This is a genomic window from Tenggerimyces flavus (genome assembly GCF_016907715.1).
GTDB lineage: Bacteria > Actinomycetota > Actinomycetes > Propionibacteriales > Actinopolymorphaceae > Tenggerimyces > Tenggerimyces flavus.
In genome coordinates this window covers 3290194-3751566 of record NZ_JAFBCM010000001.1, presented here as the reverse complement: position 1 = coordinate 3751566, position 461373 = coordinate 3290194, and the positions used below count along the sequence as shown (strand labels likewise).

Sequence of the window (461373 nt, the reverse complement as noted above, 5' to 3'; positions counted from 1 at the left end):
TCGCGCATGGTCTGCTGCCGGGCCGGGAGGTCGTGCAGGCCGCCGGCGAGGAGCGGCAGCCTGGTTTCCAACCGTTCGAGCAGGGCGGCCGGCGGCAGGAGCGGTACGCGCGAGGAGGCCAGCTCGATCGCGAGCGGCAGCCCCTCGAGGCGCCGGCAGATCTCGGCGACGGTCAGGGCGGTACGGGGATCGGCGAGGTCGAGCTCGACGCCCATCGCGCGGACCCGGTCGACGAACAGCTCGACGGCCGGCGCGACGGCGGAGACCTCGGCGGAGTCGGCGCGGTCGGGTACGGCGAGCGGGGCGACCCGGTACTCACGTTCGCCGCGGACCCGCAGCGCCATCCGGCTGGTCACGACCAGGAACAGCTCGGGGCAGGCCTCGACGAGCTCGAGGAGATCGAGGCGGGCGTCGACGAGCTGCTCGAAGTTGTCCAGGACGAGCAGGGTGCGGCGGCCGGTGACCGCCTCGCGGAGGCGGCGGTTGAGCGAGGCGCCCTCGCGCTGGTCGACGCCGAGCCGTTGGGAGATCGCGCTGAGGACCAGGCCGGGGTCGCGGATCGGCGAGAGGTCCACCATCACGACGTTGTCGGGGAAGTCGTCCCGGAGCCTGGTGGCGACCTCGATGGCGAGGCGGGTCTTGCCGACGCCGCCCGGGCCGGTGAGCGTGACGAGCTGGGCGCCGCGCCGTACCAGCTCGGTGACGCCGTTCGCCACGCCGGCGCGGCCGATCAGCGGGGTGAGCGGGCGCGGCAATGCGCGGATGACCGGTGTCGTCGGGCGTACCTGCTCCGGCGGGCTCGCCGGGCTGGGACGGGCGGCGGCGAGCAGCTCCGAGCGGCCGTCCGTACCGGCGCCGAGCGCGTCGGCGAGCAGCGTGACGGTGTCGAGCCGCGGCGTACGGCTGGGGTCGCGCTCGAGGTCGGAGATCGCCTTCGCGCTGACCCCTGCTCGTTCGGCGAGCGCCTCCTGGGTGAGGCCGGCAGCCAGGCGCAGCCGCCGGAGCAGCGCGCCGAAGCCCTGGTCGTCCGTCATCCGCGTCCTGGACGTCCGGCAAACGGGGAGCGCTCGGGGAGTGCTCGTCCTGGGACCGGCCGCGCGCCGCCGCCACGATGGTCACAACCGCGCCGCTGGGGGTGAGCGGGGCGACCGAGGAGGGGGGCCGATGTCACCGGACGAACTTAGAGCCCGGTCCAGACGGCTGCTCGAGGAGGTGTTCAACCAGGGCGACCTGGCGGTCGCGGAGGAGTTGATCTCCCCGGCGTACGCGCTCCACGACATCCGTGCTGGAGCGGCGCCGACGGGTATCGACGGGTTGCGGCAGTACGTGCGGATGCTGCGGCTCGCGTTCCCCGACATCAACGGCTATCTCGAGGACGTCATCGCGGACGGAGACCGAGTAGTGCAACGCATCTCGGTGTCCGGCACGCACCTTGGCGCCTACCTGGGGACCCCGCCGTCTGGGCGGCGGGTCGCCTACGACCTGATCCACATCGATCGCTTCGGGCCGGACGGCCGGATCGTCGAGAGCTGGTGCATCGACGACCAGTTGGGCCTGCTGCAGCAGATCGGTGCGATCGCGGCTCCCGTTCAGACAGGGGTATGAGCAGATGACCAGGCGACTGCCACTCGGCTCGCGGGTCGGCTGACCCACCAGACCAACGACTGCCGTAAGCGTCGACACTGAGGTCCCGCCACAGGGGCGAGGCCTCTTGGAACCCGTATCCGTGCCCGGTGCGATCCCCGTTCCACGTCGACGTCTTGCGGCAGTCGTTGCCGTCTAGGCTTGGTTGCCATGTCCGAGACCGAGTTCCCGCGCACGATCGGCAAGGTCGCCAACCGCGAGCTCGCGTTGAACGGGTACACGACCTTCGACGCCCTGGCTCGCGTGAGCGCCTCCGCGCTGCTGCGGATCCACGGCATCGGCCCAAAGGCCATCCGCATCCTCGGCGAGGAGCTCGCCACCCGCGGCCAGTCCTTCGCGGACTGACCTACTCCTCCGGGACGTTCGCCATGAACGCGCTAGCGGCGTTCGAAGCGCCAGGTCTGTGGGGCGAGGTTGTTGCAGAACCACTGGGCGACGTTCGCTCCCGGCGCTCCCGAGCCGCCCGCGACGTCGAGGCAGTGGCCGCTCGCGCGGGACACCACCTTGTAGTAGCCCCTGCCCACGTTGACGATGCGCCAGTCCTGAGCCGGTGCGGCGTTGCAGGTCCATTGCCGTACGTCGGCGCCGGCATCGGGCGACCCGTTCTCCACGTCCATACAGAGCTGGCTGTTCTGGCCCACGAACGTGTACCACCCTTCCGCCCGGTGCGTCACGACGAAGTTCTGCGGCCCCAGCCCGTTGCACGTCCACTGCTGGATGTTGCCGCCCGGCACGCGCGAGTCCGCTGCCACGTCCAGGCAGTGCCCGGAGATCACGGCGACCGCCCGGTACGTCGCGCCGCTGACGATGCCCGCCGCGTCCTGCGAGCCGATCGCCGATGCCGTCGCGTAGTACGGCTTGCACACCGGCCCGTCGTAGTCCGTCGCGATCTCCAGCACCCGCGCACCATCGGCGGAGGGCAGCAGCGGCGAGCTGTAGTTCGGGCAGAAGTTGTTGTACGGGTTGGTCACGGCGACCGGAGCGGGGATCTCGTACCAGTTCCCATGCGCGCCCTCGGTGTTGACCAGCACCGTACGTCCGTTGTCCGCGGCGACCGAGCCGTTCGCGTTCTGCAGGATCTGCCCGACCAGCAGCAGCTTGCCGCTCGAGTTCCCCACGCTCGGCGCCCAGGCCAGCGTCGGGGTGTGTGTGAAGTACTTGCCGTCCACCGTCTGGGGCCGAATCCCCAACGCTGACGGGGTTCCCCAGCTCCATCCGTCCGCAGAGTCGCGCCAGTGCACGACGCAGTCGTACTGGCCGCCGAGCCCGCAGATCTCGTACACCATCACGTACCGGCCGTCCGGCAGTTTCCGCACCACCGGCATCCCCGGTCGGTGCCCGCTCGCCGTGCTCGCGACGGACGCGCTGCGGTCGGTCCAGGTGATGCCGTCGGTCGACCGCACCTTCATCAGCTTCTGGCTGTGCGCGGCGTCGGTCTCGTCGGCGTAGTGGCACACCAGGCGACCGTCCGACGCGACGGAGAACTCCGGCTCCCAGGTGCCGCGGGTGTTCGGCGCGGTGACGCAGTTGGACAGGTACGACCAGGACCGCCCGATGTCGTTGCTCTTCCAGATCCGGATCGCCATCGGCCGCGCGTCGGCCCGTACGGACGCCGCCCACAGCAAGGTGCCCGCGGGCATCGCGCCGATCTGTTGCGGCAGCTCGTACAGCGTCGAGCAACACAGCCCGCGTCCGTCGCCCGCCTCGGGGTCGGCGACGGTGCCGACCTGCGCGAACGTCGCCCCGGCGTCGGTGCTCTCATAGATCGCGCCGAGCCCGTCGACCGGGTTGCCGCCGAACGTGACCACGCTCGCCAGCACCCGCCCGTTCGCCGCGCCGTTGTGCTCGAGGCGGATCGCGCGCGGGTAGAGGCCGGTGTCGTTCCGCAGCAACGAGCCGGTCGCGGCCGGCGCTGGCGCCGCGGTGACGACCGCGAGCATGGTGGCGAGCGCTGTCGCGGCCAGCGTTTGGCCGAGGACGCCAAGACGTGCGGACATCGATCCTCCCGGGCTGCGGCGCGCTGGAAATCGATTACAGCGGCCACGCTAGGCGGGGGCTGGGCACGTGGACAAGGTGCGTGGCAGGTAGCTGCCTGCTCGCGCACTGAACCCGAGACTTTGGTCGGTGCGCTGCCTACCTTCGTCCGATGCGGCGGGGCGACCCGCCGTTGGCCACCTCATCGACCATCGGCCACCCCACCCGACCATCGGTCGGGCGTCGCCTCGTCCGTCAGCGATCGCCTGTCGGACCAGCTGTTTCTCGCCATCCGTTGGCCATCGTCGATGGCCCCCTGACTGGGCGGATCGCCTGCTCTGTCGGGGGATCGATGTTCTCGGCGGCTTGAGCTCGATTGTTCTTTGGCGAGCGGTTCGGCGGTTGGTGCTCGCCGTGGGCTGTTGCGGCGGTCGAGGGTGGTGGCCGGTCCGGGGCGCGTCAAGGGCGCCGTTCGAGGGCGCTTCGCGGACGGCGAACGACGTCGCTTCGCGACCGCTTTGCGGCCCTTGACTCGCCCCGGCCCGGCCACCAGTTCTTCACGCGCCGCCCCCTCCCCCGGGAACAGGTGCCCGGAGGAGGTTCCTTTGCCGTTCAGGTTTGTTGCCGTGCTTGCGTTGCTTGTGGGGTGCCCCCGGTCTCTTGTAGCTCAGATGAAGCCGGGTGGTTCCGTTCCCCCCGTTTTGTATGAAGGGCACCTTCATTCAATAGGTTCGTATGAAGGTGCCCTTCATCCCCGATCCACCGAGTGGGCTGGGTGGTCGGGCGGGTCGTTGCGCACGAATGCCCTTCTGGGCGGGGACGATGGGACTTGTCGAGAGTTCCAGGTCACCGGCGAGAAGGGCATCCGTGAGATGCGAGTCTCTCATAGTGTTTCGGCGGTTTTTGATGATCCGAATCTGGTTTCGTGCGCGGGATTGGTTCCGGTGCTGTCGTTGGCGCGGCGGTGCGGGCTGGCGCAGTTGGCCGGCGCGAGGGTCAGCATCGATGCCCCGGGTGGGGCGAACCCGCAGCTGAAGGTGCCGGCGCTGGTCGCCGGAATGGTCGCCGGCGCGGACTCGATTGATGACCTGGACCTGCTGCGGCACGGCGGGATGGACCGGTTGTTCGGCGGGGTGCGGGCACCGTCGACGTTGGGCACCTTCCTTCGCTGTTTCACCTTCGGCCATGTCCGGCAGCTAGACGCGGTCGCGGCAGCGTTCTTGGTGAACCTGGCCAGGCACACTCCGCTGCTGCCCGACGGCGATGAGTTGGTGTTCGTCGATGTCGACGACACCATCCGGCGAACCCATGGTCACGCCAAGCAGGGCGTCGGCTGCGGCTACTCCGGTGTGAGCGGTTTGAACGCGCTGCTCGCGACCGTGTCCACATCCACCGGCGCGCCGGTGATCGCCGCCACCCGGCTGCGGAAAGGGTCGACGCATTCGGCTCGCGGCGCCGCCACGCTGATCGGCGACGCGATCGGCACCGTCCGGAAGGCCGACGCGTCCGGCATGGTCATCGTGCGTGCGGACTCCGCGTTCTACACCCACCACACGATCGCCGCGATCCGCCGGGCCCGGGCCCGGTTCTCGGTGACGGCCCGGATGACACCGGCCGTGGTCGCCGCGATCAGCGCCATCGACGAGCAGACCTGGACGCCGATCCACTACCCCAACGCGGTCTTCGACGAAGCCGAGCAGTGCTGGATCTCCGATGCCGAAGTCGCCGAAATCGGCTACACCGCCTTCGGTAACCGCCGCGCCGGTGAACAGGTCACCGCCCGACTGATCGTGCGCCGAGTCCGCCGCCTCAACCCCACCAGCCACGTTCCCCGCAACATCCAACGCCACCTCCAAACCGACGCGGTGCAGGGCGAGTTGTTCGCGGCCTACCGCTATCACGCGGTGTTCACCGACTCTCCGATGCTGCTGCTACAGGCCGAAACTCAGCACCGCGGCCACGCCATCGTCGAACAAGTCATCGCCGACCTGAAGAACTCCGCCCTGGCCCACCTACCGTCCGGCCGGTTCAACGCCAACGCCGCCTGGCTGGTCTGCGCCGCGATCGCGTTCAACCTGACCCGCGCCGCCGGCACCCTCGCCTCGACCTTCCACGCCCGCGCCACCACCGCGACCATCCGCGCCCACCTGATCAACCTGCCCGCCCGGATCGCCCGATCCGCCCGCCGCCTCACCCTCCACCTACCACGGAACTGGCCCTGGGAACACGACTGGCAACAACTGTTCACCACCGCTGCTCAGCACGCCCCACCACACCCCGCCTAATGGGACCTGATCGGCGAGCCTCGAACGGATGATGTCTGGTTGGAGGAACGCTGGTCGCCGAGCCGCTGGCCGGTGAGCACTTCTGCCGCCTGGATCGATGTTCGACTCCTAGGGTTAGATCGTGCGCCGGCCGGTTGGTGAGGCTTCCTGTAGCGCTGATGGGGTGTCGTGCCCGTCGATGATGGCGTGAGCACTGATCCATTAGGTTGCCGCCGGGTTGCCTTCGGCTCGGACAGGTTCCAGCGACTCGGCGCACCTTGGGAGGTGATCGATGATCTTCGTTGGCGATGACTGGGCCGAGGATCATCACGACATTCACGTGATGGACGACAACGGTGAACGGTTGGCCTCGCGCCGGCTGCCGGAAGGGCTGCCCGGGATCCGGGCGTTGCATGACGTGGTCGCCAGCCACGCCGCCGTCCATGCCGAGGATCATGGCGTGGACCCGGCCGGGGTGGTGGTCGGGATCGAGACCGACCGTGGTCTGTGGGTCAACGCGTTGGTCGCGGCCGGGTACCAGGTGTATGCGATCAACCCACTGGCGGTGGCCCGCTACCGCGACCGCCACCATCTGTCGGGAGCCAAGTCCGACGCCGGTGATGCGAAACTGCTCGCCGACCTGGTCCGCACCGACCGCCACAACCACCGGCCGATCGCCGGTGACAGTGCGGGTGCTGAGGCTGTCAAGGTGTTGGCCCGCGGCCACCAGAACCTGATCTGGGCCCGCACCAGGCAGACCAACGCGCTGCGCTCGGCGCTGCGCGAGTACTACCCGGGCGCGCTGGTCGCCTTCGACGATCTCACCGACCGGGACGCGCTGGCCGTGCTCGAGCGCGCGGCGACCCCCGACCAGGGTGCCCGGCTGAGCGTCTCGTCGATCCGGTCAGCGCTGAAGCAGGCCGGGCGCCGCCGCAACCTCGACACCCGGGCCCGCGAGATCCAGGCCGCGTTGCGCACCGAGCAGCTGGCCGCACCCGTCCCAGTGGCGGCCGCGTTCGCGGCCACCACCCGCGCCGCGGTCGGCATCATCGCCGAGATGAACCGCCAGATCAGCGAGCTCGAAACCGAACTCGCAGCCCATTTTGAGCACCACCCGGACGCCGACATCTACCGCTCCCTGCCAGGACTCGGTGTCATCCTCGGCGCCCGGGTGCTCGGTGAGTTCGGGGACGACCCCACTCGCTACACCACCACCAAGTCTCGCAAGAACTACGCCGGCACGTCACCGTTGACCATCGCCTCGGGCAAGAAACGCGCCGTGCTCGCCCGCCACGTCCGCAACCGCCGCCTCTACGACGCCATCGACGCCTGGGCCTTCTGCTCCCTCACCCGAAGCCCCGGAGCACGCGCCCTCTACGACCAACACCGCGCCGCCGGCGACCTCCACCACCAAGCCCTCCGCGCCCTCGGCAACCGCCTCGTCGGCATCCTCCACGGATGCCTACGCCACCACACCCACTACGACGAACACACCGCCTGGGCCCACCGAAACCAAGATCAACAAACCGCCGCTTGACAACTTACGGACCTGGGGTGTCTAACCACCCCGACCACCCGGCCCTCAACGGGCCCGACCGAAGACCACACATGGAACAGCCGGCACCGCCCGGCAACCTCCTAGCGCCCAAACAACACCAGCCACAACAACGAACAGCAAACCCCCCGAAAACCGCACCACCAAACCCGAACGGTGGATCCGGGTTCATACAAACAGCTCGGCGCGGGAGCTCAGGCCAGGTGGGGGATGATGTCGCGGCTGTACGAGGCGAGCGTCTTCTCCCGGTCGTCGTGCATCAGGTAGATCGCGAACTGGTCGACGCCGAGCTCCTTCAGCTCCTGCAGCCGTTCCACGTGAGCCTCCGCCGGGCCCAGCAGGCAGAACCGGTCGACGATGGAGTCCGGCACGAAGTCCGTCGACCGGTTCCCCGCCTTGCCGTGGTGGCTGTAGTCGTACCCCTCGCGTTCCCTGATGTAGTCCGTCAACGCGTGCGGCACCGGCCCCGACGTTCCGTAGCGCGACACCAGGTCCGCCACGTGGTTGCCGACCATTCCGCCGAACCACCGTAGCTGGTCGCGCTGGTGCGGCAGGTCCGTTCCGACGTACGCCGGCGCTGCGACGCAGATCGTGATCGACGCGGGATCCCGCCCCGCGGCCGAAGCGGCGGCGCGCACCGAGCCGATCGTCCAGCGCGCGATGTCGGGATCCCCACACTGCAAGATGAAACCGTCCGCCACCTCGCCGACCAACGCCAGTGCCTTGGGGCCGTACGCCGCCAACCACATCGGCAGCGAGGCGCCAGCAGACACCCATGGGATCCGCACCGAGGTGTCGTTCATCGTCACCGCACGACCCTCGGCCAGACGCTTGATCGCGATCATCGACTCCCGCACGGTGGCGAGGTTCGCCGGCTTCAGTCCGATGACCCGCCGGGCCGAGTCGCCGCGGCCCATGCCGCACACCGTGCGGTTGCCGTACATGTCGTTCAACGTCGCGAACGTCGACGCCAGCACCGACCAGTCCCGCGTCACCGGGTTGGTCACCATCGGTCCGACCACCATCGACGACGTCGCCGCGAGCACCTGGGAGTAGATGACGAACGGCTCCTGCCACAGGATCGTCGAGTCGAACGTCCAGCCGTAGCCGAAGCCGCCCGCCTCCGCCACCCGCAACGTCTCCACGACGTCCCGAGCCGGCGGATCCGTCTGCAGCACAACACCAAAGTCCATCATCCAACCCTCTGCTAGACCAAGTACTGGTTGAGCTCGCGCTCCAGGAAGACGCCATGCGACGTCGACCCGTGGAACGCCCCGTCGTCGATCACCACCGAGCCCCGCGACAGCACCGTCGACACGCGACCGGTGATCTCCAGGCCCTCGTACGCGGAGTAGTCCACGTTCATATGGTGCGTCTCGACTGACAAGGTCTGCTTGACAGCCGGGTCGTAGACCACGATGTCGGCGTCCGAGCCCGCCGCGATCGCACCCTTCCGCGGGTACAGGCCGAACATCCGCGCCGGCGTCGTCGAAGAGATCTCCACCCAACGGGACAACGAGATCTCCCCCGCCAGCACGCCCTGGTGCAGCAGGTCCATCCGGTGCTCGACGCCCGGAATCCCGTTCGGAATCTTGGAGAAGTCGCCGCGCCCCAGCTCCTTCTGGTCCTTGAAGCAGAACGGGCAGTGGTCGGTCGACACCACGGACAGGTCGTTCGTCCGCAGCCCCCGCCACAGCTCGGCCTGGTGCTCGCGAGGCCGCAGCGGCGGCGAGCACACGAACTTCGAGCCCTCGAAGTCATCCCGCCCCAGATCGTCCAGCGACAGGAACAGGTACTGCGGGCAGGTCTCGGCGAACACGTTCTGCCCACGGTTGCGTGCGTTCGCGACGGCGGTCAACGCCTGCGCCGCCGACAGGTGCACGATGTAGAGCGGCGCACCCGTCACCTTCGCCAGCGTGATCGCGCGGTACGTCGCCTCCGCCTCGAGCTCCGGCGGCCGCGTGATGCCGTGGTAGACGGGGTCGGTACGCCCCTCCGCCAACGCCTGCGCGACGAGCTGGTCGATCGCGATGCCGTTCTCCGCGTGCATCATGATCGTCCCGCCGGTCTCCTTCGCCTTCTGCATCGCGCGGAGGATCTCGCCGTCGGTCGCGTAGAAGACGCCGGGGTACGCCATGAACATCTTGAACGAGTTGACACCCGCGTCGATGCAGGTCTCCATCTCCTTGAGCGTGCCGTCGTTCACGTCGGACACGATCATATGGAAGCCGTAGTCGACGGCGCAGTTGCCGTCCGCCTTCTGGTGCCATTTCTCCAACGTGGACAGCAGACTCGTGCCCTTCGCCTGCACGGCGAAGTCGATGATCGTCGTCGTGCCGCCCCACGCCGCGGCGGTCGTCCCGGTCGAGAACGTGTCGACCGAAGACGTTCCACCGAACGGCATCTCCATGTGGGTATGGGCATCGATGCCACCGGGCAGCACGTACTTGCCCGCCGCGTCGATCACCCGGTCGGCCGACGCGGCCCACTGATCCGCCAGCCCAGACGACGCGGACGCCACCGCCACGATCCGCTCGCCGTCGACGAGCACGTCCGACGCGGATGTGCCCAACGGGCTGACCACGGTTCCGTTCCTGATCACAATCGTCATCGCCACGCCTCCCTACGGCTGTACGAGCGAGTCGTACGAGTCCGGCCTGCGATCACGATAGAACGCCCACAGGTCACGTACTTCGTCCAGCACCGCCAGGTCGAGGTCGCGTACGACCACCTCGTCCGAGGTGTCCCCCGCCGCCTCACCGACCAGCTGGCCGCGCGGGTCGACGAAGTAGGACTGGCCGTAGAAGTCGTTGTCACCCAGGGGTTCGACGCCAACTCGGTTGATCGCGCCGACGAAGTACTCGTTCGCCACCGCGGCCGCCGGCTGCTCGAGGCGCCACAGGTACTCCGACAGACCGCGGCTCGTCGCCGACGGGTTGAACACGATCTTCGCGCCGGCCAGCCCGAGTGCCCGCCAGCCCTCCGGAAAGTGCCGCTCGTAACAGATGTAGACGCCGATCCGCCCGACCGCGGTGTCGAACACCGGATAGCCGAGGTTGCCGGGACGGAAGTAGAACTTCTCCCAGAATCCCTTCACCTGTGGGATGTGGTTCTTCCGGTGCATGCCGAGGTACGTCCCGTCGGCGTCGATCACCGCGGCGGTGTTGTAGTAGACGCCGGGCTGCTCCTGCTCGTACATCGGCACGATGAGCACGACGCCGTTCTGCTCCGCGACCTCCTGCATGAGCCTGGTCGTCGGCCCGTCCGGGATTTTCTCGGTGTAGGAGTAGTAGTCGGTGTCCTGCACCTGGCAGAAGTACGGTCCGTAGAACAGCTCCTGGAGGCACACCACTTGGGCGCCCTGCGACGCGGCGGTACGGATGTGCTCGACGGCGCTCGCGATCATCGAGTCCTTGTCGCCGGTCCACTGCTGTTGCACCAGACCCGCGCGAACGATTCCAGCCACCTTGTCTCCCTTGTGCCCTCGTTGTGTTCTCTGTGTCAACCCACGCTTGCCGGTGCGACAGCGGCCCGCCGAACGGGTGCCGCGTACGTCAGCGCGAGATAGATGAGGAAGCCTGCCACCAGGCCGATCGCCCAGCTGTAGTCGTACAGCGGCTTGAGGAACCCGATCAGGCCGCCAGCGGGGAACGGGCCGCCGTACGCGCCGCCGACCGCCAGCACTGCGCCGACCAGCGTCGCGACGACCGCACGCCAGTTCCAGCCGCCCGCGTACCAGTACCGACCGCCGACCTTGTACAGGTCGATGAGCGAGATCTGCGTCCGGTTCACGAACCAGTAGCCGGCGATCAGCACGCCGGCGATCGAGGCGAGCACGCCGCCGTAGAACCCAAGCCAGGCGAAGATGTAGACGTTCGGGTCGGTGATCAGCCGCCAGGGCTGGATGATCACGCCGATGATCGCGGTGACGAGACCGGCGGTACGGAAGTTCAGCCAACGTGGCAAGGCGTTGGAGAAGTCGTACGACGGGCTCACCACGTTCGCCGCGACGTTGCATGACATCGTCGCGAGGATCGCCATGATCAGGCCGACGATGACGACGACCGGGTTCTCGAAGCGTGTCGCCAGCAGAACCGGGTCCCAGATCGCCTCGCCGTACACGACGATCGTGCCGGACGTGGTGATGATCGAGACCAGCGCGATGAACGACATCGTGGTCGGCAGGCCGAGGATCTGCCCGCGTACCTGCTGCTTCTGCCCCTGGGAGAAGCGGGTGAAGTCGGGCATGTTCAGCGACAGCGTGGCCCAGAACGCGATCATGCCCATCAGCGACGGAGCGAAGATCGTCCAGAAGCCGGGACCCCAGCCGAGCTTGGACTCCTCGGAGAAGATCGGGCCGAATCCGCCTGCCTGGATGACGATCCAGATCATCAGCGCGAGGAACGCGACCGTCACCAGCGGCGCGGCCCAGTTCTCGAACCGGCGCAGTCCATCGATGCCGCGCATGATGAGGATCACCTGGACGAGCCAGAAGAACCCGAAGCTCAGCCATAGCGTCCACGGATGCCCGGCGAGCGGGCTGGCCTCGAGCCACCCGGCGCCGGCGAGCTTGCCGACGATCGCGTGGATCGCCTGGCCGCCGATCCAGGTCTGGATGCCGAACCAGCCGCACGCGATGAACGCGCGCAGCAGCGCGGGCAGGTTGGCGCCGCGGACGCCGTAGAACGCGCGGGCGAAGACGGGGAACGGGATGCCGTACTTGGTGCCCGCGTGGCTGTTCAGCAGCATCGGGACGAGCACGATGATGTTCGCCAGGGTGATCGTGAGGAACGCCTGCAGCCAGTTCATCCCGAGTGCGACCAGCCCGGAGGCGAGTAGGTAGCTGGGGATGTTGTGGGCCATGCCCATCCACAGCGCGGTGTAGTTGTACGTCGTCCAGCGCCGCTCGTTGACCGGCGTCGGGACGAGCTCGCCGTTCGCGTACTTGGTGCCGGCGATCAGCTCAGGCGCGTTCAGCTCCACCCGACCGTCCGGATGGACGATCTGGGTTTCGTCCTCGGGTAATTCGGTACGTGTCATCTTTCACCCGCCCGGGTCCGTTGTCTCGCTGAATCCTCGGAGTGCTCCGCTCGGTCGGACAGTGGCGATGTGTCCACTGTTGTCCCCTCGCCTGGACACCCTGTCCAGGCGAGTGAGGACGAGGCTATCCGCAGTCCGGCTCGTCGAAGAAGCCCCAACTGATCATCATGATGCTGCCAACAGGCGGTGGCGTGCGGCGAAACTGAGCGAGCCGGGGCTGCGGCAATCAAGAACTAGTGCAATTAGGCGGCTTGGGCGCGTCTTGCGAAAGCGGCTTACCGTCCGGCAACACGTACGTCACCATCAGGATCACCGGCTCGGTGCCGAGGTTGCGGCCGATGTGGACGTGGTTCCGGCCGCGCGGCTCGACGAACGACTCGCCGGCGGGCGTGACCTCAGTCGAGCAGTCGTCCATGGTCCGGGTCAACGTGCCCTGCTTGACGACCGCGATCAGCTGACCGTCGTGGTAGTGCCAACCGGTCGAACCGCCAGGCTGGATGGTGATCTCGCGGACGACGACGTCGGTGGTGCCGCGGCCGCGGATCACGATGCCTTCGTCGGACTCGCCCTGGGCGAGGATCACGCCGGTCACGCCGCTGCCGGGCGTGGCGGAGACGGCGGCCGGGACGCCGACGAGCGCGGGGGCTGCGGCGAGCACGACGAGAATCTTGCGAAGCTTCATGTGGGGACACTCCGGTGGTCTAGTCGACTAGGTCACGGCGTGCCCCCGGTACGAACCGGCCCCCGACCACTGGCGATCTTCCCACAAGGGATCAGCTCACGGACTCCCGTATGAGCAACGCCACGTACAGCGACAGCACGGACTCGGGGTCGTCCAGTGAGACGCCCAGGACCTGCTCGATCCGGCCGAGCTGCTGGTAGTACGCCGTCCGCGACAGGTGCGCGGTCGCCGCGGCGGCGGACTTGTTGCCGCCGTGCTCGCACAGGTGCCGCAGCAGCTCGACCAGCCGGCTGCCCTGGCCCGCGTCCCGCTCGAGCAGCGGCCCGAGCTCGCGGTCGGCGAACGCGCTGACCCGTTCGTCCTCGCGCAGCAGGTGGAGCAGCCCGCGCAGGCGCACGTCGTCGAGCCGGTGGATCAGCCGCGTCCCCGGCGACCGCAGCGCGGCCGACACCACGTGCGCGGCCTCGGCGAGCGAACGGCGAGCCGCGCCCACGCCGCGTACGGTCGTGCCCGCCGCCACCACGACCGGCACCGACGAGGGCGCCGCAGCGGCCACGTGGTGCACCTCGCGGGCAAGCCGCTTCAGCGCCGCGTCGACGTCCTGCTGCGGCGCCAGCGAGACCAACGCTCGCACGCTCGTGTCGTCCACGACGCCGACGAGCGCCGCGAGCTGCACCCTCCGCGCTGCGCTCGCTGTCGCCTCCGCGAGGTCCCGCAGCACCTCCTGGGTCGCGAGCGCCGGCGCGGACGAGGTCAGCGCGCGATGCCGTACGGCGATGCCGACCAGCTGCCGCCCGTCCAGGCGGACGCCCAGCGCTGCCGAGCGCGCGGACACGTCGGGCGGCACCGGGTCCGAACCGAGCAGCTCGGTGAGCAGCGACCGGTGGGTCTGCCGTTCCAGGCTCTCCCGGTCGCGCGCAACCAGCCGGTGTACGGCCAGCGCGGAGGCGGCGCGCTCTGCGACCACGACCTGCCGGTGCGTGGGCGGGTCAGGCGAGAGCAGGACGAGCCGTCCCCAGTCCGCGCCGCGCGCTCCGACCACGGTCACCAGCCAGCCGGCCTTCTCGTCGTACCCGGTCCGATCAGAGACCGAGACGCGCGCCGAACGGGTCGCCCAGTCGGCCAGCAGCTCCGCCGGCTCCTCCCCCGCCGCGTCGTAGGCGAGTACGTCGTGGGCAAGCGTCTCGAGTACGACCGGGAGTCCGGACGTACGGGCCACCTCGCGCAGCACCTCGGCCGGCTCCGCGCCCGCCACGGTGAGTGCGGTGAACGTCTCGTGCACGAGCTCGGCGGCCCGGAGCTCCGCGACCTGGGCGTCCATGATCAGGCCGACGACCGCCTCGGTCACGGCGACGAAGCGGGTCTCGTTCGCGAGCACCACCAGCGGCAGTCCGTGCAGGTCAGCGGCGTCGCGGAGGGCGGTCGGGACGTCCTCGTTCCACCGCCGGACCAGCTCGATCACCAGGCCGGAGGCACCGACGCCGGCGAGCTCGCGCACGTACGTCGCGAGGCCCTGCTCGTCCTCGGGCAGCGCGATGCCGGTGGTGAGGACCAGCTCGCCGCCGCGCAGCAGATGGGCGATGTCCGCGACCTCGGCGGAGTGCACCCAGCGGACCCGGTGTTCGAGGCCGGCCTGACCGGCCACCAGTCGCGGCCGGGCGCGGCGCAGCACGGGGAGGGCGAGGACCTCGGCCACGGTCGGGTACATGTGCACAACGTAAGCCCAGGTCGACGAAACGGGTACAGGTTGTTCATGGCCGAATGGACCGCTATCAGACCAGACTCAGAGGCGTCGCCGACGCCTGCGGAGGTCTTGATGTCGCACGAGGAGCTGCTGGCCCGCCATCGAGCCGTCCTCCCGAACTGGGTCGCCCTCTACTACGACGCGCCGATCGAGATCGTCTCGGCGTCCGGCCGGCGCGTGACGGACGGCGATGGTCGTACGTACCTCGACTTCTTCGCCGGCATCCTCACCAACGCGCTCGGGTACGACGTCGCGGAGGTCGCCGACGCGATCCGCTCGCAGCTGTCGACTGGCGTCATGCACACCTCGACGCTCTACCTGATCCGCAAGCAGGTCGAGCTGGCCGAGCGCATCGCGTCGCTGTCCGGGATCCCGAACGCCAAGGTCTTCCTGACGAACTCCGGCACCGAGGCGAACGAGGCCGCGCTGATGATGGCGACGCAGCTGCGGCGTTCGAACGAGGTGCTGGCGCTGCGGAACTCCTACCACGGAAGGGCGTTCGCGACCGTCGGCATCACCGGCAACCGGAGCTGGTCGGCGTCGTCGCTGTCGCCGGTGAAGGTGTCGTACGTGCACGGCGGCTACCGCTACCGGTCGCCGTTCCGTTCGCTGTCGGACGCCGACTACATCGCCGCCTGCGTTGACGATCTGCGCAACATCATCGAGACCACGACGGCCGGCGAGGTCGCGTGCATGATCGCCGAGCCGATCCAGGGTGTCGGCGGGTTCGCCACGCCGCCGGACGGCTTCTTCGGCGCGATGAAGACCGTGCTGGACGAGTACGGGGTCTTGTTCATCTCCGACGAGGTGCAGACCGGTTGGGGTCGCACGGGCGAGCACTACTGGGGCATTCAGGCGCACGACGTGGTCCCGGACGCGATGACGTTCGCCAAGGGGTTGGGGAACGGGCTCGCGATCGGCGGGCTCGTCGGGAAGCCGGAGCTGGTCGACGCGTTCACGGCGAACTCCATCTCGACGTTCGGCGGCAACCCGATCGCGTCGTCCGGAGCACTGGCCGTGCTCGACTTCATCCGCGACCACGACCTGCAGGCTCAGGCGGCCAAGCTGGGTTCGGTGTTGTTCGACGGACTGCGCTCTGTGGCGGACCAGTACTCGGTCGTCGGCGAGGTGCGCGGCAAGGGGCTGATGATCGGCGTCGAGCTCGTCCAGCCCGGTACGCGCGAGGCTTCGGCTCGCGCGGCGTCCCTGGTGCTCGAGGCGACGAAGCAACGTGGGCTGTTGATCGGGAAGGGCGGGCTGTACGGGAACGTGCTGCGGCTCGCGCCGCCGATGACGCTCACCGAGGAGGAGACAGACGAGGCGCTCGGCACCCTGCGCGAATCGATCGCTGCGGCCCATGAGGAGCTGTCGCGATGACCTCGCGGATCACGCACTGGATCGGCGGAAAGTCCTGGGACGGTCCGGCTGCGTCGCGTACAGGCGAGGTGTTCGACCCGGCGACGGGTGCCGTGACCGGGCTGGTCGATTTCGCGACGCAAGCCGAGGTTGACGAGGCGGTGGCCGCTGCCCGTTCTGCCTTTGCTGACTGGCGAAACGTGTCGCTGGCGCGCCGGTCGTCGATCATGTTCGCGTTCCGCGAACTGCTGCGCTCGCGCGCCGGCGACCTGGCGGCGATCGTGACCGCGGAGCACGGCAAGGTGCTGTCGGACGCCGCCGGCGAAGTCCAACGGGCGTTGGAGAACGTCGAGTTCGCGTGTGGGATCCCTGCGTTGCTGAAGGGTGGCTACAGCGAGAACGCGTCGACGAAGGTCGACGTGTACTCGATCGAGCAGCCCGTCGGCGTGGTGGGAGTGATCTCACCGTTCAACTTTCCGGCGATGGTGCCGCTGTGGTTCGTGCCGAACGCGATCGCGTGCGGCAACACCGTGGTGCTGAAACCGTCGGAGAAAGACCCGTCCGCGTCGCTGTTCATCGCGTCCCTGTTCGCCGAAGCGGGCTTGCCCGACGGCGTGCTGAACGTCGTACACGGCGACAAGGTGGCGGTGGACCGGGTCCTGTCGCATCCGGAGGTGAAGGCGGTGTCGTTCGTGGGGTCGACACCGATCGCCCGGTATGTGTACGAGACCGGGACGCGGCACGGGAAGCGAGTGCAGGCGCTCGGCGGCGCGAAGAACCACATGGTGGTGCTGCCGGACGCCGATCTCGAACTGGCAGCCGATGCGGCGGTGTCGGCGGGGTTCGGGTCGGCCGGTGAACGGTGTATGGCGATCTCGGTCGTCGTCGCGGTCGACCCGGTCGGCGATGCGTTGGTGGACAAGATCCGGTCGCGGATGGCGTCGCTGAAGGTGGGCGACGGGCGGCGTGCGGGCTGCGAGATGGGGCCGCTGGTGACGGCGGCCCACCGCGACCGGGTGGCCTCGTACCTCGACGCTGGCGTGTCGTCGGGGGCGTCTCTGGCGGTCGACGGCCGTGCGCACCCGGTGGACGGCGCGCCTGGCGGCTTCTGGCTCGGGCCGTCGCTGCTCGATGCTGTTTTGCCGTCGATGTCTGCTTATACGGACGAGATCTTCGGCCCGGTGCTCTCGGTGGTGCGTGCGTCGTCGTACTCCTCGGCCGTTGCGTTGGTGAACGGCAATCCGTACGGCAACGGGACCGCGATCTTCACCTCGGACGGAGGGGCGGCGCGGCAGTTCCAGAACGAGATCGAGGTCGGCATGGTCGGCGTGAACGTGCCGATCCCGGTGCCGGTCGCGTCGTACTCGTTCGGCGGCTGGAAGGACTCCCTCTTCGGCGACACCCACGCCTACGGCCCGCACGGCATCCACTTCTACACCCGCACCAAAGTCGTCACCAGCCGCTGGCCCGACCCCTCCCACGGCGGCGTGAGCTTGGGCTTCCCGCAGAACACCTAACGTGTACACATTCGGGTACACTTTTGGGTATGCGCATCGAAACCCTGTCGGTTCGCGAGGCCCGCGAACAGCTGCCGAGCGTGCTCGACCGCTTCCGCCACGGCGACCGCCGTCCCGTCGGCGTGGGATCACACCGCAAGACCGAGGCGGTCGTGGTGCCGGTCGAGGTTTTCGACGAGCTCGTTGCCGAACGGTCACAGGCCGTTGAGGAAGCTGCCGCCTCCCTGCGCGCCGAAGGTCAGGCCGCGAGCCCCGCCGCCGACGCGATCATGGACCGCTGGGCGAGAGGTGAGATCGGGACCGCCACGATGCGTGCCCAGATCCGGGAGCTGCACGGCATCCGGTGACCATCGATCCCTACACCGACCCGGCGACCGGAACGCTCGTCAACCTGCTCGGCATCAGCTCGCCCGAGGTGCTCGCGTCGGTCGAGGCTGACCTCAGCAAGGCCGCGATTGCTGATCTCGCGACAAGTGAGCTTCGGGGCGGCTATGACCTGGATCATCTTCGCGCCTTCCACCGCGAGATCTTCGGCGACCTCTACCCGTGGGCCGGCGAGCTCCGAACCGTGTCCATCGCGAAGACCGACACGTTCTGCCTGCCGCAGCACATCGAGTCGTACTCCGCGCAGGTCTTCGATGCTCTCGCCAAGGAAGACCACCTGCGCGACCTGGATCGCGACGCCTTCGTTGATCGCCTGACCTTCTACTTCGCCGAGGTCAACGCGATTCATCCGTTCAGGGAAGGAAACGGCCGCACGCAGCGGGCATTCTTCAGCCAACTGTCACGGCACGCCAGCTGGCCGATCGACTGGTCAACCCTCAGCCCTGCCCGCAACTCCGAGGCTTCGGTCGCATCGCTACGCGGTGACAGCCGCCCTCTGCGCTCGTTGCTGGACAACCTCGTCCGGGACTTCCCGCAGAGAACTTAGTCAGGTTCTGCCCTTGCCACGTTGTCAGTACCAGCTCTGGTTGGCCGATCGCGGGTCGGAGCCGGGCCAGCAGGTCCAGGTGCGGAAGCCGGCGGAGCTGTCGTCCATGCAACGTCCGGTCACCTGGTTCTCGAACTGCAGCGTGCCGTCTCCCCACCTCTTGACGTACCAGCTCTGGTTCGCCGACCGCCCGTCGGAGCCGGCCCAGCAGGTCCAGGTACGGAACCCGGCGCCGCTGTCGTCGATGCAGCGCCCGGTGGCGACGTTCTTGAGCTGCCGGGTGCCGTCGCCCCAGACGTGGACGTTCCATCGTTGCGCGTTGCTGCCGTTGCAGGTCCAGGTACGGAAGCCGGCGGACGAGTCCTCGATGCAGCGGGACGTGGTCTGGTTCTTGAACGTGTTGATGGCATCGGCATTCGCCGTTCCCGCGAGCACCGAGCTGCCGAGAAAGACAGCGAGCAGGACGATCCAGAGTTTGCGCATGGGTTGCTCCTCTCCGATCGGGTGAGGCGCTAGCTGCCCTCAGTCTGTCGCCGCCCGCTGGCAGGCAGCTGGCGCGCCGATGGCATCCCAGCTGGGCGGATCCGCAGCGAACTCGACCGCGACTGGTCACCTTCGCGCCACCTGTGCGAGGCGTTCGTCCTTCTAGGGTGGGCAGTTGACCGACGAACACGACGAGGGAGAACTGTGTCCGACGATCTGAAACGCCGCAGCCTGCTCACCGCCGGCCTCGCCCTCGCCGCGACCCCGGTCGTGGCTGGTGCCACCGCGGCCCCCGCCGCGGCAGCGGGACCGGTGCTCATCGGCCCGGCGCGCGGCGACCAGCTGCACGTGATGGCGTTCAACATCCGCTACGACAACGACCCGTCGCCGCGCTCGTGGCCGGAGCGCCGGCCGTTGATCGCCAAGCTGCTCCGCGACGAGCGGCCGACGATCCTGGGTACGCAGGAGGGGCTCTTCCATCAGGACAAGCAGATCCGCCAGGACCTGCCGGCGCACTACGACTGGATCCACCTGCACCGCGAGGGCGGCAGCCGCGGCGAGGCGATGACGATCTACTTCGACTCGCACCGCCTCGAGGTGATGGCGTACGACCACTTCTGGCTGTCGGACACACCGATGGTCATGGGCTCGAAGACGTGGGGCAACACCGTTACGCGCATGATCACGTGGGTGCGGTTCCTGGATCTGCGGACCGGGAAGACGTTCGTGCACCTGAACACGCACTTCGACCACCAGGTCGAGGTGGCGCGCCAGAAGTCGGCTGTGGTCGTGCGGGACACGGTGCTGTCCTTCGATGTGCCGACGATCGTGACGGGCGACTTCAACACTGCTGCTGAGTCGACGGTGTCGTACGACACGCTGGTGACGAACGGGCCTTTGAAGGACACGTGGAACGTCGCCAAGCAGCGGGTGACCCCGGCGTACGGGACGTTCAACTCCTGGAACCCCACGCCGACGCCCAACGGCGCGCGGATCGACTGGGTCCTCACGCCGCCCGAGGTGACCGTCCTGAAGGCAGCGATCAACGTCTCGAGCACGAACGGCCAGACGCCATCCGACCACTGGCCGGTCCAAGCCCTGGTCCGCCTCCCGTAACTCCCAACCGTTTCGGATGAGGGCGTCCCTCTATCGATCTATTCGATAGAGGGACGCCCTCATTCCATTCGGCGGCCGGGTCAGTCGCAGTCGTCGTCGAAGTCGTGCGGCAGCAGTTGGGGCAGGTCGAGCATCACCGAGAGGTTGCAGAGCATGCCCTTCGCGAGGAACAGCCGAGCCTCCTCCAGCGGCATCCCGCCGACCTCCTGGAACAGGTCGAACAGCTCCGCCATCCGCCGACCGACCACCTCGCGCACCTCGGGGTCCCCCGCCGAGGCGTAGCACTGCAGCTGGAACTGCAGCACCGTTCGGTCCTGCAGCAGCTCGTCGTACGCCCGGGCCATCGCCTGCATCCGGCCGTCCGGAGGTGCCGCCAGGGCCGCGGCGCGGAACATCGACGCGACCTTGTCGAAGCAGAACTCGACCGCCGCGAGGAACAGCCCCTTCTTCGTCCCGAACAGGCTGAACGCGTACGGCTGCGTGATCCCCACCGCGTCCGTCACCGCGCTCACCGCGGTCCCGTGCAAACCCGCCGAGGCGAACGCGGGCAGGGCCGCGGCGATCAGCGCCGTGCGGCGGGAGTCGGACGACTGTCGAGTGGACGCGCTCATGGTTGACAGGTTAGTGAGTGAACACTAAATTCTCAAGCAAGTGAGCGGTCACTAACAACCATCGCCCAGGGAGGGCCTAGCAATGTCCACCGAGTCCCCGCCCAGCCGGATGCGCTGGCTCACCGTCGTCACCGTCTCCGTCGCGCTGTTCATGGTCACGCTCGACAACCTGATCGTCACCGTGGGCCTGTCGACGATCCGCGCGGACCTCGGCGCCAGCCTCGAGTCGCTCGAGTGGACTGTGAACGCGTACACGCTCGCGTTCGCCGTCGCGCTGATCCCGGCCGCCAGCCTGGGCGACCGGTTCGGCCGCAAGAAGACCTTCATCGCCGGCCTGGCGCTGTTCACCGCGGCCAGTGCCGCCGCGGCGCTCGCCCCGAACGTCGATCTGCTGGTCGCCGCGCGCATGCTGCAGGGCGTCGGCGGCGCGGTCATCGCCCCGCTCACCCTGACCCTGCTGGCCGCGGGCGTCCCGAAGGAGAAAAGAGGCATCGCGCTCGGCATCTGGTCCGCGATCTCCGGCGTCGCGGTCGCGATGGGTCCGCTCGTCGGCGGCGCGGTGATCGAGATCGCCAGCTGGCACTGGATGTTCTGGATCAACGTCCCGATCGGCCTCATCCTCATCCCCGCCGTCGTCCGGCAGATCAAGGAGAGCTACGGGGAGAAGGCGCCGCTCGACCTGCCCGGCTTCGCGTTCGTCGGCCTGGGTCTGCTCGGCGTCGTGTTCGGCCTCATCCGAGGCGAAGCCGAGGGCTGGACCAGCCCGCTGATCGTCGGCTCGATCGGCGCCGGCGTCGTGCTGCTCGCCCTCTTCGTCTGGTGGGAACGCCGCACCCTGAGCCCCATGGTCCCGCTGAACCTCTTCCAGAACAGAGGCTTCGTCGTCACCAACCTCGTCGGCTTCTTCATGATGTTCGGCACGTTCGGCTCGATCTTCCTGCTGAGCCAGCAGCTGCAGTTCCTGTTCGGCTACGACGCGCTCGACACCGGCCTGCGGATGCTCGTCTGGACCGGCGCCACGCTGGCCGTCGCCCCGTTCGCGGGTCCGTTGGCGGAGCGGTACGGGCCACGGCTGTTCATGGCCGGCGGGCTCGCGCTGCAGGCGATCGCGCTGACCTGGATCGCGTTCGTCTCCGAGCTGGGCATGTCCTGGACCGAGCTGATCGGCCCGTTCGTCCTGGCCGGCGTCGGCATGGCGCTGGTGTTCGCCCCGTCCGCGAGCGCGGTCCTCGCCTCGGTACGACCGGAGCGGGCCGGCCAGGCGTCGGGCGTCAACAACGCGATCCGCGAGGTCGGCGCGGTGTTCGGGGTGGCCGTGCTGGGCACGGTGTTCGCCGCGAACGGTGCGTTCGACTCGCCGCAGGCGTTCCTCGACGGAACGTTCCCCGCGGTCCTCGCCGGCGCGGCCGTCACCGGACTCGGCGCGCTCGTCGCCCTGCTGCACCGCAGCAGCCACCCGCAACCCGGACCGACCAAGACAGACGCGACGCCGGAGCTGGTCGGACAGCCTCACTGAGTTGTCGCAAGCACTTGGCAAGATGGACGGCATGACGGTGGACGCGGTGATCTTCGACTGGGGCGGCACGCTCACCCCGTGGCACACGATCGACCCGTCGGGGTCGTGGCAGGCGTACGCGTCGGCCTACGACCCCGCACACGGGCCGGAGGTCTTCGCCGCGCTCGGCGCGGCCGAGGACGCCGCGTGGAAGAAGGCGCGGGACGACCACCGCAGCACCAACTTCGAGAGCATCGTCCGGACGGCTGGCCTGGAGCCGAGCGGCGAGCAGCACCTGCGCGGCGTCGAGGCGTTCCGGAAGTGGTGGGAGCCGCACACCTGGACCGACCCGGACGTGATCCCGCTGCTCACCGCGCTCCGCGAGCGCGGCATCGCCGTCGGCGTCCTGTCCAACACCGTCTGGCCAAGAGACGACCACGAGCACTACTTCCGCCGCGACGGCGTGCTCCACCTGATCGACGCGGCGGTCTACACGAGTGAGATCGATCACACCAAGCCGCACCCGGAGGCCTTCCAGCTCGCGATGAAGGCCGTCGGGATGTCCGACCCGGGCCGCTGCGTGTACGTCGGCGACCGGCTCTTCGACGACATCCACGGAGCCCACGAGGCCGGCATGCGCGCCGTCCACGTCCCGCACAGCGCGATCCCGGACACCCAACGCGGGCACACCGACGGTGAGCCGGACGCGGTGATCGAACGGCTGGCGGACCTGCTGCCCATCGTCGACGGGTGGCGCCGATGAACGTCCCCGACTGGGTGTGGTTCGCGACGATCGGCGGACTGCTCGCGATCATCATCCTCGACCTCGCGGTCGTCGGCCGCCGCCCACGCGCGGTCTCGCTCAAGGCGGCGTCGCTGTGGGTGCTGGCGTACGTCGCATTCGCGATGGTGTTCGCCGCCAGCATCTGGTACTTCGCCGGCAGCGCTCCCGCGGAGTCGTTCGTCGCCGGGTACGTGACCGAGTACAGCCTCTCGGTCGACAACCTCTTCGTGTTCGTGATCCTGCTCGCCCGGTTCGCCGTGCCCGTGGAGCATCAGCACAAGATCCTGCTGATCGGCATCACGCTCTCGCTCGTCTTCCGCGCGCTGTGCATCTGGGCGGGCGCGGCGGCGATCGGTGCGTTCGACTTCGTCTTCTACATCTTCGGCGCGCTGCTGATCTACACCGCGATCAACCTCGTGCGGAACAAGGACGAGGAGTCGGACTTCCACGACAGCGCTGTCGTCAAGCTGATGCGGCGGATCCTTCCGACCAGCAACGACTACGACGGTTCGAGGCTCACGACGCGCGTCGACGGCCGGTGGATGCTGACGCCGATGGTCGTGGTGGTGTTGGCGATCGGCGTCGCGAACGTCGTGTTCGCGCTCGACTCGATCCCGGCGATCTTCGGGCTGACCCAGGACACGTTCATCGTGTTCACGGCGAACGCGTTCGCGCTGATGGGGCTGCGGCAGCTGTACTTCCTCGTCGGCGGGCTGCTCGACCGGCTGATGTACCTGTCGTACGGGCTCGCGGTGATCCTCGCGTTCATCGGCGTGAAGCTGATCATCGAGGCGCTCGAGGGCAACCACGTGTCGTCGATCCTCGGCGTCCATCTCCCGCACATCGGGATCGCGTTCTCGCTCGGATTCATCGTCGTGACGCTCCTCGTGACGACCGGCGCCAGCCTGGTCGGCGCTCGCGTCACGTCGAAAGAGCCTCGATGAACGACCCCGCGGGCGGCTCCATCCCGCGCCGCTGCAGATTGTCGAGCTGGCACCGGGCGGAGTAGCACCGCACCCAGGTGGCCGCCGCCTCGGCGACGCGCCGCTCGGGCGGCGTGAACGGGCGGACGCGTTCGTAGTCGTCCAGGAAGGCCGCGACCTGCGCCGCGGTCGGCGCGTCCGGACGCACCGGGCTGCCCTGGCTGAACGCGCCCGCGCACTGACCGACCACCGCCGGCTCGGGCAGGTAGACCAGGCTGTCCCAGTCGTAGGCGGCGACGAACGTGCCGTCGCGGACGCAGACGTTCTGCCACACCCAGTCGCTGTGGCCCACCACGGCGGGGCCTTCGGCGGCGCGGAGGACAGCGGCCGAAGCGTCGGCGAGCTCGTCCACCCACTCGTAGCCGGGCACCGGCACGGTGAAGTCGAAGATCGGGTCGTGCGGCACCGGCCAGGCGCCGACGCTCCAGTCCGACCAGGCCGGCCCGCCTTGAACGAGGTCCGCGCCGTCCATCCCGCGCAGGGCGTTGATCTGAGCGGCGAGCGCGGCCGCCATCGCGCCGCGTACTGCCGGCTCGTGCGGGCTCCCGGTCGGCGTACAGGTCAGTCGTTCCTCGACGATCGCGAACACGCCGTCGGTCGACGACGGCCCGTCGAGGACGCGCGCACAGCCGTAGCCCGAGGAGGCGAGCGCGTTCTGCGCACGGACGACCGCCCGCAGCCGCCGCGCGTTCGCACCGGGTCGTAGTGCCTTGAGCACGACCTCACGACCGTCGGAGAGCCGCAGCCCGAAGACCGCGCCGATGTCGCCGCCGCTGAACAGCACCGACTCCACGGTCCCGCCGACGTGGTCGCGAACGTGGCGAGCGACCCACGAGCGCACCTGAGCGGCCGTCTCGACGCCGAGGATCGCCCGTTCGGTGTCCCTGGCGAGCTCCATGCCTAAAGCGCTTTCCGGTACAGCCAGAAGATCCGGCTGAACCGCGCGCCGAGCGCGCGAGCGTAGAAGCGGTGCGGGCCGACCCAGCCGATCTCGGACACTGGCAGACCGGCGGCGAGCTGGTCGGCCAGGCAGCGCTTCAGCAGAACCGCGCCGATGCCGTGCCGGCGGGACGCCTCCGCGGTGCCCATCGGGCCGAAGATCCGCGGGTGGTTCACACCGTGCGCCGCGAAGCCGAGCCACTCCCCCTCCGACGTCAACGCCACGTGGCAGCCGACGGGCGCAGACTCCAACGTCAGCAGGACTTCCCCGCGCCAGCTGCCGCCCCACGTATCCAGCCACGGACGAATCGACGGCTCATCGGAGGCCTCCAGCCGGCGGACGACGATTCCGGCGGCCGCCAGCCTCGCTTCGTCCGCGGCCGTGTCCACGACGGCCGGCGACAGCGGCACGTCCATGTCGCGCGCGTCGTTGAACCGTTCGTACCCTTCCCGTTCGACGAGGCAGATCGCCACCGTGTAACGCGTGTCGATGCCGGGCCAGGCGTACGAAGGCGGGTTGCCCTGCACCCGCACCTGGACGCATCCCGCATCGCGGTGCGCGTTCTCCAACGAGCGCAGCAACAAGCGCCCGATCCCGTTCCCCTGGAACGACGGCGCAACGGCAAGCAGCTCGACATGTCCGATCAATCCGGCCGGCGCGGTCGAGGTCGACCCGATCGCCACACCCACCACGACCTCGTCGACGACCGCCACGTGCCATGTCCCGGAACGACGTCCGAGAACGGCCAAGAATATCGCCGCGTCTCCAGGACCCTCAATATCCAACGCAGCAACACAAATCTCAGCCACCGCAGCCTGATCGCCAGCGGCGTAGGCCCTGATCGAGGCGTCCATTCCCGCACTGTAGTGGGCGTAACACCCTCGTTACGGATTTTGTCGGACCGAACCACTTGTCAGAGCCGTACGTGCAGAGACCAGAATGTCCCAACCTTCGGTCTGGGAGGTCCACCTCATGCTGCCTCGAACTCACGGCCGTCTCGCCGTCGCCGGTCTCGCCACCACCGGACTCCTAGTGGGCCTGATCGCCTGCTCCCCGGTGGGACAGGAGAACACCGGCGGTGGGTCGGACGGCACCGCCTCGCCCGGCGCCACCGCGACCGACGGCGAACGGACGAACAAGACCGGCACCGCGGCGGACCCGAACGCGATCAAGCCCGGGGGCCGCCTCGACATCGCGCTCTCGGCCGAGCCCGACCTGCTCGACCCGACGCAGGCCCGGTCCCTGTACTCGCGGTACGTCTTCTCCGCGATGTGCGAGAAGCTCTACGACCTCGACGAGAACTCCGAGATCGTCCCGCAGCTGGCGGCCGCGCTCCCGGAGGCCAGCGCGGACGGTAAGACCGTGACGATCAAGGTACGGACGGGCGTCAAGTTCGGCGACGGCACGGCGTTCGACGCCGCCGCTGTCAAGAAGTCCTTGCAGCGCAACCTCACGCTCGAGACCTCGGCGCGCAAGAGCGAACTCGGCCCGATCACCACGATCGACACCCCTGACGCCGAGACCGTCGTGATCCACCTGGAGACGCCGTTCGCACCGCTGCTCGCCGCCCTCACCGACCGGGCCGGCATGGTGATGAGCCCAGCCCAGTTGGACAAACTCGGCGACAAGTTCTCCACCGCGCCGGTCTGCGTCGGCCCGTTCAAGCTCGTGAAGCGCGTGCCGCAGAACTCCATCGAGCTCGCCAAGGACTCGAACTACTACGACGCGGGCAAGGTCTACTTCGACAGCATCGTCTACCGGATCATCACCGACGCGAGCATCCGCGCGGCGAACCTGCGTTCCGGTGACGTGCAGGTCGCCGACTCGCTGTCCACGCAGGACGCGCCGGCGCTGAGCGGCGAGGACTCGCTGGAGGTGCTCGAGTCCGAGAGCCTGGGCTACCAGGGCGTCACGTTCAACATCGGCAACGTCGACGGCATCGGCCAACCAGCCAAGCCGATCGACAAGCCGCACGCGAAGGACGTCAAGGTCCGCCAGGCCTTCGACCTCGCCGTCGACCGCGACGGGCTCGTCAAGACGGTCTTCGGCGGCCTGTACGACAAGGCCTGCTCGCCGATCTCGCCGGCCAGCCCGTTCAGCAGCGACGCCGCACAGAAGTGCCCGGACCGCGACGTCGAGAAGGCGAAGCAGCTGCTGCAGGAAGCCGGCGCGACGGTGCCGTACAAGATCGAGATGATCACGTCGAACAACCCCGACAGCCTGCGGATCGCCCAAGCCCTGCAGGCGATGGTGAAGGAGGGCGGCTTCGAGATCCAGATCCAGCCGGTCGAGTTCTCCTCGCTGCTCGACCAGCAGGACCGCGGTGACTTCGAGCTGCTCCAGCTCGGGTGGTCGGGGCGCATCGACCCGGACGCGAACATCACGAACTTCGTCGGTACGGACGCGAGCCAGAACGTGGCCGGCTTCTCCGACCCGGCGCTGGACGAGCTGCTCACCAACGCGCGTCAGGAGCAGGATGTCGAAGCCCGCAAGGGACTCTACGGCGAGATCACCGCGAAGATCCAGGAGCAGGAGCCGCTGATCTACCTGTACCGGCAGCGCAACCTGACTGGTGTCTCGAAGCAGCTCAGCGGCGTGCGCGTCTACTCCGACGGCATCCTGCGCGTGGCGTTCGCCGGACACCGTAAGTAGGCCGGCGACACGTGCGGTCGTACCTGCTGCACCGGCTCTGGCAGTCGCTGGTCACCCTGATCCTGGCGACGATGGTGGTGTTCCTCGGCATCCGTGCGCTGCCGGGCGATCCGGCGCTCGCGCTGGCCGGCGAGGAACGCGACCCGGCGTCGCTCGCCGCGATCCGCGAGAGGTACGGGCTGGACGAGCCGTTGCTCTTGCAGTACTGGAAGTTCGTCTCGAACAGCGTCCGCGGGGACCTCGGGACGTCGATCCGTACGGACACGCCGGTCACCGAGCTGCTCGCCACCGCGCTGCCCGTGACGCTGGAGCTGTCGCTGCTCTCGTTGCTCGTCGCGGTGCTGCTCGGCGTCGCGACCGGTGTCGCGGCGGCCGTACGGCGGGGCAAGCTCACCGAGTGGATCGCGAACGCGCTTGCCCTGACCAGCTTGTCGATTCCGAACTTCTGGCTCGGGCTGATGGCGATCCTCTACCTCGCGGTCGCGGTCCGGCTGTTCCCCGCCAGTGGGTACGTACCGTTCTTCGAGAACCCGATCGCGAACCTGCACCACCTCGTGCTGCCCTCGTTGGTGATCGGCACCGGGCTCGCCGCGGTGGTGATGCGGCAGACGCGGTCGTCGATGCTGGAGGCGTTGTCCGCGGACTACATCCGTACGGCGCGGGCGAAAGGGCTGTCGACGTCCGCGGTGATCCTGCGGCACGCGCTGCGCAACAGCCTCATCGTGGTCGTGACGATCGTCGGTCTCCAGCTCGGCGCGCTCATCTCCGGCGCGGTGGTCACCGAGCGGATCTTCGGCCTTCCCGGGTTCGGAAAACTCACCATCGACTCGGTGTTCCAGCGCGACTATCCGGTGATCCAGGCGGTCGTGCTCGTCACCGCGACCGCGTACATCGTGATCAACCTGCTCGTCGATCTGCTGTACTCCGTGATCGATCCGCGCATCCGGGTGAGGGGGCGTGAGGCGTGACGGACTCCGTCGTCGTGGTCGAGCCGACCGCCACCCGCCCGCTGCGGGGCCGGCGCGTGCTGCGGCGTCTCGTCCGCAACCCGCTCGCGGTCGCGGGCTTCGTGGTGCTGGCGATCGCGACGCTGGCGGCTGTCTTCGCTCCCCTGTTGACGTCGCACGAACCCGACCAGACGCACTTCGACCTCGTCTTCGCGCCTCCCGGCTCGGCGGAGTACATCCTCGGCACCGACAACCTCGGCCGGGACGTGTTCTCGCGGATCCTGTTCGGGCTGCAATCTTCCTTGCAGGCAAGCGTTCTGGCCGTTCTCGTCGCGCTGGCGATTGGCGTACCGCTCGGGCTCGCGGCCGGCTACTCGCCGCTGCTGGACGCGCTGATCTCGCGGGTGACCGACCTCGTGCTCGCGTTTCCGTTCCTCATCCTCGCGGTCGGGCTCGCCGCGATCCGCGGGCCGAGCCTGACGAACGCGGCGCTCGCGATCGGCATCGCGCAGATCCCGGGCATGATCCGCATCGTGCGGTCGGAGACGCTGCGGCTGAAGGCGCTCGACTTCGTGGCGGCGGCGATCGTCTCGTCGGCGAGCGACGCATGGGTGCTGGTGCGGCACATCCTGCCGAACGCGATGTCGGCGATCATCGTGCAGGCGACGATCGCCATCCCCGTCGCGATTCTCGGCGAGGCGGTGCTGTCGTTCCTCGGGCTCGGCATCCGACCGCCGCAGCCTTCCCTGGGCACGATGCTGGCGGACGCGCAGCAGGACGCGGCGCGGGCGCCGTGGACCGCGGTGATCCCTGGCTTGGCGATCATGCTGGTGGCGTTGGCTTTCAACCTGTTCGGTGACGGGCTGCGCGACGCCCTCGACCCGAAGTCGAGCCGCCGATGAACGCGGTGTTGACCGTTCGCGACCTGTCGGTGCGATTCCGGACCGAGGACGGCGCGGTCTCAGCTGTAGACCAGGTGTCATTGGACGTGGCGGAGGGCGAGATCGTCGCCCTGGTGGGGGAATCGGGCTGCGGCAAGTCGGTGACCGCGATGAGTCTCGCGGGGCTGCTGCCGGAGACGGCTGCCGTCGACGGGTCGGTGATGTTGTCGGGCGTGGAACTCGTCGGGGCCAGCGATGCCGCGCTGCGGCCTGTGCGCGGGAAGGACATCGCGTACGTCTTCCAGGAGCCGATGACCTCGCTCAACCCCGTCCTCACCGTGGGCCGGCAGATCGGCGAGGTGCTGCGGGCGCACTTCGGCCTCGGGCGGAGGGCTGCTCGCGCTCGGGCTGTCGAGCTCTTGACGCTGGTGGGGATTCCGTCGCCGGAGCGGCGGGTGGACGAGTACCCGCACCAGCTGTCGGGCGGCATGCGGCAGCGGGTGATGATCGCGATGGCCGTCGCGTGCGACCCGAAGCTGTTGGTGGCCGACGAGCCCACCACGGCTTTGGACGTGACCGTGCAGGCTGGCGTTCTGGACGTTATTCGGGAGCTGCGTTCGCGGCTCGGGACCGCTGTGCTGCTGATCACGCACGACCTCGGGGTGGTGGCGGACATCGCCGACCGGGTGGTGGTGATGTACGCGGGTCGGGTCGTGGAGCGTGCGCCGGTGGTCGAGCTGTTCAAGCATCCGCGGCACCACTACACGACCGCGCTCTTGGGGGCGATCCCCACGGCCGGGCGCGAGGAGTCCGGGCGGCTGCGCGAGATCCCCGGGTTGGTGCCGATGCTGGCCAGTCAGCCGGACGCTTGTACGTTCGCCGACCGCTGCCCGGCCGCCGACGACCTGTGCCGCTCCTCCCAACCCCGCTTGGAACTCACCCGCACCTCCCACGAAGTCGCCTGCTGGCACCCAGCCATCGAGGTGCCCGCATGACCCCCTCCCCCACCCTCACCACTTCCCTAACCCAACTGGGGTTTTGGCACGTGGCAGCACCCCCCAAAACCCCATCCCCGTTAGGGAAGTGCGCCGGCCTGTGGACACTGTGGATGCCGCTGGCCATCCCGCATCGCGGCGCACATGTCCACATCCTCGCCACCTCCCTAAGCCAACTGGGGTTTTGCCACGTGGCAACGTCCCCGATAACCCCATCCCCGTTAGGGAAGTGCGCCGGCCTGTGGACGCTGTGGATGCCGCTGGCCATCCCGCATCGTGACTTTGCCCACGGAAGGGGCGTTCCCAGCCACGATCGAGCGCCCGCAACGCCCTCCTCGTGGGCAAAGTCGCAGCCCGCCCACGCCGCCCACGCTGCCGGCACCGCAGCATCGCGCCCGCCGTTTCGAATGAGGGCGTCCCTCTATCGAAGAGATCGCTACAGGGACGCCCTCATTCGAAACCGCCACCACCACCTGGCCATCCCGCATCGCGGCGCACTCATCCACACCCTCGCCACTCCCCTAAGCCAACTGGGGTTTTGGCACGTAGCAATACCCCCGAAAGCCCCATCCTGGTTAGGGAAGTGCGCGCTGGGGTGGCCGGATGAGTGAGCAGGTGTTGGAGCTCGAGGATCTTGTCATGCACTTCGGTCCGGTACGTGCCGTCGACGGGATCACGTTGTCGATCGGGCGCGGGCAGGTCGTCGCGCTGGTCGGCGAGAGCGGCTCGGGCAAGTCGACTGTCGGGCGCTGCGTCGTACGGCTGCTCGAGCCGACCAGCGGCACCGTCAAGCTGCACGGCAACGACATCACGAAGCTCAAACGCCGCGCGCTGAGGCCGCACCGGCGCGATGTCGCGATCGTGTTCCAGGACCCCGCCGCCTCACTCGACCCGCGGCTCACCGTCGGCAGCATCGTCGGCGAGCCGCTCCGGCTCCTCGGGCTCGCCAAGGACAAAATGGACCGCGAACGGAAAGTGGCCGACTCGCTACAGACAGTCGGTCTCCGCCAAGAGCTCGCCCATCGCTACCCACACGAGCTGTCCGGCGGACAACGCCAGCGCGTCAGCATCGCACGAGCCCTCGCGGCCTCGCCGAGCTTGCTCGTCGCCGACGAACCGACCAGCGCGCTCGACGTCTCCGTTCAGGCGTCGGTGCTCAATCTGCTCGCCGATCTGCAACGGGACCTGGGTTTCGCGTGCCTGTTCATCACCCACGACCTGTCCGCCGTCGAGTACCTCGCCGACGAGGTCGCGGTCATGTACCTCGGCCAGCTCGTCGAGCACGGCCCGCGTGACCAGATCTTCACCGCACCCAAGCATCCGTACACACAGGCGCTACTGTCTGCGGCACCGGTTCCCGACCCGGAACGTCAACGCGGCCGTACCCGGGTGGTGCTCGGTGGTGATATCCCGTCGGCTGTAGCACCGCCGCCGGGCTGCCGTTTCCATACTCGCTGTCCTGTTGCGATCGCACTGTGTAAGACCGACGTACCACCGCTTCGTGAGGTCGCGGGGCGGCGCGTGGCGTGTCATCTCGTCGGGGAAGATGGCAGCGGACCGGACGTGCGTGCTGTGCCGACGAGAGCCGAGGACGAGGGATGAGCTTCACGACCAGACCGACGTTGCGGGGAACCTTCGGGATGGTGTCGTCGACGCACTGGCTTGCGTCGCAGTCCGCGATGGGTGTGCTGGAACGTGGTGGCAACGCGTTCGACGCCGCCGTCGCCGCGGGGTTCGTCCTGCACGTCGTCGAGCCGCACCTGAACGGTCCCGGTGGCGAGGTGCCGGCGATCATCGCGACCAACTACGACACGACGCCGCGCGTCCTGTGCGGACAAGGACCAGCCCCACAAGGCGCGACGATCGCGCACTACCGCGACCTCGGGCTCGACCTCGTTCCCGGCGCCGGACCGCTGGCGGCCACCGTTCCCGGCGCGGTCGACGCGTGGTTGTTGCTGCTGCGGGACCACGGGTCGTGGCGGTTGCGGGACGTGCTCGAGCCGGCGATCGGGTACGCGGTCGCGGGGCATCCGATCGTGCCGCGCATCACCGACACGGTCGCATCGGTGGAGGCTCTGTTCACCGAGCACTGGCCGACGTCCGCCGCTCTGTGGCTGAAGGACGGCAAGCCGCCGCAGCCGAACTCGGTGTTCGCCAACCCCACGTACGCGACGACGTTGCAGCGGTTGGTCACGGAGGCCGAGTCCGGCGGCGGTGACCGCGAGGCGGAGATCGAACGGGCGCGTCGTACGTGGCGTGCCGGCTTCGTCGCCGAGGCGATCGACAAGTTCTCGCGGAAGCCGCATCAGGACTCGTCCGGCTCCGAGCACGCCGGTCTGATCACCGGGCACGACCTGGCGACCTGGTCGGCGAGCTGGGAGAGCCCGCTCACGCTGGACTGGAACGGCTACACGATCGCGAAGACGCGCCCATGGGGCCAGGGGCCCGTTCTCCTGCAGTCGTTGGCGATTCTCGCCGCGCTCGGGGCGCCGGAGGCGTTGGACATCTCGTCCGAACGCGGGATCCACTTCGTCACCGAGGTGCTCAAGCTCGCGATGGCGGACCGGGAGGCTTGGTACGGCGACAGCGAGCCGACGCCGATCGACACGATGCTGTCGCACGCGTACGCGCGTCAACGTTCAGCCCTGGTTGGCGCTTTGGCCGCGGGCGACCTGCGGCCAGGGGCGCCGGACGGGCGCAACCCGCGGTTGACGCAGGCGTACGCGAGCCGCCTGCACACCGCGTGGGAGTTCGCCGGGACAACCGGCGAGCCGACCGTTTCGTCGTCCGGTGTGACGCGCGGTGACACGTGCCACGTCGACATCGTGGACCGGTGGGGCAACATGATCTCGGCGACGCCTTCGGGTGGGTGGCTGCAGAGCTCGCCGACGATCCCTGAGCTCGGCTTCCCGCTGGGCTCGCGGGCACAGATGTTCTGGCTGGACGAGGGATTGCCGTCCTCCCTGGCACCGCGGCGCCGTCCGCGGACGACGTTGTCGCCGACGCTGGTGATGCAGGGCGACAACGCGGTACTGGCGTGCGGGACGCCGGGCGGCGACCAGCAGGACCAGTGGCAGCTGCTGTTCCTGCTGCGCTACCTGACCGGCGACCATTCGTTGCAGGAGGCGATCGACGCGCCGGCGTTCCACACCAACAGCTTCCCGTCCTCGTTCTGGCCCCGCCAGATGGAGCCGCGGAGCCTGGTGGTCGAGGACCGCCTCGGCGACGAGGTGATCTCGCGGTTGGAACGGCGCGGCCACTTGGTGAGGCGCAGCGGCCCCTGGTCGCTCGGCCGTCTGTGCGCCGTAGCCCGCGACCCGGAGACCGGCATCCTCTCCGCCGGCGCCAACCCCCGCGGCATGCAGGGCTACGCAGCCGGCCGCTGACCCTGCCGCTTCGGTTGGGATGAAGGGCACCTTCCTACGAACGTCCTCGAGCGAGGGGACCCTCCGCTCTTCGCGAAAGTGTGGGGTTCTGGTCGCGACACGCCGGCGTGTCGCGACCAGAACCCCACAGTTTGATGGGACATGGTGGATGGGCCGGGCTATGGAATGAAGGGCACCTTCATTCAAACGGCGGGAGCGGCAGCAAGCGGCCAGGAGCGTCCGATGGCGGTCGCGAGCGTGGACGGTGGCCCGGAGGCTCTGCGAGCGTCGAGGCATGACGCGCGGTCAACGTTGGAAACTCGTCCTCGCCGCGGTACTCATGCTGGGCACGGTCGTCGCTCCGACGACGGCGAACGCTGGGGCCGCGCTGCCGTACCCGACGCGGAGCGACTATCGGATCAAGGCGCTGCAGCCCGACTTCTGGGCGAACAAGGCCGAGATCGCCGGCAACAACACCGGTGGCATCGCGATGAACCTGCTCTGGGCGGAGTGGCAGGGCTCGGACAAGCGGGCACCCTGCGCGGCGAACGAGCAGGAGTACGACGGCCGCTGCTTCGCCATCCCCGCGACCGTCGACGCCGACATCAAGGCCTGGACCGACCTCGGCCTCGTCGTCACCGGCGTCGTCTACGGCACCCCCGCCTGGGCACGTGCCGGCAAGCCCTGCTCCCCCGTCGCGCCGGGCTTCGAGATCTTCTGCAGCCCCAACGACGCCGCCGACTACGGCCGGTTCGCCGGCATGCTCGCGCAGCGGTACGACGGCCAGCACGGGCACGGCCGCGTCGCGGACTTCGTGATCCTCAACGAGGTCAACACGAATGTCTGGTTCGACATCGGCTGCGGGCAGGGCACGCCGTGCAACGTCACGCAGTGGTTGGACGAGCTCGGCTCGAACTACAACGCGGCGTACGACCGGATCATCGCCGAGCAGTCGACCGCGAAGGTCCTGATCTCACTCGACCACCAGTTCGGTCCGGAGCTGGAACGGCCCGCCGCCGACGAGGCGACGCTCGCCGGGACGACGGTGATCTCGGGCATCGCGGCCCGGGCGGGCGCGCGTCAATGGCGGGTTGCGTTCCATCCGTACGCGAAGGACCTGCGCAGCAACGTGTTCGGCGCGGACGACTATCCGTACGTGACGTACGGCAACATCGGCGTGCTCGCCGGCTGGCTGCGGCAGAAGTACCCGAGCCGCCCGTCCGCCTGGGACATCCAGCTCACCGAGAGCGGCGTGAACAGCCTCGCGCCGTCGTCGCCGGCGAAACAGGCGACGGCGATCTGCGACGGTTTCCGGAACGTTCTCGGGACTCCCGGAATAAGCAACTACGTCTACCACCGAATGTCCGATCATCCCGCGGAAGTTGCGGGCGGACTAGCGCTTGGACTGCGCAACGACAACGGAACCGCCAAGCCCAGTTGGACGACCTGGGCGCTGATGAACCGGAACGACCTGACCCCGGCACAGCTGTCGTGCGGGTTCGAGCAGCTGCCGTACACCAAGCTCGTGCGCGGCTACAACGCCTCCCGCGGGCACTGGGCGTCGTCGCGGCTGCTGCCGCCGGGGTTCGCGGCCGAGCGGTCCTGGCGGCTGCTGCGGAACGAAACTTCCGGAACTGTTCCGTTGTTCGAGTGCCAGGTCGGCGGCCACAACCTACTGACGAAGGAACCCGGCTGCGAGGGGCTGCGGGCGCTCGGTCCGGTCGGGCACATCTACACCTCCCCGGCAGCCGGGCGCCGGCCGTTGTACCGCTGCTACGTGCCGGGGAACGGCGACCACTTCGTGTCGTCCGACCCGGCGTGCGAGCGACAGCGGACCGAGCAACTGCTTGGCTACGCCCTCTGAGGTCGAGTACGGTGAGGTACGGCGACTCGACCACGCCGAACCTTCCCCGATCCACCCCAGCGGGATCTTCGTGAAGGCAAAGGGGATCTGACCTCGGTTGGCTCCCTGTACGCCTGTCTTTCGATGGCCTTCCGCATGGCCGCGCTGGGGGTGGCCGGGCGTGGGGCCGGAGGAGACAGGTCTTCATGACCAAGGACGCAAGTTTCAAGCAGCGCGTGCGCGCCCGCATGGAGCGCACCGGCGAGTCGTACTCGACCGCCCGCTCCCACCTCGATCAACATCGAGCGCAGCTGCACGTGACGAACGGCGACGCCACGGTGTCCGCGCTGCGGGCGGCGGGCTTCGACGAGCCGATCTTGCCGTGGCGGGACATCCTGCACGACGGGCCCGTGCCGGGCGGGCTGGACGACGCCGCGCTCCGGCAGGTGCGGGCGCGGTTCCTCGCCGAGGAGTCGTTCGGCGACTACGAACGGGTGCTCGCGGATCTCGCGGCGCGGGACCACCGGCTGGCGCAGAACGTGGGCGGGACGTTCACGTTGTGGTTCGAGTCCGACCTGTACGACCAGCTGCAGATCGTCGAGATCCTGCGGCGTTTGGCGTTGCTGGGTTGCGATCCGGCGAACGTCACGATCATGACGGCGTCCGCCACGCCCGGCGAGTTCGCCCACGATCCCGATCTGCGCTCGCGGCAGCCCACGCGGCAGACGATCTCGGCCGAGACGCTCGAGCTGGCGGCCGCGGCGTGGGCGGCCTTCACCTCCGACGACCCGAGCGGGCTCGGCGAGATCGCCCGCACGTCGTCCTACGAGCTCCCCTTCCTGGCCGACGCGTTCGGGCGGCTGCTGCAGGAGTACCCGGCGGTGTCCGACGGCCTCTCGGTCACCGAACGACGCCTGCTGCTCGGCGTCGAGGCCGGGGCCTCCACAGCGGGCGAGGCGTTCGTCGAGATGCAGCGCCGCGAGAAGCGCCCGTTCCTCGGCGACTGGCCCTGCTACGAACGCCTCGTCACCCTCGCCTCGGGCGCCACGCCGTTGCTGGCCCTGGGCGGCGACGACCTCGCCGCGAGCGCCGAAGGCTTCCATCGTCGTCGGGTGGAGCTCACCGACGTGGGGCGCGACGTTCTGGCCGAGCGGGCGGATCACGTTGCCCTGAACGGCATCGACCGATGGATCGGCGGCGTCCACCTCCAGGGCACGACAGCAGCTTGGCGGTACGACGACCGCCGGGAGACGCTGGTCGCTAGCTGACCGGGATGTGGTTCTGCTCGCCGCGGGAGCGGGGACGGTAGGCCGTCGGAAGGACGCCAGCGAGGTCGCGGAACTCGTGGATGAGGTGGGACTGGTCGTAGTAGCCGCGCGCTACGGCCAGTTCCGCCCAGTCCACCGGGCGGTCGTACGGGATCGACGCCAACGTCCGTTGGAAGCGGCGCACGCGGGAGAAGCGCTTCGGGGACAGGCCGATCTGGTGGGTGAACGTACGGATGAACCGCTTCGACGTCATGCCCAGCTGGTCCGTCACCTCGGCCACCGACTCGCCGTGCTCGAACGCCTTCAACGCCAGGTCGACGGACGCGTCCCGCACCAGCGGCCGCCGCACCGCCGCGAGCAGCGCGGCCTCGAGCGCGCGCAACTTTCCTTCCACAGAATGGGTTTCGAGGAGCTGCTCACGCAGCACCGCGCCGGAACGACCCCACACCTCCCCCAGGTCGACGAGGTCGTCCGACCCCAGCTCGGGCAGCGAGGGGAAGAACGGAAACCCACCACCGTTGCGGAAGACCACGATGGCGAGCTCGCGCTGCTGCGAGGTGTCGATCACCGACGGTCGCGCCGAGGCGCCCTCGACGACAGCGCCGGGGAACGTACGAACGGTGCCGAGGTCCGCTCCGTCATAGATCCGGAACTCGTCCTCGTGCAGGTTGACCAGCAGCTGCATCGAGCCGTTCGGCACCACACGTTCCAGCCCATGCGCGTGATCGCCCGCGTAGTAGGAGATCCAGCTCACGAACGGCGCCAGCGGCGACGAAGGCGGGATGGTCAGCTGGGTCGAGATCATGCCCGTTCCACCGCGATCCGCACGCCCAGCCCCACCAGCACCGTGCCCGTCACCGCGTCCAGCACCCGCTTCACCCGCGGCGTCCGCAGGAACGACCCTGCCTTCGCGACGACGAACGCATAACAGCACAGCCACAGGAACGTCAGCACGCAGAACACCAACCCCAGCAGGGCAGACCACCAGAACGTCGCCCCGCCAGACGGCACGAACTGAGGCAGCAGCGCCATGAAGAACACCGCCATCTTCGGGTTCGACAGGTTGCTCACCACCCCCTGCCCCAACCCACCGCGCGAGGACATCCGCCGACGCGACACCGCCACCACCGCGGCAGGAGAACGCGACTTCCAAGCCGAGTAGAGAGAGTGCAACCCGAGCACGATCAGGTACGCCGCCCCGACCAGCTTCACCGCGAGGAATGCCGGCTCCGAAGCCACCAGCAACGCCGCGATCCCGGCACTGGCCGCCAACGTCCACGCCAGCTGCCCGAGCGAGACGCCCAGCCCGGTCGCGATGCCCACCCGCCGGCCGCCCAGCAGCGTGTTGCGGATCGACATCGCGGTGTCCGGCCCCGGCGTCACGATCACGACCGCCGACACCGAGAGGAAGGCAACGAACGCCGCGAACTCCACGCTCCCTGCCTCCTCGAGGTCGAGCTGCCACTACTCCGTCCACCCCACGATACGGGTTAGTGTGCTGTCTGGTTCGGACAGATTTCGATCAGTGACGATGGGGGCACGTTCTGTGAAATCAGGCAACACGGTGGTACGAAGGCTCTTCGCGGCGGTGAGCATCCTCGCGGTCGCGTTCGTCGGGATCGGAGTGGCGCCGGCCACCGCCGCCGCTCCGGCAACCCATGCGGGTGGGGTCATCCTCCCCGCCCGCGACTGCAGCAGCCTCGTCGGCGACTACAAGCTCAAGGGCGCCAAGACGCACGTGACTGACGCGGACGTCGTCGAGGCGACGACCAGCGAACCGAAGCACTGCAACGTCACCGGCTACGTCGACCCGGCGGTGGAGTTCAACCTGAAGCTGCCGATGGAGTCGTACAAGGGTCGCTACCTGCAGTTCGGCTGCGGCGGACTCTGCGGGGCCATCTCCATCTTCGGGGACGTCTTCCCCGACTGCGGCCCGGCCGTCGGCGACATGGCGGTCGCCGCGACGAACGACGGCCACAACGCGCCGCCGGAGGGCGAAGAGGACGGCAAGTGGGGCGAGACCAACCAGGCCGCCCGTGACGACTGGCAGTTTCGCGCCCCGCACGTCGTCTCGATCGCGTCGAAGACGTTGATCAAGACGTACTACGGCAAAGCGCCCAAGCACTCCTACTTCAGCAGCTGCTCGAACGGCGGCCGCGAGGGGATGCTCCTCGCCCAGCGCTACCCGCACGACTTCGACGGCATCGTCGCCGGCGCGCCGGCCGCGTACTTCGGCCCGCTGGCCGGGATGCACTTCAGCTGGCAGTACAAGGCCAATCGCGACGCGCAGGGCAAGGAGATCCTGACGTACACGGATCTGCCCGTGCTGTACAAGGCCGCGATGGCCGCGTGCGACCGGCTCGATGGAGTGGTCGACAACCAGATCGACGAGCCGCGCGCCTGCGACTTCGACCCGAAGGTCGTCCAGTGCCAGGGCGCGGACGCACCCGACTGCCTGACCAAGGCGCAGGTCGACGCGGCACGGAAGATGTACGCAGGACCCAGCGACAAGTACGGCCGGCGCCTCTACCCCGGCGGCCAGACTCCCGGCTCGGAGCTCTCGTGGGCGCCGTGGCACATCGAGATTCCCGGTGTGCCGTTCCTCATCTCGCGCGACCTCGGCGACGCGTACCTGAAGTACCTCGGCTACCCGATCGGCACCAAGCACTCATCGGTCGAGGACATCGAGTTCACCGCGCGCGAGCTGCACCGGCTGACGCCGGAAGGCGCTCGCGGGAACGCGGTCAGCCTGAACCTGAACGCGTTCAAGCGAGCCGGCGGCAAGATCATCTTCTGGCACGGCTGGGCCGACCCGGCGATCCCGGCGGAGGGCACGCTGGACTACTACCAGCGGCTCACCGAACGCAACGGCGGGCTGAAGGCGACCCAGAAGTGGGCACGCACGTTCATGATCCCGTCGCTGTACCACTGCGGCGACGGATCGGGCCTGACCGAGTTCGACGCGACCAAGGCCCTGACGGACTGGGTCGAACGCGGCGACGCACCCGACCGCATCGACGCGGTCGCGAGGGACGCCGATCAGAAGGTCACCCGGACCCGTCCGGTGTTCGCGTACCCGCTGCGGGCCAAGTACGACGGCAGCGGCTCGGTCGACGACCCGGCGAACTTCTACGCCGCCAAGCCGGCCAAGCCGATGCGCGACAAGATCCACTGGCTCGGCGAGTATCTGCACCACGTCCCCGGTCCGGTCGCCCGACCGTAGGCCGCGGAGCCCGGAAGCCCGCGCGGCGGCACGTTTTTCCAATCCCTGCCGCCGCGCGGGCACCCATCCTGGGCTCATGACTGCAACGACAACGCAGCAAAGCACCCTCCAGCCCCGCCTGATCGTCGCCGACGCGGGCCGGGCGATCGCCTTCTACGTCGAGGCGTTCGGGGCCGAAGAGGTCTCCAGGTACGAGGGTGACGACGGCAAGATCGTGCATGCCGAGCTGCGGTTCGGCCAGGTCAGCTTCACGCTGAAGGACGAGGAGCCGGGCACTCCGGATGTCGGCCCGTCCGACCTGGCCGGCTCGCCGGTGATCCTCGAGCTGACCGTCGCCGACGCCGACGCGGTTGGTACGGCGATGGAGAAGGCCGGCGCGACCGTGATCTACCCGATCGACGACCACCCGTACGGGCGGGTCGGCCGGCTCCGCGACCCGTTCGGGCACGTCTGGATGATTTCCCAGAACTGACTGTCGATTGCTCGGCCTGCCGTTCGACGCCAGGGGTGAAGCGAAGGTTTGCTCACCCCCGAGGAGTCATCATGACCCGCTCCACTCTCGGCCGCGCCATCGCGGCCGTCGCGGTGATCGTCGCCGCGGTCGGCGGACTGCTGTCCGCTCCGGCCGTGGCGTCCGGCGGCACCGTGCCGCCGGTCGTCCGATGTGCCGACCTCGTCCGCAGCTACCCCGGTGTGTCGACCGTGGTCACGGCGGCCACGGAGGTCAGCGCGAACGGTACGACGTACTGCGCCGTCACCGGCCGCGTCGCGCCGGCGGTCGACTTCCAGCTGAAGCTGCCGCTCAGCACATACACCGGCCGGTACGTCCAGTACGGCTGTGACGGCCTGTGCGGACTGATCCGCGACGTCGCGATCCCGAACTGCGGCACCCCCGGCCGCGACCTCGTGGTCGGCGCGACGAACGACGGCCACACCAGCCCGTTGCCTGGTCAGGAGCTGTTCGACGGCCGCTGGGCCGCGGACGACCAGGCCGCGCGGAACGACTACTTCTACCGCGCACCGCACGTCGTCGCGCGGGCCGCGAAGCGGATCATCGCGACGTTCTACGGCAGGGCGCCGAAGTACTCGTACTTCAACGGCTGCTCGACCGGCGGGCGCGAGGCCCTGCTGCTCGCGCAGCGCTACCCGCACGACTTCGACGGCATCATCGCCGGCGCGCCGGTCAACTACATGGGGCCGCTGTTCGGCGTGTATATGCCGTGGATCATCAAGGCGAACAGGAACTCCGCCGGCCAGCCGATCCTGACCATCGACAAGCTGCCGGCGCTGAACGCCGCCGTTCTGGCGGCCTGTGACGGGCTCGACGGTCTGGTCGACGGCCAGCTCGAGGACCCGCGGGCGTGCACGTACGACCCCGCCCTTCTGCGGTGCCCTGCCGGCACGGACCTCCCGTCCTGCTTGACACCTGCGCAGGTCACGACGGCGCGCAAGCTGTACGCCGGACCCACCGACGCGCTTGGTTCGCGGCTGTACCCCGGGTGGCAGACGCGCGGCAGCGAGCTGGCCTGGGTGTACAGCGTCGTGCCCGGTCCGAACGGCGAGGACTTCCTGTCGGCGTTGCCGGACAACTACCTGAGGTACGTCGGCTACCCGATCGGCAGGCCGCACTCGTCCCTGGCGTCGGTCGCGTTCACCCAGTCCGCGCTGCACAAACTGACACCGGAGGGGGTGAAGGGGAACGCGCTGGCGCTGGACCTGTCCGAGTTCCGCCGCGCCGGTGGGAAGCTGATCCTCTGGCACGGTTGGAACGACCACGCGATCCCGGCGGTCGGAACTCTCAACTACTACGACCGTGTGGTCGCCCGCAACGGCGGCTTGACAGCGACGCAGCGATGGATGCGTACGTTCATGGTGCCGGCCAAGCCGCATTGCGAGGTCCCCGGCGGCCCTTCGTTCGACCCGCTCCCCGCGCTGCTGGACTGGGTGGACGAGGGGAACGCGCCGAGGAAGATCGTCGCGACCTCGTTCGACCAACAGGGCAACGTGGCTCGGACGCGGCCGGTCTTCCCGTACCCGCTACGGGCTCGGTACGACGGCAGCGGCTCGATCGACGAGGCGAGCAACTTCGTCCCCGCTCCGCCGATGAGGCCCACGCACGACCGGATCGACTGGGCGGGCAGCTACCTCCACGCGATCCCGGGCCCCATCGCCCGCTGACCGGATTGCATGAAGGGCACCTTCATCCAATAGGTTTGGATGAAGGTGCCCTTCATCCAAAGCAGCGCCCTGCCCGCCCCGTGATCATGTACGTGATCATGAAGCCACACTGGCGCATACGACCACTCCGGCTTCATGATCACGTTCATGATCACCGCGGTGAGGGGCACACTCGCGAGTGGGACGGCCGAGGTTTGGATGAAGGTGCCCTTCATCCAACGCACCGGGTCAGCCGCGGACGGCTTCGAGGAGATGCTGGAGGGCCTCGTCGATCGGGACGTCGATCCGCTCGCTGGTCCGGCGGTCCTTCACCTCGACGCGGCCGTCGACGATGCGGCGGCCGCAGACGACGATGGTCGGGATGCCGATCAGGTCGGCGTCGTTGAACTTCTCCCCCGCGGTCGCCGCCCGGCGGTCGTCGAGCAGGACGCGGACGCCCTGCTCGTCGAGGGAAGCGGCGAGGCGCTCCGCGACCGCGAACGGCTCGTCGGCCTTGCCGGTCGCCACGATGTGCACGTCGTACGGGCTGATCTCGCGCGGCCAGATCAGGCCCTTGTCGTCGTGGTTGTTCTCCGCGATCGCGGCCAGCGCGCGGCTCACGCCGATGCCGTACGAGCCCATCGTGACCGTGACCTGCTTGCCGTTCTCGTCGAGCACCTTGAGATCCAGCGCCTCGGCGAACTTCCGGCCCAGCGCGAAGATGTGCCCGATCTCCAGGCCACGCGCGGTCGTCAGCTCACTGCCGCAGCGCGGGCAGGGGTCGCCGGCGCGTACCTCGGCGGCGAGAATCGTCCCGTCCGTTTGGAAGTCGCGGCCCGCGACGAGGTCGACGACGTGCTTGCCGGCGACGTTCGCACCGGTCACCCAGCGCGTGCCGTCGACGACCCGCGGGTCGACCAGGTAGCGCACGCCCGCCGGCTTCTCCGATCCCAACGCCTCCGGGCCGATGTAGCCCTTCACCAGCGCGGGGTTCGCCTCGAAGTCGGCGTCGGTCACCGTCGCGAACGTGGACGGATACAGTTGCGCGCCGAGCCGCTTCTCGTCGATCTCCCGGTCACCGGGGACGCCGACCGCGAGCAGCTCGGTCTCCCCGCCAGGGTGCGAGACCTTCACGACGACGTTCTTCAACGTGTCGGCCGCGGTCCACGGCCGGTCCGAACGTGCCAGATCGCCACGCTCGTTGAGCAAATCGACCAGGGTGTCGATCGTCGGGGTGTTCGGGGTCTCCTCGACATGCGCCGCAGGCGCGTCGTCGAACGGGAGCGCGGCCGATGCCGCGACCTCGACGGCCTCGGTGTTGCCGGCGTAGTCGCAGGTGCTGCAGCGTACGAACGTGTCCTCACCGACGTCGGTCGGCGACAGGAACTCCTCCGACAGCGACCCGCCCATCGCACCCGACACCGCGGTCACGATCACGTAGTCGAGGCCGAGCCGGTCGAACGTCTTCATGTACGCGTCGCGGTGCATCGCGTACGACTTCTCCAGGCCCGGGTCGTCGATGTCGAACGAGTACGAGTCCTTCATCGAGAACTCGCGGCCGCGCAGCAGCCCGGCGCGGGGCCGCGTCTCGTCGCGGAACTTCCACTGGATCTGGTAGATCGAGAGCGGCAGATCCTTGTACGAGGAGAACAGGTCCTTCACCAGCAGCGTGAAGATCTCCTCGTGCGTCGGCCCGAGCAGGTAGTCGTTGCCCCGCCGGTCCTGCAGGCGGAAGATGTCGTCGCCGTACTCGGTCCAACGGTTGGTGCGCTCGTACGGTTCGCGCGGCAGCAGCGCCGGGAGGTGCACCTCCTGGAAGCCGGCGGCGTCCATCTCCTCGCGGACGACGCGCTCGACGTTCAGGTACGTACGCCAACCCAGTGGCAGCCACGAGTAGATGCCCGGCGCGACCCGCCGGATGTAGCCGGCACGTACCAGGAGCCGGTGGCTCGGCACCTCAGCGTCGGCCGGATCCTCGCGCAGAGTACGCAGGAACAGCGACGACATCCGCGAGATCACGGCTGGTTCTCCTCAGTACGAACGGGTGAAGCTGCTGAGGATACCGAGCGCGACGCGTCGGTCCCCATGGGGATTCGATCCCTGATGGATTGGAACGGTTGGCGGAGCAGCTTCTGGGCAACCAAGGTGAGCACCCCGGCGAGCACCATCGCGGTGAGGTTGACGCCCAGCTGGGTCGCCGAGCCGCCCATCTCACGGCCGTTGCCCAACGCGAGCGCGAGGGCGAAGTCGCCGGCGGCGGGAACGGTGGTGACCGAGATGAACACGCCGACGAGCGCCCCGGACTTCGAGGACGTGAGCGAGACGACGCCGGCCACACCGGCGATGAACGCGACCACGAAGGACCATTTGTCCGGTCGCCAGATGAACCCGGTCAGCGGCCGTTCACCGTCGAAGACCTCGGGGCCGATCCAGCCGACGGCCCAGGCGATCAGGCACAGGAGGGTGGTGCCGACGATCGCGATCACGAAGCCGACCACGAGCGTGACGAACGAGGTCCGCAGCAGTCCGATCCGGCCGTGCACCAAACCGACCGCGATCGCGGCGATCGGTCCGAACTCCGGGCCGACGACCATCGCGCCGATCACCAGGATCGCCGAGTCGAGGATCACGGCGATGGCGGCGAGCGTGGTCGCGAGGAAGAGGAAGACGACGTACGTCCACGACAGCACCGAGTCCTGGCTGGTGCGGCGTACGACCTCCTCCCAGATCACGGCGTCCGCACCCTCGCCCGGCGCGTCGTCCTCCGCCTTCTCGGCGGCGTCGGAGATCACGGTGTCGAGGACCTCGATCGCGATGCCGCCGTTCTGGTGGATGCCGAGCTCGCGGAGGTTCTCGACGAGCTCGTCGACCGACTCGCGCGCGACGTCCGCGATCACCAGGTCACCGTGGGCGGGCAGCCTGGCGGCGCCCTCGAGCACGGCGAGATGCGCCGTGCCCGGGCAGGTCTCGAGCAGGTGCAGGACGGCCTCGGTCCGGTCGGGCGGGGACGTGACGCGGAGATGGAGCACGGACCCACGCTAGCGGGCGCGACAGATCACGGGTGCCCTCAAACTGTGGGATTCTGGTAGCGACACGCCAGCGTGTCGCTACCAGAACCCCACAGTTGAGCTTCAGCCGTCGAGGAGGGTGAGGTTGTCGGTGCGGAGCTGGCGGAAGATCAGGGCGGTGGCGTGGGCGTCATACCCGGCGCGGTGCCGCTGGCCGTAGCGGGTGCTCATGCGGATCCCGCGCGCTCGGATCAGGGCGTCGAGGCCGTGGCCGGCGAGCTCGGGCCAGGTGCGGCGTGCCAGCGCGAGCGTGTCGATCACCTCGGACGGCGCGTACGACGGCAGGTGGCGGGCGAGGACGGAACGTTCGACTGACGCGTTGTGCGCCACCAGCACCCGCCCGGCGAGCGCCGCCGCGACCTCGTCAGCCACCGACGCCCACGACGGCTCGGACGCCACGTCGTCGTTCGTGATCCCGTGCACCTTCGACGTCACCACCGCCGTGATCGGCCGCGGCGGCCGGACCAGCCAGGAACGAAAGTCGCCGATCTCCAACGAAGCGGACACCGGCACCACCGCGATCTCCACGAGATCCGGCGGAGACTGCCCGTTCCCCTCGACGTCGACGACCGCGTACACGGCCTAGCTGCCGTAGATCCGGTCCGGCGTCACCAGCACGACGACGCGACGGTCCGAGGCCATCACGCGGTCGTACTCGTCCCAGTCGTCGTGCGTCCCGCCCGCACCGGCGAACGTCTCCCGCAGCAACAGCCGCAACCGCTCGGCATCGACGCCGTCGTACGGATCGTCCGGACCGATGAGCTCCGCCGGGCCCTCGGCCGTCACCCAGGACCAGCCCGCCCGCCACGTCACGGTCAGCCGCGGCCGCTCGCGCAGGTGCGCGATCTTCCGCACTCCGCCCACGAGCACCGCGCCGACGACCTGTTCCCCGGTCGACGGATGCGCGACTACGCCCGCGTTGATCACTGTGGACAGAACGGATCCGTCCCGCCGCGTCGTCGACACCACCGCGAGGTAGGAGTCGCCCGAACCCACCTTCACCACATCGGAGAGATCAGCCACGACTCCGACCCTACTGCCCGTATCCCCCACCGCCAGGAGTCTCGACCACGAGCACGTCACCCGGCTGGACGTCCACCGAGTCCGCGCCCGCCATCGACACCTCCGTACCATCGGCGCGCACCACGTAGTTCCGCCCCAGCGCGCCCGGCGACCCGCCGGCCAGCCCGTACGGCGGCACCCGCCGGTGCGACGACAACGTCGACACCGTCATCGCTTCGCGGAACTCCAGCCTCCGAACGGCCCCGTCCCCACCGCGCCACCGCCCGCGGCCGCCAGAGCCCCGGCGCACGACGAACGACCGCACCAGCACGGGGAACCGCGACTCCAGCACCTCGGGATCGGTCAGCCGGGAGTTCGTCATGTGCGTCTGCACGACCGGCGCCCCGTCGAAGCCCTCCCCCGCGCCCGAGCCCGACGCGACCGTCTCGTAGTACTGGTACCGCGCGTTGCCGAACGTCACGTTGTTCATCGTTCCCGAGCCCTCGGCCTGCACGCCGAGCGCCGCGTACAGCGCGCCCGTCACGGCCTGCGAGGTCTCGACGTTGCCCGCGACGACGGCCGCCGGGTACGCCGGTGCGAGGAACGTCCCCGCCGGCACGACCAACCGCAGCGGCCGCAGGCACCCGTCGTTCAAGGGGATGTCGTCGTCGACGAGCGTGCGGAAGACGTACAGCGCCGCCGCCGTGGCCACCGATGCGGGCGCGTTGAAGTTCGTCGACACCTGCGGCGACGTCCCGGTGAAGTCGAGCTCGGCCGTCCGTTCGGCGTTGTCAACCCGTACTTGCACCTCGATGAACGAGCCGGAGTCGTGCTCGTACCGGTACGAACCTCCTTGCAGCGTTGACAGAACTCGCCGAACAGCTTCCTCGGCGTTGTCCTGGACGTGCCGCATGTACGCCTGCACGACGTCGAGCCCGAAGTGCTCGATCATCCGCCGCACCTCTTCGACGCCCTTCTCCGACGCCGCGATCTGCGCCCGCAGGTCGGCGAGGTTGGTCTGCGGCGCGCGCGACGGGTAGGACGAGGACGTCAGCAGCTCGAGCGTCTCGGCCTCGCGGAACCGGCCGTCGGACACCAGCAGCCAGTTGTCGAAGAGGATGCCCTCCTCGTCGACCGTACGAGAGAACGCCGGCATCGAGCCGGGAGTGAGCCCGCCGATCTCGGCGTGGTGTCCGCGCGACGCGACGTAGAACAACACCTGCGACCCCGACGGCGAGTAGACCGGCGTCACCACGGTCACGTCGGGCAGGTGCGTGCCGCCGTGGTACGGGTCGTTCACCGCGTACACGTCGCCCGGCTGCATCGCACCGGCCCGCCGCCGGATCACCTCCTGCACGCTCGATCCCATCGAGCCGAGGTGCACGGGCATGTGCGGCGCGTTCGCGACCAGGTTGCCGTCGGGGTCGAACAGCGCGCAGGAGAAGTCCAAACGCTCCTTGATGTTCACCGACTGCGCGGTCGATTCGAGGCGCGCGCCCATCTGCTCGGCGATGGACATGAAGAGGTTGTTGAAGATCTCCAGCAGGACCGGGTCGACCTCGGTCGAGATCCGTTCGACGTCGGCGCGGGACCGCACGCGTTCGACGACCAGGTGACCGATGTCGGTGACGGTCGCGGACCAGCCGTCCTCGACGACGGTGGTGGCGTTGTCCTCGGCGACGATCGCCGGTCCGTCGACGCGGTCGCCGGGTTGCAGCGACGTCCGCGGCCGCAACGGCACGTCCCGCCACTCCCCGCCCGCGTACATCCGCCGCACCGAATCGGCCTCGGCGTCGACAGCCTCCGGCGCGATCGCGAGATCCGGCTGGGGCGTGCGGCCCACCGCCTCGACCGACACGGCCTCGGCGACCAGCGGGCGGTCCATCAGGAACGAGTACGTCCGCCGGTACGCCGCCTCGAACTCCGCCATCATCGACCGCAGCGACCCGAGCGCCACCGGGACCGCGGTGTCCGTCCCGTCGTAGCGCAGGTGCACCCGCCGCGTCACCTCGATGCGCTCGGCCGGTACGTCTTCCGCCAGCAGCTCCGCGCGAGCCGCGGCCTCCAGCTCCGTGGCCACCTCCGCCACGCGGGAGAGCGAAGCGGACAGCGGCTGCTCGACCGACTGCTCCCGCATCGTCGTCACGTCCGCGAGCCCGATCCCCAACGCGGACAGGACTCCCGCCATCGGCGGCACCAGCACCGTACGGATCCCCAACGAGTCCGCCACCGCGCACGCGTGCTGCCCGCCCGCGCCGCCGAACGTCGTCAGCACGTACTCGGTGACGTCGTGGCCCTTCTGCACCGAGATCTTCTTGACGGCGTTCGCCATGTTCGCCACCGCGATCCGCAGGAACCCCTCGGCGACCTCCTCCGCCGAACGGCCATCGCCGATCTCCTCAGCCAGCGCGGCGAAGTTCACCTTCACGACCTCGGCGTCGAGCGGCTCATCACCGGACGAACCGAAAACCGAAGGGAAGTAGGCCGGTTGGATGCGGCCGAGCATCACGTTCGCGTCCGTCACCGTCAACGGCCCGCCGTTCCGGTAACAAGCAGGCCCCGGCGAAGCGCCCGCCGAGTCCGGCCCGACCCGGTACCGCGAACCGTCGAAATGCAGGATCGACCCGCCGCCCGCCGCGACCGTGTGGATGTCGAGCATCGGCGCCCGCAGCCGCACGCCGGCGACCTGGGTGTTGAACACGCGCTCGTACGAGCCCGCGTAGTGCGACACGTCCGTCGACGTCCCGCCCATGTCGAACCCGATCACCTTCTCGAACCCAGCAAGGGCAGACATCCGCACCATGCCGACGATCCCGCCCGCCGGCCCGGACAGGATCGCGTCCTTGCCGCGGAAGTGCCCGGCCTCGGCGAGCCCGCCGTTCGACTGCATGAACATCAGCCGCACGCCCGCGAGCTCGTCTGCGACCTGCCGGACGTACCGGCGCAGGATCGGCGAGAGGTACGCGTCGACCACCGCGGTATCGCCGCGCGGGATCAGCTTCAGCAACGGCGAGGCCTCGCTCGACAACGAGACCTGTGGGAAGCCGACCTCTGCGGCCAGCGCACCGACCGCCTGCTCGTGCGCAGGGAACAGGTGCGAGTGCAGGCACACGACCGCGACCGCGCGGATGCCGTCGCGGTACGCGCGTTCCAGCTCGGGCCGAAGCGCGTCCAGCCGCGGCGGGCGCAGCACCTCGCCGGTGGCGGTGATCCGTTCGTCCACCTCGACGACGCGTTCGTGCAGCAGCTCCGGCAGCTGGATGTGCCGGTCGAAGATGCGCGGCCGGTTCTGGTACCCGATCCGGAGCGCGTCGCCGAACCCCTTCGTGATGACGAGCAGCGTGCGGTCACCTTTGCGTTCCAACAGCGCGTTCGTCGCGACCGTCGTGCCCATCCGCACGACCTCGATGTCGCCGGAAGACCCAAGCAGGGAACGGATCCCGGCCACCGCGGCGTCGTTGTAGCGGGACGGGTTCTCCGAGAGCAGCTTGTGCGTGACCAGCGCTCCGTCGGGCCGCCGGGCCACGATGTCGGTGAACGTCCCACCGCGATCGACCCAGAACTGCCAGCCCATGGCCTTAGAAGAGCACCGTCATGAACGTCGCCGTCGGGCGGAAGCCGACCCGGCTGTACGCGCGGCGGGCGGCCACGTTGAAGTCGTTGACGTACAAGGTCGCGACCGGCGCGATCTCCCGCAGGCCCGCCGCGACGACGGCCGCGACTCCCGCGGCGGACAGGCCCTCGCCGCGCCGGTCGGGTCGCACCCACACGCCCTGGATCTGGAACGCGGAAGGCGTCGCCACCCCGATCTCGGCCTTGAACACGATCTCGCCGTCCTCAACCCGCGCGAACGCGTACCCGCGGCCGATCAGGTCCGCGACCCGGGTCCGGTAGTACGAGCCACCGTCACGGGACTCCGGCGAGATGCCGAGCTCCTCGGTGAAGAACGCCACCGACGCGTTGTACAGCTGGTCGAGCTCGTCTGCCCGCACCCGCCGCACCAGCGGATCGGGCGTCACCAGCGGCTGGCTGGTCATGGTGAGGAACGGCTGCACCTCGCGGACATCGCGGGCCGGTCCCCAGCTCGGCTCGAGCAGCCGCCACATCGGCTCGACGGCGTCGCGCGTCCCCCACACCGACGAGCAGTGCCGGCCGAGGCGCAAGGCCCGGTTGGCGAACGCCTGCCCGGCGCCGGGGGTGGTCGAGACGGGAACGAGGTTCGCGCCGGCGTAGCACAGCGAGACGAGCCGGCCGCCCTCCTCGTACCCCCAGAGCTGGCCGCCCATCCGGCGCATGTCCATGCCCGAGGCACGGACGCGGGAGTCGACGAAGACGTTCGTCACCGGGTCGGCGTCGAGCACCGTACGGACCGCGGTCAGATCGACCGGACGCAACGCCCGGACGACCTCCGTGGCACCGAGCATCCGCGCCTCCTCGACAGTGGACCTAACGCACCTCGACCTCGGGTGCGCCTGACGCTACCCCGGCGAGCTTCATCTCCTCGGCAATACGGAGGGCCTCGTCGATCAGTGTCTCGACGATCTGGCTCTCGGGAACAGTCTTCACCACTTCGCCCTTGACGAAGATCTGGCCCTTCCCATTGCCCGACGCGACGCCAAGATCGGCCTCGCGCGCCTCGCCCGGGCCGTTCACCACGCAGCCCATGACCGCGACCCGCAGCGGGAACTCCATGCCCTCCAGGCCGGCGGTCACCTCGTCGGCGAGCTTGTAGACGTCGACCTGGGCGCGCCCGCAGGACGGGCAGGAGACGATCTCGAGGTGGCGTTCGCGCAGGTTGAGCGACTCCAGGATCTTCAGCCCGACCTTGACCTCCTCGGCCGGCGGCGCGGACAGCGAGACCCGGATCGTGTCGCCGATTCCCTTGGAGAGCAGGGCGCCGAACGCGACCGCCGACTTGATCGTGCCCTGGAACGCGGGGCCGGCCTCGGTCACGCCGAGGTGCAACGGGTAGTCGCACTGCTCCGACAGCAGTTCGTATGCCCGGACCATCACGACCGGGTCGTGGTGCTTCACCGAGATCTTGAAGTCGTGGAAGCCGTGCTCCTCGAACAGCGAGGCCTCCCACAGCGCCGACTCGACCAGTGCCTCGGGCGTGGGCTTGCCGTACTTCTTCAGCAGCCGCGGGTCGAGCGAGCCCGCGTTGACGCCGATCCGCAGCGAGACGCCGGCGTCGGAGGCCGCCTTCGCGATCTCCTTGACCTGGTCGTCGAACTTGCGGATGTTGCCCGGGTTGACGCGGACGGCCGCGCAGCCCGCGTCGATCGCGGCGAACACGTACTTCGGCTGGAAGTGGATGTCGGCGATGACCGGGATCTGCGACTTCTTGGCGATCGCGGGGAGCGCGTCGGCGTCGTCCTGGCTGGGTACGGCGACGCGCACGATGTCGCAGCCGGTCGCGGTGAGCTCGGCGATCTGCTGCAGGGTGGCGTTGATGTCGGTGGTCGGGGTCGTCGTCATCGACTGCACGGACACCGGTGCGCCGCCACCGACGAGCACCTTGCCGACCCGGATCTGCCGGGTCTTGCGGCGTTCGGCGAGCGTGGGCGGCGGAAGCGGCGGCATGCCCAGGTCGATGCTGGTCACTGGCGTGTCCTTCTTCTCGTCTCGTTCTGGATCATCCGGAGCCCAGGCGGACGGGGTTGACGATGTCGGCGTAGAGCAACAGCACGCCCATCACGATGAGCACGCTGGCCATCGCGTACGCGAGCGGCAACGCCTTGGCGACATCGACGTATCCGGGGTCCGGGCGCCCTCGCAGCTTCGCGAACGCGCGCCGGATGGCCTCGTAGACCGCACCCGCGATGTGGCCGCCGTCGAGCGGCAACAGCGGGATGAAGTTGAACAGCGCGATGAACAGGTTGAGCGCGGCGAGCCACTGCACGAACGCCGAGATGCGGTCGGACACCGGCTCGTCGAGGGTGGCGATCTCGCCGGCGACCCGGCTGGCGCCGAGCACGCTCATCGGGCTGTCCAGTGCGCGTTCGCCGCCGAACGCCGCCTGCGCGACCCCGACCATGCGCTCGGGGATGTGCAGCATGGCCTGCGCGGTGAGCCCGGTGAAGTGCCCGATCTGAGCGAAGACCGCGCCGACGTCCTGGCGTTCGTTCACAGTCTCCGGGCCGACGCCGAGGAACCCGACCGTGACGAACTTCGTCGGGTCGTCGAGGTCGTAGCGCTCGGCCGCAATCAGGTTGGGCTTGAGCGTGACCTGCTTGCCGCCGCGGTCGACGACCATGGTCGCGACGCCGGCTCCGGCGTCGCGGATGGCCGCGGAGACCTGGTCCCAGGAGGTGATCTGGGTGCCGTTGAACGCGACGATCTTGTCACCTGCCTCGAGTCCGGCCGCCTTCGCCGGGGACTCGGGATCGCCTTCGCGGCAGGCGCGCTGGCCCTCGCTGGCCTTGATCACGCAGTCGGAGACCGAGTCCACGACGGGGACGGCGACCTTGATGCCGAAGCCCATCATCACGATGCCGAACAACACGACCGCGAGGACGATGTTCATCATCGGACCGCCGGCCATGATGATGATCTTCTGCCAGGACTTCTTGGTGTAGAAGAGCCGGTGCTCCTGGCCCTCGGGCGTCTCCTCCGCGGAAGCCGTGCGGGCCTCCTCGATCAGCGTCTGGAACGGGCCAGTGCTGGAGTTGCGCAGCCGCCCGTCCTTGGCCGGCGGGAACATGCCGATCATCCGGACGAAGCCGCCGAACGGGAAGATCTTCACGCCGTACTCGGTCTCGCCCTTCTTGCGCGACCAAATCGTCTTGCCGAAGCCGATCATGTACTGCGTCACGCGGACGTTGAACAGCTTCGCCGGCAGCATGTGCCCGAGCTCGTGCAACGCGACGGACGCGAGCACGCCGAGGAAGAAGACGACGGCTCCGAGGATCGCGATCAGGTCCATCCGGACTTCAGCCTCCCGTGCGGCGTTCGCTGGAAAACGACTTCATGAGTTCGTTCGTGCGCGCGCGTGCCCACGCCTCGGCAGCCAGGACCTGCTCGAGCGTCAGGTCGTCCCCCGACATGCTCTCGTGCTCGGTCAAAACCTGTGCCACGGTGTCGACGATTCCGAGGAAGGGGAGGTTCCCGTTCTGGAACGCGGCTACGCATTCCTCGTTCGCCGCGTTGTAGACGGCCGGGGCCGTGCCGCCGCGCTCGCCCGCCTCGCGGGCGAGCCGCACGGACGGGAACGCCTCGTTGTCGAGCGGCTCGAACGTCCAGCTGCTCGCCTGCGTCCAGTCGCACGCCGTCGCCGCGCCGGGGACGCGGTCGGGCCAGCCGAGCGCGATCGAGATCGGCAGCTTCATGTCCGGCGGGCTGGCCTGCGCGATCGTGGAGCCGTCGACGAACTCGACCATCGAGTGGATCACCGACTGCGGGTGCACGACGACCTCGATCCGGTCGTACGGCACGTCGAACAGCAGGTGCGCCTCGATCACTTCCAGGCCCTTGTTGACGAGCGTGGCGGAGTTGATCGTGATGTCCGGACCCATGTTCCAGGTCGGGTGTGCCATCGCCTGCTCGGGCGTGACCGCGGTGAGCTCCGCGCGCTCGCGGCCGCGGAACGGGCCGCCGCTTGCGGTGACGATGAGCTTGGCGACCTCGTGCTCCTGGCCGGAGCGCAGGCACTGCGCGAGCGCGGTGTGCTCGGAGTCGACGGGGACGATCTGTCCCGGTTTCGCCGCCTTCTTCACCAGCGGGCCGCCGGCGATCAGCGACTCCTTGTTGGCGAGGGCGAGCATGCGTCCGGCGCCGAGGGCGGCGAGCGTGGGAGCGAGGCCGACGGAGCCGGTCATGCCGTTCAGCACGACGTCCGCCGGCGCGGTCGCGAGCTCGGCCGCGGCGTCGGGGCCGGCGAGGATCTTGGGGATGCGGAACTGGCCCTGGGCGTACCCGCGCCTCTGCGCCTCGGCGTAGAACGCGAGCTGCAGGTCCTGCACGACGGTCGCCTTCGCGACGGCAACCGTCTCGACGTTCAGCTGGAGCGCCTGCTCGGCGAGCTGTTCGACGTTCCCGCCGCCGGCGGCGATGCCGACGACGCGGAACCGGTCGGGGCGCGCGCGTACGACGTCGACGGCCTGGGTCCCGATGGACCCGGTCGACCCGAGGATCACGATGTCGCGCACAGGCCCAAGTCTCCCTCATCGCGAGCGTGTACGGGGTGCCCGGTTCAGAACCGGGCGTAACTGTGACGTACCGCACGCCGGCTATTTCTTGACCACGCGGTCAGGTAATGTCGTCGGCGTGAGCGTGACGGAACGGCCGCGCGGGAGGCCCCGCGAGTTCGACCCGCAGCGCGCGCTCGCGACGATCAAGGAGCAGTTCGTCGAGCACGGCTACCACGCCACGACGCTCAGCCACCTGACCGCGGCGACCGGGCTGTACAAGGGCAGCTTGTACGCGGCGTTCGGGGACAAGCACGAGCTGTTCCTCGCCGTCCTCCGCTACACCTCGGCGGAGACGCTCTCGCGGCTGGAGGAAACGCTCGCTTCGGCGCCGGGGCCGCTGGAGGGGGTGCGCGCGTACGTCCGGGGGCAGGCGGTCTGCGTGGCCGACCTGACCGCGAACGGGCGCGGGTGCCTGGTCGCGAACACGACGCTCGAGCTGCTGCCCGGGGACGACGAGGTGAAGGCCGTCGTCCGGACCCACCAGCGGAAGATGATCGACCGGCTCGCGGCCGTCGTGGACCTGGCGAAGGGCGCCGGCGAGCTGACGTCGGCGCGGCCGTCTCAGGTGATCGCTCGCTATGTCTTCACCGTGGTCGAGGGGTTGTGGCAGATCGCCAGGATCGACCCCGATCCGGACACGCTCGCCGACGTCGTGGAGGCGGCGCTGGACGGCCTGCGGTGAGTTTTGTTGGGCACATTCTTGACCGCTTGGTCATCAATTGGAGGTTGGTCTGTATGTCTGCTCTCGATCGGATCGGTCAGGTCGGCGCCTGGCTCGGGCCTGTTCGGCTCGCGTCCGCTGCGACGATGCGGGAGGCGGCTTCGACGGTGGAGGCCCTGGGGTACGGGTCGTTCTGGGTCTCGGACACGCCGACCACGCGGGATCCGTTCAGCGCTTCGGCTGTGGTGCTGGCGGCGACGTCGTCGCTGGTCGTGGGAACGGGGATCGCGAACGTGTGGGGTCGCGACGCCGCCGCGATGAACGGCGCTTCGCAGGCGCTGGCGGAGGCGTATCCGTCGCGGTTCGTCCTGGGACTCGGCGTGAGCCACTCGCCGGACGTCGCTCGGCGGGGGCACGCGTACGTGTCGCCGGTGGCGAAGATGCGTTCGTATCTGGACGAGCTGGACGCCTCGCCGTACGACCCGCCTGCGCCTGCTGTCGCGGCGCCGCGGATGCTGGCGGCTCTGGGGCCGCGGATGCTGGAGCTCTCCCGCGATCGCACGGCCGGGGCGCTGCCGTACCTGACGACGCCGGAGCACACGAAGCTCGCGCGGGATCTGTTGGGGCCTGGGTCGGCGCTGATCCCGGAGCAGACGCTGGTGCTGGAGTCGTCTCCGTCGGCGGCGCGCGAGGCTGGGCGGGAGTTCCTGACGCACTACCTGGCGATGCCGAACTACCAGAACAACCTGCTGCGGATGGGCTTCACGTACGAGGACCTGTCGGGTGGTGGCAGCGACCGGCTGGTCGACGCCCTGGTGGCGTGGCGGTCGGTGGAGACGGTGGCCGAACGGATCCGCGACCACCTCGCCGCCGGCGCCGACCACGTGGCGCTCCAACCTTTGCCTCGACCCGGCGACCCGCTGGGCCTGGAGCAGCTGCGGCTCCTGGCTCCCCTGCTGGTCGGCTAGCGCCTGTGACGGCAAATGATCATGTTTACATGATCATTTGCCGCTCTACCTGGGATACACCCCGCGTCAAGCACCCACTCGCCAGGTAAGGCGGCATCGATGCCCATCCGCCAGGACCACCGACTTACCCAACAGGTCCAAGGTCGTGTCGGGCAAAGAGCGCCGGTCATCGCGCGTAGCGCGATGGCGCGCGGCGCATCGGGCCCGGCTGGGCGTGGTGCAGGAGGAATTCCTAGTTGTCCTCTGGGTGACAACGTGCACCGCGGCCACGCGGGCTCTGCTGACTTCTGGGGGCTGTCGCGCGTCTGGTCGCCTTACCCGGCCAGTGGCCGCTCTACCTGGCGTCCACCCCACGTAAAGCGGCAAATGATCATGTAAACATGATCATTGGCCCCAGGGCAGGGCCGGGCCGGGCGAACCCACCGCCGGACGAAAGATCGAGGTTAGGCACGCTGCGGCTCGGGCCGCTTCCACAGCGCGCGGCAGAGGGCTGCCAGCGCGAGGATGACGGCCACAGTACGGACGAGGTGGGCGTTCACCCAGGCGGACTCGGTGCTCTCCCGGAGCGCGGCGAGGTTGGCGATCGCGTCCGGATCGCCGGCGTTTACGAGGGTGTCGTTCAGCGGAAAGTGGATCCCGACCGTCACCGCGAGAGCCACCACGTAGAGCCCGAGGGCCGCGAGAATCCAGCGCACAGCGGACCGCGCGCCGACCCGGTACTGGAGGATCGCGGCCACTCCGCTCAGCACGAGCGCGGCCGCGAGCACGAGCGGGACCAGGGCACCGCCGTTGATCGCCGCGGTGGTCTGCTGCATCACGACGACGTACGTCCGGTCGTCGGACCGCTCCAGCGCCGGCATGATCGTGGCGGCCCAGTCGAAGAAGAAGCCCGCCACCAGCCCCATGGCCACCGCGGCACCGCCGAGCACCCAGCCACTTGTCCTTGTCTTCATGAGGACAATCCAAGCGCCCGGCCGCCGGATCCTCCATGGCTGAGAAGCGCTCGCGCATGTGGGATCGTCTCGCCAAACGCCACCGCGGTCGTGTCGGGTTAGGTTAGCCTGGCCAAATGATGAGCGTGGAGGCCGCCACGAGGCGGGAGTTCGTGGTGGGTGGGCTGGCGTTCGCGGGACTGCTCGCGGGCTGCGCGACGGACCAGCAGGAAGCGGCGCCGACCCCGACCACGCGGGAGATCAACGACTCGCGCGGCCCGGTCGACGTACCCATCGCGCCCACCAGGCCGGTCGCGCTCGTCGGCTCGGCCGAGATCGACATGATCGCGCTCGGCCTCACGCCGGTCTTCTCCGGCGCGTTCGCCACGGGCTGGGTGGACCTCGCACCAGAGACGATCACCTCCAGCCTCCTCCCGCCCGACCCCGAGCAGGTCGCGGCCACGCGGCCCGACCTGTTGCTCGGCTGGGACTGGCTCGCCGAGGACACCGCGTGGAACGAGGTACGCGACCTCGCACCCCTGGTCACGCTCCCCTCCGGCAACGACTGGCGCGGCGTCTTCCAGCTCGTCGCCGACGCCGTCAACCGCAAGGAACGCGCCAACGAGCTGCTGACACAGTTCGACGAACGCGTCGCCAAGCTGAAGAACGCCAACGCTGCAAGGAAGATCTCGGTCAACGTGGTCGGCGTGTTCGAGCCCGGAACGTTCTGGTGGTGGGACGCCCCGTACCCCGTCAACGCCCACTTGACATCGGTCGGACTCGACGTCCACTCCCCCACCGAGACCGCGAAGGGCGTGAGCCTCGAACGCCTCACCGAGCTCACCGCCGACTGGCTGATCGTCACCGCCCCGAAGGGCGACAAGGACGGTCTGGCGAACAAGCTCGTCGAGCACCCGCTGGCCAAGAAGCTGCCCTCGGTCGCCAAGAACCAGGTCCACATCGTCGACCGCGACCTCTGGGGCGGCGCCGGCCTGATGTGGGCCAACGCCCTCCTCGACGACGTGGAGCGCCTCTACCCCGTCTGACCCTCCTTGTAGGGTCGCGGCTATGTCGCGTCGCGCCGCACCGCCGAGACAGGTGGTGGTTCGGGGTGCCGCGGAGCACAATCTGCGCGACGTCGATGTGACCTTCGGGCCGGGGCTGACGGCGGTGGTCGGGGTCTCCGGGTCGGGGAAGTCGTCGCTCGCGTTCGAGGTCGTCTACGCCGAGGCGCGGCGCCGGTTCATCGAGGCACTCGGGCTCGGACGTGCGCGGCTGCCGGCCGCGCAGGTGCGCGGCGTCGAGGGCTTGGGGCCGGCGGTCGCGATCGAGCAGAACGTGCTCAACGTCAACCCCGCGTCGACCGTCGCGACTTCGGTCGGCCTGCACCCGTTCCTGCGCATCCTCTACGCCCGCTTCGCCGACGTCAGCTGCCCGACCTGCGGCGTGCCCGTCCGGGCCGTGTCGCGGGAGGAACGGCTCACGATCGCCGTCGACCTGCTCGCCGCCCAGGGCAGCCTCGACGTCGAGGTGGCGGTCGTACGCGGACTGACGCGGGTGCACGAACGGCTGCTCGCCGAGCTGCGCGGCCGGTTCGACGCGGTGACGATCGACGGCAAGCCGTGGGCGAAGCGCAAGCTCGACCCGACGAAGCCGCACGACGTCGTCGTACGCATCGCCTCCCTCCCCGCGGACGCGAAGGCGGCCGAGGTACGCGCCACCCTCGAGCAAGCCGACGCGTTGGGCTCCCACGAGGTCCGCCTCAACGGAACGCCCGTCCTGCGGGCACCCATCTGCCCGAGCTGCACGGAATGGGTGAAGCCGCTGGCGCCGGCGGCGTTCCGCGACCAGGAGGTGGACACCTCGTCGCACCGCCTCAAGGGCGTCGCCTTCGACGAGCTGCTGGCCCGCTCGGTGAGCGAGGCACTCGCGTTCGTCGAGCAGCTGAAAGTCGGCCCACGCGCGGCGCGCCTGCAGGACGAGCTGCTCCGGCGCCTCCGTCCCCTGGCGACGCTGGGTCTCGGGCATCTCGCCCTCGACCGTTCGATGCCCACGCTGTCCCGCGGCGAGGCGCAACGCACCAGGCTCGCGGTCGTGCTCGGCGGCCGCCTCGAAGACCTCCTGCACGTCCTGGACGAGCCGACCATCGGCCTGCACCACACCGATCTGCAACGCCTGTTGGACGCCATCGCCTCGCTACCCGGCCCCGTCCTGATGGTCGAGCACGACCGGACCGCGATCGCGATGGCCGACGACGTCGTCGAGATCGGTCCCGCGGGAGGCAGCGGCGGCGGGCGGCTGGTCTTCCAGGGACCGCCCGCCGAGCTCTGGCGCGCGGACACCGCGTCGGGTCGCGGATTCTCGGCGGCCGCCCGCAAACGCCCCGCGCCAAGGAAGGTCGCCGACGAACGGATCCGCCTCACCGGCGCCAACCTCCGCAACCTGCGCGATGTCGACTGCGAGCTCCCGTTCGGAGCGCTCACGGTCATCACCGGTCCGTCGGGCGCGGGCAAGACCACGCTGGCGCGCGACGTCCTCCTGGCCTCGCTCCACGACAAGTTGCCCGTCGGCTGCGCGACGTTCGACGCGCCGAAGGTCCGTGCCATCGCGGTCGACCAGAAGCCGCTGGGCAACAACCCTCGGTCCAACCCGGCGACGTACACCAAGGTCTTCGACCGCATCCGCGACGTGTTCGCGGAGGCGACGGGGTGGTCGCCGTCGGAGTTCACGTTCAACGGGGACGGGGCATGTCCAGCCTGCGAGGGCATGGGCGCGCACGCGATCACGCTCCCGCACGTCGCGCCAGTCTGGGTCGCGTGCGAGGTGTGCGAGGTCAAGCGCTACCGGCCCGAGGTCCTCGAAGCGACGTGGAACGGCCTGTCGATCGCCGACGTCCTGGCCAGCAGCGTCGACGAGGCGAAGGCGTTGTTCGCCGAGCATCGGGCCGTTACCCGGATCCTCGACACGCTGGTGGAGGTGGGGCTCGGGTACGTGACGCTGGGCCAGCCCTCGCCGAGCCTCTCGGGCGGCGAGGCCCAACGCGTACGGCTCGCGCGGGAGGTGACCAAGGCCAAGTCTGGCGACCTCTTGCTGCTCGACGAACCGACGACCGGCCTGCACCCCGCCGATCTCGACCACCTGCTGCAGGTACTCGAAAGGCTGACCGACAACGGCTGCACAGTGGTCGTCGTCGAGCACCAGGGGGACGTGATCGCCGCCGCCGACTGGCGCATCGACCTCGGACCGGGAGGCGGACCCGACGGCGGGCAGCTCCTGCACTGCGGCCCGCCCCTCGAGGAGCAGCGCCCCAAGGTGACACCGCGCGCCAAGCCGCGAACGCGACGACGGTCGAGCGGCACGATCAGCGTGCGAGGCGCCCGCGCCCACAACCTGCAGAAGGTCGACGTCGAATTCGCCAAGGACAAGTTCACGGTCGTGACCGGCGTCTCGGGTTCGGGCAAGTCGTCCCTGGTGCGCGACGTGCTCGCGGCCGAGGCCACCCGGCGCCTGCTCGAGTGCCTGTCGGTGTACGAACGCCAGTCGGTACGCGAAGGCCCGGAAGCACCGGTCGACGAGCTCACCGGCCTCGGCCCGACGGTGATCATCGACCCGTCCGGCACGATCTTCCCCGCCGGCGGCCCCTCGCGCGTGGAGGCCGCCGAGACGATTGTCGGCCGGTCCAGCGGCCTCGACCGTCTCGTCTCCCTCGTCCTGGCGCGCGCCGGCGTGCGCTCGTGCCTCACGTGTGGCGGCGCCAACGTTCGCCGCACCTCACCGAAACCTGGCGCGGCGTGGACCTGCGGCGACTGTGCGACGCGTGCGGTGCCGATCGAACCGCGTCACCTCACTGGGTCGCCGGTGTCGATCTGCCCGCAGTGCTTGGGGGTTGGCGTCGAGCGGGAGTACAAGCTCGACCTGATCGTGCGGCCGGAGCTCCCCCTCACGCGCTGCTTCGTCGGGAGCATGGCGTGGTTCCGCCCGGACGTCGTCACCGCCAACTCGGTGTTGGTGAGGCTGGCGGAGCGGTACCAGTTCGACCCGAGCACGCCATGGTCGGAGCTGAGTGACGAGGTCCGGCACGTGGTCCTGTTCGGCGACTCGTCCTGGAGCGGGCTGAACGACTGGGCCCGCCAGGACCTGGGCGGCGCGGAGACCAGGTCGTTCCCGTGCCGGGAGTGTGGGGGCAAGCATCTTCGCGCCCCCTACCTGGCGATGCGCCTCGGGGGTCGCGACCGCCACGACCTGTTCTCGGCGTCCTTCGCCGAGCTCGAAGCCGTCCTGGCGTCGATGAAGCAACCAGACGACGAGCACGCCGCGGACGCCCGCGAGGTCGCCTTGCGTCGCCTTGGCTTCCTGCGCTCAGTCGGGCTCGGCTACCTCGACCTGTACCGGCAGACGTGGACGCTGTCCGCGGGCGAGGCGCAGCGGATCAAGTTGGCGTCGGTGCTCGGCGGCGGCCTCGTCGGGACGACCGTGCTGCTCGACGAACCGTCGCGAGGCCTGCATCCCGCGGAGGTGGCCGCGCTCGCCGGAGCGCTCACCGAACTGCGCGACGCCGGCAACACCGTGATCGCCGTCGAGCACGATCCCACGCTCATCCGTACCGCCGACGCCGTCGTCGAGATCGGCCCCGGCCCCGGACACGCCGGCGGCCGCGTCGTCGACCTGGAGAGCCCCGAGTCGGTCACCCGCGCCGTCCTCGACGGACAGGTCGAGCTCCCGCGCCGCGAGCACCGCCGCGAGCCGACCGGATGGATGCAGATCACCGGAGCACGCGAGAACAACCTGCGTGGCTTGAACGTTCGCCTCCCGCTCGGCGTGCTGGTCGGCGTCTGCGGCGTGTCGGGTTCGGGCAAATCCTCTCTGGTCGTCGACACCATCGCGCTGGCGCTGACCCGGCCGAAGACGAACGTCACGGGCATCGGGATCGTCCGCATCGAACCCGGCACCCACGACACCATCGACGGCGCCCCCGAACGGACGATCGTCGCCGACCAGTCCCGTGCGGAGATCACCTCGCCCGGCATGTACCTCGGGCTGATCGCCGCCGTGCGGAAGTCGTTCGCCGCGAGCGAAGAGGCAGGCCTCACGATCAAGGACCTCACGTACGGCTGCGACGCCTGCGGTGGCAAGGGGACCTGGCAACAGGACATGGCGTTCCTGCCGTTGGTGACCCAGGCGTGCGACGCCTGCGGCGGCTCCGGCTATCGCCGCGAGGTCGCGACGCTGGTCGAGCGCGGCCGGACCCTCGCCGACATCGAAGGCCTGACCATCGCCGAGCTCGTCGAGGAGTGGAGGGACGTCGACGCCGTACGACGGGTGGGCGACGCCGCGCTCGCGCTGGGCCTCGGCTACCTCGTCGTTCGCCAACCCGGTTGGAGCCTCTCGGGCGGCGAAGCGCAACGCCTCAAGCTCGCCAAGCAGCTCGCCCGCCCCGGCAAGGGCAGCGCCCTGTACGTCCTCGACGAGCCCACCGCCGGCCTGCAGCTGACCGACGTCGCCGTGCTCGCCAGTGCGCTCGACGCGCTCGTCGAAGCAGGCAACACCGTTCTCGTCGTCGAGCACGACCCCGTGCTCCTCGCGGCGTGCGACTGGGTCGTCGAGCTCGGTCCCGGCGCCGGGCCTGACGGCGGCGCGATCGTCTTCGAGGGCCCGCCCGAGGCGCTCGCCAAGGCCAACAGCGCCACCGCGCCGTTCGTCCGCGAGGTGCTCACGTGAACGCGCTGCTGCTCGGTGACCCGTCGCCCTCGCTTCGGTGGCGCGCCGCGGTCGAGCTCGAGGACATCACCGAGGACGACGAAGACGCTCAGGCGTGGCAGGCGGAGATCGCCGAGAGCCGGCCCGTACGTTCGCTCCTCGACCGCCTCGCGACCGAACGCCATCCAAGGGCCGCCGGCTATCTGCTCTGCCAGCTCGCCTACCTCGGCTACGACGGCCCGGAGCTGGCCACCGCGGTCGACGCGCTCTTCGCCCAGCAGCAGCCGGACGGATCGTGGGACACCCCGGCCGACGAGAACACCGAGGGCGCGCGGTTCGTCACGATGCAGACGGTAGTGCCGTTGCGCGGGATCGCGGCGGCCGGCTTCGCCACCGACCCGCGGGCCGAACGCGCGTACGACTGGCTCCTCGGAGCACGCCTCCCCGACGGCTCCTGGCCCAGCGGACCCAAGGCCGACCTCGGGCTGAAAGGCCGGCCGGCGCAACCGGAGAAGACGTACCGCCGGCTCCCCCGGGGAGCCGGCTGCCGCTCGTCGACGACGGGCGCCGTCGCCTGCCTCGCCCTGCATCCCGACCGCCGCCGCTCCGACGCCGCCAAGACCGGCGTCGACCACCTGCTCGCCCGCGAGACGCGCGAGGAGGCGGCGGTCGGCTGGGAGGTGTCGCGGCTGGTCGGACTCGAACGCGCGATGGGACAGGTCACCTTCTACGTGACCTTCGACCTCGCGTTCCTGCTCGACCTCGCGTCCCGCACCGAGGTACAGGACAGCCGCGTCCGCGACCTCGTCGCCTGGCTCGAGACCCGCCGCGGCCCGTACGGCCTCTGGGAACACCACGCCCACCCGCAGCTCTCCCGCTGGCTCACCTTCGACCTCGAGTCCAGCCTGCGCAGACTCGCTCAGGCGTAGACGCCCTCCGCGGTCTCGACCACGTTCGTCAGCAGCATCGCGCGGGTCATCGGCCCAACCCCACCGGGAACGGGAGCGAACCAGCCCGCGACCTCGCGCACCGACGGGTCGACGTCACCGACCAGTCCGGCGTCCGTTCGGGTGATGCCCACGTCCACCACGGCAGCGCCGGGGCGGATCATGTCCGCCGTCAGCAGCCCCGGCGAGCCAGCGGCCGTGATCACGATGTCCGCGGCACGCGTGTGCGAAGCGAGGTCCTTGGTCTTCGTGTGGCACAGCGTCACGGTCGCGTTCTCCGAACGCCGCGTGAAGATCAGCCCGAGCACGCGCGCGGAGTTCAGGCCGCGCCCGAGGACGCAGACCTCGGCGCCCTCGATCGGTACGTCGAAGCGGCGCAGCAGCTCGACGACACCGCGCTGCGTGCAGGGCAGCGGCGCCGGCCGGTGGTGCACCAGCCAACCCAGGTTGACCGGATGCAACCCATCCGCGTCCTTCGACGGCAGCACCGACGACAGCACCAGGCTCTCGTCCATGCCACGCGGCAGCGGCGTCTGCACGATGAACCCCGTGCACGCCGGGTCGGCGTTCAGCCGCTCGACCTCCGCCAGCACCTCCGCCTGCGAAGCCGAAGCCGGCAGCTCCACCTGAAAAGACTCGATCCCCACCTGCGCGCAGTCGCGGTGCTTGCCGCGGACGTACGCGTGCGACCCCGGGTCGTCGCCGACCAGAATCGTGCCGAGCCCGACGGCGACGCCGGCCTCACGCAGCTTCGCGACCCGTTCCTTCAGGTTGGCCTTGATCTCCGAAGCGAACGCCTTGCCGTCCAGTACGACTGCCGTCACCGGAACACCACCGTCCTTGTGCCGTTGAGGATGACGCGGTGTTCCAGGTGCCAGGTCACCGCACGAGCAAGAGCCAGACATTCCAGGTCGCGACCCACCGCGACGAGCTGCGACGGCGCGAGCGAGTGGTCGACGCGCGCGACCTCCTGCTCGATGATCGGGCCCTCGTCGAGCACCGCCGTCACGTAGTGCGCGGTCGCGCCGATCAGCTTCACGCCTCGTTCGTACGCCTGGTGGTACGGCTTCGCGCCCTTGAAGCTCGGCAGGAACGAGTGGTGGATGTTGATCGCCCGCCCGACGAGCTTCGCGCACAGGTCGTCGGACAGCACCTGCATGTAGCGGGCGAGCACGACGAGGTCGACGCGATGCTCGTCGACGAGCTCGAGAATCCGCTGCTCCTGTTGGAGTTTCGTCGCGGGCGTCACCGGCAGGTGGTGGAACGGGATGCCCACCGCCTCCACCATCGCCTCGGTGTCCGGGTGGTTGGAGACGACACCCACGATGTCCGCCGGGATCGCGCCGATCCGCGAACGGTAGAGCAGGTCGTTCACGCAGTGGTCCTGCTTCGACACCAGCACGAGGATCCGCGACCGCGCCGCGAAGTCATGGAACTCCCAGTCCATCTCGAACGACGAGCCGATCGGCGCGAACGCCACCTGCAGGGACTCCAGCGTCGTGCCCTCCTCGAGTGCCTCGAGGTGGACGCGCATGAAGAACCGCCCGTTCAGCCGGTCGCTGAACTGCTGGCTGTCGACGATGTTGCAGCCGTGCTCGGCCATGAAGCCGGACACCGTGTGCACGATCCCGAGGCGGTCGGGGCAGGACAGGGCCAGGACGTACTCCGGGTGCCCGTTGCTCATGCTGCCGCTCCGCTCTAGCCGGGTGGGATGCCTCCATTGTCCCCGTCGAGGTCGGCCAGGATGGAGCCGGCCCTGCGTTCGGCCGCGCCGAATCCGTTCGCGCGGGCGAACGCGAGCGCCTCGGCGGCGACCGTACGGGCGGCCGCCGCGTCCCCGGCGCCGAGCAACGCGCGCGCCAGAGCCACGCCCGCGTCCGCCTCGATCTGCCGGTAGCCGACGGTCCGGGCGAGCGCCAAGGCCAGCGAGTGCAGCTCGACTGCCTGGGCGAACGCGCCCTGCGCGGCCTCGATCGTGCCCTGCGTGTTCAGCGCCGCGGCCTCGAAGTCGCGCCGGCCGACGTCGCGGGCGAGCTCGAGCGCCGCGTCGGCGTGCGTACGGGCCTCGCCGTACCTCCCCGCCGCGCAGTGCACGGACGCGAGGCCGTCGAGCGAGCCCGCCTCGCCGGGCTGGTCGCCGATCTCGCGCCGGAGCAGCAGGGACGCGCTGAGGTGCGCCAGGGCCTCGTCGAGGTGGCCGCTGTCGAGATGGATGTGCCCAAGGTTGGACAACGTGTTCGCCTGCCCCGCCCTGGTCCCGCGTTCGCGCTGCAGGGCGAGCGCCCGCGTCTGGTGGTCGAGCGCGAGGTCGAGCCGGCCGAGGTCGCGGTACAGGCTGCCCAGGTTGCCGAGGTTGTTGGCGAGCCCGTCGGTACGGCCGATCGCCTGGTCCAGCGCGAGCGCCCGGGTGAAGTGGTCGGCGGCCTCGGTCAGCCTGCCGAGCAGCTTGTAGGTGTTGCCGAGGTTGCCCACCGCGGCCGACTCGCCCTCCCGCCAGCCGGCTTCCGCCGCGAGCAGCTCGGCGCGATGGTCGTGCTCCAACGCCTCGTCGTACCGGTTCACCGCCCGATGGGCCTGCGCGATGCTGAGCTCGGCGGCGGCCTGCGCGCGGACGTTCCCGGCCTCGGCGGCCGCGGCCCGTCCCGCCTCGGCGGTGGCGATCCAGTCCACGGCGTGCCGGCGGTGCAGGAAGAAGCCGCGCAGCGCGTCGGACAGCAGGTACGCGCGGTCGCTCGCCTCGGGCACGAGCGCGACGAGGTTGCGGCGTTCCTGGTCGAGCCAGCCGAGCGCGTGGATCGGGTCGGGGAACGCGGCGCCTCCCCCGGTGTTCTCGGGCAGCCGCAGCAGCTGCGGGTAGAGCAGGTCTGCGGCGGCGTTGACGCGGCCGAGGTACCAGTCGGTGAGGCGTTGGAACGCGGCCGGCTCCTCCCCCGCCGAGCGTTCGCGCGCGTACAGCCGGAGCAGGTCGTGGCCGCTGAACCGGCCGGGCACGTGCTCGTCGACCAGGTGCGCGTTCGCGAGCTGGGCGAGCAGCGCGCCGACGTGCTCGGTCGTACTGCCCGCGAGCGCGGCGGCCGCGTCGGTCGCGAGGTCGGGGCCGGGCACGACTCCGAACAGCCGGAACATCCGCCGGGCTTCGGCTTCGAGCCGTCCGTACGAGAGGTCGATCGCGCCGCGGACGGCGGTCTCCTCGTCGCCCTCGACCTCGAGCGCGGCGAGCCGGTTGCCGGCCTCGAGCTCGCGGACGTACCCGGCGAGATCGCGCGTCGGGTCGTCGGTGAGGTTGGCCGCGGCGATCCGCAACGCCAGCGGGAGCTGGGCGCAGAGCTCGGCGAGACGTACGGCGGCCGCTCGCTCAGTGGTGACCCGTTCGCGACCGATCACGCGTGCGAGCAGCTCGAGGCTGTCCGCCTCGTCGAGAACGTCGAGCCGCACCCGCTCAGCCTCGAGCCCCTCGAGCCGGTCGCGACTGGTGACCACGACGAGCGTCCCCGGCCGGTCGGGCAGCAATGGCCGTACCTGCTCGGCGGACACGGCGTTGTCCAGCACGAGCGCGGTCCGGCGCTCCGCGAGGAGCTCCCGGAACAGCGCGCTCGCCTCGTCGAGCTCGAACGGCACCTCGTCGGCGTCGACGCCGAGTGCCGGCAGCAGATACGCGAGCGCGGCGAGCGGCGTCATCGGCGGCACGCCGGAGTAGCCGCGGAGGTCGACGAACAGCTGGCCGTCGGGGAAGCGTGGCCGCACCTGATGGGTCCAGCGCACCGTCAAGGCGGTCTTGCCCACGCCGGCGCTGCCGGTCACGAGCACGACTGCGGACTCGTGGACGGCCTTGTCGAGCAGGCTGAGCTGGTCGCCGCGGCCGACGAAACCGCCAACGGTGGCTGGGAGTTGGGCCGGTACGACCTTCGGCCTGTCCGTGCTCGTCGTCGACTCGTCCGGCGCGTAGTCGAGGTCGGGCGAACGGTGGTCGATCTGTTCGCGGAGTCGTACGACGTCCGCACCGAGGTCGAGCCCGAGCTGGTCGGCGAGCCTGGCGCGCTGCCGTTCGTAGCTGTCAACCGCGGCTTGCGGCGCGCCCGAACGGTAGTGCGCGAGCATCAGCTGGCGGAGCAACCGTTCGCGGTACGGATGCGCGTCGTGGAGGCTCGCGAGCTCCTCGACGAGGTCCTGGTGGCGGCCACTGCCGAGGTCGGCGTCGACGCGGTCCTCGACCGCCGCGAGCCGGGCGTCCTCGAGGCCGCCGACGGCGAGGTCCCGATGCTCGATGCCCGCCAGCGGCTCGCCGCGCCACAGCTCGAGCGCGGTACGCAGCGTGTCGGCCCGCCGCTTCGGCGCGTCGGCCGCGGCCGCCAGCCGGACGAGCCGGTGGAAGCGGTGCACGTCGACGCGGTCCGGGTCGGCGTGCAGGGCGTACCCGGGGTCGACGGTGGCGATCTCGACGCCGTACCGCTCGGCACCGGCCGCGGCGAGGGTGTGCCGGAGCCGCGAGACGTGGGCGAAGATCACCCGCCGCGCGCCGGCGGGCGGATCCGTACCCCAGAGCAGGTCGACGAGGCGGTCCAGCGGAACGAGACGGCCGAGCTCGAGCGCCAGCAGCGCGAGCAGGTGCCGGCGCTTGCGCGGCCCGAGGTCGATCTCGTCGCCGTCCGCCCAGGCTTGGACCGGCCCGAGGACCCGGATCTCCATCGCGCACACCGTAACCAACAGGGCGGTCCGAACGACACGAATTCAGTAGTGACTACTGAGGACAGCGCGGCGCGTACCTGCTCAGATGGGCGGCGACGTCTGCATACGAGTTGGGGGAATGTTCCAGATGATGATCAAGGTCTCACGTACGGTGACGGTCGCGCTGGTCGCGGGTGCTCTCGCGCTCACCCTGTCGGCGCCCGCCACGGCCGCGACGCCCGGTCGGGTGACCGTGCAGAGCGGAACGCTCCGGTTCGACGCCGGCGCGGGCGCGGGCAACAACGTCCGGGTCACGAGGAGCGGCAGCCGGGTCCTCGTGACCGACGCCGCGACGCCGTTGACGGCCGGCTCGCCGTGCGTCCGGATCAGCGCGAACACGGCGTCCTGCCCGGCCACCGCGGTGATCGGGCTCTTCGTGGAGCTGGGTGACGGCAACGACCGGGTCCAGGTGTCGGCGAGCTTCCCGAACGTATCCGGCGCGATGGGCGTCGTGAGCGGCCCGGGCGCGAAGATCGGCAGCCGCAACGAGAACCTGCGCGGCAGCCGCGGCAACGACGTCATCATCGGCGGACCGGGCAAGAGCGAGATCTGGGGCGGCGAGGGGGCCGACCAGCTCTTCGGCGGCGGGGGCGACGACGCGCTGATCGGTGAGGGCGGGAACGACCAGCTCGACGGCGGGCCGCACCTGAACGGTGACTTCGGCAACGGCGGCGCCGGCATCGACAAGTGCGTCAATGTCGAGGCCAAGGTCCTCTGCGAGCTGTAGACCGGATCCGGGCGGCGGCGGGCTCCCTCGAACTCGCCGCCGCCCGGACCGCTACTTCGCCTTGAGTCCGTACGCCCGGATTACGGTCTGGTCGATCGCGTTCCCCGCAGCGTCCGCGGCCTGCACGCGCAGGGACACGGCACCAGAGGTCCGCGACACCGCGGGATGCGTGACGGTCACGACGAGCGAGCCGCCGTTCTGCCGCGCGTCCACGCGCTTCCAGGTCGCGCCGTCGTTGAACGACACCCACACCTTCGCCGTCTTGACGTTGCGCCCAGCCTGCAGGCGGAACGTGTAGTCGGAACGGTCTCGCGCCTTGTTCCACAGGTCCAGCCGCAGGTCGTAGTCCACCTGCAGCAACGGCAGCGGCACCCGCGCGTTCTCGGCCGGCCGCGCCGACTTGAACGTCCACGTGGTGTCGATGTCGGTCGAGTACTTCGACCAGGCCTGCTTGCGCTGCAGCGACGTCACCAGCCGGTACGTCGCCTCCTCCGCGACGTCGGCGTCGAACGTCCCGACCGGGTACGCCCCCTCGGCGAGCAGCTTGCTGCCGCGGTAGAGCTTCGTCGATGCCACGTCGCCCGCCGTACCGAGCCCGGTGTGCGTCGCGTCGGCGTACGGGAACATCGCGATCGCCAGCTCGTCGCCGACCCGGGTCGGCGGCGCGCCGTCCTCCTCCCAGCCCGTCAGCCCCTTCGGGAAGCCGGGCCGGGAGACCTGCGCGAACGTACGCTCCGCGCGCGCCGGGCCTGGTTCGTACGACGTGACGAGCCCGTCGTACTCGCCGTCGAACGGGTAGTTCGCCCACGCGATGTGGAACCAGCTCGTGTCACCCGTCGACACCCACTCGGTGCGCTTCAGCGGTCGAGGCAGCTCACGGGCGAAGCCGAACGCGAACGCCGTCCACGGCCGGAACGCGTGCAGCACGTCGGCGCCAACCTGGCTCTGCAGGTGCGCGTAGTAGTCGCTGTTCAGCCGGATCGAGTTCTTGTTGGTGACCTCGTGCGACTGGTTGGCTGAGATCGCGTCCGGGTTCGGGTGGATCACCTCGTACAGGTAGGGGCTGATCGAGGTGCCGGAGTACTGCACCTTGACATTCCCCTGCTGCAGAAGGGAAACGAGCATCTGCCCGGGCGCCTGGTCGATCGTGAACGACGGGATCGGGACCGTTCCCGGGTTGCCGCCGAACCCGAGCAGCAGGCCGGGGCGGTTGTTGTAGATGATCGCCGCCGCCGCGCCGGCGTTGGCCGCGTTCACGACCTGGCTGTTGAACGTCATGCCGGTCGTCCGCTGCACGAGCGCGATCCGCCCACGTACCGGCTTGCCGACGAAGTCCTCCGGCCGGCCCGACCCGGCGTAGACGAGTGGCAACGTGTGCTTGCCGTCCACCTTGGGCGAGTTCGTGAGGAAGAACGGGTCCAGCGCGATCGACTGCGGCGCGGTGACCTTGGCCTGCAGCGTGGGCGCCTGCAGCGTCCAGCGGTCGTAGAACTCGAACTCCCCTTGCTGGACTGGGCTCGTGGGCACGGCGAACGCGCGGTCGATCGGCGGGCTCAGCGTGAACGAGCTGGAGAACGACGGCTCGCCGACCTTCCGGTAGTAAGCCAGCTGCAGGATCAGCGGCTCCGACGGCTTCGCCGTCTTGGTCGTGATCTCGTTCGCACCCACCGCACTGAGCGGAACGGTGGCGTCGGCGGTCACTGTCAACTCCGGCTTGCCCACCATGGTCGACTCGGTCGCGTACAGGTTGGGCTCGTCCATCGTGAAGAGGTAGCCCATCAGGCTGTAGGTTCCCGGCGGCACGCGGAAGACCGGCGTGACACCGCCGCGGTAGTACTTGGTCTGGAAGCCGCCGGGGAGGTTCGGCCCCCACAACTCGACCTGGCTGATGCCGTCCGCCTGGCGGCCGTCGCGTGCGGTGGCGGGCACGGTGACGTTGTACATCTCGGGTTCCTTGTAGAGCCCGACCGAGGTGTGCACCTCGACGCCGTCCGCCGTGCCGACGAGGTAGCCGCCGTACAGGTCGGGGTCGCCCTTGCTCGGATCGGCGGTGACAGTGACCCCGGCGGATCCACCGGCGGGGATCGTCACCGTGGCAGGGCTGACCGAGAACATGCCGGCGGGCGCGGGCCCGTTCTTGCCGGACAGGGCGAGCGTGAGGTCGAGCGTGACCGGTTCGGCCTTCACGTTGGAGAAGGTGACCGGCTTGACGATCGGCTCGCTGGTGGTGTGCGGCCAGGGCAGGAAGCCGAGGTTCAGCGTGCCTGGGCTCGAGTAGACCTTCTGGGAGAAGGCCCTCGCGACGTCGAGCCGGCCGCCGCCCTGCTGGTAGACGGAGTTGCCCTGGATCGTCTTGGCGGTGCTGATGAGCGCGTCCTTGAGCTGGGTGTTCGTCCAGTTCGGGAACTCCTGCGCGAGGATCGCGGCAGCGGCCGCGGTGTGCGGCGCTGCCATCGAGGTGCCGTCGAGCTTGACGTACTTCTCGTCGACGATCGGGCCGAGCTGGGTGCCCTCCGCGCGGGCCGCGATGATCTGGACGCCGGGCGCGGTGATATCGGGCTTGATGCCGTAGTCGCCGAGTCGCGGGCCGCGGCTGGAGAAGTTCGCGAGCGCGTCCTCGCTGTTGACGGCGCCGACGGTGAGGGCCTCGTTCGCCCAACCAGGGCTGGTGATCGTGCTGTCGCCGGGGCCGATGTTGTCGGCAGCGATGACGAACAGCGTGCCGGTCTCCTTGCTGATCCGGTCGACGGCCTGCACGAGCGGGTCGGTGCCGTCGCTCGGCGAGTGCGTGCCGAGGCTGAGGTTCGCGACCTTGGCGCCCTGCGCGGCCGCCCACTCCATGCCCTCGATGATCTGGCTGTCCGTACCGCTGCCGTTGCGGTCGAGGACCTTGCCGTTCAGCAACGTGGCGCCGTGGGCGACGCCCTTGTACTTGCCGGCGGACGCGGCGCCAGAACCGGCGACGGTCGAGGCGACGTGCGTGCCGTGCCCGAACAGGTCGGTGGCGCTCGGGTCGGTGGTGAAGTTGTGCTCGGCCGCGACCTTGCCGGCGAAGTCCGGGTGCGTCTGGTCGATGCCGGTGTCGAGGACGGCGACCTTCACGCCGGTGCCGTCGAAGCCGGCCTGCCACGCGGCAGGCGCGCCGATCTGCTCGTTGCTGACGTCGTCGGTGACCTGGACGCGGCCGTCGAGCCAGACCTTCTGCAGGTCAGGCGTGCTGGCGATGCTGGTCCAGAGCGCCTGGGTGTCCTGCTTGTTGGCGCGTACGGCGGTGGCGTTCATGCTCTCGAGCGTGAAGCGCTTGCTCGTACCCCTGAGCGTGGCCTTCGGGCTCGCCTTCTTGTACTGCACGATGACCGGCGTGGAGCTGGCGTGCGCGTCGTCGTAGCCGTCCTTGACCAGCTGCGCGACGTCGAACAGGCCGCGGTCGAGCTTGCCCTGGGCGAGCAACGGGATCGCGTCGCTGGGGATGACGTAGACGCTGTCCTCGTCGTACTGGGTGCTGAACGCGATGTCCGTACGGCCCGCTCGCGCGGCCGCCGTGGCGACCTGCCGGCCGTCGGCGAAGCGCTGGACCGTGACGACGTCGCCGGAGATCAGCGTGACCGTGGCCCTGCTGACCGCGTTGGCTGGTTGGGTTTTCTGCGTCTCGGAAACCTGCCGGGTGCTCGGGCTGGCGTTGGCCAGTCCCATCGAGGCGAGCAACGCGACCACACCGAGCGTTGCCACACCGAACGTACGAAGCCTGCGTTGCGACGACATCGCGCCCCCACATCTGCTCGCGCCTTCAGGGATGGAGCAGTTGCCTGTTAGAACTATGCGCCGGAGTTAATTCGCGTAGAAGTCATCGCGGTGGCCAATTACTGACGTCGTCCGGAAACGGCGTTCCACGTGCCTCAGCCGCGGAGGGCGGGCGTGATCGTCTCCAGAACCGCCGGGTCCTCGATCGTCGACGGCACGTTCGGGGTCCCGCCGTCGGCGATCTCGCGCATCGTCCGGCGCAGGATCTTCCCGGACCGGGTCTTCGGCAACGCGGGGACGACCGAGACCGTACGGAACGCGGCCACCGGGCCGATCTGCTCGCGTACCAGCTGCACCAGCTCGGTGGCGAGGTCTTCCTCTTGCACCGACACGCCGGCTTTCAGCACGACGAAGCCGCGGGGCAGCTGGCCCTTCAACGGATCCGCGACGCCAATCACCGCGCACTCCGCGACGGCGGGGTGCTGCGCCAGCACCGCCTCCATCGAGCCCGTCGACAGCCGGTGCCCGGCGACATTGATCACGTCGTCGGTCCGGCCCATCACGAACACGTAGCCGTCGTTGTCGATGTAGCCACCGTCGCCGGACAGGTAGTAGCCCGGATAGCGAGCCAGGTAACTGGAAACGTACCGCTCGTCGTCGTTCCACAACGTCGGCAAGGTGCCCGGAGGCAAGGGCAGCTTGACGCAGATCGCGCCCTCCTGACCAGTCGGCACCTCGGCGCCGGCCTCGTCGAGGACGCGCACGTCGTACCCCGGCACCGGGACCGACGGCGACCCCGCCTTCAACGGCAGCTCCTCCAACCCGCGCGGGCTCGCGCAGATCGGCCACCCGGTCTCGGTCTGCCACCAGTTGTCGACGACCGGCACGCCCAGCAGCTCCGACGACCACGAGTACGTGTCGGGATCCAGCCGCTCCCCCGCCAGGAACAGGGTCCGCAACGAGGACAGGTCATAGTCGCCGAGCATGGTTCCGGACGGATCTTCCTTCTTGATCGCCCTGAGTGCGGTCGGCGCTGTAAAGAGCGCGTTGACACCGTGGTCCGAGACCACCCGCCAGAACGCTCCGGCATCGGGCGTGCCCACCGGCTTGCCCTCGTACAGAACGGTCGTCGCGCCGGCGAGCAACGGCGCGTAGACGATGTACGAGTGCCCGACCACCCAGCCGACGTCGGACGCGGCCCACCAGACGTCGCCCGGCTGGATCCCGTACACGTTGTCCATCGACCAGCGCAGCGCGACGGCATGCCCGCCGTTGTCGCGCACGATCCCCTTCGGCCGCCCGGTCGTGCCCGACGTGTAGAGGATGTAGAGGGGATCGAGCGCGTCGACGGGAACGCAGGGTGCCGGATCGTTCGCCCCGGCGCGATGGACCTGCGCCCACGGCAGGTCGCGCCCCTCGACGAGCTCGGCGGTGGCCTGCTGGCGTTGCAGGATCACGCACGTCTGCGGCTTGTGTTCCGCGAGCTCCAGGGCCCGGTCCAACATCGGCTTGTACTCGACGACGCGGGTGGGCTCGATCCCACACGAGGCCGACAGCACGACCTTCGGCTGCGCGTCGTCGATCCGCGCGGCGAGCTCCGCCGGCGCGAAGCCGCCGAACACCACCGAGTGCACCGCCCCGATCCGGGCGCAGGCCAGCATCGCGATCACGGTCTCGGGGACCATCGGCATGTAGAGCACGACCCGGTCGCCCTGCCCGACGCCGAGCGCGTGCAGCCCGCCGGCGAACGCGGCGACGCGTTCCAGCAGGTCGGCGTACGTGAACGTGCGCGCACTCCCGGTCACCGGGCTGTCGTAGATCAGCGCCGGCTGGTCCGCCCGTCCGGACACGACGTGGCGGTCGAGTGCGTTGTAGCAGGTATTGAGGACGCCATCACCGAACCAGCGATAGAAGGGCGGCCGGCTCTCGTCGAGGACCAGCGACGGCTTGTGGAACCAGCTGATCCGCGCGGCCTGCTCCGCCCAGAACCCGGCCGGATCCTCGACACTCCGCCGGTACGCCTCGCGGTATGGCCCCATCGAACCGCCACCTCCCTCTAGCCCCGATGGTCGCACCGGTCGGTGGCCACAGGCGTCGCCTTCTCGACGGGGGCACCAACGGTGCGCCAGGAGGTGTCGCCAACGATCCGTTGGCGACAACGGGCGCACCGTTGATGCGGAGCGGGTCGAGAAAGCAACGCCGCCACCGACGCTCATGCGACTAACGTTGATCATGCAACACCCGAAAGGAGACCGACGCAATGCCCGCCGAGCGCCCCTACTGCGAGGTCGAGAGCCTCGAGCACTTCGACGCGCTCGTCGCGCACGGTGCCCGTTCGATGCGGGGCTGGCACCTGCAGTCGATCGACCTCACCGACCGTTCCGAGGTGCTCTCCAAGCTCGACGCCGCCGGCGCGCTGTTCCTCGGCTGTGCCATGGACGAGCGCGCCGAGCGCCTGGTCAGACGCCACGGCGGCCTGGTGTTCCCGACGCTCCCGGACATCGGGTTCGACCCGTACCGCGGCCGCCTCTACTCCCCCGACGAGCTCTATGCCGGCCTCGACGAGGGCGGGTACGAGGCCACCTGCGACGCCCGCATCTACGCTTGGGCACGGCACGAGGAGGCGCACCACTCCGTCGGCGCGACGCTGGCCTCGGCGCTGCACGACCACGCGATCACCGACGCGCTCGAGGAGCTGATCGACGGCCGGAACGTCGTCGGCATCATGGGCGGGCACGCCGTACGCCGCGGCGAGCAGCGGTTCGCCGACGCCGCCTGGCTCGGTCGTACGCTCACCCGCGCCGGCCGCATTGTCGCCACCGGCGGCGGTCCGGGCTCGATGGAGGCCGCCAACCTCGGCGCGTTCCTCGCCCCGCACGACGACGACGCGCTCGCCGAGGCGCTGGACATCCTTGGCCGGCAGCCGGACTTCGAGCATGACGTGACCGCCTGGGCGAAGGCCGCGTTCGAGGTCAGGTCGAAGTGGTCGGAGTCGTTCGGGCACAGCCTCGGCGTTCCCACCTGGCACTACGGCCACGAGCCGCCGAACGCGTTCGCCAGCGAGGTCGCGAAGTTCTTCCGGAACTCGCTCCGCGAGGACGTCCTGCTCGGCCGCTCGAACGCTGGCGTCGCGTTCCTGCCGGGAGCGGCCGGAACGGTGCAGGAGATCTTCACGGTCGCGACCGCGAACTTCTACGCGGACGCGGGTACAGGGATGCCGATGGTGCTGGTCGGCCGCTCGTACTGGACCGAACGCTTCCCCGCCTGGCAGCTGCTGTCCGAGCTCGGCAAAGGCCGCCCGATGGCCGAGCAGCTGACGCTCGTCGACACGGTCGCCGAGGCCGCCGCGGTGCTCTGTGACGCGTGACCTGCCCTCGAGTGGGCATAGTTCCGGCGTGAACGAGGACGGCCAACCCGACGCGAGGCCCGACGCGAGGCCCGACGGCAGGCAGGAGTCCCCGGCCGAGCGCGCCGACCGGAACCTCGGCGAGATGCTGCAGGAGCTGCGGGTTCTGCAGACCGGCGTGCAGATCCTGTTCGGTTTCCTGCTGATCCTCGCCGTTCAGCCTCGGTTCGCCTCCGCGGACGGGTTCGAGAAGGGCGTGTACTTCACCACGCTGCTGCTGAGCTGTGTCGCGACGATCTTCCTGATGGCGCCGGTCGCGTACCACCGGGTGCTGTTCGGGCGCGGTCGCAAGGTCGAGATCGTCAAGATGTCGAACCGGCTCACCCACGTCGGCATGGTCGCGCTCTGGCTCGCGATCTCTTCCGCTGTCCTGCTCGTCCTGGACCTGGTGCTGCAACGGTCGTTCGCGTGGATCATCAGTATCGCGATCGCCGTGTTGTTCCTCGCGGTCTGGTACGTGCTCCCGCTGTCCCGGCTCTCCGACCCCGCCGAGGGCGACGACTGATCAACTACCGTGGCTTGGCATGGCGCCTCTCGTTGCTGTCCTGGCCGACGACCTGACCGGCGCGGCGGACACCGGGATCGGCTTCCGGCGCTCGGGGCTGCGGACCGTTGTGGGCTGGGACCTTTCGCTGTTGTCGGGGCCGTACGACGTCGTTGCACTCGATCTCGGCACGCGTGCGCTGGGGGCTGCCGCCGCTGCCGAACGGGTCGGCTTGGCTGTCGCGGCGGCGCGCTCGGCGGGTGTGGAGACCCTGTACAAGAAGGTCGACTCGTTGGCGCGCGGCCAGCTCGGACCCGAGGTGCGGGCCGCGCTGGACGCCTGGGGGCCGCGGTCGGTCGCGATCGTCGCGCCGGCGTTCCCCGCGGTCGGGCGAACGACCGTGGACGGCTGGCAGCTCGACCGGGGTCGGCCTGTCTCGCACCTGGTCGGGACGCTGGTCGCGGCGGGGGTCTCCGCTTTGCCGAACGCCGAAGTCGTGGGGTCGGACGGCGTCCGCGCGGTGGTATGCGACGCCTCGACGACCGTGGATCTGCGCACGCTCGCCGTTGCCGGCGCGTCGCTGGGACGGGACGTGGTTTGGGTGGGTTCGGGCGGTCTTGCCGCCGAGCTGCCCGCTGCCCTGGGGCTTGCGGGGTCCTTCGCCTCCGCCGTTCCTTCGGTACGGCCGGTGCTGACCGTGGTGGGCAGCATGGCGCCGCGCGCCGCGTCCCAGGTCGCCCAGCTCGACGCGCGCGGCCGTCCGATCGTCTCTTTGTCGCAGCTGGGTCTTGCGCTGCGGGAGGGGGCGAGCCCGGTCGTCGCGCTGGACCTGTCACCCGGCGAGGAGGACGTTCGGCACGTTCGCCTCCTCGCGGACGAGCTCGCGCGGCACGCGCCCTCCGTCGGAGGGCTCGTCCTGACCGGTGGCGAGACGGCGTCGTCGGTGCTGCGGGCGTTCGGGGTGACCGCGTTGGAGCTGGTGGACGAGATCGAACACGGCGTGCCCGTGTCGCTCGCGTCCGGTGCGTGGCGTGGGCCGGTGGTGACCAAGGCGGGGACGTTCGGCGATGCTGACAGTCTGGTTCGTGCAGTCGAGACGCTCGAGGGAGTTCGATGAACCGTCCGATCATCGCGATCACGATGGGCGACGCGGCCGGCGTCGGTCCGGAGGTTGTCGTGAAGGCGTTGGCGCAGCCGTCGGTGTACGAGAGGTGCCGGCCGTTCGTTGTCGGCGACCTCGCGCGGCTCGCCCGCGCGGTCGAGATCACCGGTGTCAAGCTGACCTTGCGTGCGGTCTCCGGTCCGTTGGAGGCGACGTTCTCGCCCGGTGAGGTCTCGTGCGTGGACCTCGCGCTGATCCCCGCTGACCTGCCGTTCGGCGAACTGTCACCGGTGGCGGGCGACGCGGCGTTCCGCTACATCGAGCGCGCGGTGGCGTTGGCCATGGGCGGCGAGGTAGACGCGATCTGCACGGCCCCGTTGAACAAGGCGGCCCTGCACGCGGGCGGGCACGTGTACCCAGGGCACACGGAGATCCTGGCGGAGCTGACCGGGACGCCGGAGGTGTCGATGATGCTGTCGGCGCCTTCGTTGCGGGTGATCCACTGCACGACGCACCTCGGACTGCTGGACGCAGTGGCGCGGATCGAGCCGGGCTTGGTGGAACGGACGATCGTTCGCGCGCATGCGACGTTGGTGAAGTCCGGGATCGCCGAGCCGCGGATCGCGGTCTGCGGGATCAACCCGCATGCGGGCGAGAACGGCCTGTTCGGCAACGGCGAAGAGGAGTCCAAGGTGGCCCCCGGCGTGGAGGCCGCTCGTGCCGCGGGGATCGACGCGCAGGGTCCGTTGCCCGCGGACACCGTGTTCTTCCGTGCCGTCCGCGGCGACTTCGACGCGGTGGTGGCGATGTACCACGACCAGGGCCACTGCCCCGTGAAGGTGCTGGGCCTGGACGCCGGCGTGAACATCACCGTCGGCCTACCCGTGATCCGCACCTCGGTCGACCACGGCACGGCCTTCGACATCGCGGGAACGGGAACAGCGGAGGAGGGCAGCATGCTCGAAGCCCTCCGCCAAGCCGCCGAGCTCGCCCCGACCCGACCGGAGTAATGCGTCAATTGGGCAAAGTCGGCCACCGCGGCGGGCTATCGCGTGCAGCCTGATCGGCATGACTCGCTTGGCCAGTTGGGAACGGCGACTCGAATGGCCGCTCACCGCAGTCGCCGTCCTGTTCCTCACCGCCTACGCGGTACCCATCCTGCAACCAGCCTTGCCTGCCGGCACACGGGCCGTCTGCGCCGCCGTCGTCTGGGCAGCGTGGGCGATCGTCTCCTTCGTCCGCCTCGCGATCACCGAGGAGCGATGGCGGTTGGTGCACCACTTCCTGACGTTGCTCGTCCTCGTCCGCCACGGTTGCCGCGGATGGTCACGCTGGTCGACGTCCTCTCCGGTGCGCGGCGCGATCGCTTCATGAGCACATCGCAGTACGTGCCCGGATCCGCGAGGCCCGCTCATGGTTGTGAGGCGCTCGCCATCCTCGACGTGAAGCGCAGTAGTCGGGCCGCCACCATCACCACGGTCGAGGTCGAGCGGCTCACCGAGGAGGTGCACCAGCTCCGCGCGCGGCTGGACGAGCAGGTCGAACGCTGACCAGAAGGAGGCGTTTCACCGTCCGCTTGCGGTCTGTTCACGTTGCACGTACGGCAGTGCCGTTAGCGTCGCCGGCATGACTGGACAGGTGTGGGGACGGCGTGGGTTTCTCGCTCTCGGCGCGGCCGGGGCGATCGCTGCGACGAGTCAGCCGGCGAACGCGGACACTGGCTCCGGGGTGCGGTTCGCGGTGGTCACCGACACGCACTCCAACGTCGACGACCCCACCAGGCACGCACTCCTCACCAGGATCTTCGCGGCCATCGACGCCGCAGATCCCGACTTCGTGCTGAACTGCGGCGACATCACCGAGTACGGCTCCCGCGGCGAGATCGACGCCTACCTCTCCACCATCCCCGAATCGCTCCGGCCCCGCGTCCGCCACGTGCCCGGCAACCACGAGGTCCGCTGGGACGTGAACGGCGCCGAGCTCTACCGCGAGAAGTTCGGCCCCGCGCCGTTCTCGTTCGACCTCGGCGGCCTGCACGTCGTCGGGCTCGACCCGACGACGCTGCTGCAGGAGCCCGGGCTGTTCGGACCCGAGGACCTCGCCTGGCTGGACCGCGACCTCCGCCGCGCTGGGCAGCGCCCGTCCGTGCTGTTCCTGCACTACCCGCTCAGCGCGCACTACTACTACGTCAACGACCAGGACGCGTTCCTCGAGACGATCGCGCCCTACCCGGTGCGCGCGATCTTCGCCGGGCACATCCACACCGAGCAGGTCCAGCGCTTCAACGGGCTCACCCAGGTCGCGGCCGACGCCACCAAGGACGGCCCTTGGTACTACGCGGTCGAACGCCTCGCCACCGCTCTCAAGGTCGAGCTCGTCACGATCAACGCCGACGGGACGACGACCCGCCGCGACGTGGCAACGATCCCACTCGGCCGCGACGACACCGACCTCAAGCCGGTCGACATCGACCTCGACCAGGCCGCCGGGTCGCTCGCGGTCTCCGTTCGCCTTGCCCGCCGCGCACAAGCCCAGACCGTGCAGGCGCAGGTCTACCCGCAGCACGTCTTCGGCGGCAGCAACAACGGCACCTGGGTCGACCTCACCGCCTCGAGTTCCACCTGGTCGGGCTCGGTCGACGTGTCCGCGTTGCCGCCGGGCGCGCATCGCCTGCAGGTACGGGTCGCCGACGCCGCCGGGACGCGGTACGACCGGACCGAGCCGTTCTCGTTGCCGCGCCCTACTGGCGGCCCGTCGGTGCGGTGGACGACCAGGCTCGCGGGCAAGGTGCAGGGCGCTCTTGCCGCGTACGGCGACCTCGTCGTCGCCGCGTCGACAGCCGGCACCGTGAAGGCGTTCCGGCCGACCGAGAGCCGAGCCCGCGTCGAGTGGGACACCAAGGTCGGCCCGGTCTACCGCGGCGCGGCGTTCAGCGCCGACGGGCGTACGGTCTTCGTCCCGTCGGCGGACCATCACCTCTACGCCCTCCGAGCACGGGACGGCCAGCGGGCTTGGCGATTCCGTACGCCTGACCCGGTGCTCAGCATGCCGCTCGCCACCACCGTCGACGGCCGCGAGCTGGTGATCTTCACCGCGGGCACGACGCTGTACGCGGTCGACGCCCGCACCGGCGCGCGTGCGTGGTCCGCCGACCTGCACGGGTTCTTCGCCGGCCGGGTCGCGTGTGACGGCGAGCGCGTCTACGCCGGCGGCGGGGATGGCAACGCGTACGCGTTCGACGCCCGCACCGGCGCGGAATTGTGGACCGCGTCGATGACCACGCGGACGACCGCGTACGTCCGGCTCATCTACGGACCGTGGGACGACGTGCTCGAGCTGCTGCCGAACGGCACCGTGCTCGTCTCGACGGTCACCAGCGCGACAGCGTTGGACCGGGCGACCGGCGCGGTGCGCTGGACCGTACCGAGTGGCGCGCTGTACCCGCCGTCGATCCTGCTCGACGACCAGCGGCTGCTGATCGTCGACGAGTTCAGCCGGTTCCAGCTGGTCTCGCCCACGACCGGCGTCGCGACCTGGCGCTCAGAGGTCGGCGTACGGACGTTGAACGCCGGGCCAGTGATCGCGGGTGAGAGAGCCTGGATCGTGGCGACCACCGGGCTGCTCGCCAGCCTCGACCTCGCCACCGGAGCGGTCGGCCACCGGCTGCAGCTCTCGCCGGCCAACACGTTCAGCACGCCAGTCGTCGTGGACGGCCTGCTGGTCGCCGCCGACCAGGCCGGCGTCGTCCGCGGAATCGCCTTGCCTGGTTAGACGTCGCAGTCCGGCTCGGCTGAAGCAGCCCAGCGTGCGCATCGGTTGGCAGCTGACAGACGCAGCGAACCTTCGCGAGCCGGGGCTGCGACCATCTAGCTAGTTTTCGCGGCGAGCTGGCCGCAGGCGCCGTCGATCTCGCGGCCGCGGGTGTCGCGGACGGTGACGGGTACACCGTGGGCCTCGAGCCGGCGGACGAACTCGCGCTCGTCCTCGGGGCGCGAGGCGGTCCACTTCGAGCCGGGCGTGGGGTTCAGCGGGATCAGGTTGACGTGCACGAGCTGGCCGGCGAGCAGCTCGCCGAGCAGGTCAGCCCGCCAGGCCTGGTCGTTGATGTCGCGGATCAGCGCGTACTCGATCGACACCCGCCGCTTGGTACGCGCCGCGTACTCCCACGCGGCGTCGAGAACTTCCTGCACCTTCCACCGGGTGTTGACCGGAACGAGCTCGTCGCGCAGCTCGTCGTCGGGGGCGTGCAGGGAGACGGCGAGCGTGACGTTCAGGCCCTCTTCGGTGAGCTGCTTGATCCTCGGCACCAGGCCGACGGTCGACACGGTGACGCCGCGCTGGGAGATGCCGAGGCCGTCCGGGACGGGATCGGTGAACCTACGGACAGCGGAGATCACCGTGCGGTAGTTGGCCATCGGCTCGCCCATGCCCATGAAGACGATGTTCGAGATCCGGCCGGGGCCGCCCTCCACCTCGCCGCGGGCGAGCATGCGGGAACCGGCGACGACCTGGCCGACGATCTCGGCGGTGGACAGGTTGCGGGTGAGGCCGGCTTGGCCGGTGGCGCAGAACGGGCAGGCCATCCCGCAGCCCGCCTGGCTGGAGACGCACATCGTGACGCGGCCGGGGTAGCGCATGAGCACGGACTCGACGAGCGCGCCGTCGAACAGGCGCCACACCGACTTGACCGTCGTGCCGCCGTCGCTGGTGAGCGTGCGGATGGGCGTCAGCAGGTTCGGCAGCAACCCGTCGACGATCTGGTCGCGTCCGGTCGCCGGGAGGTCGGTCATCTCGGCGGGGTCGTCGATGTACCGCGCGAAGTAGTGCGTGGACAGCTGCCTGGCGCGATACGCCGGCTGCCCGAGCTCGGTCAGCGCCTCGCGGCGCTCGGTGGGGCTCAGATCGGCGAGATGACGGGGCGGCTTCCCTCGGCGCGGTGCGGCGAAGACGAGCTCGACTGGCTGGTTCATGGCTCCGCCCAGTGTAGGCGGTGCCGCCAATCGCTCCCGCCGCCTGGGAGGGGTGGCTAGCGCGGGTGGTCCGAGGTTTCGGGCTCCGACTCAGAACCGGCGGTGGGTGACGTGGCTGGGGACTTGGGGCGAGCGCCCAGTCGGGACTCGGACCAGACGAAGAGGCCTCCGCTCGCCACGATGGCCACGCCGCCGATGATGCCTACGCCGACGCCCAGCCCGGACCAGAGAAGCCAGCTCACGATCGCGCCGACACCGCCTACGACGATGACCACGAGGGCCAGGAATGCCAGGGCTGAGGCACCCGGACCCTGGCCCTTGGCCGGCCGCTGCCTTGTTCGCTCCAACTGCTTCAGCATCCCTACCCCCGTAGTGACGGCTTCCAGCGATCAGCTACCCCACGGCAGCCTCGGCCAATCACCCGTCACGTCAAGGAAGACGAACTCGCTCTCGCATCATTGACCCTCAAGAAACACCCGCGCAAACCAAGATCAGCCCCTGGACACGCCGGTCAGCAATTCGTCACCACTTCCGCACAGGCGGTTCGGAGACGAACGATTTTCCCTTACCCGCAAGCCCGAACGGCCCGCGCGCCTCGCCGCCACGCCTGGAACGGGCTTACGCCACGCCCACAGGGCATGACTCCTCACCTCACCCATGGCGTTACCCGACGAATTCGGCCGAACGAATGCGCCCCATTCTTCCGTAAGTCGTCTGGCGTTTACCCAGTCCTCATGGACGCATTTTGCGAAAGCGCTACGGCCGGCGACTGCTGTCCCGCTCGTGCAGGACTGTACGCAACACCACCCGCGCGGGTGGGCGGGAGGGCTCCTTGATGCGCTCGACCAGCAGCCGCGCCGCGGTCTGGCCGAGCTCGTACGTCGGCTGCGCCACGGTCGTCAACGACGGCCGCACCAGGTGTGCCCACGGGATGTCGTCGAACCCGACGAAACCCACCTCGACCGGCACCTTCACGCCACGGCTGACGAGACAGTCCATCGCGCCGACCGTGGTGAGGTTGTTCGCGGCGAACACCGCGTCCGGCCGGGCGGTCTCCGAGTCCAGCAGCGACTCCATCGCCTCGAACGCGCCGGCCTCCCGGTAGTCGGAGTACCGCACCAGCGACTCGTCCATCGGCAGCCCGGCCGCGGCCAGCGCCCGCTTGTAGCCGCGCAGCCGCTGGGTGGCCGTGGACAGCTGCTTCGGGCCGGTGATGCAGGCGATGCGCCGGTAGCCCGACTCGATCAGGTGCGAGGTCGCGAGCTCGGCGCCATGCTCGTTGTCGACCAGCACGCTGTCGACGGTCGCCGCCCGCAGCTCGCGGTCGATCGCCACGACCGGCGTGTTCGCCTCGATCAGCAGCCGGACGTCGCGGCCACGGCCCGACGGCGAGATGATCACGCCGGCCATCTGCTCGTCGAGCACGACGCCGATGTACTGGCTCTCCTTCGCCGGGTTCTCGTCGGAGTTGCACAGCGCCACCGAGTACCCCTCGGCCTGCGCCACGTCCTCCACCCCGCGGGCGAGCGCGGTGAAGAACGGGTTGCCGATGTCGGAGATGATCAGCCCCCACAGCATGGTCCGGCTGCGGCGGAGGTTCCGGGCCACGGCGTTGCGCCGATAGCCGAGCGAACGCACCGCTTCCTGCACCCGCTCGACCAGCACCGGGTCGACGGTCGCGCGCCCGTTCAGGACCCGCGACACGGTCGCGGCCGACACCTGCGCCTGGCGGGCCACGTCGTAGATCGTCGTCATGGAACCTCTGTCTCCTCGCCCAGCTCACCTGGCCGTGCTGCCGGGATTAGCTTGCAGCAAGCGGCCGCCATGAGCCGTTGACACCACGCCCGAACACATCGTAGCGTGCGAGCAATCGATTTCTCGCTCTTCTTTCGTCAAATGTCGACGGCACGTCGGGCCGGTTGCACCCACGGCCGGGGCGGGAGCCAGTCGTGCGTACGGATCGCCTCCGCGGCACCGCACGATCGCCTCGCTCGTCGGCCTCACCTCCAGCCAGGACCTTCTTCTCGACGGCGGACATCGCGGCGAGGAAGAGTCCGATGGCCGCAACGGTCTGCCGCGGCGCCAGGCGTGCCGACGGGGTGGGTCCCAGTTCGACGCCATCGCGCTCGACCCGCGATGATCAGGACGTGCGGCTCGATCCGAACGAAGCACGCGAACGGTTCAGCTCTGCGCGAACGGCCCACCTCGCGACCGTGGACGAACGAGGCCGTCCGCACGTCGTGGTGGTCACGTTCGCCCTCGCCGGCGACCTGATCGTGACGGCGGTCGACCACAAGCCGAAGTCCACCCAGCGTCTGGCGAGACTGCGGCACATCGCCGCACACCCGCAGGTCAGCCTGCTCGTCGACCACTACGACGACGCCGACTGGACGCGCCTGTGGTGGGCCCGCGCCGAGGGCATCGCACGGGTCCTGACCGACGACGCCGAACGCGCGGAACCGGTCGACTGGCTGGTCGCCAAATACCAGCAGTACGCCGAGATCCGCCCCGCCGGGCCTGTCATCCAGGTGACCGTCGAGCTCTGGACCGGCTGGGCGGGCGAGGCGTAGGACTATCGACCTACGCCACGTCGGGCGGCCGCCTGATGCGTACCTCGCGATGACGTGCCTACGGTCCAGTCAACGTGAGAAACACTGAAGAAACCCCTTGAAAATAGGGGCCATAGACGTGCTACAACCAAGGTCGGACCGAGTCGAAGATCGTTCCGCAGGGCACATGTCGGTGGGGTCTGGCATCGTGCGCTTCGCCAGCTCAACCACCAATGGAGGCCCTCGTGGCAACGCTCCGCTCGGAGTTCACCGTCGCCGACCAGTTCAGGTCGGACCGGCGGAGCCCGTTGCGCTGGGTCCTGTCGCATCAGCTCCGCAACAAGAAGTACGTCGTCGGCGCCCTGCTCGGCTCGCTCGGCTTCATCATCCTCAACTCCACCGTCCCCGGCCTGACCGGCACCGCGTTCGACGCCGTGCTGGATGGCGACCGGGGCACGCTCCTCACCGTCGTCCTCGTGCTGCTCGGCATCGTGATCGTCCGCGGCACGCTCGACCTCGGCGCCCGGCTGTGCAGCGAGGTGCTCGCCAAGCGGTTCGAGCGCGGCGGCCGCGAGGAGCTCTACATCAGCCTGCTGGGCAAGAGCCAGACGTTCCACAACCGGCAGCGCATCGGCGACCTGATGGCCCGCGCGGCGAACGACGTCCGCCAGCTCAGCTCGATGATCTCCCCCGGCTTCGACCTGCTGTTCGACTCGATCATGCAGGGCCTAGTGCCGCTGGTGTTCATTGCGCTGATCGACTGGCGGCTGCTGCTCTCACCGCTGGCGTTCGCCGTCGTGTTCATCATCGCGCTGCGCGGCTACACCAAGAAGCTCGGTCCGGTCTCGACCCGGATGCGCGAGCAGTTCGGCGACCTGAACGCGGGGCTGACCGAGGCGGTGCGCGGCATCGAGGTCGTCAAGGTGACCGCGATGGAGCCGCGCGAGCACGGCAAGTTCGAGAAGAACGCGAAGCTCTACCGCGACTCGTTCGTGGAGCAGGGGGTGATCCAGGCCCGCTACCTGCCCACCCTGCTGTTGGCGGTCGCGACCGCGGGTGCGCTGCTGCATGGGCTCGTCCTCTACCGCAGCGGCGCGATCTCCGTCGGCGACCTGGTCGCGTACATGGGGCTGATGGGCATGCTCGGCTGGCCGACGTTCGCCTCGACGTTCACGTTCACGCTCATCCAGCTCGGCATCGCGAGCGCCCGGCGGCTGATCTCGCTGATGGAAGAGGACTCCGAGCTGGACGAGAACCCGTCCGGTCACCGGGCCGACGTGCAGGGCGAGATCGAGTTCCAGCACGTCTCGTTCGCCTACGAGGGCGGCGATCCGGTGCTGCGCGACGTCTCGTTCCGGGCCGAGCCAGGGCAGACGATCGCGATCGTCGGCGAGACCGGCTCGGGCAAGAGCACGATGACGAAGCTGGTCAACCGGACGTACGACGTCACCGACGGTCGGATCCTGATCGACGGCGTCGACCTGCGCGAGTGGAATCTCGACTCGCTGCGCTCGCAGATCTCCACGATCGAGCAGGACATCGTGCTGTTCTCCCGCCCGGTGTCGGAGAACATCGCGTTCAGCCTCGGCCAGCAGGCCCACTCCGAGGCGGTCGTGCGGGCCGCGAAGGACGCGCAGGCGCACGAGTTCATCCAGCAGCTCGAGGACGGCTACGACACGGTCATCGGCGAACGCGGCGTCACGCTCTCCGGCGGGCAGCGGCAGCGGCTCGCGATCGCCCGGGCGCTGCTGACCGACCCGGGCATCCTCATCCTGGACGACTCGACGAGCGCGATCGACAGCGCGACAGAGGACGAAATCCAGCGCGCGATCCGGCGCATCCTGCAAGGGCGAACGACGTTACTGATCACGCACCGGCTGGCCCAGATCCGCTGGGCCGACAAGGTGCTGCTGATCCGCCGTGGCGAGCTGATCGACCAGGGCACCCACGACGAGTTGCTCGGCCGCTGCTCGCTCTACCGACGGATCTTCGCGCACTACGACGAGGCCGACTACAAGGAACCAGACGCCGCGCTCACCGCGACCGGCGCCAGCCATGGGGAGGTCGGCTAAATGGGCTTCATCATGGACGGCCTCGACGCCGAGGACTACGACCGTACGTACGGCGACCGCGAGCTGGTCCGCCGGGTCGGCAGGTACTTCAAGCCCGCGCTCGCGGGCATGGGCTTGGTCGCGCTGACGATCCTGCTCGCCACCGTGATGCAGGCGGCCTTCCCTGTCCTGGTCAGCTGGGGACTCGACCGGATCGAAGGCCCGCAGGCGGGGTCGACGATCACGATCCTGGTCGTGAGCATCCTCGTCACCGGGATGCTCGCCTGGTTCTTCAACTACATCCGTCAGGCCATGACCGCGCGGATCGTCGGCGACGTCGTGATCACCCTGCGGAGGGACGCGTTCGCCGCCGTGATGCGGCGCGACATGTCGTTCTACGATGAGACGCCGTCCGGCAAGGTGGTCAGCCGGATCACGTCCGACACCGACGACTTCGCGACGGTCGTCACGCTGGTGATGAATCTGCTCAGCCAGGTGCTCCTCCTCGTCTTCGTCACCGCGCTGCTGTTCCAGCGCGACGTCGGCCTCGCGCTACTCACGTTGGCGATCACGCCGATCATCGTGGCGATGGCGCTCGGCTTCCGGAAGGTAGCCCGCGACACCACCCGGAAGGCACAGCGTTCGCTCTCCCGGGTGAACGCGAACGTGCAGGAGATGATGGGCGGGATCGCGGTCGCGAAGAACTTCCGCCAGGAGCAGACGGTCTACGAGGAGTTCGGCCCGATCAACGAGCAGAGCTACCAGGTGACGGTCCGGCAGGGGTTCGTGTTCAGCAGCATCTTCCCGCTGCTGTTCATCGTCGCCGGCCTCGGCACCGTCGCGCTCGTCCAGGTCGGCGGCACCACCGTGCTCGGCGGCGACCTGTCGGCCGGCGACTGGTACCTGTTCCTGCAGGCGGTCGCGCTGTTCTGGTTCCCGTTGACGAGCATCGCCTCGTTCTGGTCGCAGTTCCAGCAGGGCCTGTCGGCAGCCGAACGAGTCTTCGCCCTCGTCGACGCCACGCCGCGGGTGATCCAGCACGACCCCCAGCCGGTCCCGCGGCTGCGGGGTGAGATCGAGTTCCAGCAGGTCGTCTTCGGCTACACCGTCGACCAGCGAGTGCTGAACGAGTTCAACGTGCACATCCGTCCGGGCGAGACCGTCGCGCTGGTCGGGCACACCGGGGCGGGAAAGTCGACGCTGGGCAAGCTCATCACCCGGTTCTACGAGTTCCAGGGCGGCCACATCCTGATCGACGGCCGGGACATCCGTTCGCTCGACCTCGCCGAGTATCGGCGCCAGCTCGGCGTCGTCCCGCAGTCACCGTTCCTGTTCTCCGGAACGGTGGCCGACAACATCCGCTACCCGCGACCGGACGCGACCGACGAGGACGTGGTGGTGGCCGCCCGGCAGGTGGCGGGCGGCGACTGGCTGGAGATCCTGCCCGAGGGCCTCGAGACCGAGGTCGGCGAGCACGGCAAGTCGCTCTCGATGGGGCAACGCCAGCTGGTCGCCCTGGCCCGGGTGCTGATCCAGGACCCGGCGATCGTGATCCTGGACGAGGCGACGGCGAGCGTCGACCCGTTGACCGAGGCCCAGATCCAGGAAGGCCTGGACGTCGTCCTGGCCGACCGGACCTCGATCGTGATCGCACACCGGCTTTCCACGATCGAGCACGCCGATCGGATCATCGTGATCGAGGCGGGGCGGATCGTGGAGGAAGGGACCCATCAGTCCCTCATGCAGGCCGGCGGGCACTACTGCCAGGTCTACAACACGTACTTCCGGCACCAATCGCCCAACTACCGCCCCGGGACCGGCTTCGTTCCCGTCTTGGCAGGGGAAGCGGCCGCCGACTAATAGAACCTGACCGATATCACATTCTTGCGACACAGAGAATGTGGCTCCGGTTGATCGCATTTCCGCTATCGGGTGCTATTGTCTTGCCATCACACGACTGAAGTGGGAGTGGTAATGGCTCAACGTACCCTCGTCCAGCTTATCGACGATATCGACGGTACGACTGTGGCGAACGGCAAGGGCGAGACGATCGAGTTCGGCATCGATGGCGTGCTGTACGAGATCGACCTGGCGGACAAGAACGCGAAGCGCTTCCGGGACGCTCTTGCTCCCTTCGTGGGATCGGCTCGCAAGGTGAGCGCCCGAGGCGCGCGCCGCGTGAGTGGTGGGCGTTCGGCCAGGGCCGACAAGGCGCAAACTCAGGCGATTCGGGAATGGGCCAAGGAAAACGGATACGAAATCAGTGACCGTGGCCGAATCCCCGCGACAATCATCGAGGCCTACAACGCCGAGTAGTGACTGTACCGTCACGTCGAACAGAACTCCCCCGCCACGCCGGCGGGGGAGTTTGCTTTTGCCCGCCGATTACCTGTTCGAACGGTGCCGATCCTGGCCGCCCAATCCACGACGACTGGCGTCCGGCAACAGGCGAATCCGGAGAGGATCGAATCGCGGGACGGCCCATTCGAAGGGAGCTACCAAGGATGCCTCAGGTCCTTACGCTTGTCGGTCCACGTTCGCTGGAGATTCGCAAGGTCGAAGCACAATCGGGGTTGCTGCCGGGTCAGGCCCGGTTGCGGAGCGTCGTCAGTGGAATCAGCCACGGCACCGAGCTGAACCTCTACCGCGGGACGTCGCCGTTCCACGACAAGGACTTCGACCGCGAGGCGCGGCTGTTTCGCCCTCGTGCTGAGGCGAACGAGACTCAGCACGGCATCGGGTACGAGCTCGTCAGCGAGGTCGTCGAGGTCGCGACGGACGTCACCGCCCTGGCCGTCGGCGACCTCGTCCACTCCCCCAACGGCCACTGCGACGAGCTGGTCGTCGACGTCGCCCGGGCGATGGCGGCCGAGCTGCCCCTCAGCAAGCTGCCGCCGACCGACAAGCCCGAGCGCGGCGTGTTCCTCGCCCTCGCCGGGGTCGCGCTCAACGCCACGCACGACGCGAACGTCAAGCTGGGCGACACGGTCATGGTCTCCGGGCTCGGCGTGATCGGCCAGCTCATCGTCCAGCTGGCCCGGCTGAACGGCGCCACCACGGTGATCGGCGTCGACCCGGTCGCCGCCCGGCGCGAGCTGGCGGAGACGTTCGGCGCCACCACGATCGACCCGAAGGCGGTCGAGGAGTCGGTGGGCTGGTCGGTCCACCAGGCCAACGGCGGCGTGGGCGTCGACACCGCGATCGAGACGTCCGGGACCTACCGAGGCCTGCACGCCGCGATCGCCTCGGTCGCGGTCGGCGGGCGGATCGTGAGCGTCGGCTTCTTCCGAGGCGACGCCGGCTCCGACCTCGCGCTCGGCGAGGAGTGGCACCACAACCGCCCGCAGCTGGTGTCGAGCATGGGCGTCTGGGCCTGCCCGCACCGCGACTACCCGCGGTGGAACCGGCCGCGGGTCTCGAGGACGGTCAACGAGCTGCTGTTCGGCGGCCAGCTACGGGTCGACGAGCTGCTCACCGAGCGGGTGCCGTTCGCCGACGCCCCGAGCGCGTACGCGAAGCTCGACGACGACCCCGAGGCGACGATGAAGATCGCGCTCACGTACCGATGAACGCGACGATCCGGTCGATGGCCGGGCGTGCCTCGGGGATGGGCAACAGCGGGTAGACGTGGACGAGGTCCGGCTGGTCGACGAGCTCGACCACCGGGCCGCCTCGTTCGGCGAAGTCCCGAGCCTGTGGCGCGAGGCAGTCCCTGCTGCCGACGAACACCAGCGTCGGCGGCAGGTTCGTCTGGTCGGCGAACAGCGGGCTGACCTCGAGCCGCGCGGGATCGTCGTTCCCCGCCCAGAGCCTGCCGGCCTCGCGTCCGCCGTCGACGCCCAGCCAGGGGTCGATCCGGTCGATCCGAACGGACTCCGGCGACGACACTGTGGCGTCCAGGAACGGTGCGATCAGCACGACCCGGCGCGGGACGACTCCCGCGGCGATCGCCTGGTGGACGAGTGCCAGAGCGAGGCCGCCGCCAGCGGAGTCGCCCATCACGGTGACGGACTCCGTGACGAGGCTCCCCAACGAGGGAAGGCTGTCGCGCCAGGTGTGTGCCGGCGCCTTCGGGTACAGCGGGACGGTGACGGTGGCGTCGAGTCGCTCGGCAAGCTGGGTGATCAGCGTCCAGTGCTGTTTGGCGATCTCGAAGACGTAGCCGCCGCCGTGCAGATACAGCAGCCGGCGCGAACGGCCGCCGGACCCAGCCGTGACCGTGTAGACGGGGAAGCCCAGCGAGTCGTCTCGCACGGCGCCCTCGGGAGGCGGCGCCGGCTCGTGCGCCTTCGCAATCGCCGCGTGCAGGCCAGCCGCCGAGGCCCAGCGGTGCTTGCGCGTCAGGCGGAGGAAGGGGACAGCGATGCCGTGCAGGAGGCTCGGCATCGGGCTACGCCCAGTCGCCGTGCCAGTCGAGCACGACGGTGGCGCCCTCGGCTGTCAGGTCCAGCACCAGGTGGTCGGGCATGGCGATCCGGCGCCAGCCCTCGAGGTCGGGCGATGCGCCGGTCAGGGCGGCGACGAGCAGCGTGAACGCCGTACCGTGGCCGGCCAGCGCGACGTCGTCAACGGCCGGCAGCGCGCGCACGGCGGCCACGATCCGTTCGGTCGTCGCCCGCCCAGTCTCCCAACCCGGGAGCGCGGGAACGTCCGGCTCGAGCATCGACCGCGACACGATCGCGTGCCACTCCTTGCCGCCGAGCCAGGGTCCAGCCGGTCGTTCCATCTCGCGCAGGCCCTCGACGACGGTCACCTTGCCGGCCGCCAGAGCCTCCGCGGTGCCGAGCGCCTTGGGCTCGGGCGAGGAGTACCAGGTCGCGTCGGCCGGGAGCCGCCCCGACGTACGCAAGGCCGCGAGACCCTCGGCCGCCTCCGGGGCGAGTGGCCAGGACGCGTTCGGCTCGCCCTCGGTGACGAGCGGCCGCCCGTGCCGAACGAGGTGCAGCCTCATCCGATCGGGATGAGCAGCGTCAGCACGATCCAGCTCACCAGCGCCGACGGGAGCAGCGAGTCGAGCCGGTCCATCACGCCGCCGTGGCCGGGCAGGACGTGACCCATGTCCTTGATGCCGAGGTCGCGCTTCAGCGCCGACTCGACCAGGTCGCCCGGCGTCGCGGTCAACGTCACGACCGCGCCCAGCACGAGGCCGGCCAGCCAGTGCCCGTCGAACAGGAACCAGCCGCCGGCCGTACCGACCGCGAGGCAGAGGACGGCCGAGCCGGCCAGCCCCTCCCAGGTCTTCTTCGGGCTGATCGACGGCGCGAGCGGGTGCTTCCCGAACAGCATGCCGGCCGCGAGCCCGCCGACGTCCGACATCACGGTCACCGCGGCGAAGAGCAGCACGCGGTACGCGCCGTCCTCTGGTCGCAGCATGAGGATCGCGAACGCGGCGAGGAACGGTACGTACAGCGCGACGAAGAAGCTCGCGGTGATGTCACGGACGAACCCCTCGCGGGGGCCGGTGATCCGCCAGAAGCAGACCGCCAACGTACAAAGGCCGAGCGCCGCCGCAAGCACGCCGGCGCCGCCGATGTACCCGCCCGCGATCATGCCGATCACGCCGGCCTGCATGGGGATCAGCGGAAGTCGTACGCCGGACGGGCGGAGCGCCTGGGCCAGCTCGACCACGCCGATGCCGACGATGATCACGACCAGGACGACGAACGCGACCTTGAAGACCAGGAGCGAGACGATGACCGCGCCGGCCATGAGGGTGCCCACGCCGATGGCGGCGGCGAGGTCGCGGCCGGGACGTTCCGTCGTCGGCAGCGCTTCCTCGTTGACAGGCACGTCGGGAACGCCGTTCGGCGCGGCCGCGGCCGGAACGGTCGCGTCGGCTCCACCGGGAGGAGCGATCGCCTCGGCTCCGTCCGGTTCCTGCGAGCTCTGCGCCCCGGTCACGGCGTCATGCACGACGAGGCCTGGGGCCGTGCCACCCCGCCAAGCACCACACCGAAGGTCGCCTAGGTCGTGTCGCGAAAATAGCGACGGCTGCCAACGGGCGCGCGGCGCATCGCGCCCGGCTGGGTGTGGTGCAGGTCAAGGCCATATCCGTCATACGTCCGCAGATCTGCAACGCAGCCAGGCGGGATGTGAGGTGTCGCGCGCCAGGCGATCTTTTCGTGACACGGCCTAGACCTCGAGGATCTCTGCTTCTTTGTGCTTGACCAGTTCATCGATCTGCTCGACGTACTTGTGGGTCAAGCCTTCCAGCCGCTTCTCGCCGCGAGCCACGTCGTCCTCGCCGGCGTCGCCGTCGCGGGACAGCTTGTCGAGCGCCTCCTTGGCGTGCCGCCGCACGCCACGGACGGAGACCCGCCCCTCCTCGGCCTTGTTCCGCGCGAGCTTCACGTACTCCTTGCGACGTTCCTCGGTGAGCTCCGGGAGCGCGATGCGGATCACGGCGCCGTCGTTGTTCGGGTTCACCCCGAGGTCGGAGTCGCGGATGGACTTCTCGATCGCGTGCAGCGCGTTCTTGTCGTACGGCGTGATCACGACGAGGCGGGCCTCGGGGATGTGGAACGAAGCGATCTGCTGGATCGGCGTCGGCGTCCCGTAGTACTCGGCCTCGATCTTGGAGAACATCGCCGGGTGGGCGCGTCCGGTCCGAATCGTGGCGAAGTCTTCCTTGGCGAACTCGACGGCCTTACCCATCTTCTGCTCGGCCTCGGCAAGGGTCTGGTCGATGGTCACGGTCGGGTTCTCCTTGTCCTTCGGCGGTCGTTTCGGGGTGGCGGGTCAGCCGTCCGCCGAAACGAGTGTTCCGATCCTCTCACCTCGGATGACACGCGCGATGTTGCCGTCCTCGCGGAGGTTGAAGACGATGATCGGCAGGTTGTGCTCCATGCACAAGCTGAACGCGGTGGCATCCGCCACGCGGAACCCGCGCTGGAGGCACTCGGCGAAGCTGATCCGTTCGAACTTCGTCGCCGTCGGCACCTTCTTCGGGTCGGCGTCGTACACGCCGTCGACCGAGGTCGCCTTCAGCAGGATCTGGGCACCGATCTCCAGCGCGCGCTGGGCGCCGACGGTGTCGGTGGTGAAGTACGGCATGCCGCTGCCCGCGCCGAAGATCACCACGCGGCCCTTCTCCAGGTGCCGGATGGCGCGGCGCGGGATGTACGGCTCGGCGATCTGCCCCATCGTGATCGCCGTCTGGACGCGGGTGTCGACGCCGCGCTTCTCCAGGAAGTCCTGCAGGGCGAGGCAGTTCATCACCGTGCCGAGCATGCCCATGTAGTCGGCCCGGGCGTGGTCCATGCCGCCCTCGGACAGCTCGGCGCCGCGGAAGTAGTTGCCGCCGCCGACCACCACGGCCACCTGGACGCCGGTCTTCACCACGTCGGCGACCTGGCTGGCGATGTTCGACACGACCTCGGGGTCCACCCCGAGCTTGCCGCCACCGAACACCTCGCCGGACAGCTTCAGCACCACGCGCTGGTACGGCGCGGGCTCGAAGTCGGCCGGCGGCAAGGCCGGGATCGTCTCAGTCGTCAAAGCCACTCCCTCATGATCCCGGCCTCCCGTTCGATCGCGCGCTTCGGCTCCTCGGTCAGGCCTGCTGACCGGCGGGCTCGGCGGCCACGAACCGGGCGAACCGGCTGACGGTCACGCCGGCGGCCTCGAGAACCTGGCCGACGGTCTTCTTGTCGTCGTGCACCGACGTCTGCTCCAGGAGGACGCGTTCGGCGTAGAACTTCTTCAGCCGACCCTCGACGATCCTGGGCAGGATCTGCTCGGGCTTGCCCTCACTGCGGGCGAAGTCCTCGGCCTCCTTGCGCTCGGCGTCCACGACCTCGGTCGGGATGTCCTCGCGGGAGACGTACAGCGGTGCCATCGCCGCGATCTGCATCGCGGCCGTACGCGCGGCGCTCTCGTCGGAGCCCGCGTACTCGATGAGCACGCCCACCTGCGGCGGCAGACCGGGGTCACGCCGGTGCAGGTAGGTGGTCGTGGTGCCGTCGTACACCGCGACGCCGCCGATGGCGATCTTCTCGCCGATCACGGCGGCGAGGGCGGCGAGGCCCTCGGTTACCGCGCGACCGTCGAGGAGCTGCTGCTGGAGCAGCTCCTCGGCGCTGGTCACCTTGTTCGCGATCGCGACGTCGAGCAGCTCGTCGGCGAGCGCGAGGAACTTCTCGTTCTTCGCGACGAAGTCGGTCTCGCACTTGAGCTCGAGGATGGCGCCGTCCTTGGAGACGACGGCGCCGTTCGACGCCTCGCGCTCGACGCCACGCTTCGCGGCCTTCTCCTGGACCCGGACCTTCAGCGCGTCCAGGGCCTTGTCGAAGTCGCCGTCGGCCTCCGTGAGGGCCTTCTTGCAGTCCATGAACCCGGCGCCGGTCTCGTCCCGGAGCCGCTTGACGTCTGCAGCGGAGAACGTGCTCATCAGCTTTCTCTGTCGCTTTCCTCTATGTGGTGGTGCGTGGGTGGTGGGTCTACTTCTCCTCGGCGGGAGCCTCTTCGGCGGCGGGCGCCTCGGTGGTCTCGGCCGTCTCGGCCTCGGCAGCGGGGGCTTCGGCGGGCGTCTCGACGGTCTCGGCGGGCGCCTCGACTGCCTCCACGACGGGCTCCGCGACGGGCTCCGGCGTAGCTTCCGGGGCTTCCGCGACGGCCGTGGCGGTCGCCGTGGCCTGCGCGGCCGGGGCGGCCTCGCCGTTCGCCGCCGCCGTCACGGAGCTCTCCGCGTCGGCACGGGCGAGCAGCTCGCGCTCCCACTCGGGCAGCGGCTCCTCGACACCGAGCTCGGCGCCGACCTGGGCCGGCTCGTTCTCGCCGCCGGCGGCACCGACGCGCGACATCAGGCCGTCGGCCACGGCGTCGGCGACGATCCGGGTGAGCAGCGCGACCGAACGGATCGCGTCGTCGTTGCCGGGGATCGGGTACGTGACCTCGTCGGGGTCGCAGTTCGTGTCGAGGATCGCGATCACCGGGATGCCGAGCTTCTTGGCCTCGTCGACCGCGAGGTGCTCCTTCTTGGTGTCGACGATCCACACCGCGCTGGGCACTCGCTGCATGCGGCGGATACCGCCGAGCGTGCGGTCCAGCTTGTCCCGCTCACGGCGGAGCTGCAGCAGCTCCTTCTTGGTGAGGCCGGACGCGGCGACGTCGTCGAAGTCCATCTCCTCGAGCTCCTTGAGCCGCTGGAGACGCTTGTAGACGGTCTGGAAGTTGGTGAGCATGCCGCCCAGCCAGCGCTGGTTGACGTACGGCATGCCAACGCGCGTCGCCTGCTCGGCGATCGCTTCCTGGCCCTGCTTCTTGGTGCCGACGAACAGCACCGCACCGCCGCGGGCGACGGTCTCCTTGACGAACTGGTACGCCCGGTCGATGTAGGCCAGCGACTGGCGCAGATCGATGATGTAGATGCCGTTGCGGTCGGTGAGGATGTACCGCTTCATCTTCGGGTTCCAGCGCCTGGTCTGGTGCCCGAAGTGGACGCCGCTCTCGAGGAGCTGGCGCATGGTGACGACGGCCATGGCCGCGTTACCTCCTGGTCTCGGTTCCTGGCTCCGGTCGGTCGACCGGCGCCCCTGACGCCCGCGCGCACCGCTTCCCAGCGTGCTGGGACCGAGTCGGTGCGCCCGCTACCTAGCGGCATGCGAGCGTGCGTGATGTCATGCATGAACACCCCGGCCACTGCTGGGTGGTCGGGATACCTCCGCAAGTCTACTGGACTCGCTGGTTGAGCTCTCGGTGGCCGTCGTTTCGTCCACAGCGCGCGGATTCCACGGGTTGTCCACAGGTTGCGTTCGAGCGACTCCGCTCCGTGTCATCCCCGGCCAAGATCGACGCATGACGAATCCATCGACTCGCCTCGCGCTCGTGGTCCTGGCCCTGCTGGGGTGGTGGTGCCTGTGCACGGGTCCCGCCTCGGCTGGTGCCACGGCCTGGCAGTGGCCGCTGTCGCCGCGCCCGGAGGTGCTGCGCGGCTTCCACCCGCCGCCGGTGCCGTGGGGAGCTGGGCACCGCGGCGTGGACCTGGCCGCGTCGGCGGGGCAGACCGTCCGGTCCGCGGGCGCGGGTCAGGTGTCGTACGCGGGCGTGCTCGCCGGTCGCGGAGTGGTTGTCGTCCGGCACGGGGAGCTGCGGTCGACGTACGAGCCGGTGGCTTCGTCCGTGACGGTGGGGACGCGGGTGGCGGCAGGTGCCGCCTTGGGAACGGTGGAGGCGGCCGGTCACTGCACAGGTCGGACCTGCCTGCACTGGGGGCTGAAGCGCGGCGCGGAGTATCTGGACCCGCTCGCCCTGGTCGGCCTCGGCCCGCCGCGGCTGTTGCCGCTGGACTCGTCGTCGGTCTCGGCTGCCTCGTCGCCCTCGCCTTCGGTCGCGGCGCCTGCTGGGCCGCAGCGCGCGGGGGTGGCGGCCTTGGCGGATGCGTTGGGCCCGTTCGCCGCACCGGCGGCCGGCGCCGTCGCGGGTGCGGTCGTAGCCGGCGTAATGCTCCGCCGCGCCCTACCACCCACCGGCGGCAGCCCTCCCCCGCCACCGCGTACCCCCGCCGCACCGGGCGCGGTGATCAACCTCGATGAGGTCCGCCGACGCCTCCGGAGGTCCGCATGACCATCCTCCGCCGCCTGCTCCGCCGCCTGCTCGGCCGCCTGGGATGGCATGCCCGCCACCGCCCATCGGCAGTGGCAGAGCGCGGGAGCGGCGCGGGCGTGGCCACCGCGGAAGCGGTCGTGGCCGGCGTGACGCGCCGCCGCGCCCTGCCACCACGCACACCCGCCGCACCGGGCGCGGTGATCAACCTCGATGAGGTCCGCCGGCGCCTCCGGAGGTCCGCATGACCACCCTCCGCCGCCTGCTCCACCGCTTGCTCCGCCGCCTGGGATGGAACGCCCACCAGCGTCCATCGGCGGGCCGCCACCGGCGCGGACGCCACGCAGACCGGCTCGCGTCAGGCGCGGGGGTGGGCCTGTTGGTAGACCTTGCGGAGCCGTTCGGTCGAGACGTGCGTGTAGATCTGCGTGGTCCCCAGGGACGCGTGGCCGAGCAGCTCCTGCACGCTCCGAAGATCGGCGCCGCCCTCGAGCAGGTGGGTGGCCGCGGAGTGCCGGAGTCCGTGCGGCCCAAGGTCGGGGGCGCCGGGGACGTCGGCGAGGCGTTGGTGGACCAGCCGCCGAACGGCGCGCTGGTCGAGCCTTCCGCCGCGGGCGCCGAGGAACAAAGCAGGCCCGCTGCCGTTCCGGACCAGCGTCGGGCGGACGGCGAGCCAGGCCTTCACCGCGGCAGCCGCGGGTTGGCCGAACGGCACCGACCGTTCCTTGTCGCCCTTGCCGATGACGCGGACGATGTTGCGGTCGAAGTCCAGGTCGTCGACATCGAGGCCGACCAGCTCGCCGACCCGGATGCCGCAGGCGTAGAGCAGTTCGAGGATCGCCCGGTCGCGGGCACCGGCGGGCGTGCCGTCGTCGGCGGCGACCATGGCCACCTGCAGAAGCTCGGCGGCCTCGTCCTGGCGGAGGACGGGCGGCAGCGTGCGGTGCGCCTTGGGCGTGCCGAGCAGCAGCCCAGGGTCGGACGCGAGCAGCCCCCGTCGATGCGCCCAGGCGGTGAACGTACGGGCCGCCGCGCCCCGCCGGGCGAGCGTGGTCCGGGCCTTGCCGGTGGCCTGGAGCCGGCCGAGCCAGCCGCGGAGAACGTGGATGTCGAGCTCGTCGAGGTTCTCGGGGCCGGCGACGCCGGCGTGGGCGAGCAGGCTGGCGAGGTCGCCTGTGTAGGCACGCACGGTGTGCCGCGACAGGTTGCGCTCGGCCGCCAGGTGGCGGGCGAACTCCGCGACCACCTCGGCGGCACCATCCGGCAGTTCCTCAGGCATCACAGTCGACGGTGCATCGCCGCAGCGCCCGAGGCAAGCGCGCCACGCACATCACGCACGTCACGCCGACAGGCTGCCGAGCTGGTTGACCTCGACGATGCGGACGACGGCTTCGCCGGCCTCGTCCGACGCCGCGAGGTCGACCTCGGCGCTGATGCCCCAGTCGTGGTCGCCCTCGGGGTCGGCGAAGATCTGCCGCACCACCCACACGTCCGGCCGTTCCTCGATCATCAACAGGTGCGGGCCGCGCGCGTCGGCATCGGTGCCGAGGACGTCGTACAGCTCGAAATACGGCTCGACTGCCTCGCGCCAGCGGTCGGCGTCCCAGCCCCACTCGGCGTCGAGCTCACCGAGCAGGTCGTAGCGCCGGAGCGCGGCCAGCTCGACGCGGCGGAAGAGGTGGTTCCGGACGAGCACCTTGAACGCCCGGACGTTGCCGGTGAGCTTCGGGGCCCCACCCGGGCGCACCGCGTCGACCTCGGTGCCGTCGGGGGTACGGAGCCGTTCCCACTCGTCGAGCAGGCTCGAGTCGACCTGCCGGACCAGCTCGCCGAGCCACTCGATGACGTCCACGAGCTCCTCGGTGCGCGCGGACTCCGGCACGGTCTGCTTCAGCGCCTTGTACGCGTCGGCGAGGTAGCGGAGTACGAGTCCCTCGGACCGCGCCAGTTGGTAGAAGCTGACGTACTCGGTGAAGGTGAGCGCCCGCTCGAACATGTCGCGGGCGACGGACTTCGGCTTGAACTCGTAGTCGGCGACCCACGGGTGCCCGCGGCGATACAGGTCGTACGCCGCCTCGAGCAGGTCGTAGAGAGGCATCGGATAGGTGACGTCCTCGAGCAGCGCCATGCGCTCCTCGTACTCGAGGCCGTCGGCCTTCATCTGCGCGACCGCTTCGCCCTTCGCCTTGGACAGTTGGGCGGACAGCACCGGGCGCGGGTTCTCCAGCGTCGCCTCGATCACCGACAACACGTCGAGCGCGTACGTCGGCGACTCCTTGTCGAGCAGTTCGAGCGAGGCGAGCGCGAGCGGCGACAGCGGCTGGTTGAGCGCGAAGTCGAGCTGCAGGTCGACGGTGAGCCGGGCGAACCTGCCGTCCTCGTCGCGAGTCGGCAGTTGCTCGACGACGCCGGCGGCGAGCAGCGCGCGGTAGATCGCGATCGCGCGGCGGATGTGCCTGAGCTGCGCCGGGCGGTCCTCGTGGTTGTCGGTGAGCAGGTGCCGCATGCTGTCGAACGCGTCACCAGGGCGGCTGATCACGTTCAGCAGCATCGAGTGCGTGACCGCGAAGCTGGAGGTGAGCGGCTCGGGTTCGGCCGCGACGAGCCGGTCGAACGTCGGCTGCGCCCAGGACACGAAGTCGCCGGACGGCTTCTTCTTGACGATCTTCCGCTTCTTCTTGGGATCGTCGCCGGCCTTGGCGATCGCGCGTTCGTTCTCCACGACGTGCTCGGGCGCCTGGACGACGACAGTGCCCGCGGTGTCGTAGCCGGCGCGGCCAGCGCGGCCGGCGATCTGGTGGAACTCGCGGGCGCGCAGGTGCCGGGTCTTGACGCCGTCGTACTTGCTCAGCGCGGTGAAGACGACAGTACGGATCGGCACGTTGATGCCGACGCCGAGCGTGTCGGTGCCGCAGATCACCTTGAGCAGGCCCGCCTGGGCGAGCTGTTCGACGAGGCGCCGGTACTTGGGCAACATGCCGGCGTGGTGGATGCCGATGCCGTGCCGGATGACGCGGGACAGCGCCTTGCCGAAGCCGGCGCTGAACCGGAAGCCGCCGATCAGCTCGGCGATCGCGTCCTTCTCCGCACGCGTGCAGACGTTGATGCTGGTGAGCGCCTGCGCGCGTTCGACGGCGGAGGCCTGGGTGAAGTGCACGACGTAGATCGGCGCCAGTCCGTCGGCGAGCAGCCGTTCCAACGTCTCGTGCATCGCCGTGAGCACGTACCTGTACTCCAGCGGGACGGGCCGTTCGACCGACGCCACGACCGCCGTCGTACGGCCGGTCCGGCGGGTGAGGTCCTTCTCGAAGTGGGAGACGTCGCCGAGCGTCGCCGACATCAGCAGGAACTGGGCGGCGGGGAGCTCGAGCAGCGGGACCTGCCAGGCCCAGCCGCGGTCGGGTTCGGCGTAGAAGTGGAACTCGTCCATGACGACCTGGCCGATGTCCGCGTACGTGCCCTCGCGCAGCGCGACGTTCGCGAGGATCTCGGCGGTCGCGCAGATGATCGGAGCGGTCGGGTTCACGGCGGCGTCGCCGGTCATCATGCCGACCTGGTCGGCGCCGAAGACCTTGCAGAGCGCGAAGAACTTCTCCGAGACCAGGGCCTTGATCGGTGCCGTGTAGAACGTGCGCTTGCCCTGCGCTAGGGCGACGAAGTGGGCGCCGGTCGCGACCAGGCTCTTCCCCGAGCCGGTCGGGGTGCTGAGGATCACGTTCGAACCGGAGACGATCTCGATCAGCGCGTCCTGCTGCGCCGGGTACAGCTCGAAGCCCTCGCCGGACGCCCACGTGACGAACGTGTCGTAGAGCGTGTCCGGATCGGGATCGGCCGGGAGCAGGTCGGTCAGAGTCGTCATGGTCCTTCGATCGTATTGACAAGCCTCGTACGGAAGCCGCACGGCCGTCCCAAGATACTTGACATCGGTCACTCTTGCCCAAATACTCGACTCAGAGTACTTGACCGCGAGCAGGGAGATCGGATGCCGAAGCGTGGGGCCATCAGCCCGCTGGGGCTCGCTGTGCTCGGCAGCCTGATCGAGAAGCCGCGGCATCCGTACGAGATCTCGACCACGCTCAAGGAGCGGGGCAAGGAACGCAGCATCAAGCTCAACTACGGATCGCTGTACTCGGTCGTCGAGTCGCTGGAGAAGCAGGGGCTGATCGCCGAGCACGAGATCGTTCGGGACGGCAGGCGGCCTGAGCGCACCGTCTATCGGATCACTCCGGCCGGCGAGAAGGTGCTCGAGGACACGATCACCGAGATGCTCGGCAATCCGGTGAAGGAGTTCACCCAGCTCGAGGCGGCGCTGGCGTTGGCGCCGGCGGTGTCTCCCGACCGGTTCGTCGAACTACTCGACCAACGCGTCACCAAGCTCGTCGCGACGCTCGACGAGCTCGAGGCCGAGGCCAACCAGCCGGAGGCGGCCGCACTCCCCCGGTTGTTCTGGATCGAGCACGAGTATCACCGGGCGATGGTGCGCGCGGAACGGGACTTCGTCGAGGCGATCGTGAGGGACATGCGGGAGGACAACCTGCCCGGGTTGGATTTCTGGCGCCGTGCCTACGAGCTGAAGGCGGCCGGAGTCTCGTTCGAGGAGGCGACCGCCGATGTCGACAAGAACTTCGGCCCGGGAGCGAACTGGCTCCGCGACCTGAAGGGGATGGGCTTCATGTAAGCGTGAAAGGGCTCCTGGTCGACGTGCGGCAACACCTCGACCAGGAGCCGGAACCCTCGGAGTCGGTCCGCGAACGAACCTGACACCAAGGCGCAGGGACCACGATAGGTCACGCCAGGCTCGTACGGCCGACTCCTTCCACACCACCTTTGTGAAGGAGTCTGCAGATGGCTGTGCCTTCTGGTCGACTGGCGTTGGAAGCCAGCGACCTCGTCAAGACCTACGGCCCGAGCGGGCGCGGCAAGGAGCCGGTGCGCGCGTTGAACGGGCTGAACCTCGCCGTACCGCACGGGACCGTGTTCGGGTTGCTCGGACCGAACGGTGCCGGCAAGTCCACCACGGTGAAGATCCTCACCACCTTGTCGCGCGCCGACTCCGGCGATGCGCGCGTGATGGGGCTCGACGTCGTCAAGTCCCAGAACGCGGTACGGCTCGCGATCGGGTACGTGTCGCAGAAGTCTGGGTCCGATGTCGACGCGACCGGGCGGGAGAATCTCGTTCTGCAGGGGCGGATCTACGGTCTGTCGCGTTCGGCGGCCACGCGTCGGGCGGAGGAGCTGCTCGACCGGTTCGGGCTCGGTGAGGCCGCGAACCGCATCGTGCGTGGGTATTCGGGCGGGATGCAACGCAAGCTTGACGTCGCGCTCGGGCTCGTTCATCGACCGCAGGTGTTGTTCTTGGACGAGCCGACGACGGGCCTCGACCCCGAGGCGCGCGCGGACATGTGGGCGGAGATCGAGAAGCTGACAGGGCAGGACGGGCTCACCGTTCTGCTGACGACGCACTACCTGGAGGAGGCCGATCGGCTCGCGGGGCAGCTGGCGATCGTGGACCGCGGCGCCGTCGTGGTCGAGGGGTCGCCGGAGTCGTTGAAGGCTTCGCTACGCGGCGATGCGATCCAGATCGACCTGGCGGGCGCTTCGTTGGGTTCGCAGGCTGCCTCGCTGCTGTCGCGGCTGCCGGGCGTGCGCGAGGTCGTCGTGGACGGAGCCGTGGTGCGGTGCCGGGTGGACAGCGGGGCGACCGCGGTGCCTGCCGTGCTTGGGCTCTTGGACGACGGAGGCGTGGCGGTGTCGTCGGTGACGACGTCGCGCCCGTCGCTGGACGATGTGTACCTGCGGCACACCGGGCGGTCGTTCTCGGCCGCCGAGCTCGCCGACGAGTCTGCTTCGAGGAGGGCCGCATGATGGCTGCTGTGACTGTTTCGCCTTCTGTCGTTGAGCATTCACGACCGCGTGGGTTGCTCTCGCACTCCACGTTCATCGCGGGGCGTTGGCTGCGGGCGCAGCTGCGGCAGCCGTTGTACATCGTGTTCACGCTGGTGCAGCCGGCGATCTGGCTGCTCTTGTTCGGGCAGCTGTTCAAGAACCTGGCGCAGCTGCCCGGGTTCGGCGGCGGGTCGTACATCTCGTACCTGACGCCGGGCATCGTGATCATGACGGCCCTGATGGGTGCGGGGTGGAGTGGTTCGAACTTCATCACCGACATCGATCGCGGGATCATGGACCGGATGCTGACGTCGCCGGTGCGGCGTGGTGCGCTGATGATCGGGCAGCTCGTGTCGCAGTCCGCGGCGACCGTGGTGCAGGCGGTGATCGTCGTGCTGATCGGGCTTCTGGCGGGAGCGTCGTACGCCGGTGGCGTGCTCGGCCTGCTGGTGACGGTGCTGATGGGCGTGCTGCTCGGCGCGGCGTTCGCTTCGTTGTCGAACGCGGTGGCCCTGTTGGCGCGGAAGCAGGAGTCGCTGATCGCGATCTCCCAGTTCGTCTCGCTGCCGTTGACGTTCCTGTCGTCGGTGATGATGGCGCCGGCGCTGATGCCGTCGTGGTTGGCGTCGGTGTCGAAGTTCAACCCGGTCGACTGGGCCGTGGTCGCGTCGCGCGAGGCGCTGTCGGCATCGCCTGACTGGTCAGTGGTGTTGACGCGCGGCGGCCTCCTGCTGGCGTTCGCGTTGGTGATCGGCTGGCTGTCGACGCGAGCGTTCGCGGCGTATCAGCGTTCGGCGTAGGGAAGGTTGCGGAGAATGCCGGCGACGACGGGGTCGAGTTGCCCATGGTCGCCGGCCTTCTCGATGGCCTGCGACCATCCCTGGTCGTCGCGTCTGGTGTCGAGGACGCGCTCGATCGCGCTCGGCTCGTCCTGGCCGAGCACGATGTGGTGAACGCGCCGCGCACTGTGCTGTTTCGCCCAGCTCCATTGGAGTTCTTCGAGCCGTGCGGCGGCTTCTCGGCTCTCGCTGGCCTGTCTCAGGAGGGTGTCGAGATCGGCGGTCAGCCTGAACGGTCTGGCGATCCATCGCTCGTCCGCTTGGCAGGCTTCGTCGTGGAGGAGGCTGTCCCACAGCGCGTCGACGACATGCTCGGCGAACGCGCCAGCGCTGATCTCGGGCTTGATCGCGGCGGACCGTACGGCCACCGCCTCGTCCACCCCGTAGGCGATCGCGGCTCTGAGCGCATCGAGCGGGACTTCCTCGATCTGCCTACGCAGTTCCTGCGCGACGGCGTTGCCTGGGCGCCCGACGAGCTGGGCGACAACCGCGGTCTCGATCCACCACCGCAACCCCGGCGTCGTGCGCACCAGCCGTTCACCCCGGAGAGACTGGCCATAGTCGATGCCGAGCAGCCCATAGTCTGCCCCACACCGCCCACTCTGTGCGGCAACAATCCCCCCGGCATCCCGAATCACGAGCGGGCGGGGAGCGGTTCTTCGGGGAAGATCTCTTCCCAGACGCGCTTCAGGAAGGCCTCGTCGCTGCCATCGCCATAGTGCGTCACGTCGAACAGCGCGTCCTCCGGAAGACCCTCAGTGTCACCCGACAGTGCCCGGCGGAGCTCCTGGACGAACGTCCGCGCGTCGATGTTCTGGTCCTCAATGGGCCGGTGGACCGCCGTGCGCAGAGTCTCAACCAGCCGTGGCGTTCTCTCGGGGTGAAAGAACTTGCCGGCATAGGAGATCAGCGTCGCGAACGGCTCGTCACGATTCTTGACCCGCGACACTTCCGGATCGCGTATGCGCCCAGGAACACTCACTGCTTGGTCCCTTCACGGTCCTGGAATCACTGGCGGGTGGGGAGAGCCTCCCCGGGGAAGATCTCCTCCCAGACCCGCTTGAGGAAGGCCTCATCTGTGCCATCGGAGTACTCGGCAGCGTCCCAGAGTGCCTCGTCCGGCAAGCCCACGGTGTCACCAGAGAGAGCCTGGCGGAGTTCCTTGACGAAGGCGCGGGTGTCGATGCCCTGCTCCTCGATCGGCTTGCGAACAGCTGCGCGCAAGGTATCGATGAGCCTGGGAGTGGTCTCTGGGTGAAAGAACGTCGCGGCGTAGTCGATGAGAATCGCGAAAGGCTCTTCGCGATTCTCATCCCGCGGTTCGTCGGGATCGCGCATGCGGCCAGGAAGACTCACTGGTCACCCGCGCGTCGGGAGAGGTTCTTCAGGGAAGAGCTCCCCCCAGACCCGCTTGAGAAACGCCTCGTCCGTGCGGTCGTAGTAATGCGTCACGTCGAAAAGGGCGTTCTCCGAAAGAAGTTCGGTGTCGCCAGAAAGAACTCGTCGGAGCTCCTCCACGAAGGTGCGCGTATCGATGTGCTGATCCTCGATCGGCCGATGCACAGCTGAACGGAGACGGTCGACGGCAGCCGGCTGCGTCTCAGGATTGAAGTACGTGGCCACGTAGGAGGTCAACGTGGCGAACGGCTCGTCGCGATTGCTGACCCGGGACTCTTCCGGATCGCGCATCCGACCGGGGACACTCACGACTCAACCCTTCGGGGACTCGCATGGAACGACACGATCTCGAATCCGCTCTTGTCGCGATTGAGGCCGAACTGCACGCTGAACATACCACCGGCAAACGACTCGATAGGACGGACGGCTGGCTCCGGGAGGTTCATATCGGCTGCCGACGAACGGACCTTCTCCTCAGCTTCGTCGGAGGTGAGGCCTTTGTCGATCTCGGCGCGGACTGCTCTGATCCAATCTCGCCGGTCGGCTGTCGCCTCCTTCATGTTGTCGCCCGCGAGTTCGTAGCCGCTGATCGCCGCGTGACCGTCCGGACCGAGGATCTCGTCGATCGGGATGTCCCGTATCGCTAGGGGCTCGTTGTCGCGGACGAAGGGGCCTGAGAGGGCGTCCTTGACCCGAGGGTGCTCGGCGATCCGGGCGTAGGTGGTGGCGTAGGCGACGGGGTCGGGGATGTGGGTGGCGTAGCCCCAGCAGTCGTGGAGGCGGCCCTGGCCGAAGAAGTCGTTGGAGCGGAGGTACTCGGGGCTGTTCTCTGGGTGATGCGGGTCGCGCTGGTAGAGGGCTCGGTCGTGTTGGCCCTGGTCGCCGCGCCAGCCTTCGTGGCGTTGGAGGTCGTGGCCTACGGACTGGTCGCGCTCGACGTACACCGACTGGACTAGCGGGTCCGCGTCGGCGGCTTCTTTGAGCCAGGGCGACTTGTCGTTCCCCTTCTCCGCGATGTAGTCGGCGTTCTTCCGAACGGTCTCCGGCGGGAGCTCGTCGCCGTGGTGGCGGCGGAGGACGTCGCCGGCTGTCTCGTTCTTGCCAACGGGGGTGTCGAGGGTCCAGGGCTTGCGCTCGGTCTCGGCGGGCCGGTCTTGGTGCGACTTGATGACCCGTTCGATCTCCGGGGTCAGGTACTTGCCGTCGTACTGGCGCGGGTCCGGGAGAGCGTCCGGCGGGGCGAGGGGTTCCAGCCGGCTCGGCCTGTCGGTCGTCTCGGTCGTCGGCGGCGGACGGTCGATCGGCGGCATTGGTTCAGACTAGCCGCGGGTGAGGGCGTCGCCTCCGCGCAAGGAGTCGATCTTCCAGATGCCGGCGACCTTGGCGACCTGGAACGTCGTGGTCATGATCGTTGCGGACTGGCCACCGCCGCCGCCCAGCTGGATGGTTGCGCGTACGGTCGCGTTCACCCGGTCCGGGGACTCGTCCACCGACGTCGATGTCAGCTGGACGGGCAGCTGGTCGGTGAACCGCTCCGAGCAGTACGACTCCTTCAGCTCGGGGTTCGCCTCACTGGGGGCTGTGCCGTTGGGCATCGATTGCCTGACCAGCTGTTGCTTCCCACGGTCGGTGAACTGGTTCCACAACCGATCACAGTCCTGCTGCCCGTACGCCTCGACATACGCCTGGACCGGAGCGTCGGGTTTGTCCGCTCCGAGCACACCTGTCACGTACAGCAGCGTCGATCCGCCGACCACGAGCAAGCCCACCACGGTGAGCAAGATCCCCACCGTCCGGGCGGTCTTGCGCACTGGTGTGGGTGGTGCTGGTGCCGGTGGTTCCGGCTCCAACGAGATCGTCGGATCGAAGGGAGGCTGCGACCCCATCGGACCTCCTCGGCGACCTTTCCTCGCCCAAAGAGTACCTACCACCCTGCGAAACCAAACCGAAAGAACATGATCAGCTCCCGGTCCGCTCCACCGTGGAGGCGTGCCGGTTTCGGGTCCGCTCGGCGGCTGACAGTCTCCAGCCTGCGCCAACGTGTTCGACAAAGCCAAGCAGAAGCAGGTGACCGAGCACGGCCAACGTTTCGTCCACCGGCACGCCGGCGGTCGCGGCGAGCTGCGCGATGCCCTGGAACTGCTGGACGGGAACGCACTCCAGCACCTGCTGTGACCTGCGGTCCAGGGCGTCGCGGGCCCGCTGCTCCCCCGCCTTCACCGGCGCGAGGTCGTCGCCGATCCGGCCGATCTGCTCGGCGATCTCGGCACTGTCGGTGACGAGGATTGCGCCCGCGTCGCGGATCAACTGGTTCGTGCCAGCCGAAAGCGGCGAGAGGACCGAACCAGGGATCGCCATCACCTCGCGTTGACACCGGTGAGCCCAGGCGGCGGTGTTGAGGGCGCCGCTGCGGAGCGCGGCCTCGACGACCACCGTTCCCTCGCTGAGGGCGGCGATGAGCCTGTTGCGTACGAGGAACCGCGGCCGCCGCGGGGTCGAGCCGGGCGGCACCTCGCTGACCAGCAGGCCCTCCTCGGCGATGCGGTCGAACAGCGCGGCGTGCGCTCGGGGGTACGGGATGTCGACTCCGCAGGCGAGGACGGCGACCGTGTACCCGTTCGCGGCGAGGGCGCCACGGTGGGCCGCGACATCGATGCCGAACGCGCCGCCGGAGACGATCGTGACGCCTCGATCGGCCAGCCCGGCTGCGAGTTCACCGGCGACGTGGGTGCCGTACTGGGTGGCCGACCGGGCGCCGACGATGGCGCAGGCGCGCTGGGTGATCACGCCGAGCTCGAGTGATCCTCGTACCCACAGGGCGAGCGGTTCGCCGCCGGCGCCCTCGGTCGACTCGGACTCGGCGAGGACGTCGAGTTGCACTGGCCACTCGGGATCGCCTGGGCAGACGAGCCATGCTCCGGCCTTGGCCGCGCGATCGAGGTCGGCACCGGGCTCGCTGGCGGCCAGTCTCGCCTGGAGATCTTGGAGAGCGGTGCCCGGGTAGCTGCCGTTCCGGATGGCTTGGAGCGTTGCCTCGGGTCCGTGCTCGGCGACGAATCTTGCGAGGATGACGTTGCCGGGCTCGCTGAGTCCGGTGAGCGCGGCGCGGGCGAGGCGCTCGTCGTCGGAGACTTCGGTCATCCGACCCTCCTGATGTCGGTGGTCGTTCGCTTGTCGACGGGTTCGTGGCCGAGGCGCAGGGTGAGCGCGACCATCACGTCGTCCTTGGTGGGTTGGTCGCGTCCGGCGAGGTCGGCGAGCGACCACGACAGGCGGAGAACGCGGTCGGCGCCGCGGGCGGTGATCCAGCCGCCGGTGAGCTGGTTGTCGACGAGCGGCATCGAGCCGGGCTCGGCGGGCCAGCTGCGGCGGAGGATGTGGCCGGGGACCTGGGCGTTCAGCGACCAGGGCGTGTCCCGGTAGCGGTGTTCTTGTCGTTTGCGGGCCTCGGCGACGCGGGCGGCGACGACCTCGGAGGACTCGACGGACGAACGGTCGGCGAGCATCTCGGCGCGGGAGACCTGCTCGACGGTCTGGACGATGTCGATGCGGTCACGAATCGGGCCGGAGAGGCGTTGGGCGTAGCGCTGGCGGACGATCGGGGAGCAGACGCAGTGGATGCCCTTGCCGACAAACTTGCCGCAGGGACAGGGGTTTGCGGCGAGGACGAGCTGGAACTTGGCGGGGAACCGCGCGGCGCCCTCGGATCTGGCGATGACGACTTCGCCGTGCTCGAGGGGTTGGCGAAGCGTCTCGAGCACTTCGGGCCGGAACTCGGGGGCCTCGTCGAGAAACAGCACACCGTGGTGGGCAAGCGAGATCGAGCCCGGTCTCGGAATGCGGGCTCCGCCGCCGACGATCGCGGCGGTGCTGGCCGTGTGGTGCGGGTCGCAAAACGGGGGTCGGGTGATGAGCGGCGCGTCGGGTGGGAGTGTGCCGGCGACGGAGTGGATGGCCGAGACTTCCAACGAGCGTGCGGCATTCAGGTCCGGGAGCAGGGTGGGGAGACGTTCGGCGAGCATGGTCTTTCCGCCGCCGGGCGGTCCGGAGAAGAACAGATGGTGGCCGCCCGCCGCGGCGACTTCGAGGGCCTTGCGCGCGACGGCCTGTCCGACGACCTCGGCGAGATCGAGGCCAGCGAGCCGCCCGGCGCTGGCGACGACGCCGTGGGTGTGTTGGCGGATCTCGGACTCTTCGTACGCTGGCTCGTCGGGGAGCTCGTCCTCGCGAAGGACGGCGAGGAGTTGGCGGAGGGAGCGGATGCCGAGGACTTCGGCGTCCTCGATGAGTCTGGCCTCGGCGACGTTCGGCTCGGGGACGACGAACCTGCGGTAACCGGCCTGGGCTGCGGCGAGGACGGCGGGGAGGATGCCGCGGGTGTATCGCGCGCGACCGTTCAGCCCGAGCTCGCCGAGGAAGACGATGCCGTCGATCGACTCTTGCTTGAGGAAGTCGGATGCGGCGAGGACGGCGACGGCGATCGCGATGTCGAAATGCGAGCCGGACTTGGGCAGCGTGGCAGGTGAGAGGCCGATGGTGATCTTCTGGGACGGCCAGTCGACGTTGGAGTTGGTGACTGCCGCTCGGACGCGGTCGCGAGACTCGTTGAGCGTCTTGTCGGGCAGGCCGACGATGCCGAACGAGGGCAGCCCGCCGCCGAGATAGGCCTCGACCTCGACGAGGTGGCCCTCGATGCCGATCAGCGCGACGCACCGAGTGCGGGCGGTGCTCATCGGAGCCTCCGGGAAGTGGTGGCACTCCTGGGAGGCGTCGAGTCAGGGGTGGCTGGCCTGCGGCCAGTGGAGGTGGCAGGTGGTGGGGAGGTGGAGATATCGCGGGAGGGCATGCTGATCGCCGGCACGCCCACTGCGCGGGTCGCGGGGGTGGTTGGCGCGCGGCCAGTGGTGGTGGGGATGACAGCTGCCATCCGACGTTCTCTCAAGCAGGCAAAAGAAACTGGTGCTGTCGCAGGTCGTGCGGCGGGTGTCGGTTGGTAGGGGTGGCGGTAGTAGGGCGGGGACATCAGGCGGCGTCCTGGAGGTGGTTGATGGTGGGGGCTTCTTCGGGCTTGCAGAGGACGCCGATGACGTCGACGCGGACCTTCTTGATGCGTAGGTCGTGGTGGTCGAGGTAGCGGGACGCGAGGTTCCGGAGGCGGGCTGCCTTCTCGCGGGTGACGGCTTCCAGCGGGGTTCCGTAACCCGTTCCCGACCGGGTCTTCACCTCGCAGACCACGAGCGTGTCGCGGTCGCGCGCGACGATGTCGATCTCGCCGAGGTCGCAGCGCCAGTTGCGGCTGATCACCTCGTATCCGGCCGACTTCAGGTGCTTCACCGCGACCGCTTCGCCGAACTTTCCCAACATGTCCTTCGTGTGCATCGGGCACCTCCTTCGGCCTCCACCGTGCCGGGCCCAAGACCCCAATGCGGGAGCCAACCGCCGAGCTGTGGAGAACTCGGCGAATCGTGCCCTTGTGGACGAAACGCGGCCACGCACGCACCGCGGCTGGCGTGGTATACCAGATATCGACTGGAGGGAGCCGGATGGCTGACAGCGTCGCGAAGGCGACCGTCGCGCTGCTCGCGAGAGCAGGCGTTCGGCACGCGTACACCGTGCCCGGCGAGTCGTTCCTCGGCCTGCTCGACGAGTTCCAGACCGAGCCGCGCATCGCCCTGGTCTCGACCCGGCACGAGAGCGGCGCCGCGTTCATGGCCGAGGCGGAGGCCAAGCTCACGGGCCTGCCTGCGGTCGCGCTCGCCAGCCGCGGACCGGGCGCCGCGAACCTGTCCATCGGCGTCCACACGGCCATGCAGGACCAGACGCCGATGCTCGTGATCCTCGGCCAGGTCGAGTCGGGCGAACGCGGGCGCGAGGCTTTCCAAGAGGTGGAGCTGGCGGCGTTCTACGCGCCGATCTGCAAGTGGTCGGCCGAGGCGCGGACGGCCGACGAAGTGCCGGCGTTGGTGGCGGAGGGGCTGACGCGGGCGCTGGCGGGGCGGCCGGGGCCGGTGGCGATCTCGGTGCCGGCGGACTTCTGGGAGCAGGCTTACGACAGGTCGGCGCCCGAGGTGGAGTTTCCGCAGGCGCCTGAGGAGGCGGTCGTCGAACGGGCCGCGGCGGAGCTGGCGCGGATCCTCGACGGGGCCGAGCGGCCGGTCGTCATCGCGGGTGCGGTGGGGCGGGACGAGCTGCGGCGGGCTGCGGAGGCTCACGGGCTCGGGGTGTACGTCGCTTTTCGGCGACAGGATCGGTTCGCGGAGGATCATCCGCTGTTCCTGGGGCATCTGGGTCTGGGCGTGCCGGCGGACGTGTCGCGGTCGTTGGCCGAGGCTGACGTGGTGGTGGTCGCGGGGACTCGGTTGGACGCGATCACGTCGCAGGACTATGCGGTTCCGCGGCCGGAGCAGCGACTGGTGATGGTGGGCCGCGAGTTGCCGCTGCCGCGCCATGAGGGACCGGCGACGGTGCTCGATGTCGACGCCACCGCAGTGCTCGGACGGCTGACGAAGGGCGCCTCACGAGAGTGGACCGCAGGGCATGAGGCGGCGGTGCGGGCTGGGGAGGTCGGGGATGTGGCCACTGAGGTGGGGGTGCATCCGGCGCAGGTCGTTCGCACGTTGCGAGGGCTAGTTCCGGACGACACCGTGGTCACGAATGATGCGGGGAACTTCTCGGCTTTCTACCACCGGTATTGGAAGTTCGCCGGCCCCCACAGGCAGCTTGGGCCTTGCAACGGCGCCATGGGGTATGCGGTGCCGGCGGCAGTGGCGGCCAAGCTCAGCCGGCCGCACAGCACCGTCGTCGCGTTCGTCGGCGACGGTGGCGTGCTCATGACCGGTCAGGAGATCGAGACCGCCGTACGGCTCGATGCCCCCATTGTCGTGGTCGTGTTCCGCAACGGCCTCTACGGCACGATCGCCATGCATCAGGCGCGTGAGCACGGACGGCTGGCTGCCGTCGATATCGGCGAGCTCGACCTTGCGCAGTGGGCAAGAGGGCTTGGCGCCATCGGCCTCACGCTCGACCGACCAAGCGACACCGAGAACGTCCTCCGCACCGCCCTCGCCTGCGGGCGCCCTTGTGTCGTGGACGTACGCACCGATCCCGACGTCATCGCCCCGAACCGCCGACTCTCGGAGCTCACGTGAACGTGAAGAAGCCAGCAGACCTGCGCAGCCACGCCTGGTACGGCGACGAGGGCCTCCGCGCGTTCGGCCACCGCAGCCGAACTCGCCAGATGGGCATCGGCGCCGAGGAGCATCTCGGCAAGCCCGTCATCGGCATCGTCAACACCTGGAGCGAGATCAACCCCTGCCACACCCACCTCCGCCAGCGTGCCGAGGAGGTCAAGCGCGGCGTCTGGCAAGCCGGCGGCTACCCCGTCGAGCTCCCCGCGATCTCTCTGTCCGAACCGTTCCAGAAGCCCAGCACCATGCTCTACCGCAACCTGCTCGCGATGGAGACCGAGGAGCTCCTCCGCAGCTACCCCATCGACGGCGCCGTCCTCATGGGCGGCTGCGACAAGACCACGCCCGCGCTGCTGATGGGCGCCGCCAGCATGGACATTCCGGCGATCTTCGTTCCCGCCGGCCCGATGCTGCGCGGCAACTGGCGCGGCACCACGCTCGGCAGCGGCAGCGATGTCTGGAAGTTCTGGGCCGACAAGCGCGCCGGCGTCATCGGCGAGCAGGAATGGGCCGAGATCGAGGAAGGCATCGCCCGCTCCCCCGGTCACTGCATGACAATGGGTACGGCGTCCACGATGACCTCGGCGGCCGAAGCGCTCGGCATGACGCTCCCCGGCGCCGCCAGCATCCTCGCCGCCGACTCCGCGCACGCACGCATGGCCGCCGCCACCGGCATCCGCATCGTCGAGATGGTCTGGAACGACCGCAAACCCTCACAGATCTTGGACGAACGCGCCTACCTCGACGCCGTCGCCACCGTTCTCGCGCTGGGCGGATCCACGAACGCCGTCATCCACCTCATCGCGATGGCCCGCCGGAGCAAGGCGAAGTTGACACTCGACGACTTCGACGCGGTCTCCCGCAAGGTCCCCGTCCTCGCGAACGTCAGGCCGACCGGCGCGTACCTGATGGAGGACTTCTACTACGCCGGCGGCCTGCGCGCCCTCCTCTGGCAGCTGCGGGAGGTGCTGCATCTCGATCGGCTCACCGCCACCGGCCACACGTTCGGCGAGGTCATCGAGGGCGCGGAAGTGCACGATGCGGACGTGATTCGCCCACTGGACAAGCCGGTCTGGCCCGAAGGCGGCGTCGCGATCCTGCGCGGCAACCTCGCCCCCAACGGTGCCGTGATCAAGCACGCCGCGATGGACGCACGGTTCCTCCAGCACACCGGCCCCGCCGTCGTGTTCGACAACTACAAGGACCTGCAAGCCCGCATCAACGACGAGAGCCTGCCGATCACGCCGGACACCGTCCTCGTGCTCCGCGGCACCGGCCCGAAGGGCGGCCCTGGGATGCCCGAGTACGGCATGCTCCCGATCCCGGATCGCCTGCTGAAGCAGGGCGTTCGCGACATGCTGCGGCTCTCGGACGCGCGGATGAGCGGCACGAGCTATGGGGCGTGCGTCCTGCATATCTCGCCGGAGAGCCACATCGGCGGGCCGCTCGCGTTCGTTCGAGATGGCGATCGGATCACCCTGGACGTCGCGGCCAGGCGACTGGACGTCGACCTGTCGGACGAGGAGCTGGAACGCCGGCGAGCAGAGTGGACAGCGCCCGCACCGGCGTACGGACGCGGGTACGGCGCGCTCTACCTCGAGCACATCGGCCAGGCCGAGGACGGCTGCGACTTCGACTTCCTCGCCCGCGAGGGTGTCGTCGCCGAACCCGAGAGCCGGTGAGGTATACCGATGAGCATGAGCAACCCACCCGCGTTGGCGCCGCTGGAACAGACGGCGACCCGCTCGGACCTCGTTGTGGACGCGATCCGGTTGGCGATCCTGCAGGGCCAGCTCGCGCCCGGATCCTCACTCGTCGAACGTCGCCTCGCCGAGATGCTCGGCGTCTCCAAGACGCCCGTGCGTGAAGCACTGATCAGCCTGGCGTCGACCGGGCTCGTCACCGTCCATCCCAACCGCGGCGTCGCCGTACGCCGGCTCGCCGTCGGTGACCTGGAACGCATCTACGAGGTCCGCCTGCTCCTCGAGCCGTGGGCCGTCGGACGAACGGCGAAGTCCCAACCGGACAAGGCGATCACGGAGGCGAAGGCGACACTCGAGGAAGCGCGTACGTTGCTCGCCGAGCCCGATCACAGCGAGCTCTCACTCACCAACCGGCGGTTCCACCGAGCGCTCTACGCCGCGTGTGGCAACGACATCGTCGTGTCCCAGCTCGACGACCTGCAGCACCTCACCGCGCTCGGCATCGTCAGCCTGCTCTGGGAACGCTGGCCGACCTGGACCGAGGAGTTCGAGGAGCACGAAGGGATCCTCGACGCCGTCGAGAAGGGCAACGCGAAGGACGCGGAACGCCTTGCCCGGCAGCACATCGAGCACTCGCTGTCGCGGCTTCAGAAGTCGGGCACCTCGACCGGCTGACCACCGAGCATCGCCGACTCGTGCCCGGCGATGCCGGGTGCGGTCCAGCGCGCGGCGGTGCGGGCGTCGACGAGCGGTGAACGTTCCTCCACGATGCTGCGGACGAACTCGTGCACCAGATGAGGATGCGCCCCGCTGTGCCCGCCGCGGACGAACGGATGCAGCTCGGTCGGGAGCAGGTCCGGCCGGTCCGGAGCGTGCATACGCTCAACAGAGACAGCACGGCCGCGCCGCGAGGACGACGGGTAGTCCAGGCGGAAGACCGTCAGCTCGTCCCCTTCGAGCTGCGGCCACTCGACACCAGCCTCCTGGCCGTACACCTGGAAGCCCTCCTGATAGGCCCGTCCCAGTTGAAAGAACGACACCGTGACCTCGGCCGTCAACCCGTCCTTGTCAAGGCGGAACAAGGCCGTCTCGGTCGGGAACGGGTTGTCGAAGTCACCCCGCCGCTCCGGTGTCAGCACGCCAGACCCCAAAGCATGCGCCGACACCACCCGCGCGTCGGCGAGCGCGAGCAGCGGCGACAGTGCGTGCGTGGCGTACTTGAGCGGCGGATACCCATACCAGTAACGCGGAAAGCCGTCGAGGTTCTGCAGATGCATACCGCGCAAGAACGACAGCGGCCCCAGCTCACCACGTGCATGCAAGTCGCGAACGAAGAAGTACTCGCGACCGAAGACCATCGTCTCCATCATCATGTAGTTCCGGCCGGCCGCCTCCTGCGCGGCGATGATGCGCCGGATCCCCTCGAAGTCCATCGCCATCGGCACAGCACTCGCACAGTGCCGACCAGCGGACAGCACCGAGACGACGTGCTCGACGTGGAACCGTACGGGCGTCGCCACGTGCACAGCGTCGACCGCGTCCACCAGCGCCTCGAGCGAGGTGAACGTCGACGCGATCCCGTGCTGCGAAGCGACCCGGGCGACCGCGGCGGGGTCGGTGTCCGCGATGGCCACCTCGGCGACATCGGGATGATCGCGGTAGATCGGCACGAAGTCGCCGCCGAAGCGAAGGCCGACCACGCCGACCCGGAGTCCAGTCATGAACGAAGATCATGGCACGGAAACCGGTGTCCGGGAGTGGCTGTCCGGGCCGCGAAATCGGCTGGATCCGGCCACCAGCCGCCGCGTACGTTGAGGAAATGACCTATCGAGTCCTCTCCGACGAGCAGGCACAACACTTCCTCGACAAGGGCTACGTCGTCATCCACGACTGCTTCTCCGCCGAAGCCGCCGCCGAGTACACCGACACGATCTGGACGAGGCTCGGCTACGACCGCGACGACCAGTCGACCTGGGTCGAGCCGTCCGTCCACATGCCCGTGCACCGGCGGCTGGAGGTCAAGGAGTTCGCGCCGCGCGCGTGGGACGCGATGTGCGACCTCGTCGGAGGCGAGGACCGCATCGCGCCCGGACCCGCGTGGGGCGATGGCTTCATCGTCAACCTCGGCCAGGGCGCGGACGAGCCGTGGGCGCCGGCCGGTCCGGAGTCGAGTGGCTGGCACAAGGACGGCGACTGGTTCCGGCACTTCCTCGACTCACCCGAGCAGGGGCTGCTGACGCTCGTGCTCTGGTCCGACGTCCAGCACCAGGGCGGCGCGACGTTCGTGACCTGCGACTCGGTCGCGCCGATCGCGCGGTTCCTCGCCGAGCATCCGGAGGGGATCCTGCCCGGCGGCTTCGACTTCGCTGGCATCGCGGCCGGCTGTACGGACTTCGCCGAGGCGACCGGCCGGGTGGGCGACGTGTTCCTGCTCCACCCGTTCATCCTGCACGCCAAGGCGCAGAACCTGCTCAGGCTGCCGCGCTTCATCACCAACCCCGCGGTGTCGTTGACCGAACCGATGCGGTTCGACCGCGAGGACGGGCACTCGCTCGTCGAGCAGGCGGTGCTGAAGGGACTCGGCGTCGACCGGTACGTGTTCGAGCCGACCGCGCCGCGCGAGCGCGTCATTCCCGAACGCGAACGGATTCAAGCACGGATGAAGGAAGAGGAGGTCGCTCGGCTGGCCCGGTAGTCGGCGGGCGTACGACCGACCGTGGCGCGGAACGCGCGGTGGAAGCTCGAACGGCTGCGGAACCCGCTCGCGTGGCCGATCTGGTCGACGGTGCGGTCGGTGGACTCCAGCAGCCGGCACGCGTGCGCGACGCGGAGGCGGGTGACGTACCCCCAGATCGGCATCCCCAGCACCTCCTTGAACGTCTTCGCCGCATACGTCGAGTGCACGCCGGCCTTGAGCGCGATGTCGTCGATCGACAGCGGTTCGGTGTACTCCGCGGCGACGACCGCCAGCAGCCGGTCGGCCGAGCGCGAGGGCGCGGCCGAGGGACCGGCCGACCCGCCGTTCCCGGCCAGGCGCGCCAACCTGGCCGTCATCTCCAGCAGGCACAGGTCGACGCCGTCCCGCACCTCCTCCTCGAGATCGGCGAGCCAACGCCGCAGCAGTGCACGGTCGGAGGTGCCCTCTCTGCGTTGGCCCATCAGGGCCTCACCGTTGAGCAGCCGCCGCATCGCCCGGCGCAGAACGGGCTGGCCGGTGACAGCACTGAGCGGCATCGTCGCGCCCAGCATGTCGATGCCCGACGGGGTGACCATCCGGTGCGGGTAGCCACCCCAGAACGCCAGCATCCGGCCGGGCGGCAACTCCAGCTCGCCGGTCGCCGTCTCGTAACGGGCGGAGCCCGACAGCAGGAGGTTGAACTCGACCTCCGGATGCAGGTGCGGACGTCGCATCTGGCCGCCGACGGCGCGAAAGGCCGTCAACCCGAGGGTTTGCACGTCCGAGCGAGCGTCGTCCATCGCCTTGAGGATATGCGACAGATTCGCCGGCGACTCCGGCTGCGTGTCGCCGGGAACCGCGACAGGCTGGACCATCCGACCGAAGAGGGGCACGCCATGGCCGACCGAGAACCGACCGAGCTGGACGACTTCCTGTTCGACCTGCGCGGCTACCTCGTGCTGGAGAACGCGATCGACCAGGACCTGCTCGGCCGGCTCAACGCCGAGTTCGACGCGTTCCCGCGCGACCTCCCGTGGGGCGCGTGGTACCACGGCGCCCAGCGGCGCGACTACACGCCGGACACCGGCTTCGAGCTGCACCAGGCGGTCGCGGCGGGCGCGCCGTTCGAGGAACTGATCGACCACCCCAGCTGGGTTCGGCTCGTCGCGCACTTCGCCGGTGAGGAGCAGAGCTACGTCTCGGGACTGTTCATCGACGAGACGATCGCGTCGATCCGCGAGAGCGGCGGACATCATCCGGCGCACTCCGGTGGCTACCAGGGCGCGCTGCGGGGCAGTTTCCGCTACAAGGACGGGCGGTTCCGGTGCGGGCAGGTCAACATCATCGTCGCGCTCACCGACATCGGCCCGGGTGACGGCGCGACGATGGTGGTGCCGGGCTCGCACAAGTCGAACTTCCCCCACCCGCTCGAAGGCGACTACGGGCAGAGCGACCGGATGGACGAGCTGATGGGCGCCGTACCCGCGTACCTCCGCGCCGGCGACGCGCTGCTGTTCGTCGACGGCCTGATCCACGGCGGCTCGAGCCGGACGAATCCGGGCGAACGGCGGATCCTGATCTACCGGTACGGGCCGATCTGGGGTGCTAGTCGGTACGGGTACGTGTACGACGCGGACTGGCTGGCGACGTTGCCGGAGGCTCGGCGGCGGATCCTGCGGCCGGTGTCCCCGGTCCGGGTAGGCGACCCACTCAAGTAGGAAGCGGATTCTCCTTGGCCCATTGGGCGTAACGGGCGCGGGTGTCGTCGTTCGGCGGGTACGTGCCGGGCAGCGCGGCGCCCGCCGCGATCTCGGCCTGGATGAACTCCTCCAGGTGCTCCTGCGCGGCGGCAGCCTCGGCGACCTCGGCGGCGAGGTGCCGCGGGAGGACGACGACGCCTTCGAGGTCGCCGACGAGCACGTCGCCCGGGTAGACCGGAACTTCCGCGCAGCCGATCGGAACTTGCATATCCACGGCGTGGTGCTGGGCGAGGTTGGTGGTCGCGGCGACTCCGGCGGCGTACGTCGGCAGGTTCAGCTGGGCGAACTCGGGCGAGTCGCGGACGGCTCCGTCGGTCACGATGCCGGCGGCTCCGCGCTTGAGCAGCCTCGTCGCAAGGATCGCACCGAGGGAGGCCGCCCGCGCCTGGCCGCGGCAGTCCATGACGAGGATCTGGCCCTCGTCGACCGACTCGACCGCCTTGCGCTGCGGGTGCTCCGGGTCCTGGAACACGCTCAGCACGTCGAGGTCCTCGCGCGCCGGGATGTAGCGAAGCGTGAACGCCTCGCCCACCATCCGGGCGGCGTTCGGGTTGAGCGGTCTCAGACCGACGAGGAACGCGTTGCGCAGCCCGCGCGCGAGCAGTTGGGTGGTGAGCGTCGCGGTCGAGACGTGGCGGAGAGCCGTGAGGGTCTCCGCGGCGAGGAGGTCGGACACGTGGCGTACGATATACCAAGTGACCCAGGGACGAGCTGCTCACATGTCCTGATGTCTTCATGTCCTGACATTCTGACAAAGTCGCCGCTCGGGAGGAGAGCTCGTGACCGCCGATCCGTTCGCCGCTGTCGAAGGCCTCGCGTACGACACGAAGTTCCCCGACCTGATCCCCGTGCGCCAGCACATCGCCGCGCCGGCGGTGGCCGATGTCGAGGCGTCGACGCGTGCGGCACTCGCCGGGATCGGCGACGTCGAGGGCAAGCGGGTCTGCGTCACCGCCGGCAGCCGGGGCATCGCGGACCTGGCGACGATCCTGCGTACGGCGGTCGCCGAGCTGCGCTCGCGGGGCGCCTCGCCGTTCGTCGTTCCGGCCATGGGGTCGCACGGCGGGGCGACGGCCGAGGGCCAGCAGGAGATCCTGTCCGGTCTCGGGGTGACCGAGGACTCCGTGGGCGCGCCGATCGAGTCCGGCATGGACACGGTCGTGATCGATCGGCTCGACGGCGGGCCGGAGGTGCACGTCGACGCGCGGGCGGCCGCGGCCGACGCGATCCTGCTGGTGAACCGGATCAAGCCGCACACGACGTTCCGCGGCGAGGTCGAGAGTGGGCTGGCGAAGATCGCCGCGATCGGGCTCGGCAAGCAGCACGGCGCGGAGGCGATCCACCTGCACGGACCGGTGCAGCTGGGTACGTGGATTCCCGCCGCGTACCGTGCGCTCGCCGCGACCGGCAAGGTGCTCGGTGGCGTGGCGATCCTGGAGAACGCGCATCATCAGGTCGCGAAGGTCGCGTTCGTCTCTGCCGACGGGATCGGCGCCGCTGGTGAGGCCGCGCTGCTCGCGGAGGCGTTCGAACTGCTGCCTCGGTTGCCGTTCGACGAGCTGGACGTGCTGGTGGTGGACGAGTTCGGCAAGGACAAGTCCGGTGCGGGGATGGACCCGAATGTCCTTGGCCGGATGGGGATTCCGGGCATCGCCGAGCTGCCGACGCCGCGGATCACGAACGTCACCGTTCATCACCTCACCGAGGCTTCGCACGGGAACGGGATCGGCGTGGGGCTGGCCGATCTCGTACCGCTGCGGGTGGTGCGGCAGCTGGACCTAAGGTCGACGTACGTCAACAGCCTCACGGCCGGGTTGTCCGGGCTGCGGCGCGCACGCCTGCCGGTGGTACTGCCGACGGACCGGGACGTGATCGCGTCGGCCATTCGGGCTTGTGGGGTGGCGGATCCCGCTGCTGTGCGGCTCGTTCGGGTCCGCGACACGCTCGACCTCGAGACGATGCTGGTGAGCACGTCGCTGCGCGCGGAGCTCGATGCCAACCCCGCCTTGACAGTCCTCGGCGAGCCGTCGCCGATGACGTTCACCCCCGATGGAGATCTCGCATGAGTCACGAACTGGTCGAACGCCTTCGTACGTTGGTCGCGATCCCGGTGACGCCGTTCGACGGCGCGGGCGAGCTGGACGAGAAGGCGTTCAGCGGCATCGTGTCGCGGATGGTCGACGCGGGCGTCGACGCGGTGACGCCGAACGGGAACACGAGCGAGTTCTACTCGTTGCGGGATCACGAGCTGCAACGTGCGCTGGAGCTGACGATCGAGGCGGTGGGCTCGCGGGCCGTGGTGGTACCGGGAGTCGGGAACGCGCCCGGGCATGCGGCCGATCTGGCGCGTGCCGCCGCAGCGGCCGGGGCGCCGGCGGTGATGGTGCACCAGCCCGTGCATCCGTACCAGTCGGTGCAAGGCTGGGTTGACTACCACCGCGCGGTGGCTGAGGCGGCGCCGTCGTTGGGGATCGTGGCGTACGTCCGGGATCCTTCACTCGACGCGAAAGCCCTTGTGTCGTTGGCGGAACAGGTTCCTTCGCTGGTCGCGGTGAAGTACGCGGTGCCGGACGTCTTCGCTCTCTCCGAGGCCATCGGCGCGGTCGGCGCGGACCGAGTGGCGTGGATCTGCGGGCTGGCCGAACGATGGGCTCCGTTCTACTGGCTCGCTGGCGCACGCGGGTTCACGTCGGGGCTGGTGAGCGTCGCGCCCGCGCTCGCGGTGGAGCTGTTGTCGTTGCTGCGTTCCGGCGATTCCGTTGCTGCCATGGCGTTGTGGGAACGGCTCGTCCCGATGGAGAAGCTGCGGATGCGGCGCGGCAACGCGAACAACGTGTCGGCCGTCAAGGAGGCGTTGGCGCAGCTCGGCCTGTGTGGACGGGCGGTACGGCCGCCAGTGTCGGAGCTGGACACCGACGAGGCCGCGGAGGCCGCCGACATCGTGGCGAGCTGGGGTCTCGGCTGATGGACGGCGGCGACCCGGACGGCTGGTCCGACGTCGCCGCGGACTGGTCGGCCTTGTGGGGCTCGTTTCCGCGCCCGGTGTGGGAACGGTTCGTCGCCGTGGCCGCGGTCGGCGCGGGGACGTCGGTGTTGGACGCGGGCTGTGGGAGCGGCGAGCTGCTCGCGTACCTGGCCTCGGGAGGCGCGCTGGTGGCGGGCCTCGAACCCGCGCCCGGCATGGCAGCGCTCGCCCGACTGAGGGTGCCAGGGGCGGAGATCCGGGAGGCGTCGCTGGACGAGATCCCCTGGCCGGACGGCTCGTTCGAGGTGGCGACGGCGGTGAACGCGCTGCAGTTCGCCGAGGACGGGCTACGTGAGCTGCGCCGGGTGACCCGGCCGGGTGGGCGCGTGGCGATCGCGAACTGGGCCGAGGCCGCGCGCAACGACGTCGACGTCCTGGAGGCGGCGATCGCGGCGGCGCGGGAGGAGGACGTGCTGCCCGGCGGGCCGTTGCGGGAGGCGGGTGGGCTCGCCTCGGCGTTCGAGGAGGCCGGGCTGAAGGTCGTCGAGGACGCCGTGATCGACCTGGAGTGGGCCGTGCCGGACGACACCACACTCGTGCGCGGCATCCTGCTCGGCGAGGACGCCGCGACGATGACCGAGCTGACACCGGTGGTGCTGACGGCGGCGCGCCCGTTCCGTACGTCTGCCGGCGGCTACCGGCTGCGCAACGCCTTCCGCTACGCCGTCGGCGTGGCCTAGCGAGCCTGCAGGGCGTCCAGGGCGACGGCCATGGCGGCGACGAGGCGGCGGTCGATGGCGGGGTCGTTGATGGTCACGGCGTACTTGTCCCGCAACGCCCACTGGCGCTCGACGGAGAAGATCGGCCGGCCGTCCGGGGTGGTGAAGTCGAAATGGTACGGCCATGCGAAGTCGGAGAACCGGCGCAGGATCGCGATCACCTGGTTCCGCTCGGACCCCGTGCACTCGCCGAGGCCCGGTTGCGTCAGGTGCCAGGTCGAGCGCAGCAGCGACTTGCCGAAGTCCTTGCGAAACGAGCCGATCACACCGCCGTCCGGCGCGGTGACGTCGTACGTCGCGCCGAGGTCCATGATCTGCCGCGCCTTGAAGCCGAAGAGCGGAAGAGTCTTGTCCTCGTCGCCGAAGAACGTGACCTGCTCGCGCATGGTCATCCGCTTCTGCTGGGCCAGGCCCATGATCTCTCCGCCGGCCCAGATCTCGTACCGGTTCACCATGAACGTGATCCGCTGCCGGATCTCCAGCGTCTGCTGACCCTGGAACGTCGCGAGGTCCATCCGTAAATCCCCCGTGCTCTATTGACCGAAGTTCGTGTCGTCCTTGGGTACGTCGAAGTCGCTCTTCGCGAGCTCCTCGACGTTGACGTCCTTGAACGTAACTACCTTGACATTCTTCACAAACCGGGCAGGACGATACATGTCCCACACCCAGGCGTCCGACATCGTCACCTCGAAGTACGTCTCGCCGCCCTCGGTCCGGACCTTCAGATCCACGTTGTTGGCGAGGTAGAACCGCCGATCGGTCTCGACCACGTACTTGAAGATGCCGACGACGTCGCGGTACTCCCGGTAGAGCTGGAGCTCCATCTCGGTCTCGTACTTCTCGAGGTCCTCAGCGCTCACTGCTCGCTCACCAGGCTCCCGTCGTTCAGGACGTCGTCGGCGGCCTCCAGATCGGCGACCTCCGACCCATTGTTGCCCATCGCCTTCATGACGTTGACCCAGCGTCGCCGATGCTCCGGGCACGGACCGTGACGCTCCAGTGCGTCCTGGTGCTCGGACGTGCAATAGCCCTTGTGGATGTTGAAGTCGTACTCCGGGTACTGCTCGTGCAGCTCGCACATGATCCGGTCCCGGGTCACCTTGGCGATCACGGAGGCGGCCGCGATGCAGGCGGCGACGCGGTCCCCCTTCCAGACGGCGAGGGCCGGGGCGCCGGTCCCGTCGACGGGGAAGCCGTCGGACAGGACGTACGACGGGCGCGTCTCCAGCCGGAACAGGGCCCGGCGGAGCGCCTCGATGTTGACCCGGTGCATGCCGAGCCGGTCGCACTCCTGCGGCGAGACGACGACCACCGACCAGGCGAGCGCGCGGCGGGTGACCTCGGTGTAGCAGCGTTCGCGGGCCTTCTCGGTGAGCAGCTTGGAGTCGTTCAGGCCCGGCACCTCGCCGCGCTTGCCCTCGGGCAGGATCGCCGCTGCCGCGACCAGCGGGCCGGCACAGGCACCCCGGCCGGCCTCATCGACGCCGGCGACAGGTGCCATGCCGGCGCGGAGCAGCGCTCGTTCGTACGCGTAGAGCCCGGCTTCGCGCCGGATCACCACTCGCGGGGCCCGGACGTCTCGCATGGTGTCAGCGACGTCGCCGGAACCGGCGGAACCGTTTGATCCCGACGATGGGCAGGATCAGCCCGATCGAGGCGATCGGTACGGCACCCGAGGCGACCTGCGGCGAGACCGTCACCGGACCGCTCGCGAGGCCGGCCTCGGCGAACGCGGGCGGCCGGTTGAGCAGCGTGATCCGGTCGAGCGGCCAGACGACCACGAACGCGCGGCCGATGACGTGGTCGATCGGGATCGTGCCGCCACCCGGGTCGCCGGTGTGCGAACGGGAGTCGGCGGACGCCGCGCGGTGGTCGCCCATCACCCAGAGCCGGTCCTTCGGCACCGTGATGGTGAACGGAGTCTGCGACGGGGCGTCACCGGGGAAGAGGAACTTCGACTCGCTCAGCGGGCGGCCGTTGACCGTCACCCGTTCGCTCTTGTCGCAGCACACGACCTTGTCGCCGGGGAGGCCGATGACCCGCTTGATGAAGTCCTTCTCGCCGACCGAGGAGAACCCGAACAGCTCACCGACCCAGCGGACGACCTTGCCCGCGGCGTTGGTCGGCTCCTCGAAGATCGCCTCGGGCTCCCAGGAGTTGGCGCCGTTGAAGACGATCACGTCGCCGCGCTGGACCTCGCCCAGGCGGTACGCGAGCTTGTTGACCAGCACGCGGTCGCCCGGGACCAGCGTGTTCTCCATCGACTCCGAAGGGATGTAGAACGCCTGGATCAGGAATGTCTTGATGATCAGAGCGAGGCCGAGCGCCAGCACCACGAGGATGGGCAGCTCTTTCCAGAACGAACGTTCCTTGCTCCGCTTGCGGCGGCTTCCACCACTTCCGCCACGATCGGGCTCTTCGCTCGTCCCCAACGTCGGCGTCCTCTCCGAGGTCATGTCGCCCAGTATCCCTACTCCTTTGGGGAACCGCTCGGATCAGCTCAGCGTGCCGGGGTGTTCTCGCGCTTCTCCTTGATCTTCGCGGCCTTACCGCGCAGGCCACGGACGTAGTAGAGCTTGGCGCGACGTACGTCACCACGGGTGACGACCTCGATCTTGTCGAGGATCGGGCTGTGGACCGGGAAGGTCCGCTCGACGCCGACACCGAAGCTGACCTTGCGGACGGTGAACGTCTCGCGCAGGCCGCTGCCGGAGCGGCGGATCACGACGCCCTGGAAGACCTGGACTCGGGACCGGTTGCCTTCGACCACCTTGACGTGGACCTTGAGGGTGTCACCGGCGTTGAAGCCCGGGACGTCGTCACGGAGGGAGGCTGCGTCGAGCGCGGCGAGCGAGTTCATGTCTGCTCCTCGTGGTGCCACAGGTCACCATCAGTTTGCGTCCGCGCGTTCATGCGCGCGGATGGATGGTCGGTCTGGGCGCAGCTCCTGTCGCGCCTCGGCGTTCCCCCTGTGGCAGGCCCGCCGGCAGGCACGCTGCCCGCGGGTGACCGCGAGCGCTGCGCCAGCCACCTAGTGTGTCACATGCCGCCAACGCCCCGCGAATCGGTCGACCCCCACTCGGTCGAGCCCACCAGTTGTTGGAGAGATCTCGGGATAGAAGCCGAGATCTGTCCAACAAGTAGCGTGGCCACGCTAGGTGTGGCCTTCAGTCCTGAGGCGGACGCCAGCCTTCTGAGGCGAGGATCGAGAGGTCGCGGTCGTCGAACGACGAGGCCGGGAGGCGGTCGAGCAGGTCGGGGCGGTTGCGGGCGGTACGACGCAGTGACTCGTCGCGGCGCCAGCGGACGATGTTCGCGTGGTGGCCGGACAGCAGCACGGGCGGGACCTCGCGGGACTCCCACACGGCCGGCTTGGTGTAGACGGGGTACTCGAGCAGCCCGTCGACGTGCGACTCCTCCACCAGCGAGTCCGGGTTGCCGAGCACGCCCGGCAGCAGGCGGGCGACGGCCTCGACCATCACGAGCACCGCGACCTCGCCGCCGGCCAGGACGTAGTCGCCGATCGAGACCTCGTCGACGGGCATCCGTTCCCGCGCGGAGTCGACCACGCGCTGGTCGATGCCCTCGTACCGTCCGCACGCGAAGACCAGCCGCGGCTCAGCGGCGAGCTCGGCGGCAAGAGCTTGGGTGAACGGCCGTCCGGCCGGCGTTGGAACGATCAGCCGCGCGCCCTCGGGAGCGACGGTACGCAGCGCCTCGTCCCAGGGCTCGGGCCGCATGACCATGCCCGCTCCCCCGCCGACCGGGGTGTCGTCGACCGAGCGGTGCTTGTCGTGGGTGAAGTCGCGCAGGTGGTGCACGCGGACGTCCAGCACCCCCGACGCCGCCGCCTTGCCGACGAGCGACAGGCCGAGCGGCGCCAGGTAGTCGGGGAAGATCGAGACGACGTCGACTCTCACTGGTTCGCCTCGTCGAACAGGCCCTCGGGCGGCTCGACGACCAGCCTCCCCGCCGCCACGTCCACCACGGGAACGATCGAGGCGACGAACGGCACCAGGACCTCGCGCCCGGTAGGCATGCGTACGGCGAGCACGTCCTGCATCGGCAGGTGCAGCACCTCGGTCACCTCGCCGATCAGCTCACCGTCGGCGAGCTCGGCGCGCAGTCCGGCGAGCTGGTGGTCGAAGAACTCGTCCGGATCGTCGAGCTCCTCGTCGTCCGGGATGTCCGCCACGAGTGACGTCCCGCGCAACGCCTCGGCAGCAGTACGGTCCGCGACTCCCTCGAACGTGACGAGGAGTCGCGGACCGTGCCAGCGCAGATTCTTGATCACCAACGAGCGAGCGCCCGCACCCAGCTTGGCGCCGGGGACGAACCGCAGCTCGGGTTGGTCGGACAGGATGTTGACCGTGACCTCACCGCGAATGCCGTGAGCACGGACGATCCGCCCGACGACGAGATCCACGAACGGATCAGCGACCGACGGCAGCCCGCGACTCGACGAAGTCGATGCGGGAGTGCCGGCCCTTGTCCAGGGCCGTGACGACGGTCCGGATCGCGTGTGCGGTCCGGCCGCGGCGCCCGATCACCCGGCCGAAGTCGTCGGGGTGAACGCGTACCTCATAGGCCCGACCGCGCCGGAGCTCCCTGATCTTCACTCGTACGTCGTCCGGGTGGGCGACGACGCCACGGACCAGGTGCTCCAGCGCTTCGGTCAACACGCTCAGGACTCGCTTTCAGCCGTGGCTTCCGCCGCCGGCTCCTCAGCCTTGGCCTCAGCCTTGGCCTCAGCCTTGGGCTCGGCCTCAACCTTGGCCTCAGCCTTGGCCTCGGCTGCCGGTGCCTCGTCGGCGGCCTGGCCCTTTTCAGAAGACACCGCCTCGGCCTTCTTGCGGGTCTTCTTCTGGCTCACGGCCTCGGTCTTCGGCTCGGCGTGCGCGTCGCGCAGCGCCTCGTCGAACATCGTCCGCTTGGGAGCCTTCTCCGGCGCGACCTTGACACCCTCGGCGGGTGCGGGCTCGCCCTTGAACTTCTGCCAGTCGCCGGTCACCTTGAGGAGGCGGAGAACCGGCTCGCTGGGCTGAGCGCCCACCGAAAGCCAGTGCTGCACGCGCTCGGAGTCGACCACGATGACGCTCGGGTCGACCTTCGGGTGGTACTGACCGATCTGCTCGATCGTCCGGCCGTCCCGCTTGACCCGGGAGTCGGCGACGACGATGCGGTAGAACGGCGCGCGGATCTTGCCCATGCGCTTGAGGCGAATTTTGACGGCCACGGGTGTGGTGTCTCCTGTGTGTTTAAGGCGGGTGAGCTGCCGCTCGCCACGTGGGGTGCGGCACCAACAGCTCGGAAGGGGTCCGCGCAGGCTGGAAGGTGAGAGGGCTCCCGCCCCAGCGGACTCGCGCGGTCCATTGTGCCAGACCCGGCCGAAGGGTGGTGACTCGCCGTCCCCAGCCCCCTGCCGGGCGCGCCTGATCGTGGTCACTTCCCGCTGGCCGATCGGTCTGCACCCGACCGACCACGTGGCCCCTCGGCCAGGGGGAAGGGGCCACGATCAGGCGCGCCCGGCACGTCGCGCGGAGCGCGACCATGAAATACGCTCGGCGACACGCCGACATGGGCAGTGTCGAGTTGGGGGGACTCTCGATGAAGAGATTCGTCACGTTCGTCGCCATTCTCGCAGCGGCATTCGCGGTGATGAGCCCGGCACAGGCCGGAGGCCCGCCGCACGTCAAGGGCACCGAGACCGTCCCGGTGTACGACTACGCGAGCGCGATCCGGGAGAGCGTCTGGGTCACGACCCCGCTCGACAACGACGGCGACGGGGCGAAGGACAAGGTCGTCGTCGACCTGATCCGCCCGCGCGAGGCCGCGGCGAAGGGCGTCAAGGTCCCGGTGATCATGGTCGCCTCGCCGTACTACGTCTGCTGCGGCCGCGGCAACGAGTCGGAGAAGAAGCTGTACGGCCCGGACGGGACCGTCACCCGCTACCCGCTCCACTACGACAACTACTTCGTCCCGCGCGGGTACGCGATCGCGCAGGTCGACCTCGCCGGCACCAACCGCTCGACCGGCTGCAACGACGTCGGCGGCCGCGAGGAGGTGCTCGGCGCGAAGGCCGCGGTCGACTGGCTGAACGGGCGAGCGCCCGGCGCGTACGCCGACGGCTCCCGCGCGCGAGCGACCTGGTCCACGGGCAAGGTCGGCATGATCGGCAAGTCCTGGGACGGCACGATGGCGAACGGTGTCGCCGCCACCGGCGTCCGCGGCCTGGAGACGATCGTGCCGATCTCGGCGATCTCCAGCTGGTACGACTACAGCCGCTACAACGGCATCGTCCGCAGCAACGGGCACCACGCGTTCCTGCACGACTACGTGGGCGGTCGCCCGGACGCCGCGTGCGCCGCGGTCCGCCAGGAGCTGGTGACCGGCAGCGAGGACGAGACCGGCGACTACAACGACTACTGGGCCGAGCGGAACTACCTGCCCGACGCGTCGCGCGTCCGCGCGAGTGTGCTCGTCGTGCACGGCGTCAACGACCTGAACGTGCAGACCTCGCACTTCGCGAAGTGGTGGACCGCGCTGGCGAAGAACGGGGTGCCGCGCAAGATCTGGCTCGCCCAGCAGGGGCACGTCGACCCGTTCGACTTCCGCCGCGTGGAGTGGGTCGAGACGCTGCACGAGTGGTTCGACTACTGGCTGCAGGGGCTGCGGAACGGCGTCATGCGCGAGCCGCAGGCGTCGTTGGAGCGGTCCTCCGGCCAGTGGGTCGAGGAGCCGCGCTGGCCGGCGGTCGGCGCGCACGACGTGACTGTTCGGCTGGGCGAGGGCGACGGGACGACCGGGACGCTGGGCTTCGCACCGGCGCCGCGCGGGTCGGAGCGAACGTTCACCGACGACCCCGGCCTGTACGAGGACGCGGCGGTCGCCGACCCGAACGCGGCGAAGAACGGGCGGCTGGCGTTCCTCTCCGGCGCGCTGAAGAAGGACCTGCGGATCTCCGGCCAGCCGTCGGTGACTCTGCGGGTACGGGTCGACAAGCCGACGACGAGCCTCGCGGTGCGGCTCGTCGACTACGGCACCGCGCGCCGCGTCGACTACCTCTCCCCCGGCTCCGGCGTGCACAACCTGACGACCGAGTCCTGCTGGGGAGCGTCGACGGCGGCGGACAACTCCTGCTATCTCGACACGGCCGAGGACTTCGCGACCACGTCGCACGCGGTGCTGACCCGCGGCTGGGTCGACGCCGCGCACCGCTCGTCATTGCGGCAGGCGTCGCCGTTGCGGCCGGGCCGCTGGTACGACGTGAAGGTCCCGGTGCAGGCGTACGACGCGGTGGTGCCGAAGGGGCACGTGCTCGGGCTGGTCGTGACGGCGAGCGACGACGAGTTCAGCACGCCGAAGACGACGGGCGCGACGATCGACGTCGACCTGCGCGGCAGCTCGATCCGCCTCCCGGCCGCCGGCCTCGTGGCCCTGCCGTCGATCACCACGCCGCCGGTCGTGACCACCGACGCGACAGTCGCCGCCAAGACCTCGAGCCAGGACTGGAGGAACCCCGAATTCAGGTGAGCCCGACCCTGACCTCGACATTGAGCTGGCCGGGGATGCGGTCGGAGTACGCCTCGCTGCCGCCGCATCCCGGCACGACGACCACGAAGCCGTACCAGATCGGGGTGTCGTTCAGCCGCCACACGGGCCTCGTCCGTGAGGTCGACGGCCGGGCGGAACGCGCCGACGTACGCCCGGGTGCTGTGTTCGTCACTGGCGACGTGGCGATCACCTGGACCGAGGTCGCCGATCCCACCGAGGCGTTGGAGATCTACCTCGACGCCGAGCTCCTCGCCAGCCGCGAGGTCGCGACCACGGTCGACGCCCGGGACGGCGTGGTCATCGGGATCGCCCATCGGCTTCGCCGCGCGCACCTCACCGGGGTGCCGCTCGGCGACGTCGAGGCGAGCACGATCGCGCACCGGCTGGCCGCGCACCTGGGCTCGGAGTACGGCCCCGCTCCGCGGCCCGCGATCCCGCCGGTCGGCGCGCTGGACCGCAGGCTCGTCGACCGGATCGCGGAGTACGTCGACGCGCAGGTCGGCGAGACGATCACGCTCGACCAGCTCGCCGGCGTGGCCGCGCTCAGCCCGTTCCACTTCGCCCGCGCGTTCCGGACCACGACCGGACTGACCCCGCACCAGTTCGTCACCGCACGCCGCGTCGAGCGAGCCCGGACTCAGCTGCGCGAGACCGATGCCAGCGTGGTCGAGGTGGCGCACGCGGTCGGGTTCGCGAACGTCAGCCACTTCCGCCGGGTGTTCCGCCGCGAGCTCGGCCTGCTGCCCGGCGAGGTCCGAGGACAGCAAAATCGGACCCTCCCAGCGTAGGGAGTTGCATGGCAGCCTCGCGGGCGTGACCACCCCGTTCCAGTTCTTCCACGGCGACACCCCACTCGCCGTGCACGTCCATCGCGATGTCGACAACCTGACCGAGCGGCAGCCCGCGGTGATCGTCACCGGCTCCTGGCTCACCGTGAAGGAACAGATGGCCGACCTGTACGCGGCCAGGCTCGCGGACCGCGGCTACACCGTCTTCACGTTCGACTTCGCGGGCTTCGGCGCGAGCGGCGGGACGCCGCGCCACGCCGAGCTGCCGGCGCGCAAGATCGAGGACATCATCGCCGCGGCGCGGACCGTGTCGACGCTGTCGTACGTCCGCCCCGGCGCTGTCGCCTACCTGGCGGTGTGCGCGTCGGCGCAGTACGCGCTGCGTGCGATCGCGAGGGGCGCGCCGATCGCCTCGTTCGCGAGCGTCGCGGGCTGGTACCACGACGCCGAGTCCGTGGCGCCGTTCTACGGCGGCGAGCAGGGCGTCGCGATGCGGCTCGCCCGCGCGGCGGAGGCGTTCGAGCATTTCCAGCGGACCGGCGAGGTGCGGACGGTGCCGGCGTACGAGAACGGCAACGACCGCGCGGGGATGTCGTTCGAGCTGCCGTACTACGCCGAGCCAGGCCGCGGCGCGGTCCCGACGTGGGCGAACGAGATGGCGGAGTTCAGCTGGGCGTACTGGCTGACGTTCGACGGTCTGTCGGCGGCGGCCGAGGTGTCCGTGCCGACGCTCTTCGTGCACAGCGAAGACGCGGTTCTGCCCGACAACCTGCGCCGAGTAGCGTCCACGTTGGCCGGCCCGAGCGAGGTTGTGTGGGCCGAGGGAACGCAGATCGACTTCTACGACCAGGAGCAGCAGGTGGCGATGTCCGTCGACGCGGCAGACCAGCACTTCCGGAGGACGCTGTCGTGATCCTGGTGACCGGAGCGACCGGGAACGTCGGTGGCGCGCTGGTGCGCCAGCTGCTGGACCGCGGCGTCGGCGTGCGGGCCGTCGTTCGCGACCCCTCGAAGCCGTTGCCGGACGGGGTCGAGCCCGCGGTCGGCGACCTGAACGACGCTTCGAGTCTGCGGAACGCGTTCGACGGCGTGGACGGGCTGTTCCTCATGCCCGGCTACGCCGACGAGATCGCGACCGAGGCGGCGAAGGCTGGCGTGCGGCGGATCGCGTCGCTGTCCGGCGGCTCGGCGGTCGCGACGAACACCGACAATCCGGTGTCGGCGTACATGATCCGCACCGAGGCGGCGGTCAGGCGGTCCGGTCTCGCTTGGACGTTCCTGCGGCCGGTGAGCTTCATGTCGAACACGCTCCAGTGGCTCCCCCAGCTGCGCGCGGGCGACGTCGTGCGGGCCCCGTTCGCGGACGTCCCGATCGCGATGATCGACCCCGCCGACATCGCCTTGGTCGCCGCCGAGGCGCTCACCGGCGACGGGCACGAGGGCAAGGTGTACGCGCTGACCGGACCGGAGGCGCTGACGCCAGCCCAACGCGTCGCCGTCCTCGCGGAGGTGCTGAACCGGCCGCTGACGTTCGAGGCCGAGCCGAACGAGGACGCACGGGCGCGGATGCTCGGCGAGATGCCGGAGCCGTACGTGAACGCGTTCTTCTCGTTCTTCGTCGACGGCACGCTCGACGAGACCACCGTGCGGCCGACCATCATCGAGGTCGCCGGCCGCCAGCCGAAGTCCTTCCTGCACTGGGTGGTGGAGAACGCCGATGCCTTCGCCCGCTGACGTACTCACCCGCATGCTGCACGCGGTCGACGCGCTGGACTGGGCGACCGTCCGCACGTGCTTCGCCGACACGGTCCGCACCGACTACACCGAGCTGATGGGTGGCGATCCCGAGGTCATCGCGGCGGACGATCTCGTCGCGCGGTGGCAGGGCGTGTTCCCGGGGTTCGAGGCGACGCAACACCAGACCGGTCCGTGCGTGGTCACCGACGACGGCTGGCTCGAGACCCACGTCCAGGCCGTCCACCACCTCGCCGGCGCCGAGGGCGGTCCGGTCTGGCGGGTGTACGGCCACTATGTCGCCAGGATCGTGGACGAGCAGATCGTCGACTTCACGTTGCAGCTGTACTACACCGACGGCAACGACAGCCTGGTGGCACAGGCAGCCGAACGCGCGACGACCTCGCCACGTACGCCACGAGTTAGGTAAGGCTACACTTCTGCCGGTTGTCGAGGCGGGAGTGCATGGGCAAGAAGCCGAAGAAGCTCAAGAAGCCGAAGAAGAAGTGCTGCGTCACCAAGCCGCGCTGCACGCGGTGCCCGCTGCGCATGCTCGCCGAGGGCAGGTTGCCGGCCGGCTACGGCGTGAAGCACCGGAAGCTGGTCACGGTCTGAGCCCCCTAAGCTGAGCGCCCGTGGACCTCGAGACGCTGCGGCGGCTGCCGAAGATCGCTCTGCACGACCATCTCGACGGCGGGTTGCGGCCGGCGACGATCGTGGAGCTGGCGGCCGAGGCCGGGTACGGCGGGCTGCCGACGACCGACACCGAGGCGCTGCACCGGTGGTTCGTCGAGGCGGCCACCTCGAAGTCGTTGCTGCGCTACCTCGAGACGTTCGCCCAGACCTGTGCGGTGATGCAGACGAAGGACCAGCTCGCCCGCGTCGCCGCGGAGACCGCGGTCGATCTCGCGGACGACGGCGTGGTCTACGCCGAGACGCGCTTCGCGCCGGAGCAGCACCTCGAGGCGGGGCTCTCCTTGGACGAGACCGTCTCCGCGGTCCTCGAGGGGCTTCGCGCCGGCGAACGCGAGTCCGGCGGGCGCATTCGGATGGGGCTGCTGCTCTGCGCGATGCGCCACACGTCCCGTTCGGTCGAGATCGCCGAGCTCACGTTGCGCCATCGCGACGACGGCGTGAGCGGGTACGACATCGCCGGCGCCGAGGTGGGCTTCCCGCCGATCGCGCACCTCGAGGCGTTCGAGCTGCTCGCCAACGCGGGGATGCCGGTGACGATCCACGCCGGCGAGTGGCTCGGCCCGCGACCGCTCGCGCAGGCCGTACATCGCTGTGGTGCTTGGCGAATCGGCCACGGCGTCAGCATCGCCGCGGAGATCGACGGCGACCACTTGAGCCCGCTCGCGACGTACGTACGCGACCGGCGCATCCCGCTCGAGATCTGCCCCACGTCGAACGTCCACACCGGCGGCGCCGCCTCGTACGAGGACCACCCGATCGGCAGGCTCGACCAGCTGGGCTTCGCGGTCACGGTCAGCAGCGACAACCGGCTGATGAGCGACACCTCCACCAGTCAGGAGCTCAAGCACGTCGCCGACGCGTTCGACTACGGCACCGACGACATCGCCAGGCTCACCCTCAACGCCGTCGACGCGACGTTCCTCCCCTACCTCGAGCGCGAACGCCTCTGGGCAGACGTCGCCAAGGCCTACGTATCCCACTAACCTCGATCCTTCGTCCGGCGGTTGGCTGGTGCGACCGGCCCAGCCCCGGGCCAATGATCATGTTTACATGATCATTGGCCCCTTTACGTGGGGTGTACGCCAGGTAGAGGGGCCACTGGCCAGGTGAGGCGACCACACGCAAGCCCACCCCGCTCCGATCGCCTCAGACGCCAAAACCCAGGCCCCTCCAGCACCACAGAGGTCTCGACACATCACAGACCAGAGCCGCCCAACCCATCACGAAATCCCGAAGCTCACCACTGCCATCACAGCTGTCGGTGTGGGTGGGTACCGTCGCCTCATGCTCCAGCCGACCATAGACCTGGCCGCTCGATAGGCGGGGACCATCGTGCCGACCACAGCTCAGCCGTTCGCCCACCTCAGCGCGCCGAACGTGTCGCTCTACCGCGACATCATGCGTGTCTTCGCGCGGGCGAAGGAGCGCTTCATCGTCCACCTGCGTCCGGAAGACGTGGCCGCCGAGCTGAGCCGGCTCAGCGATGAGCACCTGGCGCAGGCGCTCGACCAGCTGACCGGGTGGAGCAACCTCAGGGCCGATCCCGACACGAGCCGAGTGACCTCGGTCGAGGATTTCCATCGCAAGCGCTTCCTGTATCAGCTCACGGGCGAAGGACACGCGGCCGAGCAGGCGTTGACGTTCTACGACGAAATGATCGGCCGTCGCGGCGCCCTCCAGTCCGTCGCGCTGGAGGACATCGCGGAGCAACTGCAGGCGCTCAAGGTGCTCGCCTCTGAGCCAGACCCCGATCCCGCGAAGACCCATCGCCTCCTGCTGTCGCTGACCGAGCGGTTCTCCTCCCTGGCGGACAACGCCCAGGCGTTCATGTCCTCGCTGCGCCGAGCGATCGACTTCTCCGACGGCAACGTCGACGGCTTCCTCGCGTACAAGGAACGGCTGATCGACTACATCAACCGGTTCATCGCGGATCTCGCCAACTCCGGCGCGCAGATCACCGTGCTGATCACCGACCTGGAGCGGCTCGGCCACGACCGGCTGCTGCGGCTGGCAGCTCAGCGCGAGGCGTCCGACGCGGTGCCGGACGAGACCGAAGCCGCGGCGGCGTACGCGAATGCCGAGGCAGCCGCGTCCGACGACTGGGACAACCGGTGGCGCGGGCTCCGGGACTGGTTCGTCTCCACCGGTACGGGCCATCCTTCGCAGTCCCGGCTGCTGCGCCAAGCCGCGGTGACCGCGATCAAACAGCTCATCGACACCGTCGTCCTGCTGAACGAGCGTCGGTCCGGCCGCTCCGACCGGTCGGCCGACTTCCGGGCCCTGGCCCGATGGTTCGCGGAGGCGCCCGACGAGGCGGCCATGCACCGGCTCTGGCGGGCCGCGTTCGGGCTCACGCCGGCTCGCCACCTCACCGTCACCGCGGGGACAGTCGCCGAATGGGACGAGGTCGATCCGCCCCCGTCCACGCCCTGGCAGGAAGCTCCGCCGATCCGGATCTCGCCACAGCTGCGCAAGACCGGATCGTACGAACGCCGCGGCCAGCCCAATCGCATCGAGGACCGTTCCCTGGCCCGCCGGATGCTGCGGGACCAGGCCGAACGGGAAGCGGCCGAGACCGCCGCCGCTCGGCGTCTGCTCGCCACGGAGGGTCCGGTTCTGCTGTCGGAGCTGGGCGTGCTGGACGCACGGGCGTTCAGGCTGTTCCTCGGCCTGCTCGGTGACGCCCTCGCCGCCCGTCTTCCCGGCGACACTGAGGTCAAGACCACGACCGCCGACGGCTCGATGGAGGTTCGGCTGTCGCTGGTGGAAGGCGGCGCGGAGGTGTCCGTCGAGACCGCGGACGGCGGCCTGACCGGCCCGGAGCACCTGATCGAGATCACGGACCTCACCGCATGATCCCCGAAGAAGAGACAGCCCAACGCCGTAGGGCACTGCGTGCCCTGCTGGCCAAGCCGCTGCTGCTCACCGAGACCGACGCCGACGCCGTGGTTCTCGTCCGCCAGCACCAGTCTCACCTGCGCGACTGGCTCGGCCGAGAGACCGGCTGGCGACTGCACGTCGACGCCGAGATGGCGCGGTTGTTCAAGACCCAGCCGGCGACCAACCCGCCGGCGCCGGACCCCACCCATCCGGCCCGGGGACGCGCCAAGGAGCCCTTCGGCCGTCGGCGCTACGTCCTGCTCTGCCTCGCCCTTGCCGTGCTGGAGCGAGCCGATGCGCAGACCACGCTCGGGTCGCTGGCCGAGGAGATCATGAACGCCTCCACCGAGCCGGAGCTCGCCGGTGCCGGGTTCGCGTTCTCCCTCGAGACTCGCGCCGAGCGCTCCGACGTCGTCGCGGTCATCCGTACCCTCCTCGACTGGGGCGTGTTGACCAAGGTCGCCGGCGACGAGGACGCGTACCTGTCAGCGACCGGGGACGTGTTGTACGACATCCGCCGGCCCGTGCTCGCCGCCATGCTGTCCGGACATCGCGGGCCGTCGACGATCACCGCGGAGACGTTCGAGGACCGGCTGGCGGAGCTGGTCGACGAGCCGATCCCCGACACCGACGACCTGCGCAACCAGGCGATCCGGCGCAGGCTCACTCGGCGGCTGCTGGAGGACCCGGTGCTCTACTACGACGAGCTCGACGACGAGGAGCGGGCGTACCTGACCTCCCAGCGCTCCGCGATCACACGCCGGATCGAGGACGCGACGGGACTGCTGCCCGAGGTCCGCGCGGAAGGCATCGCGATGGTCGACCCGGACGACGAGCTCACCGACGTGCGCATGCCCGAGCAGCGCACCGACGGGCACGTCACGTTGCTCGTCGCGGAGTACCTGTCGACCAGACAGCGGGCGAGGTTGGACGAGCTGCACGCGTTCGTCCGGGACGCGGCCCGCCAGTTCTCCACCTACTGGCGCAAGGGTGTCACCGAGCCTGGCGCCGAGGAGCAGCTCCTCGGCATCGCGCTGGACAAGCTCGCCGCGCTCAGGCTGGTCGAAGTCGACCTCGACCTGGTACGAAGCCGTCCAGCGATCGCCCGCTTCGCGGTCGGCGAGCCCACCATCAAGACCGAGGACGCGTACCGATGAACCTCCCGACCCCGATCGTATCGCGCTGGAAGCCCTTGCGGGCCGGACTCGTCGACGTCTTCTACTACGACGTCGAGGAGTTCCATTTCCACGACGGCAGACTGCTGCTGCGCGGCAACAACGGCACCGGCAAGTCGAAGGTGCTCGCCCTCACGCTGCCGTTCCTGCTCGACGGAGACCTGTCACCCCATCGCGTCGAGCCCGACGGCGACCGGCAGAAGCGGATGGAGTGGAACCTGCTGCTCGGCGACAAGCATCCGCACCCGGAACGCACCGGCTACGCCTGGCTGGAGTTCGGCCGCCAACGGGGTGACGGCACGGCGGAGTACCGCACGATCGGCTGCGGGCTGAAGGCCGTGAAGGGGCGCGGGATCGCTCGACACTGGTACTTCGTCACCCCGCAACGCGTCGGGCCGGAGCTGTCCCTGGTCAGCCAGAGCCGGGTCGCGCTCACCCGGGAGCGGCTGCGCGACGCGGTCGAGGGCCACGGCATGGTCTACGACCGCGCCACCGACTACCGCCGCGCGGTCGACGAGGCGCTGTTCGGACTTGGCGAACGCCGCTACGACGCGCTGGTCAATCTGCTGATCCAGCTGCGACAGCCCCAGCTTTCGAAGAGGCCCGACGAGAAGCTGCTGTCCCGCGCGCTGACCGAAGCCCTTCCGCCGATCAGCACGACGCTGATAGCGACGGTCGCGGAGGCGTTCCGTGGCCTCGACGAGGAACGGAACGCGTTACGCGCTTTGGAGGAGGCAGAGTCGGCAGCGGCCGACTTCCTTCGGCACTACACGCGCTACGCGGGCGTCGCCGCCAAACGGATGGCCCGGGCACCGCGCGAGGCCCAGAGCCGGTACGAGCGGCTCAACCGCGAGCTCGCCGAAGCGGAAGCCCGGTACCAGAAGGCCGACGCCGACCTGACTGCTGCGGACGAGCTGCTGCGCGAGCTGGACGAGGCGAAGAAGCAGCTGGAGGCGCGCCGCGACGCGTTGCGGCAGAGCCCGGAGATGCGAGACGCCGAGCGACTCGAGCAGCTGAACGCTGACGCCGGCCGACAGGAGTCCTACGCCGGCGACCTGGAGCGGGAACGCGACCGGCTCACCATCGACGTCGATGCAGGACAGTCCCGCGCGGAGGTGGAGGAGGAGCGCGAGCGCCAGGCCGACGAGGCGTTCCAGGCCGCGCGGGACGACGCCCGCGTCACGTCCGTACGGGCCTTCTGCGCTCGGGAGCACGACGAGATCGTGTCCGGTTGGGAGTCCGACCCGGCCGGCGCCAAGCGCGACGCGAACGCACTCGCCGACCGGCGCGAGCAGACGGTGCACGAGCTCGACCGGCTGCTGCGAGAGGTCCAGGCAGCGCAGCAGGCGCTGGAGAACGCCAGGCGCGAGGTCGATCGGCAGACCGCCGAGCTCCAGGCCGCGGCTGAACGGATCGACGCGGCGGAGCGACTGACCCTCGACGAGGCGGCTGAGCTGGTGCGGGTCTACCGGCAGTACCTCGACGAGGCAACCGAGTTCCGGTTGCCGGACCCGGGCGAGGTGCTCACCCGGCTGGAGGGTTGGGCGGAAGGCCTCGATGGCCCGAACCCCGCGGCCGAGGCCGTGGCCGACGCCGTCCAGGACGCGACGACGGCCCTGGGCCGGACCGAGGCCGGGCTGCGGACCGAGCGGGACGAACGACAGGCCCGCGGTCGCGAGCTCGAGCAGGAGATCGAGCGCCTCGAGGCCGGTGGCCACGACATCCCACCCGTCCCCTACACGAGAGACCCGCAGGCACGCGTCGATCGGCCGGGAGCGCCGCTGTGGAAGGTCGTCGACTTCGCCGATGACGTGTCGGAGGCGGACCGCGCCGGTCTGGAGGCCGCGCTCGAGGCGTCCGGGATCCTGGATGCCTGGCTGACCCCGGACGGCGCCCTGCTGGGCGCGGACGACACCGTGCTGGTCTCGGCCGGGGAGCTCGCGGCCGCCGGCGAGTCCTGCGCGACGCTGCTCCGGCCCGCGATCGACTCGGTGGATCCGTGGGCGTCGGTGTTGACCGACGAGACGGTTCGTACGACGCTCGCGGCGGTCGGTCTCGGACCAGGGAAGACGACCTGGGTGACAACGGACGGTCGCTGGGCCAACGGCGTGCTGGCCGGTTCGTGGCACAAGCCGGCCGCCCACTTCATCGGGGAGGGCGCCCGCGAGCATGCCCGGCGCAGCCGTCTCGCGCAGCTGTCCAGCGAGCTGGAAACGGTCAAGGCCCGCCTGGCCGAGCTCGAGGCCGCGCTGAACGCGCTCGCCGCCCGGCGAGCACGGCTCGACACAGAGCGTCGCGCCATGCCGACCGACGACGCCCTCCGGGAAGCGCACGTCAAGCTCACCGGCGCGCACGAGAGGCGGCGCGAGCACCAGGCGGCTCATGACGCGGCCGAACGGGTGGCCGCCGAACGGGAGGCCGGCCTGCACGCGGCCCAGGAACGAGCGGTCGAGTTCGGGACCGACGTCGGACTCCCTGTCGAGCCCGGTGAGCTCACCGCCGTCCGGGAGGGCCTCGCCGCCTATCGGCTCGCGCTGGCCGGATTGTGGCCGGCCGCCACGGCCTTGCTGACCGCCCGCCAGCGGGCTGGCTTCGCCCAGGAGGAGCTGTCCCGTACGCGCGAACGCCTCGACAAGGCTGTCGAGAAGGCAGCGGCCGCGCGGGAGGTCGCGACTGTCGCGCGGGAGACCTACCGGGTGCTGGAGGAGACCGTTGGCGCCGAGGTGTCGGAGCTGCACAGGCGGTTGGACGCTGTTAGTGCCGAGTTGGTCGAGCGGCACCAGGGCGAGAGCGAAGCACGCCGCCTGGAAAAAGCGGCCCGCGAGGACCGTGGCCGCGCCGACGGTGCTCGGCAGAAGCTCAGCGACGAGATCGGCGAGGCCGTCGTCGAGCGGGACGCGGCGGTCGCGGAGTTCCAGCAGTTCGTCCGGACCGGCTTGTTGCGGGTAGCGCTGCCGGCGATCGAGACGCCTGATCTCCATGAGCAATGGGCGGCGACTCCCACGGTGCTGCTGGCTCGGTCCGTCAATGCCGAGCTCGACTCGGTCGACGACTCTGATCCGACCTGGGACCGCGTCCAGAGGAGAGTGACCGACGAGCACAAGCAGCTGGCCGACGCGATGGCCAGGCACGGGCACTCGGCCCGCCTGACCCTCCAAGCGAACGTGATCGTGATCGACGTCGTCTTCCAAGGCAGGTCCCAAGCCGTCCCCGACCTCAGCGAGTCCTTGCGCGCCGAGATCCACGAGCGGGCGCAGCTGCTGTCGGCGAGGGAGCGGGAGATCCTGGAGAACCACCTGCTCAACGAGGTCGCCAGCACGCTGCAGGAGCTGATCGCCGCCGCCGAAGACGAGGTGGCGCGGATGAACGGCGAGCTCGAGTCGCGCCCGACGTCCACTGGCATGCGACTGCGGCTGGTCTGGCGGTCGGCGAAGAACGCTCCGGACGGCCTCGCCCGGGTACGGGAGAAGCTTCGGCAGACCGTCGACGCCTGGTCGGCGGACGACCGGGCAGCCGTCGGCTCGTTCCTGCAGGAGCAGATCGCCCGCGAGCACGCGGAGAGTCCCGCCTCGAGCTGGACCGAGCAGTTGACCCAGGCGCTGGACTACCGGCTGTGGCACGAGTTCGCGATCCAGCGTTACCAGGAAGGCCAATGGCGGCCGGCGACCGGACCTGCATCAGGTGGGGAGCGGGCGTTGGTGGCGTCGGTGCCGTTGTTCGCGGCCGCGTCGTCGCACTACAAGTCGGCAGGCAACCCCCACGCTCCGCGGCTCGTGGCGCTGGACGAGGCGTTCGCCGGTGTCGACGACGACGCCCGCGCGAAGTGCATGGGCTTGCTCGCCACGTTCGACATGGACGTCGTGATGACGAGCGAGCGTGAGTGGGGCTGCTACCCGGAGGTGCCGGGGCTGGGGATCAGCCATCTGGCCCGACGCGATGGCATCGCCGCCGTGCTCGTCACCCCCTGGCGATGGGACGGTCGGACCCGACAGCGCGTCGAACGGCCCGTACCCGATCTGCCTGACCCACCGGAGCCGGAGCCGGCTGGCCTGTTCGCATGACGGGCAACGCCACGGACAAGCTGCACCGGCTGCTCGGCGGGACGCACACCGAGTGGCTGGTCGAACGGGTCCGCCGTCGCTTGGAGCTGGGTCAGCCGATCTCCGGCGCGGTCACGCTTGTCCGCGCCAGCGTCGAGCAGCGCCGTGCGGTCGAGCTGCTCCTCGGTCGTCGCCCAGCGGCGGGCGCGTCGTTGTCGGTCTCGCTCGACGAGGTCGACACCATCCTGCGTTCCAGCGGTGCCGCCGCGGGTGGGCTGCGAGAGGCGGTGGAGCGGCTGACCGGACCGGTGACCGACCGGGCGAAGGAGGCGGCCGTCAGCTCGGCCGCGTGGCGGGCTGCCTACGCCGACCTCGACCAGCTGGTCACCGAACGCCCGGAGCTGAGCGAGTGGCGGAGCCGCCTCGACGCCACTGGCCTGGTTCGCCGGCTCGCTGCCGAGCCCGCCGAAGCCGGACGGCTGCTCACCGCAGTGACTCGCGTGCTTCGCAGGTTGCCGGCGAGCGGTGTTCCGATCGGTCAGCTCGCCGCCGAAGCCTGCGACGACGCGCATGCTCTCGACGAGGGTCGCCCGATCGGAACGTTGGCGTTGTCGGCCGTTCGAGCGCTCGCGGGAGTGCCCGATTCCACGACGGCCGATGGACGACGGGACCTCTGGGCCGCCGTCGGCGTTCACCTGGACGAGTTGTCCTCCACGGTCCTGTCCGTCGGGCTGCCGGGCGACGGCAACACGGCGACCGGACAGCTGCTTCGCACCGCCGCGGCGGCAGGAGAGCCGCTCATACTCACCTTCCGCCAGCTGCATCGTCGACAGGACCCGATCGGCACTGCCCACCTGGTACGGCTGTGCGAGAACCCCGTCGTGCTGGCCGCCGCCGCGGACGCGTTCGGGCCGGACTGCCCCGCGATGGTGTGCGTCTATGGCAGACCGTCGGCAGCGGTCTGGCGCCTCCTCGAGCTCCTGCACGCTGGCGGAGCGGAGTTCGCGTACCACGGCGACTTCGACTGGGGCGGTGTCGGGATCGCGACCTCGATCTACCAGCGGATGCCGTTCACGCCATGGCGGTACGACGCGGCGGCCTATTTGGCCGCGCGGGGGTCTGCCAGGCTCGACGAACGTTCGCTGCCGACTCCGTGGGACCCCGCGCTCTCGGCGGCAATGACCGAGCGCGGCGTGCGTATCGAGGAGGAGCACGTCCTGGGCCAGCTGCTCGAAGACCTCAGCCCTTGAGCCCGGTCATCGTGATGCCCTGGATGAAGTACTTCTGCGCCACGATGTAGACGAGGATCACCGGCAGCACGGCCACGGTCGCGCCGGCCATCAGCAAGGTGATCTGGGTGAAGTACTCGTTCTGGAACTGAGCCAACGCCACCGGCAGCGTCTGCAGCTCCTCGGAGTTGATGTAGATCAACGGGCCGAACAGGTCGTTCCACGAGTCCAGGAACGTGAAGATCGCGATCGCCGCCAACGCCGGTGTGGTCTGCGGCAGCATGATCCGCCAGAAGATCGTGAATGTCCCCGCGCCGTCCACGCGTGCCGCGTCGTCCAGCTCCTGGGGCAGCGATTTGAAGAACTGCCGCATCAGGAACGTCGCGAACACCGGTGTGAACACCCGCGGCACCCACAACGGCAGCTGGGTGTCGATCCAGCCGATCTGTCGGAACACCAGGTACTGCGGGATCAGGTATGCAATCCCGGGGATCATCGCGGTCGCCAACACCAACAGGAACAGCAGGTCGCGGCCGGGGAACCTCAACCGCCCGAACGCGAAGCCAGCCAGCGACGCGACGATCAGCAGGCCCACCACGTTGATCGCGGCGAGCTTCACCGAGTTCCAGAAGAACACCGGGATGATCTCGAACACCTGCAGGTAGTTCGTCCACTGCGGCACGGTCGGCCACAGCGTCGGCGGAACGGTGAGGACCTGCCCTTCCTCCTTGAGCGACGACGCCACCATCCACACCAGCGGCAGGATGAACACGAGCGCGAGCCCGATCATCAGCACGTACGTGACGATGTCGAGGACCACCGAGAAGCGGCGGCGACGTTCAGCCATAGAACACCCACCTCTTCTGCATGCGCCATTGGACGTACGTCACGATCGCGAGGATCACGAACAGCACCCACGCCATCGCCGAGGCGTAGCCGAGCTTCCCGAACGAGAACGCCGTTTGGTACAGGTAGTAGATGTAGACGCTGGTCGAGTGCCCCGGCCCGCCCTGCGTCATGATGTAGATGACGCCGAACACCTGGAACGACGTGATGAACTGCGTCACCAGCACGAAGAACAGGCTCGGCGTCAGCAGCGGCATCGTGATCCGGCGGACCTGGTTCCACCAGCTCGCGCCGTCGATCTCCGCCGCCTCGTACAGGTCCTTGGGAATCGCCTGCAGGCCAGCCAGGAAGATCACCATCGGGTAGCCGGCGCCCTGCCACACGCTGACGATCACCACCGCGGGCAGCGCCCAGGTGGAGCTGGACAGCCACGCCGGACCGTCGATGCCGATGCCCGACAACAGGCCGTTGATCAACCCACGCTCGGGGTTGTAGATCCAGTACCAGATGTAGCCGATCGCGACGACGTTGGTGATGTACGGCGCGAAGTACGCGGCGCGCAGCAACGAGATCCCGCGCAGCTTCCGATTGCACAACAGGGCAAGGAGAAACCCGAGCACGGTCGTCAACGGGATCGCGAGCAGCGTGAAGATGATCGTGTTGCGCAACGTCTCGATGAACAGCGGGTCCCCGGTGAACATCTCGGTGTAGTTCCCCACACCGACGAACTCCGGCGGCGCGATGCCGTCCCACTGGGTGAACGACATGTAGATCGAGACGAAGATCGGGAACAGCTGGAACGCGGCGATGCCGAGGATCAGCGGCGCGATGTAGAGGAAGCCCTCGTACTTGCCGAACCGCCCGCCGAGCAGGCCGTTCCGTGGGGCCCGGCGTTTCCGGGTCCCACGGCGTGCGTCCGTCTCGGCGACTGCGTTCAAGCGTCCGCCCTATCCCAGAAGGGTTTTCTCCACTTGTGCCTTGACCGCATTCAGCACCTCAGTCGCTGGCTTCTCGCAGTTGTAGACCGCGTCCAGCGCCGGCCGGTAGATCTGCCGCGCGCCCAACGTGTTGTCGGTCTGGTTGGGCAAGGTCGAGTGCTCGACCGCGTCGGCGAACAGCTGGACGTGCTCCGGCGGTCCACTGAGGACGCCCAGCGCGTCGCGGTCCATCGGCAGCCACATCTTGCCCTTGAGCAGGATCTCGCCGCCTTCCTTGCTGGTCAGAAACTTCAGCAGCTCCCACGCGGCGTCGGGGTTCTTCGCCTTGGTGGGGATCGAGTACGTGATCACGCTCGACTCGGTCAGCTGACCGGACGGCCCGGCGGGCGGCGGCGCGACGTCCCAGGTGATGCCCTTGACGGCCTTCTCGATGTACGGGATCGAGGAGAACTGCCGGTACATCATCGCCAGCCGACCCTGCGCGAACATCTGCAGATCGATGTCTGTGCTCTGCAGATCTCCCCACGCTGGTTGGACCTTGTGCTTGCAGGTCAGGTCCGTCGCCCACTGGATCGCCTCGGCACTCTTCGGGTCGGACAGCGCGAACGTCTTACCGTCCTTGGCGTAGATCCCGTTCGGGTCGCCGTTGTTGACCGTGAACGTCTGCTCGAAGCCCGTGTCGAGGTAGACGAGCGCACCGAACCGCTTGCCCGGGATGGTCAACTTCTTCGCGGTCTCGAGGAAGTCGTCCCAGGTCCAGTTGTCCGCGCTCCAGGTGGTCGGCGGCAGCGGGACGCCGGCCTCCTTGAAGATGTCGACGTTGTAGAACATCAGCCGCGGCGAGTGCGCGATGACCCATGCGGTGTGCTGTCCGTCGGCCTGCTTGGGGAAGTTGAACAGATCGGGTGGGAACTTCGAGGTGTCGACCTTGTCCTTCTCGATGTACGGCGCCAGGTCCAGCAGACCGCCGGTCTTGGAAATGCCGCGGACGTAGTCGTCGTTGATCTTGACCAGGTCCGGCGGGACGCCGCTCGCCAGCACCGTACGGAACTTCGTGTCGTACTCCGACGGCACCGGCTGCACGGTGACCTTGACGCCGCTCGCCTTCTCGTACGCCTCGACGGCGGTGCCGAACGGCGTGCCCTTGATGGCGAGGTCGTTCAGGAACGTCATCGTCTTGGCGTCGCCACCGCCACCTCCGGCGCTGCCGCTACCGCCACCGCCGCCGGCGGTCATGCACCCGGCCACCGATCCCGCGGCCATCGCCGCCATGCCACCTACGAACAGTCTTCGGCTGAGCTGACTTGCTGCCATGACATGACCTCCTCGTCGGTCAGGTCGTCCCCGCAGCGGCCTAGTTTTCCGGGGTCCCCGCGAAATCGTGGCGATGCTCATCGGACCGTCACGATCGGCTCGACGGAACGATTTCGTGGGGTGGGTTTCCATCTAATGCAGGTGCCGCGCGCTGCCACATCGGCAGGTCCGGCCTGATCTCGATGCCCACCTTGTCCAACCCGGACTTGACCGCTCGCAGGCAGTCCAGCCACGAGCCGTCGTAGTGGCCGATCGTCAACGCGTCGGCGCCGCACTCGGCGGAGATGCGTACGCCCTGCTCGACCAGCTCCGGCGTCGCCTTCGGGCGGGGCGACACGGCCGACAGGAAGTACATGTCAAGCCCGACCGTGCGCCGGATGTTGTGCAGGTAGCCGCGCTTCCACTCCATCCGCGCCGGGTCGCCGCTCTGCTCGGCGTAGTCCGAGCTGCGGATCGAGTCGAGCTGCTTGGCCACCGACCTGAGGTCCAGGCCCATCAGCTCGGGATGCCCGGCGTAATGGTTGAGCCGCAGGTCCGTTCGCGGCGAGACGTCCTTGACCGCGGTACGGACCTCGGCGAAGAACTCGGTCAGCGAGTCGGCGCGGAACTTCAGGAACGCGTACAGCTCGGGCAGTTCCACCAACAGGGACGTGATGTTCGCGGTGCTCGCGAGCAGCAGTCTCAGCTCGAAGTTCTGCTTGTGGTTGAAGCGGTCGTACCCGTCGGCGAGCCAGCGCAGCCGTTCGGTCAGCGCCGCCCAGTCGACGCCGTGCGCCTCGGCCCTCGCCTGGCAGCTGTCGCAGAAGCAGCCGCCGTGCGTGGTGCCGACCAGCCTGCCCAGCTCGGTGTCCGCGCCCTCGCCGCGGCCGGGGTTGAAGCCGCGCACGCAGGTCATCACGTAGTCGATGTCGTAGTTCGCGGCGAGGTCGACGTAGAGCGCCTTCGCGTACGCGCGCACGTCGGGGTTGTTGAAGCAGACCTGGCCGTCGAACGGGTTGCCGTACACGTCGCGCTGCACGCAGTCGGCGAGCTCGGTGCGCGTACGTTCCTTGTCGATCCAGGTGTGCGAGAGCTCGGCGCCGACGCTCATGCCGCGTGCCCGCGAGGCGTCGATGAGGACCTGCATCCAGTCCGTTCCGGCGAGCTCGTCGGAGTCGGAGAGCCGCGGCTTGATCCGCTCGTAGCCGTCGGGGCTCGGCCGCCAGTACGCGCGGGAGTCCTCGGTCCAGTAGACCTTCCGGCGCGGATTGTGCGGGTAGTAGAAGTCGGTGAGCGGGCGCTTCTCGTCATGCATCAGAGCGACGAGATAGGTGGAGTTGGTCCGCGTCTCTCGCTGGAGAACGTCCAGCGCGTGATCGACGTTCTCGTCGAGGAGATCCCACGCGTACAGGCTCGCCACGACTTCCTTGAAGAACATGCGAGGCCTCCAGCTGTCTGGCGGTTAGGTTGTTATACCAACTGCGCTAGAGTCGCGACAAGGTTCGTTGGGGAGGAGGTCCGATGACGGTCGACCGCGCCAGTTTCGTCCCGCTGCACGCGCAGCTGAAGAACCTGCTGCAACGGCGAATCATGGCCGGAGAATGGGCGGCCGAGCAGCCGATTCCCTCCGAACCAGCGCTGTGTGGGCAGTACGGCGTCAGTCGGATCACCGTGCGCCGGGCGCTGTCCGATCTCGAGGCCGAGGGGTTCCTCCGGCGCGAACGCGGGCGCGGCACGTTCGTCGCCGCCTCGCAGCCGACCCGCGGCCCGACGCTCGGGCTGCTGTTCGGCGGGCTGACCGAGCGCCGGTTCGGGCACCGCAACGACGCCGCGTTCGGCGACATGGTCCTCGGCGCGGCAGAGGCGGCGAGCAAGCAGGGAGCCGTCATCTACCCGATGCCGGTCGGCGACGGCGATCTCGCCACGATGCTGGCCTCCCCCACCGTGTGCCGGCTGACCGGTCTGCTGGTGCACCTCACCCGCCGGTTCGACGAGGACATCCTGCGGCAGTTGGACGCGACCGGCGTGCCGTACGTCGTCGTCAAGCGGCGCTTGCCGCCAGACCGTTCCAGCTGCGTGTACGCCGACGACATCTCCGGCGCCTTCACCGCGACCCACCATCTCTTGTCGCTCGGGCATACGCGGATCGGGATGCTGCCCGGGCCTCCTGAGGTCGGCGTCTGGGACGACCGGCTGGAGGGCTACCGGAAAGCGCTGCGGCAGGCTTCGGTGCGGTACGACCCGCGGCTGGTGCGCGAGGTGGGCTTCCCGATGGACGAGGGCGGGTACGAGGGCGCGTCCGCGCTGCTCGACGCGAAGCGGCCGCCGACCGCGATCTTCGCGGGCAACGACTACATCGCGTTGGGTGTGTATCGGGCGATTCGTGAACGCTCGTTGGAGCCTGGCCGCGATCTCCCGGTCGTCGGGTACGGCGCGAACCCGTTCGCGGTGACGATGTACCCGGCGCTCACCACGATCGGTACGCCGCCGTGGAAGCTCGGCAACGCGGCGGCTTCGCTCGTTCTGGACCTGATCTCGGGGCGGGTCCCGGCACCCGCCCATCGCGTTCTGCCGTGGCAGCTGGAGATCCGACAGTCGTCCGTGTGGGATCCGGCGGTGTGGACGCCTTCCGTGCCCGAATTGGTGTGAGGAGCGTGCTTCATGCGAGTCGCTTTGCCCGTTCAGGATGGTGTCGTCGAGGCTGATCTTCCCGTTCCCTCGTCCCAGGTGCAGGTCGTGCGCAGCGCGGATCCGGCGGCGACTTCGTCCTGGGAGTCGATCGTGTCCGCCGCGTTGGAGGCGCCGATCGGGGCGCCTGCGTTGTCGTCGTACGACCTGCGCGGCAAGCGGGTCGCGGTGATCTGCGACGACTGGGGGCGGCCGACGCCGGCCTCGCGGGTGCTGCCCGCGGTGCTGTCGGCGGTGGAGGCGGCGGGCGCACGTACGTCCGACGTGACCGTCCTGACCGGCTCGGGCGTGCACGCACCGATGTCGGACGAGGACCTGACGCGCAAGGTGGGATCGTGGGTGCGGTCGCGGTACCGGTGCGTGCCACACGACGCGGTCGAGCATCCGATGACGTACATGGGGACGTCGACGCGTGGGACTCCGGTGTGGATCAACCGGCTGGTGGCCGAGGCGGACTTCCGGATCGCGGTGGGGCGGATCGGGCCGCACATCACGCACGGGTACGAGGGCGGCGCGAAGATGATCACGCCAGCGGTGTCGTACTGGCTGACGGTGCTGCGGAACCACTCGTGCAACTTCTCGCCGCTGTGTGAGTACGGGTCGTTCGTGGGGAACCCGTCGCGGGAGGACGTCGACGACATCGGTGGGCTGGTGGGGCTGCAGTACATCGTGAACTTCGTGGTGAACCGGCACGGCGATCCGTTCCGCGGCTTCGCCGGGCACTACCTGGCGGCGCATCGCGCGGGGGTCGCGTGGGGTGACGCTCACGTCTGGGGGGCTGAGATCGGGCGGCGGGCGTCCATCGTTCTGGCGTCGCCTAGCGACCTGCGGGCGGGGGCCTTTGGGGCTTCGCCGTTGGAGTTGGCGGCGTTGGGGACGCGGCCGGGTGGGACGACGATCTTCGTGAACCCTGCTGCGACCGTGCTGCGCGAGCCGTCGGCGTTCCAGCGGGAGATGGCTGCGTGGTCGTTCGACCGGGTGTTCGTCGAGCACGACCGGCGGGACCTGGACCTGTCGCCGCGGGAGATCTCGGACCGGTGCAAGACGATCCGCGGCGAGTACTACGCGCGCCGGCCGGGCGAGACGCGGCACGTGATCGTGGTCGGCGACCCGTTGGCCGTGGACGCGGCCGAGCGTCTGCGGCACCACTCCGCGCCTTCCTTGCAGGCCGCGGTCGATGCCGCGCTGGCCCGCGAGGGCTCGGACGCCTCGGTGGTGGTGATGCCCGAGGCGGCGAGCACGTTGCCGTTGGAACGGCTGCACCAGCCGATGGAGCCCGCACCGGCTGCCTGACCGCCCACTTGGGTTGGATGAAGGGCACCTTCATCCAAACCTATTGGATGAAGGTGCCCTTCATCCGAGGTCGCGGGGGGTGTTGGTGCTGTGGTTTTCCCATCGTTGGGTGCCGAGTGGCTCAGGTTCTCGGCGGAGCTCTTCTGGGTCTGGTGCTGTCTTGGTGCGGTGTTCGCTGAGATCTCTCCGGGCGCTTGGGGCTCTCGGGGTCTGTGGCGGCGGTCGATGGTGGTGGCCGGTCCGGGGCGCGTCAAGGGCGCCTCTCTGGGGGGGCTTCGCGCAGACGGAGAGAGGCGTCGCTTCGCGATCGCTTTGCGACCCTTGACTCGCCCCGGCCCGGCCACCTGTTTTTCACGCGCCGCCCCTGCCCCCGGAACAGGTGTCCCGGGGGAGGTTCCTTCTTGCTCGGGTTTGTTGCCGTACTTGCGTCGCTTGTGGGGCTTCCCCCGGTCTCTTGTGGCTCGGATGAAGCCGGGGGGTTCCGTCTGCCGCCTCCCGTCTTGAATGAAGGGCACCTTCATTCAATAGGTTCGTATGAAGGTGCCCTTCATTCAAAGTGCGGCGGCCTCTGGCTTTTCGTCCATCGGCCTCGTTAGCGTCGCCGGCATGATGCTGTCGATGCCTGAAGCGCCTTGTGCTGTTGAGGTTCGTGCCGCTGTTCCCTATGGCGCCGTGCCTGGCCTTCCCGTGTGGGAGGGCACTCTGTACCTGGATCTACTCCTTCCACGGCCGGCGAACCAAGCGCCCGCGGTCGTCTATCTGCACGGTGGTGGGTGGCGGAACGGCGAGCGGAGTGCCGGCCTCCATCCGTGGGTCGGGCCGCTGCTCGCCGCGCACGGGTTCGTGGTCGCGAACGTGACGTACCGGCTGAGCGGACGCGCGCCGTTCCCCGCGCAGCTGGACGACGTCAGGGCGGCCGTGCGGTGGTTGCGGGCGAACGCGTCGACGTACGGCATCGACCCCGATCGGATCGGCGCCATGGGCGACTCGGCCGGCGGGCAGCTCGCTCTGCTGCTCGCCAGCACCGCGGAGGTGCAGGCGGTCGTGGCGCGGTGTGCACCGACGGACTTCGCGGCGATGCCGCTGGATGGGGAGGACGAGTACCTCACTCCGCTGTTCGGTGGTCCGCGCGACGCGACGGCTGAGCTGCGCCGGCAGGCGAGTCCGTTGACCCACGTTCATGCCGGGGTGCCACCGACGTTGCTCGTGCACGGTGAGCTGGACGAGACCGTGCCGGTCGAGCAGGTCCAACGGTTCGCTGATGCGCTGCGTGCGCACGAGGTGGACGTGACGTTTCATCTCATCGAAGGGGTCTTCCACAACCTCCGCGACGACGTGGATCTGGCATGGGGCAACGAGCCGTGGGAGGGGCTTGGCGTTCAGGCGTTGGAGTTCTTCCGCCGGACGCTCAGCGGATGACGGCGCCGCGCAACACGAGACGGCTCGGTGCGGACAGGACGCGCAGGTCGGTGAGCGGGTCGGTCTCGTACACGACGAAGTCCGCGGGTGCCCCCTCCGACAGCATCGGGTTCAGGCCGAGCCACTCCCGCGCGCGCCACGATCCAGCCGCCAGGGCGTCGAACGGCGACATCAACGCCGCCATGGCCTGGATCTCCGCGGCGATCAGGCCGTGCGGCAACTCGCCGCCGGCGTCGGTGCCGGCGTAGATCGGGACGCCCGCCTCGTATGCCGCTGCCAGCATCGCGTCGGAGCGGGCGTGCAGGGTGAGCATGTGCTTGGCGTACGCCGGGAAGCGCTCCTCGCCGCGGGCCGCATACTCGGGGAATCGCCCCACCTGCAAGCGCGTCGGCACGAGCGCGGTGCCGCGGGCGGCCATCGCGTCGATGAGGTCAGGGGTCAGGCCGACGCCGTGCTCGAGGCAGTCGATGCCGGCCGCGACCAGGTCGGGCATCGCCTCGGTGCCGAACACGTGCGCGGTCACGCGGGCACCCAACGAGTGCGCGCGCGTGATCGCCTCCGACAGTACGTCGCCGGGCCAGAGTGGCGCGAGATCGCCGCGGTCGCGGTCGATCCAGTCGCCGACGAGCTTCACCCAGCCGTCGCCACGCACGGCCTGCTCCGCCACGGCGGCGACCAGGTCGACGGGCTCGACCTCGACCGCGTAGTTGCGGATGTACCTGCGCGGCCGCGCGATGTGCCGGCCGGCACGAACGATGCGCGGCAGGTCGAGCCGCCCATCCAGCCACCGTGTGTCCGCCGCCGACCCCGCGTCCCGAACGAGCAGCGTCCCCGTGTCCCGCGTCAGCTCCGCCTGCTCCACCTGCTTCTCCGGCGAGACCGCACCCTGAGCGTCGAGCCCGATGTGACAGTGCGCGTCGACGAGCCCGGGAACGATCCACCCGCGATCGGCGACCGTCACAGCAGATGCGGCCGGCGAGAACGTGATCCGCCCGTCCACCACGTACAGGTCGCGCTCGATGCCCTCGGGCAGCACGACACCGCGGACGTGCAGAACGTCGGTCATCCGGGCAGACTAGCCGGGTGCCGTGGTCCTTTCCCTCTGGCCGGACGGTCCGCACCCGACCGGTGACGTGGCCTCTCGGCCAGAGGGAAGGGGCCAGGTTCAAGCACCCGGCTCCGGAGCGCGCCAGCGCGACCATGTGGCTAGGACAAGCCCAGCGCCGGCTCGGCGAGCGCCGCACCGGCCTCGTCGAGCAGGATCCGCCCGGCCCGTTCGTACAGGGCCTGCGCCTCGGCCCGCGTGTTGCCGACCGCCGTGAGCCCCACCCGGCCGTGCTCGGTCAGGCAGCTGATCATGTGGAACACGACCCCCGTCTGCCTGGCCTGGTGGAAGTGCAGCCCGTGCCGCGCGACGACGTCGAACAGGTCGTCGAGCGACAACGCCCGCAGGGCGGGCGACTCGAGGTGGTCGGTCGCGACGAGGTGCTTCTCCGCGTCGGCCGTGGTCAGGAACAGCGCGGTGTCCGCGTGGTAGCGGCCGTCGGTGAGGAACTGCAGCGTGAGGAACGGGTGCGTCGTGCCGCCCTTGCGCAGGTGACCTCGATCGCGTACGCCGACCACGACCCGTCCCGCTCGCGCGCCACCACGAAGTCGATCGCGAACCGCCCGAGCACGCCCAGCCCCACGAGCCGGTCGGCGATCGCCGCGGCGTGCGTGGAGATCGTCCGCGCGTACGCGGGTTCGGCCGGGAACACGCAGCCGAGGTACGTCTGCCCGGTCAGCCCGCCGAGCAGCTGGTCGTGCGTCGAGAGCAGCTCGACCGAGCCGTTCGGCGTGATCCGCAGCTGCACGCTCGGGCTGCGCAGTTCCTGCCCGGTGATGCGTTCCTCGACGATCCCTCCCTCGGTGAGCTTGGCGAGGTACGTGTCGAGCGGCGTCCCCTGCGCTTCGAGCCGCATGCCCAGGACCCGTTCGCGCACCGCGTCGCGCTCCCCCGCGGAGCCGGGCTCCGGCAGCCCGCGCAGGTCGACGGTCGCGTTGCCCGCGCCCGCGACCCCCTCGTCGAGCTTGACGATGACCTCCGCGATCGTCGGCCGGGTGCGGCGCATCGACCCGATCGCCTCGACGACCTCCTCGACGTCGTGCAGGTTCTCGAAGCCGAGCGGGTACGGCACACCGGTCTCGGCGAACAGCCGCCGGCAGCCGGTCTTCGTGCCGAGCTCGGCGAGTCGCGGATCGGCACCGTACATGGGGATGCCGAGCGAGATCGCGATGTCGCGTTCGAGCGTGGTCGTGTTGTACGGGATCAGGTGCGAGCGCCGCGGGTTCGCGATGCCCGCCGCGATCTTCGCGAGCAGCCGTGGCCGGGCGAGCAGCTTCTCGCTCAGCGACGCGGGCGACGCGTCGTCGACGGACACCAGATCGAGCCGGGCGCGCGCGTGGCTCGGGATCACGCCGGGCAGCAGCGCGAGGTAGTACTCGACGATCCCCGGCGCGATCGGCATCGAGGTCACGTACGTCATCCGCAGCCGGGGCTGTCGCAGCAACAGCAGCAAGAACAGCAGGCGTTCCTCGTACGCCTGGCTCAGGCTGCCCGGGTACGCGACCGCGCGGTCGATGCTCACCGACGGAACGACGACCACGCTCTCGTCGGCGTGGTTGAGCCGCATCGCGTCCCACACCGCGGGCATCCGCCGCTGCAGCTCGTCGAAGCGCTCGTACCGCGCCGTCTCGTTCAACTGGGACAGCGTCAACGGCTTCGCGGAGACGTCGCCGCGCAGCATGCCGGTCATCGCGGCACCCGCGACTCGTCCAGGCCCTTCACGTCGTACGTCTTCACCGGCCGGCTGAAGCCCTTCAGCATGAGCTCGCCCACCGCGTCGCCGACCGCCACGCCGTCCGCCTCGGACAGCACGCGTTGGGTGGTGAGGATCTGCCAGGGCTTGGCCGCCGAGCACAACCGGTCCGCGAGGTTGGTGACACTGCCGATCGCGGCGTAGTCGAAGCGTCCCTCGAACCCGATCCGGCCGAGCGTCGCGTACCCCTGCGAGACGCCGAGGCTGAAGCCCAGCTCGTGACCGCGGCGGGTCCAGCCCTCGGCCAGCTCGCGTACGCGGGTCCGCATCGCGACCGCCATCCGCAGCGCGCGCTGCGGCGCGTCGTCGCACGGCAGCGGGTCGTTGAAGAACACCATCAGCCCATCGCCGGTGAAGCGTTCCAGCGTTCCCTCGAAGCGGAAGACCAGGTCGCCGAGCGCCGCGTGGTACTCGCGGATGACGCCGATCACCTCCTCCGGCTCGCTCGACTCGGCGAACGGGGTGAACCCGCGCAGGTCGCAGAAGACCACGACGATCTCCCGCCGATGGCTCTCCAGGAACGACTCGTCGCCGGAGTCGATGACCAGACCAGCCAACTGGGGCGAGAGAAACCGGCGTAGCCGCCCGACCCGTTCGAGCTCCGCGACCTGTGTCGCGACGCGGTTCTCCAGCTCCCGGTTCCAGGCCGCGAGCTCGGCGGCCTGCTTGCGTACGGTCTCGTGGTAGCGCTTCACCTTCGCCAGCGACGCCACTCGCGCCAGCAGCTCGGCCTGGTTGAACGGCTTCGTCACGAAGTCGTCCGCGCCGCTCTGCAGGGCGCGCAGCTTCTCCTGGTCCCCGCTCGCCGTGATCATCACGACGGGCAGGAACGCGGTCGCCTCGTTCGCGCGGATGCGTTCGCACACCTCGTAGCCGTCCATCTTCGGCATCACGATGTCGAGCAGGACGAGGTCGACGTCCTCGGTCTCCAGTTGGTCCAGCGCGGCCGTGCCGGAGTCCGCCCGGAGGACGCGATAGCCGCGTGGGGAGAGCACGGCGTCGAGGAGTCGTACGTTCTGTGGCTGGTCGTCGACGACCAGCACCGTCGTCTCGGTCATTTCCGCTTTCCACCGTTGAGGAAACTCTGCACTTGTGCGGGCAGCGCACGGATGCTGATCGGCTTCTCCAGGTAGCCGTCGAAGCCCGCTTCGAACGCGCGGTCGCGATCGGCCTGCATCGCGAACGCGGTGACGGCGACCACGGGGACGCGGCGCTCGTCGTTCTCGCGGAGCCGCCGGAGCGCCTCGGTTCCGTCGATCCCGGGGAGCTGCAGGTCCATCAGGACGAGGTCGGGCTCGTACCGTTCCGCGGCGGCGAGTCCTTCCTCCCCCGTACGCGCCGAGACGACCTCGTAGCCGGCGTACTGGAGCACGTCGCGCACCAGCTTGAGGTTCATGGCGTTGTCCTCGATGACCAGGATCCGCTGGGTCATCGCACCTCCTTCGGAAGCGCTCCGGTGCGGGCGAGGGCGCGCCGCAGGTCGTCCCGGCCGACGGGCTTGAGCAGGTACTCCCGCGCTCCCATCGCCAGGCCGCGGCTGCGTTCGTCGACGATCGACACGACGATGACCGGGATGTCCGCCGTGCTCGGATCGCCTTGCAGGGCTGAGAGAACGTCCCATCCGTCCATGCCCGGCAGGCGGATGTCGAGCAGCACTGCCGATGGTCGTACCTTGCGTACCCTCGCGAGACCGTCGTCGCCGTCGCGGACCTTGACCAGGTCGATGCCGGTGCCCTCGAGGTACGCCGAGAACAGGTCCGCGGACGTCCGGTCGTCCTCGATCAAGACCACCGTGCTCCGCACCGGCGCGTCCGGCACGAACGTCGGTGCGCGGTCGAGCGGGACGGTGAAGCCGAACGTGCTGCCGCGACCGACCTCGGTGTCGAGCCACATCTCGCCGCCGAACAGCTCCACGATGCGCCGCGACAGGGTGAGGCCGAGACCCGTGCCCTCCTCCTTCGGCGCGCCGCGGCCGCCCTGGTGGAACGACTCGAAGATGCGCTCGCGGTCCTCGACCGGGATGCCCGGACCGTCGTCGGTGACGCTGATCCGCAGCTCCGAACCGTCGACCTTGGCCTGGACCGTCACGTGGCCGCCGTCCGGGGTGAACTTCACCGCGTTGCTGACCAGGTTGAGCACGACCTGCTTGAAGCGGAGCTCGTCGGTCTCGACCAGGTCCACGCCGTCGCCGATCACCAGCACCGCGTCGATGCCGTGGTTCGCGGCGCGTTCGCGGACCATCGCGAGCGCGTACTGGAGTGCCTGGCGGACCGAGAACGTCGTCGGCTCGAGCTCCATGCGGCCGGCCTCGACCTTGGACAGGTCGAGGATCTCGTTCAGCAGCTCGAGCAGGTGCCTGCCGGAGTTGCGGATGTCGCGCAGGTACTCCTCCTGGCGGTCGTTGATGTCGCCGAACATGCGTTCCAGTAGCACCTCGGAGAAGCCGATGACCGCGTTCAACGGCGTGCGCAGCTCGTGCGACATGCTCGCGAGGAACTCCGACTTGTGCCGGCTCGCGACCTCGAGCTCGTGCGTCTTCAGCTCCAGCTCGCGGTACAGGCCGGCGTTGTGGATCGCCAGCGCGGACTGGCTGGCAATGGTCTCGAGCAGGTCGACCGTGCTCGCGGGGAAGCCGCCGGGTGTCTTGCGGCGTACGACGAACGCGCCGACGTAGCTGCCCTGGCGCAGCATCGGCGCGACGAGCACCGAGCGCCAACCGTCCTCGTACATCAGCTGCAGGTGCGGGTCGCGGTCGACGGAGGAGATGTCGGGCTCCTGCAGGGGCCGGCCCTCGAGCGCGGACCGGCCGACCAGCGTGGTGGCGAGGTCGATCCGGATGCCGCGCAGCTTGGCGAGCAGCTCGGCGCTGGTGCCGTACGCGGCCCGAACGGAGAAGCCGCGGTCCTCCTCGACGTACTGCATGATCGAGCCGCCGTCGGCGCCGGACATGCGGACGGCGTTCATCACGATCGTGGCGAGGACCTCGTCGAGGTCGAGGCTGGAGGTGACGGCCTCCCCGACCTCGGCGAGCGCCTCGAGCTGCTCGACCTTGCGCGCGAGGGTGGTGACGAGGTCGAGGGTGCGGATCGCGATCGCGGCTGGTGCCGAGAACGCCTCCAGCACAGCGGTCTCACGCTCGTCGAACGGGTCCACGGTGTTGCGCCAGAGGTTGAGGACGCCGACGACCTCGCCGTCGACGAGCATGGGTGTGCCGATCGTGGTCCGGAAGCCGGCGAGCTCCTGCAGGTCCATCCGCGCGTACTCCGGATCGACGAGCACATCGACGATCTGCTCGGTGTGGTGAGCGATCGCGACACGGCCGATGAGCACACCGCGGTCGAGCGTCGGCGGATGGTGGACGAGGTAGTCGGCGACCTCGCCCGCGACGCCGAGCGACTTCGCGATGCGGAACTCCCCGCTCTCCAGCAGGTAGGCGAAGGCGGAGTCCGCGCGGCAGAGCCGGCGTACGGTCTCCACGATCGTGGTGAGCACCGCGTCCGGGTCGGTCGAGCCCCGACCGAGGGCGGCGAGGATCTCGTTCGTCGCCGCGAGCTGCTCACTGACATCGGTGAGGTCACGGCGGAGCTGCTCGTCATGGTCGCGGCCGATGGCCGCATTCTCAGGCACCGGAGCTCCCTCGTTGGGGCCCCGTGGCCTTTTAGTCTGCTCCGGAAACCTCGCCTCGTGGTTGACTTTCGTCAACTACACAAGGCGATTCCTCCCGATAGGTCATGCTTCGGCCGCACGCGGCCAGTGCCCGCTACTGGCCGTCCTTGTTGCCGAGGAGGTGGCGGAACTCCTTCGGCAGCTCGAAGTTCTCCTCGCTCTGGCCGTTCGGCTCCGGCTCGACACCGAAGGCAGCGCCCGGGGCTCCGGAGGCGGCGCGTTGGGCTTGTTCGGCGTTCTGGGCGGCGCGCTTGGCGGGGTTGCCCGAACGAGCCTTGCCGCGTTGCTTCTTGCCCTTGCCCTTCTTCTTGCCGCCGCTGCCACCCATCGCGGCCTGCATGCCGGGCGGGAGACCGGGCATGCCGGGGAGGCCCTTGCCGCGGGAGAGCTGGCTCATCATCTTGCGGGCTTCGAGGAACCGCTCGACCAGCCGGTTGACGTCCGACACCTCGGTGCCCGAGCCGCGCGCGATGCGCATGCGGCGGGAGCCGTTGATCAGCTTGGGGTCGTCGCGTTCGGACGGCGTCATCGAACGGATGATCGCCTCGACGCGGTCGAGCTCGCGGTCGTCGAACTGGTCCAACTGCTCGCGGATGTCCCCCATGCCGGGGAGCATGCCGAGGATCTTCTGCAGCGAGCCCATCTTGCGTACGGACTGCATCTGCGCCAGGAAGTCCTCGAGCGTGAAGCCGCGCTCGCTGCGGATCTTCTCCGCGACCTTCTCGGCCTCGTCGGCGTCGAACGCCTTCTCCGCCTGCTCGATCAGCGTGAGGACGTCGCCCATGCCGAGGATGCGCGACGCCATCCGGTCGGGGTGGAAGACGTCGAAGTCGTCGAGCTTCTCGCCGTTCGACGCGAACATGACCGGCTTGCCGGTGACGTACCGCACCGAGAGCGCCGCGCCACCGCGGGCGTCGCCGTCGAGCTTGGACAGAACGACGCCGTCGAAGCCGACGCCGTCGCGGAACGCCTCGGCGGTCGTGACCGCGTCCTGGCCGACCATCGCGTCGACGACGAACAGGATCTCGTCCGGCTTCACCGCGTCGCGGATGTCGATCGCCTGCTGCATCATGTCGGCGTCGACACCGAGCCGGCCAGCGGTGTCGACGATCACGACGTCGTGCAGCTGCCGCTTGGCGTGGTCGATGCTCTGCCGCGCCACCGCGACCGGGTCGCCGACGCCGCTGCCCGGCTCGGGCGCGAACACCGCGACGCCGGCCTGGTCGCCGACGACCTTCAGCTGGTCGACCGCGTTCGGGCGCTGCAGGTCGGCCGCCACGAGCATCGGCGTGTGCCCCTGGCCCTTGAGCCAGCGGCCGAGCTTGCCGGCGAGCGTGGTCTTACCGGCGCCCTGGAGGCCGGCGAGCAGGATCACGGTCGGTGGGGTCTTGGCGTACCGGAGCGTGCGGGTCTCGCCGCCGAGGATCGTGACGAGCTCCTCGTTGACGATCTTGACGACCTGCTCGGCCGGATTCAGCGCCTGGTGGACGTCCGCGCCGCGCGCGCGTTCCTTGACCTGAGCGATGAACTCGCGCACCACCGGCAGCGCGACGTCCGCCTCGAGCAGGGCGATGCGGATCTCACGCGCGGTCGTGTCGATATCGGCTTCGGTCAGCCGGCCCTTGCCGCGAAGCTTCTTGAACGTCGCTTCAAGGCGGTCGGAAAGCGTGGCGAACAATGGAATCCTCTGTCAGTCGTCAGTCTGGCCAGGCTACCCCAGGCGCAAGAGGTCGGCGGCGGCGTTGCCATCCTGACGGCGACGCGCCGACGGCGCCCAGGCGGGATGGCCTGCTGTGATGGCGAGGTCGCGCCGTCGTGCGCGGCGACTAGGGATGGCGACGCCTTCGGCCGCCGACTGGTGCGCCTCAAGCAGATCAGGCGCCGCTTACCACCCGATCCTCGTACTGACCGGTGGTCTCGTCCTTCAGGATGAGCTTGACCCGGCCGTCGGGCAGCAGCTCCTGCTTGATCACGGTCTTCCCGTCCAACGTCTGGGCGGCCCGGGCGATCCGCTGGACGTCGCCGCCGCGCCATTCGAGCTCGACCGGCTCCCACTTCTTCGACTCCGCCGAGCGGTAGCAGGCGTCCATGATCGCGTTGACCACGTACCCGTCGTAGAACGTCTCGACCGGCTCCCGGCCGGCCTCCATCGCCTCGAACATGTCGCCGAACATCTCGAAGTAGCCGTACTCCGCCAGCTCGTCCGCCACCGGGAACAGCCAGCCCGAGTCGGTCTCGGCCTTCTCCGCGACGTAGCCCGCACCTGCGCCTGAGGTGAACATCTCGAAGCCTGTCCGCAACGAGTGGTTCGTCCAGATCGTCCCCTCGGTGCCCGCGACCTCGTCGCGCAGGTCCATGCCACCGCGGAACGCCCACGACACCTCGAACTGGCCGACCGCGCCGCTCGCGAACTTGATCAGCCCGATCGCGTGGTCCTCGGCGTCGATCGGGTGCACGAGCGTGTCGGCCCAGCACATGACCTCGACCGGGCGGTTGTCCTTGCCGACGTACGACCGCGCGATCTCGATGCAGTGGCAGGCCAGGTCGACGATCGCGCCGCCGCCGGCGAGTTCCTTGTCCCAGAACCATGCGCTGTGCGGGCCGGGGTGGGTCTCGCGGGAACGGGCCCACAGCACGTCGCCGACGGCGCCGGCACGGACAGCCTCCAGCGCCTTGAGCGTCTTCGGGGTGTAGACGAGGTCCTCGAGGTAGCCGTGGAAGACGCCCGCGTCCTCGACGATCGCCAGGATGCGGCGAGCCTCCTCGGCGTTCCGGGCGAGCGGCTTGGTGCAGAGGATCGCCTTGCCAGCGGCCGCGGCGAGCGCGATCGCCTCCTCGTGGCGGTGGTTCGGCAGGCCGACGACGACCGTGTCGATGTCGGGGTGCTGGACCGCCTCTTCCAGGCTGGTCGTGGCGACAGGGACGCCGTGCCGTTCGGCGAACGCGGTGGCGCGCTCGGTGCTTCGCGAATACACGACCTCGACCCGGTCGACGCTGCGCCGCCCGTTCAGGCTCGCGGTGTAGAAGTCGCCGATCAGGCCGGTGCCGAGTACGGCGACACGGTGTCCAGTCGTCACGAAGAGCCTCCCAGTCCGTCGGTCCATGCGTGCCACGCATCCTGGGCCACGCCAGGCGCGGCGACAAGCAGGCCGCCACGTTCCGGCAGCAACGTCCGGGTGCCAGCCTCGTCCAGCGTGATCGCGCCGGCCTCGCTGGCGATGAACGCGCCGGCCAGATCATCGATCGGGTGGAACGAGCCCTTGACCGCTGCCGTTCCCCGGTCCGCGGCAATACTCGCCAGCGTCAGCGCGCTGGAGCCCATGATCCGCATCGTGCAGTGCCGCGAGGACAGCTGCTCGACGAACGCGGACATGCCGGGCCACGGCTTGCTCGCCGACCACTCCGTGAGCACGACGCCGCCGGTGAGCGTCGTCGCGGCGGACACCTTGACCGGAGTGCCGTTGACGAACGCGCCGCGGCCACGCTGGGCGGTGAAGACCTCGCCGCGCGAGGGGTCGGCGACCACGCCCGCGACGACGCAGTCGGGGCCGGTCGGGGCGTCGGCGAGCGAGAGGGAGAACGAGAACCAGGGCACTCCGTTGACGAAGTTCGTCGTGCCGTCGACCGGGTCGAGGTACCAGGTCGGCGCGTCGTCGGCGCCGGTCGTGCCGTACTCCTCTCCCACGATGCGATGGGAGGGAAAGCGCTTGGAGATTTCCGCGCGGACGTGCCGTTCGACCGCCTCGTCGGTCTCGGTCACGAGGTCTGCCGGGTCCCGTTTCGTGCGGACGGAGGTCGGTCGGCGGTCGGCGAGGTAGTCGACGGCCCAGGCGCCGAGCTCTTGGACGAGGTCATACGCGTCGTCGGTCACGTGACCTCATCCTGCCGCTAGCGCCGCCTCTAAGGCACGGATGACCGCGACCTGGTCGGGTTCTGTCAGGGGTTGCAGGTAGAAGACGTCCACCGCTTCGGTGGCCCAGGTGCTCACATGGGCCGAACGGACCGAGCAGTCGTGGGCGGCCAGGACGGCGCAGAGGCGGTAGAACAGGCCCGGCCGGTCCTTGGCGTGGATCTCGACCACGGTCGCGTGCGCGGACGCTCCGGGGACGAGGCGTACGCGCGGCGGAATCGCGTCGCCCGGCTTCGCGTAGGCGTCGTCGACCGAGCCGAGCCGCTTGGCCAGGTCGAGGCCGCCGGCGAGCGCGGTCGTGATCCGTTCCCGCAGCACCGCCGGGTCCGGCCGGTCTCCGGTGACGGCCCAGACCGAGATCCCGGCGTCGTCGATGGTGTCGACCGAGGCCGAACGGACGCCCAGCCGGCCGAGCGCGAGCACGCCGGCGACGGTCGCGAGCAGGCCGACGCGGTCCGGCGCCGCGACCGTGACGCGGCTGCCGTCGCCGCCGGCCTCGACGACCACGTCGAGCTCCCTGGACTGGGCGACGCGGGCGGCGAGCAGGCGTTGGGCCGCGTCGAGGGGCTGCGGCGCGGGTACGGCGCCGCGCTCGAGCCGCGAGCGGACCCGTTCGACCAGCCGGGCCAACAGGCTCGCGCGCCACGGCGTCCACGCGACCGAGCCGATCGCGCGGCAGTCGGCCTCGGTGAGCGCGGCGAGCAGGTCGAGGGTGTCGGCGTCGCCGACCGCGATCGCGACGCGCTTGATCGTCGCCGGGTCGTCCAGGTCACGCCTGGTCGCGGTCTCCGACAGCAGCAGGTGGTGGCGTACCAGCAGCGACAACGTGGCGACGTCGCGCGGCGGGAAGCCCCACCGGGTGGCGATCTGGCGGATCTGCGCGGCGCCGACATCGCTGTGGTCGCCGTCGTGTCCCTTGCCGAGGTCGTGCAGCAGCGCGGCGACGAGCAGCAGGTCCGGACGGGCCACGCGTCGTACGAGCGCGGACGCCTGGACGCAGGTCTCCAGCAGGTGGCGATCGACGGTGTGGCGGTGGGCGGGCGAGTACTGCGGCCGGCAGCGTACGTGCGCCCACTCCGGCAGCAGCGGCTCGATCAGCCCGGACTGGTCGAGCGTCTCCCAGACCGGGAGCAGGTCGGCGCCGGTGCCGAGCAGCGCGGAGAACAGCCGGCGGGCCTCGTCCGGCCAGGGGTTCGGCAGCGGCAGGAACTCGCGGGACAGCCGATCGGCGGTGAACGGGTTCAGGAGCAGGCCCCGTTGGGCGGCGGCGTCGGCGGCGCGGAGCGGGAGCTGCGCGTCCTGGCCGATGCGGGCGTCCGGGGTGAGCACGACCTCGCCGTCGGAGATCGCGACGCCGGTCGCGACCGGCGTGAGCAGTGGGCCGGGGCGGACCGGCGAACGGTTGCGCCGGTTGGTCTTCACCGCGCGGGCTCGGGTGATGCGGCGCCAGGCGATGTCGGAGGTGTGCGCGAGCGTACGACCGGCCTGGTAGACGCGCCGGAGCAGTGTCTCCCGGTCGGGCAGGCCCAGGGCGGAGGCGACGTCGGGTTGCAGCTCGGCGAGCAGCTTGTCCGTGGGGCGCCGCGCGCTGACGACGTGGAGGGCGTCGCGTACGTCGAGCAGCTCGCCCCTGAGGCGGGCCAGCGTGGCGTGCGGGAGCTCGACCAGCCAGGTCGCGACGAGCGCGCGCAGGACGACGCCGTCGCGGAGGCCGCCGTGGGCCTCCTTGAGGTCGGGTTCGAGCAGGGAGGAAAGCTCGCCGACGCGGGCGGCTCGTTCGCGGCAGCTCGCTTCGAGCTCGGGCAGCCGGCGCGGGGCGGCGCGGCGCCAGTCGGCGAGGAGCGTCGTTCTCAGCCGGATCGTGAGGCTGGGGTCGCCGGCGACGTGCCTCGCGTCGAGGACGGACATCGCCGTACGCAGGTCCTGGTCGGCGGCGTCGCGAGTCTCCTCGACCGTACGGACGCTGTGGTCGAGCGCGACGCCGTCGTCCCAGAGCGGGTACCAGAGGGCCTCGGCGATCGCGCCGACGTCGGGCAGCCGGTTGTCGTGGACGAGCATCACGTCGAGGTCGCTGGCGGCGGACAGCTCGCCCCGCCCGTACCCGCCGACCGCAACGACGGCGACGCCGGTGGGCGGAAGATCGGCCTGCTTCAGGCCGTCCGCGAGAAGGGAACGGAGGCGACCGTCGGCCGCCTCCGTCCTCTCCTCGCGACTGTTCATGCTGGGCCTTCTGGTCGTAGATCCGGATCGCTCAGTTTCGCCGCACGCCACCGTTGCAGGGCGGCGTCCCGATGTTCGGTTTGGGCTTCTTCGACGATCCGGACCACTCAGAGAGCGTCCGGACCGCGTTCTCCCGTACGGACGCGGACGACGGCCTCGACGGGGACGACCCAGACCTTGCCGTCACCGATCTTGCCGGTGTGGGCGGCCTTCGTGACGGTCTGCACCACGTCGTCGACATCGCTGTCGTCGACGAGGATCTCCAGGCGCACCTTGGGAACTAGGTCGACCTCGTACTCCGCGCCGCGGTAGACCTCGGTGTGGCCCTTCTGGCGCCCGAAGCCGCTCGCCTCGGTCACCGTCATGCCGCTCACGCCGAACGTCTCGAGCGCGGCACGCACCTCGTCGAGCCGGTGCGGCTTGATCACCGCGGTGACGAGCTTCACCGTGCCACCTCTTCCTTGTCGTCGATCTTCTCGACCGCCGGCGCCTCCTCGGCCTCCGGCTCAGACTCGGGCTCCGGCGCGGACCGCGAGAGCAGGTGCGACCGCGAGCCACCGCCGATCGAGGAGAAGTCGTACGCCGTCTCCGCGTGCTCGGCGAGGTCGATACCCGCACGCTCGTCGTCGGCGCTCACCCGGAAGCCGATCGTCTTCTTGACGATAGTGCCGAGGATGTACGTGACGACGAACGAGTAGATCAGTACCGCGAACGAACCGACGAACTGCTTGCCCAGTTGGGCGAAACCTCCACCGTCGAACAGGCCCGCGACGCCGGCCGGTGACGCGCTGCTCGCGAACAGGCCGATGAGCAGCGAGCCCACGAGACCGCCCACGAGGTGGATGCCCACGACGTCGAGCGAGTCGTCGAAGTTGAACCGGTTCTTCAGCCCGACCGCCAGGGCACACAGGACGCCGGCGGCGAGACCAATGAAGATCGCGCCGATCGGTGTCACGGACGCACAGGCCGGCGTGATCGCGACCAGACCGGCGATGGCACCTGACGCCGCGCCGAGCGTGGTGGGCTTGCCGTCGCGCAGCCGCTCGAGGACGAGCCAGCCGAGCAACGCCGCCGCCGTGGCGACCTGGGTGTTGATGAACGCGACACCCGCGGTGCCGTTCGCCGCGACCGCCGAGCCGGCGTTGAAGCCGAACCAGCCGAACCACAGCAGACCGGCGCCGAGGAGAACGAGCGGCAGGTTGTGCGGCCGCATCGGCTCCTTCTTCCAGCCGATCCGCCTTCCGAGCACCAGGGCGAGCGCGAGGCCCGCGGCACCGGCGTTGATGTGGACCGCCGTACCGCCCGCGAAGTCGAGGACGCCGAGCCGGTCACCCAGCCAGCCGCCGTTGCCCTCGTTGAAGTAAAAGACCCAGTGCGCGACCGGGAAGTACACGACCGTCGCCCAGAGGACGACGAACAGCACCCAGCCGGAGAACTTGGCCCGGTCGGCGATCGCGCCGGAGATCAGGGCGACGGTGATGATCGCGAACATCAACTGGAAGGCCACGAACACCGTGGTGGGGATCGTGGCGATGAGTGAGTCTTGCTTGAGGAGGCCGAAGAGCCCGACCTCGCTGAGTCCCCCGAGGAAGCCGCCACCGATGTCCTCGGTGAAGGCGATCGAATAGCCGTACAGGACCCACAGCACGCTCACGATCGCAATCGCCGCGAAGTTCATCATGAGCATGTTGAGGACACCCTTGGCCCGGACCATGCCGCCGTAGAACAGCGCGAGGCCAGGGGTCATGAGCAGAACGAGGGCAGCACTTGCCAATACCCACGCGGTGTCGCCCGCACTGAGCTCGGGCATCGCGTCTCCTCCCGAGGAAATGGGCCGTCGCCCGGCAACAACTCTGTCTCCGGGTGCGGCGGATCGTCGTGCGACCAGGTTGGTGCGGCTTTGTTTCTTCAGGCGCGCCTGCGTGTTGCGATCCGATGACGCGATGCGGTGGCGTGTGACATCTGCGTAACACCGCCAGGCCAATGGCTCCCGACCTCCCTCGCGCAACTCATCGGTTGCATCGCCAGCGCTCGATGTGCAACGATCGAGTTGCACATCAAACTTCGAGGAGGCCAAAGATGACCACAGCCACGTTCGCCGGCGCCGTCAACATCGCGATGAAGATCCCGGCCGCGGACTACGACGCCACGGTGGCGTTCTATCGCGACGTCCTGGGGCTGCCCGTCACTGAGGAGAAGTCGGACCAGCCGACGGTGGCACAGGTGCACAAGGTCGACTTCGGCCCGTGTGTGCTCTGGCTGGACCGGATCGACAACTACGCGCAGCCGGACGTCTGGCTCCAGGTCCGCACCCCGGACCTCGCCGCCGCCATGGCGCGGCTGAGCGAGGCCGGCATCGAACCGTGCGACGAGGTCGAGCCGCTACCGCCGGGCTTCGAGGCCCACTGGATCAAGAACCCCGCCGGCGTCGTCCACCTGGTCGCGAAGGACCAGGCCGTGTCTCTTAAGTAGCGCCGGTCATCGCGCTCCGCGCGATGGCGCGCGGCCCCAAGGAGGTTCACAGAGCGTCGTGGTCGCCTTACACGGCCACGGGCCCCTCTACCTGGCGTCCACCCCACGTAAAGTGGCTAATGATCATGTAAACATGATCGATTGCCCCAGGGAGGGGCCGGACCGGTCGAACCATCGGCCGGACGAAAAGATCGAGGCTAGCGCCCGATCCCCGGCAGCAGAACCTCGGCGTCGGGGCCGAGACGGTGCAGCACCCGCCGCTTGCCGTCGAACCCGAGCGCGACCACCTCGAGCCCCTCGTCAGTCCGGTGGCTCATCGCCACCTGGTCGCGATCGAGCGGGCCGAGCAGTTCCCACCCCGCCGGGATCTCGATCCGACCCACATCCACGCCCGCCCCCAGCCGCAGGACAGCGCTCGGCACGACTGCGCCACCCCGGAACGAGTACACCGTGGCCACCTGCCAGTACCGGTCGACGTCGCTGTCAGGGCTGATGGGCACGGCCACCGTCGGCACGCCGCAAGGTCCGATCAACGTCTCGTCCCGCCGTAGCCTGAGCCCGAAGTCGTCAGGTGACATCTCCTTCCACCGCGAGCCGGGATCCTGGCCCCTGCGGATGGTGAGGGCGTCCGTGCCGGCCACGATCACTCGTTCGCCAACACCGACCGGCACCGCGTCGACCACGCTGTCGAACACCGATCGCACCGGGAGCCGGTCGTAGCCCTTCGGGAGCTTGTAGACCTCGGGCTTCTCCGGTGGATTGGCGTACGCGTACGCGGTCACCCGGTCGCCCTCCCACCGGGCGAAGGAGTAGACGATGCCGGTGCCGACCGGCTTCCACCGCGAGCCGCGGGGCCCGGCCGGAAGCGTTTCCTTGTTGTCCCACGAGACGGCCAGATCGTGGAACTCGTAGGCGGTCCCACGGGGCACACCGAGCCACCTGCCATTCCAGGACAGGTAGAGACCAGTCATCCCGGTGGCAGGCAGCTTGTCCGCGAGGTCGGGTTTCAAGTCCGACAACGCGAAGGACTGCCCGTCCGGCCGACGTAGGCGGAGGGGGCAGTCCGCGCAATCGCGGTAGATGAGGGATCCCAACTCGGCGGGCGCTCCGCGGTTCCCGTTCGGCACCCAGTCGGTGAACGACACGGTCACGGGCGGCCTCTTCGTGCCGGCGGGTTCCGGCTCGGCGCTCCAGCGCGGGACGGTGAGGCTGAGCACCACGGCCACTGCCGCGGCGGCGGCTAGCAAGGGGACGCCGATGACGGTGCGGAGACGGCGGCGGCGGGCGGTGCGGATCGCGAGGTCGATGTCGCCCAGGGCAGGGACGTGTTCGCCGACCGTCTCGTAGGCGTCTTTCAGGCCGGATTCTCTGGTGGTCATGGCAGAACCTCCGAGAGCTCGGCGTCGGCGAGGAGCTCGGGCGCGATGACGCGAAGCCGTTCGAGGGCGCCGTGCAACTGGCTCTTGACGGTGCCGACCGAGCAGTCGAGCAGGCGGGCGATGTCGGCGTAGCTGCGGTCCTCGTAGTAGCGCAGGTACAACGCAGCGCGCTGGCGGGGGGCGAGCTGTCGGAGCGCACGAGCGAGGGCCGTGCGGTCGACGGCGTCAGAGACGTCGCCGTCGTGCGGTTGGTCGGGGACGTCGGCGACGCTGACGACAAGCCGTCGTTGCCGCCGGCGCCAGCGGGTACGGATCTCGTTCAGCATGACCTGCTTGACGTACGCCTCCGGGTAGCCGCCCGCCGTGACGTTGCCCCAGCGAGCGACCGTCTTGGTCAACGCCTCCTGGAGCAGGTCCTCGGCCGCCGAGGTGTCGCCGGTGAGGAAGAACGCCGTCCGCGAAAGCGCGCCGCGGCGCGCCTCCACGAACTCCCGGAAGCCCGGATATCGCTCCACGCGCGCCCTCCCCGTCCCGCCCCGACATCCTCCTCAACGCGACGGCCGTGCGAAAGGTTGGCTCAGCGGGAGCGAATTCCGTCCAACGTGAGCGCGACCAGGCCCGGCACGTCGTCCGCGGTGGGCATCGGGGTGCCGGTGATCGCCCGCAGCAGCATGGTGCCGATCAGGCCTTCCACCGTCGCGCGGACGTCAACGTCGGACCGCACCTCGCCTCGCGAGACTGCCACGGCGAAGACCTCGCGGGCTTGCTCCAGGTGCTGGTCGAGCGCCGTCCGGTAGAGCCGGCCGATCCGTTCGTCGCGGCCCGACTCGCTCGCGGCGATCCGGAGGAAGGCGGTGCCGCGAGCGTTGCCGAGGAACTCGATCAGGTCGCTGTAGACCTGCGCGAGGTTCGCCTCGATCGTCCCTTCATGATCAGGGTGCGGCACGTTGTGGTCGACGAGGTGCGCGAGCGCGTCGTACGCCAGCGCCTCCTTGCTCTCCCAGCGCCGGTACACGGTCGCCTTGCCCACATGGGCCTTGAGCGCGACGTCGTCGACGGTCATCCGTTCGAAGCCGCGCTCCAGCAGCAGCTCCGCCGCGGCCGCGCGGATGCGGGTGTCGGCCGCGGGATCGCGCGGCCGACCTCTGCGCGCGGGCGCGGCGGCGGTTTTCACCGTTCTGCCTCCACAAGGTCGGATTCCTCCGAGGATGCCGCATGCCGGCCCGTACCGCTGCCATCTTCGGAGGTGTGTTCCCCCTCGGCCGGCGGTTCACCGGCGTGCTTCCCGGCCGGCGACGCGTGGTGCGGCAGGAACAGCAACGCGAGGAGCCCGCCCGCCAGAACGACAGCGCAGGCGACGATCACCGTGACGTCCATCGCACCGACGAAGCTCTGCTCGGCGGCGTCCACCAGTGCCGCACCCGCGCCGCCCGGCAGCTGGGAAGCGACGTGCACCGCGCTCTGGATGTTGTCCTGCGCCGCCTCGGCCGCCTCGGCCGCCTCGGGCGGCAGCCCGGCGACGTCGGAAGCCATGCGGTTCGCGTACGCGGAGTTCAGGATCGACCCGAGTACGGCCACGCCAAGCGCGCCGCCGACCTGGCGTACGGCGTCGTTCACCGCCGAGCCGACGCCGGCCTTCTCCTTCGGCAGCGACCCCATCACCGCCTCGGTCGCCGGGCTCATCGCGAAGCCCATGCCGAAACCCATCAGCAGGATCGAGAGCAGCACGCGCCCGTACGTCGAGTCCACGCTCGTCCCCGCGATCACCACGAACGAGACCGCGAGCATCGCCAGCCCGGCGACGACCGGGATCTTCTCCCCGACCCGTTGCGCGACCGCCATCGCGAGCGGCGCGCCGAGCGTCAGACCGAACGCCAGCGGCAGGATCCGGATGCCCGCACCGAGCGCGTCGTACCCCTGCACGGTCTGCAGGTAGATCGAGAGGAAGAACGCCGACCCCATCAGCGCGAAGAACACCAGCGTGATCGAGATCGTCGGAATCGAGAAGCGGCGGTTCTTGAAGAATCGGATGTCGAGCATCGGATGCTCAACTCTCAGCTCCCACAGGGCGAACGCGACGAGGATCAGGACGGCGGCCGCGAACCCGGCGATGACCAGCGGGTCGGACCAGCCGCGTTCCGGCGCCTCGATGATCGACCACACGAGCGCGACCAGGCCGACGACGGAGAGCAGCCCGCCGACGAAGTCGATGCGCGCCGCGTTCTCGGCCCTCGACTCGGGCACGATCACGGCGCCGAGAACGAACGCGACCGCGGCGACCGGGATGTTGATGACGAACACGCTCGCCCAGGAGAAGTGCTCGAGCAGCCAACCGCCGAGCGCCGGGCCGAGTGCGATGCCGAGGCCGGAGACGCCGGACCAGATGCCGATGGCGGTCTTGCGTTCCTTCGGGTTCGTGAACGCGTTGGTGAGGATCGACAGCGTGCTCGGCATGATCACCGCGCCGCCGACGCCCATGACCGCGCGGGCCGCGATGAGCTGCTCGGGTGTGGTGCAGAGCGCGCCCCAGACCGAGGCGACGCCGAAGATGCCGAGGCCGAGGAGCAGCCAGCGCTTGCGCCCGTACTTGTCGCCGAACGCGCCGGCGATCAGCAGCAGGCCGGCGAACACGACCGTGTACGCGTCGACGATCCACTGCAGCTCACTGGCGGAGGTGTCGAGCTCGCGCTGGAGGGTGGGGAGCGCCACGTTCAGCACGGTGGTGTCGAGCCCGATGATCGCCAGCGCGAGACAGAGGACGACGAGGGTCGCCCACCGCCGGCGGTGGACCTGGTCGGTGTTGATCACGGAGCGTGTCCCTTCCCTCACCCATTACGAGACTGAGAGGTCTCGATATCGAAGCTACGGGGCGAACGGGATCACGTCAGGGGGATCGGGGCGAATGTGAGACGTTTCACAAGCGCGACAGGTGTCCGATCCGCCGGGCCGCCGATCGTCTCCCTCCTGAGGACCGACCAAAGGAGGAGACTGACCCGCATGAAGTACGTGCTGATGTTCATCGAGACCGAGAAGTTCGCCCAGGACTTCGAGGCCATGACGCCGCAGGAGAAGGCCGAGTCGCTCGGGCGGGTCACGAACTGGCTCACCGAGCACGCCAGCAAGCTCCGCGGCGGGAGCAGGTTGCAACATCCCGACACGGCGACCACGGTCCGGCTCGACGGCTCCGAGCCGTTCGTGACCGACGGCCCGTTCGTCGAGGGCAAGGAGGTCATCAGCGGCTTCCAGGAGATCGAGGTCGAGGACCTCGACGAGGCGTTGCGGATGGTACGTACGTGGCCGGGCTGCCCGATCGTCGAGATCCGCCCGGCGATGTTCTGACCGTGACGGGAACGGTCACCGACGAGCTCGCCCGTGCCGTACGGGATCACGCGGGCCGGCTGGCCGCGTCGCTCGTCTCGATGCTCGGCGACTTCTCCGCCGCCGAGGATCTCGTCCAGGACGCGGTCGAAACCGCCTTGCACCGTTGGCCGATCGACGGCATCCCCGACCGGCCCGACGCGTGGCTGTTCACCGTCGCCCGCCGCCGCGGCCTGGACCAGCTGCGCCGGCAGCAGAACTACCGGCAGAAACTCGCGCAGCTGACGTGGCCCACCCCTCCCCCGCCGGACGAGCGGCTGCGGCTGATCTTCACCTGCTGCCATCCCGCGCTCGCCAAGCAGGCCCAGATCGCCCTGACCCTGCGCGTGGTCTGCGGCCTCACCACCGCGCAGATCGCGGCCGCGTTCGTCGTCCCGGAGACCACGGTCGCGCGCCGCATCACCCGCGCCAAGACGAAGATCACGAACGCCGCCATCCCGTACCGCATCCCACCCGATGCCGAGATTCCCGAACGCCTGAACGAGATTCTCGCCGTCATCTACCTCCTCTTCAACGAGGGCTACCTGTCCAGCACGGCCGAAAGAGCGCATTCGCGCGATCTCGTCGACGACGCCGAGTGGCTCACCGCGATGCTCGCCGGGCTGCTGCCGAACGAGCCCGAGGTCGCCGGTCTGCTCGCGCTGATCAGGCTGCACCGAGCCCGTACGTCGGCCCGCTTCACCGCCGACGGACAGCTCGTCCTGCTCGAGCACCAGGACCGCGCCAGGTGGGACCGCGCGGCGATCGACGACGCGATTCGCCTGCTCACCAAGGCGGCGAGGCGCCACCACCAGCCCGGCCCGTACCAGCTCCAGGCCGCCATCGCCGCCTGCCATGCGGAAGCCACGAGCTGGGCCGACACCGACTGGGCGCAGATCGTCGTCCTCTACGACGTCCTGCTCGCCGTCCAGCCGTCACCCGTGACGCGCCTGCATCGCGCGATCGCGGTGAAGTACGCGCACGGCCGCCAGCAGGCGTTCGCCGAGCTCGAGAAGCTCGAAGAGGCCCTCGACCGCTACCCGCTCTTCCACGCGACGAAGGCCCAGCTGCTCAGGGAGTTCGACCGCCTAGAGGAGGCCAAGGAAGCGGACGCACGAGCGCTCGAACTCACCCACAACCCCGCCCAGCAGGACCTCCTGCAGGAACGCCTAGCCTCGGGAGTTCGCGATGGGTTGGGTGGCCGGTGATCGCCTCACACGGCCAGTGGCCCCTCTACCTGGCGTACACCCCACGTAAAGGGGGGCGAGGTCAACCGGTCGAAGCAACGGTCAGGCTGCTGCCGGGTTGGCGAGCAGTTCGTTGAGGGCTTGGGCTGGGGTTCGTAGGTTGAGTGTAGGGCGGGGTCGTTGGTTGAGGGTGGCGGCGATGCGTTGGAGGTCGGTGGCGGTGTGGACCGACAGGTCGGTGCCCTTGGCGAACCAGTGCCGCAGGAGCCGGTTGGTGTTCTCGTTGGTGCCGCGTTGCCAGGGTGAGTGGGGGTCGCAGAAGTAGACGGTGGTGGCCAGCTCGAGTTGGATCTGTTCGTAGTTGGCCAGTTCGACGCCGCGGTCCCAGGTGATGGAGCGGCGTAGGTGGTCGGGCAGGTTGCGCATCTGGGCGATCATCGCGGCCGCTACCGTCTGAGCGTCGTGCCGGTGGGGCAGGTGCAGCAGGATGGTGAACCGGGTGGTGCGTTCGACCAGGGTGCCGATCGCTGATCCGCAGCCGGTGCCCAGGATCAGGTCGCCTTCCCAGTGGCCGGGCACCGCGCGGTCGTCGACCTCGGGTGGGCGCTGACTGATCGTGAACGCTTCGGCGTAGCGGGTGGAGCCTTGCCGCGGGGTGTCCCGCGACGTGCGGTGGCGCCGTTTCAGACTGAGCTGTTTGTGCAGGTCGGCGCGTAGCTGGCCGCGGGTTTGCACATACAGGGCTTGGTAGATCGTCTCGTGGGACACCCGATCCATACTCCTGTCCATACTCCTGTCCATACTCCCGCCCGGGTTGATGTGTGGATGGTCTTTCGCGAGGACCTCGGCGATCAGTTTCGGGGACCAGCCCTGGTCCATCCAGGCCTCGATCCGCCGACACAGGGCCGGGTTGTCCACCAGCTTGAACGCCTTCGGACGGTGCCGTCGCTCATGCGCGGACCGGTGCGCGACCGGCCCCCAGTAAGAGCCGTCCGGGCCGGTGTTGCGGGCCACCTCCCGGCAGACCACCGACTTGTCCCGCCCGACCAGACCAGCGATCTGGGCGTAGGACAACCCCGCCCGCAGCCCGGCCGCGATCACCGACCGATCCTCACTGCTCAACGACCGCCGCTGCCGCTTCGGGCCGGCCGGCCCGTGCGCGCCCGGCACCGGCCGCGGCGCCGTCCCGGGCAGCCCTCCACACCTGCCGATCTGAATCGCTGGCTCCATGAGACCCGAGGCTCGCCACCACAGCCCCGCCGACGACACCGACACGCCGACCGCGGCAGCAGCAACCTGAAGCGGCACCCCCGAACACACCAGAGCGAAAAACTCCTCCCGATCCACATACGGCACATGCCTCTTCGGCATCAACAACACCACCTGTCAAGGTCGGCGTTGCTTCGACCGGCTGAATCCGCCGGGCCAATGATCATGTAACATGATCATTAGCCCCGGGCCGGACCGGGTCGAACCAGGCGCCGGACGAACGACTCGCGGCTAGCGCTGTAGGCCGCGCAGCGGAACGGCGGCCTTGAGCAGCATCTCCGCGTACTCCTCTTCCGGGTCCGAGTCGAGCACGATCGCGCCACCGGCGCCGGCGGTGAGCTGACCGCGATGGATGACCGCCGTACGGATCACCACCGACAGATCCGCCTGCCCCGCATGGCCAAAGTAGCCCAGCGCACCGGAGTAGATGCCGCGTGCCCGCGTCTCCAAACCGTCGAGCAGCTGCATCGTGCGGACCTTCGGCGCGCCGGTCATCGACCCCGGCGGGAAGCACGCCGCCGCCGCGTCCACCGCCGACACACCCGACCGCAGCTGCCCGCGCACGGTCGACACGAGCTGGTGCACGGTCGCGTACGACTCCACCGCGAGGAAGTCCGGAACCGAGATCGACCCCGGCTCGCACACCCGCCCCAGGTCGTTGCGCAGCAGGTCGACGATCATCAGGTTCTCCGCGCGCGTCTTCGGGCTCGACCGCAGCGTCTTCGCGAACGACCCGTCGGCGTCCGGGTCCGGTGAACGCGGCGCAGTCCCCTTGATTGGGCGCGATTCGGCAACACCAGAAGGCGAAACAGCGAGGAACCGTTCCGGCGACGACGACAGCACGTGCAGGTCGCTGAACCGCAGGTACGCCGAGTACGGCGACGGGTTCGCCCGCCGCTGCCGGCAGTACGTCGCGAACGGATCGCCCGCGAACGGCAGCTCCACCGTGTTCGTCAGGCAGATCTCGTAGCTCTCGCCGCGCCGCAGGTACTCCAGGCACGCCTCGATGTCGCGCAGGTACGTCGACCGCGGCCGCACCAGGTGCGGCTCGGGATCCACGCCCCCACCCACCACCGGCTCCAAACCGCCAGCGTCGGGCAGCGAAGACACGAACGTGGCGGCGAAGTCCACCCAGTCGTCGGCGGTCGAGACCACCCAGGTCTGCCGCAAGAGGTGGTCGACGACGAAGCACCGCGACGGCGCGATGAACACCGCGTCCGGCAACGGAGACCGGTGCACGGAGCGAGCGCCGTCGGAAGCCTCGAGCTCGTAGCCGAAGTACCCGACGTACCCGAGCGCCAGCTCCGGCGGCAGGTCGCCGAACGACGCCGGCTCGGCCAGCCGCGAGGCGAGCCGCGACAGGAACGGCGAGCCCTGCGGCGCGAACAGCACCTCGTCCCCGGCGCCGGCGAACGAGTACCGCCCGTCCCGCGAGCTGTCCAACCAGAACGCGTACGGCGAGCCACCGAACAGGGCGGCGAACGCGGCTTCGCTGTCGACCTGGCGGTCGACCATGCGGAACGACAACGCAGTCAGCTGAACACCCGTCCCAACTCCGCCCGCGTGCGTACGCCGAGCTTGCGATAGATATGCGTCACGTGCGCCTCGACGGTACGCGGGCTCATGTACAGCTCGGTCGCGACCTCCCGGTTCGTCCGCCCGGTCGCGATCAGCTCCGCCACCCGGCGCTCGGTCGGCGTCAGCTCGGTGCCGACCGAGCGGCGCCGGCCCAGCCGTTCGAGCTCGGCCTTCGCGACCGTCGACCACACCGACGCCCCGAGTGCGGTGAAGATCGACAGCGCCTCCTCCAGCGACTCCGCCGCGGCACCCGTACGACGGGCACGGCGCTGCAGCCGGCCGCGCTCCAGCAGCGTGCGGGCGCGGTCGTACCTACGCCACGTGAGCCCCTCAGTCAGCACGACGTCGGACGCGGCGAGCGCCCCGTCGAGGTCGCCTCGCGCCGCGAGCAGCAACCCCCGGCCGCGGGACAGCGCGGCGGCGAGGAACGGCCGCGGGATCCGTCGGTGCCGCACCTCGATCGCGTCCAACAGCGCGGCGGCCTCGTCCAGCGCACCGACCTCGACCAGCGCCGACGCGCGTTCCTGCGAGGGGTCCAGCCGCACCAACGGTTCGATCGTGCCGATCTGCTCGTAGTGGTCGGCCGCCCGGCCGGTGAGCGCGACGACCTCCGCCGAGTCGCCCTCCGCCGCGGCGATCGAGGTGAGCACCGACAGCCAGACGATCGCGTCGACCCGGTTGCCCTTCGACTCGGCCCGATCCAGCCCTGCCGAGGACGTCGTACGCGCCGCGGCATGGTCACCGCTGTGAGCGAGCACCTGCGCGCGGATCGCGGCCGCCCGGTCCACCGAGCCCGAGCCGGACAGCCGGGCCGCCGCCCGTGCCTCGTCCGCCATCCGCATCGCGGCCGGCCAGTCGTCGGCGACGAGCTCGACCTCGGCGAGCCGGGCGAGCATGCCGGCCTCGCTGGACAGGTCGCCGCGTGCCCGATCGCGGGCGATCATCGTCGCGAACCGGTCCCGCGCGGCGTCCCACTGGTCGAGCGCGAGGTACCAGACTCCGGGCACCGTGCTCTGGTCCGGCGAGCCGATCGGGTCCTCGAGCTCGATCGCCCGCTCGATCAGCTCGACGCGCGGCGGCTGGCCGAGCAGCACCTCGGTGTGGAACAGGTTGCACAGCGCCGCGGCGTAGAGCTCGTGGGCGTCGGTACGTTCCAACGCCTCCACCGCCTTCGCCGCGTGCTCGGCCGAACGGTGCCGGTCGGTGTTGTAGAACACCGACAACCGGCCGTGGATCTGGCCGAGCAGCGCGTCGTCGCCGACCGCGTACGGCAACGCCTCGGCGGTGATCGAACGGGCGGCCTCCGACGGCTCCTGCAGCCAGGCGATCGTGCCGTCGCGGAGCAGCGCGCGAGCCTTCTCCGGGCCGTCCGGCAGCCGCGGGATGATCGCCTCGAGCTCCGCCGACGAGCCGGAGAGGTCACCCGCCTCGTACAGCGCGACCGCGAGCTCGTGCGCGCGGCGCACGTGACCGGACTCGTCCGCGTCGGGCGTACGGGCGAGCGCGAGGCGGAGCAGCTCGGCCACGTTGGCGGCGGCGCCGCCTCGTTCGACGACCTGCCTCGCCGCGGTATCCAGCGCCTCCGCGACCTCCGCCGAGGACCCGAGCGTGGCGAGGGCGAGATGCCGGGCCCGCGCCTCCGGCTCGGACTCGACGGCGGCCAGCCGGCTGTGGATCTCGCGCCGCTGGATCGGCGGCGTGCGGTCGAGCACGACGGACGCGAGCAGGGGGTGCGTGAACTCGACCCGGCCCTCGACGATCCGGACGACGCCCGCCTCCTGAGCGGACTCCAGCCGGGCCTGGACGCCGTCGCCGAGGACCTCCGTCAGCCGGCTCATGGTCGGGCGGGCGGCGGCCGCGACGGCGTACAACATCGGCAGCCCGGTGTCGCCGTGCTCGGCGGCGTCCACCTTGGACAGCCGGTCGGCGACGATCTCGATCAGCGAGCCGGGCACGGGGAGCGGATCGGAGCCGATCGACGCGGCGTCCGGCCCGAGCGCGCGCACCAGCTCGACCGCGTAGAGCGGGTTGCCGCCGGTCGCGGCGTGGATGCGGCGGAGCGCGGGACGGCCGAGGTGCACGCCGAGCCCGGCACGCAACGTCTCGTGCAGATCCGCCGGCCGCAGCGGCCCGAGCTCGAGCTGGCGGAACGTGTCGACCATCCGGTGCAGGTCCCAGACGGTCGGGTTCGGGGCGTCCAGGCGGCGGGCGATGAGCACGGCGACCGGACAGCCGGCGAGCCGGCGGACGGCGAACGCCAGCGCGGTCAGCGTGGACGCGTCCAGCCAGGACAGGTCGTCGATCGCGAGCAGCACGGGCTGCTGGCCGGCGAGGTGCCGCAGGACGGTCGAGGTCGCGTTCGCGATCGCCGCCGCGTCGACCGGGCCAGTCGCGTCGGCCTCGAGCATCGCGACCGCGAGCGCGTGCCGTTGCGCCTCGGACAGCGGGAACGAGGGAGCGGACAGCTCAGGGACCGACTCGAGCAGGTCGGCGAGGCCGGCGTACCCGTACCGCGCCTCAGCCGGAGCGCCGCGGCAGAACAGCACCCGGAACCCGCGCCGGGTCGCCTCGGCGACCGCGGCCTGGATGATCGCGGACTTGCCGATGCCGGGCTCGCCTTCGATCGCGAGACCCGCCGGCTCGTTCGCGGCAGCGTCGAGCAGCCAGCGCACGGCGGCGAGCTCCGCCTGACGGCCGAACAGCTGGTCCCCTGGCATTGCCCTACTTTCGCGTACCAAGCGTGCCCGACGCCTGCGATCCCTCCCCCATTCTCACTGGTCGGTGCCACCCGATAGCCACCGGATTACGCCGTGGTCACTGCATCACCGGGCCGAAACACCTGCTCGTGGCGGGGACGGTCGTCCCCTGAAGGTCCTTCTGACCTGCCGGCAGCGCGTAGCTCGGCGCCGACTGGAAGCCCGCGGCGGTCGGCTTCATCCGGCCCCAGAGGATCCGCGCCGAGGCCGAGAGCGCGGCCGCGCCGCTCGGGGTCCCGCGGACGGCCCGGTACGTGAACGTGTTCGGGTCGACCACCGAGTCGACGAAGAACGCGCCCTCCAGCCCGGACGTCGGAGCCGTCACTCCGGTGACGATCACCTTCCTGCCCTTGACGACCCCGTGCCCCGGGCAGGTCACGGTCGCGACGCCGTTCGCGACCGAGATCGCCGTGACGGCCGGCTCGAGGTACGCGTCCTGGCTGTCGGCACTGTTGACGTTGACCCTGTTGCCCGAGCCACCCCACGTGCCGGCGGTGTCGGCGATCAGGTTGCCTGCTGTCGACGCGTCGGCGAGCACCTGGGCGCTCGTGTAGCTGCGCTGCGCACCGGCATGCAGCTGCGTCACGAGCTTCTGCGTGGACGTCGCGCGTTGCGCCCAGTAGTTCAGCCCGAGCGCGTTGGGCACCAGGTCGTGCCAGTCGAGCGCGAACGTGTCCTGCAGCGGAGCGGTGTCCGCGTCCAGGCGGACGAGCTCGCTCTTGCCGAGGAGCGAGCACCCACGCAGCCCGGTCAGCCGAGCCCAGAGCAGCATCTGCAGACCGGTGAGGTTGGCCGTCGCCGGTGGGTCGTCGTCCAACGGAACGAGGAAGGTCGAGAAGCTCCGCGTGCCCGACGTGCCGTTGTACGCATACCAGGCGTCCCGCACCCGCCACACGCCGTTGAACTTCGCCGACGCGTTCGCCAGCCCGTCGAAGGCGAAGATCGCGCCCGGACCGAGGTAGATCTCCACGCCGTCCCACCGCACGGTGGCGAGCCGGTACTGCACGCCGCCCTCGGTGATGATCGTGCTCAGGTCGCAGGTGATCGCCGAACAGCTCGCCGCGAACGTCGAGTTGCCGCGGAAGTGCATCGACCGCACCGTGCTCGACATCGTCGAGGAGTGGAACGCGCAGTGGGTGAAGTCGTGGTCGCCGGAGATCGCGACGATCGGCAAGCCCTGCGCCGTTCCCGCGTCGTTGTAGAAGAAGTCGAACAGGAACGAGTGCGGCTGGCCGTTGAAGTGGCTGAGGACGACGCCCGTGCTCGACTGGTTCTTCGAGTACCACATCGTGCGTTCCGACGCGATCTTCGGACGCAGCTCCTGCACGTCCATCGTCTGCTTGGTCGTCAGCAGGTTGGAGACCGCGCATCCGGCGAACGCGATGTCGCGCGAGTTGCCCTGGATCGTGACGGTCGGGCCGCGGCGCGACGAGGGCGCGGTCGTGTCCTGCCAGATCCACGCGTTGGAGAACGTCACGCTGCCGCTCTTGATGTCGACGGCGTTCTCGAAGCCGCGGCTGATCCGCGTCGGCCCGGGGATCGACGAGGCCACCGTGATCTCGGAGTCCGGATGGACGTTTCCCCCAGCCTGGAAGGCGTCCTCGCCCGCGTAGTCGAACTCGCAGTCGACGAGCAATGCGTCCATGAGCTCCCAGCGGCCGCCGAGCAGGACGGTGTAGACGCTCGCCGGGTTGCCCGTCGCGAAGACGGACAACGTGGTCCCGTTGACGAACCAGTCCTCCGGGCCGGTGACCGCGCCGAGCGAGGACTGCGGCGGAACGTACCGGCGCGAGGGGAAGTCCAGCCAGTCGCGGATCAGGTGGTTGCCGGCCGGCGAGCCGAGCCCGGCGAGCGACCGCGACCAGACGTTGCCCCCGGACGTCGTCCAGTCGGAGGTCGTGCCGAGCACGGTCGTGGATCCCGAACCAGCGAAGAGGATTCCGTGCTCGCCGTTGGTGAGAGCGGAGCCGGAGTCGAGTCCGCGTACGCGGGTCAGCGTGTACGTGCCTTCGTAGCTCACCACGATGTTCGTGCTCGCGGAGAACTGCGCGGTGACGTCGGTGAGCGTGGCGTCGGCGACCAGCTGGACGTTGCGCCGGGCGCCGCGGACGACGAGGTTGCTGACCCTGCAGCCGGCCGCGACGCCGACGCCGCGTGGGTCGTCGGCAGCGGCCATCCGCAGGCCGATGTCGTTCGTCGCGCCGAGTGCCTGCGGGACGTACTGCAGCGACGTGTAGTGCGAGGTCGGATTCTGGGTGGCGTAGACGGAGAGCGTGTTCGTCGTGCGCTGGAAGAACCAGTCGCCGGGCGCGAGGACCGACGCGGCGTCGGGCTTGATGTAGTTGCCGGCGCTCCCGTTGAGGACGAGCAGGAAGCCGTTCCACCCACCGGACGGCGCGGGCAACGTGCGGAACCACCGGTTGGCGGTGCCGTCGCGGGTCCAGTTCGTGGCGACGCCGAGCGCGTCGGCCAGCAGGTCGATCATCGGGTCGGTCCCGGTGCCGTACGCCTGGACCGTCGTCCCGCCGGCCTTGCCGGTCAGGTTGAGTGGGGTGCGGAACACGCTGCCCCGCTTGAGGTTCAGGGTGTCTCCGGCCGCCATGACCGAGACGGCCTTGGGGAGCGTTTCGAACGGTGTCGCGGTGCTCGTGCCCGCGTTGCCATCGTTGCCGGCGACGCTGTCCACGAAGTACGAGACGGCCGCCGCGGCGATCCGTGGCACTCCCAGGACTGCCAGCCCCACGCCACCGCCGATGACCGCACGACGCGATACGCCCATGCCCCACCCCTTTGCTCTAGTTCACAGGAAATCCTTGTCGTGCCAGTGGTTCCGCCAGCGCTGGTCGATGTCGTCGTCGGCCCGCTGGTAACGAATGTCGGTCGACAGCCGCATCACGCCGTCGCTGGCCTGGTTGTCGAGGGAGGCGTGCACGAGGTACGGCGTGTGGATCACCACGTCACCGGCCGCGTAGTCCGCGATCAGCCAGCGCGCGTCGTGCTGGTCAGCGAGCAGCGGGAGGTCGGCCGTGATCGAGGCGGCGGGCCGGCGCTCCTCGCGGGGCGTGGCCTCCTCCTCGGCGCGCGTACGGTGGTGGCTGCCCTCGAGATAGATCAGCCCGCCGCGCTCGGGCGTGCAGTCGCCGAGCGGGATCCACGACGTCAGCACGTGGTCGGTGCCCTCGCGGAGGTAGAGCAGGTCGTAGTGCGCCTGCGTGGCCGAGCCGACACCCTTCTCGCGCGGCCGCAGGTGCCGGATGATCTTCCGCTTGTGCAGGTACGTGGGGCCGCCGAGGAACCACTCGTACCAGCCGCGGATCGCCGGCTGCGTACAGAACGCGTCGTACTCCGGTCCGGGCACGATCTCGCCGTACAGCAGGTGCCGCAGCTTCCCGTGGTCCACGTCCTCGGGCTCGCCGACGATGCCGAGCTCGGGGTTGGTCCCCGCGCGGACAAGGCCGCACGCGGTGAGCATGCCGAAGTAGTAGCGGCGGAAGGACTGCACGACCTCGCGGTCCAGGACGCCCTTGAGGTAGAGGTAGCCGTGATCGATCAGTCGTTGCCGCAACGCGGATCGGTCGCGCAGGTCGCGCTCTGGGACCGGTTCCAGCTCGCCGATCCGGTCGGGGCGTGCGGACAGCTCGTACCCGTTCGAGGTCAACATGTCGTCACCCTCCCGCCGGATTCGTCATGAGACCATGGACAAAACCGCGAACGAACGTGGACTTCTCGATGCAGGCTTCCTGGACCCGCTACCTCACCCCGGGTCCCCTCCACCGGCGCCTCGGGCTGGTGTGCCTCGGCGTTGGTACGGCCGCCGACAAGCACGCCGCGCTCGACGCCCGCACGCTCGACTGCTACGCGCTGGTCTACGTCTCCCGCGGCCGCGGTTGGCTGGAGTCGGGCGGGCGGCGCGCCACGTTCTCCGCGCCGGCACTGTTCTGGCTGCTGCCCGGCGTCGAGCACTCCTACGCGCCGGACAAGGCGGGCTGGAACGAGTGGTGGACGCTGTTCGACGGCGATGCCGCGCGGGCGTACGAGGACCTCGGCTACGTCCCACGCGACCGGCTGGTCACGACGGTCAGCGATCCGGACGGCCTGGAGCTCGCGTTCGCCGAGGTGGCGCGCGCGCTCCGCACGGACGCCGCGGACACCGACGTCGCCGCGGCCGCCGCGATGCACCAGCTCCTCGTCGCGTCCCGCCGGTGCGGCGAGCCGGAGACGCCGACGGACGCGCCGGTCCTCGCTGCTCTGCACCGGCACGCCTGCCGCCCGCTCACCATCGCGGCGCTCGCGAAGGAGCTGCGGGTCTCGGAGCCGGAGCTGCGCGAGGTCACCCGCCGCGCGGCCGGCTGTACGCCGAAGGAGTACGTCATGCGGGTGCGGCTCAGCCGCGCGAAGGAGCTGCTCGCCACCACCGAGCTGCCCGTCGCGGCCGTCGCGCTCCGCACGGGGTACGACGACCCGGGCTACTTCAGCCGGCTCTTCACCCGCCGCACCGGGATGCCGCCGGGCCGGTTTCGTCAACAGCAGCGTCATAGCAGCCCGTAGAGGCGGGCAGCGTTCCCGCCCGCGATCATCGCCAGCTCGGCCTCCGACGCCTGCGGGAGGACGCCCGCCAGCTCTTCGAACGGATCTGGATAGGGACCGGCGGCGAGAACGTGCGGGTAGTCCGTACCCCAGAGCAGCCGGCCAGCGCCGAACTCCGCGAGACAGGACTCGACCATCGGCCGCAGATCGGCGTGCGGCGGGCCTTGGGCAGACAGCCACGACAGCGCGGAGACCTTGACCGACACGTTCGGGCGAACGGCCAACGCCAGTAGGTCCGCTATGGCGGTCGTTCCCGGCTGGCACCGGCCGAGATGGTCGATCGCGATGCTCAGCCAGGGACGCCGCGCCGCGACCGTGGCGACGCCCGCCAGCTGATGCGGCTCGATCAACAGGCTCACCACGATCTCGAGGTCTTCGGCGGCCTTCCACATGGGTGCCGTGCGATCGTCGAAGAGCCAGTCCGCGTCGCCGTGGCCGAGGCCGACCAACCGGAGCCCGCGGTAGCCGTCCTCACGGCACCGGCGCCGCAGCTCCCCCGGCGCGTCCGGGCGCAGCGGATCGACGAGGCAGACGCCGGCGACGCGCTCCGGCTCGCTGGCGAGAACGTGGGCCAGGTAGGTGTGGTCGTGGCCGTAGCTCCTGGGCTGGATCAGCACAACCCGGTCGACGTGTGCCGTGTCGAGCCGGCCGAGCAGGTCGTCGACCGGCCGCGGCGTCTTCGGTGCTGACACTCCGTCGATGGGCGTGGGTGGGAACGTGGTGGTGTCGCCGGACCAGACGTGGGCGTGCGCGTCGACCACGATCGGTCCGCCGATCCGCCACGTCGGCCTCATCACGACTCCCGGCCCACCTGGTTGCGGTACCGCACCGAGACGCCGCCGTCGACGGAAAGCACGTGCCCGTTGACGAAAACCGCCGCTCGCGACACGAGGAAGGTGACCGCCGCGGCGACGTCCTCGGGCTGGCCCCACTCGCCGGACAGCGTGTCGACGGGCGCGGTGTTCGGTGCCGTACGGGCGAGGGCGATCGGTCCGGGCGCGACGGCGTTCACCCGGATGCCGCGCTGCGCGAGCTCGCCGGCCAGGCTGCGGGTCAGCATGATCAGCCCGGCCTTGCTCACCGAGTAGTGGATCGCTCCTCCGGTCGCGACCAGGCCCTGGACCGAAGCCACGTTGACGATCCGGCCGCCGCTCTCCATCCGGCGAGCCGCGGCCTGGGCGCAGACGAACGCGCCGGTGAGGTTGACGTCGAGCACCTGGCGCCAGTCCTCGACGGAGACGTCGAGCGCCGGTTGGCCGAACAGGTGGGCGAGCCGCGCGGTGATCGCGGCGTTGTTGACGAGCACGTCGAGCCGGCCGTACCGGTCGATCACCTCCGCGACGCCGGAACGTACCTGCGCCTCGTCGGTGACGTCGACCTTCAGCAGCGCGTCGTCGGGCGCCGGGCCGGTGTCGACGTCGAACACCGCGACCCGTGCGCCGGCCTCCTCCAAAGCCGTACGGATGGCGAGCCCGATGCCCTGGGCGCCGCCGGTCACGACGGCGACCTGTCGGTCCAGTTCCTTGCTCATCGCGTCCCCCTTCGTGCGAACAAGGCAGGAAGCCCACCCGTGTGGACGAAGACCGGTGTGCGGCCGTCCGGCACCTGTCCGGTGCGGATCATGCGGACGAGGCCGGTCATCCCCTTGCCCGTGTAGACCGGGTCGAGCAGCAGCGCGTCCGTCCGTGCGCACTGCGAGATGACGTGCCAGGTCTCCTCGCTGGCCGTGCCGTACGCTGGCGCACCCTCGTCGACGAGATCGAAGTCGGCAGCCGTCAACGGGCCCTTGACACCGATCAGCTCGGCAGCCTGTTCGGCCAGCTCGGTGAGCTGGTGCGGCAGTCGTTCGGCGTCGTCCTCGGCGAACGGCCGGCAGGAGACGCCGCGGACCTGCCAGTCTCGGCCGAGCAGCCGGGCTCCGAGCAGCAGCGCCGCCGTCACCGAGCCCTCCGACGTGGCGACGACCGTCGCCTTCTCGATCCCGAGCGCGTCCAGCTGGGCGGCGAGCTCGAGCGCACACCACAGGTACGCGGCGATGCCGAGCGCGTGCACCGACGAGTACAGGACGTACGGGCGACGGCCGGCGGCCTCCAGCTCCGCCGCGAGCTCGTCCATGAACGTCGACGCGGCGAACCGGTCGCGCATCTCCGGGTCCTTGTCGAGCCACCGGATCTCCGCACCGAGGAGCTCGGTGACGAGCCGGTTGCCGGTCGCGTCGCCAGCGGACTCCGTGCCGGTGCGCATGACGATGACAGGGTCAAGGCCCGCTCGCCTGGCCGCGGCCGCGCAGAGCCGGGCGTGGTTGGACTGCGCCGCTCCCCCACCGCCGACGAACACGTCGCAGCCCTGGGCGAGCGCGTCGCCGACGAAGTACTCGAGCATGCGGACCTTGTTGCCGCCGAACGCGAGCCCGGTGAGGTCGTCGCGTTTCACCAACAGGCGTGGCACGTTCAGCTCTCCGGCGAGCCTGGGCAGCTCCTCCAACGGCGTCGGCGTCGCCGCGAGCGGGAATCTCGGCAGCCGTTCGAGGGCGGCCGCCAGCTCCGGCGGCGTCAGCGTGGTCATCCGGTGACCGGCCCGAAGTGGCGGCCGGCGCGCGGCACCCGGTTGCCCTGCAGGTCGCGCTGGCCGGGCGCCAGGTCGTACGCCGGCGCCGAGTGGTAGGCCGCCGACGTCTGCTTCACCCGGCCCGTGACCGCCCGCGCTCCCGCGAGCGTCGCCGGCCCGTCCGGTGTGCCGCGGACCGCGCGATAGGTGAACGTGTCGGCGTCGATCACGCCGGCCACGAAGAACGCGCCCTCCAGACCCTTGGCCGGAGTCGCGACGCCGGTGACGATCACCTTGCCGCCACGCCGGAGCCCGTGCCCCGGACAGGTGACCGTCGCCGTTCCGTTCGACACGACGATCGCGGTGATCTCCGGCTCGTCGAACGCGTGCTGGCTGTCGGTCGGCGTCGCGTCGTACCTGTTCCGCGACCCGCCCCACTTGCCGGCGGTGTCGGCGACCAGGTTGCCCGGGACCGGTGCGTCGGCGACGACCTGCGCGCTGCTGTAGTGCCGCTGCACACCGTCGCGGACCGCGGTGACGAGGCGTTGCGTCGACGACGCCCGCTGCGCCCAGTAGTTCGCGTCGAGCGGCGCCGGAACGACCTCGTCCCAGTCGATCGGGAACGCCGCTCCGGGCGCGCCGAGGTCGGCGTCGATCCGGACGAGCTCGGTCTTGCCCGCGATCACGCACCCACGCAGGCGAAGCAGCCGCGCCCAGTACCGCATGGTCAGTCCGGTGAGGTCGGCGCTGGCCGGCGGTGCCGCGGAGACCGGCACGAGGAACGTCGAGAAGCTCCGCGTCCCGGACGTTCCGTTGTAGGCGTACCACGCGTCGCGTACCGACCAGACCCCGTTGAACGCCGCCGACTCCCCGGTCAGCCCGCCGAACAGGAACCGCGCGCCCGATCCGAGGTAGACCTCGCTTCCGTCCCACTGGATCGTCGCGACGTAGTGCCCCTCGACGACAACGGACGAGTCCACCGTCACGGCCTTGCAGTTCGCCGCGAGCGTGGAGTTGCCGCGGAACGACAGCCCGCGGACCGTGCCGTTCGTGCTCGAGGAGTGGAACGCGCAGTGCGTGAAGTCGTGGTCGCCGCTGATCGCGACGACCGGCAACCCCTGCGCCTCGCGAGAGTCGTTGTAGAACAGGTCGAACGCGTACCGGTGCCGCTGCCCGTTGTAGTGGCTCAGCACGACGCCGGTTGCCGCCTGATTCCGCGCGTACCACAGGGTCCGCTCGGACGTGATCCTCGGAACGAACTCCTGCACGTCCATCGTGCCCTTGGTCGGCAGCGCGCACGAGATCGCGCAACCGGCGTAGTCGACGTCGCGGGTGTGCCCCTGGATCGTGATCGTGGGTCCGAGCGCCGACGACGGTGCCGGGCTGTCGTGCCAGATCCAGCTGTCGGTGAACGACACGTTCGCGCTCTTGAGGTCGACGGCGTTCTCGAAGCCGCGGCTGATCCTGCTCCGCACGACGTCGATGCGCGAGGTGGGATGGGTGTTTCCGCCTACCTGGAAGGCGTCCTCGCCCGCGTGGTCGAGCTCGCAGTCGGTCAGCGTGACGCGCATGCGCTCGAACCGGCCGCCGAGCAGCACGGTGTACGTGGTCGCCGGGTTGCCTGTGGCGTACACCGAGAGCTGGTCGCCGGCCACGTGCCAGTGCTCAGGCCCGGTCACCTCGGCCAGCGTGCGGCGCGGCGACACGTACCTTCGTGAGGGAAAGTCCAGCCAGTCCCGCACGTTGTGGTTCCCGGCCGGCGACCCGAGTCCGCTCAGCGACCGCGACCAGGCGCCGTTCCCCTCGTCGGTCCAGTCGGCGACCGTGCCGCGGACGTTCGTCGAGCCGTTGCCCGCGACCAGCAGGCAGTGCTCGCCGCTGAGCAGGCTCGATCCGGCGTCCAGCGCCTTGACGCGGGTGAGCCGGTACGTGCCCTCGTAGTTGAGCTGGATGTTCGTCGTCGCGGAGAACTGTGCGGTGACGTCGACCAGTGTGGCGTCGGCGCGGAGCTGGATGTTGCGGCGCGCTCCCTGGATCACGAGGTTCTTCACCGTGCAGCCCTTCGCGGCACTCGCGCCCCGCGGGTCGTCGGGCGGTCCCATCAGCAGGCCGATGTCGTTCCGCGCGCCGAGGTTCTGCGGAACGTACTGCAACGAGGCGTACGCCTCCGCCGGGTTCTGTTCGGCGTACACGGTGAGCGTGCTGGTGGCGGGGAGGAAGTGGTAGTCGCCCGGCGCGAGCACAAACGCTGTGGCGGGCTTGATGTAGTTGCCCGCTCTCCCGTCCAGGACCAGCAGGAAGCCGCTCCAGCCACCCGGCGGGACGGGGAGCGTCCGCGACCAGACGTTCGTGCCCGTCGCGGTCCAGTCCGCCGCGGCACCTAGGCAGGTCGCGAGCAGGTCGACGACGGGGTCCGGCCCGTTGCCGTACGCCTGCACGGTCGTGCCCGCCGCCCTGCCCGTGAGGTCGAGCGGTGTACGGAACACGCTGCCCCGCTTGAGGTTCAGCGTGTCGCCGTTCCTCAGCTCCGCGAGCGCACGGGTGAGCGTGGCGAACGCCCGGTCCTCGCGCGTGCCCCTGTTCGCGTCGTCGCCGTGCACGCTGTCGACGAAGTACGACCTTGTCATGCGCTGCTCGAGCCCGGCGACCGCCGCGAGGCCGACCGACCCCTGCAGGACCGTACGTCGCTTGATCCTCATGTTCGCCCTCCCACTGGTGAGTTCTGCCATCCGGACACCAGGGCTTCGACGGACTCTGCTCGCCCACTCCGCGTGGACGCGACGGCCTGCAGCATCATCGCGGTCGCGTACAGCCCGTCCCGGTAGCCCGTCGGTGGATCCGTGCCGTCGCGAAGAGCGCGCAGGAACGCACGGTTCTCCTCCAGGTAGCCCGTCTCGGAGCCGTGGAACACCTGGGCAGGGCGACCGAGCTCGGCGAACGTCAACGTCGTCAGCCGATCGGTCAACGTGACCGAGCGATCTCGCGCGAAGAGCTGCAGGAACATCTTGCCCACGACCGGCGGTCGGCTCGCGTCTCCTTGAACGAGGCTTGCCGAAACGCCGCCGTCGAAGCGGAACACCGCGGTCACGTTGTCGGTCACTCCGGACGGCTGGTAGTAGTTGCCCCCGACGGCGTAGACCTCCACCGGGTCCTGGCGCGCGAGGTGGCGCAGCAGGTCGGCGGAATGGCAACCCTGGCTGAGCACGTTCCCGCCGCCGCGAAGCGGGTCGTTCGTCCAGCTGTCCGGCGGCCACGGATTGTCCATCATCTGCATGGTGACGACGAGCGGCTCTGGCACGAGCTCCCTCGCCTTCTCGACCATGTCGAAGTAGCGCATCTTGAACGCCACCATGAACCGTTGCGTGCTGCGCTCCGCCGCGGCCGCGACGGCCTTGCAGTCCTCGAGGTTCAGGGCGAGCGGCTTCTCCACCAGCACGTGCTTGCCCGCGTCGAGCGCGCGGACGCACAACTCGGCGTGCGAGTCGTGCTGGGTGGCGACGTACACCACGTCGATCGACTCGTCGGCGAGGATCCGAGCCGAGTCGGCGGTGGCGTACTCCGCGCCGAACTCGTTCGCCAGCACCAACGCCTTGGCCCCGACCACGTCGCAGAACGCGACGACCCGCGCCCCGTCGAGCTTGGCGAGGCACTCGGCGTGGATCCTGCCGACCGCGCCGCAGCCGATGATGGCGACCCGAAACTCGTGCACGTCAGCCCTTCACGCTGCCCAGGTTGATGCCCTTGATGAAGTACCTCTGCAGGAACGGATAGACCGCGAGGACAGGCAACGCCGCAAGGAAGATCTGCGCGGCCTTGTACGTCCGGTTGGACACCTCTTGCAGCAGGTCCATCTCGTTCAGCGAACGGACACTGAGCGAGTCCTGCACGACCAGCGTCTGCAGGTAGCTCTGCAGCGGATAGTGCTCCGGTGAGTTCATGTAGATGATGCCGTCGAACCACGAGTTCCAGTGCGCGACGATCGTGAACAGCGTGATCGTCGCCAGCGCGGGCTTCGACAGCGGGAGGTAGATCCGCAGCAGCACGGTCCAGTGGCCGGCGCCGTCCACGAACGCCGCCTCCTCGAGCTCCTTCGGCAGGCTCCGGAAGAAGTTCAGCAGCAGGATGACGTTGAACACCGGAACGGCCTTGGGCAGGATCAGCGCCCAGATGCTGTCCAGCAGACCGGTGGCCTGGACGACCATGTACGTCGGCACGAGCCCGGCGGCGAACAGCATCGTGATCACGAAGAACCACACGTACGCCGTTCGCCCGCGCAGCACACCCGGCGCCTTCGAGAGCGGGTAGGCGACCAGGATCGTCAACACCATGTTGACAGTGACCCCGAGGACGACGCGTTCGATCGAGGTCCCGAACGAGCGGAGGAACTGCGGGTTGGTGAACGCGTACTCGTACGCCGCGGTCGTGAACTGCACCGGCCAGATCGTCACTCGTCCGGCGTCCGCTGCCGCGCTCGCGCTGAACGACAGCGCCAGCGTGTGCACCAACGGGAACAGGCAGAGCAACGCCAACGCGCCGAGGAAGAGGTAATTGAACACCACGAAGACGCGGCGGCTGTCGAGTAGTTTCATTCCCTCCCCCTAGAAGATCCGGTACTTCGCGAACCGGTAGGCCAGGTAGTACGAGGTGGAGATCAGCACCAGCGCGACCATGCTCTTGAACAGCCCCACTGCTGCGGCAGCGCTGTACTGGAAGTCGATCAGGCCCATGCGGTAGACGAACGTGTCGATGATGTCGCCGCTGTCGTAGACCTGCGGGCTGTACAGCACGAGCACCTGCTCGAAGCCCGCGTTGAGCACGTTGCCGAGGCTCAGCGTCGCCATCAGCACGATGACCGGCATCATCCCGGGCAGCGTGATGTGCCACGCCTGGCGCAGTTTCCCCGCCCCGTCCACCGACGCCACCTCGTACAGCGTCGGGTCGATCGTGACGATCGCGGCCAGGTAGACGACGGTGGTGAAGCCGAACTCCTTCCACGTGTCCGACCCGACCAGCGTGGCCGGGAACCACGAGTTGTCGCCGAGGAAGTAGATCGGCTCGACACCGAACAGCCCGAGGAACTGGTTCACGATCCCGAACGTGGGCGAGAGAATCTCGATCAGGACGCCGCCGAGGATCACCCAGGACAGGAAGTGCGGCAGGTAGATGATCGTCTGCACACCGCGCCGGAAGTACTTCTTGCCGACCTCGTTGATCAGCAGCGCCGTCGCGAGCGGAGCGATCAGCCCGGCCACAATCTTCATGCTCGCGATCGAGACCGTGTTCCAGACGACCTCCCAGGTGTCCGGCAGGCTGAGCACGAACCGGAAGTTCTCCAGGCCGACCCACTCCGAGTTCAGGAAGCCGAACGCGGGCAGGTAGTCCTGGAAGGCCATCACCGTGCCCAGGATCGGTCCGTACTCGTAGACGAGCACGACGAGGATTCCGGGCACGAGCATCAGATGGAGAGCCCGTGCGTTGGTGCGCCTCTTCCGGCGCCTCGGTGGTGTGGCGACCTGCTCCCCCGCCTCGGCGGGGGACTCGGTCACCGGCGAGCTCGTTGCTGTTCTCGCCACTCGTTGACCTCCCGCGTCACCTGGTCGCCACCGACGCTCTTCCACTCCTTGACGAACGTGTCGAACTCCGCGATCGGGCTGCCCTGGATCACCTTGGTGAACGTCTCTGCCTCGATCTTGTCAAGGCTCGCTTGACGACGCGACATCGTGGCCGTGGGTACGCCGAAGAAGCCGTCCGGCATGTAGAGATCCTGCTTGCGGTACAGGTCCTGCACCGCGCGCCCACTGTTCGGACCGTAGTAGCCGACCAGGCTGCGGTACTGGTAGCCGTCGATCTTCCCGCCGGTGAAGGCCGGCTTGAGGTAGTCGTACCAGAACCGCACCTCGGGCCGGTAGCTCGCGACGTCGGCCGACTTGCTGTCGAGCAGTTTGGTCAACGTGTTGTGCACATCGGTGTTCTTGTAGGCGCGGTACAGCGCGATCTTGTTGAGCGTCCAGAGGTTCGGTTCCTCGCCGTCGGAGATGAACGCGGCCTGCACCTCGTCGGAGGGCGTGAGGTAGAACGTGCTGACCCAGAAGTCCAGCATCTTCAACAGGGCTTCGGGATGCTCGGCGCCCTTGCGGACGACCCAGTACCCACGCACGTTGGGCTGGTCCACCTGCGCCTTGGCCGGCTCGCCGTCCATCGACAGGACCGGGAGCGCGACGACCTCGGCCTTCGGGTTGTTGGTCTTCAGGATGTCGGTGCCGTTCGGTCCGGAGCCTCGGCCCTGGATGAGGCCGACCTTGCCGTTCGCCCAGTCCTCGAAGACCTGTTCCTCGGTACGGGTCCCGAACTCCGGATGGATCTGCTTCGCCTTGTACATCCGCTGGAGCTGCTCCAGCGCGGCTCGCATCTCCGGCTGCACGCTGCTGTACGCGAGCTTGCCGTCCTTCTCGATCCAGAGGCCGCGGTACGCGTGGTAGCCGTTGAAGAACGCCTGCAGGTAGCCGAGGTCCTGGTTCGGACTCGGGCCGACGGCGAGCCCGTACGTGCCGTTCGACGTGAACGCCGCACAGGCGTCGAGCAGCTCCCGCATGGTCTTCGGTACGCCCAGGCCGGCCTTGTCCAGCAGGTCCTTGCGGATGAACCAGTGCGGCGCGGTCTCGTTCTGCTCCACGAACGGGATCGCCATCAGCTTGCCGCCGTACACCGCGGACTCCAGCGCGGTCGGCCCGGCCTCGAGGATCGTCGCGCGCACCTGGTCGGTGGCGTGATCCTTGTAGGTCGCGGTGAGATCTGCGATGAGGTCCGCGCGGATCAGCTGGTCGAGCTGGCTCTGGCTGGCGAGGAAGAAGTCGGGGAGGTCGCCGGACCCAATCATCAGGTTCGTGCGCTGTTCCCACTGGGACTGGTCGACCGACCATTTGGTCTCGACGCTGATCCCGTACCTGCTCTCGTACGCACGCGTCCAGACGTTCTTCGCGAGCGTGTCCCCCTTCGGGTACTTCGTCACCGGCGACGTCTGCGCGACTGTTGTGAGCTTGATCGGCGGGTCGTACGCGCCCTCGGCTCGCGCGACCCACTGCTCGTAGCTCGTCTTCTGCTGCGCCGCTGGCACCTGGTCCAGGGACAGGTCCTTGATCGCGCCGTCCGGCCGCTCGAAGAACGCGGCGTCGAGACCGGCTCCCGCCTTGGTGGGCGCGGCCTTCGGACCGTTGCCGCACGCCGCCGCCAGCCACGGTGCGAGGCCGATCCCGGCGGCGACGGAGACGCCCTTCAGGAAGCCGCGCCGGCCGATGCGACCAGACCGTTCGCTGTCCTGCCCCATGTCACGTCCTCTCCTGGCACTGGGCTTGGAACGCTTCGTTGGAGTGAGTTCCGGTGATGAAACCGGTGGCGCGCAACCGGTTGCGGTGTCGCGGTTGCCCCAGACTAGGCCTGCGGTTACGCTTTGTCGAGAGGTGCTTGAAGATCAACAGGGGGAGGCGCGGTGCCGGAGAGCGAGGCGAGTCGTTCCGGGCGGGCGACGATGGACGACGTCGCGAAGCTGGCGGGCGTCTCCAAGAGCACCGTCTCGCGCATCATCGGCCGCAACGTCGGCGCGATCCAGATCAGCCCGCGCACGGTCGAGAAGGTGTGGGAGGCGGCGCGACAGCTCGACTACCAGCCGAACGCGGCCGCACGGGCGCTCGGCCGGCAGCGGACCGACACGATCGCGGTCGTCGTACCGTCCGGCAGCCCCGGCCACCACGAGCGCCGGTTCTCCAACCTGAAGATCTCCGAGGCGCTGAGCGGCATCGACCGCGCCACGTCCACCCGCGGCTACAACGTCATCCTGCAGATCACCGCGGGCGACCCGTTCGACGACCCGCGGCACCGGCAGGTCTGGGCCAGTGGCGCGGTGGACGGCATCTTGTGGTGCTGGGAGCCGCTGCGCGACGTCGAGCAGCTTCCGCTTCCGGTCGTCGCGGTGAACGCGGTCGCCGCCTCCGCGGGGCGCGGGGAGATCGGCGTGGTCAACACCGACGACCATCCCGGCTCGACGCTCGCGCTCCAGCACCTCGCGCGGCTCGGGCACACGCGCGTCGCGCACATCGCCGGGCCGGCGGACAACTGGAACGCGACCGAACGCCGGCGGGCCTACGACGACTTCTGCGCGGCCGCCGGATGGGAGCCCGTCGTCGAGTCCGGCGACGGGTTCGAGGACACCGGCATCTCCGCGATCGGGCGGCTGCTGTCCCGCGACGACCCGCCGACCGCGGTGTTCGTCGGCGGCGACCGGATGGCGATCGGCGTACTGGCGGAGGCACGTTCGCGCGGCGTCCGGGTTCCCGACGACCTCGCGGTGATCGGCGCGGACGGCATGGACTTCATCCGCTTCGCGACGCCGCGGCTGACGACGGTCGCGATGATGATGTACGAGGCAGCGCGCGACGCGGCGAACATGCTCATGGACCTGATCGAGGACCGGACGGCCGAGCCGCAGCAGCGGTTCGCGTCCACCCAGCTGATCGTGCTCGACTCCTGCGGCTTCCGCCGGACCTATCCGGAGCATCCCGAGGAGACCGTGGCACGCAACCCCGAGGAGCTCGACCTGCTGCACAAGCGTGCCGCCGAGGCCCACGAACGTGGCTGATCCCCTGTTGCTGCTCGCCGGCGTGCTCGTCGACGGGACGGGCGGACCTCCGCTGCGCGACGCGGCTGTCCTCGTCGCCGACGGGCGGATCGCGGCAGTAGGACCGCGCTCGGACGTGCCCGCGGCTGGCGCGGAGGTGCTCGACTTTCACGCGCACACCGTCATCCCCGGACTGATCGACGGGCACGTACATCTCGCGTGGGGACTGGCGAACGACCAAGCCTGGCAGGCGATCGCCGGCTCGACGGCGCAGTACTCCGCGTGGGCTCTCGCCGCGGTGCAAGCCGCGGTTGACGTTGGCGTGACGACCGTACGCGACTGCGGCGCGCCGGAGGGCGTGACGCTCGAGCTGCGGGACCTGGTCGCCACCGGCGTGGTGTTGGCGAGCCGCGTGCTCGCTGTGGGTCCGTGCCTGACCACGACGGGCGGGCACGGCGACTTCCTCGGCGTGACCGCCGACAGCGCGGACGAGCTGCGGCTCGCGATCCGGTCGCTCGCCGCCCGGCGTCCGGACGCGATCAAGGTCATGGCGACCGGCGGCTCGATGGACCCGCACACCAACCGCCGGCGCGCGCAGTACACCGTCGACGAGCTCCGCGCGGTGGTCGACGAAGCGGACCGTTTCGGTCTGCACGTCGTCGCACATGCCAACGCCACCGAGGGAATCCGCCGCTCGGTCGAGGCCGGCGTACGTACGATCGCGCACTGCAACTTCCTCGCCACCGCTGCCGGCCGGCTCGACGTGGATCCGGCCGTGGTGGCTTCGATGCTCGAGCAGGGGACGTACGTCGACCTCAACCTCGGGGCGGCGACGGCTCCGCTCACCCGGCGCGACGCGCGCGACCACGATCCGTCCGACGTACCGGCCGACCGGTGGGAGCTGCTCCGCGGTGCTGGCCTCGCCGACCGGGTCTACTTCAGCAGCGACGGCTTCGGGCCCGGCATCGCCGGCTTCCCTGCCCAGCTCGTGTCGGTCGGGCAGCACTGGCGACTGCCGGCGGAGGAGCTGGTGTGGCGGGTGACCGGGCTGGCCGCGGACGCGTTGGAGGTGAGCGACTCCTACGGTCGCCTCTCCCCCGGCCTCGCCGCCGACCTCGTCGTACTCGACGGCGATCTCACCGCGGATCTCGGCGCCCTGACGCGCGTGACGACAGTCCTCACAGCTGGACGGCGGGTTGGATGAAGGGCACCTTCATCCCAACCTATGGGATGAAGGTGCCCTTCATCCCAAGGCGGCGGGCTGAGTATGTTGACGGTGGGTCGTCGCGGCGGACGGCTCTCGAGGAGGATCTGATGGCAGGCAAGCGCACCCTGACGAACTTCGTCAACGGCGAGCACGTCGCTCCCGTTGCCGGTGAGTACACCGACATCGTCGACCCGTCGACGGGAGAGGTCTTCGCGACCGCGCCGAACTCGGGTGCGGAGGACGTCGACCGGGCGTTCCGCGCGGCTGCTTCCGCGTTCGAGACGTGGCGTGACACGACACCGTCGGAACGGCAACTGGCGTTGCTGAAGATCGCGGACACGATCGACGCGCGGGCCGCGGAGATGGTCGCGATCGAGGCGGAGAACACCGGCAAGCCGGTCCAGCTGACGTTGGACGAGGAGGTGCCGCCGTCGACCGACCAGATCCGCTTCTTCGCCGGGGCCGCGCGGCTGCTGGAGGGGCGTTCGGCCGGTGAGTACCTGGCCGGGCATACATCGTACGTACGCCGCGAACCGGTCGGTGTCGTCGGGCAGGTGACGCCGTGGAACTACCCGTTCATGATGGCGATCTGGAAGTTCGCGCCGGCGCTGGCCGCGGGCAACACCGTGGTCCTGAAGCCGAGCGACACGACGCCGGCGAGCACGGTCTGGTTGGCGGAGCTGTGCGCGGAGTTCCTGCCACCTGGCGTCCTGAACGTGGTGTGCGGCGAACGCGACACCGGCCGGCTGCTCGTCGAGCACCCGACGCCGGCGATGGTGTCGATCACCGGCTCGCCGCGGGCCGGGGCCGAGGTGGCAGCGTCGGCGGCTTCTGACCTGAAGCGCGTGCACCTCGAGCTCGGCGGCAAGGCGCCGGTGGTGATCTTCGACGACGCCGACCTGTCGGCTGCCGCTGAGGCGATCGCCGCTGCTGGCTACTTCAACGCCGGCCAGGACTGCACGGCGGCGACCAGGGTGCTCGCGTCGCCGCGCGTACACGACGACTTCGTTGCCGCGTTGACCGAACACGCCCGCGGCACGAAGGTCGGCCCGCCGTCCGACACCGAGGCGGCGTACGGGCCGTTGAACAACGCTGTGCAGCTCGACCGGGTGACGGGGTTCGTATCGCGGCTGCCCGACCACGCCTCGCTCCAGATCGGCGGGTCGCGCGTGGGTGATCGCGGGTACTTCTACTCCCCCACCGTGCTGTCCGGTCTGCGGCAGGACGACGAGGCGATCCAGGACGAGATCTTCGGGCCGGTGATCACCGTGCAGCAGTTCACCGACGAGGACGAAGCCGTGCGCTGGGCGAACGGCGTGCAGTACGGCCTCGCGTCGAGCGTGTGGACGAAGGACCACGGGCGCGCGATGCGGATGGCGAAGCGATTGGACTTCGGGTGCGTGTGGATCAACACCCACATCCCGCTGGTCGCGGAGATGCCGCACGGCGGCTTCAAGCACTCCGGCTACGGCAAGGACCTGTCGATGTACGGGCTGGAGGACTACACGCGGATCAAGCATGTGATGTCGAACATCGAAGCCTGATCCGGCGCCACGATGTGAATGAAGGGCACCTTCATTCGATAGCCCGGCCCATCCACCATGTCCCATCAAACTGTGGGGTTCTGGTCGCGACACGCCAGCGTGTCGCCACCAGAACCCCACACTTTCGCGAAGGGCAGAGGGTCCCCTCCCTCGAGGAGGTTCGAATGAAGGTGCCCTTCATAACAACGCGGGCGGGTTAGAACGCGAGGACTGCGCCTTCACTGCGGGGGTCGGTGCCGCCGGCGAGGACGCCCGAGGTGGGGTCGCGGGCGATGAGCTGGGCTACCGAGGACTCTGGGGTGAAGTCGGGGCCTACCGTCACCCGGTGGCCGCGCTCCTCCAGGGCCGAGGCGACGGAAGGGCCGAAGCGGGCTTCGAGGTCGAGGGTGAACTCGTTCGCGGTCCTGCCGGAGCCCGAGCCCACGGACGAGATCCAGGTCGGCTGCTCCAGCGTCTGCTGGACGTCCCAGCCACCGTCGATCAGGCCCGTCAGAAACTGCACGTTCCACTGCGGCTGACGGTCCCCACCCGGCGTTCCGCCCACCAGCACGGGCGTTCCGGAGGGATCGGCGACGAGGTACGCGTTCAGCGTGTGCACGGTCTTCTTGCCCGGCGCGAACACGTTCGGATGGTTGTCGTCCAACGAGAACGCCGAGGCCCGGTTGTTCAGCACCACGCCGGTGTCGCCTGCCACGATCCCGCTGCCGAAGTTGGCGGCGACGGACTGGATCAGCGACACCATCGTGCCGTTGCCGTCGATCACGCACAGGTAGCTCGTGTCGCCGCGGTCGAACTCGCCCGGCGGCAGGTCGTCGCTGGCCTTGAGCCCGATCGCGGCCGCGCGCCGCGCTGCCCAGTCCTTCGACAGCAGTTCGTCCACAGGGCTGGGACCGAACGCCGGGTCCTTGGCGTACGCGTGCCGGTCCGCGAAGGCGAGCTTCACCGCCTCCACCTGCAGATGCACGGCCTCGGCCGACCCCAGGGAGAGGTCGAACGACTCGAGAATGTTCAACGCCTCCAGGACGATCTGCCCCTGGCTCGGCAGGCACGTCTCGTACACGGTGTGCCCGCGGTACGTCGTCGAGATCGGCGCCGTGACCTCGGTCGCTTGCGTCACCAGGTCGTCGGCGGACAGCGCTCCGCCGATCGAAGCCATGAACGCCCCGATCCGTTCGGCGAGCTCGCCGCGGTAGAACTCGTCCCGACCACCCGAAGCGAGCAGCCGCAGCGTTGAGGCAAGGTCGGGTTGACGCAGCACCTCACCAGGAAGCGGCACGCGCCCGTCCGGGAGGAACACGGCAGCCGAGGACGGATACTCGCGCAGCAGCGAGGCGAACCGGTCGATGTAGACGATGCGTTCCGGCGTGATCGGATGCCCCTCGGCGTACTCGATCGCCGGCTCCACCAGGTCCGCGAACGAGCGTGTGCCGAAGCGTGCGAGCAGCGTGAAGTACGCGTCCACCATGCCCGGCACCGTGACCGACAACGGGCCGCGGCTTCGCGCCGAGCCTGCCGCGCGCAGCTGGTCGATCGTCAACGAGCGCGGCGCGATCCCGCTGCCCTGCACGGAATGGGTACCGGTCGGGTCGTGCAGAACGGCGAACAGGTCGCCGCCGAGCCCGCACATCTCCGGCAGTACGACGGCCGACACCAACCCCGCGGCGACCGCGGCATCGACGGCGTTCCCACCGGCGCGCAGGACCGCCAAACCGGCCGAGCTCGCCAACGGGTGACCCGTGGCCACCACGCCGCCGCTGCCGAACACCGGCGCCGGCCGTCGCCGAGCCCAAGGATGAGGAGAAGTGCCAACGTCAGAAGGGAATCCGAGCACCTTCTCACCCACTGGTCGCCACCGGTTTCAGCTCGCCCGAGTACATCAGCATGATCGTGAAGTTGTCAGCGTACGGCGAGTTCATCAGCAACGGGTCGCCGTCCGCCGGCCACTTGTCGACGCGGACGCCCTCGAGCGCGGGGTTGTTCCCGTACCGTTCGAACAGCGGCAGCATCGGCAGCAGCTCGTTGAACGCGATCGAAGCGGTCGTCACGTTCTTCTTCTGCTGCGCCTCGTCCAGGCCCTCGCCGGCTTCGAGCACGACCTTCTCCAGGTCGACCTTGCCGAGCGCCTCGGTCGTCTGCGCGAGCTCGAAGCCCATCCCGCGGCCGCCGTTGTTCGCGGCGGTGGGGATGTTGTGCGTGAACAGGTCCTGCACGAACGCGAAGTGCGGGTGCGGGTGGCTGGACGTTCCCCAACCCTGGATGGCGAGCTGGAAGTTGCCCTTGTCCACGTCGATCGGCTGCTGGATGTGGTTGACGCCGCGCGGCTCGATGGCGATGCCGAACGCGGTGAGCTGCTGCCCGACGTTCGTCCCCGCCGCGGCCCAGTCGACGTACTCGCCCGGGAAGATCAGCTCGTACGTCGCCGGCTTGCCGTCCGGCTTCTGCCAGGTCTTGCCGGACTTCTTCCACCCCGCCGAGGTCAGCAGCGCGGCCGCCCGGTCGGGGTCGTGGTCGTACGTCGCGAGCTTGCCCTGCTCCTCCGCCGACAGCCACTCGGGGACGAGGTTGTCGGAGAAGCCGGCCATGAACTTCACGCCCTTGCCGGACTCGCCGAGCGAGACCTCACCGTTCTCGGTCCGGTCGATCGCGTAGGCGAGCGCCTGCCGGACCCGGAGGTCCTTGAACTCGGCGACCTTGTCCAGGTTGAACAGCAGCGCCGGGCCGGAGTAGACGGGTGGGCGGATGATGCGGAATCCCTTGCTGCCAAGCTGTTTCTCCGTCGCCGGCGGGAAGCCGTGCGTCGCGTAGTCGACGTCCTTGGACAGGACGACCGGCGTGATGTCGGCCGTCTCGCCGTTGAACACGACGACCTTGTCGAACGCGACCTTGTCGGCGCCGTAGCCGGTCTCGTTCTTGACGAACGTCAGCTGGGCGTTCGTGATCGACTTGTAGTCGTAGTCGAACGCGCCCGACGCGATGGCCTTCTCCGGGCGGAACGCCTGCAGGTCGGTGTTGAGCTTCTTGCCCTCCGGGCTGTCCAGGTCGCCGCCGCCACCGAACAGCTCCTCGGCCTGCTTGGCGAACGTGCCGTACGACGCGTCGCTCACGATCTGCTGTCGGAGCACGTACCGCTCCAGCACGGTCGAGGGGCGCTTCATCGTGAACACGACGGTCTGCTCGTCGGGTGCCTCGACCTTCTCGAGGTAGTCCCACGAGACGTTGCGCATGACGCGCAGGCACCAGAACGTGGTGAGGACGTCCTTGCTAGTAATCGGTTTCCCGTCGCTCCACTTCAAGCCCTGCTTGAGCGTGAGCGTGAACGTGTTGGCCGCCTTGTCGAGGTTCCACTTCTCGGCGAGCATCGGCACCCACTCGCGCTCTTTCCACTTGTACATCGCGCTGGGTGCGATCACGAGGTCGACGAAGTAGCTGTCGCTGAGGATGCCGTCGGTCACGCCGGTCAGCAGGTTGAAGTGCCCCTTGGGCGGTACGACATAGTCGGTGCCGCCGTGGAACTCGGCGACTTTGCTCTCCTGCGCTTGTTTACTCTGCCCGCAGGCGGCCAGCAGCACGGATCCCGCCGCTCCGGCGCCCAAGAGCTCGAGTACCCGACGTCTCGTCAGCGCGGTTTTCGAAGGCATGCTTCGAAAATCACGTGGAAGACTGTTTGCGGTCAACAATCTGGCCGGTATTGGAAGCATTTCGATCGTGTGACGACCGACCAGCGGACCCCTGCGGGTTTGGATGAAGGGCACCTTGATCCCAACCTATTGGATGAAGGTGCCCTTCATCCAAGCGTCGGTTGCGGTCAGAGCTGGCGGGCGGCGAAGGTGTCGCAGGCCTCGAGCTCGCCGGACTCGTACCCGGTCGAGAACCAGCGGTTGCGCATCTGAGCCGAGCCGTGGGTCCACGTCTCGGGCGTCACCTGGCCCTGCGCCTTCGACTGGATGCGGTCGTCGCCCACCGCCTCGGCGGCGTCGAGCGCGAGCGCGATGTCCTGAGCGGTGAGGTCGATGATGAACGGCTCATCCGTTCCCGGCACGGTCACCTGGGTCGCGTGCTTCGCCCACATGCCCGCGTAGCAGTCGGCCTGCAGCTCCAGCCGTACGGCGTCGCTCTCCTCGCCCTGGCGCGAGCGGACCTGTTCCATCGTGCCGAGCAGGTCCTGCACGTGGTGCCCGTACTCGTGCGCGATCACGTACGCCTCGGCGAAGTCGCCGCCCTGCGCGCCAAGCTGGGACTCCAGCGTGTCGAAGAAGCCCAGATCCACGTACACCTTGTCGTCGACCGGGCAGTAGAACGGGCCGACCGCGCTCGACGCGGCACCGCAGTCGGTCGAGACCTGGTCGGTGAAGAAGTGCGTGAGCGCCTTGTCGTACGTCGCGTTCCGCTGGGTGAACTCGTCGGTCCAGAACGCCTGGATCGAGTTGATCTCGGCGACGAACCGGCAGTCCCGGTTCGTCTGGATGTCCTCGCCGGTCTTGCAGACGGCCTCGAGGTTGGTGTCGTTGGAGATGTCGGGGGCCGGCTCCGGCTCGCCGGTGAGGCCGGCGGGGAGCTGGCCGCCGTTCAGGAACACGAGGACGAGCAGGACGATGAGTCCACCGACGCCGCCGCCCACCGGCAGCGCCAACCGGCCGCCGGGCATCCGCCGGCCGCGAGTGTCCTCGACCTGGGAGCTGTCCAGCCGGGCGCGCGGGTTGAACTTCATGGGCTGAAAGTACTCCCGTTGGGAGTCCTCGAGTCGCAAAAGCGTCGACGGCGGCGTTGCTTGCTCGACCCCCGGTGCAGCGATGGCGCTCGCGCACCAGCGTCAGGCGCGAAGCGAGCTGGCGCCATCGGTGCCATCCGTCGAGCAGGCGACGCCTATGCCGGCGACCGATGCGACTCCAGCAAACTCAGTCTCCGAGAAGCGCATCCACGAAGGCGGCCGGGGTCGAACGGGGCGAGGTCGTCGGGGCCTTCGCCGAGCCCCATGAACGCAGCACGGGCACGCCCAGCGCCGCCTCAGTCGCCCAGAAGGGCATCCACGAACGCCGCGGGGTCGAACGGGGCGAGGTCGTCGGGGCCCTCGCCGAGCCCCATGAACGCAGCACGGGCACGCCCAGCGCCGCCTCAGTCGCCCAGAAGGGCATCCACGAACGCCGCGGGGTCGAACGGGGCGAGGTCGTCGGGGCCCTCGCCGAGCCCCATGAACGCAGCACGGGCACGCCCAGCGCCGCCTCAGTCGCCCAGAAGGGCATCCACGAACGCCGCGGGGTCGAACGGGGCGAGGTCGTCGGGGCCCTCGCCGAGCCCGACCAGCTTCACCGGCACCCCCAGCTCCCGCTGGACCGCGATCACGATGCCGCCCTTCGCGGTGCCGTCGAGCTTGGTCAGCACGATGCCGGTCACGTCGACGACCTCGGAGAACACGCGGGCCTGGGTGAGCCCGTTCTGCCCCGTCGTCGCGTCGATCACCAGCAGCACCTCGGTCACCGGCGCCTGCTTCTCGATCACCCGCTTGACCTTGCCGAGCTCGTCCATCAGCCCGGTCTTGGTGTGCAGCCGGCCGGCGGTGTCGATCAGTACGGCGTCGACCTCCTGCTCGGCGCCGGCCTTCACCGCTTCGAACGCCACGCTCGCCGGGTCGCCGCCCTCGGGGCCGCGCACGGTCGGCACGCCCACCCGGTCGCCCCAGGTGACGAGCTGGTCGACGGCGGCGGCGCGGAACGTGTCGGCGGCGCCGAGCAGCACGTCCTTGTCCTCGGCGACGAGCACCCGGGCGATCCTGCCGACGGTGGTGGTCTTGCCGGTGCCGTTCACGCCGACGACGAGGACGACGGCGGGGTTGAGGCCCTCGCGCTCGACGTTCAGCGAACGGTCGGTGTCGGGGCCGACGAGGGTGAGCAGCTCCTCGCGGAGGATCGCCTTCGCCTGGTCGGGGGTGGAGATGCCTTCGACGCGGACGCGGGTACGGAGACGTTCGACCAGCTCCTGGGTGGGGGCGACGCCGACATCGGCGGTGAGGAGCGCGTCCTCGATCTCCTCCCAGGTGTCCTCGTCGAGCCGGTCCTTGGAGAGCAGCGCGAGCAGGCCGCGGCCGAGGGAGGTCTGCGAACGGGCCAGCCGCGCGCGGAGCCTGACCAGCCGGCCCTGCGCGGGAGCCGGCTTCTCGAGCGTCGGCGTCTCGGTCGCCTCGGTCTCCGGCGCGACCGGCACCTCGACGGTGGCGGTCGTACCGGCTGGTGAGCCCTCGGGCGACTCGTCCCGGATGCCCGTTCCGGGCAGCGTCGGCTGGGCGTCCGAGCCGGGCAGCGACTTGCGGCGGCGACCGGTGACGACGAACCCGAGAACGACTGCGGCAACGACGACGAGCGCGATGGCGGCGATCAGGAACTCCACGTCGGCCATACTCGCAGACGGTGGCTAGTCCGGTTCCAGCGCCAGAACGAGCTTCCGCAACGTGCTCGCGAGCTGACCGCGCTGGGAGGGAGTGAGCGTGCCGAGCAGTTCCTCCTCGGCGCTGGACTGAGCTTCGACCGATCCCTCGAAGGCCTGCCGGCCTTCGTCGGTCAGCGTGACGACGATGCTGCGCCGGTCGTGGGGGTCGGTCGCTCGGCGTACGTACCCGGCCCGCTCGAGCGAGTCGAGCCGCTTGGTCATCGCGGCTGGCGACATCCGGAGCGAGGTGGCGAGCTCGCTCGGCTTGGCTTCGTACGGCTCGCCGCGGCGGCGGAGGTCCATGAGCGTCTTGTACGCCCAGAGCTCGAGGCCGTACTGGTCGAGTCCCGCCTGGGCGCGTCGGTCCAGCTCGCGGGCGATCAGCAGCATCCTGCCGGCGATCGCCTGGACGACGGGGTCGATGGTCGGGAAGTCCCGATGCAGCCGTTCCACCCGTTCGTCGACCGAGTCTCGCATCGTCAGAACCTAGCGCACTTCTCGCGTTACTTCACGGGCGAATAGTTCGCCGGTGAAGTATCGTCCGTCGCCATGACCACTACGTGCTCGCTCGACGCCGTCCTGTCCGCTGCCGATTCCCTCGTCCTGGCTGCCCGTTGGGACGTTGCCGTAGCCCTGCTTCGTTCGACGTCCGTCTCGTCTCCGCACGACGCGGCCCGCGTCGCCGTGGCCGTCGCCTCGGCCGAGGTGGACCGCGGGTTCTGGACGGGTTCGTCCGGCGGGGACGCCATCGCCCTTGCTCGCAAGCAGCTCGACGACGATCCCACTCTGGCGTGGGAGCTGGACTGGATGGAGCTGCGTGCCGACTACAGCCAGGCTCTGTTCGGCGGAACGGGGACCCCGGAGCAGGCCGCCTCCCTGGCCGCGACCGCCTCGGCGCTCGGCGCCGGCGCGCCGACACCGGTGGCGCGGGGGTGGGTGGAGTTCTACCTCGGGCTGATCGCGGACAACCTCGCCGAGGACCGCGCGTCGGCGCCGCCGCACTACGCCGAGTCCCTTCGGCTGGCCACGGAGGACGGCGACGACCTGCTGGCGTCGTACCCGCTCCGGCACCTGGGCGACCACGCCAACGACGCGGGCGACGTCGCCGGGGCGCGGGAGCAGTGGGAACGGTCGACCTCGCTGCGCCAGGCGGCGGGCTTCATCCCGGGCGCGCTGGCCCAACAGCTGCTCCTCGGCGTGCTGGCCCAGGAGGCGGGAGACAAGCAGACGGCCAAGGCGATCGGCGCCGAAGTAGAGCGCTGGGCCACCGCCACCGGCGTGTCCGTGCTCGTCCCCTCAGCCCAAGCGCTGCAGGGATAGGGCCACACTGGGCGGATGTCCGAGCTGATCGTGGTCTCCGGGCCACCGGGTGCCGGCAAGTCGACGGTCGCCCGGCTGCTCGCGGAGAAGTACGCGCCCAGCGCGCTCGTCGTGGGTGACGCGTTCTTCGGCTTCCTGCGCACCGGCTACGTCGAGCCCTGGCTGGCCGAAGCCGCCACGCAGAACGAGACAGTGCTCCGCGCCGCCGCGACAGCCGTCAACGCGTACGTCACCGGCGGCTACGCCACGATCTACGACGGGGTCGTCGGACCGTGGATGATCGGGGCGTTCGCTCAGGCCGCGAACGTGCCGAGGCTGCACTACGTCGTCTTGCTGCCCACCGTGGAGTGCTGCGTCGAGCGAGCGCTGGCCCGCTCCGAGGACAGTCTCCGGGACGCCGACGCGATCAGGCAGCTGCACCGCGAGTTCGCCGCCGCCGAGTTCGACCCGCGGCATGTCCTGAGGTCGGACGACGACCCCACCGAGCAGCTCCAGCTAGCGATCCAGAACGGCTCGCTGCTCTACCGGGGCCCGTAAATGGGAAGCGGGTCCGCGACACGCTTCTCGCTCGCGTCGCGGACCCACTCCCTCCCCCTCGACTCCCCCCGGATCCGCAACGCGAGAGCCGGGCTGAGGCGGCCGACCCTCGGAAGCTGAATCCCCAACACCCCCATACGGGCGGGCGTCGATAAGCAAGACGATCACCTGCCCGACCGGTTACACGGCTCGCCAACGGAAACTGTGTGTAGAGAAATGCGGACCTGGATGTAACCACAGCGGGCCTACAGCGACAATCTAGGTATCGACACTCAAGCTGCTGCCCGGTTGGTCCGGAAGCTCCGCGATTTCGCGAAGACCTCTCTGGACGAGGACGAGCGTGCACTCTTCGCCGTCCTGTTGGCCCCCGGAGTCGCACAGGCCTATGTCGAGGACGACGTCAGCGGTTACGCGATGACGGAATGGAGCCCAGCCGCGCTCCCGGAGTCCCTCGCCGAGGCCCTGCGCGATGCGGGAGTCCGAGTCGTCGGCCTGGACGAGTAAGGGCACTCGTCGCCAGCCAGGCCGCGACTTACCCGTAGACCGCCTTACGTGCGGAACGTTCGCACTCGGGGCAGGTCTCCGCATGCTTACCCGCCGCGGTCACGCCGCTCTTGTCCAGGATCGACGTGAGCTCCGGGCAGGTCGCCGTACCCCCAGCCAGGAGCTGGAGCACCAGTGCCGCGCGGAGTCGGCGCCGGGCTCGGTGGAGGACGACCTTCGCCGCGCCGTGCTTCACCCGGAGCGCCGCCGCAACGTCGGCGACGTCGAAACCGAGCGTGACGAGGTTGAGCGCGACCGCATCGCGCCGGGACAGACCGGCGACCAGACCGCGCACCATGCCCGCGACGTCCCGCAGCGCTGCGAGCTCGGCGGGGTCGTCGGAGTCCGAGGTGACGACGGCGTCGTCCTCGAGCTCGTCGGTCCCGTACCGGCTCGCCACCCGCCGCAGGTCCACCGCGGTGTGCCGGGCGATCGCCAACAGCCACGGGCGGAACCGGTCCGGGTCGCGCAGCTTGTCCAGCGACGCGAGTGCGCGGGCGAACGTCTCCTGGACGGCATCCGCCACCCTGTCCGGTTCGCGCAGGTTGTCGCGAACGGCGAGGTGCACCGCCCCCACGTTCTCGCGGTAGAGACGGGCAAACGCGTCCTGGTCGCCCGCGCGGACAGCCTGTACGAGCTCAGCAACGCCGCTTTCCGTCACGGGCGCCCCGAACTCGCGACCGCGGCCCTTCCGGCCGGGGCCGCGTTGTCGGCGAGCGCGTGCAGGACCGTCTTGACGTGGAACGGCGTCAGTCCCGGATGACGGGACAGGAGCAGCGCGACCATCCCGCTGACGTGTGCCGCGGCGAAGCTGTTGCCGGTCGCCCGGATCGTCGAACCGCGCATCCACGCGACCTCGATGTCGATCCCGGGGGCGCCGAACTCGACCGGCGGCGAGGGGTTGTAGTCGAAATGGAACGGATCCGTCCGGTCATGCGCGGCCACGGAGAAGACCGACGAGTACTGGGACGGGTAGGAGGGCACAGGGACATTGTTCACCGCCGACACCAGCATGGTCTGCCGGAAATACGCTTCGTCGGCCAAATCGTGGAGTTCTGCGAAGTGATCGCGCTTGCCCGTCCCCAGCGACAGGTTCACGACCTGCATCCCGTTCTCGATCGCCCAGCGCAGTCCGGCGGCGAAGACCTGCCCCTTCCCGGACAGCCGGCTGCCGAGGACGCGGACGCTGTAGAGCTCGCATTCCGGCGCGATCCCGCGGATGATCCCGGCGCAGGCGGTGCCGTGGCCGAACAGGTCCTCGTGCTCGCCCTCGACGACCTGGACCTCGCCGCGTTCGTTCAGCCCGACGACCACGCCGCCCTGGACCGCCCCGACAGCGGGGTGGCTCGCGTCGATGCCGCTGTCGACCACGGCGACCTTGACGCCCGCGCCGGTCGCGCCGCCGATGGCCCAGTCCCGCGTGATCGGGCCGTCGACGGGCAGCGCCTGGGTGGTACCGAGCTCGCCCGCATCGAACTGTGCCGACCAGGCCGGCTTCACGTCGACTCTCCGCGGACGTAGTCGAGGAACTGGCGTACGAGCCGGGTCGCGGCGGTCCGCTCCGCCGGGCCGAGCCGGCCCAGCTCGGCGAACACCGCGGAGAGCTCGGCGAGCTCCTGGGTCGGGCCATTCGTGCTGGCGGCGACCTGGTCGAGCGCGGCCCGTACGCCGTGGTCGTCGCTCGCGAGGGCGGCGGCCTGGAAGAGCGTCTTGCCGAGCTCGCCGAACGCCCGGGAGTTCTCTATCGCGAGCGCCGCCTGGTTGGCGAAGAGCGCGAGCAGCTCCATGTCGGCGCTGCCGTCGGCCTCGGGGTCGCGGTCGAGGACCTCGATGACGCCGATGATCTGCCGTTCGGTCTCCATCGGGGTGGCGAGGATCGAGCGCGGTACGTATCCCGTACTGGCGGCGAAGTCGGCCGCGAACCTCGGGTCCTGGGAGACGTCCTCGATCGCGAGCGGCTGCCCGGCGAGCGCCACCCAGCCGGCGATGCCCTCGCCGATGGGGACCCGCATACCAACGATGTCCTCCTCGGCGCCGCCCGTCGCGACGTGGAAGACCAGCTCGGTCTCGTCGTCGCTGACCAGCGCGATCGAGCAGGCCTCGGCGTGGAACAGGCGCCGCGCGGCGACCGTGATCGAGGTCAGCAGCTCCTTGTGTGCCGCCGGGGCGAGTGCGGGCCCGAGCTCGGAGGCGATCCGAGCAAGCTCTGGAAGGACACGCGTACCCACCTCGTCAGCCAAGACTTCGCCCCTCCTCGAACGACCCCCGCCACCCGCGGGAAGCCTCTCCGGGTATTACACCGGATGCTGACATCCGACGGTCGCATTACGGGGCAAGTCTTTGGCAGCCGACCTGGTCACGACGGAGAAACTGGTCCCCCGGATCTCTGGCCGCGTCGGCAGTCATTTCGGACGCGGAACGTCCGGATTGGCTGCGATGCTGAGCCCATGGAGCAGCAGCTGAGCACGTACGTCGTCAGGCCACTCGACGCGGACACCTGGGACGGGTTCGCCGCGATGGTGGAGCGGCACAACGGGGTGTTCGGCGGCTGTTGGTGCACCTACTTCCACACGATGAACGACGAGAAGGAACGCACCTACGACGCCAACCGGTCCCTCAAACGACGCCTGGTCGAGGAGGGACGGGCACATGCGGCGCTCGCGTACGACGGGGACGAGACGGTCGCGTGGTGCGAGTACGGAAGCCCGGCCGAGCTCCCGAACATCTACCACCGCAAGCAGTACGACGCCGAGCTCGACCTCCTGCCTGACTACCGGATCACCTGCATCTTCGTCGACAAGCGCCACCGCCGCAGCGGCCTCTCGGCGGTCGTGCTGCAGGGCGCCCTCGACCTGATCGCGGCGGCGGGCGGCGGCGTCGTCGAGGGCTATCCGCACGACAACGCCGGCAAGCGGAAGTCGGTCCTCTACAACGGCAGCCGGGCTCTGTTCGAGCGCGCCGGTTTCGAGTTCGTCCGGAGCAAGGGCATCGGAAACTGCGTGATGCGCCGCACCGTCTCCGGATAGGGCAAGCGGCGTAGTCAGTCGTCGAGGCCGACGACCATCACGCCCGAGTCGCGCAACGCGGTCGCCAACGACTCGGGGAACGTCCGGGGATCCCACTCCGTCACCGAGTACCCCGACACGTCGTCTCGCGCATAAGCCTGGGCGATCCCAGGCGCCAGGAGGACCGCGAAGAGGGCGCGTTCGTCTTCGTCCAGGCCGCTACGGGAGAACTCGCGGAGCTTCTGGACCAGGCGGTCAGCAGCTAATGCGTCGATATGCACCTAGACGTACGGCCCGGCAATCGGTTACACCGCAGGTCGTGGACGGCCTCGTGTAACCGAACCGATCCGTACGCGACCCCCTTAGCGTGCGGGAACACCCCCATGCGATCAACGTCCGTGCGGCCTTCGTCGCCTACGGACGGGGCGACTTCGAGGCGATGTCGACGCGGTTCGCAGACGACATCGTCTGGAACGTCGGCGGTCAGCACGCGCTCAGCGGCGACTACCACGGACGGGAGAACGTCATCGAACATCTCCGCGAGGCCCAGCGCCTCGCCAACGGAACGTTGAGCATGACGATCGAGGACGTTCTCGCCAGCGATCGCTACAGCGCCGTGATCTACCGGGTGTTCGGCACCCGGCTCGGCCGCGCGCTCGACGTCACGATCGCGCTCGCGATCCAGTTCGACGACCAGGGGCGCTGGACCAGGCGGTTCGGCCTCGCCAACGACCAGCGCGCGGTCGACGAGTTCTGGGGGCAACCGGTATGAACGGTGCGGAGCACCCGAACGCCCAGCGGCTGCGGACCGCGATCGGACGCATCGCCGCCGGCGCGACCGACGAGGTGGCGCACGTGTTCACCAAGCAGACCCGCTGGCACTTCGGTGGCGACAACGCGCTCTCCGGCGACCTCGAGGGCGACGAGGGCCTGGCCATGTTCCGCCGCCAGCTGCAGATCCCGGGCCTGTGGGTCACACCGCAGGAGGTCCTCGTGAACGACGACCGCGCGATCGTCTTCCTTCGGGTACGGGGCGAGCACGCCGGGCGCAAACTGGACATCCTCCGCGCCGAGGTGATGACCGTACGAGACGGCAAGGTCGTCGAGTACTGGGGCATCGCGAGCGACCCGGCCGCCCAGGACCACTACCTCGCCGCCGCCCTCCCCTCCTAGGGCAGTGAGGGCAGAGAGGGCAGCGGCGGCGAAGGCACCGCGACGACGCCGAGAGCAGCGAGGATCGACGAGGCAGCGGCATCGTCGGCAGAGGTGATGCGCGCGAGCGCCAACCGGGTCAGCGCCTCCTCGTACCGCGTCCCCGAGGCCACCGCCGCGGCAAGGCTCTCCTCCAGCTTCGCCACCGCCTCGGACACCAGCCCCTGCTGCGCCAGCGCCCAGCCGATCGTCCGGTCCAGGAACGCCCGCTGCACCGGCTGGTCCGCCCGCGCCCGAGCCGCCGACGCCACGGAGAGCGCCGAGTCCGGATCGGGTACGAACAGCAACCGCTCGGCCTCCCGGCCCTCCGCGTCGATCACCAGGGAGTCCGCGCCGATCTCCGCGAGGTCCGACCGCGCCCGGGCCAACAGCGCCGCCGCCTCGTCCAGGTCACCAGAACGGGCCGCCGCACGCCCGAGGTTCGACGTCGCGATCCCCACGCCGATCGTGTAGCCGGCGAGCTGCCAGGTGCCAAGTGCCTCCCGGAACTCCGCCCGCGACTTCTCCAGCTGCCCTTGGTCGGACAGGATCTCGCCGATGTTGTTGGTCGCCGTCGCCGCGAGCACCGCGTGCCCGACGCGTTCGAACGCCTCACGACTCCGCCGGTAGTAGTCGGTCGCCTGTCTCCACTCCCCCTCGTAGTACGCGTCGACACCGAGGTTGTTGAGAACGTTCCCCTGCCCGAGCCAGTCCCCCAGCTCCTCATAGATCGGCAGCGCCATCGTCCGCAAGGAGGGATCGGGCGCGCCCAGGTCGGTCCGTGCCCAGTCGAGCAGGTAGTACCCGTGCGCCAAGGCCGCGCGGTCGGACTGAGCCCCGGCCTGACGGACCGCCTCCTCGAGCACGCGCACGGCGTCGGAGTACCGGCCCTGCCGGAGCCGGGTCGCACCGTACGCAAGTGTCAACTCCGCCTTGACGCGGTCCACCTCCGTCGACGCCCCTGCCTGCTCGAGCGCGTGGAACCCACGTCCATACAGGCGGAGCGCGAACGAGTACCGGCCCTCACGCTCGGCGACGTGGCCCTGCTTGCGCAGCAAGTCGCCCGCCGCGACGTGGTCCCCTGACCGCAGCCGACGGGCTCGGCGGTAGGCGTCCTGGGCCTGCTGGAACAGCCCGCCCAGCTCGGCAACGTCACCGAGTTGCTCAGTCAGCGCCGCTACCTCGTGCGTGCCGACCTCGGCGGGGCGAGCCGAGTCGAGCGCCCGGCTGAACAGCGCCACCGCTTCGACGGGCGCGGCGTCTCGTTGCGCCTGCTCGCCCGCGACCAGAGACCAGTGCCAGCTGTCCTGATGCCGTGCCGCCGCGTGGTAGTGCAGCGACAGCGCGGCGGCCCGGCGCTCGACCGTGTCGTCGTCGTACGCCTTGATGAGGTCGCCCGCGCGACCATGCAACTGGCGCCGGCGCCGGAACGACAGCCCGTTGTACGCGCCCTCGCGCAGCATCGCGTGCGCGAATCGGCACCGGTCCGCGCCGTCCGGATCGACGATCCCGCGCAGCCGGCGCAGCGCGGACAGCGCGACCTCGCGGCTGTCCCCGTCCAGCTTCAACAGCAGGTCGGTCGGGAAGTGCGACCCGAGCACCGCCGCCACCCGGACCAGATCTCGCGCGCGAACGTCGAGCGTGTCGAGGTGCGCGGCGATCACCGCCTCGACGTTGTCCGGCAGCTCGTCGACCGCGGTGCCCCGTTCGGCCGCCGCGGCGAGCTCGCGGAGGAACAGCGGGTTTCCGCCGCTGCGTTCGACCAGCGCCTCCGCGTCCGCGGCCGAGAAGCCACCGGCCTTGGCCAAGGCGAGCGCGTGCTTCGCTGGCAGCGGCTGGAGATCCAACCGGACGAGATCGGGCACGTCCGACAGATCGAGCGTCTTGCCCTCACCGCGCCGGGCGACGAACACCGCCCAGTGGTGATTGCCGCGCATGGCGCCGATCAGGGTGGAGAGCAGCTGCCCCGATCCGTCGTCCAGCCAGTACGCGTCCTCGACCACCAGCACGCCGGGCGTCGGAAGCAGCCGCCCGAGCAGACGGAACGTCGCCGCGCTCAGCTGGGACCGCCGGTAGTCCGGCGCGAGCCCAGCTGTCGCCTCGGTGTCCGGCAGATGCACCCCGAACGGAACGCCGATCAGCGGCAGCAACGGTTCGAGGTCCGGCACGAACTCGCGGACCTTCGCGGCGAGTGCCTCGGCGACCTCGTCCTCCGGCTCCGTCACCCGCAGCCCGAGTAGCGAGCGCAGCGGGTCGCGGACGGCGCGGTACGGCTCGTTCGACGCGTACTGCCGGGCCTGCACGACGACCAGCGGCAAATCGCCCACCTGCGCGCAGACCTCGGCGAGCAGCCGGGACTTCCCGATGCCCGGCTCGCCGAGGATCTCCACCACCCGCCGTTCCCCGGCCCGCGCGCCGTCGACGGCGTCGAGCAGCAGCCGCAGCTCCTCCTGCCGGCCGATCAGCGGCCCGTCGGTCGGAGCGAGCACCGACTCGGCGGCGCGTTCGATCGGACCGACCAACGCGGCCTGGATCGGTTCGCTCTTTCCCTTCACCGCGAAAGGCTCGACCGGTTCGCGGGCGTACGACGCCACCACCCGGTCCAGGCAGGCCGACGTGGCGAGGAGCCGGCCGACGGGAGCCGCGGTCATCACCCGGGCGGCGACGTTCACGGCGTCGCCCAGCACCGTATAGACGCGGCGTTCGGCGTCGCCGACCTCGACCGCGAAGACCCGGCCGCGGTGGGCGCCGATCCGTACCGGCAGCGGCAGCTCCGCCTCGAGGATCGCGCGGCAGGCCGAGACCAACCGGTCCTCGTCATCGGCGACCGTGGTCGGGGCGCCGGTGACGAGGATGAACTTCGCCGCGTCGATGTCGACGTCGGTGCCGAGGAACGTCACGCCGTGGTCAGTGCACGCGGCCTGGACCGCGAGGACGATCTCGTGCAGCGCCTCGGCGGCGGCCTTCGTCCCGTCCCGTTCGACCAGGCCGTCGAGCCCGCGGACCTGGACGAACGCGACCGCGGCCTGCCGATGCTCGCCGTCGACGCGGCCGAGGTGCGGCCGGAGCGCCAACGGGATGCCGCGCTCGTCCTGCGTCGGCGGGACGGGCTCGAGCGATCCGGCCGCCGTCGCCGTGGGCGTCGAACGGACCAGCACCGCACCGTCCGGACCGACCGCGGCACCGCGATGACGGGACGGAAGCACCTTCGCCGCCAACGGCCCGACCACGATCTGTCCCGCGCGGGTGAGGCCCTCCAGATCGACCACGCGGCTGGCCGTCCGGCCGGCCACGAGCAGCTCTCGGTGGGCGTTTCCCCCGATAAACAAGTCGATCCGGCCCGCTTCGACGCCGATCGACATCTTCAACGTGACGCGCCCCGACTCCGAACGGAAGTCCCGGAACCGCCGCAGCTCCGCCTGCATCGCCGCGGCGGCAGCCACTCCCCGAGCCTCGTGGTCCGGACCCTCGAACATCAACAGCAGTGCGTCTCCGCCGTACTTGAGCAGGTCGCCGCCGAGCGGCGTGGCACAGCCGAGGATGCCGCCCACGACCTGGTTGACCAGATCGGTGAGCTCCTCCGCGCCGGCACGGCCGCGCCGCGCGAGCCGTTCGGACAACGACGTGAATCCAGAGACGTCGGCAAACACCAACGTGCCTTCGGCGGCCGTCCAGGCCGCGCCCCCCGGGTCGTCGGCCAGCCACTGTGCGTGGCGCCGCGCGACGTACCTCATCGCCTCACTTGTTCCCTCTGGTCGCGGATCCGGCCCGCTCTGTTCACTCCCCTGCGCGCAAGTCTCTCCCATAAGTGCGCAATGCTCCGACCAGGCGTGAGACCGGTCGACAAAATCACACCATAAGCGAGTCGGATCACGGCATCCCGTGGTGTCATGGTCCCTGCGTTCTGGGGGAATGCCCGTTTGCGCCACTTTGGGGGAACATGATGACCCTGATCCGGAACCAGGTCCGGATGCCGATCGCCCTTGTCGCCGTGGTTTCCGCGGTCGTCGCGGTGGTCGGCTTCCCGATGACGTCCCAGGCCGCGCCTGGCGACGTCGTCGAGTACCCGGTGGGGAACAGCGGGGACAAACCCGAGGGCGTGGCGTACGGCCCGGACGGCAACCTCTGGGTGGCACAACGCGAGGGCGACCGGATCGACCGCGTCGCCCCCGACGGCAGGGTGACGAAGTTCAAGCTGCCGTACGGCGCCAAGGCGCCATCCCGCATCGTGGCCGGCGGCGACGGCGCGTTGTGGTTCACGCTCAACGACAGCGGCAGCATCGGCCGGATCACCACGGCCGGGAAGGTCAACACCTACGAGATCCCGTCCAGCTACGGATCGCCGCTCGGCCTCGCCCGCGAGAACGACCGCTATCTCTGGTACACGGTTCCGGACAAGAACAAGATCGGTCGCGTCGACATCGACCCGCCGGGCGAGACGATCGCCAAGGGCGGGCAGGGCAATGGCGGCGGCTACGGCGGCCCGGACGTACGGTTCACCGAGTACTCGGTCGGCGAGAACGGCAGGCCGCAGGAGCTCGCGCTCGGCCCGGACGGCCGCATCTGGTTCACCCTGCAAGGCCGCAACGCGATCGGGCGCTTCGTCGGCGGCAAGCTGCAAGAGACGCGGGTGCCCACGTCCAACGCGGGCCTCACCGGCATCGCCTCCTCACTCGACGGCAACCGGCTGTGGTTCAGCGAGACCAACAAGGACAAGGTCGGCACGATCACCACCGGCGAACGGCCGGTCGTCACCGAGTACTCGGTGAGCGGGAAGTCCGGATCGTCTTCGTCGACCGAGCCGCGGCTGGTCACCGCCGGGCCGGACGGCGGTATGTGGTTCACCGCGGGCAAGGGCAACGCGATCCTCCGGGTCGCGGCGAGCGGCTCGTTCCAGCGCTACGCCGTTCCTTCCTCGAACGCCCAGCCGTACGGCATCGCCCTCGGCGCGGCCAAGGACCTGTGGTTCGCCGAACGCGGCCCCGGCAAGGTCGGCCGGATCGAGCCGTTGAGCAAGCCGACGTCCGCCTCGAGCGTGACGCTGACCGTCGCCCCGGCCGCGAGCGCCGCCGGGCATGAGCAGACGCCGACGGCCAACCTCCCCGCCTCGGCACTCCAGGACACCAGCCAGCTCCAGGCCAGCCCGCTGCGCACCACGCCTCTGCGGACCACCCCGCTGCGCACAACTCCCCTGCGGACCACCCCGCTGCGCACCACTCCCCTGCGGACGACCGAGCTCGCTCCGGTCAACCTGTCGGCGATCCCGCTCCGGACGACGACCTGGCAGGAGGTTCTGCAGGGAACGATCTACGAGAACGTTCCGCTCCAGACCGTCACGCTCGCGCAGGTCTTCGCGCTCACCCCCGTTCCGGCCGCCGTCCAGGCCCTCACGCTCGCGGACATCGACCTGTCCCAGAGCCCACTGCGGACCACCTCGCTGTCCGCGTTGCTGCTCGCCGGTGTCGCCCTCGACAGGCTGCCCGACCCGCCAGGCGGCGACTGGTGCGCATACCTCGCGAGCCAGCCGAGCAACTGCGGCAACGGGGTCGACCCCACGACGACCTCACTGCTCAACCTCGAGCTCGCCGGCGACGACCTGTCCGCCTACTACGACCAGCAGATCGACCTCGTCGACGTCGACCTGGCCGGCACGGACGCGCCGCTCGGGAACATACTCCTGGCCGACATCGCACTCGAGCAGACGCCGATCGGTGCGCTGGCGACCAGTGCCGTTCCGTCGCTCGTCACGTGTGCGCCGGCTTCCTGCCCCACTCTCGCCGATGCCCAAGCGGCGAACGCGATCAAGCCGGACGCCACCGTCGCGACCCTGCTCGCGCTGCTGCCGGCCGGAGGCCTGACCCAGCTCGGGCTCGGCGACCTGCTGGCCGGTCTCGTCGTCGGCACCGAGGTCGCGTACGAGGACGGGCCGATCGAGACGATCCTCGACAACGCATTGATCCGCAAGGACGACCTGGTCGAGTACACGACGGACTTCTCCATCAAGTGCGACGAGGTCAGCGGGCTGGAGATCGCCGTCGCGTTGGCGCCCGGCTTCCGGTACGTGCCGGGCTCGGCGCGCCTCGGTGGGGTAATCGGGCTCCGCCTCTCGGCCGCCGCCCAGGACAACTCGATACCGGAGCCCGTGGTCGACGGCTCGAAGCTGACGTTCTCTCCGGAGATCGACGGCGACGGCATCTGCGGCGGTGCCTACCCGGGCGAGAAGACCGCCGAGACGCTGGTCTTCCAGGCCGAGCCGACGTCCACGATGGGCAGCTACCAGGCGTCCGCGTCGGTCGCGACGATGCTCGACCGGTCGGCCGGCATCGCCGCCACGTCGGGCGCGACCGCGCCGGAGCTCGTGGACGACAGCCACGACGAGGGCGCCGACCCCAAGGGCGCGAAGGCGATCGAGCCGGAGACGCTGTACGCGCCGCACATCTCCTCGGCCGACGACATCGACCTGTTCACGCTGCGCGCCCCGGAGGTCGGTTCGACGCTGCGGATCTCGGTGTCGCACCTTCCTGCCGACTACGACCTGGTCGTGTACGGGCCGAGCGCGGCGATCCCGAGCACACCGTTGCGGACGACGCCGTTGCGGACGACGCCGCTCCGTACGACGCCTGTCGACGACGGCGCGAACCAGGCGGCGACCGACGGCGACAACGTGGCGCCGAACGGCCTGCAGGACACGCCACTGCTAGGAATCCCCTTGCGCACAACGTCGATCCAGCGCGGGACGAGCACCGAGTCGGTGTCGATCCCGGTGCTGGAGAGCGACCGCGAAGGCACGTTCACGATCCAGGTGTCGGGCTACAACGGCGCGCGCGACGACAAGCCGTACATCCTGCGCGCGTCGGTGCAGCCGGGTCCCGACCCGCTGCCCTGCCAGCCGCGCACGTTCGTCGGCGGCGGTAGCGCGGGCACGTTCCCGTCGCTGCCGATCCCGGCGACGGCAAAGACGCTGATCTTGGTGAACGCCAAGCGGATGGGCGATCTGTACGGAGCGTCGGCCACCCAGCCCATGCTGGACAAGCTCGACGTGTACGCCGCGCGTTCGGACGTCGCGGGCGTCGTCGTCCCGGTCGAGAGCGACTCGACCGTCGACGTCTCCGGCGCGTACGCGGACTGGGACGCCGACCCGTGCTCGCCGGCCAAGGCGAACGCTGTCGTCGGCGCGATCAACCAGGTCGTCGACCACGTCCGCGGCACGTACACCGGCATCCGCAGCATCGTGCTGATCGGCGCCGACGACGCGCTGCCTCAGGGCCGGATCCCCGACCTGACGTCGATCGCGAACGAGAAGGAGTACACCGACGCCTCGTTCGGCGGCAAGGACACCGCGACGTCCCGCGCGCTCGCGAGCGGGCTCACGTTGTCCGACGACCCGTACGGCGACTTCGACCCGCAGACGTGGCTGAACGGCAGCCTGTACGTGCCGGACGTCGCGCTCGGCCGGCTGGTCGAGACGCCGGCGGAGATCTCCGCTCAGCTGGATCAGTACACGTCCGCGAACGGCGTCCTGGATCCTGGCAGCGGCGACGTGTACGGGTACGACTTCCTCGTCGACGGCAGCCAGGCGGTCGGGTCGGCGCTGTCCAGCAGGGTGACGACGAACACCAACACCTCCGACAGTTGGACGGCGGCCGACGCGCTCGGCGCGCTGAACAACGCGTCGGACGGCTTCGTCGCGGTCAACGCCCACTACAACCACTACCAGGCACTGCCGGCGGACCAGTTCACCGCGGGTGGGCAGGCCGACCTCCTCGAGGCCGAGGACGCCACACCGGCAGCGGGTTCGGTGCTGTTCACGATGGGTTGCCATGCGGGGTTGAACGTTCCGGACATCGCGGTGGCGGCTCCCGGTCCGGCGGACCAGAAGCGCCTGGGCGACTGGGCGCAGCTAGCGAGCGGACGTTCCGCCTTGTTCACCGGCAACACCGGCTTCGGGTACGGAGACACCGACGTCGTCGCGTACTCCGAGCGGTTGATGACGCACTACGCGCAGGGCCTCACCGACAGCACGATCGACCCCGACCCGGGCGTCGACGTGACGGCGGGACAGGCGCTGCTGTTCGCCAAGCAGAAGTACTTCGGCGACCTCGGTGTCGTCGGCGTGTACGACGCGAAGGTGCTGCAGCAGACGACGTTCTACGGGCTCCCGACGTACCGCATCGGGGCGGACGGCGGCGAGGCCGAGGCGACGCTGCCGGCCCCGCCGACGAACCTGCTGCCGCCCGAGGTCACGCTGCGGACGGCGCCGTTCTCGCAGGACCCGAACACACAGCGGCAGGAGAGCTCGCGCGGCGAGTACTGGACCGTGGCGGGGCAGCTGCCGCAGGTGACGCACTTCCGTCCGGTGCAGCCGCGACTCACGCTCGACGTCACCGCCGACGACGGCCTGCCCGTCCACGGCGCGCTGATCGAGGAGCAGACGTCGACGGACATCGCGGACGTCGACCCTGTCTACAGTCAACCCACGATTGACATGTCGGCGAACGAGCCGGAACGGCAGGCCTCCTCGGCTGCGTTCCCGGCGAAGCTGCAGTCGGTCAACGCGACCGTCTCGGCGAAGGGTCTGCGCGACACGCTTGTGCTCATGCCGGGTCAGGTCTGGGCTGACGAGGGCGTCGCGACGCAGCGGCTGTACAGCCACCTCGCCGGCACCGTCTACCGGTCCGACTCCGACGACTGGGCGCCGCCGGCGATCGGCCCGGTCAGCGGAACGATCCTCGGCAACTTCGTCACGTTCTCGGTCCGTACGCCGGACACCGACGTCCAACGCGGGGTCGTCCTGTACCAGGGCAGCGACGGGGTCTGGCGCAAGGTCGAGCTGCAGAACCTCGGCAACGGCCGCTGGTCCGGCGCCGCGGCGCTCACGGGAGCATCGACAGTGCCCGGGTACACCGTGCAGCTCGTCGACGGTGCGGGCAACGTCGGCGTGAGCTCGAACAAGGGCACGGACTTCGTCGGCCTGGAGGGCAAGCCGACCAGCGAGGGCATCTCGATCGACCTGCGCCCGCCGCCGCCCGAGTCCGGCATGTACCCGCGCAGCCCGGACATCACCATCGGCGGCCTCGACAAGGGCGAGGGCGCTCAGGTGAGCATCGACGGCGCGCAGCCGTTCCCCTACGAGGGCAAGCCGTTCCGGGTCGAGGGCGACGGCGTGCATGTGATCGAGGCGTCCTCCGACAGCGGTGGCCATGCGCTGTCGTACGTCGGCATCGACTCCTCGCCGCCGTTGATCACCGCTTCGGTCTCGCCGCCTCCGAACGAGGCGGGGTGGCGGAATGCTCCGGTGACGGTGAAGTTCACCTGCGCCGACGCGGTGTCCGGGGTCGCGAGCTGCCCTTCGGACAAGGTGCTGTCGCAGGACGGCCAGGATCAGTCGGCGACCGGGACCGTGCAGGACCGGGTGGGCAACTCGGCCTCGGCGACGGTCAAGGGCATCGACATCGACCGCACCAGGCCGCGCACGACGGTCACCCGGCCACCGCTGGGAATCATCAACCTGGGCGGCACGATCCGCGGCACCGCCTCCGACGCCTTGTCGGGCGTCTCGTCGGTGCGCGTGCAGTACACGCCGATCCTGCTCGGCAAGCCGCTGACCGTGCAGGCGACGGTCACCTGCACGGATCAGACACGGCGGTCGTGCACCTGGACCGCCCGCACGCCGGGGCTCGGGATCTACTCGGTCCAGGCCCAGGCGACGGACGTGGCGGGAACGGTCGACCAGCCAGGAGCCTCGATGATCCTCGTCATCCAGCTCCTCGGCGGCGGCAGCGACACCTAGGACCCCTTGTGGCCCAGGCGACGACCAACCTTCCCAGTTCGAGCACGGTCACGCTCCGACGGCCTGGCACGGCCATCTCCGCCTTGTTGCTCACCGCCGGGGCGCTGGCGCTCTGCTGGTACATCGTGGTCAACCCCGGCGTGGATCACAGCCTCGTTGGTCGCGCCATCGGCGCGTCGGTGCTACTGGTCTTGACCTGGTTCATATGGCGAGTCGGCGGCTACCCCTGCCTGAAGCTCACACGGACGCACCTCGTCATCCGCAACCCCGTGCTCTGCCATGTCGTGCCCTGGCGCGCGGTCGACACCATCGAAGCCCGAGACGACTTGACTGTCGTCTTGTGGGATGGGCGCGAGATCCGGGTCTGGGCATTCTCCCACTCGCTGCTGGCTGAGATCTTCGGCGACCGCAACCCTCACCGCGCCATCGAACTCAGCCAGCAGCGGAAGGCGTCCGCCCCGGCAGGTGCTGAAACGATTACCCACCAACCCCGGTTGACGATCCACCTACGCTGGTGGGTCCTTCCCGTCGTGGTCGTCCTTGCCGGCGCGGCGACCATCATCGCCTGGCTTCTTGACCCCGGCGCGACGCTGACCTGACACCTAGGACTCGGGCGCGGGCGCGGTCTTCGCGGCGGCTTCGGCTGCCTCGAGGGCCGCGGCCTTGCGCTGGATGCGCATCACGTACCAGACCGTCCACAGGATCAGTAGGCCGAACGTCGCCGGCCCCATCACCGCGCTCACGGCGACCATGACGTCGACCGGGAACGTGTAGACGAGCGCGAGCTTGATCGCGGCCTCGACCACCAGGCCGACGCCCCACACCGCGGACATCGTGCGCATCACCGAACGGAAGCCGGCGCTGTCGCGCCACTTGCCGTCCCACTCGGCCTGCGCCTCGGGCGTACGGGCCTGGAAGCGGCGCGAGGCGAAGAAGATCAGCGGCCGCCCGATGAAGCACGACGCGATGAACCACAGCCCCGCGATCGCGCCGCCCGCGGAGTCCTTCGCGAGCAGGAACCGCGCGTCGCCGGTGAAGAACGACAGGATCAGGCCGATGCCGAACGTGCCGAGCAGGAAGATCGCGAAAGGGTCGAACGAGCGTCCGCGCGCGGCGACGTACACGACGCGGATCCCGGCCACGACCGTCGCCGCCAGCAGCGCGGCGAACATGCTCACGCCGAACGCGCGGAGGCCGTAGTACGTGCCGAGCGCGAGCCCGATGTCGAGCACCAGCGACACGACCATCTGGCGCAGCTCGACGGGACGGGGCGGCTGCGTGGGCACGAGCTGGGGCGTGGTCGCCGTTGCCTCAGTCTTGTCGTCGGTCATCATGCGAGCTCCGAGTCCGCGATCCAGGATCCGTGGAAGCCCACCGGCACGCGGCGGGGCAGGGTGATGGTGGCGACTGGTTCACCGGCGACGTCGGCGGCGTCCAGGACGAGCAGTTCCGAGCCGCGGCCGGCCTTGTCGCTGACGACCGACAGCAGCCAGCCGTCGTCCTCGTGGGTGGCGTTCGCGGCGGGGACGAAGACGGCCTCCCCGGCCAGCTTGTCAGTCCCGAGGTCGTGTTCGGCGACGGACCCGGTCGCGAGGTCGTACTTGACGACCGAGCCGCGCCCGTCGTGTCCCTCGGGCTCACCGACGGTGTAGAGGTACCGCCCGTCGCGCCCGACCCGGGCGTCGGCGATGGTCGGGAACTCCACGCCGCGGTCGTCCAGCTGGGCCTCGGACGTACGTCCGGTCGCCGGGTCGAGCGTCCACCGGTACAGGACGCTGGAGCCGGACTCCGCCGCGGCCATGGTGAGCTCGTGCCCGTTCACGTGGGTGTTGCCGCCGGTCGCGTCCCAGACCGAGTCCCACGCGCGCCGGCTGTAGCGGACGCCGTCGAGCAGGACCCGGCCGTCGGCATCTTCGCGTGCGTTGCCCACGTGGAAGACGTAACACGGCTCGATGTCGAACCAGCGCACCGGCCCCGTTCCGTCGCGCCGCATCAGGCCGAGTCGCGCGCCGTACGCGTCGTCCCACTGGAACGGCATCCCCTTGCTGACCAGGGCGAAGTCGAACACGATCGGCAGGTCGAGCCACACGACGTAGTTCTCGGTGATCGCGAAGTCGTGCATCATCGTCGGCCCTGGCACGTCGATCTCGACGCTGCGCTCGAGCTCGCCGGCGGGTGAGAGCCGGTGGTACGTGACGTACGGCGGCTGGACGCCGTAGCCGAAGAAGAACAGCTCTCCGGTCTCCGGGTCTTCCTTGGGGTGCGCGGTCATCGCTGTGCGCAGCCGGCCGCGGAAGTCGACGGGTCCGACGGTGTCGAGCTCGGGCGAGAGCTCGTACGGGAGGCCGCCCTCGCACAGCGCGAGCAGCCGGCCGCTGTGCTCGATGATGTGGGTGTTCGCAGGGTTGACCGCGAGGTCCCTCGCGCCGCCCGCGTGCCTGTCAGCGTTCGCGAGCAGGCTCGTGCGGACCCAACGGTTGCGGTACCACTCGGCGCGGCCGTCGGCGATGCGCACGCCGTGCACCATGCCGTGGCCGGCGAACCAGTGCCCGGGGTCGTCACCGGGAACCGGGTTGGGTCCGTTGCGGAAGTACCGGCCGCTGAGCTCGGCCGGCAGTGCGCCGGTGACCGGCAGGTCCACGGCGTCGATCTCGTCAGGAACGGGTGCGTACGCCCCGTCGAGGTACATCGGCTCGGCTTCCGCCGGGGTCGCTGTCTCGGTCATGGAGCCGACTTTGACATGTAAGATTCGACATGTCAATTCGCACATGTTTAAATGATGACCAAGAGATTCCTTGGGAAGGTCAGGTCCGATGTCGTTGAGGTACGCGTTGCTCGGGTTGCTCGCCGACGAGGCCGCGAGTGGCTACGTCCTGACCAAGAAGTTCGAGGGATCGCTGCAGCACTACGCCTGGCACGCGAAGCACAGCCAGATCTACCCCGAGCTGAGCAAGCTCGCCGCCGACGGCCTGATCGAGGTGACCGAGGAGGGCCCGCGCGGGCGGCGTACGTACGCGATCACCGAGCCGGGCCGGGTCTCGCTGCGCGAGTGGATGTTCACGCGGCCGGACTCGGGCGGGGTGCGGAACGAGTTCGTGCTGCGGCTGTTCCTGCTGCCGACGCTCGAGCCGTCCGACGCCCGCACGCTGCTGACCGCGTACCTGCAGGTCGCGAACGAGCAGTTGGAGGGGATGGCGAAGATCTTCGAGCTGGCCGGCCCGGAGTGGAAGGAAGAGCCGATGAGCTTCGGCCACTTCGCCGCGGAGTACGGCCGCCGCTCGTTCGAGACCCTCCGGGAGTGGGCCCAATGGGCTCTCACCGAGGTCGAGGCCAGAGACACCGCGGACGCCGCCGCCGAGGCCGCTGAGCGGTGACGACCCTCACCGCTCAGCGGTCAGACACGGCCTAGCCTCGATCTCCGGTCCGGCCGTTGGGTTTGACCTGCCCGGCCCCGCCCTGGGGCCAATGATCATGTTTACATGATCATTTGCCCCTTTACGTGGGGTGGACGCCAGGTAGAGCGGCCACTGACCGGGTAAGGCGACCCCCCTGCGGGACAGGCACGTCCGTCCTTCACAGGCCAATGTCGCCCACCAACACCTGAGACCCGAAGTTAGTTGAAGCGCTTGACGATCGACTCGGCAAGCCGGTGGACCGGCTCGTGGTCGTACGCCACGCCGGGGATGTAGAAGTTCACGTAGTCCGCGCCCGCCTCGAGTGCCTTCTCGACACGCTCGGCGATCACGTCGACCTCGGTGATCTCGCCATTGCGCTGGAACTGCTCCACCGACAAGCTCTGGCGCGCCTGAGCGCTCGCCTTCTCCGGATCGGCACCCTTGTCGATCGGGAACACCAGGAAGTTCGTCGACTTGATGATGTCGTCGTAGTTGCGGCCGAGCTTGTCGCAGTGCTGCTTGAGCACGCCGAGCTTCTGCTGGATCACGTCGGGCTTGCCGCCGCCGATGTTGCAGGCGTCGCCGTACATCGCGACCAGCTTCAGGGTGACCTGCTCGCCGCCACCGCCGATCCACAGCGAGGGGTGCGGCTTGCGCGCGCCCTTCGGCTCGTTGTACGGCTTGTCGATCGAGTAGTACTTGCCGTTGTAGACCGGCTCGTCCTCGGTCCACATCTTGTAGATGATCTCGACCGCCTCGCGGAACGCGCCCATGCGTTCCTTCAGCGTCGGCCATTCGTAGCCGTACGCCTTCCACTCGTGCTCGTACCAGCCGGCGCCGATGCCCGCGTACAGGCGACCGTGCGCGGCCACATCGACGGTGGACGCGATCTTCGCGTACATCGACGGGTGCCGGTAGCCGTTGCAGCCGACCATCTGGCCGACGTTGACCCGCTGGGTGTCACGGACGAGCGTGGACGTCGCTGTCCAGCACTCGAACGTGGTGTTCTTCGTCGGCTCGGGAACCGTGTGCAGGTGGTCGTACACCCAAATGGAGTCCCACGGCCCGGCGTCGGCGACCTTCGCGACCGCCGTCATCGCCTCGTACTGCTCGACCGGGTCGGCGATCTCCGTGAGATCCATCCGCCAACCCTGGGGAACGAAGACTCCGAAACGCACTGCCATGCGTATCCCTTCATCGCATCCGCTCACCGGATGCCCTACCGGGACCCTACCCCCGAGAAAGCCTTGCCCAGCACGATGATTTCGTCCACGAGTCCCGCCGGGGGTGGCCGGTGCGTGATCAGCAGGATGGTTTGATCGCGTGCTGCCGTGAGGATCACGTGCAGGATCGCGTCGGCCAGGTCGTCCTCGAGGTGCTCGGTCGGCTCGTCGAGCACGAGGATGGGCGTTCGGGCGAGCAGGCATCTCGCGAGGCCGAGTCTGCGTCGTTCGCCGCCGGAGATGCGGTCGCCGTGCTCCCCCACCCTGGCTTCGAGGTCGAGCGGGAGGCGTACGCGGTCGAGGACTGCCTGCACCTCCGCGTCGGTGGCGTCCGGCCTCGCCAAGCGGACGTTCTCGGCGACGGTGGTGTCGAAGACGTACGTGTCCTGCTGGCACAGGCCGACGACCTGCCGTAAGTCATCCGGTCGGAGCTCGGTGAGGTCGACGCCGTTGAGCGTGATCCTGCCGCTGACCGGCTCGACGAGGCGGACGAGCGCGTGCGCGAGCGTGCTCTTGCCGGAACCGCTCGGGCCCATCAGCGCGACCTTCCGCCCTGGTGACAGGTCGAGGCCGAACCCGTCGAGCACGTTCGGGCCGTCGTCGGTCCAGCGGACGCTGAGGTTCTCGACGTTCAGGTGGTACGGCCCCGCCGGGACGGTGGTGGGCTGGTCTGGCTCGCTGACCGGTTCCTTCGCTCGCAGCACGTCGCGGACTCGGGCGAGGGCGGTGTGGCCGCGGGTCGCCGTCGCGGCGGCTGGTGCGAGCGAGGCGAATACGTCGGCGAGCGCCAATGGCGTCAGTACGACGACGGCCAGGAGGACCTGGTCGAGGGTGCCGGAGCGTACAGCGGGGACGCCGACAGCGATGCCGGCGATGCTGGCGGCACCGGTCAGCAGCGTGAGCAGGCCGTTGCCGAGGCCGACGCTCCAGCTCGATCGGCGTTCGGCGGCGCGCAGCCGGTTCGTGCTGTCGACCACCTTGTCGATGGCGTGGGCGGTGGCGCCGAACGCGATGAGCTCGGGAGCGGCCTCGAGCAGCTCGGTGGTGGCGGCGCTGAGGCGGCCGCGTTCCGGCGCGACGGCGCGCTCGGCGCGGTGCGCGGACCAGGCGACGAGGAGCGGCACTCCGACGAGAGCAAGGCCGACGGCTGCGCCGGTGACCGCTCCGACCACCGGGAGCAGAAGGCCAAGCAGGACTGCGGTTCCGGCGCCGACGAGGCTCGCGACGACGATCGGCAGGGCGACGCGGAGGACGAGGTCGAGCAGCAGGTCCACGTCGTCGACGAGCCTGGCCAGCAGGTCGCCGGAACGGTATGCGGCGAGCCCGTTCGGCGCGAGTAGTTCGAGCTTGTCGTACAACCGCGTCCGCAGCGCGTCGAGCAGGCGGTAGCCGGCGTCGTGGCCGAGCAGGCGCTCGACGTACCGGAGGACGGCGCGGGCGAGGCCGAACGCGCGGACGCCGACGATCGCGACCATCAGCATCAGGACGGGCGGGTGCTCGGCGGCGCGGGAGATCAGCCAAGCGGAGGCGGCGACCATCGCGACGGCGCTGCCGGCCGCGGCCGTACCCGCGATCGCGGCGAACGCTAGGCGTAAACGCATGGTCGCACGTCCACGACGCGGTCGGCGGCAGCGAGCAGGGCTGGGTGATGGGTGACGAGCACGACGGTCCTGCCGGATCGCCGTAGCATCGCGGCGATGTCGGCCTCGGTCTCGGCGTCGACGCCGGCGGTCGGCTCATCGAGCAGCAGGACGGGGACGCCGCGGATCAACGCCCGGGCGAGCGCGACACGCCTGCGCTGGCCTTCGGAGAGCCGCTTGCCGCCTTCGCCTACCTGGGTCGCGGGGTCGAGCTCTTGTGCGCCGGCGTCGGCGAGGGCTCGTTCGACGTCGCCGGCCGGGTTGCCGAAGCCCACGTTGTCGGCGACCGAACCGTCAAGCAGGTAAGGGCGTTGCGGCACCCAGCCGACCTGGGTACGCCAGGTCGCGACCAACGCGTTCAACACGCTGGACTTGCCGGCGCCGCTCGGTCCGGCGAGCGCGACGAGCTCGCCTGGGCGGACCTCGAATGACAGGTCCTCCACGACCGGCTCCGGGTCGCCCGGATACTGCACGGTCAACCCCTCCACCACCAGCCAGGCCCCCAGACTGTGGGGTTCTGGTCGCGACACGCCGGCGTGTCGGTACCAGAACCCCACAGTTTGGAGGGCGGGCGTCTCGAGGACGCGGAACGCCTCGTCGGCCGCGGCCAGTCCGTCCGCGCTGGCGTGGAAGTGCGCGCCGACGAGCCGGAGCGGGACGTACGCCTCGGGCGCGAGGATCAGCACGAGCAGCGCAGTCTCGAGGTCGAGCCGTCCCTCGACGAGTCGTACGCCGATGCCGACCGCGACGAGTGCGACGGAGAACGTGGCGACGAGCTCGAGCACGAGCCCGGACAGGAACGCGACGCGCAACAGCGACAGCGACTCGCGCCGGTGCTGGGCGCCGACGCGGCGGATCGCCTCGGCCTGCGTCTTGGCGCGGCCGAAGATCTTCAACGTGGGCAGGCCAGCCACGACGTCGGCGAAGTGATGGGCGAGGACGGCGAGCGCTCGCCAGCTGCGGTTCGCGCGATCCCTGGTCGCGAGACCGACGAGCGCCATGAAGACCGGGATCAGCGGCAGCGTGATCGCGACCGTGATGCCGGCGATGAGGTCGTTTGCGACCAGCCAGACGACGATGGCCGCGGGAACGACGACCGCAAGGACGAGCTGCGGGAGGTAGCGGGCGAAGTAGCCGTCGAGTGCGTCGAGTCCGCGGGTGGCGAGCGTTGTCAAGGCGGCCTTGCGTTCGTTCGCCAGCCAGTGCGGGCCGAGCGCGAGGGCCTTGCGTACCAGCTGCTCGCGCAAGCTCGCCTTGACTGCGGCCGACGCGCGGTGAGCCGCGACCTCCTGGCCCCAGGCGAGCAGCGCGCGGCCGAGCACGATGGCCGCGAGCGGGACGAGTCCAGCGGTCGTGACGTGCGCGATCGCGGAAGCGAGCAGAGTCGCCTGCGCGATGACCAGCCCGGCGGTGGCGGCGCCGACGAGTATGCATGCGGCGACGTACGGCGCGGTGGCCTTGGCGTACCTCAGCAGCCGCGGGTCGAGCGGTCTCATGACGTGGCCACGCGACGGCGAAAGACCCAGTAGCTCCACCCCTGGTAGGCAAGCACGAGCGGGACGCAGGCAGCACCGATCCAGGTCAGAATCTTCAACGCGTACGGGGATGCGGCCGCATCCCCGTACGCGAGCCCTGGCATCGCTCGCGGGAAGCTGGTGACGAACAGCGCGACGATCGTTCCCGCGATGACCACGCTCGTCGCGGCGAAGAACAGCGCATCCCTGCTGGTGTGCGGGACGCGGGCACGGAGCTCGCCGCTCGTACGCAGGGCGAGGAACGCCGCACCGTGCACCAGGCAGAGCGCGAGCAGCACGACGCCGCCGGCGATCGCGTACGCGAAGTTGCCAGTCGCGCCGCCGACGAGCACGGCGCCCAGGACGAGCGGGACCATCGCCGAGCCCAGCGCGATGCCGAGGTCGCAGCGGCGCCGCCAGAGCGCGTCGTCCCGCTTGCCGCGCCACTCCAGCGCGACGCCGCGGACGATCAGGCCGACGAGCGCGAGGACGACGGGCAGGTAGGACGTGCTGAGCAGCTCGGCGTACCAGGCCGGGAACGCGGCGAACATCGCGCCGATCGCGACGACCAGCCAGACCTCGTTGCCGTCCCAGTGTGGGCCGATCGTCTCGAGGTACGCGGCGCGCTCGCGGTCGGTGCGGCCCAGCAGGCGGGCGAGCACGCCGACGCCGAAGTCGAAGCCTTCGAGGACGAAGAACCCGGTCCAGAAGAACACGACGATGCCGAACCAGAGCGTGGTGAGGTCCATGGTCTTCTTCCCTAGTAGGCGAAGGTCATCGGGCGTTCGAGGTCGTCGTCCTGCTTGGGCTTCTCGGTGGGCGGGAGCTGTTGGGCGTTGCGCTTGAGCAGGCTGATCTCGATGATGGCGAGAGCCCCGTACAGCAAGGTGAAGACGGCGAGCGAGAGCGCGACCTCGGCCACCGTCGTACCCGGCGAGACGCCGTCTTGGGTCTTGAACAGGCCGAACGCAAGCCAGGGTTGACGGCCGGTCTCGCGGAAGATCCAGCCGGTGCTGTTCGCCAGCAGGGGCAGGATCGGGAGCGTGAGGGCGACGCGTGCGACCCACTTGTTGGTGAGCCATCGCCTTCTGCGCAAGGTGATCGCGATGCCTACGGCGGCGAGCAGGGCGGCGAGGACGCCGAAGCCGATCATGAGACGGAAGCTCCAGAACGTGAGCGGGATGTTCGGCGCGTAGCTGCCGGGTCCGTACTGCCGCTCGTACTGGGCTTGCAGCTCAGTGATGCCCTGGATCTCGGCGTTCCAGTCGCCGGTGGCGAGGAAGGAGAGGATGTGGCTCGCCTTCACGCTCCACAGCTCGCGGGTGCCGTCGAGGTTGCCGATCGTGACGAGCGAGAACGCGGCTGGCCGTTCGGTGTGGAACAGGGCCTCGGCGGCGGCGAGCTTCATCGGCTGCTGCGCGGCGACGAGCTTCATCTGCTGGTCACCCGTTCCGATCACGCCGAGCGCGGCGACGAGCACGACGGTCGAGCCGATGAGCGCGCCCTTGCGGAACGCGTTCTCATCCTTGCTCTTGCGCGCGAGATGCCAGAACGAGATGCCGGCGACGAGCGCTCCCCCGGTGACGAAGCAGGCGGCCGCGGTGTGCAGTGCGGCGGAGATCGCGGTGTCGTTGGTGAGCACTGCGACGAAGTCGGTGAGCCTGACGCGGTCGCCCTCGATCACGTACCCGACGGGATGCTGCATCCACGAGTTCGCGGCGAGGATGACGTACGCACTGAGCTGCGTGCCGATCGCGACGATCCAGATGGCCGCGAGGTGGATGGCCTTGGGGAGGCGGTCCCAGCCGAAGATCCACAGGCCGAGGAACGTGGACTCGAGGAAGAACGCGAGCAGTCCCTCGAGCGCGAGCGGGATGCCGAAGACGTCGCCGACGAAGCGGGAGTAGGCGGACCAGTTCAGGCCGAACTGGAACTCCTGCACGAGGCCGGTGACGACGCCGAGCGCGAAGTTGATCACGAGGAGCTTGCCGAAGAACTTGGTAAGCCTGAGGTAGTCGTCCTTGATGGTGATCAGCCAGGTCGTCTGCAGGCCGGCGACGATGGCGGACAGGCCGATCGAGATCGGCACCGACCAGAAGTGGTAGACGGTGGTGACGGCGAACTGCCACCGCGCCAGCTCGAGCACATCCATGCCACTCGCCCCTCGGTTCTACTACGCGACGTAGTAATACTACGAGAAGTAGTAGATGAGGTCATCGTGGGTTCGCTCACACGCCTTGACCTGGAGCGCGCCCCAGTTGGGACGCTCGGCCCATGATGCGTTTCCCTGGTTGGGCAGATCCGGGCTGCGGGTCTCGGAGCTCGCCCTGGGCACGATGACGTTCGGCGAGACGGGATGGGGAGTCGACGCGGAGACGTCCGCGCGGATGCTCGACCTCTACGCCGACGCGGGCGGCAACTTCCTCGACACGGCGAACATCTACGCCGATGGCCGCTCGGAGCAGCTCCTCGGCGAACTGCTGAGAGGCCGCCGCGAACGACGCGCAGGCCAACACACTGGCCGACCTGCGCGGCTGGTCGCCGTTCATCGGTCTCCAGCTGCGCTACAAGCTGCTCGAGCGCACGCCGGAGCGCGAGCTGCTCCCGATGGCGCGTTCGTTCGACCTCGGCGTGACCGCGTGGGGTCCGCTAGCGGAAGGACGGCTCACGGGAGGTACCTGCGAAGCTCCGCCGGCCGTCTCGACGTCGCGCCCGAGACCTTCCAACACAGCAAAGACAAAGAGGAGGTCGTCCGGCTGGTCGTGGGCATCGCCGCGGAGCTCGGCACGACTCCCGCGCAGGTGGCGATCGCCTGGCTGCGCAGCCGTCCCGGGACGGTCGTCCCCATCGTCGGTGCGTCTCGCGAGGAGCAGCTGCGCGACAACCTGGCGGCGGCCGACGTCACGATTCCGCCGGAGCAGCTCGATCGCCTCGACGCGGCGAGCGCGTTCTCGTTGGGGTTCCCGCACGAGCTGCTCCGGCAGCGGCAGGTCAAGGAGGGCACGTACGGTGACCAGTGGGCGCTCGTCGACGATCGCCACTCGACAGCCGGCTAGACCGTGTCTGCCAATGATCGCCTGACGCCGACACTCCGCATCCCGCCTGGCCGCGGTGCATGTCGTCACCCAGAGGACAAACCGTGAATTCCTCCTGCGCCTTACCCGGCCAGTGGCCCCCTTACCTGGCGTCCACCCCACGTAAAGCGGCGAATGATCATGTAAACATGATCGTTGGCCCCCAGGGCGGAGTCGGACCGGGCGAACCCACCGCCGAGTCGAGGGATCGAGGCTAGAAGGCGCCGCGGGTGATGCGCTGCACCGCGGCGGAGGTGCCGAGCTCGGTGCGGGCTTCGGGGTGGGCGAGGTAGAAGCGCATCGCGTACAGCACTCGCACCGGGTCCACGGTCAGTCGGTCGACCGCGATGGTGCCGACCGCGTTCGCTCCGACCTTGTGCCCGAGGGCTCGGAACTGGCGGGGCAGCTCCTCCACCCGGCGGAGATCGTGCACGACGAAGACGATCAGGTTCATCACCGTGCGCGGGATGAGCTCGGTGTTCACTCCAAGCGTCCGCGCGTCGACGTGGGCGATCTCCGACCACTCCAGGTCGAGCTTCTCCCCGTACGTCAGCACCACCCGCTGCGGCGTCAGCAGGATCCCGCGAGCCTGCTGGCGGGACGCGCGCTGGGTGCCGATCGCGCCGAAGAGGAAGAACACCCCGAGCACGAACAAGAAGGCACAGAAGAACAGGGGCCACCACTCGCGGCCACGAAACGCGACCATCGCGCCCCAGGCGCCGAAGCCCATGAACGGCAGGCACAGCACCGCCAGCCCCGCACCGGCCGTCCGGGACACGCGCATCGGGATCAGCACGCCGTTCTCCAGCATCCCGTTGACGACCACCGAGTCGGTCGTGAACGCACCACGCAGCTTCCGCGGCCACCGCGCGACGCCGACCAAGGCGGCGCCAACTGCGATCACCAGCACGATGAACGCGCCGGCCAGCTTCCCCTGGGCGAGCAGCAGCAAGCCCGAGATCCCGATGAACACCGCGAACCCGATGATCAGCGTCGGATAGAACTTGCCGCGCCCGATCTCACGCTTCCACTCACCCGGCCACACCAGCGCCGGCTCTGCACCTGTCACCCCGCTCACGGCAGCGATTCTAGGGCGTACGACACCGCGTCGTAGGATGGAGGCGTGGCGCAGCTCGGCAATCTCGAACGTGACGTGATGGAACGCGTGTGGGCGGCTCCCAGCCCGGTCACCGTACGCGAGGTGCACGAGGCACTGACCGAACGAGACCTCGCCTACACGACAGTGATGACCGTGCTCGACCGGCTCGCGAAGAAGGGCATCGTCAACCGCGTCCGTGACGGGCGTGCCTACCGCTACGTGGCCGCCGCGACCAAGGACCAGCTCGTCGCCGACCTCATGCGCGAGGCCCTCGACGGTGCCGGAGCCGAGGCGGAACGTACGGCCGCGCTCGTCCGCTTCGTCGATCAGGCGACCCCCGACGAGGCCGCCGCCATCCGCAAAGCCCTCGAAGAGCTCGAGAACAAGCCATGACCCCGCTCGTGCTGAGCGCACTGGCACTGGTCCTCACCGGACCCGCTCCCGTTCTGCTCGCACGCAGCAAGTGGCCCACCAAGGTCCCGCGGGCCGCGATCGTGCTCTGGCAGAGCATGGCGTTGTCCGCCGTACTCGCCGTGTTCGGCGCCGGGCTCGCGATCGGGCTGGAGTTCCTGCACGCCGACAACCCGTCGACGCTGCAGGTCGTCCTGCACTCCGCGCTCTCCACGCTCACCTGCGTGGTCGCGATCCGGCTCGCCTGGTCCACCGCGAAGGTCGCGATCCACACCCGTGCTCGCCGCCGGCGGCACCGGATGCTGGTCGACCTGGTCGCCGCGCCGGACGAGGTACGCAAGGAGCTCCGCATCCTCGCCGAGCAGACGCCGATCGCGTACTGCCTGCCGTCGCTCACCGACGCCCGCGTCGTGATCTCGTCCGGAACGCTCGCCACGCTGGACGAAGCAGAGCTCCGTGCCGTCCTCGCGCACGAGCGAGCCCACCTCAGAGCCCGGCACGACCTCGTGCTCGAGGCGTTCGCCGCGCTCCGCGAGGCGTTCCCGAAGTTCCTCCGCGGACGCGTGGCGCTGGAGAACACCGCGCTGGAACAGAACCAGGCGCTGGTCGAGATGCTCGCCGACGACGCGGCCCGCCGCCAGGTCGGCCCGACGCACGTGGCCCGCGCTCTCGTACGACTGTCGGAGTCCCCCGTCCCGAGCGCGGCGCTCGCCGCCTCGGGAACGATGACGCTGGAACGCGTACAACGGATGAACAGACCGGCCGGCGCACACCCGCTGCTCGCCGCCGCGACCTACGCGACAGCGGCAGCGCTCGTGATCGTGCCGACCCTTACCGTCGCCATCCCATGGCTCGCTCGACTGGTCGAGACGCTGGCCTAACGCAGCGAGGAGACCCGAAGTTGCCCAACGTGATCGACGTCACCGGACGTACGGCGGATCGGGCAGTACGAGCAGACCGTCGGCTCGCCCATCCGGAACGCCAGGCAGCACGTGTTCCGCTCGACCTCGCCCCCATCTCCGCAGGAGAGAAGGCCATCCAGCGGAGCGCCGATCTCGGCGAGGACGTCCGCGTAGTCGGGCAGCCCACCCGCGAGCGGGTACGCGACGGCGTGCGCGACCGAGCCCCAGAGCACGCGCCGACCGACGCGCGTGAGGTCGTGCAGCCGTTCGACCATCGGCGAGAGGTGGATGTCAAGGACGTCTTGACGGAACCACTTCGCGAAGTCGACGGCGGATCCGCCGATGATCGGCTCGGCCGGACCGGGTCGCACGATCACGTGCGGGCGTGAGAGCGAGACGCGTACGGGCACCGCCGACGGCAACAGGTCGGGCACCGTGCCGAGCATCCAGCCTTCGACGGCGGCGATGGTCGCGTACCAGCTGTACTGCTTCCACCACAGCGCCGCCGCCACGGCCGGCGTCGCGACGCAGATCTCCTCCCACCCGCGCAGGAACGCGCCGAGCTCCGGCCGGCGCGGGTCGGTGAGCACCGACGCCGCCAGCCAGGTGTCGAAGGGGTAGGACATAGCCACCTGCGGTTGGGGACGCGAACGAATTAGGGAAGGCTAACCGACCCTAAATGATCTTCGCGCACTGGGCGGCGCAGTCCGGCTCGTCGAAGAAGCCCAAGACGCGCGACGGACGCCGCATGACAGACGGTGGCGTGCGGCGAAACTGAGCGAGCCGGGGCTGCGACCATCAGAACTAGGCGGATTCCGCCTCGCGCAGCCTTTGCGAGATCACCGCGGACACTCCGTCGCCACGCATGGTCACGCCGTACAGCGCGTCGGCGATCTCCATCGTGGTCTTCTGGTGCGTCACGACGAGCAGCTGGCTGGTCTCCCGCAGCTCCTCGTAGATCTGCAGCAGCCGGTGCAGGTTGGTGTCGTCCAGCGCCGCCTCGACCTCGTCCAGCAGGTAGAACGGGCTGGGCCGCGCCTTGAACAGTGAGACGAGGAACGCCACCGCCACCAGCGACCGCTCGCCACCGGACAGCAGCGACAGCCGCTTGACCTTCTTGCCGGGCGGCCGGGCCTCGACCTCGACGCCGGTCGTCAGCATGTCCGACGGGTCGGTCAGGAAGATCCGCCCCTCGCCACCCGGGAACAGCCGCTGGAACACGTGCTGGAACTCGCGCTCGATGTCGTGGTATGCCGAGGTGAACACCTGCTCGACCCGGTCGTCGACCTCGCGCACGATCTCCAGCAGGTCGCGCCGCGTCTTGCGCAGGTCCTCCAGCTGCTCGGTGAGGAACTTGTGCCGCTCTTCCATCGCGGCGAACTCCTCCAGGGCCAGCGGGTTGACCCTGCCCAGCAGCGCGAGCTGGCGTTCGGCGGACTTCAGCCGCTTCTCCTGCTCGGCGCGGACGAACGGGCGCGGCTCGGGCTCGAGCTGGTCCTCCTCGCCCGCCAGCGGCGGCGGCGCGGGCACCAGCTGGTCCGGTCCGTACTCGGCGACCAGGGTGTCCGGGTCCATGCCCAGCTCCTCGATCGCGCGCTCCTCCATCGCCTGGATGCGCATCCGCTGCTCGGCCCGCTGCATCTCGTCCTTGTGGACAGAGTCGGTGAGCTCGTCGAGCTGGCCGGCGAGACCGCGGACGCGCTGGCGTACGGCCTGCACCTGCGCCTCGCGCGCGGTCCGGGCCTGCTCGGCCTCCTGTCGCTCGCGGCCCGCGGCCGCCAGCGACAGCTCCAGCCGCGCGAGCACCTGGTCGACACCGGCGAGAACCGACGTCGCCACCGTGGCTTCACGGGCACGGCGCTCGCGGCGTACGCGGGCGCGCTCGCGGGCCGCCCGCTCCTCGCGGGCCGCGCGCTCCAACTGCTCGGCCCGGGCGGCGAGCGCCTTCGCGCGCTCCTCGCCCGTACGCAGCGACAGCCGCGATTCCATCTCGCGCTGCCGGGCCAGCGTGCCGGCCTCGGCGAGCCGGTCGCGTTCGTCGGTCGACGGCTCTTCCTCGGGGCTGTTCTCGGCCGCGGAGAGGCGTTCCTCGAGCTCGGCGAGACCCTCCTGGTCCCGCGCGCTCGCCTGCTGCGCCTCGTCGATCGCCTTGCCGAGCCGATCGGCCTCGGCCCGTGCGGAACGAGCCGCCGAGCCGAACTGCCCGAGCTGCTCGGCCACCGCGGCGAGCCGGGCGTCGGACTCGTGCAGGCGGGTGAGCGTGGCCTCGACCGTGTCGGCGCAGGCCTTGCGCCGCTCCTCGGCCCGAGCGCGTTCGAACTTCAGCCGCTCGGCCCGGTGCGAGGCCTCCTCCAGCCGTACGGCCGCGTCGTCGACCGCCGCCTGGACCTCGATGAGGCTCGGCTGGGCGGCCGAGCCGCCGTGCGCCAGATGCGCGCCGAGAACGTCGCCGTCGCGAGTCACCGCGGAAAGGTCGGGAAGTGCCGCGACGAGGGAACGGGCGGCGTCCAGGTCGTCGACGATCGCGACCTTGCGGAGCAGTCGGACGAGGGCGGGCAGCAGCTCGGGCGGCGCGGAGACCGCGTCGACCGCGTAGCGCGCGCTGTACGGGAGCGTGGGCCAGCTCGTCGGGTCGTCGCCCGGAGCGGCCGGAGCGCCGCCGAGCAGCAGCCCGGCGCGACCGAGGTCCTCCGTCCGCAGGTGCCGCAGTGCGGTCACCGCGGTGTCGATCGAGTCGACCGCGACGGCGTCGGCGGCCCGGCCGAGGGCCGCGGCGATCGCGGTCTCGCAGCCCGGCTCGACGGAGAGCAGCGCGACGACGGAGCCGAGCAGGCCGGACACGTGTTCGTTGGCTGCGAGCAGCGCGCTCGCGGCGTCCTTGCGGGACAGGCCGAGCTCGAGTGCTTCCTTGCGGGCCGCCAGCGCGGCGCGCTCGCGGTCGGCGCCCTGCTCCTCGTCGCGGAGCGTGATGAGGCGCTGCTCGACCTCGTCGAGCGCCTGCCGGGCGGTCTCGTGCTCGGCGTCGAGGCCCTTCTCCCCCGCGTCCAGACCGGCGACCTGGGTCTCCAGCGCGGTGAACTCACGGTCGGAGGTGTCGGCGCGGGTGTCGGCCTCGGCGCGGGCGGCGGCGAGGCGTTCGACCTCGTTCTGGCGGGCCTCGACACGGCTGCGTACGGAGCTGACCTGGCCGGCGAGCCGGGCCAGGCCCTCGCGGCGGTCGGCCGCGGCGCGGAGCACCGCCTGGATCCGGCGCTCCTCCTCCTGGTGGGCACGCTCGGACGCCTGGCGCTGGCCGACGGCCTCGTCGAGCAGCTCGCGGTAGGTCTCGACCTCCGCGACGATCGTGCCCTCCTCGAAGCGGACCTGGGCGGCCTCGGCGTCGATCTCGTCCGGGTCGCGCCCGGAGCGTTCCTCCTCGCGCGCCTCGGCGAGGTGCCGGCTGCGCTCGGAGGCGAGGCTGGCGGTGCCGCGAAGTCGTTCCTTGAGGCTGGCGAGGCGGTACCAGGTCTCCTGGGCGCGGGCGACGCGCGGCGCGTCCTCGCGGAGCGCCTCGTCGAGCGTCGCCTCCTCGCGCTGGGCCTCGGTGAGGCCCTTCTCGACCTCGGTACGCAGCTCGCGGAGCGCGGTCTCGTCGGCGACCTCCTTTGCGACCTCGCTGCGCAGCTGGACGAGGTCGTCGCCGAGCAGACGCAGCCGGGCGTCGCGTACGTCGGCCTGGATGGTCGCGGCCCGGCGTGCCGCCTCGGCCTGCTTGCCGAGCGGCTTGAGCTGGCGCCGGATCTCGGTGAGCAGGTCGTTCAGCCGGTTGAGGTTGCCCTCGGTCGCGTCCAGCTTCCGCAGCGCCTTCTCCTTGCGCTTGCGGTGCTTGAGGACGCCGGCCGCCTCCTCGATGAAGCCGCGCCGGTCCTCGGGCGTGGCGTGCAGGATCGTGTCGAGCTGGCCCTGGCCGACGATCACGTGCATCTCGCGGCCGATGCCGGAGTCGGAGAGCAGTTCCTGGACGTCGAGCAGCCGGCAGGTGTTGCCGTTGATCGAGTACTCCGAGCCGCCGTTGCGGAACATGATCCGGCTGATCGTGACCTCGGCGTAGTCGATCGGCAGCGCGCCGTCGGTGTTGTCGATGGTGAGCACGACCTCGGCGCGGCCGAGCGGCGCGCGGCCGGTGGTGCCGGCGAAGATGACGTCTTCCATCTTGCCGCCGCGCAGGCTCTTCGCGCCCTGCTCGCCCATCACCCAGGCGATGGCATCGACGACGTTGCTCTTACCCGAGCCGTTCGGACCGACGACGGCGGTGATACCTGGTTCGAGATGCAGGGTGGTCGACGAGGCGAACGACTTGAACCCCCGGAGCGTAAGGCTCTTCAGATACAAAGCACGACTCCTCGAACGGGGCACTTCCGCGGGCGCTCGCATAGCGCGTACAAGCGGACTGCAACGGGCGGCGGGGAAGACCGATTGCCAAGCGTACCTGGAACGGTTCGCGATCACGGCGCCGGCTCGCCCAAAGCGGCTTGGCTCGCAAAGCAGCCCGAACTCCCGACGCGAGCCCGCCCACGCTTCGTGGGCGAAACTGCAGCGAGCCGAGACGCGGTAATCGGCACCGTGTGGTTTGTCCACAGTTCATGCGGGCAACGAAAACGGGACGCCTCCTGCAGGGCGTCCCGTTCGGTTCAGTTGTAGTGCGTCGAGTCGGGGCTGGTCTTCGCGAGCCCAGACTCCCTTGTTTCTCAGGTAAGTGCCGGCTCGTGATCCCGTGCATCGATCGTGAGCAGGTGTCCTTCGTGGACAACGGCGCTGAGGGAGTCGTTCTCTGACTGGAGCCGCATCAAGTGCTGCTCCAAGTCGGATACTCGCTGTGTCAACCGCCGCACCTCGGCGACCAAACGGGGGTCGGGGCCACCCATGTGGCCGAGGAGCGCCTTCGCCATAACTGGGTCCTCCGCATTGAGAGACCTGACATGATGAGTTACCGCAATTCAGCACTCAGATGTGGGCGGAGTGCTGGCGGTGTCTCTAGGGTCTCACCAGACGTGGATGCCGTCAAGGTGACGACACCTACACAGAGCGTAATCGAACGGTAGCTCTGCCGATTCGGTCTGCCCAAGCTTCCATGGAAAGTGGCCATGTCCGAATCAACTGACGGATCGCCAGCCGAACCAGCCGGTGCGGTAGTGCCAGTGCTCGCCGGCCCTTAGTCGCGCGACGATTCCGCGTTCCAACGAGCTCGTCTGCGGTAGCTCGTCGAGATGTTCGATGCCGGGCCAGGGTCGCCGGAACACCGCGTTGACTGTCTCCGCGTCATCCACAGACTCCTTCCCCAGGTTGGGGATACGTGGTTCCACGTGAAACCTTCGCTGAAATCGCACAATGTTCGAATGCGCAGGAAGGCAGTCCGCGAGGTTCTCGTCGAGAACCCACGAGACACACGTGGCGTACGCGTACGGCTCGTCCGGGAAATGGCGGGCGAAGAACGATTCGGCTGCCGTTATCGACGCGTCGACGGACTCCGGAGTGAGTCGTCCGCGCGGAATGTGAATGCCGAGCGCCCACTCCCCCTTGCGCGGCGATGTGTCCTTCGCCACATGCGAGTCGAACCAGATTCTTTGTCGTTCGTACAGCAGCCGGCCGACTCGATAGAGCGCGCCGCGGAAATGCACTGTCATCCAGGAGTACGCCGCGAGGCCGCCCTCTCCCCGTACCGACCGCCGATTCGTCAGTTGTTCGCCCAACTCGGCGAGTACCAAACGGGTGTCTTCCTCGGAGATCCCATGCCTGGCGTGGAATTCGCGCAACGCGGGGATGGCGGACAGCAGCACCCAGACGTAGAAATACCTCTCCAGTGGGGTGTTTCCCGCCAGCTCGGGCCAGCCTTGGATCGTGCCGAGGCCGCCGATCCCGTCGACGAGCTCGTGGTGGCACTTCTCGAGCAGGTCGGCCAGCTTCGGGTCGTCGGTGGGCGTGCCGGCGGCGAGCAGCTCGTCGCGGTCGATCTCCGCAACCCCAAGCTCAGTGAGGGTTTTCTCCGCCTCGTCGAGGCTGGGGAGCTTCACCAACGGGCCCGTCGCGGTCGCGGCTGGCACTTCGGGCAGGTGTACGACGAACGGTTCATGAACGGATCACGGCGGATCGCAGACCCGCAGCGATCGCACGGTTGGTGCTCGCGTCCGTACACGTGCAGCGACCGGTCGAAGTAGCCGCTTTCCCCGTTGACGTTGACGTACAGGGAATCGAACGACGTGCCGCCGGCGTCGAGCGCCGCGATCATGACGTCGCGGATGGCGGCCAACAACCGTTCGACCTCGTTCTTGCGCAGGGTCTCGGTCGGCCGCGCGTAGTGCAGCTTGGCGATCCACAGGGCCTCGTCGGCGTAGATGTTGCCGACGCCGGAGATCAGGTTCTGATCGAGCAAGGCGCGCTTGACACCGGTCTTGCGGCGTTTGAGGTTCTTGCGGAACGCTTCGCCGTCGAAGTCCGGATCCAGCGGGTCCAGCCCGATGTGCGCGATCTCGGGCGGCACGTCGGCGCCGCCGTCGCTGATCGACAGGCCGCCGAACATGCGCTGGTCGACGAAGCGGAGCTCGTAGTCGCTGGCTTCCAGCAGCAGGCGAACGCGCAGGTGAAGCTCGTCTGGCGCCCCGGTGGGCCGAACGAGGAACTGCCCGCTCATGCCGAGGTGGCCGAGCAGCGCGTCGCCGGAGTCGAGCGGCAGCCAGAGGTACTTGCCGCGCCGCTTGGCCGCCTCGATCCGGCGGCCGGCGAGCCGGTCGGCGAAGTCGGTGGGGCCAGCGAGGTGCCTTCGTACGGGACGGGCGTGCCGTACGTCGACCGCGTCGATGCGGTGTCCGACGGCGCACTTCTCCAGCCCGCGACGGACGACCTCGACCTCGGGTAGCTCGGGCACAGCGCCAGCCTAGGGGGACTCTACTGACAGGTTCAGTCAGTGGACTCGACGAGCGCGGACGCCGAGGCGTCCTCGGCCTCGCCGAGCATCGCGTGGATCGCGGTCCAGGCCGCTTCGGCCGCCTGCTGCTCGGCTTCCTTCTTGCTGCGACCCTTGCCCTCGCCGTACGCGGTGCCACCGACGATGACCTGCGCGGTGAAGATCTTCTCGTGGTCCGGGCCCTCTTCCTCGACCGAGTACTCCGGAACGCCGAGCGACGAACGCGCGGTGAGCTCCTGGAGGCTGGTCTTCCAGTCGAGGCCGGCGCCGAGCTGGGCGGAGGCCTCGAGCAGCGGGTCGAACAGCCGGTGCACGAACTCCGACGCGGTCGGGAACCCGCCGGCGAGGTAGACGGCGCCGATCAGCGCCTCGACGGCGTCGCCGAGGATCGAGGACTTGTCGCGGCCGCCGGTGGCCTCCTCGCCCCTGCCGAGGCGGAGGTAGATGCCCAGGTCGAGGCCGCGGGCGACCTCGGCGAGCGCGCGCATGTTGACGACCGCGGCGCGCAGCTTCGCGAGCTGGCCCTCGGAAAGGTCCGGGTGAGTGCGGAAGAGCGCGTCGGTGACGACCAGCCCGAGGACTGAGTCGCCGAGGAACTCCAGGCGCTCGTTGGTGGGCAGCCCACCGTTCTCATAGGCGAACGAACGGTGCGTCAGGGCGCGCTCGAGCAGCGCACCGTCGAGCGTGAGTCCCAGCCGTTCGCTGAGCTCGTCGTACGCCGCCACCACTCCGCTTGCGCGGTCCACGGCGACGATCAGACGTCGAGAACTTGGCGCCTGTCGGCACGCGGGCCGTACTGGCCGCACGAGGGGCAGGCCCGGTGCTGGAGGTGCTTGGACCGGCAGGCCGGGTTGGCGCACGTGACGAGCGAGGGCGCGGTCGCCTTCCAGTTGGCCCGGCGGCTCCGGGTGTTGCTCCGGGACTGCCTCCGCTTCGGAACGGCCACGGCGTACTCCTTCGTCTATCGCGCTGTCAGTCGCGCTGAGCGTTGTCGTTGTTGTCCAGCCTGAGCTCGGCGAGCGCCGACCACCGCGGGTCGGTGTTCTCCTCGTGCCGATGGTCCGGCTCGTCCGCCAGGCGCGCGCCACAGTCGGGGCACAGGCCTGGACAGTCGTCCCGGCACAGCGGCTGGAACGGCAGCGCGAGCAGCACCGCGTCCCTGAGCTCTGGTTCGAGGTCGAGCAGGTCGCCCTCGAGCCGACTGGCCTCGTCGTCCTCGACCTCACTGTCGGCGTGGGCGAACAGCTCCTGGAACTCCACGTCGAGCTCGCGCTCGATCGGCTCCAGGCACCGTACGCACTCACCGGCCAGCCGTACCCGCGTCTCTACAGTCGCGAGCACGCCCTCGACCACCGCTTCGAGCCGGATCTCCAACTCGATCGCGCTGCCCTCGGGGACGCCGAGCACATCGATACCCAACCCAGCCGGCGCCTCGACCTGGCGTCGCACCCTACGTTGTGCCCCGGGGCGGCGGCCGAGCTCGCGAGTGTCGAGCACGAGCGGCGCCTGGGGGTCGGCGGTGCTCAGGGTGTTCCTGCCTTCATCGGTACGCATGACTGGATTCGGCCTCGACTGAGACCGACTAATGAGAGTACAGGACCCCGGACAGTCCTCTCAAACCGCGTCCCTTCCGGGGGCTATCCGAGGCCCGTTCCGCGTGGGAGCATCCGGCGCATGAAGTGGTACGCGGATCGACCGGCCAGGCTCGCCCGGCAGGTGATCGCGGACCTGTTCGCGGTGGGATGGGTGGGATTGTGGGTCTGGGTGGCCCTGGGTGCTCGGGACTTCGTGCTCTCGCTCCGCGCTCCTGGGGATCGCATGGTGTCCGCGGGCGCCGGGATCCGGGACGCCTTCACCGACGCGGCGTCGAAGGCTCGCGAGGTGCCGGTGGTCGGCGACGACCTGGCCTCCGCCCTCGGGCGAGGCACTTCGGCGGGTGACTCGCTGGCCGGTGCAGGCTCCGCGCAGATCTCGGTCGTCCAGGACACAGCGCTTTGGCTGGCGGTCGCGCTAGTCGCCGTCCCGGTGCTGTTCCTGCTGATCACCTGGCTGCCGCTGCGCCTGCGCTTCGCCCTCCGAGCCGGCGCGGCAGTGAAGCTGCGCGACAAGCCCGAGCTGCTGGCATTGCGAGCCTTGGCCACTCTGCCGACCCGTACGCTGACCCAGTTCGACGGCGACCCTGCGGCGGCGTGGCGTACGGGGGACGTCGACGTCATCGAAGACCTAGCCCGCCGCCACCTCGCCTCCCTGGGCGTGCGGCGCGACGGGGGTCACTCCCCCGGCAGCGGTGGGGCGTCGGGGTCCTCGGCGTAGCCGAGTTGGCTGCGGTCCTGGAGGCGTTCGCGGCCTCGGGTCACTGCTTCCAGGGTCTTCGACAGCGAGTGCTCGAAGCGGCCGAGGCGGTGGTCGACGTACTCGTCCACGTCGCGGCGGGAGCCGATCGGGGTGTCGTCCACGACTGGGGCCGCGCCTGAACGCAGGCGCTCGCGGCCTTGGGCAACCGATGACAGGGTCTTCTGCAGGGCGATCTCGAACGAGGCCAGCTTGTGGTCGACGTAGTCGTCGGTCTCCCGGCGCAGCTCGTTCGCCTCGGCCGACGCCTCCGAACGGATCTGGTCGGCCTCGCGCTGGGCCTCGCGGTACGTGTCGGTCCCCCGCACCAGCGCGTGCCGCTGGCGCTCGCCGTCCTCGACGAGGCGGGCGGCCTCGGCGCGGCCGGACTCGATGACGGCGTCGCGGTTGGTCACCAGCTCCTGCGCCTCGGCCAGCTGGGCGGGCAGCAGCGCCTGGATCTCGGCCACCGCGCCGAGCAGCTCGTTGCGGTTGATCACGCAGGACGCCGACATCGGCATGGTGCGCGCGTTCTCGACCAGCTTCTTCAGCTCGTCGAGCTTGCCTTGCACGTCCACTGCCTCAGTCCTTCCAGGGTGCCCACACGGGCATCGTACTTATCGCGCATCGCGAAGCCGCTCGGTCAGGCGCCGGAGTACGTCGTCCGGCAGCAACCCCGACACGTCCCCACCGTACGACGCGACCTCCTTGACGAGGCTCGAGGAAAGAAAAGCGTACTCGGCGGAGGTCGGCAGCAGGACCGTCTCGACCCCCGTCAGCCGGTGGTTCATCTGCGCCATCTGAACCTCGTACTCGAAGTCCACGACGCGCACGCCCTTCACGATCGCCTTGGCCTCGCGTTCGCGGCAGAAGTCGACCAACAACCCGGTGAACGTCGCCACCGACACGTTCGCCAGGCCGGAGGTCGTCGCACGCAGCATCTCCACGCGTTCGTCCACCGAGAACAGGCCGGACTTGCGCGGATTGACGCCGATCGCGATCACGACCTCGTCGAACAACCGGGCGGCTCTCTCGATGATGTCGAGATGGCCGTTCGTGACCGGATCGAACGAGCCGGGGCACACAGCGCGATGCACGCCCGCACCCTACAGCGCGTGCCCGTACCAAAGCGTGGTCTCGCCGTAAGCACGCGTCCGGTCGGCGGCGAAGCCCTCCGACCAGCCGAAGTCGCCGCCCCGCGTCGCGCGCTCGACCACCACCACCGCCTCCGGCACCAGCCAGCCGTGCGTGCGCAGGTCACCCAGCACCGAGTGCAGCGCGGGATCGGTCACCGCGTACGGCGGATCGAGGAACACCACGTCGTACGGCCCGTCCTGCGGCTCGCCCGCGGCCACCCGTTCGACCCGCAGAGTCACCACCCGAGCCGACGGCAGTGCCACGGTCTTGATGTTCCGCCGGATCACCTCGGCCGCCCGCCGGTCGGACTCCACGAACAGGGCAGAGCGGGCCCCGCGCGACAAGGCCTCCAGCCCGACCGCGCCGCTGCCGGCGTAGAAGTCGGCGACGGCGAGGCCGTCGAACGAGCCGAGGTCGGCGCTGAGCGAGGCGAACAAAGCCTCCCGTACGCGGTCCGACGTCGGCCTGGTGTTGCCACCCGGCGGTACCGCGAGCTGGCGACCACGCGCCAAGCCCGCCACGATGCGAGTCATCGCCGGTCATCGTAGGCTGCGTGCCCGTGGCGACCGCGGTGATCTTCGACTGTTACGGAACGCTCACGGTCAGCGCCACCCGCGAAGCCCGAGCAGCCGGCCACGAGCTCGTCGCCGCAGCGCTCGGCGTCGACCTCGACGCGTACGCCGCGGCCATGACAAACACCTGGCAGGAACGAGCCCGCGGCCGGCTCGGCGACCTCCCCCAGACACTCCGCGTGATTGCCAACGCGTGCGGCGTGGACCCCGACGAGGCCACGCTCGCGCACGCCAGCGCGGTCCGGCGCGAGACCCAGCGCGCCTTCCTCGAGCTGCGACCAGACGCCGTCCCGACCCTGCGGGCACTCAACGAACGAGGCCTCAAGACGGCCGTCGTCAGCGACTGCACCCACGAGCTCGCCGAGCAGTGGCCTGAGCTCGCGGTCGCCCCGTACGTCGGCGCCACCGTCTTCTCCGTCGTCGAAGGCCTGAAGAAGCCCGAGCCCGCGATCTTCCTGCTCGCCAGCGAACGCCTCGGCATCCGCCCCGCCGAGGCCCTGTACGTCGGCGACGGGGACGGCAACGAGCTCCCCGGATCCGCGGCCGTCGGCATGCGACCGATCCGCCTGCTCACGCCCGACCACGCCCACGGTCACGTCTTCGATCCTGTGACATGGACCGGCGCTACTACGTCATCTCTTCAGGAAGTACTCGACATCCTTGATGAGGAGCAATGACGAACGAGCTGTACGACACCCTGTCCGGCACCGTGGTCCGAGCCGGAGACGAGGACTACGCACGACTCAGCAAGACGTTCGCGCACACGGGCGAACCGGCCGCGATCGTGCGCTGCCACTCCCCCGCCGACGTCCAGCAGGCGGTCCGACTCGCGGCCGACAACGACCTCGTGCTGTCGATCCGATCCGGCGGGCACAGCAACGCGGGCTTCAGTACGAACGACGGCGGCCTCGTGATCGACCTCTCGCCGCTCGACGGCGTCGAGGTCCTGGACGCCGCCGAGGGCACCGTCCGCCTCGGCGCCGGCGCGACCTGGGAGACGGTCGCGGACACCCTCACGCCGCACGGGCTCGCGTTCACCGCCGGCGACAGCAAGCCCGTCGGCGTCGGCGGGCTGCTGCTCGGCGCGGGCATCGGCTGGATGGTGCGCAAGTACGGGCTCTCGATCGACAACCTGCTCGCCGCCGAGCTCGTGCTCGCGTCCGGCGAGCTCGTCCGCGTGTCGTCGACCGAACGGCCCGACCTGTTCTGGGCTATCCGCGGGGGCGGCGGCAACTTCGGCATCGCCGTCGCGTTCGAGGTACAGGCGCGGCACCTGGACGGCGTGCACTTCGGCCCGATCATGTTCCCGCGGGACCTCGCGGCCGACGTGGTCAAGGGCTGGGCGCGGGCGATGCGCGCGGCTCCGCCCGAGCTGACCTCGACGATCAACCTGCTCCCGGCGTTCGGGCCGGACGGACCGCCGCCGGTGATGATCCGGGTCTGCTACGCCGGTACGGATGCCGACGCCGCGGCCAAGGCGATCGAGCCGATCCGCCAGCTCGGACCGGTTCTGTCCGACGAGGTCAAGGCGATGCCGTACGCCGACATCCTCGAGGGCCCGTTCCCCGCGCCGCCCGGCTGGTCGCCGCTGATCCGGAACGTGTTCGTGGGGACGCTCAGCGACGAGCTCGTCGACCTCGTCACGACCCGTCCCGCGAAGCTCGGGCTGTTCCCGGTCGAGCTCCGCTGGATCGGCGGCGCACTCAACGACGTACCGGCCGATGCCACAGCGTTCGGGCACCGCGACATCGAGGTGATGCTGTCCGGCGTCAGCCTGGGCGCGCCGGACGCCCAGCTCGCGGTGGCGGCGGACGTCAAGGCGTTCTGGGACGCCGTCGGACCGCTGACGGTCGGGGCATACGGCAACTTCCTCACCCACGTGGACGAGGCGTCGGTCCGCGACGTCTACCCGCCGGCCACGCTGGCGCGGCTCGCGGCGATCAAGCGCGAGGTCGATCCGACCAACCTGTTCCGGCGGAACGTCAACATCCAGCCCGCGGTGTAGATGGGGCGCCCCGGTCGGTGGCACAAGGCGTCGCCATCTCGGCGGGTGGCACCGACGGCGCCATGGGCACGCAATCGGTAACTCGGCTGCAGCGCGCCGTCGGTGCACCGGGGGCCGAGATAGCAACGCCGCCACCGACGCTTTGGCGCCCGTAGGCGGGTCGGTTCGCCATCGCCCGACAGGCTCCGTCACACTGGTCGCTCTTCGTGACTCTACGAACACCGAAGGTGACGAGATGGCGATCGCGACCGAACCGATCGGCAGCATCCCCCGTCCGACCGCCCTGCGCTGGGCGGTCGGACGAGGCCTCAGCGACGAGGACGTCGCAGCGCTGTGTGCGGACGCGGTGCGCGACACGATCGAACGCTTCGAGGCGACCGGCTCACCGGTGATCACCGACGGCGAGCAGAGCAAGCCGAGCCACGCGACGTACCCGGTCGCCGGCCTGCCCCTCGACGGGCTGACCGTGCCGTACGCCGACGGGCACAGCCGCCGCTACCCAACCCTCGCCGCCGGGCCGTTCCGGTACGAGCGCTTCGCGGCGACGTACCTCGCCGACGCCCGCGCGCGGACGCACCTGCCGGTGAAGCAGGCCGTCGTCGCCGCGTCCGCGCTGAGCCTGATCTATCCCGAGGACGGGATCGCGGACTACTCGCGCGAGGAGTTCCTGGCCGACCTGGTCGACGAGGCCGCGGCGGACATCAAGCGGTGCCTGGCGTTCGGCGCGGACAGCGTCCAGCTCGACTTCTCCGAGGCGCGGCTGGCGCTCGCGCTGGACCCGTCGAAGGGGATGCTGAAGAGCTTCATCGAGCTCAACAACGAAGTGCTCGACCGGTTCTCCGAGACCGACCGCGGACGCCTCGGCGTGCACGTGTGCGCGGGCAACTCGCTGGGCTCGACGCACTCCGCGGAGGTCGACCCGGCGGAGTTCCTGCCCGAGCTGTTCAACCTGGGCGTCGGCCGCTTCTACCTGCAGCTCGCCCGCGAACCCGACGCCCGGCGCGTGCTCGCGGCGGTGAAGGAGTCGGCGCGGCCGCACCACCGAGTGTTCGTCGGCGTGACCACGCCGTTCAGCGCGACCGTGGAGTCTCCCGGCCTCGTCCGCGATCGCGTGCTGCTGGCCGCGGAGTACGTCGACCCGGCCCGGCTGGGCACGACCGACGACTGCGGCTTCGCCCCGTACGCCGACGACACGACGACCTCGCGCGACGTCGCCTTCGCCAAGATCCGCGCCCGGGTGGAGGGCACCCACATGGCGTCGGAGGTCCTCGGTGCCTAGCCCGTTCAGCTCTTCGCCAAGAACTCGGCCTGCGAATCGTCCAGCAACGACCGCACCGCCGACGCGAGCGTCGGATGGTGGCTCAGCGTCGAGTCGGCTTCGGCGATGGCCGAGGCGTCCTCGCGGGCCTCACGGATCAGCGACTCGTCCCTGATCATCGACAGCATCCGCAGGGACGAGCGGCGGCCGGACTGGTCCGCGCCAAGGACGTCGCCCTCGCGGCGTTGCTCGAGGTCGAGGCGGCTGAGCTCGAAGCCGTCGACCGTCGAGGCGACCGCGTCCAGCCGGACCCGCGACGGGGTGCCGGCGGCCGCGTTCGTCACCAGCAGGCAGAGTCCCGGGTACTGACCGCGCCCGACCCGGCCACGCAGCTGGTGCAGCTGCGAGACCCCGAACCAGTCGGCGTCCATCACGATCATCGTCGAGGCGTTCGGTACGTCGACGCCCACCTCGATCACGGTCGTCGCGACCAGAACGTCGATCTCGCCGGCCGCGAACCGGCGCATCACCTGGTCCTTCAGGTCCGGCGCGAGCCGGCCGTGCAGCGCCTCGACGCGCAAGCCCTGCAACGGACCCTCCTCGAGCATCGGCGCCACGTCCAACACGGCCACCGCCTGCGGCCTGCCGGAGTCCTCCGCGGGCGGCGACGACGCGTCCTCGTCGGCCGCCGACTCCCCGATCCGCGGGCAGACGATGTAGATCTGCCGGCCGTTCGAGACCTCCTCGCGGACGCGTTCCCAGGTCCGGTCGAGCCAGCCCGGCTTCTCGGCGGCGGGTACGACGTTGGTCTGGATCGTCGAACGGCCGCGCGGCAGCTCGGTCAGCGTCGAGATCTCCAGGTCGCCGAACACCGTCATCGCGACCGTCCGCGGGATCGGCGTCGCGGTCATCACCAGCACGTGCGGCGGGGTGTCGCCGGCCTTCTGCGTCAGCGCCGCGCGTTGCTCGACGCCGAACCGGTGCTGCTCGTCGACCACCACGAGCCCGAGGTCGGCGAACTGGACCTTGTCCTCCAGCAGCGCGTGCGTGCCGACCACGATGCCCGCGTCGGCCGATGCCGCGTCCAGCAGCGCCCGCCGCCGGGCGGGTGTGCCCTGCGAGCCGGTCAGCAGCGCGACGCGGGTGCCCTGGTCGGAGCCGCCGAGCAGGCCGCGCTCGGCGAGCGGTCCGAGCAAGGCGGTGATCGAACGGTGGTGCTGCTGCGCGAGCACCTCGGTCGGCGCGAGGATCACGGCCTGCCCGCCGGCGTCGACGACCGCGAGCATCGCTCGCACGGCGATCACGGTCTTGCCGGAGCCGACCTCGCCCTGCAGCAGCCGCTGCATCGGATGCGTCTGCGCGAGGTCGTGCAGCAACTCCTCGCCGATCGATACCTGGCCCTCGGTGAGCTGGAACGGCAACCGCGAATCGAACGCCGCGAGCAGCCCGTCGGGCTTCGGCACCCGCGGCTTCGCGGGCAGCGAGCGCGCGGCGAGCCGGCGCAGCGCGAGCTCGGTCTGGAGAACGAACGCCTCCTCGAACCGGAACCGCCGCCGCCCCGCGTTGACGTCGTCCCACTCCTCCGGCCGGTGGATCGCGACGAACGCCTGCCGCAGGTCGAGCAGCGCGCGGCTCGCACGTACGTCGGAGGGGATCGGGTCGGGCGGGTCACCCACCGCCTCGAGCGCGAGCTTCACGCAGCTGGCGATCGTCCAGCTCTGCAGGCCGCCACCGGCCGGGTAGATCGGGATCAGCTTGCCGGCGTAGTCGTCGACGACCTGCTCCGCGGAGGCGTCGTCCCCGTGCAGCTTCACGTAGTCGGGATGCGCGAGCTGCCGCTTCCCCCGGAAGTCGGTGACCTTGCCGGCGAACAACGCCCGGGTGCCGACACCGAGCTCGCGTTCGCGCCACGACTGGTTGAAGAACGTGAGCGTCAGCCGCCCTCGTCCGTCGGTGACGGTCACCTCGAGCAGATGCATGCGCTTGCTGCCGCGGCGGTCGATCGTGCGGCCGTTGACGCGTTCGACCTCGGCAAGCACGGTGACGTTCTCGTCGACCTCGAGCTCATCGAGGTCGGTGAGCTCGCCCCGCTTGGCGTAGCGGCGCGGATAGTGGCGCAGCAGGTCGCCGATCGTGTGCAGGTCGAGCTTGTCGCCGAGCGCCTTGGCGGCCTTGCCGCCGAGCACGCCCTTGAGCGCGGTGTCGACGCCTTGCGGATCCATCACTCGACTCCGATGAGCAGGGGATAACGGGGCTGGCCTCCGTCGTACACCATCGTGTCGACCTCCGGCCGCGTCGCGCGTACGCCTTCCAGGACCGCCGCGGCGAGCCCGGCGTCGGCGTCGGCTCCGGTGACGACGGTCACCAGCTCGCCTCCGCCGCCGAGCAGTCGCGCCAGAACGTCGCGGCCCACCGTGGCGAGGTCAGCGCCGATCAGCGCGAAGTCGCCCTCGACGACGCCGAGCACGTCACCAGCCTTGCACCAGCCGGCGCTGGTGATCGCGTCCCTCGTCGCCACCGTCACTGCGCCGTGCCTGGTGTGCCCCGCCGCCGCGGTCATCGCGACCACGTCCTCGTCGAACGAACGGGACGCGTCGTGCACCGCGCACGCAGCGAGGCCCTGCACCTGCGCGCGGGCGGGAACGACCGCGACGCGGAGGCCCTCGTCGCGGGCGCGGGCGGCGGCCTGCTCGGCGATCGCGATGCCGTCGGGGTCGTTCGGGAGCACGACGATCTCGGCCGTGCCGGCGGTACGGATCGCCGCCAGCACCTCGGTCGCCGAGGACGGGCGGCCGGGCTTCGCCTCGACCACGGTGACCCCGGCACTGCCGAACAGCTCGCCCAACCCCGGCCCGGCGGCCACCGCGACCACGCCTCGTACGGCCGGCACGTCGACGCAACCCTCGGCACTCGCGCTGGCGCTGTATTGAATTTCTTTGAGGGGCGTGATCCGGATCCGGTGGGGTCTGCCGGCCTCGATGCCCGCCTCCACGGCCGCGCCCGGGTCGTCGACGTGCACGTGCACGTTCCACAGGCCGTCGCCGCCGACCACAACGAGGGAGTTGCCGAGCCGAGCGAGCGCCGACCGCAGCGGCGCGATCGCGTCGTCGGGTGCGTCGAGCAGGTAGAGCACCTCGTACGCCGGGTCGTCCGGGTCGAGCCGCACCTCGGGCATCGGCGTGGGCTCGCTGGGAGCGGGCAGGGCGTCCTCGGATCGGCCGCCGGAGAGGACGGACACCAGCGCGTCGAGCAGCACGACGAGGCCGCGGCCGCCCGCGTCGACGACGCCTGCCCGGCGGAGCACCTCGAGCTGTTCGGGCGTATGCGCGAGCGCCTCGCGAGCAGCGGCGGCGCCGACGAGGGCGACCGCGTGCAGCGTCGGGTCGGGCTGGGCGGCGCGGTCGTTCGCGGCCTCGGCGGCGGCGCGGATCACGGTGAGCATCGTGCCCTCGGCGGGCACCTCGACCGCGACGTACCCGGCGTCGGCCGCGGCGCGCAGGGCCAGCGCCAGGTCGGGCCCGTCGAGCTCGGCCTTGCCGTCGAGCGCCAGCGCGGCGCCGCGGAGCAGTTGAGCGAGGATCACGCCGGAGTTGCCGCGGGCGCCGAGCAGGGCGTGGCGGGAGACCGTACGGAGCAGGGCCGAGACGCTCTCCTGCTCGCCGTCCTCGGCGCCGCCGCAGGCCGCGGCCATGGTCAGCTGGAGGTTGGTGCCGGTGTCGGCGTCGGGGATTGGGTAGACGTTCAGCACGTCGATCTCGCGCCGCGCCGCGGTGAGGTCGGCGAGGCCCGCGCGGCACCAGCGGCGGAGCAGCCCGACGGCCGGTTTGTCGCCCACGCGTCACCTCCCTCACTAGGCTGGAAGGGTATCGAGGCGTTCCCCCAGTTGGCGCTCGGTGGCGTCGGTCGGATATCCTCAACAGGTTGCCCCGCGGCGCGTGCTGTCGTCGGCGCACACGACCGTAGGAAATGAAACCAATTCAGGAGTGTCTCCAGTGGCTGCCGTCTGCGATGTCTGTGGCAAGGGGCCGGGCTTCGGCAACAACGTGTCCCACTCGCACCGCCGGACGCGTCGGCGTTTCGACCCGAACATCCAGCGGGTTCGCGCGACCGTCCAGGGCACGCCGAAGCGCCTCAACGTCTGCACGTCCTGCCTGAAGGCGGGAAAGGTTACCCGCTAGGCGCGGACCCCAGAACGAAGAAAGACCTGCCGGAACAGCTCCCCCGTGAAGCTGTTCCGGCAGGTCTTGTTTTGCCGCCGCCTGAACCCCCCGTGAGCTCAGGCGGGGCGATGCCCTCCCGCGACGGACGTCGTGGCGCGAAGGGCATGTCGGCCGGGAGCGCGATGCCGGCCGACGCGCTGCGGTCGGACCACCTGCCGTTCGGCCTCCGGAGCCCGGTGCCGGCCGGCCAGTCGCGTCACCGCCTCCGGTACGACCCGGCGCCGTGCCATGGCGAACTCGGTGATCCCGGCCAGCAGGTAGAGCGCGAAAACGGCCCAGCCGCCGGCGAGCACCGGTCCCCAGCTGGCGTCGGCTCCCTGGACGAACACCAGCCAGGGCAGCGGGTAGATGACGACGCCCGCGGCGTGGAGCCACGGTCGCGCCATCCGACGCTGGATCGCCTCGATCCCATTCCTCACGCGCTGTCAACGCGACACGACGATACGCAGTTATGCCTTGCATCAGAAAATTCGGGTATACCTCCCAATTGCAACCAAACCGTAACCCTCGAAAAGAGTCATTCCCACCGGAAGAACCGCGCCGCCACCAGACCCGCGATGACGGTGGCCGCGGCGAGGCTCACGAGGTGCAGGAGGGCCGGAGAGTTCCCCGCCCATGCCGTGCCCAACGCGTGCACCGCGGCGCCGAACGGCAGCACCTCCCCCACCCGGGCGAGAACGTCCGGCAGCGCACGCGTTCCGCCGAACATCCCTCCGACCGCGCCCATCGCGAAGAACGCGACCAGCCCGATCGCGACCGACGAGTTCGCCGTCGGCGCGAGCGCAGCGATGAGCAGCCCGATCGCGTACATCGCCAACGCCGCAAGGCCAAACACCCCGAACGCCAGGATCGGCGACGCCGGCAGCCGAACGTCGAACGCCAGCACAGCGACGAGGAGCGCGAACGCGATCCCCACCAGCGTCTGCACGAGGCTCGTCACCAGCTGTGCCACCAGCACCCTCATCGGAGGCGTCGGCGTCACCGCCAGCCGGCGCAGGATCCCCGCGCGGCGGTAGCCGGCCAGGAAGCTCGGCAGGTTGATCACCCCGATCGTCGCGACCACCATCGTGAGCACCACCGGCAGGATGAACAGATCGATCGCGGTCCGCCCGCCCGTTCCCGGGATCACCTCGCCTTGGTTGCCCAAGCCGTTCATCACCAGGATCAGCACGGGGAGCCCGAGCGGGATCACCAGCCCGCCGGTGTCGCGCGCCACCATCTTCATCTCGGCCCCGACCAGGGCGAGCCATGGCCTCATTTCTCCTCCTCCTGAAGCGATCGCCCGGTCAGGGCGAGGAACGCGTCGTCCAACGTGGGCCTGAACAGCCGGGTCTCGGTCACGACGACACCCGCGCGTACGAGGGCCGTGCTCACCGCCTGCAGCAGCTCGCCGGTCCCGTGCACCGTCACCTGCGCCGAATCGACCTCGACCGACGTCACCTCGGACACCGACGCCAGCACCGTCTTGTCGAACGGTGCGGAGGAGCGGAAGCGGACCCGTTGCCCCAAGCCCGCTTGGGAGACCAGGCCGGCCGGGCTGTCCTCGGCCACGATCCGGCCATGATCGATGAGTGCGACGCGGTCGCAGAGCCGCTCGACCTCCTCCATGAGATGGCTGACGAGCAGGATCGTGACGCCGGCGGTGCGCAGGCTCGACATGAGCGACCAGATCTGCCGCCGCGCTTCGGGATCCAGGCCGGTCGTGAGCTCGTCGAGCAGCGCGACCTTCGGGTTCCCCACCAGGGCGAGCGCGATCGACAGCCGCTGCGCTTCGCCTCCGGACAGCTTGTCGAACCGTACGTCGCGGCGGGCTTCGAGCCCTAGGACCGCGATCAGCTCGTCCGGCTCGGCGCCGGTCTTGTAGAACGTGCGGTAGAGCCGGACCAGCTCGCGGACGGTCAGCGACCAGTGCAGCGCACTCGACTGCAGCTGGACGCCGAGCTTCGGCAGCAGCCTCCTACGGTCGCGTCGCGGGTCGAGCCCGAGGACGCGGACCTCGCCGCGGTCGGGTCGTACGAGCCCGGCGATCGACTCGACCGCCGTCGACTTCCCCGCGCCGTTGCGTCCGAGGAGCCCGAAGATCTCACCCTCGTTCACCTCGAAGCTGAGGTCGTCGACGGCGACGACCTCGCCGTAGCTCTTGTGCAGGTGGCGAACCTCAATCGCGTTCATCATGCTCATCGACGCTAGGAGCGACCCGGCCCCGTCCGCGCGTGCTGGACGTCACGAGAACGGGGCATGACTTCTGGCACGTCACTCGAGGTGTTGGACCACCTAGGCTTGCCGGATGAGGCGGATGGAGCCTGGAGTGTGGTCGGGCGTCTTCATCAGCCTGGCCTGCGTGGCGATCGGCATCCCGATCGCGGTGATGCAGCTGCAGGGCATCCCGATCACGCGTACTCCCCTACTGTGGTGGGCCTGTTTCGTCGCGTACGTCGCGGCGCTGATGGCCACGTCCTGGCTGTCCGAGACGCTGCCGCGGCGGGTCGTGCCGGCGGTGTTCGCGACGCAGGTCGTGCTCGGACCGGTGCTCGTGCTGCTCGCGCCCGGTGCCGGGTGGACGCCGATCCTGCTCGTGTTCACCGCGGTGACGAGCAGCTACTTCGTCGGGTGGAAGGTGACGGCCGCGATCATCGTGGCGAACACGGTCGTCGTCGCGGTCGCCGGGCAGGCGCTGGCGGGGACAACCGGCGTCGGCTCGATGGCGTACCCCGCCGCGTTGCTCTACCTCCTCCTGCAGGTGGGCAGTGTGCTCGGGGAGATGGCGAACAGGCGCGAGGTCGAGACGCGGAAGAAGCTCGCCAAGGCGCACACCGAGCTGCGCGCGACGACCGCCTTGCTGAGCGAGTCGACGCGTTCGGACGAACGGCTCCGCATCGCCGGCGAGCTGCACGACCTGCTCGGCCACCAGCTCACCGTGTTGAGCCTCGAGCTCGAGGTCGCCAAGCACCACAGCCAGCCGCCGGCGCGCGAGCACGTGTCCCGTGCCGCCGGGATCGCGCACGAGCTGCTCGCGGACGTCCGCGCGACGGTCGGCGAGCTGCGCAGCCGGGCACCGGACCTACGCGAGACGCTCGAACGGATCGTCGCCGACCTGCCCGAGCCGGTGGTGCACGTCAGGGTCGCGGACGAGGCGCACGCCGACGAGGCGCAGACCGCGGCACTCGTCAGGTGCGTGCAGGAGGTCGTGACGAACGCGATCCGGCACGCCGAGGCGAACGAGCTATGGATCGAGATCGGCGCGGCACCAGGCGGCGGTGTGACGTTCACCGCGCACGACGACGGGCGCGGCGCCGAGCGGATCGTGCTGGGGAACGGGCTGCGCGGCATCACCGAGCGCGTCGAGGAGCTCGGCGGCTCGGCGACGTTCTCGTCCCGCCGCGGCTTCCGCGTCGTCGCGGAGCTGCCGGCCCGATGATCCGCGTCTGCGTCGTCGACGACCAAACCCTTGTACGGCAGGGGATCCGGAGCCTGCTCGGGCTCGCGTCCGACATCGAGGTCGTCGCGGAGGCCGACGACGGGCTCTCCGCACTGAGTGCGATCTCCACGCACAGTCCGGATGTGGTTCTGCTCGATCTGCGGATGCCGCGGCACGACGGGATCTGGACGCTGCGTGCCCTGCAGGACAGCGGGATCTCCACGCCGGTGTTGGTGCTGACGACGTTCGACGACGACGAGCTGGTGCTGCAGGCGTTGCGAGCGGGGGCGATGGGCTACCTGCTGAAGGACGTCACGCTGGACCAGGTGGTGCACGCGATCCGCACGCTGGCCACCGGCGGGACGCTCGTCCAGCCGGCGATCACGGACCGGCTGCTGCGCGCGGTCCGTACGGACATCCCCGACGCCCCGGCTGACGACGCGCGCGTCCAGGAGCTGACCGAACGCGAGCTCGAAGTCCTCCGTCTGCTCGCCGGCGGCTACTCCAACCGCGAGATCGCCACCGCCCTGTTCCTCGCGGAAGGAACGGTCAAGAACCACGTCTCCAACGTCCTCCTCAAGCTCGGTACTCGCGACCGCACCCGCGCCGTCCTCCGCGCCCTCCACCACGGCCTGCTGAACTAACCGTCCGCAGGAGATGGCACCAAGCTGCACGTTCTTGTTCGTCAACTCGAATTGCGGACGCCCAGACGTGCATGTTTCACTATCTCGGTCGTGTCTACGAATTCTCGTAGAGATGGCGCGCAGTGCACCTATCCCTTGCTTCGCCCATGGAGGTGCCATGCCCGTACGTCCTTCCCGCCGGACCGTCCTCGGTTCCGCCGGACTCCTCGCGGCCGCCACGGCTCTCCCGCTCGGGACGAGCAACGCCCACGCCGCTCCGGTCGCGATCGCCGCAGCGCCGGAGGCGCCGCTGATCCCGGCACCCCAGCAGTGGACGCCGGCGAGCGGGGAGTTCCTGTTCGACTCCCGCAGCCGGCTGGTCGTCGACTCCGCCCACCAAACGGCCCTCGCGCAGGCCGCGGCGACGCTCAGCGACGACCTGCTGGTCACGACCGGCATCCGCTACACACCCGTTCAAGCCAGTGCCCCGGCTGCTGGCGACGTGTTCCTCACACTCGGCTCCACCGACACCCAGCTCGGCACCGAGGGCTATCTGATGACCGTGGGGAGCAGCCTGCGCATCCAGGCCCGTACGGCCACCGGCGCGTTCTTCGGCACCCGCACGTTCCTACAGTTCCTGCGCCGGTCCGCCCGCGTCCCGGCCGGCACGATCCGCGACTGGCCGAAGCACAAGGAGCGCGGCCTGCTGGTCAGCAACGCCCCGGCGAAGGTGTCGGTCTCGTTCTGGCAGCAGCAGATCCGCGAGCTCGCCTATCTGAAGCTGAACATGGTCTGGTTCGTCGTCGGCTATCCCCACGCGCCGCTCGCCGAGATGCAGCAGGTCGCGGAGTACGCGCGCCGCTACCACCTCACCGTCGTCCCGATGTTCGGCGTGCCCTCGCACATGGACTACGACCTGCCGAACCGACCCGACCTGCAGGTCCCGGGCCGTCCCACCGACCTGCACATCGGCAAGGACGCCGCCTACACCTGGACCCGGGACAAGCTCGCGCCGCTCGTGCAGGGCATGCAGTCGCCGTGGTGGCACACCGCGGCGGACGAGTTCCTGGCCGGCTCGGACGTCCCGGAGTGGGACCGGAACTTCCTCGCGTACGCCCGCGCGCACTACGGCGCTGACGCCAGCTCGTTCGACACGTTCAGCGGTTTCATCAACTATGTCAGGGGATTGGTCCAGCCGCAGGGCAAGCGGCTGCGGATGTGGAACGACACGTACCTCACCTGGCGCAACGTCCCGGTCGAACGGGACGTGGTCATCGAGCACTGGGTCCACTGGGGAAGGCCGGCCAGCCAGCTGATCGCCGACGGGCACGAGCTGCAGAACTGCCACCTCGACTACACCTACTACGACAACTGGGCGGGCGGACACCAGCTCGACGCTGCCAAGATCTACGAGCAGTTCCGCCTCGGTCAGTTCGACGGCAGCCCGGCCATCGCCGACGACCATCCGAAGATCACCGGTTCGAAACTCCATGTGTGGTTGGGCTTCAGCGGCAACGACCCCGAGCAGACGATCATCGACAAGCTCTACGCTCCCGAGCGCTCATTGGCCCAGCTCCTGTGGGGATCGCCGAAAACCGCGTCGACGTACGCCGCGTTCGCCCCGATCATCGATGCCGTCGGCAAGGCTCCTGGCAACGTCGCGCCACCGGCATCCACGGCGACAGTCCGTTCCGCCGTCACGGCGACCGCGGACCAGCGCCTGTTCGCGATCAGCACCGACAGCAACGTGATCACGACGTCGTTCGCCAACGGGGCTTGGCGTCCGTGGAGCGCCGTCACGACGGGCTACGCCGCGGGCAAGGCGCGCGCCAACGCGGCCGTGACGGAGTTCGGCGGCAGGCTGTTCACGACCGCGCCGGACGGTCGCGTGCTCTCGACGTACTTCGACCCGGCCATCCCGAGCAACGGTGGTTGGCACGACTGGATGAGCATCGCCGGTGGCTTCTACGACGGGAAGTCCGGTGCGAACGCGGTCGTCACGCCCTCGTTCGTCAACGGCGATGTCCCCCAGCTGTTCACGATCGCGCCCGACGGGCGGGTGATGTCGGCGTTCCACCAACCCTCGACGATTCCGACGAACGGCGGGTGGAGCGGCTGGTTCGACATTCCCGGCGGCTTCTTCGACGGCAGGACCGCGGCGGGCGCGTCCGTCGCGACCGCGGGGAGCCAGATCTACACAGTCGCGCCGGACGGGCACGTGATGTCGACGTTCTGGCTGGCGTCGCAACCGGCCAACGGGGGTTGGGCGAACTGGTTCGCGATCCCCACCGGCCATGCCGACGGCAGGGTCGCGGCCAACACCCCGATCACGGTCGCGGCGGTGAGCGGTCACACCCAGCTGTTCGCGATCGCCCCGGACCGGCAGGTGATCTCGACGTTCTGGTCCGCGGACCTCCCGACCAACGGTGGCTGGCACGAGTGGTTCGCGATCCCCACCGGCCACGCGAACGGCGTCGTGGCACCCAACACGCGCGTGGTCGCGACGACGATCAACGATCACCCGCAGCTGTTCGCGATCGGGTCCGACCGGCATGTCATGTCGACGTTCTGGTCCGCCGACATCCCGACCAACGGCGGCTGGCACGAATGGTTCGCGATCCCCACCGGCTACCACGACGGGCTGGTTGCGCCGAACGCCTGGCTGGCCGCGTCCGTCGTCAATGGCAAGCCGACGTTGACGACCGCGACCGACGACAACCGGGTCGGCACGACGTCGTGGACCGAGGGCGGCGCCAACGGCGGATGGTCAGCGTGGGCGACGATCCAGGGCGGCTACAACGACGGGCGCTTGCGAGCTTGAGGGTCTCAGGCTGCGTGCTCCGGCAAGGGTGCGTGACGGGACTCGAACCGGAGCTCGCGGCCGCCGATCCTGATCGCACAGCCCGGCAACACCTGCGTCCGTTCGCGATCCGACACCCGCGCCCAGCTCTGGTTCGGCTGGCCGAGGAACGTTCCCGCCTCGGTGCCGCGGTCGCGGATCAGCACGTTCCACCCGCGCAGCCGAAGGTCGCAGTGCACGTCGGCGAGCCCGGCACCAGCGGACCCGGCCAACGCCAACGAGCCCGCGATGCCGAACCGTACGCTGTCGTCCTCGCTCGGATCGGAGCCGATCACGAGGTCGACGTCCAACGGCACGATCGTGCCGTCGTCCACCACCAGCACACCGAGCGGCGGCCGGCGGTCGAGGACCCGGACCGCAGCCAGCTGCAGCATCGACGAGCCGCACGTCGTGCAGTACTGCGCCGAGGGATGGCAGAAGTGCCCGTTACGGCAGCGGATTCCCTCGACCCAGCCGGCCTCGGGCCGGTAGCCGACGTGGGCACCGTTCTGTGCCGGTACGGGAGCCACCTCGATCTCCCACGACTGGGGTTCGGCCAGCTCCCGCGAACGATGCAGACCTGCCGCGTGTCGTCCACTCGTCATAGCGCTCTCCCTCGCAACCACCGCATCCACTGTGCGACGGACCGGCCGAGACCGATCCGGTCGCAGAATCCCTGCTGGGCAAGCTCGTCGCAGATCGTCCAGGCCGCGCCGACGAGTCCGCCGAACGAGTCGGCGCTGCCCAGCTCGCTGATCGCGATCGGGCCCGACGCGTAGATGCGCCCGGTGCCGTTGCGGGTTCCAACGACTTCGAACCGCTGGCTGACCGAGAGCCGGCCGAGCGGGCCGTGCACCGCGCCGGACACCGACATCAGGTCGGACAGCAGCTCGTGCCCGGACACGTCGCCGTCGAGGCCGGTGGCGTCGATGACGAAGTCCGCGCCGAGCTTCAGCCGTCCGCCGGCGGCGTCCTGGCCGCGGGCGAGCAGCCGGCCGTCGACGTCGGGGAGCACCTCGACGAGCTGGCCTTCCTGCGCGACGTACCAACCCTCGCTCAGGCCTGGCTCGAGCAGGCGCTTCCACTCCCGGAGGAACCTCGCGCGGTCCGCGGCGTCGCTGAACAGGTGCACGATCCGGGTCTGCGCGTCATAGGTGTCGCGGTCCTCGAGGAGCCGCTGCAGCACCCGCGCGGCCGCGACGTCGACGCCGCGCACCATGACGGTGCCGGGGCGGGTGACGAGCGTGCGGTAGACGTGCTCGTGCGGTTCGTACACCTGGACGAAGCGATGGTTGTCGCCGAAGTGCGCACGGAACTCCCGTAGCTGCGGGAGAAACCGCAGCGCGGGATAGCCGACGGCGAGGTGGACGAACTCCGACCGGTACGCGAGCGCGCCGCCGACGCCCTCCAGCAGCGAGTAGAAGCCGCCGCCCTCACGACGCCGGAGCACGCGGACGCTACCGGGAGCGTGCACGGCGGACCAGCCGATCCGCTCCGCCTCGCGCCGGATGCCCTGGTTGACCTGGCCGGCCGTCGGCTGCCGGCGCAAGAGCGCCTTGACGTCGCGTTCCTGCCACGCCGACTGCAGCGCGTAGCTCGGGAAGCCCCAGATGTTGTCGATCCGCCGGCCCGACCGCAGCCGGTCGTCGGCCGACAGCCCGGAGGACTCGCAGAGATAGCGGTACGAGTCGTCCGGCCAGTGCGTCGGACCGAGCACGCGGAGGCGTTCGGTCTCGACGCCGGCGATGCGCAACAGGTCCACGAGCGCGAACGAGCCCAACCCACCGCCCACGCTGACGAGCTGGCTGTCGATGATCGGCAGGTCCGCGGCGGCGACGTCCGCGTCGGTCCAGACGGGCAACGAGAGCAGGTCGTCGGGAGCGCTGCTCGCCCGATGCGACGAGGTGGAAGCGTCGAGTACGGTCATCGTGATCTCCTTCCGCCTTGGCCAGAGGGCCGATCGAGGATTCGTCAACGACAGTGGACCCACGCCCGAGGCCGGACGCGGGTCCACTTCTCTGCCCTCTCCGACGAGCTGATGCGGCTCAGCGCGCGGCGGGCAGTTCGGGAACGCCGACGTCGGGCAGCTCGACCAGGCCGTCCGACCCCGCGGGGATCGGGAGGGCACTGTTCGGCAGTCCCTGACGTGCCAGCGCCGTGGCCACGTGCCAGATCGCGTTGTCGGGCGTCCAGGACGGGTCGATCATCACCTCTCCGACGGGAGCTGCCAGGTTGTCGCCGAGCTGGTCCTGGATCACTCCAGTGGCGGCAGCGGGCGGGGTGCCGTTGCCGTTCATCAGCCGGTCGACGACCCGCTGCGGCTGGTAGGTCGCGAAGAACACGGCGACGTTCGACGAACGCCCCACCCATGCGTAGAAGCGCTGGGGTGTGCCGCTCGGGGCGCCGACCGCCCAGGCGCCGGTCTGTCCCGACGCGACGTCGACGACGGTGAACGCGCCCGCGCCGGCCCGGACGACGTCGCCGAGGCCCGGCGCCTTGGCCAGGTTGTCGGCGAGCTTCGCTGCCGGGAACCCGCCGTCGTGGAGCGGCTCGCTCGACTGGCACAGGCTGCCCGGTGCGCCGGAGAGCAAGGCGATCGCGGCGTCCGAGACGCCGTTCGAGAGGTCCCGTTCCGCCGCGCAGCGTGCGATCGGCACCGGGCTCGGCGCGGTGCTCGTCGTGAACGTGACGTTGTCGACGTCCTGGTTGCCGAGTGTCGCGGCGCTCGGACCGGAGTAGTCGATCGCGACGGCGTGGATCCGGTACCGCTTGCCCGGGGCGAACGCGCCGCGGCCGTCGAACGGAACGGTCAGCTGGCGCCAGTCGCCCGTGGGAGCGGCGACCGTACCGGGGACCACCGTCCGTACGACCCGGTCGGCCAGGTCGCGGAGCTCGAACCGCAGCCCGTTCCAGCCGAGCGTGTAGTCGCCCTTGCTGGACCTCCAGTCGAACGCGATCGCCCAGCTCTGGGCGTCGCGGCTGGTGTAGGTGAACCACGGCGAGGTCCAGTCGGCGTACGACCCCTCGCCCCACGGCGACCCGACCGAGGTCGCGTTGCCGCGGAACCTCAGGTAGCCGTCGCCGTCGCCCAGCTGACCGCCGTCGGTCTGCCAGTCGCCGGCGATCTTGGGACAGGCGCGAGCGCGGGCCCAGCAGCCGGTGGCGTAGTCCTGGGCGAACGACCAGCCCGCCGGACCGGTGTTGAAGTCCCGAGCGGCCGCGTCCTCGGGATAGCTCGTCTCGACGGCCTCGAGGGCAGGCATCGTCGACTGTTCGGGCCGGTCTTCAGCCACTGCACCCGGCGCGGTGGCCAGGGCGAGTGCCGCGACCAACGCGAGCACCGTGGCGGCGACGACGCCGGAACGCATCCGACGTACGACCATGTGGGGACCTTTCGAAGCTGCTGAAATCCATCGAAGAAGTGCTGATGGGCGCCACATCGACCAAGCGCCGGCCCTGGAACCTGGCCGATGTGGCGCGACCCACGGAACTCGATGCAACGGACATAGTTGACATTCATGTACACAAAGTCAAATAGCCATCACAACGTGTCACGGGTGGACATTCAACGATCAATCCATGCTTAAAGTTACGGATCGGACACGTATGGTCATGGAGAAGTTTTCGGGCTATTCGGACAGGGAACGAGTGCCTTCTCGATTTCCTGTCCGATTTCTCAGCGGAAGTGGTCGTGACCTGCGGTTTCGGATTTCTCCCCGTTGATCGTGACGCCTTGTAGTTGCTCCTCGGTCGGCGCCGCGACGCGCCCGATGACCCGCCACCTTTCCGGCAAATTCACCTCCGAGGGGAACGTCGCGGCGAGCGCGTGGTCCTCTCCCCCGGTCAGCACGAACTCCAGCGGGTCGACGCCGATCGCCGCCGCGACCGCCTGCAGGGGCTCGGCGATCTCCAGGGATTTGGTGTCGAGGTCGAGTACGACGTCGCTGGCCTTCGCGATGTGCCCGAGGTCGCCGACGAGCCCGTCGCTGACGTCGATCATCGCGGTCGCCCCGAGCGTCGCGGCCTCCGGCCCGGCGTCGTACGGCGGCTCCGGACGGCGGTGCGCCTCGACGACCACGCGGGGCGAACGGAACCCGCGCCCGAGCACGGCGAGGCCGGCCGCGGACCAGCCGAGGCGTCCACAGACCGCGATGACGTCGCCCGCCTTGGCCCCGGCCCGCGTGACGGGCGGGCGGCCGTCGAGGCTGCCGAGCGCCGTGACCGAGATCACGATGCTGGGTCCGCGGACCAGGTCGCCGCCGGCGACGGAGGCGTCCGTACGTTCGCACTCGTCCCTCAGACCGTCGGCCAGCCCGAGCGCCCAGTCCACCTCGAGGTCGGGCGGGGCGGCCAGCGCGACGAGCAGCGCGGTCGGCCTCGCACCCATGGCAGCGACGTCCGCGAGGTTCTGCGCAGCCGCCTTCCGGCCGATGTCGTACGCCTCGGACCAGTCGCGGCGGAAGTGCCGTCCCTCGACCAACATGTCCGTGGTGGCCACGACGCGCCCATCGATCGCATGCACGATCGCGGCATCGTCACCGGGCCCGAGGAGGACGTCCTTGCCGTTCGGGAGCCGGTCCTGAAGCAGGCGGATCAGCCCGAACTCGCCGAGGTCGGCAAGGGTTCGGCTCACTCGGTGCCTCCTTGGGTGAGGGGCGCGCGATAGCGTGTGCGCACTCTGAACAAGTGGACGTGTACAGACTTTCGTGACGCTACCGCGTAGGAGCAGCCTCCGAAGCGGTCCCGAGATACCGGGAGGACGACAGTGGTGGTCCAGGCTTACATCCTGATCCAGACCGAGGTCGGCAAGGCTGCCGAGGTGGCGGAACAGATCGCACAGATCAAAGGCGTGACGCTCGCCGAGGACGTGACCGGGCCGTACGACGTGATCGTGCGCGCCGAAGCCAGCAACGTGGACGAGCTCGGCCGCCTGGTCGTGGCGCGCGTCCAGGGGGTGGCGGGAATCACCCGGACGTTGACGTGCCCGGTGGTGCACATCTGAGGCGGGCGATCGTCGTAGCGGTCGTGGCCCTGGCGCTGGCCACATCTTGCGCGCCTGGGCCAGTGTCAGTGACGCCGGTATCGGGCGCGCCCGCAGCCTGCCGAGCCCTGTTGGCCGCGCTGCCCGCGACAGTGGAGTCGCTGCCGAGCCGGGAGGTGTCGCCTGCTGGTGGAGGTGCCGCGTGGGGCTCCCCGCCAGTGGTCCTGCGCTGCGGCGTGTCGAGGCCGGCAGCGATGACTCAGTCGGCGTCGTGCATGGAGGTGAACGACGTGGGATGGTTCGCCGAGCAACGGGAGCCGGGCTACGTGTTCACCACCATCGGGCGGGCAGTGAACGTCGAGCTGACGGTGCCGTCGAAGTACGCGCCAGAGTCGAACGCCCTCGTGGACATAGCCGACGCAGTAAAGGCCCACGTGCCCGCGAGGAGCCAGTGCGTGTAGCGGGGTCGGGGCGGCGACGGCCACTCCCGGCTTCATCCCAACGCCAAGAAGCCGAGGGCCACAAGCGACCGAGCACGGCAGCAGACCGGAACCGAAAGCAGGCCTGCCCCAGGTGACCGGGCCACACCGGCTTCATCCGAGCCACAAGAAACAGAGGCCCCGCAAGAGACGGCAACACCGCAGCAGACCTGGGGCGAAGCAAGCCTGTCCCGGGACACCTGTTCCGGGGGCAGGGGCGGCGCGTGAAATACAGGTGGCCGGGCCGGGGCGAGTCAAGGGCCGCAACGCGGTCGCGAAGCGACGTCGTTCGCCGTCCGCGAAGCGCCCCTGAACGGCGCCCTTGACGCGCCCCGGAGCGGCCACCACCATCGACCGCCGCCACAGTCCCCGAGAGCACCAACTCTCGCAGAGCGCCCGTCGCAACAGTGAAGAGCTGACCAAAGAGGAGCTCTCGCACACCACGCCAGCGCACAGCACCACCGTGCGATGAAGTGCGCGGCCACCAGCTCGGCTGCGGTCCGCGCCGCACCCCGGGCGATGAGAGGTGCGGCCGCCGGCTCAGCTGGGGTCCGCGCGGCACCTCCGCGCGACGAGAGGTGACGGTCATCTCGGCTGTCAGTCGCGCAGCACCGCCGCGCGAAGAGGCGGCGGTCATCGGCTCGACTGTCGACCACGCGGAGCACCCTGCGGGATGAGGTGCGCGGCCATCGACTCGGCTGTCGACCGTGCCGTGCCCCCGCGCGATGAAGTGTGCGGCCGTCGGCTCGGCTGTCCTCTGCGCAGCTCCATCTCGTGCGGGGAGCTGTCCGCGTGCGGAGTCGAGTTCGCTCACTGATGGGTCGCCTCGGGAGTTTATGGGCCGCCCTCAATGTCAAGGGCGCGTTCGCGTCTCGTGACAATCAGCTTGCGTGGTTGGTGTTGTTGCGTGGCTGGGGGCTGATTGCCACGAGATCAGGCCGTGGCCGGCCTGACCCTTGACATTGAGCCTCTCGGCGGCCCGACGCAGGTCGTTAAGGGCAGGCTCCGCCTGCCCACCCGTGCCCCGTGGCGACCCGGTTCGAGCAGCGGCGCTCGCGTTCCCATGACCAGCTCAGCTCCGGTCCACTCACCTGCCGCGGTCACACCCCGGCCACCTCCAGTGGTGGCCGTCACCATTCTCGTTAGCCCGAAGACTATGAGCGCTATAGCGACCAAAAGTCTTCGCGCTCATCCCATGGCCGCTCGCCGACCGATGATTGTGGAAACTATGGGCGCTATAGCGCCCGAAATCTTCCGCGCTAAACCTGCACGCCCGCTGGTTCCCCCGATCCGGCTAGCGCAGACCCGTCGGGCGCTGCAGGGCCAGCTGAACAAGGCGGTCCACGAGCTCCGGGTACTCCACCCCACTCGCAGCCCACACCCGGGGGAACATCGACATCGGCGTGAACCCGGGCATCGTGTTGATCTCGTTCAGCAGCAACCGGCCATCAGGCTGCACGAAGAAGTCCACCCGGGCCAAGCCCTCGCACGACACCGCGGCGAACGCCTGCGCGGCCATCCGCCGCACAGCCACGGCGTCGCCCTCCTCCATCACCGCGGGAACGATCAGCTTCGCGTCCTCCTCCGACACGTACTTCGCGTCGAAGTCGTAGAACTCCCGCGACGGGTCCACCACGATCTCCGCCACCACCGAAACCTCAGGTAAAGCGCCAGGCGTCAGAGAACCCAGAACCCCACACTCGAGCTCCCGAGCAGACTCCACCGCGGCCTCGACGAGCACCTTCGGGTCGTACGTACGAGCCAGCTCGACAGCAGCCTCGAGGCCCTCAGGACGAGAGACCTTCGTGATCCCGATGCTCGACCCGCCCCGGCAGGGCTTCACAAACACCGGATACCCCAGCGACGCCACCGTCTCGGCGCACGCCGAACGGTCATGCGCCCACTCCGAAGGCGACAGCACCGCATAGGGCACCACCGGCAGCCCATGGGCCTGGAAGATCATCTTCATGTAGTGCTTGTCCATCGACACCGCACTCGACAGCACCCCGGCCCCGACGTACCGGATCCCCGCCATCTCCAGCAACCCCTGCAACGTCCCGTCCTCACCGAACGGACCGTGCAGCAACGGGAACACCACGTCGACCTCGCCCAGCGTGTGCGGCACCTCGGACGCCGACAGAGTCACCAGCGACCCGCGCGAAGACGAGCCCAGCAGCACCACGGCCTGCCCATCAGCAGCAGACACCGACGGCATCCGACCGTCCGTCACCGCCAACAACGCAGGCTCGTCGGCCTCCAGCACCCACTCGCCGTCCAGCGTGATCCCCACGGGCACCACGTCGTACTTCGAACGGTCGATCGCTCGCATCACACTGCCCGCTGTGATGCACGAAACCGCGTGCTCGGAGCTGCGCCCACCGAACACGACCGCCACGCGCGGGCGGGGGTTGGCCTCAGTCGGCTGGTCCGTGTCGTTCACCTTCCGCACACTACCGGCAAGAATCTCCTTATGAGCGAAGCGAAACTCTCCCCCGCGACCCTCGTCGTCAAAGCCGGCCGCCCCGAGCCCGGCGTCGACGCTCCCCCGAACCCGCCGATCGTGCTCGCCTCCGCCTACGGTGCGGGCGGAATGGAGTACGGGCGGTACGAGAATCCCACCTGGGCGGCGTTCGAGACCGCGCTCGGCACGCTCGAGGGTGGCCGGGCGCTCGTGTTCTCGTCCGGCTCCTCCGCCGTCGCCACCGTGCTCGACCTGCTCGAGCCGGGCGCCACGGTCGTCGCCCCCAGGCACGCGTACCACGGAACGCTCCATCAGCTGGCCGATCTGCAACGTACGGGCCGCGTCAAGGAGACCCGCCTCGTCGACATCGCCGACACCACAGCTGTCAACGCAGCGCTGACAGGCGCACACCTGCTCTGGGCGGAGTCCCCCACCAACCCCGCGCTCGAGGTCGCCGACCTCCCCGCGCTCTGCAGAGCAGCCAAGGCCGAAGGCGTGACGACCGTCGTCGACAACACGTTCGCGACGCCCGTGCTGCAACGACCGTTCGAGTTCGGCGCGGACGTGATCGTGCACTCCGGCTCGAAGTACCTCGCCGGCCACAGCGACGTCATCATCGGCGCCGTCGTGGTCCAGGACGACGAGCGGTACGACCAGCTGCTGGCGAGGCGCAAGTCGATCGGCGCGATCGCGGGCCCGTTCGAGACCTACCTGACCCTCAGAGGCATGCGCACGCTCGGGATCCGCATCGAGCGCGCCAGCGCCAACGCCATGACGCTCGCGACGAGGCTGAACGAGCACCCAGCCATCGAACGCGTCCGCTACCCAGGCCTGCCGTCGGATCCGGGCCACGGACGCGCCAAGGCCCAGATGAGCGGCGCGTACGGCGGCATCATCGCCGCCGAGGTGAGGGGCGGTGCCGAGGCGGCCGAGCGACTGGTGAAGTCCACGCAGGTGTGGATGTACGCCACCAGCCTCGGTGGGATCGAGTCCACGATGGAACGTCGCCGCCGCTGGGCGGGCGAGAGCGCAACGATCCCCGAGGGCCTCGTCCGCCTCAACGTCGGCATCGAGGACGTCGACGACCTCTGGCAGGACCTCGACCAAGCCCTGAGGGCGTAAGAAGGAACTACCAGCCGTGGCGTTCGGGCTTCGCGCTCCGAGAGACCAACGAGCGCAGCATCTCCACCGGCGTCATCTCACCGCGCACCACGTACGCCACGTGCTCGACGATCGGCAGGTCCACGCCGTGTCGACGCGCCAGGTCCAGGATCGACTCACACGACTTCACACCCTCGGCGACCTGACGCGTCGACGCCGCGATGTCCGCCACCGAGAGGCCCTGCCCGAGCTTCTCCCCGAACGTACGGTTCCGCGACAACGGCGACGAGCAGGTCGCCACCAGGTCGCCCAGACCCGCAAGCCCGGCGAACGTGTACGGGTCGGCGCCCAACGTCACCCCCAACCGCGTCGTCTCCGCGAGCCCGCGGGTGATCACCGACGCGCGCGCGTTGTCGCCGAAGCCCAACCCCACGGCCATCCCGACCGCCAACGCGATCACGTTCTTCGTCGCGCCAGCGAGCTCGCAGCCGGTCACGTCGGAGTTGGTGTACGGCCTGAACGAAGGCGAGTGGCAGACCTTCTGCAGGCGTTCGGCAACGCCGGCGTCACGGCACGCGACGACCGAGGCGGCCGGCTGGCGCTGCGCGACCTCCTTGGCCAGGTTGGGCCCGCTGACGACGGCGACCCGGTCGTCCTCGACACCCGCGACCTCGACGATCACCTCCGACATCCGCTTGGCCGTCCCGAGTTCGACGCCCTTGGCCAGGCTCACGAGAACCGACGCCGGTCCCAGCAAAGCCGACCACGGCGCGAGGTGAGTCCGCAGCTGCTGCGAGGGGATCGCGAGCACGACGTACTCCGCCCCCGACAGCGCCTCCTCGGCCGACGACGTGGCGCGAATCCCCGCGGGCAGGGCGATCCCGGGCAGGTAGTCCGGGTTCTCCCCACGCTCGTTGATGGCCTGGGCCAACTCCGGCCGCCGTGCCCACAGCACGACGTCCGACGACGCGTCGGCGCAGACGAGCGCGAACGCCGTGCCCCACGAACCCGCACCGAGAACGGCAACGCGCGTCATCGCTTCTTGGCCTTCTTGTTCGGGTTTCCGAGCGTAGGCAAGCCGCTCTTGCTCGGGTCGAACGGCACGGGCGCCGTCTCGCCGCGAATGCCGGCCAGCAGGTTGGTGATCGCCGCCATCACGTCGGTGGTGGCCTTCTTCAACACCGACGGGTGCGGGTCGGCCGAGCGATACGCGGACAGATCCACCGGCGGCCCCGCATGGACGTGCACGGTCTTGCGCGGCAGGAACTTCGGCACCTTCCCGTACGGCTTCAGGATGTGCTGCGCGCCCCACTGCGCGACCGGGACGATCTCGGCTCCTGTGCGCAGCGCGACGCGTACGGCACCGGTCTTGCCGATCATCGGCCACAGGTTCGGGTCACGGGTGATCGTGCCCTCGGGATAGATGGCGATGGACTCGCCGCTCTCGATCGCCTCGCAGGCCTCGGCGAGCGCGTCGCCCGCGGTGCGCTTCTCCCGGTGTACGGGGATCTGCCCGGCGGATCGCAGGAACGGTCCCAGCAGCGGGATGTCGAACAGGCTCGCCTTCGCCAGGTAGCGGACCGGTCGCCCATGGTCGTGGATGAAATGGCCGAACACGAGCGGGTCGATGTAGGAGATGTGGTTGGCCACGATGATGACCCCGCCGTCAGCCGGGATGTTCTCGCCGCCCTTCCAGTCGCGCTTGGTCAGGGCCGCAAGCGGCGGCCTCAGTACGGCCGCGGTCAACCGGTAGGCGAATCCGGGCGGGGGCTGTGTCAACTTCCGTCCTCCTCGTCGATCCTGCGGAAGCGAGGATCCTGGGCCGAGTCTGCCGGATTTCGCCGGGCGCGCGACACCCCGCATCCCGTCTGGCCGTGCTCCAGCTCGTCACCCATATAACCAATATGAGTTCCTCCTGCAGCACGCCCATACGGGCGCGGATGCGCCGCGCGCATTTCCGACGCTCTCCGTCAGACACGGCCCGGATAGTGTGCACGGCCGGAATAACGGTGTCGAGCACGGCCTTGGCAAGAGTGAGTTGCCGGAGGTTGAGAGGATCGAGCTTGTGAGTCACCTACCTGGCTTCCGTCCGCGCAACGATGGATGGACCGTCGTGGTCCCGGTCAAGCGATACGCGGTCGCCAAGTCCCGCCTCGCCTCGTACGCCGGCCCGCATCGCCCCGGACTCGCGAGGGCGATGGGCCTCGACACGATCGCGGCGACGCTTCGTTCGCCCGCGGTGGCTGAGGTCGTCATCGTGACCAACGACTCCGACGCGACGCACGTGCTGAACGACCTGGGCGCCATCGTCGTTCCGGACGAGCCCGACCTCGGCCTGAACCAAGCACTGGTTTACGGCTGGTTGGCCGCTCGCGAACGCCGCGGCCGCGCCCCGATCGCCGCCATGTTGGCCGATCTGCCCGCGCTGCGGCCGGACGAGCTGGCCCACGCGCTCACGCTCGCGGCGGACCACCAGACCTCGTTCGTCTCCGACACCCCCGCGGTCGGGACGACGCTGTACTGCACGATGCCGGGCGCCGACTTCGTACCCGCCTTCGGCGGCCCGTCGAGGTTGGCCCATCTGTCCGGCGGCGCGGTCGAGCTCGACGGCACCGACATCCCCACCGTACGGCGCGATGTCGACACCGAGCCCGACCTTCGCGAGGCCGCGCTGCTCGGCGTCGGCCCGCACACCCGGGAGATCCTCGCCGCGCTCGAGACCGTTCACGGTTAGGCTTCCCCACCATGCAGGGCACCGTGCGTTCGTTCGACCCGCAATCGCGAAGCGGCACCGTCCTCCTGGACGACGGCGTCGAGCTCCCCTATGACGCCGACGCGTTCGCGACCAGCACCGTGCGACATCTGCGCATCGGCCAACGCGTCCAGCTCCAGACCACCGGCGAAGGCGCCGACCTCCGCGTCACGGGCGTCAGCATCTACACGCTGCATGGCTAAGGGCCGGAATCCCCGTCGGGGATCCGGCCCTTTTGCCTGCTTCAGCGAACGTGCGTCCGCTGATTAACTCTTGACGGCTCGCTTCGCCGTCTTCTTGGCCGGGCTGGCCTTCTTCGTCGCCCGCGTCGTCGTGGCCTTGGTGGCCGTCTTCTTCGCGGTCGTCGCCTTCACCGCAGCGCGCTTCGCCGGCGACTTCGCCGGAGCCTTGGCGGCCTTGGTGGCAGCGGCCTTCGCCGGAGCAGCCTTGGTCGCGGCGGCCTTGACCGGAGCGGCCTTGGTCGCAGCAGCCTTGGCAACGGTCAGCTTCGGCAGCTTCTTCTGGCCAGCGACGACGGCCTTGAGGTTCGCGCCTGCGCGGAACTTCGGCACCGACGTCTTCTTGGCACGGACCCGCTGACCACTCGCGGGGTTGCGGACCATACGAGCAGGGCGGTCGAGTTTCTCGAACGCGCCGAAGCCCGTGATGGAGACCTTCTCGCCGGCCGCAACGGCACGCGTGATGGTGTCGAGCACCGACTCGAGCGCGTGCTGCGCGTCCCGCTTGTTGCCATCGAACCTGCCCGCAAGCGTGTCGATGAGCTGTGACTTGTTCACTTCTTCCCTCCGTGAACCTGGATGTCCGAGCCATGTGCTCGATTCATGAGGACGTTAGGGAACTTCTCGCCATCTCTCAATCACCTTCGCAAGAAAAACCCTTGTGTCGCACGGATTTCATCCTAGGACGTCCCGTTCTCGGCGTCTGCCAGGTCCTCCTGGAACTTTCGCAGGCGTTTTGCGGCCGATTCGAGGTCGTGCTTGCTTGCCTGAGTGATGGCCAGCAGTTTCCTGGTCAGACGATCGCGGACAGCGGGTTCGACTCGTAATGTGTGGAGTCGCCTCGTCGCTTCCCGGAGGGCAGCCGCGAGGTCGGTGAATCCCTTTGCCTCACGAGCGTTCTGACTCATCTCGGGAACTATCCCAGACGAAGCTGAAGAAAGACGCAGAAGGGTGCCGATGCGGTCCGCGCCGCATCCCAGCCAGGGCGGGCCGAACGCCTCAGCCAGCGGCCCGAACGAGCAAGTCGAGCCGTACATAGTCCTGGTCGTACGTGCCATCGGGCCGCCTCAACTCCTCCACCACGCGCCGTTCGACCGCCGCAGTGAAGTCCGTCACAACGGACGGGTCGAGGCGCGGCAGGTACGCGATCGCGACCTGGCTGCGCAGCCAACCCAGCAACGCATCGGGGGTCGGCATCGACCGGCGCTGCCGCAGCAACCGCACCCAGGAGACGTCGAATCCCGCCGCCACCAGCAGCGCGCGGTACTCCTCGTCGGTGGGGAACGTCCACGGACTCACCGGCCCACCACGACGTTCCGACTCCTCGTCCAACACCCGCCGCGCGCCCGCGATCTGACCGGCACCGCCGAACTCGGCACGGAACGCCCCGCCCTGCTTGAGCGCTTCACCAACCTCGCGCAGCACGGCCGGATGGTCGTCCCAGGGAACCCAATGCAGGCAGGCGACCGAGATGACGAGGTCCGCCGAGCCGGCTGGAACGACCTCGCCGAGCCGTTGCGCGACGCAGGTCTCGAACGTCACCCGTTCGCCCTCCCCCGCCGCACGAGCCGCCGCGATCTGCTCCGCCGACGCGTCGACGCCGAGCACCGAACCCTCCGGCACCAAGGCCGCGAGCGAACGGGTGAAGTCGCCGACTCCGCAGCCAACGTCGACGATCCGCCCGTCCGCCGGGACGGAAACGCCTTCCAGTACGGCGGCGTCGTACGCCCGGTGGTGCGCGGTGTTCGCCGAGTAGAGCTCGCCGTCCCAAGCCGCTGTCATCTCTTCTCCTCGTAAAAGAGAACGTCCCCGCCGCGAGCGTTCGCGACAGGGACGTCATCGGTGATGCGGGGTCAGGTACGTGCCGGCAGCGTCGTCGGTCGAAGCGGCGAGCGCTTCGCCTCGAACGCGTCGATCGCGTCCGCGCTCGACAGCGTGATGCCGATGTCGTCGAGTCCCTCGAGCAGCCGCCAACGCGTGTAGTCGTCGATGTCGAACGAGTCGTTGACCGCGGTCTCTCCCGAGCCCGCGCGGATCGTCCGGTGTTCCAGGTCGACGACGACCTGCGTGTCGGGCTCCTCCTCGATCAGGTCCCAGAGCCGGTCGACGACCTTCTGGTCCACCAGCGCGGCGAGCAAGCCCGCCTTGCCGGAGTTGCCGCGGAAGATGTCGCCGAACCGCGAGGAGATGACGACGCGGAAGCCGTAGTCCATCAAAGCCCACACGGCGTGCTCGCGCGACGAGCCGGTGCCGAAGTCCGGTCCGGCGACGAGCACCGTGGCGCCCGCGTGCTCCGGACGGTTCAGGACGAACGAGGAGTCGTTCTTCCACGCGGCGAACAGTCCGTCTCCGAAGCCCGTCCGGGTGACGCGCTTCAGATAGACCGCGGGGATGATCTGGTCGGTGTCGACGTTGTTGCGTCGCAGCGGCAATGCCTTGCCGGAGTGAACGGTGAACTTGTCCATGTCAGCTCCTGGCGTTGAGCAGGTCGGCGGGGGACGCGAGGTGACCGGTCACCGCGGTCGCGGCGGCGACGAGCGGCGAGACGAGGTGCGTACGTCCGCCCTTTCCCTGCCGTCCTTCGAAGTTGCGGTTGGACGTCGACGCGCTGCGCTCGCCGGGAGCGAGCTGGTCCGGGTTCATGCCCAGGCACATCGAGCAGCCCGCCCCGCGCCACTCGGCACCGGCGTCCTTGAAGACGACGTCGAGCCCTTCGGACTCGGCCTGCAGCCGCACCCGACCCGAGCCGGGAACGACGAGCATCCGCAAGCTGTCAGAGATCTTCCGCCCACGCAGGACGTCGGCGGCGGCCCGCAGGTCCTCGATCCGCCCGTTCGTACAGGAGCCGAGGAAAACGGTGTCGACGTACACCTCGCGCATCGGCGTGCCCGCGGTCAGACCCATGTACTCCAAGGCCTTCTCCGCCGAGACGCGCGCGCCCTCTTCCTCGAAGTCGTCCGGGCTGGGCACGTTGCCACCCAGCGGAACACCCTGCCCCGGGTTCGTTCCCCAGGTGACGAACGGCGTGATCGCGCCGGCGTCGAGCTTCACCTCGCGGTCGAACTCGGCGTCGTCGTCCGTCGTCAGCGTGCGCCAGTACTCCAGCGCCTTCTCCCAGTCGGCGCCGCGCGGTGCGTGCGGACGCCCTTCGAGATAGGCGAACGTGGTCTCGTCCGGCGCGACGAGGCCGGCCTTCGCGCCCCACTCGATGGACATGTTGCAGACCGTCATGCGGCCTTCCATCGACATCGCGCGGAACGCTTCGCCCCGGTACTCGACGATGTGTCCCTGCCCGCCGCCGGTGCCGACGTGCGCGATCAGGCTGAGCACGAGGTCCTTCGGCGTGACGCCCTCGGGGAGCTCGCCGTCGACCGTGACCGCCATGGTCTTGGGGGTGTTCTGGGTCAGCGTCTGGGTCGCGAGAACGTGCTCGACCTCGCTCGTCCCGATGCCGAACGCGATCGCGCCGAACGCACCATGTGTGGAGGTGTGCGAGTCACCGCAGACGATCGTCATGCCCGGTTGGGTAAGCCCGAGCTGCGGGCCGATGATGTGCACGATGCCCTGGTCGGCGTCGCCGAGCGCGTGCAAACGAATGCCAAAATCGGCGGCGTTCTTCCGCAGCGTGTCGACCTGCGTGCGCGACACCAGATCGGCGATCGGCTTGTCGACATCGAGGGTCGGAACGTTGTGGTCCTCAGTCGCAATCGTCAGGTCCGGCCGACGAACCGGCCGTCCAGCCAGTCGAAGTCCGTCGAACGCCTGCGGACTTGTCACCTCGTGCACGAGGTGAAGGTCGATGTAGAGAAGGTCTGGCTCCCCCGTCGCGCGACGTACGACGTGCTCCTCCCACACTTTCTGGGACAGTGTGGTCCCCATGGTTCCGTCCTCCAGACTGGAAACTTCCTAGGCCCGTGGGCTTGCGTCTCGGCATTCGAGACGGCAATATCGAGTCATGGACAACTCTAGCGGAGTCGGCGTACTGGACAAGGCGGCACTCGTCCTCGGAGCACTCGAGGCGGGACCGGCGACCTTGGCCGGACTGGTCCAGGTCACCGGCCTGGCTCGGCCGACTGCGCACCGTCTCGCCGTTGCTCTCGAACACCATCGTCTGGTTGCGCGCGACATGCAAGGGCGGTTCATCCTCGGCCCGCGGCTCGGCGAGCTTGCTGCCGCCGCAGGTGAGGACCGGCTGCTGGCGGCGGCGGGACCCGTTCTCGCACGCCTGCGGGACATCACGGGCGAGTCGGCACAGTTGTTCCGGCGCCAGGGCGACCTGCGCGTCTGCGTCGCGGCGGCCGAACGGCCAACGGGGCTGCGCGACACGATCCCGGTCGGCACGCAGCTGACCATGCACGCGGGGTCGGCGGCGCAAATACTGCTGGCGTGGGAGGAGCCCGAGCGGCTGCATCGCGGCTTGCAGGGCGCGAAGTTCACGGCCGCAACGTTGTCCGCCGTACGCCGCCGTGGTTGGGCTCAGAGCGTCGGCGAACGTGAGCAGGGCGTCGCCTCGGTGTCGGGAGGAGTCCGTTCGCCGTCCGGCAAGGTCGTCGCGGCGGTGTCGGTGTCCGGTCCGCTGGAGCGGCTGTCCCGCCAGCCCGGACGCATGCACGCTCCCGCGGTGATGGCCGCCGCCGAGCGATTGTCCGACGCGCTGCGCCGCGCCGCCGAGTAATCCCCGAGTAACCCCGCACAGACGGGGCATGGACCCCGGGTGCGACGACGACTTGGCGTAGAAGAAGAACTGCTGCTCATCTCCCCCGACAACGGCCACCCGATCGCGCTCGCGGACTCGGTGCTGCGGATGACGGACGAGTCGCGACTTGATCCCGAACTCATGCGCGAGCAACTGGAGCTCGACACCAAGCCCTGCACGACGATCGACGAGCTCGCCGCCGAGCTTCGCCAGTGGCGGCACAAGGCAGCGAAGGCCGCCGAGGCGGCGGGAGCGAACGTCGCCGCGATCGCGACCTCGCCGATGCCGGTGGACACGAACGTCACCTGGAAGCAGCGCTATCTGCACATCGCGGAACGTTTCGGGCTCACCGCACAGGAGCAGCTGGTCTGCGGATGCCACGTGCACGTGGAGATCGCGTCGCCAGACGAAGGCGTCGCGGCGCTGGATCGGCTCCGCCCGTGGCTACCGGTCCTGCTCGCGTTGTCGGCGAACTCGCCGTACTTCAACGGCGTCGACACCAGCTACGCGACCTACCGTTCCCAGGTCGTCGAACGCTGGCCGTCGTCGGGAACGCCGTCGCACTTCGGCTCGCTCGAGGAGTACCGCCGCGTCGTGGACGCGATGCTCGACACCGATGTGCTGAGGGACGAGGGCATGGTGTGGTTCGACGTACGGCTCTCGCGGACGTACCCCACGCTGGAGGTACGCATCGCTGACGTCTGCCTGCGCTGGGAGGACACCGTGCTGCTGGCCACGCTGGCGCGAGCGCTGGTCGAGACCGAGATCGCCGCCTGGCAACGCGAGGAGCCGTTCGCACCGCCTCGACCGGAGCTGATGCGGCTGGCGAAATGGACAGCGGCGCGGAACGGGATCGAAGGCCAGCTGCTCCATCCGGAGACGGGAAAGCCCGCTCCCGCGGCGTTCGTGATCGCCGCGCTCGTCGATCGAGTCACGCCCGTTCTCGCCGAATGGAGCGAGCTCGAGGTCACGCGGGCACGCCTCGCCGACGTCATCGGACGGGGAACGGGTGCGCGGATCCAACGCGAGGTGAGGAAACAGACCGACGACCCCGCGGCCCTGATCCGCGAGGTCGTCCGGCAGACCTTGCCCACATAACGATCAGCCCACTGCGGAACCCCAAGACCTCGACGGGAAACACCGGGCCTGGCAAGCTGTTGCCGCGCCGCACCCTGGCGCCGACGGGAGGGCACCCCGAAGACATGGTCACACCACCCACCGCACCGCCGCCCGCAACGGTCGGACGGGCGAAGCTGAGCATCGTCCAGGCGATCACGCTGATTCTCATCCTGATCGTGCTCACGTTCGCCGTGCTGCGGATGATCGAGGACCTCCCGCATCTGCAGGCCGGAACGGTCCCCGACGACGACGAGTACGCCAAGCGGTACGTCGAGCATCCGTGGCTCGCGGTGGCACACATCGCACCCGGCGTGCTCTACCTGATCGGCGCTCCGTTCCAGCTCGCCCATCGGATTCGCAGCAAGGCCTACTGGTTCCACCGGCGATTCGGACGGCTGCTGCTGGTGGCCGGTCTGCTGAGCGCGATCTTCGCGATCGCGTTCGGCATCCCGTACGCGTTCGGTGGTGTCGGCGAGTCGGTCGCGGCGGTCGTGTTCAGCCTCTGGATGATCGCCTGCCTCGTGCTCGCGTTCCGGGCGATCAAGCAGGATCGGGTCGCCGACCATCGACGGTGGATGATCCGCGCGTTCGCGATCGCACTCGGCGTCGGCTCGATCCGGATCTGGATCGCGATCTTCTCCTCGACCGGCCTGCTCGACTTCCAGGGCAGCTTCGCGCCGGCGTTCTGGGTCGCGTTCGTCAGCCACGTCATCGGCGCCGAGCTCTGGATTCGCACCACGCCACAGCCCCAGGGCTGACCCCGTAGGGTTCGGCATATGCGGTTGGGCATCCTCGGACCCGTCGTTGTCGTGGCGGCCGGCGCGTCGGTGGCCGTCGGCAGCGCCCGCGAGGCGTACGTCCTCGCCCTGCTCGCGCTCAGTGCCGACCGAGTCGTGCCGGCAGAACGGCTCATCGACGCGCTCTGGCCCGAAGACCCGCCGCAGTCTGCCCGCGCCCAGCTGCACAACATCATCCGCAACCTGCGCCGCCGGCTGAACGGCTTCGACGAGCACCTGATCGAGACCCGGCCGCTCGGGTACGAGCTCAAGCTCGGCGACCACCGCTTCGACCTCACCGACTTCCGTCGCGACGTCGAACATGCCCGCACCGCACGCGAGAAGGGCGACCACGAGGCCGCGCTCTCCTGCTCCACCGCCGCTCTCGGCCACTGGCGCGGGCCGGCGCTCGCCGGCATCGGCGACGACCTCGCCGGAACGATTCGGCAGAGCGTGCACGACGAACGCCTCGCCGCGACCATCGCCCAGCTCGAAGCCCACCTCGCGCTCGGCCACCATCAAGCCGCGCTGGACGCCCTCGCTCCGCTGGTCGAGGAGCATCCCTACCGCGAGTACCTCTACGAGCTGCGCATGCGTGCCCTTGTTCTCGACGGCCGCCGGGTGGACGCGTTGGACGCGTACCAGCTGGCCGCTCGCCGGCTCGGCGACGAGCTCGGCGTCCAGCCCGGTGCGGACCTGCGACGTCTGGAACGCGAGATCCGTGCCGGCGACCCGCTCCCCGAGTCGACCGCGGACCGTCCGGTCGTCCCGCGCGAACTGCCCGCGCTCACCGCCGCGCTCGTCGGTCGGACGAAGGTCCTCGACGAGCTCGTCGACCGGCTCGGCGACGAGCAACGCGAGACGGGTGAGCCGACCAGGATCGCCCTGTTGGTCGGCTCGGGCGGCGTCGGCAAGTCGGCGCTGGCGCTCGCGGCCGCCCACCGGCTCGCCGCCACCTATCCGGACGGCACCCTGTTCGCGAACCTGCGCGGCAGCCAGGAGAGCCCGGTCTCCGCGCACGAGATCAGCGGCCGGTTCCTGCGTTCGCTCGGCGTCGCGGGCTCGGAGATTCCCACCAGCGAAGAGGAACGAGCCGCCCGTTACCGGACCGCGCTCGCCGACCGCCGCGTTCTCGTGGTCCTCGACGACGCCGCGAACGAGGAGCAGGTCCGCCCCTTGATCCCGAGCGGCTCCGGCTGCGGGCTCCTCGTCACCTCACGCCGCAGCCTCGCCGCGCTCGCTCCCGCGCCACGCTGGACGGTCGCGCGACTGCTGCCGGCCGACGCGACGCGGCTGCTCGTGGCGATCGTCGGCCCGGAACGCGCCGGGCGCGAACCGTCGGCGGCGGAGTCGATCGCCGAGCTGTGCGGCTTCCTGCCGCTCGCGATCTGCGTTGCCGGCGCACGGCTCGCGGCCAATCCCTCATGGCGGCTCAGCGAGCTGGAGGAACGGCTCACCGACGAACGCGCGCGCCTCGACGAGCTCGCGATCGGCGACATCGACGTGCGTGCGGGGATCGCGCTCACGTACGAGTCGCTCGATCCGCCGTGCCGCACACTGTTCCGCCGCCTCGGCCTGCTGCCGATGGACAGCTGGCCGCTCTGGGTGGCCGAGGAGCTGGTCGGCGCCGACGCCGGTCGGTTGCTCGATCAGCTCACCGACGTGCACCTGATCGAGCCGATGGGCCGCGACTCCGTCGACCAGGCCCGGTACCGGCTGCACGACCTGATCGCGGAGTTCGCGCGGGAGCACGCGTTCGACGAGGAGCCCGACGCCGAACGCGACGCCGTACTCCGCCGCGTCGTCAACGGCTGGCTCGGCCTCGCCTCGATCGCCGACGGGCAGGTCAAGCACGGACGGATGTCCGCACGTGGGTTGCCCGCTCCCACGCCGCCCGAACGAGCGGCGGGCCTCGCCCGCCAGTTCGCGGCGACCTGGTTCGAGGTCGAGCTGCCCAACCTGCTCGCCGCGTTCGACCTCGCCCACGGCCTGCGCGACTTCGAGCTGGCGGGGACGTTGGCGATGCGCCTCGCCGGCTTCCTCACCGTTCGCGCGTACGACCAGGACCGCGAACGGCTCATGCAGACCGCGCTGCGGCTCGCCCCGGAGCGGTCCGGGCTCGAGCTTCGGATCCGCTTGCTGGGCGAGCTGTTCACGGCGTACGCCCAACGGGCGCGGTTCAGCGAGCTGCCCGCGATCGCCGCGCTGAAGTACGAGACGGCCCGTGAGCTCGGTGACGCCGAAGCCCAGCAGGAGGCGCTGCTGCGGTGCGCGTGGGCGGAGCGGAGCCTGGCTCGGCTCAACGAGGCGATCGAGTTCCTCGACCGAGCGAGGGCGATCGACGTACCCGACCAGGACCCGAGCATGCGGCGGAGCCTGCACCTCGAGCTCGGCGCGGCGTTGGCCGACCAGGGCAAGCTCGCCGAGGGTCTGCCGTTGATCGCCGACGCGCTCGAGTTCGCGCGCGCCGAGGGTCCGTCTCGACAGCTCGGCATCACGCTCCTGAGCTTTGGCCAGGTCCTCGCCCTGGCCGGGCAGTACGAGGAGGCGCTCGACGCCCTCGACGAGATGCGGGCGATCTGCGCGACCACCGGCGACGAGCTCGGGACCGCTTACTGCCAGCTCCAGCGGGCGCACGTCCACATCCACACCGGTCGCCTCGCCGAGGCCCGCGAGCTCCTCGACGCCGCCGTACCCGTACTCGACCAGCACGCGCCCGAGCCCGATCCCAACCCGGACGGGCTGCACGCGCTCGGCGACCTCGCCGCCGCCGAGGGCCGGTGGGCGGACGCGGCCAGGTACCTGCGCGCTTCGGCCGACGTGTGGCATCACGTGTCCGGGACGCTCGAGGTCGTCAGGCTGATCGCCAAGCTGGAACGCGTTCTGCTCGCCGCCGGCGACCAGCCCAGCGCCGCCGAGTGCCGGCGGCACTGGCAGTCGATCCTCACCGACCTCCACCTGGAAGAGGCCGTCCTCCAGCTCCCGCCCAAGTACCCGGCGTCGTTCGCGTTGGTCTAGGCCTCGTTGACCGCGGCCTCGAAGCCGTTCAGGCAGGCGCGGTAGAGCCGGTCGGTCACCTTGCCGGGCTCGCCGGCGAGCGGGACGTAGTCGTTCCAGCTGCCCATCGCGCCGAACACCCAGGCGGCCGACGCGGCGGCGTGCATCCGCGAGGCCTGCTCGCTGTAGCTGGGCAGCGGGAGCGTCGGTGTCGTCGTCAGCGCGTCGCGTGCCTTCGCGAACGTCGCCACCCACGGGTCCACCAGGCCTAGTCCGGACGCCACCTCCGACGCGGCGACGAGTGCGCCGTCCAGCTCGGCGGCAGCCGCGTCGAGGGACCGGTCGGGCGGCGACGTGAGCGCCGGGCCGCGGGTCCCGTCGCCGAACACGAACTGCTTGATCCTCGGCTCCTCCGCGGGTCCGGGCGCGAACGTCACCTCGAACGCGATCGACCCTTCCGCCGTGAGGCAGAGCACCTCGGTTCCCAACGCGCCCGCCTTCCAGACGTCGCCGACCGACGGCGGGCGCAGCAGGAGGAAGCATCGCCGTACGCCCTGCGCGGACAGCAACGTCGGCCACTCGTGCACCGGTTGCGAGAGGTTGCCATCCAGCCGGAACAGGTGATGTTGGAAATCGAAGACGTGCGCGGACCCGAACGCGCCGACGTCCTGCCAGGGAAGGCCACGCAGGTGCGCGTTGCCGAGGATCACCAGAGTGCCTGCCGCGTCGAGTTGTCCATGCACGTCCGCAACGCTACCCAGGCCGTGTCTCTTAACTATCGCCTGGCGCGCGACACACCGCATCCCGCCTGACCGCGGTCCAGTTCGTCACCCATAGGACGAACTATGAATTCCTCCTGCACCACGCCCAGCCGGGCGCGCTCTGTGAATTTCCTTGGGCCGCGCGCCATCGCGCGGAGCGCGATGACCAGCGCTACTTAAGAGACACGGCCTGCGAGCACCTCGAAGCGCCCGATCCGCGGCAGGCGCACCTTTCCGTTCTCGCTCGTCAGGATGCGGTCGGCATGCAGGGCGCGGAACGTACCGTCGATCGCCAACCAGCACTCGCCGATCTCCACCGGCGGCGCGAACCGCTGTGGCTGGTCGCCGGACCTGTTCAGCAGGTGGACGACGGTCCCAGCGGCCGAGCGCCCGAGCACGATCTCCACCTGCTCGGGCAGGTCGGTCTCGATCCGCGGCGCACCGGCCGCGGTGACCTCGTCGAGGATCAGGTCGCGGTACGCGGTCAGCCCCACCTCGCGATACCCACGCCCGACTGTCCAGGGCAGCAGTACAGCGCGCCCTCGTTCGTATGCGGCGCTGATGCGGCCGTAGCGGTCCAGCTCGACATGCCCGTGGGTCTTCTCGGGCGGACCGTACGGTGCGCGCGACAGCACTCGGTAGTCCGTCTCGGCGCCCGCTCTCGGCTCCACGACGTCGAACGCGCCGACCACCGGTAGCACGTGTTTCGCCTTCAGATGAAGGGATCTGACCGACTCCTCTGACTCGTACCTCGCCAGCCGCCGCTCGACCGGCAGGCAGGCGTGCTCCGTTCGTCCGGTCGCGACCACCGCACCACCGGAGCGGACGAACTCGCCGAGCTGCTCGCTCTCGACCTCCCCCAGGTCGGGCAGCACCACCACGCGATACCGACCGAGGTCGACATCTCCCAGCCGTTCCTGACCGAGGACGTCGAACGGCACATGCCCTTGCAGCAAGGCGAGATACAGCCCCTCGAACTCAGGGCGCGAACCTCCCCGGACGAGCAGCGTCTCCGCCGCGGGCACGAGGTCGCGATAGACCTCGGCATGGTCGCGGTGGAATCGGGTCAGCTCGCTGGCGACCTCCAGGCACTCGTACGGATTGTCGAACGGCGTTCCCATGATGTACGTCGACGGGTTCGCTCCGCGCGCGATGGCCTGGGTCAGGTACTGCGCGAAGTGGTTCGGGTCCTCGCCGGCCATGCGGTACGGCATGTCGACGAACCCGACCGAGTTGGTGAGCACGGGCACGTTCGGCCGGTACGTCTTCGCCAGGCTGACCGCCTCGCTCGTGCGGTGGTGCCAGAGCGGCCTGCCGACGGCGTTGTTCGCCTCGTGGAACACGATGTCCGCGCGGTCACCGAGAACGAGCGGCGCCTCCGGCCGGCGCGCGGCGATGTGGTCGCGAATCCGGCCGGTGAGGTCGTCGAGCACGCCGCGCGAGAACCGCTGCCAGCTCGCGTAGCCGGGCGAGGTCCGGTCCACCGGGAGCTCGTCGTCGTACCCGCGTACACAGGACACGCACTGACACACGCCGCGGTACGTCCGGCTGTAGTCGACCTCGTTGAACGACATCCAGTTGCAGAAGAACCCGTCGATTTCGTAACGATCGAGAACTTCAGTGAGAACCTCTAACAGATGTTTCTGGTAGTAATCGCCGCTCGGGCAGACGCTGGTCAGACCGTTGTAGACCTGGTGCTCGCCGGCCGCGTCGACGAAGCACCACTCGGGATGCTGCTCGGCACGGCGGTGGTCGACCTTCGAGAAGTCCATCCGGGCCATCACGCGGATGCCGCGGCGCTTCGCCGCTTCGACGGCGTCACCGACGAGGTCGCCGGACGGTCTGTTGGCGAGGTACGGGTTGCGGGTCTGGAAGTCCAGCTCGGTCGGGTAGTTCGAGAGGATGCCGCCGACGCTGAGCAACCAGGTGTTGACACCGAACTCGACGAGATAGTCCGCGACGCGGTCGACGTCGAACCCGGCGTCGATCTCGCGGAGGTTGGTCTGGAACATGCGGAACGGGTCCTGCCACCACAGCCTCGTCACGCTTCCTCCGTCCGCGGTCTCTTTCGATGGTCGGACGAAGTCTTCAAGCCTGGCTACGTTCTGACCGATGTTCGCCTAGCATCGGTCTTTCGTCCGGCGGTGCGTTCGACCGGTCGGCCCCGCCCTGCTCTGGAGCCAACGATCATGTTTACATGATCATTCGCCCCTTTACGTGGGGTGGACGCCAGGTAGAGCGGCCACTGGCCGGGTAAGGCGACCACGACACTTCGCACCGCGCCCAGGCGGCCTCTGCTGACTATGGGGGAGGTGTCGCGCGCCAGGCGATACTTAAGAGACACGGCCTTGGGCGGAGAAGAGCAGGTCCAGCTCCGCCACCGGGTCGTCGGCTGCGCCGACCTTGAGCATCAACTCCGCGCGGTCCGGTCGGCCGGCGGTCGTCTCCACGTTCGCGAGCAGCTCGAGGGCGTCGACGACGCGCTGGCGCGGACCGGTCTCGGCGGCCAGACGTACGGCCTCCACCAGGTGCCGACGCGCGGTGTCCAGGTCTCCCGAACGGGTCGCCGCCAGGCCCAGCCCGCGCAGGCACCGCGACACGCAGCGGCGGTCGTCGAGGCGACGGAACTCGCTCAGCAACTCGCGGAAACGCGCCTCGGCGAGGTCGTACTCGCCGCACGCCTGGTCGAACGTCGCGGCCACGATCGCCACGTGCAGGATCTCGTGCCGGGTGCCCGCGCGCTCCGCGAGCTCACTGGCCTCGGCGATCCAGCCGCCGACCTCGTCCAGGCGAACGTTCCACTCGATCGCACGCATCGCCATGTGGTACAGCACGTTCGCCCGTTTCACGAGATCGCCGCACTGTCTGAACAGCTCCGCGCTCTCCGTACAACAGGCGAGTGCTGCATCGGCGTTCGTCTCGACGGCGGCCAGGCCGGTCAGCGCGAACGCCCGGTGCCAGGGATCACCCGCCGCCCCGAACAGGTCAGCGGCCTCCCGAAGCTGGCGGCGGGCTTCGGCCTCCCCCGCCTTCGGACCCCGACCGCCCGCCCACCCACGGGCCAGCAGCGTCGATGCCCGTGAGGTCGCCAGGTCGGCGAGCTCGGCGATCTCGATCGACCGCGCCGAGCTCTGCTGGCAGAGCGCGATGGCCGCCGTCACCGCGGCCGCCTGGCCCAGCTCCCCTGCTGGCCAAGGCCGTTCGAGCAGCTGGTCCAGCCAGTCGAACAGCACGCCGTGCACGCCGACCACGTCCCACGCGGTGCCGACGCCGGCGACGAACGTCCAGGCCAGCTCGTACTGCTCGCTCTCGAAGGCCCAGCTCATCGCCGCCACGAGGTCACCCCAGCGCCGGTCGAACCAGGCCAACGCCATGGGCTGGTCACTCCCGCGCACGGCGTCGCCGAGCCCGACCGCCCGGGCGAAGACGTACCTCGCGTGCTGGTCGCGGACGGCCTCGCCACCCTCGCGTTCGACCAGCTGCCGGTGGGCGAAATGACGAACGCTGTCGAGCAGCCGGTACTCCGTCGTCTGCCCGCGGCGCCGGGACACGACGAGAGATCGGTCCAGCAGCCTTGGGAACGCGCGGTCGAAGTCGGCCGACGTCGACGGCGCGTAGCTGACGACGCCCGCGACGGTGTCGTAGTCGAACGAGCCGGGAAACACCGAGCAGCGTTCGAGCACGAGCCGTTCGTCGTCGTCCAGCAGGTCGTAGCTCCACCGCAGCGCCTCCTCCAGCGTGCGATGCCGCGTCTCGGTGCCTCGCGCGCCGTCGGTCAGGAACGCGAACCTGTCGTCGAGGCGGGCGAGCAGCTCGGCCGGGGAGAACGTACGGATGCGCGCGGCGGCGAGCTCGATCGCGAGCGGTAGCCCATCGAGCCGGCGGCAGACCGCGGCGACGTCGCGGGCGTTCTCTTGGGTGACGGCGAATCCGGGCGCGGCCGCGGCGGCCCGGTCGGCGAACAGCCTGACCGCTTCGGCGTCTTGATCCGTGGCGGACTCCGGCGGGAGGCCGAGCGGCGGCACCTCGTACACGACCTCACCCGCCACCCGCAGCGGTCCGTGGCTGGTCGCGAGCACGGTGAGCTGTCTGGTCGAGGACAGCAACGCGGAGAGCAGCGCGGCCACGGCGTCGGCGACATGCTCGCAGTTGTCGACGACCAGCCAGTGCCGGCCCTCGCTGAGCGCGTCGCGCAGGATCGTCCGGGCCGGGCGGCCCTCGATGTCGATGCCGAGCGCGTCGGTGAACGCACGTTCCACCGGTCCCCCAGGCGGCAGCGCGGCGAGGTCGACGAGTGTCGCCGGCGGGAGCGCGTCGGTGGTGCGGGCGAGCTGCAGTGCTAGGCGGGTCTTGCCGGCACCCGCGGGTCCGGTCAACGTGACGAGCCGGTGCGCGGTGACGAGCTCAGCGAGATCGTCGAGCTGGTCGGTGCGGCCGACGAACGACGAGAGCGGCATCGGCAGGCTGGCGTCGCGCCGCTCGAGCTGATCGCGGAGATCGTCGGCCATGGCGACGAGGGAGATGCGGTTCGTTCCGCCCAGTTTGCGCAGCAGGGACGAGATGTGGCTTTCGACCGTACGTTCGGAGACGCTGAGCCGGTCGGCGATGGCCCTGTTCTGCAAGCGGTCCGCGACGAGCCAGAACGTATCCAGCTCACGAGCCGTGACGCCCGCCGCCCGGAGCTGCTCCGGCATCGCGACCCGATCCACCTTCCGAGCGTAACCAGGCAACGGAAGGATGGGGGCCATGTCCACGACGATGGAGTATCGGCTGACCCAGTACGCCCACGGCGGCGGCTGCGCGTGCAAGATCCCGCCTGGTGAGCTCGAGGAGCTGGTGAAGGGGCTCGCCGGTGCCAGCCCGGTCGAGTCGCCAGCCGGTGAACTGCTCGTCGGGTTGGACGGTGGCGACGACGCGGCGGCCGTACGGATCGAGAACGGCCTTGCGCTGTTGGCGACCGCAGACTTCTTCACGCCGGTGGTCGACAACGCGTACGACTTCGGTCGGATCGCGGCGGCGAACGCGCTGTCGGACATCTACGCGATGGGCGGGCGGCCGGTCGTCGCGGTGAACCTGCTCGGCTGGCCACGCGACGTGCTGCCTGCTTCGTTGGCCGCCGAGGTGCTGCGGGGCGGCGTTTCCGTTGCGCACGCGGCGGGCTGCCATGTGGCTGGCGGGCACAGCATCGACGACCCCGAGCCGAAGTACGGCATGGCGGTGACCGGCGTGGCGTCGCCCTCGCAGTTGCTGCGGAACGACGCCGGGCGAGCGGGTTTGCCGTTGTCGTTGACGAAACCGCTCGGAGTCGGGATTCTCAACAACCGTCACAAGTCGACGGGCGAGGTGTTCCCGGAGGCCGTTGCGAGCATGGTGGCGCTGAACCGTTCCGCGTCCGTGGCCGCGGTGGAGGCGGGGATCGCGTGCGCGACGGACGTGACGGGGTTCGGGCTGCTCGGGCATCTGTACAAGCTCGCGCGGGCGAGCGGGGTGACGGCGGTCGTCTCGGCCGCTGCCGTTCCGTACCTCGCTGGGGCGCGGGAGTCGTTGGCCGCGGGTTATGTGAGCGGCGGTTCGCGGCGCAACCTGGAGTGGGTGGCTCCTTATGCGGACCTGTCGGCGGTCTCGTCCGACGAGGCGTTGTTGTTGGCCGACGCGCAGACGTCGGGCGGGCTGCTGCTGGCGGGCGAGCTGCCCGGCGTGCCGGTGATCGGCGAGCTGGTCCCGCGCCAGGAACACGTGCTGGTGGTGCGTTCCTGAGCCTTGTCGGTGGGCGCTGAGAGGCTTTGCCGCTATGGGACTGGATGTGCGGTTGCGTGACGTGGTCGAGGCAGATCTGGAGGTGTTCTACGAGCAGGAGCACGACGAGGAGGCCGTACGCCGGTCGAAGTTCGTGCCGCGGGAGCGCTCGCGGTTCATGACGCACTGGAAGACGCAGGTGCTCGGGCATCCCGACGTCTTCGTGCAGGCGATCCTCGCCGACGACGTTCTCGCCGGCAGCGTGGTGGCCTGGACCGAGGACGACGGCCGCCGCTTCCTCGGCTACTGGCTGGGCCGCGCCTTCTGGGGCCGTGGCATCGGCACCGCGGCTCTGCGCTTCTTCCTCGCCGCCGAGGTCGCCAGGCCGCTGTACGCGGACCCGGTGGTGGGAATGTCGGCTCGGTGAAGCTGCTGGAGAAGCTCGGCTTCGCACGTTCCGGCCTCGTCCAGCACGGCGAGAACGAGCACGTCCTGCTCGTCCTGCACTGACGTCTCAGACGGTGCGGAGAGCTTCGAACGCCGAGCGTGCCGCGGTGCCGATCGCGAGGTCGATGTCGGCGGCCAGGGACGCGCGGCGGGTGGAGCGGGTCAGCGCCGCGATCGCTACCCGGTCGCCGGAATCGGCTTCCACCACGCCGATCTCGTGGCGCAGATGCAGGAACGTTCCCGTCTTCCCGCTCACCCGCACGGTGTCCGTACGCAGGTCGCTCGACAACCGCTGGGTGAACACCTGCAGCGACATCAGCCGGCGCAGCTCCGCGGTCGCGGGCGGCGAGGCGATCTCGTCCAGCCACACCTTCCCCAGCAGGTCGACGAGGGCCGCGGCCGTGCCGACGTTGGCGTGCGCGGGGTCGAGTGTCTCGATCGTGTGGTTGCCGGACTGGTCGTCGCGGATCGCCAGCTCCAACGCCAGCCCGAAGTCCTCACCCGCCACTCCCACCGCGCACTCGTACAACCGCTGCAGGCGATGGCGAAGCCGCACCCCCGGACAGTCCCACGCTGCCAGGCTCCGGCCCAGCTCGTCGAGGCCCACCAGGTCGAGCAGCGCGTCGCCAGCCGCGTTGTCGCTGATACTCAGCATCAGGAACACAAGATCGCCGACCGCCACCGTGACCGGGTAGCGGAACGCCGCGATTCCGGTCGGGCCGATGCTCGTCCCGGGCGCGATCGTCAGCTGCCGCGCCGGATCGATGGCCCCCGCGGCCACCCGTTCGAGAACGGCCAACGCCACCGGGAACTTCGCGACCGACGCGAGCGGTACGGGCGTCTCGACGTCGAAGCCCAGCTGCTCTCCGGTCTCGAGGTTGCGGGCGAGGAAGTGCCCCCGCGCCCCGACCCGTTCCCAGTCCCCGGCGATCGCCTCGGCCACCGCCAGCAGAGCAGCGTCGCTCGCGACGTACGCGGGCGCGCTCATCCGCGGGCCGCCAGCCGCGAGCGGGCGTCGTCGCTTCGTCTCGCAAGTCGGGGCGCGACGGCGGCGACGGCGCCAAGCGCGGCACCGAGCAACCCGGTCAGCCACTCGGGCGGCGCGCCGCCGAGGTCGTACCCGCGATGCAACGAAGGATCGGCCAACGGCGCCCACGCGACGTCGTGGCGCCGCGCGAACCGCTCCGTGCACAGCAACCGCCCGTTCCCCGCGAGCGTCTCCGCCAACGCCGTCGCGGTCGACGCGACCGGTCGGAGCTGCGGCTCCGGCAACCCAGCCCGAGCGCACGCCCGGCGCAACCGGTCGGCGGCGAACGGCACGTCGTCCTCCGCCGCGGTCAGGATCGAAGGCGGCTCGGTGTCCGCGCCGCGTCGCGGCCGCAGATCTTCCAGATGGACGGGACGCGCTCCCCCGCCCGCGAGCCCGAGCGGCACCCGCAGCGCGGCGGTCTCCGGCGGCACCCGCAGAACGGCGAACGCCAGCGACCCGTCTTCCAGCCCGGCCGCGCGTTCGTCGGCGGACAGCTCGTGCACGCTGACCGCCAACCCGTTGCTCGCTCCGGCGCGGAGGATCCGAGCGAGCGCGACCGGGTCGCAGTCGGGCGGGACGCCGATCGCGCGGACCGCCGACTCGCGAGCCGAGCGCGCCACCTCGTGCAGGTGTTCGGCCCGGTTGAGCACGTCCTTCGCGTACGGGAGAAGCAGCTCGCCGAGAGCCGTCGCCTCGATCTGCCGCCGCGACCGGTCGAACAGCTCGCCGCCGAGATGCCCTTCCAAGGTCTTGATACGCCGGCTCAGCAGCGGCTGGGCGATGCCGAGCAGCTCGGCCGCGCGGGAGAAGCTGCGTTCCTGGCAGACGGCGACGTACGCCTCGAGGTGCGCGAACAGGTCCACATCCTCACTCATACCAGAAAGGCATGGATCATGAAGAATTGTCTCTTGGACATAAGGATCACCCGCTGATTGCCTGACGGGCATGTCTGTGACCCGTCGTTCCCTCCTTGCCGCCGGCCTCGCCGTACCCGTTCTCGTTCCCTCCGCCCGGGCTGAAACCCTGTCCCTCAACGCACGGTTCCGCGAGCTGGAGCAGCGTTATCAGGCCACGCTCGGCGTGTACGCCGTCAACACCCGTACCGGAAAGACCGTCACCTACCAGCACGACCGGCGGATCGCGTTCTGCTCGACGTTCAAGGGCTTCGCCACCGCGGCCGTCCTGCGCGACCACGACGACTGCGCACGGCTCGACAAGCGTGTGTTCTATCCGGCCGCCGACGTGATGAAGAACGCGCCGATCACCGCGCAGCACGTCGAGACCGGCATGACGATCGCCGAGCTCATCGCCGCGGCGCTGCAGTACAGCGACGGTACGGCGGGGAACCTGCTGCTGCGTGAGATCGGCGGACCGAAGGGCCTGACCGCGTTCCTGCGTTCGATCGGCGACACGACGACGCGTTCGGACCGGTGGGAGCCCGACCTGTGGACCGCCGTGCCCGGCGACCCGCGCGACACGACGACGCCGGAGGCGCTGGGTCGTACGTACGGGCACCTCATGCTCGGCCGCGCACTCCGGCCCCGCGATCGCGAGCGCCTGGTGACCTGGATGAAGGGAAACACGACCAGCACCAAGCGGTTCCGGGCCGGGCTGCCGGCCGCGTGGACGCTCGCCGACAAGACCGGCACCGGCGACTACGGCGTCGCGAACGATGTGGGCGTCACCTGGACCACGAAGGGAACGCCACTGCTGCTGTCGGTGATGACGACGAAGACCGAGAAGGACGCACCCGTCGAGAATGTCCTGGTCGCCGACGCCGCGACCATCGTCGCTACCGCGCTCGCACCCGGCGAGTAGTCGCTGGTCGACGACCACCGCACCACCTGGTGCCGGTCAGGAGCAGGCACCGTGGGGGTCCGGGGGCTCGGCCCCCGGGGGAAACGCGAAGGACCAGTGGGGAAGGAGCAATGCTCCGACCACACTGGTCCCTTGGTCCGTAGCCCCGACCGGATTCGAACCGGCGCTACCGCCTTGAGAGGGCGGCGTGCTAGGCCGCTACACAACGGGGCCGTGCGAATGAACCTGGAGAACTGTAGCAAGGCGACCCCAGGGGGAGCCAACTGGGTATCGGGCCACGATCCGCTGGCGCGGCTCTGGCGCGAGCAGGCGACGGGCTGCCACAACCGGCCCTGACGCTTGTCAACGGGCCGTTCTGAATGGAGGATGCGGGGAAATCGTTTTCTGGGAACGGAGCAACTGATGTCCTCGAACATCTCGCGACGACTTCTCCTCGGGGGCGCTGCTGGTGCGATCGGCACCGGGATCGCTGGGGGCGCCTGGACCCCGGCGGCAGCAGCGGACAGGCCTCCGCTGGAGTATCCGCCGGTCTGGGCGGACGGGATCAAGATCACCAAGGTCAAGAATCTCACTGGACCGGACATCACGGGGAAGTTCGGACTCGACTGGGTCGACCTCGGCGCGGTGACCCGCACGCCGGACGGGCGGTCGCTGTACGTCTTCGGCGACAGCTTTAGTGGCGAGAACTGGGGTGACAACTGGCGTTCGCCGACCGCGCTGTGGTCGAAGACGCGCCACCACCTCGAACGCGGCGTGACGTTCTCCGGCTCGGTGGGCGGAGTGCCGGCGGCACAGCTGATCCCGTACGAGCACGGCGAGGAGATCTCCACGATCATCCCGTCGGACGTCATCACGATCGGGAACAAGATCTACCTGCACGCCGTGGTCAACCAGGGCTTCGGCAACGTGATCTGGAGCGGCATCTGGGTCTCGTCCGACAACGGCGCGACCTGGAAGGACTCCGGCGCGCGGTTCGACGGGCATGCGCACAACAAGATGCTGAACCTCTGCACGTGGGAGTACGACAACGGCTGGGTGTACGTGTACACGGCCGAGTTCCTGCGCGAGAGCCCGATGATCCTGCACCGCGTCCGGCCGTGGCACCTCACCGACCCCGACAAGTGGGAGCCGTGGGGCAAGGTCGGCAACAAGTGGAAGTGGGGCGCCGGCCCGGACACCGTGATCGACGACATCATCGGCGAGATGTCCCTGCGCAAGCTGGGCAAGCGCTGGGTCTTCACCTGGTTCGACGGCCCGAACTACCGGATCAGCGCGATGGTGCTGAACCACCCGACCCAGGACCTGCGCAAGACCGAGCGCGTGACCTTGCTGCACGGCTCGGGCTGGGGCAACCAGGACACCAACCACGTGGCGCAGTTGTACGGCAGCTACGTGATCCCGGGGTCGACGATGAACGACCTGCACCTGACCGTCAGCCAGTGGAACACGAACGACAACAGCATCTACCGCGTCATGCAGTACCGCTTCGAACACCTCGGCCACCGCCTGTAGGCAGCCGCTTCAGAACGCACGCAGGGTGCATGCCGCACGTCGGCATGCACCCTACGTGCGTTCAGGCAACAACCGCGCAGCTCACTCGAGCCTGAGCTCGGAATGGTCGGCGAGCTCGATCCCGTAGCGACGGTAGATCTTGGTGGTGTTCTCGCTCGTCAGCTGGCTCTCGTCGTATCCGAGCACCGCGGCGACGCGGTGCACGTCGACAGCTGAGGGCCCTTCGATCTCGAGGTACGGCGGGATGAGCGGCCACTCGTCGATCTCCAGCTGGACCCCGTCGAGCAGGAAGCTGGTACGGCGGTTCTCCTGGTACGACTTCGGCACGAAGCCGAGCGTCCGCAGCAGCTCGTTCGCCGCCGCGAAGTCGTCGACGCCCACCTCGACCTCGAACGTGCCGTCGATCCCGTCGTGCGCGATGTGCTTGGTCGCCAACGTGACCTTGCCTCCCGCGTCCCGGAGCCGGATCCACCGTGTCGCATCGCCTGCGGCGATGTCGTACACGTACCGGCGCTGAACGATCGGCCCCGCCACCTGCTGCCCGCTCAGATCGGCGATCCGCGCCGCCACAGCATCCGGCGAGATGTCCAGCACCTTCGCCTCGTACTCAGGCGGCATCGAGCAGGGCCTCCACCTGGTCCAGTAGCCGACGCCGCAGGGGTTCGGCGCGGGACGCGAACGAGCGCTGGGCGGATGCGTACTCCGCCTTGCCGTCCGGCGTCTCGATCCGCACTGGCTCATATCCCAACGCCGACAGGTCGTACGGCGATGCCCGCATGTCCAGGACCCGGATCTCACGGGCCAGCTCGAAGCAGTCCGCCACCAGCTCCGAGGGCACCAGAGGCGTCAGCTTGTAGGCCCACTTGTACAGATCCATGTTCGCGTGCAGGCACCCACCCTGCTCCAGCACCGCTTGCGAAGCACGCGAAGGCGACAGGGCGTTCAACGGCCGCGCGGGCTCGGTGAAGAAGCGGTACGCGTCGAAGTGCGAGCACCGCATCCGATGCGACTCCACCACCGCGTCCGTTCCCGACGAGCCCAGACGCAGCGGGTACGCATCGTGCCGAACGTCGGAAGCCGACTGCCGATAGACCATCGCCCACTCGTGCAACCCCAGGCACCCGAACTGCGCCGGACGCGACAACGTCCCGGCCAGCACCGACCGCACGAACGACAGCGACTCCCGCCGCGACAGGAGCTCCGACGGCGCCAAGGACAGACCGCCGGCGACCGGCCGATAGCCGCGCACCGATGCGTACTCCGGAGCGGAAGCCAACACCACCCCGTACCCCGGATGCCACCGCCGCAGCTGGGCCGGGCGGTGGGAGTAGTACGTGAACAGGAAGTCCTCCACCGGATGCCGCGTACCCGTACGCCGCCGCGCGAGATGCGGCGCCACCAGACCGTCGACGCGCGCCTCGTGGGCGGCGCGGCGGGCGAGCCAGGTGGGACGGGAGAGGGTGGGGCGTTCCACGGATCCAACGGTAGCCGCGGCCCCCGGTAGGCTGCAGGGCGCGGCTGAGGCGGCCGACGAGAGAGGCGGAGAATCCCTTGCGTATCGCACGGTTCACGACTGGTGACGACCCTAGGTATGGCGTCGTCGAGGGCGACGAAGGCGCGGAGGTCGTCGCCGTTCTCGAGGGCGACCCGCTCTACCAGGCGATCCAGCCCACCGGCGAACGCCTGCCGTTGAAGGACGTACGCCTCGTCGCCCCCGTCATCCCGCGCAGCAAGGTCGTCGCGATCGGCCGCAACTACGCCGCGCACGCCGCGGAGCTCGGCAACGAGATCCCGGAGGCCCCGCTCGTCTTCCTCAAGCCCAACACCAGCGTGGTCGGCCCCGGCGACGGCATCGTCTACCCGCCGCAGACCACGAGCCTGCACTTCGAGGGCGAGCTCGCCATCGTGATCGGCCGCATCTGCCGGCACGTTCCGAAGGACCGGGTCGACGAGGTCATCTACGGCTACACGATCGCCAACGACGTCACCGCGCGCGACCTGCAGCAGAGCGACAAGCAGTGGTGGCGCGCGAAGGGGTTCGACACGTTCTGCCCGCTCGGCCCATGGATCGAGACCGTGCTCGACCCCTCCGACCTCACGATCCGCACGACCCAGAACGGCGAGGAGCGGCAGAACGGCAGCACCGCGCTGATGATCTTCGACATCCCGACGCAGATCGCTCACATCAGCGCCGCGATGACGCTGCTCCCCGGTGACGTCATCCTCACCGGAACCCCTGCTGGCGTTGGCGAAATGAACGAGGGCGACGAGATCTCCATCACCGTCGAGGGCATCGGCACGCTCACCAACAGAGTGATCAAGCATGGGTAACCACCCCACGAAATCGTTCCGTCGCAAGGAACGGCTCCGGTGATCGGCTCGGCCACGATTTCGCGGGGACCCCGGAAAAGAGGTGTGCGGACCAGGTTCGCACCCTCGCCGACCGGCGACCTGCACGTCGGCAACGTACGTACTGCGCTCTACTCCTGGGCTTGGGCCAAGCACAACGGCGGCGAGTTCGTGCTGCGCGTCGAGGACACGGACCGCGCGCGGGTCACCGACGAGGCGATCCAGTCGGCGATGGACAGCCTGCGCTGGCTCGGCCTCGACTGGGACGAGGGCCCAGACGTCGGCGGCCCGTACGGCCCGTACCTGCAGAGCGAACGGCTATCCGCTCTACAACCTCGCGGCGCCGGTCGACGACGTGCTGATGAAGATCACCCACGTCGTCCGCGGCGACGACCTGCTGGCCTCGACGCCGCGGCAGCTCGCGGTCTACCGGGCAATGGGCGTGCGGGACGACGACGTTCCGGTGTTCACGCATCAGCCGTACGTGCTGAGCTCGGACGGGAAGGCGCTCTCGAAGCGGTACGGATCGGCGTCGATCTCGTGGTACCGCGACCAGGGCTATCTGCCCGAGGCGGTCGCGAACTACCTTGCTCTGTTGGGCTGGTCGCCCGGCGACGACCGCGAGGAGCTGTCGCTTTCCGACCTGGTCGCGTTGTTCTCGCTCGATCGGATCGGGGCGACGGCGGCGCGGCTGGACGAGAAGAAGCTCGACTCGATCAACGGCGACAAGATCCGTGTGTTGTCGCTGGACGACTTCGTCGCGCGGATCCAGCCGTTCCTCCGTACCGCGCGGCTGGTCACGGCGCCGCCCTCGGAGGAGCAAGTCGCGGCGATCCGCGCGGCGGCGCCGTTGATCCAGGAACGGATCGGGCATCTCACCGAGGCGGTGGAGATGCTGGGGTTCCTGCTGGTGCGGGACGACTTCTTCGTGGTCGACCCCGAGGCGGCTTCGCGGGTCTTGACCGAGGACTCGCGTGCGGTGCTGGACGCGGCGGAGTCGGCCTTGGAGTCGCTGTCGCCGTTCACGCACGTGTCGATCGAGGCGGCGCTGCGTACGGCGTTGGTCGATGAGCTGGGCCTGAAGCCGAAGGTCGCGTTCGGCCCCGTTCGCGTCGCCGTGACAGGGCGAAGGGTGTCGCCGCCGTTGTTCGAGTCGATGGAGATCCTTGGCCGCGACCGCGTCCTGGCGCGGATCCGGTACGCGCGCCGGGAGCACGTCGGGACGTGAGGCGGGTATCCCGCTTTGGCCCTCGGGTCCCTCTCCGGTATCGTTCTCGCCGTGCTTGTCCTCGTGGGCGAGCCGATGGGGTATAGGGTAATTGGCAGCCCGACTGGTTCTGGTCCAGTTAGTCTAGGTTCGAGTCCTAGTACCCCAGCAGCGTCGATGACCAGGGTGTATGCCTTCTCCGGCATGCACCCTGTGGCGTTTGTGGGGCTCTCTGTTTCGGTCTGGAACAAATGGTGTCGGCCGTCGGCTGAGCCCACCTAGCCTCCGTCGGAAGTCAGCGACTTCCGAGCGAGAGGACCCGTTCATGGGCGCCCACACACAGACTGGACGAGCGTGGCGAGTCGGCCTCGTGGCCGCGATCGCCGCAGCCGTCCTCGCAGGCGGCGTAGCGGACGCCGACCCTGGCGGGGATGGGGTCGGCGCGCCCGGGATCGGCGACGGCTACTTCCCCCGTTACGGAAACGGCGGGTACGAGGTCGACCACTACGACGTCCGGCTCCAGTACGACCCCGCGACCGACCGGCTCTGGGGCGCGACGACGATCCTCGCCAGAGCGACCCAGGATGTGCGCCGGTTCAACCTCGACTTCGGCCTCCCGGTCAGCTCGATCACGGTCAACGGGCGGGACGCGCGGCACGCGACCTCCCCCGAGCACGAGCTCGAGGTCACGCCCGCCCGCGAGCTCACCAATGGCCAGCGGATGAGCATCACCGTTCGCTACGACGCGATCCCGTCACAGGTGAAGATCGGCAGCATCACGGCGTGGCGCCGGACTTCCGACGGCGCTGTCGCGGTCGGCCAGCCGCAGATCTCGAACTGGTGGTTCCCGAGCAACGACCACCCGCTCGACAAGGCGACGTACGACATCTCCGTCGGCGTGCCCACGGGAGTCGAGGTCGTCGCGAACGGCGTCCAGCCGACCGCTCCCGCGCCGTACCGGCCCGGCTGGACCCGCTGGTCGTGGCGGACGGTGCGGCCCATGCAGACCTACCTCGCGTTCGTCGCGATCGGCCAGTACGACGTGACCAGCGACGTCGCGCCGGACGGCAAGCCGGTCGTGATGGCGTACTCGGAGAACATGGGCGACGCCGGCCCCGCGGCGCGGGCGAGCATCGAGCAGACGTTGCCGATCGCCGAATGGGCGAAGGGGATCTTCGGCGCGTACCCGTTCGAGGCCTACGGTGGCGTCGGCCTGCCGCAGGACAGTGTGGCTTTCGCGCTGGAGACGCAGACCCGTCCCGTGTACGGGCTCTCGTTCTTTCGTGGCGGATCCAGCCCGTACGTGGTCGTCCACGAGCTCACCCATCAGTGGTACGGCAACTCGACGGCGCTGGCGGACTGGCGCGACATCTGGCTGCACGAGGGGTTCGCGACGTACGCGCAGTGGATGTACTCCGAGCACATCGGCGAGGGCACCGCGCAGGAGCTGTTCGACTTCAACTACGACCTGGTTCCGGCGAACGACCCGTTCTGGCAGGTGAAACCCGGCGATCCCGGTGCGGCGAACATCTTCCACCTCGCCGTCTACCGGCGCGGCGCGATGGCGTTGCACCAGCTGCGGCTGCGCATCGGGGATGAGGCGTTCTTCCCACTCCTGCGGGGATTCACCGCCGATCGCCGGTACGGCAACGCCAACGTGGCCGCGTTCGTGCGCGAGGCGGAGCGGGTCAGCGGGCAGCAGCTGACCGACCTGTTCGACACCTGGCTCTACACCACCGGCCGTCCGCCGCTACCTGCATCGGCTGCCGCGCGCAGCGCCAGCGCCAAGCCGCCGCGATCCGCGCACCGGATCGTGATGGGCGAAGCCCACGGCCACTAGGCTCGGGGATTCAGGTGTCGTAAGTCGCCTTACCCGGCCAGTAACCGCTCTACCTGGCGTCCACCCCACGTAAAGCGGCCAATGATCATGTAAACATGATCAACTGCCCCAGGGCGGGCTAGGCGGACGACGCCGAGTCTCGGGTGGTGCGGGAGTTCGCCTCAACGACGCTCGCGGCGAGGTCGGTACGCAGGTACAAGACTCTGCGCCCGGCCCGCCACGAGGTCGCCATCGCGCTCCGCCGAAGCACGGACAGGTGCTGGCTCACCGCTGCCGGCGACTGCCCGAGCAGGATGGCGAGGTCGCTCGTCGTGCGCGGAACGTCCAGCGCGAGCAGAATGTCAGCCCTGCTGCGGCCGAGCAGCGCTCCGAGGGCGGACTTGTCCGGCTCTTCGGGGCTCGCACCCCACAGGTTGCCGATCCCGCGGGCCGGATAGACGAGGTTGGCCCGGCGGTCGGCATCGACGTGGAAGACGACGTGCGGCCAGCAGAACACCGAGGGCAGGAGCGCCATCCCAGCGCCGTCCATCGTCTCGTCGTCACGATCGTCAAAGCCCCGTTCGCCGATCCGCATGACCTGGTCCCCCCAGCTGACCTCGCCGTGCAGGCCGGTGAGGAGCGTCTGCATCCCGTTCGTCGACAACGTCCGCGCACGGTGCGCGACGTCGTCCTCGAGGACGCCGCGCATCGTCGTCCAGTGCGGCTCGATCGCGGCCCGCCAGTAGTCCCACAGCGCGTCCGCGATCTTCCGGGCACCACCGGGGCGGCAGACGTCCTTGGCCCGGTCGGGGATCGGGTGGCCACTCCAGAGCTTCGCGATCTTCTCGCCGAGAACGCCGGGACTCAGGTCCGCCAGGTGGGCGAGCTGGTCCTCGATGCGCGTGTCCGGGCCGGTCGCCCCGTCGAGGAAGAACGAGGCGATCCACCCGTGGGCCGGCGTGATCGCGTTCAGCAGGGCGAGGTCGACCTCCCGCAGCCGCGGTGCGACGTCGTCGAACCACCGCTTGTGGAGGGGGTGGATGTTGCCCGAGGACAGCAGGTAGAGGCTCTCGCCGCACTCGGTGAGAGGCGAGAACGCGAACCGCGTCCGGCCGAGGTCCATCACACTCATGCGCACCTGGATCATGCCCGGCGATGCTAGGAGCGGGCGGTGGCGGAGCGCGAGGATTCGCCCTCACTCGAATCGGCGGCCTTCGGGCGTCCAGCTGGTGGACGGGTTGCTCGATCGGCGGACCCTGTGACAGACTGCCGAACGTGACACCCTCGTACGCGATCATCATTAGCTAGGCGCGCCGGACGGCAGCATCAGTCCAGCGCGCGAACCTCTCGTCTGTTCAGACGGGAGGTTTTTTCGTTGCCCGGCGACAGAAGCTCACCCCAAACCCCAGCCCAGGAGCCACGAGAGCCATGAGTTCCTTCCACGTCTACGACACGACGCTTCGCGACGGAGCCCAGCAGGAGGGGCTCAACCTGTCCGTGGAGAACAAGCTGTCGATCGCGCGGTACCTGGACGACCTGGGCGTCGGCTTCATCGAGGGTGGCTGGCCGGGCGCGAACCCCAAGGACACCGAGTTCTTCCGCCGCGCACGCACCGATCTCGAGCTCAAGAACGCCACGCTCGCGGCGTTCGGCGCGACGAGGCGCGCGGGTGTCAAGGCGGCCGACGACCCGCTCGTCGCCGCCCTCCGCGACTCGGGCGCGCAGGTCGTCACCCTCGTCGCCAAGAGCCATGACCGCCACGTCGACCTCGCCCTCAGGACCACGCTCGAGGAGAACCTCGCGATGGTCCGCGACACCGTCGAACACCTCCGGACAGGAGGCCAGCGCGTCTTCCTCGACGCCGAGCACTTCTTCGACGGCTACCGCGACAACGCCGCGTACGCGCTCGAGGTCGTACGTACGGCGGCCGAAGCGGGGGCCGAGGTGATCGCGCTCTGCGACACCAACGGCGGCATGCTGCCCGACGAGGTCGGCGAGGTTGTCACCAACGTTCTCCAAGGAACCCAAGCCAGGCTGGGCATCCACTGCCACAACGACGCCGGCTGTGCGGTCGCCAACACCCTCGCCGCGGTCGATGCCGGCGCCACGCACGTGCAAGGAACCCTCAACGGATACGGCGAACGTACGGGCAACGCCGACCTCGTCACGGTCGTCGCCAACCTCGAGCTGAAGCGCGGCCGCACGGTGCTTCCGAACGGGAAGCTCAAGGACGCCACGCGCATCGCCCACGCCGTCTCCGAGGTCACCAACGTTCCGCCGTACTCGCGACAGCCGTACGTCGGAGCGTCCGCATTCGCCCACAAGGCAGGACTGCATGCCAGTGCGGTCAAGGTCGATCCCAATCTCTACCAGCACACCCAGCCGGAGAAGGTGGGGAACGACATGCGTTTACTCGTGTCCGACATGGCGGGCCGGGCGAGCGTGGAACTGAAGGGCCGGGAGCTCGGCTACGACCTAGCCGGAGACCGTGCTCTGCTGACCCGGATCACCGACCGGGTGAAGGAGATGGAGTCGCGCGGCTACACGTTCGAGGCCGCCGACGCATCGTTCGAACTGTTGTTGAAGGAAATGGTCGAGGGCAAGCGTCCCTCGTACTTCGAGGTCGAGTCGTGGCGGGTGATCACCGACTCGCGCCCCGGAGCCGAAGCGGTGTCCGAGGCGACCGTGAAGGTCCTGGCCGGTGGCGAGCGCGCGATCGTCACCGGTGAGGGGAACGGGCCGGTCAACGCCCTCGACGAAGCCCTCCGCGGCGCCATCGGCCGGGCGTACCCGTCGGTGGCGAAGCTCGACCTGATCGACTACCGGGTACGGATCCTCGACCAGGGGCACGGGACCGACGCGGTGATCAGAGTCATCATCGAACTCTCGAACGGCGTCGACTCCTGGGAGACCGTGGGCGTCGGCCACAACATCATCGAAGCCTCCTGGGAAGCCCTCCGCGACGGCGTGACCTACGGCCTCGTCCGCGCCGGAGTAACCCCCCTCGTCGGCGAGTGATCCCCCTCGCCGCCGACGGCGAAGCCGTGACGGCGCGGTCGAACGGCGAGGTCTGGGTCGTCGCGTGGCATCCGCCGCCGTCACCTCCGGACGGCCAGCCGCATGGCGCGGAGGGTCTGTGCGTGACGGCGCACGGCGAGATCGTGGTGGTCAGCCGCGACGGCGAGCGGTGGGAGTTCCCCGCCGGACGGCCCGAGGGCGCTGAGAACTGGGAGGAAACGCTGCGCCGGGAGGTGCGCGAGGAGGCTTGCGCGAACGTGGTGCGGACGAGGCTGCTCGGATTCACCCGTGGCGTCTGCGCCTCCGGACCTGACGAGGGCCTGGTCTTGGTCCGCTCGATGTGGCGCGCGGACGTGAAGCTCGCGCCGTGGGAGCCGAGGTTCGAGATCTCCCAGCGTCGCCTCGTTCCGGCGGAGCGACTCGTCGACGAGCTCGACGTCGCGGCGTTGCCGTTCGCGGCTGTCAACGCACGAATGATCCACGAGGCAGGCATGACGTAGGCCGTTGGGCACTCCGCTAGTGACCCGAGTGGGTCATGGACACACCCCTCGAGGGCGATGACACTGCGGGACAACGGCAAGGGGTGCTGCGCTGGGCAAGGGGAGGGGCTCACGCGCCGTACCTGGTGGGCGATGTGGGCGAGCGCGGCGTTGTGGGCGGCGACAGTCGGGATGTCGCCGAGCGCCGCGCTCGCCGCCAGGGACGGCGCGCCTCTAGCCGTCGTACTCCCGAATGAGCCGCTTCGGCGCCACGAGCCGCCAAGCCTCGACGAGCAGCTCCCGCAGCTGCGCCGCCTCCACGGTCCGCAGGCGGACGATCACCCCAGGCGAGCCGGAGTAGTGCGGCGTCACGAAGAACGTCACCGGATCCGACGCCAGCAAAGCCGCCTTCTCGTCCGAGCCTGCCTTCACGAACACGAACTCCTCCCCCTCGACCGCGTCCGGCGGCGAGCCGCGCGCACCACCGGCGGGATACGCCACGACCTTCCCCAGTACGCGGACCACACCGCGCGGGAAATGCCCTCCCGGCGGGGAGAACTCCGCCGCGGGCAGCGTCTCGAGGAACGCGGACACGTCCTCCCACGTCGACATCCGACTCATGCCGAGCATGATCCCATCCCGCGGAACGAGGCCGTGTCTGGCAAAGAGCGCCGGTCATCGCGCGTAGCACGATGGCGCGCGGCGCACCGCGCCCGTATGGGCGTGGTGCAGGAGGAACTCATATTGGTTATCTGGGTGACGAGGTGCACCGCGTCCAGACGGACTCTGCCGATCTTGGGGAGGTGTCGCGCGCCAGGCGATCTTTGACAGACACGGCCTACGCCTCGGGAAGCGTCGTGGTCGCCTTACCCGGCCAGTGGCCGCTCTACCTGGCGTCCACCCCACGTAAAGCGGCCAACGACCATGTAAACATGATCATTGGCCCCAGGGGCGGGCCCGGACCGGTCGCACCCACCGCCAGACGAAAGATCGAGGCTAGGCCTGGCCGCTTGCTGCCGAACTCTTCTACAACGTGGCAGACACCAGTTACAAAGGTGCCATCGCGATATCCGACGCCCGGAAGGAGCCCGTCGTGAGCGTTCGGTCGTGCCTTCGTATGGTTCTGGTCCTCGCCATCGCACTAGCAGGACTCACGGCGGGGAGCATCGAGGAGAGACGAACGGCAGTGGCAGCGAACTCGTTCCGCAACCCGTTGAACAACAGCGCCGACCCGACGATGGTGCACTACAACGGGAACTACTACCTGTCCACCACCCAAGGCGACCGCATCACGATCTGGAAGTCGAACAGCCTTGCCACCTTGATCAACGCGCCCGCCGTCACGGTGTGGCAGGACAGCGACCCGAGCCGCAACACCCAGATGTGGGCGCCGGGCATGTACCAGTTCAACGGCCGTTGGTACATCTACTACACGGCCAGCAACGGCGTCGACGCCAACCACCGTATGCACGTGATCGAGTCCGCGGGCTCCGACCCGATGGGACCGTATGCGTACAAGGGGAAACTCGCCGACTACGGCGTCTACGCGATCGACGGCGAGCCGATGGTGCACAACGGCCAGATGTACTTCACCTGGTCCAGCCCCGGCCGCGGCTTCTCCGGCGGACCACAGCAGATCTACATCGCCACGATGTCCAACCCGTGGACGACGACCGGCAGCCGCGTCGCGCTCCCGGTGAACAACGGCACCTGCTCGGAGGTCCGTGAGGGTCCGACGTTCCTGTACCGCAACGGCAGAACGTTCATGACCTACTCGACCTGCGACACCGGCAAACCCGACTACTCGCTCTGGATGATCTCGGTCGCCAACGGCCTCAACCCGATGGTGCCGGGCAACTGGGTCCAGTACGCCGGCGCGCGCTTCTCCCGCAACAACGCGGCCGGCGTGTACGGCCCGGGCCACCACTTCTTCTTCAAGTCGCCGGACGGCACCGAGGACTGGATCGCCTACCACGGCAAGAACACGGCGGCGTACAACTACCACTGGCGTACGACCCGCGCGCAGAAGATCAGCTGGAACGCCGACGGCACGCCGAACCTCGGCTCCCCGGTCGCACTCGGCGCCAGTCTCCCGCTGCCCTCGGGCGACCCCGGGCCGGCGGTCCAGACGATCAACGACTTCGACATCGGCACCGGCAACAACCAGGTCGAGTACGCCGGCGCCTGGAGCTCGGGCAGTGGCTGCGGCGTGCAGTGCTACCTCGGCAACGACCACTGGAGCGGCACGGCCGGCCACACCGCGACCTTCCGGTTCACCGGCACGCAGATCGGGCTCTACTCCGTCCGCGACACCGGCAACGGCATCGCCGCGATGTCCATCGACGGCGGGCCTGAGCAGCTCGTCGACTACCACGGTGACCCGCGCATCGGGCAACACCTGAACTACCTCAGCCCGAAGCTCGCGGCCGGCGCCCACACGTTGCGCGTCCGCGTGACCGGCACGAAGAACGGCTCAGCCACCTGGACCGCGGTCAGCATCGACCGCGCCGACGTCTGGCCGTAGACGGACACCGTCGTCGGGTTGTCCTCACAACAGGACAACCCGACAACCCGTCTGAGGGTTCAGAACGAGTAGGGCCCGAAGCGCCCCCACGCGATCACGGCGGCGATCAGCAGCAGGATCACGTTGGCGACGACGATCTGGTACTCCTTGCGCCGAACGTGCGTGGCGATCGCGCCGATCATCACCAGGACCAGGCCCACTGCCGCCAGCGGCGTCAGGACAACCGCGATCCCGGTCAGCGCGGGCACGACCAGCCCGATCGCGCCCAGGACCTCCGCCGTCCCGATCAGCTTCACGGTGTTGCCGGAGAAGTCGTTCACCCAGCCCATCTGGCTTGCCAGCTGTTCCTTCGAGCGCACGATCTTCACAGCGCCCGAGATGAGGAAGGCCGCCGCCATGATCCATTGCAGCACCCACAAGAACGTGTTCATTTGATCGATCCCATCATCAGAGCCGCAGCAAATCTGTAGTCACTCTAAAGCGAAGGGCTGCCTACGTATTCCCGGGTTACCCTGGCCACCATGGAACGCAAGCCCAGGAGGGACGCCCAGCGCAACCGCGAAGCGCTGATCGAGGCGGCCCGCGGCGTGTTCGCCGAGCAGGGCATCAACGCGTCCCTGGAGGAGATCGCCCGCCGCGCCGACCTCGGCATCGCGACGCTCTACCGGCACTTCCCGGCAAGGACCGACCTCGCCGACGCCGTCCTCGCCGAGGAGATCGAGGCCCGCGTCACGATCGGCGAGGAAGCGCTGGCCATGTCCGATCCGTGGGACGGGTTCGTCCACTACCTGGAGGCCACGCTCGTACGGGAGGCCGCCAACCGCGCCATCAACGACCTGATGTCGATGCGCCTCCCCCGCGCCGTCTGCACCGAGGACGCCCGCAAGCGGATGTACGACCTGCTGGTCCAGCTCGTCGAACGCGCACAACGAAGCGGCCAGCTGCGCAAAGACCTCACGCCCGAGGACCTGCCGTTCCTCACCTGGGCCAACACCCGCATCGTCGAAGCGACCGGCTCGATCGCCCCGAACGCCTGGCGCCGCCACCTCGGCCTGCTGCTCGACGGGCTGCGCGCGAGCGCCGCCCACGAGCTCGACCAGCCGCCGATGTCGCCCCGCCAGGTGTACCGCGCCATGATCACGCTCGGCCGCCACACGCGCTGAGCGAAGCGTCCTGCTGGCAACTGGACCGGTCCATAAGGCAGGCTGTGCGGCGATGCGTTCCGTACTTGGGCTGGTGGTCGCCGCGTTGCTCGCGGCCGCGCCGGCGATCACACCCTCGGTCGACGCCGTCGTCGACGGCTGGCAGACCAACACCGTCTACGTCGACAAGACCATGCGCGACCTCGTTCCCGAGGCCGACGCCGAGCGACTCCGTGCCCGCACCGAAGGGCACGAGCCCAGGGTCCTGATCGCCGTCGTTCCCGCGGCCGCGCTCACCGACCAGACCGGCAGCACCCGCGAGGACAAGGCCCGCGCGTTCGTCGACGCCGTCGTCGACGAACGCAAGCAGGACGGGATCTACCTGGTCGTGTTCGGGGGCGCCGTCGTCTGGGGCAGCGCCGTCGGCGTCGACGCGCCCGTCGGCGAGATCCTCACCGACGAGCTCACCAAGCACACCAGGTCCGAACCGGTCGCGCTGCTCGACGGCGTGCTCACCCAACTCGGCGTTCCCGACGCGCCCGGTCCCGAACGAACGATCCCGTACCGGCTGATCATCGGCGCCGCTATCGCGGTCGCCATCGCCGCCGGGCTGCTCGTCTGGTGGCAGGTCAGAAGGCGCAAGGACAAGGGCCCCGCGCTCTACCGCCCCTCGTTCGAGGTCCTCCCCGACGAGGCGGACTCGGTCGAGGAACGCCGGAGGCTCGCGCGCGAGGACGTCACGAGGTTCGGCGAGGAGCTCGACAGTTCGGACGTCAGCGTGGAAACCGACAGCGTGGCCGCGCACGTCCAAGCCGCCATGGACGCCTACCAGGACGCCGGCAGGATCGCCGACGGCGAGCCGGACGACGCGGGACTGCGCACGATGCGCACGACCGTGGAGTACGGCCGCTGGCGCCTCGCCGTCGCCAAGGCGACCCTCGCCGGGACGCCCGCACCGCCGCGGCGCGTGGACTGCTTCTTCGACCCGGCTCACGGCATGTCGACGACGGACTGGATGTACACACCGGCAGGCGGCCGGCCCCGGGAGATCCCGGTCTGCGCCGCCTGCGCGAAACGTCTTTCGGGGGAGATCAGATGACTCGCTGGACCGTAGCGCTCGCCGCCGCCGCGTTCTTGGTGGTCGCCGCGCCTGCCGCCGCCCTGGCCGCCGACGGCGACAGCCGAGACCAGGCGGACGTCGACGCTTACTTCGACCAGGTCGCCGCCAAGCTCGGCCAGCCCGGCCTGTACGTGGATCCCGACGTCACCGATCTCGACTCGAGCGAGATCGCCGCGCTCGACGCCGCGACGAAGAGCGCGGACGCGCCGATGCGGATCGCGGTGGTGCCCGCCGAGCAGATCTCGATCGGCGAGTCGTACTACAAGTACCTCGCGTGGAACGGCGAGGAGATCGCCGACCAGCTGTACGACCGGGTCGGCGTCGAGGGCGTGTACGCCGTCCTCGTCGACGCGGACTCCTCCGACGACGGACGCGGCTTCCACGCCGTACAGCGCGCCGACCGCGGCCCCACGTACTACGTCGGCAACGCGGTCGACCAGGCCGTCGACTGCTGCGCTCCGAACTACGACTCCATGCTCGAGCGCTTCATCCAGCGCGCCCAGGTCGTCGACAACCCCTGGTACATCGACGTCGCGCCGTGGGCGGGCGGCATCGGAGGCATCGCCGGCCTGTGGTGGGGCGGCGTGACGCTGGCCAGCCGGCGGCGCCGGCGCCAGGACGAACGCGACCATCTCGAGCTCGTCCGGCCGATGCTGAACGAGGAGATCATCGCGCTGTCCCAGCAGGTCTCGGCGCTCCCGACGGCGACCGACGAGCGGCAGTCGACGTACACCAAGCAGATCCTCGACGCGATCGAGAAGGCCCGGCAGCGGCTGGACAAGGCCAAGACCGATGCGAACATCGAGGCCGTCTCGACGTTGCTGGGTTCCGCGCGGTACGGGATGGTCTGCCTGGAGGCTGTGCGGGCCGGCAAGCAGGTCCCGGAGCCGACGGCGCCGTGCTTCTTCGACCCGCGGCACGGCCCCAGCACGACCAGCACCGAGTGGACGCCCGAGGAGGGTGCGGAACGGCGCGTCGACATCTGCGCCGCGTGCGCGGCACGGCTCGCCGCGAACCAGCAGCCGGAGGTCCGCACGGTGCGCATCGGCGACCAGAACCACCCGTACTGGACGCTCGGCGAGCGCATCGCCGCGTACGTCGACGGCTATTGGACCGCCGGTGACCAGTCCTGGATGTTCCCCGACCCGAAGCTGCGGCGGATCCGCGACGGGATGCGGGACCGGTGGGCGGCCGATCGGCCGGGCGGACGGTTCAGGAACTGGACCACGAACGTCGGCGACTCGCTCAACTCCATGGCCTCGTCTTCCACCACGTACAACGACGATGACGACTCCGACGGCGGCGGGCGTTCGTCGGGCGGCGGCTGGTCGTCACGGACGAGCTCGTCCGGTGGTGGCTCGAGCTCGCGCTCGAGCCACCGGTCCGGCGGCAGGAGGAGCTTCTGAGCCATGCACGGCGCTGTTCTGTGCGACATCGACGGCGTCGTACGACGCTGGGATCCGGCGCTGATCGACGACGCGGAGGCACGGAACGGGCTTACCCCAGGCTCGTTTCGCTCGGTCGCGTTCGCGCAGGAACGGCTGCTGCCTGCCATCACCGGCCAGTGCACGGACGAGGAGTGGCGGGCGGGCATCGCGGCCGCGCTCGGTGAACGAGGCGGCGCGGTCGTCGCCGAGTGGTCCGAGTCGGCTGGAGAGGTCGTCGAGGAGGTCCTGGCCATCCTCCAGCAGGTCCGCCGTACGGCGCCGGTCCTGCTGGTCAGCAACGCCACGTCACGGCTGGAGAGCGACCTCGCACGGCTCGGCCTGCTGGACGCGGTCGACGGGATCGTGAACAGCTCGCGGGTCGGCTTCGCCAAACCCGATCCCGAGATCTACCACCACGCCGCGAAGCTCGCCGGCGCGAACGTCGAAGCCTGCCTGTTCGTCGACGACACGCTGCCGAATGTCCAAGCGGCGTTGGCGATCGGCATGGCCGGTCACCACTACCAGTCGCCGGACGGGCTACGCGGGATCCTCCACGACCACCTGGTGTGACTTCGCGTCGGGAGCGGCGAACCGTACGAGGGTCTCACCCTCTGTCAACAGCGCCTTGCGGTCTGCTCGGGTCATCTTCGCGAACGGCTGAACGATCAACGTCGCTTCGGACTTCTTCGTCACCACCGACCAGCTGCCCGCGACGAGCCCGTCCACCAGGAACGTCGGCGCCATCATGCCGTTGCCCTTGTTGATGATCCGGTCGCGATAGCCCTCCGGCAGCACCCGCGTCCGGAACTTCGCGGTGTGCGCCAGCAGCAGGCTGTCGAACGGCGGTAGGTAGCGCACGGGCACGGGAGTCTCGCCGTCCGGCCGCGGCCCGTCGACCACGTCGTACAACGTCCGCCCGGACTCGTCGGTGAACGTCGCCACCGCGTCGCCGAGCGACGCGAGCGCGGCCCGCACCTTCGTGACCCGCGACTCGCGCAGCCACGACATCGCGTCCTCCGCGCTGGCGGGGCCGAACGCGCGGAGGTAGCGCAGGACCAACCGCGGCAGGGTTTCCTCACCCGTCGGCCAGCCCTCCGCGCCCAGCCGCGAGCGTGCCGACACGTACGCGACCGGCCCTCGCCCGGCGAACCGCGAGCAGTCTGGCGTCAACAGCAGCAGGGCATGGGTCCGCAGGTGGCGGTAGTTGTGCCCGCCCGCCAGCAGGTGCAGGGCGTGCGGCCAGCGTTCCTCCGCCAGCGTGACGTAGTCCGTCAGCAGCCGTGGCTCGCCGTCGCTGAACTCCAACGTGGCCTCGATGACCGCGTCGACGTCCACGTGCGCTTCGAGGTCGCGCCAGTCCCGGCGACCGCTCCACTCGGTGAACACCGCGTAGTCGAAGTAGTCGGCGGCCGTCACCACGTGCAGCGTCCGGCGCTGCAGCGTCGCCCGCACGACCTGGTACGACTCCAGCAGCGTCTGGAGGTCGTCCGCGGCGAACGAGGACAGCCGCGTCCACAGCGCGAAGAACGGCGAGTCGGGCCGCTGCGCCTGCAACGCTCCGAGCCTCGGCAGCGCCTCCTCGACGGTCAGCGGCACCCGGTCCAGCAGCAGCTGCCGCGCCAGCGTGGCGCGGCTCAGCTCCGCCAGGGTGAGCGGTCCGCCGTCAGCGGCTGAGCCGGACGGCGTGGGTGCCGCCGAGGCCGTCGGACGTGTCGACGGCGAGCGAGACCCACGGCCGGACGGCTTGGACGCGGACGGTCGAGTCACCATGCCAGGAACGATATCCGCCCCGACGGACACCCACCTCGACGTTCGCGCTCCCGCGGGCGGGATCGGACACCGCGACGGCCAGCTCGCCGCGATGCTCGCGCATGATCACCGCGCACGGCGCGGACGCGGTGAGCTCGTCGACCGAGCCCGGTGCCCAGAAGTTCGCGGCGACGATGCCCAACCGGGGAACGGAGATCGCCTGTACGGACGGGGTGTTCGCCAGCACGCGAATCTCCGCCGACTCGGCCAACGCGGCGGTGCGCGCCGGGGTCGCGCCGGGCAGCAGCACGTACGCGTACTCCCCCGCTGTCGGATCGACGCCGTGGTCGAACCAGGCCGTCAGGTACCGGCGGGTGATCGGCGTCGTCGGGCCGGTCTGGTGGATGTCGCGCCAGCGTCCGGTCCGGGCCTCGCGCTTCACCGAGATCGTCGCGCCGCCGGGGAAGACGTACCCGCCGACGCCTCCGAGGTGCGCCCAGCCGGCCTCTCGGGTGGTCGACCAGCCGAGGTCCAGCGGCTGAGCGACACCGTCGAGCAGGAACGCGTTCGTCCCACTGGCATGGAGATTCCGGTTCTCGACGACGGTCTCGACCGGGTGTCCGCTCGCCCCGGTGATGCCGGCGCCGAGTGCGACGACGTACTCGTCCAGGCAGAACCACGACTTCTTCGCCCGCATCGGCGACGTGATGCCCTCGACGTCCATTCCGGCCGAGCCGAACTCGCCGAGCGCGACGCCGCCGACCCAGCTCGCATCGATCGGCCGCGCCTCGCCCCACTCGCCGCCGGCCTTGTTCGGCAGTGGCAACTTGTCGATCGTCGTGCCTGGCAGGCGATAGAGGTCGGTAGTCGGCCAGAAGTCGTCGGCGTACTGGCCGTTGTCGGCGTTGTAGAGGTACGTCATGCCCTCGCCGGTGTGGAAGCCCTTCTCGTTCTCACCGTTGCCGGACTCGTAGTAGGAGATGCGCATGCTGGCCATCGAGATCGCGTACGCCCAACCAGGACGGCGATGTACGACGCGGTCCATGCCGGGGAAGACGGTGAACGCCGTGGGCTCCGGCGCCGCGGGAACGGACTCGTCGGCGAGCACGCGCGCGTACGTCGCGACCCGCGGGACGCGGGCGCTGGCGAAGATGTCGTCGTGAGTGTCGCGATGGATCCAACCCTTGACCATCGCGCGCCAGCGCTGCGCGCGCTCGGGATCCTCGACGGCGACGCCGTCGGCGAGGTTGAGCAGGTGCTCGAGAGCGCCGTGCGCGTCGGTGTGGTCGCGCGCGTTGCTCCGCGAGATCGCCCGCCCGCGGACGAAGTCGAGCATCTGATTGTCGTAGATCACCGGCTGGAACGTGCGCTCGACCGCGTCGAAGAGGACCGAGCGGTTCGGATCGTTCACCTCCCAAGGGGATCCGGCTAGCAGCGCGATCAGCTTGGACATGCCGTCGAGCAGGACGACGCCGTACGTTCCGGTGTAGGGGACCCACGTGTGTTGGACGAACGAGCCGTCGCGGTAGAAGCCGTCGCCGGTCGTGACGTAGGCGAAGACGTCGGACAGGCCGTCGCGGGAGCGGGCGATCTTCGCGTCGGTCTCGCCGAGGACGCCACGGACGGCGATGGCGCGGCAGAGGTCGACGCGGTTGGCTCCGGTGGAGAGGATCGGGCCGCGTTCGGGCGGGAACATCCAGTACGGGTCGGGAACGAAGTGGTCGATCGCCTGCAGGTAGCTGGCTCGGTCGGCTGCCGGGAGGTGGTCGTACACGAGCGTGCAGGCGTCGCCGAGGGCGCGGGTCGAGCCGATCTCCCAGTCCCACCAGTTGCCGTACTCGACCGTGCCCTGCTTGTAGACGCGTTCGTGCACGGTCGCGAGGCCGGCGAGGACGTCGGCGAGCACGGTCGCGTTCTGGTGCAGGGCGCTGCCGTTGGTCGCCCAGGCGAGGGCCATCGTCACCAGCCGCGTGTATGTGCCGGTGACGCCGGCCGAGCCCGCGAAGGTGGTGTCGGTGAAGACCTGTGTGCGGGTTGGGCTTCTGTCGACGAGGCCCTGCCACCGGCGGGCGTCGTTGTCGAGCAACGTGAGCGCCTTGGCGACCCTGGGGTCGGCGGGATCGACCTGGCCGCCGGTGAGGAAGTCGTGCCAGGCGAGGCGGAGTTGCTCGTACGACTGGGCATCCGCTCTTGCCGGGGTCATGCGCCCATTCAACGCGGCAAGGGCGGCGACGCCGCCGATGCCCGCCACGAGCACGCGGCGTGGAAGCTTCGCTGCCATGTCTCCCCCTCGTACCTGGCCGAGCCTTCGACGCTAGGGAAAGCGCTCGCCCGAGGTCAAGGAGTCCGTCCGGTACTGCGCACACCTTCGACGATTCGCGCTGTTTCTTGCCTTAGCCGTGTGGCTTCGGCGCGGTCGTCGTCGTCGATCAAGGCGATGATGGGGCGAATCGCCTTGTCCACTGTGGTTCCGAGCACGCGCACGAGGACGTTGACGCCCATGCGGGCGAGGCCGTCGACGTCTCCGGCGAAGCTCGTGCGGACGAAGCCGGGGCTGTGGCGGTGGTAGCGGACGTGGATCGGCAGGTCGACGGCGAGCAGTTCGTTGGCGCGGCGGAACTGCAGGTTGGTGCGCTTCCAGGTGTAGTCCTTCTCCAGCTGGAGGTCGTTCCACTGGATCGCGTCCTTCGGCGCGCCGGGGACGACGAGGTTGACGACCGTGCCGAGGCGATCGGCGAGGCCGCGGACGAGGAGGGCGCGGCCGAGGTAGAAGAGCGCGAACTGGTGCTCTAGGCCCTCCTCGGTCTCGGCGCGCTTGTAGCGAACGTACGAGGCGGCGAGGACGAGCGCGTCGATGCGCTCGTACTGCTGGAGTTCGGCGACGACGCGTTCGATCTCTCGGACGAGGGACAGGTCGGCCTGGATGAACCGTGCGTCCCCGCCCGTCTCTTGCTGGAGGGCGTCGAACTTCTGCCGGCTCCGGCCGACCACGACGACGCGCTCCCCCGCCCGCAGATAGTGCGCGGCCAGCGCCCGCCCGATGCCGTCGGTGCCGCCGGTGATCACGATCGTCCTCATACCGATCCCTCGTTTCGGAACACCTGTTCCGGAACAGCGTAGATGCGGAACACGCGTTCCGCAATGGGTAGGATCGGCGGCATGGCGACGGCTCGGAGGCAGCGGAAGGACGCGGCGCGGAACGCGTTGCTGGTGCTGGAGGCTGCGGCGCAGGCATTCGGGGTGGGTGGGCTGGCCGTGGACATGCGAGAGATCGCGCGGCAGGCCGGGGTCGGGATCGGCACGCTGTACCGGCACTACCCGACCAAGGAAGAGCTGCTCGTCGCCGTCCTCCAGGCGGACATCGCGGCCTGGACCGAGCGCACCTCAACCGTCGACACGGCGGACGCCTACGCGGCACTGCGCTCGTATGTGGCCGCGACCCTCAGCACGCTCGCGGAGCGCCGCACGTTGCTCGACGGCCTCGCGGTCGGCGACGTTGCGGCGCCGGCGTTCGCCGCCTGCGGCGAGCACCTGCGAACCACCCTCGCCCCCCTCGTCGCCCGCGCCCACACCGACGGCGTCCTGCGCGCGGACGTCACGATGGAGGACGTCGGCCTCCTCATCGTCGCCCTCAGCCGCGTCGTCCAGGTCGCCCCCACCGCCTGGGAGCGCCAACTCGACCTCGCCCTCACCGGCTACCGGGCATGAGCAAGGGCCGCACCCGTCCGGGCGCGGCCCTTGGTCGAAGCGATCCGTCAGGCGGACTTGGCGTTGTGCTCGTCGCGCCAGGCGATCCAGTCGCGGGCCAGGCCGAGGTCGTACTTGGGGCCGCCCTGGGCGATGGTGAAGTGCGTGACGCCCGTCGCCACGAAGTCCTCGCCGACGGACTCGGGCGGGTCGGAGACCGCGACCGAGCGCTCGATCTCCAACGGATCCCGGCCCACCTCCGCGCACCAGCGATCCAGCACCGAGGTCAGGTGCCGCAGCCGCTCGGGGTCGCCGAAGCCGTGCCAGATCGTCGCGTGCTCGGCCACCACGCGCAGCGTCTTGCGCTCGCCGCTACCGCCGATCAGCACGGGGATGTCCCGTGTCGGCGCCGGGTTGAGCTTCGCCCAGCGCGACTTGATGCGCGGCATCGACTCGCCCAGCGACGCGATCCGCGACCCGGCCGTGCCGAACTCGTACCCGTACTCGTCGTAGTCGCGCTCGAACCAACCAGCCCCGATCCCCAGGATCAGCCGCCCGTCGGAGATGTGGTCGACCGTACGGGCCATGTCCGCCACCAGCTCGGGGTTCCGGTACGAGTTCGCCGTCACCAGCGCGCCGATCTCGATGCGCGAGGTCGCTTCAGCCCAGGCGCCGAGCATCGTCCAACACTCGAAGTGCAGGCCGTCGGCCTCCCCGTACAGCGGGAAGAAGTGGTCCCAGGTGTAGACAATGTCCGCGCCGGCTTCTTCGATCTCGGCGACCGCCCGGCGGATCTCGGTGTACTCGGCGTGTTGAGGTTGGAGCTGGACTCCAATACGAACCGGTCTCGTCATGTACATCGTTAGCCGGGAAGCGATCCCGAACATTCCCCAGGAGACCGGATCAGGACGAGATCGTGACGATTCCGGACGCGCCGTCCACCCGGATCTGCTGCCCGGACGAGATCCGCGACGTCGCGTCCGGTACGCCGACCACGGCCGGGATCCCGTACTCGCGGGCCACCACGGCGCCGTGGGAGTTCGCGCCGCCCATCTCCATCACCAGGCCGCCCGCGGTGAGGAACAGCGGCGTCCAGCCCGGGTCCGTCGACGGCGCGACGAGGATCTCGCCCGGCTCCAGGTGGGCGCCGACCGGATCCAGGACGACCCGTGCGATCCCGGTCACCGTGCCGCTCGACGCGGACGTCCCGACCAGGTCACCTTCGGTGGCAGCCGTGCCGAGCGCCTCGAGGTCGGTGCCGTCGGACAGCATCATCCGCGGGATCCGTCGCCGTCTGAGCTCGGCCGCGTACGCCTCCCGCCGCTCGACGACGAGCGCACGGTGGTCGCGCCCGCCGAGCGCGGACCGGACCTCGGCGAGATCGAGGAAGAACACGTCGTCAGGCACCGCGAGCCGCTCGGCAGCCACGAGGTCGCGACCGATCATTGCCAGCTCGCGCCGAGCCGCCGCGAGAGCCAGAACGATGAGGTACTTCGGATACTCCCGCAGTCCCGCGAGTGCGCGGACACGACGCAACGCGAATCGTACGACTGGCTTGGCCAAACCCGCCTTGGCGACCAGCCGCGCCACCGCCGCCTCGGCCTCGACCGCGCCGCGTGCGAACAGCCGGTCCGGGGCCAGCGCCTCGTCGTCGAGCCGCAGGTAGTTCGCGAGCACTCCGAGCAGGTGCGTCGGGTCGTCGCTCCAGCGCGGCATGCCGAGGTCGATCTCGGCGACCGCGCGATGCCCGTACGTACGCAGGAACTCGGCGAGCCCGTCCTGCGCGATGGCGGGAAGCGCGCCGTCGCCGAACAGCGCGGCCAGCTCCACCGGAGTCTTGCGGGTGAACAGCGTGGCGGCCGCCGGCTCGGACCGGATCCGCTGGGCGAGCTGCCAGAGCTCCAGGTCCATCTCGGTCGTGACGTTGCGCGGCAGGCTCCGCAGCACCGCCTCGAGGTCGCCCGACGCGAGCTTCTTGCCGAGTAGCTTGGCGACGAGACCGAGCAGGAGGAACCCGGCGCCGGCCGCGGGCATCACGCGGGCGCCGGTCGGGAGCATCGTCTCGCCGAGGATTCGCTCGACGTGCTCAAGCCGTTCTCGCGGGCTGGCGTTGGGCGGGACCGCCGTACGTCGCGCCATCAACGTCGTCAGCCGGGCGGCGTGCCGGTGGCCGGTGCGCGGGTCGATCACCGCGGCGAGCAACGTCCCCGGAGCACGCAGCCTCCTCGCCACGCGGAACAGCCGGCGCCGGAGCCGCCAGCCGGAGCCCTGCTCGGCGGCGTACCGGGGATCGTCGGCGAGCGTACGGGCGATCACCGCCGACCGCGCCTCCATCACGTCGAAGATCCGCGGCACGATCGACCGCGCGTCCTCGTTGCGCAGGATCGGCGTGAAGTCGAAGAACAGCCGCTGGCCGGCGACCACGATCGCGGGCGGTCCGGCCAACCGGTCCGCCACCACGATGCCGGCGAGCTCGGCGATCGACGTGCCGACGAGCCGGAACGCGGCGAGGCCGGACGGAGTGAGCGGACGCGTGAGCCCCTGCGCGACGCTGCCGCAGAAGTAGACGCGGACGTCGTCTTTCGCCGTGCTGGGAAGGGGATCTGGCAACGGGAAGAGCGTCGTGACCGGGCGCGCCTGCGTCAACCACAGCTTGCCGGTCGCGTCGATCGCCCACTCGGTGTCCTGCGGGGCTTGGAAGTGGTGTTCGGTCTCGTCGCCGAGCCTGGCGAGCGCGCGGATCTGGTCGTCGGTGAGGCAGGCTTCGTTCGCCTCGACCGCGACGTGCTCGGTGCCGCCGCCCGGCAGCGAACGGATCGCGAGCCGCTTGTCGCCCAACCTGCGTTCGAGAATCTCGCCGGTCGCGGTGTCGACGACGAAGTGGTCGGGGTTGACGGCGCCAGAGACGACGGCCTCGCCGAGCCCCGGGCTCGCGTCGATAACGGCCTGCCGGCGGCGGCCGGTGACCGGGTCGGCAGTGAACAGCACTCCGGCGACCTCCGCGTCGACCATGAGCTGGACGACGACGGCGAGCGCGACGAGGTCGTGGTCGACGTCGTTCGTCGCCCGGTACGCGACGGCGCGGTCGGTCCACAGGCTCGCCCAGCAACGGCGAACGGCGTCCAGGAGTGCGTCGGCGCCGACGATGTTGAGGTATGTGTCCTGCTGGCCGGCGAAGCTCGCGGATGGCAGATCCTCAGCGGTGGCTGACGAACGGACCGCTACCGGCACGTCGTTCCCGAGTTCGCGGTAGCCGGCGAGGATCGCCTCGGCGGTCGCGTCGGGGATGGCCGAGCTGAGCAGCCGTTCGCGCGCCTCGCAGGCAAGCTTCGCCAGCCGTTCGGTGTCGGTGACCGGCGTCTCGGCCAGCGCCGCGAGGGTCGGCTCGAGGCCCGCGGTCGCGGCGACCTCGCGGTAGGCGGCGGTGGTGACGACGAAGCCGGGCGGCACCGGCAACCCGGCGCGCACCAGCTCGCCGAGGTTCGCCGCCTTGCCGCCCGCCTCGTCCAGACAAGTGCGGTCGAGGTCGGCGAACGTCCGTACCAGCGAGGTCCCGTTCATGAATCCAAGGTAACAGGAAACTCAACGGGTGGTGAATTACTCGATACCGTGAGGTGTCTCACGCCCTACGCGACGCGGTGCATCCAGCCGTGGGGGTCCTCGGCGCGGCCGTACTGGATGTCGAGCAGGCGGGAGCGGATCTCGCTGGCGACGGGGGTGGCGTCGCCTTCCTTGGCCATCACGATCTCGCCGCCGCGCCATTTGAGGGAGCCGACGGGGGTGATCACGGCGGCGGTGCCACAGGCGAAGACCTCGACGATCCGGCCCGACTCGACGCCCGTACGCCACTCGTCGAGCTCGATCTTGCGTTCCTCGACCTTGTGGCCCAGCGAACCGGCCAGCGCGATGATCGCGTCCCGCGTGATGCCCTCGAGGATCGTGCCGGTCAGCTCCGGCGTCACGATCGAGCCGTCGTCCTGCACGAACCACAGGTTCATTCCGCCGAGCTCCTCGATCCACCGGCGCTCGACGGCGTCGAGGAACGCGACCTGCTCGCACCCGTTGGCGATCGCCTCCTGCTGCGCCACCAGCGAGGCCGCGTAGTTGCCGCCGCACTTCGCCGCGCCCGTGCCGCCGATCGCTGCTCGCGTGTACTCCTCGGACAGCCAGATCGACACCGGCTTCACGCCCGAAGCGAAGTACGGCCCGGCTGGCGAGGCGATCGCGATGAACTTGACCTCGGCAGACGGCCGCACGCCGATGAACGCCTCCGAGCCGTACATGAACGGCCGCAGGTACAGGCTCTTCTCCCCGCCCGACGGCACCCACGCGGCGTCCGTCGACACCAGCAGGTCCAGGGCCGCCACGAAGTCGTCCTCCGGCAGCGTCGGCAGCGCCAACCGCTTGGCGGAGTTGGCGAACCGCCGCGCGTTGGCGTCCGGGCGGAACGTCCAGATCGACCCGTCGGGATGGCGATACGCCTTCAGGCCCTCGAAGATCTCCTGCGCGTAGTGCAGGACAGCCGACGCCGGGTCGATGAGCAACGGACCGTACGGCTTGATCACGGCGTCGTGCCAGCCACGCTCCGCGGTCCAGCTCACCTCGACCATGTGGTCGGTGAAGAACTTGCCGAATCCCGGGTCGGCGAGGATCTCGTCACGCCGCTCGGGCGGCACCGGCGAGTCCGTCAGCTGGCGGGCGTACTCGAGGCTTGCGGTCATGGCTGCACCGTACCCAATCGTGAATGTCTCGTCAGAAAAGTATGGGGACAAGAAACACCGCCTGCCGAAGCCGGCAGGCGGTGTGAGCTGCGTGCGCCGCGGGGGCGCGCCACAGCTCTACGTGGCTACTCGGCTGGCGATCGCGTCGCCGATCTCGGCGGTCGTACGGGTCGTGCCCGCCGTTCGCTCCGCGAGGTCGGCGTGCACCGTGTCCTCGACTCGGCGGGCGGCGTCGGCCAGCCCGAGGTGGTCGAGCAGCAGAGCCGCGGACAAGATGGCGGCCGTGGGGTCGGCCTTGCCCGTGCCGGCGATGTCGGGGGCCGAGCCGTGCACAGGCTCGAACATGCTGGGAGCGGTGCCGTCGGGGTTGACGTTCCCGCTCGCCGCGAGGCCGATTCCGCCGGTCACGGCGGCGGCCAGGTCGGTGATGATGTCGCCGAACAGGTTGTCGGTGACGATGACGTCGAACCGGTCCGGCTGCGTCACCATGAAGATCGTCGCCGCGTCGACGTGCAGGTAGTCGACGGTGACGTCGGGGAACTCCTGCGAGACCCGGTCGACCGTACGCGACCACAGCCCGCCGGCGTGCACGAGCACGTTGGTCTTGTGGACCAGCGTGAGCTTCCCGCGCCGTGCCTGCGCGCGGCGGAACGCGTCACGGACGACGCGGTCGACGCCGTGCGCGGTGTTGATGCTGATCTCGGTCGCCAGCTCGTGCGGGGTGTCCTTGCGGACGACGCCGCCGTTGCCGACGTACAGGCCTTCGGTGCCCTCGCGGACCACGACGAAGTCGATCTCCGGCTCACCGGCGAGCGGAGAAGGAACGCCGGGGAACAGCTTCGAGGGCCGCAGGTTCACGTAGTGGTCGAACTCGAACCGGATCCGCAGCAGCAACCCGCGCTCGAGGATGCCGGGCGGCAGGTTCGGGTCGCCCGGACGTCCGCCGACCGCGCCGAGCAGGATCGCGTCGTGGTCGCGAAGCTCGGCGAGCACCTTGTCCGGAAGCACCTCGCCGGTCGCGAGGTAGCGGTTGGCGCCCAGGTCGTAGTCCGTCGTCTCGAGCGTGGTGTCGTACGACGGGGCGACGGCCTGGAGGACCTTCACGGCCTCGGCAGTGACCTCGGGACCGATGTAGTCCCCACCGATCACGGCAAGGCGAATGCTGCGCGACATGCGGTTCACCATATCTGGAGCGTCCGGATGCCGGACATGCCGTCCTAGCATTCGGACAGATCGACGAGTAGTGCTCTAGTGAGCGGAGTGGTCCTCGTGCCCGGTCTCGCCACCGTTGTCTCGGCGGTCCATGGCTTCCTGGAGGGCCTGGTTGGCCAACTGCTGCGCCTCGGTCATTTCGAATTCTTCCTTGCTGGCTTACGGATTCGGGCCAGCGCGAAAGACTCCGCGACGGGGTGCTGGCCCGTCCTACCGAGCCCCGCCGCGGCTGAGAAGGATGACTACTCGCCGCATGATGAGGACGACATTAGTTGGACATCCAAGTAGTTGTCTGTCTCAAGACAGAACTTCTCGCATGCCGAGACGGTGCGCGTCCTTGTCCGTCAGCCGCCCAGACAGCCGAGGCGTGCAGTCCGTCCGAACGAGGCTTCTTCCTATCGGCGGACGCGCGTCGATATGCGACACTCCCCCGCATGAGTGCCCCGCCTCACCTGCCACCCGTCGTCGCGCGCGCCCATCAGCTGTCGCGACAACGTGGGTACGTCTCGTCCTGCCGGAACGAGACCGGCCGGCTGCTCGCCTCGCTGGCTGCCACCCGCGACGGCGTGCTCGCTGAGACCGGTACGGGCTGCGGCGTCGGTTCGGCCTGGCTGCGGAGCGGGATGCGGAACGGTGCCCACCTGCTGACCGCTGAGCACGACCCCGGGCTGGTGTCGGCCGTACGGGAGATGTTCGCCGGCGACGAGTCGGTCGAGGTGCTCGAGGCGGACTGGAAGGAGCTCGCCGAGCACGCGCCGTTCTCGCTACTGTTCCTGGACGTCCGCGAGGCCAAGCGCGCCGGCCCGGACGTCGCGGGCGACATCATGACGCCGGGCGGCATGGTCGTCCTGGACGACTTCACCCCGTGCGAGACCTGGCCGCCGATGTACAACGGGCGGGTGGACGCGATGCGCCAGGAGTGGTTGCTGGACGAACGGTTCACGACCGCCGAGATCATGGTCGCCACCGACGCTTCGGTCCTGATCGCCACCCGCCGCTAGCCACCTCCGTCCACAGCCGGGCGCACTTTACCCACTGAACCGGGGTTCCGAGGCACACGAAAGCGCTTGCCAACCCCGTTTGGGTGGGTGAAGTGCGATTCGCCTGTGGAGATGTGGACAGCTGGCGGAGCGTCAGTCGTCGAGGTCGATGGAGCGGGCGTTCACCGCGTCGATCTCGCGCACGATCTCGTCCAACGCCGCCTGCGGAATCGCCGAGTCGACGGTCATCGCGACGAGTGCCTGGCCGCCCTTGCGATCGCGCGAGACCTGCATGCCCGCGATGTTGACGTTCGTCTCGCCGAGGATCCGCCCGACCACGCCGACGATGCCCGGCCGGTCGACGTACCGCAGCACCGCCATGTGTGCCGCCGGCTCGATCTCGATGTCGAAACCGTCAACCTCCACGAGCTTTTCGTGGTGCTTCGGCCCGACCAGCGTTCCCGCAACCGAGACTTGACGCCCGTCCGCGAGCGTGCCGCGCAGCGTGACCAGGTTGCGGAACTCCGGGCTGTCCGCGTCGGTCACCAGCCGTACCTCGAGCCCGCGTTCGGCCGCGAGCAAGGGCGCGTTGACGTACGAGACCTGCTCCTCCACGACGTCGGTGAACACGCCCTTCAGCGCCGCGAGCTCGAGCACCTTCACGTCGTGCTCGGTGATCTCGCCGCGCACCTCGACATCGAGCTGCTGCGCGACCTCGCCGGCGAGCGCGGTGAAGATCCGTCCGAGCTTCTCCGTCAGCGGAATCCCCGGCCGTACGTCCTCCGCGATCACACCGCCCTGCACGTTCACCGCGTCCGGTACCAGCTCGCCGGCCAGCGCCAACCGCACCGAACGCGCGACCGCGATGCCCGCCTTCTCCTGCGCCTCCTCAGTGGACGCGCCGAGGTGCGGCGTCACGACGACGTTCTCCAGCTCGAACAGCGGCGACTCCGTCGTCGGCTCGGTCACGAACACGTCGATGCCCGCACCCGCGACGCGACCTTCCTTCAACGCCACATACAAAGCGTGCTCGTCAACGAGCCCACCACGCGCCGCGTTGACGATCAGCACACCGGGCTTCACCAGCGCCAGCTCGGCCTCACCGAGCAGCCCCAGCGTCTCCGGCGTCTTCGGCAGGTGGACGGTGATCATGTCCGCGGCGGCGAGCAGCTCCGGCAGCGGTACGAGACGCACGCCCATCTGCGCGGCGCGGCCGGGCTGCACGTACGGGTCGTACGCGATCACGTTCATGCCGAACGCGGACAGCCGCTGCGCGACGAGCACGCCGATCCGGCCGAGGCCGAGCACGCCGATGGTCTTCTCATAAAGCTCGGTGCCCGTGTACTTGCTGCGCTTCCACTCCCCCGCGCGGAGCGACGAGTTCGCGGCGGGGATGTTGCGTGCGACCGCGAGCAGCAAGCCGATGGCGTGCTCAGCGGCCGAGACGACGTTGGACAGCGGGGCGTTCACGACCATCACGCCGGCCTGGGTCGCGGCCTTCACATCGACGTTGTCGAGCCCGACACCGGCGCGCGCGACGACCTTCAGGCGCGTCGCGGCGGCAAGCGCCTCGGCGTCGACCTTGGTGGCGGACCGGATGAGGATCGCGTCGACCTCGGGGATCACGGCCAGCAGCTCGGCGCGGTCGGCACCGTTCGCGTGGCGGATCTCGAAGTCGGGGCCCAACGCTTCGACGGTCGCAGGGGAGAGCTCTTCCGCGATCAGAACGACGGGTTTCGGCACGGCTCGGCCTTCCAGGTCGGCTCAGGATTTCCCCCGAGCACGACAATGGGCCCGGCCGGCTCTCTCAGGATAACCACAAGAGGACTGGACCGGGCCCAGCGGCCTGGCTACGACTCGTTCAACCCGGTCGCAAGAGCATCGGCGGCGGCGTTGCTTGCTCGGCTCCCGGTGCATCGATGGCGCCCCAACGCCACTCGAGGTGGCGAGGGGACGTGCGCCATCGATGCCCTCCGCCGAGCAGGCGACGCCTATGCCGCCGACCGGTGCGACCCATTCAACGCCGCGCGGCGGTGCCCTCGACGTAGTCGTCGTCGTGCGACTTCACCCACGACATCAGCTTGCGGAGGTCGCGTCCGGTCGCCTCGATCGGGTGCTTCTCCGACTCCTCGCGGAACTTCGCGAACTCCGGTCCGCCCGCGTCCTGGTCGGCGATGAAGCGCGCCGCGAACGTGCCGTCCTTGATGTCGTTCAGTACGTCCTTCATCCGCGCCTTCACCGACGCGTCGATGATGCGCGGCCCGGAGACGTAGTCGCCGTACTCCGCGGTGTCGGAGACCGACCAACGCTGCTTGGCGATTCCGCCCTCGTACATCAGGTCGACGATCAGCTTCACCTCGTGCAGGCACTCGAAGTACGCGACCTCGGGCTGGTAGCCCTCCTCGATCAGCGTCTCGAAGCCGGCCTGGATCAGCGCGGAAAGCCCACCGCACAAGACGGTCTGCTCGCCGAAGAGGTCCGTCTCGGTCTCCTCGGTGAACGTCGTCTTGATGCCGCCCGCGCGCAGTCCGCCGATCGCCTTCGCGTACGACATCGTCAACGGCCACGCGTTGCCGGTCGCGTCCTGCTCGACGGCGACGAGAACGGGTACGCCGCGGCCCTCGCTGAACTCGCGGCGGACCAGGTGACCCGGGCCCTTCGGCGCGACCATCGCGACGTCCACGCCCGCCGGCGGCTTGATGTAGCCGAAGCGGATGTTGAACCCGTGCCCGAAGAACAGCGCGTCGCCGTCCACCAGGTTGGGCTCGATCGCCTCCGCGTACAGCCGGCGCTGGGCCGGGTCGGGCGCGAGCACGACGATCAGGTCGGACTCCTCGACGGCCTCGGCCGGCGTCACGACGCGGAGGCCCTCGGCCTCGGCCTTCGGGCGGCTCTTCGAGCCCTCCAACAGGCCGACGCGCACGTCGACGCCGGAGTCGCGCAGGGACAGCGCGTGCGCATGGCCCTGGCTGCCGTACCCGAGGACGGCGACGTTGCGACCCTGAACGATCGACAGGTCAGCGTCGTCGTCATAGAACAGCTCTGCTGCCACTGGTAGTACTCCTTCTTCCGAATTCCACGTGCCCCTGGGCGACTACGTACGTTACGCCGTGCGATCCAGCGACCTGAGCGTCCGGTCCGTGATCGAACGCCCGCCGCGGCCGATCGCGACCATGCCGGACTGGACGAGCTCGCGGATCCCGAACGGTTCGAGCACGCGCAGCATCGCCTCCAGCTTGTCCTTGCTGCCGGTCGCCTCGATCGTCATCGAGTCGGTCGCGACGTCGACGACCTTGGCGCGGAACAGCTCGACGGCTTCGAGCACGTTCCCCCGCGTCTGGATGTCGGCCTTCACCTTCACCAGCAGGAGTTCGCGCTGCACCGACGTCGACGAGTCGAGCTCGACGATCTTGATCACGTTCACGAGCTTGTTCAGCTGCTTCGTGACCTGCTCCAAAGGCAGATCCTCGACGTTCACGACGACCGTCATCCGGGAGATCTCCGGATGCTCGGTGGGACCGACCGCGAGCGAGTCGATGTTGAAGCCGCGGCGGGAGAACAGCCCTGCGACGCGGGCGAGAACGCTCGGCTTGTTCTCCACAAGGACGGAAAGCGTGTGGCGAGACATCCCCTGCTCCTAGAGATCGTCGTTGTGGAACGCCGGCGCGAGGTCGCGGGCGATCTTGATGTCGTCGTTGCTCATGCCGGCCGCGACCATCGGCCACACCATCGCGTCGCGATGCACGACGAAGTCGACCACGACCGGCTGGTCGTTGATCTCCATCGCCTTCTCGATCGTCTCGTCGATGTCCTCGGTCTTCTCGCAACGCAGGCCGACGCAGCCGTACGCCTCGGCCAGCTTGGCGAAGTCCGGGATCCGCGTGACGGCGTCCGGACGCTCACCGCCGGAGCCGCGCCGGTGCAGGTCGGTGTTGGAGTATCGCCCGCCGTAGAAGAGCGTCTGCCACTGCCGGACCATGCCGAGGCTGGAGTTGTTGATCACCGCGACCTTGATCGGGATGCCCTCCAGCGCGCAGGTCGCGAGCTCCTGGTTGGTCATCTGGAAGCAGCCGTCGCCGTCGATCGACCACACGGTCTTGTCCGGCGCGCCGACCTTGGCGCCCATCGCCGCGGGAACGGAGTAGCCCATCGTGCCGAGGCCGCCGGAGTTGATGAACGTGCCGGGGTTCTCGTAGGAGATGAACTGCGCGGCCCACATCTGGTGCTGCCCGACGCCCGCGACGTACAGCGCCTCGGGGCCGGCGGCCTGGCCGATCTTCTCGATGACCTGCTGCGGCGCCATCGTTCCGTCGTCCGGCTTGTCGTAGCCGAGCGGGTAGCGCGACTTCCACTCGTCGAGCAGCCGCCACCAGGCCGCGTAGTCGCCACGCCGGCCGGCCTCGTGCTCGGCCTGGATCGCGACGACGAGGTCCGCGATCACCTCGCGGCAGTCGCCGACGATCGGCACGTCCGCCGTGCGGTTCTTGGAGATCTCGGCCGGGTCGACGTCGGCGTGCACGACCTTGGCGTGCGGGGCGAACGACGACAGCTTGCCGGTCACGCGGTCGTCGAACCGCGCGCCGAGGCAGATCAGCAGATCGGCCTTCTGCAACCCGCCGACGGCCGCGACCGTGCCGTGCATGCCGGGCATTCCCAGGTGCAGCTTGTGGCTGTCTGGGAACGCACCCCGCGCCATCAGGGTGGTGACAACTGGGATCCCGGTCATCTCGGCCAGGACGCGAAGTTCCTTCGACGCCCGGGCCCTGAGCACCCCGCCGCCCACGTACAGGACGGGCCGGCGGGACTCGGCGATCAGCCGGGCCGCCTCGCGCACCTGCTTGGCGTGCGGGCGGGTGACCGGCCGGTAGCCCGGGAGGTCGACGGAGCCAGGCCACGAGAACGTGGTCATGGCCTGCATCGCGTCCTTGGACACGTCGACGAGCACCGGTCCAGGTCGCCCGGTCGACGCGATGTGGAACGCTTCGGCAACCGCCTGCGGGATCTCCGCCGGGTCGGTCACCAGATAGGAGTGCTTGGTGATCGGCAAGGTGATGCCGCGGATGTCGGCTTCCTGGAACGCGTCGGAGCCGATCGACGCGCTCGGCACCTGGCCGGTGATCGCGACCATCGGGACCGAGTCCATGTAGGCGTCCGCGATGGGGGTGACGAGGTTCGTGGCGCCCGGGCCCGAGGTCGCCATGCAGACGCCGGGGCGGCCGGTAGCGTACGCGTACCCGCTCGCCGCGTGGCCCGCGCCCTGCTCGTGCCGGACCAGGTAGTGCCGGATCTGCTTGGAGTCCAGCAACGGGTCGTACGCGGGCAGGACCGCGCCGCCAGGGATGCCGAAGACGGTGTCTACGCCGGCGGCTTCCAACGATTTGATCAGGCTCTCAGCGCCGGTCAGCTGCTCGGTCATGGTCTTCGCCCCTTTGTCCTTGCTCGGTGGCTCATTCTCGTTCCTGGCAAACCTTGGCAAACAAAAACCCCTCGGCCCGGAAGGGCGACGAGGGGTAGCGCGCTGGCATGGGGCCTATCTGACCTAGCCGGCGCGCTTGCGAAGTACGAGAAGGAACGAACGCACCCCCGAACGTTCTCCGACCGAGTGCCCACCCGTCAAGTTTGGTAGGACGCCCGTCTTAGCATGCGAGATCATTTCGGTCGTTGGCTGGACATCCCCAGGAACAGCGGCACGCACACGGCGAGGGCCGCGGCCGCGGTGACCGTCGTCGCGAGGAACGCCTCGCGATAGTCACCGTCGCCGCCGAGCTGGCCGAAGAACACCGCGCCGAGCAGCGCGACACCGAGCGCGCCGGCGAACTGCTGTCCGGTACTGATGATCCCTGACGCCGACGCGGCGTGGTGGGGCGGCACCTCGGCCATGAACAGGGTGGTCAGGCTCGGCATGGTGAGGTTGATCCCGGCGCCGATCAGCGCGAGGCCGGGGACGAGCTGCCAGAGCGCGACGTCCGGAGTGCTCAGGGCGGCGGGAACGAGCAGGGCGATGGCGAGCGTGATCACCAGGCAGCCGAGGCCGACCGTCCACCTGCCCAGCCTGAGGGTGAGTCGGCCGACGAACGGCGCTGTCGGCAGCGCACCGAGCGGGAGCGCGACCGTGACCAGTCCGGCGGCGAGGGGTGAGAGGCCCAGCCCGTTCTGCATCCACAGGGCGAGGACGAGCAGGAGCCCGCTGCAGGTGCCGAACGCGACGAGCTGGATCACCAGCGCGATGCTGACCGTTCGGACGCGGAGCAGGTCGAGCGGGAGCATGGCGGCTGGGTCGTTCCGTTCCTGGACCGCGACCCCGACGACCCCGACGAGTCCGGCGGCGAGGCAGAGCCAGCACCAGGCCGGCCAGCCGAGGCGGGCGCCCTCGAGCAGCGGCAGAACGATCGCGACCAATGCGGCGGTGAGGGTGAGCGCCGCGATCGGCTTGGGCCTGGCGGCGTTCTCGGCGCGCGTCTCCGGCACCCACGCGGCACCGAACGCGACGACCGCGGCGGTGACCGGCACGAAGATCAGAAAGATCGACCGCCAGCCCAGCCCGGCCACGTCGGCGCTGACGAGGACGCCGCCGAGGACCAGCCCGACGGCCTGAGAGAGGCCGGCGACGAAGCCCCAGATGCCGAACACCGTCGCGCGTTCGCGGGCGCCGAAGACCGCGTACACCGTGCTCAGCACCTGCGGCGCGACGCCGGCGGCGGCGATGCCCTGGACGAGGCGTGCGGCGATCAGCGTGGTGGTGTCGGGCGCCAGCGCACAGGCGAGGCTGGCGAGGCCGAACAGCGCTGTGGACGCGAGGAAGACGCGCTTGCGTCCGACCTGGTCGCCGAGCCTCGCCGCGGTGATGAGGGTGACCGCGAACGCGAGCAGGTAGCCCGCCGAGATCCACTCCAATTGGGTCGGGTTCGCGTCGAGGTCGCGTTCGATGCTGGGCAAGGCGACGTTGACGATCGTCACGCTGACCAGGTCGACCATGAACGCGGCCATCAGCACGCCTACCGCGTACCAGCGGCGCCGGGTGGAGGGCAGGCTCGACGTGTCGATGGCCATCGGGGTGGGCTCCTCGTAGAATCGATAGAGCGACAAGTACAGAACGAGATCTGTCGGTCAACCGACAGATTAGGAGAAGGGTGTCCACGTTGGCAAGCGAGGGCCGGCTCGAGCGCGCCCTTCGGCGCGCGATCGCGGCCACGACGAGGACCGACCACGCCGCGGCCTCGGCGGCCGGGGTGACGTTCAGTACGTGCTACGCCCAGGTCTTGGACCTGCTCGTCCTGCACGGCCCGCTCTCGCCGGGCCAGCTCGCTCAGCTGACCGGGATCACGTCGTCCGGCACGATCACCGGGTCCATCGACGCGTTGGAGCGCGCGGGCTACGTTCGGCGGGTCCGGTGCGTCGTGGATCGGCGCAAGGTCGCGGTCGAGCTGAACGAGGACAAGGTCGCCTCGCTCGGCGCGGCGCGGACGTCGCGGCTGGCCGCGTTGACCGAGGGATACACCGAGGGTGAGCGGGCGGCGATCGCCGACTTCCTCGAACGGTTGGCGGAGTCCGAGCTTCCGTCCTAGCGCAGCGCTCCCAGCAGCAGCGGCAGGGAGCGGTGCAGCTCGCGTTCCCAGTACGGCCAGGAGTGCGTGCCGGGTCCGTACAGGTCGGTGACGAGCGGTGCGCGGAGCTCCTTCAGGCGCTTCGCGACGAGGACGTTCTGCTCCCAGAGCTCCTGCTCGAGCGCGTCCGGCTGCCGGTTCGGGTCGTCGAACGGGCCGGGCTGGCCGTTGCCGCTGGCGAGGAACACCGGCGTGTGCCTGAGCTTTCGGGCGAGGTGGAGCGGGTCGTGTGCGTTCCAGATCCTGCGTTGTTTGATCGGATCGCCCCAGAGCGCGAGCGGGTCCTCGCCGAACGCCGCGTTGAGGTTGAGCACGAACTGGGCGTCGTGGATCGGGTTGACGACGCCGCTGTAGCTGGCCGCCGCCCGGAACTTGCCGGGGTGCCGCGCGGCGTAGCTCAGCGCGCCGAAGCCGCCCATCGACAGGCCCGCGACGACGCGCTTGTGGCCGGCGCCGTACTCGCGCTCGAGCAGCCTGCGCAGCTCGGTGAGGTGGAACGTCTCCCACTTCGGCGTACCGCCGTTGCCGCCGTTCCACCAGTCGGAGTACCAGCCCACGTTGCCCGCCTCGGGCATGACGACGAGCGTCTTGCGCAGGGCCTTGGTCTCGGCGACATCGGTCAGCGCGGTCCAGCTGGTGTAGTCGCCGCAGCAGCCGTGCAGGAGGTAGAACGTCGGCCAGCTCTTGTGCGTACCCTTCCGCCAGCCGTCGGGCGTGAGCAGCCTGACCTTGACGGCCTTGCCGAGGGCGGGCGAGTCGACGGTGAGGTCGAGCTGCCGTTCGGCGACCCACTCCTCCTTGACGACCCGCGCCCTGTCCTTGGCGGGTGCGGCCGTCGCCGGGGCGACCAGGCCGAGGGCGAGCAGGAACGCGAGGAGCAATGCGAGAACGATCGAACGCGAGCGTGCCATGCCGGGCTCCCTCCGCCGAGCTGAGCCAAGCTCAGCGACTGGCACCCGCACCGTCAACCCCACCGCCCGATCCGGCCACGCCCCACCACGTGTGGAATGAGGGCGTCCCTCTATCGAAGAGCCCGGCCCATCCACCATGTCCCATCAAACTGTGGGGTTCTGGTCGCGACACGCCAGCGTGTCGCGACCAGAACCCCACACTTTCGCGAAGGGCAGAGGGTCCCCTCGCTCGACGAGATCGCTACAGGGACGCCCTCATTCGAAACAGCGGCGGAAGTGCTCAGCCGCAGACGGCACCGTGGGCGGCGGACTGGACGAGCTTGGCGTACTTGGCCAGCACGCCGCGGCTGTACTGCGGGGGCAGCGGCTCCCAGTCCTTGCGACGGCGTTCCAACTCGTCCTCGTCGACCAGCAGATCCAGCGTCCGCGCGGTCATATCCAGCCGCACAACGTCGCCATCCAAGATCAGCCCGATCGTCCCACCGTCCACGGCCTCCGGCGCCACGTGGCCGACACAGAGCCCCGTCGTCCCGCCCGAGAAGCGCCCGTCGGTCAGCAGCAGCACGTCCTTGCCGAGGCCCGCGCCCTTGATCGCGCCGGTGATCGCGAGCATCTCGCGCATCCCAGGCCCGCCCTTCGGACCCTCGTACCGGATCACCACGACGTCGCCGGCCTGGATCGTGCCGTCCTCCAACGCGTCCAGCGCGCCGCGCTCGCGTTCGAAGACGCGCGCCGGCCCCTCGAACACGACCTCGTCCAACCCCGCGCTCTTCACCACCGCGCCCTCCGGCGCGAGCGACCCGTGCAGGATCGACAGGCCGCCGGTGCGGTGGATCGGGTTCTGGATCGCGCGGATGATCGTGCCGTCGACGTCCGGCGGCGCGATGTCGGCGAGGTTCTCCGCGATCGTCTTGCCGGTGACTGTCATGCACGAGCCGTCGATCAGCCCGGCGTCGAGCAGCGCCTTCATCACGACCGGGATGCCGCCGACGCGGTCGACGTCGGTCATCACGTACTTGCCGAACGGCTTGAGGTCCCCGAGGTGCGGCACCCGGTCGCCGATCCGGTTGAAGTCGGCGAGCGTGAGCTCGACCTCCGCCTCGCGCGCGATCGCGAGCAGGTGGAGTACGGCGTTCGTCGAGCCACCGAGCGCCATGACGACGGCGATCGCGTTGTCGAACGCGGCCGGCGTGAGGATCTTCCGCGCGGTCAGGCCCCGGCGCAGCATCTCGACGACGGCCTCGCCGGACCGGCGGGCGATGCCGTCGCGGCGGCGGTCCGTCGCGGGCGGGGCGGCCGAGCCCGGCAGCGCCATCCCCAAGGCCTCGGCGGCGGACGCCATCGTGTTCGCGGTGTACATGCCGCCGCAGGCGCCTTCGCCGGGGCAGATCGCGCGTTCGATCGCGTCGACCTCCTCGCGGGTGATCAGGCCCCGCGCGCAGGCGCCGACGGCCTCGAACGCGTCGATGATCGTGACCTCGCGGTCGCCCACGCGGCCGGGCAGGATCGAGCCCGCGTACACGAACACCGACGCGAGGTCGAGCCGCGCGGCGGCCATCAGCATGCCGGGCAGCGACTTGTCGCAGCCGGCCAGGAGTACGGAGCCGTCGAGCCGTTCGGCCTCCATCACCGTCTCGACCGAGTCGGCGATGATCTCGCGCGACACCAGCGAGAAGTGCATGCCGACGTGGCCCATCGCGATGCCGTCCGACACCGAGATCGTGCCGAACTCCAGCGGGTAGCCACCCGCCGCGTGGACGCCGTCCTTCGCGGCCTTCGCGAGCCGGTCGAGGGAGAGGTTGCACGGGGTGATCTCGTTCCAGGACGAGGCGACGCCGATCTGCGGCTTCTCCCAGTCGTCGTCTCCCATGCCGACGGCCCGAAGCATGCCGCGTGCGGCGGCCCGCTCCAGTCCGTCGGTCACCTCACGGCTGCGCGGCTTGATGTCTTGGCTCATGGCTCCTGAGCGTACGACCCGGCTAGTACGCGCCGGTCACCACGTTCACCAACGGCTCACCGGCGGCGAAGCGGTGCAGCTGCTCGCGTACGAGCTTGACCGCTCGGGGATGGAACGCAGAGCTGGCGCCGCCGACGTGCGGGCTGATCAAGAGCCCGGGCGCCTTCCACAGCGGGTGATCCGCGGGCAGCGGCTCCGGGTCGGTCACGTCCGCCACGGCCTTCAGCCGGCCGCTCGTCAGCTCCGCGAGGAGCGCGTCGGTGTCGACGACGGGGCCGCGCGCGACGTTCACCAAAAGCGCGCCGTCCTTCATGCGGGCAAGGAACTTCGCGTCGACCATGCCGCGCGTCTCGTCCGTCATCGGAACGATCAGCACCACGACGTCCGCCCGCGGCAGCAGCTCCGGCAGCTCGTCCATGCCGGCGATGCCGTCGCGCCTGGTCCTCGCGACGCGGAGAACGTTGCACTCGAAGCCGTCGAGTCGCCGTTCGATCGCGGCGCCCACCGCGCCGTACCCGACGATCAGCACCGTCTTGTCCGCCAACGCCGACGTGAAGCGGAACGACCACTCGCCCTTGTCCTGTGCGCGAACGAAGTCCGGGAGGTCGCGCAGCGACGCGAGCATCAGCGCGAGCGCGAGCTCGGCGGTGCTGGCGTCGTGCAGGCCCTTCGCGTTGCAGAGCGTCATGCCGTCGCGGAGGTACGGCCTGAGGTTGTCGACGCCGGCGGTCAGCACCTGCAGAACCTGCAACGAGGGCAGGTCGTGGATGAGCTCCAGTGTGGGCCGGCGGCCGAGGTAGCGCGGCGTGTAGAACGCCACGTCGTCGAGGTCGGCCGGCGGGTCGGTGAGGCCGTCCCACACCTGGACGTCGAGCCCGTCGGGCAACGGTGCGAGCTCGTCGAGCGGGAACGGGACCAATGCCTTCACTGCACTCCTCCTCGTGGTTTGCTCAACCAGTCTTGAAAGTTCCAACTCGCCAGGAACCGCGTCGCGGCCTTCTCCCCCGCGGCCAGCAGCTGTGCTTGTTGCTCCTCGGTGATGCCGAAGTCGACGGCCGAGACACCGAGGGTGTCGATGAAGATCGAACGGGCCAGGTGGACGGGCTCGTCGATGTGCCGCGCGTCGCAGGCTTCCATCATCGCCTCGGCGACGGCGAGCGCGAGCGACACCGGACCGGCGACCGGCTCGGTGTGCGGGAGATCCCGTTCGCGTGCCGAAAGCCTCAGGCCGAACGTCGGCCAGCGCGGCTGTATGCCGTCGGCGCGGTCGAAGATCGTGATCGGGAAGTTCGACAGCACGCCGCCGTCGACCAGTGTCGACACCCCACGCGGGGTCCGCATGCTCACCGGCTCGAAGAAGAACGGGATCGAGGTCGACGCGCGCACCGCGTCCGCGACGAGCTGCTCGTCGGGGTCGAGGCCGTAGTCCGCGTAGTCCCACGGCAGCCGGACGAGGCGTTGGCGGGACACGTCGCTCGCCATCACGACGAGGCGGTAGCCGTGCGGGTCGTCGTCGAGGCGGAGATCGCCGAACTTCCGTACGCCGAGCTCTGCCAGCGTGCTGGTGAGCCAGCCGTGCAGGTACTCGCCCTCGAACACGCCGTCCTCGAACGCCAGCGACAGCCCGTCGACAACCGAGCCAAGACCCACCTTGGCGAACACCCGGCCGACCCGGCCGCGGTCGCGGAGCCGCGCGTACTCCAGGCTCCGGGCGATGTCGACGATCCGTTCGGGCGATTCCCCTGCGTGGACCAGGCCGGCGAGGACCGAGCCGACGATCGCGCCGGCGGACGTTCCGGCGATCCGGTGGAAGGCGTACCCGGCCCGGCTCAGCGACTGCACGGCGCCGACCAGCGCCAGCCCCTTCACGCCGCCGCCCTCGAGCACCAAGTCGGCGGCGCGGCTATCCGGAGAGCTGTCCACGATCCCCGAGCATAAGACCGCGGGCTATGCGCCACGCCTCGGCGAGCCGCTCCACGGAGCGGATGGAGATCGGCTCGGTGTGCACGAGGAGGTGCTCCACGCCGAGCGCCGCGTACTCGGCGAGCACGGCCGCGACCTCCTCGTCCGACCCGACGATGGCGTAGGGCTCAGGCCTGCGGACCGGCGGCTGGTCCGGGTAGCGGATCACGATGCCCGTGTACGGCGGGAGCGCGCCGCCCTCCAGGTCGAGGGTCCTCTGCGGGGCACCGTGCCATGCGGCGAGCCTGGCGTCGGCCCACTGCTCGGTGATCGCGCGCATCCGCGGTCCGCCGGCCGCGACGAAGGTCGGGATGAGCCGCTGGGGCGGGGGCTCGATCCGCGCCTCGTGCACCTGATGAAACCGACCCTCGAAGGTGACCGTCTCCGCGCGCAGCAGGCGCACGACGATCTCCAGCCACTCCTCGAAGCGGCTCACGCGGTAGTCGTTCGGAAACCCGAACGCCCGGTGCTCGGTCTCGTCGTTTCCACAGCCGATCCCCAGGATGAGCCGTCCGCCCGACACCATGTCCAGCGTCGCGGCCATGTTCGCCATCAGTCCCGGGTTCCGGAACGTCGCGCACACCACGATCGTCCCGAGCTCGACGCGCTCGGTCACCGCTGCGCACGCACTCAGCAAGGTCCAGGACTCGTGCATGCCGAAGTGGTCGGCGAGCCACACCGAGTCGAGACCGTTCGCCTCCGCGGCCACCGCGACATCCCGCGCGAGCTCCCAGGTCGTGGAGGCGACGTCCGGGACGTCGCCGGGGCCCACGGGAAGCGAGATCCCCAGTTTCATGCGCCCGATGGTGGCAGCGCGGCTGGAACATTTCAGGTGATTTTCGGGTAGGGGGAATAGCGTGATCTTCACGCCCTCGGGAAGGAGACGTCTGTGCGTCGTGTGATCGCCGGTACCGCCTGCGCTGCCCTCGTTCTGGGTCTCGCCGCTTGTACGGCCAACCAGGAGCCGCAGGCCGGTGCGTCCACGCCGACCGGAACGCCCTCCGACAGCCCCACGCCCACGCCTGCCGAGCCCTCCCCGTCGGCATCCGCCTCGGCCACTGCCCCGGCCTCGCCGACAGCCACGCCGGAGCCGACGTCGGTACCCGACCCGACCGTCGCCGGGGATGTGGCGACCGGGATCACCAGCCCTTGGGGACTGGTTTTCCTGCCCGATCGTTCAGCCCTCGTGGCCGAACGCGACACCGGCGAGATCAAGCACGTCACCAACGGCGAGCTCACCTCGATCGGCGAGGTGCCCGGCGTGAACCCGTCCAGCGAGGGCGGCCTGCTGGGTCTCGCGATCCCGCCGACGTTCGAGACCGACCGGTGGGTGTACGCGTACTTCTCCGGCGACGACGACAACCGGATCGTCCGCATGCGCTACGAGGGCACGTCGCTCGGCGCGCCCGAGGTGATCCTCGACGGCATCCCGATGGCCGGCACCCACAACGGCGGCCGGATGCGGTTCGGCCCGGACGGCAACCTCTGGGTCGGCACCGGCGACGGCAGCGACGGCGAGAACTCCCAGGACCGCAACTCCCTCGGCGGCAAGATCCTCCGGATCACTCCGGACGGTGACCCGGCCGAGGGCAACCCGTTCCCGGGCTCTCCGGTCTACTCGCTCGGGCACCGCAACGTCCAGGGGCTCGCGTTCGACCCGGCCGGACGGCTGTGGGCGGCGGAGTTCGGGCAGAACACCTGGGACGAGCTCAACCTGATCCAGCCCGGCCGCAACTACGGCTGGCCCGAGGTCGAGGGCCAGGAGGGCAACCCCGACTTCGTCGACCCGGTGGCCCAGTGGCCCACCTCGGACGCCTCGCCGTCCGGCCTCGCGTACGCGTCCGGCGGCCTGTGGATGGCCGGCCTGCGCGGCCAGCGCCTGTGGCGGATCCAGATCCGCGAGGGCGCGATGGTCGGCCAACCGAGAGCGTTCTTCACCGAGGACTACGGCCGCCTGCGTACGGTCGAGACCGCCCCGGACGGGTCGCTGTGGCTGACGACCAGCAACACCGACGGCAGGGGCGACCCGCGCGAGGGAGACGACCGGATCCTCCGCCTGACCCTCAGCTAACCACCGCACACGTTTTTATGAAGGGCACCTTCATACGAACCTATTGAATGAAGGTGCCCTTCATTCAAAACAACGGGCAACGGAACCACCCGGCTTCATCGACACCACAAGAACCCGGGGGAACCCACAAGCGACCGCAACACGGCAGCAGACCGGAACCGAAAGCCGGCCGGCCCCGGGACACCTGTTCCGGGGGCAGGGGCGGCGTGTGAAAAACAGGTGGCCGGCCCGGGGCGAGTCAAGGGCCGCTCCGCGGTCGCGAAGCGACGCCTCTCTCCGTATGCGCGAAGCGCCCCAGAGAGAGGCGCCCTTGACGCGCCCCGGACCGGCCACCACCATCGACCGCCGCCACAGACCCCGAAGAGCACCAACCCCCGGAGAGCTCTCATCGAGGACCGCATCAAAACAGCACCAGCCCCAGAAGAGCTTCGCCAAGATCATGAGCGTGATCATGAAGCCCAACCCGTCGTATACGACCAGTCCAGCTTCACGATCACGTTCATGATCACAGGCGCTAGAGGAGCTCCCCCGGTGGGTTGACCTCGAGGCGCACGGCGGCTTCGTCCTCCCGTGTCAACTGGAGGTTGACGCCACCGGCGTCGCCTTCGACGAAGCCGTTCTCGGGGGTGAGGTGGCCGTCGACCCAGGCGAGCGCGGCCTCGAGATCAGGCCCATCGAGCACCTGCGTCAACGCGTCCTTGGCGGTCTGGCGGATGAGGTCGTCGGTCACCGGCTTGCCGGTGTTCTCGATCCGTACGACGACGTCGGTCGAGAAGTCGACGCTCGCGTACGTGTCGTTCCCGCTCGTCAGTGAGCCCTTCGTGCATGTCGACGTGTCGCAGTTGTAGCCCAGCGCGGGCATCGGTGCCTGCATGTCGACCGCGTCCTTGCCGAAGCCGGCCTTGGACGGCGTGGCGTACGTGCCCGCCTTCTCGAACGCGGCGAACGGGCCTTCCGGATTGATCCGCCACTCCCCCGTACCCCAAGCCGTCTCGACCTGGTAGATCTCCTCGGACTCCTCCAGCAACCCGTCCTGCACGGCCTGCCCGAGCAGCGCCGGGCCGACGAGGGGTACGAGCTCCTTCAACGGCGCGACGGTGTCGCCGCGCTCCGCCGAGCCGGGACGGGCACCGCGGACCTTCTCGGTGTCGATCCGGGCGAGCACGATCTCGCCGCCCTTCGACCCAACCAGCCGCACACTGCTCGCCGCGCCGTCGGCCTCGGTCCGGTAGCACGACTTCACCGGCACCGGCTCGGACAGCAGGTCGTAGCACTCGAGCCCGGCGCCCTTCAGCGTCGTCACCAGGCCCTCCATCGCGACGGGCTTGGCCGTCGGCGTGGACGAGTAGCTGGGGTTCGCGGCGTTCGGTACGTCCGGATGCTCGGGCTCCTGGCTCTCACCGGCCAGCAGGCCGCCCGGCCGGAAGATGAGGAACGCGCCGACGCCGAGGACCGCGACCACGACGACGACCAGACCGATGATCAGCACGATCTTGCCCGGCGCGACAGGCGTCCGTGGCCGCTGCGGTAGCGGCGCACCCCACTGCGGCGGCGGTCCCTGCGGTGGGCCTTGCGGCGGCTGCGTCTGCCAACCCGGCGGCGGTCCGGACGGCGGCCCAGACGGAGGCTGTTGCGGCGCGTTCACCACGACCTCGCCGGCGTGAACTTGATCGACGGCCCGAGCGGCTCGCCGTACCGCAGCTCGACATGCAACCCACCGAAGTCCGCGGACTGCGGCGTCGGTTGCTTCCAGTGCTTGTCCAGCCAGGCGGCGAGCTCACCGTTGTCGGTCTGCCCGATCGCGACCGCGCCGATCTCCTTGAACCGCGGCAGCCCGAGACGCTTCGCCTGCTCCTCGTTCTTCCGCATCTGGTTGAGCGTCGCCGTCCACGCGATGTTGTTGTACGTGAGGCTGAACGAGGTGTAGCCGGTCCCCTCGTCCGGGAAGTTGATCGAGCAGGTCCGGTCGTCGCACACGAAGCCCTTGCCGGCGAGCGCCTTGCGCAGGTCGACCTCCGGCATCCGCGCGGCGATGCTGGGCGTCACGAGGTCGTAGCCCTTGGCCATCAGCCGGTACTCCGCGAACGAGCCGTTGACGCTCGACGACGCGTACCCCCAGCCACCGGTCATCTCACCGGAGCTGCCGTCCTCGGGCTTGGGCAGCTTCGCCGCGTCCTGCTTGCCGACGACGAGCGGCCCAAGAACGTCCGTGACCTCGGTGTACCTCGCGAGGCCGCTGACCCGCCGGGCGTTGCTCAGGGCGCCGTCGATGTGCGCGGCGCCGACGAGCCCGCCCTTGTCCAGCTGGAGTTTCACCGCGATGTCGACACCCTCGGTGCTGTGGTAGCAGCCGCGCACCGTCGCCGGCTTGGCGATCGTCGTGAAGCACTCGAACGCGAGCTTGGTGAGCGCCGCCTCGATCGGCTCGGCCGCCGTCCGCGGCGCGGCCGGCGTGCTGGTCGCCGTGGGCGACGCCGGCGAGGTGGGCTGCTGCGGACGCGGGTCGGCGTTCGAGCTCTCCCCACCGCCGAGGATGCCAACCGCGACGATGGCGCCGACGATCAGTACGGCCAGGACGAAGATCACGAGCACGACGATGATGACGGGATTGAGCCCGCCTCGCCGAGGTGGCCGGAACCCGGGCGGCGGACCGTACCCAGGCTGCCCCGGCTGCTGTGGCGCCCAGGGATTGGGCCCCTGCGGGGGAGGCTGCTGCGGGGGTGGTTGGAACCCTGGACCCGGATGACCGGGCGGTGGCGGGTTCGTTCCGGGTGGACGTCCGGTGGGGTCGGCCACCAGTCCTCCTCTGTGGGCAAAAGACCGCGTTTCTCCAAGAGAAGGTCAGTATGCCCGGAACGATCCCACCAAACCTAAGCCACCCCGAGCTTCTCCAGAATCAGCTCGCGTACACGTCCCGCGTCGGCCTGACCGCGCATCTCCTTCATCACCGCGCCGATCAACGCGCCGGCCGCGGCCACCTTGCCGCCTCGGATCTTCTCCGCGACGTCCGGGTTGGACTCGATCGCGCGGTCGACCGCGGCACCGAGCGCACCGTCGTCGCTCACGATCGCGAGCCCGCGGGCCGCCACGACTTCTTCCGGCGTGCCCTCACCGGCGAGAACGCCGTCGAAGACCTCGCGCGCCAGCTTGTCGTTGAGCTTGCCGGCGTCGACGAGGGCCTGAATCTCCGCGACCTGCGAAGGCGTGATCGGCAGCGACTCGATCTCGGCGCCGGTCTCGTTCGCCCGCCGCGCCATCTCGCCGAGCCACCACTTGCGCGCGATCGCGGGCGTGGTGCCGGCAGCGACGGTCGCCTCGACCAGGTGCAGCGCACCGGCGCCGAGGATGTCGCGGAACTCCATCTCGGAGAAGCCCCACGCGTCGGACAGCCGCTTCTGACGTACGGCCGGCGGCTCGGGCAGCGTGCCGCGCAACTCCTCGACCCACTCGCGCGCGGGCGCGACCGGGACCAGGTCGGGCTCGGGGAAGTACCGGTAGTCCTCCGCCTCCTCCTTGCTGCGGCCGGAGGTGGTGATGCCGGTGTCCTCGTGCCAGTGCCGCGTCTCCTGCGTCACCTTGCCGCCGGAGCCGAGCACCGCGGCCTGGCGGCGGATCTCGTACCGCATGGCGCGCTCGATGCTGCGCAGCGAGTTGACGTTCTTGGTCTCGGTCCGCAGGCCGTACTGCTCCCGGCCGTGCGGGCGCAGCGACACGTTCGCGTCGCACCGCAGCGAGCCCTGCTCCATCCGGACGTCGGAGACGCCGAGCGCGCGGAGCAGGTCACGGAGGTAGCCGACGTACGCGCGAGCGACCTGCGGCGCGAGCGCGCCCGTCCCCTCGACCGGCTTGGTGACGATCTCGATCAGCGGGATGCCGGCGCGGTTGTAGTCGACCGTCGAGTAGTCCGCGCCGTGGATCCGACCAGTGGTGCCGACGTGCGTCGACTTGCCGGTGTCCTCCTCCATGTGGGCGCGCTCGATCGCGATCGTGAACGTCTTGCCCTCGACCTCCACGTCGACCGAGCCGTTGATCGCGATCGGCTCGTCGTACTGGCTGATCTGGAAGTTCTTCGGCATGTCCGGGTAGAAGTAGTTCTTCCGCGCGAACCGGCACCAGTCGACGATCTCGCAGCCGAGCGCGAGACCGATGCGGATCGCGGACTCGACGGCCTTGCCGTTCACCGCTGGCAGCGAGCCGGGCAGACCGAGGCAGACCGGGCAGGTGTGCGTGTTGGGCGCGCCGCCGAACTCGGTCGGGCAGCCGCAGAACATCTTCGTCGCGGTGTTGAGCTCGACGTGCACCTCGAGGCCGAGCACCGGGTCGAAGCGTTCCAGCGCCTCCTCGTAGTCAAGCAGGTCGGCCGTAGTTGTCGCAGTCACTTAGTCTCCACGCTTCATCTTCCGGATGGCCGCGATGAACGCGACGATGCTGGCCAGGAGGCCGAGGACCTCGGCGGTCTGCTCGAGCTTGTCGGTGTTCTTCCGGTTGTTGGCGAGCCGGCGGATCGAGAAGCCGATGCCGACCAGGCTGAAGCCCAGCATGAGGACCTGAACGTCCTTGCGCTGTTGGATGTTGGGTTTGCTCATAGCTCCGGAGCCTCCGAGAGAAGCGGGTGTCCCCAACGTTCGACGAGCGCCGCCTCGACGGCGCCGCCGACGCGGTAGACGCGGTCGTCGGCCATGACCGGAGCCATGACGTGCAGGCCGACGGGCAGCCCGTCGTCCGGCGAGAGTCCGCAGGGGAACGAGGCGGACGCGTTGCCCGCCAGGTTGGACGGGATCGTGCACAGGTCGGCCTTGTACATCGCGAGCGGGTCGTCGACCCGTTCGCCGAGCTTGAACGCCGTGGTCGGCGTGGTCGGCGAGACCAGCACGTCGACCTGCTCGAACGCGCGGTCGAAGTCGCGGGCGATCAGCGTGCGCACCTTCTGCGCCTGCCCGTAGTAGGCGTCGTAGTAGCCGCTGGACAGCGCGTACGCGCCGATCATGATGCGGCGCTTGGCCTCGGCACCGAAGCCGGCCTCGCGGGTCGCGTTCATGACCTCCTCGGCGCTGTGCGTGCCGTCGTCGGCGGTACGCAGGCCGTACCGCATGCCGTCGAAGCGGGCGAGGTTGCTGGACACCTCGGCCGGCATGATCAGGTAGTACGTCGGCAGCGCGTGCACGAAGTGCGGGCAGGACACCTCGACGACGTCGGCGCCGAGCTCGCTCAGCAGCTCGACCGACTCGCGGAACCGCTGCTCGACGCCGGGCTGGTAGCCCTCGCCGCCGAGCTCCTTGACCACGCCGATCCGCATGCCGCGCACGTCGCCGCGCCTCGCGGCCTCGACGACGGGCGGGACGGGCTGGTCGATCGAGGTGGAGTCCATCGGGTCGTGGCCGGCGATCACCTCGTGCAGCAACGCGGCGTCGAGCGCGTTGCGCGCGCACGGGCCGGGGGTGTCGAGGCTGGACGCCATCGCGACGACGCCGTACCGGCTGGTGCCGCCGTACGTCGGCTTCACGCCGACCGTGCCGGTGACCGAGGCGGGCTGGCGGATCGAGCCGCCGGTGTCGGTGCCGAGTGCGAGGGGGGCCTCGTACGCGGTGATGCTCGCCGACGAACCGCCGCCGGATCCGCCGGGGATGCGGTCGAGATCCCACGGGTTGTGGGACGGGCCGAACGCCGAGTTCTCCGTCGAGGAGCCCATCGCGAACTCGTCCATGTTGGTCTTGCCGAGGATCACGATGCCGGCCTTGCGGAGCCTGCTGACCGTGGTCGAGTCGTACGGCGGCTTCCAGCCCTCGAGGATGCGGGAGCCGCAGGTGGTCGGGACGTTCTTCATCGTGAAGACGTCCTTGAGCGCGAGCGGGACGCCGGCGAGCGGGCCGAGCTCGTCGCCGGCCTGGCGCTTCGCGTCGACCGCCTTGGCGGCCGCGAGGGCGCCTTCGGTGTCGAGGTGCAGGAACGCGTGCACCTTGTCGTCGACCTTGGCGATCCGGTCGAGGTGGGCTTCGGTCACCTCGACGGCGGAGACTTCACCGTTCTTGATCAGCCCGGCGAGCTCGGACGCGGTGCGGCGGGTGAGGTCGTTCGACATCTAGGCCTCCTCGTCGAGGATCCGCGGCACGCGGAACCGGTCGTCCTCGACCGCGGGGGCGGCCTGCAGGGCCTCCTCGGGGGTGAGGCATTCGGCGAGGACGTCGTCGCGGAAGACGTTCGTCAACGGGAGCGCGTGGGAGGTCGGCGGGATGTCCTGGGCCGCGACCTCGCTGACCTGGGCGACCGACGTGAGGATGACGTCGAGCTGGGGCGCCAGGTGGTCGAGCTCGTCGTCAGTGAGCTCGATCCGGGCGAGGCGGGCCAGATGGGCCACCTCGTCGCGAGTGATCGCGGGCACGGTTGCACTCTCCTTTTCGCTTGCCAGACCTCAGCAATCCTAGGTCGCGGGTGTGTCAGGGCCCGACTGGGTTTCCCGTCCTTCAGGATGTGCCCATGGCTCCGACGTTGCCCCAGCGGTGGATGGCTCGTGTGCACGCGGCTTTGTACGCCCGGTCGGGTGGTGTCGTGGGGCACAACGCGGGCAGCGTGCCGACGCTGGTGCTGCACACGGTGGGCCGTCGTTCGGGCACGCCGCGGGAGGCACCGCTGGCGTACGGGCGGGACGGCTCGTCGTACCTCGTGACGGCCTCGAACTGGGGCCACGACGCCCCGCCCGCGTGGCTGCTGAACCTGCGCGGACCGGGTCCTTCGTCGATCCAGGTGGGCTCGTCGCGGCTGGCCGTGACGGCGACGGAGGTGTGGCCGTCGGACCCGTCGTACGCACGGCTGTGGGAGATCGTGAACGCCGTCAACCACGGGCGCTACCGGCGCTACGCGGCCGGCACGCGGCGGGAGATCCCGGTCGTCCGGCTGGACCCTGTGGATACGTAACGACATCAACCGGGCGAAACTGCGATGCTCGGTCCGATGAGCGAGCTGCGCGAAACCCACCCAGCCGGCGCCGACCTGCGCCGGCTGGAGGCGCTCGCCGACGCCCGGGCGCTGGACCCGAGCCGGCCGGCCTACGACCCGGTGGCTGAGTACCGGCGGACGCGAGGCCCGAGGCAGCTCGAGGACTCCGAGGCGGACGACTACGGCCTCGCGATCTGGGGCGGGGCGACGGACAGCCTCGCCGTGGAGCAGCGAGCCGCGCTGAGGGAGTACAGCGGCGAGTCGATCGGCGGGGCGACGTGTTATCGGGAGATCAACAGCTACCTGCGAGGTCGCGGCCCGGCGACCGCACAGGTCGAGAGCCACATCCGCCACATCGACACGGCCCTGGAGCTCGTCCCCGTCCCCGAAGACCTCGTCGTCGTCCGTGGCGTCGATCCGCGCGTCTTCTCCAGTCCGGTCGACAGACTCTCCGGCAGAACGATCGCGGACAACGCCTTCCTGAGCACGTCGATCGGCACGACGCCGGCCTTCGACCACGACGCCTGGATCTATCTGACCGTCCCGAAGGGAACGCCCGCGATCTACATGGAGGCCATCACCGAGTGCCCCGGTGAGCGGGAGCTGCTCTTGGGTCGGGGACTCAGCTACCTGGTCGACAGGGTCGATCGAGACGCGGTGCGGGGCAAGTGGCAGGTCCATGGCAGGGTCCTTCCACCCGATGAGATGAGGAGCGGATCGTGAGCGACCTCCCGCGCGGCGGGCCGTTGTCGGAGGACCCGGAGTTCCGCGTGGTCTCCGAGCCCGAGAGCTATGCCGACACGACCGCCGGCCCGATCCGGTATACGACCGTCTATGTGAGCGACCAGCCGGTCGCCTACGTCTGGGCCGCGACCGACGACACCGCTGCCGGGGTGCTCTATCGGCAGTCCGCCCTGGACACCGGTGGTGGGAACGCGTCCGTCGGTTGGTGGGGGCGGCTCGACTGGGCGTTCGCGAACAGGCTGACGCCGAGCGAGGTGCTGCGGCACTGGGCTGGTAAGCCTCTCGACCCTGACGACGAACGGTGCGGCGTGGTCCGAGCTGACGAGGAGCACGAGCTCGCCACCCTCGCCGAGCTCGAGGAGCTCGCTGTCGAGGACGGCCCGGCCGCTCCGTCCTAGGGGCAGAGACCACCCCGACGAAGGAGAACCACCGTGACTGTCAAGCGCCTGGACAACGTCGCCATCGTCTACGCCGACCTCGACGCCGCCATCGCGTTCTATCTCGAGCTCGGCCTGGAGCTGGAGGGCCGGATGACGGTCGAGGGCGACTGGTCCGACCGCATCGTCGGGATCCAGGGCCAGCTCTACGACGTCGCGATGATGAAGACGCCGGACGGGCACGGGAAGCTCGAGCTGATGAGCTACCGGAGGCCGGCGATGATCACCCGCGAGCCGACGAACCCGCCGGCGAACACGCTGGGCATGGGCCGGGTGATGTTCGCCGTCGACGACCTCGAGGACACCATCGCCCGGTTGAAGCCGCACGGCGCGGAGCTGGTCGGCGAGGTGGTGCGGTACGAGGACCTCTTCCTGCTCTGCTACCTCCGAGGCCCCGAGGGGATCCTCCTCGGGCTGGCGCAGGAACTCTCCTAGTCCCGCCCCTGCCACGTACAGATACAGGCCTCGTTGCCGTCCGCGTCGGCGAGGATCCAGAACGCGGGAGCCTTGCTGTCGCTCAGCAGCCGGCCGCCCGCCGCGAGCGCCGCCTCGATGCGGGCGGCAGCCTGGTCGTGCGGAACGGTGACGTCGAAGTGGATCCGGTTGCGCTGCGGCCGGGGCTCGTCCAGCTGCTGGAACCACACCGCCGGGCCTTGGCCGAGCGGATCCACCAGGCCGTTCGGCGGCTCCTCCCCCGGCCCGTCGACGTACCCGAGCACCGCCTTCCAGAACGGGCGGATCAGCTCCCGGTCCATCGTGTCGATGCCGAGCTCCAGCGTCTGCATCGAGCGAGGCGACACCAGGTCGGGCCGCGCGACGAGCCCGAGCGCCGTGAACGAGGCGGACAGCCGCTGAGCGAGCTCGACCTCCGCCGTTCCCGCCTTCCAGTCGTCCGGCGCGCTCACCGTCAGCAGCAGGACGGTCGAGCGCAGATCCAGCCGCAGCCGCCGCTCCCCCGGCATGCCCGCAGCGTCGAGCAGCGAACGCGCGACCTCCATACCAGCGGCCAGGTCGGCCACCGGGACGGCCGTCTGCAGCCCGTACAACATCAACCGCCACGAGGGTCCCGCGGCCGCCGAAACGGCACCTCGAGTGAGCATCTCGTTCATGATCGGCAGCCTACGAGCCGCCTCCGACATCGGCTCGACACGGGGTGAGACAAATCTGACTTCCTGGGCGGGCAGACGTGGAACGGGTCCACGCGCGACAATCACGGGGTGTACTTGCTCCGCATCGTCCTTCCTGACCAGCCCGGCGCCCTCGGAACTGTCGCGTCGGCCTTAGGCAAGGCGGGTGGCGACATCGTCGCCGTCGATGTGATCGAGCGACAATCCGACGGCACGGCCGTCGACGACTTCGTGGTCGAGCTGCCGATCGGTGGCCGGGCGGACATGCTGGTCTCGGCCTGCCAGTCCGTCGAGGGCGTACGCGTCGTCTGGCTCTCCCGCTTCGGCGCCGGCGGCGACCTGCGGCGCGACCTCGAGGCGGTCGAGGCGATGACGGACACGCCGGCGAACGCGCAGAAGCTGCTCGTCGACCTCGCGCCCGCCGTGTTCCGCGCGGACTGGGCGATGCTCGTACGCCAGCCCGCCGGGACGGACAACGCCGAGGTTCCGTTCGCGACCCGCAACGCGCCGGACCTGCCCGAGTCGCAGGCGCCGTGGCTGCCGTTGAAGAAGCCGATCCGGCTGTCGGTCCCGGAGAGCTGGGAGGACTACGGCTGGCGCAACGTCGCCGCGGCCGCCGTCCCCGTCGGCGGCCGCGAGCAGTCGCTGGTCGTCGGCCGCTCGGGTGGTCCGGAGATCCTGGACTCCGAGCTCGCCCGCCTCGCCCACCTGGCCGCGTTGGCGGAGACCATCCAGCGCGCGGTGACCTCGGGCAACGACGACGACTGATGTTCGTCGCCTCCGGCTCGTACCCGGTCCGCGAGGGCAACCTCGTCCGACCACTGGTCGACGGCATCCCCGCGTTCGGTCGGATCTGCGCGGCGGTCGACGCCGCCGAGCACCGCGTCTGGGTGACCGTGTGCTTCCTGTGGGACAGCTTCCGGCTGCCCGACGGCCGCACGTTCCACGAACTCCTCGGCAGCGCGGTCGACCGCGGCGTGGACGTCCGCGTACTCGCCTGGCTCCCCGGTGACTCGACCGAGAACGTCCTCGAACCAGCAGCGGCGCGGGTCCCGACCAGGTGGGACCGTGCGCACCCGGGCATGGCCCAGCACCAGAAGAGCTGGCTGGTCGACGACGCCGGCTTCGTCGGCGGCATGAACCTCAACCCGCACACGGTGGTGAGCCCGGACCACCGCGGCCAGGACCAGTACCACGACGTGTACGTCGAGATCACCGGTCCGGCGACGTACGACATCGCGCACAACTTCGTGCAGCGCTGGAACGGGGCCACCGAGCACGAACCCGGCGACCTCCAGTTGCCCGACGCCGTCCCCAGCCCGGCGGGCACGATCCCCGTCCAGATCCAGCGCACGCTTCCACCCGAGCGCTCGATCTTCGACCAGTACGTTCGGGCCTTCGCGGACGCCAGACGGTCGATCTATCTGGAGAACCAGTTCCTCGAGGACCCGGAGATCGTCGGCTGCCTCGAAGCGGCCCTCGCCCGCGGCGTCGAGGTCGTGGCCGTCCTCCCCGGCGAGCCACCTCGGACGCGACACGGCCCGGACTTCCTGGACCGACGGGGAGCACTCGGCGACCACCCGAACTTCCACCTCGCCGGCCTTGCGGGCGTCGGAGCCGACGGTCAGCGCAAGCACGTCTACGTGCACTCGAAGGTGATGCTCGTCGACGACGCGTGGGCGACGATCGGGTCGGCGAACTTCCACGCCGGCGGGATGTACGGCAGCGCGGAAATGAACGCCTCGTTCCACGATCCCGAGACCGTCCGCGCCCTGCGCCACCAACTCTTCGCGGAGCACCTCGGTGAAAGCATGAAGAACGACGTCAACGCGCTCCGGCTGTTCGGCCAACGGGCGCAGGAGAATCGGCGCCGCTGGGACACCGGCGACCACGACTGGCAGGGCCTCGCGTTCGCCCTCGACCCACGCACCTACGGCCGCTGACGACGTTTGAATGAAGGGTCCCTTCATTCAAACGGCCGGCCCATGCGCTAGGTGCCCTCGACGCCGCCGTGATCATGAACGTGATCATGAAGGCGAACTGGTCGTATACGACGGGTTGGGCTTCATGATCACGTTCATGATCACGGGTGGGTGGCGCGGCTGGTGCGGCGGGTGCGGGTTGGGTTCTTGGCGAAGCTCTTCTGGGCTGCCCCGCGCTTTCCGGACCGCTTCGTTTGCGGGCGTTTATGCTGCGAGCTGCTGATTCAGGTACTCGTTGCGGGCTTGCTGGGGAGTCCGGTAGCCGATTCCTGAGTGGATTCTTCGGCGATTGTAGAACAGTTCGATGTAGGTCGCAATGTCGTCACGGGCCTTCTTGCGTGTTGGATAGGCGGTGCGATAGACACGCTCGACCTTCAGCGTGGAATTGAACGATTCGGCAAGTGCGTTGTCGTAACAAGTCCCGGTCCGTCCCATCGAGGCGCGCATCGCGAGATCCTCGATCCTGGCCGCGAACTCACCAGAGGTGTATTGCGTTCCGCGGTCAGAGTGGAAAATGCAATCTTCCGCGAGATCGTGATTTCGCGCCGCCATGCCGAGCGCGTCGGCGACAAGTTGAGCGCGCATGTGGTCGGCCATAGCATAACCAACGACTTCTTTGTTGAAACAATCGATCACAGTCGCCAGATAGAGCCACCCTTCCCAGGTATGAATGTAGGTAATATCGCCCACGAGCTTCGTTCCCGGTGCCGCGGCGGTGAAGTCGCGGCGGACCAAGTCCGGGACGGCCGGGTCGACATCGCCGGGGATCGTGGTAACCCTGTACGGACGCGGCTGGCAGGGCATCAAGCCCAGCTCACGCATCAGGGCGCGGACCAGCTCCTCACCGACCTGCTCGCCGGCGCCGACCAGCTCGACGTGGATACGCCGGTATCCGTACGTGCCGTCGGACTCGTCGAACAACGCCCGAATCTTGACCTTCAGATCCTCGCGTCGTCGGACGGTCGCACTCATCGGCCGACACCGCCATTCATAGAACCCCGATGTCGACACGCCAAGCCAGCCGCACATCTTCCGAACACTAGGGACATTTCGTGGAGCATCAGCCGAATCGTGGTCGGCGACCATGGCAGCACACTCATCGACGACCTCGTACCTGCTGGTCACCGTTGCTCCTTCGCGAAGTATGCCGCCGCTCGTTTTAGGAAGTTGTTCTCCATCTCCAGCTCGCGAACTTTCCGCTCGAGTTCCCGTAGTCGCGCCCGCTCAGACAACTCCAACGGCGACTCCTCGCCGACGTGCGTTTCGCGGTAGGCCTTCACCCAATTGCCCAAAGTGGTCTCACCGACCCCAATTTCACGCGCGACATCGGCAATTCGGCGGCCGCTCTCGACCACCAGCCGAGCCGCCTCCTCGCGAAACTCCGGCGTGAACGTGCCCTTCCTTCTCGCCACCACCAATTCTCCTTTCCAGACGGGACCGTATGCGGTCCGCAGTCCGGAAAGTGGGAGGCACGCCACTTCTGGGTCTGGTGCTGTGTTGGTGCGGTGTGCTTTGAGATCTCTCCGGGGGTTGGTGCTGGCCGTGGGCTGTTGCGGCGGTCGATTTTGGTGGCCGGTCCGGGGCGCGTCAAGGGCGGTTTGTGCGGCGCTTCGCGCAGATTGGCAAACGACGTCGCTTCGCGATCTTCGACCCTTGACTCGCCCCGGCCCGGCCACCTGTTTTTCACGCGCCGCCCCTGCCCCCGGGAACGGGTGCCCGGGGGAGGTTCCTTGTTGCTGGGGTTTGTTGCCGTGCTGGGGTTTCTTGTTGGCCCCCGGCTTCTTGTGGCTCAGATGAAGCCGGGCCTTCCGTTCCCCGCTGTTTTGAATGAAGGGCACCTTCATTCAAAACAGCCCGGCCCATCCACCATGTCCCATCAAACTGTGGGGTTCTGGTCGCGACACGCCGGCGTGTCGCGACCAGAACCCCACACTTTCGCGAAGCCGGCGGCGGGGCAGGACTGGTCGCGGCAGGGTGGGAGCGAGCTCGGATCCTCAGCCTCCGTTGACGATCCGGGCGCGTCGCTCGACCTCCGGTGGGCGGCGAACACCGGCGAGCAGCTGCATCTGAACGGCGCCGCGATCGTGGACGGGAAGGTGTACGTCGCGTCGCAGGCGTTCGACTCCCCGTACAGCATGGTCTTGTCGTACGACCTGGCGACGGGACGCGAGCTGTGGCGGACGTACCTCGACGGGACGCGGAGTCGTACCCGACCGTGCACAACGGCCGCGTCTACCTGACGACGGCGAACGGGCGGGTCTACGCGCTCGCGACGCGGAACGGTCGGGTGCAGCGGGAGACGATCCACGCCGAGGAGCCGCAGCCGAACGGGACCGTACGGCGGTACGGGCGCGCGGGCGGGCCGGTGAGCGTCTTCTCGGTGGCCGGTGAGAACCGTGCGGTGGCGGTCTACCAGGAGTGGGACGGCGTGGTCTGCCGGGACGCAGCGACGGGGCTCGGCTGCCGGGTGGATTCGCGGCGCCGAACGGGTGGGGGTGAGTACCACGGCACGGCCGTTCGTACGCCTGGCTCGAACACGGTGTGGCTGCACGGCGGGTCGAGCCTGTCGCTGCTCGCGATGGATCTGCTGACCTGCGAGCAGGTGTCGTCGGTCGACACGGGTGGGGACATCTACAGCCAGTCGTCGCCGGCGTTCAGCCCGGACGGGTCGCGGTTGGTGACGGCGACCTGGACGGGCGTGCGCGCGCACGACCCCGCGGCGGGTGGGGCGGTGCGGTGGCAGCGGCCGGCGGCGGGCTGGAACGGGACGTGCGAGCCCGGGCCGCCGCCGGTCACGAGCCCGGCGGTGTACGGGTCGGTGGCGTACGTCGCCTCGATCGACGGCGTGGTGCGTCTGGTTCGCTTGCGGTGAGCTCGCGGATCTCCGCGAGAGCGTCGGCGGTGTAGAGGTGTTGGCGGTCGAGGGCGAGACGTACGTGCTTGGGGCAGAAGTACTTGGTGGGGTCGTGGCCAGTGAATTGCTGCAGAGGTGGGATGTAGGGGCGGTTCCGCTCGAACTCTTCCTCTTCTGGTGACTTCTGGAACCAGACAGCGGTGAGGTGCTTGCGGAAGTCCTCGCCGGATGGGATGTCGTCGAGGCCGAAGCCGCAGACGTAGCAGCGTGGGGGTTGGGCCATGATGGATCCTCCGTTCTGCTGCGGCTCATCAGGAAATGTCGACGCGGCGGACGCGGGCGCTTGCCTTCTGAACTTCGTCGGCGCTGAGGTTGGCGACGTTGTCGACGCGGAACTTTGCTGCGAGCTTGTCGGTTCTCATGTCGACAACTTCGGCGTGGATGGTCTGGTTGGCGTCGTAGGCGTAGGTACAGCGGAAGGCGGAGTGTTTCGGGTACCCCGGCGGGACTGGCACGGAGGCCTCCCCGACGATGCGGACGTAGGCGAGGTCGTGGTCATCGCCTTGGGTGACCTGCCAGCGGATGGAGCTCTGGTAGTCCTCGACCGTGTAGTACATGCCGCTCGAGGTCGCGGGTATAGGTGTGTTCGCTGGGATGATCACGCTGTTCTTCTGAGGCCATTCGTCGGCGAGGATCTCTGCTGACGTTCGGCGGCCCTCGGTGTCCCGTACCACGACGCCGAGGCCATGTGAGGTGACATCGCGCACGGTCGGGTTGGATCCGTTGGGAAGGAGCGCAGGGAGCTGCGGTTGATTTCCGCTGAAAGCTCGCTGCATCATGCCGCCTCGGCCAGCGTCGTCCACGTCGATGAGGTGTGCCTGCACAGCAGCGCCGAGAGCCACGACCTCGTGGGGATTCTGGCTGGCGTCGACCTGACACCCAGACGCTGACTCGATCATCGCACGCACCATGGGCATTCTCGTTGATCCGCCGGCGAGCAGGATCCTGGACACCTGGCCCCACGTCAGCCCGGCGTCGGCGAGAACGATCTCGAGGATGTCGCGGGTTCGCGACAGCAGCGGCGCGGTCGCCTCTTCGAATTCTGACCGAGTCACATCCACCGTCGCGGTTCGATCACTTCCCGACAGTGTGACCCTCGTCTGTTGAGCGCTCGTGAGCGTTCGCTTGGCGAGCTCGGTGCGCTCGCGAAGCTGCTGTGCGGGGAACGGGCTGTCCTCGCGGAAGGAGACTTGGTGCTGCTCGCGCAGGTGTTCGTCGATCAGCTCCATCAGCGCGTTGTCGAAGTCGTATCCGCCGAGGTTGCGGTCGCCGTGTGTGGCGAGCACTCGGAACTGGCCGTCCTGAAGCTGCATCGCCGTCACGTCGAACGTGCCTCCGCCCAGGTCGTAGACCACGACGATGGATGCTTCGCTGGTGTCAGCGGAGAGTCCGTATGCAAGGGCGGCAGCGGTCGGTTCGTTCAGCACCCGGCGGACGTTGAGTCCTGCGATCCTCCCGGCGTCAATCGTGGCTTGCCTGGCGCCGTCGTCGAAGTATGCGGGCACAGTGATCACGGCGTCGCGAACGGTCGAGCCCAGGGCCGCTCCCGCATCTTCGGCTAGTCTACGCAGGATGAGGGCTGAGATCTCCTCCGCTCGCCAGGACACGTTCCGCTTGGCAGGTGGACGGAAGCGCCAGTCGGGGTCGCCCATCGAGCGCTTGACGAACTGACAAACCCGCTGGGGTGCCATTACCGCTGAGCGAGCGGCCATCGTTCCAACCAGAGCGTTGCCGTCGTCGCCGAAGAAAACGACCGACGGAGTGACGTTCTCACCATCGCGGTTCGGCAGGATCTCGGGTACGCCGGACGCGTTGACCTTCGCGACGGCCGAGAACGTTGTTCCCAAGTCGATGCCGATCGCCCCCGTTGTGGCGCTTCTTGCAAACCCTGCGAATGAGCGGGCCGCACTTGCCATCGAGTCCCCTCTCGTCCGTCGGTGGTGTCCTTATCGGACGGTATGTCCGTGCCAAGAGACGAGATAGCCCTGTCAGGGACGGCTTCGAGACGTCCCTGACAGGGTCGACTTGTTCCAACCGGTTCGAAGGTTGCATCTCGTACCTAGGTACGGGTTTATCGTCGAGGCATGACATCTTCGATACACGATGGTCTGGCCGCCGAGGGCACTTTGGCTTGGGTAGATACGGCTTCGCCCACGTTGCCGACTGCGGAACAGCCGATTCGGGTTGCCGAGTTCAATGACCTGTTCGCCACGGCGGTGCGGGCGGTGGATCGGGTGGACTCGACGACGCTGCGGTTGACCTTCGACGCGTTGGCGGAGGAACGAGCCCCCGACCTGGCGGCGCGGGAGACGAACTGCTGCTCGTTCTTTAACTTCGACTTCATGCCGGCCGACCACGACCGGGTCACGATGCAGGTAGCGGTGCCGAACGCGTACGTCGCTGTGCTGGACGGGCTCGCCGCCCGGGCCGCGGCGGGCGCCGCGTGACCGCGCCTGCTGACAAGGTACGAACGTACGAGGGCTTGCGGTCGTGACAGGTCGCGGCCGCGGCTGGGATGAACTTGGAGACCCTGCGCTACTACGAGCGCCGCGGCCTGTTGGAGCAACCTCGCCGCAGCCTCGGAGGCCATCGCCTCTACTCACCTGAGGCGGTCACCGTGCTGCGGGTGATCAAGGCCGCGCAGCGGTTGGGGTTCACCCTCGACGAGGTGATCGACCTCCTCCATGCGGCTCAGATCCGCCACAGCCCGGGCGACGGCGACGGTCTCCAGGAGCGTGCCGCGGCCAAGCTCGTCGACGTCGAGGCAAGGATCGCCGATCTTACGACCATCGCCGATACCCTGCGGGCGGCCATCGCCGCCGGTTGCGACGACCTGACCACCTGCGCGGGCGAACCGGACTGCCCCATCCCGTTCGCCACGATCGCCCACCCCGACGGCGCGGTACAGAGCTGATGATCCGACACCACCTCCCGACCGGCCGCTAGGTTCGCGTTCATGGCCATCGCGAAGTCGATCATGCTGTTCGTCCTCGCGGCTCGCCGAGATCGGTGGCACGTGGCTGATCTGGCAGGGCTGGCGCGAACACCGCGGCCTGTGGTGGATCGCCACCGGCGTGATCGCCCTCGGCGCGTACGGCTTCGTCGCCACGTTCCAGCCCGACCCGAACTTCGGCCGCATCCTCGCCGCGTACGGCGGCATCTTCGTCGCCGGCTCACTCGCCTGGGGCGTCGTCGTCGACAAGTTCCGCTCCGACCGCTACGACCTGATCGGCGCCGCGAACTGCCTGGTCGGCGTCGCCGTGATCATGTACGCACCTCGGAGCAGCTGATGCCCACACGTGAGGCCAACAAGGCCGTAGTCCGCCGCCTCGTCGACGAGGTTCTGAATGGCGGCGACCTCGACGTGATCGACGAGCTCTACGCCCCCGGGGTGGCCGACGAGGCGCGGGCGTGGATCGGGCCGTTCCGCAGCTCGTTCCCCGACGTGTACATGGAGACCGTCGATCTCATCGCCGAGGGCGACCAGGTCGTCGGCAGGTTCCGTTGCTCAGCTACCCACACCGGCGACTGGCTCGGCCACGCACCGACGGGCCGACGGTTCGATGACGTCGACGAGGTCAACATCTACCGCGTCCATGGCGGCCGCATAGTCGATACGTGGAACCTGGAAGACAACCTGTCCCGCCTCACCCAGCTCGGTCTTCCCCTGTAGGTCGACCGGGTGTGGCTCGGGGTCCTTGGGTGACTCCGCCGACAGCGTGTTTGATCATGGCAGCTGCGTGTTCGGGCTCGGGTTGGCCGGTGTCGAGCCAGGCCAGGACTGCCTCGATGGCAACCACAGGGGCAAGGTGGGCGGCCCATCGTGCCCACGCTTCGTCGTCGATCGTATCGGCGAGCTGGAGGTGGGCGACGTCGGTCATGCCGGCCCGGAAGCGTTGCATCTCGTCGTGGAACTCGGGCTCGTTGACGGCGTGACGGAACAGCAGGCGGAAGCCGTCGGGATCGGCCGCCGCGGCGGCGAGTAGCCCGTCGATGCTGTCGCCGGTGAACCTGCCAGGCCCGCCCTGGACAGTCGCGGCAAGCCGTTCACAAGCACGGTCGAGCACACCGCGGTAGAGGTCGGTCTTCGATTCGAAGTGTCGGTAGAGGATCGTGCGGCTCACACCGGCAGCGGCTACGACGTCGTCCAGGTTGGTGGCGGCGAAGCCCTCGGCGGCGAAGACCTCGGCGGCGACCTGCAGGATCTGGTCGCGCCGCGCTGCTCGCTTCATCCGGGTGGTGGGTTCTGCCACACGCACCTCCCAGCATCCCCTTCGCGACCTTGTTGACACCAGAGTGTACAAAACATATGTTGACTTTGCTATGTACATCTAGTGTCAACTTAGGAGGAGTCGTGGAGACTGGAGTGCGACGCGTTGCGACGTACGTGGGCGATCCCGCGTGGGAGGTACGCGGGTACGACTTGGTGCGGGAGATGCTCTCCGATCCGCGGCTGGGCCGGACTCATCCGCGCCCCGAGACGGCGTCCCGCCTGTCCGACTCGGTGATCTTCGGACGACCTCAGCCCGCGACGCCCACCGAGCACGAGGACCACGTGAAGATGCGACGCGTCCTGGGCCGGTCGTTCTCCGCTCGCCGGCTGGCGGCGCTGCGGCCGCGGGTCCAGACCATCGTCGACGACCAGCTCGAGCAGCTGTTGCGCCGCGAGCCGCCGACCGACTTCCACGCGGCGGTCTCGTTTCCCCTGCCGGCGTTGGTGATCTGCGAACTGCTCGGGGTGCCGTACGACGACCGCGACGACTTCAAGGGATGGTCCGAAGACGCCGCCCACATGAGTGACGAGCAGCGGTCGATGACGGGCCTGGCCAACCTGTGGCAGTACATGCACCAACTGCTGCAGGACAAGCAGCGCGCACCCGCCGAGGACGTCCTGTCCGACCTGGCGACGGAGTACCCGATCGACGAGGCCGCCAAGCTCGCCGCCGGCCTGCTGTTCGCCGGACACGAGACCACTGTCACGACGATCGACAAAGGCATGGTCCTGCTGCTCAGCGATCCCGCGCAGCGGTCTGCGCTGGAACGCGAACCCGCACAGGTCGCCAGCTTCGTCGAGGAGATCCTCCGCTCCCCGTTCCCCGTACGCCCCGACATCCCCCAAGGCACCGGCGGACTGCCCCGCTACGCCAAGGAAGACCTCCCCGACATCCCCACCGCCGAAGGCGCCAGCATCCGCGCAGGCGACCTACTGCTCCTGGACCTCCAAGGCGCCAACCTCGACCCAGGACCCTTCGCCGAACCGGACTCCTTCGACCCGACCCGCTCGCCCAACCCCCACGTGACGTTCGGGCACGGCCCGTACTTCTGCATCGGTGCCCCGCTCGCCCGGATCGAGCTGCAAGCCCTATTCGGCACCGTGTTCGGCCGCGTCCCCACCCTCGCCCTCGACGTCCCCGTCGAGGAGCTGCAGCCCCGAAGCCACCTCCTCACCGGCGGCCTGGCCGCACTTCCCGTCCGCTGGTGACCCGACAGGTCGCGGTCCGGCGATCAAGCGGAACGGGTCTGGGTGATGCGCCACAGTCGGCGCGGCAAGTCGCCTTCGACGAACTCGTGCTGCTCGACCACCGTCCAGCCGGTCGCCAGGTCGTTGACGAGGGCTTGGTCGAAGAAGTGGACCGCGAATCCGCCGTGTTCGTAGATGTCGTCGCCGCGGGCGATTCCCGCCCCGTAGTGGGCGTCGCCGGTGTGCCGGACCGTGTAGACGAACACGCCGCCCGGTCGCAGGACGCGCCAGACCTCTGCGACGAGAGCGCGGATCTGGGCCGTGCTCAACGCCATGCACAGCAGCATGTGGGCGAAGACGGCATCGACCGCTTCGGCGGCAAAGGGCAGCGGATCCCGGGCATCATGCACAGCCACGGCCACCCGTTCGGTGAGACCCTCCGCCTCCGCGGCCTTGGCCAGCTGGCCAAGGCCCGTTGGGCTGAAGTCGGTCGCGTGCACGGTGAAGCCTGATCGCGCGAAGTAGAGCGCGTCGCGTCCGTGACCGGCACCGAGCTCCAGCACCGACCGGGCTCCAGCGGCTCGGAAGACATCGGCGGCCGCGGCCGCCGGCGCGGAAGGCTCCGCCCCGTACATGTGCGGGTGGTCGCGGTAGGTGGTTTGCCAATGCCGCCGCTGCGCCTCCCCCAGTTCGTCCCTCGAGACAGGCAACGAGACCTCGGCGTCGGGCTGCTGGTCAGCTGGCAAGGGCGTCATCGATCGTCTTGGTGAAGTCCTCGACGGTGCGTGGCTCGAGCTTCTCGCCGTTGACGACTACGACGGAGTGCCCTGCAGGTTCAGAGACTCCCCTTCACCCATGTCCTTCTTCACCCGTTCCAGGATCTCCGCGGAGATGTAGTCCTTCTCCCATCGTGACATGCCCGGGCCGAGGTCTCCCTGCCGGGCGGCCGCTTCGACCGCGCGGGCGGCCCGCTCGCCGTTGACGTGACGTTGCCGTCGGCGGCTGGCGGGCCGAGCTTGTAACTGTCGGAGCGGACGTACGAGGCGGCCGTGGCCTTGTCGCCACCTCCGATGGCGTCGCCCTCGGAGGTCGGCTGCTTGTCGGCGCGGTTGGCCACGCTGATGGCGATGATCCCTCCGACGACGGCGGCGAACGCGATGATCACCGCGACTGAGACCGAGACGTTCAGCCTTGTTCTTGTGGGCCTGTTCCTGCGACACCACCGGGTCGTCCTCCACGTCGGTCTCGGGTCTAGTCGCAACAGTCGCAGCCGGGCTCGCAGCCGCAGGCGTCGCCGCCGGTTCCTCGCACGAGGTCTTCGGTGGAGACGGTGACGGGGAGATCGCAGCAGGTGTCGCCTCGCCAAGCCTCGATGCCCTCCTTGACCGCGACGCCGGCGATGACCAGGGCGGCCAGCGGGTCGGCCCAGCTCCAGCCGAACAGGCTGTTCAGCCCGAGCCCGACCAGCAGCACCGCGGACAGGTACGTGCACAGAAGCGTCTGTTTGGAGTCGGCCACCGCGCTGGCGGATCCGAGCTGCCGCCCGGCGCGACGTTGGGCGTAGGAGAGTCCGGGCATGACCGCCAGCGACAGCGCCGCCAGCACCAGGCCCACCGTGGAGTGCTCGGCCTCGCCGCCAGTGAGCAGGGACCGGATCGACTCGAAGGTCACGTACGCGGCGAGCGCGAAGAACGAGACCGCGATGATCCTCAACGCCCGTTGCTCGCGGGCCTCCCGTACGGCGTGGTCACGGGCGGAGAACTGCCACGCCACCGCAGCCGCGGACGACACCTCGACCACCGAGTCCAACCCGAACCCGATCAGCGCGGTCGACGACGCGATCGTGCCCGCGCTGATGGCCACCACGGCCTCGACCACGTTGTAGGAGATCGTCGCGGCGACCAACCACCGCACCCGCCGCGCCAGCACCGATCGCCGCTCCAGCGTGGTGGCGACGGGCAGCTGCTTCGTCGAGACTCGTTCGGACCAGATCTCACCGCAGCCATCAGCAGCACCCCTCGTCCTCGGCGGTGGGACACGCCGTCGGATCGATCGCCAGCACCAGTCCGAGCAGGTCCTCCAGGGCGTGGGCGAGCCTCGGCTCGGCGAGCTCGTAACGAACGCGGCGCCCTTCGGGCACGGCGACGACCAGCCCACAGCCGCGCAGGCACGCCCGATGGTTGGACAGGTTCGTCCTCGAGAACACCGAGAACCTCCGACAGGTCCGCTGGATAGCCTGGCGCTTCGCGGAGCGCCAACAGGATCCGCGTCCGGGTGGAGTCGGAGAGGGCATGCCCGAAGCGGGCCAGCACCTCGGCGTGCGGGATGACCTGAAGCACGCCGAGGACGGTACACAAACACTGAACTCACAGAAGGCTGAACTATCGATGGTCGACCCCAACGGTCCGTTAGCTCGATGGTGACCTGGGCTGAGGTCGGCGCTGTCGCCTTGAGCATGCCCGAGGTGACCGAAGGCCATGCGCACGAAGGCTCGCCGGCGTACCACGTGGCCGGGCGGCAGTTCGTCCGGCTGCGTTGGGAAGGTGACCGCGAGATCCTCCAGTTCTGGGCGCCCGATCCCGGTGCGCGCGAGGCCCTCGTGCGCACCGAACCTGACAAGTTCTCGATCAGCAGAGCGTTCCCAGCCGCGGTCTTCGCCTGGCTCGATCAGCTGTCCATGGCGGAGGTCACCGAGGTTGTCGCGGATTCCTGGACCGCCAAGGCGCCAAACGCCTACCCAAACCCGCGGTGCCAACGTAGCCCGTGATCAGGCTGCGTGCATTTAGGCTTACCGTTCGTGTCGACTACGGAGATGCGGGATCCCGCAGCGTGCTCGGCCGGGCCGACAGGCGGCAGCCCACGGCGAGACCGGCCGTTCTCCGAACAAGTACAGGAGAACGACCGGGCGTAGACCGTGGACCTTTGAGTCATGTAGTTCGAGCGATGACATGGGCCGTACGGACAATCGCCTCTGCGTCGATACCGGCTACGTGCAGGAGTTCATCCGGCGTACCGGATCCGGGCATCTCGCGGACGGCGAGCTTGTGCAGGGGAGCGCGTTCGGCGGCGTCGGCGAGCGATTCCAGTACCGCGTCGCCGAGCCCTCCTTCGAGCCAGTGGTCTTCGACAGTGATGATGGCGCCGCACTCGCGCGCGGCCGTGCGGATCGTCTCGCCGTCGATGGGCTTGATCGAGTACGCGTCTACGACGCGAGCTTCGATGCCTTCCGCGGCCAGGGTCTCCGCCGCGTTGACCGCTTGGTCGACTGTGATTCCGCACGCGACAATGGCAACCGCGTCGCCGTTCCGGACCACCCGTGAGCCGCCGATCGTCACCCGCTCATCGGGAGGCGTGCGGACCGTCGTCTTGCCTCGCAGGGTGCGCAGGTACGAGATGCCCTCGCGGTCGGCCATCGCCGCGATGAGCTGCGCGGTCTGGTTGGCGTCGGACGGGTGCAAGACAGCCGACCCATGGATGGCGCGGAACGAGGCAATGTCCTCCAACGCCATCTGCGACGGCCCATCCTCTCCGATCGAAACGCCGGCGTGCGACCCACACAGCCGCAGGTTCGCGCGCGAGATCGCCGCCATCCGGATGAAGTCGTATGCCCGGGAGAAGAACGCGGCGAACGTCGAGGCAAACGGCGCCCAGCCCCGCACTTGCATCCCGACCGCGGCGGACACCAACTGCTGTTCGGCGATGAACATCTCGAAGTAGCGCTCCGGGTGGGCCTCGCGGAATAGCTCCGAGTACGTGGAGTTCGATACCTCGCCATCGAGGGCCAGGATGTCGCCGCGCATTCTGCCGAGGGCGGTCACCGCCTCGCCGTACGCTTCGCGCGTCGCGATCTGGTCGCCCACGCTCCAAGACGGCAGCTGCCCGCCCGGGGCGTCGAAGACATGCGGCTTGCCCGCCTTAGGTACTGCGAGCCGAACCTGGAGATCGCGTTCGCCGCCTAGCTCCTCGATCGCTGAGCTGGGATCGTCGAGTGGCTTGCCGTGCTTGCCAGGCAGATCTTCAACCGCACGGACACCCTTGCCCTTCTTCGTCTTGGCGATGATCACGGTAGGTCGGCCGATGACGGCGATGGCCTCGTGGTACGCGGCCTCGATCGCGTCGACGTCGTGGCCATCGATCGCCATCGCGTGCCAGCCGAACGACTCGGCGCGCGCCTGGTAACGATCGAGATCCCAGCCCAGCATCGTTTCGCGTGTCTGGCCGAGCCGGTTGACATCGATGATTGCCGTTAGGTTGTCCAATCCGTTGTAAGCGGCGTGCTCGAACGCCTCCCACATCGACCCTTCGGCCATCTCCGAGTCGCCACATAGACACCACACCCGGTACGGAAGCCGGTCCAGTCGGCGGCCGGCGAGCGCGACGCCGACCGCGATCGGCAGACCTTGGCCGAGCGAGCCGGTGGCCACATCGGTCGGCGGAATTCGCGGCGTCGGATGTCCCTCGAGACGGCTACCTAGCTTGCGGAACGTGAGCAGCTCGGCGTCGTCGATGACTCCGGCCGCCTTCAACACCGAGTAATACAACGGCGATGCGTGGCCCTTGGAGAAGATCAGGTGGTCGTTCGCCGGGTCGCGCAGGTCGGAAACGTTCCATCGCAGATATCCACCGTCGATCAGCACCGCCATCAGGTCGGCGGCTGACATCGAGGATGTCGGATGCCCCGAACCGGCCGCATCGGAAGCGCGGACAGAGTCGACCCGGAGCTGCTGACCCAGCTCACGGAAACGTTCGGTAGTCACACGTGCATCATCCCTTGCGAGTCCCACAGCATTGCAACCGCACCAGAACGAACTCAACGCGATCAGGGCCTTCCAGTCCTGCTAGCGGACTACGTGGCCGACATGGTCCCGGTCTTCCAGGAGGTGTTTCGTTCGGGGATCAGGGTTGGCCCGCTCGCCGGCGCATGCAGTGTGTGGCGGTGCTTCGCTTCTTGCCGGGAAGGGGAGGCAGGCCGTCTAGACTTGGCCCGGACGAGGTGTTGATAGTCTGATTTGTCATGGTTGCGGCCCCCAGACCCAGGGCGCGCGGCAGGAACACATCATGCCGTCGTAGAAGGGCCTTGTATTGGCGATGGACCGCTTCGCGAAGCCTCGGCGGGGTCGTGAAGGTCGTCACCGCACCCGAGCGGCCGACGCCAGCAACCTGACCGGCAGCATGACCGGGGCCAAGACCGCGCTTGAGGCTGGGCGTCAGGCGGGATCCGCCGATTCGCCGTCTGGTGCGCAAGCGGTGGAAGGCCTGGCGCGGGTGAGTCTGGAGCAGCTGCTGGTTCGGGCCGGGGAGGGCGATGATGCGGCGTTCTCGGCGCTTTACGACGCGTTAGCTCCTCGCGTCTACGGGTTGGCTCGGGTGATCGTTGGTGACATAGGCCATGCGGAGGACGTGGCCCAAGAGGTGTTCGTGCAGCTATGGCGGACCGCGCCTCGGTTCGACCCAGCCAAGGGTGCCGCGGCGACCTGGACGATGACGATCGCGCATCGCCGCGCCGTTGACCGGCTTCGGGCAGAACGCAACCGTCGCGCGATGGAACGTGTCGCCGCGGCGGCCGAAGGAGCCGCCTCTTTGGCCGACCCGATCGCCGACCGCCTCAGCCAGCTGGTCGACAGGGACCTGATCCTGCGGTGCTTGGATGAGCTGACCGATCTGCAACGTGAAGCGATCGTCGACGCCTACTTCCGTGGCTACACCTACCCCGAAGTCGCCGGGAGGCTCGGCGCGACCTTGTCCGCCGTCAAGACCCGCATCCGCGACGGCCTCCGCAACCTCCGCACCTGCATCTCGGCGTGACCTCGGCGTAGTCGGTAACGGCCAGTGTCCGAGCCGAGCTGGGCTTGTCGAGGATCAGCGGGTACTGGCTGGCCCTGCGAGAGCTTCGGTGATGGTGGGCGCAACCGTAAGTGCCCGGTCGAGTGCGGTGATGGCGAGAAGCCTCGCCGCGATCGGGGTCGGGTTGGCAAGTGCGAATGTGCAGTCCGCCAGCGCGGCTCGGCCGGCGGCACCGACCAGCGCCCCGAGACAGACGGAGTCCAGGAACGACACGCGGGATAGGTCGATCACGAGCGCGGTGGGACGGTCGGCTAGGACAGCTAGGAGGACGTCTCGTAGCGCGGGGGTGGTCGCCGCGTCGATCTCGCCGTGAGGCGTCACTACAACCGCGGATCCGATGCGGTCGACCGATACAACAGACTGCTCCATGAGACTCCCCTTGACCCCACACGCACGCCGGCAGAGGCCTGGGGCAGCTTGAACCAACTCCGGATTCCTGGACGCTGTTGCCAACGATACGCCTGTTCATATCAAGCGATCCTGCCTCGACCGCGATCGATTCCGGGCTTGCTGATCGACTTCGAGGCGACAGTCTTGCTGGTTGTTTGCGCTTCGATGAAGCCGATTCGTGGTATACGGGGAATGGTGGGTGCTCCCAACGCCCACTGGGTGGCCCTGGTTACCGACTCCCTTCTGTGACCTGGGACACCACCGAACCGGGCGGCACCCCCTGAGCGCCGTCTCAGCCGCCCGGTTCACCCCACCGCAGTGACGACAACGGCCTGGTCGCCGGTCCGGGTTTCAGCCTGTTGAGGACGACGATGTGGTGGCTCGGGCTTCGCTGTCTTCTCCCGGCAAGTACGTCGCGGACCCCAGGCACCACTCCGTTCTCCTGCGACGACACCAGGTGAATCGTCTAAATCGATAGGCATTCGTGCTTCGGTCTGCTAGCCAAGACGGATCCAGTGAATGGATCGCAGCACGACGCCGGATCTAGCGCCGAAGCCAATGCCGAGGCTGAGCGGCGAAGACGAGCGCTAGTGGAGCGCGCTCGGGAGGAGTACGCGGCCAGCTGTCGAAAGCGTGGTAGGCCGCGGAGGTCGCCCGTTATGCCTGCTCGCTCTGGACTGATGCGGTCCTGGCCGAGGCACGGCAACTAGACGATCTTCACCTGGACGCAGGTCGACCGCTTGCTCGAGGTGGCCAAGCTGCTTGAGCATGGCCAGCTAGCCCGACACTGCATGAGTGGACGGCGCGCCTGTGGTGGGAGTGCCTGGGATTGGGGGAACGCTCCGCGGCGGAGTCCGGACGGCGACGAGAGCGAACGGACGCCTCTGGTGGGAGAGTCCATCGGCGTCCGTTCGGGAACAACTAGTGACGTATGAAGAACGTCGCAGCCGTGCGGCGGGTTAGTCCGCCCACTCGACTGGTTGCCTTGCCTAAGGGCTCTCGGCCAGCTGGGCTGGTTGGGGTCGAAATACCGCATTGATCCCGAACTAGGGCAAGATGCCAAGGTTGATGTGTTCGATGTATCCGTCTCGGTAGGTGCGTTTGCACCAGAATCCTAGTGGCCAGCTTTGCCAGCCTTGCTCCGTGTCGGTCCAGGTTGGTTCGTTGGTGGATTCGCCGTTGGAGCAGGTGTTGACAGCTTGGCCGTAGAGACCTCGGTAGAGCACGGCACCGGTTAGGGATAGCGCGAGGAGCACGACCAACATGGCGATCAGCCACCGGCGAACCAGTCGACGTTTCGGTTTTACTGGTGTGGGGGTTGTCGCAGCCACTGTCACCTCACTCGTCTTGGGCGGGGCGCAAGACACGAGCGCCTGGAGGCCGCCACCTCAGTAATCTCCCCAGTAGCCGGGCATCAGAATGGGCTTCCTAAAGATCCTGGTCTTGTCGGCGAAAATGCACCAGGTGCTGTAGCACCATGACGGGGTCCGGTGTCCTCGCTGCCCAATCAGCCAGCCGGCGGCGAGGGCTCATGATGGGCGCTTCTTCCTGGAGCCGTTCGAGGCAGGCTTGGATCGGGTGCCGCGCGAGGCGGCAACGGCCCGTCGGCCACTTCAGTCGGATGCTCAAGTGGAGGACAGTGAACCGGTATAGCCGTTTAGGCTATTTCGTCGGCATTGCTACGCGCAGGGCAGGCGTCCGTCCTCAGGCAGGCGCGCTGAGGGCTGGCCTCCGATCATCCCTGTGCGGTTCGGGCGAGCCGGCGCAGGAGCAGGTAGCCGACGAGACCGCAGTAGGCGATGCCGCCGACGATGTACGGCCAGTAAGTCTGGTGGTCGGCGGCGAGCCAGAACGCTTTGGCCGGCCAGTAGGTGGGGAGCAGGCCGAAGAGGAGTTGCGCGGGGTGGTCGAGCCACCATGGGACGAGCGGGAGTCCGAACAGGGCGATGCCGGTCGCGCGCATGACGGCGAGGCCTTCGACCTTGTTGTTCGCGACGGCGGGCATGAGCAGGCCGACGACCGCGGCGCCGAGTCCGCAGACGAACGCGATCGGTATCGACGCGAGGACGAGCTCCGCGGGGAGGAGTCGGGTCAACGCGAGCGCGGCGGTGATCGACACGGTGGTGACGGCGGTGATCATCGCGGCTCGGTACAGCGGGTAGGTGAGCGGCGGGATCGGCGCGACCCGAAGTGCCGCGAGGGTGTGTTGGTCTTTGTCGTCGAGCAGCATGAGCCCGCACAGCGCGCCGAGCACGGCGACGGGGCCGATGACGACGAAGCCGCTCACGATCAGGATGTGGTACGGCGTCAGGTCGAAGGCGTACTGGCGGTCCAGGAAGGTCGTCAGGGGTGGGAGGAACCACATCGCCGCCGCGTAGAGGAACGGTCCGAGAGCGACGCCGATCATGATCGAGTCGCGTCGCACGCTGCGCAGGTCGTTGCGGCCGAAGCCGGCGAGCGCGGTCATGACACTCGTCCTGACACTGGCGTTACCGCTCGTGGTGCTGGTGTTGGGGATGGTGCTCATGCGCTGCCTTCCTTGGCCACGACGTACCGGTCGAAGACTCGGCGGGCGAGCAGCACGAGTCCGGCGATCCAGGCCAGCGGGTACGCCACGGCATAAACGACCTGCCACGCAGAGAGCGCGACCTGGTCGAACGCGGATCCGAGGAGCAGCAGGCTCCCCTGCGTCGGGAGCAGGTAGAACACGGGATGGTCGATCAGCCCGCTGTACGACAGCAGCGGAACGTTCATGGCCGCGATCACCATCGTGGACGGAATCATCCAGTCGGTCATCGACGGGAACGGCGCCGCGGTGATCAGCCCGCACAGCAAGAACAACAACGTGGCCAAGACCACGGCGACGACCACCGTGACGGCCTTCACTGTTACCACACCCAGACTGTCTCCGGGGCTGGCGAGCGCGTGCACTGCGAGCACGACGGCAGCGACCAGGCTGAGCAGGCCGGGCGTTGCGAGCTTGCCGGTGAGGTAGTGCCGGAACCGCACCGGCGTGGATAGCAACGCGAACAGGGTGCGTTCGCCCTTCTCGAAGAACACCGCCCCAGCGATGAAGAAGAACCCGATGATGACCGAGTCGCCGAAGATGACGTACGGCATGGCCACCTGCCGCAGGCCTTCGGGGATGAGCAGCACGACGACTTCCCACAGCACCAGGGAGAACCCGGCCGCGTAGTAGAACCCGTACCTCCACTGCAACCGCAGATCGAGCTGGACAACCTTCCACAGTGGACGTGCGACGCCCGTTGTGGCCGTTGCTGGGTTTGTTGCCGGGGTCATTGGAGGGTCCGTCCAGTGATGTCGATGAACACGTCCTCGAGGCTGGCTTCCTGGCTGTGCATGGCCTCGACCCGCCCGGACCGCACCAGCGTGGTGAACGCGTCGTCGTCGGCGAGGGCGTCCATGGCGAAGTCCTTGTGCTGCAGGTCCGCGAACGCCGGGGTGCGGTAAGTGACCCGCACCGTCCGGTGGCTGCGACGGACCTTGTGCTCGGCCGGGGAGTCGAGGGCGGCGATCTGTCCGTCGACCACGAACGCGACCCGGTCGCAGAGCTGGTCCGCGGTCGTCATGTCATGCGTGGTCAGGAACACCGTTCGCCCGTCGGCGCGCAGCTCGCGGATGATGTCCTTGACGATGCGGGCGTTCACCGGGTCCATCCCGGACGTCGGCTCGTCCAGGAACAGCAGCCGCGGCTTGTGCAGCAGCGCACGGATGAAGACCAGCCGCATCTGCATGCCCTTGGAGTACTTCGCCACCCGAAGGTGGGCGTGCTCGGCCAGCCCGACGCGCTCCAGCAGCCGCATCGGATCTTCCTTCTCCCCCGGATACAGCCCCGGATACAGCGACGCGAAGAACTCCAGGTTCTCAAGACCGGTCAGCTTCAGGTAGTGGTTGGGCAGCTCGAACGAGACCCCGATCCGCTGGTAGTAGGCCGACTTCCACTCCGCCGGCGACTTCCCCCACACCGACACGTCGCCACCGTGGCCGCCGAGCAAGCCGATCAGGATCTTCTGCGTCGTCGACTTCCCGGCCCCACTCGGACCGAGGAACCCGAACACCTCGCCCTCGTCGACCGCGAAGCTCATCCCTCGCACGGCCGGCTGCGCCGACTTCGGGTAGGTGAAGGTGAGATCATCGACCGCAACGACCGTGCTGCTCATGCTCCGGACTCCTTCGAACTGGACCGTTTTCTCTTGTCCTGCTTCTTCTCCCGTTGCCGCCAACGGGCTTCGATCTGCGTGTACTCCGTCTCGAGGAACGCGTACATGTCCCGCATCTCCTCGAGTCGGAGCGAACGCGCGGCCTGACCCTCGCTGGGCGCGTCCCCGGAGTTGTCGCTGAGCATCGCCAACCCGCGGTCGGCGAGCTTGCGCCACTCCGCGGCGACCTTCGCCTTCTCCTCCGCCTCCCGGAGCCAGAACCCGGGTCGGAGCCGGTAGTACGTGCGCCGCGATCCGGGCGGCGCGTACCGTTCGACGGTGCCGGCCTGCACCAGCATCCGCACCGCCATGCTGACCGAACCGCTGCTCACTCGAAGCGCGGTCGCCAGTTCCTCCGCCGACTGGTGAGCCGGCTCGCACACCAACAACCAGCCGAGGATCCGCCCAGGCATCCGCGGCAGGCCGAGGTTGGCGAAGAACAGCCCGATCTCCTCGACGTACCCGTCCAACTCGCTCACCGGATCAGCGAACCTCGTCCGGTCAAGACTTTCAATAATCTCTGAAAAGATCTCACGAGCCGGACAAGGCTGCACGTCAGGTGACGTCGGCGATGAGGGACAGGACCTGGTCGAGCTGGGCGGGTGTGGTCAGGTGGCCTGCGTGGGGGAGAACGTGAAGCTCGGTGTTCATGGTGCGGCGTACTGTCGGAGCGAGTCGGTGGGGTGGGAGGAAGCGGTCGTGTTCTCCGACGGCGACGACGCATGGCTGCTCGGCTCTGCCGGCCAGAATCTCGGTAGGTAGGGGTGGCGGAGCGAGGGTTGTGCGGCAGTGGCTGGCCATCAGGGTCATCCACTCGACCTCGGTCTCGGGTGGTTCGTCCCCGGGGGCGACGAACAGCCGAAGCATGCGACGGGTGCGGGCGGGTGTCGGGCGCAGCAGCCAGCCGGCCGAGGCGAGGGCCAGCCTGGGGTCGACGCTGAGGCGGATGAATCCGGCCGGGGAGATGAGTACCCGGGCAGCGATGCGGGCGGAGTCGGCGGCGAGGACGACAGCGGCGCCGAGGGAGTTTCCGACCAACACGACCTGGTCGGCGTCGATCGCCGCCAGGACCTCGTTGACCACCCCGCCGTACCAGGCAAGACGATCCCGGCCATGCCGGAGCGGGCGGTGGGCGTTGCTGAGTCCGGGTTGGCCGGGCAGGTCGACAACGGTGGTAGCCCAGCACGTCGATAGCGCCTGCAGCCACGGCAGCGCGACCGCGGCGTTGAACGCGGTCCCGGGCACCAGGACGACCCGCGGCGGCCCGGTGCCGCCCGCGGTGGTGAGTGTCACGTGGCCGGCGCTTGTGTCGACCGTGGCGGTGGTGAGCGGAAAGCTCGCCCTGGCCAGCGCGTCGGTGCACCACTGCCGCACGACACTTTCACCAGCTGAGTTCTTGTAGACCGATCGCATCGCGGCCCTCACCTTCGCGACCAGGCTGGCTGGTCGGCCGGGGTGTGGCGGTACAGGTGCAGGGACGCCGCGACTGTCCAGGCGAAGCCGATGAGCAGGGCCGCCTGCTCGAGCGCGCCGGCGGGCGCGGGGCTGAGGGTTCCTTCGAGGTCGAGGCGGAAGGCGGTGCCGGCGGCGATGGCGAGGACGAGGACGAGGATGCCGCAGGTGCGGGACCAATGTCTCCAGCGGCGGTCCGGACCACTGCTCCCACTGGGGTCTGTGAGTTCGTCGAGGCGACGTGCCAGCACGAGCGGTGTAGCGGCGAGGCCGGCGAACAAGAGCAGGCCGGCGAGGCCGTGGATGCGTCCGGCTGTGGTGACGATGGTTGGTTCGCCGGGCGGGTAGCCGAGTGCAGGGTCGGTGGGCACGATGCCGGCGACGATCAGGGCGAGGCCGGACACGGCAAGAAGCACCGGTGCCCAGATGGCGCCGCGACCTGTACCTCGCCCTCTCCGTAGCGCGGCGCGGACGCCGGTGGCGAAGCCGAGGAAGAGGACGCCGCCGAGGACGAAGTTGGCGGTTTGGAGCCAGCCGCGGTCGTCGGTGCCGAGTTGGCTCGCGCCGTGGTGCCACGGGCTGAAGCCGGGGCGGGTGGCGCCGTCGAGCAGAAGCACCACGGGCACGAGAACACCACCGATCGCCCCCGCTAGGAGGAGAGAGCGCGGCGAGCTCATGACGCGTCCGTCGAGGTCCGCAGCGCTGAGACGCCGCGATGTTCGGCCACCCGGGCCCAGAACGGTCGGTCAGCGACGAACGGCTGGATGTCGCCGCGGGTATCGAGGGTGAGAATCAGAACCTTCATCGTTGTCCGTTCCAGGACTGTCGACAGATGGGAACTCGGGGGAGATTCGCCAACACGGGTTGGGCTTTCACCAGTACCGGTTACAGGTAGCGCAGCCACAGGTACGGCACGGCGAGGGCGATGGTGATGACGGTGACGATCAGGCCGTAGCGGGTGAACTGCCAGAACGAGATCGGTTTGCCGGCACGTTCGGCGAGGCCGAGAGCGACGACGTTGGCTGAGGCGCCGATCGCAGTGGCGTTGCCGCCGAAGTCGGCGCCGATGGCGAGCGACCACCACAACACCTGGGCACTCTGGTGCCCGCCGGCGTTGGTGACGAGCTCGGCGACGATCGGCGACACGGTCGCCACGTACGGGATGTTGTCCACGATGGCCGACAGGCCGGCCGACGCCCACAGCAGCACCATGCTGGCCAGCCCGAGCCGGCCCTCGACCGCTTCGCTGGCGGCGGTGGCGAGCTGGTCGATCACTCCGGTGGAGACCAGCCCACCGACCATGACGAACAGGCCCGCGAAGAACGCGAGCGTGGGCCACTCCACGTCCTTGACCACCTCGCCCGGTTCCAGCCGGGACAGCGCGAGCAGACCGAGGCCGCCGACGATCGCGATCACCGCGGGCTCGAGGTGCAGGACGGTGTGCAGCACGAACGCGGCGAGCACGAGGCCGAGCACGATCAGGGACACGATCAGCAGCCGCGGGTTGCGGATGGCCTCACGCTCGTTGAGGGTGGCGACCTCGGCGGCCCGGTCGGCGGCTTCCGCGGAGTCGACACGGAAGGCGTCGCGGAACAGCCAGCGGCACAACCCGACATAAACGACTAGGACGACCGCGACTAGCGGTGCCATGTGCACCAGGAAGTCGTTGAAACCGAGGTCCGCGCGGGAGGCGATGATGATGTTCGGCGGATCACCGACGAGGGTGGCCGCGCCGCCGATGTTGGAGGCGAGCACCTCGGCAATGAGGAACGGCGCCGCCGGCACCCCGATGCGGGCACAGACCAGGAACGTCACCGGCGCGACCAGCAGGACCGTGGTGACGTTGTCCAGCGCCGCCGAGGCGACCGCGGTGACCACGACGAGGATCACCATCACCCGGAACGGTTTGCCGCGGGCCTTCTTCGCCGACCAGATCGCCAGGTACTCGAACAGGCCAGTGCGTTTGAGCACCGAGACGATCAGCATCATGCCCAGCAACAGGACGATGACGTTCCAGTCGATCCCCGCATGCTCGGAGAAGAAGGCGTGTTCGGCGTCGGTGATCCCGAGCAGCAGCATCAACGCCGCACCGCCAAGGGCCGCGGCCAGCCGATGGACCCACTCGGTGGCGATCAGCACGTAGGCAGCGGCGAAGATCGCGACCGCGAGCCAGGCCATCGCCGTCATGTCGCGAGCATCCGGTCCAGCAGGGCGTCCAACGTGACCACGCCGGCAAGGGACCGGTCCGCGTCGACGACCGCGACCAGCGGGCAACGTGACCGCGCCATCAACGCGGCGATCTCCAGCGCCGTCGCGGCCGCGTCGACCACCGGCAGCTCGCGGTGCTCCTCCGGCAGACACTCGGCCACGGTCCGTGCCTCGAGCTCGGTCGGGAACAGGTCCGCGTGCGCCTCGTCGACGACCCGCGCCAGCGTCGGATCATCTTGGAAGTAGGCGGGAACGATCATCCGAAGCACCTGCGTACCGGCCAGGATCGTCACCGGGCGGCCGCGGTCGTCGACGACCACGAGGCCTGGAAGGTTTTGGTCGGCGAGCAGACGCGCCGCGTCGATCGCGGGGGTCAACTCGACGACGGGGAATGGTGCAGCCAGATCACCGGCACGCATGGTGGGACCTTCCTGGATCGACAACGACAACAACGCCGCCGACCAGACTTCCCGGCACACCGAAGGCTCACCCTACAGCTATGCGCCGATCCGCTTCACCAGTCCCGTCGCGGGGTGTTCGCGGCGGGCCTCCTCGGCGGGTGCGAACAGCGGGTCAGGGAGACATCGCGGAGTCGAGGTCGGAGAAGACCTCGATCACGGTGTCGAGGTGATGATCGTCAAGAGTCGTCGCATGAATGCGGTGGCGTGGCCAACCGCAGCACGGCGCCAACACCCTGCGCCCAGCGATGAGCCGCCACGAGCACGCCCAGAATGGTGGAGTCGGAGAAATCGAGCGCTTCAAGGTCGAGGACCACGACGGACGGCGAGCCTTCGAGAGTCGTGCTCAGCTGGTCGCGCAGCTGGTGGCGGGGGTCCTGGTATCGACACGGACCTCGGCCTCCGGTCACCACATCGCCCTGGTGAACGGCGCGCTTCAACGTACTACCCCGCGTTCTCGAGGTGGACGATCAGCCGGAACCCCGCAGTCCACCGACGCGAACGGGACATAGTCCTCGTCACGGTCTACCCGAGCCCCGCAGCGGTGAGGGCCTCTCCGTGCGATCGCGTTCAGGCCACCGCCGAGGTCCCCGCCGATGTCACCGCCGCGCCCTCCGCGGGGACGTCATCCACCGACGCGTCGCTCCCATTCGCCGCCACGGTTCTCACCGCCCCTCACCGCTGGACACCCCCGGCGAACACGCCTGCCGCCGCGACCTTCCGACACTCCCGAGTTGGCTCTCGTCACCCTCCGACCAGTACATGGCCTCCCGCCCTGTGTGCCGGCCCTCGTGCACCAGCTCTGTGAGCGTCGTGTAACCCTGGCGCTCCCAGCTCGTCCTGTTCTTGCCTGGCGTGGTTTCCTGGCGACGAGCGCAGTGGCCCGACGTTCGGCGGGTGTGGTGGGTCAGGTCGCGGATGAGATTGAGGGAGCGGCCTGCCCGCCGTGGGTTCGTGCAATTGTCGTGTCGAGCCAGCCTCGTCAGGCAGGAGGGGCCGGCCCCCTTCAGCAACCCTCGGGCCGGCCTCTCCGCGCATCTGATGAGGGCGTACAGAAACGGGGTGCCGGCCTCCCGGGCCTCGATCGCTGGGCCGCGGTGTGGAGAGCAGCAGTCAGGCCTCGGTGTCAGCTGTCGGCGGCACGAAACGGCCGAACCTCGATCGGCTTTCTCGTGGCCGCAGCGGCTTTCGATGCCCACACCAGGGCGGCGTCGAGATCGTCGGCCCGGATGATGTAGAAGCCGCCGAGGTGCTCCTTTCCCTCGGCGAACGGGCCGTCGGTGGTCAACACGTCGCCCTTGGCGACCCGCACTACCGTGGCTGTGCGGGAATCGTGAAGGGCGCCGCCGAAAACCCAGGCATCAGCCGACCTCAGCTCCTCGTTGAGAGCCTCGATGTCACGCCAGGACTTCTCGCGTTCCTCGCTGGACATGGGCTCGCCGGTCTCACCGGCGGACTCATCGCTGTCCTGGTGAAGGGAGAGCAGGTACGTCGTCATCGTGATTCCCTTCGGTTCGTCGCGGCGGGCTGGCGTCCACCGTCTCACCCCTCATACGAGCAAGTCCCCTCCAGATCGACACATCCGCAGTTCGCCGGCGTCGCCATCCGCCCAGCAAGCCGACTGGGCGGACTTGGTGGGTTGAGTGGGACTAGCGGGGCCGCGAGGTCACCGCCCGCCCCGCAGCCGCCCAACTCGCTGGCGGCTGGATCAGTCGACGTTATCGCCGCGATCGCCTCCGCGAACCGGCCAAGTCCCCCTGGCTTCGGCGTATCGTTATGACCGAAGGACCGGAACCCCATGTGCCGGTCCTTCACCATCTAGGGCGGTTCGACAGTGGCTGGCCGCGATCGCCGCCCAAGACTACTTCGACGCCGCAGGCGGGTCCGTCCGAGCCGCGGTTTGAGCAGTGCCGAACTGCGCTCGCCACGTTCGAGGATGACGCCATCGCCGCCGACATCAGCAGCCCCCACCAACCGACCAGCGGGCTGGCTGGCCGACGGCCGCCACGCGACGTCGACGATGTGCACAAGCACGGCGAAGGGACCCCGACCACAGGCTAGACGAGAGGGGACACACGCATGTGGGATCTGCTGATCCGCACCGGATCAGGGTGCGATCGCGGTCGCAGCAGGCTGGGTACTTCTGCTCATCGCCTTGATCCTGGCCCGCCAGAAGGGGCCGCTGCTGAAAGAGGCGTTGCGCATCCTGCCGGACCTGCTGCGGCTGCTCCGCCGGCTGGCCGCCGACCGCGCCTGCCCCGCGGAGTGCGGATCCGGCTCGGCCTGCTGACGGTCTACCTGGCGATCCCGATCGACCTCATCCCCGACTTCATCCCCATTCTCAGCTACGCCATCACCGTCGCCGCGGTACTCCGCGGCATCGTCGAACGCACCGGCCCTGCAGGCCATACGCCGACACTGGCCCGGCACCGACGATGGATTCGCCGCGCTATCCCGACTCACCGGGTTGGCACCGACCAGCGACAACTGAGGAGGCCGCCAGTTATGCCTCCTCGGTCCTGGATAGTGACTGCTTTCGGACCGCCTTGTGAGCCCGATTGCCAGTGAAAATAGCGGAGTTTCGGACTCGCTACGGACTCACTTGGAGGCTGCAACCCGGCCGACTCGGTCCCCCAGGTCGGCGACCTGTCGGTCGCCGCGGTCGCGCAGCCGGATCACGTAGTCCCGGTCGATCCTGACGGGGGGCTCACGGAACTGGGCGCGGAGTTACCAGCCCGAGTCGTCAGGACTGCTCGATTCTGGCCTGGTCGACGTCGGTCCCGGGGCCGACAAAGGGGCTCGGTCGGGGACGGACCTGATTGCTCACGTCCACCACGCCGGAGGCGTCCCAGATGGACCTTTGCCCCAAGACCTGCCTTGAACCGCGTGTCCGAAAGGGCCGCATGGTGACGCAGTCTCGCCGGATGCTCCGCGATCGGCTGCAGTCACTCTTAGGCGACATTCAGGGCGCCATGCATCACCAACCGCGGCGGTCTGGCGTACCGCAACTATGCAGGCCCCGCACCCAGAGGGTGCGGGGCCCGCTTGTTCGCCGCGATGATTCGCCGGCACAGTCGGAGGATACTGCCGTGTCGACCCCGAACCGTGGGTCACACCGAACCAGACGCGGCGAACGGCCTCGCGCTCAAGCCGCAGGGCGGGCTAGAGCGCCGGGGAGGATGTCATTGTGACTCGGAGATTCCTTCGACGACCGCGCCGGTGGCTTGTTCGGGCATCGCGCGGGCGATGTCGGCCTGTGCCAGCATGCCCACCAGTTCGTGGCCGTCGATCACAGGGAGTCGCCGAACTTGATGTTCGGTCATGATGCGCAGCGCGTCCTCGACACCGTCGTCGGCGCCGATTGTCACCGGTTTCCCGTCGGCGAACTGACCGGCTACAGCAGTGGCCGGGTCGCCGCCGTCGGCGAGACAGCGGACCACGATGTCCCGGTCGGTCAGCATGCCTGTAGGCCGGTTGCCTTGACCGCAGATCGGCAGTGCCCCCACATCGAGGTCACGCATCGTGCGGGCCGCCTGGACCAACGTCTCATCCTCGCCAATACATGCCGCGCCCGCTGTCATTAGGTCCTTGACTGTTGTCGGCGCCATCGTCATCGCCGCCCTTTCCGCTTGTGTTCAGGGAGCACACCGCAATGGAACACCGCAGTTGGAGTCCTCTACCCCACAAACCAGCGACGAAGCGTGCCGCAGGGACGGTTAACCACCAATCCACTCCACCCTGCTGGGGTCTCGGCTTGGTGAAGCTCGCGTGGTAGGTCAGCGGCCGGGCGAGTGACAGATGGGGCGGGCCGTTCGACGCCGTCGACGTCGTCGGCCTCGGTCCAGGGCGACGGCGGCAGCGGCGAGTTCCCTGGCTGCACGGTAGGCGAAGACGTCCAAGGCAAGCGCGGCCGGCTGGCTGCCGCCTTGGGCGAGCCGTACCAGCTCACGGGTGTCGTTACTACGCCCGCCGGACAAGCCGAGCAGTCCGGAGCGGCGCTGCAGGCCGTCGGCGAGCTCATCGAGCGACTGGTTTCTTGCGGGAGCAGCGGCTCCACCCGCATACCGGTCACGGTCCGGTGAGATCAACGATCTAGTGCTGGACTCCGCGCACATCGTGCCTCGTTCAGGTAGGCGTTGCATTAGCTACTTCGACCTGAAAAACGCTCGGTTGTCGTGATGGCGGTTGTGGCTGCTGCTCGTGTGGGCTGCTGGTGACTGGTTCGGGTGGGCATGGTTGGGCTCGGTGTGGTTTCTCATGCTGTCAGGGCGCCGATCTTGACCAGGTTGTGGGCGAGTACGCCGTGTCCGCACCAGGTTCGGGCGCCGGTGATGGTGGTGAGTTCGGTGCGGTTCCAGCCGTAGCTGCGTTTGATGTGGTTGATTCGTCCTTCGGATCCGGTTCGCCATTTGACCTTGTCGCGGAAGGCTCGTCGGTGCTCGTCGGTGCTCGACTTCGCGGCGAGCGGCGCCAGATTTCCCCTTGCGGGGAATGGCGACGCTGCGCACGCCGAGGGCGTGTAGGTCGCGTTCGACGCCGGCTTCGCCGTAGCCTCGGTCGGCGGTGACCGCGCGCGGTGCATGGCCGGTGCGGCGGGTGATCCGTTCGATCGCGGGTGCCAGTTGCGGCGCGTCGGCGGGGTTACCTGTCTCGACGTTGTGGTCGAGGATCACCCCGTCGGCGTTGTCGATGATCTGAGCCTTGTAGCCAAACTCCGGCTTGCCCAGACGCCCCTTGCTGATCGGCCGGGCATCCGGATCGTGCAGGCTGACCAGCCGGGTCGCGCTGTCTGGCACCTGGCCGCGCAACCGGGTCCGGGTCTGGGTAACCACTCGACGAGCGCGTTGCACGGTGGTGGTCAGCTCGTCCACTGCGCGGTGCAGCCGACCCCTGGTCTGCCCGCTGGCCCGGCGCAGCGCCCTGCGCGCGTTACGCACGACCGCGTCCGCGTCGCGCATGGCCGCCTCCGCCAGATCCGCCAACTCGCCGGTGATGCGCCGCACCGTGGCCTGGGCTTGTTCACGCTGCTGCGCGCCGCGCAGCCGGAGCTTGCTCGCGATCGATCGTGCCCGTCGTCCCGCAGCCCGGCGCCGATCCCGCAGCCCGGCGCCGATCCCGCGACCGGGTCCGGATCGCGCCACCGGCCGCCTTCACACGCTCCACCGTGCGGGCAATCTTGCCGACCGACTTGGCCAGCAGACCCGAATCGGTCGGATACGCGACATCGGCCTCGACCACGGTCGTGTCGGCGCGGACCTTGTCGGCGCGGACCTTGTCGGCGCGGACCTTGTCGGCGCGGACCTTGTCGGCGCGGACCTTGTCGGCGCGGACCTTGTCGGTGCGCAGCAACTTCGCCGCCACGGCCTTGGCCAGCAACGCCTCGTTCAACCCCGCTACCGCAACATCCCCGCACCGCGTCGTGATCTTCATCAACGTGGTCGGATGCGGCACCCGGATCCCCAACGGGATCCGGCAGAACCGCTGCCACGAGATCGAGTCGCCCACCTCCCGGCACAGCGACTCATACCCAAGCCGGTAACGAAACTTCAAGAATATCAACCCCAGGTAGGTCTCCATCGGGATCGACGGCCGACCGATCCTCGCGTCGAAGAACGGCGCGAACGGCGCGAAGAACACCGCGTCATCGAGCAACGCGTCCACCCGCGCAAGCTCACCCGGCAACACCAGCAGCTCAACCGGCAGGACCGAATCCCACAACGTCGGCTGATCGTTTACAGTTCTCAACACGATGGCCTCGATCCCTTCTAGCCAAGGGTTCGGGGCCATCCTCCCAACCAACAACACCGGACTCAGGCACCGCCACGCGGCGACTTTTTCAGGTCAAAGTAGCTAGCGGGTCGGGCTCGAGGCGAACGCCAGCCACGGCTGGCGTTTCTCAACTAAACTAGTACCTGGTGTGCCGGGAAGACTGGTCGGCGGCGTAGGTCTGGTCGTCGACCCCGAAAGGCCACCAAGATGCGCGTCAATGCCTGGCTTCTTCGCTACCTGTCATCGAGGTGCGCCCCGTCGAGCGAGGCAGCTCGGATCCTCGCCGATCAGGCCAACGTGCCGCCACGGAAGCAACGTGAGTTCATCGTGGTGTCTTCTGGCATCCCCGGACGTCACCGCACAGGCGGCCAACGTCCTCGGCGAGGACCGGGCCTGTTCGCATGGTGGCGGCTTTCCGGCTGGCTCTTACTGGGAGCGGCTGTCCTCCTCGCGATCCTGGCGAACGTCCAATACGACGCCGCCGTCCAGCTGAGCGACCAAGGCATCGTGGCTATGGCAAGAGTCATCGCTGTCGACACCACCGGGCGCGACGCCGGGATCACAGTTGTACTCACAACCCGCGGCGGCGATGTCGTTGAGGGCGAGCTTGGACTCCCCGACGAGACCCCAACCGCCGTAGGCGCGGAGGTCTCTGTTGTGTACGCGCGCGACGACCCCACGCTCATGGAACTGACCGAGGACGGTCCAGACTTCGTCATTCCGTCGATCATCGGCGTCCTCGCACTACTCTTGGCGCTCCTCGCGCCTCCCAGCTTCGCCGGCTGGATCAACTGGCGGCTCGTCCTGGGCCTCGCCCCGTACGACGCATATAGCCTTTAGCCCATCGCCTGGCTGCTTGACGTCTGGTTCCGGCGTCGCGGCCCGTGGCATCGAGGGCTGATGCCGCCGGGCTCACCGGGGCGGTTTCAGTGTCCGCCGGGGATTGGGCGTGGATATCGGTGTTGACACTCAAATCTCACGGCCTTGCCGCCGCCTTGACCTACGGCTCGATCGAGCCGGTTCTGATGGAGTAGCGAGTGAGTTCGAGCCGGTGGCCGAGTACGAGTTTCTGCAGCAGGTTGGCGCAATGGAGTTCTACGGTCTTCGCACCGATGCTGAGGAACTCGGCCATCTCCTTCGCCGAGTGTCCAGCTTTACCCCGTGCCGGCCTCCAGTCCGGGCCGCCAGCTGAGAGGCACCCACATGGAGGGGCCCTTTCGCGCATCCCACGGATTCCGGCACGCTCCGCGGCGTGGACAATGCCGCGACGGTCGTCGGAGATACGGAGGTCGATCGCACGGTCTCGCCCGCGGACGTCGATCGTCGCGTGACGGGCCTGCGCATCGCCTCGGGCACGCTCAGGGCGACCTGTTCAACTCCAGCGGAAGACCATGAAGGCGCGATCAGCGCCGGGTTCCGTCGGATCCGTACCAAGGGCTGACGTGCGCGCTCAGGTCAGGGCAGCGAAGCGCTCGACCAGGTCGGTAGGCCCTGAGACGATCAGGATGTCGCGGCTTCGGATCATGGTCTCCGGGCGTGCGTAGGTGAAGTCGGTGGCGGGTCGTTTCACGCCGACAACGGTGATGCCGTACTTGGTGCGCAGCGCCGCCTGTGCCAGCGTCTTCCCATCCGCCTCGGCCGGTGCGGTTGTCTTGGCGATGGCGAACCCGTCGTCGAACTCGATGAAGTCGATCATCTTGCCCGTGACCAGGTGCGCGACGCGTTCGCCCATCGCGGCCTCCGGGTAGACGACGTGGTGGGCGCCGGTCCGTTCCAGGATGCGACCGTGCTTGCGGGTGATCGCCTTCGCCCAGATCTGCTCGACGCCGACCTCCTCCAAGGCAAGGACTGTCAGGACGCTCGCCTCGATGTCGGTCCCGATACCGACCACGGCGTGCTCGAGGTCACCGACGCCGAGCTGGCGGAGCGCGTTGGCGTCGGTCGAGTCGGCCTCTACGACGTGGGTGAGGCGATCTGACCAAGTCTGTACGAGGTCACGGTTCTCGTCGATCGCCAGGACCTCGTGGCCGAGTCGTACCAGGGACTCGGCGAGAGCGCCGCCGAACCTGCCGAGTCCGATCACCACGACGCCGCCTCGGGGGAGCTTGGCGTTCTCGACGAGTTGTTTCCTAGCCAACGATCAGTCGCTCCTCTGGTAGCCGGTAGAGCCGTCGCCGCTCGCGTAGCGCGAGGGCTGTCGCCACGGTAATAGTGCCGACTCGCCCGACGAACATGAGTATGACCAGAACGAGTTGCGCCCAGTGGTTCAGATCGGTGGTGACGCCCATCGACAGCCCAACCGTGGCAAACGCCGAGATCGACTCGAACAGGACCGCGTCGAACGGATGGTCGGTGAGAAGAAGGAGTGCGAACGTCCCCGCCGCGACCACCCCGACGCCCAGCAAGGCGACCGTCAGCGCCAACCGTTGAACCGAGGCGGCTAGCTGCCGCCGGAACAACGTTACCTCCGGATCACCGCGAATCTCCGCCAGAATGACGAACGCCAGCAGGAAGAACGTCGTCACCTTGATCCCACCCGCCGTCCCCGCGCTGCCACCGCCGATGAACATCAGGACATCGGTCAGAGCGAGCGTCTCGGGGCGCAGAGCCGCATAGTCGAGGCTGTTGAACCCCGCAGTCCGAGGCGAGACGCCCTGGAAGAACGAGGCGAGCACTTTTCCCGATACGTCCAGCGCTCCCAGTGACTTCGAGTTGGTCCACTCCAGCAGCAAGTACGCCACCCACCCTGTCACGACCAACACGGCCGACCCCAGCAAGGTCAGCTTGACGTGGACCGACCAATGCGCCGGGCGCCGCCACCCTCGACGCAGCTCGTACAGGACCGGGAAGCCTAGGCCACCGAGCATGAACGCGACCGCGATCGGCAGGCAGATCCACCCGTCCGACACGAAGCCGGTCAGATTCGCGGAGTAGAGGCTGAAGCCCGCGTTGTTGAACGCCGATACCGCGTGGAAAACCGCCTGCCAGAGCGCCTCGCCGAGCCCGTCGTAGTAGGCGAGGCGGAACCGTACGGTCAAGATGGCCGCCACGATGGCCTCGACCGTGAGCATTACCATCCCGACCCAGAGCAGGAGGCGGCGCACGTCTCCGAGCACCAGCGAGTGGGTCTCCGCCTGCGCGACCAGCCGAGAACGTAGCCCCAGCCTCCGGTTGACCAGCAGGCCAAGGAGACTGGCCAACGTCATGATGCCGAAACCGCCCGCCTGGATGAGCATCATGATCACCACATGACCGAACGTCGACCAGTGGGCCTGGGTGTCTACGACAGCCAGACCCGTCACACACGTCGCCGAGGTCGCGGTGAACAGTGCCGTCACGAACGAGGCTGGCTGGTCGGTGGCAGAGACGGGCAGCATCAACAGGACCGTTCCTGCCACGATCACCGCGAGGAACGCCAGCGGAACAAGCCTCGCCGGATGTCGCAGCTCACGTCTCACAGACCCGATCCTGCCCGATCCGAGCCGATCAGCGAACGAATGTCACCGGGGAGTCGTACGCGGGCCGCGGCGAGCTGACGGGCGGCGAGGTACCGCTGCTGATCGTTACTCGTCCGGTGAACGTGTTCGGTTGGACCCTTCTAGGAAGTCCACCAGGAGACGACACGGCCCCTGCTCCTCCCGGTGAGCCATCGGGAAGGGTCGATGGCGGCATCCACTTCATCGTCCAGGGCTTCGATGCGCTCGGAGGATTCGTCGGGGGCTTGGCCTTGCGGCGCTCGTGGGACCACACCAGCAATCGGAACCCTCCTCGGGACTGCCTGGCTTACCATCCACGGGCGTCGTGCTGGAATTCAGCGCGATCGCGTTCGTCGCATTGCATGTGCCGCAGCGATGGACTCTTGGGCCCTGGGCCTGGCGGGACAGGTGAGCGGACTCGTGATGGCCGTCGTTTCGGCGGTCGGACTGGGGTGTGCTGCTGGTCAGCTCCGTATGGCGCCTAGCACGCCGGCGTGCTAGGCACACCAACGAGGTGTCCGGAACGGGACCGGCTAGTCGGCCTGGACGATCTACCATATCGTCCGGGGCGGCAGGCTCTGGCGGGTGCAGCGGGTTGTCCAGGTTGTCGAAGTCGGCTCCGGCAACCAGGAGGGGCTCATGACGCGTTAAGGCGCCCGGTGGCGGCGTTATGGCTCCGTTAGGGGCCCACGCGGCTAAAGGAGCTCTGCCTACCGTCGCGTCGTCCTGCTTGGGCTCTGGGTGTTCATTGAGGCTGCGACGGGATAACCCGCCGGGGCAGCGGCCTGGGAAACAGCCCATGCGCCGCACAATGTGGACAAAATTCGCATAACTGCTCGAAGTGGAAACTAGCGTGGGCTGACGTCCTGTTCGTCGCCTTGACGGTCGTCGCGTTCGGACCCATCGCCCCTTGTCCTGCGAGGGGCGGCGAAGCTGTGAGCGCCGGGAACATCGTCGGACTCGTCCTCGGCATCCTTCTCGTCGGCTACCTGGTGGTGGCTCTGATCAGACCGTTGCCGGCCCGAGTGCGGGCTACCGTCCGACGTGCTGAACCGTCAGGCGCCGAGGCAGTGATCGAGACCGCCTCGTTCACCGTGGACTTGGCGGCCAAGCGCGTAACCCGCGAGGGAGTCGACGTCCAGCTCACTCCCACGAAGCTCCACGTTCTGGAGGTCCTGGTCCGAACTCCTGGATGGCTGATCGGGCAGCACCAGTTGCTCCATGAGGTGTGGGGTCCAGGCTGCGCGACAGAGACCAACCATCTACGCGTCTACCTGGCCCAGCTGCGACACAAGCTCGAACCTGATCCGGCCCGCTCACGTCACCTCGTCACAGAGCCCTGCATGGGCTACCGCTTCGAGCCCTAGCGGGACAGGTCGACAATGTAGGACATGGGACGCGGCCGGCTGATCGTCTACCTCGGCGCCGCACAGGGTGTCGGCAAGACTTGGGCGATGCTCAATGAGGGGCATCGGCGTGCCGGGCGCGGCTCCGACGTAGTCATCGGCGTCGTCGAGTCGCACGACCGACCGTTGACGCAGCGGATGGCCGAGGGACTCGAGACTGTCCCGCGCCAAGAGATCGTCGACTGCGAACGCGCGTTTACCGAGATGGATATCGACGCGACCTTGCAGCGGCATCCGACGGTGGCTCTTGTCGACGAGCTCGCCCACACTAACGTCCCAGGCGCGCGGAACGAGAAGCGCTGGCAGGATGTCGAGGAGCTGCTCAACGCTGGGATCAATGTGATCACGACCGTCAACATCCAGCACTTGGAGTCCCTCAACCAGGTTGTGGAGTCGATCACCGGCATCAAACAACGCGAGACGATTCCGGACGCGGTCGTGCGGCGGGCAGATCAGGTCGAACTGATCGACATGTCTCCGGAGGCGTTGCGCCGCCGGCTCGCGCACGGAAACGTCTACCCGCCCGAGAGGATCGACGCCGCGCTGGCGAACTACTTCCGCGCCGGCAATCTCACAGCCCTACGGGAGCTCGCCCTGCTTTGGGTGGCTGATCGGGTCGATGAAGTCATGGAGAAGTACCGGCAAGCTCACGACATCGATGCCACCTGGCCAACCCGGGAGCGCGCGTCGTGGTCGCCATCACAGGCGGCCCCGAAGGCGAGACCGTGATCCGGCGCGCAGCAAGGATTGCCGCTCGCGGCGCGGGCGCCGAGCTGCTCGCTGTTCACGTCACCCGCTCGAATGGGCTGACCGGGGCATCGCCCAGAACCTCGGCGGCACTTACCACCACGTCGTCGGTGACGATGTCCCTGACGCGCTTCTGGACTTCGCGCGTGGAGTCAACGCCGCCCAACTCGTGCTGGGCAGCAGCCGGCGACGTATATGGCGACAGTGCTTCCGTCGTGGTGTCGCGTCGATCGTGACTCCGTTGTCGGGCGACTTCGACGTGCACATCGTCACCCACGAGGAGGTTCGGAAGGGCCGATTCCCGGCGAGGCGGCGGGTTCTCAGCCGCCGGCGCCTGGTGGCGAGCTGGCTGCTCGCGGTAGTCGGTCAGCCGGTCCTTGCCATCGCTCTGGCGAACACCCGAGACGCCCACGAGCTGCCGACAGAGATGCTGCTGTTCCTCACGCTCACGGTCGGCGTCGCTCTCCTCGGCGGCATTGTGCCATCGTTGATCGCAGCCATTCTCGGGGCGGTGCTGCTGAACTTCTTCTTCACCGACCCGCTGCACACGTTACGGATTTCCGATCCGGAGAACCTCGTTGCCATCGTTCTCTTTCCGGTCTTTGCGGTCGCCGTCGCGTCGGTCGTGGACCTCGCGGCTCGCCGCGCAACCGACGCGGCTCAATCCCGTACCGAGGCCGACGTACTCACCAACCTGGCGGCATCAGTTCTGCGCGGTGAGCGAGGACTCCAGCCCCTCCTCGAGCAGATCCGCGAGACCTTCGCCACAACGTCCGTTTCGCTGCTGGAGCGGGACGATGGGCGCTGGCGATGCGTCGCCAGCTCCGGAAACGACCCTGCCGAACGGCCCAACGATGCCGACGCCGACGTACCTGTCAACGACAACGTAGTTCTCGCCCTCCGTGGACGCGTCCTCGCAGCGACCGACCGGCGGATACTCGAAACCGCCGCCGAACACGCGGTTGCCGCGCTGGAACGGCAGCGGTTGACCGACGAAGTCCGTACGGCGCGCCGATTCGCCGAATCCAACCGCATTCGGACCGCCTTGCTCGCTGCCGTGTCCCACGACCTGCGGACACCGGTGGCCGCCATCAAGGCGGCGGTCAGCACGTTGCGTGAACCGGATCTCGAACTCCCGGACGTGGACAGTCGCGCTCTGCTCGCCGACATCGAGGACTCGGCCGACCGGTTGGACAGCTTGGTAGCCAACCTCCTGGACATGAGCCGCGTCCAAACCGGCTCGGTTACTCCGCTTCTTCGGGACATGACCGTCGACGAGATCGTCGGCGCGGCGCTGCTCACCCTCTCCGACCATCAGGTCGAGATAGCTCTATCCGAGGACCTCCCCTCGGTGCACGTCGATCCCGGCCTCGTCGAACGCAGTGTCGCGAGCATCGTCGTGAACGCGATCCGCCACAACCGTGGAGCAAAGCCGGTCGCGATCACGGCGAGTGTGCTGCACGACATTGTCGAAGTGCGTGTCGTCGACCACGGTCCTGGCGTCCCGGATGACCATAAGGAACGCATCTTCGAGCCGTTCCAACGACTCGGCGATGTTCCTGCGGGAAACGGAGTGGGCCTTGGGTTGGCCGTCGCCCGAGGATTCGCCGAGATCATCGGCGGTGGTCTCCACGCCGAAGACACCCCCGGCGGTGGACTGACGATGGTCCTCAGTCTCCCGGCTGCCGACACGGCCGAGTCCGTCGCCGTCGTCGCCGTCGACGCCGACGACGCCGACGCCGACGCCGACGCCGACGCCGACGCCGCAGGGACGATCACATGAGCCCTGCACAGACCAGCCGAGGGACGAGGTGACCGTGGGGTCGACTGTGGCAACGATCTTCCTGGGGCCGGTCGCGGTCATCGTCATCTTCCTTGCCATCGAGATGGGCACGGCGTTGCTCGCCTGGACAAGCAGGCAGGCTCTCCTGCAGACGCGCAGCGAACCACGGCACGGACACGAACCGCGTCGGGCTCTGACCACCCCGCCTGCCGCCACCAGCGACCGCGCTCGGCGGATCCACCGGACCGGCGGCAGGCCGTGAGCGGAGACCCGTGGTACGGACGGTGAATGAGGCGGACAGGCCTTGTTGGAGGCGGTCGTTGACCGGATGTTTCACATCTTGGCTTTGCACCTCGCCGAGATGGTGGGCTCGACGAGCGGTCGCGCCGCAGAGGCCTTTCAAGCGCTCTTGGGTGCGGTCGGGCTGGCGACGACCCGGCGGGCCTGTCGAGCGGCTTGCCGGGCGGCGACCGTGATCGCGACGAACATCGCGTGGCAGATCACGACCAGCGCGACCAGAGCGGAGGCCAGCAGCGGGCCGCCGATGGCACCGGCGTTGTCGCCGGCGCGTTCCACCCGAACGCACGCCCGTACGCCGACCGCGGCACGAAAGGTGCCAGCAACGCATCCCGAGCCCGGGGATCGCAGGCCCCGCCCACGCCAAGGCCCGCAGCCCGGCACCTTGCCACTCCGTCATGGCGAACCCCCAGGGCACCGGTCGCGAGCGGCGCCAAGGCAGCTACCAGAGGCGAGCCGGGCCCGCCGGACCGGGTCGTTGGCCAGCGGCCCGCCGGCCAGTTTCGCCAACCCGCTAGCGCGTCGGTGGGTGCCTTCGATCGCACCGAGCGCGGCCAGGCCGGCATGCAAGGTGGAGGTTGGGAGCTCGGCAGAACCGAGGTGGCGATCTCGTGGCTGGCGTCGGAGAAGAAGCTGACCAAACCGACGCTGACCCCCTCTGGTCAGCCACCGGCCCCGGACCTGGGCGCGATCATTCCTCACCTCGTCCGCTCGTGGTGTGGGTGAGGACGTTCGTGACCTCTCGGGCGATCTGGCATATTTCGCCGGTGAGGACGGTCATGACCGGAACTGAGGCGTCGGCCGGGCTCACGATGGCGTCTTTGTCGACCACCGGCGCCAGTCCGTGGGCGGATACGCCGAGCACGGCGAGTGCCGCGCAGATGGATGCCCGTACCTCTGGTTGGTCGGCTCCGATCTCGCCAGTGAAGACGATGCCGTCTATCCGGTCCAGGGCGACGGCGGCAGCGGCGAGTTCCCTGGCTGCACGGTAGGCGAACACGTCCAAGGCAAGCGCGGCCGGTTGGCAGCCGCCTTGGGCGAGCCGTACCAGCTCACGGGTGTCGTTACTACGCCCGCCGGACAAGCCGAGCAGTCCGGAGCGGCGCTGCAGGCCGTCGGCGAGCTCGTCTAGCGACTGGTAGCCCTGCTGCAGAAGCCACAGCAGCATGCCGGGGTCGACCGAGCCGGCCCGAGTGCCCATGACCAACCCTTCCAGCGGCGTGAAGCCCATCGAGGTGTCCACGCTCCGGCCGCCGCGGACCGCGCACACCGAGGCGCCGTTGCCGAGGTGGGCAAGCAGCAGCCGCAGCTCGTTCGCGGGCTGCCCGAGCAGGGTGGCGGCGCGGTCCATCGCCCAGGCGTAGGACAGACCGTGGAAGCCGTAGCGGCGCAGTCCCCACGCGTTCCGCCATTCCGCCGGCAACGCGTAGGTCGCGGCGACGTCAGGGAGCTGGGCGTGGAACGCGGTGTCGACACACGCCACGTGCGGTAGGTCGGCAAAGACCTCGCGGGCGAGGTCCATTGCCCGCAGCGCCGGTGGGACGTGCAACGGTGCTAGGGAGGACGCCTCGTCCAGTGCCCGACGTACAGCGTCGTCGACGATCGTCGTCTCGCGTACCCGGTCGCCGCCATGTACCAGGCGATGGCCGACTGCCCGCGGCTGGGACTCTCCGTCATTGAGGTCGCTGGCGAGTTCCTGTAGGCCATTGCGGATCGCCGGCTCGTCGTCGGGCGCCGGCAGGTCGCGGGTCCGGCCCACCGTCCCGTCAGCGCCGACGAGAGCCAGGTGCAAGCTGCTGGACCCGGCGTCGACCACCAGCACGGCCGACTCACTACCGTCACTCACCCTGTCCACCGCCACTCACGGATCGTCTCGGGATCAGTTCCGGTTCGCAGGATCTCCTCACGGCTGGCCATGATGCGCCGCTCGTAGTCGTCGGCCAGCGCGTCAATGTCGGCGCCAGCGTCGGTGTGGTCGGTGTTGACAGTGCGGCCGATTGAGTGGCGAACCCGGTCGGGTAGACGGCGCAGCGCCTCGGCGGCGAGGTGGTAGCGCGTCACTTGGTTGGCAATGAGCAGGTCGAACGGCGTGGTTGTGGTGCCCTCTTCGATGTAGCCGCGCACGTGGAACCGGTCTGGGCGGGGGCGTCCGTGCAGGAGTTGGTGGATCGCCGCCGGGTAGCCGTGGAAGTCGAACACCACCTCGGTGTCGTCGCCGAAGCAGCGGCGGAACCCCTCCTCGGCCATCCCGTGCGGGTGAAGCTTCGGGAGCGGTCGACGACGTTGACGACGGCGAACGCGAGGTCGGGCACATCGGCTCGCAGCAGCTGGGCCGCGGCGAGCGTCTCGATCGTCGGCACACCCCCGGCGCACGCCAGCACCACGTCGGCCGACTCGCCATCGGCGACTGTGCCGGCCCAGCCCCAGGGTGCGGCTCCGGCCTCGCAATGCCGCCGGGCGGCGGTCAGATCGAGCCATACCGGCGCGGGATGCTTGCTCGCGACGACCGCGTTGATCCGGTTAGTGCTTTGCAGGCAGTGCTCCATCGTGACCAGCAGGGTCGACGCGTCCGGCGGGAGATAGATCCGCGCGACCGAGCCCTTCTTGGTGAGCAACTGGTTGAGAAAACCCGGCCCTTGGTGGCTATAGCCATTGTGTTCTTGCTGCCAGCCCTCGCTGGTCAGCAGGTATGTCAGGCTCGAGACCGGCGCGCGCCATGGCACCTCGCCGGCCATCTTGAGGAACTTGGCGTACTGGTTCACCATGCCGTCGACGATCTGCACGAACGCCTCGTAGCACGGGAACAGCCCGTGTCGCCCGGTCAGCAGGTAGCCCTGCAGCCAGCCCTGGCAGTCGTGCTCGCTGAGCTTCTCCATCACCCGGCCACCCGGCGCGACATGCTCGGCATAGAGGTCGACCGGCCAGGCGTAGGCCCGCGGGCTGGCCGACAGCACCGCGCCGAGCTTGTTCGACTCCAGCTCGTCGGGGCACACGATCCGGAAGTCGCGGCGTTCCTCGGTCGCCCGCATCACCGCGGCCAGCCACTCCCCGAGGGGGCCGGTGGGGCTGGCATCGCTTTGCCCTGGCGTCGGCGAGGGCGGGGCGAACGGCTCCAGCGACGGTAGCAGCAGTGGCACCCGCAGGCGGCCGCCGTTCGCAGCGGGCTGGGCGCCCAGACGCTGGTCACCCACGGGGCAGCAGGCCAGGATGTCGGCGGCCGGTCGACCGTCTGCGTCGAACAGTTCCTCCGGCCGGTACGAGCGCAGCCACCGCTCCAGCGCGGCGAGCTGTTCGGGATCGTCGTGCACGTTCGGTGCCGGCACCTGATGGGCGTAGAAGGTGCCCGTCACCGGATGCCTGTCGAGGTCGTCGATGCCGCCCCACCCCTTCGGGCTCTTCACCACCAACATCGGCCACGCCGGACGCTGTCGTGGCCGGCTCGAACGTGCGTCGTCCTGGATGCCGCGGATCTCGGTATACGCGTCGCCCAGCGCGGCGGCGAGCGCGGCGTCAGGATCGCCGGCAGCCGCACGACCGGTCGTCTCGACGTCGAGCAGGATCGGGCGCCACCCGTAGCCGCGGAACAACGCCGTCAGCTCGCTGTCGGTCATCGTCGCGAAGAGTGTCGGCGAGGCGATCTTGTAGCGGTTGAGGTGCAGGATTGGCAGTACCGCGCCCGAGGTGGCTGGGTCGAGGTGCTTCGTGCCGTGCCAGGCCGTCGCTGTCGGGCCGGTCTCGGCTTCGCCGTCGCCGACCACGCAGGCGACCAGCCGGTCGGGGGCGTCGAACGCCGCGCCGAACGCCGTCGCGAGCGCGTAGCCCAGCTCACCACCCTCGTGGATGACGCCTGGCACCGCCGGCGACAAGTGACTGGGGAAGCCGCCGGGCACAGAGAAACGGCGAACCAACTCCACGAGCCCTGCGCCGTCACGAGACAGAGCCGGATCGTTGTCGGCGTGGCTACCTTCAAGCCACAGGTTGGCGTGGTTGGCGGGTGCGCCGTGGCCGGGCCCGGTGACCAGCAGCACCTGTTGATCGGTGTGGCGGATGAGCCCGTTCAGACCGGAATAGACAAACGTGATCCCCGGACAGGTCCCCAGTGGCCCAGCAACGCCGGCTTGAGATGCTCAGGATGCAGCCGCTCCCGTAACAACACGTTGTGACGCAGATAGATCTGCGCCGCTGCCAGGTAATCCGCCGCCCGCCGATAGCGTCGCAACGCAGCAGTAGCCTCGACTGCTCCCGCCCCGGTCACTGAGACCTCACCCGCATCGAGCTACTGGCCCGCCGTTTCACTCGTGCCAGAGTGGTATCGGTTGACATGGCTTCCTCCAAGCCGGGTTCTGTGTCCTGCGCGTCATATCGTGCGAGGTGGTCTTAGGCACCATTCCCCTTTCTCAGTGGCCATACCGACGCCATCAGTAGCCGGGCGAAATGGCCGGTGTTGATTGGCCTGGTGGGGGTAGAGGGACGTTTCGCGTATCGATAGCCCTCTGAGGAGGTGCCTCATGCTGGGACCCGATGATCGTCGTCGAGAGGAGCAAGCCGGACAAGCCGGGCAAGGACGGATGGATCCGGCGACGGGGTTTTCTCCGGGTTTTCCTCCGGTGTCGCCGTGGAGCTATCCGGGCGACCGCTACTACTACCCGTGGTGGGGGGACGGGTTCCCCGGAGGCGATCGGGAGCCCTCCGACGGAGAAATCAAGTCGACGGTGGTGGAGCGGTTGAAACAGAACCCGCACACCAAGGACGACACGATCAAGGTCGATGTGAAGCAGCGCGTAGTGGTTCTTGGTGGTGACGTGTCGTCGTGGCTTGCCAAACGCGCCGCTGGGGACGATGCCTGGGACACCCCCGGTGTGGTGGACGTGAGCAACCAGCTCCGACCGCCCACCGACCTCCCGACCAGCCCCGCGACCGATGCCGACCCGGACCGAGCCGAGCTGATGGTCCCAGGCGACGGCTGACGACGCTGTCCCAGTAGCTACGCCGAGCACTACCGAGCATCACCGAACACCGGCCGCAAGGTTAGGGATGTGCTGATTTTCTCGGTAGTCCGGTGCGGTGTGTGGCTCGTCGGCGTGGGACCACGAAATGCTTGGGGTGTGGACATCGAGCAGCCCAGCTTCACCGACATCGAGTACGGCAACCGGCGACGGGTCTCCCGCCGGGAGCAGTTCTTGGAGACGATGAACGCCGCGATCCCGTGGGTGTGGTGGGTGGAGTTGATCGAGCCCTACTACTACTCCGACAGGCCGGGGAAGCGCGGTCGTAAGGCCAAGCCGATCGAGACGATGCTGCGGATGTACCTGCTGCAGGTGTGGTTCTCGCTTTCTGATGAGGGCGTGGAGGAGGCGATCTACGACTCCTATGCGATGCGCAGGTTCATGGGCCTGGACTTCGCTGTGGAGCAGGTTCCCGACGCGACCACGCTGCTGCACTTCCGCCGCCTGCTCGAAGAGCACCGGTTGGGTGAGAAGCTGTTTGAGTCCCAGAACCAGATCTTCGATGAGCAGGGCTGGATCATGCGTGGGGGCAGCATCGTGGACGCCACGATCATCGCCGCGCCGTCGTCGCGCCGTCGTCGACGAAGAACGCCACCGGGCAGCGGGATCCGGAGATGCACCAGACGAAGAAGGGCAACCAGTGGTACTTCGGGATGAAGGCCCACATCGGCTCGGACGCGGGCACCGGGTATGTCCACTCGTTGACTGCGACAGCTGCGAACGTCCATGACCTGGACGAGACGGCCAACCTGGTGCGTGACGATGACGAGTTCGTCTGCACAGACGCCGGATATCAGGGCGTGGAGAAGCGACCCGAGATCGTTGCCGATGAGCATCTGTCGAAGGTCGAGTGGCGAGTTGCGGCGCGCAAGGGCGTGTTGAAGACCATGACCGAGCACGACCGGGCGATCGAGACCCGCAAGGCGTCGGTGCGGGCCAAGGTCGAGCATCCGTTTCTGATCGTCAAACGCGACTTCGGGTTCACCAAGACCCGCTTGCGCGGGATCGCGAAGAACCTCAACCACCTCCACGTGCTGTTCGCATCGGCGAACTGGCTGATGCACGCCAGAGCCGTCACCCTCGCGCGGTGACGGCCCGGCGGCAGCCTGCCCGAAACCACCCAGCAGGGCACGAACCGGGGCCCAGCAGGCGGGGTAAAGCGGACTCCACGGCGCTGCGACCGCCCCTCACGGTCGACCGGGGCCGGGCACGCCGAGGATGGCGCTTTGATCAGCGCATCCTTAGGTGAGGCCGTGGGCATTGAGGAGCGATCGCCGACCGGATTGTTGCTTACCACTGTGGAGGATCTGGTCGGCTACTTCCGGAAGGCGTCGGTGTGGCCGGCGACGTTCGGGTTGGCGTGCTGCGCGATCGAGATGATGACCATGGGCGCTCCCGCTACGACAGCGCACGCTTCGGCATGGAGGTGTTCCGGGCGTCCCCGCGGCAGGCTGACCTGATGATCGTCGCCGGTCGGGTCAGCCAGAGGATGGCACCGGTGTTGCGGGCAGATCTATGACCAGATGCCGCAGCCGAAATGGGTGCTGGCGATGGGGTTGTGCGCATCCACCGGCGGGATGTTCAACAACTACGCCGTCGTCCAGGGTGTCGACCACATAGTCCCGGTGGATATGTATCTGGCCGGCTGCCCACCGCGCCCGGAGATGCTGCTGGACTCCATCATCAAACTGCACGAGAAGATCCAAGACCGCCAAGCGCGGGGGCAACAAGACACGGCCGACACCGAACGCGAACACATCGCACTCCATCTACCGATTCAGCCGTCCGCACCGATGCCCGCACGAGACGAACACCCGGCAGGGCGAACCCGGGGAACGGGATGAGGGTCGCTCGAGATCAGGTGATCCAGGTGCTTGCGCGACCGCGGGGAACACGACGACATCGACGACGACAACGGCGTCGAACTGGTCGACTGTGACTAGGCCCGGGCGGTTCGTCTGCATAACGTCTACCCGCGCGACAGCGAAGGCAGGTAGCCGCGGGAGGTGGGATGGGCCCGACCGCGTCGGGCTCACATCCCGCCAGGCACGAATCAGTGAGTCTCCTCTGGCGAGATTCAGATAGCGCCATCAACTTTGTGGTTGGGCTTTCTCCTTGCGGGTAGCGATCTGTTTGAGGAGATCCGATCTGAGGAGGCGCACAATGCGCACTCTCGACGACCGTATGGATAAGCGTGTGAGGACGCGGATGCCCGCGCAGTCCGGCCAACCCGAGGCCAGCCGGCGGGATGTTGCCAACAGTGGGACATTGCTCGTGGCGTTCCAACACCTGGGAGATGGCGTAGAGGAGCTCCGGGCCTTACGGCGTGTGTGCGTGACGAGTCAGCACCCGCCGGCACCCCACTCTGAAGGTGATCTTGATGGTAGGTCCTGAGGATCATCGCCGTGAGGAGTAGTCCGCCCGCGCTGGTGGGGTGAGGTCTCGTCGTGGCTGGCCAAACGTGCCGCCGGCGACGACGCCTGGGACACCCCGGCGTGGTCGACGTCAGCAACCAGCTCAAGCCCCACACACGGCCGGCGCTCTCGCGCACCGACATGCCCAGCCTGTCCGAGGCCATACACGAATAGGCCGGTGGACAGGCCACGCACAACCAAACTCGAGCCATCCAGAAGGGTCCTTCGATGACCGTGCAGACTGTTGGCGACGTCATGACCGCCGAGCCGGTGAGGGTGCCGTCGACCGCGACCAGTACAGAGGCCGCCCGAAAGTTGCGAGACCACAACATTGGCGATGTCCTCGTCGTGGACGACGAAGCCCTCCGCGGCATCATCACCGACCGCGACCTGGCGGTCCGGATCATCGCCGAGGGGCGCGACCCAGACGCCACCATCGTCGGCGAGGTGTGTTCGTCCGAGGTCGTCACCGTCACCCGGCCACGCTGGCCGTCGATGCGGTCACCCTGATGCGTCGACACGCCCTGCGGCGCATCCCCGTACTGGCCGACGACAGCCGCCTCGCCGGCATCGTCTCCATCTCCATCGGAGACCTCGCCGTGGAGAACGATCCCGAGTCCGCGCTGGCCGACATCAGCGCCGCCTCACCCAACGCGTAAGCCCACTCGATCCAGGCAGCAATTCAGGTTCGGAGGTGCCGTACGATGCCGCAACAGCGATGGAGCAAGAAGCGGGAACGGCAGTATCAGCACATCAAGGCCAGCGAGAAGGACCGGGGCCGTTCGGAGGACCGGGCCGAGGAGATCGCGGCGCGGACCGTGAACAAGGAACGAGCTCGCTCCGGCGAATCGACACAGGCGAGCCGGGCCTCCACTGAGGGGCCGTCCTCAGGCCGTCGAGGCGGCGAGCGCTCAGGTAGGGACCCGGGTGGCCGGACCAGGGACCAGCTATATGCCGACGCCAAACGCCAAGGCATCAAAGGACGCTCGAAGATGACCAAGGCCGAGTTGCAGCGAGCCGTCCAACGCTGATCACCAATGCTGATCACCAAACGCTGCGAAGTGATGATCACCAGCGCATGATCGCCACGACGTAACGGAGGAATGGGATGACTGCGCTACCGGGTACAGACCCTGGCCCGATCGGCCGGGTATACGACGGCATGGCCGTCATGGATGCTGCACACGAGAGCGTGGGCACGGTCGACCAGGTGAAGATGGGTGACCCAGGTGCGGCCACCGAACAGGGCCAGACGAATCAGAAACCGAGCCTGTTCGCCCGCGACCTCTATGCCGCCGCCGATCAGATCGGCCACGTCGACAGCGGCACCGTTCATCTGAGCGTCGTCAAGCACGAATTGGTCACCGCGCGGTGACCCAGACACGGACGACCTGCTATTGGTATTACTCGGCCCGCCCTGGATCATCGCCTGCGAAAGGGGACATCAATGCCCGTGTGCGACGCCTGCGGCAACGACTACGACAAGGCATTCTTCGTCACCACGCACGACAACGTCCAGCTCACATTCGACAGCGTCGAATGTGCCGCTCACCTGATCGCACCGCACTGCGGCCACTGCGGCTGCCGGATCCTCGGCCACGGCGTCGAAACCGTCGGCCCAGCGATCTACTGCTGCGCGTCCTGCGCCGAACGTGCCGGACACAGCGGCCTCACCGACCGTCTCTAGGTTAGGCAATAAGTAGGGCAGTTACGATCACGGCCACAACCATCCAGATGGCACATGCTCGCCCTTGGGCCTAGATCCACGTGCTCAGCAGTCCGACCACCTGTTGGGCTGACGGGTCTACACGAGGGGCCGATTCTTGGCAGTCCTGAGGGTCTGCGGAGGGAAGCGCAGGTCGGTATGGCCTGGATCTCCCGCAGGCAAGAGAGAGACACCATGAGCAGTCAGCCGGAGTATCCCGTCCTAAGGCGACACGAACGTCGACGCGCCTATCCGTGGCCACGGCCACCGCACGAATCGACTTCTCGCCCGAAGAAGCTGACTGTGAGCTTCTCTCCCACGCCCTGTTCGACGGCATGTCGATCACCCTCCGCGGCGACTGGGGCCTGACCAACGCCGCCAAGCTCCGCACCGAGATCCTCTCCCAGGTGCGCACTCAACCGCAGGTCAACACGGCGGCAGCCCTACCGGGTAGCCCATTGAGCGGCGTCGGCACGATCGACAACAGAAAAGGATCGTCTGTTGTTCGCGATCGTCAGATCGGCGTGCCGTCGTCTTTGAAATAGTCGAGTTCCTCGAGCGGCAGCTGCACGACATCCCAATTGGCCCAGCGCCACTTTGGTGCCATCGCCACATAGGTGGTGATACAGGTTGTCCAGGTCCGGGAGCCAGAGGATGAGGCCTGCGCCTCCGACCGTTCCGCCGGGGTCGGTTCTCGCTGCCAGCGCCAGCAGCTCGGGGAGTAGCTCGAGCGCGAACTTGTTACCTGCGACCGCCGCGATCGTTGCCCCTGTTACCAGGTCGGCCAGCTGGAGGTGCGGTACGTGATGCGATGGAGCCGTGACGATCGGAAGAACGATTTGCTCGGGCTTGGTCCATTCGGTTCCAATATCGGTGAGGCGCAGAGCCTCGGTCAGCCACGCCTTCTGGTCCTTGGTCCCACCACCGGGGCTCGTCAGCGATGGCGAGACCGAGGGATGGCTGCACGCAGCGCGAGACCTTGTCGTACAGGTACTCGAGCACGGTGCATCTTCGAGCGGCCAGGGCAGATGCCCGAGGTCCCAGATCACAACGACTGACGTGGCCCCGGCCTGAACGCCAAGTTCGAGCATTCGGCGGCGGAGCGTCGTGCGTACAGCGTTGCCATCAGTTGTCTTTAGCCAACTTCCATCCTCGGGGCTCCATTTCAGCTCGACTCGGGCGGGATGCCGAGCTCCGCGCACAGCACTCGTATCCCATCTCGGTAGGTGGCGAGGCCTTCCTCGGGGAACACGACAGCGCCGACTGCCACGAGGTGGCCGAGCCGGGCACGGGTGGGCTTCGGCTGCTCACTGTCGTCCACCATGATCAGCTTCAACTGGTCCTTCGAGGTGGGCTCGCTAGGACATCGCGTTCCAACACCACGCAAACGTCGGGACCCGTCCTGGAGGTTAGCCCCGTCTCTAGGGCGCTGGGTCGTTACTGCTCCTGGCTTCGCCGAGGCCACCACCGTCGCCGACGTGGCGGGACGTGCTCGCAACCGCGAGGACGGCAGCCTCGTCAGTTGGCTCGGTTACGGCTGCGCTTTGGCCGAAGAGGTCGGAGCGAATGGAGGTGGAGTTGCCGGCGCGCCACCAGTTGAAGAGCTGGACTGTGCTGACGACGGGCACGGTGAGCCTCGACGAACTCTGGCCGGGCGTGCACCTGGGCCGTGCGGTCGGCCGGGTTGAGCCGTGCTGATGGTTGACGATCAGCGCGGCGCGGCCGTTCACAGGTTCGTTAGGACGCAGCTGGGGGCCAGGTGACAAGGTGGCCCCTGCAGCTGATCGATGAATGACTCCTGGGTTAACCCTCACGCCGCGATGGCGATCCGAGACCCGCCGCCATAACCACGCTCGCACCAACTCGTACCAGCACGTCACGTACACGAACGCCGGGCTCGCTCACCTCGTACGTACACTCCCGCGCGTCGGGCGGTCAACACCGGGACGATGCCGTGAGCGCGGCCTAAGCGCGGCCCTCTACACGAAGTACTTCGTCATCACTCTTTGAGATTCGGGTGGCGTCAACCATCGCAGCTGGTATTCGCGGCCGCGCCAAAGTAGCTTCCCTCGCCGCAATGAGGAATGCCCAGGGTCATCGGCCTCGTCCACGAGAATCCCATCCTCGAAGCTCAGCCCTTCCTGCTGAATCGTCCACTCGATCAGCACCTCGGGAACCTTTCGAGTGCTCACTTGCCCACGAAGGCGTTCGGTCCATTCCTGTATGGCGAAAAGTGCATATCCAACAACGTTGGTGGTTTCGGCATGAATCTCGGCCAAAGCTACATACTCCGAGTCGCCGGTCGGCGAGGGCATGTGCGCCTCGAGCGGTATGTTGAACTGGTCACTGGGAGCGTTCGCCATTGGTGCAATCTACCACCAACGTGCCCAGCGCCGATACTTGCGGTGGTTGACATGGGCGGACCAATACTTGTGATGCCCAGGCGTGCGGTAGTCAAAGTTCGATGAGTAACCGTGTTTTCCCTTCTTTCTTGCCGAGCGCCACGACCTGTGATGCTTGTGACTTCTCAGCCACCTTGCGCCGTTCTTTGCGGTATCGCGATAGGCTCCACGGCCGACCCACATCCGTCCTGCCAGCCAGGACGTTGCACGTGTCGAACGGAATGTAGCTCTAACCTTACCCATTCTGTGCGCCGTCCGAACGAGTCGATAAAGGCGATATGCTCGGTATCCCCAGGCCAAGGCGCCGAGACCGGGAATGAATCCAGCGGCCGTGAGGGCAATGTCCCACTTGTTCTTCCATGCCCAGCGCCCGAGGCGGCAGTGCCACTTCCTGCACTTCTTCTTGCCATCGAGGTCGAATTCGTTGACTGGATCTAGGGGGTAGGTGTAGGGGTTGGCGTTCCCTCCCGGGACGGGGTCGGTCTGGAGGAATCGGCCGAGCGCAGCTGCATAGAGGCGGACGCCCATGAGGGTGAGGCCGCCGAGCGCCTCGCTGGAACGTTGTTTGCCGCCCAGCCAACCGTAACGGTCGGGCTTGCACCGCCGACGGGGATGCCATATTCGTCGGTGGTGTAGCTGGCGTCGGGTTCCGTGGCGGATCCGGCGGTGGTGGCGGTGACGTCGCCGTGGAGGTTGACGGTTTGCCAGGTGACGGTTCCGGTGTGGTTGACGGTGCCCGCGAGGTTGCCACCGAGATCGGTGATGTTGCGGGTCCAGGGCGAATGGTCGGTGGTTTCGGAGATCCAGTCGGGCGAGTCGGACGTTGAGTCACCGTAATGGTTGGTCTTCACCACACCCGAGTTCGAGTTGGTCCAGGTTTTGAGCCGGGCGCCGGCGTCGAGGTCGTAGGTGACGGTTGTGCCGTCGTGGGTGAGACTGCGGACGAGGTCGTTGGTGTAGTAGGTGGCGGTGAGGTTCCCGATGCCCGCGGTGAGGTCGGCGGCCGGAACGGTGGTGATGCGGCCGTAGGCGTCGTAGGCGAGGCCGGCGTGGGTGCCGGCAGGCTGCAGTCGATCGGCCGCATCGTAGGTCGAGGTCTGGGTGGTCTGTGGTGTCGTGGATTGGCATTTGCCGTCGGAGCCGACGCCGTACGTGATGCGGGCGGTACGGTTGGAATTGGCGTTGAACTGGTAGCGGTGGGAAAGGCAGGAGCCGGAACCGGTGTCGCCTGTGAGGGTAAGCCGGCCGAGGTTGTCGTACGTGTAGGTCTGGTCGCGGTTGACGTTGGCGCCGGTGGAGTTTTGGATGCGCCATTGGCCGTGGATGTTAGGGGCGACGGTTTCCTCAAGCCACCTCTGGTCTTGCACCTGGCGGCGGTCGAGCTGTTCGCCTTCGGCGTCGAAGACGGCGGTCTGGATCAGTCCGTTGGGCCAGGTTTGTTCGATGAGGCGGCCCTCGATGTCGTACCGACCGGTGAAGGCGCCTGTGATGCCGGAGACGGTCATCGAGGTGGGGTGGTCGCGGGGGTCGCCGTTCTGGTTGTAGGTGTTGGTGACGGTGGACTCGGCGTCGGCGAGGGTAGCGACCCGGCCGGCGTTGTCGTAGGTGGTGGTGACGATGTTGCGAGCGTCCCCAGTGGCTTCGGCGGAGTCTGTGTAGGTCTTAACGCGGCCGAAGTCGTCGTAGGTCGTGTTCGATGTGCTGGTTCCGTCGGTGATGGATGAGACGGCACCGGTGGCTGTGTCGTAGATGGTGGTCTGGGATGGCAGGGTGGAGCCGATGCCGCCTGTGGCTTGGCTGGTCTTGGCGCGGGTTGAGTAGCCGCCGTTGTCGCAGGTGGTGGTCTCGGTACGGGTCCGAGTGGCGCCGCCTGCGTCGATCACGGTGTCGGTCGTGGTGACTGCCCGGTTGAGATAGTCGTAAGCGGTCACCCTGGTAGTCACGAGCTGGGGAAGACCGGCGATTCCTGGGTTCGGGTTCGCGGGTTTGGTGACGCAGGCCAGGTTGGCCCAGGCGGGATTGTTACCGCACGCGGAGTCACGGGGGTTGGCACCGCTGGAGTAGTAGATGGTTTCGGTGGTGCCGGGACCACCCCCACCGGGGTTCGGACGGCCTCCTGGTCTCGATCGCGAGCCCGGATTCGGGGTCGTAGCGGGTGATGTTGGTGGCGGCGATGCCGTCCGGGTCTTGGACGACGCGCATCGGGGTGCGGAATGTCAACCCGGTGACGTCGGACGTGGAAAGGGCGTAGTCGTTGCGGGTGGTGCGTTTGTCCTGCTCGTTCGTCGCCACAGGATTCGGTGAGAGGCTGGCCGCGGTGTAGGTGAAGGTGACCAGGTGGAGCAGGTCCCCGGCAGGGTGGCCGAGCTCGGTGCCCGTGTCGTAGTCGGTGTGGGTGTAAGCGCGGGCGCCGGCGATAGTGCCGTTGGGCAGGACGACGTCACGGAAGGGGCCGTAGGTGTCGGTGACGTCCTTGCCATCAGCGCTGTAGACGCTAACCTCAGACAGCGCCAGAGCCCGCACTGCGACGTCTGTCGAGGTGTAGTCAGATGACAGCTCGCGGGTGGTGTCCATGGCGACGGCGCGGTTGGCCGCGGAGAGTTCGCGGACGGTATTGCCGTGCTTGTCGTACTCGGTGCTGATCGCCCAGGCGGACTCGCCGGCGCCGTTGCTAGGGCCGGTGTATTCGGCCGTGTTGGTTGTGCGGCCGTCGGCGTCGATGTGGTGACGGTTGCTTCACGCAGGTCGGTGCGCGAAGCTGGGTCGCTGGGTCCGAAGACTGCAGTCGCGGTGACTGGTAGCGCCTTCTGCGCCCATGCACCCACCTTGGCTGCCGTGGACAGGTCGGGCCGGAACGCCGGGTTGCTGCTGTCTGCCGCCCGGGGGACCGCATACTCGAAGGTGGTGGTTTCGGTGCCGCCGCCGTTGGCGGCGTTGTGTGTACGTGACACGGTGTGGACGCGGCCGGCGCTGTCGTAGCCAATGCTCCACGGTTGGAGCCCGGGCGCCCTCTCGGTGGCGAGCCGTCCGGTGGCATCGTACGTGTAGGTGGTGGGAAGAACGGGGTTTGCTAGATCGCAGGCGACGGGTTGGGTGCCGGATCCGGCGCCGGACACAGTCCGCGGATCCCACGACTGCAGCAGCCGACCGCTGGAAGCATCGTAGGCGTAGCAAGCGACGTCGACCTTCAACTCCGCCCCGGTCGCGATGGTGGTGCGGAAGCTAACCGCGGTCAGGTGGCCGGCCGGGTCGTAGCCGAACTGCAGCGCCTTGCACCCGGCCACCCAGGTCGTGCACAACACCACACCAGGCGGCAGCGGCGCGAGCATCTGCGTCGCTCGGCCTTCGGCATCGTAGGTGTAAGTGGTGCTCTGGTTCGACCCAGGCTGGATCACTCGAGCGATCCGATAGGTGTGGGGCGCATTCTCCTTCGCTGGCGAGGCGAACGCGATCGCCGGCGTGAAGACAGTTGTGTTGCCGTCCAGGTCGCCGATCCGGAACTCCGCAGGCCCGTTCGCGCCACCGCCGACGGCGGTGAGCTTGTCATCGGTGGTGGCGTCCTCACCGGTCGCGGTATAGGTACCGTCGGGCTTTTTGGCGAACGTGGTCAAAGCACCGTCGGAGTCTGTGACGGAGACGTTGAAGCCGCGGTCGGTCAGGCCGGTCCAGTCCGACGACGCGTCATTGACGGACGTGCTGGACACCCAGCCGAGACCGTAGATGCCTTCCTCGACCAGGCTCATCGAGTCGTACAGCACCGGCTTGGTGGTGGCATTCGACGGGCGCCCATTGTATGGGCGGACAAACGCCTCCGTCGTTCCCACCGGCAGAGATGCCCGCAGCCGGAGCGGTACCCAGGTGTCCGCCACCGTGGGCAGGTTCGATGGCACCTGCACGAATGGGTCGGCGGCACTGGCCCGGTGGTACAAGACGGCGCGCAGCACCCGTAGCTGGCCGCCGGTGTCGAGTCCGGTCGCGGATGGGACGTAGATCATGGTCGAGAAGGTGTAGCTGTGCCCGGCCTTCATCCCGAGCGCCATCGACCCGCCGTTGCCGCCGACCGCGGCATACGTGTCCACGTCTGTGCCGGAGGTGCCGGATGGGGTGATCCGCAACGCCTTGCCGCCACTCGCCGCCGGCGTCGTCGCGGCGAGGGTGACGATCCCGGAACCCCGGAGCTGACGACAGTGTGCGGCATTTACACGGCACCAAGCGGCTTCAAGATCGCCTGGATGCGCGACCCCGATGGCAACATCATCGCGCTCGAGCAGGAACCCGACAGCAGCATTTGGCCACTCTCCGCGAGTCAACCAGCCAGGACCATTTCCCGCAGTGATCTCGCTCCGGGGATTGCCGGCGACCCGCCATCGGTGAGAGCCAACGCAACACCCGTGGCGTGGTGCCCGCCTCGGCGATGCGGTCGAGTTGTTTCGATGTCACGCTCACCAGCGTTTCGGCTGGATTGCGCGGCCGCATCGGCTCAACGGCGAGCAGCGGTTCCTCTCGGGGGTGGTACTTGGGCGGGCGTGGGGACGACTGAATGCGGGACAAAGAAGCTGGGCTGGATGGCGGTTGATTCGACGTGCGGGAGACGTGGGGCTCGGATACTTCGGCCAACTCTCCGGAACTGGGCAGGTGTGCGGATCGGGTTCGGGCACGACGGATATCTAGCCAGTGGGTGACCGTCCAGCCAACGATCGGCGCTGTTGGAGTCCGCGCCCGTACGAACACTAAGGGACGACAGGCGTTTGCCTTGGCCGACCTCCCCAGCGATATCGAGGCGCTGGTCCGTAGCGGTGGAACGCCGACTGGCGATCGCTGACCAGGCAGAGGCCAGAATGATTGGTTAGCAGTAGCGCGATGCTTGAACTCACGCTTCTGTGGGTGGGGGCTCGTCAACGAGCTCAATCGCGTCTCAGCCTGCTCTGTCCGAAATCGGAACTGCACGCCCGCGTCTTGGCTGCGGACCGCTCGACGATCATCTCGGTCCAATCCCCTCACCTTGCAGCACGTAGCCGCGCTCGGGAAGGCCTGCTTGGCCTTACTTGCCCGGCGCGGTGAGGTTGGGACGCTTCGATGTGTCGCCGGGGGGTACGCATCGGCCGACTGCGTCATGTTGACGACCACAGACGGCGCTCAGCCGCGGCCAGGAACGGCCTAGGTGGGTAGTGGAGGTGGGCTCTGGCGTCGTCGAGAAGGGACGGTGTGTGATGACCATAAGCAGCGAGTTCGCCGAGTTCGATGCGTGGAACTATCGGCCGACCGCCGGCTACGCCGGGGGCAACGACCTAGTCGGCTACAAGGTCGCCGCGACCGACGGTGACATCGGCAAGGTGGACCGCGCCACCTATGAAGTAGACGGTGCGAGTCTGGTGGTCGACACCGGGCCGTGGATCTTCGGCAAGAAGGTGCTGCTGCCCGCCGGCCTAGTGGAACGGGTCGACCCCGCCGAGGAGAAGGTGTATGTCGACCGGACCAAGGACCAGATCAAGGACGCCCCCGAGTATGACCCGGACCCCGAGGAGTCGACCGGGACACCCACCTGGGGCGACGATGACTACCGCAGCCGCTTAGGCGGCTACTACGACGAGACCTACCGCACCGGCGGCGGCGCCCTCTAGCCGAGCACGAGATCCGTACCGATCGAGCAACTGGTGGACATGTCCACCGGTTGCTGCCGGGGTTACGGGCCGCTGCGAGTGGTAGCTCGGCGTCGAGGAGCTCACGGTCGAGGACGATCAGTGTGCAGGAGGTCCTCGGCGCGGCCCCACCAGGCTCGGTGACGACCCGGGGATCAACGTCATCTACTCGTTGAGATTCCCTCCCGACAGGGCGGCCACGACGAGGTTGCGCTGACACTGAACTCGCGGACTCTCGGAAGGGGATCCATGCTCCTGCAGTCCGTTGCCGGGTGTTCCACTATTCGGCGCTTGTCTTTCCTGTCGCCGTATCCCGGGCGACAGGGTCTGTCGTCGCAATCCGCCAGGCTGCTTCGAATGACACCATGTAGGTCGCAAAGAGCCCGTCGGGCTGGGCCATGTCGATGAGATGGAGGACAGGTTCGGTTGACTCCGATATGCCGTAGGCGTGCTGAAGGACAAGCAGCTCGCTGTCGACACGGTAAATGCCGTGGGCGAAGTCTGTTCCTGCCCAACGAAGTTGGTGTCCTCGCCGCCAACGGTATTGGCCGAGTGCTGGATCCGCCACGATGACGCGGGCTCTGACGTTGGTCGGGAATCGTTCGAGCGTGCTGACGAGGTTTGGTTGATTGGTGCGCGGCTCGGGCTTGTGAAGGATGTCGACCTCGTGGATCGCCGCGTCGAAGAAGGTGAACCACGCCGGCGCCTCAAGGCCGTGCGGGTAGACCGCCACGAGTTCGGGGTCGAGTTGTCCGGCATTATGCAAGCGAGGCCAGAGAAGCGGCTCATCCACCGCCAGCAGCTTGGCCAGTGCTTGGCGGTGGCGCGCGTATGGAACGCGTCCACCTAGCCAGCGGCGGACGGTTTTGGGGTCTACTTCGAGGTTGACTGCCACGTCTTCTTCTGTCATCTGTGCGGCGAAGAGCGCCCGCCTCAGGGAGTCGTTCATGATCCGTCCCTCCACGGGGAGCGGCTGTTGATGGTCGATCTACGCCTAGAAGTCCCTAGTCGTCCCAATGACGATAACACAAGACGTCCCTAGTCGTCCCGCCTTGGAGTGCCGACGTCCTAAGTACGCGAGCCAGGCTGGAACCTCGAACGGACGGGCGGCGCGACCTCGGGGTCGAGGCAGAGGAAATCGCCTGTCTCCGCGCTTTGGAGATGGCTTCCATGTACACACCAGTAGTGACGACTCAGGACACAGACGGCGGGACTGCAGTGACGTTCTGCTTGGTGGACGTCACCGCGCATCTCGCGGCCGTTCGCGCGCGCTTGTCGCAGCTAGAGGCGCGGCTCCTTGCGGCGAGACCAGGAGAGCTGGACTGGGCCTTCTGGAACGAGATCCTCGAGCTCGTGGAGGAGCTTCCGGCGGAAGACGAGGAGCTGTGGAAGCGGATGAACCTCGACCAGCTGCGCCACGCTGTCGACTCGTCGTTCCGGAACGATGACGAGATCTGATGACGGGCGACGATCTGGCCCTGAGGATCGTTCGCACGCATCGTCGTGACCGGCCAGTCCTTCGCCTGCAGCGCAGCCGCCCGTGGATCGTTCGCCAAGTTGTGCGCTGCGCTGGCTGTCGACGGCGATGGCCCTGCTGTCTTGCTGTGTGGGCACACGAGGTGCTGTCCACGTCGCATTGGCTGCTTCGCCGGGCCGTCGACGACTAGATGTGTGCGGCTGTCCGGACCTGGCCCTCGCAGAACATGGGATGTCATCACGGCGACGCCTACGTTCGTAGAGGTGATCCGGGCCGAGGATGCAGCGGGAATTGCTCGCGAGCTTCTCGCTGACGCGCTGCCCCGCCGGTGGGCGCACTCGGAAGGGGTGGCCGCCCGAGCCCGGAGCCTCGCAAGCGTCCTTGGCGATCGGGCCGAGCTCCTGGAAGCAGCCGCCTGGCTGCACGACATCGGGTACGCGCCGCCGATCGCCCATTCTGGGTTCCACCCGCTGGATGGGGCTCGTTATCTGCGGGACGTCGAACGCGCCAACGACATGTTGTGCCGCTTGGTTGCTCATCATTCTGGCGCCTCGGCGGAGGCCGAGGAACGTGGCCTTCTCGCCGAGCTCGAAACTGAGTTCGCCATGCCCCCTGACGAACTCATCGAGGCGCTCGTCTACTGCGACATGACAACGGATCCTGATGGTAAGCCGACGACAGTCGAGGCACGGTTGGCGGAAGTCGGGCAGAGGTACGGTCCGGACCATGCCGTCATGCGCGCGATCACCAGGTCGACATCGAACTTGATCGACATGACGAGGGCGACGGCGCGCCGGCTGGAGAGGTTCAGTCGAGATGAGGGCTGACGGATGGCCTATTCAGGAAGTCCACCACTCGAAGGCGCATCGAGCGGTCCATGGTGAGGTCGAGGACCTTGGCGCGGTCGATCCAGTGCACCTCTGAGCTCTCGCTGCTGGGACGAGGTTCACCGCCGATCGGTGCCGCGGTGAGGAGGATCGAAAACTCCTGCCGGACCTCGTCGTTGCTGGTGTAGTGCAGAACGTGCTTCGGGTCGGAGTAGATGCCGACTAGCCCGGTGATACGACAGTCGATTCCAGACTCTTCCATGGTCTCGCGGATCGCTGCCTGAGTGACGGATTCGCCGAGGTCGATCGCGCCGCCTGGCACAGCCCAGTTGTCGTTGTCCGTACGCCGAATCATCAGCACGCGAGACTGATCGTCGATCACGACGACGTTGACTGATGGGACGAGGCTGTTCGCGTGCGGCGCGCTGGGATCGTCGTAGTAGTCGATTCGCCGTGCCATCAGTCCTCCGGTAGGGGGTTGCCTGTCTCCCACACGCGTTCGAAGCTCGCCGCGAAGATGGTAGCCAGCTCGCCGCCGGCGACCTTGCGGAGATGCCACATAGGAGCCTTGGCCGCGGGGATCCCGAAGACGTGCGTATTGACGAACAACTGGTCGTCGGCGAGATAGATCGAGTTGTACAGCGGGGTGGAGTGGAACCTGAACTCGACGTTGACTGTTTGGCGCAAGGGACGGTAGTTCACAAGGGCGCCGCGGATCTTCATCTCCATCGAGCCGTCAAGTCCCTCGTCGTGACTTCGTTGGGCCACCTGCTCGCTGTCTGGCTGGCCAACCAGGAAACGCACTGCGACGCCGGAGGCCGCTTTCTCCATGAGGATCCTCTGCAGCGGAGCATCCTCGGAAAGGAAGATCCCCGCGTAGACGAGAACGCCGATCTCGTGCTCCGCGCCTTCGAAGAGCCGGCGCCACGACTCCATGGGAACCTCAGATCGATGCGGCCAAACGGCAATGATCTCGCTCTCCGACGCGGAGGCGACCTGGTCCCGTGAGAGCGCGTCCGGCCAGAGATAGACCTCGTCGAAGCCGAGGTAGCTGGCGATGGAGAATCGATGCCGTCGGTACGGGAGTCGTCCGTTGACCCAGCGTTCGACGGTCTTGTGATCTACGCGGAGGGCTTCGGCCAGTTGGGACGCGCTGACACCCCTCTCGAGGAGGGCGGCGCGCAACCGTTCGTTCGGCATATACCTCACCGTAGGGACGTCTTGGGACGGGAACACTCTAGGGCGGACGTCCCGATCACGTCCAGTCACGCTGTGACCGCGTCCCTACGTTCCGTCGCAACCTGAGGAGGCAATCCGGGCCAAACGGGAGGAGGTCCTCGGTGAGCGACAGTAGGAAACGAGGAAACGCGCAGGTCTGCGCATGCGGGGCACGCACAGAGAGAAGCGGAAGAACCTGCCGCAAGTGTCGAGCTCGCGCGAGGTGGTTTCGCCACCACGAGCACCGCGAACGAATTCCCGGGCCGGCCCAAGAGCGGTGGCCGCTGCCATGACCCTCACCATCTCGCTAGTCGTAGTCCTCGCGGTAGCCGCGATCATCTTGTTCAAGTTTGCCCATCTCAAGCCGCTGCACGCGGTCATCTGCGCCCTGTTCGGCTTCACGCTGGCGACGACCGGGTTGGCAGATCCGGTACGGGATGTCCTCGACGGCATCGTCAGCGCGATCGGCCGCGCGCTTGCGGGCTGACATGAACGATCTCAGTCGGCGTTCGCCATGACCGATCAGCCGACCGCGCCGGAAGCGCCCGAACTGCAAGATGCGGATGCTCCACGCGTTGAACGCGAGTCAGCGGAGAAGACGACGACTCGGCGCTTGGTCATCGCAGGTGTCTTGATCACAGCGGCTATCGGACTCACGGCATTGTGGCGGCTTGGCTGGCCATGGTTGGTCCTGGCCGGCGTCGTTCTGGTCCTCGCCGCGGGGCTGTACTGGCACCTGCGACACCGGTCCGCGCGCCGCACACCGTGGCCTCGGTTTCGCGTGGGGACACCACGTCTAGCGATTCGCCCCAACCAGACCGGGGCGAAACCCGTGCGGGCGCCGGGTTCAGCGGGCAAGCGCACGCCGCGACCATTGAGCTCGGGGCGTCTAGCTGGAGCCGTGGGTCGCTTGCGGGGGTTGCTACCGGCGCGAGTGAGATCGGGCGCCACCAGGCCGACGAGCAAGTCCGAACGACCAGCTACCAAGCAACCGGTGCGAACCCATCGAGAGCCGTCCGATGGGCGGCGGATGACACGTCGCCCGTTGACAAAGGTTTTGCCTCGCGTCATGCGGGCTGCTGCCATTCCTCGAAGGACGAGCGCCTCGGCCGGACTGCGACCGCATGGAACTGCCGGGAGACAGAAGCAGAAGCATGTGCCCTCGGCGGGAACGACCGCTCGCAGTCATCGTCAACTGACCGGGCTGGGTGGCTCGCGCATTGGTTCCAGGCTCGTCGGAGCATCTCGATCACGCGGAGGGCAACGTCCACTGGCACGTCCGTGGCGGTTGGCCAGCACGTCTCGGTCAGGTCGATCCTCGCCAAGCCACGGGCGTCGAGCCTCCGGACGGGGCTCGAACAGTGCGAGCGACGAGAAACAGAAGCGACGCCGTTCTCGTCGCAACGCGATCGGCGCTGCGGGCTGGGTCGCCGAGCGCCTGGGCAGGCTTTTCGGCCGCCGCGCTACGAAGAAGACGTCGAAGAAGGCGAGTCCATCGGATGCGACGCCGAAGGACGCAACCGCCGATGTGCCATCGAACGACCAGGAGAAGAAGCCCGATCCTCAACCGCCCGAGATGAAACCGGGCACATCGACGGCTCCACCTGCGGAGCCACCACCGGAGAAGGGAGATCCAGCCATGGCAACAGTCACCATTGAGCAAGCGGTCGAGGCAATCGACAACATCAGCCACTGGGAGCCCGAGACGATCACTGACGTCGACGACTTCCTCGGCGACCTGTCCGAGCTGTACGACGCGCTCGCGACAACCCAGGCGCGGCTGGCGGAGAGGTTCGGGTCCGATCTGCCCATTGGGGCGGCCGTCGTCGAGCACCTGTCCGAGCTCGCCAGCGGAGCCGCTGCCCTGACCGACCATGCCCGTGAGAGCCGGAGCATCTTCCGTTCGGCTCACGAGGACGAGTTCAACCGGCTGGAGAATCCCAGGCCCAAGGAGGAGCTGTGGGACGTCACCACCAACCGCTGACGAGCTGAAGGGAGCTTGCTGTGCCTGCCAAGACGACAGACGCCTCGCTGTGGCGCTGGTCCGTCATCACCACGCCGATCCTTGCGAGCGCCGCGCTCTTCGCTGTTGGAGCATTGCTCGACCAACTCCGAGTCGGACCGTGGTTCGTCGTGCCTGTCGCCGCATGCGCGATCGTCGGAACGATTGTGGCGTCCCACAAGGCCGACCTCGGGCGGTTCGCCATCACCTACGCCGCCCTTGCCGTTGCCGGATCAGGCGCATGGTTGGTGTGGGTCTCCGCGTCAACGGCATGGTCGACAACAGCGATCACCGTGCTGATGTGCGGACTCGTCGTGCTCGGACCGATGTGGTTCCTGGCTCGGCACGCACAGCATCGCAAGCGCCTTCGCGATCTGGAGGAGGAGCGTCGCAAGCAGGTCGCTGCGGAAGCGCAAAGATGGCCGGACATCCTCGCTGTTTTGGGTATGCCGGGCGTGACGTTGCTCGAACGGGTCAACCATGGCGGCGTGGGCTCGTACTCGCTCCACCTACGACTGCCTGTCAACGGTCGTGTCCGCTTCGGAGTCCTCAAGACCAGAACTGAGGAGCTCGAGATCGCTGCAGGACTCCGGTATGGGGCACTCAACGTCGAACGCGGTGACACCGCGGCAGATGTGTGGTTGCACGTCAACGAGATCGACGTCCTCGCCCAGACCATCCCGCTGCCAAAGGACAGTGGGCCGCTCACGATCAATCGTCCTTTGCCGCTTGGGCTCTATGAGGATGGCACTGTCCTCGAGGTTCTGATGCAGGGTCGGGCGAGCAAGACTGTCGGTCTGCGGGGCAAGGGCAAGTCGAATCTCATCAACGCGAAGATCTCAGCTCTAACACGGTGCGTTGATGTCGTCGTCTGGATCATGGACAGCAAGGGAGGGCGGACCGCTCGCCCCTGGCTGCTCCCTTGGCTGGAAGGACGAACACACCGCCCCGTACTCGACTGGGTCGCGACGACAAGAGAGGAGAACACCCGGATGCTGAAGGCGGCCGCGGCCGTCATCGAGTACCGATCCAACAGCGGGATCGGTGGCGACAAGATCATCCCCACCGCGCGGATGCCCGAACTCATGCTGATCTGCGAGGAGGTCGCGCTGATCTTCGGTCAGCACGACATGGCGAACTACGGGAACGCGAAGCTCGGACTCACGATCGTTCAGCTCGGGCGAGCAGAAGCGGTCAGCGTCGACCTCGTCGCCCAACGCGGCACAGTCACCATGCTCGGGAGCGGCGACCTGAAGAGCCAGCTGGAGAACACGTTCGGGCTCGGCGTCGCCGACGCCAACGATGCCAGGTACACGTTCGGCGACTCCAAGATCGCATCCGACCTCGCCAAGTTGGAGCATCCCGGAAGCCTGCTCGTCCAAGCCGGACGCGACACCCGCATCGTGCCCGGCAAAGCATGGTGGGTCGAGCACGCCGAGATCGGGGGTCCGGGCGGCATCGCGGAACGCAATACCTACGTCGGACCCGACCTCGACGCGGGATCCGCTGCGGCAGCCGACGCGGCAGGCGGGTACTCCAGCAGATGGAGCCACGAACGCGCTGGGCACCTCCTGCCGAGTGGCCTACCGCAGTCAGAGACTGTCATCACACCGCCAACTCCAGTTACCTCGGTGGCGGCAACGACAGCGGTCAAGCTCGGACTTCCGGAGTCGAAGCTAGTCCACCTCCCTCGACCGTCGAACGAACAGCCGGCGGACCATGACAGGACGGCAGAGATACGAGTGCCGCCGATCCTGCAGGTGGTCCACAACGCGTTTACCGCCGTGGAGTCGGATCGAATCCACACCACCCGGCTACTTGGCAACCCAGAGTTGACAGGCATGTCCGCCAAGAGGCTTGGCATGCTGCTCGCAGCGTGTGGCGTCCAGCCACAAGGACAGCCGTTCGTGGAGAACGGCGAACGCGGCCGTGGATATCACTACTCCGACGTCGCGACCGCGCTCCAGCGCATCATCGCCGGTCGGATCAGGCCGCCGGACTATGCGTACGAATGGACCGAAGCCCTGAACGAGGAGTCCGAGTTGTGACCGGATCCGTGCAACCGAACTGTGTCTGCACGGGTGCGATACGTGATCCGTGTGCGGGGGTCGCACAGGTCGATGTCCCTTACGACCTGGGCAAACGTGCCATGTCTGCACGCGTCACAGATCACGGATCAAGGATCCGAACCGACCTAGCGGATGGCTTGATCGCACGGGTCGGCTCCTTCGATCCGTGCGGTCATCCGTGACATCAGGCGATGACGGGAGGCGATGTATATGAGCAAGACAAGGGGAAACGACCCTGGACCCACTATCGACGAACTACTCCACATGCCCGCGACGGTAGACATCACCACTGCCGCACGAGCTCTCGGTCTCGGCCGATCCACAGGCTACGAGCTCGCCCGACGAGGCGAGTTCCCGTGTCGCGTCATCCATGTCGGCAGTTCGTATCGGGTGCCCACCGCAGAACTACTTCGGATCCTGGGAATCGAGCCAGCAGCGTAGGGCTCCAGACGGGGAATGTCTTTCTGGACAAGGGCATTCCACGATGGCAAGCTGTCCTGCAGCCCGATCTGGTGTGAGCTCACGGCCCACCGTGTCAGGTGATCTCGCCCGCGCCATCGCGCGAACGGGCATCCCTCATGAACGCCAGCGATTGGCGTCGCCTGTACCCCCCGCATCCGCGGTGGAAGGAGCAACCCATGAAAGAACCGATCCGCAAGCTGACTCTGGCGGATGGACGTACCCGATACCGACTCGTCGTCGACATCGGCCTTGACGAAACAGGGAGACGTCTCCAGCGCACGAGTACACACGACCTCATGAAAGAGGCCCGAGCTGAACTCGCGCGTATCCGCAACGAGATCAACGCGGGTACGTATGTGAAGGAGTCCAAGCTGACGCTCAACGAGTACCTGGACGAGTACCTCGTGGGTGCGACCCGCGAGCTCCGAGCCTCCACCAAGCGCTCCTACCAAGGTGCCTTCCGATGCCCACGAGAGCGACTCGGCGATCGGCCGATGCAGTCGATCAGCAAGTCCGACATCGAGCGACTGGTCGAGTACATGGAGACGACGGCACGGAAGCGCAGCGGTCCGCCGGGGACGGGCCTCGGTCCCCGCTCGGTACGGCTAACGCTGGGAAGGCTCTCCGCGGCATTCGAGATGGCGATGCTCGAGGGTCTCCTCGCTCGGAACGTGGTGCGGCTCGTGGAGCCACCCACCTACAAGCGGCGGAAGCCCGCCATCTGGAACGAGGCGGATGTCCAGACGTTCCTCGACCTGGCTGCTCGCGACCGCTTGCATGCCGTCTGGCGGCTCAGCATGTACGGGCTGCGTCGGGGTGAGGTGATGGGTCTGCGGTGGTCCGACATCGACCTGCAGGCGAAAACGCTGACGGTCACCCAAGCCCGGCTGTGTATCAACAACGTGATCCGAATCGAGGCCCCGAAGAGCGACAACGGGATACGTACCCTGCCCATGGACGACGAGCTCGTTGCCGCACTCAAGGATCTGCATCGTCGGCAATCCGAAGAGCGGCTTCGGGCCGGCAACGGGTACGCGAGGTACCTCAAGGACCTGAACTGGTACGTCCCGGGCGATGCGTACCTCGCCGTGGATGCGAACGGGTACCCGATGCACCCGGAGTGGTACTCCGACGAGTTCCTGCGATTGGCCCGGCAAGCCGGGCTCTCGCGTATCCGGCTCCATGACTCACGTCACACCGCGCTGAGTCTCATGGAGAAGTCCGGAGTGCCGATCTCGATCATCAGCAAGTGGGCCGGGCACTGCGATCCCTCGTTCACCTACCGGACGTACGTGCACGCGAACGACGACGACCTCAAGATCGCTGCCCGTTCGATCGGCAAGCTGCACAAGCGCGGGAAGCGCAAGGCAGCGTAGAATCCTGTGAGAAATTGTGAGTGGTACGGTGGGACCGCACCTCTCACGCGCGCTTCGACAAGTCTGTGACCTGCTGAAATGTGGTGCACCGCCAGGGACTCGAACCCCGAACCCGCTGATTAAGAGTCAGCTGCTCTGCCAGTTGAGCTAGCGGTGCGCGACTCGGAGATATTAGCAGTCTGCCGCGTCGCGGGCTAATCGAGGGCCAGTACGGCGTGGGCGGCGTTGTGGCCGGGGATGCCGCTGACGCCGCCGCCGCGGCGGGCGCCGCTGGCGCACAGGAGGAGGTTGCGGATCGGGGTCTCCACGCCCCATTGGCCGGCCTCGTCGGACGAGGGCGCCCAGGGCCACTGGAGGTCGCCGTGGAAGATGTGCCCGCCCGGCATGCCGACCGCGGCCTCGATGTCGAGCGGCGACTTGACCTCCAGGCACGGCCGCCCGTCCCGGTCGACCGCGAGGCACGACGCGAGCGGCTCCTCCAGGTACGCGTCCAGCGCAGCCACCGCCCGCCGCGCCGCCTCGTCCCGCGCGGCCTCGGGCGAGGAGGCGAAGAGCCGGGCCGGCGTGTGCAGGACGAACATCGTCAACGTCTGCCATCCTTCGGCCACCAGCGAAGGCCCCAGGATGGACGGGTCCGTCAGCGAGTGGCAGTACAGCTCGCCCGGCATCCGCGTCGGCAACGCCCCAGTGGACGCCTCCGCGTACGCCGTCTCCAGCTCCGAGTAGTCCTCCGCCACGTGGAACGTCCCCGCGAACGCCTGGCGGGGATCCGCCCCCGAGCGCAGCCGCGGCAGCCGCGTCACCACCATGTTCAGCTTCACCTGCGCGCCCTCGGGCACCACTGCGGGCGTACGTCCGAGCAGCCGGTCCAGCACGGCCGGCGCCACGCCCGCCAGGACGTACGAGCACGACACCGTGTGCGACGCGTCGTCCGCGACGTACGTCACCTCGCCGTTCGTCCCGTCCACCGCGACCGACGTCACCTCCGCGCGCGTGAGCACCGTCACACCCGCGGCCGCGGCGGCCTCGCCCAGCGCCGCGGTCACCGCGCCCATCCCGCCGACCGGCACCCGCCACTCCCCGGTCCCGTTGCCGACCAGGTGGTAGAGGAAGCACCGGTTCTGCAGCAGCGACGGGTCGTGTGGGTGCGTGAACGTCCCGATCAGCCCGTCCGTCACGACCACCCCGCGCACGGTGTCGTCGGCGAACGTCGACTCGACCACCTCGCCCAACGGCCGCTCGCAGAACCGCTCGAACGCCCGCGCCCCGACCAGAGACCGCACGTCCGCGGCGGACCGCAGCGGCTCGAGCATCGTCGGCCCGAGCACCTTCGCGAGGTCGGCCAGCTCGCCGTAGAACGACTGCCACGCCGCGTACTCCGCGTCCGACCCGGTCAGGGACCGGAACGACTCCGCGGTCGCCGCGCCCGGGTCCCGTTCCACCAGTAGCCCGGTGTGCCGGCCGTCCCGCTCGACCGGCGTGTACGACGCCACGGGCCGCGACGCGAGCCGGATCGACAAGCCGAGGTCGGAGACGATCTGGTCCGGCAGCAGGCTCACCAGGTACGAGTACCGCGAGAGCCGGGCGTCGACGCCGGGGAACGTCGCCTCGCTGACCGCGGCACCGCCCGTGCGGTCGAGCCGCTCGAGAACGAGCACCGACTTGCCGGCCCGGGCCAGATAGGTCGCGGCGACGAGGGCGTTGTGCCCGCCACCGACCACGACGACGTCGTAGTGGTTCACGGCGCCAGTCTAGGTATCAGTTCGGTCGCGACCTTTCGTGTTTACCTGCGGTTCCGGCGGTGTCCATGCACGCTGAGGAACAGGGGAGGGCCAAAAGAGGGGGTGGAGATCGATGCTCGATCGACTCTTGCGGTGGGCGGAGAGACGGCGGGTCCGACGCGTACTGAAGCGGTTCGCACGGGGTGGGTGACGATTTCCGGCCAGAAACTGACCGGAAGAGGTTCTAGCGTTCGTGGCATGACGACGACGCGAACGCTCAGCACGCGGGCCCTCAACCGAGCCGTGCTCGCGCGGCAGCTCCTGCTCGCCCGCGCCGACCTGCCCGTGGTGGACGCGGTCGAACGGGTGCTGGGCCTGAACGCGCAGAGTCCGAACCCGCCGTACCTCGCGCTCTGGAGCCGGCTCGCCGGGTTCGTCGGCAAGGAGCTGACCGCCGCGCTCGAGGACCGTACGGTCGTCCGGTCGGTGCTGATGCGCGCGACCCAGCACGTGGTGTCGGTCGCCGACTTCGCGCTGATCCGTTCCGCGGTCGCGCCGTTGTTCCGGCGGGTGCAGCGGAACACGTTCGGCAGCCGTACGCGCGCCCTGGACCTCGATGCGCTTGTCGCGGAGGCCCGCGAACTACTCGCCGGCGGGGCGGTGTTGACGCGCCCGGAGCTCGGCCGCGCGCTGGCGGCGAGCCGGCCGGGCGCCGACGCGAGCGCGCTGGGCTGGACCGTGCAGTACCTGCTGCCGGTGGTGCATCCGGCGCCGAGCGGGACGTGGAACAGCTACGGCGCGACGCCGTTCGAGCTCGCCTCGTGGACCGGCGTACGGGCGGAGGCCTCGGCCGAGTCGCTGGGGGTGCTGGTCCGCCGCTACCTCGCGGCCTTCGGCCCGGCGACTGTGGGCGACGCGCGTTCGTGGTCCGGCATCGCCGGGCTCAAGGAGATCTTCGAGCAGCTTCGTCCGTCCCTGCGGACGTTCCGCGACGAAGCTGGCCGGGAGCTGTTCGACGTACCCGACGCGCCGCTCCAGGACGAGGACGAGCCGGCGCCGGTGCGACTGCTGCCCGACTTCGACGCGCCGCTGCTGGCGTACGCCGACCGGACCCGCATGATGACCGACGACATCCGCCGCCAGGTCTGCGTCGGCGACGGCGTGGCCGCGACCGTCCTCGTCGACGGAACGGTGGCCGCGACCTGGACCCTCGCCACCGCCAAGGGGACGGCCACCCTCACGGTCCGGCCCTTGCGGAAGCTCACCAAGGCGGACCGCCAAGCGATCGAACCCGAGGCGCTGGCGCTGTTGGCGTTCGCCCAACCGGACAGCACGCACGAGGTCCGCATCGAGCCATGACGCGGCTGATTCCCGATGCGGTCGAGCGATCCGCGCGTAGGGTGAAGCGAACCCAACATGTGCCGGCATCGCAGTCGTGTTCATCGGCCTGCTGATGTACCTGGTGCTGGAGCCCGTCAACAAACGACTGGCCCTCTGGGAACCGGCGATGGCGGCTGGGAGCTGAGCGCCTGACATGAGGATGACTGGCAAGGCCGTGCTGGTGACCGGCGGCACGAGCGGGATCGGCAAGGGGATCGCGCTCGGGCTGGCCACGATGGGAGCGCACGTCGCGATCACCGGCCGGGACCACCGGCGTACGACCCAGGCGGCCGCGGAGGTCTACACCGCCGGCTCCCCGCAGGTGGACGTGTTCGTCGCGGACCTGTCGTCCCAGTCCGAGGTACGGCGGATGGCGACCGAGGTCCTCCAGCGCCTCCCCCGGATCGACGATCTGGTCAACAACGTCGGCGGCTACTGGAACACCCGGCACGTCACCGCGGACGGGCTCGAACGCACCTTCGCGCTCAACCACCTCGCGGCGTTCCTGCTGACCAACCTGCTCCTCCCCCGGCTCGAAGCCACCGGCTCAGCCCGCGTCGTCACGGTCGCGTCGAACGCCCAGTCGATGGGGCGGATCGACTTCGACGACCTCCAAGGGGAACGGGCGTATTCCGGAGCAACGGCCTACAACCAGTCCAAGCTCGCGAACGTGATGTTCAGCTACGAGCTCGCGCGGCGGCTGCGGCATCGCGACGTCACCGCGAACGCGCTGCATCCGGGCCTGGTGAGCACCTCCTTCGGAGCCGAGGACCCCGGCCGTACCCAACGACTCCTCGTTCCTCTCCTCCGCCCCTTCATGAAGACCCCGGCCCAAGGTGCCACCACGGCGATCCGGCTGGCATCCAGTCCCGACCTCGAGCAGGTGACCGGTCGCTACTTCGCCGCCGGCAAGTCCAAGAGAACGTCCCCGCTCAGCTACGACGAATCCACCGCGGCCAAGCTCTGGCGGGTGAGCAGCGAGCTGGTCGGGCTGACCGCGGGATCGACAGCGGGCTGAGTTTGCTGGATCGGCAAGGCCACTTGGTGCCACCGGCTGTGCAACGTTGAGATCTTGCGCCCGTCTCAACTCCGGTGTTACCTGGGCAATCCGTGCCATAAACCAGCACAGGAGCCCTGGATGAAGAGACTCGTCGCCGTTCTGATCGCCACCGTTCCGCTCCTCATGGGAACGATCCCATCGTCGAGCGCCGCTGTCCCACTCCCCTGGTTCGGCGCGAACGCGGGCGGCGACGGGACGTCGCAACAGCTGTGGGACGAGACGAACCAGCAACTGGGTGGGGGCAAGCTCGCCATCCGAAGGTCGTTCGACTCGACCATCAAGCCCGCCGGTCGGGAGGAGTGGCGTCGCACCGATGCCAAGCGGCAGTTCTACTCGGTCAAGCCGCCCGGCAACGACGTTCAGGGCTTCCTCGACGGCAAGTACGACGCCCAGCTTCGCGTCACCGCGAAGGGGTTGCCCAGCGGGTCGAGGTTCACCGTCTATCACGAGCCCGAGGACAACATGTCCGGCGCCACGTTCGCGAAACTGATGCGCCGGACCGTGAGCATCGTCCACGCCGCCAACCCCGGCGTCGAGGTCTGGTACGTGGCGATGGCGTACCAGTGGGAGACCAACGCCAAGGGCAACGTCGACACGAATGCCGGCTGGATCGACGCCGCCCGGGCCGCGGACGCGGTGGGCATCGACGTGTACTCGCCCGGCTGGGACTTCGGCCCGATCCGCGGCGACCGCGGCTTCAACCGCTGGTGGAAGGAGCTCCGCGTGCCGAGCGGCAAGCCGTGGGGCATCGTCGAACGAGGCATCGACGACTCCCGCGGCGAAACCGTCCGCATCCAAACCCTGCGCGACGACTGGGCCTTGGCGAAGGAACGTGGAGCCGTCTTGTTCCTCTACTGGAACTCCCCTCGCGACGGCACCTGGAAGCTGACCGGCTCCCGAGAGCGTGCGGCAGCACGCGCCATCGCCCAGGAGGCCCGCCAGAGCTGAGCGGGCGTTAATGCGCGCGACACAGAGTGGCCTGGAGGGCTACGGTCCGGCCTTAGATGGCCACAAGATCTGTACCCGTTGAGGAAGCGCTGGACCAGGTGCGACGAGCGGTGCTCGACGCGAGCAGCCTGGCGCGGGCGGTCGCCGCTGGACGGCGACGGGGAGCCGCTGTGCCGTGGCGGCGGGCCGAGCTCCGCTACATCGACCTCAAGGGCGGACGTGCGCTCGAGGTGACCACGTACGACGAGACGCGCGCTCGGGCCAGGAACGCGCCGGCGGGAACGATGGCCGCGGAGTCCTTGCTCGACGAGTTGCTCCAAGCCCCGTTCGCGAACTGGCACGTGGAGACCGCGACCGAGTCGATCCAGGTGCGGATCACGAAGAAGGGCAACGCGCTCGTGCACGTGACGTCAGCCGAGACCGGGACGGCCGTCGATCGGCAGCACGACCGACCAAAACCGCGCGTCCTCACTGCCGAGCACCCGGTCTTCCGCGCGGTCGGGATCACCGATCCGCGGGGGCAGGTGAAGCCGAGCCGGCAGGCGAAGTACCGGCAGGTCGACGAGTTCCTCCGCATCCTCGGACCAGCGATCGACGACGCCCTCACCTCGGGCAAGCTGCCGGAGCCCACATCCTCCAGACCTCTGCGGGTGGTGGACCTCGGCTGCGGAAACGCCTATCTGACCTTCGCTGCCACCGCCTATCTCCTCGATGTCAGGAAACTGCCGGCAAACGTGGTGGGCATCGACGTACGGCCGCAGGCGCGGCGGCGGAACACCGAGCTCGCGGAGTCGCTCGGCCTCGGGCGTCACCTCACCTTCCACGAGTCCTCCATCGCCGTGGCCGAGCTCCCCGACCCCCCGGACGTCGTCCTCTCCTTGCACGCTTGCGATACCGCCACCGACGAGGCACTCGCGCGGGCGATCCGATGGCAGGCGCCGGTGATCCTGGCCGCTCCCTGTTGCCACCACGACCTCCAAGCCCAGTTGAGCAAGGCCGCCACGCCGGAGCCGTACGTCATGATCGCCCGGCACGGGATCCTTCGGGAACGGTTCGCCGACGTCCTCACCGATGCCGTGCGCAGTTCTCTTCTCCGCCAGCATGGCTATCGTGTCGACGCGGTCCAGTTCGTGGGCAGCGAGCACACGCCGCGGAACATCCTGTTGCGAGCGCTCCGGACGGGCGCCGAGCCGACCGAGGCGATCGAGCGCGAGTACGCGGCGATGACGCGGGAGTGGGGCATTCGGCCGGCGCTGGCGCGGATGCTCGAATGACGCCGCTGGGCGGGAGGTGACGAGGTGAGTTGGCACGAGTCGGCCATACTCGCGATCGCGGCGGTGGCAGCCGAACGGAAAGTCGAACAGGTCTGGGTGTTCGGCTCGGCCGCGTCGAGCGAGCTGGACGAGTGGAGCGACCTGGACGTCGCCCTCGTCACCCCGCACGTCGAGAACGCCAACCTTGGTTGGCTGTCCGGCCTCGGCACCGTGTGGGCGTACGAGGTCGCGGGAAACACCACGCGCGTCGTGCTCAAGGACGGCCGCCGGATCGACCTCGTCGTGGTGCCGAACGAGGACGCCATCCCCGGGACCAAGCGGAAGCGGATCGAGGTGCCGCCCGCCGACGACGCTCCAAGGGCGGCCAAGCCCGAGGAGGTGCCGGCCCTCGTCAACGAGTTCCGCTTCCTCGCCGTCCAAGCCGTCGTCAAAGCAGCCCGCCACGACCTGCTCATCGGGACCCACCTCGCGCTCGAGCTGCCGCGCCGCTGCCTGGTGCTCGCGATGATGCTCCGCGACCGCGAGGTCGGCACCACCGTTCACCGCTTCGGCGGCCCGCGGAACGACCTGGCCGCCCGAGCGCTGGGAGCAGCCGCCAAACCCGACGGGATCCTCACCATCGTCAGCCGTGCAAGGGACCTGTTCGACGAACTCGCCACCGAGTACTGGCCGACGTACCAGCCCGACTGGTCCCCGCTCCAGGCTCTGACCGATCACTTTCCGGCCTCGGCGGTGTCTGTATCTCCAGACACGACGAATACCGTCAGAACTGGAGAGACCTCATGACCACCGAATCCTTGAAGGCACAAGCCGACCTGCTGCGCGACCTGCATACCGGGGAGCTGTTGGTGCTGCCGAACGTGTGGGACGCGACCAGCGCCTCGATCGTCGCCACGGCGGGGTTCCCGGCCGTCGCGACGGCGAGCAACGCGATCGCGGGGATGCTCGGCTACCCGGATGGCGAGGGCGCGCCCTGGTCGGAGATGTTCGCCGCGGCGGGACGGGTCGCGCGCTCGGTGACGGTTCCCGTGACGGTCGACGCCGAGGCGGGGTACGGGATGGAGCCGCGCGAGCTGGTGGACCGGCTGCTGGAGATCGGCGTGGTGGGCTGCAACCTGGAGGACACCGACCACCGTGCGGGCGGCTTGGTGGACGCCGGGAAGCAGGCGGCGTGGCTGGCTTCGGTCCGTGAGGCGGCGGACGAGGCGGGCGTGCCGCTCGTCGTGAACGCGCGCGTGGACACGTTCCTGCCCCCCAACGGCGTCCCGGAAGGGCAGCGGATCGCGGAGACGGTCCGGCGCGGACGGCTGTACCGCGACGCGGGCGCGGACTGCGTCTACCCGATCGGCGTGCGTGCGCGGGCCGACCTCGCCGAGCTCGTCGCCGGCTTGGAGTGCCCGGTCAACGGCAACGCGAGCGACGAGCTGACCCTCGACGTGCTGCGGGAGCTGGGAGTGGCGCGGGTGTCGTACGGGCCGACCTTCTACCGTTCCGCGATGGCGGGCTTCGAGAACGCCGTCAAGTCGTTGCTCACGGGCTCGGCTTCGTAGGCCGGCGGCGGCTGGCGGAGCGGGGCGGCTGGGCGCGCATGTGGTCGCGGACGCGGGTCATGATGTGGCCGAGCTGGTCCAGGTCCTCGTCGGTCAGCGGGTCGAACAGCATCGGCCGGATGACCTGGACGTGGCCGGGCAGGACGCGGTCGACGAGGGCACGGCCGGCGGCGGTGATCGTCACCAGCGTGGCGCGCTCGTCGTCGGGGCTCGAGGCGCGGGTGATGAGGCCGGCCTCCTCCAGCTGGGCGGCCTGGTACGTCACGGCGCTGCGGCTGTAGACAACGCCGTCGGCGAGCTGAGTCATGGTGAGGGGCTCGTCGACGGCAGCCAGCCTGGCGAGCAGCTGGAACTGGACGTAGCTGATACCGCCCTCGGTCCGGAGCTGCTGTTCGACAGAGTGCTGGAGCAGGCTGACCGCTTCCATCAGCACGAAGTACGCCTCGAGCTGCCTGGGTTCCAGCGCGTCGTTCACGGGCGCCAGCATAGTGGTTCGAATTCGAAGCAGTGTGTTATGTTTCAACTTCGAAGCACTCTTCTGGAGGGAGCTAGCAATGTGGACAGCGGGCTTTCGTTCTGCCGTGATCAGTCCGTACGAGTCGATCCAGCTCTCCGAGCCGCGGTCGTTCGCCGGCCAAACCGTGCGGCAGGTGCTGCGGCTGGCGGGCGGTGGTGAGCGGTTCCGGGTACGGCTGACCAGCCTGTACGGGCGCGCCCCGCTGGTCGTCGGTCGCGCGGTGGCGGGCGATCAGGTGCTGACCTTCGGCGGCGCCAAAGAGGTCGTGATCCCGCCCGGCGAGGAGGCTGTCGCGGACCCGGTCGACCAGCCGGTGGCAGCCGGCTCGGACCTGGTGCTCAGCCTCGAGCTCCCCGAGGAGACCGGGCTCGCGACGTACTCCCATATGCCGATGGAGAACGCCCAGGTCGGCGACGCCGAGCCGGTGCACGGGCGCTTCTTCGTGTCCGGCGTCGACGTGCTCGTCCCGGACGGCACAGCGATCGGGGTGGCGTTCGGCGACTCGTGGTTCGAGGGCGTGGGCTCGACGATCGGCGCGAACCACCGATCGGTGGACTTCCTCAACCGTCGGCTCCCGCGCGGATGGATCGTCAACCAAGGCATCGCCGGGAACCGGCTGCTGCGCGACGAGATCGGCCAGCACGGACTCGCCCGCTTCGACCGCGACGTCCTCTCGATCCCCGGCGTGGCTCACGTGCTCGTGCACTTCGGCATCAACGACCTCGGCCTACCCGGCATGGCCGGCGAGCCGCCCGCGAGCGCCGCCGACCTCGTGGCGGGCTTCGAGTCGCTGGCGAAGCGTGCCCGCGACGCCGGTCTGCGGATCCTCGCCGCGACCATCGGCCCGTACGGCAACGCGATCTACCCGGGCGTGAGCTCGCCCGAGGGCCTCGCGATCCGGCGCGAGGTGAACGAGTGGATCCGCACGACCGACACGTTCGACGCGGTCTTCGACGTGGCCAGCGCGGTCGAGGACCCCGAAGTCCCCGACACCATCCACCCCGCGTTCGACAGCGGCGACGGCATGCACCTCAACGACGAAGGCGCCGAGGCGATGGCCAACGCCGTCGACCTGAGGACGCTCGAGCTCTGAGGGCTAGCGCGTCATCGGCTTCCAGTCGCCGTCCTGCACGACGACGGTCGCCTCCAGCCAGTTCCGCACGGTGCCGTGCGGCTCGATCACCAGCGCGGTGCCGTTGGCCACGGCGTCGGGGAGGCCGTTCGACGGGTAGGAGGAGAACGGTTCCAGGCCGATGTTGTAGTTCCTGCCGTACCAGGGATAGTCGCGGTGCGCGCCGAACTCCTGCCAGAACCACAGCCAAGGCATCGTCGTCGCGTCCCAGCGCACCCGAAGACCCAACGCGCGCTGTGGATCGACAACGTCGTACTGGCCCACCTCACCGAACCCGGTCAGGTAGAGCAGTTCACTCGGCGTCCCCGGCTCGGGCAGCACGCTCCAGTCGACCGCCGCCGGATCGCCCGACAACCGACGGACACCGGACGGGTTGACCGCGCCGTCGTGCGCGTGCACGTCGAGGCCGTCCGGCAGCCGGACCTCGCACCCGGGTCCGGCGAACGGGCGGCCGAACGTGAGGTGGTGGCCCCACATCGCGTCGATCGGCACCGGCGACTCGTTCGTCGCCTCCTCCACGATCGACAACGCGGCCGCGCCGGACCGCAGCGTCATCGTCTTGACCACGTGCAGGGGGACGCGGCGCGCGCGCACCGAGAAGCGCACGCTCACGACCTCTTCGGTGTCCTCGACGATCGCGTAGTCCCAGGGCAGGCCGGCGACCTCGCCGTGCTGGTCGAACCGCGCGCCGCGATGCTCGACGGGCGGACCGCCGTTCGGCAGCACCTCCTGCCAGCCGCCCTCGTAGCCGTCGAAGAAGTCGGCCGGCGCACCGCGCAGCCCGTCGGCGGTCCACCAGACGAAGTCGAGGTCCTCGCGTTTGGCGTTGAACTCCACGACATCGGTGCCCTTGTCGGCGAGAATGGTCACCCGCAGCAGCTCGTTCTCGAGCACGACGGCCCGCAGCCCCTGCAGTCGGATCTCGTGGACGCGTGCACCCCAGTTGCGCATCGCCCGACGCTAGCCCACGGTCAACGCCCCACGGTGAACTGCCCGGAGAGCTGTCCAAGCTGGACGGTGTACGTCCCGCGCACGGTGCGCCGAACGTCGAACGACACCCGCACCTCGCGGCCAGCCCCGACCTGCACCGTTCGGCGCTGGTCGATCGAGCCGTCGACGCGCAGCATGGCCTGGTACGGGCCGGCCGCCTCGCCGACGTTCTTCAGCCAGGCGGTGACGTGCACGGGGCGGCCACCGCGCGCCTCACGCGGGCTGATCGTCAACCCGGTAAGAGCGAACCGCGCCTGCGGCCCGGCGACCCGGTCGTGGACGAAGATGTCCGACGCCCGGTTCGTGTCACCGGTGACGAGGTTCGCCGCCGCACTCTGGAACGCGACATACCGCCCGTCGCCGCTGATCGTGGGCAGCTCCGACCAGCCGTCTCCGAGCACCTCGCCCGGACCCATCGACACCCGCGCCGTGGTCCGCGCGGTGCGGTCCCGGAGGTACACCTCCGCCTTCCACTCGGTGCTGCCCGGCGCGAGGTTCGAGGCGAAGCTGTAGAACGCGACCGTCCGACCGTCCGCACTCAGGGACGGCGCGTACGCGGAGTCGTTCGCGTCGCCGCCGTCGACGGCGACCGAGAGCTGCTCGGTCGTCCCGGCGGCCCGGTCGTACGCGAACAACTGGCCTGAGGCGAACCCGGTGCGGTTGCCGAACACCACCACGTTGCCGTTCGCCGAGATCACCGGCTCGCGGGCCTCCCCGGCTCGCGGCGCCGGGACGCGCTCGGAGACGCCAGTCGTCCGGTCGTGCACGAAGACGTCGGTGGTGGCGTTCGTGTCGCCGGCGACCAGGTTCGTCGCGTCGCTGTGGAACGTGACGTACCGGCCGTCGCCGCTGATCGAGCCCTCGCGGGAGGCCAGATCGCCTTGCCCACCGGCCGATTCGACCGAGACCCGTTCGGTCGTGCCGGTCTGCCGATCGTGCACGAACACGTCGGTCGCGTTGTTGGTGTCGCCGGGGGCGAGGTTCGTCGCGTCGCTGGTGATCACCACGTACCGACCATCGGCGGAGAACGACGGCGGCGAGGACAGCCCGTCGGACTGGCCGCCGTCGGAGGCGACGGACACGCGAGTGGTCGTCCGGGTCTGCCGGTCGAACACGAAGCTGTCGGTCTGCCCGTTCGTGTCGCCCGCAACAAGGTTCGTGGCACCGCTGTTGTAGCCGACGTACCGGCCGTCCGCGCTGAGCGTCGGGGTGAGCGAGAAACTGTTGCCCTGTTGGCCATCCGAGGACACCGACACCCGCTCGGTCTCGCCGGTGCGCAGGTCGGTGACGAACGTGTCCCACTCGACGTTCGTGTCGCCCTCCACGAGGTTGGAGGACGTGCTGCCGTACGCGATCGTGGTCCCGTCCGCGCTCAGCTTGGGCCACCAGGTGGTGCCGTTCGCCTGCCGACCGTCGGACGCGAGCGACACGCGCTCGGTGGGGAACGGTCGCGGCAGCGTGAGGTCCTTCCGCACGGAGCCGCGCACCCGGACCGATGCCGGAGCGGACGAGGAGATGCCCGGTGCGCTCGCGACCACCTGATAGGTGCCTTCGGGCACGTCCTCGATCGTATAGCGGCCGCTGCGATCCGTCAGGCTCACAAGGGAATCGGGCACGTCGAGCACGCGGACGGTCGTTCCCGGAACGGTCGATCCGGTCGGCCCGTAGACGACGCGACCGCTGATCGTGCCTCGCCTCGTCGGGTCGAGCTCGAGCGTGACGTCGGTGTAGCCGTTCGCCTTCACGACGACCCGCTCGGTCGAGGGGTAGTAGCCGAACCGGCTGAGCCGCAGGTCATACGTTCCCGCGGCGAGCCGAAACTCGAACCTCCCCTGCGCGTCCGTCGACACCGTGCGCCCGTCGTCGAGCCGCTCGACGGTCACGCCGGCGAGGCTGCGGCCGGACGTGTCGTCGCGGACGGTTCCGCGGATGCCACTGGTCAGGCTGGCCTCGGCGACGGCCGCGTACGCGTCGATCCGGCCATAGCCGTACCGCGGATTCGGCAGGGCACCGTAGCGGTCGTCGGCGACCGCCGTCCCGATGAGGATCTCCAGCACGTCCTCGACGCTCAGATCGTGTCGGGCCTGCAACATCAACGCGACGGTCCCGGACACGTGCGGTGTGGCCATCGACGTTCCGTTGAACGACGCGTATTCCCCACCAGGCATGGCGGAAAGCACGTCCACGCCGGGCGCGGAGAGGTCCGGGACGACGTACGAGTCCGGCCACTCCGCCGGAGCGTCGATCCAGTCGGTCTTCGCGACCACCTCGCCGCAGGAGAACCCGGCCACGTTGTCGTTGCTGTCGGTCGCTCCAACTGCGACGGACTCGAAGACGTTGCCCGGGCTGCTCGAGGAGTCGGCCAGGCAGTCGTTCCCGATCGCGAACGACGGGAACGATCCGGCGGCGAGGATGTTGCGGGCCGGCTCGACCAGCTCGTCGGCGTGCCCTTCCGCGCCGAGCGACATGCTCACGACGTCGGCCGGTCGCCCGGCCGGGTTGCCGTCGGCGTCGAACGGGGCGATCGCCCACTGCATGCCGGCGATGACCTGCGCGATCGTGCCGGAGCCGGCCGGGATCACCAGGCCAGCCATCAGCTCCGCGCCGGGAGCGACGCCGATCTGGGTGCCGGACTTGTCTCCGCCGGCGATCGTTCCGGCGACGTGGGTGCCGTGGAAGCTGCTGTCGTGCGGCGTGGAGTGGATCGGCTGGCCGTCGTCGTCGAACTCGATCCAGCCGCCGGGGAACTCGGGGTCGTTCGGATCGTCGGTGACGAGCTTGCCGGCCAGGTCGGGGTGCGCGGGGTCGATGCCGGTGTCGAGAACGGCGACCCGTACGCCCTCGCCGGTGAGGCCACGTTCGGCCTGGACGCGGTCGGCGCCGATCTTGCTCAGCCCCCACGTCGCGGCGGCGGCAGCGCGGATGTCCTTGCCTGGTTGCGGTTCGGGCCGGGTCAGCTCGAAGTTCGGGATGATCTTCTCGACCGACTCCAGCGCGGTCAGCGCTTCGAGGGTCGACGGCTTGGCCTTGACGAGGACCATGTTCTTCAGCCAGAACGTGGCGACGACCTCGTCGCCGGCACCGCGTACCCGGTCGACGAGCTCCGCCTGCGTCGCCTCGGCGAACGCGGCGAGGTCGGCGGGCGCGCCGGGCGTCGGATCCGCCCGCAGCGTCACGATCGCCTCGATCGTGCCGGCACGTTGGGTGAGCTGCCCGCGCAGTGCGGGGTCGACCTTGGCCAGGACCGCCGGGCTTCGCGGGTCAGGGGGCGCGGCCTCGGCGGTCCCGGGCATGAGGGCGGCGAGGAGCACCGCGGCGAACCAGACGTACAGCAACGTGTACTGCCCGCGATGCCGGGCGACGGACAGCGACATGGAGCTCCTTCGTTACGCCGATCAGCAAGCAAGGTGGCACTTCGGCGCGATAACCGACAAGATCGGAGCGGCGGCGAGTTTCTGCCAGGTGGCTGGATCCCGACAGGTCCCGCTTGGTTCCCGGGAGGGCACGTGCTCGAAGCGATTGGGCTGAACGAGCAAGAAGAAGTCGTGTACGACGCGCTCGTACGCCGTGCCCAGGCCACGGTGACCGAGCTCGCCGAGGAGTGCCGGCTGCCGGAATCGGCCACCCGCCGAATCCTCACCGGCATGGTCGAGCTCGGCCTGGTGATCCGGCTGGACGGCCGGCCGACGCGGTACGTCACTGTGTCGCCCGACACCGGCGTCGAGGCGATCGTGCGGGAACGCGAACGAGCGCTGCACGACGTTCGTTCGCACGTGCCGGCGCTGATGAAGATGTACCGCGCGGGTGCGCGCTTCGCCCACCCCGGCGAACTGGTCGAGGTGATCTCGGGGCGCGGCGAGGTCATGCAGCGCTGGGTCCACATGCAGCAGCAGACGCGTCATCAGATGCGCGGCTTCGACCGGCCACCGTACGCGACGCCGCAGGCACACATCGAGTCGAACGCGGTCGAGCTCGACCTGCTCAAGGGCGGCGTCAACTACCGCGTGATCTACGACCAGACCGTGCTCGAGCTGCCCGGCTGGCTGGACGATGTCAAGAACGGCTTGCGGCTCGGCGAGCAGGCCCGCATCGCGACCGAGCTCCCCATGAAGCTCGCGATCTCCGACGACCGGCTCGCGATCATCCCGCTGCTCCGCGACGGCGACAACGTGCTGACGGCGTCGTACCTGATCCACCCGTCGCCGCTGCTCGACGCGCTGATCGCGCTGTTCGAGGCCAGCTGGGACCGCAGCGTTCCCGTCCGGCTGGCGGCGTCCGGGGTGGAGCGGGTCGAACGCGGGCTGCCGGACGAGCTCTCGCAGGAGGAGGCGAGCCTGCTCACGTTGCTGGCCGCCGGCGCGACGGACAAGGCGGCCAGTCGCGCGCTGGGGTTGAGCGAACGGACGGTCCAGCGGCACATCACCAAGTTGATGGACCGGCTCGGCGCGCGGACCAGGTTCCAGGTCGCGATGGAGGCGACCCGGCGCGGGTGGATCTGACCCCTGCGGGTAAATGAGGTGCCGGCGGGTTGCCCGTACGCGAGGATCGGCGGCGATGGACAGAAGCGAGATCACCGTCGACGTCGCGGCCCGGCTGGTCGCCGAGCAGTTCCCGCAGTGGGCCGACCTGCCCGTACGGCCGGTCAAGTTGAACGGCTGGGACAACTTCACGTTCCGGCTCGGCGACGCCATGTCGGTCCGAATGCCGAGCGGCGAGGGGTACGTCGGGCAGGTCGCGAAGGAGCAACGGTGGTTGCCGTTGCTCGCCTCGCGGCTGCCGGTCCCGATCCCGTCACCTGTCGCTCTGGGCCAACCGAACGCGGAGTATCCCTGGCCTTGGTCGGTCTACCGCTGGATCGAAGGCACGCGCGCGAGCACGAGCGGACTGACGGACTTCGACGGTTTCGCCAAGCAGGTCGCGGGATTCCTCACCGCGCTGCAGTCGATCGACGGCACCGACGGACCGCCCTACGGCCAGCACAGCGCGGAGCGAGGCGGCCCGGTCGGCTACTGGGACGAGTGGACGCGGCGTTCGATCGAGGTGCTGAAGGACGAGATCGACGCCCCGGCTGCAACGGCGTGCTGGGAGACCGCGCTGGCCAGCCAGTGGGAGCGCCCGCCGGTGTGGGTCCACGGCGATCTCACGGCCTCGAACCTCCTGGTCTCCGACGGTGCCCTGAACGCGGTCATCGACTTCGGCTGCTCGTGCGTCGGCGACCCGGCCTGCGACCTGCTGATGGCGTGGAACTTCTTCGACGACGAGAGCGCCAGGACGTTCCGCGACGGTCTCGCGTTGGACGAGGCCACCTGGCAGCGTGGCCGCGGCTGGGCCTTGTGGAAGACGCTGATCACGATTGACGGCGCCCGCGAGGACGGCGCGGACCCGCGCGTGCGGGGCGAACGGATGGGCTGGCGGTTCACCCCGCACGAGATCGTCGAACGGATCCTCCAGGACAGCTGAGCCCGGGCTTAGATCTTGGCCGCCGTGCGGCCGACCAGCAGCTGGGCGAAGGCGGCGAGCCGGTGCCAGCGCGGCTCGGGCCGTGCTCGCGGAGGGCGCTGGGACTCTTGGACAGCCGTGCGCAGCAGGTCGGCGTAGCGCTGCCTGGCCAGGTCGTAGATCGCGTAGTCGTTCATCGTGGGTCCTCTCGTAGATAGAATGGTCGGTCTACATCGAGACCGTAGTAGAACGCTCGGTCTACTGTCAACGGTGACTGCTGATTGACAGTAGACCGACTGGTCTATACCGTTTTGGAATAGACCGGTCGATCTACAGGAGGACGTGCGATGACCACGACCATCACGAGACCGAGCCCGGGACCGCGGGAGCGACTGCTCCTGGCCGGTCAGCACCTCTTCTACGCGCACGGCGTCGCGGTCGGGGTCGACCTGCTCCTGAGAGAGGCGAAGGTCGCCCGCCGGTCGCTCTACGAGCACTTCGGCGGCAAGGACGGGCTGGTGGCCGCGGTCCTGCACCGCGCGGCCGAGGAGGACCTCGCGTGGTACGACGCCGCGCTGGCCGGCGCGGACGAGCCGCGCGAGCGACTGCTCGGCATCTTCGACCGGCTCGACGAGCTCGTCGAGAACGACGAGTTCCGCGGCTGCCGTTATTTCGCGAGCGACGTCGCCCTCGAGGATCCCGGCCATCCGGCCCATGCCGAGACCAAGGCGTTCCGCCGGCGGCTTCGAGAGCGCCTGATCCGTGAGTTGGAGGAGCTGGACCATGCCGACCCTGAGCGCGCGGCGGACCAGCTGCACCTGCTGATCGAGGGCACCCTGGTGATGGGAGCGACCCAGGACGACCGGCACCCTGCGCGCGCCGCGCGCGCCATGGCAGCCCTGGTGCTCGGATGAGGGGGCGTGACATGGCGGTGATCGAGGATGTGCGTGCACTGGGCTCGGAGCTCGACCGCTCCTATCCGGTCTACGTGCACGGGCGGTTGAAGTTCCGGGTCAAGCAGATCGTCTACGTCGCGTTCTCCCTCGACGAGACGGTGATGGAGTTCGCGTTCCCCAAGGACGAACGCGCCGCGCTCGTCGCCGGCGAGCCGGACAAGTTCCGGCTGCCGTTGGAACGGGATCTGCGGTTCAACTGGGTCCACGCGGAACTCGCCGCCCTGGACCCGACCGAGGCCCGCGAGCTCGTCGTGGACGCGTGGCGGTTCGTGGTCCCCCAGAAGGTCTCCCGCGCCTACGACCTCACCCATCCAGACGGTCCGGGCTGACCGGGTTGGCACGGGGGTGAAGCCGGGCTTGCGTCGGCCGGTGGCTTGCTACCCCGCATACTCTGGTTCGCACGTGGACCTGGGAGGTGGCGATGTCGAGGCGGGTCTCTGGCTTCCTCATCACCCTCGCTGTGCTCGCATGGATCGCCGTCGCGACGATGGCTGGCAGCTATCCGAAGGTCGTGGCGTCGCTCGGGATCCTCGTCGGTGCGTCGTTCCTCGCGGCCGGGCTGATCGCCTGGCGGAGCCGGCCGCGGAACAGGACCGGTCTGCTCATGGTCGTCGTCGGCCTCGCGTGGCTGCCGCAACGGCTGCAGGACAACGATCTCCCGTTCCAGGCCCAGGTCGTCATGCTCGCCCTCGGCGGCGTCTGGGCGGCCTCGCTCGCGCATCTCGTGCTCGCGTTCCCGACCGGCCGGCTCGGCAACCCGCCGGCGCGGGTTCTCGTTGTGCTCGCGTACGCCTATGCGCTCGCGCTCGGCGTGTCCAACTGCGTCCTCGAAGCAATCAGATCCGAGGACGCCCTCGGCAATGAGCCAGTGCCCATTCGCGCGGTTCTGGACAACCAGAACGTGGCGATCGCCGGGCTCGGCGCCGCTGTGATCGCACTGCTGGTCGTCCGGTGGTGGCGGACCACGCCAGCCCAGCGGCGGTCGGCGATGCCGGTGCTGGTCGCATCGGCGGTGGCGGTCGCGCTGTTCGTGATCGCGAAGCCGGCCGAGGACGCGGAGGTCTACGAGGATGCCGTTCACATCGCGCTGCTGCTGGCTGTTGCGGCCGTTCCCCTTGCGTACTTGGCGATTCTGCTGCAACGACGCTTCCACCGTGCGGGCGTTGCCGACCTCGTCGTCCAGCTCTCCGGCTCGACGATGCTCGACAGCCTGCAGGGCGCGCTCTCCACCGCGTTGAAGGACGAGACGCTGCAGGTGGGCTACTGGCTACCCGAGCAGGAACGGTACGTCGATGCCGAGGGCAAGCCGATCCCCCTTCCTCCAGGGCCGAACCGCGTGATGACGAAGGTCGACCGCAACGGCAGCAGCGTGGCCGTTCTCGTCCACGACCCGAGCCTGCGCGACGAGCCGGAGCTGGTCGAGGCGGCGTGTGCCGCGGCCGCGCTGGCGTTGGACAACGAACGGTTGACCGCCGATCTCCGTGCGCGGCTGCGGCAACTCGCCGCGTCCCGGACGAAGGTGCTGCAGGCTGCCGAGTCCGAACGTCGACGGCTCGAACGCGATCTGCACGACGGCGTCCAACAGCGCCTGTTGTCGGTCGCGATGACGCTCGGCCTGGCCGAGTCGACGATGGCGACCGATCCTTCCCTCGGCCGCCCACTCGTCGGCGAGGCGAAAGACGCCGTCCTCGCCGCGCTCGACGACCTGCGCGCGGTCTGCCAGGGCGTCCATCCGCCGATCCTCACCGAGCGCGGGCTCGTCGGCGCGGTGCAGGAGCTGACGGCGACGGCGTCCGTGCCGGTCGCGTTGACCCTCGACGTGACAGGCGAGTTGCCGCCCGAGCTCGAGTCGACGGCGTACTACGTTCTCGCGGAGTCGCTGGCCAACATCACCAAGCACGCAAGGGCAAACTCCGCCGAGGTGAGCGTCACACACTCGGAGCGTACGTTGACCGTCGCGGTCTCCGACGACGGCGTGGGCGGCGCCGACCCCGCCAACGGCACCGGCCTCGCCGGGATGGCCGGCAGGGTCGAGGCGATCGGCGGCGTGCTGCGGGTGACGAGCTTGGTCGGACAGGGCACGCAGATCGTGGCGGAGCTGCCATGCGCGTCGTGATCGCCGAGGACTCGATCCTGTTGCGCGAGGGCCTGGTCCGGCTGCTCACCGAGTCCGGCTTCGAGGTCGCGGCGGCGGTGGACAACGCCGACGAGCTGCTGCAGCAGGTGGCGAAACACCAACCAGACGTGGCGATCGTCGACATCCGGCTGCCGCCGACCAACACCGACGAGGGTCTGCGCGCCGCGCGGCTGCTGCGGCAGCGGCATCCGTCGACCGGGGTGCTGGTCCTGTCGCAGTACGTACGGGTCAGCTACGCGGTCGAGCTGCTCGACGGCGGCGCCGAGGGCGTCGGCTACCTGTTGAAGGACCGGGTGTCCGACCTGGCCGAGTTCACCTCCGCGATCCGCCGCGTCGGGTCGGGCGGCTCGGCGTTCGACCCGATCGTGGTCGACCAACTGGTCGGGCGGCACCGCCGAGCGGACGATCCCCTTACTGCCCTGACCGAACGCGAGCGCGGCATCCTCTCCCTGATGGCCGAGGGACGAACGAACAGGGCCATCGGCGAACGGCTCACGATCACCGAACGCACGGTCGAGAAGCACTGCGCGAACATCTTCGCCAAGCTCAGACTGGCCGCCGGCCCCAACGACCACCGCCGCGTCCTCGCCGTGCTGCGCTACCTGAACGGCTGACGTCCCCTACGTGGTAGCACGTACGCCCTTGCGTACTGTCCGGGTTCCGCTGGCGGCCGAACGGGACGACACTCAGCGGTGTGACGACTGTTGCCGAAGGGCGCTCGAAGCCGTACCTGCTCAGTCTGCTCGTGAACTCCGGCGAGCCAAGACCGGTGGCGAGCTACGGCACCGATCTGGTCACCAGCCTGCTCGGCGTCTGGTTCGCGGTCGGCCTGTTCGTAGACGCGTGGGCGCACACAAACATCCCGCAGCTGGAGACGTTCTTCACACCGTGGCACGCGGTCTTCTACTCCGGCTTCACCGCCACCGCGCTGTGGATCCTGTGGGTGGTGTGGCGGAACGTCCAGGCCGGACGGCGCGGGCTCGCCGCGGTGCCGCAGGGTTACGGGCTGTCGCTGATCGCGCTGCCCGTCTTCGCGGCGATGGGCGTCGGCGACTTCCTCTGGCACACGCTCATCGGCATCGAACAAAACCTTACGATCCTGTTCAGTCCCACCCATCTCGGGCTGATCACGTCGATGGTCGTCATCCTCACCGGACCACTCCGTTCGGCCTGGGCGGACGTCACGTCCACTCCCCCGACGTTCCGCCGGCTGCTGCCAGCGACGCTCGGCCTGGCGTTCAGCGCCTCGCTCGTGCTGCTGTTCGTCCTCTACTCCAACGCCTGGACCTGGTATCCGAACGGCATCGTCGAGGCGTTCTCCAAGTCCGAGGGCTACAGCGACGTACCACCGAACGCCGGCGACATCGCCGCGTCGATCACGATCACGAACGTCGTCATGCTCGCTCCCCTCCTGCTGCTGGCCAGGCGCTGGCGCGTACCACCAGGCACGGCGACGGTCATCGCGATCGCCACGGTCGGCGTCTCCGGCGCCACCACCGCCGGCGGGAACGTGGCCATCCTCGCCGCGGGGATCCTCGCCGGCGTCGTCGTCGACCTGCTGCTGCTCTGGCTCCGGCCGATCGCGAGCAGGCGCGCCGCGTACTTCGGGTTCGCTTTCCTGGCAGGGTTCCTCACGTGGGCGATCTACCTCGCGGCAGCCTCGCTCCAGGCCGGGCGGCTGCCCGCGATCCCGGAGTACTGGACGGGCGCGCCGATCGTCGCCGGGCTGCACGGGCTGCTGCTCGCGCTGCTGTTCGTCCCAAGCCTGTCGACCAAGAACTCCGTCCTGGCCAAGTGATCGTCCGCCTCGTCGCGCTCGTCGTCGCTTTGGTCCTGTTGCCCGCCACCCCGGCCTACGCCCACGCGGGCGGGCTCACGCCGCACAACGAGCACAGCGTGGTCACGGGCGTCGAGGCCGATGGCGTACGGGCACGAATCGTCAACAACAGCACGCAAGTGGAGATTCGGAACGAGTCGACGCAGTCCCTCACTGTGCCCACGGGCGTGGGCAACGCGACGCAGACCGTGCCGCCGGGTGGCGTCGTCTACGTCCGCGACGCGCGGGCGCGGTGGCCCCATCGCGAGTGGCGACTGCCCGTCAGCGTGGGCGAAACGCCGGGCGCGATCGTCGGGCGCGTCGACCTGCTGCCGCCCCCGCCGACCGCGCTGTGGCTGCTTGTGCTCGTCGTCGTGGCCGCGGGAGTCGCCGTCCTCGGGCGGCTGCGGCGGTGGCGTACGGCGCTCGCCCTCGCCGTCCTCGCGGTCGCCGCGGTGAACATCGCGCACACGATCGGCTCCACGCTCGCCGTGACCGGACAGTCGTTCCTGCCGATGTTCCTCGGCGCCAGCGGCGTCGGGCTGGTGTGTTGGCCGCTCGCGATCGGCACCGCCGTCGCCGCTGCGCGCAAGTCGTCGAGTACGGCGTTCGCCGCCGCCGTCGTCGGCGCGGCCCTCGTCGTGGCGGGGCTGCCCGACGTGGACAGCCTGCGCTTCGGCGCGCTGCCGTTCGCGTGGTCGGCCGACCTCGACCGGCTGCTCGTCGTGCTCACGCTCGGCGGCGGACTCGGCCTCGCCGTCGGCGGGTTCCTCGCGATGCGGTCCGCCCTGGCGACGCCAGCCCCGCAGCCATGATCGTCGCGCACGGGGTCGGCGGCCGGGACGATCTGCCGCTGCCGCTGGACCTCGTCCTGCAGGGCGCGGCGGTCGCGTTGCTGGTCTCGTTCCTCGTGCTCGGCGTGGCGTGGAAGCAGCCGCGGTTCCAACCCACCACGCCCGCGGCGACGCGCGATCTGCCTGTCCTGCAAGGGCTGACGCTCGCGGCGACCATGCTGCTGGCCGGCGTCGCCGTGCTCGGACCGGACGAGCGGACGAACCCCGTCCCGTACGTCGTCTACGTGCTGTTCTGGGTCGGCATGCCGTTGCTGTCCGCGCTGTTCGGGCCGGTCTGGCGGTACGCGAACCCGCTCCGACTCCTCCACCGGCTGCTCTGCCAGCTGCCCGGACTCCACAGCCGGCAGAGGCTCCGGCCGCTCCCGGAGTGGCTCGGCTACTGGCCGGCGGCGGCGAGCCTCACCGCGTTCACCTGGCTCGAGCTGGCCGCGCCGAACGGTTCGTCGCCCCGGGTGCTGGCGGTGTTCTTCGCCGCGTACACGGTCATCCACCTGGGAGCCGCGCTCGTCTATGGCGAGGGGTGGTTTGAGCGCGGCGACGGGTTCGAGGTGTACTCGACACTGCTCGGGGCCTTGTCCCCGTTCGGCAGGCGGAACCCGTTCGTCGGCCTCGCGTCCGTGCCGATCCGCCCTGGCTTGATCGCGGTCATCGCGGTGCTGCTGGGCTCGACGGCGTTCGACGCGTTCTCCGGCTCGACCGCGTGGATTCGGCTCACCGAGAGCCTGCCGGTGCTCACGACCGTGGGTCTGCTCGGCACGATCTCCCTGGTGGCGTTGACGTATCTCGCCGCCACCGGGCCGGTCGGCATCGCCGCTGAGGTCGCGCCGACGTTGCTGCCGATCGTGGTCGGCTATCTCGTCGCGCACTACTACTCGATGCTGGTCCTCGAAGGGCAGCGGGCTTTCCTCTTCCTGGCTGGGCGATCCGACGTCGAGCCGTCGACCGCGTTGATCGGACCGACGACGGTCGCCGCCGTCCAGGTGATCGCGGTGCTGGTCGGCCACGTGCTCGGCGTGATCGCCGCGCACGACCGCGCGTTGAGCCTGCTCCCGGACGAGCGCAAGCTGTCCGGTCAGGCGCCGCTGTTGCTGCTGATGGTCGCGTTCACGACCGGCGGGCTCACGCTGCTGTTCGCTACCTGAGCACGCGCCCTAGCCCAGCGGCTTGCGCAGGTGGACGACGACGGGCGCGAGCGGTTCCTTGGGCTCGTACTCGACGTAGCCGCGATGCGCGTAGATGGCGCGGTTCTCGGTCATCTTCTCGTGGGTGTACAGGCGAATCTCGGTGTGGCCGGCCTCGCGGGCCGTGGTCTCGGCCAGCGTCAACAGCGCGCCGCCGAGGCCGCGCCCGTGGTGGTCGGGGTGGACCGCGACGTTCTCGACGACGAACTCGTCCGGGTCCTCCAGCATGACAAGGACACCGATCAGCTCGCCTTCGCGCTCGGCGAGGACGACGTTCCGCTCCCGCAGCACCTGGTCGTAGTCGGCCCGCATCGGCCGCGGCGTCATGCCGATGCGCGGGATGTAGTGCCGGTACGCGGCGTCCACCAGCGCGGTCACCGCTTCGACGTCCGCGAGCGTTCCCGCGCGGAACTCGATGGCTGTCACCGCACCATTGTCCCTGCTGCCTCGGCCTTGACCGCTGCCTTGCGGTCGGCGCGGGCGGCCAGCGTGGCGTCGACGAACAGGGCCACGACGACCAGGACGCCACCCAGAACGTCGAGCCAGGTGAGCTTCTCGCGGAGGACCACCACCGAGAGCAGCACGCCGAAGACCGGGATCAGCGTGAGGTAGGTCGCGGCGCGGCTCACCGGCATCCGGGTGAGCGCGGAGAGGTAGAGCCAGAACGGGAGCGCGTAGTTCAGGACGCCCGAGAAGCCCGCGAGCAGGAACCCCGTCGCGTTCGGCTCGGGCCAGAACGGCCCACCGGTGAAGGCGATCTGGCCTCCGAGTACGAGGATGATGAGGCCGAGCGCCCAGGTCTGCTGGCTGAGCGCGGCCGGGAGCGGTTTGACGTCGGCGACCTGCTTGGAGGCGACGACGACGTACAGCGCTGCGGCCGCGACGCTTGCCACGATCAGCGCGTCGCCGTGCCAGCTGCCGCCGGACCCGCTCGTGGTGTACGAGACGAGGACCGAGCCGACGGTCGCGCCGAGGATCACGATGATCAGCCGCGGGTGCGGCCGTTCGCGTAACAGCAGCCAGGCGAGGATCGGGACCATCACCGGCTCGAGGCTGCCGAGCACGCTGGCGTTCGCGGCGCTGGTCAGGGCGAGGCCGGCGAGCGCGAGCTGGTACGCGATGCCCGGCTCGAGCAGACCGACCCAGCCCTTGCGCCAGCCCTGGCTCAGGTCGGCTCCGCTGAGGAGACCGGCGAGCGCGAGGACGACGACCGAGGCGACGAGCTGGACGAGCAGCACCGACGTGGGTCTCGCTGCCGTGACGTCGAGGGTGAGCTTGGTGAAGATGAGGCCGGCCGCCCAGGTCGCGGCGCTCGCGACCATGAGGGCGGGGCCTTGCCAGCGGGCCATCAGTGCGCTCCGATCGCCAGCGTGACCGGGCAGCGTGGCTGCGGGCAGCGGCTTTCGTCGCAGAGCCGGCAGATCCGTTCGGCCGACTCCTCGTCGCTGGTCATCGCGGCAAGGAGGGCTGAGGCGACGCGTTCGAGGTCCTTCTGCTCTGCTGGAGTGAGCTTGGCGACCGTCTGTTGCAGCCAGCCGAGTCTGGCTTCGGACTGTTCCTGCCAGGTCCGTTCGCCGGCTTCGGTGAGGTGGAGGCCGACCGTACGTGCGTCCCGGCCCGCGCCGCGTTCGACCAGGCCGGCGGCGACGAGGCGGTCGATCGTCCGGACGGTGCCGGGGTGGGTGATGCCGAGCGTGACGCGTACCTCGGTGATGCTGCAGCCGGGCACCGTACCGATCGCGTTGAGCGCCGCCGCGTCGGTGGGCGACGTCGCCAGCAGCTGGGTCTGGGCGTCGACGAGGGCTACGCCAAGTGCGCCGAGGAGGTTCGCCGTTCGGGAACGCATGACCCGATCATATAACTGAGTTATACGTTCGACAACCCGAAGACCACCAGAACCAAGATCTGCAAGGCGATCACCGCCATGACAGTCACCCAACGCCAGGCGAACGACCAGCGCCTGATGACCGGCACGAGGGCGATGACCAGGCCGGCGACGCCGGCGAACGCGCCGGCCACGGCCCATCCGGCGCTGCCGGACGTGGCGCCGGCCAGGATCGCGATCACCGACAGCAGCGCGGCGATGACGAGGGCGCCTTCGCGTACGTAGCTCTCCAGGAACGCGAGAACGGCAGCGGGCAGGAACCTCGTCCATGCCCGCCGCCGCTCCCCCGGATCCGTTGCGCGGTCGATCGCCCCCGCCTGTTCGGAGGCGTTCCGCATCAGCGGGCCGTCGACGTCGCTCGGCTCCTCAGTCATGCCGGAACTCTAGGGCCCTTCAGGCTTGGCGGAGGTCGCGCCAGAGCTCGACGGCGCGGTCGCGGTTGCGGGCGCCGAGCTTGTCGAGGACGGCGGCGACGTGGTTGCCCGCCGTGCGGACCGAGACGACCAGGCGCTCGGCGATCTCCGCGTTGCTCAGACCCTGCTCCAACAGCTCCAGCACCTCCACCTGGCGCTGGGTCAGGCCGGCCGGGTTCTGCCGCGTCGACGCCGCCGGACCGCGGGGCACGCCGGTCACGCCGAGGCCGCGGAGACGGCGGCGGGTGAGGTCGGCCAGCGCCACGGCGCTCAGGGCGTCGAGCGTCTCCAGCGCGGCGATCAGGTCGTTCGGGTCGCCGCTCTCGCACAACGCCAGCGCGTGCTCGTACCGGGCACCCTCCGCGGCGAAGACCTCCGCGGCCTCCCGCCACCGGCCGTTCGCCAGCATGCCGAACGGTTCGTCGGTGGCCGGCACGGTGATCGTGGCTCCCGCCTTCTTGAGCCAGAAGCCGAGCTCGGACGACAACGGCGTGGCGTCCCGCTCGACCAGCAGCCGGAACGACGCCGCGGCCACGTCGACGGCACCGGCGGCGTCGCCTCGCAGCCAGGCGCCCTCGGCCGCGGCGGCAGCGGCGGGCCCGAGCCACAGCGGCTCGTCGAGTTGCAGGCCGACCTCGACCGCCTCGGCGAGATCCTCCAGGGCATGCGCTTCGCGGCGCCGGGCGTGCACCCGCCCGACCACCGTCAACGCCGCGCAGCGGATGCCCGGCCGGTCGGCGGTCAACGACAGGTCGGCGATGCGTACGGCCTCGTCCCAGGCTCCGCGCGCGAGCAGCAGCCGAGCGCGCTGCACATTCAGGAAGTCGAGGAAGCCGAACTGCTCCGACCGATCCGCCAGCTCGATCCCGGCGTCGATGTACACGTCCGCCTCTGTGAGCTGGTATCGCCCGAGCAGCTCCCAGCCGATCGTCGCGTACGCCCGGCAGACGTGGTCGGTCTCGCTCGCCGCCAACGCCACCCACAGGCTCTCGTCGAGCAGTTCCCGCCCGCCGGCCTGCCCGCAGTGCCAGCGCGCGAGGCCGAGATTCGCCAACCCGTACGCGAGAATCGCATCGTCGCCGGCCTTGCGCGCGAGAGCGACCGCGTCCTCGGCCAGCCGCAGAGCCTCGGTCGCTCGATAGGCGAGAACGTCGTTCACCACGAGGCTGTTGTACGCGCGGGCGAGCAGCGCGAGGTTGGGGGTGCGTTCCACGACCGTGAACGCCTCCCGCGCGGTGGCCTCCGCGGCCGCGCGATCGCCCGCCCACCAGTGCATCCGCGTGATCGCGCACAGCCGGGCGCCGAGGACGGCGTCGTCGCCGAGGTCGCGAGAGAGTTGGACGGCCTGGCGCTGGGCCTGTACGGCGTTGGCCGGTTCGCCGATCGTCTGGTGCTCGATCGCGCACAGCTCGTACAGCGCGGACCGGGCGGCAACGTCGAACGACTCGGCGTGCTCGAGGACGAGGTCGTAGTACGCGGCCGCCTCGCGGTGCGCACCGCTCGCGGCCGCCGTCTTCGCCGCGCCGGGGCCGTGCTCGACGATCATGGCCGCGTCGCCGGCCTCGGCGGCGTGGTGCATGAGCTTGGCGACGTCGGCCGCCTGGTCCTTGACGAGGTGGTCGAGAACGGTCCGGTTCAGCGCGGTCCGTCTCGCGGCGGGGAGGGCGTCGACGACCGCGCGCCGCGTGAGCTCGTGCCGGAACCTGACCCTGGTCGGCGTGACGTTCAGCAGGCCGCGTTCCTCCGCCTCGGCGAGCGCGGGGAGGCCGCCGCCGATGAGGGAGTCGACGAGCTGGCGGTCGATCGCGTTCGGGATCACGCTGAGCTGCTGGACGGCCTCTCGTACGTCGTTGCCGAGGCTGCCGAGCCGCGCCAGCACGGCGGCCACGACGGTGGGCGGGACCCGCCTGACGCCTGGCCTGTCGCCCAGTACCTCGGTGACGAAGAACGGGTTGCCGGACGTGACCTCGAACAGCTCGTCCGCATCGACTCCGCTCGCCGCGTTCGCGCTGAGGTGGTGGACGGCCTCGGCGGACAGCCGCCGCAGCATGAAGCGGCGGACTCCGCCGGAGGTGATGCCGAGGACCTGGTGGAGCGGGTGGCCGCGGTACAGCTCCTCGTCGCGGTAGGTGAGGAGGAGGACGACGGGGAGGTCGTTGACCCGCCTGACGAGGAACCGCAGCAGGTCGAGGCTCGCGTCGTCGGCCCAGTGCGCGTCCTCGATCGCGAGCACGGTGGGGTGGCCGCTCCAGTCGAGCTCGGACCGGAGGGCGGCGAGGATGCGGTCGCGGTCGTCGCCGTCCTTGAGAGCGTCAGCGAGCTCGGTGCCGACGGAGCCGATCAGGTCGCGGAACGGGCCGAGCACGCGCGGCGTGGCGAGGTCGTCGCAGTGGCCGACGAGCATGCGGCCTTCGGCAGGGAGGCGGCTACGTACGGCGTCGACGAGGCTCGACTTGCCGATGCCCGCCTCGCCATGGATGAGCACGACACTGCCCCGCCTTGCCGCGGCTTCTCGCGCCGCGGCGGCGAGCTCGGCCAGCTCGTACTCGCGCTCGAGGATCCGGCCCGCCATTGTTCGATGCTCTCATGGGAATTTGTGGTGGACGGGAGAACGATTGCGGCGGTGTTCCGTCAGGAGGAACGGCTGGGCGCGGCTCGGCGGGGAACCCGGCTGGCCGCGTCATCGCCGCAGCTCACTGCGTCGCGGGTTTGGCTCGTCTGTGTTGCTATGTCGGGCTTGTTCGAGCCGCTGTTGCGGATCGCGCTTTGGCGCGCTCGTCGCGTCTTTGGTGCTGTGCATCGTCATTCTCGTCCGCCATGGTCCGGCCGCGTCGGAGCGAGTCAAGGGCGCCTCTCTAGGGGGCGCTTCGCGCGGGCGAGAGGCGTCGCTTCGCGATCTTCGACCCTTGACTAGCTCCGCCGCGACCGGAAGGGCGCAGGGACGAGAACGACGCCGCGCCTGGTCGACGAGCTGTCCCGGGTAGTCGCGAGGGTGCCGGTTTTCTTGTGGTGCTTGTGGACCTGTTGTGGATGAAATCTGTGGACAGGAAACCCATTTCTCAGTCGCCGTTGGTTTCCGGTCGACGTAGGGTTGTTCTATGGAATCGACCACACGTTCGACACTCGCCGCGGTGAAGGAACAGCTCCTCGCCGCCGCGAACAGCAACGTGCTGTCCACGAATCCAGCTGAACTTGCCGCCACCGTCGGGGTCCTCACCGAGATCCGCAACATCTGCGACGGCCTCGAACTCAAGGTCATCCACCAAGCCGAAGTGTGCGAGGTCGCCAAAGCCGCTGACGCCTCCTCCACGACCGCCTGGTTGGCGGACAAGCAGGGCATCGACCCCACCCGCGCCAAGAAGAAGCTCACCCTCGCCCGCATGGTCGAACAACACCTGCCGACTGCTGGGGCTGCCCTGTGTGCGGGGGAGATCTCCGTCGACCAGGTCCACGCCATCGCCCACACCATCACCACACTCCCCAAAGACGCACCCCTCGGCGAGGTCGACAAGACTCTCACCGACCACGCGCAGACGCTGGGTCCGACACCGTTGCGGAAACTCGGCAACCACGTCCTCGAGCTCGTCGCCCCCGACGTCGCCCACCAGATCCTGCAAGCCCAAGTGGAACGAGAAGAACGCGACGCCGACAAGACCGCGTACTTCCACCTCAGCCAAGACCCAGACTCCGGCATGTGGCGATTCAGCGGCCGCACCGACAAAGACACCGGCGAACGCCTCCACCTCCTGGTCGACGCACGGTCCCGCCCCGTCAAAGGCGCCGACGGCCCCGACCTCCGCACCGCCGCCGCACGACGTGCTGACGCGTTCGGCCAGATCATCGAACTCGCGCACAACCACTCCACCACCCGGCACGGCGGGAACCGCACCCAAATGGTCGTCATGGTCAACCCCGACACCGGCATCGGCACCACCCTGCACACCGGACAAGACCTCTCCCCCGAACTCACAGCCCGGATCATGTGTGAAGCCGAAGTCAGTCACCTCCTCCCCGACCACCTGATGCCCGGGCACCTGCACCTGACCGACCCCGAACGGCTGTTCACCGGCAAACTCCGCCGCCTCCTCGAACTCAGAGACCGCGGCTGCGCCTTCCCCGGCTGCGACCGCCCACCCGGCTGGACCCACGCCCACCACATCAAAGCCTGGTCAAAGGGCGGACCCACCACCCTCAACAACGGCGTCCTGCTCTGCACCCACCACCACCGAGTCATCCACCGCGGCGACTGGGCCATCCGCATGGCCCTCGACGGCAAACCCGAGTTCATCCCACCCCCATGGATCGACCACCACCAGACACCCATCCGCAACCCCATCCACGCCTAACCCAGCCAACCCGACCGCCGGGGAAACCACCCCGCGGCCGGGTCAGGCTGCGTTCAGTTCGGGCCAGTTCTGCGTCACGGGTACGTACGACTCGAGCGAAACGATCCGCGCCGCGGTGTCGGCCGACTCCACATGCGGAGCGGCGAACTGTTCGGCATACCGCGCGATCTCCAGCAGATGCCACTCCGCCCGGAAGAGCTCCATCACCCACTCCCGCGGCACCACTGGACCCGCCGCCCGGTGGTAGGCGGCCAGCACCGCTGCGTTGTCCAAGCCACGCGGCCCCTTGTGCGAAGCGTGCAACAACAACCGCAGATCCCGCTCCCGCGGCGCCACCAGCATCGCGTCGCAGTCGATCAACACCGCCGCTCCAGTGGACGAGTCGATCATCGAGTTCCCACCGTGCGGCTCGCCGTGCGTCATCACCCACGGCTCGGACGACGACTCCAGCCGCGCCACCAGCCGATCCGACAACGCCAGCAGCGCCTCGATCCCGGACCGGCAGCGCAGCAGCAACGTACGAGCCCGTTCGCCGTACGGACCCTCCGACCACGGCCCCGACAGCCCCGACGCGAGCCGCGCACGCAGCTCCGGCTGCAGCCAGCCCGGCGCCCAACGCAGCGCATCGGAAGGCACCGGCCCGAACGCGTGCAGCTCCCCCACAGCCGACGCCACCAGCTCGCGATCGGACGACAGGAAATCGGCGTTTCGCCCACGGACAAAAGGAAAAATCGCCAGCTCCCACGACGGCGACACCGGCACCAACGCCAGTCCGCCACGGGAGCGCACCGGAGCCAACACGCACGACACACCGCGATCGCCCAACGCCGCGGTGCTGGCCTGCGTGGCCTGGAAGAACGCGGAGTCCGCACCGCTCCGGTACGCCTTCACGAACCACCGCGACTCGCCCACCTCAGCGGACCAGTTGTGGCTGCCGTGACCCAACGGCGCATAGGTCACGACAGCCTCGGCCAAGCCCCAATGCTCTTGCAAAGAGTCGGAAACCTGCGAACCAGACAGATCAGACGGAGGAGTGAGCACCCACCGCACCATAGGGCGTCCCGCTCGCAGAAGCACGACTTCCCGACGCACGAATGTAGGCGACCGCCACCGCGCCCATCCCCACCGCGGTCGCGCCCCAGGCGAACAGATCCAACGGGTGGTTGCCCGTCATCGCCGCCACCAGGTGCACGGGCTGCGACACCAGAACGAGTACCGCCCACGGCCACCGCACGACACCAGACCGCAGCAACGTCACGCCCAGCAGGATCGCGCCCAGCAGGTGCCCGGCCACGAAGACCCCGGTCGACAACGACGACACCGGATCAGCCAAGGTCGCCGAGGCCAAGGCCGCCAGCACAGCAGTGTCCACACCCCGCGCCAAGCCGGCCGACACGAACAGGTCGACTCCGCCACCGGCCGCGCCGATCATCAGGTACCCCGGTACCAGCAACAAAGAGGTCACCAGTGACAGCACCGGCGCCCGCCGCCACGTCAGCGACAACGCGGCCATCGCCCCCGGCACCAAGGCCAAGGTAGCCACCACCGACAACCACAGCACCAAGCGCTGCGCCGAGGGATCCGCCGCGATCTGAGCCACCATCGTCGCCGGCGAGTCCGGCGTCGAGTACGGCAGTACGAACCGCAGCACAGCAACCGCAGCCGGCCCCAAAGGCATCAGCACGGCGAGCCCGTAACGGCGCACGGAATCGACGAACGACGAAGCGCTCATCGCGCCACCGCCACACGCCGAACGAGCAGCTCCGGAACGACCAGCACCAAGCACGCCAGCGTCAGCACGACACCCGTTCCCGCCAACGCCACCGCCGGAGCCGGCACCCCGGACACGAAGAACGCCGGCACCGCCCCGGACACCGAGATCAGCCGCGTCACCACCACGATCCACCCCGCCGCCCGGCTCCCCCGCCACGCCGGCAGCAGCGCGGCCAGCGTCGCCACGCCGAACGCCAACGCCACCAGCGCGACCACCATGGGCGGGAACTCGCCGTCGGAGATCAACGGCATCGCCACGTCGCCCAACGCCAACAGCCCGGCCATCCCGAGCCCGACCTTCCCAGTAGTCCTCATCACCAGTTCCTCCCTCATCGCCAAGCCAGCCCTGACTGACAGCAACGATGCGTCCGCCGCACCCCCGCCCACCCGGGCGTGCGACCGCCGAGCCGGAGGAGGATCTCCCGGCCGCCTAGGAGCGTGTTCCCGACCCAACCGGGAAGCCGGCGGAAGATGATGGAGGGGTGAACGAGACCGTGCGCGTGGTGCTGGCCGACGACCACCCGATCGTCCGGGACGGGCTGCGAACGTTGCTCGGCTCGCTCCCCGGCGTCGAGCTCGTCGGCGAGGCTGCCACCGGCCGCGAGGCGATCCGCGAGACCGTGCTGCACAAGCCCGAGGTCGTGGTGATGGACCTGCAGATGCCCGACCTGGACGGGATCGAGGCGACCCGCCAGGTCCTCAAGGCGGTCCCGGGCGTGGCCGTTCTCGTGCTCACGATGTACGACGACGATGACTCGGTGTTCGCGGCGATGCGCGCCGGCGCCCGCGGCTACCTGTTGAAGGGCGCCGGGCAGGACGAGATCGCCAACGCGATCAGGGCGGTCGCCAACGGCCAGGCGATCTTCGGCCCCGGTGTCGCGACCAGAGTGCTCGGCTACTTCGCCGCGCCGCCGCGCGTCGACGAGCCGTTCCCCGAGCTCACCGGGCGCGAACGTGAGGTGCTCGACCTCATCGCCGCCGGCCTGTCCAACACCGCGATCGCCAGCAGGCTCGCGCTCGCGGGCAAGACCGTCGCCAACCACATCTCGAACATCTTCGCCAAGCTCCAGGTCGCGGGAAGGGCCGAGGCGATCGCCCGTGCCCGCAAGGAAGGCCTGGGCGGCACCGCATGAGCGCACGACGGGTGGCGTGGCTGCTCGCGGCCGTCCTGGTCCTCGAACTGGCCGCGGTCACGACCGGCGTGTGGGTCGCGGGATCCGACGCGCAGGCAGTCGTCGAGTCGTACACGTTGACGAACACCGCGTTCGGCCTGACGTTCGGCAGCTGCGGGTTCGTGATCGCCTACTTCCGGCCCAAGAATCCGATCGGATGGCTGTTCCTGGCCGGAGCGATCGGGCACCTGACCTCGGCCTGGATGGCGCCGTGGGGCGCGTACGGCGTCGAGGCCGGCTGGCCGGAGGTCGCCCTCAAGCTGCTGGCGACGATCTTCGCGCTCGCCTGGCCAATGGGGATCGGTCTCGCGTTTCCCCTTGCGCTGTTGCTGTTTCCCGATGGCAAGCCACCTTCGCCGCGCTGGCGATGGGTCGTGTACGCGTTCGTCCTTGCCGGCTTGCTGTTCGTCACCTGGTTGGGGACCGAGCCGGGCGAGCTCGTGCCAGGAGCCACGTCGTACCTGGTCCTGCCGTTCTACGACTCGCTGACCTGGCTGTGGTCGGTGGCGACGGTCGTTGGACTCCCGCAGGCACTGCTGGTGATCGTCAGCCTCATCGTCCGCTACCGCCGCGGCGACGAGATGGTACGGCGACAGCTGCTCTGGTTCCTGCTCGCGGTGATCCTCGCGTTCGCGATGAACGCGCAGCGCTTCGTCTCCGGCGACGGACCGATCCTGCTGCTGCTCGGGTTCGGGCTTATCCCCGCGGCGGTGGCGATCGCGATCGTGCGGCACCAGCTGTTCGACATCCGCCTCGTGGTGTCCCGGACGGTCACGTACCTGCTGCTCACCGCCGCGGTCGTCGCCGGCTACATCGGCCTGGTCGCCATGCTGGACAACGCGGTACGCCAGCAGATCGGACTGGGTTCGTCGATCCTCGCGACGATCGTCATCGCCGTCGTCTTCAACCCCGTGAGGGTCCGGCTGCAAGGCGTCGTCGACAGGCTGTTCTACGGCGACCGCGGCGACCCGGTGCGAGCGATTTCCCGTGTGGGGCAACGGCTTCTGGAGACCGACGGCGCCGATCAGACGCTGACGTTGGACGCCGTACGCGAAGCCCTGCGCCTCCCGTACGCCGAGCTGGCAGCCGACGGCCAAGCGATCGCCTCGTCTGGCGTGAAGACGGACCGCGTGCACGCCGTACCCCTGCGGCTGGGCGACGAGACCCTCGGCGAGCTCGTCGTCGGCCTGCGTACCGGCGAGGACCGGCTGTCCGCAGCCGACGCGCACGTGCTGGAGTTGATGGCCGTTCCGCTCACGATGGCGGTACGGTCCGCCGCCCTCGCCGCCGAGGTGCAGGACTCGCGCGAACGGATCGTCGCCGGCCGCGAGGAGGAACGGCGAAGGCTGCGCCGCGACCTGCACGACGGGCTCGGCCCAACGCTGACCGGCGTCGCGTACAAGCTCGACGCCGCGCGCAACATGCTGACCACCGAGCCCGAACGCACCGAGCAGCTGCTCCGCGAGTTGCGGGCGACCACGACCGGGGCGATCGACGACATCCGGCGCGTGGTGTACGGACTCCGCCCGCCGTCGCTCGACGAGCTCGGCCTCGCCGGAGCGCTACGGCAACAGGCCGGACGGCTGTCGTCCCGCAGCGATGGCAGTCCGCTCGCGGTCCTGGTCAAGGCGCCGGCAGAAATGCCCGAGCTGCCGGCGGCCGTGGAGGTCGCGGCGTACCGGATCGCGGTCGAGGCCCTGACCAACGTCGCCCGCCACTCCTCCGCCACCGAAGCCGTAGTGGAGCTGACGGTCGCCGACGGCGCCTTGCACGTCGAGGTGGCGGACGACCACCGTTCGCAGGCGCCGTGGCGACCCGGCGTGGGGCTGAGCGCGATGGTCGAGCGGGCGACCGAGGTCGGCGGCACGTGCACCGCCGGACCTTCGCCAAGCGGGGGACGCGTCCTGGCCAGCTTGCCGATCTAATGTGGGCAGTCGTTGCCCATGCGGTCGCGCGCGTCGGTGGCGAATACTCGGAGTCCGGACGACGGGGAGGACCGCCTTGACCGAGAACGCCGGAGAACGCCTTGCCTGGTTGGCGGATGGCTACCTCGCCACGCAACTGCTGTACGTCGCGACCGAGCTGGGAGTCGCTGACGCGCTGGCGGACAAGCCCCTGAACACGGCGGAGTTGGCGGCAGCGGTGGACGCCGATGCCGTTGTGCTGCGGCGGATCCTGCGTGGTCTGGCGGCGGAGCGCGTACTCGAGGAGTCGCCGGACGGGCGGTTCGCGTTGACGCCGACGGGCGAGCTGCTGCGCGCGGACGCCCAAGGATCTCTGCGCGGTTACGTGTTGGCGCGCGGACGGTTGTACTACGAGGCACTCGGTGGCCTGCTCCGATCGGCCAAGACGGGCGGGGTGCCGTTCGAGCACGTGCACGGCAGCGCGTTCTTCGACTACCTGGCGGCGCGTCCCGAGGAGATGGCCTCGTTCCAGGGCTCGATGTCCGCCCGGTTGAGCCGCGAAGCGCGTGCCGTAGTCGCGGCGTACGACTTCACCAGGTTCCGCTCGCTCGTCGACGTCGGCGGTGGCCGCGGCACGCTCCTCGAGGCGATTCTCGCCTCCGCGCCAGGCCTCGAGGGAACGCTGTTCGACCAACCCGAGGTCGTCAAGGACTCCAAACTGCCCAGCCACGCGGGCGACTTCTTCGTCTCCGTCCCAGCCGGCGCCGACGTGTACCTGCTGTCCCGAGTCCTGCACGACTGGGACGACGACCGCGCCGTGGCGATCCTGCGCACCTGCCGCGCCGCGATGCCCGACAGCGGCACCCTGCTGATTGTCGAGTCCGTCCTCCCCGAGCTCGCCGCCGAGCAACCCGGGGCGATCCGGATGGACCTGCACATGCTGTTGCTCCTGCACGGCCGGGAGCGCACGGAGGCGGAGTACGCGGAGCTCCTCGCCAGAGCCGGCTTGAGGCTGACCGCCACCATCCCGGCCGACAGCGTCACCGGCCTGCACCTCCTCGAGGCCCGGGCCTAGACGGAACGGACCGTCTCGCGGTCTTGCTATAGTCGGACCCATGCCCGAGCGAAGTCCCGATCCCGCCCGCCGCAGTGAGCGGTCGCGGACCGCGATCCTCAGCGCCACGCGCAAGCTCAGCGCCGAGCTGGGGTACCAGGCCATGTCGATCGAGGCGATCGCGGCGGCCGCCGGCGTGGGGAAGCAGACGATCTACCGGTGGTGGCCGTCCAAGGGCGTGCTCATGCTCGACATGTGGGGCGAACAGGTCCAGCTGCAGGGCGAGTTCCCCGACACCGGCGACGTCGCCGCGGACCTGAAAGTGCAGATCCGCGGCCTCGTGGAGCTCGCGAACGACCCGGAGCTCGGACCCTCGCTGCGGTCGCTGATCGGCGCCGCCCAGCACGAGCCGGCGCTCCTCGAGGAGTTATTGACCAGCATCGTCCGCCCGCGGATCGAGGCCTGCAAGCGCCGCCTGCGCAAGGCCCAGGAGGACGGACAGATCAACCGAGGCGTCGACCTCGACATCGCGGTCGACCTGCTCTACGGCGGCTTCTACCACCGGTTGGTCCTGCCTGTCACCCGGCTCGACGACGCGTTCGTCAACGGCATCGTCGACGAAGCCCTGCGCGGCATCGGGGCAACGTTGTGACGCACGAGTTCCGCTGCGGTGACGGCACCGTCGAGGTCGGCGACGACGGGCTGGTGCACGCCGTACGGCATCCGCGCCATCCCGAGCTGAACGCCCTCCTCGACGAGCAGTCGGCGCCCTGGTTCGGGCCGGACTGGCGGTGGGGCACCGGCTTCGTGATCTCAGACCTGGGCAGCGGTCGGTTCGCCGCGCCGCACACGATGTCGATCACGAGCGACGTCACGGGCACGTACGAGCCCGCTCCCGGCCTGCAGGTCGAGGTGACCCGCGCGTTCGGCGACCTGTGGCGGGAGCGGTACGTCCTGCGCAACCTCGCCGACCGACCGGCGCGGATCGGCTCGTTCGCGATCAACACGCCGCTCGCCGACGCGTACGGCCCGGCGCGGACGGTCCTGAGCACGAACCTGCACGCCCAGGTCTGGACGGGCGGCGCGGAGTCCTGGCTGGTCGGCGTCCGCATGGACGGCACGCCGCCCGCGCTGGTGCTCGACCTGGTCGAGGGCGAGCTCTGGGCGTACTCGATCTCCGGCCGCCACCAGTTCACGTCTTCCAACGTGCGTGGAGTGATCTCGCTGCACGCGACCGACGAAGCACGTGCCCCGCACGCGTTCGGCGGCCAGCCCGCGGTGGTGCTCGAGCCCGGCGAGGAGCTTCGGGTCGGCTGGGAGCTCGGCTGGTACGACGACGTTCCCGCCGCGCTCGCCGGGCACCGCGCGACGATCGCCGTCCCCTCGCTCGCCGCGCCGATCGGCGACCCGATCGCGGTGGGCGACTCCAGCGTTGTCGCTCACGAGCACGGCGTCTCGCACGTCGACGTCCCGCACAGCGACGGCAGGCGGTCGCGGGTCGCGGTCCTGCACCACACGCCGATCGACGAGCTCGTCCGCCGGCGCGTGGCCGCCATCATCGGCAAGCATCGTGCGATCGAACGCCAGGGCTCGCGGGCGGCGGCGTTCGTTCCGTACGACGTCGAACGCGGCCTGCGCCTCACCCACGACCTCGGCTGGGCGGACTGGTCCGACGCGCGCGAACGCGTCGGGATGCCGCTGCTGCTGGTCGCGGCGAGGCAGCGCGGCTGGGTCGACGACCTGGCCGAGGTCGACGAGAACCTCCAGGCGTACAAGGCGTTCTGCCTCGAGCACCTGATCACGAGCGAGCACCGGATCCGCAACTCCAGCACCGCGGACGGACATGCCCGGCTCTACAACAGCCCGTGGTTCGCGCTGTTGTTCGCCGAGCTCTTCGCCACGTACGGGTCGCGCGACGACCTGCTCACCGCGGTCGCGATCCTCGACCGCTACTACGCCGACGGCGGCGAACGGTTCCTCGCGATCACGATCGCCGAGGCGGCCACCCGCGTCGCGGCATTGTGCGACGGAGCCGCACTGCCGACCGAGGCGAGCCGCGTCCGGCAGTCGTTGCTCAGCCACGGCCGCACGCTCGCCGCCCTGGGCACGGACCTGCCGGAGCACGAGGTCAGCTACGAGCAGTCGATGACCGCGCCGCTGCTGTCGATCCTCAGCGGGGCTTGGCGAATCTCACCCGATGACGAGCTCGTCCAGGCGATGCGGACCGTCACCGAGTGGCTGCTCGCGTTCGCCGGCAGGCAACCGCACGTACGGCTGCGCAACGTGCCGATCCGGCACTGGGACGGCTTCTGGTTCGGCCGCCTTCGCTTGTACGGCGACACGTTCCCGCACTACTGGTCGATCCTGTCCCCGCGCGCGCTGCTCGACCTGCCACCCGAGCTGGACACGCCGCGGGCGACGGAGATCATCCGCGACGTCACCGCCGCGAACCTCGTCGACTTCACCCCGGACGGCAACGCCTCGTGCGCGTTCCTGTTCCCGTCCTGCATCGACGACCAACCCGGCTACCGCACCGATCCGCTCGCCAACGACCAGGACCTGGGGCTCGCCCTCACGCTGCTCCCAGGGACCAGCGGCCACGCGCCCGCCGAGGCGCTCGGTCAGCCTCAGCCGAAGCGGCCGTTGACGTAGTCGTACGTCCGCGGGTCCTGCGGGTTGGAGAAGATCGTCGCGGTCTCCCCCGACTCCACGATGTAGCCCGGAGTTCCCTGCTCGGCAAGGAAGAACGCGCACTGTTGCGAGACCCGGGCGGCCTGCTGCATGTTGTGCGTGACGATCACGATCGTGACCTCGTGCGCCAGCTCGCCGATCGTCTCCTCGATGCGCCGCGTCGACGTCGGGTCGAGCGCCGAGCACGGCTCGTCCATCAGCAGAACGTCCGGCCGTACGGCCAACGAGCGCGCGATGCACAGCCGCTGCTGCTGGCCACCCGACAGCGCTCCGCCGGGCTCGTTCATGCGGTCCTTCACCTCACGCCACAGGCCGGCCTTCGTCAGGCACTCCTCGATCAGCCCGTCCCGGCCCGAACGCGAGACCCGCTGCCCGGTGAGCTTCAAGCCCGCCGTCACGTTGTCCGCGATCGTCATCGTCGGGAACGGATTCGGCTTCTGGAACACCATCCCGATCCGCCGCCGCGTCTCGGTGATCCGGTGCCCGGCGTCGTAGATGTCGTCGCCGTCGAGCCGTACCGATCCCGCCAGCGCGGCCGCGGGGATCAGCTCGTGCATGCGGTTGAGGATCCGCAGGAACGTCGACTTTCCGCAGCCTGAAGGGCCGATCAGCGCGGTCACCGTACCGGCCGGCATCGTCAGGTCGACCTGCTCGAGCACCTTGTGCGTACCGAACCACGCCGACACCGCCTCGGCGATCAGCGTCGAGCCCTTGATCGGGCCGGACGCCACGGGGACGGTGGCGGTCGCCCGTACCGCGGGCAGAAGCTCGGTCACGTCACCGATGTGCTTCCCGCTGTCCGGGGCGAGCTGCTCGGGGTTGGTCTCGATCGACATGGGTTCGAAGCTAGGGACGCGACGAAGCTCCGGTGCGACCGGAAGATGTACGCCAGACGAACCGGTGGACAGCACGATGCCCGCCGGCGGAGCACACCGGCGGGCATCGTCGGACTGCGTCGAGCTCAGCCGGCGGGAACGGGCGTCGGCTGCAGGTTCACGAACTGACCGCTCTTGCGGCCCTCGACCACGTTCTCGCTACCGGTCGGCGCCGGGGTGTTCCGGTAGCCGCACAGGTCGCCGTGGATGAGGTTGTTGGTCACCGTCAACGCCGCGTCGTTGCTCGAGACCGAGACGTCGTCGCCCCACTCGTTCTGGCCGGTGCAGCTGAAGATCTCGCCGACACCGAGCTGGACGACACCGGTGTTGTTGAAGAACGCGCCGTCGCCGTTGACCTTGCTCTCGCAGACGACCACGCTCTCCACGTTGCCGAAGGCGTCCAGGTTGCGGCCCACGGTCGTGCGGTACAGCTGGGTGTAGGTGTTGTCGATGCCACGGACGCTGCCGCTGACCGTGCTGCGCTCGAGCAGGAGCTCGCCGGTGGCGAACTGCTCGACGTTGCCGGAAACCTCAGCGCTGTCGCCGAAGATGAAGCCGGCGAAGCCCTTGTTGTTGTCGGACGAGCGGACCGAGCCAGCGACCTTGGTGGTGTCGAGGCGCGTGCCAGCGGCGTCGATGAGGTACACGTTCTGACCGAGCGTCGAGCCGGTCGTGTCGAAGTAGCCGCCCGCGTTGACCGTGACGTTCCGCTTGATCGTGCCGGCGAGAACGAGCAGGTTCGCGTTCTTGCCGATCGTCGCCGTGCCGTTGACGATCGTTCCGTTCAGCGTGCAGGTCTGGTCCGCGGGCACCGAAAGGTTGCCGCTGACCGTCACCGCGCCGAGGTCGCCGGTGCACTGCGTGACCGGTGCCGCGCTCGCGGGTGCGGCGAAGGCGAACAGGCCGCCGCCGACAGCAAGTGCGCCGGCGAGGACAGCGGTCCGAAGTCTCATGCTCAAGGATCCCCTCCTGTGAGTGCTGACCACCCGGGGTCGCAAGGCGCCATTGACACCGGCACCGCTTCGGGTGGGCAAGGTTGCGGTGCACGTTTCGACCCCCCGCCGGCGCACGCGCTTCGCTTGACGGCGGTGACGCTAATCGAGTGGCCAGGACCGGTGGGGATCCGTTGGGTGTACGACACACGAACGACATCCCGCCGTCGTGGACGGCTCCGGATCGGGGCTGGCGGTGCCTGTCGGAGGCCTCGGGCAGGAACTCGCGGCCATCGCGCATTCATCAAGCCCCAAGCGGCCCACCTGCACCGGGGCCGGACAGCGTTACCGGTTGTTTACCGACGACGTTCGGCCAGAATCCGTTGGTCATCTGCGTGACGTGTACCGCGTGCCTCGCCGTTGTGGTCGGACCGGGCCGGGCTGGACAGAGTAAGCGATGCCCCCCGTGGGCGAGCCGGAAACCGGTTCGAACCAACGTATGGTCCCAACCCCTTACTGCGGAGGACACATCGTCATGCGGAAGATCATCAAGCGCGGCCTCGCGGTTACCGCCGCTGCCGTCCTGAGCGTGGGTCTCGCGGCCTCCACCGCGCTCGGCGACCCGGGCAACTACCACCCGGCGTTCGCCACCGACACCAGCGATGTCGTGGGCGTGGGCTCGGACACCTCCGAGCTCGTGCTGAACGCCCTCGCGGACGGCCTCGCCCCGAACTTCACCGACGGCTTCAACGAGCTTGGCCGTAACGGTGTCGTCGGCGGTGGCGACGACAACCCGGCCGACCGCCTCGCGTCGTTCGACGCGACCGGCTCGGCGAACATCACGATCCGCCCGGGTCTGTCGATCCCGCGGCCGAACGGCTCGTCGCAGGGCATCGCGGCGCTGCAGGCCCGTCCCCAGATCGACTTCGCGCGTTCGTCGCGTGCGCTGACGGCGGCCGAGGTTTCTGCCGGTCTGCGCATGGTTCCGTTCGCTCGCGACACGCTCGTCCTGGTCACGAACTCGGGCCGTACGGCTCCGGCGACGCTGACCAACGCGCAACTCCTCGGCATCTACGAGTGCACGATCACCAACTGGAGCCAGGTCTCCGGTACCCCGGCTGGTGTCATCAAGCCGCTGATCCCGCAGACCGGTTCGGGCTCGCGTCAGTTCTTCATCGACCAGCTGACGGCGATCAAGGGCTCGCCGTACAACCCCAACCAGCCCTGCCTGACGGTGACGCAGGAGCACGACCCGGCTCCGGTCATCGCCAACTCCCCCAACGCCATCGGACCGTTCTCGCTCGGCCGCTTCAACCAGCTGCCGGCCGCGACGAAGTCGCAGCTCCGCACGTTCACCAACCCCCGCTGGACGCGCGTGCTCTACAACATCCTCCGCGCCACCCAGGTGACGACCGCCAAGAACGCCGCGGTCTTCAGCTCGACCGGCTTCATCTGCAGCACCAAGGGCAAGGCGATCGTCACGGCCAACGGCTTCCAGACCCTCGCCAGCGGCTGCGGCATCCCCCGCACCACCCCGCTGCCGTAACCACTTCGCAAGGCCAGCAGTAGCTGACCGAACCTCACTGGGCCCGATGGTCACCACGACCACCGGGCCCAGTACTGTGTGGAGGCGCTAGGCCCCGTCAACCGCGGCTTGACGTGGCGTAGGACGTTGCCCTGGCATGGACGGTGTTCAGGTACTCATACGTCTGGTTGTACGACAGCACCGCGGCGGTCCAGCCCGTTGGAATGCTGAGGTCGCGGCCGTCGGCGCGCAGCGTACGGCCGCCGTGCTGGCCGTGGTCGGACTCCACCGCGCCGATGCCCGCCAGCGTGACCCAGCTCAGCCGGCACCCCGGGCGCGACTGGGCCAACCGGGCCTCGGCCACGGCGTACGACTGCAGGGCCATTGCCAACGCCAGGGCCAATCCGAGCGGCGCCTCGATCGCCAGCACGACGGCAACCGGCCCGAGGATCCGACGTCTCACGAGCCGCGAGCTCACATCAGGTTCGGCAACAGCTGCGCGGCGTACTCGGTCGCCCGCCAGGCCAGCGCCAGGATCACCGGCGCGCCCACCATCCACACCTGCCACCGGCCCCAACGCGCCCGCGCCCACACGAACAGACCCATCGCCATAGCGAGCGCCTGCAGCCACAACACCAACGGCACCAGCGCGGACGGGTCGGGCTGCATGGCTCGCTCGGGTTGCGGGATGAGGTTCGGCCGGCCACCCGGCGACGGCACCGCCTCGTCGAGCAACGTCGCGTCGACGTACACGGTCTCGTCGCGCGAGATCTCCGCGAACCGTCCCTCGCCCTCGGCGGTGACCAGCGTGAGCCGTGCCCCGCCGTCGGCGAGCGGTTGCGGCAACGGGTCGCCGGTACGACGTACCCCGTCGACGCGGTACTCGAAGCTGCCCTGCCCCGTCACGGCCGTGACCCGATCGCCCTTACGTAGAACGGGAACCTGCCCGAACGGACCACCGAACGTCCCGCCTCGCCCGTACAGGATCGAGACACCCACCTGACCGGGCAACGGCGTGTCCCGCCGATGCCCCGGCCCGCTCGTCAGATCACTCGCCGCCGTCCCCTCGACCACGACCTCCCGCAGCGCGACGCCGGGGATCTCGAGCACGGCGACGGGAGCTCCGGGCGGGATCATGCCGCCAATGGGCGCCGTCGCCAGCGCGACCTGTTCGCGGAACGTCGAGTACAGCACCTGCTGCGCACGGTCCTGCTGCACCGGCGCGATGACGACCAGGTACCCCACGACCCAGAGCGCCAGTGCCGCAAGCGTCAACAGCACCTGAACGACCGACGGCTCGGCGGTCTGGGTCGCGGTCACTTGCGGAACCTGGTCATCGCCTTGTCGAGGGCGACCCGCACCGGATGCCCGGGCCGGCTCGCCGCGGAGACCAGCGGGGCGAGCACACCGCCGACCAACCCGGCCAGCAGCAACATCGGCAGGGCCCACCGCGCCAGCACCGACTGGTCACCACGCGTCGCGGCGCTGGTGAGCGCGCGCTCGGCTTCCTCCTGGCCGCTGGGCTGGCTGCTCGGCGTCGGACCGCTTGTGGGGTTGGGATTCGGCGTCGGTGTCCCACCTGTGGGGCTGTCCGTCGGCCCAGGCGGGTTGTTGTTGCCGTTGCCGCCTCCCGGCGGCCCGGCACCCGGGTTGTTGGGGCTGTTCGGGTTGTTGGCGTTGTTGGCGCCGGGCGGAGGCTGGTTCGGGACGGACGGCTCCGGCGTGGGCGTCGTCGACGGCTCGGGCTCCGGCGGCTCGGCCGTCTGGTTCTCCACCGCGTCGGCGGCCTTCATCGCCTGTTCCTTGAGGAAGCCGAGACCGGTCTCGTCGGAGATCGGCAGGTAGCCGTCGGGCAGCTTCCCGTTCCCCGAGCCCGGGGTCTGACCGTCGGTCACGCTGAACCGCATGAACTGCGCGACGTCCTCGGCGATCTTCTTGTCCAGCTTCTCCGTCGTCGCCGCGGTGTAGACGATCATCGTGCCGGGGTACGCGTTCCGCCCGACCTCGTTGGAGCGGATCGCCTTCTGGTCCAAGGACCACGTGCTCGTCGCCGCGTCCTTCTTCAACAGCCGAGTCGCGGTACGCAGCGAACCGAAGCTCGGCTTGACGAACGTTCCCGGCCGGGTCTGCAGCGACGCCGCCGGCACCTTGTAGAGGTCGATGTCTGCCAGCGACATCAACGCCACCGTCGCCTGGGCCCGACTCGCCCGCTTCCACACGTTCTTGTTGGTAGCGCCGTCGAGAGCGCAGTCCGTCAGCGAGGACGGTTGTCCGTCGAGTCCCGCATAGCCCGTGGCGCCGAAGTTCGACAACGGGTTGAACACCTGGTTGAGGTACTGCGTCGGCTGGTCGTCGGCGCACGGGGTGAGGCCGTTGGTCGGCGGAACGATCCAGTCATCCAGGAGTTGGAGTGTCTCGAACGGCAGCTTGATACCACGAAACTTCGGGTTGACCACCATGCCGTACTCGTCCGGCACACCGTCCAGCCAGGCCCGAGCAACGGGATCCGCCTCGATGTACCGGGTCAGCTCCCAGATCACATCCGAATCGGGGGAGATTGCTGTCAAGGCCGCGGCACCCACGTCGCCGGACAGCACGTTCGGATTGAGCTTCTGGAACTCGGGATCCAGGCTCATGTTGGCGGGATTCCCGCTCACCGTCGGATGGCCGGGCCAGTTGTTGGAGGGAGCAGCCCTTCCCAAACTGGTGGGATAGGACTGGGTGATCAGCTTCGCCAGCAGCCTCGGGGTGAGCTTGAGGTCTTGCAGGAACGTGGTCGGATCGCTCTTCCAGAAGTACCCGATGGCAAAGCCCGACACCGCGGCCGGCGCATAGACCGTCGATCGGGTGGGTGCCTGTTCGGGTGGTCGGCTGACGAACGCCGCGGGTGCGCCGCCACTGTCGATGAGGCTCTTCGCCCGAGGTTCACCGGTGCGCTGGTGCCGGAGCTTGAACCGGTTCTTGTCCAGGCAGAACGCCGGAGCCCACTGCAGCGTGGCCTCACCGATCAGCTCCGACCCATAGAAGTCGACCGGGGTCCTGGTGTCCTGGACATCGCAGAACGACGCCGACGGCGCGAAGCCGAGCTTGAAGCTGAACCGGTTGCGCCAGTTCGACGCACTCCACCACAAGTCCCCCTTCACCGCCCGTGCGGGAAGCTGAGGATTCATGTTGTCGAGGGGACCCACGGGGTTGTTGCCCGTAGAGGTGCAGAGCTGCCTCATCGTCGGATCGGGGTTGGAGGCAAGATCACAGCTGATTCCCATGATCGGGACGACCACCAGCGAGCAAGCGACGGTCTCGCTGCAGCCGAGAGAGGCGTTCTGTTCCTTGCGCCGGATCTCGAACACTGCACGGCCAGAGCCGTTGGCGTCGGCGAACTGGAACTGGTCGTTCGGTGGCAGCGCGCTCTGGAAGCTGACATCGGGCGGAACGTCCTGCGCCTGCCCCGACGGGTCGCTGAGCAGGTTGCAGTAGTACCAGGACTTGCCGGCCGTGTCGACGAACGGAAGGAAGTGAACGGTGGCGGCGCCGGTCCAGAAGTCCGAGCAATGCTTGGGGACTGGTGGCGAGACCGTCTTGTCCTGGGCGGAGGCGTAGCGATCGAGGAGCCAAGGTGCGCCTTCGACCGTGGTGATGGGGTCCCACGTCATGGCATAGTCCTCGGTCACCCGTGTCTGCCAGTTGGAGGTCAGACAGTTCTTGGGATCGATCGAGGTGGTCGACGTGTCCGCGCCTCGGCATTGCATGAGCACGACCGGGTACTCGGTGTTGTAGCGAACGGCATCCTCGACTCTGATGTCGTACCCCTGGCTCGGCTTGGCGCCCGACCAGGTGACCTCGATGCGCTGGCGGCCCTGGAGGCCGTCGACCTGGCTGACGTTGACCGTGACGTCCTTCGTCTCGGGCGTTCCCTGGGATCCGTCGGGATTGACGTGCGTCCGGCTGAGCTGCTTCGTCTCCGACACGCCCGCGGCCTTCGCCTCTGGGGTGGGACCGGGAAGGCCAGCCGGAATCGCCAGCAGCACAAGGAATGCCGCGAAGAGCAGGGCGCGCGCCGAGCGAGGGCGAGCGATCACGATCCACCTCCAGAAGAGCTACGGCCGCGGCCGGCGAACCGGCGGGCCAACAACGCGGGTATCAGGATCACCAGGAGCAGCTCGACCGCGGCGAGGCCGGCGAGCCCGCTCGAGACTCCGGTGTTGCGATAGGCCGCGAGCTCGTTCGCCTCGGCCACGGCCTGCGGACCCGAGCCGTCGCCGTTGCCACCGCTGCCGTTGTCGGTCGTGACGGGAAGGCCGGTCTCCGGGTCGGTCACGGTGTTCGTCGGCACGCTGCTCGGCCCACCCGTGGGAGCGGTACTCGGCCCGTTGCTCGGTCCGTTCGAAGGACCGCCCGCGCCAGGCCCGTTGTTTCCGCCGCCCCCGTTGTTGTTCCCGCCACCATTGTTCCCACCGTTGTTCCCGCCACCGCCGTTGTTGCCACCCCCGTTGTTCCCGCCACCGTTGTTGCCACCGCCGTTGTTGCCGCCGCCATTGCCACCACCACCGTTGCCACCACCACCGGGGTTGCCGCCGCCGTCACACGGGCCCTTGCCCTGCCGGTCACACTCGGGCGGCATCGGCGCGATCTCGGCGAGCCGGTTGCGGTTCGGCTGACCGGGAATGAACGTCGGGTTGTTGCACTTGGAGACGTTCCGTTCGGCCAGGTTGATGGTCGGGTCGGCCTTCTTCAGCTTCGCGGTCTGGTCGAACCCAGCCTGGACGAGGTTGATCGGTAAGGGCGAGTAGCCGAGATTTCCCATCGCCTGTTGGCCTTCGCACAGGAAGTTGAAGGCGAAGTCGGCCAGCGACTGTCGCTTCCCCGACGACATCCGCGGGTCGTTCGCGGCGATGGGAAGGATCATGTACGAGTACGACGACAGCGGATACGTCCGCGCGTCGTTGAACTTGTAGACGTCGTCGAGGATCTGGGTCAGGTAGTTCGGCGAGTTCGGGTTCTGGTTGATCCGCGCCTTGGTGAGGGCGACCGCGACGTTGAACGCGGTCGGCTGAACGTAGTACCCCTTGACGTTCAGGATCTTCGCCACCGGGAAGTTCTTGTTCAGCGCGTAGGAGTACTCGACGTACCCGATCGTCCCGTTCCCCGACGCCGCGGCGACGTAGTTCATCACGCCGTCGGAGCCGTTTTGCGCAACGGCCGCGCCCTTGCGCGGGTAGTACGACGTCAGCCCGCTGCGCCCGTAGAACGGTCGCCAGATGTTCGGATGCCGCTTGTCCATCCAGGTGGTGAACTGCGCCGTCGTCCCCGAACCGTCGGACCTCACGACGGGGACGATCGGCAACGACGGAAGCTTGCGCCCGTTGTTGTCCGCGGTGATCGCCGGGTCGTTCCAGTTCGTGATCTGGTTGGTGAAGATCTTCGACACGGTCGCACCGGACAGCCGGAGGTCGCGCAGCAGCTTGCCGCCGACCCTGATCTGGTACGCGAACGACGTACCGCCGGCGACGATCGGCATGTACGCGTACTGGCGACCGCGCGAGGTGTCCTCGTTGCCCTGTTCGTCGACGCCCTGGAACGGGATCTCACTGACCGCGAAGTCGTTCGTACGGTTCGCGAAGTCCGAACGTCCCTTGGTCGAACCGCCGCCGGAGTAGACGACCTGGATGCCGTACTGCTCGACGTCGGAGATCCACTGGTCGATCGCGTTCTTGCTCCACGTCGACCCGGTGCCCTCGATCAGGGCGTACGGCGGCTGTGCCTGGGCGGGCATGGCCGGCGCCAACACGACACCGACCGCGACGAACATCGCGACCGGGATCCGGAGCCAGGACCAGGTGGGCTTTCTCATCGGCGACCAATCCGTTGTCGAGCAACCAACCGAGCGATGACGAACAGCAGGAGCACGAGGCCGAGCAGGATGCCCGCCGCCCCGAAGGCGCGCGCGATGTAGAGCGGCTCACCGCTGCGCACCAGGTTGAAGACGTACAGAGGAAGGGAGTTCATTGGAGCCTCGAACGGGTTCACGTTGAGGAACGTCGACGCTCCCGACGTGAGCAGAACCGGCGACGTCTCACCGATGCCGCGCGCGACACCGAGGATCAACGCGGTCGCGAGGCCGGGACGCGCGGTGGGCAGGACAACTCGCCACACCGTCTGCCAGCGAGACGCGCCAAGTGCCAAGCTGGCTTCGCGAAGCCCGCCGGGCACGACGCGGAGAACGACGTCCGACGCACGCGCGATGATCGGCAGCATCATCACGCTGATCGCCATCGACGCGGCGAAGCCCGAGTTCGGTACGCCGAGCAAGATGATCAACGTGGAGTAGATGAACAGGCCGGCCACGATCGACGGCAACGCGGTCATCGCCTCGACGATCGTGCGGACGACGCGGGAGAGCTTGCCGCCAACCTCGGTCATGTACACCGCCGTACCGACGCCGAGCGGCAGTGTGATCGCGATCGCGATGCTGATCTGGACCAGCGATCCCGCGATCGCGTGCAGCGCACCACCCTGGTCGAGCGGGTCGCGCGGGCCCGTACCGGCCATGTCGCTGGTGAGAATGTTCAAATGAGGAAGGGCATCCCGCCCACCCCAGAACGTGTAAGCCACGACGGAGACGAGTCCGAGGCCGACGACGACCGCGCCGGCGTGCACCGCCGCCCCGGCGACGCGGTCGCGTACGGCGGGGCCGGGGTTGCTGAGCGTCGAGACCGCCGCGTACAGCAGCACGAACGCGATGTACCAGCAGACGAGGAACCCAAGCGTGCCGCTCGTCGGGAGCATCCGTTCGTAGATGATCCAGACCATCGCGAGCGAGCCGGCGGCCGAGCCGCCCAGGGAGAGCCAGTCGTCGAGCGTGCGCTCGTGCAGGACGCGCGGCGTCTCCGGCGGACGCTTGTCAGCCGGGGGCGCCTCTGTTGCTGCCTTCGGTGGCTCCGTTGTGGTGGTCAATCGAGGCTCCCCGCTCAGATCTCGGTCGATGCGCCGCTGCGGCTGCGGTTCACGACGATCGCGGCGACCGTGTTCACCAACAACGTGATGAGGAAGAGGATCAGCCCGGCGGCGAGCAGCGCGGACAGCTGCGCCGGGTTCGCCTCGCCGAACCGCCCCGCGATCAGCGCCGACGTCGTGTTCGCGCCGACCTGCAGGATGCTCCACTTGATCTCGAACACCGGCGAGATGATCAGGATGACCGCGATCGTCTCGCCGAGCGCGCGCCCGAGGCCCAGCATCGTGCCGCCGATGATGCCGCCGCGGCCGAACGGGAGCACGACGCTGCGGATCATCCCCCAGCGCGTCGCTCCCAGGGCGAGTGCGGCTTCCCGTTCTCCTTGTGGGGCTTGCGAAAACACCTCACGCATCACCGCGCAGGCGATCGGGATCACCATCATCGCGACGACGATGCCGGCGATGAACGACGACGAGGTGTACCGCGACTGTGCCCAGGCGGCGGCGTCGGGATCGGTGTCGACACCGAAGATCGGGATGAACCCGAGGTTCTGGTGGAACCAGCGGGCGACGTAGATCGCGTGTGGCTGCAGGAACAACAGTCCCCAGATGCCGTACACGATGCTCGGCACCGCGGCCATCAGGTCGACGAGCGAGACCAGCACCGCCTTGATCCGCGGCGGCGCGTACTCGGAGATGTAGAGAGCGGTCAACAGGGACAGGGGAAACGAGACCGCGATCGCCACGAGCGCGACCGTGATCGTTCCGACGAGGACCGCGGCGACGCCGAGCTGGTCGAGCTCGGGCTGCCACTCCACCTGGGTGAAGAACCTCAGCCCGTACCGCTGCAACGTCGGGATCGCCTGCAGGCCAAGGAAGAGAGCGATGCCGCCGGTGATCGCCAGGACGAGAAGGCCGATCCCCAGTGCTGTGCCTTGGAAAACGCGGTCGCCGAGAGGCAGCGCCGCGCGAATCGCTCGTGGCCGATCGCCCGGCGCGTCCCCTGTGTCTCGATGGCGCGCGTCGGTCACGCTACTCATCTGAGTTGTACTCCCGGCCCTTCGGCCTGCTCGAAGGTCATGCGGCGGAGCGGGCCGTTCCCCGGCGACCCGTGGTCCATTGCAGAGGTCGCGAGTGAGCGATTCGGCTCGCGATGGTGAACGACGCACGAACGCCTCACGTGCGTCCCTCGGGTCTCAGCCAGCGGCGTGGGCGCCGGATCGTCCGGAGGTCGTCGACGACCGCGGCCACCTTCGCGTTGGTGAGGAACTGGCCGAGCCCGTACTCGCACTCGACCCGCCGCCAGTACGGGCGGCTGCAGACGGCGGCGGGTTCCTCGTCCAGCAGCAGCTCCCAGCGCCACTGGGCGTCGTCGTCGAACCACAGGCTCGACCTGGTCTGGCCCAGCGACACCTGCAGCTTGAGGACGCCTTCCCTGCAGGTCGTGAAGTCCTCGACGAGCTCGGCAGTCCGGCCGAGCTCGCGGTTGTTCGCTGCGACGAGTCGCCATCCCACCGCCGGTGAACCGTCAGCCTCGCCTGACCGCGGGCGACTCAGTTCGGAGAACAGGAACCTCGGCACTCGTGTAACCACCCGTTTCCCCCCGGATGACCGCCTCGAGCCAAGGCCCGGGCAGCCAACTCGACGGCATCCGGGGCGATCGGCCGCCCCCGATTGCCGGTCTCTACCGAACCGTCCGGCAGGAGGGGAAAGAACGGGTTACGAAGATGCGAACGCCGAACGGTCTGTTGCGGATGGGTCCCTAAGGTTCGGACCTACCGGTCGTCCTGCGCCTTCAGGCTCTGAACACTGGACTTCGTTCATGCTGTGTTTACCTGAGCGATGTCTCCTGATGGGGGAACCTGGAGGAAGGTGGGGTCTATGGCACACGACCTTGACGAGATTCGGACCGACGCCGAAAATCCCGACCACGACCCGATAGCGCAGCAGCTCGACCAGCTCAAGCAGCGCCTCGTCCAGCAGTACGCGGGTCGCGCGGACGTCAACGAGGGCGTCGTCTCCGGGCTGGTGGACCAGGCTCAGCGGCAGTTCGAGCACGCGAAGATCCGGACGTACGTCCCGATCCTGGTCGAGCGCGAGGCGCACGTTCAGCTCGGCCGCCCGGAGCCGGCTGCCGTCTAGGCTTCCGCCTCCTTGACGAGGTCGATGAGCTCGGCGGTCATCCCGGCGCCGATCAGGTGCCCGGCCGGGTTCGTGTAGTCGCGCGACTCGACGATGAGGCCGTCGCGTACGCGCACGACGAAGATGTACCCGGTCTCGAACCGCCGCCCGGTGTCGAGGTAGTGCACCTCGCGGTCGAACTCCGCGACGATCACCTCGGGGTCGCTGGTCTCGTGCACGTTCACGTTGCACGACCGGACCTCACGCCGCAGCGTCTCTCCCGGCGCGAAGTGCTCGCGGAGCGCCTCCCTGCCGACCAGCCGCGAGGGGCGCGGGAGATCGAACGGGTGGTCCACCACCGCGTCCTCGGCGTAGAGCAGGTGGAGCTCGCCCCACTGCCCGCTGTCGATTCCGGTCATCAGCTGTTCGAGTACTTCTCGAGGAGTCGCGGCCATGCCGGAGATCATCTCACCGCCGATCCGGCGGCGGCGGCGCTGGCGTGGCTCTCCCGACGGCCGCGGCGGCCACTCTGCTTCGCCCTCTGCGCCGCCAGCATCGTCTTCGGCGTCTGGGTCATGCTCGGCAGCAGGTAGCGGGAGCCCCGCTCAGCCGGCCTTCCGTGTCCGGCCGGTCGGCTTGGGCGCGCCCTTCGGCGCTTTGGTCGCGTTCCTGGCTCGCCGCGCCGTCCCGGTGGGACTGAGCTGCGACACCCGCTGCGGGGAGACATCGAGCACAGCGGCGATCTCCGCACCAGGCATGTGTTTGGCCGTGCGCATGCGGGTCACGACCTCGCGGGACAGTTTCGCGACTCTGTCCTGCATATCGACGAGCTCGCGGTTGAGCCGCTTCACCTCGGCGACCTTGCGATCGATCGTCTCGTCGACGTGCTTCGAGATGGCGACGCGAGCGGCCTCGGCCGGCTTCGGGCCTTCGTCGAGCCGGATGTAGTCGCGCACCATGGTCTCGGCATCGCGGAGGTTGCGGCACTGGGTGACCCCGACGCCCTCGATGTGCAGCTCCCATCCGCCGTCCCAGCGCACGGCGCGGACGTTGTACGTCTTGCCCTTGGGGCCTTCTGTCTTCTTCGCGGTCATCGCAGCCATCCCTCCGGCAGGCAGACGAGTCGTCGGATCGACCCTGATCGCAGCGCACATCCATGGACCTGCATGGCGCGGATCAGGTCGCGACGCCGCACCGGTCTCACCATCGACGGAGTCGAGCCCCCTTGATCGATGCGGTCAAGGGGGCTAGATGTTGCCTCATCACCGACGTCGATGTTGGGCGGTTGCGGGGGTCATTGGCTCGTCCCCGTCCCCGTCCCAGTCCCCGTCAAGCTTGTGCTGTCGAGGCGTGCCATACCGCTTCGATGTTGTTGCCTTGCAGGTCGCGGACGAAGCAGGCGTAGTAGCGCACCGAGTACTCCGGTCGGACGCTCGGCGGGGTGATGTCGGTCAGGCCCGCGGCGACAGCGGCGGCGTGGAAGGCGTCCACCTGGTCCCGCGTCTCGGCGACGAACGCCACGTGCGCGGCCACGGTGGGTTGCTCGCCCGGCGTGCCCTCGTTCAGCCCGAAGTCGTCGATCCCGTCCGCACCGAAGGCGATCGCGGTCGTGTGGCGGTACAGCACCTCGAAGCCGAGCGGTGCGAGCAGCCGTTCGTACAACGCCGCGGACGCCGCGAGGTCGGTGACGACGAACGCGACGTGGTCGACGATGATCCTTCTCTCGATGGTTCTACTCCTCAGGTTGCGGCCGGCAGCTTGAACACCCGGCGGGCGTTGCCGGCGAGGTAGAGGTCGGTCGTCTCCTCGTCCAGCCCGAGCTCGTCCAGCCTGGCCAGGGCGGCCTCGGCGGAGAGCATCGGCCAGTTCGTGCCGAACATCACCCGCGTACGGCCTCGCCCGCGGAGGAAGTCGACGAAGTCGGGCGGGATGCGGTGCACGGCGTACGCGGACGTGTCGACGTAGAAGTTCGGGTACTTCGTGGCGAGCGAGACGACCTCATCGATCCACGGGAAGCCCACGTGCCCGGCGACCTCGTCGTTGCTGATCAGCGACCCGTCCGGCCCATGCCACCCACTCAGCAACGCTGTTCCCACCCCACCGACCCTAGTCTCAGTAGGTGTCGATCCCGGCCCAGAGGGCGCAGGAGTGGTCGGCGGCGAAGTCGGCGGGGCGGATGCCGTGCCGGCCCGGCGCCAGGGACTGGACCACCGGATCGGAAGCCCGGAAGCGGTCCCAGCGGGGCACGTCGAAGCCGTTGGGTGTTCCGCGCTTCGCGAAGTTCGTCCAGTAGGCGATCATCGTGCGCGACAGCCGTTCGTGCGCGCGGGTGAACGCCACCGTCTTCTCGCCGTCGTGCACGTACGGGATGTCCGAGCCGTGGTAAGCGCCGAACGGGTACGGCGGCGAAATCTCGAAGACCATCGGCGCCGAACGGTCGGCGAACTCGTACCCGTACGTCGGCACGTACCGGGACAACAGCCCGCGCGTCTGCTGCATCGGGCAGGCGTACGTCCGGTCCGTGACCAGATCCGCCACCGCGAGCTGCACCGGCGAGTACGACGAGAACGCGTAACGCTGCTTGACCAAAGACGACGCGGCGCCGAGCAGGAAGTCCAGATAGCCCTCGTACTCCGCCTCGCTGAACGAGGGAAAGCCCATCGCGAACAGCGTGCCCTCGTCGCGCGCCGTCCCCGCGATCACCGGCACCCTGTTGAACCGACCGGACCGAAACGCCGCGCTCGGGTGCAGAGGAAGCGTCGCCGTCCCCACGGTCGGGCTCCAGTAGACGCCCATCCCCTCCGGCCCCGCGTACGCCAACAGGTCCGCGACACCGACGCCCCGCAGGCACGAGACCGAAGCGCAGCCGAGCGACTCGCGCAGCCCGACCCCCAGCTGCTCGGCGACGGCGCGTTCCTTGAACGTCTCCGCCGGAGCCCCCGCGCCAGCCAGGTAGCTCCCGACCGGGTTCACCCGCGTACAAGACCCGCTCTGGTAGATCGCCTTACTGTACAGCCCAGCCGCCGCCGGCGAGGCGAGCTGCGCGCACACGCTGTCGCCGCCCGCGGACAGCCCGAAGATCGTCACGTTCCGCGGATCGCCGCCGAACGCCCGCGCGTTCCGCTGCACCCACCGCAGCGCGGCCTGCTGGTCC

419 protein-coding genes, 3 tRNA genes and 10 pseudogenes (2 of these 432 cut by a window edge) are annotated in these 461373 nt (G+C 69.1%); 191 read left to right on the top strand and 241 right to left on the bottom strand.

The window, feature by feature from the left end; translation table 11 throughout:
* Positions 1-1034, bottom strand: partial view of an ATP-binding protein gene (locus tag JOD67_RS17550; protein ID WP_205118678.1) — the 5' portion only. It extends 1669 nt beyond the left edge of the window; the window shows 1034 of its 2703 coding nt (coding positions 1-1034); it begins with the start codon at positions 1032-1034; the stop codon falls past the left edge of the window.
* Positions 1035-1164: 130 nt separating this feature from the next.
* Between JOD67_RS17550 and JOD67_RS17545 the strand changes: the two genes are divergently transcribed.
* Complete coding sequence (locus JOD67_RS17545) at positions 1165-1605, top strand: ester cyclase (RefSeq protein ID WP_205118677.1); 441 nt, start codon at positions 1165-1167, stop codon at positions 1603-1605.
* Between the two features lie 189 nt (positions 1606-1794).
* Positions 1795-1989: a helix-hairpin-helix domain-containing protein gene (locus JOD67_RS17540; protein ID WP_205118676.1), complete on the top strand. Its 195-nt coding sequence runs from the start codon at positions 1795-1797 to the stop codon at positions 1987-1989.
* Positions 1990-2021: 32 nt separating this feature from the next.
* On the opposite strand, the gene JOD67_RS17535 is transcribed toward JOD67_RS17540, so the two are convergent.
* Positions 2022-3641 carry an RICIN domain-containing protein gene (locus tag JOD67_RS17535; RefSeq protein ID WP_205118675.1) on the bottom strand — a complete coding sequence of 540 codons (1620 nt, stop codon included), beginning with the start codon at positions 3639-3641 and terminating at the stop codon, positions 2022-2024.
* An 849-nt stretch (positions 3642-4490) separates the two neighbouring features.
* Here JOD67_RS17535 and JOD67_RS17530 point away from each other — a divergent pair.
* Together JOD67_RS17530 and JOD67_RS17525 are read left to right on the top strand one after the other, a co-directional pair.
* Positions 4491-5903 (top strand): IS1380 family transposase, encoded by a 1413-nt coding sequence (locus JOD67_RS17530; RefSeq protein ID WP_205121175.1) that lies wholly within the window; start codon positions 4491-4493, stop codon positions 5901-5903.
* Positions 5904-6174: 271 nt separating this feature from the next.
* Complete coding sequence (locus tag JOD67_RS17525) at positions 6175-7419, top strand: IS110 family RNA-guided transposase (RefSeq protein WP_205117517.1); 1245 nt, start codon at positions 6175-6177, stop codon at positions 7417-7419.
* A gap of 212 nt (positions 7420-7631) precedes the next feature.
* On the opposite strand, the gene JOD67_RS17520 is transcribed toward JOD67_RS17525, so the two are convergent.
* From JOD67_RS17520 to JOD67_RS17495, 6 genes are all read right to left on the bottom strand, one after another.
* On the bottom strand, positions 7632-8630 hold the full coding sequence (locus tag JOD67_RS17520; RefSeq protein WP_205118674.1) for a TIGR03842 family LLM class F420-dependent oxidoreductase: 999 nt from the start codon (positions 8628-8630) through the stop codon (positions 7632-7634).
* A 14-nt stretch (positions 8631-8644) separates the two neighbouring features.
* Positions 8645-10048 (bottom strand): dihydropyrimidinase, encoded by a 1404-nt coding sequence (gene hydA / locus JOD67_RS17515; RefSeq protein ID WP_205118673.1) that lies wholly within the window; start codon positions 10046-10048, stop codon positions 8645-8647.
* 12 nt (positions 10049-10060) lie between these two features.
* On the bottom strand, positions 10061-10903 hold the full coding sequence (locus tag JOD67_RS17510) for a nitrilase-related carbon-nitrogen hydrolase (protein WP_205118672.1): 843 nt from the start codon (positions 10901-10903) through the stop codon (positions 10061-10063).
* Positions 10904-10938: 35 nt separating this feature from the next.
* A complete protein-coding gene (locus tag JOD67_RS17505) occupies positions 10939-12477 on the bottom strand; it encodes an NCS1 family nucleobase:cation symporter-1 (protein ID WP_205118671.1) in 1539 nt (512 codons plus the stop codon).
* Positions 12478-12703: 226 nt separating this feature from the next.
* A complete protein-coding gene (locus tag JOD67_RS17500) occupies positions 12704-13159 on the bottom strand; it encodes a cupin domain-containing protein (protein ID WP_205118670.1) in 456 nt (151 codons plus the stop codon).
* Positions 13160-13250: 91 nt separating this feature from the next.
* Positions 13251-14867 (bottom strand): PucR family transcriptional regulator, encoded by a 1617-nt coding sequence (locus JOD67_RS17495; RefSeq protein ID WP_205118669.1) that lies wholly within the window; start codon positions 14865-14867, stop codon positions 13251-13253.
* Positions 14868-14975: 108 nt separating this feature from the next.
* Between JOD67_RS17495 and JOD67_RS17490 the strand changes: the two genes are divergently transcribed.
* Genes JOD67_RS17490 through JOD67_RS17475 form a run of 4 tightly spaced genes read left to right on the top strand, consistent with a single transcriptional unit; the run spans position 14976 to position 18707 of the window.
* Positions 14976-16280: an aspartate aminotransferase family protein gene (locus JOD67_RS17490; RefSeq protein ID WP_205118668.1), complete on the top strand. Its 1305-nt coding sequence runs from the start codon at positions 14976-14978 to the stop codon at positions 16278-16280.
* Complete coding sequence (locus JOD67_RS17485) at positions 16277-17776, top strand: CoA-acylating methylmalonate-semialdehyde dehydrogenase (RefSeq protein ID WP_205118667.1); 1500 nt, start codon at positions 16277-16279, stop codon at positions 17774-17776. The genes JOD67_RS17490 and JOD67_RS17485 overlap by 4 nt, the downstream gene beginning before the upstream one ends.
* A gap of 29 nt (positions 17777-17805) precedes the next feature.
* A complete protein-coding gene (locus JOD67_RS17480) occupies positions 17806-18123 on the top strand; it encodes an antitoxin VbhA family protein (protein ID WP_205118666.1) in 318 nt (105 codons plus the stop codon).
* Positions 18120-18707: a Fic/DOC family protein gene (locus JOD67_RS17475; RefSeq protein WP_205118665.1), complete on the top strand. Its 588-nt coding sequence runs from the start codon at positions 18120-18122 to the stop codon at positions 18705-18707. Before JOD67_RS17480 ends, JOD67_RS17475 begins: the two co-directional genes overlap by 4 nt.
* Positions 18708-18731: 24 nt before the next feature.
* Here JOD67_RS17475 and JOD67_RS17470 read toward each other — a convergent pair whose 3' ends face one another.
* Complete coding sequence (locus JOD67_RS17470; protein WP_205118664.1) at positions 18732-19190, bottom strand: RICIN domain-containing protein; 459 nt, start codon at positions 19188-19190, stop codon at positions 18732-18734.
* 204 nt (positions 19191-19394) lie between these two features.
* Here JOD67_RS17470 and JOD67_RS17465 point away from each other — a divergent pair, with 204 nt between their 5' ends.
* Positions 19395-20306, top strand: a complete 912-nt coding sequence (locus JOD67_RS17465) for an endonuclease/exonuclease/phosphatase family protein (RefSeq protein ID WP_205118663.1) — start codon at positions 19395-19397, stop codon at positions 20304-20306.
* 80 nt (positions 20307-20386) lie between these two features.
* Here the strand turns inward: JOD67_RS17465 and JOD67_RS17460 are convergent, their stop codons facing one another.
* Positions 20387-20917, bottom strand: coding sequence for a TetR/AcrR family transcriptional regulator (locus JOD67_RS17460; RefSeq protein WP_205118662.1), 531 nt, complete (start codon positions 20915-20917; stop codon positions 20387-20389).
* 82 nt (positions 20918-20999) lie between these two features.
* Between JOD67_RS17460 and JOD67_RS17455 the strand changes: the two genes are divergently transcribed.
* The 3 genes from JOD67_RS17455 to JOD67_RS17445 are packed head-to-tail and all read left to right on the top strand — an operon-like array spanning position 21000 to position 24140.
* Positions 21000-22433: an MFS transporter gene (locus JOD67_RS17455; protein ID WP_205118661.1), complete on the top strand. Its 1434-nt coding sequence runs from the start codon at positions 21000-21002 to the stop codon at positions 22431-22433.
* Between the two features lies 1 nt (position 22434).
* Complete coding sequence (locus JOD67_RS17450; protein ID WP_239553894.1) at positions 22435-23175, top strand: HAD family hydrolase; 741 nt, start codon at positions 22435-22437, stop codon at positions 23173-23175.
* Positions 23172-24140 carry a TerC/Alx family metal homeostasis membrane protein gene (locus tag JOD67_RS17445; RefSeq protein ID WP_205118660.1) on the top strand — a complete coding sequence of 323 codons (969 nt, stop codon included), beginning with the start codon at positions 23172-23174 and terminating at the stop codon, positions 24138-24140. Before JOD67_RS17450 ends, JOD67_RS17445 begins: the two co-directional genes overlap by 4 nt.
* Here JOD67_RS17445 and JOD67_RS17440 read toward each other — a convergent pair.
* Positions 24118-25077 carry a phosphotransferase gene (locus JOD67_RS17440; protein WP_205118659.1) on the bottom strand — a complete coding sequence of 320 codons (960 nt, stop codon included), beginning with the start codon at positions 25075-25077 and terminating at the stop codon, positions 24118-24120. The two genes, JOD67_RS17445 and JOD67_RS17440, sit on opposite strands and share 23 nt — an antisense overlap.
* A 2-nt stretch (positions 25078-25079) precedes the next feature.
* A complete protein-coding gene (locus JOD67_RS17435) occupies positions 25080-25973 on the bottom strand; it encodes a GNAT family N-acetyltransferase (RefSeq protein ID WP_239553893.1) in 894 nt (297 codons plus the stop codon).
* A gap of 118 nt (positions 25974-26091) precedes the next feature.
* Here JOD67_RS17435 and JOD67_RS17430 point away from each other — a divergent pair, with 118 nt between their 5' ends.
* The 8 genes from JOD67_RS17430 to JOD67_RS17395 all read left to right on the top strand — a co-directional run bounded on the left by JOD67_RS17430 (position 26092) and on the right by JOD67_RS17395 (position 37070).
* A complete protein-coding gene (locus JOD67_RS17430; protein WP_205118657.1) occupies positions 26092-27771 on the top strand; it encodes an ABC transporter substrate-binding protein in 1680 nt (559 codons plus the stop codon).
* An 11-nt stretch (positions 27772-27782) separates the two neighbouring features.
* On the top strand, positions 27783-28739 hold the full coding sequence (locus JOD67_RS17425; RefSeq protein ID WP_205118656.1) for an ABC transporter permease: 957 nt from the start codon (positions 27783-27785) through the stop codon (positions 28737-28739).
* Positions 28736-29620: an ABC transporter permease gene (locus JOD67_RS17420; protein ID WP_205118655.1), complete on the top strand. Its 885-nt coding sequence runs from the start codon at positions 28736-28738 to the stop codon at positions 29618-29620. The genes JOD67_RS17425 and JOD67_RS17420 overlap by 4 nt, the downstream gene beginning before the upstream one ends.
* Complete coding sequence (locus JOD67_RS17415; protein ID WP_205118654.1) at positions 29617-30594, top strand: ABC transporter ATP-binding protein; 978 nt, start codon at positions 29617-29619, stop codon at positions 30592-30594. The genes JOD67_RS17420 and JOD67_RS17415 overlap by 4 nt, the downstream gene beginning before the upstream one ends.
* A gap of 603 nt (positions 30595-31197) precedes the next feature.
* Positions 31198-32196 (top strand): ABC transporter ATP-binding protein, encoded by a 999-nt coding sequence (locus tag JOD67_RS17410; protein WP_205118653.1) that lies wholly within the window; start codon positions 31198-31200, stop codon positions 32194-32196.
* Positions 32193-33980, top strand: coding sequence for a gamma-glutamyltransferase family protein (locus JOD67_RS17405; protein ID WP_205118652.1), 1788 nt, complete (start codon positions 32193-32195; stop codon positions 33978-33980). The genes JOD67_RS17410 and JOD67_RS17405 overlap by 4 nt, the downstream gene beginning before the upstream one ends.
* A gap of 274 nt (positions 33981-34254) precedes the next feature.
* On the top strand, positions 34255-35823 hold the full coding sequence (locus tag JOD67_RS17400; protein WP_205118651.1) for a DUF5722 domain-containing protein: 1569 nt from the start codon (positions 34255-34257) through the stop codon (positions 35821-35823).
* A gap of 185 nt (positions 35824-36008) precedes the next feature.
* Positions 36009-37070 carry a hypothetical protein gene (locus JOD67_RS17395; RefSeq protein WP_205118650.1) on the top strand — a complete coding sequence of 354 codons (1062 nt, stop codon included), beginning with the start codon at positions 36009-36011 and terminating at the stop codon, positions 37068-37070.
* On the opposite strand, the gene JOD67_RS17390 is transcribed toward JOD67_RS17395, so the two are convergent.
* A complete protein-coding gene (locus JOD67_RS17390; protein ID WP_205118649.1) occupies positions 37063-37875 on the bottom strand; it encodes an AraC family transcriptional regulator in 813 nt (270 codons plus the stop codon). The genes JOD67_RS17395 and JOD67_RS17390 overlap by 8 nt on opposite strands.
* Positions 37872-38504, bottom strand: coding sequence for a LysE family translocator (locus JOD67_RS17385; RefSeq protein WP_205118648.1), 633 nt, complete (start codon positions 38502-38504; stop codon positions 37872-37874). Before JOD67_RS17385 ends, JOD67_RS17390 begins: the two co-directional genes overlap by 4 nt.
* A 97-nt stretch (positions 38505-38601) precedes the next feature.
* Between JOD67_RS17385 and JOD67_RS17380 the strand changes: the two genes are divergently transcribed.
* The 3 genes from JOD67_RS17380 to JOD67_RS17370 all read left to right on the top strand — a co-directional run bounded on the left by JOD67_RS17380 (position 38602) and on the right by JOD67_RS17370 (position 42471).
* Positions 38602-40293, top strand: coding sequence for a tannase/feruloyl esterase family alpha/beta hydrolase (locus JOD67_RS17380; protein ID WP_205118647.1), 1692 nt, complete (start codon positions 38602-38604; stop codon positions 40291-40293).
* Between the two features lie 76 nt (positions 40294-40369).
* A complete protein-coding gene (locus JOD67_RS17375; protein WP_205118646.1) occupies positions 40370-40765 on the top strand; it encodes a VOC family protein in 396 nt (131 codons plus the stop codon).
* 71 nt (positions 40766-40836) lie between these two features.
* A complete protein-coding gene (locus tag JOD67_RS17370) occupies positions 40837-42471 on the top strand; it encodes a tannase/feruloyl esterase family alpha/beta hydrolase (protein WP_205118645.1) in 1635 nt (544 codons plus the stop codon).
* A gap of 228 nt (positions 42472-42699) precedes the next feature.
* Here JOD67_RS17370 and JOD67_RS17365 read toward each other — a convergent pair whose 3' ends face one another.
* The 9 genes from JOD67_RS17365 to dxr all read right to left on the bottom strand — a co-directional run bounded on the left by JOD67_RS17365 (position 42700) and on the right by dxr (position 54667).
* A complete protein-coding gene (locus tag JOD67_RS17365) occupies positions 42700-44469 on the bottom strand; it encodes a proline--tRNA ligase (RefSeq protein WP_205118644.1) in 1770 nt (589 codons plus the stop codon).
* Positions 44466-45479 carry a DUF389 domain-containing protein gene (locus JOD67_RS17360; protein WP_205118643.1) on the bottom strand — a complete coding sequence of 338 codons (1014 nt, stop codon included), beginning with the start codon at positions 45477-45479 and terminating at the stop codon, positions 44466-44468. Before JOD67_RS17360 ends, JOD67_RS17365 begins: the two co-directional genes overlap by 4 nt.
* A gap of 102 nt (positions 45480-45581) precedes the next feature.
* The gene (locus tag JOD67_RS17355) at positions 45582-46097 is read right to left on the bottom strand and encodes a 3'-5' exonuclease (RefSeq protein WP_205118642.1); all 516 of its coding nucleotides are present in this window, start codon (positions 46095-46097) and stop codon (positions 45582-45584) included.
* A gap of 3 nt (positions 46098-46100) precedes the next feature.
* Entirely contained in the window at positions 46101-46541 is a 441-nt protein-coding gene (locus tag JOD67_RS17350; RefSeq protein ID WP_205118641.1) for a pyridoxamine 5'-phosphate oxidase family protein, read from the bottom strand.
* A 10-nt stretch (positions 46542-46551) separates the two neighbouring features.
* Entirely contained in the window at positions 46552-50094 is a 3543-nt protein-coding gene (locus JOD67_RS17345; RefSeq protein ID WP_205118640.1) for a hydantoinase B/oxoprolinase family protein, read from the bottom strand.
* 4 nt (positions 50095-50098) lie between these two features.
* Complete coding sequence (locus tag JOD67_RS17340) at positions 50099-50944, bottom strand: GNAT family N-acetyltransferase (protein ID WP_205118639.1); 846 nt, start codon at positions 50942-50944, stop codon at positions 50099-50101.
* Between the two features lie 22 nt (positions 50945-50966).
* Positions 50967-52103: a flavodoxin-dependent (E)-4-hydroxy-3-methylbut-2-enyl-diphosphate synthase gene (gene ispG, locus JOD67_RS17335; RefSeq protein ID WP_205123039.1), complete on the bottom strand. Its 1137-nt coding sequence runs from the start codon at positions 52101-52103 to the stop codon at positions 50967-50969.
* Positions 52104-52155: 52 nt separating this feature from the next.
* Positions 52156-53445 (bottom strand): M50 family metallopeptidase, encoded by a 1290-nt coding sequence (locus JOD67_RS17330; protein WP_205118638.1) that lies wholly within the window; start codon positions 53443-53445, stop codon positions 52156-52158.
* A gap of 7 nt (positions 53446-53452) precedes the next feature.
* Positions 53453-54667 carry a 1-deoxy-D-xylulose-5-phosphate reductoisomerase gene (gene dxr / locus JOD67_RS17325; protein WP_205118637.1) on the bottom strand — a complete coding sequence of 405 codons (1215 nt, stop codon included), beginning with the start codon at positions 54665-54667 and terminating at the stop codon, positions 53453-53455.
* A gap of 118 nt (positions 54668-54785) precedes the next feature.
* Between dxr and JOD67_RS17320 the strand changes: the two genes are divergently transcribed.
* On the top strand, positions 54786-55391 hold the full coding sequence (locus tag JOD67_RS17320) for a TetR/AcrR family transcriptional regulator (protein WP_205118636.1): 606 nt from the start codon (positions 54786-54788) through the stop codon (positions 55389-55391).
* A 53-nt stretch (positions 55392-55444) separates the two neighbouring features.
* Entirely contained in the window at positions 55445-56338 is an 894-nt protein-coding gene (locus JOD67_RS17315) for a TIGR03620 family F420-dependent LLM class oxidoreductase (RefSeq protein WP_205118635.1), read from the top strand.
* A gap of 443 nt (positions 56339-56781) precedes the next feature.
* Here JOD67_RS17315 and JOD67_RS17310 read toward each other — a convergent pair whose 3' ends face one another.
* A complete protein-coding gene (locus JOD67_RS17310) occupies positions 56782-57291 on the bottom strand; it encodes an anthrone oxygenase family protein (protein ID WP_205118634.1) in 510 nt (169 codons plus the stop codon).
* A gap of 116 nt (positions 57292-57407) precedes the next feature.
* On the opposite strand from JOD67_RS17310, the gene JOD67_RS17305 reads away from it, so the two are divergent.
* Genes JOD67_RS17305 through JOD67_RS17295 form a run of 3 tightly spaced genes read left to right on the top strand, consistent with a single transcriptional unit; the run spans position 57408 to position 63896 of the window.
* On the top strand, positions 57408-58316 hold the full coding sequence (locus JOD67_RS17305) for an ABC transporter substrate-binding protein (protein ID WP_205118633.1): 909 nt from the start codon (positions 57408-57410) through the stop codon (positions 58314-58316).
* 22 nt (positions 58317-58338) lie between these two features.
* Positions 58339-62988 carry an excinuclease ABC subunit UvrA gene (locus JOD67_RS17300; RefSeq protein WP_205118632.1) on the top strand — a complete coding sequence of 1550 codons (4650 nt, stop codon included), beginning with the start codon at positions 58339-58341 and terminating at the stop codon, positions 62986-62988.
* Positions 62985-63896 carry a prenyltransferase/squalene oxidase repeat-containing protein gene (locus JOD67_RS17295; protein WP_205118631.1) on the top strand — a complete coding sequence of 304 codons (912 nt, stop codon included), beginning with the start codon at positions 62985-62987 and terminating at the stop codon, positions 63894-63896. Before JOD67_RS17300 ends, JOD67_RS17295 begins: the two co-directional genes overlap by 4 nt.
* Here JOD67_RS17295 and JOD67_RS17290 read toward each other — a convergent pair.
* From JOD67_RS17290 to JOD67_RS17280, 3 genes are read right to left on the bottom strand one after another with little or no spacing between them, the layout of a single operon-like run.
* A complete protein-coding gene (locus tag JOD67_RS17290; protein WP_205118630.1) occupies positions 63887-64738 on the bottom strand; it encodes a bifunctional methylenetetrahydrofolate dehydrogenase/methenyltetrahydrofolate cyclohydrolase in 852 nt (283 codons plus the stop codon). The genes JOD67_RS17295 and JOD67_RS17290 overlap by 10 nt on opposite strands.
* Positions 64735-65598 (bottom strand): formyltetrahydrofolate deformylase, encoded by an 864-nt coding sequence (gene purU, locus JOD67_RS17285; protein WP_205118629.1) that lies wholly within the window; start codon positions 65596-65598, stop codon positions 64735-64737. The genes JOD67_RS17290 and purU overlap by 4 nt, the downstream gene beginning before the upstream one ends.
* 14 nt (positions 65599-65612) lie before the next feature.
* Positions 65613-68600: an AfsR/SARP family transcriptional regulator gene (locus JOD67_RS17280; protein WP_205118628.1), complete on the bottom strand. Its 2988-nt coding sequence runs from the start codon at positions 68598-68600 to the stop codon at positions 65613-65615.
* A gap of 130 nt (positions 68601-68730) precedes the next feature.
* Here JOD67_RS17280 and JOD67_RS17275 point away from each other — a divergent pair, with 130 nt between their 5' ends.
* On the top strand, positions 68731-69366 hold the full coding sequence (locus JOD67_RS17275; RefSeq protein WP_205118627.1) for a calcium-binding protein: 636 nt from the start codon (positions 68731-68733) through the stop codon (positions 69364-69366).
* Between the two features lie 51 nt (positions 69367-69417).
* On the opposite strand, the gene JOD67_RS17270 is transcribed toward JOD67_RS17275, so the two are convergent.
* Both JOD67_RS17270 and JOD67_RS17265 read right to left on the bottom strand, forming a co-directional pair.
* Complete coding sequence (locus JOD67_RS17270) at positions 69418-73128, bottom strand: S8 family serine peptidase (RefSeq protein ID WP_205118626.1); 3711 nt, start codon at positions 73126-73128, stop codon at positions 69418-69420.
* A 134-nt stretch (positions 73129-73262) separates the two neighbouring features.
* Positions 73263-75146, bottom strand: a complete 1884-nt coding sequence (locus JOD67_RS17265) for a propionyl-CoA synthetase (protein ID WP_205118625.1) — start codon at positions 75144-75146, stop codon at positions 73263-73265.
* Positions 75147-75367: 221 nt separating this feature from the next.
* Between JOD67_RS17265 and JOD67_RS17260 the strand changes: the two genes are divergently transcribed.
* The 7 genes from JOD67_RS17260 to JOD67_RS17230 all read left to right on the top strand — a co-directional run bounded on the left by JOD67_RS17260 (position 75368) and on the right by JOD67_RS17230 (position 81870).
* Positions 75368-76474 (top strand): LOG family protein, encoded by a 1107-nt coding sequence (locus tag JOD67_RS17260; protein WP_205118624.1) that lies wholly within the window; start codon positions 75368-75370, stop codon positions 76472-76474.
* 28 nt (positions 76475-76502) lie between these two features.
* Complete coding sequence (locus JOD67_RS17255; protein ID WP_205118623.1) at positions 76503-77018, top strand: DUF6328 family protein; 516 nt, start codon at positions 76503-76505, stop codon at positions 77016-77018.
* 19 nt (positions 77019-77037) lie between these two features.
* Positions 77038-78114, top strand: a complete 1077-nt coding sequence (locus JOD67_RS17250; protein WP_205118622.1) for a four-carbon acid sugar kinase family protein — start codon at positions 77038-77040, stop codon at positions 78112-78114.
* Positions 78111-79109: a 4-hydroxythreonine-4-phosphate dehydrogenase PdxA gene (gene pdxA, locus JOD67_RS17245; protein ID WP_205118621.1), complete on the top strand. Its 999-nt coding sequence runs from the start codon at positions 78111-78113 to the stop codon at positions 79107-79109. Before JOD67_RS17250 ends, pdxA begins: the two co-directional genes overlap by 4 nt.
* A 58-nt stretch (positions 79110-79167) precedes the next feature.
* Positions 79168-79473 (top strand): hypothetical protein, encoded by a 306-nt coding sequence (locus JOD67_RS17240; protein ID WP_205118620.1) that lies wholly within the window; start codon positions 79168-79170, stop codon positions 79471-79473.
* Positions 79470-79649 carry a hypothetical protein gene (locus JOD67_RS17235; protein WP_205118619.1) on the top strand — a complete coding sequence of 60 codons (180 nt, stop codon included), beginning with the start codon at positions 79470-79472 and terminating at the stop codon, positions 79647-79649. Before JOD67_RS17240 ends, JOD67_RS17235 begins: the two co-directional genes overlap by 4 nt.
* 76 nt (positions 79650-79725) lie before the next feature.
* The gene (locus JOD67_RS17230) at positions 79726-81870 is read left to right on the top strand and encodes an outer membrane protein assembly factor BamB family protein (protein WP_205118618.1); all 2145 of its coding nucleotides are present in this window, start codon (positions 79726-79728) and stop codon (positions 81868-81870) included.
* Between the two features lie 95 nt (positions 81871-81965).
* On the opposite strand, the gene rlmN is transcribed toward JOD67_RS17230, so the two are convergent.
* The gene (gene rlmN, locus JOD67_RS17225; RefSeq protein ID WP_205118617.1) at positions 81966-83069 is read right to left on the bottom strand and encodes a dual-specificity RNA methyltransferase RlmN; all 1104 of its coding nucleotides are present in this window, start codon (positions 83067-83069) and stop codon (positions 81966-81968) included.
* A 756-nt stretch (positions 83070-83825) separates the two neighbouring features.
* Complete coding sequence (locus JOD67_RS17220; protein ID WP_205118616.1) at positions 83826-84824, bottom strand: LacI family DNA-binding transcriptional regulator; 999 nt, start codon at positions 84822-84824, stop codon at positions 83826-83828.
* 392 nt (positions 84825-85216) lie between these two features.
* Between JOD67_RS17220 and JOD67_RS17215 the strand changes: the two genes are divergently transcribed.
* From JOD67_RS17215 to JOD67_RS17195, 5 genes are all read left to right on the top strand, one after another.
* On the top strand, positions 85217-85639 hold the full coding sequence (locus JOD67_RS17215) for a TIGR03668 family PPOX class F420-dependent oxidoreductase (protein WP_307782432.1): 423 nt from the start codon (positions 85217-85219) through the stop codon (positions 85637-85639).
* A 224-nt stretch (positions 85640-85863) separates the two neighbouring features.
* A complete protein-coding gene (locus tag JOD67_RS17210) occupies positions 85864-87690 on the top strand; it encodes an ABC transporter ATP-binding protein (RefSeq protein WP_205118614.1) in 1827 nt (608 codons plus the stop codon).
* The gene (locus JOD67_RS17205; RefSeq protein ID WP_205118613.1) at positions 87691-89529 is read left to right on the top strand and encodes an ABC transporter ATP-binding protein; all 1839 of its coding nucleotides are present in this window, start codon (positions 87691-87693) and stop codon (positions 89527-89529) included. It begins immediately after the preceding gene.
* Between the two features lie 114 nt (positions 89530-89643).
* Positions 89644-89985 (top strand): histone-like nucleoid-structuring protein Lsr2, encoded by a 342-nt coding sequence (locus tag JOD67_RS17200; protein WP_205118612.1) that lies wholly within the window; start codon positions 89644-89646, stop codon positions 89983-89985.
* A 188-nt stretch (positions 89986-90173) separates the two neighbouring features.
* Positions 90174-91238 carry a zinc-binding dehydrogenase gene (locus tag JOD67_RS17195; RefSeq protein WP_205118611.1) on the top strand — a complete coding sequence of 355 codons (1065 nt, stop codon included), beginning with the start codon at positions 90174-90176 and terminating at the stop codon, positions 91236-91238.
* On the opposite strand, the gene JOD67_RS17190 is transcribed toward JOD67_RS17195, so the two are convergent.
* From JOD67_RS17190 to rpsB, 7 genes are all read right to left on the bottom strand, one after another.
* A complete protein-coding gene (locus JOD67_RS17190) occupies positions 91225-92055 on the bottom strand; it encodes an alpha/beta hydrolase fold domain-containing protein (RefSeq protein ID WP_205118610.1) in 831 nt (276 codons plus the stop codon). The two genes, JOD67_RS17195 and JOD67_RS17190, sit on opposite strands and share 14 nt — an antisense overlap.
* Positions 92056-92059: 4 nt before the next feature.
* Entirely contained in the window at positions 92060-92620 is a 561-nt protein-coding gene (locus JOD67_RS17185) for a histidine phosphatase family protein (protein ID WP_205118609.1), read from the bottom strand.
* On the bottom strand, positions 92617-93582 hold the full coding sequence (locus JOD67_RS17180) for a phosphatidate cytidylyltransferase (protein ID WP_307782431.1): 966 nt from the start codon (positions 93580-93582) through the stop codon (positions 92617-92619). The genes JOD67_RS17185 and JOD67_RS17180 overlap by 4 nt, the downstream gene beginning before the upstream one ends.
* A 219-nt stretch (positions 93583-93801) precedes the next feature.
* On the bottom strand, positions 93802-94356 hold the full coding sequence (gene frr, locus JOD67_RS17175; protein WP_372442366.1) for a ribosome recycling factor: 555 nt from the start codon (positions 94354-94356) through the stop codon (positions 93802-93804).
* Positions 94357-94407: 51 nt separating this feature from the next.
* Positions 94408-95166 carry a UMP kinase gene (pyrH, locus tag JOD67_RS17170; protein ID WP_205123036.1) on the bottom strand — a complete coding sequence of 253 codons (759 nt, stop codon included), beginning with the start codon at positions 95164-95166 and terminating at the stop codon, positions 94408-94410.
* Positions 95167-95221: 55 nt separating this feature from the next.
* Positions 95222-96058, bottom strand: coding sequence for a translation elongation factor Ts (gene tsf / locus JOD67_RS17165; RefSeq protein WP_205118608.1), 837 nt, complete (start codon positions 96056-96058; stop codon positions 95222-95224).
* Positions 96059-96107: 49 nt separating this feature from the next.
* Positions 96108-97148: a 30S ribosomal protein S2 gene (rpsB, locus tag JOD67_RS17160; RefSeq protein ID WP_205118607.1), complete on the bottom strand. Its 1041-nt coding sequence runs from the start codon at positions 97146-97148 to the stop codon at positions 96108-96110.
* A 316-nt stretch (positions 97149-97464) separates the two neighbouring features.
* Between rpsB and JOD67_RS17155 the strand changes: the two genes are divergently transcribed.
* Complete coding sequence (locus tag JOD67_RS17155; protein ID WP_205118606.1) at positions 97465-98232, top strand: murein hydrolase activator EnvC family protein; 768 nt, start codon at positions 97465-97467, stop codon at positions 98230-98232.
* A 337-nt stretch (positions 98233-98569) separates the two neighbouring features.
* Here JOD67_RS17155 and JOD67_RS17150 read toward each other — a convergent pair whose 3' ends face one another.
* The gene (locus JOD67_RS17150) at positions 98570-99490 is read right to left on the bottom strand and encodes a tyrosine recombinase XerC (RefSeq protein WP_205118605.1); all 921 of its coding nucleotides are present in this window, start codon (positions 99488-99490) and stop codon (positions 98570-98572) included.
* A 60-nt stretch (positions 99491-99550) separates the two neighbouring features.
* Positions 99551-102070, bottom strand: a complete 2520-nt coding sequence (locus tag JOD67_RS17145; protein ID WP_205118604.1) for a DEAD/DEAH box helicase — start codon at positions 102068-102070, stop codon at positions 99551-99553.
* A 123-nt stretch (positions 102071-102193) separates the two neighbouring features.
* Between JOD67_RS17145 and JOD67_RS17140 the strand changes: the two genes are divergently transcribed.
* The 3 genes from JOD67_RS17140 to JOD67_RS17130 all read left to right on the top strand — a co-directional run bounded on the left by JOD67_RS17140 (position 102194) and on the right by JOD67_RS17130 (position 104897).
* Entirely contained in the window at positions 102194-102889 is a 696-nt protein-coding gene (locus tag JOD67_RS17140; RefSeq protein WP_205118603.1) for a PadR family transcriptional regulator, read from the top strand.
* Positions 102890-103056: 167 nt separating this feature from the next.
* Entirely contained in the window at positions 103057-104076 is a 1020-nt protein-coding gene (locus JOD67_RS17135) for an ATP-binding cassette domain-containing protein (protein ID WP_205118602.1), read from the top strand.
* Entirely contained in the window at positions 104076-104897 is an 822-nt protein-coding gene (locus JOD67_RS17130) for an ABC transporter permease (RefSeq protein WP_205118601.1), read from the top strand. Before JOD67_RS17135 ends, JOD67_RS17130 begins: the two co-directional genes overlap by 1 nt.
* Here JOD67_RS17130 and JOD67_RS17125 read toward each other — a convergent pair.
* From JOD67_RS17125 to JOD67_RS17085, 9 genes are all read right to left on the bottom strand, one after another.
* The gene (locus JOD67_RS17125; RefSeq protein ID WP_205118600.1) at positions 104882-105466 is read right to left on the bottom strand and encodes a hypothetical protein; all 585 of its coding nucleotides are present in this window, start codon (positions 105464-105466) and stop codon (positions 104882-104884) included. The two genes, JOD67_RS17130 and JOD67_RS17125, sit on opposite strands and share 16 nt — an antisense overlap.
* Before the next feature lie 104 nt (positions 105467-105570).
* Positions 105571-105918, bottom strand: a complete 348-nt coding sequence (locus JOD67_RS17120; protein WP_205118599.1) for a hypothetical protein — start codon at positions 105916-105918, stop codon at positions 105571-105573.
* Between the two features lie 26 nt (positions 105919-105944).
* Entirely contained in the window at positions 105945-106274 is a 330-nt protein-coding gene (locus tag JOD67_RS17115; RefSeq protein ID WP_205118598.1) for a hypothetical protein, read from the bottom strand.
* A 21-nt stretch (positions 106275-106295) separates the two neighbouring features.
* Entirely contained in the window at positions 106296-106643 is a 348-nt protein-coding gene (locus JOD67_RS17110) for a hypothetical protein (protein WP_205118597.1), read from the bottom strand.
* On the bottom strand, positions 106640-107644 hold the full coding sequence (locus tag JOD67_RS41235; protein ID WP_205118596.1) for a hypothetical protein: 1005 nt from the start codon (positions 107642-107644) through the stop codon (positions 106640-106642). The genes JOD67_RS17110 and JOD67_RS41235 overlap by 4 nt, the downstream gene beginning before the upstream one ends.
* A 9-nt stretch (positions 107645-107653) precedes the next feature.
* Complete coding sequence (locus JOD67_RS17100; RefSeq protein ID WP_205118595.1) at positions 107654-108220, bottom strand: hypothetical protein; 567 nt, start codon at positions 108218-108220, stop codon at positions 107654-107656.
* Between the two features lie 73 nt (positions 108221-108293).
* Complete coding sequence (dprA, locus tag JOD67_RS17095) at positions 108294-109475, bottom strand: DNA-processing protein DprA (RefSeq protein WP_205118594.1); 1182 nt, start codon at positions 109473-109475, stop codon at positions 108294-108296.
* Positions 109472-111067, bottom strand: coding sequence for a YifB family Mg chelatase-like AAA ATPase (locus tag JOD67_RS17090; protein ID WP_205118593.1), 1596 nt, complete (start codon positions 111065-111067; stop codon positions 109472-109474). The genes dprA and JOD67_RS17090 overlap by 4 nt, the downstream gene beginning before the upstream one ends.
* Before the next feature lie 289 nt (positions 111068-111356).
* Positions 111357-111713 (bottom strand): YraN family protein, encoded by a 357-nt coding sequence (locus JOD67_RS17085; RefSeq protein WP_205118592.1) that lies wholly within the window; start codon positions 111711-111713, stop codon positions 111357-111359.
* Between the two features lie 164 nt (positions 111714-111877).
* Between JOD67_RS17085 and JOD67_RS17080 the strand changes: the two genes are divergently transcribed.
* Genes JOD67_RS17080 through JOD67_RS17070 form a run of 3 tightly spaced genes read left to right on the top strand, consistent with a single transcriptional unit; the run spans position 111878 to position 115899 of the window.
* Positions 111878-113482, top strand: a complete 1605-nt coding sequence (locus JOD67_RS17080) for a thiamine pyrophosphate-dependent enzyme (RefSeq protein WP_205118591.1) — start codon at positions 111878-111880, stop codon at positions 113480-113482.
* Positions 113479-115203, top strand: coding sequence for an L-arabinonate dehydratase (gene araD / locus JOD67_RS17075; protein ID WP_307782430.1), 1725 nt, complete (start codon positions 113479-113481; stop codon positions 115201-115203). The genes JOD67_RS17080 and araD overlap by 4 nt, the downstream gene beginning before the upstream one ends.
* A 15-nt stretch (positions 115204-115218) precedes the next feature.
* Entirely contained in the window at positions 115219-115899 is a 681-nt protein-coding gene (locus JOD67_RS17070; RefSeq protein WP_205118590.1) for a GntR family transcriptional regulator, read from the top strand.
* On the opposite strand, the gene JOD67_RS17065 is transcribed toward JOD67_RS17070, so the two are convergent.
* The gene (locus tag JOD67_RS17065) at positions 115872-116945 is read right to left on the bottom strand and encodes a Gfo/Idh/MocA family oxidoreductase (protein WP_205118589.1); all 1074 of its coding nucleotides are present in this window, start codon (positions 116943-116945) and stop codon (positions 115872-115874) included. The genes JOD67_RS17070 and JOD67_RS17065 overlap by 28 nt on opposite strands.
* 98 nt (positions 116946-117043) lie before the next feature.
* Between JOD67_RS17065 and JOD67_RS17060 the strand changes: the two genes are divergently transcribed.
* Entirely contained in the window at positions 117044-117919 is an 876-nt protein-coding gene (locus JOD67_RS17060; protein ID WP_205118588.1) for a phytanoyl-CoA dioxygenase family protein, read from the top strand.
* Here JOD67_RS17060 and JOD67_RS17055 read toward each other — a convergent pair.
* Positions 117874-118701: a helix-turn-helix domain-containing protein gene (locus JOD67_RS17055; RefSeq protein WP_205118587.1), complete on the bottom strand. Its 828-nt coding sequence runs from the start codon at positions 118699-118701 to the stop codon at positions 117874-117876. The two genes, JOD67_RS17060 and JOD67_RS17055, sit on opposite strands and share 46 nt — an antisense overlap.
* Positions 118702-118797: 96 nt before the next feature.
* On the opposite strand from JOD67_RS17055, the gene JOD67_RS17050 reads away from it, so the two are divergent.
* Positions 118798-119619, top strand: coding sequence for a phytanoyl-CoA dioxygenase family protein (locus JOD67_RS17050; protein ID WP_205118586.1), 822 nt, complete (start codon positions 118798-118800; stop codon positions 119617-119619).
* On the opposite strand, the gene JOD67_RS17045 is transcribed toward JOD67_RS17050, so the two are convergent.
* On the bottom strand, positions 119612-120337 hold the full coding sequence (locus tag JOD67_RS17045) for a ribonuclease activity regulator RraA (RefSeq protein WP_205118585.1): 726 nt from the start codon (positions 120335-120337) through the stop codon (positions 119612-119614). The two genes, JOD67_RS17050 and JOD67_RS17045, sit on opposite strands and share 8 nt — an antisense overlap.
* A 103-nt stretch (positions 120338-120440) precedes the next feature.
* Between JOD67_RS17045 and JOD67_RS17040 the strand changes: the two genes are divergently transcribed.
* The 3 genes from JOD67_RS17040 to JOD67_RS17030 are packed head-to-tail and all read left to right on the top strand — an operon-like array spanning position 120441 to position 123366.
* A complete protein-coding gene (locus JOD67_RS17040) occupies positions 120441-121727 on the top strand; it encodes a nickel pincer cofactor-dependent isomerase, group 22 (RefSeq protein WP_205118584.1) in 1287 nt (428 codons plus the stop codon).
* Positions 121724-122626 (top strand): dihydrodipicolinate synthase family protein, encoded by a 903-nt coding sequence (locus tag JOD67_RS17035; RefSeq protein ID WP_205118583.1) that lies wholly within the window; start codon positions 121724-121726, stop codon positions 122624-122626. The genes JOD67_RS17040 and JOD67_RS17035 overlap by 4 nt, the downstream gene beginning before the upstream one ends.
* Positions 122626-123366, top strand: a complete 741-nt coding sequence (locus tag JOD67_RS17030; RefSeq protein ID WP_205118582.1) for a class I SAM-dependent methyltransferase — start codon at positions 122626-122628, stop codon at positions 123364-123366. Before JOD67_RS17035 ends, JOD67_RS17030 begins: the two co-directional genes overlap by 1 nt.
* Here the strand turns inward: JOD67_RS17030 and JOD67_RS17025 are convergent.
* From JOD67_RS17025 to rpsP, 9 genes are all read right to left on the bottom strand, one after another.
* Positions 123363-123920 carry an LURP-one-related family protein gene (locus JOD67_RS17025; RefSeq protein WP_205118581.1) on the bottom strand — a complete coding sequence of 186 codons (558 nt, stop codon included), beginning with the start codon at positions 123918-123920 and terminating at the stop codon, positions 123363-123365. The genes JOD67_RS17030 and JOD67_RS17025 overlap by 4 nt on opposite strands.
* Before the next feature lie 18 nt (positions 123921-123938).
* Positions 123939-124265 (bottom strand): DUF2469 domain-containing protein, encoded by a 327-nt coding sequence (locus JOD67_RS17020; RefSeq protein ID WP_205118580.1) that lies wholly within the window; start codon positions 124263-124265, stop codon positions 123939-123941.
* Complete coding sequence (locus JOD67_RS17015) at positions 124262-124990, bottom strand: ribonuclease HII (protein ID WP_205118579.1); 729 nt, start codon at positions 124988-124990, stop codon at positions 124262-124264. Before JOD67_RS17015 ends, JOD67_RS17020 begins: the two co-directional genes overlap by 4 nt.
* 4 nt (positions 124991-124994) lie before the next feature.
* Complete coding sequence (lepB, locus tag JOD67_RS17010) at positions 124995-125861, bottom strand: signal peptidase I (protein ID WP_239553890.1); 867 nt, start codon at positions 125859-125861, stop codon at positions 124995-124997.
* 44 nt (positions 125862-125905) lie between these two features.
* Positions 125906-126265, bottom strand: a complete 360-nt coding sequence (rplS, locus tag JOD67_RS17005; RefSeq protein ID WP_205118578.1) for a 50S ribosomal protein L19 — start codon at positions 126263-126265, stop codon at positions 125906-125908.
* A gap of 307 nt (positions 126266-126572) precedes the next feature.
* Positions 126573-127325 carry a tRNA (guanosine(37)-N1)-methyltransferase TrmD gene (gene trmD, locus JOD67_RS17000; RefSeq protein ID WP_205118577.1) on the bottom strand — a complete coding sequence of 251 codons (753 nt, stop codon included), beginning with the start codon at positions 127323-127325 and terminating at the stop codon, positions 126573-126575.
* Complete coding sequence (gene rimM / locus JOD67_RS16995; protein ID WP_205118576.1) at positions 127322-127831, bottom strand: ribosome maturation factor RimM; 510 nt, start codon at positions 127829-127831, stop codon at positions 127322-127324. Before rimM ends, trmD begins: the two co-directional genes overlap by 4 nt.
* Before the next feature lie 7 nt (positions 127832-127838).
* The gene (locus JOD67_RS16990) at positions 127839-128087 is read right to left on the bottom strand and encodes an RNA-binding protein (protein WP_205118575.1); all 249 of its coding nucleotides are present in this window, start codon (positions 128085-128087) and stop codon (positions 127839-127841) included.
* Between the two features lie 2 nt (positions 128088-128089).
* Positions 128090-128641: a 30S ribosomal protein S16 gene (rpsP, locus tag JOD67_RS16985; RefSeq protein ID WP_205118574.1), complete on the bottom strand. Its 552-nt coding sequence runs from the start codon at positions 128639-128641 to the stop codon at positions 128090-128092.
* Positions 128642-129012: 371 nt separating this feature from the next.
* Here rpsP and JOD67_RS16980 point away from each other — a divergent pair, with 371 nt between their 5' ends.
* The 11 genes from JOD67_RS16980 (at position 129013) to JOD67_RS16930 (ending at position 143522) form a co-directional block, all read left to right on the top strand.
* On the top strand, positions 129013-130938 hold the full coding sequence (locus JOD67_RS16980; protein WP_205118573.1) for a Xaa-Pro dipeptidyl-peptidase: 1926 nt from the start codon (positions 129013-129015) through the stop codon (positions 130936-130938).
* On the top strand, positions 130935-131747 hold the full coding sequence (locus JOD67_RS16975; protein ID WP_205118572.1) for a helix-turn-helix domain-containing protein: 813 nt from the start codon (positions 130935-130937) through the stop codon (positions 131745-131747). The genes JOD67_RS16980 and JOD67_RS16975 overlap by 4 nt, the downstream gene beginning before the upstream one ends.
* 25 nt (positions 131748-131772) lie before the next feature.
* On the top strand, positions 131773-132660 hold the full coding sequence (locus JOD67_RS16970; RefSeq protein ID WP_205118571.1) for an alpha/beta hydrolase: 888 nt from the start codon (positions 131773-131775) through the stop codon (positions 132658-132660).
* The gene (locus JOD67_RS16965) at positions 132657-133481 is read left to right on the top strand and encodes an NmrA family NAD(P)-binding protein (RefSeq protein ID WP_307782429.1); all 825 of its coding nucleotides are present in this window, start codon (positions 132657-132659) and stop codon (positions 133479-133481) included. Before JOD67_RS16970 ends, JOD67_RS16965 begins: the two co-directional genes overlap by 4 nt.
* Positions 133465-133911, top strand: coding sequence for a nuclear transport factor 2 family protein (locus JOD67_RS16960; protein ID WP_205118569.1), 447 nt, complete (start codon positions 133465-133467; stop codon positions 133909-133911). Before JOD67_RS16965 ends, JOD67_RS16960 begins: the two co-directional genes overlap by 17 nt.
* A 35-nt stretch (positions 133912-133946) precedes the next feature.
* Positions 133947-134096: a hypothetical protein gene (locus tag JOD67_RS16955; protein ID WP_205118568.1), complete on the top strand. Its 150-nt coding sequence runs from the start codon at positions 133947-133949 to the stop codon at positions 134094-134096.
* Positions 134097-134116: 20 nt separating this feature from the next.
* Entirely contained in the window at positions 134117-135160 is a 1044-nt protein-coding gene (locus tag JOD67_RS16950; protein ID WP_205118567.1) for an adenosine deaminase, read from the top strand.
* A gap of 349 nt (positions 135161-135509) precedes the next feature.
* Entirely contained in the window at positions 135510-137033 is a 1524-nt protein-coding gene (locus JOD67_RS16945; RefSeq protein WP_205118566.1) for a TIGR02677 family protein, read from the top strand.
* The gene (locus JOD67_RS16940; RefSeq protein WP_205118565.1) at positions 137030-138214 is read left to right on the top strand and encodes a TIGR02678 family protein; all 1185 of its coding nucleotides are present in this window, start codon (positions 137030-137032) and stop codon (positions 138212-138214) included. Before JOD67_RS16945 ends, JOD67_RS16940 begins: the two co-directional genes overlap by 4 nt.
* Positions 138211-142293 (top strand): TIGR02680 family protein, encoded by a 4083-nt coding sequence (locus JOD67_RS16935; RefSeq protein ID WP_205118564.1) that lies wholly within the window; start codon positions 138211-138213, stop codon positions 142291-142293. The genes JOD67_RS16940 and JOD67_RS16935 overlap by 4 nt, the downstream gene beginning before the upstream one ends.
* Positions 142290-143522, top strand: coding sequence for a TIGR02679 family protein (locus tag JOD67_RS16930; RefSeq protein WP_205118563.1), 1233 nt, complete (start codon positions 142290-142292; stop codon positions 143520-143522). The genes JOD67_RS16935 and JOD67_RS16930 overlap by 4 nt, the downstream gene beginning before the upstream one ends.
* Here the strand turns inward: JOD67_RS16930 and JOD67_RS16925 are convergent.
* From JOD67_RS16925 to JOD67_RS16910, 4 genes are all read right to left on the bottom strand, one after another.
* A complete protein-coding gene (locus JOD67_RS16925) occupies positions 143512-144348 on the bottom strand; it encodes a carbohydrate ABC transporter permease (RefSeq protein ID WP_205118562.1) in 837 nt (278 codons plus the stop codon). The genes JOD67_RS16930 and JOD67_RS16925 overlap by 11 nt on opposite strands.
* Positions 144341-145285 (bottom strand): carbohydrate ABC transporter permease, encoded by a 945-nt coding sequence (locus JOD67_RS16920; protein WP_205118561.1) that lies wholly within the window; start codon positions 145283-145285, stop codon positions 144341-144343. The genes JOD67_RS16925 and JOD67_RS16920 overlap by 8 nt, the downstream gene beginning before the upstream one ends.
* Before the next feature lie 9 nt (positions 145286-145294).
* Positions 145295-146599: an ABC transporter substrate-binding protein gene (locus tag JOD67_RS16915; protein ID WP_205118560.1), complete on the bottom strand. Its 1305-nt coding sequence runs from the start codon at positions 146597-146599 to the stop codon at positions 145295-145297.
* Between the two features lie 88 nt (positions 146600-146687).
* Positions 146688-148016, bottom strand: coding sequence for an alpha-galactosidase (locus JOD67_RS16910; RefSeq protein ID WP_205118559.1), 1329 nt, complete (start codon positions 148014-148016; stop codon positions 146688-146690).
* 83 nt (positions 148017-148099) lie between these two features.
* On the opposite strand from JOD67_RS16910, the gene JOD67_RS16905 reads away from it, so the two are divergent.
* The 3 genes from JOD67_RS16905 (at position 148100) to JOD67_RS16895 (ending at position 151978) form a co-directional block, all read left to right on the top strand.
* Positions 148100-149227 carry a GntR family transcriptional regulator gene (locus JOD67_RS16905; RefSeq protein WP_205118558.1) on the top strand — a complete coding sequence of 376 codons (1128 nt, stop codon included), beginning with the start codon at positions 148100-148102 and terminating at the stop codon, positions 149225-149227.
* 12 nt (positions 149228-149239) lie between these two features.
* Entirely contained in the window at positions 149240-150559 is a 1320-nt protein-coding gene (locus JOD67_RS16900; RefSeq protein WP_205118557.1) for a lactate racemase domain-containing protein, read from the top strand.
* 672 nt (positions 150560-151231) lie between these two features.
* Positions 151232-151978, top strand: coding sequence for an alpha/beta hydrolase (locus JOD67_RS16895; RefSeq protein WP_205118556.1), 747 nt, complete (start codon positions 151232-151234; stop codon positions 151976-151978).
* Here JOD67_RS16895 and JOD67_RS16890 read toward each other — a convergent pair.
* From JOD67_RS16890 to JOD67_RS16835, 12 genes are all read right to left on the bottom strand, one after another.
* On the bottom strand, positions 151968-153044 hold the full coding sequence (locus JOD67_RS16890) for an amidohydrolase family protein (RefSeq protein WP_205118555.1): 1077 nt from the start codon (positions 153042-153044) through the stop codon (positions 151968-151970). The two genes, JOD67_RS16895 and JOD67_RS16890, sit on opposite strands and share 11 nt — an antisense overlap.
* Before the next feature lie 140 nt (positions 153045-153184).
* The gene (locus JOD67_RS41935) at positions 153185-153601 is read right to left on the bottom strand and encodes a peptide ligase PGM1-related protein (protein ID WP_205118554.1); all 417 of its coding nucleotides are present in this window, start codon (positions 153599-153601) and stop codon (positions 153185-153187) included.
* The gene (locus JOD67_RS16880; protein WP_205118553.1) at positions 153487-154773 is read right to left on the bottom strand and encodes a hypothetical protein; all 1287 of its coding nucleotides are present in this window, start codon (positions 154771-154773) and stop codon (positions 153487-153489) included. Before JOD67_RS16880 ends, JOD67_RS41935 begins: the two co-directional genes overlap by 115 nt.
* Positions 154770-155894: an adenylate/guanylate cyclase domain-containing protein gene (locus JOD67_RS16875; protein ID WP_205118552.1), complete on the bottom strand. Its 1125-nt coding sequence runs from the start codon at positions 155892-155894 to the stop codon at positions 154770-154772. Before JOD67_RS16875 ends, JOD67_RS16880 begins: the two co-directional genes overlap by 4 nt.
* Positions 155891-156268 carry a response regulator gene (locus JOD67_RS16870; protein ID WP_205118551.1) on the bottom strand — a complete coding sequence of 126 codons (378 nt, stop codon included), beginning with the start codon at positions 156266-156268 and terminating at the stop codon, positions 155891-155893. The genes JOD67_RS16875 and JOD67_RS16870 overlap by 4 nt, the downstream gene beginning before the upstream one ends.
* On the bottom strand, positions 156265-158463 hold the full coding sequence (locus JOD67_RS16865) for an ATP-binding protein (RefSeq protein ID WP_205118550.1): 2199 nt from the start codon (positions 158461-158463) through the stop codon (positions 156265-156267). Before JOD67_RS16865 ends, JOD67_RS16870 begins: the two co-directional genes overlap by 4 nt.
* Positions 158464-158596: 133 nt before the next feature.
* Complete coding sequence (ffh, locus tag JOD67_RS16860) at positions 158597-160180, bottom strand: signal recognition particle protein (protein ID WP_205118549.1); 1584 nt, start codon at positions 160178-160180, stop codon at positions 158597-158599.
* A gap of 196 nt (positions 160181-160376) precedes the next feature.
* Positions 160377-161579, bottom strand: coding sequence for a Gfo/Idh/MocA family protein (locus JOD67_RS16855; protein WP_205118548.1), 1203 nt, complete (start codon positions 161577-161579; stop codon positions 160377-160379).
* Entirely contained in the window at positions 161576-162373 is a 798-nt protein-coding gene (locus JOD67_RS16850) for an inositol monophosphatase family protein (RefSeq protein ID WP_205118547.1), read from the bottom strand. Before JOD67_RS16850 ends, JOD67_RS16855 begins: the two co-directional genes overlap by 4 nt.
* 6 nt (positions 162374-162379) lie before the next feature.
* Positions 162380-164683 carry a [protein-PII] uridylyltransferase gene (locus JOD67_RS16845; RefSeq protein WP_307782428.1) on the bottom strand — a complete coding sequence of 768 codons (2304 nt, stop codon included), beginning with the start codon at positions 164681-164683 and terminating at the stop codon, positions 162380-162382.
* Positions 164684-164739: 56 nt separating this feature from the next.
* Positions 164740-165078 (bottom strand): P-II family nitrogen regulator, encoded by a 339-nt coding sequence (locus JOD67_RS16840; protein WP_205118545.1) that lies wholly within the window; start codon positions 165076-165078, stop codon positions 164740-164742.
* Positions 165075-166442: an ammonium transporter gene (locus JOD67_RS16835; protein WP_205118544.1), complete on the bottom strand. Its 1368-nt coding sequence runs from the start codon at positions 166440-166442 to the stop codon at positions 165075-165077. Before JOD67_RS16835 ends, JOD67_RS16840 begins: the two co-directional genes overlap by 4 nt.
* 269 nt (positions 166443-166711) lie before the next feature.
* Between JOD67_RS16835 and JOD67_RS16830 the strand changes: the two genes are divergently transcribed.
* Complete coding sequence (locus JOD67_RS16830; protein ID WP_205118543.1) at positions 166712-167104, top strand: VOC family protein; 393 nt, start codon at positions 166712-166714, stop codon at positions 167102-167104.
* Between the two features lie 197 nt (positions 167105-167301).
* Here the strand turns inward: JOD67_RS16830 and JOD67_RS16825 are convergent, their stop codons facing one another.
* The 4 genes from JOD67_RS16825 to JOD67_RS16810 all read right to left on the bottom strand — a co-directional run bounded on the left by JOD67_RS16825 (position 167302) and on the right by JOD67_RS16810 (position 171291).
* Complete coding sequence (locus JOD67_RS16825) at positions 167302-168483, bottom strand: hypothetical protein (protein ID WP_205118542.1); 1182 nt, start codon at positions 168481-168483, stop codon at positions 167302-167304.
* A complete protein-coding gene (locus tag JOD67_RS16820; RefSeq protein WP_205118541.1) occupies positions 168480-168998 on the bottom strand; it encodes a SigE family RNA polymerase sigma factor in 519 nt (172 codons plus the stop codon). Before JOD67_RS16820 ends, JOD67_RS16825 begins: the two co-directional genes overlap by 4 nt.
* 62 nt (positions 168999-169060) lie before the next feature.
* Entirely contained in the window at positions 169061-169657 is a 597-nt protein-coding gene (locus JOD67_RS16815) for a TetR/AcrR family transcriptional regulator (protein ID WP_205118540.1), read from the bottom strand.
* Complete coding sequence (locus tag JOD67_RS16810) at positions 169654-171291, bottom strand: DHA2 family efflux MFS transporter permease subunit (RefSeq protein ID WP_205118539.1); 1638 nt, start codon at positions 171289-171291, stop codon at positions 169654-169656. The genes JOD67_RS16815 and JOD67_RS16810 overlap by 4 nt, the downstream gene beginning before the upstream one ends.
* 189 nt (positions 171292-171480) lie before the next feature.
* On the opposite strand from JOD67_RS16810, the gene JOD67_RS16805 reads away from it, so the two are divergent.
* Positions 171481-171822: a YciI family protein gene (locus tag JOD67_RS16805; protein WP_205118538.1), complete on the top strand. Its 342-nt coding sequence runs from the start codon at positions 171481-171483 to the stop codon at positions 171820-171822.
* A gap of 2 nt (positions 171823-171824) precedes the next feature.
* Positions 171825-173048 (top strand): RNA polymerase sigma factor, encoded by a 1224-nt coding sequence (locus JOD67_RS16800; RefSeq protein ID WP_205118537.1) that lies wholly within the window; start codon positions 171825-171827, stop codon positions 173046-173048.
* 81 nt (positions 173049-173129) lie between these two features.
* Here JOD67_RS16800 and JOD67_RS16795 read toward each other — a convergent pair whose 3' ends face one another.
* From JOD67_RS16795 to JOD67_RS16775, 5 genes are all read right to left on the bottom strand, one after another.
* The gene (locus JOD67_RS16795) at positions 173130-174398 is read right to left on the bottom strand and encodes an IS30 family transposase (protein WP_205118536.1); all 1269 of its coding nucleotides are present in this window, start codon (positions 174396-174398) and stop codon (positions 173130-173132) included.
* Between the two features lie 129 nt (positions 174399-174527).
* Positions 174528-175823, bottom strand: coding sequence for an aminodeoxychorismate synthase component I (gene pabB, locus JOD67_RS16790; RefSeq protein ID WP_239553886.1), 1296 nt, complete (start codon positions 175821-175823; stop codon positions 174528-174530).
* Positions 175824-175828: 5 nt separating this feature from the next.
* Entirely contained in the window at positions 175829-178591 is a 2763-nt protein-coding gene (locus JOD67_RS16785) for an ATP-binding protein (RefSeq protein ID WP_205118535.1), read from the bottom strand.
* Between the two features lie 97 nt (positions 178592-178688).
* The gene (locus JOD67_RS16780) at positions 178689-181409 is read right to left on the bottom strand and encodes a hypothetical protein (RefSeq protein ID WP_205118534.1); all 2721 of its coding nucleotides are present in this window, start codon (positions 181407-181409) and stop codon (positions 178689-178691) included.
* A gap of 21 nt (positions 181410-181430) precedes the next feature.
* Positions 181431-182291 (bottom strand): phytanoyl-CoA dioxygenase family protein, encoded by an 861-nt coding sequence (locus JOD67_RS16775; RefSeq protein WP_205118533.1) that lies wholly within the window; start codon positions 182289-182291, stop codon positions 181431-181433.
* 26 nt (positions 182292-182317) lie between these two features.
* Here JOD67_RS16775 and JOD67_RS16770 point away from each other — a divergent pair, with 26 nt between their 5' ends.
* Positions 182318-183178 carry a helix-turn-helix transcriptional regulator gene (locus JOD67_RS16770; RefSeq protein WP_205118532.1) on the top strand — a complete coding sequence of 287 codons (861 nt, stop codon included), beginning with the start codon at positions 182318-182320 and terminating at the stop codon, positions 183176-183178.
* Here the strand turns inward: JOD67_RS16770 and JOD67_RS16765 are convergent.
* From JOD67_RS16765 to JOD67_RS16730, 8 genes are read right to left on the bottom strand one after another with little or no spacing between them, the layout of a single operon-like run.
* Positions 183163-184011, bottom strand: coding sequence for an amidohydrolase family protein (locus JOD67_RS16765; protein WP_205118531.1), 849 nt, complete (start codon positions 184009-184011; stop codon positions 183163-183165). The two genes, JOD67_RS16770 and JOD67_RS16765, sit on opposite strands and share 16 nt — an antisense overlap.
* A complete protein-coding gene (locus tag JOD67_RS16760) occupies positions 184011-184748 on the bottom strand; it encodes an SDR family NAD(P)-dependent oxidoreductase (RefSeq protein ID WP_205118530.1) in 738 nt (245 codons plus the stop codon). The genes JOD67_RS16765 and JOD67_RS16760 overlap by 1 nt, the downstream gene beginning before the upstream one ends.
* Complete coding sequence (locus tag JOD67_RS16755) at positions 184745-185782, bottom strand: pyridoxal-phosphate dependent enzyme (RefSeq protein WP_205118529.1); 1038 nt, start codon at positions 185780-185782, stop codon at positions 184745-184747. Before JOD67_RS16755 ends, JOD67_RS16760 begins: the two co-directional genes overlap by 4 nt.
* Entirely contained in the window at positions 185779-188463 is a 2685-nt protein-coding gene (locus JOD67_RS16750; protein ID WP_205118528.1) for a hypothetical protein, read from the bottom strand. Before JOD67_RS16750 ends, JOD67_RS16755 begins: the two co-directional genes overlap by 4 nt.
* Positions 188460-189473 (bottom strand): Gfo/Idh/MocA family protein, encoded by a 1014-nt coding sequence (locus JOD67_RS41930; protein ID WP_205118527.1) that lies wholly within the window; start codon positions 189471-189473, stop codon positions 188460-188462. The genes JOD67_RS16750 and JOD67_RS41930 overlap by 4 nt, the downstream gene beginning before the upstream one ends.
* 1 nt (position 189474) lies before the next feature.
* Positions 189475-190353 carry a carbohydrate ABC transporter permease gene (locus tag JOD67_RS16740; RefSeq protein ID WP_205118526.1) on the bottom strand — a complete coding sequence of 293 codons (879 nt, stop codon included), beginning with the start codon at positions 190351-190353 and terminating at the stop codon, positions 189475-189477.
* A gap of 9 nt (positions 190354-190362) precedes the next feature.
* The gene (locus JOD67_RS16735; RefSeq protein ID WP_205118525.1) at positions 190363-191310 is read right to left on the bottom strand and encodes an ABC transporter permease; all 948 of its coding nucleotides are present in this window, start codon (positions 191308-191310) and stop codon (positions 190363-190365) included.
* A complete protein-coding gene (locus JOD67_RS16730) occupies positions 191307-193088 on the bottom strand; it encodes an extracellular solute-binding protein (RefSeq protein WP_205118524.1) in 1782 nt (593 codons plus the stop codon). The genes JOD67_RS16735 and JOD67_RS16730 overlap by 4 nt, the downstream gene beginning before the upstream one ends.
* Before the next feature lie 162 nt (positions 193089-193250).
* Here JOD67_RS16730 and JOD67_RS16725 point away from each other — a divergent pair, with 162 nt between their 5' ends.
* From JOD67_RS16725 to JOD67_RS16715, 3 genes are all read left to right on the top strand, one after another.
* A complete protein-coding gene (locus JOD67_RS16725) occupies positions 193251-194396 on the top strand; it encodes a LacI family DNA-binding transcriptional regulator (RefSeq protein ID WP_205118523.1) in 1146 nt (381 codons plus the stop codon).
* On the top strand, positions 194389-195579 hold the full coding sequence (locus JOD67_RS16720) for an amidohydrolase family protein (protein ID WP_205118522.1): 1191 nt from the start codon (positions 194389-194391) through the stop codon (positions 195577-195579). The genes JOD67_RS16725 and JOD67_RS16720 overlap by 8 nt, the downstream gene beginning before the upstream one ends.
* Positions 195580-195689: 110 nt before the next feature.
* Positions 195690-197126, top strand: a complete 1437-nt coding sequence (locus JOD67_RS16715) for a gamma-aminobutyraldehyde dehydrogenase (RefSeq protein WP_205118521.1) — start codon at positions 195690-195692, stop codon at positions 197124-197126.
* A gap of 196 nt (positions 197127-197322) precedes the next feature.
* Here JOD67_RS16715 and ggt read toward each other — a convergent pair whose 3' ends face one another.
* The 5 genes from ggt to JOD67_RS16690 all read right to left on the bottom strand — a co-directional run bounded on the left by ggt (position 197323) and on the right by JOD67_RS16690 (position 204023).
* Positions 197323-198873, bottom strand: a complete 1551-nt coding sequence (gene ggt / locus JOD67_RS16710) for a gamma-glutamyltransferase (protein WP_205118520.1) — start codon at positions 198871-198873, stop codon at positions 197323-197325.
* An 88-nt stretch (positions 198874-198961) separates the two neighbouring features.
* Entirely contained in the window at positions 198962-200764 is a 1803-nt protein-coding gene (locus tag JOD67_RS16705) for an ABC transporter substrate-binding protein (RefSeq protein WP_205118519.1), read from the bottom strand.
* A gap of 167 nt (positions 200765-200931) precedes the next feature.
* On the bottom strand, positions 200932-201834 hold the full coding sequence (gene ypfJ, locus JOD67_RS16700; protein ID WP_205118518.1) for a KPN_02809 family neutral zinc metallopeptidase: 903 nt from the start codon (positions 201832-201834) through the stop codon (positions 200932-200934).
* A 512-nt stretch (positions 201835-202346) separates the two neighbouring features.
* A complete protein-coding gene (gene ftsY, locus JOD67_RS16695) occupies positions 202347-203516 on the bottom strand; it encodes a signal recognition particle-docking protein FtsY (RefSeq protein WP_205118517.1) in 1170 nt (389 codons plus the stop codon).
* A 15-nt stretch (positions 203517-203531) separates the two neighbouring features.
* On the bottom strand, positions 203532-204023 hold the full coding sequence (locus JOD67_RS16690; RefSeq protein ID WP_205118516.1) for a MarR family winged helix-turn-helix transcriptional regulator: 492 nt from the start codon (positions 204021-204023) through the stop codon (positions 203532-203534).
* A gap of 72 nt (positions 204024-204095) precedes the next feature.
* Here JOD67_RS16690 and JOD67_RS16685 point away from each other — a divergent pair, with 72 nt between their 5' ends.
* The 3 genes from JOD67_RS16685 to JOD67_RS16675 all read left to right on the top strand — a co-directional run bounded on the left by JOD67_RS16685 (position 204096) and on the right by JOD67_RS16675 (position 205907).
* Positions 204096-204866 carry a hypothetical protein gene (locus JOD67_RS16685; protein WP_205118515.1) on the top strand — a complete coding sequence of 257 codons (771 nt, stop codon included), beginning with the start codon at positions 204096-204098 and terminating at the stop codon, positions 204864-204866.
* A 15-nt stretch (positions 204867-204881) separates the two neighbouring features.
* Positions 204882-205403 carry an AAA family ATPase gene (locus JOD67_RS16680; protein WP_205118514.1) on the top strand — a complete coding sequence of 174 codons (522 nt, stop codon included), beginning with the start codon at positions 204882-204884 and terminating at the stop codon, positions 205401-205403.
* A gap of 288 nt (positions 205404-205691) precedes the next feature.
* A complete protein-coding gene (locus JOD67_RS16675) occupies positions 205692-205907 on the top strand; it encodes a hypothetical protein (protein ID WP_205118513.1) in 216 nt (71 codons plus the stop codon).
* Positions 205908-205935: 28 nt separating this feature from the next.
* Here JOD67_RS16675 and JOD67_RS16670 read toward each other — a convergent pair whose 3' ends face one another.
* From JOD67_RS16670 to JOD67_RS16660, 3 genes are read right to left on the bottom strand one after another with little or no spacing between them, the layout of a single operon-like run.
* Entirely contained in the window at positions 205936-206607 is a 672-nt protein-coding gene (locus tag JOD67_RS16670) for an RNA polymerase sigma factor (protein ID WP_205118512.1), read from the bottom strand.
* Positions 206604-207446: a S8 family serine peptidase gene (locus JOD67_RS16665; RefSeq protein ID WP_205118511.1), complete on the bottom strand. Its 843-nt coding sequence runs from the start codon at positions 207444-207446 to the stop codon at positions 206604-206606. Before JOD67_RS16665 ends, JOD67_RS16670 begins: the two co-directional genes overlap by 4 nt.
* Complete coding sequence (locus JOD67_RS16660; RefSeq protein WP_205118510.1) at positions 207443-208186, bottom strand: GAF domain-containing protein; 744 nt, start codon at positions 208184-208186, stop codon at positions 207443-207445. Before JOD67_RS16660 ends, JOD67_RS16665 begins: the two co-directional genes overlap by 4 nt.
* Before the next feature lie 207 nt (positions 208187-208393).
* Between JOD67_RS16660 and JOD67_RS16655 the strand changes: the two genes are divergently transcribed.
* Entirely contained in the window at positions 208394-208972 is a 579-nt protein-coding gene (locus JOD67_RS16655) for a GNAT family N-acetyltransferase (RefSeq protein ID WP_205118509.1), read from the top strand.
* 14 nt (positions 208973-208986) lie between these two features.
* Here the strand turns inward: JOD67_RS16655 and JOD67_RS16650 are convergent, their stop codons facing one another.
* Positions 208987-209232, bottom strand: coding sequence for a hypothetical protein (locus JOD67_RS16650; RefSeq protein ID WP_205118508.1), 246 nt, complete (start codon positions 209230-209232; stop codon positions 208987-208989).
* 86 nt (positions 209233-209318) lie between these two features.
* Between JOD67_RS16650 and JOD67_RS16645 the strand changes: the two genes are divergently transcribed.
* Both JOD67_RS16645 and JOD67_RS16640 read left to right on the top strand, forming a co-directional pair.
* The gene (locus JOD67_RS16645) at positions 209319-209723 is read left to right on the top strand and encodes a nuclear transport factor 2 family protein (protein ID WP_205118507.1); all 405 of its coding nucleotides are present in this window, start codon (positions 209319-209321) and stop codon (positions 209721-209723) included.
* On the top strand, positions 209720-210124 hold the full coding sequence (locus JOD67_RS16640) for a nuclear transport factor 2 family protein (RefSeq protein ID WP_205118506.1): 405 nt from the start codon (positions 209720-209722) through the stop codon (positions 210122-210124). Before JOD67_RS16645 ends, JOD67_RS16640 begins: the two co-directional genes overlap by 4 nt.
* Here JOD67_RS16640 and JOD67_RS16635 read toward each other — a convergent pair.
* On the bottom strand, positions 210121-213876 hold the full coding sequence (locus JOD67_RS16635) for a tetratricopeptide repeat protein (RefSeq protein ID WP_205118505.1): 3756 nt from the start codon (positions 213874-213876) through the stop codon (positions 210121-210123). The two genes, JOD67_RS16640 and JOD67_RS16635, sit on opposite strands and share 4 nt — an antisense overlap.
* A gap of 209 nt (positions 213877-214085) precedes the next feature.
* Between JOD67_RS16635 and JOD67_RS16630 the strand changes: the two genes are divergently transcribed.
* Positions 214086-219932 carry a Vgb family protein gene (locus tag JOD67_RS16630; RefSeq protein WP_205118504.1) on the top strand — a complete coding sequence of 1949 codons (5847 nt, stop codon included), beginning with the start codon at positions 214086-214088 and terminating at the stop codon, positions 219930-219932.
* Positions 219933-219940: 8 nt separating this feature from the next.
* Complete coding sequence (locus JOD67_RS16625; protein ID WP_205118503.1) at positions 219941-220531, top strand: hypothetical protein; 591 nt, start codon at positions 219941-219943, stop codon at positions 220529-220531.
* A 3-nt stretch (positions 220532-220534) separates the two neighbouring features.
* Here JOD67_RS16625 and JOD67_RS16620 read toward each other — a convergent pair whose 3' ends face one another.
* Together JOD67_RS16620 and JOD67_RS16615 are read right to left on the bottom strand one after the other, a co-directional pair.
* Entirely contained in the window at positions 220535-221263 is a 729-nt protein-coding gene (locus JOD67_RS16620) for a VC0807 family protein (RefSeq protein ID WP_205118502.1), read from the bottom strand.
* Positions 221263-222657: a carotenoid oxygenase family protein gene (locus JOD67_RS16615; protein ID WP_239553885.1), complete on the bottom strand. Its 1395-nt coding sequence runs from the start codon at positions 222655-222657 to the stop codon at positions 221263-221265. The genes JOD67_RS16620 and JOD67_RS16615 overlap by 1 nt, the downstream gene beginning before the upstream one ends.
* 88 nt (positions 222658-222745) lie before the next feature.
* Between JOD67_RS16615 and JOD67_RS16610 the strand changes: the two genes are divergently transcribed.
* Positions 222746-223306, top strand: a complete 561-nt coding sequence (locus JOD67_RS16610) for a PadR family transcriptional regulator (RefSeq protein ID WP_205118501.1) — start codon at positions 222746-222748, stop codon at positions 223304-223306.
* 239 nt (positions 223307-223545) lie between these two features.
* Here JOD67_RS16610 and JOD67_RS16605 read toward each other — a convergent pair whose 3' ends face one another.
* Genes JOD67_RS16605 through JOD67_RS16585 form a run of 5 tightly spaced genes read right to left on the bottom strand, consistent with a single transcriptional unit; the run spans position 223546 to position 229856 of the window.
* Positions 223546-224511, bottom strand: coding sequence for an LLM class F420-dependent oxidoreductase (locus JOD67_RS16605; RefSeq protein WP_205118500.1), 966 nt, complete (start codon positions 224509-224511; stop codon positions 223546-223548).
* 35 nt (positions 224512-224546) lie between these two features.
* Positions 224547-226151, bottom strand: a complete 1605-nt coding sequence (gene cydC, locus JOD67_RS16600) for a thiol reductant ABC exporter subunit CydC (RefSeq protein ID WP_205118499.1) — start codon at positions 226149-226151, stop codon at positions 224547-224549.
* A complete protein-coding gene (cydD, locus tag JOD67_RS16595) occupies positions 226136-227686 on the bottom strand; it encodes a thiol reductant ABC exporter subunit CydD (protein ID WP_205118498.1) in 1551 nt (516 codons plus the stop codon). Before cydD ends, cydC begins: the two co-directional genes overlap by 16 nt.
* The gene (cydB, locus tag JOD67_RS16590) at positions 227683-228453 is read right to left on the bottom strand and encodes a cytochrome d ubiquinol oxidase subunit II (RefSeq protein WP_205118497.1); all 771 of its coding nucleotides are present in this window, start codon (positions 228451-228453) and stop codon (positions 227683-227685) included. Before cydB ends, cydD begins: the two co-directional genes overlap by 4 nt.
* 11 nt (positions 228454-228464) lie before the next feature.
* Complete coding sequence (locus tag JOD67_RS16585) at positions 228465-229856, bottom strand: cytochrome ubiquinol oxidase subunit I (RefSeq protein ID WP_205118496.1); 1392 nt, start codon at positions 229854-229856, stop codon at positions 228465-228467.
* 55 nt (positions 229857-229911) lie between these two features.
* Here JOD67_RS16585 and JOD67_RS41225 point away from each other — a divergent pair.
* A pseudogene (locus JOD67_RS41225) lies at positions 229912-230196 on the top strand (aldo/keto reductase); the annotation flags it as partial.
* A gap of 25 nt (positions 230197-230221) precedes the next feature.
* A pseudogene (locus JOD67_RS41215) lies at positions 230222-230760 on the top strand (aldo/keto reductase).
* Between the two features lie 232 nt (positions 230761-230992).
* On the opposite strand, the gene JOD67_RS16575 reads toward JOD67_RS41215, so the two are convergent.
* Positions 230993-231856 carry a hypothetical protein gene (locus JOD67_RS16575; RefSeq protein WP_205118495.1) on the bottom strand — a complete coding sequence of 288 codons (864 nt, stop codon included), beginning with the start codon at positions 231854-231856 and terminating at the stop codon, positions 230993-230995.
* Positions 231857-231901: 45 nt separating this feature from the next.
* Between JOD67_RS16575 and JOD67_RS16570 the strand changes: the two genes are divergently transcribed.
* Entirely contained in the window at positions 231902-232270 is a 369-nt protein-coding gene (locus tag JOD67_RS16570) for a BlaI/MecI/CopY family transcriptional regulator (protein ID WP_205118494.1), read from the top strand.
* On the top strand, positions 232267-233169 hold the full coding sequence (locus JOD67_RS16565; protein WP_205118493.1) for a M56 family metallopeptidase: 903 nt from the start codon (positions 232267-232269) through the stop codon (positions 233167-233169). Before JOD67_RS16570 ends, JOD67_RS16565 begins: the two co-directional genes overlap by 4 nt.
* On the opposite strand, the gene JOD67_RS16560 is transcribed toward JOD67_RS16565, so the two are convergent.
* The 7 genes from JOD67_RS16560 to JOD67_RS16530 form a co-directional block, all read right to left on the bottom strand.
* Positions 233166-233816, bottom strand: coding sequence for a ferric iron reductase (locus JOD67_RS16560; RefSeq protein ID WP_205118492.1), 651 nt, complete (start codon positions 233814-233816; stop codon positions 233166-233168). The two genes, JOD67_RS16565 and JOD67_RS16560, sit on opposite strands and share 4 nt — an antisense overlap.
* Before the next feature lie 178 nt (positions 233817-233994).
* Positions 233995-237561, bottom strand: coding sequence for a chromosome segregation protein SMC (smc, locus tag JOD67_RS16555; protein WP_205118491.1), 3567 nt, complete (start codon positions 237559-237561; stop codon positions 233995-233997).
* Between the two features lie 761 nt (positions 237562-238322).
* Positions 238323-239270: an acyltransferase domain-containing protein gene (locus tag JOD67_RS16550; protein WP_205118490.1), complete on the bottom strand. Its 948-nt coding sequence runs from the start codon at positions 239268-239270 to the stop codon at positions 238323-238325.
* On the bottom strand, positions 239237-240091 hold the full coding sequence (gene mutM / locus JOD67_RS16545) for a bifunctional DNA-formamidopyrimidine glycosylase/DNA-(apurinic or apyrimidinic site) lyase (protein ID WP_205118489.1): 855 nt from the start codon (positions 240089-240091) through the stop codon (positions 239237-239239). The genes JOD67_RS16550 and mutM overlap by 34 nt, the downstream gene beginning before the upstream one ends.
* 32 nt (positions 240092-240123) lie before the next feature.
* Positions 240124-240876: a ribonuclease III gene (rnc, locus tag JOD67_RS16540; protein WP_307782427.1), complete on the bottom strand. Its 753-nt coding sequence runs from the start codon at positions 240874-240876 to the stop codon at positions 240124-240126.
* Positions 240877-240884: 8 nt separating this feature from the next.
* Positions 240885-241076 carry a 50S ribosomal protein L32 gene (gene rpmF / locus JOD67_RS16535; RefSeq protein WP_205118488.1) on the bottom strand — a complete coding sequence of 64 codons (192 nt, stop codon included), beginning with the start codon at positions 241074-241076 and terminating at the stop codon, positions 240885-240887.
* Positions 241077-241102: 26 nt separating this feature from the next.
* Positions 241103-241684: a YceD family protein gene (locus tag JOD67_RS16530; RefSeq protein ID WP_205118487.1), complete on the bottom strand. Its 582-nt coding sequence runs from the start codon at positions 241682-241684 to the stop codon at positions 241103-241105.
* A 120-nt stretch (positions 241685-241804) separates the two neighbouring features.
* Between JOD67_RS16530 and JOD67_RS16525 the strand changes: the two genes are divergently transcribed.
* Positions 241805-242443, top strand: a complete 639-nt coding sequence (locus tag JOD67_RS16525; RefSeq protein WP_205118486.1) for a hypothetical protein — start codon at positions 241805-241807, stop codon at positions 242441-242443.
* Here JOD67_RS16525 and JOD67_RS16520 read toward each other — a convergent pair.
* The 3 genes from JOD67_RS16520 to rsmD are packed head-to-tail and all read right to left on the bottom strand — an operon-like array spanning position 242401 to position 244131.
* Entirely contained in the window at positions 242401-243039 is a 639-nt protein-coding gene (locus tag JOD67_RS16520; RefSeq protein WP_205118485.1) for a hypothetical protein, read from the bottom strand. The genes JOD67_RS16525 and JOD67_RS16520 overlap by 43 nt on opposite strands.
* A 39-nt stretch (positions 243040-243078) precedes the next feature.
* Positions 243079-243558 (bottom strand): pantetheine-phosphate adenylyltransferase, encoded by a 480-nt coding sequence (coaD, locus tag JOD67_RS16515; RefSeq protein WP_205118484.1) that lies wholly within the window; start codon positions 243556-243558, stop codon positions 243079-243081.
* A gap of 9 nt (positions 243559-243567) precedes the next feature.
* Entirely contained in the window at positions 243568-244131 is a 564-nt protein-coding gene (gene rsmD / locus JOD67_RS16510; RefSeq protein WP_205118483.1) for a 16S rRNA (guanine(966)-N(2))-methyltransferase RsmD, read from the bottom strand.
* 20 nt (positions 244132-244151) lie between these two features.
* On the opposite strand from rsmD, the gene JOD67_RS16505 reads away from it, so the two are divergent.
* The 3 genes from JOD67_RS16505 to JOD67_RS16495 all read left to right on the top strand — a co-directional run bounded on the left by JOD67_RS16505 (position 244152) and on the right by JOD67_RS16495 (position 247454).
* Positions 244152-244847, top strand: a complete 696-nt coding sequence (locus tag JOD67_RS16505; RefSeq protein WP_205118482.1) for an HAD family hydrolase — start codon at positions 244152-244154, stop codon at positions 244845-244847.
* Positions 244844-246175, top strand: coding sequence for an FAD-binding oxidoreductase (locus JOD67_RS16500; protein WP_205118481.1), 1332 nt, complete (start codon positions 244844-244846; stop codon positions 246173-246175). Before JOD67_RS16505 ends, JOD67_RS16500 begins: the two co-directional genes overlap by 4 nt.
* Positions 246176-246410: 235 nt before the next feature.
* On the top strand, positions 246411-247454 hold the full coding sequence (locus tag JOD67_RS16495) for a uroporphyrinogen decarboxylase/cobalamine-independent methonine synthase family protein (RefSeq protein WP_205118480.1): 1044 nt from the start codon (positions 246411-246413) through the stop codon (positions 247452-247454).
* A gap of 5 nt (positions 247455-247459) precedes the next feature.
* Here JOD67_RS16495 and recG read toward each other — a convergent pair whose 3' ends face one another.
* Together recG and JOD67_RS16485 are read right to left on the bottom strand one after the other, a co-directional pair.
* Entirely contained in the window at positions 247460-249655 is a 2196-nt protein-coding gene (gene recG / locus JOD67_RS16490) for an ATP-dependent DNA helicase RecG (protein WP_205118479.1), read from the bottom strand.
* Positions 249655-251268: a DAK2 domain-containing protein gene (locus JOD67_RS16485; protein ID WP_205118478.1), complete on the bottom strand. Its 1614-nt coding sequence runs from the start codon at positions 251266-251268 to the stop codon at positions 249655-249657. Before JOD67_RS16485 ends, recG begins: the two co-directional genes overlap by 1 nt.
* Before the next feature lie 157 nt (positions 251269-251425).
* Between JOD67_RS16485 and rpmB the strand changes: the two genes are divergently transcribed.
* Positions 251426-251611, top strand: a complete 186-nt coding sequence (gene rpmB / locus JOD67_RS16480) for a 50S ribosomal protein L28 (protein ID WP_205118477.1) — start codon at positions 251426-251428, stop codon at positions 251609-251611.
* Positions 251612-251709: 98 nt separating this feature from the next.
* On the opposite strand, the gene JOD67_RS16475 is transcribed toward rpmB, so the two are convergent.
* The 3 genes from JOD67_RS16475 to JOD67_RS16465 form a co-directional block, all read right to left on the bottom strand.
* Positions 251710-252039 carry a hypothetical protein gene (locus JOD67_RS16475; RefSeq protein WP_205118476.1) on the bottom strand — a complete coding sequence of 110 codons (330 nt, stop codon included), beginning with the start codon at positions 252037-252039 and terminating at the stop codon, positions 251710-251712.
* A gap of 131 nt (positions 252040-252170) precedes the next feature.
* On the bottom strand, positions 252171-252911 hold the full coding sequence (locus tag JOD67_RS16470) for an ABC transporter permease (RefSeq protein ID WP_205118475.1): 741 nt from the start codon (positions 252909-252911) through the stop codon (positions 252171-252173).
* Positions 252908-253828, bottom strand: coding sequence for an ABC transporter ATP-binding protein (locus JOD67_RS16465; protein ID WP_239553883.1), 921 nt, complete (start codon positions 253826-253828; stop codon positions 252908-252910). Before JOD67_RS16465 ends, JOD67_RS16470 begins: the two co-directional genes overlap by 4 nt.
* Positions 253829-253940: 112 nt before the next feature.
* On the opposite strand from JOD67_RS16465, the gene JOD67_RS16460 reads away from it, so the two are divergent.
* The 3 genes from JOD67_RS16460 to JOD67_RS16450 all read left to right on the top strand — a co-directional run bounded on the left by JOD67_RS16460 (position 253941) and on the right by JOD67_RS16450 (position 258515).
* Positions 253941-255071, top strand: coding sequence for a sensor histidine kinase (locus tag JOD67_RS16460; protein WP_205118474.1), 1131 nt, complete (start codon positions 253941-253943; stop codon positions 255069-255071).
* Positions 255068-255715, top strand: a complete 648-nt coding sequence (locus JOD67_RS16455) for a response regulator (RefSeq protein WP_205118473.1) — start codon at positions 255068-255070, stop codon at positions 255713-255715. Before JOD67_RS16460 ends, JOD67_RS16455 begins: the two co-directional genes overlap by 4 nt.
* Before the next feature lie 157 nt (positions 255716-255872).
* Positions 255873-258515: a glycoside hydrolase family 20 zincin-like fold domain-containing protein gene (locus JOD67_RS16450; RefSeq protein ID WP_205118472.1), complete on the top strand. Its 2643-nt coding sequence runs from the start codon at positions 255873-255875 to the stop codon at positions 258513-258515.
* A gap of 5 nt (positions 258516-258520) precedes the next feature.
* Here JOD67_RS16450 and JOD67_RS16445 read toward each other — a convergent pair whose 3' ends face one another.
* The 4 genes from JOD67_RS16445 to JOD67_RS16430 form a co-directional block, all read right to left on the bottom strand.
* Positions 258521-259138, bottom strand: coding sequence for an FHA domain-containing protein (locus JOD67_RS16445; protein ID WP_205118471.1), 618 nt, complete (start codon positions 259136-259138; stop codon positions 258521-258523).
* Entirely contained in the window at positions 259135-260460 is a 1326-nt protein-coding gene (locus JOD67_RS16440; protein ID WP_205118470.1) for an FAD/NAD(P)-binding protein, read from the bottom strand. The genes JOD67_RS16445 and JOD67_RS16440 overlap by 4 nt, the downstream gene beginning before the upstream one ends.
* A gap of 118 nt (positions 260461-260578) precedes the next feature.
* Complete coding sequence (locus JOD67_RS16435; RefSeq protein WP_205118469.1) at positions 260579-261916, bottom strand: hypothetical protein; 1338 nt, start codon at positions 261914-261916, stop codon at positions 260579-260581.
* Positions 261917-262209: 293 nt separating this feature from the next.
* Complete coding sequence (locus JOD67_RS16430) at positions 262210-263166, bottom strand: thiamine-phosphate kinase (RefSeq protein ID WP_205118468.1); 957 nt, start codon at positions 263164-263166, stop codon at positions 262210-262212.
* 132 nt (positions 263167-263298) lie between these two features.
* Here JOD67_RS16430 and JOD67_RS16425 point away from each other — a divergent pair, with 132 nt between their 5' ends.
* The gene (locus JOD67_RS16425; RefSeq protein ID WP_443734580.1) at positions 263299-263535 is read left to right on the top strand and encodes an Lrp/AsnC family transcriptional regulator; all 237 of its coding nucleotides are present in this window, start codon (positions 263299-263301) and stop codon (positions 263533-263535) included.
* Positions 263514-263975, top strand: coding sequence for a DUF3515 domain-containing protein (locus JOD67_RS16420; protein ID WP_205118466.1), 462 nt, complete (start codon positions 263514-263516; stop codon positions 263973-263975). The genes JOD67_RS16425 and JOD67_RS16420 overlap by 22 nt, the downstream gene beginning before the upstream one ends.
* Positions 263976-265287: 1312 nt before the next feature.
* On the opposite strand, the gene JOD67_RS16415 is transcribed toward JOD67_RS16420, so the two are convergent.
* Positions 265288-266433 carry a D-alanine--D-alanine ligase family protein gene (locus JOD67_RS16415; protein WP_205118465.1) on the bottom strand — a complete coding sequence of 382 codons (1146 nt, stop codon included), beginning with the start codon at positions 266431-266433 and terminating at the stop codon, positions 265288-265290.
* A gap of 30 nt (positions 266434-266463) precedes the next feature.
* Between JOD67_RS16415 and JOD67_RS16410 the strand changes: the two genes are divergently transcribed.
* The gene (locus JOD67_RS16410; protein WP_205118464.1) at positions 266464-267576 is read left to right on the top strand and encodes a trans-sulfuration enzyme family protein; all 1113 of its coding nucleotides are present in this window, start codon (positions 266464-266466) and stop codon (positions 267574-267576) included.
* Positions 267577-267583: 7 nt separating this feature from the next.
* Here JOD67_RS16410 and JOD67_RS16405 read toward each other — a convergent pair whose 3' ends face one another.
* Together JOD67_RS16405 and JOD67_RS16400 are read right to left on the bottom strand one after the other, a co-directional pair.
* Positions 267584-268591, bottom strand: coding sequence for an NAD(P)H-dependent glycerol-3-phosphate dehydrogenase (locus JOD67_RS16405; RefSeq protein WP_205118463.1), 1008 nt, complete (start codon positions 268589-268591; stop codon positions 267584-267586).
* On the bottom strand, positions 268588-269334 hold the full coding sequence (locus JOD67_RS16400) for a lysophospholipid acyltransferase family protein (RefSeq protein WP_239553882.1): 747 nt from the start codon (positions 269332-269334) through the stop codon (positions 268588-268590). The genes JOD67_RS16405 and JOD67_RS16400 overlap by 4 nt, the downstream gene beginning before the upstream one ends.
* Before the next feature lie 286 nt (positions 269335-269620).
* Here JOD67_RS16400 and cofC point away from each other — a divergent pair, with 286 nt between their 5' ends.
* Positions 269621-270289, top strand: a complete 669-nt coding sequence (cofC, locus tag JOD67_RS16395) for a 2-phospho-L-lactate guanylyltransferase (RefSeq protein WP_205118461.1) — start codon at positions 269621-269623, stop codon at positions 270287-270289.
* Positions 270290-270300: 11 nt separating this feature from the next.
* Complete coding sequence (locus JOD67_RS16390) at positions 270301-270510, top strand: hypothetical protein (RefSeq protein ID WP_205118460.1); 210 nt, start codon at positions 270301-270303, stop codon at positions 270508-270510.
* Positions 270511-270573: 63 nt separating this feature from the next.
* Here the strand turns inward: JOD67_RS16390 and JOD67_RS16385 are convergent, their stop codons facing one another.
* The 5 genes from JOD67_RS16385 to leuC all read right to left on the bottom strand — a co-directional run bounded on the left by JOD67_RS16385 (position 270574) and on the right by leuC (position 274425).
* Entirely contained in the window at positions 270574-271104 is a 531-nt protein-coding gene (locus JOD67_RS16385) for an HU family DNA-binding protein (RefSeq protein WP_205118459.1), read from the bottom strand.
* A gap of 122 nt (positions 271105-271226) precedes the next feature.
* Positions 271227-271454: an SCO5555 family protein gene (locus tag JOD67_RS16380; protein WP_205118458.1), complete on the bottom strand. Its 228-nt coding sequence runs from the start codon at positions 271452-271454 to the stop codon at positions 271227-271229.
* 91 nt (positions 271455-271545) lie between these two features.
* Positions 271546-272328 carry a class I SAM-dependent methyltransferase gene (locus JOD67_RS16375; protein WP_205118457.1) on the bottom strand — a complete coding sequence of 261 codons (783 nt, stop codon included), beginning with the start codon at positions 272326-272328 and terminating at the stop codon, positions 271546-271548.
* 71 nt (positions 272329-272399) lie between these two features.
* The gene (gene leuD / locus JOD67_RS16370; RefSeq protein WP_205118456.1) at positions 272400-273011 is read right to left on the bottom strand and encodes a 3-isopropylmalate dehydratase small subunit; all 612 of its coding nucleotides are present in this window, start codon (positions 273009-273011) and stop codon (positions 272400-272402) included.
* Position 273012: 1 nt separating this feature from the next.
* Positions 273013-274425: a 3-isopropylmalate dehydratase large subunit gene (leuC, locus tag JOD67_RS16365; RefSeq protein ID WP_205118455.1), complete on the bottom strand. Its 1413-nt coding sequence runs from the start codon at positions 274423-274425 to the stop codon at positions 273013-273015.
* A gap of 76 nt (positions 274426-274501) precedes the next feature.
* On the opposite strand from leuC, the gene JOD67_RS16360 reads away from it, so the two are divergent.
* From JOD67_RS16360 to JOD67_RS16345, 4 genes are all read left to right on the top strand, one after another.
* Entirely contained in the window at positions 274502-275221 is a 720-nt protein-coding gene (locus JOD67_RS16360) for an IclR family transcriptional regulator (RefSeq protein ID WP_205118454.1), read from the top strand.
* A 39-nt stretch (positions 275222-275260) separates the two neighbouring features.
* Positions 275261-276340, top strand: coding sequence for a glutamate--cysteine ligase (locus JOD67_RS16355; RefSeq protein WP_205118453.1), 1080 nt, complete (start codon positions 275261-275263; stop codon positions 276338-276340).
* Between the two features lie 104 nt (positions 276341-276444).
* The gene (locus JOD67_RS16350) at positions 276445-277119 is read left to right on the top strand and encodes a DUF2306 domain-containing protein (protein WP_205118452.1); all 675 of its coding nucleotides are present in this window, start codon (positions 276445-276447) and stop codon (positions 277117-277119) included.
* 18 nt (positions 277120-277137) lie between these two features.
* The gene (locus tag JOD67_RS16345; RefSeq protein WP_205118451.1) at positions 277138-280155 is read left to right on the top strand and encodes an AfsR/SARP family transcriptional regulator; all 3018 of its coding nucleotides are present in this window, start codon (positions 277138-277140) and stop codon (positions 280153-280155) included.
* Here JOD67_RS16345 and JOD67_RS16340 read toward each other — a convergent pair.
* The 3 genes from JOD67_RS16340 to JOD67_RS16330 all read right to left on the bottom strand — a co-directional run bounded on the left by JOD67_RS16340 (position 280152) and on the right by JOD67_RS16330 (position 285604).
* Positions 280152-280877, bottom strand: a complete 726-nt coding sequence (locus tag JOD67_RS16340; protein WP_205118450.1) for a hypothetical protein — start codon at positions 280875-280877, stop codon at positions 280152-280154. The two genes, JOD67_RS16345 and JOD67_RS16340, sit on opposite strands and share 4 nt — an antisense overlap.
* 194 nt (positions 280878-281071) lie before the next feature.
* Complete coding sequence (locus JOD67_RS16335; protein WP_205118449.1) at positions 281072-282940, bottom strand: alpha-amylase family protein; 1869 nt, start codon at positions 282938-282940, stop codon at positions 281072-281074.
* A 288-nt stretch (positions 282941-283228) separates the two neighbouring features.
* On the bottom strand, positions 283229-285604 hold the full coding sequence (locus tag JOD67_RS16330) for an ATP-binding protein (protein WP_205118448.1): 2376 nt from the start codon (positions 285602-285604) through the stop codon (positions 283229-283231).
* Positions 285605-285641: 37 nt separating this feature from the next.
* Here JOD67_RS16330 and selD point away from each other — a divergent pair, with 37 nt between their 5' ends.
* Entirely contained in the window at positions 285642-286652 is a 1011-nt protein-coding gene (gene selD / locus JOD67_RS16325; RefSeq protein ID WP_205118447.1) for a selenide, water dikinase SelD, read from the top strand.
* Between the two features lie 34 nt (positions 286653-286686).
* Complete coding sequence (locus JOD67_RS16320; protein WP_205118446.1) at positions 286687-287058, top strand: GNAT family N-acetyltransferase; 372 nt, start codon at positions 286687-286689, stop codon at positions 287056-287058.
* Positions 287059-287145: 87 nt separating this feature from the next.
* Here the strand turns inward: JOD67_RS16320 and JOD67_RS16315 are convergent, their stop codons facing one another.
* Positions 287146-288066, bottom strand: coding sequence for a serine hydrolase (locus JOD67_RS16315; protein ID WP_205118445.1), 921 nt, complete (start codon positions 288064-288066; stop codon positions 287146-287148).
* Entirely contained in the window at positions 288063-288983 is a 921-nt protein-coding gene (locus JOD67_RS16310) for a LysR family transcriptional regulator (RefSeq protein ID WP_239553880.1), read from the bottom strand. The genes JOD67_RS16315 and JOD67_RS16310 overlap by 4 nt, the downstream gene beginning before the upstream one ends.
* A 70-nt stretch (positions 288984-289053) precedes the next feature.
* Between JOD67_RS16310 and bla the strand changes: the two genes are divergently transcribed.
* On the top strand, positions 289054-289926 hold the full coding sequence (bla, locus tag JOD67_RS16305) for a class A beta-lactamase (protein WP_205118444.1): 873 nt from the start codon (positions 289054-289056) through the stop codon (positions 289924-289926).
* Positions 289927-290066: 140 nt separating this feature from the next.
* On the opposite strand, the gene JOD67_RS16300 is transcribed toward bla, so the two are convergent.
* Positions 290067-290139: transfer RNA gene (locus tag JOD67_RS16300), tRNA-Glu, on the bottom strand.
* A gap of 189 nt (positions 290140-290328) precedes the next feature.
* Between JOD67_RS16300 and JOD67_RS16295 the strand changes: the two genes are divergently transcribed.
* Positions 290329-291438, top strand: coding sequence for a glycoside hydrolase family 183 protein (locus JOD67_RS16295; protein WP_239553879.1), 1110 nt, complete (start codon positions 290329-290331; stop codon positions 291436-291438).
* A gap of 81 nt (positions 291439-291519) precedes the next feature.
* Here JOD67_RS16295 and JOD67_RS16290 read toward each other — a convergent pair whose 3' ends face one another.
* Together JOD67_RS16290 and JOD67_RS16285 are read right to left on the bottom strand one after the other, a co-directional pair.
* The gene (locus tag JOD67_RS16290; RefSeq protein ID WP_205118443.1) at positions 291520-292056 is read right to left on the bottom strand and encodes a class IV adenylate cyclase; all 537 of its coding nucleotides are present in this window, start codon (positions 292054-292056) and stop codon (positions 291520-291522) included.
* A complete protein-coding gene (locus JOD67_RS16285) occupies positions 292046-292912 on the bottom strand; it encodes a 3-methyladenine DNA glycosylase (protein ID WP_205118442.1) in 867 nt (288 codons plus the stop codon). The genes JOD67_RS16290 and JOD67_RS16285 overlap by 11 nt, the downstream gene beginning before the upstream one ends.
* 77 nt (positions 292913-292989) lie before the next feature.
* Here JOD67_RS16285 and JOD67_RS16280 point away from each other — a divergent pair, with 77 nt between their 5' ends.
* The 5 genes and pseudogenes from JOD67_RS16280 (at position 292990) to JOD67_RS16265 (ending at position 296834) form a co-directional block, all read left to right on the top strand.
* Positions 292990-293769 (top strand): fumarylacetoacetate hydrolase family protein, encoded by a 780-nt coding sequence (locus JOD67_RS16280; RefSeq protein ID WP_205118441.1) that lies wholly within the window; start codon positions 292990-292992, stop codon positions 293767-293769.
* Between the two features lie 39 nt (positions 293770-293808).
* Positions 293809-294060: pseudogene (locus tag JOD67_RS40190) on the top strand (glutamate--tRNA ligase family protein); the annotation flags it as partial.
* 88 nt (positions 294061-294148) lie between these two features.
* Positions 294149-295015 (top strand): glutamate--tRNA ligase, encoded by an 867-nt coding sequence (locus JOD67_RS16275; protein ID WP_239553878.1) that lies wholly within the window; start codon positions 294149-294151, stop codon positions 295013-295015.
* Between the two features lie 76 nt (positions 295016-295091).
* Positions 295092-295163, top strand: a tRNA-Gln gene (locus JOD67_RS16270).
* Between the two features lie 156 nt (positions 295164-295319).
* Positions 295320-296834, top strand: a complete 1515-nt coding sequence (locus tag JOD67_RS16265) for a M1 family metallopeptidase (protein WP_205118440.1) — start codon at positions 295320-295322, stop codon at positions 296832-296834.
* Positions 296835-296952: 118 nt separating this feature from the next.
* On the opposite strand, the gene JOD67_RS16260 is transcribed toward JOD67_RS16265, so the two are convergent.
* Positions 296953-297960 (bottom strand): ArsR/SmtB family transcription factor, encoded by a 1008-nt coding sequence (locus tag JOD67_RS16260; protein WP_205118439.1) that lies wholly within the window; start codon positions 297958-297960, stop codon positions 296953-296955.
* Between the two features lie 281 nt (positions 297961-298241).
* Between JOD67_RS16260 and cimA the strand changes: the two genes are divergently transcribed.
* Both cimA and JOD67_RS16250 read left to right on the top strand, forming a co-directional pair.
* Positions 298242-299831 (top strand): citramalate synthase, encoded by a 1590-nt coding sequence (cimA, locus tag JOD67_RS16255; RefSeq protein ID WP_205118438.1) that lies wholly within the window; start codon positions 298242-298244, stop codon positions 299829-299831.
* Positions 299828-300331 (top strand): NUDIX hydrolase, encoded by a 504-nt coding sequence (locus JOD67_RS16250; protein ID WP_205118437.1) that lies wholly within the window; start codon positions 299828-299830, stop codon positions 300329-300331. Before cimA ends, JOD67_RS16250 begins: the two co-directional genes overlap by 4 nt.
* Positions 300332-300544: 213 nt before the next feature.
* Here JOD67_RS16250 and JOD67_RS16245 read toward each other — a convergent pair whose 3' ends face one another.
* Positions 300545-300931 (bottom strand): MmcQ/YjbR family DNA-binding protein, encoded by a 387-nt coding sequence (locus JOD67_RS16245; RefSeq protein WP_205118436.1) that lies wholly within the window; start codon positions 300929-300931, stop codon positions 300545-300547.
* Between the two features lie 472 nt (positions 300932-301403).
* On the opposite strand from JOD67_RS16245, the gene JOD67_RS16240 reads away from it, so the two are divergent.
* Positions 301404-302834, top strand: a complete 1431-nt coding sequence (locus tag JOD67_RS16240) for a glycoside hydrolase family 43 protein (protein ID WP_307782426.1) — start codon at positions 301404-301406, stop codon at positions 302832-302834.
* Positions 302835-302893: 59 nt separating this feature from the next.
* On the opposite strand, the gene JOD67_RS16235 is transcribed toward JOD67_RS16240, so the two are convergent.
* Positions 302894-303265 carry a DoxX family protein gene (locus tag JOD67_RS16235; protein WP_205118435.1) on the bottom strand — a complete coding sequence of 124 codons (372 nt, stop codon included), beginning with the start codon at positions 303263-303265 and terminating at the stop codon, positions 302894-302896.
* A gap of 90 nt (positions 303266-303355) precedes the next feature.
* Here JOD67_RS16235 and JOD67_RS16230 point away from each other — a divergent pair, with 90 nt between their 5' ends.
* From JOD67_RS16230 to JOD67_RS16215, 4 genes are read left to right on the top strand one after another with little or no spacing between them, the layout of a single operon-like run.
* A complete protein-coding gene (locus JOD67_RS16230; RefSeq protein WP_205118434.1) occupies positions 303356-303997 on the top strand; it encodes a TetR/AcrR family transcriptional regulator in 642 nt (213 codons plus the stop codon).
* Between the two features lie 52 nt (positions 303998-304049).
* Positions 304050-305075 (top strand): hypothetical protein, encoded by a 1026-nt coding sequence (locus JOD67_RS16225; protein WP_205118433.1) that lies wholly within the window; start codon positions 304050-304052, stop codon positions 305073-305075.
* Complete coding sequence (locus tag JOD67_RS16220; protein ID WP_205118432.1) at positions 305072-306502, top strand: hypothetical protein; 1431 nt, start codon at positions 305072-305074, stop codon at positions 306500-306502. The genes JOD67_RS16225 and JOD67_RS16220 overlap by 4 nt, the downstream gene beginning before the upstream one ends.
* 3 nt (positions 306503-306505) lie before the next feature.
* Positions 306506-307093, top strand: a complete 588-nt coding sequence (locus JOD67_RS16215; RefSeq protein ID WP_205118431.1) for an HAD family hydrolase — start codon at positions 306506-306508, stop codon at positions 307091-307093.
* On the opposite strand, the gene JOD67_RS16210 is transcribed toward JOD67_RS16215, so the two are convergent.
* Genes JOD67_RS16210 through JOD67_RS16200 form a run of 3 tightly spaced genes read right to left on the bottom strand, consistent with a single transcriptional unit; the run spans position 307061 to position 311350 of the window.
* Positions 307061-308293, bottom strand: a complete 1233-nt coding sequence (locus JOD67_RS16210) for a winged helix DNA-binding domain-containing protein (protein WP_205118430.1) — start codon at positions 308291-308293, stop codon at positions 307061-307063. The two genes, JOD67_RS16215 and JOD67_RS16210, sit on opposite strands and share 33 nt — an antisense overlap.
* Positions 308187-310553, bottom strand: a complete 2367-nt coding sequence (locus JOD67_RS16205; protein ID WP_205118429.1) for a polysaccharide lyase 8 family protein — start codon at positions 310551-310553, stop codon at positions 308187-308189. Before JOD67_RS16205 ends, JOD67_RS16210 begins: the two co-directional genes overlap by 107 nt.
* Before the next feature lie 56 nt (positions 310554-310609).
* Complete coding sequence (locus JOD67_RS16200) at positions 310610-311350, bottom strand: SDR family NAD(P)-dependent oxidoreductase (RefSeq protein ID WP_205118428.1); 741 nt, start codon at positions 311348-311350, stop codon at positions 310610-310612.
* Between the two features lie 81 nt (positions 311351-311431).
* Here JOD67_RS16200 and JOD67_RS16195 point away from each other — a divergent pair, with 81 nt between their 5' ends.
* Positions 311432-311980 (top strand): TetR/AcrR family transcriptional regulator, encoded by a 549-nt coding sequence (locus JOD67_RS16195; RefSeq protein ID WP_205118427.1) that lies wholly within the window; start codon positions 311432-311434, stop codon positions 311978-311980.
* Between the two features lie 47 nt (positions 311981-312027).
* On the opposite strand, the gene JOD67_RS16190 is transcribed toward JOD67_RS16195, so the two are convergent.
* From JOD67_RS16190 to JOD67_RS16175, 4 genes are all read right to left on the bottom strand, one after another.
* A complete protein-coding gene (locus JOD67_RS16190; protein WP_205118426.1) occupies positions 312028-312813 on the bottom strand; it encodes an LLM class F420-dependent oxidoreductase in 786 nt (261 codons plus the stop codon).
* Positions 312814-312862: 49 nt separating this feature from the next.
* Complete coding sequence (locus JOD67_RS16185; RefSeq protein WP_205118425.1) at positions 312863-315520, bottom strand: PEP/pyruvate-binding domain-containing protein; 2658 nt, start codon at positions 315518-315520, stop codon at positions 312863-312865.
* 65 nt (positions 315521-315585) lie between these two features.
* Complete coding sequence (locus JOD67_RS16180; RefSeq protein ID WP_205118424.1) at positions 315586-316680, bottom strand: branched-chain amino acid aminotransferase; 1095 nt, start codon at positions 316678-316680, stop codon at positions 315586-315588.
* Between the two features lie 117 nt (positions 316681-316797).
* Positions 316798-317853 carry a 3-isopropylmalate dehydrogenase gene (locus JOD67_RS16175; protein ID WP_205118423.1) on the bottom strand — a complete coding sequence of 352 codons (1056 nt, stop codon included), beginning with the start codon at positions 317851-317853 and terminating at the stop codon, positions 316798-316800.
* Between the two features lie 473 nt (positions 317854-318326).
* On the opposite strand from JOD67_RS16175, the gene JOD67_RS16170 reads away from it, so the two are divergent.
* On the top strand, positions 318327-318893 hold the full coding sequence (locus JOD67_RS16170; RefSeq protein WP_205118422.1) for an O-methyltransferase: 567 nt from the start codon (positions 318327-318329) through the stop codon (positions 318891-318893).
* Positions 318894-319025: 132 nt separating this feature from the next.
* Here the strand turns inward: JOD67_RS16170 and serA are convergent, their stop codons facing one another.
* The 5 genes from serA to JOD67_RS16145 all read right to left on the bottom strand — a co-directional run bounded on the left by serA (position 319026) and on the right by JOD67_RS16145 (position 325922).
* Positions 319026-320615, bottom strand: a complete 1590-nt coding sequence (gene serA, locus JOD67_RS16165; RefSeq protein WP_205118421.1) for a phosphoglycerate dehydrogenase — start codon at positions 320613-320615, stop codon at positions 319026-319028.
* A gap of 274 nt (positions 320616-320889) precedes the next feature.
* On the bottom strand, positions 320890-321924 hold the full coding sequence (gene ilvC / locus JOD67_RS16160) for a ketol-acid reductoisomerase (RefSeq protein WP_307782425.1): 1035 nt from the start codon (positions 321922-321924) through the stop codon (positions 320890-320892).
* Positions 321925-321975: 51 nt separating this feature from the next.
* Positions 321976-322500 carry an acetolactate synthase small subunit gene (gene ilvN, locus JOD67_RS16155; RefSeq protein WP_205118420.1) on the bottom strand — a complete coding sequence of 175 codons (525 nt, stop codon included), beginning with the start codon at positions 322498-322500 and terminating at the stop codon, positions 321976-321978.
* A 9-nt stretch (positions 322501-322509) separates the two neighbouring features.
* A complete protein-coding gene (locus JOD67_RS16150) occupies positions 322510-324348 on the bottom strand; it encodes an acetolactate synthase large subunit (RefSeq protein ID WP_275577077.1) in 1839 nt (612 codons plus the stop codon).
* 173 nt (positions 324349-324521) lie between these two features.
* Positions 324522-325922 carry an MFS transporter gene (locus JOD67_RS16145; RefSeq protein ID WP_205118418.1) on the bottom strand — a complete coding sequence of 467 codons (1401 nt, stop codon included), beginning with the start codon at positions 325920-325922 and terminating at the stop codon, positions 324522-324524.
* 80 nt (positions 325923-326002) lie between these two features.
* On the opposite strand from JOD67_RS16145, the gene JOD67_RS16140 reads away from it, so the two are divergent.
* Entirely contained in the window at positions 326003-326437 is a 435-nt protein-coding gene (locus JOD67_RS16140) for a MarR family winged helix-turn-helix transcriptional regulator (RefSeq protein WP_205118417.1), read from the top strand.
* Here the strand turns inward: JOD67_RS16140 and JOD67_RS16135 are convergent.
* From JOD67_RS16135 to JOD67_RS16115, 5 genes are all read right to left on the bottom strand, one after another.
* A complete protein-coding gene (locus tag JOD67_RS16135) occupies positions 326434-327387 on the bottom strand; it encodes an alpha/beta hydrolase (RefSeq protein WP_239553877.1) in 954 nt (317 codons plus the stop codon). The two genes, JOD67_RS16140 and JOD67_RS16135, sit on opposite strands and share 4 nt — an antisense overlap.
* Positions 327388-327667: 280 nt before the next feature.
* Complete coding sequence (gene ilvD / locus JOD67_RS16130; protein ID WP_205118415.1) at positions 327668-329344, bottom strand: dihydroxy-acid dehydratase; 1677 nt, start codon at positions 329342-329344, stop codon at positions 327668-327670.
* Between the two features lie 22 nt (positions 329345-329366).
* Positions 329367-330272, bottom strand: a complete 906-nt coding sequence (locus JOD67_RS16125; RefSeq protein ID WP_205118414.1) for a 2-hydroxyacid dehydrogenase — start codon at positions 330270-330272, stop codon at positions 329367-329369.
* Positions 330269-331267, bottom strand: coding sequence for a patatin-like phospholipase family protein (locus tag JOD67_RS16120; RefSeq protein ID WP_205118413.1), 999 nt, complete (start codon positions 331265-331267; stop codon positions 330269-330271). The genes JOD67_RS16125 and JOD67_RS16120 overlap by 4 nt, the downstream gene beginning before the upstream one ends.
* Positions 331248-332102, bottom strand: coding sequence for an LLM class flavin-dependent oxidoreductase (locus JOD67_RS16115; protein ID WP_205118412.1), 855 nt, complete (start codon positions 332100-332102; stop codon positions 331248-331250). Before JOD67_RS16115 ends, JOD67_RS16120 begins: the two co-directional genes overlap by 20 nt.
* Before the next feature lie 93 nt (positions 332103-332195).
* On the opposite strand from JOD67_RS16115, the gene JOD67_RS16110 reads away from it, so the two are divergent.
* Entirely contained in the window at positions 332196-333377 is a 1182-nt protein-coding gene (locus tag JOD67_RS16110) for a PQQ-dependent sugar dehydrogenase (RefSeq protein ID WP_205118411.1), read from the top strand.
* 514 nt (positions 333378-333891) lie between these two features.
* Here the strand turns inward: JOD67_RS16110 and JOD67_RS16105 are convergent.
* The 6 genes from JOD67_RS16105 to gatC all read right to left on the bottom strand — a co-directional run bounded on the left by JOD67_RS16105 (position 333892) and on the right by gatC (position 339756).
* Complete coding sequence (locus JOD67_RS16105) at positions 333892-335022, bottom strand: hypothetical protein (protein ID WP_205118410.1); 1131 nt, start codon at positions 335020-335022, stop codon at positions 333892-333894.
* Complete coding sequence (locus JOD67_RS16100) at positions 335019-335963, bottom strand: hypothetical protein (protein ID WP_205118409.1); 945 nt, start codon at positions 335961-335963, stop codon at positions 335019-335021. Before JOD67_RS16100 ends, JOD67_RS16105 begins: the two co-directional genes overlap by 4 nt.
* Before the next feature lie 284 nt (positions 335964-336247).
* Positions 336248-337756, bottom strand: a complete 1509-nt coding sequence (gene gatB, locus JOD67_RS16095) for an Asp-tRNA(Asn)/Glu-tRNA(Gln) amidotransferase subunit GatB (RefSeq protein ID WP_205118408.1) — start codon at positions 337754-337756, stop codon at positions 336248-336250.
* Positions 337757-337963 carry a hypothetical protein gene (locus JOD67_RS16090; RefSeq protein ID WP_205118407.1) on the bottom strand — a complete coding sequence of 69 codons (207 nt, stop codon included), beginning with the start codon at positions 337961-337963 and terminating at the stop codon, positions 337757-337759.
* A complete protein-coding gene (gatA, locus tag JOD67_RS16085) occupies positions 337960-339456 on the bottom strand; it encodes an Asp-tRNA(Asn)/Glu-tRNA(Gln) amidotransferase subunit GatA (protein WP_205118406.1) in 1497 nt (498 codons plus the stop codon). The genes JOD67_RS16090 and gatA overlap by 4 nt, the downstream gene beginning before the upstream one ends.
* On the bottom strand, positions 339457-339756 hold the full coding sequence (gatC, locus tag JOD67_RS16080) for an Asp-tRNA(Asn)/Glu-tRNA(Gln) amidotransferase subunit GatC (protein ID WP_205118405.1): 300 nt from the start codon (positions 339754-339756) through the stop codon (positions 339457-339459). It abuts the gene before it with no gap.
* A gap of 95 nt (positions 339757-339851) precedes the next feature.
* On the opposite strand from gatC, the gene JOD67_RS16075 reads away from it, so the two are divergent.
* The 4 genes from JOD67_RS16075 to JOD67_RS16060 are packed head-to-tail and all read left to right on the top strand — an operon-like array spanning position 339852 to position 341926.
* Positions 339852-340289, top strand: coding sequence for a nitroreductase/quinone reductase family protein (locus JOD67_RS16075; RefSeq protein WP_205118404.1), 438 nt, complete (start codon positions 339852-339854; stop codon positions 340287-340289).
* Positions 340290-340325: 36 nt separating this feature from the next.
* Entirely contained in the window at positions 340326-341033 is a 708-nt protein-coding gene (locus JOD67_RS16070) for an ADP-ribosyltransferase (protein WP_205118403.1), read from the top strand.
* Positions 341030-341452: a hypothetical protein gene (locus JOD67_RS16065; protein ID WP_205118402.1), complete on the top strand. Its 423-nt coding sequence runs from the start codon at positions 341030-341032 to the stop codon at positions 341450-341452. The genes JOD67_RS16070 and JOD67_RS16065 overlap by 4 nt, the downstream gene beginning before the upstream one ends.
* Before the next feature lie 33 nt (positions 341453-341485).
* Entirely contained in the window at positions 341486-341926 is a 441-nt protein-coding gene (locus tag JOD67_RS16060; RefSeq protein WP_205118401.1) for a VOC family protein, read from the top strand.
* On the opposite strand, the gene JOD67_RS16055 is transcribed toward JOD67_RS16060, so the two are convergent.
* Positions 341923-342600, bottom strand: coding sequence for a VOC family protein (locus tag JOD67_RS16055; RefSeq protein WP_205118400.1), 678 nt, complete (start codon positions 342598-342600; stop codon positions 341923-341925). The two genes, JOD67_RS16060 and JOD67_RS16055, sit on opposite strands and share 4 nt — an antisense overlap.
* A 108-nt stretch (positions 342601-342708) precedes the next feature.
* Here JOD67_RS16055 and JOD67_RS16050 point away from each other — a divergent pair, with 108 nt between their 5' ends.
* Entirely contained in the window at positions 342709-343386 is a 678-nt protein-coding gene (locus JOD67_RS16050; protein ID WP_205118399.1) for an ACT domain-containing protein, read from the top strand.
* A complete protein-coding gene (locus JOD67_RS16045; RefSeq protein ID WP_205118398.1) occupies positions 343386-344561 on the top strand; it encodes a phospholipase D-like domain-containing protein in 1176 nt (391 codons plus the stop codon). The genes JOD67_RS16050 and JOD67_RS16045 overlap by 1 nt, the downstream gene beginning before the upstream one ends.
* 243 nt (positions 344562-344804) lie before the next feature.
* On the opposite strand, the gene JOD67_RS16040 is transcribed toward JOD67_RS16045, so the two are convergent.
* A protein-coding gene (locus tag JOD67_RS16040; protein ID WP_372442334.1) for an IS3 family transposase occupies positions 344805-346012 on the bottom strand; the annotation gives its coding sequence in 2 pieces (ribosomal slippage) (positions 344805-345757 and positions 345757-346012; 1209 coding nt in all).
* A gap of 471 nt (positions 346013-346483) precedes the next feature.
* Between JOD67_RS16040 and JOD67_RS16035 the strand changes: the two genes are divergently transcribed.
* Positions 346484-346840, top strand: coding sequence for a hypothetical protein (locus JOD67_RS16035; RefSeq protein ID WP_205118396.1), 357 nt, complete (start codon positions 346484-346486; stop codon positions 346838-346840).
* Positions 346774-347472 carry a PQQ-binding-like beta-propeller repeat protein gene (locus JOD67_RS16030; RefSeq protein WP_205118395.1) on the top strand — a complete coding sequence of 233 codons (699 nt, stop codon included), beginning with the start codon at positions 346774-346776 and terminating at the stop codon, positions 347470-347472. Before JOD67_RS16035 ends, JOD67_RS16030 begins: the two co-directional genes overlap by 67 nt.
* Here JOD67_RS16030 and JOD67_RS16025 read toward each other — a convergent pair.
* Positions 347393-347737, bottom strand: a complete 345-nt coding sequence (locus JOD67_RS16025) for a hypothetical protein (RefSeq protein ID WP_205118394.1) — start codon at positions 347735-347737, stop codon at positions 347393-347395. The genes JOD67_RS16030 and JOD67_RS16025 overlap by 80 nt on opposite strands.
* Before the next feature lie 28 nt (positions 347738-347765).
* Positions 347766-349430 carry an Hsp70 family protein gene (locus tag JOD67_RS16020; protein WP_275577076.1) on the bottom strand — a complete coding sequence of 555 codons (1665 nt, stop codon included), beginning with the start codon at positions 349428-349430 and terminating at the stop codon, positions 347766-347768.
* A gap of 168 nt (positions 349431-349598) precedes the next feature.
* Between JOD67_RS16020 and JOD67_RS16015 the strand changes: the two genes are divergently transcribed.
* The 4 genes and pseudogenes from JOD67_RS16015 to JOD67_RS16000 all read left to right on the top strand — a co-directional run bounded on the left by JOD67_RS16015 (position 349599) and on the right by JOD67_RS16000 (position 351187).
* Positions 349599-349961, top strand: a complete 363-nt coding sequence (locus JOD67_RS16015) for a hypothetical protein (protein WP_239553875.1) — start codon at positions 349599-349601, stop codon at positions 349959-349961.
* 59 nt (positions 349962-350020) lie between these two features.
* Positions 350021-350428, top strand: a pseudogene (locus JOD67_RS16010) (MerR family transcriptional regulator); the annotation flags it as partial.
* A gap of 42 nt (positions 350429-350470) precedes the next feature.
* A pseudogene (locus JOD67_RS16005) lies at positions 350471-350804 on the top strand (YnfA family protein).
* Entirely contained in the window at positions 350804-351187 is a 384-nt protein-coding gene (locus JOD67_RS16000; protein WP_205118392.1) for an ester cyclase, read from the top strand. Before JOD67_RS16005 ends, JOD67_RS16000 begins: the two are co-directional and overlap by 1 nt.
* Here JOD67_RS16000 and JOD67_RS15995 read toward each other — a convergent pair.
* Positions 351162-351767 carry a TetR/AcrR family transcriptional regulator gene (locus JOD67_RS15995; protein WP_307782424.1) on the bottom strand — a complete coding sequence of 202 codons (606 nt, stop codon included), beginning with the start codon at positions 351765-351767 and terminating at the stop codon, positions 351162-351164. The genes JOD67_RS16000 and JOD67_RS15995 overlap by 26 nt on opposite strands.
* Positions 351768-351868: 101 nt before the next feature.
* Here JOD67_RS15995 and JOD67_RS41920 point away from each other — a divergent pair, with 101 nt between their 5' ends.
* Entirely contained in the window at positions 351869-352996 is a 1128-nt protein-coding gene (locus JOD67_RS41920) for a cytochrome P450 (RefSeq protein ID WP_307782423.1), read from the top strand.
* Between the two features lie 23 nt (positions 352997-353019).
* Here JOD67_RS41920 and JOD67_RS15985 read toward each other — a convergent pair whose 3' ends face one another.
* The 3 genes from JOD67_RS15985 to JOD67_RS41915 form a co-directional block, all read right to left on the bottom strand.
* Positions 353020-353730: a class I SAM-dependent methyltransferase gene (locus JOD67_RS15985; RefSeq protein ID WP_205118389.1), complete on the bottom strand. Its 711-nt coding sequence runs from the start codon at positions 353728-353730 to the stop codon at positions 353020-353022.
* Between the two features lie 496 nt (positions 353731-354226).
* A complete protein-coding gene (locus tag JOD67_RS15980) occupies positions 354227-354904 on the bottom strand; it encodes a cation diffusion facilitator family transporter (protein WP_307782422.1) in 678 nt (225 codons plus the stop codon).
* A gap of 76 nt (positions 354905-354980) precedes the next feature.
* A complete protein-coding gene (locus JOD67_RS41915; RefSeq protein ID WP_307782421.1) occupies positions 354981-355181 on the bottom strand; it encodes a helix-turn-helix domain-containing protein in 201 nt (66 codons plus the stop codon).
* Between the two features lie 210 nt (positions 355182-355391).
* On the opposite strand from JOD67_RS41915, the gene JOD67_RS15970 reads away from it, so the two are divergent.
* Complete coding sequence (locus JOD67_RS15970; RefSeq protein WP_307782420.1) at positions 355392-355742, top strand: MmcQ/YjbR family DNA-binding protein; 351 nt, start codon at positions 355392-355394, stop codon at positions 355740-355742.
* Positions 355743-355902: 160 nt separating this feature from the next.
* On the opposite strand, the gene JOD67_RS15965 is transcribed toward JOD67_RS15970, so the two are convergent.
* Entirely contained in the window at positions 355903-357732 is a 1830-nt protein-coding gene (locus JOD67_RS15965; protein ID WP_307782419.1) for a transketolase, read from the bottom strand.
* Positions 357733-358063: 331 nt separating this feature from the next.
* Between JOD67_RS15965 and JOD67_RS15960 the strand changes: the two genes are divergently transcribed.
* Positions 358064-358780, top strand: coding sequence for a sigma-70 family RNA polymerase sigma factor (locus JOD67_RS15960; RefSeq protein ID WP_239553873.1), 717 nt, complete (start codon positions 358064-358066; stop codon positions 358778-358780).
* A 54-nt stretch (positions 358781-358834) separates the two neighbouring features.
* Here JOD67_RS15960 and JOD67_RS15955 read toward each other — a convergent pair whose 3' ends face one another.
* The 12 genes from JOD67_RS15955 to JOD67_RS15905 form a co-directional block, all read right to left on the bottom strand.
* The gene (locus JOD67_RS15955; protein ID WP_205118386.1) at positions 358835-359188 is read right to left on the bottom strand and encodes an STAS domain-containing protein; all 354 of its coding nucleotides are present in this window, start codon (positions 359186-359188) and stop codon (positions 358835-358837) included.
* A 1756-nt stretch (positions 359189-360944) separates the two neighbouring features.
* Complete coding sequence (locus JOD67_RS15950; protein WP_205118385.1) at positions 360945-361736, bottom strand: Rv2686c family ABC transporter permease subunit; 792 nt, start codon at positions 361734-361736, stop codon at positions 360945-360947.
* Positions 361733-362509 carry a fluoroquinolone export ABC transporter permease subunit gene (locus tag JOD67_RS15945; RefSeq protein ID WP_205118384.1) on the bottom strand — a complete coding sequence of 259 codons (777 nt, stop codon included), beginning with the start codon at positions 362507-362509 and terminating at the stop codon, positions 361733-361735. Before JOD67_RS15945 ends, JOD67_RS15950 begins: the two co-directional genes overlap by 4 nt.
* On the bottom strand, positions 362506-363390 hold the full coding sequence (locus JOD67_RS15940) for an ABC transporter ATP-binding protein (RefSeq protein ID WP_205118383.1): 885 nt from the start codon (positions 363388-363390) through the stop codon (positions 362506-362508). Before JOD67_RS15940 ends, JOD67_RS15945 begins: the two co-directional genes overlap by 4 nt.
* Entirely contained in the window at positions 363387-363908 is a 522-nt protein-coding gene (locus tag JOD67_RS15935; protein WP_205118382.1) for a GbsR/MarR family transcriptional regulator, read from the bottom strand. Before JOD67_RS15935 ends, JOD67_RS15940 begins: the two co-directional genes overlap by 4 nt.
* Before the next feature lie 76 nt (positions 363909-363984).
* Positions 363985-364842 carry an alpha/beta fold hydrolase gene (locus JOD67_RS15930; RefSeq protein WP_205118381.1) on the bottom strand — a complete coding sequence of 286 codons (858 nt, stop codon included), beginning with the start codon at positions 364840-364842 and terminating at the stop codon, positions 363985-363987.
* A gap of 8 nt (positions 364843-364850) precedes the next feature.
* Positions 364851-365558 (bottom strand): DUF998 domain-containing protein, encoded by a 708-nt coding sequence (locus JOD67_RS15925; protein WP_239553872.1) that lies wholly within the window; start codon positions 365556-365558, stop codon positions 364851-364853.
* Positions 365555-365686, bottom strand: a complete 132-nt coding sequence (locus JOD67_RS41210; RefSeq protein WP_275577075.1) for a hypothetical protein — start codon at positions 365684-365686, stop codon at positions 365555-365557. The genes JOD67_RS15925 and JOD67_RS41210 overlap by 4 nt, the downstream gene beginning before the upstream one ends.
* 80 nt (positions 365687-365766) lie before the next feature.
* Entirely contained in the window at positions 365767-367068 is a 1302-nt protein-coding gene (locus JOD67_RS15920; RefSeq protein WP_239553871.1) for an ArsB/NhaD family transporter, read from the bottom strand.
* Complete coding sequence (locus tag JOD67_RS15915; protein ID WP_205118379.1) at positions 367065-367508, bottom strand: CBS domain-containing protein; 444 nt, start codon at positions 367506-367508, stop codon at positions 367065-367067. The genes JOD67_RS15920 and JOD67_RS15915 overlap by 4 nt, the downstream gene beginning before the upstream one ends.
* 218 nt (positions 367509-367726) lie before the next feature.
* Complete coding sequence (locus JOD67_RS42415) at positions 367727-367957, bottom strand: STAS domain-containing protein (protein WP_372442365.1); 231 nt, start codon at positions 367955-367957, stop codon at positions 367727-367729.
* Positions 367958-368673: 716 nt separating this feature from the next.
* Positions 368674-369045: a YciI family protein gene (locus JOD67_RS15905; protein ID WP_239553870.1), complete on the bottom strand. Its 372-nt coding sequence runs from the start codon at positions 369043-369045 to the stop codon at positions 368674-368676.
* 657 nt (positions 369046-369702) lie between these two features.
* On the opposite strand from JOD67_RS15905, the gene JOD67_RS41205 reads away from it, so the two are divergent.
* On the top strand, positions 369703-369837 hold the full coding sequence (locus JOD67_RS41205) for a hypothetical protein (protein ID WP_275577659.1): 135 nt from the start codon (positions 369703-369705) through the stop codon (positions 369835-369837).
* Entirely contained in the window at positions 369813-370115 is a 303-nt protein-coding gene (locus JOD67_RS40180) for a DUF1232 domain-containing protein (RefSeq protein WP_307782418.1), read from the top strand. Before JOD67_RS41205 ends, JOD67_RS40180 begins: the two co-directional genes overlap by 25 nt.
* Before the next feature lie 614 nt (positions 370116-370729).
* On the opposite strand, the gene JOD67_RS15895 is transcribed toward JOD67_RS40180, so the two are convergent.
* The 3 genes from JOD67_RS15895 to JOD67_RS40170 form a co-directional block, all read right to left on the bottom strand.
* Positions 370730-371161, bottom strand: a complete 432-nt coding sequence (locus JOD67_RS15895; RefSeq protein WP_239553869.1) for a CBS domain-containing protein — start codon at positions 371159-371161, stop codon at positions 370730-370732.
* 162 nt (positions 371162-371323) lie between these two features.
* The gene (locus JOD67_RS42410; RefSeq protein ID WP_372442333.1) at positions 371324-371662 is read right to left on the bottom strand and encodes a hypothetical protein; all 339 of its coding nucleotides are present in this window, start codon (positions 371660-371662) and stop codon (positions 371324-371326) included.
* A gap of 30 nt (positions 371663-371692) precedes the next feature.
* Complete coding sequence (locus tag JOD67_RS40170) at positions 371693-372550, bottom strand: transposase (protein WP_307782417.1); 858 nt, start codon at positions 372548-372550, stop codon at positions 371693-371695.
* Here JOD67_RS40170 and JOD67_RS42405 point away from each other — a divergent pair.
* Positions 372504-372845, top strand: a pseudogene (locus tag JOD67_RS42405) (hypothetical protein); the annotation flags it as partial. The gene JOD67_RS40170 and the pseudogene JOD67_RS42405 overlap by 47 nt on opposite strands.
* 177 nt (positions 372846-373022) lie before the next feature.
* Here JOD67_RS42405 and JOD67_RS42640 read toward each other — a convergent pair.
* Positions 373023-373334 (bottom strand): annotated as a pseudogene (locus JOD67_RS42640) (transposase); the annotation flags it as partial.
* A 189-nt stretch (positions 373335-373523) separates the two neighbouring features.
* Here JOD67_RS42640 and JOD67_RS15880 point away from each other — a divergent pair.
* On the top strand, positions 373524-374156 hold the full coding sequence (locus JOD67_RS15880; RefSeq protein WP_205118376.1) for a DUF3592 domain-containing protein: 633 nt from the start codon (positions 373524-373526) through the stop codon (positions 374154-374156).
* 160 nt (positions 374157-374316) lie between these two features.
* Here the strand turns inward: JOD67_RS15880 and JOD67_RS41195 are convergent, their stop codons facing one another.
* Complete coding sequence (locus tag JOD67_RS41195; RefSeq protein ID WP_205118375.1) at positions 374317-374541, bottom strand: LuxR C-terminal-related transcriptional regulator; 225 nt, start codon at positions 374539-374541, stop codon at positions 374317-374319.
* A 27-nt stretch (positions 374542-374568) separates the two neighbouring features.
* Here JOD67_RS41195 and JOD67_RS15870 point away from each other — a divergent pair, with 27 nt between their 5' ends.
* Entirely contained in the window at positions 374569-374757 is a 189-nt protein-coding gene (locus tag JOD67_RS15870) for a hypothetical protein (RefSeq protein WP_205118374.1), read from the top strand.
* A gap of 9 nt (positions 374758-374766) precedes the next feature.
* Here JOD67_RS15870 and JOD67_RS15865 read toward each other — a convergent pair whose 3' ends face one another.
* Together JOD67_RS15865 and JOD67_RS15860 are read right to left on the bottom strand one after the other, a co-directional pair.
* Entirely contained in the window at positions 374767-375453 is a 687-nt protein-coding gene (locus JOD67_RS15865) for a potassium channel family protein (RefSeq protein ID WP_239553866.1), read from the bottom strand.
* The gene (locus tag JOD67_RS15860) at positions 375446-376774 is read right to left on the bottom strand and encodes a TrkH family potassium uptake protein (protein ID WP_307782415.1); all 1329 of its coding nucleotides are present in this window, start codon (positions 376772-376774) and stop codon (positions 375446-375448) included. Before JOD67_RS15860 ends, JOD67_RS15865 begins: the two co-directional genes overlap by 8 nt.
* A gap of 953 nt (positions 376775-377727) precedes the next feature.
* On the opposite strand from JOD67_RS15860, the gene JOD67_RS41910 reads away from it, so the two are divergent.
* From JOD67_RS41910 to JOD67_RS15845, 5 genes are read left to right on the top strand one after another with little or no spacing between them, the layout of a single operon-like run.
* Positions 377728-378159, top strand: coding sequence for a winged helix-turn-helix domain-containing protein (locus tag JOD67_RS41910; protein WP_307782414.1), 432 nt, complete (start codon positions 377728-377730; stop codon positions 378157-378159).
* A gap of 24 nt (positions 378160-378183) precedes the next feature.
* A complete protein-coding gene (locus tag JOD67_RS40145) occupies positions 378184-378927 on the top strand; it encodes a histidine kinase (RefSeq protein ID WP_239553865.1) in 744 nt (247 codons plus the stop codon).
* Positions 378888-379181 carry a hypothetical protein gene (locus JOD67_RS40140; RefSeq protein ID WP_307782413.1) on the top strand — a complete coding sequence of 98 codons (294 nt, stop codon included), beginning with the start codon at positions 378888-378890 and terminating at the stop codon, positions 379179-379181. Before JOD67_RS40145 ends, JOD67_RS40140 begins: the two co-directional genes overlap by 40 nt.
* A complete protein-coding gene (locus JOD67_RS40135; RefSeq protein WP_307782412.1) occupies positions 379115-380728 on the top strand; it encodes a sensor histidine kinase in 1614 nt (537 codons plus the stop codon). Before JOD67_RS40140 ends, JOD67_RS40135 begins: the two co-directional genes overlap by 67 nt.
* Positions 380729-380762: 34 nt before the next feature.
* Complete coding sequence (locus JOD67_RS15845; protein WP_205118373.1) at positions 380763-380990, top strand: hypothetical protein; 228 nt, start codon at positions 380763-380765, stop codon at positions 380988-380990.
* Between the two features lie 137 nt (positions 380991-381127).
* On the opposite strand, the gene JOD67_RS15840 is transcribed toward JOD67_RS15845, so the two are convergent.
* From JOD67_RS15840 to JOD67_RS15825, 4 genes and pseudogenes are all read right to left on the bottom strand, one after another.
* Entirely contained in the window at positions 381128-381304 is a 177-nt protein-coding gene (locus JOD67_RS15840) for a hypothetical protein (protein WP_205118372.1), read from the bottom strand.
* Positions 381305-381716: 412 nt separating this feature from the next.
* Positions 381717-382871 (bottom strand): acetate/propionate family kinase, encoded by a 1155-nt coding sequence (locus tag JOD67_RS15835; RefSeq protein WP_205118371.1) that lies wholly within the window; start codon positions 382869-382871, stop codon positions 381717-381719.
* Positions 382868-383272 (bottom strand): phosphoketolase family protein, encoded by a 405-nt coding sequence (locus JOD67_RS41190; protein ID WP_275577074.1) that lies wholly within the window; start codon positions 383270-383272, stop codon positions 382868-382870. Before JOD67_RS41190 ends, JOD67_RS15835 begins: the two co-directional genes overlap by 4 nt.
* A gap of 86 nt (positions 383273-383358) precedes the next feature.
* Positions 383359-385280 (bottom strand): annotated as a pseudogene (locus JOD67_RS15825) (phosphoketolase family protein); the annotation flags it as partial.
* Positions 385281-385533: 253 nt separating this feature from the next.
* Between JOD67_RS15825 and JOD67_RS15815 the strand changes: the two are divergent.
* The 8 genes and pseudogenes from JOD67_RS15815 to JOD67_RS15780 all read left to right on the top strand — a co-directional run bounded on the left by JOD67_RS15815 (position 385534) and on the right by JOD67_RS15780 (position 390695).
* Positions 385534-385992, top strand: coding sequence for a BON domain-containing protein (locus JOD67_RS15815; RefSeq protein ID WP_205118368.1), 459 nt, complete (start codon positions 385534-385536; stop codon positions 385990-385992).
* A 144-nt stretch (positions 385993-386136) separates the two neighbouring features.
* A pseudogene (locus JOD67_RS15810) lies at positions 386137-387122 on the top strand (IS5 family transposase).
* A 162-nt stretch (positions 387123-387284) separates the two neighbouring features.
* Positions 387285-387875, top strand: a pseudogene (locus JOD67_RS15805) (NuoB/complex I 20 kDa subunit family protein).
* A 798-nt stretch (positions 387876-388673) separates the two neighbouring features.
* Positions 388674-388955 (top strand): CBS domain-containing protein, encoded by a 282-nt coding sequence (locus JOD67_RS15800; protein ID WP_205118367.1) that lies wholly within the window; start codon positions 388674-388676, stop codon positions 388953-388955.
* On the top strand, positions 388955-389104 hold the full coding sequence (locus tag JOD67_RS15795; RefSeq protein WP_205118366.1) for a CBS domain-containing protein: 150 nt from the start codon (positions 388955-388957) through the stop codon (positions 389102-389104). The genes JOD67_RS15800 and JOD67_RS15795 overlap by 1 nt, the downstream gene beginning before the upstream one ends.
* Before the next feature lie 449 nt (positions 389105-389553).
* Positions 389554-389820 (top strand): DUF2171 domain-containing protein, encoded by a 267-nt coding sequence (locus JOD67_RS15790; RefSeq protein ID WP_205118365.1) that lies wholly within the window; start codon positions 389554-389556, stop codon positions 389818-389820.
* A 72-nt stretch (positions 389821-389892) separates the two neighbouring features.
* Positions 389893-390132: a metallothionein gene (locus JOD67_RS15785; RefSeq protein WP_205118364.1), complete on the top strand. Its 240-nt coding sequence runs from the start codon at positions 389893-389895 to the stop codon at positions 390130-390132.
* A gap of 272 nt (positions 390133-390404) precedes the next feature.
* Positions 390405-390695, top strand: a complete 291-nt coding sequence (locus JOD67_RS15780; RefSeq protein ID WP_205118363.1) for a hypothetical protein — start codon at positions 390405-390407, stop codon at positions 390693-390695.
* A gap of 620 nt (positions 390696-391315) precedes the next feature.
* On the opposite strand, the gene JOD67_RS15775 is transcribed toward JOD67_RS15780, so the two are convergent.
* Positions 391316-391474 (bottom strand): hypothetical protein, encoded by a 159-nt coding sequence (locus tag JOD67_RS15775; RefSeq protein WP_205118362.1) that lies wholly within the window; start codon positions 391472-391474, stop codon positions 391316-391318.
* Between the two features lie 242 nt (positions 391475-391716).
* Between JOD67_RS15775 and JOD67_RS41185 the strand changes: the two genes are divergently transcribed.
* A complete protein-coding gene (locus JOD67_RS41185) occupies positions 391717-391848 on the top strand; it encodes a hypothetical protein (RefSeq protein ID WP_275577073.1) in 132 nt (43 codons plus the stop codon).
* Positions 391849-392129: 281 nt separating this feature from the next.
* Here JOD67_RS41185 and JOD67_RS15770 read toward each other — a convergent pair whose 3' ends face one another.
* The 4 genes from JOD67_RS15770 to JOD67_RS15755 form a co-directional block, all read right to left on the bottom strand.
* Positions 392130-392513, bottom strand: a complete 384-nt coding sequence (locus tag JOD67_RS15770) for a hypothetical protein (RefSeq protein ID WP_205118361.1) — start codon at positions 392511-392513, stop codon at positions 392130-392132.
* A gap of 9 nt (positions 392514-392522) precedes the next feature.
* The gene (locus JOD67_RS42395; RefSeq protein WP_205118360.1) at positions 392523-393080 is read right to left on the bottom strand and encodes an RHS repeat-associated core domain-containing protein; all 558 of its coding nucleotides are present in this window, start codon (positions 393078-393080) and stop codon (positions 392523-392525) included.
* Positions 392987-394483, bottom strand: a complete 1497-nt coding sequence (locus JOD67_RS15760) for a hypothetical protein (RefSeq protein WP_205118359.1) — start codon at positions 394481-394483, stop codon at positions 392987-392989. The genes JOD67_RS42395 and JOD67_RS15760 overlap by 94 nt, the downstream gene beginning before the upstream one ends.
* A gap of 106 nt (positions 394484-394589) precedes the next feature.
* Positions 394590-395126 carry a hypothetical protein gene (locus JOD67_RS15755; RefSeq protein ID WP_205118358.1) on the bottom strand — a complete coding sequence of 179 codons (537 nt, stop codon included), beginning with the start codon at positions 395124-395126 and terminating at the stop codon, positions 394590-394592.
* A 261-nt stretch (positions 395127-395387) separates the two neighbouring features.
* On the opposite strand from JOD67_RS15755, the gene JOD67_RS15750 reads away from it, so the two are divergent.
* Positions 395388-395531 (top strand): hypothetical protein, encoded by a 144-nt coding sequence (locus JOD67_RS15750; protein WP_205118357.1) that lies wholly within the window; start codon positions 395388-395390, stop codon positions 395529-395531.
* 2231 nt (positions 395532-397762) lie between these two features.
* Entirely contained in the window at positions 397763-398173 is a 411-nt protein-coding gene (locus JOD67_RS15745) for a PRC-barrel domain-containing protein (RefSeq protein WP_205118356.1), read from the top strand.
* Between the two features lie 298 nt (positions 398174-398471).
* Here the strand turns inward: JOD67_RS15745 and JOD67_RS15740 are convergent, their stop codons facing one another.
* Positions 398472-399140: a helix-turn-helix domain-containing protein gene (locus JOD67_RS15740; protein WP_205118355.1), complete on the bottom strand. Its 669-nt coding sequence runs from the start codon at positions 399138-399140 to the stop codon at positions 398472-398474.
* 236 nt (positions 399141-399376) lie between these two features.
* On the opposite strand from JOD67_RS15740, the gene JOD67_RS15735 reads away from it, so the two are divergent.
* Entirely contained in the window at positions 399377-399649 is a 273-nt protein-coding gene (locus JOD67_RS15735) for a hypothetical protein (protein WP_205118354.1), read from the top strand.
* 282 nt (positions 399650-399931) lie between these two features.
* On the top strand, positions 399932-400495 hold the full coding sequence (locus JOD67_RS15730; protein ID WP_205118353.1) for an HD domain-containing protein: 564 nt from the start codon (positions 399932-399934) through the stop codon (positions 400493-400495).
* Here the strand turns inward: JOD67_RS15730 and JOD67_RS15725 are convergent.
* Both JOD67_RS15725 and JOD67_RS15720 read right to left on the bottom strand, forming a co-directional pair.
* Positions 400476-400955 carry an NUDIX hydrolase gene (locus JOD67_RS15725; protein WP_205118352.1) on the bottom strand — a complete coding sequence of 160 codons (480 nt, stop codon included), beginning with the start codon at positions 400953-400955 and terminating at the stop codon, positions 400476-400478. The two genes, JOD67_RS15730 and JOD67_RS15725, sit on opposite strands and share 20 nt — an antisense overlap.
* Positions 400955-401695 (bottom strand): helix-turn-helix domain-containing protein, encoded by a 741-nt coding sequence (locus JOD67_RS15720; protein ID WP_205118351.1) that lies wholly within the window; start codon positions 401693-401695, stop codon positions 400955-400957. The genes JOD67_RS15725 and JOD67_RS15720 overlap by 1 nt, the downstream gene beginning before the upstream one ends.
* A gap of 307 nt (positions 401696-402002) precedes the next feature.
* Here JOD67_RS15720 and JOD67_RS15715 point away from each other — a divergent pair, with 307 nt between their 5' ends.
* The 5 genes from JOD67_RS15715 (at position 402003) to JOD67_RS15695 (ending at position 407622) form a co-directional block, all read left to right on the top strand.
* Positions 402003-402200 (top strand): hypothetical protein, encoded by a 198-nt coding sequence (locus tag JOD67_RS15715; RefSeq protein ID WP_205123374.1) that lies wholly within the window; start codon positions 402003-402005, stop codon positions 402198-402200.
* A gap of 1152 nt (positions 402201-403352) precedes the next feature.
* Complete coding sequence (locus tag JOD67_RS15710) at positions 403353-403697, top strand: hypothetical protein (protein ID WP_205118350.1); 345 nt, start codon at positions 403353-403355, stop codon at positions 403695-403697.
* Positions 403698-403717: 20 nt separating this feature from the next.
* A complete protein-coding gene (locus JOD67_RS15705; RefSeq protein WP_205118349.1) occupies positions 403718-405763 on the top strand; it encodes a hypothetical protein in 2046 nt (681 codons plus the stop codon).
* Between the two features lie 225 nt (positions 405764-405988).
* The gene (locus JOD67_RS42390) at positions 405989-406225 is read left to right on the top strand and encodes a helix-turn-helix domain-containing protein (RefSeq protein ID WP_372442332.1); all 237 of its coding nucleotides are present in this window, start codon (positions 405989-405991) and stop codon (positions 406223-406225) included.
* A 317-nt stretch (positions 406226-406542) separates the two neighbouring features.
* The gene (locus tag JOD67_RS15695; RefSeq protein WP_205118347.1) at positions 406543-407622 is read left to right on the top strand and encodes a tyrosine-type recombinase/integrase; all 1080 of its coding nucleotides are present in this window, start codon (positions 406543-406545) and stop codon (positions 407620-407622) included.
* Between the two features lie 81 nt (positions 407623-407703).
* Here JOD67_RS15695 and JOD67_RS15690 read toward each other — a convergent pair.
* Positions 407704-407779 (bottom strand) — tRNA-Lys (locus JOD67_RS15690).
* Positions 407780-407816: 37 nt separating this feature from the next.
* Positions 407817-409364, bottom strand: a complete 1548-nt coding sequence (locus tag JOD67_RS15685) for a phytoene desaturase family protein (protein ID WP_205118346.1) — start codon at positions 409362-409364, stop codon at positions 407817-407819.
* Positions 409365-409601: 237 nt separating this feature from the next.
* Here JOD67_RS15685 and JOD67_RS15680 point away from each other — a divergent pair, with 237 nt between their 5' ends.
* The 6 genes from JOD67_RS15680 (at position 409602) to JOD67_RS15655 (ending at position 415555) form a co-directional block, all read left to right on the top strand.
* Complete coding sequence (locus JOD67_RS15680) at positions 409602-410702, top strand: winged helix DNA-binding domain-containing protein (RefSeq protein WP_205118345.1); 1101 nt, start codon at positions 409602-409604, stop codon at positions 410700-410702.
* A gap of 175 nt (positions 410703-410877) precedes the next feature.
* Entirely contained in the window at positions 410878-411741 is an 864-nt protein-coding gene (locus tag JOD67_RS15675) for an SDR family oxidoreductase (RefSeq protein WP_205118344.1), read from the top strand.
* Positions 411742-411861: 120 nt separating this feature from the next.
* On the top strand, positions 411862-412731 hold the full coding sequence (locus tag JOD67_RS15670) for a hypothetical protein (protein WP_205118343.1): 870 nt from the start codon (positions 411862-411864) through the stop codon (positions 412729-412731).
* A gap of 56 nt (positions 412732-412787) precedes the next feature.
* Positions 412788-414005, top strand: coding sequence for a class I SAM-dependent methyltransferase (locus JOD67_RS15665; RefSeq protein ID WP_205118341.1), 1218 nt, complete (start codon positions 412788-412790; stop codon positions 414003-414005).
* Positions 414006-414029: 24 nt separating this feature from the next.
* A complete protein-coding gene (locus JOD67_RS15660) occupies positions 414030-414791 on the top strand; it encodes a nucleotidyltransferase domain-containing protein (RefSeq protein WP_205118339.1) in 762 nt (253 codons plus the stop codon).
* The gene (locus JOD67_RS15655; RefSeq protein ID WP_205118337.1) at positions 414788-415555 is read left to right on the top strand and encodes an isocitrate lyase/PEP mutase family protein; all 768 of its coding nucleotides are present in this window, start codon (positions 414788-414790) and stop codon (positions 415553-415555) included. The genes JOD67_RS15660 and JOD67_RS15655 overlap by 4 nt, the downstream gene beginning before the upstream one ends.
* Here JOD67_RS15655 and JOD67_RS15650 read toward each other — a convergent pair.
* Positions 415536-416030: a MarR family winged helix-turn-helix transcriptional regulator gene (locus JOD67_RS15650; RefSeq protein WP_205118336.1), complete on the bottom strand. Its 495-nt coding sequence runs from the start codon at positions 416028-416030 to the stop codon at positions 415536-415538. The two genes, JOD67_RS15655 and JOD67_RS15650, sit on opposite strands and share 20 nt — an antisense overlap.
* A gap of 106 nt (positions 416031-416136) precedes the next feature.
* Here JOD67_RS15650 and JOD67_RS15645 point away from each other — a divergent pair, with 106 nt between their 5' ends.
* Positions 416137-417165 carry a GDSL-type esterase/lipase family protein gene (locus tag JOD67_RS15645; RefSeq protein WP_205118334.1) on the top strand — a complete coding sequence of 343 codons (1029 nt, stop codon included), beginning with the start codon at positions 416137-416139 and terminating at the stop codon, positions 417163-417165.
* A 3-nt stretch (positions 417166-417168) separates the two neighbouring features.
* Here the strand turns inward: JOD67_RS15645 and JOD67_RS15640 are convergent, their stop codons facing one another.
* Together JOD67_RS15640 and JOD67_RS15635 are read right to left on the bottom strand one after the other, a co-directional pair.
* On the bottom strand, positions 417169-418155 hold the full coding sequence (locus JOD67_RS15640; RefSeq protein ID WP_205118332.1) for a DUF4432 family protein: 987 nt from the start codon (positions 418153-418155) through the stop codon (positions 417169-417171).
* Between the two features lie 20 nt (positions 418156-418175).
* Positions 418176-421568, bottom strand: coding sequence for a S8 family serine peptidase (locus JOD67_RS15635; protein ID WP_205118330.1), 3393 nt, complete (start codon positions 421566-421568; stop codon positions 418176-418178).
* 132 nt (positions 421569-421700) lie between these two features.
* Between JOD67_RS15635 and JOD67_RS15630 the strand changes: the two genes are divergently transcribed.
* Entirely contained in the window at positions 421701-422693 is a 993-nt protein-coding gene (locus JOD67_RS15630; protein ID WP_205118328.1) for a helix-turn-helix transcriptional regulator, read from the top strand.
* A gap of 55 nt (positions 422694-422748) precedes the next feature.
* Positions 422749-423654, top strand: a complete 906-nt coding sequence (locus JOD67_RS15625; protein ID WP_205118326.1) for an aminoglycoside phosphotransferase family protein — start codon at positions 422749-422751, stop codon at positions 423652-423654.
* Positions 423655-423662: 8 nt separating this feature from the next.
* Here JOD67_RS15625 and JOD67_RS15620 read toward each other — a convergent pair whose 3' ends face one another.
* Entirely contained in the window at positions 423663-423830 is a 168-nt protein-coding gene (locus tag JOD67_RS15620; RefSeq protein WP_205118324.1) for a hypothetical protein, read from the bottom strand.
* A 150-nt stretch (positions 423831-423980) separates the two neighbouring features.
* Between JOD67_RS15620 and JOD67_RS15615 the strand changes: the two genes are divergently transcribed.
* The 7 genes from JOD67_RS15615 to JOD67_RS15585 all read left to right on the top strand — a co-directional run bounded on the left by JOD67_RS15615 (position 423981) and on the right by JOD67_RS15585 (position 430538).
* On the top strand, positions 423981-424547 hold the full coding sequence (locus JOD67_RS15615) for a TetR/AcrR family transcriptional regulator (protein WP_205118322.1): 567 nt from the start codon (positions 423981-423983) through the stop codon (positions 424545-424547).
* Positions 424548-424558: 11 nt separating this feature from the next.
* Complete coding sequence (locus JOD67_RS15610; protein ID WP_205118320.1) at positions 424559-424918, top strand: MmcQ/YjbR family DNA-binding protein; 360 nt, start codon at positions 424559-424561, stop codon at positions 424916-424918.
* Between the two features lie 92 nt (positions 424919-425010).
* Positions 425011-426705: a sensor histidine kinase gene (locus JOD67_RS15605; protein WP_205118317.1), complete on the top strand. Its 1695-nt coding sequence runs from the start codon at positions 425011-425013 to the stop codon at positions 426703-426705.
* Positions 426693-427340, top strand: coding sequence for a response regulator transcription factor (locus JOD67_RS15600; RefSeq protein ID WP_205118316.1), 648 nt, complete (start codon positions 426693-426695; stop codon positions 427338-427340). The genes JOD67_RS15605 and JOD67_RS15600 overlap by 13 nt, the downstream gene beginning before the upstream one ends.
* Positions 427341-427420: 80 nt before the next feature.
* Entirely contained in the window at positions 427421-428524 is a 1104-nt protein-coding gene (locus tag JOD67_RS15595; protein WP_307782411.1) for a hypothetical protein, read from the top strand.
* Positions 428521-429357 (top strand): hypothetical protein, encoded by an 837-nt coding sequence (locus tag JOD67_RS15590; RefSeq protein ID WP_205118313.1) that lies wholly within the window; start codon positions 428521-428523, stop codon positions 429355-429357. Before JOD67_RS15595 ends, JOD67_RS15590 begins: the two co-directional genes overlap by 4 nt.
* Complete coding sequence (locus JOD67_RS15585) at positions 429354-430538, top strand: hypothetical protein (RefSeq protein WP_205118311.1); 1185 nt, start codon at positions 429354-429356, stop codon at positions 430536-430538. The genes JOD67_RS15590 and JOD67_RS15585 overlap by 4 nt, the downstream gene beginning before the upstream one ends.
* Before the next feature lie 9 nt (positions 430539-430547).
* Here the strand turns inward: JOD67_RS15585 and JOD67_RS15580 are convergent, their stop codons facing one another.
* From JOD67_RS15580 to JOD67_RS15560, 5 genes are read right to left on the bottom strand one after another with little or no spacing between them, the layout of a single operon-like run.
* On the bottom strand, positions 430548-431003 hold the full coding sequence (locus JOD67_RS15580) for a GNAT family N-acetyltransferase (RefSeq protein ID WP_205118309.1): 456 nt from the start codon (positions 431001-431003) through the stop codon (positions 430548-430550).
* Positions 431000-431926, bottom strand: coding sequence for a DMT family transporter (locus JOD67_RS15575; protein WP_205118307.1), 927 nt, complete (start codon positions 431924-431926; stop codon positions 431000-431002). Before JOD67_RS15575 ends, JOD67_RS15580 begins: the two co-directional genes overlap by 4 nt.
* The gene (locus JOD67_RS15570; RefSeq protein ID WP_205118305.1) at positions 431926-432423 is read right to left on the bottom strand and encodes a MarR family winged helix-turn-helix transcriptional regulator; all 498 of its coding nucleotides are present in this window, start codon (positions 432421-432423) and stop codon (positions 431926-431928) included. Before JOD67_RS15570 ends, JOD67_RS15575 begins: the two co-directional genes overlap by 1 nt.
* Before the next feature lie 20 nt (positions 432424-432443).
* Positions 432444-432836, bottom strand: coding sequence for a hypothetical protein (locus JOD67_RS15565; protein WP_205118303.1), 393 nt, complete (start codon positions 432834-432836; stop codon positions 432444-432446).
* A 19-nt stretch (positions 432837-432855) separates the two neighbouring features.
* Positions 432856-435447: an ATP-binding protein gene (locus tag JOD67_RS15560; protein WP_205118301.1), complete on the bottom strand. Its 2592-nt coding sequence runs from the start codon at positions 435445-435447 to the stop codon at positions 432856-432858.
* Positions 435448-435973: 526 nt separating this feature from the next.
* Between JOD67_RS15560 and JOD67_RS15555 the strand changes: the two genes are divergently transcribed.
* On the top strand, positions 435974-437221 hold the full coding sequence (locus tag JOD67_RS15555; protein WP_205118299.1) for an HNH endonuclease signature motif containing protein: 1248 nt from the start codon (positions 435974-435976) through the stop codon (positions 437219-437221).
* Between the two features lie 42 nt (positions 437222-437263).
* Here the strand turns inward: JOD67_RS15555 and JOD67_RS15550 are convergent, their stop codons facing one another.
* Genes JOD67_RS15550 through JOD67_RS15540 form a run of 3 tightly spaced genes read right to left on the bottom strand, consistent with a single transcriptional unit; the run spans position 437264 to position 439309 of the window.
* Positions 437264-438196, bottom strand: coding sequence for a phosphotransferase (locus JOD67_RS15550; protein ID WP_205118297.1), 933 nt, complete (start codon positions 438194-438196; stop codon positions 437264-437266).
* A 46-nt stretch (positions 438197-438242) separates the two neighbouring features.
* Positions 438243-438953 (bottom strand): hypothetical protein, encoded by a 711-nt coding sequence (locus JOD67_RS15545; protein ID WP_205118295.1) that lies wholly within the window; start codon positions 438951-438953, stop codon positions 438243-438245.
* The gene (locus JOD67_RS15540) at positions 438950-439309 is read right to left on the bottom strand and encodes a hypothetical protein (protein ID WP_205118293.1); all 360 of its coding nucleotides are present in this window, start codon (positions 439307-439309) and stop codon (positions 438950-438952) included. The genes JOD67_RS15545 and JOD67_RS15540 overlap by 4 nt, the downstream gene beginning before the upstream one ends.
* 167 nt (positions 439310-439476) lie before the next feature.
* Here JOD67_RS15540 and JOD67_RS15535 point away from each other — a divergent pair, with 167 nt between their 5' ends.
* From JOD67_RS15535 to JOD67_RS15515, 5 genes are all read left to right on the top strand, one after another.
* Entirely contained in the window at positions 439477-440127 is a 651-nt protein-coding gene (locus JOD67_RS15535; RefSeq protein ID WP_307782410.1) for a response regulator transcription factor, read from the top strand.
* On the top strand, positions 440124-442091 hold the full coding sequence (locus JOD67_RS15530; RefSeq protein ID WP_205118292.1) for a sensor histidine kinase: 1968 nt from the start codon (positions 440124-440126) through the stop codon (positions 442089-442091). Before JOD67_RS15535 ends, JOD67_RS15530 begins: the two co-directional genes overlap by 4 nt.
* A 76-nt stretch (positions 442092-442167) precedes the next feature.
* Positions 442168-443145, top strand: a complete 978-nt coding sequence (locus JOD67_RS15525) for a methyltransferase (protein WP_205118290.1) — start codon at positions 442168-442170, stop codon at positions 443143-443145.
* Positions 443146-443185: 40 nt separating this feature from the next.
* On the top strand, positions 443186-443776 hold the full coding sequence (locus tag JOD67_RS15520; protein ID WP_205118288.1) for a TetR/AcrR family transcriptional regulator: 591 nt from the start codon (positions 443186-443188) through the stop codon (positions 443774-443776).
* Positions 443773-445776, top strand: coding sequence for a hypothetical protein (locus JOD67_RS15515; RefSeq protein ID WP_205118286.1), 2004 nt, complete (start codon positions 443773-443775; stop codon positions 445774-445776). The genes JOD67_RS15520 and JOD67_RS15515 overlap by 4 nt, the downstream gene beginning before the upstream one ends.
* On the opposite strand, the gene JOD67_RS15510 is transcribed toward JOD67_RS15515, so the two are convergent.
* Together JOD67_RS15510 and JOD67_RS15505 are read right to left on the bottom strand one after the other, a co-directional pair.
* Positions 445752-446651, bottom strand: a complete 900-nt coding sequence (locus tag JOD67_RS15510; RefSeq protein ID WP_205118284.1) for a phosphate ABC transporter ATP-binding protein — start codon at positions 446649-446651, stop codon at positions 445752-445754. The genes JOD67_RS15515 and JOD67_RS15510 overlap by 25 nt on opposite strands.
* A gap of 125 nt (positions 446652-446776) precedes the next feature.
* Positions 446777-447643 (bottom strand): hypothetical protein, encoded by an 867-nt coding sequence (locus JOD67_RS15505; RefSeq protein WP_205118282.1) that lies wholly within the window; start codon positions 447641-447643, stop codon positions 446777-446779.
* 514 nt (positions 447644-448157) lie between these two features.
* On the opposite strand from JOD67_RS15505, the gene JOD67_RS15500 reads away from it, so the two are divergent.
* A complete protein-coding gene (locus JOD67_RS15500) occupies positions 448158-449168 on the top strand; it encodes a PstS family phosphate ABC transporter substrate-binding protein (RefSeq protein WP_205118280.1) in 1011 nt (336 codons plus the stop codon).
* A 97-nt stretch (positions 449169-449265) separates the two neighbouring features.
* Here JOD67_RS15500 and JOD67_RS15495 read toward each other — a convergent pair whose 3' ends face one another.
* From JOD67_RS15495 to JOD67_RS15465, 7 genes are all read right to left on the bottom strand, one after another.
* Positions 449266-449610: a hypothetical protein gene (locus JOD67_RS15495; protein WP_205118278.1), complete on the bottom strand. Its 345-nt coding sequence runs from the start codon at positions 449608-449610 to the stop codon at positions 449266-449268.
* An 11-nt stretch (positions 449611-449621) separates the two neighbouring features.
* Positions 449622-450467: a sortase gene (locus tag JOD67_RS15490; protein WP_205118277.1), complete on the bottom strand. Its 846-nt coding sequence runs from the start codon at positions 450465-450467 to the stop codon at positions 449622-449624.
* Complete coding sequence (locus JOD67_RS15485) at positions 450464-453226, bottom strand: hypothetical protein (protein ID WP_205118275.1); 2763 nt, start codon at positions 453224-453226, stop codon at positions 450464-450466. The genes JOD67_RS15490 and JOD67_RS15485 overlap by 4 nt, the downstream gene beginning before the upstream one ends.
* A complete protein-coding gene (locus JOD67_RS15480; protein WP_239553863.1) occupies positions 453223-454998 on the bottom strand; it encodes a substrate-binding domain-containing protein in 1776 nt (591 codons plus the stop codon). The genes JOD67_RS15485 and JOD67_RS15480 overlap by 4 nt, the downstream gene beginning before the upstream one ends.
* A complete protein-coding gene (gene pstA / locus JOD67_RS15475) occupies positions 454995-456101 on the bottom strand; it encodes a phosphate ABC transporter permease PstA (protein WP_239553862.1) in 1107 nt (368 codons plus the stop codon). The genes JOD67_RS15480 and pstA overlap by 4 nt, the downstream gene beginning before the upstream one ends.
* A gap of 14 nt (positions 456102-456115) precedes the next feature.
* Positions 456116-457129: a phosphate ABC transporter permease subunit PstC gene (pstC, locus tag JOD67_RS15470; protein WP_307782409.1), complete on the bottom strand. Its 1014-nt coding sequence runs from the start codon at positions 457127-457129 to the stop codon at positions 456116-456118.
* 145 nt (positions 457130-457274) lie between these two features.
* Positions 457275-457613, bottom strand: coding sequence for a hypothetical protein (locus JOD67_RS15465; protein WP_205118266.1), 339 nt, complete (start codon positions 457611-457613; stop codon positions 457275-457277).
* A gap of 366 nt (positions 457614-457979) precedes the next feature.
* Between JOD67_RS15465 and JOD67_RS15460 the strand changes: the two genes are divergently transcribed.
* The gene (locus JOD67_RS15460) at positions 457980-458240 is read left to right on the top strand and encodes a three-helix bundle dimerization domain-containing protein (RefSeq protein ID WP_205118264.1); all 261 of its coding nucleotides are present in this window, start codon (positions 457980-457982) and stop codon (positions 458238-458240) included.
* Here JOD67_RS15460 and JOD67_RS15455 read toward each other — a convergent pair.
* The 5 genes from JOD67_RS15455 to JOD67_RS15435 form a co-directional block, all read right to left on the bottom strand.
* Positions 458237-458674, bottom strand: coding sequence for a nuclear transport factor 2 family protein (locus tag JOD67_RS15455; protein ID WP_205118262.1), 438 nt, complete (start codon positions 458672-458674; stop codon positions 458237-458239). The genes JOD67_RS15460 and JOD67_RS15455 overlap by 4 nt on opposite strands.
* A gap of 150 nt (positions 458675-458824) precedes the next feature.
* A complete protein-coding gene (locus JOD67_RS15450) occupies positions 458825-459313 on the bottom strand; it encodes a hypothetical protein (RefSeq protein WP_205118260.1) in 489 nt (162 codons plus the stop codon).
* Positions 459314-459548: 235 nt separating this feature from the next.
* The gene (locus tag JOD67_RS15445; protein WP_307782741.1) at positions 459549-459932 is read right to left on the bottom strand and encodes a VOC family protein; all 384 of its coding nucleotides are present in this window, start codon (positions 459930-459932) and stop codon (positions 459549-459551) included.
* Positions 459933-459958: 26 nt separating this feature from the next.
* A complete protein-coding gene (locus JOD67_RS15440; protein WP_205118256.1) occupies positions 459959-460315 on the bottom strand; it encodes an amidohydrolase family protein in 357 nt (118 codons plus the stop codon).
* A 16-nt stretch (positions 460316-460331) separates the two neighbouring features.
* Positions 460332-461373 carry the 3' portion of a carboxylesterase/lipase family protein gene (locus JOD67_RS15435; protein WP_205118254.1) on the bottom strand. The gene runs 548 nt beyond the window's last position, so 1042 of the gene's 1590 nt are visible here — the last part of the coding sequence; the start codon falls outside the window, past its right edge; it ends in the stop codon at positions 460332-460334.

Coding starts and splice junctions, on each gene's coding strand:
- JOD67_RS17545 (WP_205118677.1), top strand. CDS start 1,165: ATGTCACCGGACGAACTTAGAGCCCGGTCCAGACGGCTGCTCGAGGAG.
- JOD67_RS17540 (WP_205118676.1), top strand. CDS start 1,795: ATGTCCGAGACCGAGTTCCCGCGCACGATCGGCAAGGTCGCCAACCGC.
- JOD67_RS17535 (WP_205118675.1), bottom strand. CDS start 3,641: ATGTCCGCACGTCTTGGCGTCCTCGGCCAAACGCTGGCCGCGACAGCG.
- JOD67_RS17530 (WP_205121175.1), top strand. CDS start 4,491: ATGCGAGTCTCTCATAGTGTTTCGGCGGTTTTTGATGATCCGAATCTG.
- JOD67_RS17525 (WP_205117517.1), top strand. CDS start 6,175: ATGATCTTCGTTGGCGATGACTGGGCCGAGGATCATCACGACATTCAC.
- JOD67_RS17520 (WP_205118674.1), bottom strand. CDS start 8,630: ATGGACTTTGGTGTTGTGCTGCAGACGGATCCGCCGGCTCGGGACGTC.
- hydA (WP_205118673.1), bottom strand. CDS start 10,048: ATGACGATTGTGATCAGGAACGGAACCGTGGTCAGCCCGTTGGGCACA.
- JOD67_RS17505 (WP_205118671.1), bottom strand. CDS start 12,477: ATGACACGTACCGAATTACCCGAGGACGAAACCCAGATCGTCCATCCG.
- JOD67_RS17500 (WP_205118670.1), bottom strand. CDS start 13,159: ATGAAGCTTCGCAAGATTCTCGTCGTGCTCGCCGCAGCCCCCGCGCTC.
- JOD67_RS17495 (WP_205118669.1), bottom strand. CDS start 14,867: ATGTACCCGACCGTGGCCGAGGTCCTCGCCCTCCCCGTGCTGCGCCGC.
- JOD67_RS17490 (WP_205118668.1), top strand. CDS start 14,976: ATGTCGCACGAGGAGCTGCTGGCCCGCCATCGAGCCGTCCTCCCGAAC.
- JOD67_RS17485 (WP_205118667.1), top strand. CDS start 16,277: ATGACCTCGCGGATCACGCACTGGATCGGCGGAAAGTCCTGGGACGGT.
- JOD67_RS17480 (WP_205118666.1), top strand. CDS start 17,806: ATGCGCATCGAAACCCTGTCGGTTCGCGAGGCCCGCGAACAGCTGCCG.
- JOD67_RS17470 (WP_205118664.1), bottom strand. CDS start 19,190: ATGCGCAAACTCTGGATCGTCCTGCTCGCTGTCTTTCTCGGCAGCTCG.
- JOD67_RS17460 (WP_205118662.1), bottom strand. CDS start 20,917: ATGAGCGCGTCCACTCGACAGTCGTCCGACTCCCGCCGCACGGCGCTG.
- JOD67_RS17455 (WP_205118661.1), top strand. CDS start 21,000: ATGTCCACCGAGTCCCCGCCCAGCCGGATGCGCTGGCTCACCGTCGTC.
- JOD67_RS17445 (WP_205118660.1), top strand. CDS start 23,172: ATGAACGTCCCCGACTGGGTGTGGTTCGCGACGATCGGCGGACTGCTC.
- JOD67_RS17440 (WP_205118659.1), bottom strand. CDS start 25,077: ATGGAGCTCGCCAGGGACACCGAACGGGCGATCCTCGGCGTCGAGACG.
- JOD67_RS17435 (WP_239553893.1), bottom strand. CDS start 25,973: ATGGACGCCTCGATCAGGGCCTACGCCGCTGGCGATCAGGCTGCGGTG.
- JOD67_RS17430 (WP_205118657.1), top strand. CDS start 26,092: ATGCTGCCTCGAACTCACGGCCGTCTCGCCGTCGCCGGTCTCGCCACC.
- JOD67_RS17415 (WP_205118654.1), top strand. CDS start 29,617: ATGAACGCGGTGTTGACCGTTCGCGACCTGTCGGTGCGATTCCGGACC.
- JOD67_RS17410 (WP_205118653.1), top strand. CDS start 31,198: ATGAGTGAGCAGGTGTTGGAGCTCGAGGATCTTGTCATGCACTTCGGT.
- JOD67_RS17405 (WP_205118652.1), top strand. CDS start 32,193: ATGAGCTTCACGACCAGACCGACGTTGCGGGGAACCTTCGGGATGGTG.
- JOD67_RS17400 (WP_205118651.1), top strand. CDS start 34,255: ATGACGCGCGGTCAACGTTGGAAACTCGTCCTCGCCGCGGTACTCATG.
- JOD67_RS17395 (WP_205118650.1), top strand. CDS start 36,009: ATGACCAAGGACGCAAGTTTCAAGCAGCGCGTGCGCGCCCGCATGGAG.
- JOD67_RS17390 (WP_205118649.1), bottom strand. CDS start 37,875: ATGATCTCGACCCAGCTGACCATCCCGCCTTCGTCGCCGCTGGCGCCG.
- JOD67_RS17380 (WP_205118647.1), top strand. CDS start 38,602: ATGGGGGCACGTTCTGTGAAATCAGGCAACACGGTGGTACGAAGGCTC.
- JOD67_RS17375 (WP_205118646.1), top strand. CDS start 40,370: ATGACTGCAACGACAACGCAGCAAAGCACCCTCCAGCCCCGCCTGATC.
- JOD67_RS17370 (WP_205118645.1), top strand. CDS start 40,837: ATGACCCGCTCCACTCTCGGCCGCGCCATCGCGGCCGTCGCGGTGATC.
- JOD67_RS17345 (WP_205118640.1), bottom strand. CDS start 50,094: ATGGGCTGGCAGTTCTGGGTCGATCGCGGTGGGACGTTCACCGACATC.
- JOD67_RS17340 (WP_205118639.1), bottom strand. CDS start 50,944: ATGCTCGGTGCCACGGAGGTCGTCCGGGCGTTGCGTCCGGTCGATCTG.
- ispG (WP_205123039.1), bottom strand. CDS start 52,103: ATGCCGCCGCTTCCGCCGCCCACGCTCGCCGAACGCCGCAAGACCCGG.
- JOD67_RS17330 (WP_205118638.1), bottom strand. CDS start 53,445: ATGGACCTGATCGCGATCCTCGGAGCCGTCGTCTTCTTCCTCGGCGTG.
- JOD67_RS17315 (WP_205118635.1), top strand. CDS start 55,445: ATGTCTGCTCTCGATCGGATCGGTCAGGTCGGCGCCTGGCTCGGGCCT.
- JOD67_RS17310 (WP_205118634.1), bottom strand. CDS start 57,291: ATGAAGACAAGGACAAGTGGCTGGGTGCTCGGCGGTGCCGCGGTGGCC.
- JOD67_RS17305 (WP_205118633.1), top strand. CDS start 57,408: ATGATGAGCGTGGAGGCCGCCACGAGGCGGGAGTTCGTGGTGGGTGGG.
- JOD67_RS17300 (WP_205118632.1), top strand. CDS start 58,339: ATGTCGCGTCGCGCCGCACCGCCGAGACAGGTGGTGGTTCGGGGTGCC.
- purU (WP_205118629.1), bottom strand. CDS start 65,598: ATGAGCAACGGGCACCCGGAGTACGTCCTGGCCCTGTCCTGCCCCGAC.
- JOD67_RS17280 (WP_205118628.1), bottom strand. CDS start 68,600: ATGGAGATCCGGGTCCTCGGGCCGGTCCAAGCCTGGGCGGACGGCGAC.
- JOD67_RS17275 (WP_205118627.1), top strand. CDS start 68,731: ATGATCAAGGTCTCACGTACGGTGACGGTCGCGCTGGTCGCGGGTGCT.
- JOD67_RS17270 (WP_205118626.1), bottom strand. CDS start 73,128: ATGTCGTCGCAACGCAGGCTTCGTACGTTCGGTGTGGCAACGCTCGGT.
- JOD67_RS17265 (WP_205118625.1), bottom strand. CDS start 75,146: ATGGGGCCATACCGCGAGGCGTACCGGCGGAGTGTCGAGGATCCGGCC.
- JOD67_RS17260 (WP_205118624.1), top strand. CDS start 75,368: ATGCCCGCCGAGCGCCCCTACTGCGAGGTCGAGAGCCTCGAGCACTTC.
- JOD67_RS17250 (WP_205118622.1), top strand. CDS start 77,038: ATGGCGCCTCTCGTTGCTGTCCTGGCCGACGACCTGACCGGCGCGGCG.
- pdxA (WP_205118621.1), top strand. CDS start 78,111: ATGAACCGTCCGATCATCGCGATCACGATGGGCGACGCGGCCGGCGTC.
- JOD67_RS17240 (WP_205118620.1), top strand. CDS start 79,168: ATGACTCGCTTGGCCAGTTGGGAACGGCGACTCGAATGGCCGCTCACC.
- JOD67_RS17235 (WP_205118619.1), top strand. CDS start 79,470: ATGAGCACATCGCAGTACGTGCCCGGATCCGCGAGGCCCGCTCATGGT.
- JOD67_RS17230 (WP_205118618.1), top strand. CDS start 79,726: ATGACTGGACAGGTGTGGGGACGGCGTGGGTTTCTCGCTCTCGGCGCG.
- rlmN (WP_205118617.1), bottom strand. CDS start 83,069: ATGAACCAGCCAGTCGAGCTCGTCTTCGCCGCACCGCGCCGAGGGAAG.
- JOD67_RS17220 (WP_205118616.1), bottom strand. CDS start 84,824: ATGACGACGATCTACGACGTGGCCCGCCAGGCGCAGGTGTCGGCCGCG.
- JOD67_RS17205 (WP_205118613.1), top strand. CDS start 87,691: ATGGGCTTCATCATGGACGGCCTCGACGCCGAGGACTACGACCGTACG.
- JOD67_RS17200 (WP_205118612.1), top strand. CDS start 89,644: ATGGCTCAACGTACCCTCGTCCAGCTTATCGACGATATCGACGGTACG.
- JOD67_RS17195 (WP_205118611.1), top strand. CDS start 90,174: ATGCCTCAGGTCCTTACGCTTGTCGGTCCACGTTCGCTGGAGATTCGC.
- JOD67_RS17190 (WP_205118610.1), bottom strand. CDS start 92,055: ATGCCGAGCCTCCTGCACGGCATCGCTGTCCCCTTCCTCCGCCTGACG.
- JOD67_RS17185 (WP_205118609.1), bottom strand. CDS start 92,620: ATGAGGCTGCACCTCGTTCGGCACGGGCGGCCGCTCGTCACCGAGGGC.
- tsf (WP_205118608.1), bottom strand. CDS start 96,058: ATGAGCACGTTCTCCGCTGCAGACGTCAAGCGGCTCCGGGACGAGACC.
- rpsB (WP_205118607.1), bottom strand. CDS start 97,148: ATGGCCGTCGTCACCATGCGCCAGCTCCTCGAGAGCGGCGTCCACTTC.
- JOD67_RS17155 (WP_205118606.1), top strand. CDS start 97,465: ATGACGAATCCATCGACTCGCCTCGCGCTCGTGGTCCTGGCCCTGCTG.
- JOD67_RS17150 (WP_205118605.1), bottom strand. CDS start 99,490: ATGCCTGAGGAACTGCCGGATGGTGCCGCCGAGGTGGTCGCGGAGTTC.
- JOD67_RS17145 (WP_205118604.1), bottom strand. CDS start 102,070: ATGACGACTCTGACCGACCTGCTCCCGGCCGATCCCGATCCGGACACG.
- JOD67_RS17140 (WP_205118603.1), top strand. CDS start 102,194: ATGCCGAAGCGTGGGGCCATCAGCCCGCTGGGGCTCGCTGTGCTCGGC.
- JOD67_RS17135 (WP_205118602.1), top strand. CDS start 103,057: ATGGCTGTGCCTTCTGGTCGACTGGCGTTGGAAGCCAGCGACCTCGTC.
- JOD67_RS17130 (WP_205118601.1), top strand. CDS start 104,076: ATGGCTGCTGTGACTGTTTCGCCTTCTGTCGTTGAGCATTCACGACCG.
- JOD67_RS17115 (WP_205118598.1), bottom strand. CDS start 106,274: ATGCGCGATCCCGACGAACCGCGGGATGAGAATCGCGAAGAGCCTTTC.
- JOD67_RS41235 (WP_205118596.1), bottom strand. CDS start 107,644: ATGCCGCCGATCGACCGTCCGCCGCCGACGACCGAGACGACCGACAGG.
- JOD67_RS17100 (WP_205118595.1), bottom strand. CDS start 108,220: ATGGGGTCGCAGCCTCCCTTCGATCCGACGATCTCGTTGGAGCCGGAA.
- dprA (WP_205118594.1), bottom strand. CDS start 109,475: ATGACCGAAGTCTCCGACGACGAGCGCCTCGCCCGCGCCGCGCTCACC.
- JOD67_RS17090 (WP_205118593.1), bottom strand. CDS start 111,067: ATGAGCACCGCCCGCACTCGGTGCGTCGCGCTGATCGGCATCGAGGGC.
- JOD67_RS17085 (WP_205118592.1), bottom strand. CDS start 111,713: ATGCACACGAAGGACATGTTGGGAAAGTTCGGCGAAGCGGTCGCGGTG.
- JOD67_RS17080 (WP_205118591.1), top strand. CDS start 111,878: ATGGCTGACAGCGTCGCGAAGGCGACCGTCGCGCTGCTCGCGAGAGCA.
- JOD67_RS17070 (WP_205118590.1), top strand. CDS start 115,219: ATGAGCAACCCACCCGCGTTGGCGCCGCTGGAACAGACGGCGACCCGC.
- JOD67_RS17065 (WP_205118589.1), bottom strand. CDS start 116,945: ATGACTGGACTCCGGGTCGGCGTGGTCGGCCTTCGCTTCGGCGGCGAC.
- JOD67_RS17060 (WP_205118588.1), top strand. CDS start 117,044: ATGACCTATCGAGTCCTCTCCGACGAGCAGGCACAACACTTCCTCGAC.
- JOD67_RS17055 (WP_205118587.1), bottom strand. CDS start 118,701: ATGGACGACGCTCGCTCGGACGTGCAAACCCTCGGGTTGACGGCCTTT.
- JOD67_RS17050 (WP_205118586.1), top strand. CDS start 118,798: ATGGCCGACCGAGAACCGACCGAGCTGGACGACTTCCTGTTCGACCTG.
- JOD67_RS17035 (WP_205118583.1), top strand. CDS start 121,724: ATGAGTCACGAACTGGTCGAACGCCTTCGTACGTTGGTCGCGATCCCG.
- JOD67_RS17030 (WP_205118582.1), top strand. CDS start 122,626: ATGGACGGCGGCGACCCGGACGGCTGGTCCGACGTCGCCGCGGACTGG.
- JOD67_RS17025 (WP_205118581.1), bottom strand. CDS start 123,920: ATGGACCTCGCGACGTTCCAGGGTCAGCAGACGCTGGAGATCCGGCAG.
- JOD67_RS17015 (WP_205118579.1), bottom strand. CDS start 124,990: ATGCGAGACGTCCGGGCCCCGCGAGTGGTGATCCGGCGCGAAGCCGGG.
- lepB (WP_239553890.1), bottom strand. CDS start 125,861: ATGACCTCGGAGAGGACGCCGACGTTGGGGACGAGCGAAGAGCCCGAT.
- rplS (WP_205118578.1), bottom strand. CDS start 126,265: ATGAACTCGCTCGCCGCGCTCGACGCAGCCTCCCTCCGTGACGACGTC.
- JOD67_RS16980 (WP_205118573.1), top strand. CDS start 129,013: ATGAAGAGATTCGTCACGTTCGTCGCCATTCTCGCAGCGGCATTCGCG.
- JOD67_RS16960 (WP_205118569.1), top strand. CDS start 133,465: ATGCCTTCGCCCGCTGACGTACTCACCCGCATGCTGCACGCGGTCGAC.
- JOD67_RS16955 (WP_205118568.1), top strand. CDS start 133,947: ATGGGCAAGAAGCCGAAGAAGCTCAAGAAGCCGAAGAAGAAGTGCTGC.
- JOD67_RS16940 (WP_205118565.1), top strand. CDS start 137,030: ATGATCCCCGAAGAAGAGACAGCCCAACGCCGTAGGGCACTGCGTGCC.
- JOD67_RS16935 (WP_205118564.1), top strand. CDS start 138,211: ATGAACCTCCCGACCCCGATCGTATCGCGCTGGAAGCCCTTGCGGGCC.
- JOD67_RS16930 (WP_205118563.1), top strand. CDS start 142,290: ATGACGGGCAACGCCACGGACAAGCTGCACCGGCTGCTCGGCGGGACG.
- JOD67_RS16925 (WP_205118562.1), bottom strand. CDS start 144,348: ATGGCTGAACGTCGCCGCCGCTTCTCGGTGGTCCTCGACATCGTCACG.
- JOD67_RS16915 (WP_205118560.1), bottom strand. CDS start 146,599: ATGGCAGCAAGTCAGCTCAGCCGAAGACTGTTCGTAGGTGGCATGGCG.
- JOD67_RS16910 (WP_205118559.1), bottom strand. CDS start 148,016: ATGTTCTTCAAGGAAGTCGTGGCGAGCCTGTACGCGTGGGATCTCCTC.
- JOD67_RS16905 (WP_205118558.1), top strand. CDS start 148,100: ATGACGGTCGACCGCGCCAGTTTCGTCCCGCTGCACGCGCAGCTGAAG.
- JOD67_RS16900 (WP_205118557.1), top strand. CDS start 149,240: ATGCGAGTCGCTTTGCCCGTTCAGGATGGTGTCGTCGAGGCTGATCTT.
- JOD67_RS16890 (WP_205118555.1), bottom strand. CDS start 153,044: ATGACCGACGTTCTGCACGTCCGCGGTGTCGTGCTGCCCGAGGGCATC.
- JOD67_RS16880 (WP_205118553.1), bottom strand. CDS start 154,773: ATGACCGGCATGCTGCGCGGCGACGTCTCCGCGAAGCCGTTGACGCTG.
- JOD67_RS16875 (WP_205118552.1), bottom strand. CDS start 155,894: ATGACCGAGACGACGGTGCTGGTCGTCGACGACCAGCCACAGAACGTA.
- JOD67_RS16870 (WP_205118551.1), bottom strand. CDS start 156,268: ATGACCCAGCGGATCCTGGTCATCGAGGACAACGCCATGAACCTCAAG.
- JOD67_RS16835 (WP_205118544.1), bottom strand. CDS start 166,442: ATGCCCGAGCTCAGTGCGGGCGACACCGCGTGGGTATTGGCAAGTGCT.
- JOD67_RS16830 (WP_205118543.1), top strand. CDS start 166,712: ATGACCACAGCCACGTTCGCCGGCGCCGTCAACATCGCGATGAAGATC.
- JOD67_RS16825 (WP_205118542.1), bottom strand. CDS start 168,483: ATGACCACCAGAGAATCCGGCCTGAAAGACGCCTACGAGACGGTCGGC.
- JOD67_RS16805 (WP_205118538.1), top strand. CDS start 171,481: ATGAAGTACGTGCTGATGTTCATCGAGACCGAGAAGTTCGCCCAGGAC.
- JOD67_RS16795 (WP_205118536.1), bottom strand. CDS start 174,398: ATGCCGAAGAGGCATGTGCCGTATGTGGATCGGGAGGAGTTTTTCGCT.
- JOD67_RS16785 (WP_205118535.1), bottom strand. CDS start 178,591: ATGCCAGGGGACCAGCTGTTCGGCCGTCAGGCGGAGCTCGCCGCCGTG.
- JOD67_RS16780 (WP_205118534.1), bottom strand. CDS start 181,409: ATGGGCGTATCGCGTCGTGCGGTCATCGGCGGTGGCGTGGGGCTGGCA.
- JOD67_RS16775 (WP_205118533.1), bottom strand. CDS start 182,291: ATGTTGACCTCGAACGGGTACGAGCTGTCCGCACGCCCCGACCGGATC.
- JOD67_RS16770 (WP_205118532.1), top strand. CDS start 182,318: ATGAGACCATGGACAAAACCGCGAACGAACGTGGACTTCTCGATGCAG.
- JOD67_RS16765 (WP_205118531.1), bottom strand. CDS start 184,011: ATGAGGCCGACGTGGCGGATCGGCGGACCGATCGTGGTCGACGCGCAC.
- JOD67_RS16760 (WP_205118530.1), bottom strand. CDS start 184,748: ATGAGCAAGGAACTGGACCGACAGGTCGCCGTCGTGACCGGCGGCGCC.
- JOD67_RS16755 (WP_205118529.1), bottom strand. CDS start 185,782: ATGACCACGCTGACGCCGCCGGAGCTGGCGGCCGCCCTCGAACGGCTG.
- JOD67_RS16750 (WP_205118528.1), bottom strand. CDS start 188,463: ATGAGGATCAAGCGACGTACGGTCCTGCAGGGGTCGGTCGGCCTCGCG.
- JOD67_RS16740 (WP_205118526.1), bottom strand. CDS start 190,353: ATGAAACTACTCGACAGCCGCCGCGTCTTCGTGGTGTTCAATTACCTC.
- JOD67_RS16730 (WP_205118524.1), bottom strand. CDS start 193,088: ATGGGGCAGGACAGCGAACGGTCTGGTCGCATCGGCCGGCGCGGCTTC.
- JOD67_RS16715 (WP_205118521.1), top strand. CDS start 195,690: ATGGCAGGCAAGCGCACCCTGACGAACTTCGTCAACGGCGAGCACGTC.
- JOD67_RS16705 (WP_205118519.1), bottom strand. CDS start 200,764: ATGCCTTCGAAAACCGCGCTGACGAGACGTCGGGTACTCGAGCTCTTG.
- ypfJ (WP_205118518.1), bottom strand. CDS start 201,834: ATGAAGTTCAACCCGCGCGCCCGGCTGGACAGCTCCCAGGTCGAGGAC.
- ftsY (WP_205118517.1), bottom strand. CDS start 203,516: ATGGCCGACGTGGAGTTCCTGATCGCCGCCATCGCGCTCGTCGTCGTT.
- JOD67_RS16690 (WP_205118516.1), bottom strand. CDS start 204,023: ATGCGAGACTCGGTCGACGAACGGGTGGAACGGCTGCATCGGGACTTC.
- JOD67_RS16685 (WP_205118515.1), top strand. CDS start 204,096: ATGACCACTACGTGCTCGCTCGACGCCGTCCTGTCCGCTGCCGATTCC.
- JOD67_RS16680 (WP_205118514.1), top strand. CDS start 204,882: ATGTCCGAGCTGATCGTGGTCTCCGGGCCACCGGGTGCCGGCAAGTCG.
- JOD67_RS16655 (WP_205118509.1), top strand. CDS start 208,394: ATGGAGCAGCAGCTGAGCACGTACGTCGTCAGGCCACTCGACGCGGAC.
- JOD67_RS16640 (WP_205118506.1), top strand. CDS start 209,720: ATGAACGGTGCGGAGCACCCGAACGCCCAGCGGCTGCGGACCGCGATC.
- JOD67_RS16635 (WP_205118505.1), bottom strand. CDS start 213,876: ATGAGGTACGTCGCGCGGCGCCACGCACAGTGGCTGGCCGACGACCCG.
- JOD67_RS16630 (WP_205118504.1), top strand. CDS start 214,086: ATGACCCTGATCCGGAACCAGGTCCGGATGCCGATCGCCCTTGTCGCC.
- JOD67_RS16620 (WP_205118502.1), bottom strand. CDS start 221,263: ATGACCGACGACAAGACTGAGGCAACGGCGACCACGCCCCAGCTCGTG.
- JOD67_RS16615 (WP_239553885.1), bottom strand. CDS start 222,657: ATGACCGAGACAGCGACCCCGGCGGAAGCCGAGCCGATGTACCTCGAC.
- JOD67_RS16610 (WP_205118501.1), top strand. CDS start 222,746: ATGTCGTTGAGGTACGCGTTGCTCGGGTTGCTCGCCGACGAGGCCGCG.
- JOD67_RS16605 (WP_205118500.1), bottom strand. CDS start 224,511: ATGGCAGTGCGTTTCGGAGTCTTCGTTCCCCAGGGTTGGCGGATGGAT.
- cydC (WP_205118499.1), bottom strand. CDS start 226,151: ATGCGTTTACGCCTAGCGTTCGCCGCGATCGCGGGTACGGCCGCGGCC.
- cydD (WP_205118498.1), bottom strand. CDS start 227,686: ATGAGACCGCTCGACCCGCGGCTGCTGAGGTACGCCAAGGCCACCGCG.
- cydB (WP_205118497.1), bottom strand. CDS start 228,453: ATGGACCTCACCACGCTCTGGTTCGGCATCGTCGTGTTCTTCTGGACC.
- JOD67_RS16585 (WP_205118496.1), bottom strand. CDS start 229,856: ATGGATGTGCTCGAGCTGGCGCGGTGGCAGTTCGCCGTCACCACCGTC.
- JOD67_RS16565 (WP_205118493.1), top strand. CDS start 232,267: ATGACCCCGCTCGTGCTGAGCGCACTGGCACTGGTCCTCACCGGACCC.
- JOD67_RS16560 (WP_205118492.1), bottom strand. CDS start 233,816: ATGTCCTACCCCTTCGACACCTGGCTGGCGGCGTCGGTGCTCACCGAC.
- JOD67_RS16530 (WP_205118487.1), bottom strand. CDS start 241,684: ATGCGTACCGATGAAGGCAGGAACACCCTGAGCACCGCCGACCCCCAG.
- JOD67_RS16525 (WP_205118486.1), top strand. CDS start 241,805: ATGAAGTGGTACGCGGATCGACCGGCCAGGCTCGCCCGGCAGGTGATC.
- rsmD (WP_205118483.1), bottom strand. CDS start 244,131: ATGACTCGCATCGTGGCGGGCTTGGCGCGTGGTCGCCAGCTCGCGGTA.
- JOD67_RS16500 (WP_205118481.1), top strand. CDS start 244,844: ATGACGAACGAGCTGTACGACACCCTGTCCGGCACCGTGGTCCGAGCC.
- JOD67_RS16495 (WP_205118480.1), top strand. CDS start 246,411: ATGGCGATCGCGACCGAACCGATCGGCAGCATCCCCCGTCCGACCGCC.
- recG (WP_205118479.1), bottom strand. CDS start 249,655: ATGGATCCGCAAGGCGTCGACACCGCGCTCAAGGGCGTGCTCGGCGGC.
- JOD67_RS16475 (WP_205118476.1), bottom strand. CDS start 252,039: ATGGCGCGACCGTGGCTCCACGCCGCGGGCGTCGTCATCTACCCGCTG.
- JOD67_RS16470 (WP_205118475.1), bottom strand. CDS start 252,911: ATGAGGCCATGGCTCGCCCTGGTCGGGGCCGAGATGAAGATGGTGGCG.
- JOD67_RS16465 (WP_239553883.1), bottom strand. CDS start 253,828: ATGATGAACGCGATTGAGGTTCGCCACCTGCACAAGAGCTACGGCGAG.
- JOD67_RS16460 (WP_205118474.1), top strand. CDS start 253,941: ATGAGGCGGATGGAGCCTGGAGTGTGGTCGGGCGTCTTCATCAGCCTG.
- JOD67_RS16455 (WP_205118473.1), top strand. CDS start 255,068: ATGATCCGCGTCTGCGTCGTCGACGACCAAACCCTTGTACGGCAGGGG.
- JOD67_RS16450 (WP_205118472.1), top strand. CDS start 255,873: ATGCCCGTACGTCCTTCCCGCCGGACCGTCCTCGGTTCCGCCGGACTC.
- JOD67_RS16445 (WP_205118471.1), bottom strand. CDS start 259,138: ATGACGAGTGGACGACACGCGGCAGGTCTGCATCGTTCGCGGGAGCTG.
- JOD67_RS16440 (WP_205118470.1), bottom strand. CDS start 260,460: ATGACCGTACTCGACGCTTCCACCTCGTCGCATCGGGCGAGCAGCGCT.
- JOD67_RS16435 (WP_205118469.1), bottom strand. CDS start 261,916: ATGGTCGTACGTCGGATGCGTTCCGGCGTCGTCGCCGCCACGGTGCTC.
- JOD67_RS16410 (WP_205118464.1), top strand. CDS start 266,464: ATGAGCGAAGCGAAACTCTCCCCCGCGACCCTCGTCGTCAAAGCCGGC.
- JOD67_RS16405 (WP_205118463.1), bottom strand. CDS start 268,591: ATGACGCGCGTTGCCGTTCTCGGTGCGGGTTCGTGGGGCACGGCGTTC.
- JOD67_RS16390 (WP_205118460.1), top strand. CDS start 270,301: ATGCAGGGCACCGTGCGTTCGTTCGACCCGCAATCGCGAAGCGGCACC.
- JOD67_RS16380 (WP_205118458.1), bottom strand. CDS start 271,454: ATGAGTCAGAACGCTCGTGAGGCAAAGGGATTCACCGACCTCGCGGCT.
- JOD67_RS16375 (WP_205118457.1), bottom strand. CDS start 272,328: ATGACAGCGGCTTGGGACGGCGAGCTCTACTCGGCGAACACCGCGCAC.
- leuD (WP_205118456.1), bottom strand. CDS start 273,011: ATGGACAAGTTCACCGTTCACTCCGGCAAGGCATTGCCGCTGCGACGC.
- leuC (WP_205118455.1), bottom strand. CDS start 274,425: ATGGGGACCACACTGTCCCAGAAAGTGTGGGAGGAGCACGTCGTACGT.
- JOD67_RS16360 (WP_205118454.1), top strand. CDS start 274,502: ATGGACAACTCTAGCGGAGTCGGCGTACTGGACAAGGCGGCACTCGTC.
- JOD67_RS16350 (WP_205118452.1), top strand. CDS start 276,445: ATGGTCACACCACCCACCGCACCGCCGCCCGCAACGGTCGGACGGGCG.
- JOD67_RS16345 (WP_205118451.1), top strand. CDS start 277,138: ATGCGGTTGGGCATCCTCGGACCCGTCGTTGTCGTGGCGGCCGGCGCG.
- selD (WP_205118447.1), top strand. CDS start 285,642: ATGTCCACGACGATGGAGTATCGGCTGACCCAGTACGCCCACGGCGGC.
- JOD67_RS16320 (WP_205118446.1), top strand. CDS start 286,687: ATGGGACTGGATGTGCGGTTGCGTGACGTGGTCGAGGCAGATCTGGAG.
- JOD67_RS16315 (WP_205118445.1), bottom strand. CDS start 288,066: ATGAGCGCGCCCGCGTACGTCGCGAGCGACGCTGCTCTGCTGGCGGTG.
- JOD67_RS16310 (WP_239553880.1), bottom strand. CDS start 288,983: ATGAGTGAGGATGTGGACCTGTTCGCGCACCTCGAGGCGTACGTCGCC.
- bla (WP_205118444.1), top strand. CDS start 289,054: ATGTCTGTGACCCGTCGTTCCCTCCTTGCCGCCGGCCTCGCCGTACCC.
- JOD67_RS16295 (WP_239553879.1), top strand. CDS start 290,329: ATGTCCTCGAACATCTCGCGACGACTTCTCCTCGGGGGCGCTGCTGGT.
- JOD67_RS16290 (WP_205118443.1), bottom strand. CDS start 292,056: ATGCCGCCTGAGTACGAGGCGAAGGTGCTGGACATCTCGCCGGATGCT.
- JOD67_RS16275 (WP_239553878.1), top strand. CDS start 294,149: ATGAAGATCACCCACGTCGTCCGCGGCGACGACCTGCTGGCCTCGACG.
- JOD67_RS16265 (WP_205118440.1), top strand. CDS start 295,320: ATGGGCGCCCACACACAGACTGGACGAGCGTGGCGAGTCGGCCTCGTG.
- JOD67_RS16260 (WP_205118439.1), bottom strand. CDS start 297,960: ATGATCCAGGTGCGCATGAGTGTGATGGACCTCGGCCGGACGCGGTTC.
- cimA (WP_205118438.1), top strand. CDS start 298,242: ATGAGTTCCTTCCACGTCTACGACACGACGCTTCGCGACGGAGCCCAG.
- JOD67_RS16245 (WP_205118436.1), bottom strand. CDS start 300,931: ATGAGTCGGATGTCGACGTGGGAGGACGTGTCCGCGTTCCTCGAGACG.
- JOD67_RS16235 (WP_205118435.1), bottom strand. CDS start 303,265: ATGAACACGTTCTTGTGGGTGCTGCAATGGATCATGGCGGCGGCCTTC.
- JOD67_RS16230 (WP_205118434.1), top strand. CDS start 303,356: ATGGAACGCAAGCCCAGGAGGGACGCCCAGCGCAACCGCGAAGCGCTG.
- JOD67_RS16225 (WP_205118433.1), top strand. CDS start 304,050: ATGCGTTCCGTACTTGGGCTGGTGGTCGCCGCGTTGCTCGCGGCCGCG.
- JOD67_RS16220 (WP_205118432.1), top strand. CDS start 305,072: ATGACTCGCTGGACCGTAGCGCTCGCCGCCGCCGCGTTCTTGGTGGTC.
- JOD67_RS16215 (WP_205118431.1), top strand. CDS start 306,506: ATGCACGGCGCTGTTCTGTGCGACATCGACGGCGTCGTACGACGCTGG.
- JOD67_RS16210 (WP_205118430.1), bottom strand. CDS start 308,293: ATGGTGACTCGACCGTCCGCGTCCAAGCCGTCCGGCCGTGGGTCTCGC.
- JOD67_RS16205 (WP_205118429.1), bottom strand. CDS start 310,553: ATGGCAGCGAAGCTTCCACGCCGCGTGCTCGTGGCGGGCATCGGCGGC.
- JOD67_RS16200 (WP_205118428.1), bottom strand. CDS start 311,350: ATGAGGACGATCGTGATCACCGGCGGCACCGACGGCATCGGGCGGGCG.
- JOD67_RS16195 (WP_205118427.1), top strand. CDS start 311,432: ATGGCGACGGCTCGGAGGCAGCGGAAGGACGCGGCGCGGAACGCGTTG.
- JOD67_RS16190 (WP_205118426.1), bottom strand. CDS start 312,813: ATGACGAGACCGGTTCGTATTGGAGTCCAGCTCCAACCTCAACACGCC.
- JOD67_RS16185 (WP_205118425.1), bottom strand. CDS start 315,520: ATGAACGGGACCTCGCTGGTACGGACGTTCGCCGACCTCGACCGCACT.
- JOD67_RS16180 (WP_205118424.1), bottom strand. CDS start 316,680: ATGACCGCAAGCCTCGAGTACGCCCGCCAGCTGACGGACTCGCCGGTG.
- JOD67_RS16175 (WP_205118423.1), bottom strand. CDS start 317,853: ATGTCGCGCAGCATTCGCCTTGCCGTGATCGGTGGGGACTACATCGGT.
- JOD67_RS16170 (WP_205118422.1), top strand. CDS start 318,327: ATGAGTGCCCCGCCTCACCTGCCACCCGTCGTCGCGCGCGCCCATCAG.
- ilvN (WP_205118420.1), bottom strand. CDS start 322,500: ATGTCTCGCCACACGCTTTCCGTCCTTGTGGAGAACAAGCCGAGCGTT.
- JOD67_RS16145 (WP_205118418.1), bottom strand. CDS start 325,922: ATGGCCATCGACACGTCGAGCCTGCCCTCCACCCGGCGCCGCTGGTAC.
- JOD67_RS16135 (WP_239553877.1), bottom strand. CDS start 327,387: ATGGCACGCTCGCGTTCGATCGTTCTCGCATTGCTCCTCGCGTTCCTG.
- ilvD (WP_205118415.1), bottom strand. CDS start 329,344: ATGAGCCAAGACATCAAGCCGCGCAGCCGTGAGGTGACCGACGGACTG.
- JOD67_RS16115 (WP_205118412.1), bottom strand. CDS start 332,102: ATGAAACTGGGGATCTCGCTTCCCGTGGGCCCCGGCGACGTCCCGGAC.
- JOD67_RS16090 (WP_205118407.1), bottom strand. CDS start 337,963: ATGAGCAAACCCAACATCCAACAGCGCAAGGACGTTCAGGTCCTCATG.
- gatA (WP_205118406.1), bottom strand. CDS start 339,456: ATGTCGAACGACCTCACCCGCCGCACCGCGTCCGAGCTCGCCGGGCTG.
- JOD67_RS16075 (WP_205118404.1), top strand. CDS start 339,852: ATGGCTCCGACGTTGCCCCAGCGGTGGATGGCTCGTGTGCACGCGGCT.
- JOD67_RS16070 (WP_205118403.1), top strand. CDS start 340,326: ATGAGCGAGCTGCGCGAAACCCACCCAGCCGGCGCCGACCTGCGCCGG.
- JOD67_RS16055 (WP_205118400.1), bottom strand. CDS start 342,600: ATGAACGAGATGCTCACTCGAGGTGCCGTTTCGGCGGCCGCGGGACCC.
- JOD67_RS16045 (WP_205118398.1), top strand. CDS start 343,386: ATGTTCGTCGCCTCCGGCTCGTACCCGGTCCGCGAGGGCAACCTCGTC.
- JOD67_RS16025 (WP_205118394.1), bottom strand. CDS start 347,737: ATGGCCCAACCCCCACGCTGCTACGTCTGCGGCTTCGGCCTCGACGAC.
- JOD67_RS16020 (WP_275577076.1), bottom strand. CDS start 349,430: ATGGCAAGTGCGGCCCGCTCATTCGCAGGGTTTGCAAGAAGCGCCACA.
- JOD67_RS16015 (WP_239553875.1), top strand. CDS start 349,599: ATGACATCTTCGATACACGATGGTCTGGCCGCCGAGGGCACTTTGGCT.
- JOD67_RS16000 (WP_205118392.1), top strand. CDS start 350,804: ATGCCCACACGTGAGGCCAACAAGGCCGTAGTCCGCCGCCTCGTCGAC.
- JOD67_RS15985 (WP_205118389.1), bottom strand. CDS start 353,730: ATGACGCCCTTGCCAGCTGACCAGCAGCCCGACGCCGAGGTCTCGTTG.
- JOD67_RS15970 (WP_307782420.1), top strand. CDS start 355,392: ATGGTGACCTGGGCTGAGGTCGGCGCTGTCGCCTTGAGCATGCCCGAG.
- JOD67_RS15960 (WP_239553873.1), top strand. CDS start 358,064: ATGGACCGCTTCGCGAAGCCTCGGCGGGGTCGTGAAGGTCGTCACCGC.
- JOD67_RS15955 (WP_205118386.1), bottom strand. CDS start 359,188: ATGGAGCAGTCTGTTGTATCGGTCGACCGCATCGGATCCGCGGTTGTA.
- JOD67_RS15950 (WP_205118385.1), bottom strand. CDS start 361,736: ATGAGCACCATCCCCAACACCAGCACCACGAGCGGTAACGCCAGTGTC.
- JOD67_RS15945 (WP_205118384.1), bottom strand. CDS start 362,509: ATGACCCCGGCAACAAACCCAGCAACGGCCACAACGGGCGTCGCACGT.
- JOD67_RS15940 (WP_205118383.1), bottom strand. CDS start 363,390: ATGAGCAGCACGGTCGTTGCGGTCGATGATCTCACCTTCACCTACCCG.
- JOD67_RS15930 (WP_205118381.1), bottom strand. CDS start 364,842: ATGCGATCGGTCTACAAGAACTCAGCTGGTGAAAGTGTCGTGCGGCAG.
- JOD67_RS15925 (WP_239553872.1), bottom strand. CDS start 365,558: ATGAGCTCGCCGCGCTCTCTCCTCCTAGCGGGGGCGATCGGTGGTGTT.
- JOD67_RS41210 (WP_275577075.1), bottom strand. CDS start 365,686: ATGAAGGTTCTGATTCTCACCCTCGATACCCGCGGCGACATCCAGCCG.
- JOD67_RS15920 (WP_239553871.1), bottom strand. CDS start 367,068: ATGACGGCGATGGCCTGGCTCGCGGTCGCGATCTTCGCCGCTGCCTAC.
- JOD67_RS15915 (WP_205118379.1), bottom strand. CDS start 367,508: ATGCGTGCCGGTGATCTGGCTGCACCATTCCCCGTCGTCGAGTTGACC.
- JOD67_RS15905 (WP_239553870.1), bottom strand. CDS start 369,045: ATGACGACGTACCTGCTCTCCCTTCACCAGGACAGCGATGAGTCCGCC.
- JOD67_RS15895 (WP_239553869.1), bottom strand. CDS start 371,161: ATGACGATGGCGCCGACAACAGTCAAGGACCTAATGACAGCGGGCGCG.
- JOD67_RS42410 (WP_372442333.1), bottom strand. CDS start 371,662: ATGTGCGCGGAGTCCAGCACTAGATCGTTGATCTCACCGGACCGTGAC.
- JOD67_RS15880 (WP_205118376.1), top strand. CDS start 373,524: ATGCGCGTCAATGCCTGGCTTCTTCGCTACCTGTCATCGAGGTGCGCC.
- JOD67_RS41195 (WP_205118375.1), bottom strand. CDS start 374,541: ATGCGCGAAAGGGCCCCTCCATGTGGGTGCCTCTCAGCTGGCGGCCCG.
- JOD67_RS40145 (WP_239553865.1), top strand. CDS start 378,184: ATGGGACGCGGCCGGCTGATCGTCTACCTCGGCGCCGCACAGGGTGTC.
- JOD67_RS41190 (WP_275577074.1), bottom strand. CDS start 383,272: ATGGCCGAGGAGGGGTTCCGCCGCTGCTTCGGCGACGACACCGAGGTG.
- JOD67_RS15815 (WP_205118368.1), top strand. CDS start 385,534: ATGCTGGGACCCGATGATCGTCGTCGAGAGGAGCAAGCCGGACAAGCC.
- JOD67_RS15800 (WP_205118367.1), top strand. CDS start 388,674: ATGACCGTGCAGACTGTTGGCGACGTCATGACCGCCGAGCCGGTGAGG.
- JOD67_RS15795 (WP_205118366.1), top strand. CDS start 388,955: ATGCGTCGACACGCCCTGCGGCGCATCCCCGTACTGGCCGACGACAGC.
- JOD67_RS15790 (WP_205118365.1), top strand. CDS start 389,554: ATGACTGCGCTACCGGGTACAGACCCTGGCCCGATCGGCCGGGTATAC.
- JOD67_RS15785 (WP_205118364.1), top strand. CDS start 389,893: ATGCCCGTGTGCGACGCCTGCGGCAACGACTACGACAAGGCATTCTTC.
- JOD67_RS15775 (WP_205118362.1), bottom strand. CDS start 391,474: ATGGTGGACGACAGTGAGCAGCCGAAGCCCACCCGTGCCCGGCTCGGC.
- JOD67_RS41185 (WP_275577073.1), top strand. CDS start 391,717: ATGGAGGTGGAGTTGCCGGCGCGCCACCAGTTGAAGAGCTGGACTGTG.
- JOD67_RS15770 (WP_205118361.1), bottom strand. CDS start 392,513: ATGGCGAACGCTCCCAGTGACCAGTTCAACATACCGCTCGAGGCGCAC.
- JOD67_RS42395 (WP_205118360.1), bottom strand. CDS start 393,080: ATGGGCGTCCGCCTCTATGCAGCTGCGCTCGGCCGATTCCTCCAGACC.
- JOD67_RS15755 (WP_205118358.1), bottom strand. CDS start 395,126: ATGGACACCACCCGCGAGCTGTCATCTGACTACACCTCGACAGACGTC.
- JOD67_RS15745 (WP_205118356.1), top strand. CDS start 397,763: ATGACCATAAGCAGCGAGTTCGCCGAGTTCGATGCGTGGAACTATCGG.
- JOD67_RS15740 (WP_205118355.1), bottom strand. CDS start 399,140: ATGAACGACTCCCTGAGGCGGGCGCTCTTCGCCGCACAGATGACAGAA.
- JOD67_RS15725 (WP_205118352.1), bottom strand. CDS start 400,955: ATGGCACGGCGAATCGACTACTACGACGATCCCAGCGCGCCGCACGCG.
- JOD67_RS15720 (WP_205118351.1), bottom strand. CDS start 401,695: ATGCCGAACGAACGGTTGCGCGCCGCCCTCCTCGAGAGGGGTGTCAGC.
- JOD67_RS15715 (WP_205123374.1), top strand. CDS start 402,003: ATGACCCTCACCATCTCGCTAGTCGTAGTCCTCGCGGTAGCCGCGATC.
- JOD67_RS15710 (WP_205118350.1), top strand. CDS start 403,353: ATGGCAACAGTCACCATTGAGCAAGCGGTCGAGGCAATCGACAACATC.
- JOD67_RS42390 (WP_372442332.1), top strand. CDS start 405,989: ATGTATATGAGCAAGACAAGGGGAAACGACCCTGGACCCACTATCGAC.
- JOD67_RS15695 (WP_205118347.1), top strand. CDS start 406,543: ATGAAAGAGGCCCGAGCTGAACTCGCGCGTATCCGCAACGAGATCAAC.
- JOD67_RS15680 (WP_205118345.1), top strand. CDS start 409,602: ATGACGACGACGCGAACGCTCAGCACGCGGGCCCTCAACCGAGCCGTG.
- JOD67_RS15675 (WP_205118344.1), top strand. CDS start 410,878: ATGAGGATGACTGGCAAGGCCGTGCTGGTGACCGGCGGCACGAGCGGG.
- JOD67_RS15670 (WP_205118343.1), top strand. CDS start 411,862: ATGAAGAGACTCGTCGCCGTTCTGATCGCCACCGTTCCGCTCCTCATG.
- JOD67_RS15665 (WP_205118341.1), top strand. CDS start 412,788: ATGGCCACAAGATCTGTACCCGTTGAGGAAGCGCTGGACCAGGTGCGA.
- JOD67_RS15655 (WP_205118337.1), top strand. CDS start 414,788: ATGACCACCGAATCCTTGAAGGCACAAGCCGACCTGCTGCGCGACCTG.
- JOD67_RS15640 (WP_205118332.1), bottom strand. CDS start 418,155: ATGCGCAACTGGGGTGCACGCGTCCACGAGATCCGACTGCAGGGGCTG.
- JOD67_RS15635 (WP_205118330.1), bottom strand. CDS start 421,568: ATGTCGCTGTCCGTCGCCCGGCATCGCGGGCAGTACACGTTGCTGTAC.
- JOD67_RS15625 (WP_205118326.1), top strand. CDS start 422,749: ATGGACAGAAGCGAGATCACCGTCGACGTCGCGGCCCGGCTGGTCGCC.
- JOD67_RS15620 (WP_205118324.1), bottom strand. CDS start 423,830: ATGAACGACTACGCGATCTACGACCTGGCCAGGCAGCGCTACGCCGAC.
- JOD67_RS15615 (WP_205118322.1), top strand. CDS start 423,981: ATGACCACGACCATCACGAGACCGAGCCCGGGACCGCGGGAGCGACTG.
- JOD67_RS15610 (WP_205118320.1), top strand. CDS start 424,559: ATGGCGGTGATCGAGGATGTGCGTGCACTGGGCTCGGAGCTCGACCGC.
- JOD67_RS15605 (WP_205118317.1), top strand. CDS start 425,011: ATGTCGAGGCGGGTCTCTGGCTTCCTCATCACCCTCGCTGTGCTCGCA.
- JOD67_RS15600 (WP_205118316.1), top strand. CDS start 426,693: ATGCGCGTCGTGATCGCCGAGGACTCGATCCTGTTGCGCGAGGGCCTG.
- JOD67_RS15585 (WP_205118311.1), top strand. CDS start 429,354: ATGATCGTCGCGCACGGGGTCGGCGGCCGGGACGATCTGCCGCTGCCG.
- JOD67_RS15575 (WP_205118307.1), bottom strand. CDS start 431,926: ATGGCCCGCTGGCAAGGCCCCGCCCTCATGGTCGCGAGCGCCGCGACC.
- JOD67_RS15570 (WP_205118305.1), bottom strand. CDS start 432,423: ATGCGTTCCCGAACGGCGAACCTCCTCGGCGCACTTGGCGTAGCCCTC.
- JOD67_RS15565 (WP_205118303.1), bottom strand. CDS start 432,836: ATGACTGAGGAGCCGAGCGACGTCGACGGCCCGCTGATGCGGAACGCC.
- JOD67_RS15560 (WP_205118301.1), bottom strand. CDS start 435,447: ATGGCGGGCCGGATCCTCGAGCGCGAGTACGAGCTGGCCGAGCTCGCC.
- JOD67_RS15555 (WP_205118299.1), top strand. CDS start 435,974: ATGGAATCGACCACACGTTCGACACTCGCCGCGGTGAAGGAACAGCTC.
- JOD67_RS15545 (WP_205118295.1), bottom strand. CDS start 438,953: ATGAGCGCTTCGTCGTTCGTCGATTCCGTGCGCCGTTACGGGCTCGCC.
- JOD67_RS15540 (WP_205118293.1), bottom strand. CDS start 439,309: ATGAGGACTACTGGGAAGGTCGGGCTCGGGATGGCCGGGCTGTTGGCG.
- JOD67_RS15530 (WP_205118292.1), top strand. CDS start 440,124: ATGAGCGCACGACGGGTGGCGTGGCTGCTCGCGGCCGTCCTGGTCCTC.
- JOD67_RS15520 (WP_205118288.1), top strand. CDS start 443,186: ATGCCCGAGCGAAGTCCCGATCCCGCCCGCCGCAGTGAGCGGTCGCGG.
- JOD67_RS15510 (WP_205118284.1), bottom strand. CDS start 446,651: ATGTCGATCGAGACCAACCCCGAGCAGCTCGCCCCGGACAGCGGGAAG.
- JOD67_RS15505 (WP_205118282.1), bottom strand. CDS start 447,643: ATGAGACTTCGGACCGCTGTCCTCGCCGGCGCACTTGCTGTCGGCGGC.
- JOD67_RS15500 (WP_205118280.1), top strand. CDS start 448,158: ATGCGGAAGATCATCAAGCGCGGCCTCGCGGTTACCGCCGCTGCCGTC.
- JOD67_RS15480 (WP_239553863.1), bottom strand. CDS start 454,998: ATGAGAAAGCCCACCTGGTCCTGGCTCCGGATCCCGGTCGCGATGTTC.
- JOD67_RS15460 (WP_205118264.1), top strand. CDS start 457,980: ATGGCACACGACCTTGACGAGATTCGGACCGACGCCGAAAATCCCGAC.
- JOD67_RS15455 (WP_205118262.1), bottom strand. CDS start 458,674: ATGGCCGCGACTCCTCGAGAAGTACTCGAACAGCTGATGACCGGAATC.
- JOD67_RS15450 (WP_205118260.1), bottom strand. CDS start 459,313: ATGACCGCGAAGAAGACAGAAGGCCCCAAGGGCAAGACGTACAACGTC.